At 65.5% G+C, this 461373-nt stretch carries 390 protein-coding genes and 1 riboswitch (1 of these 391 running past the window's edge); of the genes, 162 read left to right on the plus strand and 228 right to left on the minus strand.

Annotated features, from left to right (window positions below; translation table 11 throughout):
• The 6 genes from CLU86_RS15895 to CLU86_RS15920 all read right to left on the minus strand — a co-directional run.
• Positions 1–497, minus strand: the start of a protein-coding gene (locus CLU86_RS15895; protein ID WP_099743617.1) for a benzoate/H(+) symporter BenE family transporter. 697 nt of this gene lie to the left of the window's left edge; only the first 497 of its 1194 coding nucleotides appear in the window; it begins with the start codon at positions 495–497; the stop codon falls past the left edge of the window.
• Between the two features lie 68 nt (positions 498–565).
• On the minus strand, positions 566–2479 hold the full coding sequence (locus tag CLU86_RS15900) for a potassium transporter Kup (protein ID WP_099743618.1): 1914 nt from the start codon (positions 2477–2479) through the stop codon (positions 566–568).
• A gap of 155 nt (positions 2480–2634) precedes the next feature.
• Positions 2635–3930, minus strand: a complete 1296-nt coding sequence (gshA, locus tag CLU86_RS15905) for a glutamate--cysteine ligase (RefSeq protein ID WP_099656960.1) — start codon at positions 3928–3930, stop codon at positions 2635–2637.
• Between the two features lie 133 nt (positions 3931–4063).
• The gene (locus CLU86_RS15910) at positions 4064–5530 is read right to left on the minus strand and encodes a TrkH family potassium uptake protein (RefSeq protein ID WP_099742283.1); all 1467 of its coding nucleotides are present in this window, start codon (positions 5528–5530) and stop codon (positions 4064–4066) included.
• 18 nt (positions 5531–5548) lie between these two features.
• Complete coding sequence (gene trkA / locus CLU86_RS15915) at positions 5549–7012, minus strand: Trk system potassium transporter TrkA (RefSeq protein ID WP_099742284.1); 1464 nt, start codon at positions 7010–7012, stop codon at positions 5549–5551.
• A 102-nt stretch (positions 7013–7114) separates the two neighbouring features.
• A complete protein-coding gene (locus CLU86_RS15920) occupies positions 7115–8395 on the minus strand; it encodes a glutamate-5-semialdehyde dehydrogenase (RefSeq protein WP_099742285.1) in 1281 nt (426 codons plus the stop codon).
• Between the two features lie 65 nt (positions 8396–8460).
• Here CLU86_RS15920 and CLU86_RS15925 point away from each other — a divergent pair, with 65 nt between their 5' ends.
• Positions 8461–8745: a hypothetical protein gene (locus CLU86_RS15925; RefSeq protein WP_099742286.1), complete on the plus strand. Its 285-nt coding sequence runs from the start codon at positions 8461–8463 to the stop codon at positions 8743–8745.
• A gap of 491 nt (positions 8746–9236) precedes the next feature.
• On the opposite strand, the gene CLU86_RS15930 is transcribed toward CLU86_RS15925, so the two are convergent.
• The 3 genes from CLU86_RS15930 to CLU86_RS15940 all read right to left on the minus strand — a co-directional run bounded on the left by CLU86_RS15930 (position 9237) and on the right by CLU86_RS15940 (position 13701).
• Complete coding sequence (locus CLU86_RS15930; protein ID WP_233195057.1) at positions 9237–10610, minus strand: FAD-binding oxidoreductase; 1374 nt, start codon at positions 10608–10610, stop codon at positions 9237–9239.
• On the minus strand, positions 10583–11638 hold the full coding sequence (gene holA / locus CLU86_RS15935; protein WP_099742287.1) for a DNA polymerase III subunit delta: 1056 nt from the start codon (positions 11636–11638) through the stop codon (positions 10583–10585). Before holA ends, CLU86_RS15930 begins: the two co-directional genes overlap by 28 nt.
• Positions 11639–11946: 308 nt before the next feature.
• A complete protein-coding gene (locus CLU86_RS15940; protein ID WP_099743620.1) occupies positions 11947–13701 on the minus strand; it encodes a methyl-accepting chemotaxis protein in 1755 nt (584 codons plus the stop codon).
• A gap of 342 nt (positions 13702–14043) precedes the next feature.
• On the opposite strand from CLU86_RS15940, the gene rocF reads away from it, so the two are divergent.
• Positions 14044–15015: an arginase gene (rocF, locus tag CLU86_RS15945; RefSeq protein ID WP_099742288.1), complete on the plus strand. Its 972-nt coding sequence runs from the start codon at positions 14044–14046 to the stop codon at positions 15013–15015.
• Between the two features lie 125 nt (positions 15016–15140).
• Here the strand turns inward: rocF and CLU86_RS15950 are convergent, their stop codons facing one another.
• Both CLU86_RS15950 and CLU86_RS15955 read right to left on the minus strand, forming a co-directional pair.
• Positions 15141–16109 (minus strand): sugar kinase, encoded by a 969-nt coding sequence (locus CLU86_RS15950; protein WP_099742289.1) that lies wholly within the window; start codon positions 16107–16109, stop codon positions 15141–15143.
• Positions 16110–16112: 3 nt separating this feature from the next.
• A complete protein-coding gene (locus tag CLU86_RS15955; RefSeq protein WP_010466576.1) occupies positions 16113–16502 on the minus strand; it encodes a RidA family protein in 390 nt (129 codons plus the stop codon).
• Positions 16503–16619: 117 nt separating this feature from the next.
• Between CLU86_RS15955 and CLU86_RS15960 the strand changes: the two genes are divergently transcribed.
• Genes CLU86_RS15960 through CLU86_RS15995 form a run of 8 tightly spaced genes read left to right on the plus strand, consistent with a single transcriptional unit; the run spans position 16620 to position 25882 of the window.
• On the plus strand, positions 16620–18230 hold the full coding sequence (locus CLU86_RS15960) for an ABC transporter substrate-binding protein (RefSeq protein WP_099742290.1): 1611 nt from the start codon (positions 16620–16622) through the stop codon (positions 18228–18230).
• An 18-nt stretch (positions 18231–18248) separates the two neighbouring features.
• Positions 18249–19199 (plus strand): ABC transporter permease, encoded by a 951-nt coding sequence (locus tag CLU86_RS15965; protein ID WP_099656969.1) that lies wholly within the window; start codon positions 18249–18251, stop codon positions 19197–19199.
• Complete coding sequence (locus CLU86_RS15970) at positions 19196–20059, plus strand: ABC transporter permease (protein ID WP_010466583.1); 864 nt, start codon at positions 19196–19198, stop codon at positions 20057–20059. The genes CLU86_RS15965 and CLU86_RS15970 overlap by 4 nt, the downstream gene beginning before the upstream one ends.
• Positions 20056–21123, plus strand: a complete 1068-nt coding sequence (locus CLU86_RS15975) for an ABC transporter ATP-binding protein (protein WP_099742291.1) — start codon at positions 20056–20058, stop codon at positions 21121–21123. The genes CLU86_RS15970 and CLU86_RS15975 overlap by 4 nt, the downstream gene beginning before the upstream one ends.
• Positions 21120–22142 carry an ABC transporter ATP-binding protein gene (locus CLU86_RS15980; RefSeq protein ID WP_199175135.1) on the plus strand — a complete coding sequence of 341 codons (1023 nt, stop codon included), beginning with the start codon at positions 21120–21122 and terminating at the stop codon, positions 22140–22142. Before CLU86_RS15975 ends, CLU86_RS15980 begins: the two co-directional genes overlap by 4 nt.
• Positions 22139–23425 (plus strand): amino acid deaminase, encoded by a 1287-nt coding sequence (locus CLU86_RS15985; RefSeq protein ID WP_099742292.1) that lies wholly within the window; start codon positions 22139–22141, stop codon positions 23423–23425. The genes CLU86_RS15980 and CLU86_RS15985 overlap by 4 nt, the downstream gene beginning before the upstream one ends.
• A 2-nt stretch (positions 23426–23427) precedes the next feature.
• Entirely contained in the window at positions 23428–24399 is a 972-nt protein-coding gene (locus CLU86_RS15990) for a MurR/RpiR family transcriptional regulator (RefSeq protein ID WP_099742293.1), read from the plus strand.
• A gap of 1 nt (position 24400) precedes the next feature.
• Positions 24401–25882: an amidohydrolase family protein gene (locus tag CLU86_RS15995; RefSeq protein WP_099742294.1), complete on the plus strand. Its 1482-nt coding sequence runs from the start codon at positions 24401–24403 to the stop codon at positions 25880–25882.
• A gap of 104 nt (positions 25883–25986) precedes the next feature.
• On the opposite strand, the gene lptE is transcribed toward CLU86_RS15995, so the two are convergent.
• From lptE to CLU86_RS16025, 6 genes are all read right to left on the minus strand, one after another.
• The gene (gene lptE, locus CLU86_RS16000) at positions 25987–26490 is read right to left on the minus strand and encodes an LPS assembly lipoprotein LptE (protein ID WP_099742295.1); all 504 of its coding nucleotides are present in this window, start codon (positions 26488–26490) and stop codon (positions 25987–25989) included.
• A gap of 92 nt (positions 26491–26582) precedes the next feature.
• A complete protein-coding gene (leuS, locus tag CLU86_RS16005) occupies positions 26583–29276 on the minus strand; it encodes a leucine--tRNA ligase (protein ID WP_099742296.1) in 2694 nt (897 codons plus the stop codon).
• 250 nt (positions 29277–29526) lie between these two features.
• Positions 29527–29955: a biopolymer transporter ExbD gene (locus CLU86_RS16010; protein WP_099656977.1), complete on the minus strand. Its 429-nt coding sequence runs from the start codon at positions 29953–29955 to the stop codon at positions 29527–29529.
• Entirely contained in the window at positions 29952–30665 is a 714-nt protein-coding gene (locus CLU86_RS16015; protein ID WP_099742297.1) for a MotA/TolQ/ExbB proton channel family protein, read from the minus strand. Before CLU86_RS16015 ends, CLU86_RS16010 begins: the two co-directional genes overlap by 4 nt.
• A 13-nt stretch (positions 30666–30678) precedes the next feature.
• A complete protein-coding gene (gene dapB / locus CLU86_RS16020; RefSeq protein ID WP_099742298.1) occupies positions 30679–31524 on the minus strand; it encodes a 4-hydroxy-tetrahydrodipicolinate reductase in 846 nt (281 codons plus the stop codon).
• 159 nt (positions 31525–31683) lie between these two features.
• On the minus strand, positions 31684–32256 hold the full coding sequence (locus CLU86_RS16025) for an outer membrane protein assembly factor BamE (RefSeq protein ID WP_099742299.1): 573 nt from the start codon (positions 32254–32256) through the stop codon (positions 31684–31686).
• Between the two features lie 104 nt (positions 32257–32360).
• Between CLU86_RS16025 and fur the strand changes: the two genes are divergently transcribed.
• On the plus strand, positions 32361–32777 hold the full coding sequence (gene fur, locus CLU86_RS16030) for a ferric iron uptake transcriptional regulator (protein ID WP_099742300.1): 417 nt from the start codon (positions 32361–32363) through the stop codon (positions 32775–32777).
• A 121-nt stretch (positions 32778–32898) separates the two neighbouring features.
• Here the strand turns inward: fur and hprK are convergent, their stop codons facing one another.
• From hprK to CLU86_RS16050, 4 genes are all read right to left on the minus strand, one after another.
• Positions 32899–33858 (minus strand): HPr(Ser) kinase/phosphatase, encoded by a 960-nt coding sequence (gene hprK / locus CLU86_RS16035; protein ID WP_099656982.1) that lies wholly within the window; start codon positions 33856–33858, stop codon positions 32899–32901.
• A 71-nt stretch (positions 33859–33929) separates the two neighbouring features.
• Positions 33930–34397 carry a PTS sugar transporter subunit IIA gene (locus tag CLU86_RS16040; RefSeq protein WP_099656983.1) on the minus strand — a complete coding sequence of 156 codons (468 nt, stop codon included), beginning with the start codon at positions 34395–34397 and terminating at the stop codon, positions 33930–33932.
• A gap of 112 nt (positions 34398–34509) precedes the next feature.
• The gene (hpf, locus tag CLU86_RS16045) at positions 34510–34845 is read right to left on the minus strand and encodes a ribosome hibernation-promoting factor, HPF/YfiA family (protein ID WP_099656984.1); all 336 of its coding nucleotides are present in this window, start codon (positions 34843–34845) and stop codon (positions 34510–34512) included.
• A gap of 247 nt (positions 34846–35092) precedes the next feature.
• Positions 35093–36331, minus strand: coding sequence for an MFS transporter (locus CLU86_RS16050; RefSeq protein ID WP_099743622.1), 1239 nt, complete (start codon positions 36329–36331; stop codon positions 35093–35095).
• Positions 36332–36560: 229 nt separating this feature from the next.
• Between CLU86_RS16050 and CLU86_RS16055 the strand changes: the two genes are divergently transcribed.
• Positions 36561–37481 carry a phosphoribosylaminoimidazolesuccinocarboxamide synthase gene (locus CLU86_RS16055; RefSeq protein WP_099742301.1) on the plus strand — a complete coding sequence of 307 codons (921 nt, stop codon included), beginning with the start codon at positions 36561–36563 and terminating at the stop codon, positions 37479–37481.
• Between the two features lie 231 nt (positions 37482–37712).
• Here CLU86_RS16055 and trxA read toward each other — a convergent pair whose 3' ends face one another.
• Positions 37713–38669: a thioredoxin gene (gene trxA / locus CLU86_RS16060; RefSeq protein WP_099742302.1), complete on the minus strand. Its 957-nt coding sequence runs from the start codon at positions 38667–38669 to the stop codon at positions 37713–37715.
• Between the two features lie 195 nt (positions 38670–38864).
• Here trxA and purE point away from each other — a divergent pair, with 195 nt between their 5' ends.
• The 4 genes from purE to CLU86_RS16080 all read left to right on the plus strand — a co-directional run bounded on the left by purE (position 38865) and on the right by CLU86_RS16080 (position 42713).
• A complete protein-coding gene (purE, locus tag CLU86_RS16065) occupies positions 38865–39359 on the plus strand; it encodes a 5-(carboxyamino)imidazole ribonucleotide mutase (protein WP_099743623.1) in 495 nt (164 codons plus the stop codon).
• Complete coding sequence (locus CLU86_RS16070; RefSeq protein ID WP_099742303.1) at positions 39356–40525, plus strand: 5-(carboxyamino)imidazole ribonucleotide synthase; 1170 nt, start codon at positions 39356–39358, stop codon at positions 40523–40525. The genes purE and CLU86_RS16070 overlap by 4 nt, the downstream gene beginning before the upstream one ends.
• Positions 40526–40527: 2 nt before the next feature.
• Complete coding sequence (locus tag CLU86_RS16075) at positions 40528–41544, plus strand: L-threonylcarbamoyladenylate synthase (RefSeq protein ID WP_099742304.1); 1017 nt, start codon at positions 40528–40530, stop codon at positions 41542–41544.
• A 215-nt stretch (positions 41545–41759) separates the two neighbouring features.
• Entirely contained in the window at positions 41760–42713 is a 954-nt protein-coding gene (locus tag CLU86_RS16080) for an SGNH/GDSL hydrolase family protein (RefSeq protein WP_099742305.1), read from the plus strand.
• A gap of 90 nt (positions 42714–42803) precedes the next feature.
• On the opposite strand, the gene CLU86_RS16085 is transcribed toward CLU86_RS16080, so the two are convergent.
• The 5 genes from CLU86_RS16085 to dacB all read right to left on the minus strand — a co-directional run bounded on the left by CLU86_RS16085 (position 42804) and on the right by dacB (position 48098).
• Positions 42804–43487: an OmpW family protein gene (locus tag CLU86_RS16085; protein WP_099743624.1), complete on the minus strand. Its 684-nt coding sequence runs from the start codon at positions 43485–43487 to the stop codon at positions 42804–42806.
• A 31-nt stretch (positions 43488–43518) separates the two neighbouring features.
• Positions 43519–44661 carry an SGNH/GDSL hydrolase family protein gene (locus tag CLU86_RS16090; protein WP_099742306.1) on the minus strand — a complete coding sequence of 381 codons (1143 nt, stop codon included), beginning with the start codon at positions 44659–44661 and terminating at the stop codon, positions 43519–43521.
• Between the two features lie 148 nt (positions 44662–44809).
• Entirely contained in the window at positions 44810–46108 is a 1299-nt protein-coding gene (locus CLU86_RS16095; protein WP_099742307.1) for a lipase family protein, read from the minus strand.
• Positions 46109–46260: 152 nt separating this feature from the next.
• Positions 46261–46530, minus strand: a complete 270-nt coding sequence (locus tag CLU86_RS16100; protein ID WP_099656993.1) for a SemiSWEET transporter — start codon at positions 46528–46530, stop codon at positions 46261–46263.
• Between the two features lie 107 nt (positions 46531–46637).
• The gene (dacB, locus tag CLU86_RS16105) at positions 46638–48098 is read right to left on the minus strand and encodes a D-alanyl-D-alanine carboxypeptidase/D-alanyl-D-alanine-endopeptidase (protein ID WP_099742308.1); all 1461 of its coding nucleotides are present in this window, start codon (positions 48096–48098) and stop codon (positions 46638–46640) included.
• 205 nt (positions 48099–48303) lie between these two features.
• Here dacB and CLU86_RS16110 point away from each other — a divergent pair, with 205 nt between their 5' ends.
• From CLU86_RS16110 to corA, 5 genes are all read left to right on the plus strand, one after another.
• A complete protein-coding gene (locus CLU86_RS16110; protein ID WP_099742309.1) occupies positions 48304–50082 on the plus strand; it encodes a methyl-accepting chemotaxis protein in 1779 nt (592 codons plus the stop codon).
• Between the two features lie 161 nt (positions 50083–50243).
• Positions 50244–50993, plus strand: a complete 750-nt coding sequence (gene tsaB / locus CLU86_RS16115) for a tRNA (adenosine(37)-N6)-threonylcarbamoyltransferase complex dimerization subunit type 1 TsaB (protein WP_099742310.1) — start codon at positions 50244–50246, stop codon at positions 50991–50993.
• Positions 50990–51493: a ribosomal protein S18-alanine N-acetyltransferase gene (gene rimI / locus CLU86_RS16120; protein WP_099742311.1), complete on the plus strand. Its 504-nt coding sequence runs from the start codon at positions 50990–50992 to the stop codon at positions 51491–51493. The genes tsaB and rimI overlap by 4 nt, the downstream gene beginning before the upstream one ends.
• A 199-nt stretch (positions 51494–51692) precedes the next feature.
• Positions 51693–52523, plus strand: a complete 831-nt coding sequence (locus tag CLU86_RS16125; protein WP_199175136.1) for a uracil-DNA glycosylase family protein — start codon at positions 51693–51695, stop codon at positions 52521–52523.
• Between the two features lie 265 nt (positions 52524–52788).
• Positions 52789–53778: a magnesium/cobalt transporter CorA gene (gene corA, locus CLU86_RS16130; RefSeq protein WP_099656999.1), complete on the plus strand. Its 990-nt coding sequence runs from the start codon at positions 52789–52791 to the stop codon at positions 53776–53778.
• Between the two features lie 188 nt (positions 53779–53966).
• Here the strand turns inward: corA and CLU86_RS16135 are convergent, their stop codons facing one another.
• The 10 genes from CLU86_RS16135 to CLU86_RS16180 all read right to left on the minus strand — a co-directional run bounded on the left by CLU86_RS16135 (position 53967) and on the right by CLU86_RS16180 (position 64735).
• Positions 53967–54716 carry a 5'-methylthioadenosine/adenosylhomocysteine nucleosidase gene (locus CLU86_RS16135; protein ID WP_099742312.1) on the minus strand — a complete coding sequence of 250 codons (750 nt, stop codon included), beginning with the start codon at positions 54714–54716 and terminating at the stop codon, positions 53967–53969.
• Between the two features lie 174 nt (positions 54717–54890).
• On the minus strand, positions 54891–56570 hold the full coding sequence (locus tag CLU86_RS16140; RefSeq protein WP_099742313.1) for a long-chain-fatty-acid--CoA ligase: 1680 nt from the start codon (positions 56568–56570) through the stop codon (positions 54891–54893).
• A gap of 130 nt (positions 56571–56700) precedes the next feature.
• Positions 56701–58125: an NAD(P)(+) transhydrogenase (Re/Si-specific) subunit beta gene (locus CLU86_RS16145; RefSeq protein ID WP_099742314.1), complete on the minus strand. Its 1425-nt coding sequence runs from the start codon at positions 58123–58125 to the stop codon at positions 56701–56703.
• A gap of 12 nt (positions 58126–58137) precedes the next feature.
• On the minus strand, positions 58138–58467 hold the full coding sequence (locus CLU86_RS16150; protein WP_099657003.1) for an NAD(P) transhydrogenase subunit alpha: 330 nt from the start codon (positions 58465–58467) through the stop codon (positions 58138–58140).
• A 23-nt stretch (positions 58468–58490) separates the two neighbouring features.
• Positions 58491–59042 carry a phenylacetic acid degradation protein gene (locus tag CLU86_RS16155; RefSeq protein WP_099743626.1) on the minus strand — a complete coding sequence of 184 codons (552 nt, stop codon included), beginning with the start codon at positions 59040–59042 and terminating at the stop codon, positions 58491–58493.
• Between the two features lie 78 nt (positions 59043–59120).
• The gene (locus CLU86_RS16160; protein ID WP_233195058.1) at positions 59121–59909 is read right to left on the minus strand and encodes a hypothetical protein; all 789 of its coding nucleotides are present in this window, start codon (positions 59907–59909) and stop codon (positions 59121–59123) included.
• 14 nt (positions 59910–59923) lie between these two features.
• Positions 59924–61039, minus strand: a complete 1116-nt coding sequence (locus CLU86_RS16165; RefSeq protein WP_099742315.1) for a Re/Si-specific NAD(P)(+) transhydrogenase subunit alpha — start codon at positions 61037–61039, stop codon at positions 59924–59926.
• A gap of 419 nt (positions 61040–61458) precedes the next feature.
• Complete coding sequence (fba, locus tag CLU86_RS16170) at positions 61459–62523, minus strand: class II fructose-bisphosphate aldolase (protein ID WP_099657005.1); 1065 nt, start codon at positions 62521–62523, stop codon at positions 61459–61461.
• A 113-nt stretch (positions 62524–62636) separates the two neighbouring features.
• Positions 62637–64046 carry a histidine kinase dimerization/phospho-acceptor domain-containing protein gene (locus CLU86_RS16175; RefSeq protein ID WP_099742316.1) on the minus strand — a complete coding sequence of 470 codons (1410 nt, stop codon included), beginning with the start codon at positions 64044–64046 and terminating at the stop codon, positions 62637–62639.
• The gene (locus CLU86_RS16180) at positions 64043–64735 is read right to left on the minus strand and encodes a response regulator transcription factor (protein ID WP_099743628.1); all 693 of its coding nucleotides are present in this window, start codon (positions 64733–64735) and stop codon (positions 64043–64045) included. The genes CLU86_RS16175 and CLU86_RS16180 overlap by 4 nt, the downstream gene beginning before the upstream one ends.
• 139 nt (positions 64736–64874) lie before the next feature.
• On the opposite strand from CLU86_RS16180, the gene CLU86_RS16185 reads away from it, so the two are divergent.
• The gene (locus tag CLU86_RS16185; RefSeq protein WP_143226724.1) at positions 64875–65630 is read left to right on the plus strand and encodes a phosphatase PAP2 family protein; all 756 of its coding nucleotides are present in this window, start codon (positions 64875–64877) and stop codon (positions 65628–65630) included.
• Positions 65617–66198, plus strand: coding sequence for a phosphatase PAP2 family protein (locus CLU86_RS16190; protein ID WP_099742317.1), 582 nt, complete (start codon positions 65617–65619; stop codon positions 66196–66198). Before CLU86_RS16185 ends, CLU86_RS16190 begins: the two co-directional genes overlap by 14 nt.
• On the opposite strand, the gene pyk is transcribed toward CLU86_RS16190, so the two are convergent.
• Together pyk and CLU86_RS16200 are read right to left on the minus strand one after the other, a co-directional pair.
• Complete coding sequence (gene pyk, locus CLU86_RS16195) at positions 66131–67567, minus strand: pyruvate kinase (protein ID WP_099742318.1); 1437 nt, start codon at positions 67565–67567, stop codon at positions 66131–66133. The genes CLU86_RS16190 and pyk overlap by 68 nt on opposite strands.
• 114 nt (positions 67568–67681) lie before the next feature.
• A complete protein-coding gene (locus tag CLU86_RS16200; protein WP_099742319.1) occupies positions 67682–69073 on the minus strand; it encodes an aminopeptidase P N-terminal domain-containing protein in 1392 nt (463 codons plus the stop codon).
• A 162-nt stretch (positions 69074–69235) separates the two neighbouring features.
• On the opposite strand from CLU86_RS16200, the gene CLU86_RS16205 reads away from it, so the two are divergent.
• On the plus strand, positions 69236–70111 hold the full coding sequence (locus tag CLU86_RS16205; RefSeq protein ID WP_199175137.1) for a hypothetical protein: 876 nt from the start codon (positions 69236–69238) through the stop codon (positions 70109–70111).
• A 30-nt stretch (positions 70112–70141) separates the two neighbouring features.
• Here the strand turns inward: CLU86_RS16205 and CLU86_RS16210 are convergent, their stop codons facing one another.
• Both CLU86_RS16210 and CLU86_RS16215 read right to left on the minus strand, forming a co-directional pair.
• Entirely contained in the window at positions 70142–70870 is a 729-nt protein-coding gene (locus CLU86_RS16210; protein ID WP_099742320.1) for a nucleotidyltransferase family protein, read from the minus strand.
• Between the two features lie 71 nt (positions 70871–70941).
• Positions 70942–71370 carry an S-adenosylmethionine decarboxylase family protein gene (locus CLU86_RS16215; RefSeq protein ID WP_099742321.1) on the minus strand — a complete coding sequence of 143 codons (429 nt, stop codon included), beginning with the start codon at positions 71368–71370 and terminating at the stop codon, positions 70942–70944.
• A gap of 139 nt (positions 71371–71509) precedes the next feature.
• Between CLU86_RS16215 and tkt the strand changes: the two genes are divergently transcribed.
• Together tkt and gap are read left to right on the plus strand one after the other, a co-directional pair.
• Entirely contained in the window at positions 71510–73603 is a 2094-nt protein-coding gene (gene tkt, locus CLU86_RS16220; RefSeq protein ID WP_099742322.1) for a transketolase, read from the plus strand.
• 91 nt (positions 73604–73694) lie between these two features.
• Positions 73695–74693 (plus strand): type I glyceraldehyde-3-phosphate dehydrogenase, encoded by a 999-nt coding sequence (gene gap / locus CLU86_RS16225; protein ID WP_099657013.1) that lies wholly within the window; start codon positions 73695–73697, stop codon positions 74691–74693.
• Positions 74694–75027: 334 nt separating this feature from the next.
• On the opposite strand, the gene CLU86_RS16230 is transcribed toward gap, so the two are convergent.
• Positions 75028–76038, minus strand: coding sequence for an aldo/keto reductase (locus tag CLU86_RS16230; protein WP_099742323.1), 1011 nt, complete (start codon positions 76036–76038; stop codon positions 75028–75030).
• A 176-nt stretch (positions 76039–76214) separates the two neighbouring features.
• Here CLU86_RS16230 and CLU86_RS16235 point away from each other — a divergent pair, with 176 nt between their 5' ends.
• On the plus strand, positions 76215–77669 hold the full coding sequence (locus CLU86_RS16235; protein ID WP_099742324.1) for an ATP-binding protein: 1455 nt from the start codon (positions 76215–76217) through the stop codon (positions 77667–77669).
• 231 nt (positions 77670–77900) lie between these two features.
• On the opposite strand, the gene CLU86_RS16240 is transcribed toward CLU86_RS16235, so the two are convergent.
• Positions 77901–79022, minus strand: coding sequence for an HPP family protein (locus tag CLU86_RS16240; protein ID WP_099742325.1), 1122 nt, complete (start codon positions 79020–79022; stop codon positions 77901–77903).
• A 218-nt stretch (positions 79023–79240) separates the two neighbouring features.
• Here CLU86_RS16240 and CLU86_RS16245 point away from each other — a divergent pair, with 218 nt between their 5' ends.
• On the plus strand, positions 79241–80554 hold the full coding sequence (locus CLU86_RS16245) for a flavin-dependent oxidoreductase (RefSeq protein WP_099742326.1): 1314 nt from the start codon (positions 79241–79243) through the stop codon (positions 80552–80554).
• Between the two features lie 109 nt (positions 80555–80663).
• Here CLU86_RS16245 and CLU86_RS16250 read toward each other — a convergent pair whose 3' ends face one another.
• The 10 genes from CLU86_RS16250 to CLU86_RS16295 all read right to left on the minus strand — a co-directional run bounded on the left by CLU86_RS16250 (position 80664) and on the right by CLU86_RS16295 (position 89996).
• Entirely contained in the window at positions 80664–81626 is a 963-nt protein-coding gene (locus CLU86_RS16250; RefSeq protein WP_099657017.1) for a Gfo/Idh/MocA family oxidoreductase, read from the minus strand.
• 1 nt (position 81627) lies between these two features.
• Positions 81628–82494 (minus strand): class III extradiol dioxygenase subunit beta, encoded by an 867-nt coding sequence (locus CLU86_RS16255; protein ID WP_099742327.1) that lies wholly within the window; start codon positions 82492–82494, stop codon positions 81628–81630.
• Between the two features lie 2 nt (positions 82495–82496).
• On the minus strand, positions 82497–82937 hold the full coding sequence (gene ligA, locus CLU86_RS16260; protein WP_099742328.1) for a protocatechuate 4,5-dioxygenase subunit alpha: 441 nt from the start codon (positions 82935–82937) through the stop codon (positions 82497–82499).
• A 4-nt stretch (positions 82938–82941) separates the two neighbouring features.
• The gene (locus tag CLU86_RS16265) at positions 82942–83868 is read right to left on the minus strand and encodes an amidohydrolase family protein (protein ID WP_099742329.1); all 927 of its coding nucleotides are present in this window, start codon (positions 83866–83868) and stop codon (positions 82942–82944) included.
• Between the two features lie 120 nt (positions 83869–83988).
• Positions 83989–85023, minus strand: coding sequence for a tripartite tricarboxylate transporter substrate binding protein (locus tag CLU86_RS16270; RefSeq protein ID WP_233195059.1), 1035 nt, complete (start codon positions 85021–85023; stop codon positions 83989–83991).
• 4 nt (positions 85024–85027) lie between these two features.
• Positions 85028–86056, minus strand: a complete 1029-nt coding sequence (locus tag CLU86_RS16275) for a tripartite tricarboxylate transporter substrate binding protein (RefSeq protein ID WP_099742330.1) — start codon at positions 86054–86056, stop codon at positions 85028–85030.
• A 61-nt stretch (positions 86057–86117) separates the two neighbouring features.
• Positions 86118–86801 (minus strand): 4-carboxy-4-hydroxy-2-oxoadipate aldolase/oxaloacetate decarboxylase, encoded by a 684-nt coding sequence (gene ligK, locus CLU86_RS16280; RefSeq protein WP_099657022.1) that lies wholly within the window; start codon positions 86799–86801, stop codon positions 86118–86120.
• Between the two features lie 2 nt (positions 86802–86803).
• Positions 86804–87838 carry an amidohydrolase family protein gene (locus CLU86_RS16285; protein ID WP_099742331.1) on the minus strand — a complete coding sequence of 345 codons (1035 nt, stop codon included), beginning with the start codon at positions 87836–87838 and terminating at the stop codon, positions 86804–86806.
• A 52-nt stretch (positions 87839–87890) separates the two neighbouring features.
• Positions 87891–89252 carry an MFS transporter gene (locus CLU86_RS16290; protein WP_099742332.1) on the minus strand — a complete coding sequence of 454 codons (1362 nt, stop codon included), beginning with the start codon at positions 89250–89252 and terminating at the stop codon, positions 87891–87893.
• Between the two features lie 54 nt (positions 89253–89306).
• On the minus strand, positions 89307–89996 hold the full coding sequence (locus tag CLU86_RS16295; RefSeq protein ID WP_199175138.1) for a substrate-binding domain-containing protein: 690 nt from the start codon (positions 89994–89996) through the stop codon (positions 89307–89309).
• 229 nt (positions 89997–90225) lie between these two features.
• On the opposite strand from CLU86_RS16295, the gene CLU86_RS16300 reads away from it, so the two are divergent.
• Positions 90226–91134, plus strand: coding sequence for a LysR substrate-binding domain-containing protein (locus CLU86_RS16300; RefSeq protein ID WP_099742333.1), 909 nt, complete (start codon positions 90226–90228; stop codon positions 91132–91134).
• Here the strand turns inward: CLU86_RS16300 and CLU86_RS16305 are convergent.
• The 8 genes from CLU86_RS16305 to CLU86_RS16340 all read right to left on the minus strand — a co-directional run bounded on the left by CLU86_RS16305 (position 91131) and on the right by CLU86_RS16340 (position 99096).
• Positions 91131–92099 carry an AEC family transporter gene (locus CLU86_RS16305; protein WP_099742334.1) on the minus strand — a complete coding sequence of 323 codons (969 nt, stop codon included), beginning with the start codon at positions 92097–92099 and terminating at the stop codon, positions 91131–91133. The two genes, CLU86_RS16300 and CLU86_RS16305, sit on opposite strands and share 4 nt — an antisense overlap.
• 142 nt (positions 92100–92241) lie before the next feature.
• Positions 92242–93216, minus strand: coding sequence for a tripartite tricarboxylate transporter substrate binding protein (locus CLU86_RS16310; RefSeq protein WP_099742335.1), 975 nt, complete (start codon positions 93214–93216; stop codon positions 92242–92244).
• Positions 93217–93225: 9 nt separating this feature from the next.
• Positions 93226–93957 carry an ABC transporter ATP-binding protein gene (locus tag CLU86_RS16315; RefSeq protein ID WP_099743631.1) on the minus strand — a complete coding sequence of 244 codons (732 nt, stop codon included), beginning with the start codon at positions 93955–93957 and terminating at the stop codon, positions 93226–93228.
• Positions 93950–94723 carry an ABC transporter ATP-binding protein gene (locus CLU86_RS16320; RefSeq protein ID WP_099742336.1) on the minus strand — a complete coding sequence of 258 codons (774 nt, stop codon included), beginning with the start codon at positions 94721–94723 and terminating at the stop codon, positions 93950–93952. Before CLU86_RS16320 ends, CLU86_RS16315 begins: the two co-directional genes overlap by 8 nt.
• A 1-nt stretch (position 94724) precedes the next feature.
• The gene (locus CLU86_RS16325; RefSeq protein WP_099742337.1) at positions 94725–95735 is read right to left on the minus strand and encodes a branched-chain amino acid ABC transporter permease; all 1011 of its coding nucleotides are present in this window, start codon (positions 95733–95735) and stop codon (positions 94725–94727) included.
• A 128-nt stretch (positions 95736–95863) separates the two neighbouring features.
• Entirely contained in the window at positions 95864–96736 is an 873-nt protein-coding gene (locus CLU86_RS16330) for a branched-chain amino acid ABC transporter permease (RefSeq protein WP_010464364.1), read from the minus strand.
• A gap of 243 nt (positions 96737–96979) precedes the next feature.
• Positions 96980–98158 carry an ABC transporter substrate-binding protein gene (locus CLU86_RS16335; RefSeq protein ID WP_099742338.1) on the minus strand — a complete coding sequence of 393 codons (1179 nt, stop codon included), beginning with the start codon at positions 98156–98158 and terminating at the stop codon, positions 96980–96982.
• A 152-nt stretch (positions 98159–98310) separates the two neighbouring features.
• A complete protein-coding gene (locus CLU86_RS16340) occupies positions 98311–99096 on the minus strand; it encodes a GntR family transcriptional regulator (protein WP_099743632.1) in 786 nt (261 codons plus the stop codon).
• 261 nt (positions 99097–99357) lie between these two features.
• Here CLU86_RS16340 and CLU86_RS16345 point away from each other — a divergent pair, with 261 nt between their 5' ends.
• On the plus strand, positions 99358–100401 hold the full coding sequence (locus CLU86_RS16345; RefSeq protein WP_099742339.1) for an aromatic ring-hydroxylating dioxygenase subunit alpha: 1044 nt from the start codon (positions 99358–99360) through the stop codon (positions 100399–100401).
• The gene (locus tag CLU86_RS16350) at positions 100398–101366 is read left to right on the plus strand and encodes a PDR/VanB family oxidoreductase (protein WP_099742340.1); all 969 of its coding nucleotides are present in this window, start codon (positions 100398–100400) and stop codon (positions 101364–101366) included. The genes CLU86_RS16345 and CLU86_RS16350 overlap by 4 nt, the downstream gene beginning before the upstream one ends.
• 346 nt (positions 101367–101712) lie before the next feature.
• On the opposite strand, the gene CLU86_RS22670 is transcribed toward CLU86_RS16350, so the two are convergent.
• Positions 101713–102258 (minus strand): hypothetical protein, encoded by a 546-nt coding sequence (locus CLU86_RS22670; protein WP_143226725.1) that lies wholly within the window; start codon positions 102256–102258, stop codon positions 101713–101715.
• A gap of 426 nt (positions 102259–102684) precedes the next feature.
• Here CLU86_RS22670 and CLU86_RS16355 point away from each other — a divergent pair, with 426 nt between their 5' ends.
• On the plus strand, positions 102685–103098 hold the full coding sequence (locus tag CLU86_RS16355; protein WP_099742341.1) for a hypothetical protein: 414 nt from the start codon (positions 102685–102687) through the stop codon (positions 103096–103098).
• Positions 103099–103191: 93 nt separating this feature from the next.
• Positions 103192–103443: a hypothetical protein gene (locus tag CLU86_RS16360; protein ID WP_099742342.1), complete on the plus strand. Its 252-nt coding sequence runs from the start codon at positions 103192–103194 to the stop codon at positions 103441–103443.
• A 278-nt stretch (positions 103444–103721) separates the two neighbouring features.
• Here the strand turns inward: CLU86_RS16360 and CLU86_RS16365 are convergent, their stop codons facing one another.
• Genes CLU86_RS16365 through CLU86_RS16395 form a run of 7 tightly spaced genes read right to left on the minus strand, consistent with a single transcriptional unit; the run spans position 103722 to position 110398 of the window.
• The gene (locus CLU86_RS16365; RefSeq protein ID WP_099742343.1) at positions 103722–105422 is read right to left on the minus strand and encodes a nitrite reductase; all 1701 of its coding nucleotides are present in this window, start codon (positions 105420–105422) and stop codon (positions 103722–103724) included.
• Positions 105412–106653, minus strand: a complete 1242-nt coding sequence (gene nirJ / locus CLU86_RS16370; RefSeq protein ID WP_099742344.1) for a heme d1 biosynthesis radical SAM protein NirJ — start codon at positions 106651–106653, stop codon at positions 105412–105414. Before nirJ ends, CLU86_RS16365 begins: the two co-directional genes overlap by 11 nt.
• Positions 106654–106655: 2 nt before the next feature.
• Positions 106656–107138 carry an AsnC family transcriptional regulator gene (locus CLU86_RS16375; protein WP_099657035.1) on the minus strand — a complete coding sequence of 161 codons (483 nt, stop codon included), beginning with the start codon at positions 107136–107138 and terminating at the stop codon, positions 106656–106658.
• Entirely contained in the window at positions 107119–107625 is a 507-nt protein-coding gene (locus CLU86_RS16380; protein WP_099742345.1) for an Lrp/AsnC family transcriptional regulator, read from the minus strand. The genes CLU86_RS16375 and CLU86_RS16380 overlap by 20 nt, the downstream gene beginning before the upstream one ends.
• Positions 107612–108754, minus strand: a complete 1143-nt coding sequence (locus CLU86_RS16385; protein ID WP_158236340.1) for an Lrp/AsnC family transcriptional regulator — start codon at positions 108752–108754, stop codon at positions 107612–107614. The genes CLU86_RS16380 and CLU86_RS16385 overlap by 14 nt, the downstream gene beginning before the upstream one ends.
• A 1-nt stretch (position 108755) precedes the next feature.
• Complete coding sequence (locus CLU86_RS16390; RefSeq protein WP_099743634.1) at positions 108756–109976, minus strand: cytochrome D1 domain-containing protein; 1221 nt, start codon at positions 109974–109976, stop codon at positions 108756–108758.
• 20 nt (positions 109977–109996) lie between these two features.
• Entirely contained in the window at positions 109997–110398 is a 402-nt protein-coding gene (locus tag CLU86_RS16395; protein WP_369803826.1) for a cytochrome c, read from the minus strand.
• A gap of 186 nt (positions 110399–110584) precedes the next feature.
• Here CLU86_RS16395 and cobA point away from each other — a divergent pair, with 186 nt between their 5' ends.
• Complete coding sequence (gene cobA, locus CLU86_RS16400) at positions 110585–111460, plus strand: uroporphyrinogen-III C-methyltransferase (protein WP_099742346.1); 876 nt, start codon at positions 110585–110587, stop codon at positions 111458–111460.
• Between the two features lie 256 nt (positions 111461–111716).
• Positions 111717–112607 (plus strand): gamma-glutamyl-gamma-aminobutyrate hydrolase family protein, encoded by an 891-nt coding sequence (locus tag CLU86_RS16405; RefSeq protein WP_099742347.1) that lies wholly within the window; start codon positions 111717–111719, stop codon positions 112605–112607.
• Positions 112608–112626: 19 nt separating this feature from the next.
• Here CLU86_RS16405 and CLU86_RS16410 read toward each other — a convergent pair whose 3' ends face one another.
• Complete coding sequence (locus CLU86_RS16410) at positions 112627–113022, minus strand: hypothetical protein (RefSeq protein WP_143226003.1); 396 nt, start codon at positions 113020–113022, stop codon at positions 112627–112629.
• Positions 113023–113116: 94 nt separating this feature from the next.
• Complete coding sequence (locus CLU86_RS16415; protein WP_099743636.1) at positions 113117–114037, minus strand: LysR family transcriptional regulator; 921 nt, start codon at positions 114035–114037, stop codon at positions 113117–113119.
• A gap of 73 nt (positions 114038–114110) precedes the next feature.
• On the opposite strand from CLU86_RS16415, the gene CLU86_RS16420 reads away from it, so the two are divergent.
• The 4 genes from CLU86_RS16420 (at position 114111) to CLU86_RS16435 (ending at position 117928) form a co-directional block, all read left to right on the plus strand.
• A complete protein-coding gene (locus CLU86_RS16420) occupies positions 114111–114461 on the plus strand; it encodes a protocatechuate 4,5-dioxygenase subunit alpha (protein ID WP_099742348.1) in 351 nt (116 codons plus the stop codon).
• 212 nt (positions 114462–114673) lie between these two features.
• The gene (locus CLU86_RS16425) at positions 114674–115519 is read left to right on the plus strand and encodes a class III extradiol dioxygenase family protein (protein WP_099742349.1); all 846 of its coding nucleotides are present in this window, start codon (positions 114674–114676) and stop codon (positions 115517–115519) included.
• Positions 115520–115744: 225 nt separating this feature from the next.
• The gene (locus CLU86_RS16430; RefSeq protein ID WP_099742350.1) at positions 115745–117037 is read left to right on the plus strand and encodes a putative DNA modification/repair radical SAM protein; all 1293 of its coding nucleotides are present in this window, start codon (positions 115745–115747) and stop codon (positions 117035–117037) included.
• A 15-nt stretch (positions 117038–117052) separates the two neighbouring features.
• Positions 117053–117928, plus strand: coding sequence for a TIGR03915 family putative DNA repair protein (locus CLU86_RS16435; protein ID WP_099742351.1), 876 nt, complete (start codon positions 117053–117055; stop codon positions 117926–117928).
• An 85-nt stretch (positions 117929–118013) separates the two neighbouring features.
• Here the strand turns inward: CLU86_RS16435 and CLU86_RS16440 are convergent, their stop codons facing one another.
• Positions 118014–119051 carry a pyridoxamine 5'-phosphate oxidase family protein gene (locus tag CLU86_RS16440; RefSeq protein ID WP_099742352.1) on the minus strand — a complete coding sequence of 346 codons (1038 nt, stop codon included), beginning with the start codon at positions 119049–119051 and terminating at the stop codon, positions 118014–118016.
• Positions 119048–119713, minus strand: coding sequence for a glutathione S-transferase family protein (locus CLU86_RS16445; protein WP_099743637.1), 666 nt, complete (start codon positions 119711–119713; stop codon positions 119048–119050). The genes CLU86_RS16440 and CLU86_RS16445 overlap by 4 nt, the downstream gene beginning before the upstream one ends.
• Positions 119714–119822: 109 nt before the next feature.
• Here CLU86_RS16445 and CLU86_RS16450 point away from each other — a divergent pair, with 109 nt between their 5' ends.
• Positions 119823–120746 carry a LysR family transcriptional regulator gene (locus tag CLU86_RS16450; RefSeq protein WP_099742353.1) on the plus strand — a complete coding sequence of 308 codons (924 nt, stop codon included), beginning with the start codon at positions 119823–119825 and terminating at the stop codon, positions 120744–120746.
• A 67-nt stretch (positions 120747–120813) separates the two neighbouring features.
• Here CLU86_RS16450 and CLU86_RS16455 read toward each other — a convergent pair whose 3' ends face one another.
• The 6 genes from CLU86_RS16455 to CLU86_RS16480 all read right to left on the minus strand — a co-directional run bounded on the left by CLU86_RS16455 (position 120814) and on the right by CLU86_RS16480 (position 125620).
• On the minus strand, positions 120814–121164 hold the full coding sequence (locus CLU86_RS16455; RefSeq protein ID WP_143226726.1) for a hypothetical protein: 351 nt from the start codon (positions 121162–121164) through the stop codon (positions 120814–120816).
• Between the two features lie 15 nt (positions 121165–121179).
• Entirely contained in the window at positions 121180–121653 is a 474-nt protein-coding gene (locus CLU86_RS16460; RefSeq protein WP_099743638.1) for a peptidylprolyl isomerase, read from the minus strand.
• Positions 121654–121823: 170 nt separating this feature from the next.
• Positions 121824–122891, minus strand: a complete 1068-nt coding sequence (locus CLU86_RS16465; protein WP_099742355.1) for a pirin family protein — start codon at positions 122889–122891, stop codon at positions 121824–121826.
• 139 nt (positions 122892–123030) lie between these two features.
• Complete coding sequence (locus CLU86_RS16470) at positions 123031–124377, minus strand: hypothetical protein (RefSeq protein WP_099742356.1); 1347 nt, start codon at positions 124375–124377, stop codon at positions 123031–123033.
• Positions 124378–124671: 294 nt separating this feature from the next.
• Positions 124672–125157, minus strand: coding sequence for a DUF1579 domain-containing protein (locus CLU86_RS16475; RefSeq protein WP_099742357.1), 486 nt, complete (start codon positions 125155–125157; stop codon positions 124672–124674).
• Positions 125158–125191: 34 nt separating this feature from the next.
• On the minus strand, positions 125192–125620 hold the full coding sequence (locus tag CLU86_RS16480; protein ID WP_099742358.1) for a VOC family protein: 429 nt from the start codon (positions 125618–125620) through the stop codon (positions 125192–125194).
• Positions 125621–125732: 112 nt separating this feature from the next.
• Between CLU86_RS16480 and CLU86_RS16485 the strand changes: the two genes are divergently transcribed.
• Positions 125733–126398, plus strand: a complete 666-nt coding sequence (locus CLU86_RS16485) for a TetR/AcrR family transcriptional regulator (RefSeq protein WP_099657057.1) — start codon at positions 125733–125735, stop codon at positions 126396–126398.
• A gap of 127 nt (positions 126399–126525) precedes the next feature.
• Here CLU86_RS16485 and CLU86_RS16490 read toward each other — a convergent pair whose 3' ends face one another.
• Positions 126526–127512, minus strand: a complete 987-nt coding sequence (locus CLU86_RS16490) for a YafY family protein (RefSeq protein WP_099742359.1) — start codon at positions 127510–127512, stop codon at positions 126526–126528.
• A gap of 146 nt (positions 127513–127658) precedes the next feature.
• Between CLU86_RS16490 and CLU86_RS16495 the strand changes: the two genes are divergently transcribed.
• From CLU86_RS16495 to CLU86_RS16505, 3 genes are read left to right on the plus strand one after another with little or no spacing between them, the layout of a single operon-like run.
• Complete coding sequence (locus CLU86_RS16495) at positions 127659–128387, plus strand: NIPSNAP family protein (protein WP_099742360.1); 729 nt, start codon at positions 127659–127661, stop codon at positions 128385–128387.
• Positions 128388–128406: 19 nt separating this feature from the next.
• Positions 128407–129036, plus strand: coding sequence for a glutathione S-transferase family protein (locus CLU86_RS16500; protein ID WP_099742361.1), 630 nt, complete (start codon positions 128407–128409; stop codon positions 129034–129036).
• A gap of 25 nt (positions 129037–129061) precedes the next feature.
• Complete coding sequence (locus CLU86_RS16505; RefSeq protein ID WP_099742362.1) at positions 129062–129589, plus strand: hypothetical protein; 528 nt, start codon at positions 129062–129064, stop codon at positions 129587–129589.
• Between the two features lie 103 nt (positions 129590–129692).
• Here CLU86_RS16505 and CLU86_RS16510 read toward each other — a convergent pair whose 3' ends face one another.
• The gene (locus CLU86_RS16510) at positions 129693–130595 is read right to left on the minus strand and encodes an oxidoreductase (protein WP_099742363.1); all 903 of its coding nucleotides are present in this window, start codon (positions 130593–130595) and stop codon (positions 129693–129695) included.
• 189 nt (positions 130596–130784) lie between these two features.
• On the opposite strand from CLU86_RS16510, the gene CLU86_RS16515 reads away from it, so the two are divergent.
• Positions 130785–131765, plus strand: a complete 981-nt coding sequence (locus CLU86_RS16515; protein WP_099742364.1) for a LysR family transcriptional regulator — start codon at positions 130785–130787, stop codon at positions 131763–131765.
• 91 nt (positions 131766–131856) lie between these two features.
• On the opposite strand, the gene CLU86_RS16520 is transcribed toward CLU86_RS16515, so the two are convergent.
• Entirely contained in the window at positions 131857–132417 is a 561-nt protein-coding gene (locus CLU86_RS16520) for a DUF1439 domain-containing protein (protein WP_099742365.1), read from the minus strand.
• 352 nt (positions 132418–132769) lie between these two features.
• Here CLU86_RS16520 and CLU86_RS23245 point away from each other — a divergent pair, with 352 nt between their 5' ends.
• The gene (locus tag CLU86_RS23245) at positions 132770–134548 is read left to right on the plus strand and encodes a methyl-accepting chemotaxis protein (protein WP_099742366.1); all 1779 of its coding nucleotides are present in this window, start codon (positions 132770–132772) and stop codon (positions 134546–134548) included.
• 181 nt (positions 134549–134729) lie between these two features.
• Here the strand turns inward: CLU86_RS23245 and CLU86_RS16530 are convergent, their stop codons facing one another.
• The 5 genes from CLU86_RS16530 to CLU86_RS16550 form a co-directional block, all read right to left on the minus strand.
• Positions 134730–134981, minus strand: coding sequence for a hypothetical protein (locus CLU86_RS16530; RefSeq protein WP_099657064.1), 252 nt, complete (start codon positions 134979–134981; stop codon positions 134730–134732).
• A gap of 230 nt (positions 134982–135211) precedes the next feature.
• On the minus strand, positions 135212–136087 hold the full coding sequence (locus CLU86_RS16535; RefSeq protein ID WP_099742367.1) for a PA4780 family RIO1-like protein kinase: 876 nt from the start codon (positions 136085–136087) through the stop codon (positions 135212–135214).
• 31 nt (positions 136088–136118) lie between these two features.
• A complete protein-coding gene (locus CLU86_RS16540) occupies positions 136119–136937 on the minus strand; it encodes a tRNA-uridine aminocarboxypropyltransferase (protein ID WP_099743639.1) in 819 nt (272 codons plus the stop codon).
• The gene (locus CLU86_RS16545) at positions 136937–137554 is read right to left on the minus strand and encodes a class I SAM-dependent methyltransferase (RefSeq protein ID WP_099742368.1); all 618 of its coding nucleotides are present in this window, start codon (positions 137552–137554) and stop codon (positions 136937–136939) included. Before CLU86_RS16545 ends, CLU86_RS16540 begins: the two co-directional genes overlap by 1 nt.
• An 87-nt stretch (positions 137555–137641) precedes the next feature.
• Positions 137642–138022, minus strand: a complete 381-nt coding sequence (locus tag CLU86_RS16550; RefSeq protein WP_099657068.1) for a VOC family protein — start codon at positions 138020–138022, stop codon at positions 137642–137644.
• A 156-nt stretch (positions 138023–138178) separates the two neighbouring features.
• Between CLU86_RS16550 and CLU86_RS16555 the strand changes: the two genes are divergently transcribed.
• Complete coding sequence (locus CLU86_RS16555) at positions 138179–138811, plus strand: flavin reductase family protein (protein ID WP_099742369.1); 633 nt, start codon at positions 138179–138181, stop codon at positions 138809–138811.
• A 79-nt stretch (positions 138812–138890) separates the two neighbouring features.
• On the opposite strand, the gene CLU86_RS16560 is transcribed toward CLU86_RS16555, so the two are convergent.
• Positions 138891–141194: a hypothetical protein gene (locus CLU86_RS16560; protein ID WP_099742370.1), complete on the minus strand. Its 2304-nt coding sequence runs from the start codon at positions 141192–141194 to the stop codon at positions 138891–138893.
• 281 nt (positions 141195–141475) lie between these two features.
• On the opposite strand from CLU86_RS16560, the gene rarD reads away from it, so the two are divergent.
• The 3 genes from rarD (at position 141476) to CLU86_RS16575 (ending at position 147252) form a co-directional block, all read left to right on the plus strand.
• Positions 141476–142390: an EamA family transporter RarD gene (rarD, locus tag CLU86_RS16565; protein WP_099742371.1), complete on the plus strand. Its 915-nt coding sequence runs from the start codon at positions 141476–141478 to the stop codon at positions 142388–142390.
• A 96-nt stretch (positions 142391–142486) separates the two neighbouring features.
• On the plus strand, positions 142487–143752 hold the full coding sequence (gene sbcD / locus CLU86_RS16570; protein WP_099742372.1) for an exonuclease subunit SbcD: 1266 nt from the start codon (positions 142487–142489) through the stop codon (positions 143750–143752).
• Complete coding sequence (locus CLU86_RS16575) at positions 143749–147252, plus strand: AAA family ATPase (RefSeq protein ID WP_099742373.1); 3504 nt, start codon at positions 143749–143751, stop codon at positions 147250–147252. The genes sbcD and CLU86_RS16575 overlap by 4 nt, the downstream gene beginning before the upstream one ends.
• A 99-nt stretch (positions 147253–147351) precedes the next feature.
• Here CLU86_RS16575 and CLU86_RS16580 read toward each other — a convergent pair whose 3' ends face one another.
• On the minus strand, positions 147352–148272 hold the full coding sequence (locus CLU86_RS16580) for a LysR family transcriptional regulator (RefSeq protein WP_099742374.1): 921 nt from the start codon (positions 148270–148272) through the stop codon (positions 147352–147354).
• A 128-nt stretch (positions 148273–148400) separates the two neighbouring features.
• Between CLU86_RS16580 and CLU86_RS16585 the strand changes: the two genes are divergently transcribed.
• On the plus strand, positions 148401–149237 hold the full coding sequence (locus CLU86_RS16585) for a pirin family protein (RefSeq protein WP_099742375.1): 837 nt from the start codon (positions 148401–148403) through the stop codon (positions 149235–149237).
• An 83-nt stretch (positions 149238–149320) separates the two neighbouring features.
• A complete protein-coding gene (locus tag CLU86_RS16590) occupies positions 149321–149965 on the plus strand; it encodes an NADPH-dependent F420 reductase (protein WP_099743640.1) in 645 nt (214 codons plus the stop codon).
• Positions 149966–150194: 229 nt separating this feature from the next.
• On the opposite strand, the gene CLU86_RS23105 is transcribed toward CLU86_RS16590, so the two are convergent.
• On the minus strand, positions 150195–151223 hold the full coding sequence (locus tag CLU86_RS23105) for a hypothetical protein (RefSeq protein WP_233195060.1): 1029 nt from the start codon (positions 151221–151223) through the stop codon (positions 150195–150197).
• A 484-nt stretch (positions 151224–151707) separates the two neighbouring features.
• Here CLU86_RS23105 and CLU86_RS16600 point away from each other — a divergent pair, with 484 nt between their 5' ends.
• Positions 151708–152586: an esterase family protein gene (locus CLU86_RS16600; RefSeq protein ID WP_233195061.1), complete on the plus strand. Its 879-nt coding sequence runs from the start codon at positions 151708–151710 to the stop codon at positions 152584–152586.
• A gap of 157 nt (positions 152587–152743) precedes the next feature.
• Here CLU86_RS16600 and fosX read toward each other — a convergent pair whose 3' ends face one another.
• Positions 152744–153160 carry a FosX/FosE/FosI family fosfomycin resistance hydrolase gene (fosX, locus tag CLU86_RS16605; RefSeq protein ID WP_099742377.1) on the minus strand — a complete coding sequence of 139 codons (417 nt, stop codon included), beginning with the start codon at positions 153158–153160 and terminating at the stop codon, positions 152744–152746.
• Between the two features lie 182 nt (positions 153161–153342).
• Here fosX and CLU86_RS16610 point away from each other — a divergent pair, with 182 nt between their 5' ends.
• Positions 153343–153909 (plus strand): YdeI family protein, encoded by a 567-nt coding sequence (locus CLU86_RS16610; RefSeq protein ID WP_099742378.1) that lies wholly within the window; start codon positions 153343–153345, stop codon positions 153907–153909.
• A 76-nt stretch (positions 153910–153985) separates the two neighbouring features.
• Here CLU86_RS16610 and CLU86_RS16615 read toward each other — a convergent pair whose 3' ends face one another.
• The 10 genes from CLU86_RS16615 to CLU86_RS16660 form a co-directional block, all read right to left on the minus strand.
• Entirely contained in the window at positions 153986–155674 is a 1689-nt protein-coding gene (locus CLU86_RS16615; protein WP_099742379.1) for an AIPR family protein, read from the minus strand.
• Between the two features lie 55 nt (positions 155675–155729).
• Positions 155730–156068: a 3'-5' exonuclease gene (locus CLU86_RS16620; RefSeq protein WP_233195063.1), complete on the minus strand. Its 339-nt coding sequence runs from the start codon at positions 156066–156068 to the stop codon at positions 155730–155732.
• Positions 156069–156102: 34 nt separating this feature from the next.
• Entirely contained in the window at positions 156103–156978 is an 876-nt protein-coding gene (locus CLU86_RS16625; protein ID WP_143226727.1) for a DUF6216 family protein, read from the minus strand.
• Positions 156979–157338: 360 nt separating this feature from the next.
• Positions 157339–159459, minus strand: a complete 2121-nt coding sequence (locus CLU86_RS16630) for an alpha/beta hydrolase domain-containing protein (RefSeq protein WP_199175140.1) — start codon at positions 159457–159459, stop codon at positions 157339–157341.
• Between the two features lie 261 nt (positions 159460–159720).
• Positions 159721–161358 carry a methyl-accepting chemotaxis protein gene (locus CLU86_RS23250; RefSeq protein ID WP_099742381.1) on the minus strand — a complete coding sequence of 546 codons (1638 nt, stop codon included), beginning with the start codon at positions 161356–161358 and terminating at the stop codon, positions 159721–159723.
• A gap of 339 nt (positions 161359–161697) precedes the next feature.
• The gene (locus CLU86_RS16640) at positions 161698–162681 is read right to left on the minus strand and encodes a glycerophosphodiester phosphodiesterase family protein (protein WP_099742382.1); all 984 of its coding nucleotides are present in this window, start codon (positions 162679–162681) and stop codon (positions 161698–161700) included.
• Positions 162682–162821: 140 nt separating this feature from the next.
• Positions 162822–163178 (minus strand): DUF4124 domain-containing protein, encoded by a 357-nt coding sequence (locus CLU86_RS16645; protein WP_099742383.1) that lies wholly within the window; start codon positions 163176–163178, stop codon positions 162822–162824.
• Positions 163179–163218: 40 nt separating this feature from the next.
• On the minus strand, positions 163219–165267 hold the full coding sequence (locus CLU86_RS16650) for a UvrD-helicase domain-containing protein (protein ID WP_099742384.1): 2049 nt from the start codon (positions 165265–165267) through the stop codon (positions 163219–163221).
• Positions 165268–165503: 236 nt separating this feature from the next.
• A complete protein-coding gene (locus CLU86_RS16655; protein ID WP_099742385.1) occupies positions 165504–165734 on the minus strand; it encodes a hypothetical protein in 231 nt (76 codons plus the stop codon).
• Entirely contained in the window at positions 165731–168643 is a 2913-nt protein-coding gene (locus CLU86_RS16660; RefSeq protein WP_099743642.1) for a DNA topoisomerase III, read from the minus strand. Before CLU86_RS16660 ends, CLU86_RS16655 begins: the two co-directional genes overlap by 4 nt.
• A 133-nt stretch (positions 168644–168776) precedes the next feature.
• Between CLU86_RS16660 and CLU86_RS16665 the strand changes: the two genes are divergently transcribed.
• The 4 genes from CLU86_RS16665 to CLU86_RS16680 all read left to right on the plus strand — a co-directional run bounded on the left by CLU86_RS16665 (position 168777) and on the right by CLU86_RS16680 (position 171726).
• Positions 168777–169367 carry an SET domain-containing protein gene (locus CLU86_RS16665; RefSeq protein WP_099742386.1) on the plus strand — a complete coding sequence of 197 codons (591 nt, stop codon included), beginning with the start codon at positions 168777–168779 and terminating at the stop codon, positions 169365–169367.
• Positions 169364–170224 (plus strand): biotin--[acetyl-CoA-carboxylase] ligase, encoded by an 861-nt coding sequence (locus CLU86_RS16670; protein ID WP_099742387.1) that lies wholly within the window; start codon positions 169364–169366, stop codon positions 170222–170224. The genes CLU86_RS16665 and CLU86_RS16670 overlap by 4 nt, the downstream gene beginning before the upstream one ends.
• Positions 170225–170261: 37 nt before the next feature.
• A complete protein-coding gene (locus tag CLU86_RS16675; protein ID WP_099742388.1) occupies positions 170262–170984 on the plus strand; it encodes a sporulation protein in 723 nt (240 codons plus the stop codon).
• Positions 170985–171258: 274 nt separating this feature from the next.
• Positions 171259–171726 (plus strand): YidB family protein, encoded by a 468-nt coding sequence (locus tag CLU86_RS16680; RefSeq protein ID WP_099742389.1) that lies wholly within the window; start codon positions 171259–171261, stop codon positions 171724–171726.
• Between the two features lie 13 nt (positions 171727–171739).
• On the opposite strand, the gene CLU86_RS16685 is transcribed toward CLU86_RS16680, so the two are convergent.
• Entirely contained in the window at positions 171740–173128 is a 1389-nt protein-coding gene (locus tag CLU86_RS16685; RefSeq protein ID WP_099742390.1) for an acyl-CoA dehydrogenase family protein, read from the minus strand.
• Between the two features lie 195 nt (positions 173129–173323).
• On the opposite strand from CLU86_RS16685, the gene CLU86_RS16690 reads away from it, so the two are divergent.
• A complete protein-coding gene (locus tag CLU86_RS16690; protein ID WP_099742391.1) occupies positions 173324–174115 on the plus strand; it encodes an SOS response-associated peptidase in 792 nt (263 codons plus the stop codon).
• A 152-nt stretch (positions 174116–174267) separates the two neighbouring features.
• Here CLU86_RS16690 and CLU86_RS16695 read toward each other — a convergent pair whose 3' ends face one another.
• On the minus strand, positions 174268–175641 hold the full coding sequence (locus CLU86_RS16695; RefSeq protein ID WP_099742392.1) for an esterase-like activity of phytase family protein: 1374 nt from the start codon (positions 175639–175641) through the stop codon (positions 174268–174270).
• 104 nt (positions 175642–175745) lie between these two features.
• On the minus strand, positions 175746–176636 hold the full coding sequence (locus CLU86_RS16700) for an aldo/keto reductase family oxidoreductase (RefSeq protein ID WP_099742393.1): 891 nt from the start codon (positions 176634–176636) through the stop codon (positions 175746–175748).
• Between the two features lie 109 nt (positions 176637–176745).
• Between CLU86_RS16700 and CLU86_RS16705 the strand changes: the two genes are divergently transcribed.
• Positions 176746–177642 carry a LysR family transcriptional regulator gene (locus CLU86_RS16705; RefSeq protein WP_099742394.1) on the plus strand — a complete coding sequence of 299 codons (897 nt, stop codon included), beginning with the start codon at positions 176746–176748 and terminating at the stop codon, positions 177640–177642.
• 20 nt (positions 177643–177662) lie between these two features.
• Here CLU86_RS16705 and CLU86_RS16710 read toward each other — a convergent pair whose 3' ends face one another.
• Complete coding sequence (locus tag CLU86_RS16710; RefSeq protein WP_099657098.1) at positions 177663–178613, minus strand: DMT family transporter; 951 nt, start codon at positions 178611–178613, stop codon at positions 177663–177665.
• A gap of 66 nt (positions 178614–178679) precedes the next feature.
• On the opposite strand from CLU86_RS16710, the gene CLU86_RS16715 reads away from it, so the two are divergent.
• On the plus strand, positions 178680–179669 hold the full coding sequence (locus CLU86_RS16715) for a LysR family transcriptional regulator (protein WP_099742395.1): 990 nt from the start codon (positions 178680–178682) through the stop codon (positions 179667–179669).
• Here CLU86_RS16715 and CLU86_RS22860 read toward each other — a convergent pair.
• Complete coding sequence (locus CLU86_RS22860; protein WP_158236341.1) at positions 179639–179800, minus strand: hypothetical protein; 162 nt, start codon at positions 179798–179800, stop codon at positions 179639–179641. The genes CLU86_RS16715 and CLU86_RS22860 overlap by 31 nt on opposite strands.
• Positions 179801–180191: 391 nt before the next feature.
• On the opposite strand from CLU86_RS22860, the gene CLU86_RS16720 reads away from it, so the two are divergent.
• The 4 genes from CLU86_RS16720 (at position 180192) to CLU86_RS16735 (ending at position 191232) form a co-directional block, all read left to right on the plus strand.
• Complete coding sequence (locus tag CLU86_RS16720; RefSeq protein ID WP_099742396.1) at positions 180192–180437, plus strand: hypothetical protein; 246 nt, start codon at positions 180192–180194, stop codon at positions 180435–180437.
• Between the two features lie 59 nt (positions 180438–180496).
• Positions 180497–189457: a GH36-type glycosyl hydrolase domain-containing protein gene (locus tag CLU86_RS16725; protein WP_099743643.1), complete on the plus strand. Its 8961-nt coding sequence runs from the start codon at positions 180497–180499 to the stop codon at positions 189455–189457.
• 234 nt (positions 189458–189691) lie between these two features.
• Entirely contained in the window at positions 189692–190351 is a 660-nt protein-coding gene (locus tag CLU86_RS16730) for a Crp/Fnr family transcriptional regulator (protein WP_199173454.1), read from the plus strand.
• Positions 190352–190530: 179 nt separating this feature from the next.
• Positions 190531–191232 (plus strand): Crp/Fnr family transcriptional regulator, encoded by a 702-nt coding sequence (locus CLU86_RS16735; protein ID WP_099742397.1) that lies wholly within the window; start codon positions 190531–190533, stop codon positions 191230–191232.
• 127 nt (positions 191233–191359) lie between these two features.
• On the opposite strand, the gene CLU86_RS16740 is transcribed toward CLU86_RS16735, so the two are convergent.
• The 10 genes from CLU86_RS16740 to CLU86_RS16785 all read right to left on the minus strand — a co-directional run bounded on the left by CLU86_RS16740 (position 191360) and on the right by CLU86_RS16785 (position 205930).
• Complete coding sequence (locus tag CLU86_RS16740; protein ID WP_099742398.1) at positions 191360–191947, minus strand: BON domain-containing protein; 588 nt, start codon at positions 191945–191947, stop codon at positions 191360–191362.
• 212 nt (positions 191948–192159) lie between these two features.
• A complete protein-coding gene (locus CLU86_RS16745; RefSeq protein WP_099742399.1) occupies positions 192160–193857 on the minus strand; it encodes an NAD(P)-binding protein in 1698 nt (565 codons plus the stop codon).
• Positions 193858–193859: 2 nt separating this feature from the next.
• Entirely contained in the window at positions 193860–194852 is a 993-nt protein-coding gene (locus CLU86_RS16750) for a two-component system response regulator (RefSeq protein WP_099742400.1), read from the minus strand.
• The gene (locus CLU86_RS16755) at positions 194849–198604 is read right to left on the minus strand and encodes a PAS domain S-box protein (RefSeq protein WP_099743644.1); all 3756 of its coding nucleotides are present in this window, start codon (positions 198602–198604) and stop codon (positions 194849–194851) included. The genes CLU86_RS16750 and CLU86_RS16755 overlap by 4 nt, the downstream gene beginning before the upstream one ends.
• A 261-nt stretch (positions 198605–198865) precedes the next feature.
• Entirely contained in the window at positions 198866–200410 is a 1545-nt protein-coding gene (locus tag CLU86_RS16760; RefSeq protein ID WP_099742401.1) for a polyamine aminopropyltransferase, read from the minus strand.
• A complete protein-coding gene (locus tag CLU86_RS16765) occupies positions 200410–200616 on the minus strand; it encodes a hypothetical protein (RefSeq protein ID WP_099657106.1) in 207 nt (68 codons plus the stop codon). Before CLU86_RS16765 ends, CLU86_RS16760 begins: the two co-directional genes overlap by 1 nt.
• 86 nt (positions 200617–200702) lie before the next feature.
• Positions 200703–202736 (minus strand): RNA-binding domain-containing protein, encoded by a 2034-nt coding sequence (locus CLU86_RS16770; protein WP_099742402.1) that lies wholly within the window; start codon positions 202734–202736, stop codon positions 200703–200705.
• Positions 202737–202975: 239 nt separating this feature from the next.
• On the minus strand, positions 202976–203197 hold the full coding sequence (locus tag CLU86_RS16775; protein WP_099657108.1) for a DUF350 domain-containing protein: 222 nt from the start codon (positions 203195–203197) through the stop codon (positions 202976–202978).
• Between the two features lie 57 nt (positions 203198–203254).
• Complete coding sequence (locus tag CLU86_RS16780; RefSeq protein WP_099742403.1) at positions 203255–204766, minus strand: DUF4178 domain-containing protein; 1512 nt, start codon at positions 204764–204766, stop codon at positions 203255–203257.
• 123 nt (positions 204767–204889) lie between these two features.
• A complete protein-coding gene (locus CLU86_RS16785; RefSeq protein ID WP_099657110.1) occupies positions 204890–205930 on the minus strand; it encodes an SPFH domain-containing protein in 1041 nt (346 codons plus the stop codon).
• Between the two features lie 251 nt (positions 205931–206181).
• Between CLU86_RS16785 and CLU86_RS16790 the strand changes: the two genes are divergently transcribed.
• The gene (locus tag CLU86_RS16790; protein WP_099657111.1) at positions 206182–206436 is read left to right on the plus strand and encodes a DUF2061 domain-containing protein; all 255 of its coding nucleotides are present in this window, start codon (positions 206182–206184) and stop codon (positions 206434–206436) included.
• Between the two features lie 109 nt (positions 206437–206545).
• Here CLU86_RS16790 and proX read toward each other — a convergent pair whose 3' ends face one another.
• The 4 genes from proX to CLU86_RS16810 form a co-directional block, all read right to left on the minus strand.
• Positions 206546–207592, minus strand: a complete 1047-nt coding sequence (proX, locus tag CLU86_RS16795; protein WP_099742404.1) for a glycine betaine/L-proline ABC transporter substrate-binding protein ProX — start codon at positions 207590–207592, stop codon at positions 206546–206548.
• A 115-nt stretch (positions 207593–207707) separates the two neighbouring features.
• On the minus strand, positions 207708–209009 hold the full coding sequence (proW, locus tag CLU86_RS16800) for a glycine betaine/L-proline ABC transporter permease ProW (protein WP_099742405.1): 1302 nt from the start codon (positions 209007–209009) through the stop codon (positions 207708–207710).
• 46 nt (positions 209010–209055) lie between these two features.
• Positions 209056–210312 carry a glycine betaine/L-proline ABC transporter ATP-binding protein ProV gene (proV, locus tag CLU86_RS16805; protein WP_099742406.1) on the minus strand — a complete coding sequence of 419 codons (1257 nt, stop codon included), beginning with the start codon at positions 210310–210312 and terminating at the stop codon, positions 209056–209058.
• 482 nt (positions 210313–210794) lie between these two features.
• Positions 210795–211349 carry an adenine phosphoribosyltransferase gene (locus CLU86_RS16810; RefSeq protein WP_099657115.1) on the minus strand — a complete coding sequence of 185 codons (555 nt, stop codon included), beginning with the start codon at positions 211347–211349 and terminating at the stop codon, positions 210795–210797.
• 341 nt (positions 211350–211690) lie between these two features.
• Between CLU86_RS16810 and CLU86_RS16815 the strand changes: the two genes are divergently transcribed.
• Positions 211691–214744, plus strand: coding sequence for an EAL domain-containing protein (locus CLU86_RS16815; RefSeq protein ID WP_099742407.1), 3054 nt, complete (start codon positions 211691–211693; stop codon positions 214742–214744).
• A 270-nt stretch (positions 214745–215014) separates the two neighbouring features.
• Here the strand turns inward: CLU86_RS16815 and CLU86_RS16820 are convergent, their stop codons facing one another.
• Positions 215015–217000: a monovalent cation:proton antiporter family protein gene (locus CLU86_RS16820; protein WP_099742408.1), complete on the minus strand. Its 1986-nt coding sequence runs from the start codon at positions 216998–217000 to the stop codon at positions 215015–215017.
• A gap of 79 nt (positions 217001–217079) precedes the next feature.
• Here CLU86_RS16820 and CLU86_RS16825 point away from each other — a divergent pair, with 79 nt between their 5' ends.
• The 4 genes from CLU86_RS16825 to CLU86_RS16840 are packed head-to-tail and all read left to right on the plus strand — an operon-like array spanning position 217080 to position 220140.
• A complete protein-coding gene (locus CLU86_RS16825; RefSeq protein ID WP_099742409.1) occupies positions 217080–218081 on the plus strand; it encodes an SIS domain-containing protein in 1002 nt (333 codons plus the stop codon).
• Positions 218082–218089: 8 nt separating this feature from the next.
• Positions 218090–218689: an HAD hydrolase family protein gene (locus tag CLU86_RS16830; protein ID WP_099743645.1), complete on the plus strand. Its 600-nt coding sequence runs from the start codon at positions 218090–218092 to the stop codon at positions 218687–218689.
• Entirely contained in the window at positions 218689–219318 is a 630-nt protein-coding gene (gene lptC / locus CLU86_RS16835) for an LPS export ABC transporter periplasmic protein LptC (protein ID WP_099743646.1), read from the plus strand. The genes CLU86_RS16830 and lptC overlap by 1 nt, the downstream gene beginning before the upstream one ends.
• Before the next feature lie 36 nt (positions 219319–219354).
• Complete coding sequence (locus CLU86_RS16840) at positions 219355–220140, plus strand: SDR family oxidoreductase (RefSeq protein ID WP_099742410.1); 786 nt, start codon at positions 219355–219357, stop codon at positions 220138–220140.
• An 89-nt stretch (positions 220141–220229) separates the two neighbouring features.
• Here the strand turns inward: CLU86_RS16840 and CLU86_RS16845 are convergent, their stop codons facing one another.
• Together CLU86_RS16845 and CLU86_RS16850 are read right to left on the minus strand one after the other, a co-directional pair.
• On the minus strand, positions 220230–220790 hold the full coding sequence (locus tag CLU86_RS16845; protein WP_099657121.1) for an RNA-binding protein: 561 nt from the start codon (positions 220788–220790) through the stop codon (positions 220230–220232).
• A gap of 292 nt (positions 220791–221082) precedes the next feature.
• Positions 221083–221475 (minus strand): RNA-binding protein, encoded by a 393-nt coding sequence (locus tag CLU86_RS16850; RefSeq protein ID WP_099657122.1) that lies wholly within the window; start codon positions 221473–221475, stop codon positions 221083–221085.
• Between the two features lie 234 nt (positions 221476–221709).
• A riboswitch (yybP-ykoY riboswitch) is annotated at positions 221710–221892 on the plus strand.
• A 15-nt stretch (positions 221893–221907) separates the two neighbouring features.
• On the opposite strand from CLU86_RS16850, the gene CLU86_RS16855 reads away from it, so the two are divergent.
• The 3 genes from CLU86_RS16855 (at position 221908) to metW (ending at position 224397) form a co-directional block, all read left to right on the plus strand.
• Positions 221908–222474 (plus strand): TMEM165/GDT1 family protein, encoded by a 567-nt coding sequence (locus CLU86_RS16855; RefSeq protein ID WP_099743647.1) that lies wholly within the window; start codon positions 221908–221910, stop codon positions 222472–222474.
• A 160-nt stretch (positions 222475–222634) separates the two neighbouring features.
• Complete coding sequence (locus CLU86_RS16860; RefSeq protein ID WP_099743648.1) at positions 222635–223816, plus strand: homoserine O-acetyltransferase; 1182 nt, start codon at positions 222635–222637, stop codon at positions 223814–223816.
• Positions 223813–224397 (plus strand): methionine biosynthesis protein MetW, encoded by a 585-nt coding sequence (metW, locus tag CLU86_RS16865; protein ID WP_099742411.1) that lies wholly within the window; start codon positions 223813–223815, stop codon positions 224395–224397. Before CLU86_RS16860 ends, metW begins: the two co-directional genes overlap by 4 nt.
• Positions 224398–224423: 26 nt before the next feature.
• Here metW and CLU86_RS16870 read toward each other — a convergent pair whose 3' ends face one another.
• Positions 224424–225005 carry an NAD(P)H-dependent oxidoreductase gene (locus tag CLU86_RS16870; RefSeq protein WP_099742412.1) on the minus strand — a complete coding sequence of 194 codons (582 nt, stop codon included), beginning with the start codon at positions 225003–225005 and terminating at the stop codon, positions 224424–224426.
• A 330-nt stretch (positions 225006–225335) separates the two neighbouring features.
• On the opposite strand from CLU86_RS16870, the gene CLU86_RS16875 reads away from it, so the two are divergent.
• The 9 genes from CLU86_RS16875 (at position 225336) to ubiD (ending at position 234913) form a co-directional block, all read left to right on the plus strand.
• On the plus strand, positions 225336–226559 hold the full coding sequence (locus CLU86_RS16875; protein WP_099742413.1) for a diguanylate cyclase: 1224 nt from the start codon (positions 225336–225338) through the stop codon (positions 226557–226559).
• 153 nt (positions 226560–226712) lie between these two features.
• The gene (locus tag CLU86_RS16880; protein WP_099743649.1) at positions 226713–228209 is read left to right on the plus strand and encodes a M20 family metallopeptidase; all 1497 of its coding nucleotides are present in this window, start codon (positions 226713–226715) and stop codon (positions 228207–228209) included.
• 46 nt (positions 228210–228255) lie between these two features.
• Positions 228256–229125, plus strand: coding sequence for an alpha/beta hydrolase (locus CLU86_RS16885; protein ID WP_099742414.1), 870 nt, complete (start codon positions 228256–228258; stop codon positions 229123–229125).
• A gap of 284 nt (positions 229126–229409) precedes the next feature.
• The gene (locus tag CLU86_RS16890) at positions 229410–230474 is read left to right on the plus strand and encodes a peptidase U32 family protein (RefSeq protein WP_099743650.1); all 1065 of its coding nucleotides are present in this window, start codon (positions 229410–229412) and stop codon (positions 230472–230474) included.
• A 101-nt stretch (positions 230475–230575) separates the two neighbouring features.
• On the plus strand, positions 230576–231508 hold the full coding sequence (locus CLU86_RS16895; RefSeq protein WP_099742415.1) for a U32 family peptidase: 933 nt from the start codon (positions 230576–230578) through the stop codon (positions 231506–231508).
• Between the two features lie 32 nt (positions 231509–231540).
• Complete coding sequence (locus CLU86_RS16900) at positions 231541–232125, plus strand: SCP2 domain-containing protein (protein ID WP_099742416.1); 585 nt, start codon at positions 231541–231543, stop codon at positions 232123–232125.
• Between the two features lie 13 nt (positions 232126–232138).
• Positions 232139–232612: a putative zinc-binding protein gene (locus CLU86_RS16905; protein WP_233195064.1), complete on the plus strand. Its 474-nt coding sequence runs from the start codon at positions 232139–232141 to the stop codon at positions 232610–232612.
• Positions 232605–233246 (plus strand): UbiX family flavin prenyltransferase, encoded by a 642-nt coding sequence (locus tag CLU86_RS16910; RefSeq protein ID WP_099742417.1) that lies wholly within the window; start codon positions 232605–232607, stop codon positions 233244–233246. Before CLU86_RS16905 ends, CLU86_RS16910 begins: the two co-directional genes overlap by 8 nt.
• 179 nt (positions 233247–233425) lie before the next feature.
• On the plus strand, positions 233426–234913 hold the full coding sequence (gene ubiD / locus CLU86_RS16915) for a 4-hydroxy-3-polyprenylbenzoate decarboxylase (RefSeq protein ID WP_099742418.1): 1488 nt from the start codon (positions 233426–233428) through the stop codon (positions 234911–234913).
• Positions 234914–234967: 54 nt separating this feature from the next.
• Here the strand turns inward: ubiD and CLU86_RS16920 are convergent, their stop codons facing one another.
• Entirely contained in the window at positions 234968–235306 is a 339-nt protein-coding gene (locus CLU86_RS16920; RefSeq protein WP_143226728.1) for a hypothetical protein, read from the minus strand.
• A gap of 271 nt (positions 235307–235577) precedes the next feature.
• Between CLU86_RS16920 and CLU86_RS16925 the strand changes: the two genes are divergently transcribed.
• From CLU86_RS16925 to CLU86_RS23320, 4 genes are all read left to right on the plus strand, one after another.
• A complete protein-coding gene (locus CLU86_RS16925; RefSeq protein WP_099742420.1) occupies positions 235578–236108 on the plus strand; it encodes a GNAT family N-acetyltransferase in 531 nt (176 codons plus the stop codon).
• A 35-nt stretch (positions 236109–236143) separates the two neighbouring features.
• Positions 236144–236632 (plus strand): NUDIX hydrolase, encoded by a 489-nt coding sequence (locus CLU86_RS16930; protein ID WP_099743652.1) that lies wholly within the window; start codon positions 236144–236146, stop codon positions 236630–236632.
• A gap of 165 nt (positions 236633–236797) precedes the next feature.
• The gene (locus tag CLU86_RS16935; RefSeq protein WP_099742421.1) at positions 236798–237091 is read left to right on the plus strand and encodes a hypothetical protein; all 294 of its coding nucleotides are present in this window, start codon (positions 236798–236800) and stop codon (positions 237089–237091) included.
• A gap of 181 nt (positions 237092–237272) precedes the next feature.
• A complete protein-coding gene (locus CLU86_RS23320; protein WP_158236342.1) occupies positions 237273–238937 on the plus strand; it encodes a DUF692 family multinuclear iron-containing protein in 1665 nt (554 codons plus the stop codon).
• A gap of 27 nt (positions 238938–238964) precedes the next feature.
• On the opposite strand, the gene CLU86_RS16945 is transcribed toward CLU86_RS23320, so the two are convergent.
• The 5 genes from CLU86_RS16945 to CLU86_RS16965 all read right to left on the minus strand — a co-directional run bounded on the left by CLU86_RS16945 (position 238965) and on the right by CLU86_RS16965 (position 245666).
• Positions 238965–239939: a tripartite tricarboxylate transporter substrate binding protein gene (locus tag CLU86_RS16945; protein WP_099742422.1), complete on the minus strand. Its 975-nt coding sequence runs from the start codon at positions 239937–239939 to the stop codon at positions 238965–238967.
• 45 nt (positions 239940–239984) lie between these two features.
• Positions 239985–241166, minus strand: a complete 1182-nt coding sequence (tcuB, locus tag CLU86_RS16950; RefSeq protein ID WP_099742423.1) for a tricarballylate utilization 4Fe-4S protein TcuB — start codon at positions 241164–241166, stop codon at positions 239985–239987.
• Positions 241153–242625: an FAD-dependent tricarballylate dehydrogenase TcuA gene (gene tcuA / locus CLU86_RS16955; protein WP_099743653.1), complete on the minus strand. Its 1473-nt coding sequence runs from the start codon at positions 242623–242625 to the stop codon at positions 241153–241155. Before tcuA ends, tcuB begins: the two co-directional genes overlap by 14 nt.
• Before the next feature lie 343 nt (positions 242626–242968).
• Positions 242969–243901 (minus strand): LysR substrate-binding domain-containing protein, encoded by a 933-nt coding sequence (locus CLU86_RS16960; protein ID WP_099742424.1) that lies wholly within the window; start codon positions 243899–243901, stop codon positions 242969–242971.
• 157 nt (positions 243902–244058) lie between these two features.
• Positions 244059–245666, minus strand: coding sequence for a methyl-accepting chemotaxis protein (locus CLU86_RS16965; RefSeq protein WP_369803827.1), 1608 nt, complete (start codon positions 245664–245666; stop codon positions 244059–244061).
• A 336-nt stretch (positions 245667–246002) separates the two neighbouring features.
• Between CLU86_RS16965 and mnmA the strand changes: the two genes are divergently transcribed.
• The gene (gene mnmA, locus CLU86_RS16970) at positions 246003–247136 is read left to right on the plus strand and encodes a tRNA 2-thiouridine(34) synthase MnmA (RefSeq protein WP_099742426.1); all 1134 of its coding nucleotides are present in this window, start codon (positions 246003–246005) and stop codon (positions 247134–247136) included.
• 63 nt (positions 247137–247199) lie between these two features.
• On the opposite strand, the gene CLU86_RS16975 is transcribed toward mnmA, so the two are convergent.
• The 12 genes from CLU86_RS16975 to CLU86_RS17030 form a co-directional block, all read right to left on the minus strand.
• Positions 247200–249968, minus strand: a complete 2769-nt coding sequence (locus tag CLU86_RS16975; protein WP_233195065.1) for a DUF5682 family protein — start codon at positions 249966–249968, stop codon at positions 247200–247202.
• Positions 249965–251083 (minus strand): AAA family ATPase, encoded by a 1119-nt coding sequence (locus CLU86_RS16980; RefSeq protein ID WP_099742427.1) that lies wholly within the window; start codon positions 251081–251083, stop codon positions 249965–249967. The genes CLU86_RS16975 and CLU86_RS16980 overlap by 4 nt, the downstream gene beginning before the upstream one ends.
• Before the next feature lie 131 nt (positions 251084–251214).
• Positions 251215–251928, minus strand: a complete 714-nt coding sequence (locus CLU86_RS16985; RefSeq protein WP_099742428.1) for a Bax inhibitor-1 family protein — start codon at positions 251926–251928, stop codon at positions 251215–251217.
• 79 nt (positions 251929–252007) lie between these two features.
• Complete coding sequence (locus CLU86_RS16990; protein WP_099657144.1) at positions 252008–252577, minus strand: hypothetical protein; 570 nt, start codon at positions 252575–252577, stop codon at positions 252008–252010.
• Positions 252578–252813: 236 nt separating this feature from the next.
• Positions 252814–256623 carry a DUF4132 domain-containing protein gene (locus tag CLU86_RS16995; RefSeq protein ID WP_099743655.1) on the minus strand — a complete coding sequence of 1270 codons (3810 nt, stop codon included), beginning with the start codon at positions 256621–256623 and terminating at the stop codon, positions 252814–252816.
• Positions 256624–256823: 200 nt separating this feature from the next.
• Positions 256824–258956 (minus strand): SWIM zinc finger family protein, encoded by a 2133-nt coding sequence (locus tag CLU86_RS17000; RefSeq protein WP_099742429.1) that lies wholly within the window; start codon positions 258954–258956, stop codon positions 256824–256826.
• Between the two features lie 24 nt (positions 258957–258980).
• Positions 258981–260129: a VWA domain-containing protein gene (locus CLU86_RS17005; protein WP_099742430.1), complete on the minus strand. Its 1149-nt coding sequence runs from the start codon at positions 260127–260129 to the stop codon at positions 258981–258983.
• A 137-nt stretch (positions 260130–260266) separates the two neighbouring features.
• Positions 260267–260827, minus strand: coding sequence for a single-stranded DNA-binding protein (gene ssb / locus CLU86_RS17010; RefSeq protein WP_099742431.1), 561 nt, complete (start codon positions 260825–260827; stop codon positions 260267–260269).
• Between the two features lie 102 nt (positions 260828–260929).
• Positions 260930–262129 carry an MFS transporter gene (locus CLU86_RS17015; RefSeq protein ID WP_099742432.1) on the minus strand — a complete coding sequence of 400 codons (1200 nt, stop codon included), beginning with the start codon at positions 262127–262129 and terminating at the stop codon, positions 260930–260932.
• A gap of 172 nt (positions 262130–262301) precedes the next feature.
• On the minus strand, positions 262302–263042 hold the full coding sequence (locus tag CLU86_RS17020; protein ID WP_099742433.1) for a choice-of-anchor U domain-containing protein: 741 nt from the start codon (positions 263040–263042) through the stop codon (positions 262302–262304).
• A gap of 267 nt (positions 263043–263309) precedes the next feature.
• Positions 263310–264371, minus strand: a complete 1062-nt coding sequence (locus CLU86_RS17025; RefSeq protein WP_099743656.1) for a helix-turn-helix domain-containing protein — start codon at positions 264369–264371, stop codon at positions 263310–263312.
• 203 nt (positions 264372–264574) lie between these two features.
• On the minus strand, positions 264575–268246 hold the full coding sequence (locus CLU86_RS17030; protein WP_158236343.1) for an IPTL-CTERM sorting domain-containing protein: 3672 nt from the start codon (positions 268244–268246) through the stop codon (positions 264575–264577).
• A gap of 218 nt (positions 268247–268464) precedes the next feature.
• Here CLU86_RS17030 and uvrA point away from each other — a divergent pair, with 218 nt between their 5' ends.
• Positions 268465–271533: an excinuclease ABC subunit UvrA gene (uvrA, locus tag CLU86_RS17035; RefSeq protein WP_099742434.1), complete on the plus strand. Its 3069-nt coding sequence runs from the start codon at positions 268465–268467 to the stop codon at positions 271531–271533.
• 173 nt (positions 271534–271706) lie between these two features.
• On the opposite strand, the gene CLU86_RS17040 is transcribed toward uvrA, so the two are convergent.
• Both CLU86_RS17040 and CLU86_RS17045 read right to left on the minus strand, forming a co-directional pair.
• Positions 271707–272726, minus strand: coding sequence for an alpha/beta hydrolase (locus CLU86_RS17040; RefSeq protein WP_099742435.1), 1020 nt, complete (start codon positions 272724–272726; stop codon positions 271707–271709).
• 53 nt (positions 272727–272779) lie between these two features.
• Complete coding sequence (locus tag CLU86_RS17045; protein ID WP_099742436.1) at positions 272780–273376, minus strand: hypothetical protein; 597 nt, start codon at positions 273374–273376, stop codon at positions 272780–272782.
• A 209-nt stretch (positions 273377–273585) separates the two neighbouring features.
• Between CLU86_RS17045 and CLU86_RS17050 the strand changes: the two genes are divergently transcribed.
• The gene (locus tag CLU86_RS17050) at positions 273586–274347 is read left to right on the plus strand and encodes a response regulator (protein WP_099742437.1); all 762 of its coding nucleotides are present in this window, start codon (positions 273586–273588) and stop codon (positions 274345–274347) included.
• A gap of 26 nt (positions 274348–274373) precedes the next feature.
• A complete protein-coding gene (locus CLU86_RS17055) occupies positions 274374–275744 on the plus strand; it encodes an ATP-binding protein (protein WP_099742438.1) in 1371 nt (456 codons plus the stop codon).
• Positions 275745–275806: 62 nt separating this feature from the next.
• Here CLU86_RS17055 and CLU86_RS17060 read toward each other — a convergent pair whose 3' ends face one another.
• On the minus strand, positions 275807–277792 hold the full coding sequence (locus tag CLU86_RS17060) for a sigma-54-dependent Fis family transcriptional regulator (protein ID WP_099742439.1): 1986 nt from the start codon (positions 277790–277792) through the stop codon (positions 275807–275809).
• Between the two features lie 328 nt (positions 277793–278120).
• On the opposite strand from CLU86_RS17060, the gene CLU86_RS17065 reads away from it, so the two are divergent.
• From CLU86_RS17065 to CLU86_RS17080, 4 genes are all read left to right on the plus strand, one after another.
• The gene (locus CLU86_RS17065; protein ID WP_099742440.1) at positions 278121–279644 is read left to right on the plus strand and encodes an aldehyde dehydrogenase family protein; all 1524 of its coding nucleotides are present in this window, start codon (positions 278121–278123) and stop codon (positions 279642–279644) included.
• A 257-nt stretch (positions 279645–279901) separates the two neighbouring features.
• Positions 279902–281056 (plus strand): L-threonine dehydrogenase, encoded by a 1155-nt coding sequence (gene yiaY, locus CLU86_RS17070; protein WP_099657153.1) that lies wholly within the window; start codon positions 279902–279904, stop codon positions 281054–281056.
• A gap of 13 nt (positions 281057–281069) precedes the next feature.
• Complete coding sequence (locus CLU86_RS17075) at positions 281070–281480, plus strand: DUF779 domain-containing protein (RefSeq protein ID WP_099743658.1); 411 nt, start codon at positions 281070–281072, stop codon at positions 281478–281480.
• 221 nt (positions 281481–281701) lie between these two features.
• Entirely contained in the window at positions 281702–282148 is a 447-nt protein-coding gene (locus CLU86_RS17080) for an acyl-CoA thioesterase (protein WP_099657154.1), read from the plus strand.
• A gap of 75 nt (positions 282149–282223) precedes the next feature.
• Here the strand turns inward: CLU86_RS17080 and CLU86_RS17085 are convergent, their stop codons facing one another.
• The 10 genes from CLU86_RS17085 to def form a co-directional block, all read right to left on the minus strand.
• Positions 282224–283216 (minus strand): succinylglutamate desuccinylase/aspartoacylase family protein, encoded by a 993-nt coding sequence (locus CLU86_RS17085; protein ID WP_233195066.1) that lies wholly within the window; start codon positions 283214–283216, stop codon positions 282224–282226.
• A gap of 8 nt (positions 283217–283224) precedes the next feature.
• Positions 283225–284220: a tripartite tricarboxylate transporter substrate binding protein gene (locus tag CLU86_RS17090; protein ID WP_099743660.1), complete on the minus strand. Its 996-nt coding sequence runs from the start codon at positions 284218–284220 to the stop codon at positions 283225–283227.
• A 199-nt stretch (positions 284221–284419) separates the two neighbouring features.
• A complete protein-coding gene (locus CLU86_RS17095) occupies positions 284420–285316 on the minus strand; it encodes a LysR family transcriptional regulator (RefSeq protein ID WP_099742441.1) in 897 nt (298 codons plus the stop codon).
• Positions 285317–285392: 76 nt separating this feature from the next.
• On the minus strand, positions 285393–286220 hold the full coding sequence (pyrF, locus tag CLU86_RS17100; protein ID WP_099742442.1) for an orotidine-5'-phosphate decarboxylase: 828 nt from the start codon (positions 286218–286220) through the stop codon (positions 285393–285395).
• Positions 286221–286322: 102 nt separating this feature from the next.
• Positions 286323–287519: a phosphoglycerate kinase gene (locus CLU86_RS17105; protein WP_099742443.1), complete on the minus strand. Its 1197-nt coding sequence runs from the start codon at positions 287517–287519 to the stop codon at positions 286323–286325.
• Between the two features lie 333 nt (positions 287520–287852).
• Positions 287853–288188 carry an AzlD domain-containing protein gene (locus CLU86_RS17110; RefSeq protein ID WP_099742444.1) on the minus strand — a complete coding sequence of 112 codons (336 nt, stop codon included), beginning with the start codon at positions 288186–288188 and terminating at the stop codon, positions 287853–287855.
• Positions 288185–288982, minus strand: a complete 798-nt coding sequence (locus CLU86_RS17115; protein WP_099657159.1) for an AzlC family ABC transporter permease — start codon at positions 288980–288982, stop codon at positions 288185–288187. The genes CLU86_RS17110 and CLU86_RS17115 overlap by 4 nt, the downstream gene beginning before the upstream one ends.
• A 29-nt stretch (positions 288983–289011) precedes the next feature.
• Positions 289012–289989 carry a methionyl-tRNA formyltransferase gene (gene fmt, locus CLU86_RS17120; RefSeq protein WP_099742445.1) on the minus strand — a complete coding sequence of 326 codons (978 nt, stop codon included), beginning with the start codon at positions 289987–289989 and terminating at the stop codon, positions 289012–289014.
• 93 nt (positions 289990–290082) lie between these two features.
• Positions 290083–290649: a hypothetical protein gene (locus CLU86_RS17125; RefSeq protein ID WP_099742446.1), complete on the minus strand. Its 567-nt coding sequence runs from the start codon at positions 290647–290649 to the stop codon at positions 290083–290085.
• Positions 290646–291155: a peptide deformylase gene (gene def, locus CLU86_RS17130; RefSeq protein WP_099657162.1), complete on the minus strand. Its 510-nt coding sequence runs from the start codon at positions 291153–291155 to the stop codon at positions 290646–290648. Before def ends, CLU86_RS17125 begins: the two co-directional genes overlap by 4 nt.
• Before the next feature lie 199 nt (positions 291156–291354).
• On the opposite strand from def, the gene CLU86_RS17135 reads away from it, so the two are divergent.
• Together CLU86_RS17135 and dprA are read left to right on the plus strand one after the other, a co-directional pair.
• Positions 291355–292557: a LysM peptidoglycan-binding domain-containing protein gene (locus CLU86_RS17135; protein ID WP_099742447.1), complete on the plus strand. Its 1203-nt coding sequence runs from the start codon at positions 291355–291357 to the stop codon at positions 292555–292557.
• 97 nt (positions 292558–292654) lie between these two features.
• Positions 292655–293815 carry a DNA-processing protein DprA gene (gene dprA / locus CLU86_RS17140; protein WP_099742448.1) on the plus strand — a complete coding sequence of 387 codons (1161 nt, stop codon included), beginning with the start codon at positions 292655–292657 and terminating at the stop codon, positions 293813–293815.
• A gap of 74 nt (positions 293816–293889) precedes the next feature.
• Here the strand turns inward: dprA and CLU86_RS17145 are convergent, their stop codons facing one another.
• The 5 genes from CLU86_RS17145 to CLU86_RS17165 all read right to left on the minus strand — a co-directional run bounded on the left by CLU86_RS17145 (position 293890) and on the right by CLU86_RS17165 (position 303439).
• Complete coding sequence (locus tag CLU86_RS17145) at positions 293890–296283, minus strand: DUF1631 family protein (RefSeq protein WP_099742449.1); 2394 nt, start codon at positions 296281–296283, stop codon at positions 293890–293892.
• 17 nt (positions 296284–296300) lie between these two features.
• Positions 296301–297254: a protein translocase subunit SecF gene (gene secF / locus CLU86_RS17150; RefSeq protein WP_099742450.1), complete on the minus strand. Its 954-nt coding sequence runs from the start codon at positions 297252–297254 to the stop codon at positions 296301–296303.
• Positions 297255–297265: 11 nt separating this feature from the next.
• Complete coding sequence (secD, locus tag CLU86_RS17155) at positions 297266–299152, minus strand: protein translocase subunit SecD (RefSeq protein WP_099742451.1); 1887 nt, start codon at positions 299150–299152, stop codon at positions 297266–297268.
• A gap of 109 nt (positions 299153–299261) precedes the next feature.
• Positions 299262–299597, minus strand: coding sequence for a preprotein translocase subunit YajC (yajC, locus tag CLU86_RS17160; protein ID WP_099657168.1), 336 nt, complete (start codon positions 299595–299597; stop codon positions 299262–299264).
• A 269-nt stretch (positions 299598–299866) separates the two neighbouring features.
• Positions 299867–303439 carry an indolepyruvate ferredoxin oxidoreductase family protein gene (locus tag CLU86_RS17165; RefSeq protein ID WP_099742452.1) on the minus strand — a complete coding sequence of 1191 codons (3573 nt, stop codon included), beginning with the start codon at positions 303437–303439 and terminating at the stop codon, positions 299867–299869.
• Positions 303440–303605: 166 nt separating this feature from the next.
• Here CLU86_RS17165 and CLU86_RS17170 point away from each other — a divergent pair, with 166 nt between their 5' ends.
• Together CLU86_RS17170 and CLU86_RS17175 are read left to right on the plus strand one after the other, a co-directional pair.
• The gene (locus tag CLU86_RS17170) at positions 303606–304094 is read left to right on the plus strand and encodes an Lrp/AsnC family transcriptional regulator (protein WP_099657170.1); all 489 of its coding nucleotides are present in this window, start codon (positions 303606–303608) and stop codon (positions 304092–304094) included.
• Between the two features lie 191 nt (positions 304095–304285).
• Positions 304286–306037 carry an MFS transporter gene (locus CLU86_RS17175; protein WP_099742453.1) on the plus strand — a complete coding sequence of 584 codons (1752 nt, stop codon included), beginning with the start codon at positions 304286–304288 and terminating at the stop codon, positions 306035–306037.
• Between the two features lie 99 nt (positions 306038–306136).
• Here the strand turns inward: CLU86_RS17175 and CLU86_RS17180 are convergent, their stop codons facing one another.
• The gene (locus tag CLU86_RS17180) at positions 306137–307000 is read right to left on the minus strand and encodes an SDR family oxidoreductase (RefSeq protein WP_099742454.1); all 864 of its coding nucleotides are present in this window, start codon (positions 306998–307000) and stop codon (positions 306137–306139) included.
• Between the two features lie 107 nt (positions 307001–307107).
• On the opposite strand from CLU86_RS17180, the gene CLU86_RS17185 reads away from it, so the two are divergent.
• Together CLU86_RS17185 and CLU86_RS17190 are read left to right on the plus strand one after the other, a co-directional pair.
• Positions 307108–307983 (plus strand): LysR family transcriptional regulator, encoded by an 876-nt coding sequence (locus CLU86_RS17185; protein WP_099742455.1) that lies wholly within the window; start codon positions 307108–307110, stop codon positions 307981–307983.
• Positions 307984–308203: 220 nt separating this feature from the next.
• Complete coding sequence (locus CLU86_RS17190) at positions 308204–308650, plus strand: hypothetical protein (RefSeq protein WP_099742456.1); 447 nt, start codon at positions 308204–308206, stop codon at positions 308648–308650.
• A gap of 613 nt (positions 308651–309263) precedes the next feature.
• Here CLU86_RS17190 and CLU86_RS17195 read toward each other — a convergent pair.
• Both CLU86_RS17195 and CLU86_RS17200 read right to left on the minus strand, forming a co-directional pair.
• Positions 309264–311219 (minus strand): phosphatase PAP2 family protein, encoded by a 1956-nt coding sequence (locus tag CLU86_RS17195; RefSeq protein ID WP_099742457.1) that lies wholly within the window; start codon positions 311217–311219, stop codon positions 309264–309266.
• A 175-nt stretch (positions 311220–311394) separates the two neighbouring features.
• On the minus strand, positions 311395–312618 hold the full coding sequence (locus tag CLU86_RS17200; protein ID WP_099743661.1) for a murein transglycosylase A: 1224 nt from the start codon (positions 312616–312618) through the stop codon (positions 311395–311397).
• On the opposite strand from CLU86_RS17200, the gene CLU86_RS22935 reads away from it, so the two are divergent.
• Both CLU86_RS22935 and CLU86_RS17205 read left to right on the plus strand, forming a co-directional pair.
• Positions 312551–312715 carry a hypothetical protein gene (locus CLU86_RS22935; protein WP_199175141.1) on the plus strand — a complete coding sequence of 55 codons (165 nt, stop codon included), beginning with the start codon at positions 312551–312553 and terminating at the stop codon, positions 312713–312715. The two genes, CLU86_RS17200 and CLU86_RS22935, sit on opposite strands and share 68 nt — an antisense overlap.
• A gap of 163 nt (positions 312716–312878) precedes the next feature.
• The gene (locus CLU86_RS17205; RefSeq protein WP_099742458.1) at positions 312879–313523 is read left to right on the plus strand and encodes an OmpA family protein; all 645 of its coding nucleotides are present in this window, start codon (positions 312879–312881) and stop codon (positions 313521–313523) included.
• A 13-nt stretch (positions 313524–313536) separates the two neighbouring features.
• Here the strand turns inward: CLU86_RS17205 and CLU86_RS17210 are convergent, their stop codons facing one another.
• Genes CLU86_RS17210 through CLU86_RS17225 form a run of 4 tightly spaced genes read right to left on the minus strand, consistent with a single transcriptional unit; the run spans position 313537 to position 321219 of the window.
• On the minus strand, positions 313537–314166 hold the full coding sequence (locus CLU86_RS17210) for a response regulator transcription factor (RefSeq protein ID WP_099742459.1): 630 nt from the start codon (positions 314164–314166) through the stop codon (positions 313537–313539).
• A gap of 5 nt (positions 314167–314171) precedes the next feature.
• Positions 314172–316223, minus strand: a complete 2052-nt coding sequence (locus tag CLU86_RS17215; RefSeq protein ID WP_162995863.1) for a nitrogen regulation protein NR(II) — start codon at positions 316221–316223, stop codon at positions 314172–314174.
• Positions 316220–317038: a carbon-nitrogen hydrolase family protein gene (locus CLU86_RS17220; protein WP_099742460.1), complete on the minus strand. Its 819-nt coding sequence runs from the start codon at positions 317036–317038 to the stop codon at positions 316220–316222. Before CLU86_RS17220 ends, CLU86_RS17215 begins: the two co-directional genes overlap by 4 nt.
• Complete coding sequence (locus CLU86_RS17225) at positions 317038–321219, minus strand: YhdP family protein (RefSeq protein ID WP_099742461.1); 4182 nt, start codon at positions 321217–321219, stop codon at positions 317038–317040. Before CLU86_RS17225 ends, CLU86_RS17220 begins: the two co-directional genes overlap by 1 nt.
• Before the next feature lie 282 nt (positions 321220–321501).
• Between CLU86_RS17225 and glnE the strand changes: the two genes are divergently transcribed.
• Complete coding sequence (gene glnE, locus CLU86_RS17230) at positions 321502–324261, plus strand: bifunctional [glutamate--ammonia ligase]-adenylyl-L-tyrosine phosphorylase/[glutamate--ammonia-ligase] adenylyltransferase (protein WP_099742462.1); 2760 nt, start codon at positions 321502–321504, stop codon at positions 324259–324261.
• 161 nt (positions 324262–324422) lie between these two features.
• On the opposite strand, the gene CLU86_RS23130 is transcribed toward glnE, so the two are convergent.
• Positions 324423–326213 carry a methyl-accepting chemotaxis protein gene (locus tag CLU86_RS23130; RefSeq protein ID WP_099742463.1) on the minus strand — a complete coding sequence of 597 codons (1791 nt, stop codon included), beginning with the start codon at positions 326211–326213 and terminating at the stop codon, positions 324423–324425.
• Between the two features lie 195 nt (positions 326214–326408).
• Here CLU86_RS23130 and CLU86_RS17240 point away from each other — a divergent pair, with 195 nt between their 5' ends.
• The 14 genes from CLU86_RS17240 to CLU86_RS17305 all read left to right on the plus strand — a co-directional run bounded on the left by CLU86_RS17240 (position 326409) and on the right by CLU86_RS17305 (position 342584).
• On the plus strand, positions 326409–327128 hold the full coding sequence (locus CLU86_RS17240) for a CerR family C-terminal domain-containing protein (protein WP_099742464.1): 720 nt from the start codon (positions 326409–326411) through the stop codon (positions 327126–327128).
• 50 nt (positions 327129–327178) lie between these two features.
• Positions 327179–328582 (plus strand): efflux transporter outer membrane subunit, encoded by a 1404-nt coding sequence (locus CLU86_RS17245; protein ID WP_099742465.1) that lies wholly within the window; start codon positions 327179–327181, stop codon positions 328580–328582.
• Positions 328583–328633: 51 nt separating this feature from the next.
• Positions 328634–329803 carry an efflux RND transporter periplasmic adaptor subunit gene (locus CLU86_RS17250; RefSeq protein WP_099742466.1) on the plus strand — a complete coding sequence of 390 codons (1170 nt, stop codon included), beginning with the start codon at positions 328634–328636 and terminating at the stop codon, positions 329801–329803.
• Between the two features lie 11 nt (positions 329804–329814).
• The gene (locus CLU86_RS17255; protein ID WP_099742467.1) at positions 329815–332913 is read left to right on the plus strand and encodes an efflux RND transporter permease subunit; all 3099 of its coding nucleotides are present in this window, start codon (positions 329815–329817) and stop codon (positions 332911–332913) included.
• A 77-nt stretch (positions 332914–332990) separates the two neighbouring features.
• Positions 332991–334202, plus strand: coding sequence for an HD-GYP domain-containing protein (locus tag CLU86_RS17260; RefSeq protein WP_099657183.1), 1212 nt, complete (start codon positions 332991–332993; stop codon positions 334200–334202).
• Between the two features lie 307 nt (positions 334203–334509).
• Positions 334510–335139 (plus strand): glutathione peroxidase, encoded by a 630-nt coding sequence (locus CLU86_RS17265; RefSeq protein ID WP_099742468.1) that lies wholly within the window; start codon positions 334510–334512, stop codon positions 335137–335139.
• 245 nt (positions 335140–335384) lie between these two features.
• On the plus strand, positions 335385–336704 hold the full coding sequence (locus CLU86_RS17270) for an NAD(P)/FAD-dependent oxidoreductase (protein ID WP_099742469.1): 1320 nt from the start codon (positions 335385–335387) through the stop codon (positions 336702–336704).
• Entirely contained in the window at positions 336701–337504 is an 804-nt protein-coding gene (locus CLU86_RS17275; protein ID WP_099742470.1) for a DUF1365 domain-containing protein, read from the plus strand. Before CLU86_RS17270 ends, CLU86_RS17275 begins: the two co-directional genes overlap by 4 nt.
• Before the next feature lie 42 nt (positions 337505–337546).
• Positions 337547–338779 (plus strand): cyclopropane-fatty-acyl-phospholipid synthase family protein, encoded by a 1233-nt coding sequence (locus CLU86_RS17280; RefSeq protein ID WP_099742471.1) that lies wholly within the window; start codon positions 337547–337549, stop codon positions 338777–338779.
• Between the two features lie 27 nt (positions 338780–338806).
• Positions 338807–339358, plus strand: a complete 552-nt coding sequence (locus CLU86_RS17285; protein WP_099742472.1) for a chalcone isomerase family protein — start codon at positions 338807–338809, stop codon at positions 339356–339358.
• Entirely contained in the window at positions 339355–340644 is a 1290-nt protein-coding gene (locus tag CLU86_RS17290; protein WP_099742473.1) for an MFS transporter, read from the plus strand. Before CLU86_RS17285 ends, CLU86_RS17290 begins: the two co-directional genes overlap by 4 nt.
• Before the next feature lie 94 nt (positions 340645–340738).
• Positions 340739–341284 (plus strand): DUF3833 domain-containing protein, encoded by a 546-nt coding sequence (locus CLU86_RS17295; RefSeq protein WP_099742474.1) that lies wholly within the window; start codon positions 340739–340741, stop codon positions 341282–341284.
• Positions 341281–342087, plus strand: coding sequence for an SDR family oxidoreductase (locus CLU86_RS17300; RefSeq protein ID WP_099742475.1), 807 nt, complete (start codon positions 341281–341283; stop codon positions 342085–342087). The genes CLU86_RS17295 and CLU86_RS17300 overlap by 4 nt, the downstream gene beginning before the upstream one ends.
• Positions 342088–342110: 23 nt before the next feature.
• Entirely contained in the window at positions 342111–342584 is a 474-nt protein-coding gene (locus tag CLU86_RS17305) for a nuclear transport factor 2 family protein (RefSeq protein ID WP_099743663.1), read from the plus strand.
• Positions 342585–342782: 198 nt separating this feature from the next.
• Here the strand turns inward: CLU86_RS17305 and aroQ are convergent, their stop codons facing one another.
• The 6 genes from aroQ to CLU86_RS17335 form a co-directional block, all read right to left on the minus strand.
• On the minus strand, positions 342783–343226 hold the full coding sequence (gene aroQ / locus CLU86_RS17310) for a type II 3-dehydroquinate dehydratase (protein ID WP_099742476.1): 444 nt from the start codon (positions 343224–343226) through the stop codon (positions 342783–342785).
• Positions 343227–343389: 163 nt separating this feature from the next.
• A complete protein-coding gene (locus CLU86_RS17315; protein ID WP_099742477.1) occupies positions 343390–344394 on the minus strand; it encodes a TRAP transporter substrate-binding protein in 1005 nt (334 codons plus the stop codon).
• A gap of 78 nt (positions 344395–344472) precedes the next feature.
• Positions 344473–345753: a TRAP transporter large permease gene (locus CLU86_RS17320; protein ID WP_099742478.1), complete on the minus strand. Its 1281-nt coding sequence runs from the start codon at positions 345751–345753 to the stop codon at positions 344473–344475.
• Between the two features lie 60 nt (positions 345754–345813).
• On the minus strand, positions 345814–346431 hold the full coding sequence (locus tag CLU86_RS17325; RefSeq protein WP_099742479.1) for a TRAP transporter small permease: 618 nt from the start codon (positions 346429–346431) through the stop codon (positions 345814–345816).
• A 337-nt stretch (positions 346432–346768) separates the two neighbouring features.
• Positions 346769–347491, minus strand: a complete 723-nt coding sequence (locus tag CLU86_RS17330; RefSeq protein WP_099742480.1) for a TetR/AcrR family transcriptional regulator — start codon at positions 347489–347491, stop codon at positions 346769–346771.
• 112 nt (positions 347492–347603) lie between these two features.
• Entirely contained in the window at positions 347604–348221 is a 618-nt protein-coding gene (locus CLU86_RS17335) for a glutathione S-transferase N-terminal domain-containing protein (RefSeq protein ID WP_099742481.1), read from the minus strand.
• Positions 348222–348379: 158 nt separating this feature from the next.
• On the opposite strand from CLU86_RS17335, the gene purB reads away from it, so the two are divergent.
• The 3 genes from purB to CLU86_RS17350 are packed head-to-tail and all read left to right on the plus strand — an operon-like array spanning position 348380 to position 351465.
• Positions 348380–349759, plus strand: coding sequence for an adenylosuccinate lyase (gene purB / locus CLU86_RS17340; RefSeq protein WP_099742482.1), 1380 nt, complete (start codon positions 348380–348382; stop codon positions 349757–349759).
• Between the two features lie 6 nt (positions 349760–349765).
• On the plus strand, positions 349766–350845 hold the full coding sequence (locus tag CLU86_RS17345) for an acyltransferase (RefSeq protein ID WP_099742483.1): 1080 nt from the start codon (positions 349766–349768) through the stop codon (positions 350843–350845).
• A gap of 59 nt (positions 350846–350904) precedes the next feature.
• Positions 350905–351465, plus strand: coding sequence for a YaeQ family protein (locus tag CLU86_RS17350; RefSeq protein ID WP_099742484.1), 561 nt, complete (start codon positions 350905–350907; stop codon positions 351463–351465).
• 100 nt (positions 351466–351565) lie between these two features.
• On the opposite strand, the gene CLU86_RS17355 is transcribed toward CLU86_RS17350, so the two are convergent.
• The 3 genes from CLU86_RS17355 to CLU86_RS17365 form a co-directional block, all read right to left on the minus strand.
• Positions 351566–351871: a hypothetical protein gene (locus tag CLU86_RS17355; RefSeq protein ID WP_099742485.1), complete on the minus strand. Its 306-nt coding sequence runs from the start codon at positions 351869–351871 to the stop codon at positions 351566–351568.
• A gap of 58 nt (positions 351872–351929) precedes the next feature.
• The gene (locus CLU86_RS17360) at positions 351930–352385 is read right to left on the minus strand and encodes a DUF3717 domain-containing protein (RefSeq protein ID WP_099742486.1); all 456 of its coding nucleotides are present in this window, start codon (positions 352383–352385) and stop codon (positions 351930–351932) included.
• A gap of 207 nt (positions 352386–352592) precedes the next feature.
• Entirely contained in the window at positions 352593–353285 is a 693-nt protein-coding gene (locus CLU86_RS17365) for a TerC family protein (RefSeq protein ID WP_099742487.1), read from the minus strand.
• Between the two features lie 536 nt (positions 353286–353821).
• On the opposite strand from CLU86_RS17365, the gene CLU86_RS17370 reads away from it, so the two are divergent.
• The 3 genes from CLU86_RS17370 (at position 353822) to CLU86_RS17380 (ending at position 355682) form a co-directional block, all read left to right on the plus strand.
• A complete protein-coding gene (locus CLU86_RS17370; protein ID WP_099742488.1) occupies positions 353822–354574 on the plus strand; it encodes a TerC family protein in 753 nt (250 codons plus the stop codon).
• Between the two features lie 151 nt (positions 354575–354725).
• Entirely contained in the window at positions 354726–355223 is a 498-nt protein-coding gene (locus CLU86_RS17375; RefSeq protein WP_099743664.1) for a hypothetical protein, read from the plus strand.
• Positions 355224–355328: 105 nt separating this feature from the next.
• Positions 355329–355682, plus strand: coding sequence for a phage holin family protein (locus tag CLU86_RS17380; protein ID WP_099657204.1), 354 nt, complete (start codon positions 355329–355331; stop codon positions 355680–355682).
• Here CLU86_RS17380 and CLU86_RS17385 read toward each other — a convergent pair.
• Positions 355650–357158, minus strand: coding sequence for a M48 family metalloprotease (locus CLU86_RS17385; protein WP_369803829.1), 1509 nt, complete (start codon positions 357156–357158; stop codon positions 355650–355652). The two genes, CLU86_RS17380 and CLU86_RS17385, sit on opposite strands and share 33 nt — an antisense overlap.
• 163 nt (positions 357159–357321) lie before the next feature.
• On the opposite strand from CLU86_RS17385, the gene moaC reads away from it, so the two are divergent.
• On the plus strand, positions 357322–357873 hold the full coding sequence (gene moaC / locus CLU86_RS17390) for a cyclic pyranopterin monophosphate synthase MoaC (protein WP_099742490.1): 552 nt from the start codon (positions 357322–357324) through the stop codon (positions 357871–357873).
• 12 nt (positions 357874–357885) lie between these two features.
• Here moaC and CLU86_RS17395 read toward each other — a convergent pair whose 3' ends face one another.
• The 10 genes from CLU86_RS17395 to sucC all read right to left on the minus strand — a co-directional run bounded on the left by CLU86_RS17395 (position 357886) and on the right by sucC (position 369653).
• Positions 357886–358410: a pilin gene (locus CLU86_RS17395; RefSeq protein WP_199175142.1), complete on the minus strand. Its 525-nt coding sequence runs from the start codon at positions 358408–358410 to the stop codon at positions 357886–357888.
• A gap of 26 nt (positions 358411–358436) precedes the next feature.
• A complete protein-coding gene (gene tfpZ / locus CLU86_RS17400; RefSeq protein WP_099742492.1) occupies positions 358437–359207 on the minus strand; it encodes a TfpX/TfpZ family type IV pilin accessory protein in 771 nt (256 codons plus the stop codon).
• A gap of 61 nt (positions 359208–359268) precedes the next feature.
• Positions 359269–359796 (minus strand): pilin, encoded by a 528-nt coding sequence (locus tag CLU86_RS17405; RefSeq protein ID WP_099743665.1) that lies wholly within the window; start codon positions 359794–359796, stop codon positions 359269–359271.
• Between the two features lie 220 nt (positions 359797–360016).
• Complete coding sequence (locus tag CLU86_RS17410) at positions 360017–360811, minus strand: MBL fold metallo-hydrolase (protein ID WP_099742493.1); 795 nt, start codon at positions 360809–360811, stop codon at positions 360017–360019.
• A gap of 94 nt (positions 360812–360905) precedes the next feature.
• Positions 360906–363158 (minus strand): CHASE2 domain-containing protein, encoded by a 2253-nt coding sequence (locus CLU86_RS17415; RefSeq protein WP_099742494.1) that lies wholly within the window; start codon positions 363156–363158, stop codon positions 360906–360908.
• 66 nt (positions 363159–363224) lie between these two features.
• On the minus strand, positions 363225–363878 hold the full coding sequence (locus tag CLU86_RS17420; protein ID WP_099742495.1) for an FHA domain-containing protein: 654 nt from the start codon (positions 363876–363878) through the stop codon (positions 363225–363227).
• Positions 363879–363921: 43 nt separating this feature from the next.
• A complete protein-coding gene (locus CLU86_RS17425; RefSeq protein ID WP_099657211.1) occupies positions 363922–364710 on the minus strand; it encodes a Stp1/IreP family PP2C-type Ser/Thr phosphatase in 789 nt (262 codons plus the stop codon).
• A 17-nt stretch (positions 364711–364727) separates the two neighbouring features.
• Complete coding sequence (locus CLU86_RS17430; RefSeq protein WP_233195073.1) at positions 364728–367229, minus strand: CHASE2 domain-containing serine/threonine-protein kinase; 2502 nt, start codon at positions 367227–367229, stop codon at positions 364728–364730.
• Between the two features lie 351 nt (positions 367230–367580).
• On the minus strand, positions 367581–368477 hold the full coding sequence (gene sucD, locus CLU86_RS17435; RefSeq protein WP_099657212.1) for a succinate--CoA ligase subunit alpha: 897 nt from the start codon (positions 368475–368477) through the stop codon (positions 367581–367583).
• 15 nt (positions 368478–368492) lie between these two features.
• Positions 368493–369653 (minus strand): ADP-forming succinate--CoA ligase subunit beta, encoded by a 1161-nt coding sequence (sucC, locus tag CLU86_RS17440; protein WP_099742496.1) that lies wholly within the window; start codon positions 369651–369653, stop codon positions 368493–368495.
• Between the two features lie 177 nt (positions 369654–369830).
• Between sucC and argC the strand changes: the two genes are divergently transcribed.
• Positions 369831–370763: an N-acetyl-gamma-glutamyl-phosphate reductase gene (gene argC / locus CLU86_RS17445; RefSeq protein WP_099742497.1), complete on the plus strand. Its 933-nt coding sequence runs from the start codon at positions 369831–369833 to the stop codon at positions 370761–370763.
• A 77-nt stretch (positions 370764–370840) separates the two neighbouring features.
• Here the strand turns inward: argC and recX are convergent, their stop codons facing one another.
• Both recX and recA read right to left on the minus strand, forming a co-directional pair.
• Positions 370841–371299: a recombination regulator RecX gene (recX, locus tag CLU86_RS17450; RefSeq protein ID WP_099742498.1), complete on the minus strand. Its 459-nt coding sequence runs from the start codon at positions 371297–371299 to the stop codon at positions 370841–370843.
• A gap of 99 nt (positions 371300–371398) precedes the next feature.
• On the minus strand, positions 371399–372469 hold the full coding sequence (recA, locus tag CLU86_RS17455; protein ID WP_099657216.1) for a recombinase RecA: 1071 nt from the start codon (positions 372467–372469) through the stop codon (positions 371399–371401).
• 226 nt (positions 372470–372695) lie between these two features.
• Here recA and CLU86_RS17460 point away from each other — a divergent pair, with 226 nt between their 5' ends.
• Positions 372696–373181 carry a MarR family winged helix-turn-helix transcriptional regulator gene (locus CLU86_RS17460; RefSeq protein WP_099742499.1) on the plus strand — a complete coding sequence of 162 codons (486 nt, stop codon included), beginning with the start codon at positions 372696–372698 and terminating at the stop codon, positions 373179–373181.
• Positions 373182–373240: 59 nt separating this feature from the next.
• Here the strand turns inward: CLU86_RS17460 and CLU86_RS17465 are convergent, their stop codons facing one another.
• The 3 genes from CLU86_RS17465 to CLU86_RS17475 all read right to left on the minus strand — a co-directional run bounded on the left by CLU86_RS17465 (position 373241) and on the right by CLU86_RS17475 (position 376605).
• Positions 373241–373981 (minus strand): IPTL-CTERM sorting domain-containing protein, encoded by a 741-nt coding sequence (locus CLU86_RS17465; protein ID WP_099742500.1) that lies wholly within the window; start codon positions 373979–373981, stop codon positions 373241–373243.
• A gap of 434 nt (positions 373982–374415) precedes the next feature.
• Entirely contained in the window at positions 374416–374781 is a 366-nt protein-coding gene (locus tag CLU86_RS17470) for a DUF4148 domain-containing protein (protein WP_099742501.1), read from the minus strand.
• Positions 374782–374940: 159 nt separating this feature from the next.
• Positions 374941–376605, minus strand: a complete 1665-nt coding sequence (locus CLU86_RS17475) for an adenylate/guanylate cyclase domain-containing protein (protein ID WP_099742502.1) — start codon at positions 376603–376605, stop codon at positions 374941–374943.
• Positions 376606–376842: 237 nt separating this feature from the next.
• Here CLU86_RS17475 and CLU86_RS17480 point away from each other — a divergent pair, with 237 nt between their 5' ends.
• Positions 376843–377559 carry a Crp/Fnr family transcriptional regulator gene (locus CLU86_RS17480; protein WP_099742503.1) on the plus strand — a complete coding sequence of 239 codons (717 nt, stop codon included), beginning with the start codon at positions 376843–376845 and terminating at the stop codon, positions 377557–377559.
• 124 nt (positions 377560–377683) lie between these two features.
• Here CLU86_RS17480 and CLU86_RS17485 read toward each other — a convergent pair whose 3' ends face one another.
• Positions 377684–378640, minus strand: coding sequence for a LysR substrate-binding domain-containing protein (locus CLU86_RS17485; RefSeq protein ID WP_099742504.1), 957 nt, complete (start codon positions 378638–378640; stop codon positions 377684–377686).
• A gap of 107 nt (positions 378641–378747) precedes the next feature.
• On the opposite strand from CLU86_RS17485, the gene CLU86_RS17490 reads away from it, so the two are divergent.
• A complete protein-coding gene (locus CLU86_RS17490) occupies positions 378748–379713 on the plus strand; it encodes a tripartite tricarboxylate transporter substrate binding protein BugE (RefSeq protein ID WP_099742505.1) in 966 nt (321 codons plus the stop codon).
• A gap of 144 nt (positions 379714–379857) precedes the next feature.
• Positions 379858–380811, plus strand: coding sequence for an N-formylglutamate amidohydrolase (locus CLU86_RS17495; protein ID WP_099742506.1), 954 nt, complete (start codon positions 379858–379860; stop codon positions 380809–380811).
• Between the two features lie 23 nt (positions 380812–380834).
• On the opposite strand, the gene CLU86_RS17500 is transcribed toward CLU86_RS17495, so the two are convergent.
• Positions 380835–382004: an esterase-like activity of phytase family protein gene (locus CLU86_RS17500; RefSeq protein ID WP_099742507.1), complete on the minus strand. Its 1170-nt coding sequence runs from the start codon at positions 382002–382004 to the stop codon at positions 380835–380837.
• Between the two features lie 195 nt (positions 382005–382199).
• Between CLU86_RS17500 and CLU86_RS17505 the strand changes: the two genes are divergently transcribed.
• Together CLU86_RS17505 and CLU86_RS17510 are read left to right on the plus strand one after the other, a co-directional pair.
• Positions 382200–382874: a response regulator transcription factor gene (locus tag CLU86_RS17505; RefSeq protein ID WP_099657225.1), complete on the plus strand. Its 675-nt coding sequence runs from the start codon at positions 382200–382202 to the stop codon at positions 382872–382874.
• A gap of 278 nt (positions 382875–383152) precedes the next feature.
• Positions 383153–384634, plus strand: a complete 1482-nt coding sequence (locus CLU86_RS17510) for a sensor histidine kinase (RefSeq protein ID WP_099742508.1) — start codon at positions 383153–383155, stop codon at positions 384632–384634.
• A 143-nt stretch (positions 384635–384777) separates the two neighbouring features.
• On the opposite strand, the gene CLU86_RS17515 is transcribed toward CLU86_RS17510, so the two are convergent.
• From CLU86_RS17515 to CLU86_RS17545, 7 genes are all read right to left on the minus strand, one after another.
• Positions 384778–385458, minus strand: a complete 681-nt coding sequence (locus CLU86_RS17515) for a zeta toxin family protein (RefSeq protein ID WP_233195074.1) — start codon at positions 385456–385458, stop codon at positions 384778–384780.
• A 68-nt stretch (positions 385459–385526) separates the two neighbouring features.
• On the minus strand, positions 385527–385775 hold the full coding sequence (locus CLU86_RS17520; protein ID WP_099742510.1) for a hypothetical protein: 249 nt from the start codon (positions 385773–385775) through the stop codon (positions 385527–385529).
• A gap of 59 nt (positions 385776–385834) precedes the next feature.
• On the minus strand, positions 385835–386614 hold the full coding sequence (locus tag CLU86_RS17525; RefSeq protein ID WP_099742511.1) for a DUF6882 domain-containing protein: 780 nt from the start codon (positions 386612–386614) through the stop codon (positions 385835–385837).
• 21 nt (positions 386615–386635) lie between these two features.
• On the minus strand, positions 386636–387409 hold the full coding sequence (locus CLU86_RS17530; RefSeq protein ID WP_099742512.1) for an alpha/beta hydrolase: 774 nt from the start codon (positions 387407–387409) through the stop codon (positions 386636–386638).
• 135 nt (positions 387410–387544) lie between these two features.
• Entirely contained in the window at positions 387545–388636 is a 1092-nt protein-coding gene (locus CLU86_RS17535; RefSeq protein ID WP_369803830.1) for a GGDEF domain-containing protein, read from the minus strand.
• A 254-nt stretch (positions 388637–388890) separates the two neighbouring features.
• Positions 388891–389649 carry a 16S rRNA (uracil(1498)-N(3))-methyltransferase gene (locus CLU86_RS17540; protein ID WP_099742513.1) on the minus strand — a complete coding sequence of 253 codons (759 nt, stop codon included), beginning with the start codon at positions 389647–389649 and terminating at the stop codon, positions 388891–388893.
• Between the two features lie 232 nt (positions 389650–389881).
• Positions 389882–391021 (minus strand): aminoglycoside phosphotransferase family protein, encoded by a 1140-nt coding sequence (locus tag CLU86_RS17545; protein WP_099742514.1) that lies wholly within the window; start codon positions 391019–391021, stop codon positions 389882–389884.
• Between the two features lie 115 nt (positions 391022–391136).
• On the opposite strand from CLU86_RS17545, the gene CLU86_RS17550 reads away from it, so the two are divergent.
• The 3 genes from CLU86_RS17550 (at position 391137) to rsmA (ending at position 395871) form a co-directional block, all read left to right on the plus strand.
• Positions 391137–393548, plus strand: a complete 2412-nt coding sequence (locus CLU86_RS17550; protein ID WP_369803832.1) for an LPS-assembly protein LptD — start codon at positions 391137–391139, stop codon at positions 393546–393548.
• A 12-nt stretch (positions 393549–393560) separates the two neighbouring features.
• On the plus strand, positions 393561–395003 hold the full coding sequence (locus CLU86_RS17555) for a peptidylprolyl isomerase (protein WP_099742516.1): 1443 nt from the start codon (positions 393561–393563) through the stop codon (positions 395001–395003).
• Between the two features lie 88 nt (positions 395004–395091).
• Entirely contained in the window at positions 395092–395871 is a 780-nt protein-coding gene (gene rsmA / locus CLU86_RS17560) for a 16S rRNA (adenine(1518)-N(6)/adenine(1519)-N(6))-dimethyltransferase RsmA (protein WP_099742517.1), read from the plus strand.
• 530 nt (positions 395872–396401) lie between these two features.
• Here the strand turns inward: rsmA and CLU86_RS17565 are convergent.
• From CLU86_RS17565 to CLU86_RS17575, 3 genes are all read right to left on the minus strand, one after another.
• Positions 396402–396827: a barstar family protein gene (locus CLU86_RS17565; RefSeq protein ID WP_099657231.1), complete on the minus strand. Its 426-nt coding sequence runs from the start codon at positions 396825–396827 to the stop codon at positions 396402–396404.
• A gap of 138 nt (positions 396828–396965) precedes the next feature.
• On the minus strand, positions 396966–397376 hold the full coding sequence (locus tag CLU86_RS17570) for a ribonuclease domain-containing protein (protein WP_099742518.1): 411 nt from the start codon (positions 397374–397376) through the stop codon (positions 396966–396968).
• A gap of 155 nt (positions 397377–397531) precedes the next feature.
• Positions 397532–399847: an NADP-dependent malic enzyme gene (locus CLU86_RS17575; RefSeq protein WP_099742519.1), complete on the minus strand. Its 2316-nt coding sequence runs from the start codon at positions 399845–399847 to the stop codon at positions 397532–397534.
• 256 nt (positions 399848–400103) lie between these two features.
• On the opposite strand from CLU86_RS17575, the gene CLU86_RS17580 reads away from it, so the two are divergent.
• Positions 400104–400640 carry an ureidoglycolate lyase gene (locus CLU86_RS17580; RefSeq protein WP_099742520.1) on the plus strand — a complete coding sequence of 179 codons (537 nt, stop codon included), beginning with the start codon at positions 400104–400106 and terminating at the stop codon, positions 400638–400640.
• A gap of 55 nt (positions 400641–400695) precedes the next feature.
• Here CLU86_RS17580 and CLU86_RS17585 read toward each other — a convergent pair whose 3' ends face one another.
• From CLU86_RS17585 to CLU86_RS17625, 9 genes are all read right to left on the minus strand, one after another.
• Positions 400696–401880, minus strand: coding sequence for an amidase (locus CLU86_RS17585; protein ID WP_099742521.1), 1185 nt, complete (start codon positions 401878–401880; stop codon positions 400696–400698).
• Between the two features lie 13 nt (positions 401881–401893).
• Positions 401894–402895 (minus strand): ABC transporter ATP-binding protein, encoded by a 1002-nt coding sequence (locus CLU86_RS17590; RefSeq protein ID WP_099658900.1) that lies wholly within the window; start codon positions 402893–402895, stop codon positions 401894–401896.
• A gap of 109 nt (positions 402896–403004) precedes the next feature.
• The gene (locus tag CLU86_RS17595; RefSeq protein WP_099742522.1) at positions 403005–404042 is read right to left on the minus strand and encodes an ABC transporter ATP-binding protein; all 1038 of its coding nucleotides are present in this window, start codon (positions 404040–404042) and stop codon (positions 403005–403007) included.
• A 4-nt stretch (positions 404043–404046) separates the two neighbouring features.
• The gene (locus CLU86_RS17600; protein ID WP_233195075.1) at positions 404047–404982 is read right to left on the minus strand and encodes an ABC transporter permease; all 936 of its coding nucleotides are present in this window, start codon (positions 404980–404982) and stop codon (positions 404047–404049) included.
• Between the two features lie 13 nt (positions 404983–404995).
• Positions 404996–405949, minus strand: a complete 954-nt coding sequence (locus CLU86_RS17605) for an ABC transporter permease (RefSeq protein ID WP_099657237.1) — start codon at positions 405947–405949, stop codon at positions 404996–404998.
• A 105-nt stretch (positions 405950–406054) separates the two neighbouring features.
• Entirely contained in the window at positions 406055–407647 is a 1593-nt protein-coding gene (locus tag CLU86_RS17610; RefSeq protein ID WP_233195316.1) for an ABC transporter substrate-binding protein, read from the minus strand.
• A gap of 322 nt (positions 407648–407969) precedes the next feature.
• On the minus strand, positions 407970–409487 hold the full coding sequence (locus CLU86_RS17615) for a CoA-acylating methylmalonate-semialdehyde dehydrogenase (RefSeq protein ID WP_099742523.1): 1518 nt from the start codon (positions 409485–409487) through the stop codon (positions 407970–407972).
• A 70-nt stretch (positions 409488–409557) separates the two neighbouring features.
• The gene (locus CLU86_RS17620; protein ID WP_099742524.1) at positions 409558–410187 is read right to left on the minus strand and encodes a DJ-1/PfpI family protein; all 630 of its coding nucleotides are present in this window, start codon (positions 410185–410187) and stop codon (positions 409558–409560) included.
• A 17-nt stretch (positions 410188–410204) separates the two neighbouring features.
• Positions 410205–411563, minus strand: a complete 1359-nt coding sequence (locus CLU86_RS17625; protein ID WP_099742525.1) for an aspartate aminotransferase family protein — start codon at positions 411561–411563, stop codon at positions 410205–410207.
• Positions 411564–411690: 127 nt separating this feature from the next.
• Here CLU86_RS17625 and CLU86_RS17630 point away from each other — a divergent pair, with 127 nt between their 5' ends.
• A complete protein-coding gene (locus CLU86_RS17630) occupies positions 411691–412653 on the plus strand; it encodes a LysR family transcriptional regulator (protein WP_099657241.1) in 963 nt (320 codons plus the stop codon).
• Positions 412654–412706: 53 nt separating this feature from the next.
• Positions 412707–413009 (plus strand): flagellar basal body protein, encoded by a 303-nt coding sequence (locus tag CLU86_RS17635; protein WP_099657242.1) that lies wholly within the window; start codon positions 412707–412709, stop codon positions 413007–413009.
• A gap of 117 nt (positions 413010–413126) precedes the next feature.
• On the opposite strand, the gene CLU86_RS17640 is transcribed toward CLU86_RS17635, so the two are convergent.
• The 7 genes from CLU86_RS17640 to rpmH all read right to left on the minus strand — a co-directional run bounded on the left by CLU86_RS17640 (position 413127) and on the right by rpmH (position 419012).
• A complete protein-coding gene (locus CLU86_RS17640) occupies positions 413127–414083 on the minus strand; it encodes a hypothetical protein (RefSeq protein WP_099657243.1) in 957 nt (318 codons plus the stop codon).
• Positions 414084–414194: 111 nt separating this feature from the next.
• Positions 414195–414686: a Crp/Fnr family transcriptional regulator gene (locus tag CLU86_RS17645; protein ID WP_099742526.1), complete on the minus strand. Its 492-nt coding sequence runs from the start codon at positions 414684–414686 to the stop codon at positions 414195–414197.
• An 85-nt stretch (positions 414687–414771) separates the two neighbouring features.
• Positions 414772–416211 carry a tRNA uridine-5-carboxymethylaminomethyl(34) synthesis GTPase MnmE gene (mnmE, locus tag CLU86_RS17650; protein ID WP_099742527.1) on the minus strand — a complete coding sequence of 480 codons (1440 nt, stop codon included), beginning with the start codon at positions 416209–416211 and terminating at the stop codon, positions 414772–414774.
• Positions 416212–416332: 121 nt separating this feature from the next.
• The gene (yidC, locus tag CLU86_RS17655) at positions 416333–418036 is read right to left on the minus strand and encodes a membrane protein insertase YidC (protein WP_099742528.1); all 1704 of its coding nucleotides are present in this window, start codon (positions 418034–418036) and stop codon (positions 416333–416335) included.
• Positions 418033–418326 carry a membrane protein insertion efficiency factor YidD gene (yidD, locus tag CLU86_RS17660; protein ID WP_099742529.1) on the minus strand — a complete coding sequence of 98 codons (294 nt, stop codon included), beginning with the start codon at positions 418324–418326 and terminating at the stop codon, positions 418033–418035. The genes yidC and yidD overlap by 4 nt, the downstream gene beginning before the upstream one ends.
• Positions 418323–418814: a ribonuclease P protein component gene (locus CLU86_RS17665; RefSeq protein WP_099742530.1), complete on the minus strand. Its 492-nt coding sequence runs from the start codon at positions 418812–418814 to the stop codon at positions 418323–418325. The genes yidD and CLU86_RS17665 overlap by 4 nt, the downstream gene beginning before the upstream one ends.
• A 63-nt stretch (positions 418815–418877) precedes the next feature.
• Positions 418878–419012 carry a 50S ribosomal protein L34 gene (gene rpmH, locus CLU86_RS17670; protein ID WP_005798102.1) on the minus strand — a complete coding sequence of 45 codons (135 nt, stop codon included), beginning with the start codon at positions 419010–419012 and terminating at the stop codon, positions 418878–418880.
• A gap of 410 nt (positions 419013–419422) precedes the next feature.
• Between rpmH and dnaA the strand changes: the two genes are divergently transcribed.
• The 12 genes from dnaA to CLU86_RS17725 all read left to right on the plus strand — a co-directional run bounded on the left by dnaA (position 419423) and on the right by CLU86_RS17725 (position 436773).
• The gene (gene dnaA / locus CLU86_RS17675; RefSeq protein WP_099742531.1) at positions 419423–420901 is read left to right on the plus strand and encodes a chromosomal replication initiator protein DnaA; all 1479 of its coding nucleotides are present in this window, start codon (positions 419423–419425) and stop codon (positions 420899–420901) included.
• Positions 420902–421044: 143 nt separating this feature from the next.
• Positions 421045–422163: a DNA polymerase III subunit beta gene (gene dnaN, locus CLU86_RS17680; protein WP_099742532.1), complete on the plus strand. Its 1119-nt coding sequence runs from the start codon at positions 421045–421047 to the stop codon at positions 422161–422163.
• Between the two features lie 207 nt (positions 422164–422370).
• The gene (gene gyrB / locus CLU86_RS17685) at positions 422371–424977 is read left to right on the plus strand and encodes a DNA topoisomerase (ATP-hydrolyzing) subunit B (protein ID WP_099742533.1); all 2607 of its coding nucleotides are present in this window, start codon (positions 422371–422373) and stop codon (positions 424975–424977) included.
• An 87-nt stretch (positions 424978–425064) separates the two neighbouring features.
• Positions 425065–426501 carry an AAA family ATPase gene (locus CLU86_RS17690; protein WP_143226729.1) on the plus strand — a complete coding sequence of 479 codons (1437 nt, stop codon included), beginning with the start codon at positions 425065–425067 and terminating at the stop codon, positions 426499–426501.
• A complete protein-coding gene (locus CLU86_RS22675) occupies positions 426498–427079 on the plus strand; it encodes a hypothetical protein (protein WP_143226730.1) in 582 nt (193 codons plus the stop codon). Before CLU86_RS17690 ends, CLU86_RS22675 begins: the two co-directional genes overlap by 4 nt.
• Before the next feature lie 39 nt (positions 427080–427118).
• Complete coding sequence (locus CLU86_RS17695; RefSeq protein ID WP_099742535.1) at positions 427119–428615, plus strand: DUF3375 domain-containing protein; 1497 nt, start codon at positions 427119–427121, stop codon at positions 428613–428615.
• A 164-nt stretch (positions 428616–428779) separates the two neighbouring features.
• Positions 428780–429361: a DUF4194 domain-containing protein gene (locus CLU86_RS17700; protein ID WP_199175143.1), complete on the plus strand. Its 582-nt coding sequence runs from the start codon at positions 428780–428782 to the stop codon at positions 429359–429361.
• Positions 429358–432705 carry an ATP-binding protein gene (locus CLU86_RS17705; RefSeq protein ID WP_099742537.1) on the plus strand — a complete coding sequence of 1116 codons (3348 nt, stop codon included), beginning with the start codon at positions 429358–429360 and terminating at the stop codon, positions 432703–432705. The genes CLU86_RS17700 and CLU86_RS17705 overlap by 4 nt, the downstream gene beginning before the upstream one ends.
• A complete protein-coding gene (locus CLU86_RS17710; protein WP_099742538.1) occupies positions 432702–433886 on the plus strand; it encodes a Wadjet anti-phage system protein JetD domain-containing protein in 1185 nt (394 codons plus the stop codon). The genes CLU86_RS17705 and CLU86_RS17710 overlap by 4 nt, the downstream gene beginning before the upstream one ends.
• Before the next feature lie 242 nt (positions 433887–434128).
• On the plus strand, positions 434129–434530 hold the full coding sequence (locus CLU86_RS17715) for a YkgJ family cysteine cluster protein (protein WP_099742539.1): 402 nt from the start codon (positions 434129–434131) through the stop codon (positions 434528–434530).
• A 156-nt stretch (positions 434531–434686) separates the two neighbouring features.
• Positions 434687–434947 (plus strand): ATP-binding protein, encoded by a 261-nt coding sequence (locus CLU86_RS17720; RefSeq protein ID WP_099742540.1) that lies wholly within the window; start codon positions 434687–434689, stop codon positions 434945–434947.
• Between the two features lie 422 nt (positions 434948–435369).
• Positions 435370–436773, plus strand: a complete 1404-nt coding sequence (locus CLU86_RS17725) for a homoserine dehydrogenase (protein ID WP_099742541.1) — start codon at positions 435370–435372, stop codon at positions 436771–436773.
• Positions 436774–436989: 216 nt separating this feature from the next.
• On the opposite strand, the gene CLU86_RS17730 is transcribed toward CLU86_RS17725, so the two are convergent.
• Both CLU86_RS17730 and CLU86_RS17735 read right to left on the minus strand, forming a co-directional pair.
• Positions 436990–437625: an FMN-binding negative transcriptional regulator gene (locus CLU86_RS17730; protein WP_099742542.1), complete on the minus strand. Its 636-nt coding sequence runs from the start codon at positions 437623–437625 to the stop codon at positions 436990–436992.
• A gap of 1 nt (position 437626) precedes the next feature.
• Positions 437627–438124 (minus strand): OsmC family protein, encoded by a 498-nt coding sequence (locus CLU86_RS17735; protein WP_099742543.1) that lies wholly within the window; start codon positions 438122–438124, stop codon positions 437627–437629.
• Between the two features lie 76 nt (positions 438125–438200).
• Between CLU86_RS17735 and CLU86_RS17740 the strand changes: the two genes are divergently transcribed.
• The gene (locus CLU86_RS17740; RefSeq protein WP_233195077.1) at positions 438201–439679 is read left to right on the plus strand and encodes a PLP-dependent aminotransferase family protein; all 1479 of its coding nucleotides are present in this window, start codon (positions 438201–438203) and stop codon (positions 439677–439679) included.
• A 64-nt stretch (positions 439680–439743) separates the two neighbouring features.
• Here the strand turns inward: CLU86_RS17740 and CLU86_RS17745 are convergent, their stop codons facing one another.
• The gene (locus tag CLU86_RS17745; protein ID WP_233195079.1) at positions 439744–440868 is read right to left on the minus strand and encodes an MBL fold metallo-hydrolase; all 1125 of its coding nucleotides are present in this window, start codon (positions 440866–440868) and stop codon (positions 439744–439746) included.
• A 148-nt stretch (positions 440869–441016) separates the two neighbouring features.
• Here CLU86_RS17745 and CLU86_RS17750 point away from each other — a divergent pair, with 148 nt between their 5' ends.
• Entirely contained in the window at positions 441017–441658 is a 642-nt protein-coding gene (locus CLU86_RS17750) for a TetR/AcrR family transcriptional regulator (protein ID WP_099657258.1), read from the plus strand.
• A 186-nt stretch (positions 441659–441844) separates the two neighbouring features.
• Here the strand turns inward: CLU86_RS17750 and argP are convergent, their stop codons facing one another.
• Positions 441845–442741: an HTH-type transcriptional regulator ArgP gene (gene argP, locus CLU86_RS17755; RefSeq protein ID WP_099742546.1), complete on the minus strand. Its 897-nt coding sequence runs from the start codon at positions 442739–442741 to the stop codon at positions 441845–441847.
• A gap of 124 nt (positions 442742–442865) precedes the next feature.
• On the opposite strand from argP, the gene CLU86_RS17760 reads away from it, so the two are divergent.
• Entirely contained in the window at positions 442866–443297 is a 432-nt protein-coding gene (locus CLU86_RS17760) for an ACT domain-containing protein (RefSeq protein WP_099742547.1), read from the plus strand.
• Between the two features lie 193 nt (positions 443298–443490).
• Positions 443491–444045, plus strand: coding sequence for a gamma carbonic anhydrase family protein (locus CLU86_RS17765; RefSeq protein ID WP_099742548.1), 555 nt, complete (start codon positions 443491–443493; stop codon positions 444043–444045).
• A gap of 24 nt (positions 444046–444069) precedes the next feature.
• On the opposite strand, the gene CLU86_RS17770 is transcribed toward CLU86_RS17765, so the two are convergent.
• Positions 444070–445056, minus strand: a complete 987-nt coding sequence (locus CLU86_RS17770) for a tripartite tricarboxylate transporter substrate binding protein (protein WP_099742549.1) — start codon at positions 445054–445056, stop codon at positions 444070–444072.
• Between the two features lie 188 nt (positions 445057–445244).
• Between CLU86_RS17770 and CLU86_RS17775 the strand changes: the two genes are divergently transcribed.
• Positions 445245–447122 (plus strand): radical SAM protein, encoded by a 1878-nt coding sequence (locus tag CLU86_RS17775; protein ID WP_099742550.1) that lies wholly within the window; start codon positions 445245–445247, stop codon positions 447120–447122.
• 115 nt (positions 447123–447237) lie between these two features.
• Here CLU86_RS17775 and CLU86_RS17780 read toward each other — a convergent pair whose 3' ends face one another.
• Entirely contained in the window at positions 447238–448320 is a 1083-nt protein-coding gene (locus tag CLU86_RS17780) for an ankyrin repeat domain-containing protein (RefSeq protein ID WP_158236344.1), read from the minus strand.
• 1486 nt (positions 448321–449806) lie between these two features.
• Between CLU86_RS17780 and dinG the strand changes: the two genes are divergently transcribed.
• From dinG to CLU86_RS17795, 3 genes are read left to right on the plus strand one after another with little or no spacing between them, the layout of a single operon-like run.
• On the plus strand, positions 449807–451969 hold the full coding sequence (dinG, locus tag CLU86_RS17785) for an ATP-dependent DNA helicase DinG (protein ID WP_099743669.1): 2163 nt from the start codon (positions 449807–449809) through the stop codon (positions 451967–451969).
• A gap of 50 nt (positions 451970–452019) precedes the next feature.
• Complete coding sequence (locus tag CLU86_RS17790) at positions 452020–452376, plus strand: zinc ribbon domain-containing protein YjdM (RefSeq protein ID WP_099742552.1); 357 nt, start codon at positions 452020–452022, stop codon at positions 452374–452376.
• 7 nt (positions 452377–452383) lie between these two features.
• Positions 452384–452890, plus strand: a complete 507-nt coding sequence (locus CLU86_RS17795; protein WP_199175144.1) for a macro domain-containing protein — start codon at positions 452384–452386, stop codon at positions 452888–452890.
• A gap of 35 nt (positions 452891–452925) precedes the next feature.
• Here CLU86_RS17795 and CLU86_RS17800 read toward each other — a convergent pair whose 3' ends face one another.
• Positions 452926–453915, minus strand: a complete 990-nt coding sequence (locus CLU86_RS17800) for a M28 family peptidase (protein WP_233195081.1) — start codon at positions 453913–453915, stop codon at positions 452926–452928.
• A gap of 204 nt (positions 453916–454119) precedes the next feature.
• Here CLU86_RS17800 and CLU86_RS17805 point away from each other — a divergent pair, with 204 nt between their 5' ends.
• The 4 genes from CLU86_RS17805 to leuA all read left to right on the plus strand — a co-directional run bounded on the left by CLU86_RS17805 (position 454120) and on the right by leuA (position 461299).
• A complete protein-coding gene (locus CLU86_RS17805) occupies positions 454120–454440 on the plus strand; it encodes a hypothetical protein (RefSeq protein ID WP_099742553.1) in 321 nt (106 codons plus the stop codon).
• Between the two features lie 59 nt (positions 454441–454499).
• A complete protein-coding gene (locus tag CLU86_RS17810; protein ID WP_099742554.1) occupies positions 454500–455180 on the plus strand; it encodes a PolC-type DNA polymerase III in 681 nt (226 codons plus the stop codon).
• 172 nt (positions 455181–455352) lie between these two features.
• On the plus strand, positions 455353–459288 hold the full coding sequence (locus tag CLU86_RS17815) for a WG repeat-containing protein (protein WP_099742555.1): 3936 nt from the start codon (positions 455353–455355) through the stop codon (positions 459286–459288).
• 331 nt (positions 459289–459619) lie between these two features.
• Positions 459620–461299, plus strand: a complete 1680-nt coding sequence (gene leuA, locus CLU86_RS17820) for a 2-isopropylmalate synthase (protein ID WP_099743672.1) — start codon at positions 459620–459622, stop codon at positions 461297–461299.
• The last annotated feature ends 74 nt before the right edge of the window (positions 461300–461373 follow it).

The following is a 461373-nucleotide window of genomic DNA, read 5'->3' on the forward strand; positions in this document are numbered from 1 at the left end:
CGGCGGGCCACCAGATAGGAACCCACCATGAGCAAGACAAGAGGCAGCGCGGTCTGCAGCGCGGCAAAGGTCTGGATGCCAAACCGGGTCAATACCCCGGCCAACAACGCTGAGGCAATTTCTGAAGGAATGCGATCGGCCACACGCTCCAGCAGGCCGGTGACACCCACCAAGACCACCAGCACCGAGCACACCATGAACGCACCCACCGCCTCGCCCATGGAGAAACCACCCGCCACGCCTGCCGTCGCCAGCACTGCGGCGCCAGGGGTAGACCACGCCACCATCACCGGTTTGCGCAGAACAAGCGAGGGGAGCAATGAACACAGGCCCATCCCCAGGCCGAGGGCCCAGATCCAGGAAGTGATTTGGGCAGGCGTTGCCCCAAAACCTTGGGCCGCTTGAAACACGATGGCGACCGAACTGGTGAAGCCCACCAGCACGGCCACAAAGCCTGCGACAAAGGCCGACAGGCTGATATCTTTGAAAAATTGCATGGGGGCGCATTCTGGCACCCCGCTGCGGACCACCCGGCCCAACAGCCGGAGGACCGAGGCAAACGGTGTCAGATTTCGATTTTGGAGCCCAGCTCCACCACCGAGTTGTTGGGCAGGTGCAGGAAGTCGGCGGCGCCGCTGGCGTTGTGGTGCATCTGGGCAAAGAGCTTTTCGCGCCAGTGGGCCATGCCGCTGCCAATGGTGGGGATGACGGTATCGCGCGACAGGAAATAGCTGGTGGTCATGGGCTCCACATCGCAGCCCCGCCCACGCAGCGCTTCCAGCGCCCGGGGCAGGTCGGGGTCGTTTTTAAAGCCGTAATGCACCACCACCTGCCAGCAATCGTGCCCCAGCGACTCCACCTGCAGCCGCTTGTCCAGGCCGATCCAGGGCACCTCATGGTTGCGCACCGTCACAAAAAGGTTTTGCTGGTGCAACACCTTGTTGTGCTTGAGGTTGTGCAACAGTGCATTGGGCACCGCACCAGGCTCGGCCGTCAAAAAGATGGCCGTCCCATCCACCCGGGTGGGCGGGCTGATGAAGACGGATTCCAGGAAGTCCTTGAGGTCAATCGCATCTGCGCGCAGCTTCTCATTGAGCAGGCGGCGGCCCTCTTTCCAGGTCATCATCAGCGTAAACACCGCGCCACCAATCATCAGCGGGAACCAGCCCCCCTGCAGCAGCTTGAGCAGGTTGGACGCGAAGAACGCCAGATCCACCATGAAGAAACACCCCGTGGCCGCCACGCACAGCGCCAGCGGGTAACCCCAGCCGTATCGGATCACGAAAAACGTCAGCGTGGTGGTGATCAGCATGTCCAGCGTCACCGCGATACCGTAGGCCGCTGCTAGATTGCTCGACGAGCGGAACATCACCACCGCCAGCACAATGGCCACAAACAGGCCCCAGTTCACCAGCGGCATGTAGATCTGGCCCGTGTCGCGCACGCTGGTGTGCTGGATGTTCAGGCGCGGCAAGTACCCCAGCTGAATGACCTGCTTGGTCACACTGAAGGCCCCGGTGATCAAGGCCTGCGATGCGATGACCGTGGCCAACGTAGCCAAGCCCACCAGGGGGATCAAAGCCCAATCGGGCGCCATCATGAAGAAGGGGTTTTTGACGGCCTCTGGCTCGGCCAGCAGCAGAGCACCCTGGCCAAAGTAGTTGAGCGTGAGTGAAGGCATGGCCACGCTGAACCAAGCCAGGCGGATGGGACGTTTGCCAAAATGCCCCAAGTCGGCATACAGCGCCTCGGCACCCGTAACGCACAAAACCACGGCCCCCAGAATGATGAAGCTGGTGCCAGGCTGGTGCCACATGAACAGCAGCGCGTGGTGCGGGCTCATGGCCCACAGAATTTCAGGGTGCCCCTGGATGTGGAAGACCCCCAAGACCGCCAGTGTCAAAAACCAAACCAGCGTGATAGGCCCAAAGAACTTGCCAATACCGCCCGTGCCCCGCTTTTGCACGGCAAACAGGCCAAACAACACGACCAGGGTGATGGGGATGACGTACTGCTTGAAGTGGGGAGAGACCACCTCCAGCCCCTCGACCGCAGACAGCACCGAGATGGCCGGCGTGATCACCCCATCCCCATAGAACAGCGAAGTGCCAAAAATCCCCACCGCCAGCAGCACACCGCGCAGCTTGGGCTTGTCTTTGACCGCTTGCGATGCCAGGGCCAGCATGGCGATCAGCCCGCCTTCGCCGTTGTTGTCGGCCCGCAGCACCAGCACCACGTACTTCAGCGAGACGATGACCGTGAGGGTCCAGAAGAAAATCGAGAGGATGCCGTAGATGTTCTCGTGCGTGAAGGGCACATGCCCCGAGCCGAACACCTCTTTGACTGCGTACAGCACACTGGTGCCGATATCGCCATAAACGACGCCGATCGCGCCCAGCGTCAGGGCTGCGAGCGAGGATTTGGAAGAGCTTTGCACTGAAGCGACCCCGCCGCACTCGTGCGCCGGACAGGGTTCCATAATTTGGGAGAGCGCTATTTTGCGCTGCATGGCTACGCCCCCCATCAAGGCGTATCCAGATGTTGCACCGCAGCAACTGCCCTCTGGCGCCTGCCGTCAAACAATGGCAAGCATTTGAAGCGGGCACGCCACAGCGGCCCCTTCACACCCCAGCGTCAGTCGTAGACCTCGGCATCCGGGTCGGTGGCCTCCAGCTCGTAGCTGGCCGCCAGCATGGCCAGGCGGGCCACCACCCCATACATATAGAAGCGGTTGGGTGCGCTCACCCCAGGGCGCACGCCAGGCTGGGGCATGTGCGTGCTGTGCTCAAAGGCCAGCGGCACAAAGCTGGCGCCGGGGGAGTTGAGGTTTTCGTCCACGCCGCGCTCAGCGTGCATGCGGTAGAAGCCGCCCACCACATAGCGGTCCATCATGTAGACCACGGGCTCGGCCACGGCATCGTTCACCCGCTCCTGGGTCAGCACGCCTTCCTGGATGATCACGTCCGAGACCGTCTGGCCGTCCTTGATGACGGCCATCTTGTTCTTGGTCTTGCGGTTGAGCGCATCCAGCTCCTTGGCGTCGCGCACCGTCATGATGCCCATGCCATAGGTGCCGTTGTCCGGCTTGACCACCACAAACGGCTTTTCGTTGATGCCGTATTCCTTGTACTTGCGGCGCACCTTGGTCAGCAGTGCATCCACTGACGCCTGCAGTGCGTCCATGCCCGAGTCTTCAGCAAAGTTGAGCCCACTGCACTGGCTGTACATGGGGTTCACCAGCCAAGGGTCGATGCCCAGCATCTTGCCAAAGCGCTTGGCCACCTCTTCGTAGTTCTTGAAGTGCGTGCTCTTCTTACGCACGCTCCAGCCGGCGTGCAGGGGCGGCAGCAAATACTGCTCGTGCAGGTCTTCCAGAATGCCCGGGGCACCGGCCGAGAGGTCGTTGTTGAGCAAGATGGTGCAGGGGTCAAAGTTCTTGAGCCCCAAACGCCCCTTGTTGCGCACCACGGGCTCCAGCGTCACCGAATCGCCGTTGGGCAACTCGATCAGCGTGGATTTCTTGATCTCCGGGCTGATGGAGCCCACCCGCACATTCAGGCCCGCCATGTTGAAGATGCGCTGCAGCTGCACCACATTGGCCAGGTAGAAGGTGTTGCGCGTGTGGTTTTCCGGAATGATCAGCAGGTTGCGCGCCTCGGGGCAGATCTTCTCGATGGCCGCCATGGCCGCCTGCACCGCCAGCGGCAGCATTTCCTTGGTCAGGTTGTTCCAGCCACCAGGAAAGAGGTTGGTGTCCACCGGGGCCAGCTTGAAGCCCGCGTTGCGGATGTCCACCGAGGTATAGAACGGGGGCGTGTGCTCCATCCACTCCAGGCGAAACCAGCGCTCGATGGCAGGCATGGAATCCAGAATGCGCTGTTCAAGCTCGTTGATCGGACCGGTGAGGGCCGTGATGAGATGCGGAACCATAAAAGCCCTCGGGGGACACAGTTGAAACCGATTGTAGGGAGGTGGGATTTCGGGATATGGGGACGCCCGCCACTTTCGCAATGCCAACACCTGGCATCCTGCGCAAAAAATGCCGGTGCCCTGCCGCCAGCGATCAACGCCGCCAGAACGCGGGGGTGAGCACCGCCATGAAGCTCAAAATCTCCAGCCGCCCCAGCAGCATGGCCAGCGTGCACACCCAGATCTGAAAATCCGTCAGCACCGCAAAGTTGGACGCAGGCCCCACGCTGCCCAGCCCTGGCCCCGCACAGTTCACGCTGGCCAGCACGGCAGAAAACGCGGTCAACGGGTCCAGGTCGGTCAGCAGCAGCACCATGCTCAGGCCGATCACCGTGGCGCCGTACACCAGCATGAAAGCCAGCACCGAGAAGATCACCCGGTTGTCCACCACCGCATCGCCCAGGCGCACCGGCTGCACCGCGCGCGGGTGCACCAGCCGCGTCATCTCGCGGCGGGCCTGCTTGACCAAAATGAGCATGCGCACCATCTTGATGCCGCAGCCGGTGGAGCCCGCACTGGTGGCCACGCCCGACATGAGCAGCATCAGTACCGGCGCAAACACCGGCCAGCCCAGGTAGTCCACCGTGGCGTAGCCCGTGGTGGTGGCCAGCGACACGGTGTTGAACATGCCGTGCCGCAGGGCAGCCAGCGGCTCGTACACCCCCTTGGCCCACAGCAGCAGCGACACCACCAGCCCGCCGCCGACCAGCGTGCCCAGCGTGGCGCGCAGCTCCGGGTCGCGCCAAAAGCCGCGCCAGTCGCCCTTGCGCAGGGCCACAAAGTACAGCGCAAAGTTGCAGCTGGCCACGAGCATGAAAACGATGGCAATGGCTTCGAGCAGCGGCGACTGAAAATGCCCAAAGCTCGCGTCGTACGGCGACAAGCCACCCAGGCTCACCGTGGTGAACATGTGCATCACCGCATCCAGCGGCGCCATGCCGCCCAGCCAGTAGGCCAGCGCGCAGGCCACCGAGAACAGCGCATACACGCCCCACAGCCCCTTGGCGGTGCCGGTCATGCGCGGCGTGAGCTTGGCGTCCTTCACCGGCCCGGCGGCCTCGGCCTTGAAGAGCTGGCTGCCGCCCACGCCCAGCAGCGGCAGCACGGCCACCGCCAAAATCAAAATGCCCATGCCGCCCAGCCACTGCAAAAAGGTGCGCCAGATGTTGACGGAGACGGGCAGCGTGTCGAGCCCGCTCATCACCGTAGAACCGGTGGTCGTGAGGCCCGACACCGCCTCAAAGTACGCATGCGTGAACGACAGTGGCCGCCCGATGAAATGCCCCGCCAGCATCAGCGGCAGCGCGGCAAACAAAGGCAGCAGCAGCCACACCAGCGAGACCAGCATCACCCCGTGGCGCGGCTGCAGCTCGCGCCGGAAGACGCGAAAGCTCCACCACAGCCAGCCCCCGGCAAACGCCGTGGCAGCCATGGACAGCGGGTACACAAACCAGATGCCGTCCTGCATCCACCACGACACGGCCGTGGGCAGGGCCAGGGACGATGCAAAGATCATCACCAAAATGCCCAGCACGCGCAGGACGGGAAACATGTCCGTCATGGTCGTCGCCCCACTGCGTCAGAAAAACGTCGCACTCACGCGAAAGAGCTTTTCCACCTCGCGCACCAGGCGCTTGTGCGGCAGGAAGAAGACCACATGGTCGTTGCTCTCCAGCACCGTGGCGCTGCGCGGGATGATCACCTGCGGCTCGGGCAGCACAGCGCCGCCCTCGCCCGCAGGCGCCGTGGCGTCCGGCAAGCCCCGCACGATGAGGCCGATGTGCACATCGCGCGGCAGGTGCAGCTCGCTCACCTTGCGGCCCACCACGCGCGAACTCTTGCGGTCGCCCCGCACCACGATCTCCAGCGCCTCGGCCACGCCCCGGCGCAGGCTGTGCACGGCCTGCACATCGCCCTGGCGCACAAAGGCCAGCAGCTCGCCCAGCATGGCCTGCGCGGGCGACAGTGCAATGTCGATCTGTGTGCCGTGCATCAAATCGGCATAGCTGCGGCGGTTGATGAGTGCCAGCACTCGCTGTGCGCCCATGCGCTTGGCCAGCAGGCAGGACATGATGTTGTCCTCATCGTCATCGGTCACGGCCAGGAACAGGTCCACCTCTTCCACGCCTTCGTCGCCCAGCAGGTCTTCATCGGTGGTGTCGCCCTGCAGCACCAGCACGTCGTGCGGCAGCACCGAGGCCAGCTCCACGCAGCGCTGCGGGTCCGACTCGATGACCTTGAGGTGAAACCGCCCCTCTTGCTGGCCCAGCTGCTGCGCCAGGCGCAGGCCCACGCGCCCGCCCCCGGCAATCATGATGCGGCGCACGGGGTGCGCATGGCGCGCATCGCGCCGGTGCAGGGCCGACAGCACATGCGCAATGTGCTCCTGCGCCGCCAGCACGAACACCTCGTCGCCAGGCTCAATGCGCGTGTCGCCCGCGCAGGCCACAAAGCGATCGGGCTCGTCAGGAAAGCGGCGGTAGATGGCCACCAGCCGCACCGCTACCTCGGGCGCACTGGCGCGCAGCGCGGCAATGGTGCCGCCCACCATCGGTGCCCCATGGCGCGCGCGCACGGACACCAGGCAAGCGCGCCCGCCCGCAAACTCACGCACCTGCATGGCCTCGGGGTAGTCAATGAGCTTGCCGATGTAGCGCGTGAGCGATTCTTCGGGGCAGATGATGCGGTCCACCGCAAAGCCCTCGGTGCCCAGCAGGCGCGCATCGCCCTCCAGCCCCGTGGAGCGCACCCGCGCAATGCGGGTGGGCACGTTGAACAGCAACTGCGCAATCTTGCAGCACACCAGGTTGGTCTCGTCCTGCGCCGCGCAGGCGATCAGCAGGTCGGTGTCGCGCGCCCCGGCCTCGGCCAGCACGGCGGGCTCGATGCCGTTGCCCACCACGCCGCGCAGGTCAAAGCGCGACTCCAGGTCGCGCAGGCGCTCGGCGTCGGTGTCGATGACGGTGATGTCGTTGCGCTCGGACACCAGGCTGTCGGCCACGCTCTCGCCCACACGGCCCGCCCCGAGGATGATGATTTTCATGGGGGGTCAGCGATTGAGACAAAAAAGGCCGCTAGCGCCTGATGGATAAGCGCGAGCAGCTACCAAAACAGGAGCAAATGCCACACAGCGGCCCAGCGCCACTCAGGCGCGCACTTCGCCTTCGCCCAGCACCACGTACTTGAGCGAAGTCAGGCCCTCAATGCCCACCGGCCCGCGCGCGTGGAACTTGTCGGTGCTGATACCGATTTCCGCCCCCAGCCCAAACTCAAAGCCATCGGCAAAGCGTGTGCTGGCATTCACCATCACGCTGGCCGAATCCACCTCGCGCAGGAACTGCTGGGCGTGCATGTGGTCGCGCGTCAGGATGGCATCGGTGTGGTGGCTGGAATAGTGGTTGATGTGCGCAATGGCTTCATCCACACCCGCCACCACCTTCACGCTGATGATGGGGGCCAGGTATTCCTCGCTCCAGTCCTGCTCCGTCGCAGGCACCAGCTTGGCACCAGCCACCGATTGCAAGATGGCCAGCGACTCGAGGCAGCCGCGCATCTCCACGCCCTTGGCGGCATACACCGCGCCGATCTTGGGCAGAAACTCTGCCGCCACGCCACGCGCCACCAGCAGGCCTTCGCTTGCGTTGCAGGGGCTGTACTTGTTCGTCTTGGCGTTGTCGGCCACCTTCACCGCCATAGCGATGTCGCAGGGGTCGTCCACATAGGTGTGGCAGTTGCCGTCCAGGTGCTTGATGACGGGCACCTTGGCATCGCGGCTGATGCGCTCGATCAGCCCCTTGCCGCCACGGGGGATGATCACATCCACAAACTGGGGCATGGCAATGAGCTGGCCCACGGCCTCGCGGTCGGTGGTCTGCACCAGCTGCACCGCATCTTGCGGCAGGCCCGCCTCGGCCAGCGCCTGCTGCACCAGCTTGGCGAGGGCCCGGTTGGAATCAATGGCTTCGGAGCCACCGCGCAAGATGCAAGCGTTGCCGCTCTTGATGCTCAAGGACGCGGCCTCGATGGTCACGTTGGGGCGGCTCTCGTAAATCATGCCGAACACGCCAATCGGCACGCGCATCTGCCCCACGCGGATGCCGCTGGGCTGCTGCTTCATACCAATGATCTCGCCAATCACATCGGCCATGGCGGCAAGCTGCTCACAGCCCTGGGCGCAGGTCTCCAGCACCTTGGGGCTGAGCTTCAAACGGTCCACCATCGGCTCGGCCAGCCCGGCAGCGCGCGCGCGCTCCAGATCGCGGGCGTTGTCTACCTGCAGCGCTTCGGTCTGCTCACGCAGCAGACGGGCCAGGGCCAGCAATGCTTTGTTTTTGATAGCTGCCGGCGCTTTCGCCATCAGCGCAGAGGCCGTTTTTGCCTGGAGACCGAGGGTGTGCGTGTATTCAGCGACGTTGAGGGCATTCATCCTGCGATTTTGCCGCAGTTGGCTTTACCCTTGCGCCCTGCCCCGTTGCACACCACCGCACCACCATGACCGACACCGCATCAGCCCAGCTCACCACCCTGGCCCAAGCCCTGCAAGCCTTTGAACGCGGCGACCACACCGCCGCCGCCCTGAGCACCCTGGCCCGCCAGCAAACCACCTTGCTCACCGCCCTGCCCCCGCGCTACAGCGAGGTGCTGCTGAACCTGCTGGACAGGCTTGAATCGAGCGCATTGTTCTCAGAAGAAAGCTGCTCATTCAGCCAAAAAGACCTGGTGGCGAACTTAACGGTGTGGGTAGAAAAAGCCCAAACCACACTGAGCGCCAACTGACCCGCCAGGGCCGAGCGCAGCAATGGCCCGAGCGGCTGCTGGGATGTTCTCGGCTGCCCACCCCCTGTGGCTGCGCCTGCGGCGGGGCGGTTGCGGGGTGGCACGCGCGTCGAAGCGCGCGTGCTTCGTTGACTGACTCGCCGCGGCTGTTTGAACGGAGCGCTTCAGCGCGCAGTGAGTTTCGCGGCGCACCCCGCAACCGCTCCGACGCAGGTTTGCCCCTTCGCTCCGCGAAGGGGTCGCAGACTTGGGGTCGCCCTTTCTTTGGTGACTTTCTTTCGGCGACGCGAAAGAAAGTTACTGCGCCGCCGGGCGCACTCCCCGGCTCCCGCCCTCGGCACAAGCAAGCCACAAGATCAGCGAGCAAGCCCAGGCTTCGACAAGCTCAGCCCGAACGGGCGGGGTACGAATGGTGACAGAAACCCCAGACAATCACTCTCAATTTCATAGCTGCCAGCGCTTATTCCAAAAGCGCTAGCGGCCAAAACCCCTCAAACCTCCGCCCGCCCCAACCACTTCTCCCGTGCAATATAAGCCCGCACCCCCAGCCCCATGAACGGCTGCGGCGGCATGCGCGTCGGCCCACCCAACGCCAAAGCATGCGCCAGCAACGGGTTGTCCTGCCCCAGCGCCAAATCTGCCGCCAACGCCCCCAGCGCAGTGAACTTCACCACCCCCGCCCCATTGCATCCGGCGACGCCATGCACCTGCGGCGCCAGCCGCCCCCAACGTGGCGCGCCATTGCGGGTGATGGCAATCGAGCCTTCCCAAAAATGCTCCAACGCCACATCGGCCAGTTGCGGAAAACGCGCCGCAAACACAGCCGCATGCTCGCGCCGCACCCGCTCGCGCACCGCAGGGCTGACGCGGAACTGCGGCGCATATTCAAAGCCCTGGCGCACCAGAATACGGTGGTCGTCCGTGTAGCGCAGCGTGGCACCCGTCACGGCGCTGGCGGGCGTCACGCCCCAACCCTCGGGCGCGCCCAGGCGGCTGCGCTGCTCAGGCGTGAGCGGCGCGGTGAGCGAGCCAAAGGTGACCAGCGGAAACGTCTCTGCCCCCCAGGCGCTGCCAAACAGCCCCAGCTGCTGCGCAAACCCATTGGCCGCCAGCAACAGTTGCGGCGCACGCACACGGCCCTGCGGCGTGTGCGCCACCACCTGGCCGCCCGACAGATCCAGCCGCTGCACGGGTGTGTGCTCGTGCAGGGTGACGTTGGCGGGCAGCGCATCGGCCAGGCCCCGGCACAGCGCGGCGGGGTTGAGCAGCACGGTGCCCGGCGTGTAGAGCCCGGCAGCAAAGTAGCGGGTGCCCAGGCGCGCGGCCAGGGCGTTGCGGTCCAGCAATTCGTGCGTTGCACCCAGGGCGCGCAGCTCCTGCACATGGTGCTGCAGCGTGCGCTCGGCGGCGGGCGACACGGCGCAGTGGTACTTGCCTGCGCGGCGCCATTGGCAGTCGATGCGGTGCTGCGCCACCAGCAGCTCCAAGTCGTTCATGCCCGCCGTGAGCAACGCTTGGTAGTGCGCGGCCTGGCGCAGATCTTCGAGCGAACTGCCGATGTTGTGCGGCACATCGATGGCGAAGCCCGAGTTGCGGCCCGAGGCGTTATCGCCCACGGTGCCTGCATCTACCACCACGATGTGGGCGTGCGGGCGCAGCTCGGCCAGGCGGCGCGCGGCGGCCAGGCCCGCAAAGCCCGCGCCCAGCACCAGCCAGTCGGCCAGCACATCGCCCTGCAGCGCAGGGCGCGGCGTGCGCGGGGGCAGGATGGCGGACCAGCCGTTGGTGGCGTCGTCGTTGGGCAGGCGCAAAGGCGGGGAGGCAGCAGCGGCCGCCATCACCGTGCCGCGCTGGTCAGGCGGCACAGCTGAAAGGCCAGGCGCTGCAGGGCCTGCCAGCCGTCTTGCGGCCAGTCGGGCTGCTTGAGGCCTTTGACGATGCCGTCCACCGTGTGGGCCGAGTGCAGCAGGCGCGCCAAAGCGGCGTCGCTGGCCTTGGGCAGGATACGTTCAAACAGCCGCTCCTTGGGGCCCCAGATGCGGTTCTCGCGCAGCGCCATGGGCAGGGGGCGGCCAGCGTTCATGGCGTCTTTCACGCGCTTGAGGGCCCGGATGTCTTCGGCCAGCGCCCAGTGCACCAGCACCTCGGCCTCACCCTCGGCCTGCAGGCCGTCGAGCATGCGCTGCACGCGGGCCGTCTGCCCGGCCAGCACCGATTCAGACAGCTTGAACACGTCATAGCGCGCCACGTTGAGCACGGCGGCTTCGACCTGGGCTTGCGTCAGTTCACCCGCCGGGTGCAACAAAGCCAGTTTCTGGATTTCCTGGTGCGCGGCCAGCAGATTGCCTTCCACGCGGTCGGCAAAGAACTGCAGCGTGCGCTGGCCTTCCTCGCCCGCCACCACGCGCTGGCCTTGCTGGGCCAGGCGCTGGGCAATCCATTGCGGCAGCATGCCGCGCTCGATGGGGTCGATCTGGATCGACGTGCCATTGCCCTCCAGCGCGGCAAACCAGGCACCGGTTTTGGTGGCTTTATCAAGGCGCGGCAGCATGACGATGGTGAGCGTGCTGTCGTTGCCCCGGGCCGATTCGGCCACATGCTGCAGGGCCACGCTACCGTCCTTGCCGGGCTTGCCCGAGGGGATGCGGATTTCAACAATCTGCTTGTCGGCAAACAGGCTGAGTGAGCCGCCTGCGGCCAGCACGGCGCTCCAGTCAAAGTGGGCACCGGCCACGGTGTAGCTGCTGCGCTCGGTGTAGCCCTGGGCACGGGCGGTGGCGCGGATGGCGTCTGCGGCTTCCTGCTGCAACAAGGGCTCATCGCCGTGCAGCACGTAAAGCGGCGACAGGGCCCGTTGGAGGTGGGTGGAGAGTTGGGCCAGGGCGACTTGCATGGGCAAAGTTTATCGCCCTGGCTGGCCGGGCAAAGCGGGCGCCGGGCCCGTGCGACCATTTCATAGCAAAAACAGGCTCTAGGGATCCTCTGCACAAATCACCGCGCCGTGTGCATCTGCGGCCTCGGGCGGTCTGCCGCGTTGCAAATGCTCGCAATAGCTACAGCTATTGCTGCGCTTTGCGCCTTGCAGCCCATCCCGATCCGCAGCGCACACTTTCCGCTCGATTCGTGCAGAGGATCCCTAGCGCTTTATCTATAAGCGCTAGCAGCTATTACTTCAATAGCAAACCCTTGCCCCGCACTGCCTCAGAAGCTCTCCCACTCATCGTCATTGCCCTTGGCTGCCGCTGCAGCAGGCGCTGGGGCCTTGGCCGGGGCGGGCGCCTTGGCACTGCTGGTGAGCTTGGCCGCTGGCGCCGCCTTGCTGCCCGCCACTGTAGCCCGGGCTGGGGCCGGGGCAAAGCGCTGGGCAGGTGCAGGCCGGGGGGCCGGGGCGCTCGCGCTCGCGCGGGTGCTGGCGCCCACGTTGAAGACGCTCACCACTTCGGCCAGCCGCTGCGCCTGGTCGCGCATGGAGGCAGCGGCTGCGGTGGATTCTTCCACCAGCGCGGCGTTTTGCTGGGTCATCTGGTCCAGGTTGGCCACGGCTTGGTTGACTTGGCCGATGCCGTCGCGTTGTTCGGTGGACGATGCGGTGATTTCTCCAATGAGGTCGCTCACGCGGCGCACGCTGGCGACGATTTCGTCCATGCTTTTGCCTGCCTGGGTGACTTGTTCGGAGCCGCTTTCAACGTTTTCGACCGATTTGCCGATGAGGGTTTTGATTTCCTTGGCGGCTTCGGCGCTGCGCCCGGCCAGGCTGCGTACTTCGCTGGCCACCACGGCAAAGCCTCGGCCTTGCTCGCCTGCGCGGGCAGCTTCCACGGCCGCGTTCAGCGCCAGGATGTTGGTCTGGAAGGCGATGCCGTCGATCACGCCGATGATGTCGCTGATCTTGCGGCTGCTTTCGGTGATCTGCTGCATGCTGGTGACCACCTGGCCCACCACTTCTCCGCCGCGGGCTGCGGCCTGGGCGGCGGTGCCTGCGAGCTGGTTGGCCTGGCGGGCGGTGTCGGCCGATTGGGTGACGGTGGCTGTGAGCTCTTCCATGCTCGATGCGGTTTCTTCGAGGTTGGCGGCGGTTTGTTCGGTGCGGGCCGAGAGGTCGTGGTTGCCGTTGGCGATCTGTACCGAGGCGCTGGAGACGGAGTCCACGCCCTGGCGCACTTCGCTCACCACGCCGCGCAGGCGGGTGGACATCTCAGAGAGGGCGCGCAGCATTTGGCCGAGTTCGTCTTTGCGGCCCGATTGCAGTTCGCGCGTGAGGTCGCCTGCGGCGATGGCGTTGGCGGTGTCTACCGCTTGCTGCAGCGGCGCGGTGATGGAGCGCACCAGCCACCAGGCCAGCAGCGTGCCCACGCCAAACACCAGCAACGCCGTGATAGCACCGATGACCCCGGCGCGGATGCGCTGGGTGGTGGCGTCTGCGCGCACCGCGTCGCGGCGGCGTTCCAGCAGGGCGATGAACTCGTCTTGCGCACCTTCGTACTGGTTGATCAGCGCGGTGAACTCCTCCTTGGCAAAGCGCTGCGAAGCGGCGATATCACCCGCCCCGCGCAGCTCGCGGATCTTGCCAACACCGGCCAGCACGCGTTTGCGGATTTCCTGGATCTTGTCCATGGCGGCTTTGTCCGCCGGATCGGAGATACCGGCACTGATGCCCTCCTGGATCTTCCCGATCCCGGCGATGGCTTCTTTGAGTTGCGCGCCGTATTGCTTCTCCAGCGCCTCGTCGGTGGTGATGGCGATGCCATGCACCATCAAATTGGCCGTCCCGGTGGCACCACGCCAGCGGATGACCGAGGCCAGGCGCCCATCGATGTCGGCCACGGCGTCAATGGCGCGCGACATGGCAGTGTTGCTGCGGTTTTGCGCCAAGCCCGACACCACGGCCATGGCCACCATCAACCCCAAAAACGCAAACCAGAGCTTGCGGGAAACGCGGATATTGTCGAGCTGCATGTTGTCTCCTGCGGTGTGCTGCGCTTCGCGGAATGCTTGCCGGGCCATGCGCCCTTGCCGAAACATTCCATTACAAACAGGTGACAAGCCTAAGCGAGACGGCGGCCCAATGGCACCTGCCAGGCACGGGGACAAACCCTCAGCCCCGGCAGGCATTCGTGCAGCCCCCCGCAGTCAACAGAGCCCCATGGCGGCATGTGGCGTCAACTGCGCAATCTGCCGCACTGGGCTACGCAAATTGCGCGCCAGAGCATGCAAAGTGCGCAGCCTGGGCGCTGTTCTTTGGCGGGGCAGTGCAGGACAATTCCACGACTCCTCCCCCAACACATCCCAGAGCCCGCAATGACCCAACAGCCCCCGCCCTCCCACCCGGCCCTGCGCCCCGCCCACCCCACCAGCCTGATTGGCGCGCCCACCGACATTGGCGCGGGCGCACGCGGCGCATCCATGGGCCCTGAGGCCCTGCGCGTGGCGGGGCTGCAGGCGGCGCTGGAGTCGCACGGGCTGCAGGTGTTTGACCGGGGCAACCTGAGCGGCCCCTCCAACCCCTGGCAGCCCCCGGTGGACGGCTACCGCCACCTGCCCGAAGTGGCGCAGTGGAACCGGCTGGTGTACGACGCCGTGTATGCCGAGCTGCAACTGGGCCACCTGCCCATCCTGCTGGGCGGCGACCACAGCCTGGGCCTGGGCAGCATCAGCGCCGTGGCCCGCCACTGCGCAGAAAACGGCAAAAAGCTGCGCGTGCTGTGGCTTGACGCGCATGCCGACTTCAACACCAGCGAGTTGACCCCCAGCGGCAATGTGCACGGCATGCCCGTGGCCTGCCTGTGCGGCTTTGGCCCGGCCGAGCTGACCCAGCTGGCGGCCATGCCCGGCGGCGGCCCGGCGCTGCACCCTTCGCAAATCCGGCAGATCGGCATCCGCAGCGTGGACGAGGGCGAAAAGCGCTTTGTGCACGAGCAGGGCCTGGAGGTGTTTGACATGCGCGCCATCGACGAGGTGGGCATGCGCCAGGTGATGGAGCGCGCGCTGGCGGGCATGGACGCCCACACCCACCTGCATGTGAGCTTTGACGTGGATTTTCTGGACCCCGACATTGCGCCCGGCGTGGGCACCACCGTGCCCGGCGGCCCCACTTACCGCGAGGCGCAACTGTGCATGGAGATGATTGCCGACAGCGGCCGCCTGGCCTCGCTCGACATCGTGGAGCTGAACCCAGCCCTGGACGTGCGTAACAAAACCGCTGTGCTGGCGGTGGACCTGGTGGAGTCGCTGTTTGGCAAGAGCACGCTGATGCGCACGCGGCCTGTGTGATGGCCAGCGTGCGTGCTTAGACAGCACAAATTACTATCAAAACAATAGCTGCCAGCGCTTACTCCATAAGCGATGGCAGCTATTTTTACTTCAATCCCCGCCTACACAGGGCAAAGCAAGGCTTGTCAGAGCCCCGGCATCACCGCCCGCACCTGCTCGGCCGTGGGCAGCGGCGCCACGGCGCCAAAGCCCTGCACAGTCAGCGATGCCGCCGTGTTGGCATAGGCCACCGCAGCGGCCAGGTCGTCGCCCAGCGCCAGGCGCGCGAGCAGGTTGCCGTCAAAGCAGTCGCCCGCCCCCGTGGCATCCACCAGCGCCACGCTGCGGCCCGGCACCCGCTGGCGCGGCACGGCGGGGTCGGCGCTGCTCAGCAGCACCCCATCGGCCCCCAGCTTGACGACCACCGTGGCCGCGCCCTGCGCGTGGCCCCAGTCGGCAATCGCATCGGCATCGTGCAGGCCCAGCAGCGCAGCCATGTCATCGAGCCCCGGCAGGAAGATGTCGCACAGCGACACCGCATGCGCAATGCAGGCCCGCGCACGCGCCAGCGGCCAGAGCTTGAGGCGCAGGTTGGGGTCAAACGCCACGCGTGCACCGGCGGCCCGGGCCACGCGCATGGCCTCATAGGCCGTGTCGCACGCCGAGGCCGACACCGCCAGTGAAATGCCCGACACATGCAGGATGCGGCACTGCTGCAGCACGGTGGCGGGCCCATTCGTCGATGCATCCTGCAACCACGCAGGTGCCATGCGGCTGGCAGCCGAGCCCGCGCGCAGGTAGCTGAACTCGTGCCCGGCCGCACCATGCGTCACAAAGTAGATGCCCGTGGGGTGCTGCGCATCGCGCTCCACCGCCGTGGTGTCCACGCCCTCGCGCGCCCAAAGGTCCAGCAGGGCCTGGCCAAAGGCATCGCTGCCCAGGCGTGTCAGGTAAGCGGTGCGTGCGCCTGCGCGGGCGGCGGCAATCACCGCATTGCTGGTGTCGCCCCCAAAGCCCTGCAGGTACTGCGGCTCGCCAGGGCGGGTCTGGTTGAACTCCACCAGCGCCTCGCCCAGCGCCACCACGTCCCACACGGGTTGCTTGGCTGCGGTCATGGCTCAGCCGCGCGGCTTGTAGGCCGTCACGTCGATCTCGACCTTGGCGTCGATCATCAGGCGCGATTCGACCGTGGAGCGTGCGGGGCGGTGGTCGCCAAAACACTCCATGTACACGCGGTTGAAGCTGCCGAAGTCCCGCGCATCGGCCAGCCAGACGCTGACCTTGGCCACATCGGCCAGCGTGCAGTCGGCCAGGGCCAGGGCGTCCTTGACGCGCTGGAACACCTGGCGCGTCTGCGCCTCGATACCGCCGACAACGACCTGGCCCTGGTCATCGGTGGGCACCTGGCCCGAGACAAAAACGAAGTCGCCTGCGCGGGTGGCGGGCGAGAGGGGGCGTGCGAGGCGATCGGACGCGAGCGGCGCTTGGCCGAGGGTTTCTACTGGCATGGAAAACGCTCCTTTGAGTAAAGATATTACACACTTCCTTCCAGAAATGCCCATCTCGTTCGCAATTCTGGCATCGAATGTGCTTATTCGTGTAATCCTATTACTTCGAGGTGTGCAATGCAAACGTCTGGAACCAACCTGGTGCAGCATCCGCTGCCAACGCTTGAACTGCGGGGCCGCCGCAACCTGCTGGGTGCAGCGGCGCTGACCGCCGCCCTCACCCTGGCCTGCAGCGCCAGCTGGGCCCAAACGGCCACCGCCACCCCGTCCAAGGGCGGCGCCGCCAACCTCGCCATGGTGGGCGAGCCCCAGGGCCTGGACCCCATGGTGAGCACCGCCGACCTGGTGGGCACCATCATGCAGCACGTGTACGAGCCGCTGTACACCTTCGACGCCAACTGGGCCATCGCCCCCATGCTGGCGGAGGGCCTGCCCACCGTCTCCAAAGATGGACTGACCTACACCATTGCCCTGCGCAAGGGCGTGAAGTTCCACAACGGGCGCGAGATGACGGCCGATGATGTGGTGGCCTCGCTGCAGCGTTGGATGGAGCTCAACCCCCGCGGCAAGGCCGTCGGCAAAGAAGTGGCCTCACTCACCGCCAAAGGCCCCCTGGCAGTAGAACTGAAGCTGAAAAATCCTTACGCACCACTGCTGGCCCAGCTGGCCTTGCCCAGCGGCATGGCCGCCATCATGGCCAAGGAAAGCATTGCGCCCCAGCTCAAAGACTTCGTCGGCACCGGCCCCTACCAGTTCAAGGAACGCCGCCCCGACCAGTTCACCGTGCTGGTGCGTTTTGACGGCTACGCCAGCCGCAAGGAAGCCGCCAGCGGCTACGCCGGCAAGCGCGAGGCGCTGCTTGATGAGCTGCGCTTTGTGCCCGTACCCAGCGCCAACACGCGCGTTGAAGGCGCGCTCTCGGGCCAGTTCCAATACGCCGACCTGCTGCCAGTGGAGGCCATTGGCCGCATCGAAAAAGGCGCCCCGGCGGTGGTGCCCATCGTGACCAAGAACTTTGGCTTTCCGTACATCGTGTTCAACACCAAGGAAGGCGTGCTGGCCTCGCAGCCCATGCGCCGCGCGGTGCAAACCGCCGTGGGCACGGGCGAGCTGCTGGCCGCAGGCTTTGGCGACAACCGCTTCTTTGTGGTGGAACCCAACTTCTTCCCCAAGGGCACGCCCTACTACTCGGACGCGGGCAGCAAGCTCTACAACGAGCGCAACCCGCAAGCCGCCAAAGAGCAGGCGGCCAAGGCCAGCTACGGCGGCCAGCCCGTGCGCATCATGGCCAGCCGCCAGTACGAGTTCCACTACAACATGGCGCTGGTGATGTCCGAGCAGCTCAAGAAGGCGGGCTTCAAGACCGAGCTGCAGGTGGTGGACTGGGCCACACTGGTGCAGCGCCGCAACGACCCCAAGCTGTGGGACGTGTACTTCACGCACTCGGGCCTGTTCCCCGAGCCCATGCTCTCGCCCCCGCAGCTGGGTGACGGTGCGCCCGGCTGGTGGGAGTCTGACGCCAAGAAGTCCAGTCTGGCCGCCTTCAACCAGGAGACCGACCCGGCCAAGCGCGGCCCGCTGTGGGGCAAGGTGCAGCAGGTGGTGTACGACGAAGTGCCGTTCATCGAGGTGGGCAAGTTCAACGGCTTGTCGGCCCGCTCGGCCAAGCTGCAAGGCTACACGCCGGCCATCTGGCCGTTCTTCTGGAACACAGGACTGGCCAAGTAAGCAGGGGCAGACAGCACCATGATGCGATTTCTGTTGAAGCGCCTGGGCGGCGCCGTGGTGGTGCTGGCCCTGGTGGCAGTGCTGGTGTTCTGCCTCACGCGGCTGGCCTCGGGCGACCCCGTGGCGCTGCTGCTGGGTGACCAGGCCACCGCCGCCGACATTGCCCAGGCCCGCGCGCAGTATGGGCTGGACAAACCCCTGCCCGTGCAGTTTGGGCTGTGGGTGGGCGAGCTGCTGCAGGGCAATCTGGGGCAGTCGCTGTTCCTGCAGCGCCCCGTGGCCCAGGCCCTGCTGGAGCGGGCCGAGCCCACGCTGTTCCTCGCGCTGTTTGCCGTGGGCATTGCGGCGCTGGTGGGCGTGCCCTGCGGCATGGCCGCCGCTGTCTGGCGCGGCAGCGCCACCGACCAGGCTGTGAGCGGCGTGGCCATGCTGGGCGCGAGTGTGCCCAGCTTCTGGCTGGGCCTCATCCTCATCCAGCTGTTTGCGGTCAAGCTAGGGTGGTTTCCCGCCTCGGGCTACGGCGACCCCACAGCCACGCTGGGCGAGCGATTGCAGCACCTGATGCTGCCCGCGTTGGTGCTGGGGCTGCTCAATTCGGCGCTCATCATCCGCTTCACCCGTGCCTCCATGCTCGACATCCTGGGCGAGGACTACGTGCGCACCGCCCGCGCCAAGGGTCTTCCCGAGGGCACCATCATGGTCAAGCATGTGCTGCGCAATGCGCTGGTGCCCATCGTCACTGTGCTGGGGCTGACCATGGCGCTGATGATTGGCGGCACCGTGGTGACCGAGACCGTCTTCAACCTCCCCGGTGTAGGCAACCTGGTGGTGCGGGCCGTGCTGCGGCGCGACTACCCCGTGATCCAGGGCACGCTGCTGGTGATTGCTGCCATCTACGTCTTCATCAACCTGGCCATCGACTTTCTGTACACGCTGGTGGACCCCCGTATCCGCCTGGAAGCCCCATGAACCCGAGCCCTTCCTTCTGGCACCGCCTGCGGGCCGTGCTGCGCCGACTGTTCGCCCGCAAGGTGGTGCTGGCCTCAGCCATCGTGATTGCGCTGGTGGCCAGCATCGCTGTCGTCTTCCCCTGGGTGTCCGATGCGGACCCCAACGCCCTGTCCATCAGCGAGCGGCTGCACGCGCCTTCAGGCACGCACTGGGCGGGCACCGACGAGCTGGGCCGCGATGTGCTGCTGCGCATCGTGCACGGCGCGCGCTACTCGCTGCTGATTGGCCTGGTCACCGCCGCAGGCGCCGTGCTGCTGGGCACGCTGCTGGGCATGTTTGCGGGGTTCTTTCGCAAGCTCGACGCCCCGCTGATGCGCGTGGTGGACGCGATGATGTCCTTCCCCGACATCCTGCTGGGCATCGCCCTCGTGTCCATCCTCGGCGTGTCGCTGTGGAACGTGATGCTGGCGCTGGTCATCGTCTACACCCCGCGCGTGGCGCGTGTGGTGCGCGCCACCACGCTGGTGCTGCGCGAGCTGCTGTTTGTGGACGCGGCCCGCGCCCTGGGCGTGCGCACGCACCTCATCCTGTGGCGCCATATCCTGCCCAACCTGATGTCGCCCATCCTGGTGCAGGTGACCTTCATCTTTGCCTACGCCATCCTGGCCGAGGCGGGCCTGTCCTTCCTGGGCGTGGGCGTGCCGCCTGATATCCCCACCTGGGGCACCATGATCGCTGGCAGCCTGGACTATGCCGACAAGGCGTTCTGGACCATTTTTGCCCCCGGCGTTGCCATCGTGCTCACGGCCCTGTCGCTGCAGATGCTGGGCGACGGCGTGCGCGACCTGCTCGACCCCAAACTGAAAAAGACCGTATGACCTCCCCCACGATGAGCGCAGCGCCCCGGCTCGAAGTCAGCGGCCTGTCCACCTCGTTTGCCACCGATGCGGGCCGCATCCAGAGCGTGGCCGATGTGTCCTTTTCCATCCACCCCGGCGAGACGCTGGCGCTGGTGGGCGAGTCGGGCTCGGGCAAGTCCGTCACCAGCCTCACCCTCATGGGCCTGCACGCACGCACCTCGCAAGCGCAGGTCACGGGCCAGGCCTGGTTTGTGCAGCGCGACGGCCGCAAGGTCGATGTGCTGGCCCTGCCCGAGGCCGACAAGCGCACGCTGCGCGGCAACGAGCTGGCGATGATCTTCCAGGAGCCCATGACCAGCCTGAACCCGGTGCTGACAGTGGGCGAGCAGATTGCAGAGTCGGCCCGCCTGCACCTGAAGATGGACCGCAGCACCGCGCTGGCCCACGCCCGCCGCATGCTGGAGCTGGTCGAGATCCCCGCCGCTGCGCAGCGCGTGCACGAGTACCCGCACCAGCTCTCGGGCGGCATGCGCCAGCGCGTGATGATTGCGCTGGCCATGGCCTGCAACCCCACGCTGCTGATCGCCGACGAGCCCACCACGGCGCTGGACGTGACCATCCAGGCGCAGATATTGGCGCTGATGGGGCGGCTGCAGAAAGAGACCGGCATGAGCATGCTGTTCGTCACGCACAACCTGGGTGTGGTGGCGCAATACGCCGACGCCGTGGCCGTGATGTACGCCGGGCGCATTGTCGAATCGGCCCGCGTGCACGACCTGTTTGCACGGCCCGAGCACCCTTACACACGCGGCCTGCTGGCCTGCCTGCCCGGTGTGGCGCGGCGGCAAGCGCAAGCAAATGACCATGCAATAGCCGCCGGGCGGCGCAAGCTGGTGGCCATTCCGGGCCAGGTATCGAGCCCCCTCGCGCCCCCACCCGGCTGTGCCTTTGCGCCGCGCTGCACCCGCCAGCAGGCCGACTGCACCCACGCTATGCCTGCGCTGGAAGCCACCGGCCCGCGCCGCATGGTGCGCTGCCTGCACCGCGAGGAACACGCCGAACCCACCGAGGTGAGCGCATGAACGCCGTCCTGAACACCCCACAGCCCATGGCACCGACCGACACCGCCGCACCGCTGCTGGAGATTGCCCACCTGCGCAAACACTTCGGCAGCGGCCCGCACCCCGTGCGCGCGGTGGACGATGTGAGCTTCACCATCCGCCGGGGCGAGACCCTGGGCCTGGTGGGCGAATCGGGCTCGGGCAAGAGCACCATTGGCCGCCTGCTCACGCGCCTGGTGGACCCGACCAGCGGGCAGATGCGCTACCACGGCGGCCCCGCACCGCAAGACCTGGCCCAGCTCTCGCAGTCGCAATACCGGCCGCTGCGCTCGCAGATCCAGATCATTTTTCAGGACCCCTACGCCAGCCTGAACCCGCGCATGCGCATCCGCGATGTGCTGGCCGAGGCGCTGGATACGCACGGCCTGGCCAAGGGCGCCGCACGCCTGCCGCGCGTCCACCAGCTGCTGGAGCAGGTGGGCCTCAGGCCCGAGCATGCCGAGCGTTTTCCGCACGAGTTCTCAGGCGGGCAGCGCCAACGCATCGGCATTGCCCGCGCGCTGGCGGTGGAGCCCCAGTTCATCGTGGCCGACGAGCCGCTGTCGGCGCTGGACGTGTCCATCCAGGCGCAGGTGGTGAACCTGCTGGGCGAACTGAAGGAGCAGCTGGGCCTCACGCTGCTGTTCATCTCGCACGACCTGGACGTGGTGGAGTACCTGTGCGACCGCGTGGTGGTGCTGTACCTGGGCCGGGTGATGGAGATCGCCCCCACCGAGGCCCTGTACGCCCAGCCCCAGCACCCCTACACCCAGGCCCTGCTGGCCGCAGCGCCCATCCCCGACCCCGCCCAGCGCCGCAGCATTGCGCTGCTGCAAGGCGACCTGCCCAGCCCGGCCAACCCGCCCTCGGGCTGCGTGTTCCGCACCCGCTGCCCCCAGGCCGAGGCGCGCTGCGCCAGCGCCGACATGCAGCTGCGCGAGGTGGCCCCCGGCCATCTGCACGCCTGCTGGAAAACCGCACCCTCTCACCCCGCACCATGACCGAAGAATTCCTACTCGACCACCGCTGCAAGGGCTACCCGCTGCACGCAACGCCCTGCCGCCCCGCCGACCTGGGCCAGCGCGGCTGGAACGTGCTGGCGGGCGACCTGCCCTTGCCCATCGCCGTCATCCGCGAAAGCGCGCTCAGCCACAACCTGGCCTGGATGCAAGCCTATGCCGAGCGCAAGGGCGTGGCCCTGGCCCCGCACGGCAAGACCACGCTGTCGCCCGAGCTGTTTGCCGAGCAGCTGCAGGCAGGCGCCTGGGGCCTGACCTTTGCCACCGTGTACCAGCTCAGCGTGGGGGTGGACGCCGGGGCGCGCCGCGCCATCATTGCCAACCAGGTGCTGTGCGATGCCGACCTGGACGGCCTGCACGCGCTGCTGCAGCGCCACGCCAACCTGCGCGTGTGGTTCCTCATCGACAGCCTGGCGCAGCTGCGCTGCATTGAAGCCTGGGCCGAGCGGCGTGGCCACACCGCGCGCGGTGAACGGCGCCTGGACACCCTGCTGGAGATGGGCGTGCCCGGCCAACGCACCGGCTGCCGCACGCTGGAAGAAGCCCTGGCGCTGGCCCAGGCCATGGCGCAATCGCCCGCCGTGCAGCTGGGCGGTGTGGAATGCTACGAAGGCGGCGTGGCCCGCTGCGACAGCGAGCACGATGCACGCGAAGTCACGGCCCTGGTGCGCCGCGTGACCGAAGTGGCCCGCGCGTGCGATGCGCAGGACCTGTTTGCCGATGCGGAGATCCTGCTCACCGCAGGCGGCTCGGCCGTGTTCGACCTGGTCATCCCGCTGCTGCGCACCCAAGGGCTGTCCAAGCCCGTGCTGGGCGTGCTGCGCTCGGGCTGCTACATCACGCACGATCATGGCAACTACCAGCGCTTTCTGAAGCATGTGGAGCAGCGCGAGGGGCTGGACGCCTCGCTGCGCCCTGCGCTCGAAGTGTGGACCATGGTGCAATCGGTGCCCGAGCCTGGGCTGGCCCTGCTCACCGGCGGGCGGCGCGATGTCTCGTACGATCTGGAGATGCCCGTGCCCGTGCGCTGGGCGCCGCGCCACGAGCGCCGCGCTGCCAGCACCCCCACCGGGTGGACGGTGAGCGCGCTCAACGACCACCACGCCTACCTGCGCTACGACCCCGCGGCAGGCCCCGCCCCCGCCGTGGGCGACCGGGTGGCCCTGGGCATCTCGCACCCCTGCACCACTTTTGACAAATGGCGCTGGCTGCCGCTCGTGGACGACGAAGGCACCATCACCCGCGCCATCAGCACCCGTTTTTGACCATGTCCAAACCAACCCCTACCAGCCTGCTGCAGCAACTGCGTGAGCGCCAGCCCGACCTGCCCGAGGCGCAGCGCAGCGTGGTGCGCGTGGTGCTGGACGACCCACGCGCCGCCGTGGTCGCCACCGTGGAACAACTGGCCCAGCAGGCGGGCGTGTCCATGCCTACCATCGTGCGCACCTGCCGCAGCTTTGGCCACGACTCGGTGCGCGAATTCATGGTCGCCCTGGCGCAGGACTTGGCCGTGTCGGGATCGCACCTGCACCGCAGCGTGCTGGCCGATGACAGCGCCCAGGACGTGACCAGCAAGATCGTGCACGCGGCAGTGTCGTCGCTGACCGAGCTGGGCCGCAGCATCGACGCCGAAGTGCTCGACCGCGTGGCCGAGCGGCTGGCGCAGGCGCGGCGCATCGACTGTTACTCGGTCGGTGCCGCCTCCACCTTCATGGCCAGCGAGCTGCAAAGCCGCCTGTTCCGCCTGGGCTGCACGGCCAACGCGATTTTTGATGCGCACCAGCAGCTCGTCTCGGCCAGCACGCTGGGGCCCGATGGCGTGGCCTTCGTCATCTCGCACGTGGGCCGCATGCCCTATGCGCTGGAGGCCGCGCGGTTTGCCCGCTCGCAAGGCGCCACCGTGGTGGCGCTGACGCAGCCCGGCACGCCGCTGGCGGAGGTGGCCGACCTGGTGCTGGCCGTGTCGGTGCCGCAGGACGCGGTGATGCGCGTAGGCACCGAGGCCTATCTGGCCCACCTGGTGGTGATTGAAATCCTGACCGTGCGCCTGGCGCAAAAGCTGGGCCCCGTGGCCACCCGCGGGCTGCAGCAGTTCAAGCAGCTGCTGCACAAACACGGTTTTGACAGCGCCGAATACGTCGGCGCGTTTGACAGCCACGCGGGCAGGAGCACCTCTAGCGTCCCTGGCATCGCCAGCCACCCCAACGACCCATCGCGCGGCCTGGCCGCAGAGGAATGACATGGCGCACGCAACGCTGCTGAGCAATGGCCGCATCGTGGATGGCACCACCCGCCCCGGCTGGGTGGGCGACCTGCTGATTGAAGGCGAGCGCATCACCGCACTGGCCGAGCCAGGCCAGATCGACCCCGCCGCCCTGGCCCGTGCCCGGGCCTGCGAACACTTCACCGAGGTGGACTGCACCGGCCGCGTGATCGCCCCCGGCTTCATCGACGTGCACACGCACGACGACGCCGCCGTGCTGGACGCGCCCACCATGCTGCCCAAGCTCTCGCAGGGCATCACCACTGTCATCGTGGGCAACTGCGGGATCTCGCTGGCGCCGGTGGTGACCGACAGCCCGCTCGCCCCGCTCTCGCTGCTGGGGCGCCTGCAGTTTCGCCACGCCAGCATGGCCGACTACGCCCGTGCCGTGGACGCCGCCCAGCCCGCCGTGAACGTGGCCGCACTGATGGGCCACACAGCCCTGCGCATGCGCCACCTGGCCGACCTGCGGCAAACCGCCACCGCCGACGAGCGCGCCGCCATGGCCGCCGACATGGAAGAAGCCATGGCCGCCGGGGCCCTGGGCCTCTCGTCGGGCATCTTCTACAGCGAGGCCTATGCGGCCGATGTGGAGGAGTTGGTGGCCGTGGCCTCGGTGGCGGCGCGCCACGGCGGCGTGTATGCCACGCACATCCGCGACGAGCTGGCGGGTATCCTGCCTGCGCTGCAAGAGGCCGCACTCACGGCCCGCCAGTCGGGCCTGCCGCTGGTCATCTCGCACCACAAATGCGCCGGGCCCGCCAACTGGGGCCGCACGCGCGAGACGCTGCCGCTGATCGACCAACTGGCGCAGGGCCAGGAGATTGCGATGGACGTGTACCCCTACACCGCAGGCTCCACCGTGCTGCGCGAAGACCTGGTGGACGGCATCATCGACATCCTCATCACCGGCAGCCAGCCCCACCCCGAGATGGCCGGGCGCTACCTGGCCGACATTGCGCGCGAGTGGGGCGTTCCCCAGCAAGAGGCCGCCGTGCGCCTCAAACCCGGCGGGGCCTGCTACTTTCAGATGCGCGAGGACGATGTGGAGCGCGTGATAACGCACCCGTTGTCCATGATCGGATCGGACGGTCTGCCGCACGACGAGCGCCCGCACCCGCGCCTGTGGGGCGCCTTCCCGCGCGTGCTGGCCTGCTACTGGCGTGACAAGGGCCTGCTGCAGCTCGAAGAAGCCGTGCACAAGATGACGGGCCTGTCGGCCCAGCGCTTTCGCCTTGGCGGGCGCGGCCTGCTGCAGGCAGGGCACATGGCCGATGTGGTGGTGTTTGACCCAGAGCGCGTGCGCGACCTGGCCACGTTCGAGCAGCCCCAGCAGTTCAGCGAGGGCATTGAGCAGGTGTGGGTGAACGGCGTGCTGAGCTACACCGCTGCGCAGCGCGCCACCGGGGCAAGGGCAGGCCGCTTTGTGCGGCGGGCCCACAGCACAACAGCCCCCTGATCTGCGCCCAAGAAAGAACAGCCAGCTATCAAAACAATAGCTGACTGCGCTTTATGAATGCGCCCTAGAGGCGTTTTTCTATAGAAAACCGAGATACCGCACCGTCACTGCGGCAGCTTGGCCACCGACAGGCGCCGCAGCAGTTGCTGCACGATGTCGGTCTGCATGTTGCGGTAAAGCAAGGCTTCTTCGGCCTCTTTCGACAGCGCCTGGGTTTCGCTGTACGTCATGTCGCGCTGCTGCTGGATCTCCGTCTCGGGGATCAACTCCACGCTGCCCTGCGTACGCAGGCGAAACTTCACCCTCAATCGCAGCTGCACTTCGCGCACCTGGCCCGAGGCGTTCTGCCCCACCACCACGCGATCGCGCTGCTCCGAGAGGAGGTCGATCACCACCTGCGCGGTGGGCAGGTCGGCCGCATTGCGCAGCACCTTGAGCTGGCTGCCCGAGCCATCGAGCGTGCGCTGCAACTCGCGCGCCAGCGATGAGCCCGTGGGCGCCGCAATGTAAAGCGACGAGAAAGCGAACTCCGGCACGCCACGCAGGCGAAAGCCGCAGCCCGCCAGCACGGCAGCAGGAACCAGGGTCAGCAGAGTGCGTCTTTGCATATCAGTTGTTTGTTGCGTTGGCTGGGCCCGCAGGCCCCTCATGGAATGCAGCCCGCAGCGCCTTTCTTTTAAGAGGCGCGGGCTGCTTCACCTCACACGACCACGTTCACCAGGCGGCCTGGCACCACGATGACGCGCTTGGGCGCGGCACCGGCGGCCTGGGCGATAAAAGCCTCGCTGGCCAGGGCCACACGCTCGATCTCGGCCTTGTCAGCTTGCGCGGGCACCAGGATCGAGCCACGCAGCTTGCCATTGACCTGCAGCATGAGTTCGATCTCGTCCTGCACCAGCGCATTGGCATCCACCTGGGGCCAGGCGGCGTCCAGCAGGTCACCCAGGGCACCCGCGTAGCCCAGGCTTTCCCACAGGCTGTGGGCGATGTGCGGGGTGGCGGGGTACAGGCTGCGCAGCAGGATGCCAAAGCCTTCGATCAGCGCCACCTGGGCGCCGGCCGAATCGGTGGCCTTGAAGTCTTCGAGCGCGTTGATCATCTTCATCGCGCCGGAGACCACGGTGTTGTACTGCATGCGCTGGTAGTCGTAGTCCACCTGCTTGAGCACGTTGTGGATCTCCAGGCGCAGGGCCTTGGCTTCCTTGCCAAACTGCACGTCTTGCAAGCTGCTGGCACCGGCCACGCTGGCGATGGCGGCATCGCGGTCAATGGCGGCGAGCTTGACGCCGAAATTCCACACCCGGCGCAGGAAGCGATAGCTGCCTTCCACCGCCGCGTCGTTCCACTCCAGGGTGGCCTCGGGCGGGGCTGTGAACATGGTGTACAGGCGGGCCGTGTCGGCGCCGTACTTCTCGATCAGGTCCTGCGGGTCCACGCCGTTGTTCTTGGACTTGGACATGGTTCCCACGCCCTCGTAGTCGATGGGCGTGCCCACGGGCAACATGCCGTCGCCGCTGGTGGCTTCGTTCTTGAGCTTGGCACCGATGATCTTGCCGCCTTCATCGAGCACATGCTCCACGTCGTGCGGCCAGAAGTAGTCCTTGCCGCCCTTGGCGGTGCGGCGGCTGTAGATGTGGTTGAGCACCATGCCTTGTGTGAGCAGCTTGGTGAAGGGCTCATCGACCTTGACCAGGCCCAGGTCGCGCATGACCTTGGTCCAGAAGCGGGCGTACAGCAGGTGCAGGATGGCGTGTTCGATGCCGCCGATGTACTGGTCCATCGGCATCCAGTAGTCGGCACCACCGGCCACCATGGCGTCCGCATTCTTGGGGTCGCAGTACCGCATGAAGTACCACGAGCTGTCCACGAACGTGTCCATGGTGTCCGTCTCGCGGCGGGCAGCCTTGCCACACACGGGGCAGGTCACGCCCGCGTGGAAGCCTTCGTGCTTGTGCAGCGGGTTGCCCGAGCCGTCGGGGATGCAGTCTTGCGGCAGCACCACGGGCAGGTCTTTTTCGGGCACGGGCACGGCACCGTGCTCGTCGCAGTGGATGATCGGGATCGGCGTGCCCCAGTAGCGCTGGCGGCTCACGCCCCAGTCGCGCAGGCGCCAGGTGGTCTTCTTCTCGCCCAGGCCCTTTTGCTCCAGTGCATGGGCCACGGCGTTCACGGCTTCCTTGTACGACAGGCCGCTGAAGCTGTCGGAGTTGATGGTGACGCCGCGCTGCTTGTCGCCGTACCAGTCGTTCCACTGGTGGTAGTCAAAGTGCTCGCCATCGACCAGCACAACCTGCTTGATCTCGATGCCGTACTTGAGGGCGAACGCGAAGTCGCGCTCGTCGTGGGCGGGCACGCCCATCACGGCGCCGTCGCCATAGCCCATCAGCACGTAGTTGCCGACCCAGACCTCGACCTTTTCGTCGGTCAGCGGGTGCGTGACGAACAGGCCCGTGGGCACGCCCTTTTTCTCTTGCGTGGCCAGCTCGGCTTCGGTGGTGCCGCCGCTCTTGCATTCTTCGATGAAGGCCTTGAGCGCGGGGTTGGTCTTGGCGGCATGGGCGGCCAGCGGATGCTCAGGCGCCACGGCGCAGAAGGTCACGCCCATGATGGTGTCGGCGCGCGTGGTGAACACGTACATCTTGCCTTCGCCGATCAGCGCGCCGTCATCACCCCGGATGTCGTGCGGGAAGGCGAAGCGCACGCCTTCGCTCTTGCCGATCCAGTTCTCCTGCATCAGCTTCACACGCTCGGGCCAGCCAGGCAGCTTGTCGCCGGTCACAAAGCCCAGCAGCTCTTCAGCGTAGTCGGTGATCTTGAGGTAGTAGCCAGGGATTTCGCGCTTTTCCACGGTGGCGCCGGTGCGCCAGCCCTTGCCGTCAATCACCTGCTCGTTGGCCAGCACGGTCTGGTCCACCGGGTCCCAGTTCACGACCTGGGTCTTGCGGTAGGCAATGCCCTTTTCGAGCATTTTCAGGAACAGCCACTGGTTCCACTTGTAGTACTCGGGGTCGCAGGTGGCGACTTCGCGGCTCCAGTCGATGGCCAGGCCCATGGCCTGCATCTGCTTTTTCATGTACGCGATGTTTTCGTACGTCCACTTGGCCGGTGGCACGCCGTTCTTCAGCGCCGCGTTTTCGGCGGGCAGGCCGAAGGCGTCCCAGCCCATGGGCATCAAGACGTTGTGGCCGTTCATGCGCAGGTAGCGCGTGAGCATGTCGTTGATGGTGTAGTTGCGCACGTGGCCCATGTGCAGCTTGCCGCTGGGGTAGGGCAGCATGGAGCAGGCGTAGAACTTCTTCTTGCTGGTGTCTTCCGTCACGCGGTAGGCGTCGCGGGCAGTCCAGTGGCTGTGCGCGGCGCGTTCAACCTCTTGGTGGGAGTATTTGTCTTGCATGGGAGCTTGAAGGTGAGAGGACGGTGCAAGCCCACTCTGGGCTGCAATCGGTGGATTTTAGGCGGTGAAGCGGACCGACACGGGGCAAACGGCACGGCGAGCGAGCAGTGTCAGGGCCAAGCCGCTCCTGCACCTGGATGCCCAAGCGGTCTCGCTGCTGGCAGATCAAAGCCCTACCCGAAGCCTTATTGGCCTGCAGCGCTTGATTGATAAGCGCAAGCAGCTACAAATTAGATAGCAATCAAGGACACTAAGGCGCACCGGCCTTGGCAGGATCGGCCACAAAGCCAATGCGCTGCAGCCCGGCCTGGTGGGCTGCGCCCATGACTTCCACCACGCGGCCATAAGGCACGGTGGCATCGGCACGCAACTGCACTTCGGTGTCAGGCTGGGCCGCGCCAATGCGTTGCAGGCGCACGGCCAGGGCCGCTTGCGACACGGGTTGGTCGTCCAGATACGCCTGGCCTGCGGCGTCCACCACCACGGTCACAAACTCGGGGGCCACGGCAGGGCCGGTGCCCTCGGCCTTGGGCAAATCGAGCCGGATCGAGCTGGCCAGCAAAGGGGCGGTCAGGATGAAGATCACCACCAGCACCAGCATCACATCCACCAGCGGGGTCATGTTGATGTCGCTCATGGGCTGCGCGCCCGTGGTGCGTTCGAGTCGGCCGAAGCTCATGGCTGTATGCCGTCTGAGGACGAAGGCCCGGCCTGGGGAGAGGGCATGCCCGGGCTTGCCAACAGCTCACGCAAATCCAGCGCAAAGCCTTCCAGATCGGCCTCGATGCGGCCAATCAAACGGCCAAACACGTTGTAAGCCAGCACGGCCGGAATGGCCACGGCCAGCCCGGCGGCGGTCATGACCAGGGCCTCGCCCACAGGGCCGGAGATGCGGTCGATGGTGACGGGGCCGCCCCCACCCAGCGCCGTGAGCGCATGGTAGATGCCCCACACCGTGCCCAGCAGGCCCACGAACGGGGCCGTGGCGCCCACGGTGGCCAGCAGCACCTGCCCGTATTGCAGACGGCCCAGCACGCCGTGCAGGGCATCGCGCAGCACGCGCGTGAGTTGTTGCGACAGGGGGCCGGCCGAAGCCAGGGTGGCTGCAGGGCTTGGAACCACAGGAGACTGGGCCACGCCCTGTGCGGCCACCACCAGGGGGAGCACCAGCGCCTGCGGGTCCAGCGCAGCCAGCCGTTGTGCGGCCACGTCGAGTGAGGGCGACTGCCACACGGCCGCGGTGCAGCGGGCCACATCGCTACCTGCGCGCAGCACCAGGCGCGCCTTCCAGAGCATGACCACCCAGCTGGCCACCGACATGGCCAGCAGCAGCACGGCGGCGCCCTGGGTCACTGCATCACCCTGGCGCCACCAGTGAAGGGCGTCCATCGCGGGGCCTGCGTCAGTTCTTGAGGTTCAGCACGTCGAACATGTCGAACATGCCGGTCTTGTGGGCCGCCAGGAAACGCACGGCGCGCAAGGCGCCCTGCGCATACGTGGCGCGGCTGGAGGACTTGTGCGTGACCTCAATGCGCTCGCCAATGCCGGCAAACAGCACGGTGTGATCGCCCACGATGTCGCCGCCACGGATGGCAGCAAAGCCGATGCTGGAGGGGTCGCGCTCGCCCGTCACGCCTTCGCGGGCGTATACGGCGCAGTCCTTGAGATCACGGCCCAGGGCGTCGGCAATCACCTCCCCCATCTTGAGCGCGGTGCCCGAGGGCGCATCGACCTTGTGGCGGTGGTGGGCTTCGATGATCTCGATGTCGTAGCCCGTGGCCATGGCCTTGGCGGCCATTTGCAGCAGCTTGAGCGTGACGTTCACGCCCACGCTCATGTTGGGCGAGAACATGATGGCCGTGCGCTGTGCGTAGGTGTCGAGTTCGGCCTTTTGCGCATCGGTGAAGCCGGTGGTGCCGATGACGGCCTTCACGCCCAGTTCTGCGCACACCGCCAGGTGGGCCAGGGTGCCTTCGGGGCGGGTGAAGTCGATGAGCACGTCGGCGTTTTGCAGGCCGGCCTTCAGGTCGGCCGTGATGGCCACGCCGCTGGCATAGCCCAAAAAGGCGCAGGCATCCGAGCCCACGGCGGGGCTGGAGGCCTGGTCGAGCGCTCCGGCCAGCACGCAGTCGTCGCTGGCACGGATGGCTTCGATCAGCATGCGGCCCATGCGGCCCGAGGCGCCGGCCACCGCAATGCGGCAAGGGGTGGAGGGGGTGGCCGCAGTGGCAGAGGGGTTCACGGACATGTCAATCCTGCAATAAAGGCTGCCATCAAAACGGCAACAAGTCTGGCCAACGCAGGGGCTGCAAGCGGCAGCGCGGCGCGCGGGCACTGGGCAAAAAGCGGGGCCCGTTCAGACCGGGCCCGCGCGGGCAATCAAGTCAGCGCCGGGGTCTGCGCCCCATCAACGAGCAGTCGATTCCAGCGGTGGGTAGCGTGCGGGCTGTGGCTCGGATGGCGTGGCCGCAGCCGGTGCCTGGGGTGCCGCGGCCTCAGCCTTGCGGGCGGGGTAGCGGGCCAGTTGGGCTTCGGTGGCCTCCAGCGTAGGCACCTTGGGCTTGCCTTTGTGCGAGCCCAGCGTGGCCACGAACTCCGTCTCCGACGGCATCTCGTCGCCCTCATGGCGCGCCAGGGCATCGCCTTGGAAGAACACGGTGAGCTTGCGCGATTCCATCTCGGCCGAGGGGCGTTTGATGGTAAAGACGTATTCCCAACGGTCCGCGTGGAACAGGCTGGTCATCAGGGGCGTGCCCAGCAGCTCGCGCACTTGCTGGCGGCTCATGCCCGGCTGCAAGGCCTGCACCTGTTCGCGCGACACGAAGTTGCCCTGCACGATGTCGATCTTGTAGGGGGTGACGACGCTGGCCACACGGCGGCTGGCGCCGTCCAGGCTGCCGCATGCCGCCAAGGCAGCGAGCGCAGCGCTGGCCAAAAGAATGCGACCCAGGCGGGCGTTGCAACAAGCTTTGTCTGGCATGGGGAAAAGGGCAAAGGATATGATCAAACCATTGTAGCGGTAGCCTTCCCTTGCATGGGCGGGCCCCTCTCCCGCAACCGCACAGCCGCAAGGAGCCAGCAGCCATGACCAACATCGACGAACTCAAGAGCACGGGCCTCAAAGCCACCCTGCCCCGCCTGAAGATCATGGAGATCTTCCAGAAAGGCGCGCAGCGCCACATGACGGCGGAAGATGTGTTCCGGGTGCTGCTGGAAGAGCGCTCGGACATCGGGCTGGCCACGGTGTACCGCGTGCTCACGCAGTTTGAGCAGGCGGGCATCCTGATCCGCAGCAACTTTGAAAGCGGCAAGGCCGTCTACGAGTTGAACGAAGGCCAGCACCACGACCACTTTGTGTGCACTGCCTGCGGCAAGGTGGAAGAGTTTTACGACGCTGAAATCGAAAAGCGCCAGCAGGCCGTGGCCAAGGCCAAGGGCTGGGTGGTGCAAGACCACACCATGGCCTTGTACGGCCAGTGCGCTGCCTGCGCGCAGAAATGACTCCCCCCTGAGTCGCCTTCGGCGCCTTCCCCCTTAAGGGGGACGCTCCCAGCGCGGCGGGGCGGCCCTTGCGCGGGAGCACTGGCATGGGCCGCGCCAGTTTCGGCGGCCTGAGCGCAGCTCAGCCTCCAGTGTCGCGTTCCATGGCTCGGCGGTGGCGATCCACAAACTCCTGGTAGGTGTCGATGCCGCGCAGCTGCAGGATGGTGTTGCGCACCGCGGCTTCGACCAGCACGGCGATATTGCGACCGGCCACCACCTGGATGACGACCTTGAGCACGGGCACACCCAGCACATCCTGCGTGAGCGGCTCATAGGGCAGGCGTTCGTAGTCGCGCTCCAGCGTCTCTTTGCGCACCAGGTGCACGATGAGCTTGAGGCGCATCTTGCGGCGCACCGCCGTCTCGCCAAAGATGGCACGGATGTCGAGCAGGCCAATGCCGCGCACTTCCAGCAGGTTTTGCAGCAGCTCGGGGCACTTGCCCTCGATGGTGGTCTGGTTGATGCGGAACAGGTCCACGGCATCGTCGGCCACCAGGCCATTGCCGCGCGAGATCAGCTCCAGGCCCAGCTCGCTCTTGCCCAGGCCTGACTCGCCCGTGATCATCACGCCCAGGCCCAGAATGTCCATGAACACGCCGTGCATGGTGATGCGGTCGGCAAAATGCTTGGACAGGTAGGCACGCAGCACATCGATGACGAAGGCCGAGGACTCGTGCGTGGAGAACATCGGAATCTGCGCGCGCTCGCACATGGACACCAGCGCATCGGGGGCCACCTGGTTGTCGGCCAGCACCAGCACAGGCGGCTCCAGCGTCACGATGCGGGCAATGCGGCGCTTGCAATCGTCGGGCGATTCGCTGCTACTGAGGTAGGCGACCTCTCGCTCACCCAGAATTTGAACCCGGTAGGGGTGGATGTAATTGAGATAGCCCACCAAATCGGCGCCCGAGCGCGCGGAGCGCACAGCCACCTCATCGAACCGGCGCTCAGAGGCGCCCAGGCCTGCGACCCACTCCCATTTGAGGGAGCCACGAAATTCTTCAAACAGGACGTCGGCGCTGACTACGTTAGGTTTCACGGCAACTCACAGCAGTTCACAGCGACAGGGCGCTGGGTGGAACGGGAAACGCGCCGGACAGATCGGAAGGATCAGGCGGTCTGGGTGGATTGCCATCCGGCAATCATGCCGTGCAGCTCGGCCGCATCGGTCGATGCCTTGAGCCGCTCGCGCAGGGCAGAGTCGCTCAGCAGTTCGGCAATTTCAGAGAGGATTTCCAGGTGCTTCTGGGTGGCCGCTTCGGGCACCAGCAGAAAAATCAGCAGATTGACCGGCATTTCGTCCGGGGCATCAAAGCCGATGGGCTGCAGCAACTGGAACACCGCCGCCATGGGGGCCTTGAGCCCCTTGATGCGACCGTGGGGGATGGCCACGCCATGACCGAGGCCGGTAGACCCCAGGCGCTCACGGGCAAACAGGCTGTCCGTGATGAGCGCCCGCGAGAGGCCGTGCTGGCTCTCGAAAAGCAGCCCCGCTTCTTCAAAAGCACGTTTTTTGCTAGTAGCGTCCACGCTCACAAGGACTTGAGCGGCGGGGAGGATGGAGGCGAGTCGGTTCATGGAGGTAACAATTATGCACACACTGGCGAAAACCCTGAGTAAAGCCGCGTGGCCCAGAAAAAAACCGCCCCCATGGGGCGGTTGCTGTGTGGGCACCTGACGGGCAGGTGCATCAAGCGTGCAGTTCGCGCTTGGCCGCTTCGTGGTGGTGGTCTTGCAGGCGATCCTTGTGACGCACTACCTGGCGGTCCATCTTGTCGACCAGTTCATCCACAGCGGCATAGAGGTCAGAGTGCGAGCTTTCGGCAAACAGGTCGCTGCCCTTGACGTGGATGTTGCATTCCGCTCGTTGGCGCTTTTCCTTTTCCTTTTGCTTCTCAACTGTCAGCAGTACCTTGACATCAACCACTTGGTCAAAATGGCGCGTGATCCGATCGAGCTTGGTGGTGACGTAGTTGCGCAAGGCAGGGGTAACTTCGAGGTGGTGACCGCTGATCGTCAAATTCATAGGTAAGTCTCCTGTGGCTCTCGGTGAAAAACATTTGCCGCACTGGATCAGAGTGGCGGCCCGGCGAACTAGATGCATCCGTTGACGTGACTTCACTATGCCCCTGGACTGTGCTAATTGCAATCCCATTCCGATGTGCATCGGCGGGTTATCGGGCCGAAGGTGCCAAACGGCCAAAAACCCCTCACAATGCGTGAGTCAGCACAGTTCTGAAGGGGCGTGAGCCGCTGCAGCACCCCCTTTGTGCTCAAGGGCGCAGAGCCCCCGGCGCCCCATGCAAATGCAGGCGCCCCGCCACCCACACGGCCCCCAGGCTGGCGGCCATGCCCACCACGGCGGCCATCCAGTAGTTCTGCACCAGGCCCTGTGCGTCGCGGCCAATCAGCACCCCACCCACCAGAGACGCCACGCCCATGGCAGCCGACTGCACCGAGGCATTGAGCGTCATGAACGTGCCGCGCAGCGCAGGTTGGGCGGCCGAGGTGACCAGGGCCATACCGGGGATCATGCGGCCGCTCATGAAGGTGAACATCAGCGTGGACACCAGCAGCACCGCCCACAGCGGTACGCCCCGCACCAGGGTGATGCCCAGCAAGGTGGGCATGACGGCGAAGGCCAGCCAGCGGAAGGTGATCACCTTGCCCCGGCGGTCGGTCAGGTGGCCAAAGAAACGGGCAGTAAAAAGCGTGACAACCCCGCCGCACAGGTACACCAGCGGCATCTGGTCGGCCCGCACGCCCGCATTGGCCTGCAGATAAATGGTGATGTACGGAATGACCGTGAACCCGGTGAACATGAGCAGCGCCGAGAACAGAAACGCCCAGCGGTGGTTCACATCGCGCAGCACCTGCCCGATGCCTCCGAAGGCGGTGCGGGCCTGCCCTGCCGCCAGGTGGTGGTCCATGGTGGGCAAAGAGCGGGCCGCACACACCAGCAAGACACCGCACAGCACGGCAATCGACACAAACGGCATGTGCCAGCCCCAGTGCTCGGCCAGGATGAGCCCCAGCGGCACGCCCGCCACGGTGGAGACAGAAAACGAGGTCATCACAATGCCCATGGCCCGGCCGCGCCGCTCAAACGGCACCACGTCGGCCACGATGGTCTGGCACAGCGCAGACAGCACCCCGCCAAACGTGCCCGCCAGCACCCGCGCCACCATGAGCGTGGCATACGTGGGCGCCACACCGCAGGCCAGCGTGGCCAGCCCGAACAGCGCATACAGCACCAACAAAAGGCGCTTGCGACCAAACCGGTCGATGTAGGTCGATGCCAGCAGCCCCGACACCCCGGCCGACAGCGTGTACGCCGACACCAGCAGCCCGAACTGCGCATCGCTGATGCCAAACAACTGGGTGAACTGCGGCCCCAGCGGCATCATGATCATGAAGTCCAGGATGTGGGTGAACTGGATGCCGGCCAGGGTCAGCAGCAGCCAAAGCTCGCGCCGCGCAGTGAGGGGGGTGGGTGCAGAAGGTGGGTTCACAAACAGTGCCTGAGCCAAAGCAGAGAGGGGCGCCAAATGTGCCACAACGGTGCCACAGCGGCTGGCGGTTCGCTGGTCGGGGCGCGGGCGAGCAAGCCAAGTAAAATCCTGCTGCTGCGGCACATGCCACGAACACCCCGGCCCGCCCGCCGTGCTCCGCTGCAGCGACCGACCCTCCGTTGCCTTCGTATGCTGCGCGCCCACCGGCGCAGATTGCCCAACCGACACCATGACACAGCCCAGCAACCCCGCCCTGCACACCTCTGCCCTGACATCGCTGCCCCTGCTGGCACGCGGCAAGGTGCGCGACAACTACGCCGTGGGCGACGACCGCATCCTGATGGTCGCCAGCGACCGCCTCTCGGCCTTTGACGTGATCATGGGCGAGCCCATTCCGGGCAAAGGTGCGCTGCTCACGCAGATGGCGCTGTTCTGGTTCGACAAGCTCGGCCACATTTGCCCCAACCACCTCACAGGCGACGCCCCCGAGAGCGTGGTGAGCCCCGCCGAAGTCGAGCAGGTGCGTGGCCGCTCGATGCTGGTGCAGCGCCTCAAGCCCATCCCGGTCGAAGCCGTGGTGCGCGGCTACCTGGCCGGCAGTGGCTGGAAGGAATACCAAGAATCGCAAGCCGTGTGCGGCGTGCCCCTGCCCACAGGGCTGACCAACGCGGCCAAGCTGCCCGAGCCCATCTACACCCCCGCCGCCAAGGCCGCGATGGGCGAGCACGACGAGAACATCACCTTTGAGCGCACCGTGGAGATGATTGGCCTGGACTTGGCCACCCGCATCCGCGACCTGAGCATCGCCATCTACAAGGCCGCCGCCGAGATTGCGCTGACCAAAGGCATGATCATTGCCGACACCAAGTTCGAATTTGGCCTGGCGCCCGACGGCACGCTGGTGCTGATGGACGAAGTGCTGACCCCTGACAGCTCGCGCTACTGGCCCGTGGAAGGCTACGAAACCGCCCTGGCCGCTGGCGCCAACCCACCCAGCTACGACAAGCAGTTTGTGCGCGACTGGCTGGAGCAAGCCCAGGTGAACGGCAAGCCCTGGGACAAGACCGCCCCCTCGCCCCGCCTGCCCCAGGCCGTGATCGAAAAAACCGCCGCCAAGTACCGCGAAGCGCTGGAGCGGCTGACGGCCTGATCAAGCCCCGCCGGGCGCTATGCAAAAGATAGCTGCCTGCGCTGATTGCACGATGCATTCAGCCTAAAAAGGCTTGAAACTGCCGCCAAACAAGCGCAAACAGCTATAAATACAATAGCGCCACAGAGCGATGCAACCGCACAAAAAAAGGAGGCCCAGCCTCCTTTTTTTGTGCCCGCACCTAGCGCATGCCTGGGTGGTCAGGGGTCAGTACAACGGCCCTACTGCGGCTCAGTTCAGCGCCATGCTCAGCTTGCGGCGGTAGCCGTTGAGCATCACGGTGACCTCGTCCTGCTCCAGAGCAGCCTTGCCCATCACTTCGATGCCACCCGCCGTTTTGCCCGCCGCGGCTGGGTCGGCCTTCGGCTGGGGTGGGGTGAGCAGCTCCAGGATGGCCACATAGGTCTTGCGCGGTGCCTCGGCATTCCAGGCCTTGTCGCGCATGATGATCTCCAGCAACTCCTCCATGGCCGGGGCCCATTCGCCCTCGGCCATGAGCACGCGGGCCTTGGCAAAGCGGGTGTCAAAGTCGCGCTTGTTCTGGGCGATCAGCGCATCGAACTGTTCCAGAGGCCAGTTGCCCCGGTCGTCGTTCTGCACAAACTGCAGGGCATCCAGCCAGCGCCACAGCGCATCAAAACGCAGCGGCTGCGGAATGCGCTTGAGGGGCTCTTGCAGCAGGGCCTCGGCCTCTTCGTAGCCGCCGGTGGCGATCAGCAGGCGCAGGTAATCTGCGCGGGCATCGTCGTTGGCCGGGTCGGCGGCCAGGGCGTCGGCCATCTTGGCCAGTGCAGCCTGGGTGTCACCCGCCTCCAGCAGCTCATGCGCCTCGTCCACCTCGGCCTCGGCCGCCAGTGCGCCTTCGCTGGGCACATGCTTGTCCAAAAAGGCCCGCACCTGGCCCTCGGGCAGCGCGCCCATGAAGCCGTCCACCGGTTGGCCGTTCTTGAGCAGCACGCAGGTGGGAATGCTGCGGATGCCGAACATGCCCGCCAGTTGTTGCTCCTGGTCTGAGTCGATCTTGGCCAGCTTGAAGCGGCCGGCGTACTCCACTTCGAGCTTTTCCAGCACCGGCCCGAGGGACTTGCAGGGGCCACACCAGGGCGCCCAAAAATCCACCAGCACGGGCACGGTCATCGAGGCGGCAACCACCTCGGCTTCAAAATTTTCTACGGTGATGTCGATCATGGGAAAGCGGGCCGGGTAGGCCTGTGAAAGGCTCGTCAAGAGCGCCGTTGAAGGGCAAGTTCGCGCTATTTTGGCGCATCCCCATGACCCAACGCCCCGCGCGGCAAAGCAAAAAGTAAAATCGCGGGTTCCACCCATTGCGGGCGGATGCCCGGGGCCGGTCCCCAGGGCAGCCGCTTCGCCACCCCACACACCATGAAACCCATTCAGATCGGCGTCGTCATGGGTTCCAGCAGCGACTGGGACACCATGCAGCACGCAGTGCAAATTCTTGAGCAGTTCGGCATCTCGCACGAGGCCCGCGTGGTCTCGGCCCACCGCATGCCCGACGACATGTTTGCCTACGCCGAAGCCGCTGCAGGCCGGGGCCTCAAAGCCATCATCGCGGGCGCCGGTGGCGCCGCCCACCTGCCCGGCATGATTGCAGCCAAAACCACCGTGCCCGTGCTGGGCGTGCCCGTGGCCAGCCGCCACCTGCAAGGCGTGGATTCGCTGCACAGCATTGTGCAAATGCCCAAGGGCATTCCCGTGGCCACCTTTGCCATCGGCACCGCAGGCGCTGCCAATGCCGCCCTGTTTGCCGTGGCCCTGCTGGCCAGCGAGAGCCCCGAGCTGCGCCAGCGCCTGGAAACCTTCCGCGCCGAGCAGACCGAGGTGGCCCGCAACATGACCCTACCGCCCGCCGCATGACCGACGCTGCACAGCCCCTCTTGCCTGGCTGCACGCTGGGCGTGCTCGGCGGCGGCCAGCTAGGCCGCATGTTTGTGCACCAGGCGCAGGCCATGGGCTACTTCACCGCCGTGCTTGATGCCGACCCGACCAGCCCCGCCGGGCTGGTGAGCCACCACCACATCCAGACCGGCTATAAAGACCCGCAGGGCCTGGAAGAGCTGGCCCGTGTGGCCGATGCGGTGACCACCGAATTCGAGAACGTGCCCGCTGCCGCCCTGGCCACCCTGGCCGCGCAGCGCCCTGTGTCGCCCGCAGCCAGCGCAGTCTCTGTGGCGCAAGACCGCGCGCGGGAGAAGGCGCACTTTGTGGCCTGCGGCGTGCCTTGCGCGCCGTATGCAGTGATCGAAACGGCCGGCCAACTCGAAGCGGTTTCCGCTGATTTGCTGCCGGGTATCCTGAAAACCGCCCGCATGGGTTACGACGGCAAGGGCCAAGTGCGCGTAAAGACGGCCGCCGAGCTGGCCGCCGCCTGGGATTCCGTCGGCCAAGTGCCTTGCGTGCTGGAAAAGATGCTGCCGCTGCAGCTCGAATGCTCCGTGCTGGTCGCCCGTGGCCACGACGGTGCCATGGTGCACCTGCCCGTGCAGCGCAACCTGCACCGCGATGGCATCCTGGCGGTGACCGAAGTTCATGAAGGAAATCTGCCCCCAGCGCTTGCTACACAAGCAGTAGCAGCTGCAAAATCTGTAGCAAATGGCCTGCAGTACGTGGGCGTGCTGTGCGTGGAATTCTTCGTGCTGCAGGACGGCAGCCTGGTGGTCAACGAGATTGCCCCCCGCCCGCACAACAGCGGCCACTACAGCCAGAACGCCTGCGACGTGTCGCAGTTTGAGCTGCAGGTGCGCACCATGGCCCGCCTGCCGCTGACGCAGCCGCGCCAGCACAGCCCCGCCGTCATGCTCAACCTGCTGGGCGATTTGTGGTTTGCCCACGGCAACGCCGCGCAGACCCCGCCCTGGGCCGAAGTGCTGGCCTTGCCCGGCACCCACCTGCACCTGTACGGCAAGCACGACGCCAAGCGCGGCCGCAAGATGGGGCATCTGAACATCACCGCCGCCACGCCCGAGGCCGCCCGCGCTACAGCGCTGCAAGCAGCGGCGCTGCTGGGCATTGATCCGTTCTGACCATGATTCTTGACGGCACCCAGCCTGCTTCCATCGCCGCCGCCGCGCGGGCGGTGCGCAGCGGCGCCCTGCTCGGCCTGCCCACCGAAACCGTGTACGGCCTGGCCGCCGATGCCAGCAGCGACACGGCCGTGGCACAGATTTTTGCGGCCAAGGGCCGCCCCAGCGACCACCCGCTGATCGTGCACGTGGCCGACGCCGCAGGCATTGCCCACTTTGCCAGCGACGTGCCTGCATTTGCGCAAAAGCTGGTCGATGCGTTCTGGCCCGGCCCGCTCACCCTCATCCTGCCGCGCCTGCCCGGCGTGGCTACGGCCGCCACCGGCGGGCAGGACAGCGTGGGCCTGCGCTGCCCGGCCCACCCTGTAGCGCATGCGCTGCTGGTGGCCTGCGCCGCGCCAAGCGATGCCGCCGTGCCCGGTGATGCCCCCGTGTGGGGTGTGGCCGCGCCCAGTGCCAACCGCTTTGGCCGCGTGAGCCCCACCACGGCCCAGCATGTGCAGGACGAGCTGGGCGAGGCGCTGCTGGTGCTCGACGGCGGCCCTTGCCAGGTGGGGATTGAAAGCACCATCGTCGATTGCACCCGGGGCGTGCCCGTGCTGCTGCGCCCCGGCGCCATCACACGCGAGCAGATCCAGCAGGCCTGCGGTGTGGCGCCGCTGTCCAAAGAAGACCTGCCCAGCCACACCCCGCGCGCCTCAGGCACGCTGGAGGCGCATTACGCCCCAGCTGCCAAGGTGCGGCTGATGGACGCCAAGGCGCTGCAAACCGGGCTGGACCTGCTGGGCGCTGATGCGGCCCACATTGCGGTGTACGCGCGCGCTGCGCTGCGCACCCAGTCCTCCAAGCTGGTCATGCGCCGTATGCCCGACGACGCCAGCGCCACGGCCCAGCAGCTGTTTGCGGCGCTGCGCGCCTTTGACGACCAGGGTGTCAAGCTGATCTGGATTGAAACCCCGCCCGCCACCCCCGACTGGGAAGGCGTGCGCGACCGGCTGCAGCGTGCCGCGGCAGCATAGGCTTGAAGCCCCCCTGAGCCGCTTCGCGACTTCCCCCAAGGGGGACGCCGCCAGCGCGGCGGGGCGGCCCTTGCGCGGCGGCCACTGGCCTCGACAGTGCCAGTGGCAGAGCTCACGGATCCGAAACATGCATATTGCAAGTATGGTTCCCAAAGTCGCTTTACATGCGTTGACTCGGCATCGTTAAACTACCCCCCACTTTTCTGGAGAAATACATGGCAGCAAATTGGATGCGCCGCACCTTCATGGTCGCCGCATGTGCGTCGGCCGCGTTGCTCGCGGCTTGCGGTTCCAGCACCACCGAATCGGCCATCTCGCCCCAGCGGATGGTTGCCTTCGGCGACGGCATGAGCGATGTGGGCCAAAAAGGCACACGCTACACCGTCAATGACGGCACCGTGAACAACTGGACGCTGCAAGTGGCCGCTGGCTACAGCAAGGGCCTCACCGCTTCGTCGGCTGGTGGCAAGAGCTACGCCGCGGGCAACGCCCGCGTTACAGCCAAGCCCGACGCCGCAGGCAACAGCAGCACGCTGACGGTGAAAGAGCAGATCGACAGCTTTTTGGCCAGCAACACCTTCACCAATGACGACCTGGTGATGGTCAACGGCGGCATCAGCGACGTGATCGCCAACATGGCCGCTGTGAACGCAGGCACCATGACTACCGAGCAGATGGTCACCGCCTCGCGCCAGGCAGGCACAGACCTCGCCGCACAAGTGCGTCGCTTGGTCAATGCCGGAGGCAAGTACGTGATGGTGGCGGGCACTTACGACCTGAGCAAGACCCCCTGGGCGACCGAAATTGGCCGCACCACGGTGCTGAACCAGGCCAGCAGCGCCTTCAACGAGGGCCTGCTCGTCGGCATTGTGGACCTGGGCTCTAACGTGCTGTACGTGGACCTGGCCTACTACGTGAACCTGTACACCAGCAGCCCGTCGAGCTACGGTTTCAGCAACGCTACGGCAGCGGTGTGCAACTCGGTGGACTCCACGAACGGCATCGGCATTGGCACCGGCAAGGTGAACTCGTCGCTGTGCACCACCTCGACCCTGCTGTCGGGCGTCGGCCAGGACACCTACGCGTTCGCTGACACGGTGTACCTCACCCCCTCGGCGCACCGCCAATTCGGCACCTACGCCTACGACCGCCTGCGCGCTCGCTGGTAATCAGCCCTCTGGGCACCACAAAAAAACCGACCCAAGGGTCGGTTTTTTTATGCCTGCTCGGCGCAGTATTTAGCGCAGCGTGCTGCGGCCTCAGAACCGGTAACCAATGCCCACCGCCAACACGTTGGGGTTGAGCTTGATATGGATCGACTGGCCCGAGGACAGGTGCGTGGTGGTCTTCAGGAAGCTCTTGTAGTACGCCGCGTCCACAAACCAGCGCTCATTGAAGTTCCAGACAAAGCCCACCTGGGGTGTCAGGCCCCATTTGTTGTCGATGGAGGCGGTGGTGGGATTGGCGGGGTTGCCGCCGGTCACGGCCGTCAGCGCGGCGGTAGAGCGGTTCTTGAAGAACCGGCTGTAGGTCACCCCCAGGCCCAGGTAGGGGCGGAACTGCGCATTGGCCTCGCCAAAGCGGTACTGGGCAAACAGCGTGGCAGGCACGACCTTGGTCTCGCCCAGCTTGCCCGTGCCTGCAATGGCGCCATCGCCGTAGAAGTTGTGCTTGAACGGCAGGCCCACGGGCAGGTCCACCGCCCAGTGGTCGGTGACCATGTAGTTCAGCCCGCCGGTCAGGGCGCTGGCCGAGCCCACGTCCACCGTGGTGCCTGGAAAGCTGGGGGTCGACAGGTTGCCACTGGTGACCTGGGGCGCAATGTGGGTGACCCCAGCGCGGGCGCTGAAAGTGCCCGCCACCTGGGCGCTGGCACTGGTGCCTGCCAGCAGGGCGGCAAGGGTCAGAGAGGCCGTCAGGACGGTCTTGGAGAAATGCTGCATGAAGCTTCCTTGGTATGGTGCTGCGGCCATCTCAGAGCCAGCCTGCCTGGGACAACGAGCGCGAGACCAATTGCCCCATCAGCTGGTGCACGTAGGGCGAGGGGTGAAAGCTGTCCGAGAAGCCGTAGAACTTCCACCAGTCAGCCCCACCCGTCACACCCACCGGCGGCGCAGCCGACAGTGCGGCGGCCGTGCAGGTGGGGAAGCTGTAGGTGGGCAAACCGTCGCTGCCACGGCCAGTCGCTGGGCAGGCAGGCGTGGTGGTGTTGCTCAGCTGGTACTGGGCTGGGTGGTCTGCCTGGTCTTTGGAAGATTCGTTGAAGTTGACAATGGCCACACGGCTGTCGCCCGCAAAGCTGGCGCTCAGCTGGGTGTTGAAGGCCTGGATCCAGGCGTCAAACACCGCCGTGGCCTGCACGCTGGCCGCTGTGCCCTGGGCGGCGGCAATCGAAGCCACCACGAGCTTAAAGCGCGGGGTCTTGAGGATGTCAGGCACGTTCAGCACGGCGATGCGCGCGGCGCCCTTGTCCAGGGCGTTGGCCTTGAGCGTGGCGGCAAACTGCGCGGCCAAGGCCTTCATGTACGCACCACCGGCCTGCGCCAGGCCAGACGAGCCCCCTGCCAGCGCGGCATTGACGGTAGCGGCGTCCAGCACCGTGCCCAGCAGCGCCTTGTAGCTGGCCCCGCCGTCGGTGCCGGCACGCAGGTAGGCACCAATCAAATCAGCCGCATCGTTGGAGCCGCCATCCACCAGCAGCAGGTCGGAAGCGACGTAGCCCGCAGCGCCCGCGTCCTTGATCTGCTGGGTGATCGACACCGGCGATGTGGGTGCGTTGACGTTGTTGATGCGCCCGCCGCCCACTGCGTAGTTGGTGCAGCCCGCCTTGGTGGCAAAGCTGACGCCGTCGGTCGATGCGTAGCGTGCGCACAGCGTCTGGCTGTAGCTGGCGGCCACACGGTCCACCCACAGGGCCGTGGCGCCGGTGCCGGTGGGCGCAGTGCCCTGCACGGTGAACTTGTAGCCAAACGTGCCGCTGTCGGCCAGGCTGTCACCCACCACTTTGATGCCCCGGATGGGGGCCACAGGGGTCGTGTCTGCCCCGCCCCCGCCACACCCTGCCAGCAGCGCTGCCGCCGCCAGTGAAACCCACAATGCCTTGCGCTGGAAATTCATTGGTATCTGTCCTGCTATAAACAAAAAAATAGAACGACCGTTCTATTTTCAGACGATTCTACGCAGGAATAAAAAAAGGCCTCACCGGGAAAACACCGGTAAGGCCAGGGTCGCAACGTGGGGGCCTGCTAACGCAGGCCTGAGCGGGCTACTTCACAGCATCAAACACGCCGCGCGCCTGCGCATGGCACAGCGGGGGCTCGTATTTGCCGTGGTAATTGCCGTAGTACGTGGCAAAAGCCGCCGAGGTGGCATCGGTAGGCGCCTTGCCGCCGGGGCCGTAAGTGGTCTGGATGGCCGCATCCACATCCACCGAGGTCACATTGGTCACACCGCGTTTGTCAAAGTCGGCCTTCATCACCGCCTGGTGCACGGCAGGCGGCACGGTGGGGTCGCCCGCACCGCCGCACAACAGCACACGGGCTTTGGGCGTCCAGCCGAGCAGGTCGTTCTTTTTGCCCGCTTGGTACAACGGGTTGTTGCCGCCTTGCTGTGCCCCGGTCAAGAACGCGGGCTGGAAGAGCGCGTCACGGGCCTGATTCGGTGTGCCGCCGGGCAGGTTGCCCGACGTGACCAGGGTGGTGGTGGTCAACGTGGGGTTGGGCAGCAGGTTTTCGATGTAGCTGGCGTAGGGGGCCTTGAAGGCTTCGGACGGGCTGCCATAAATATTGCCGTAGATCTTTTGCCAGGAGGTCACGATCATGGGCACAAAGAACTGATACCCGGCGATCGCCTCGGTGAGCTGCAAAGAACCCGACAGGTTGTACGGCCCGGCCAGGTGGGCGCCCGCCACCACGTTGAACTCGCCCGCGTGGTCGCGCTCGGCCGCCCGGTGGGCGGCCATGGAGGCATGCCCCCCCTGCGAGTACCCGGTGAACATGACCTTGCCCGAGAGCTTGGCGCCCACGGTGTCGGCTGCGTTGCGGGCAGCGCGTGCCGAGTCGATGATGGTGGTGGCCTGCGAGTCTGCGTGCAGATAGGGGTGAAAGCCGTAGGTGGACTTGGCATAGCCCAGGTAGTCGGTGGCCACCACGGCATAGCCTTGGGCGGCATACATGGCGACCAGCAAAAAGGTTTCGGGGTCTTGCGGGTTGGCCAGGGTGCGGGTTTTCAGCACCTCGGTGCCCCGCGCGTTGACCACCAGTGGCGCAGCGGCAGCGCAAGCCCCCGCAGGCACCAGCATGGCCCCCGAGGCGTTGCTCATCTCGCCATCCTTCACGCCCGGGGTGCGGTAGTTCAGTGCCACCACCTTCACATCGCACTTGGCCTTGCCGCTCAGGGCCTGCAGGCCACTGGCGGCCGTGGCAGCATCGATCTGCGCCACCGTGAGCGTGGTGAGCACCGTGGGCGGGTCGATGAGCTCGCCCCGCACAGAATCGTCAGAGCCGCCGCAAGCAGCAAGCAAGGCCGCCGCAGCGGCCACACAGGTAAGGCGCAATGGAGTCATGGACATTCCCTCTCATGGATGGTGGATGGGTCACGCAGACCGCGCATGGTGCGCGCACCTGCGCTGCAGCATCCATAGGGGATAACGAGGCACCCGGGCCCCAGGTGACACCTAGGCGACAAGGCCACGCACGGCCTGCCTGTGCCGCGGGCTCAGCCCGCCGGGCGATCGCCAAAGCGCAGCTTCATCCCCAGGATGGCACTGGCCAGCACCAGGGTGATGGCATTGGCGATGACGATGGGCCAGGCCTGCAGCACCACGCCGTAGGCCAGCCACAGCGCCACGCCCGAGGTGAACACGCTGTACATGCCCAGCGAGATGCCGCTCACATCGCGTGTGCGAAACGTGTGCAGGGCCTGGGGCAGAAAGCTGCAGGTGGTCAGCGTGGCGGCAAGGTAGCCAATCAGGTCAGACAAAGGCATGGGAGGAAGTGGCGTAGAGCAACAAGGGGCAGCGCCAACCACTTTGAACCAAATTGGCCTCTAGCGCAATCAGATAAAGCGCTAATAGCTATTAATTTAATAGCACATCAATCCCGAGCCGCCCAGTCTGTGATGGCGTCCAGCACAGGCCGGGCGGCATTGGCGTTGGGGTGGTTGACGATGGCCACCAGCACATAGCGTTTGCCGCTTTGGGCGTGCACGTAGCCCGCCACAGCCATCACGTCGCGCAGGCTGCCGGTCTTGAGGTGGGCGGCGCCCCGGCTTTGGCTGCGGCGCAGGGTGCCATCGACCCCGGCAATGGGCAGCGACGCCACCAGCTCGGGCATGACGGGCGATGCCCAGGCGGACTGCAGCATGCGCCCCAACCCCAGGGCCGTCACGCGGGCCTCGCGGCTCAGGCCCGCGCCGTTGTCGGGCACGGGGGCGTCCACATCGGCAAAGCGGGCTTGCCACCACTGGCGCAGGGCCTCGCGGGCGCCGTCCATGGTGGCCACGCCGCCCTTCTGGCGGGCCAGGGCCAGAAAGACATGCTGCGCCATCACGTTGTTGCTGTACTTGTTCACGTCACGCACCACCTCGGCCAGCGCGGGCGAGGTGCTGACAAACGCGGGCTTGAGCCCGGCGGGCACCTTGCCGTCGCGCACGGTGCCGGTGAGCTTGCCGCCCAGCTCGCGCCACATGCCCTCCACCGCACGGGCGGCAAAGTCACGCGGCGCCGGGTAGGCCACGGGCCACACACGCTCGCCGCACGACGCGGGGTAGGCGCCCTGAAAGCTCACCTTGAGCGGGTCGCCCAGCTCGGCCCGCAGCGCGCCGCGCCAGTCGCCGCACTCGGCCCCGGCTGCGGCCAATGCCACCGTGGCGGGCCGCTGCACCCCGGCCAGCGGCGGGTCGTACTGGATGCGGGCCACCCCGGCGGGCCCATCGGGCACAAAGGTCATGACGCTGGACTTGTAGTTCAGCAGCAGTGCATCGGGCGACGCGTTGTAGGGCCGCAAGGGCTCGCCATCGAAGCGGCCGGGGTCTTGCTCGGGCACGTCAAAGGCCGAGCGGTCCAGCACGATGTCGCCCACGATGACCTGGATGCCCTGCGTCTGCAGGCGCCGCATCAGCAGCCACAGGCGCTCCACCACCAGCTTGGGGTCGCCCTGGCCCTGGATGTAGACGTTGCCCTTGAGGCTGCCGCCCTGCACCGGGCCCTCCACAAACACCGGCGTGCTCCAGGTGTAGGCGGGGCCCAGCTGGTCCAGCGCCGCGTAAGTGGTGACCAGCTTCATCACCGACGCCGGGTTGACCGGCACCTGCGCCCGGTAAGACAGACGCGGTGCGGTGCGCGCACCGCCTTGAGCATCGGCCACCAGCACGCTGATGGCGTCGCGCGGCAGCTTGCTGCGGGCCAGCGCCGCCTCGATCTCAGGCGGCAGCCCCCCAAGCGCTGCCCCCACCGCCTGGGCCTGTGCCCCCACGCCCCAAGCAGCCCCGCAGGCCAGGGCACCGCACACCAACCCCTGCCGCACGGTGCGGCGCCAGGGGGCTTTGTCTGTCATTCGTTGGCTCATGCTCCGAGTCTAGAAGTTCACATTGAGCCCCCACGCGGGCCGCCAAATATTTACACTAAGCAACACATGGCCCCGCGCCCTGAGACAGCGCAGGCACCGCAGCGCACCGGTGGGACGGCCCCTCAGCCACTCGCCAGGCACTGCAAATGCCAGCCATTCCCCGCAAAACCAACCAATACCACAGGGTGCTTCGATGAAACAGCTCTCCAACCTTTCTGTTGCCAAGCGCCTGGCGCTGGGCTTTGCCCTGGTCCTTCTGCTGTCCATGGGCGTGATCACGCTGAGCATCTCGCGCCTTAACGCCCTGGCCGACGCGACCGAAGAAATGGTGCAAAACCCGGTGAAGACCGAGCGTCTGGTCAGTGACTGGTCGCGCAACCTTCGCACCGGCATCACGCGCACCGCCGCCGTCGCGCGCAGCAGTGACCCGGCGTTGGCCGACTTTTTTGCCGAGGACAGCAAGGCATCGTCCAAAAGCTCGGGCGAGCTGCAAAAGGCCGTCGAGGCGCTGATGTTTCTGGACTCTGAAAAGAAGCTGTTCCAGGAAATTGGCGAGCTGCGCACGATTTACCTGAAGAACCGGGACACCATCTTTGCCCTCAAAAAAGAAGGCAAGGTGGACGAAGCCAATGCGCTGCTGGAAAAGCAGTTCATGCCCGACGCCAACAAATACGCCGCCAAGATGGACGAGCTGCTGCGCAACCAGCGCGAGCAGGTGGACAAGCTGGGCCAGGCCATTCAAGACAACCGCACCACCAGCCGCCGCCTGCTGGTGGCCCTGGGGGTGTTGAGCGTGGCGCTGGGCGCGCTGTTTTCGTGGCTGCTGGCCCGCTCGGTCACCGTGCCGCTGGCCCAGGCGTCTGACCTGGCCAAGCGCGTGGCCGAAGGCGACCTCACGGCCAAGGTGCCAGAGCATGGCAAGGACGAAGTGGGCGAGCTGATGTCGTCCCTGGCGCTCATGCAGAACAACCTGGCCAACGTGGTCAACAACGTGCGCCGGGGCTCGGAGTCGGTCTCCAACGCCAGCGCCGAAATCGCCCAAGGCAACAACGACCTGAGCGCCCGCACCGAGCACCAGGCCAGCGCGCTGGAAGAAACCGCCGCCAGCATGGAAGAGCTGAACTCTGCCGTGCGCAACAACGCCGACAACGCCCGCCAGGCCAACCAGCTGGCGCTCACAGCCTCGAACGTGGCCGTTCAAGGCGGCGCGGTGGTGGGTGAGGTGGTCGAGACCATGAAGGGCATCAACGACGCCAGCCGCAAGATCAGCGACATCATCAGCGTGATCGACTCCATCGCCTTCCAGACCAACATCCTGGCGCTGAACGCGGCCGTGGAAGCCGCCCGCGCCGGTGAGCAGGGCCGCGGGTTTGCCGTGGTGGCCTCTGAAGTGCGCAGCCTGGCCAGTCGCAGCGCCGAGGCCGCCAAGGAGATCAAGAGCCTCATCAACGCCAGCGTGGAGCGCGTGGAGCAAGGCACCTCGCTGGTCGACAAGGCGGGCGCCACCATGAACGAAGTGGTCAGCAGCATCCGCCGCGTGACCGACATCATGGGCGAGATCAGCGCGGCCAGCAACGAGCAAAGCGCAGGCGTGGCACAGGTGGGCGAGGCCGTCACGTCGATGGACCAGGCCACCCAGCAAAACGCCGCCCTGGTCGAAGAAATGGCCGCCGCCGCCAGCAGCCTGCGCAACCAAGCCCACGACCTGGTGCAGGTGGTGGCCGTGTTCAAGCTCACGGCAGACCAGAGCCACACCCCCATGGCGCACAGCAGCGCCCCTGCAGCGCGCAGCCTGCCCACCCCGGCACGCCCCGCTACCAGCACCAAAGCCCCCAGCAAGGCACCCGCCCCCAAAGTGACGCAACCCCAGGCAGCCAAAGCGCCCGCCCTGGCCGCAGCACCCAAACCCGCCGCCAAGCCCGCCAGCCGCGCGCCGCAGCCTGGCAACGACGACGAGTGGGAATCCTTCTGATCCCAGGCTGAGTTAGAGGGCGGGCGGCGGCCCTCTGCCGCCGCAGGTATCCTGTCGGGTGTTTTGCAGGCACACCAGGGGGCTGAGGGCAATGGGGGACAATCCACCGCCTTCTGCCCTTTTTGCGGTGCGCCACGCACCCGCCCTGACCGCCCCGGCCCATGAACCTGCTCGCCTTTGACTCCAGCACCGACACCCTCTCCATCGCCGTCCAGCGCGGCGATGCGGTGTGGCAGCACACCGCGCCCGGGGGGCCGCAAGCCTCTGCCGCGCTGATTCCGGCCATTCAGCGGCTGCTGGCCGAGGCCGGGCTCAGCTTTGACACCCTGGAGCTGATCGTGTTTGGCCGGGGGCCGGGCTCATTCACCGGGCTGCGCACCGCCTGCGCCGTGGCCCAGGGCCTGGCCTTTGGGGCACGCCACGGCCAGGGCGTGCCGGTGCTGCCGGTCGACACTCTGCTAGCCGTGGCCGAGGAAGCCCGCCACCAGCATAGCTGCACCCAGGTGCTGGCGGTGCTGGATGCGCGCATGAACGAGGTCTACAGCGCCCGCTGCACCTGGAGCGACGCCACCCAGCGCTGGCAGGCCGACGCCGACTTTGGCCTCTGCGCCCCTGAGGCCTTGGCCCTGCCCGATGCCGATCTGGCCACCTGGGCCGTAGCGGGCAACGCCCACACCCCGTACGGCGAGCGCCTGCTGCCCCAGGCCCGCCATGTGCTGGCCCTGCCCACGGCCACCGCCTTGCTGCGCCTGGCCCCCGCCCTGTTGGCCGCTGGCGGCGCCGTGCCTGCCAGCGAAGCCCTGCCGCGCTACATCCGCGACAAGGTGGCCAACACCACGGCCGAGCGCGAGGCGATGCGCGCCCAGGCCAGCCTGGCCGCCAGCACCCAACCCAGCCTGCCTGCCCCATGAGCGCCGTGCCCGCCTCCCTGGCCCACCCTGCCGCCGAGCCCCCCCCGGCGCCTGTGGAAGTGCGCTTTGAAAAGCTCACGCTGGCGCACCTGGACACCCTGCTGGACGTGGAGTTCAGCGCCTACTCGCACCCCTGGTCGCGTGGCAACTTCACCGACGCCATGGCCTCGGGCTACGAATGCCAGTTGCTGATGGCGGGCGAACACCTGCTGGGCTACTTTGTGGCCATGCTGGGGGTGGAAGAGGTGCACCTGCTCAATATCACCGTGGCCCCCACCTACCAGCGCCAGGGCTGGGCCCGGGTGCTGCTGGACGCCCTGGCCCTGTGGGCGCGCGGGCGCCAGGCCCAATGGCTGTGGCTGGAGGTGCGCGCCAGCAACCTGCGCGCCCAGCATGTCTATGAAACCCACGGCTTTCGGCGCGTGGGCGAACGCAAGCGCTACTACCCCGCCGCCCAAGGGCAGCGTGAAGATGCCGTCGTGATGAGTCTGCCGCTGTGAATGATCGCACTGAGAGGCTGAGAGTCTTATGCCTATGCCCGCCTTGCACGCCAAAACACCGCTGCTCGTCGTTGCAAATGCGCGCCATAGCCCGCGCTATGGCTGTGCTTTGCGCCTCGATCAGCGGTGTTTTGTCGCACCTTTCGGACACTGGCAAAAAACTCTCAGCCTCTGAGCCCCTTGTTGTGAGCCTACCTGTATGAGCCTGAACCTCGATGCGCGCCAGCGCGCCATGCTGCAAGAGATGGGGGTGACCGTGTGGGCCCGCGCAGAGGCAGCCACGCCTGTGCCGGTGGCCACCCTGCCCCCCACCGCTGCGGCCAGCACGGCCCAGCCGCCCGCACAACCCCCATCGGCCACCGCACTCCCGCCTGCGCAGCACCCTCCGGCCCAGCGGCCGGAGGCCACAGCCACCCCAGCGGCCCGCGCTCCCATGGCCCCCAGTGCCGCGCCCGCAAGGTCCGCCCCTGCCGCTGCACCCGCCGCAGCCGCGGGCCTGGGCGCACCCGCCACCGCAGCCCCGGCCCTGCGCCTGCATGCCCCGCAGCCGCTGTACCCCACGGCCGACCCAGCGCAGACCCCCAGCACCCTGGGCGCCAGCTGGCTGATCGTGACCGAAGGCGTATCGGCCACCGAGCCCCTGGGCGGTGACACCGGCAAGCTGCTGGACAACATGCTGCGCGCCATGCAGTTGCACCGCCACCCCCGGGTGTTTCTGGCCGCCCTGGCCCGCCCCACCCCGGGCGCACGGGCGGCCGAAGACGATGCCCCCACCGATGTGGCGCAAGCGCTGGAGCAAGCAGTGCACACGCTGCAACCCGCCATGGTGCTGGTGCTGGGCCACGTGGCCGCACGTGCGGCCCTGGGCCGCACCGAGCCCCTGGGGCGTCTGCGTGCCGTGCCCCACACCGTGGGCGGGCGCCCGGCCGTGGTCACCTACGACCCGGCCTTCTTGCTGCGCTCGCAAGACGCCAAGGCCGCCACCTGGGCTGACCTGTGCCGCGCGCTGGCGCTGGTGCGCAAGGGTTAAGCACCGGTAAACGGTCTCGCGAGGGGGCGCCCACAGGCACGTGGAGCCCCGTCCACCCCTCGCTTTTTTTTGCGGCCAGGCCGCCGCATGCCATGGGCGCGCGCGGCCGTCGGGTGCCATAATCGCGGGCTCAATCAACAAACGGAGACAGCTCCTTGGAAACCTACCCGAGTTGGTAGCTTTCAGCTCCCTGGCACGCCACGTGGGGTTGAAAGCAACCCTATCCCCCCACACCGCAGATGCCATATGACAAGGGAGTGAGCCTATGCTCAACATCTTCACGCTCGCCAACGGCCGGCTGTTTCAGGAAGAAATTGAATCGCTGGAAGAGCTGACCAAGTTCCAGCCGATCTGGGTGGATCTGGAAGCCCCCACGCTCGAAGAAAAACGCTGGATCAAACAGCACTACGGTCTGTCCATCCCCGAGGATGCGATGGACGAAGACATCGAAGAATCCGCCCGCTTCTACGAAGAAGACAACGGCGAGCTGCACATCCGCAGCGACTTCTTGATCGACGACGACGAGGACCCCCGCTCGGTGCGCGTGGCCTTCATCCTGAACCAGCACAACGCCAACCTCAAGAGCCGAGGCGTGCTGTTCTCCATCCACGACGAAGACGTGCCCGTGTTCCGCCTGCTGCGCATGCGCGCACGCCGCGCGCCCGGCCTCATCGAAGACGCCAAGGAAGTGCTGCTCAAGCTGTTCGACGCCGACGCCGAATACTCGGCCGACACGCTCGAGAACATCTACGACGAGCTGGAAACCGTCAGCAAGCAGGTGCTGGCCGGCGATGTGACCGATGCCCTGGCCGGTGAGGTGCTGGGCGCCATCGCCCGCCAGGAAGACTTGAACGGCCGCATCCGCCGCAATGTGATGGACACGCGCCGCGCCGTGAGCTTCATGATGCGCTCCAAGATGCTCAACGCCGAGCAGTTCGAGGAAGCGCGCCAGATCCTGCGCGACATCGAGTCGCTGGACAACCACACCGCGTTCCTGTTCGACAAGATCAACTTCTTGATGGACGCCACGGTCGGTTTCATCAACATCAACCAGAACAAGATCATCAAGATCTTCTCGGTGGCCAGCGTGGCGCTACTGCCGCCCACGCTGATCGCCAGCGTGTATGGCATGAACCTCAAGTTCCCTGAACTGGAACTGCTGGGCGCGGCAGCCTACCCCTACGTGCTGGCACTGATGGTGACCAGCGCGCTCGGCCCGATGTGGTACTTCCGCAAGCGCGGCTGGTTGAAGTAGCCCCCCTGTGGCGCTGCGCGCCTCCCCCCCCGAGGGGGGACGCCTCCGGTGGACTGGCGAAGCCAGATCCACGGTGGCGCTGGTATGGGTGCGCGCCAGTTTCTACGCCTGGCTTTCTTTGGCAGTGCCAAAATATCCATCAAACTGACCGCTAGCGCTTACTGAACAAGCGCTAGCAGCTATGAATTTCATAGCTTTTGCAGAAAACCCAGCATGATGTGTTCGGCGTAGCGTGTTGCCACGGTGTTCACAAACGCCGGGAAGTCCACGTGCGCGGTGTCGTCGGCGCGGTCGGAGATGGTGCGCATGGCGGCAAAGGGCAGGCCGTAGTCGTGGCAGACCTGGGCGACGGCGGCGCCTTCCATTTCCACGGCCAGCACATCGTGGCCAGCGTCGCGCAGCGCAGTGCGCAGGCCCTGGGCCTCGGCGGCGGCGCTCACAAAGCGGTCGCCGCTGGCCACCAGCCCGTGGTGCACCCTTGGCTGGCCCGTGATCAATTTGGAATCAAATCGACCTCCAGCGCTTTCTACATAAGCGCTAACAGCTTCCAAAAGCATAGCAGTCAGTGCTGCATCACAACCCAGGCGGGTGCGGGCGTAGCCGGGCAGCTCCCAGCGCGGAAAGATGGGCGAGGCGTCCATGTCGTGCTGCACATAGTCTTGCGCCACCACCACGTCGCCCACTTGCACGCCGTCGCCCACGCCCCCGGCCACGCCGGTGAACACGATGCGCGCCACGCCAAACCGCTCGGCCAGTGCGGTGGCCGTGGTGGCCGCGGCCACCTTGCCAATGCCCGACAGCGCCAGCACCACGGAGCGCCCCTGCCAGTCGCCCCGCCAAAAGGCCCGCCCGGCATGCACGATGCGCTGGGGCTGCGCCAGGTGCTGCAGCAGGGAGCTTTGTTCTTCGGGCAGGGCGCTGAGGATGGCGGTGGTCATAAAGGAAATGTTCCGGGATAGGTAACGGCGCAAGCCACTGCGCCATGACAAACGGCCCCAGCGGGGCCGTTCCTTTTTCAAACGATGTGCATGTGCAACCGCTTGTGGCTGCGGCCGCTACGCTTCACGTTGCTACGCAACATGAGCCTTCGCCGCAAGAAGTGCCCCTTCGGGTCACTTCTTGTCGCGCAGCTCTCTGCGCAGGATCTTGCCCACGGGCGTCTTGGGCAGCTCGGTGCGGAACTCGATCACGCGGGGCTGCTTGTAGCCAGTCAGGTTGGCCTTGCAGAATTCCTTGACCTGGGCTTCGGTCAGGGCCTGGTCTTTCTTGACGATGACCAGCTTCACGGCCTCGCCGGTCTTCTCGTCGGGCACGCCCACCACGGCGCATTCGAGCACACCGGGCAGGGCTGCCACCACTTCTTCAACCTCATTGGGGTACACGTTGAAGCCGCTGACCAGCACCATGTCCTTCTTGCGGTCCACGATCTTGAAGTAGCCGCGCTCGTCCATCACGCCCACGTCGCCCGATTTGAAATAGCCGTCTTCGGTCATGACCTTGGCGGTTTCGTCAGGGCGCTGCCAGTAGCCCGCCATCACCTGCGGGCCCTTGATGGCGATCTCGCCCGACTGGCCCAGGGTGGTGACTTCGCGGCCCTCGTCGTCCAGCAGCTTGATGAGCGTGCTGGGCAGGGGGGCGCCGATGGTGCCGGTGAATTCCTTGGCGGTGACGGGGTTGCAGCTGACGATGGGCGAGGTCTCCGACAGGCCATAGCCTTCGCAGATAGGGCAGCCCGTCTTGTCCAGCCACAGCTTGGCCACCGCGCCTTGCACCGCCATGCCGCCGCCCACCGACACCTTCAGGTTCTTCCAGTTGACGGTGTTGAAGTCGGGGTGGTTGGCCAGGCCGTTGAACAGCGTGTTCACCGCAGGCAGGCTGTGGAAGGTGTGCTTGGACAGCTCTTTGAGCACCGCAGGCAAGTCGCGTGGGTTGGGGATGAGGATGACTTTGCCGCCCGTGCGCATGCCCAGCATCATGTTCACCGTGAAGGCGAAGATGTGGTACAGCGGCAGCGCGCACACGCTGGTGGGCTGCTCGCCTGCGGTCAGCGACTTCATCACCGGCTCGTTCCAGGCCTCGGCCTGCAGCACGTTGGCGATGACGTTGCGGTGCAGCAGCACCGCCCCCTTGCTCACGCCGGTGGTGCCGCCGGTGTACTGCAGCAGGGCAATGTCGTCAGGCTTGATGTCGGCAGGCTTGAAGCTGCCGCGCTCACCCTGGACGATGGCGTCGTTGAAGCGCACCGCGCCGGGCAGGCTGTACTCGGGCACCAGCTTCTTGACGTTGCGCACCACGTAGTTGACCAGCATGCCCTTGAGGAAGCCCAGCTGGTCGCCCATGGCGCACAGCACCACGTGCTTGACGGGGGTGTTGGCAATGCACTGCTGCAGCGTGGAGGCAAAGTTCTCGATGATGACGATGGCCTTGGCGCCCGAGTCCTTGAGCTGGTGCTCCAGCTCGCGCGGGGTGTACAGCGGGTTCACGTTGACCACCACAAAGCCTGCACGCAGCACGGCGGCCACCACCACAGGGTACTGGGGCACGTTGGGCATCATGATGGCCACGCGGTCGCCCTTGACCAGGCCCTGGCCCTGCAGGTAGGCGGCAAACGCACGGCTCAGCGCGTCGGTCTGCGCAAAGCTGATGTCCTTGCCCATGAAGCTGTAGGCCACACGGTCTGCGTAGCGGCCAAAGGCCTCGTCCATCAGCGCCACCAGGGAGGCGTATTGGGTGGGGTCAATGTCAGCGGGTACGCCTTGCGGATAGGCGGCCAGCCAGGGGCGGTCGGTCATGCGTGTCTCTCCAAACTTCTCTGTCGGTGGAGCCCGGTCTTGTGGTGGCCGGTGGTGCTCCGTGGTTGCTAAAAAACTCTGTGATGTCGCCCGAAGGCCATCCCTGCGGGCGGCGTTCTCGGGGAGGGCCTTACTCCAAGGCCTTTCCAATGTCTTCGACCACCTTCTTGGCGTCACCGAAGACCATCATGGTCTTGTCCATGTAGAACAGCTCGTTGTCCAGGCCCGCATAGCCTGCGGCCATGGAGCGCTTGTTCACGATCACCGTTTTGGCCTTGTAGGCTTCGAGGATGGGCATGCCGTAAATCGGGCTGCCCTTGGTGTGGGCTGCGGGGTTCACCACATCGTTGGCGCCCAGAATGATAGCCACGTCGGCCTGCCCGAATTCGCCATTGATGTCCTCCATTTCGAACACCTGGTCGTAGGGCACTTCGGCCTCGGCCAGCAGCACATTCATGTGGCCCGGCATGCGCCCTGCCACGGGGTGGATGGCGTATTTCACGGTGATGCCTTTTTCAGTGAGTTTGGCCGCCAGCTCTTTGACGGCATGCTGCGCGCGCGCCACCGCCAGGCCGTAGCCGGGCACGATGACCACGGTTTCGGCATTGCCCAGCACAAAGGCCACGTCGTCGGCGCTACCGGTCTTGACGCTGCGCTGCACCTGCGCGCCCGCCGCCGCGGTGGCCGTGTCGCCGCCAAAGCCGCCCAAAATCACATTGAAGAACGAGCGGTTCATGGCCTTGCACATGATGTAGCTCAGGATCGCGCCCGAGCTGCCCACCAGCGAGCCCGCAATGATCAGCATGGAGTTGTTGAGCGAGAAGCCGATGCCCGCTGCCGCCCAGCCCGAGTAGCTGTTGAGCATGGACACCACCACCGGCATGTCCGCCCCACCAATCGGGATGATGATGAGCACGCCCAGCACGAACGACAGCGCCAGCATGGCGAAGAAGGCGCTCCAGCTTTCGGTGGCCACAAACAGCAGCCCCAGCCCCACGGTGGCCAGCCCCAACACCAGGTTCAGCAGGTGCTGCCCGGCAAACTGCACCGGTGCGCCTTGGAAGAAGCGGAACTTGTACTTGCCCGAGAGTTTGCCAAACGCGATGACCGAACCACTGAAAGTGATGGCCCCGATGGCCGCACCCAGGAACAGCTCCAGCCGGTTGCCCACCGGGATGGGCTGGCCCTTGGCCACGATCTGGAACGCCCAGGGCTCGGCCACGGCGGCCACGGCAATGAACACCGCCGCCAGGCCGATCATGCTGTGCATGAAGGCCACCAGCTCGGGCATCTTGGTCATCTCGACGCGGTTGGCCATCACCGAGCCCGCTGCGCCGCCCACCAGCAGCGCACCCAGCACATACACCATGCCCTCGGCCTTGCCGCCCGACAGCTCCACGATCAGCGCCGCTGTGGTGAGGATGGCAATGGCCATGCCCACCATGCCAAAGAGGTTGCCCCGGATGGAGGTGGTAGGGTGCGAGAGCCCTTTAAGGGCCTGGATAAAGCAGACGCTGGCGACCAGGTACAGCAGCGTGACAAGGTTCATGCTCATGCCATCTGCTCCTTATTTGATAGCCTCTTGCGCTTTATCCACGGGCGCTTTACGCTCTTTTTTCTTGAACATCTCCAGCATGCGCCGGGTGACCAGGAAGCCGCCAAACACATTCACCGCCGCCAGTGCCACGGCCAGCACCCCCATGGTTTTGCCCAGCGGCGTCTCGGTGAGCGCCGCCGCCAGCATGGCCCCGACGATGACGATGGCCGAGATGGCATTGGTCACCGCCATGAGCGGGGTGTGCAGGGCGGGCGTCACCGTCCACACCACGTGGTAGCCCACATAGATGGCCAGCACAAAGATGATGAGGTTGATCAACGTGGGCGAGACAGCATCCATGGGGTTCTCCTGTGGGGACGGGGTTAACCGGGATTGGCCGAAGACCAGGGGCCTGAGGCCGCTTTCCTCTTGGCAAAGTAGGCATCCACGGCGTCCAGCAGCTTTCGCTGGGCGTCGTTGATGGGGGGCTCAATGTCGGCGGCGGCGCGCATCACAGCCTGCAGCGTTTGCACGTGGTAGTCGGTGAACTTGTCCGCACTGCGGGCCAGCACATCCGGCAATTCGCTCAGCGCCAGCGCCCGGCTGCGCAGCAGGTGGGCGCTGGCCACCCACAAATTGGCGGCATCGGACTCGTTCATTTGCAGATGCTGCTGCAGCAAGGACTGCACACCCGCCTTCTGGGCCGTGGTGATGGCACCCGTGGTCTGCACCGTGGCCAAGGCCAACACGGCCACCACGTCCACGGGGTGGTCCAAGGCATACAGGGGCGGCGTGCTCACCTTTTTGCGCCATGCCCGGCGGTGGAAAAAAGTCAGTGGGTTGAGCCACCCCACATCAATGCCAAAGCGGCGCAAGGCCTCCATGGCCATGGTGAAGGTGATGACCAACCCCAGGATCTGCAAAATAACTCCCACGTTCCAACCCTCCGCTTTTTGATTGTTTGTTTTCTTGTGGTCCACACCGCCGCCCACCAGGGCAGCACCCCAGCACGCTTACAACTTCGATTCGGGAATCGGGAACGCTGGCAGGGCCAGGTAGCCGTCCATCATGCTGACGCTCTGGCGTGCGGCCTGCGCCACCTTCTGGGCCCAGTCCTGCGCGGGGTAGCCTGCGCGCAAAAACTCTTCGTTGTTGATGGTCTTGGGGCGCACCAGGCGCTGGTCGGCCACGATGTTCACCTCCACATACGCGCCGCCTTGGGTGGCGTAGCGGTAGTTGAGGTGCGACACCGGGCGCGTGAAGGCCACCTTGTGGTCGGCCATCCAGCGCACCAGCTCGGGCTGGTTCTTGTCCAGCCAGTCGCGGTTGTTGGCCCAGCGCTTGAAGCGCAGGCAGTCCACACGCACCGGGCTGGCCTGGGCGGCGTCTTCCACCCACACGCCGTCCTGGCGCGGGCAGGTGCCAGTCCACAGCGTTTGCTCACGCGGGTAGTTGGTGCTGTTGGTCTGCACCAGCGCCACCGCCAGCAGTTCCTTGTCGGCACCGCGCAGCCCCACGGCACGGGTCTGCAAGGGGATGGTGCCCGGGGCGGGGCGCACGGGCAGGGCCACGGTGCTTTGGCCCAGGTCTTCCCAGGTGCCTTCCGGCAGGGCCAGCCGCGCACGGCCTACGGGGTATTCAGGGGTGGCTGCAGGCTTGACGGGGGCACAGGCCACCGTGGCCAGCACGCCTGCCGCCACCACGGCACGCAGGCCCCACTGGCGCAGGGCGCCCACCGCACGGGCGGGCTCAGAAAAAAGGGAGGCAGTGTTCAAACGGGTCAGCCGGGTAAATAAGGTCATGCGTGTCGAAAGGGTCATGCGCGTTTCAGGGTGCCTTCGTGGGCCATCAGGCAGGCGGCCACGATGTCGTCCTGCATGTCCACATACAGGGCACCTTCCTTGTTGATGATGAGTTTCAAAAAATCCAGAACGTTGCGAGCGTACAGCGACGACGCATCGGCCGCGACCAAGGCGGGCAGGTTGGTCTCGCCCACCAGCGTCACGCCGTGCTTGACCACGGTGCTGCCGGGCTCGGTCAGCGGGCAGTTGCCGCCCTGCGGAGCGGCCAGGTCTACGATCACTGAGCCGGCCTTCATGGCCTGCACCATCTCGGGCGTGACCAGCACGGGCGCCGGGCGGCCTGGAATGAGCGCCGTGGTGATGACCACATCGGCCTGCGCCACGCGCTTGGCGACTTCCATCTTTTGCCGCTCCAGCCAGCTGGGGGGCATGGGCCGGGCATAGCCGCCCACGCCTTCGGCGGCCTCTTTTTCTTCGGCCGTTTCGTAGGGCACGTCAATGAACTTGGCGCCCAGAGATTCCACCTGTTCCTTGACGCTGGGGCGTACGTCCGACGCCTCGATCACCGCGCCCAGCCGCTTGGCCGTGGCAATGGCCTGCAGGCCCGCCACGCCCACACCCAGCACCACCACGCGCGCGGCTTTCACCGTGCCTGCGGCCGTCATGAGCATGGGGAAAAAGCGCTGGTAGCGGTCGGCCGCGATCATCACGGCCTTGTAGCCCGCAATGTTGGCCTGGGAAGAGAGCACGTCCATGCTCTGGGCACGGGTGGTGCGTGGCGCGGCCTCCAGGGCGTAGGCCGTGACACCCGCCGCCGCTAAGCGCTGCAGACCGGCGGCATCAAAGGGGTTGAGCATGCCCACCAGGGTGGTGCCACTGCGCAGCCAGGGGGCTTCGGCCTCCGACGGGCAGCGCACCTTGAGCACCAAAGGAGCACCCCAGGCGCCTGCGGCGTCGGTGATCTCGGCCCCAGCGGCCTCATAGGCCGCATCGGTCACGCTGGCGGCCAGGCCCGCCCCCGACTGCACACGCAGGCCGTGCCCCAGGGCGGTGAGCTTTTTGACGGTCTCGGGCGTTGCCGCGACCCGGGTTTCCCCGGCCACCGTCTCTGCTGGCACTCCTATGAACATGTCATCTCCTCACGTTGGGGAACCCGGTGGTCGTTCAGATTTCTGAACGGCAGCTTACATGAAGTTGTTTTGGCGGCATGGGGGGTTTACCGCACTTGGCGACGACTTTGCTGCGTTGTGTCAGCCAATGAACGCAAGGAGCCTGTCGGGCTTGGAGCGTCGACAGCGAAAACCAACGGTTTCGACAAAATCGGCCCCAGCGAGGACAGTTTTTGCCGAATTTGCAGCCCCATAGCCGAGCTATGGGGCAAAAAGGCGGTAAAAAATGGACCGCTGCGGTCGGTTTGCAGCCGACGATTTCCAAGTCCGACAGGCTCCTGGCCCCAAAGAAAAAGCCCGAAAGCACCAGGTGCTTGCGGGCTGTGCGGGCGGGCAGACCACTGCGGGTAGCGCCCCGGCGCCTCACCCGCGTGTCCCCATCAGTTCACCACCTGGGCCAGAGCGCCCGAAGCGTATTGCGCGGCAATGGTCTGCAGGCTCAGGCCCTTGATCTTGGAGCCCTGGCCTTCGCAGCCGAACTCCAGGTAGCGCTGCTTGCACACCAGCTTGGCGGCTTCGCGGGCGGGCTTGAGCCATTCGCGGGCATCGAACTTTTCAGGGTTCTCGGCCAGGAACTTACGCACTGCGCCGGTCATGGCCAGGCGGATGTCGGTGTCGATGTTGATCTTGCGCACGCCGTGCTTGATGGCTTCCTGGATCTCGGCCACGGGCACGCCGTAGGTTTCCTTCATCTTGCCACCGTACTGGTTGATGATGGCCAGCAGCTCTTGCGGCACGGAGGACGAGCCGTGCATCACCAAGTGGGTGTTGGGGATGCGGGCGTGGATTTCCTTGACGCGGCTGATGGCCAGGATGTCGCCTGTGGGCGGACGGCTGAACTTGTACGCGCCGTGGCTGGTGCCGATGGCAATCGCCAGTGCGTCCAGTTGCGTGGCCTTGACGAACTGGGCGGCTTCCTCGGGGTCGGTCAGCATCTGGCTGTGGTCGAGCTTGCCTTCGGCGCCAATGCCGTCTTCTTCACCCGCATCGCCGGTTTCCAGGTTGCCCAGACAACCCAGCTCGCCCTCGACGGTAACGCCATACTTGTGTGCCAGCTCCACCACCTTGCGGGTCACATCCACGTTGTAGTCAAAGGACGAAGGCGTCTTGCCGTCTTCCATCAACGAGCCGTCCATCATCACGGAGCCAAAGCCCAGGTCAATAGCGCCCTGGCAGATCTTGGGCGAAGTGCCATGGTCCTGGTGCATCACCAGCGGGATGTGCGGAAAAGCCTCGACCGCCGCCTGGATCAGGTGCTTGATGAAGGGCTCGCCTGCGTACTTGCGGGCGCCTGCGCTGGCTTGCAGGATGACCGGGGCCCCCACCTCGTCTGCGGCCGCCATCACGGCCTGGACTTGCTCCAGGTTGTTCACATTGAATGCAGGGATGCCATAGCCGTTGATAGCGGCATGGTCGAGCAGTTCGCGCATGGAGACGAGAGGCATGGTCGTTGGGTCCGTTGTGGGTGGGTGAGGGGGCGCCAGGGCCCTTCACGGGCTGGCAATTTTTCAGGCGGCCGTTGGCAAATGCTTGGTAACCGCTTGGTAACTCTGTGATTTTACCTGGGCGCGGGGAAAGGCTCTTTCAGGAAATCCAGACGGTAGCAGGTGGTGAATGGCACTGGCGCAGGGGCTTGGCCAAACCGGGCGCGGTGCACTTGGGCCACGCGGGTCACGATTTCATGGCCCAGGTGCAGGCTGTCCACCGCCACCACGGGGGCGGGCGCGCCGCCTTGGGCAGGGTGGGGCCGCGCACCGTCGTCGCACACCTGCAGCCAAGCCGCCTGAGCCCCACTGTCCTCGGCCCTGTCTTCTGCCATTTGCACCGCAATGTGGGTGCCTGGGGGCGTGTGCTTGAGGGCGTTTTCGATGAGGTTACGCAAAACCAGGTCCAGCAGCACGGCATGCCCTTGCACACACAGGCTGGCCGGGGCGCTGACTTCCAGCTCATCGCCCCGCTGCCAGGCCGCCTGGGCATAGTCCGCGCACACACCACGCGCCATGGCGGCCAGGTCCACCTGGGCCGTGGCGCTGTCCAGCTCGGCACGGCTGGCGCGGGCCAGGGCCAGCAACTGGTTGAGCACATGCCCGGCCCGCAGGGCGTCTTGCCGAATGCGCGCCAGAGCCTGCGCCTGGGCGTCCGGCGCCAGGCCGCCGTCCAGCGCACTGGCTTGCAGCGCAATCGACGACAGGGGGGTGCGCAGCTCATGGGCCACTTCATTGGCCAGCCGGCGCTCGCGGGCCATGGCGGCCTGCTGGCGGTCCAGCAGGGTGTTGATGGAGGCTTCGACAGACTCGAACTCTTTCCAGGCGTTTTGGGATGCCAGGCGGTGGTCCGTGGCCGGGTCCAGCGCGGCCACGTCGTCCGACAGGGCATACAGCGGCTTGAGCCCCCGGCGCAAGGCCAGCCCCAAAGCCAGCGCAATGACAGGCAGCAGCCACAGACCCGGCTCGATCATTTGCTCGGCAATGTCTTCTGCCAGCTCATCGCGCTCGTGCACCGCCACCAGCACCATGATCTTGCGGGTGCGCTCCACGTTCCATTGCGAAAAACCGCGCCAGGCCACGGGCGGTGTGCCCAGTTGCAGGTCAATAAACCCCTCGCGTGCATCGAACGGGGGCAATTGCGCCGAGCCGCTCACCGCCACCAGGCGCCCCTGCGCATCCCACTGCGCCACACTCAAGGACTGCTGGTAGTCGTGCGCCTTCAGGCCTGGTAGCGGGGTACGTTCGGTGGCATGCACGCCGTCCACGGCTTCAAAAGCGCGCAGGTTCAGCAGCAAGGCAGCCACGCTGGCCAGGTGCCCGTCGGTCAGCTCATCGGCCTCGTGAACGCCGGTTTTGTAACCCAGAAAGACAAAACTGCCCCACACCACCACCAGCGCGCCCAGGGACCACAGCAACAGGTGGCGCGTGAGGGAGGCGCGCCCGCCGGATGTGGGTGCACGGGGGGCGGCAGGGGCGGTCATGCGGGCTCCTGGGGCATGAAGTAGCCCACACCGCGCATGGTCATGATGCTGGCGCTGCCCAGCTTGCGGCGCAGGTGGTGGATGTGCACTTCCACCGCATTGCTTTCAATGGCGGCGTCCCAGCTGTAGAGATGCTCTTCGATCTGCTGGCGCGAGAGCACCCGGCCACGCGCCTCCAGCAGCACGCGCAGCACCGAAAACTCGCGCGGTGACATGTCCACCGGCTGCCCCTGGAACCGTACCGTGCGGGCAGCCGGGTCCATCTCGATGCCTGCGTGGCGAATGGTCGGCGCCGCACGGCCGGCGGCACGGCGCAGCAGCGCCCTCAGCCGCGCATCCAGCTCGTCAATATCAAACGGCTTGGCCAGGTAATCGTCGGCCCCCATGTCCAGCCCCGCAATGCGCTGCTGCACCTGGTCCCGCGCGGTCACGATCAGCACCGGCGTGGCGGGGTCCGGCAGCGCAGAGCCTGCACTGCCCGGCGCCGAGCGCAGCCGCTGCAGCAGCACCCCGCCATCGGCATCGGGCAAGCCCAGGTCCAGCAAGATGGCGTCAAAGCGCTCGGTGCGCAGGGCATTCCAGGCACTGGCGACATCGCCGCACACATCCACGGCATAACCGCGTTGCTGCAGCGTGGTGCGCAGGCCGTCGGCAATGCCTGCATCGTCTTCAATCACGAGGATTCGCATAGGGACATTGTCGCTGCACACCACGTCGGCCCCAACGCGCCCCACGCCAAACTTTGGCAGCGGGAGCCCAACCACCGCTGCCGTTTGCATTTTCTTGCACTTTAAGAAGCTGTTAAGGCCCCATTCCTACAGTGCGCGCATGCCTCACGCCTCCCCTCACTCCAGTCCGGACTACCCCAGCAACCGCACCCTGCTGGCATGGACCCTGGCCTGCTTTGCCTGCCTGATTGCCTGGGATGCCTCAGGAAAAGACCTGGCCATGGCCCAGCTTTTTGGGTCAGAAGCCGGTTTTCCGCTGCGAGAGCAGTGGTTTGTCGTGCATGTCATGCACGAAGGCGCCCGCCGGTTGGGCTGGGTGGTCGTTTTGCTGCTGGCGCTGGGCGTGTGGTGGCCCAAAGGCATCCTGCGGCAGCTCCAGCTGAGCGAGCGGCTGCAACTGGCCAGCAGCGCCTTGGTGGCCTTGGCCGTGATCAGCATTTTCAAAAACATCAGCAATACCAGCTGCCCCTGGGACCTGGCGGAGTTTGGCGGGGTGGCCCGGCACGTGTCGCACTGGGCGCTGGGCATTCTGGACGGCGGCGGCGGGCGCTGCTTTCCGGCGGGCCACGCCTCGGCAGGCTTCGCGTTTGTAGGAGGCTACTTTGCGCTGCGGCGCAAGCACCCACGGGCCGCATGGGTGTGGTTGGGCGCATCGCTGCTGGCGGGCTTCATTCTGGGCGGCGCGCAGCAGGTGCGCGGCGCCCATTTCATGAGCCACACTCTCTGGACCGCCTGGCTGTGCTGGACGGCTGGCTGGCTGTGGGACATGGCATTCCAGGCCTGGAGGCAGCACGCAGTCTTTCTCGACAGCACCCCTGCAACCCTGGGGGCTTCGCAGCACCGTGCTCACTCTTGATCAAAGCCTCTTTGAGGCCATCAACGCGGGGCCTGCAACCCCCTTGTTTCTCATTGCCTTGGCCCGCTGGGTCTCCGTCACCCTGCCTTTGCTGGTGGGTGCGGCCCTGGCGCTGTGGTGCGCGCTGGGGACACACGAACACCGGTGGGTGATCGCCAAGGCGTTGGTGGCCATGGCCGTCACCTGGGTCGGCGTTCACCTGCTGCGCTGGGGGGTTCCGGCGCCTCGCCCGGCCCAGTTGGGTTTGGGCATCCAGTGGCTGGAGCATGGCGCCAGGGCGGGCTTCCCGAGCATGCATGCAGCGCAGGCCTTTGCCCTGGCCACCAGCCTCGCCTTGTGCCGCATGCCCCGGTGGGCGGGGGTGGCATTTTTAGGGGCTACCGCCATCGCCTGGAGCCGCGTCTTCCTGGGCGTGCACTTTCCGCTGGATGTGCTGGCAGGCGCCACCACCGGCATCCTGGCCGCAGGCGCCACGGGCTGGCTGGTGACGCAAGCGCCGCTCAGCTGGCAACGCAGATTTTCAGCATATTCGTCCCACCCGGCGCGCCCATGGGCTCGCCGCAGGTGATGGCGTAGACATCGCCCTTTTGCACGATGTTGCGGCTCTTGAGGTGGCGTTCTGCCTGCTCCAGGGCCGTGTCGCGGTCAGCGCTGGTGTCCATCAGCAAGGGGCGCACATTGCGGTACATGGCCATCTTGCGCTGCGTGGCGATCTTGGGGGTCAGCGCATAGATCGGAATGTGGATGCGGTGGCGGCTCATCCACAGGGCCGTGGCGCCGCTGTCGGTCATGGCGACGATGGCTTTGGCCCCCAGATGGTGGGCTGTGAACAATGCGCCCATGGCGATGGACTGGTCGATGCGGCCAAAGGTCTGGCCGGTGAAGTCGGCGTCTTGCGGGTGGTCTTCTGCGGCTTCGGCAGCAGCGCAGATGGTGGCCATCTCGATCACCGTCTCCAACGGGAACTTGCCTGCAGCGGTTTCCGCACTCAGCATCACGGCGTCGGTGCCATCCAGCACGGCGTTGGCCACGTCACTCACCTCGGCACGGGTGGGCACGGGGTTGGTGATCATGCTCTCCATCATCTGCGTGGCGGTGATCACGACCTTGTCGAGCTGGCGCGCCATGCGGATCATTTTCTTTTGCAGTGCGGGCACAGCGGCATTGCCCACCTCCACCGCCAAGTCGCCACGCGCCACCATGATGCCGTCGCTCACGCGCAGGATGGCTTCGAGGTGCGGGATGGCTTCGGCACGCTCGATCTTGGCGATCAGGCCGGGCTTGTGGCGGTACTCGGCCGCAGCCACGTTGCACAGCTGGCGGGCCATTTCCATGTCGGTCGCGTTTTTCGGAAAGCTCACCGCCACGTAGTCGGCCTGAAAGCTCATGGCCGTGCGGATGTCTTCCATGTCCTTGGCCGTGAGGGCCGGTGCCGTGAGGCCGCCGCCTTGCTTGTTGATGCCCTTGTTGTTGGACAACTCACCACCGAGCTTGACGGTGGTGTGCACCTCTTCGCCACGCACAGCGTCCACCGTGAGCACGATCAGGCCGTCGTTGAGCAGCAGCAGGTCACCCGCCTTCACGTCACGGGGCAGCTCCTTGTAGTCCAGGCCCACACCGTTGATGTCGCCCGGCTCGGTGCGCGAAGCGTCCAGCACAAACTTGGCGCCCGGCTCCAAAAACACCTTGCCGTCAGCAAACTTGCCCACGCGGATCTTGGGGCCCTGCAGGTCGGCCATGATGGCCACTTCGCGCCCTGCGCGCTGGGCCGCAGCGCGCACGGTGGCGGCGCGGTCGATGTGGTCTTGCGCCTTGCCGTGGCTGAAGTTCAGCCGCACCACGTTGACGCCCGCTCGGATCATCGCCTCCAGCAATTGCGGGTCGCTCGAAGCGGGGCCCAGGGTGGCAACGATCTTGGTGGCGCGGCGAATGGCCATGGTGTGTCTCTTTCGCGTGGATGTAATCGGGTTTCAATTTTCACACGAAACCAGTTACATCCCCGTTACCAGAAAACCCTGACACGCCGCCTGGAAACTCGCCCCGGTGACGGGTCAATCGCGCATCAGCGCTTCGATCTCATCGCCATCCACCGGCACATCGCGGGTGATCAACTCGCAACCGCTGTCGGTGACCACAGCGTCGTCCTCGATGCGGATGCCGATGTTCCAGAACGACTCTGGCACCCCTTCGGCCGGGCGCACGTACAGCCCTGGCTCGATGGTCAGTACCATGCCGGGCTGCAGCACGCGGCTGGGGCGGTTGGTGATGGTCTCGCCCGAAAGCGGGTCTTTGCGCTCGCTGGTTTGCCCCACCTCGCCGGGCTCCACGTAGCTGCCGCAGTCGTGCACGTCCATGCCCAGCCAGTGGCTGGTGCGGTGCATGTAGAACTGGAAGTAGGCACGCTTTTCGATCACGTCCTGCGCGGTGCCGAACTTGTTCTTGTCGAGCAAGCCCACGTCGAGCAAGCCCTGCGCCAACACGGCCACCGTGGCGTCGTGCGGGTCGTTGAAGCGGGCTCCGGCCTTGGTGGCGGCAATGGCGGCCACCTGGCTTTGCAGCACCAGGTCGTACAGCGCGCGCTGCGGGCCGGTGAACTTGCCGTTGGCCGGAAAGGTGCGGGTGATGTCGCTGGCGTAGCCGTCGAGCTCGCACCCCGCGTCGATCAGCACCAGCTCGCCGTCCCGCACCGGAGCCGCGTCGGCACGGTAGTGCAGCACACAGGCATTGGCACCGGCCGCCACGATGGAGCCATACGCGGGGTACTGTGAGCCACCTTCGCGGAAGGCGTGCAGCAGTTCGGCATCGAGGTGGTATTCGCGCACATCCTGCCCCGCGCGCAGCATGCGGGCCGAGCGCTGCATGGCACGGATGTGGGCCTGGGCGCTGATCTGGCTGGCGCGGCGCATGGTGTCCAGCTCGTGCGCGTCTTTGATGAGGCGCATTTCATCGAGCAAGGTGCAGGCATCGCTTTGCTCGGTGGGGCACAGGGCCCCGTAGCGCACACGGGCCCGCACGGCGTTGAGCCAGCCCTCCACGCGCGCGGCAAGGCCTGCATGCGTGGCAAACGGGTACCAGACGCAGCTGCGGTTTTCCAGCAGGCGGGGCAGCTGGGCGTCCAGCACGGCGGCCGACTGTGCAGCGTCCACTCCCAAGGCCTCGGGCGCGGCGGCGGGGCCCAGGCGGTAGCCGTCCCAGATCTCGCGCTCCAGGTCTTTGGGCTGGCAAAACAGCGTGCTGTGCCCCTCGGCCGTGAGCACCAGCACCGCGCCGGGCTCGGTAAAGCCGGTCAGGTAATAAAAGTAGCTGTCGTGGCGGTAGATGAAGTCGGTGTCCCGGTTGCGCGGGCGTTCGGGCGCGGTGGGAACGATGGCGATGCCGCCAGCACCCAGCATCGAGGCGAGGCGGGCACGGCGCTGGGCGTAGATGGATTGCGTTGCATTCATGCGCACATTTTGAGCCCAACCGACACCGCTCCCGGGTTGTCGCAGAGAATCCACTCCCGTTGGTCCAGATACTCACGGCCCAAAACCTGCCGACCCCTGCTGGCAAAGTCCCTGATGCGGACGCCCGGGGCACCACGGCCTTCTTCCCATTTGCACCTATCCATGTCGAACTTTTTTCTGACGACTTTCGTGCCCGCCCTGGGGGTGGTGATCACAGCCCTCTTGCTGATCTACGGCGTTTACTACCGCTGGGTTGATGTGCCGCAGAAGTGGCTGCTCACCCCAGCTGCTGTGGCGGGGTTGGTGGTAGTGGCGGTGCTGTGCAATGGCTGGCTGGGCGTGAAGATGTACCTGTCACAAAGCGCCCAGCAAGCCTGGCACGACAGCGCCGCCGTGCGCGCCAGCCGCGAGCGCTTTGTGCTGCCGCAAGACTTCCAGTACGGCGAGTTGCTGATCCCGGCGGGCAGCCTCGTCAACCGCACCGACCCGTTTGACCGGGGCGAGCCCACCCGCCCGCTGGCCCTGCATGGCCTGGATGCGGTGCGATTCCCGCAGCCGGTGGAGGTGGCGGGCGTGCAGGTCAACGCGCTGCAAGCCCTGCCCATGCGCATGGAGTTGGCAGAGAACCAGCGCCTCGGCCCGGTGTACCGCTATGACACCGCCAGCCAAAGCTGGGTGCCCAACAAGGTCGTCCCCTACATCAACTGCAAACAAGGGCAGATCGCCACCTTCCAGGTGCCGCACATCGACTACGACGTGCGCGCCGAAGTGGGCAAGGCGCCACCGGACGGCCCCAATGCTCGCTTTGCGCCCAGCCAGTGGCTGTTCAAAACCTGCGAAGCCGCGCCGCCCGTCACCGTGCAGCCCGCTGCGCCAGTTGAAGGCGACACGGTGTGGGTGCTGCCCGCCCCCGTAGCACCTGCTGCCCCCGAAACCGCAGAGGGCGCCAGCGCAGCCGCCAGTGCCCCGGCGTTGCCGACCCAACCAGCCGCATCGGCAGCGACCGCCGTGCCACCATCCCCCGCCGCATCCAAATGACGGTCTGGGCCACCGATGGCCCAGGCGATGTCAACGCTGAAGCTGGGCCAAGCGCTCGGGCGTGCCCACATCGGTCCACCGGCCGGTGTAGAGCGATGCGCTGACGCGGCCGAGGTCCATGGCGCGGCGCAACAAGGGCGCCAAGGGCTGGGCCACGCCGCCAGGGTTGCCCGGCGGGATGTCACACCACGGCAGCCCAAACAACTCGGCGCGCAGCAAGGCGATGGTGCTGTAGGTCAACCGGGGCGTGGGGTCGTCTGCAGGCAGGTTCAACGCCAGGCCTTCAGGCGAGAGGCCAAAGTCACCGCGCAGGTGGTGCCCAGGGTTGGGCACCAGCCACAGGTGGGCCAGGTGGTTGCTGGCCTCAAAGGCCTGCACGGCAGCGGCGTCAAACGTGAAGTCGGGCGCAAACACATCGCCCGCCGCCAGCCAGAACACCGACCCCAATTGCGGCAGCGCACGGGCAATGCCACCCGCCGTCTCCAGCGCCCCGCCAAAGTCCACGCCCTCGTGCGAGTATGAAATTGATAGCTGCTCGCGCTTATCCAGTGCGCCCTGGAGGCCAAAATGACTTAAAAATCGATCGCTGATCTGCTCGCCCAGCCACGCCGTGTTGATCACCGCTTGGCGCACCCCGGCCTGCGCCAGAGCCTGCAAGTGCCACTGCAACAGCGGCTGGCCCTGCACCACCAGCAAGGGCTTGGGGCAGATATCGGTCAGCGGGCGCATGCGCTCGCCACGGCCTGCGGCCAGCAGCATGGCGGGCACCTGGTGAGCGCCGGAGGGAGAGGAAAACTGGGGCGACAAAAGGGGCTCCAAAGCGATGGGGATCAGACCACGGCAGCGCCGGGCGCAGTTGGCGATTGAGGGGCACTGGGCTCAGGGGCCAACTCGCCCCGCTGCAAGGCATGGCGCAGCACGGTGGTTGCGTCCAGCAAAGCCAGCAGCGCGTTCATCAACGCATGGGCCTTGGCGCTGTGGTCGGCGCCAAAGTTGCACACGTACACGTCCAGCGTCACGGCGGCCTGCTCGGGCCAAGTGTGCACGCACAGGTGCGACTCGGCCAACAGCACGGTGGCCGTGACGCCGCCGGGGCCATGCACCGTGGCCGGAAAGGCATGAAACACCTGCCCCACCGCCTGCAACCCCGATGCCTGCACCGCCTCCAGACAGGCGCGCCCCAGGGCGGCGGCATCGGTCAGCCACAGCGGCGCGCAGCGGCATCCGTGAAGGTCGGCGGTGAGGTGCAATCCGTGCATGGGGCTGCACTGTAGTGCATCGACTGCCCCCAACGCGGGGTACCGACACGGTGCGCAGGGCAAGCCGAGCGAAGTGAGCGCTGCGGCCCCGGTAAAATAGGCGGTTTCCCTGATTCCACCCACCTGAACCCCAGACCCCATGGCCAACACCCAGCAATCTCAACAGATGGCAAATGCGATCCGCGCATTGGCCATGGACGCCGTTCAACAAGCCAATTCCGGCCACCCCGGCGCCCCCATGGGCATGGCCGACATGGCCGTGGGCCTGTGGGCTCGCCACCTGCAGCACAACCCCACCAACCCCCACTGGTTTGACCGCGACCGTTTCGTGCTGAGTAACGGCCACGGCTCGATGCTGATTTATTCGCTGCTGCACCTCACGGGCTACGACCTGCCCATGAGCGAGCTCAAGAACTTCCGCCAGCTGCACAGCAAGACCGCAGGCCACCCCGAAGTGGGCGTGACCCCCGGTGTGGAAACCACCACCGGCCCGCTGGGCCAGGGCATCACCAACGCCGTAGGCTTCGCGCTGGCCGAAAAGCTGCTGGCCGCTGAGTTCAACCGTGACGGCCACGCCATCGTCAACCACAACACCTACACCTTCCTGGGCGACGGCTGCCTGATGGAAGGCATCAGCCAGGAAGCGATTTCTCTGGCAGGCGCCTGGAAGCTGAACAAGCTGATCGCTCTGTACGACGACAACGGCATCTCCATCGACGGCCAAGTGGCCCCCTGGTTTGCCGACAACACCGCCCTGCGCTTTGTCTCGGCCGGCTGGAACGTGATTGGCCCCATCGACGGCCACGACGCCGACAAGGTGGCCGACGCCGTTGCCGAAGCCAAGAAGCAAACCGAGCGTCCTTCGCTCATCATCTGCAAGACCCACATCGGCAAGGGCAGCCCCAACCGGGCCAACACCTCCAAGGCCCACGGCGAGCCCCTGGGCGCCGAAGAAATCAAGCTGACCCGCGAAACCCTGGGCTGGACGGCGGAACCCTTCGCCATCCCCGAAGATGTGTACGCAGGCTGGGACGCCAAGGCCAGCGGCCAAAAGGCCGAAGCCGCCTGGAACGACCGCTTTGCCGCCTACAGCAAGGCCTTCCCCGAGCTGGCCGCTGAGTTCACCCGCCGCATGAAGGGCGACCTGCCCGCCCACTTTGCCCAAGTGGCCGTGGACACCGTGGTGGCCGCCCACACCAAGGGCGAAACCGTGGCCAGCCGCAAGGCCAGCCAGATCGCACTGGAAGCCTTCACCGCCGCCCTGCCCGAGCTGCTGGGCGGCTCGGCCGACCTGACCGGCTCCAACCTCACCAACACCAAGAGCACGCCCAACCTGCGCTTTGACCAGCAAGGCGCTGTGGTGCAGACCGAAGTGGCCGAAGGCAAGAAGATCGGTGGCCGCCACATCAACTACGGCGTGCGCGAATTCGGCATGGCCGCCATCATGAACGGCGTGGCACTGCACGGCGGCTTCATCCCCTACGGCGGCACCTTCCTGACCTTCAGCGACTACAGCCGCAACGCCATCCGCATGGCCGCGCTGATGAAGCAGCGCGTGATCCACGTGTTCACCCACGACTCCATCGGCTTGGGTGAAGACGGCCCCACGCACCAGTCCATCGAGCACGTGGCCAGCCTGCGCCTGATCCCCAACCTGGACGTCTGGCGCCCTGCCGACACGGCCGAAACCGCCGTGGCCTGGAGCGTGGCTCTGAGCAACCGCACCAAGCCCACCGTGCTGGCCCTGTCGCGCCAAAACCTGCAACACCTCTCGGCCGTGGCCCCCAAGCGCGTGCTGGGCGACATCAGCCGTGGCGCCTACGTGTTGTCCGAGCCTGCCGACGTGGGCCTTAAGAAGAAGGCCCAGGCCGTCATCATCGCCACCGGCTCTGAAGTGCAGCTGGCCATCAAGGCCCAGCGCCTGCTGGCCGACAAGAAGATCGCCGTGCGCGTGGTCTCCATGCCCAGCACCACGACGTTTGACCGCGAAGACGCCAAGTACAAGAGCAGCGTGCTGCCTGCTGGCGTGCCCCGCGTGGCCGTGGAAATGGGCGTGAGCGACGGCTGGTGGAAATACGGCTGCGCCGCCGTGGTCGGCATCGACACCTACGGCGAATCGGCCCCTGCGCCCGTGCTGTTCAAGCACTTCGGCTTCACCGAAGAAAACGTGGCCGACACGGTGCTGGTCGCCATCGGCGCTGCACGCCTGAAGCCCGCCAAAAAGGCCCGCTGACACTCTTCCTGCCCGCTGCGCCCCGCTGCCAGCGGGCGCGGGGCGGCAGGTTTCTGATTTCGACTTTGCAACCTTGGAGAGACTACTAGCTATGACGATCAAGATTGGTATCAACGGTTTCGGCCGTATCGGCCGCAACGTGCTGCGCTCGGCCATCCAGAACTTCAGCGACATTGAAGTGGTGGGCATCAACGACCTGCTGGAGCCCGACTACCTGGCTTACATGCTGCAGTACGACTCGGTACACGGCCGCTTTGACGGCACCGTGGCTGTCGAGGGCAACACCCTGATCGTCAACGGCAAGAAGATCCGCCTGACGCAAGAGCGCGACCCCGCCAACCTGAAGTGGAACGAAGTCGGCGCCGACATCGTGATCGAATCCACAGGCCTGTTCCTGGACAAGGCCTCGGCCCAGAAGCACATCGATGCGGGCGCCAAGAAGGTGCTGCTGTCGGCCCCCTCCAAGGACGACACCCCCATGTTCGTGTTTGGCGTGAACCACACCAGCTACGCTGGCCAGGCCATCGTGTCCAACGCCTCGTGCACCACCAACTGCCTGGCCCCCGTGGCCATGGTGCTGAACAACAAGTGGGGCATCAAGCGCGGCCTGATGACCACCGTGCACGCAGCCACTGCCACGCAAAAGACCGTGGACGGCCCATCGAACAAAGACTGGCGCGGCGGCCGCGGCATTCTGGAAAACATCATTCCTTCGAGCACTGGCGCTGCCAAGGCCGTGGGCGTGGTGATCCCAGCGCTGAACAAGAAGCTGACCGGCATGTCCTTCCGCGTGCCCACCTCCGACGTGTCGGTGGTGGACTTGACGGTGGAGCTGGACAAGGCCGCCACCTACGAAGAAATCAAGGCCGAAATGAAGGCGCAGTCCGAAGGCGCGCTCAAGGGCGTCTTGGGCTACACTGAAGACAAGGTAGTGGCTACTGACTTCCGTGGCGACACCCGCACCTCCATTTTCGACGCCGACGCAGGCATTGCCCTCGACGGCACGTTCGTGAAGATCGTGAGCTGGTACGACAACGAATGGGGCTATTCGAACAAGTGCCTGGAAATGGTGCGCGTGATTTCCAAGTAATTCATGCCCTGCCGAAGATTTGAGTTGAAGAAGCGATAGAGAAAACTACCACCTTTAAAGCCGGGGCTCCGTCAGGGGCTCCGGCTTTTTTTTGCCTGCGCGGCGAGGGATGCGGAAGGCCCCTCCTGGACATTGCGCCTTAGCCAGCACCTAGGGGCGCGCGGCAAGGCAGGCTGCCAACGCCAGGGGGGTGGTGTACCGCCCATCGCATACGAACGCTCGTTCAACTCAACGGATCAAACCCCAGACCGTTCGGGCTGAGCCTGTCGAAGCCTTGCGCAGCACTTCGACTGCGCTCAGTGAACGGTTTTATCTTTTTGAATGCCTACGGCCCTCAGGCGGCGAAGTTCTCTGTGTCCACTTCACTGGCACTTTGGGCGTTGTAGCGCCCGCCCACCACGGCCTGCGGTGTGTACAGCGCCTGCAGCCGCTCGATCAAGCTGGGCGACAGTTGCACCTGCGCAGCACCCAAATCGTCGTGCAGGTGTTCCACACTGGTCGTGCCCGGGATGGGGATGATGTGCTCGCCCTTGTGCAGCAGCCACGCAATGGCCAGTTGCGCCAACGAGCAGCCCACCTCCTGGGCGATGGCCCGGTAGCCGTCCAGCAGCTTCAGGTTGGCCGCGTAGTTGTCAGGCGCAAAGCGCGGCATGCTGCGGCGAATGTCCTTGGCGTCCAGGGTCGATACGTCCGTCAAATCGCCACACAGGTAGCCACGCGCCACGGGGCTGAAGGCCACAAAGGCCACGCCCAGCTCGCGGCACGCATCGAGCACCGCAATCTCAGGGTTGCGCGTCCACAGCGAGTATTCGGTCTGCAGGGCCGCAATCGGGTGCACGGCATGGGCCCGGCGCAGCGTGGCGGCAGACACCTCTGACAAGCCAATGCTGCGAATCTTGCCCGCACGCACCAAATCGGCCAGCGCGCCCACGCTGTCTTCAATGGGCACGCTCTTGTCCCAGCGGTGCAGGTAGTACAGGTCGATCACATCCGTCTGAAGGCGGCGCAGGCTGTCTTCACAGGTCTGGCGCAACGTGGCGGGGCGGCCATCGATCACACGCACCAGCTTGCCATCACCATTCACATCCACGCCCTGCATGCCGCACTTGCTGGCCAGCGTGAAGCGGTGGCGGTGCGACTTCATCACCCGGCCCACCAGGGTCTCGTTGGCCCCAAAGCCATACAGCGTGGCGGTATCGAACAGCGTCACGCCTGCGTCGAGCGCGGTCAGCAGCACGCGCTCGCCCTGCTCGGCACTCACAGGTGCACCGTAGGCGTGCGAAAGGTTCATGCAGCCCAGGCCGATGGCCGAGACGGAGAAGGGTCCAAGGTTTCTTTGTTGCATGGTGTGAGCTTACGGCAAGTGGGGCAACCCAGCGGGTGGCTCGGGCTTGGGGATAGGTGTGGCGATCACTACTACGGCAATGCGCAAGCCCCGACAAACGACAGCTATTTCCATCCGCACGCATCCGGTGAAAATGAAGGCTGTTTTACCCACAAAGCCGTCTTCGACTCCTCACTATGAACCCAGCCCGCGACAGTGCCCTCATCGACCAACTACGTGCCGAAGCGGCCGAGACGCCTTGGCTGGAGTTCAAGAGCAACAACACCGATCCTGAGATGATCGGCAAGCGCTGCTCGGCCCTCGCAAATTCGGCGCGCATCGAAGGACGAGATATGGCCTACATGGTGTGGGGTATAGAGGACGAGAGCCACGCCATCATCGGCACCGACTTCAACCCCGAAGCCAAAAAGGTGGGCAACCAAGCTCTATCTTTGTGGCTAGCCAACAGCTTGCAACCCAGCATTGCCTTCAACTTTCGGACTGTCGTGCATCCGCAAGGCCGCGTCGTGCTATTAGAAATTCCGGCAGCTACAGGCGCACCGGTGGCATTCAACGCCGTGCCTTACATTCGCATCAGCAGTGCAACGCCTCGGCTTACAGACTACCCAGAACGCTACCAACAACTGATCGAGCGACTGCGACCCTACCGATGGGAGCAGGGCATTGCCCGCCAGTACGCCAGCGGCGACGAGGTGCTTAGCCTGCTCGACTACAGCCAGTATTTCCGACTGACAGGCCAGCCGTTGCCAGACAACCGAGCGGGCATCTTCGACAAGTTGGAGGCAGACCGCCTGATCGTGCGAGACGTGGGCGAGCGCTGGAACATTACCCATCTTGGCGCTATCCTGTTCGCAATGCGTTTGAACGACTTCGAGGCCAGCTTGGCGCGCAAGGCCGTGCGCTTTGTGGCGTACAGCGGCAAGAATCGAGCGAGCCCCGTGGCGCACCGGCTTGACGGGCAGCGGGGCTATGCAGTGGGGTTCGAGGGGTTGATCGACTACGTGAACAACCTGCTCCCCAAAAACGAGCACATTGGTGCCGCCCTGCGGGCAGACCGCCCCTTGTTTCCCAGTATCGCGGTGCGCGAATTAGTGGCCAACGCGCTGATCCATCAGGACATGACCATTACCGGCGCTGGCCCGCAGATCGAGCTGTTCGAAGATCGATTGGAAATTAGCAACCCAGGCGCCACACTGGTGCTACCTGATCGCATGATTGACCTACCTCCACGTTCGCGCAACGAGGCACTTGCCTCGCTGATGCGCCGCATGCGCATGTGCGAAGAACAAGGCAGCGGGCTGGACAAGGTGGTACAGGCCTGCGAGGTATTCCAGTTGCCGGCCCCACTGTTCCGGACGGAGGGCGACGCAACGCAGGCGGTGCTGTACGGGCCACGCAGTTTTGCCGAGATGACCCAGGACGAGCGGATGCGCGCTTGCTATTTCCATGCGGTACTGAAGTTCCTTAGTGGGGACAAGATGAAGAACGCCAGCCTGTGCGTCCGATTGGGCATTGCCACAAAAAACGCAGCCCAAGCGACTGCCGTGATCAATCGAACGCTGGATGCAGGCCTGATCCGGGTGGCAGATCCGGACCACCCAAGAGCAGGCTATGTTCCACATTGGGCGTGAGACTTCTTGATCGGGTTTTGATTTATCAGGGCAGATGAACCACGAAAGAGCAAACAACTTCTTATAAATCAATAACTTACGAAATTTTTGCGGATTATTTTTCTTGATCGAATTTTGATAACTGAACCGCTGCACCCATCGCACAAGCAAGGTTGCACCTGGCAAAAAAGCGTATGGCACCACGCCCCGGCCAGGCAAAAACCGTTGAACGTGCTGCCCATTTCAGAAATCTCAGAGGGCAAGTCGTCGAATGTCGTGGAGGAACTGCACAAAGTTCAACAGGGACGTGTGGTCATCCCCACTAATGCCGTCCGGATCGAAGTGCATCACGTCGTTACGAATCAATCGAACCTTGTCCAGCTCTTTCACAAACACCTTTCGATCAACTCGCAGTCCCGTCTTTTCCCAGTGAGCAGGTGTCTCAAGTAGCTTTATGTACTCACCAAATGTCAGATCCGCTACCGACTCAATTTCGCGCTCCGGATCTGCAGGGTCTTTCACCGTACTAAGCTCCAACGCTGTGAACTTCCCATCGATTAACGTGCGGATATGGTTCTCAATCTCGCCAAGTAGAAGGAACGGCTCGGAGAGCTGTTGAAACTGAAGGCTCAAGTCTGTAGTGGTAACAATGCCGCTGATAGTTCGGTCTGATGCCCGCACAAGAACATAGGAGTGCTCAACAATTGCCGCGATAACCCGGAACAGCGAGTCTGATTCTTGGACCTCTTGGTGTCCAACCATACAGTCACGGACAAACTCACACTTACTGTCTGACAGCGCTAACTTTGGGGCGATGCTTTCCCAACTCACTACCCCCTTGACGTCACGGTCAGTAGTCATCACGGGGAGTTGCGAGAAGTCGTGGCGGAGCATCAACGTTACAGCTTCACGCAGCGTGCAATCGGGAGGCACTGATGTGGGCTTCGTGCTAGCCGCGAGCAATCGGCTAACTCGAAACGCTGGTTCCGCAGCAGCGCCAGCGACAAGAGCGGTGATATCAACGAGCGGCTCCGGTTGTTCTGCCATGACTTCGTCATCTCGCCCCGCAGCGGCAACAGCCTGCCCGTCTCCGGCAAACTCATCCACCGACTTTACGATCGGCTGCGTTACTCCATCTTGCACCGCTACTAGAAACCTAATGCGGGAGTCAATATGGACTCCCTCGAAATCCGGCATGGTCACTAGGTGACATTCTTTGAGGGTTCGCCGAATGCGGTACGTGACCTTATAGCCTCTGCGCTCAGCATTGAACCAACCGATGAACTCTCGTACGGTCAGCGACTCAACGTCCTTCCCTGCGGCTAAGTCTTGGCTAATTGTTTCAAGGCGGCGTTTTCGTTCGACGGTATGCATGGCTCAATTGTGAGCCCTGGGCACTTAGCGCCACTAGCTGAATTACTTAAAGGCGTTTTGATTTTGAAGTTTTACCAAGCTTGTGTCAGATCCGTACCCCGACATGACGAGTCGGACCGAGCAAGCGATACCAACCGTGGGAATCCACTCACTCGCAGCAGCGATCCCCCGCGCCACCCACACCAAGCCCCACCCGCCATTGCATGGACAATCCCCCCATGTCTGGCAACACTCCTTCCCACACTTCTTCCCCCCGCCCCGTGCTGATTGCCGGTGGCGGTATCGGTGGCATGGCCACTGCGCTCACCTTGCACCAGATCGGCGTGCCCTGCATTGTTTTTGAAACGGTGCCAGAGCTGCAGCCGCTGGGCGTGGGCATCAATCTGCAGCCCAACGCCGTTCGCGAGCTGCACGACCTGGGCTTCGGCAACGACGTGCTGGACACCATTGGCCTGCAGGCGCGTGAATGGGCGCTGGTGGGGCGCAATGGGAACGAGGTGTATGCCGAGCCACGCGGGCTGGATGCGGGCTACCACTGGCCACAGTATTCGGTGCACCGGGGGCAGCTGCAGATGATGCTGTTCAACGCCGTGAAAGAGCGCCTGGGAAACGATGCTGTGCAACTGGGGCAACGTGTGGTGGGCTACCGGCAGGATGCGGAGGGCGTGACGGCCATCATCGAGACGCGCGATGGCGAGCGGCGCGAGGTGGCGGGCTCGCTGCTGATTGCGGCCGATGGCCTGCACTCGGCCGTGCGGGCGCAAATGCATCCCACGCAGCCGCCCATCCAGTGGGGTGGCGCCATCATGTGGCGGGGCACCACGCCGGGGGTGCCGGTGCGCACGGGGGCTTCGTTTGTGGGCGTGGGCTCGCTGCGGCACCGCGTGGTGTGCTACCCCATCACGCCACCCGACCCGGCCACGGGCCTGGCCACCATCAACTGGATTGCCGAGATCACGGTGGACAACCAGGGCGGCTGGCAGCAAGGCGACTGGAACCGGCGCGTGGCGCTGGAAGATTTCATTCACCACTTTGACGGCTGGAACTACAGCTGGCTCGACGTGCCCGCCATGCTGCGGGGCGCCAAGGACGTGTTTGAGTACCCCATGATCGACCGCGACCCGGTGCCCACCTGGGTGGACGGCCGCGTGGCGCTGCTGGGCGATGCGGCGCATGTGATGTACCCCGTGGGCTCCAACGGCGCCAGCCAGGCCATTGTGGATGCGCGCGTGCTGGGCGCTCAATTGGTCGCGCATGGCGTGGGCCCGCAGGCGCTGTGCGCCTACGACGACAAGCTGTGCAAGGACATCTCGGCCCTGGTGCTGCGCAACCGGGGTTCTGGCCCGTTTGGGCTGCTGGGGCTGGTGGACGAGCGCTGCGGCGGGGTGTTCGACCACATCGACGACGTGCTGCCACGCGAGGAGCGCGAGGGCTTCATGGCCCGCTACAAGGCGGCGGCGGGCTTTGCAATCGAGACGCTGAATGCGGCACCGCCCACCATTGCGCCGGGGCAACGTGTGGCCGGGGGCTGAAAGAAACCCTGGCAGCGGGGCTGGCGGCATGCAGCCCACCAGCAATTGCTATTAAATTTATAGCTGCTAGCGCTTATTAGATAAGTGCTAGCAGCCTATTTTCTTGAAATCAAGCTGCGTTGAGCTGCTGCTCCAGCTGGTGCAAGACTTGGTAGCAGGCAAACACCCGGCCCACGCTGGCGTTGGGCTCGCGGCCTTCCTTGATGGCGGCGAAGAACTCGCGGTCTTGCAGCTCGATACCGTTCATCGACACATCCACCTGGCTCACGTCGATCTTCTCGTCCTTGCCGTTGTACAGGTCGTCGTAGCGCGCCAGGTACGTGGCTGTGTCGCCGATGTAGCGGAAGTACGTGCCCAGCGGGCCATCGTTGTTGAAGCTCAGGGAGAGCGTGCAGATGGCGCCATTGGCGGCCTTGAGCTGGATGCTCATGTCCATGGCAATGCCCAGCGTGGGGTGGATGGGGCCCTGCATGGCGTTGGCCTGCACGATGGGGCTGTTGGCCTGGTAGGCGAACAGGTCCACGGTGTGGGCAGCGTGGTGCCACAGCAGGTGGTCCGTCCAGCTGCGGGCCTGGCCCAGCGCGTTGGTGTTGGTACGGCGGAAGAAGTAGGTCTGCACATCCATTTGCTGGATGTTGAACTCGCCCTTCTGAATCTTGTGGTGCACAAACTGGTGGCTGGGGTTGAAGCGGCGGGTGTGACCACACATCGCCACCAGGCCCGTCTGCTTTTGCAGGGCCACGACTTCTTCGGCACCCTTCAAGCTATCGGCCAGCGGAATCTCGACCTGCACATGCTTGCCCGCCTTCAGGCAGGCGATGGTCTGCTCGGCGTGCATCTGCGTGGGGGTGCACAGGATGACGGCGTCCACCTCGGGCAGCGCCAGGCTGTCAGCCAGGTCGGTGGTGACGTGGCCAATGCCGTACTTGGCGGCCACCTCACGGGTCTTTTCCAGATCGCGGCTGATCAGCGAGACGACTTCCACGCCGTCGATGTTTTGGATGCCGTCCAGGTGCTTGATACCGAAGGCGCCAGCGCCCGCCAGGGCGACTTTGATGGTTTTGGTGGTCATGTCAGTTGTTCTCCAGAATCAGGTGGCCGACGGCCGTGTTGGATGCGGGCACATGGTAGAAGCGGTGCGCCAGCTTCGGGGGCTTGCCACCGGCTACATCGGCCATGGCGCCGCGGGCGATGAGCCACATCACGAGTTCGATGCCTTCGCTGCCCGCTTCGCGTACATAGTCGATGTGCGGGATGCTGGCGGCGGCCTCAGGGTCGTTGATGAGCTTGTCGAGGAAGTCGTTGTCGAAATCCTTGTTGATGAGCCCCGCACGCGGGCCCTGCAGTTGGTGGCTCATGCCACCCGTGCCCCAGATGTGCACATTGAGGTCTTCGTCGTAGCTCTCCACGGCCTTGCGAATCGCCTGCCCCAGGTTGTAGCAGCGGCGGCCGCTGGGCACGGGGTACTGCACCACGTTGACGGCAAACGGAATCACCGGGCAGGGCCAGGCCCCCGTCTTGGGGTCTTGCTGGCCGCACATCAGCGACAACGGCACGGTGAGGCCATGGTCCACGTCCATCTTGTTGACGATGGTGAGGTCAAAGTCCTGCTGGATGACCGACTGCGCAATGTGCGCGGCCAGGTCCGGGTGGCCCTGCACCACGGGCACGGGGCGTGGGCCCCAGCCTTCGTCGGCGGGCTGAAACTGCGCGGCCGTGCCGATGGCGAACGTGGGAATCATCTCCAGGCTGAAGGCCGTAGCGTGGTCGTTGTAGACCAGAAAAATCACGTCGGGCTTGTTGTCCTTCATCCACTGTTTGGAGAAGTCGTAGCCCGCGAACACGGGCTTCCAGTAGTCTTCTTGTGTCTTGCCCAAGTCGAGTGCGGCGCCAATGGCGGGCACGTGCGATGTGAACACGGAGGCGGTAATTTTGGCCATGGTCAAGTTCCTTTTTTGCCCGCAGCGCCCTGTGGCTGGCGGTGGGCCTGCGCGTCGCCGTCTTCACCGATCACGCGGTTGCCCTCGGCCGAGCGGCCTCCGCCGATCATCATGGCGCGGTATTCGTCTTCGGTCATGCCGGTCATGCTGCCCGCCATTTGCTGAAAGCTCTTGCCATCGGTCGCGCCGATCTTGGCCAGAAAGTAGATGTTGCCGCCCAGGCGGATGCACCAGTTGAGGTCGCGCGCCAGCACGGCCTGCTTTTGCTCTTCGGTCATCGCCCATTCATCGAGGTAGGCGCGTTCGTTGGCCTTGAAGCGCTCGCGGTTCTCGGCCTTCATCAGGCTCATGCAGAACTGGTTGAGCCAGTAGCCTTTGCGGCTTTGCTCGGCATCAAAAATGGTCGTGCCGGGCACGTCCAAATAGGGTTTATCAAGGGACATGGTGTCAGTCTTTCACAGTGACTTCTTCGGGCCAGTACAGGCGCATGGGGTTGTCCACCAGCAGCTTTTGCTGCTGCTCGGTCGTGGGCGCGATGTGCGGGATGAAGTCCACCAGCAGGCCATCGTCGGGCATGTGGTCCTTGAGGTTGGGGTGCGGCCAGTCGGTGCCCCACAGCACGCGATCGGGAAACTCCTCCACCACGCGGCGGGCGAACGGAATCACGTCGGTGTAGGCGTTCTGCTCGCCGTTCAGGGCCTTGGGGCCGGTCACGGAGAGGCGCTCGGGGCAGCTCACCTTGCTCCACACATTGGGGTGCTGGCGCATGAACTTGAGGAACAGCTCAAACTCCGGTCCGTCCACCGGCTTGTTCACATCGGGGCGGCCCATGTGGTCCACCACCACGGTGGTGGGCAGTGCGGTGAAGAAGTCCCACAGCTCGGGCAGGTCGACCGCCTCAAAGTAGATCACCACGTGCCAGCCGAGCTTGTGGATGCGTGCGGCAATTTCCATCAGCTCGTCCTTGGGCGTGAAGTCCACCAGGCGCTTGACGAAGTTAAAGCGCACACCGCGCACACCGGCGTCGTGCATGGCTTGCAATTCATCGTCGGTGACCGAGCGCTTGACGGTGGCCACGCCCCGTGCCTTGCCGCCCGAGTGCACCAGCGCATCGACCATGGCGCGGTTGTCCGCGCCGTGGCAGGTGGCCTGCACCACCACGTTGCGCGCAAAGCCCAGGTGGTCGCGCAGGGCGTACAGCTGGTGCTTGCTCGCATCGCAGGGGGTGTACTTGCGCTCGGGGGCGTAGGGAAACTCCGCGCCGGGGCCGAACACATGGCAGTGGGCGTCCACCGCACCGGCAGGCACCTTGAACTGCGGCTTGGCCGGACCGGCGTACCAGTCGAGCCAGCCTGGGGTTTTTTCAAATTGCATGGATTTGCTCACTTGCTAGGTTTGTTAAAAATCGGGCCGGGCACCACGGCTGCGCACCGTGCGGACGTGCTGCCGCGGGGCTCTGCCATTCCATTCAGGTTCAGGTGGCACGGGCCTTGGTCAATCGGGTTGGATGTTGGCTTCTCGCACCAGCTTTTCATAGCGCTGGCGCTCCGCCTTGATCAGCGCCGCAAACATCTCGCTGCTGCCTGGGATCACTTCGCCCCCCACCTGGGTCATGCGCTCACGCACTTCCTTGGTCTGCAGGGCTTTTTGCACCTCGGCGTGCAGCTTGGTCACCACGGCCTTGGGCGTGGCGGCCGGGGCCACCAGGCCGTACCACACCGAGGCCTCAAAGCCGGGGAAGCCCGACTCCGCCATCGTGGGCGCGTCCGGGAAGATCGCAGACCGGTTGGGGCTGAGCACGGCCAGCACCCGCAGCTTGCCGCTTTTGACATGCGGCTGCACCTCCAGGGCGTTCACCGCAATCAGCGGGACCTGCCCGCCAATCACATCGGTGATGGCAGGCGAGCCGCCACGGTAAGGCACGTGCTGCAACTGGATGCCTGCGGTGCGCTCAAACAGCTCCAGCGCCATGTGGGGCGTGGAGCCATTGCCCGGGGAGGCGAAGGAGATGCTGCCGGGCTTGTCTTTTGCGGCCCGGAGCAAGGCCGCCACGTTGGCATAGGGCGCCTGGGCATTGGCGGCCAGAACCACCGGCACACGCCCGACCAGGGACACGGGGACCAGGTCGCGCTCGGCATCAAACGGTGCAGGCTGGTACAGGGCCATGTTCGCAGCCAACGCATTGGCGGCCATCAGCAAGGTGTGCCCATCGGCCTCTGCCGCAATCACGGATTTGACGGCGATGTTTGTGCCCGCACCGGGCTTGTTTTCCACAATGAAGGGCTGGCCCAGGCTGGCAGAAAGCGCCTGCCCGATGGTGCGGGCCACCGCATCCACCGCGCCCCCGGCGGCATAGCCCACGACCACTTTCACGGGCTTGGCGGGGTAAGCAGCCTGCGCAAAGCCCCAGGTGGGCAGCAGCAGCGCAGCACACAGGGCTGCAGCCTGCACCACGCCACGGCGGGTGCCTTCGGTGTTCCACATGGTCATCGGGTTGTCTCCCATGGCTTCAACGTTGTGTTCAGACACCACATCAGTCCATCTCGATCTTGGCGCGCTGGATGATGGCCTCATGGCGTGCGGATTCGCTCTGGATGTAGGCCTGCAGCTTGGCCCGGTCCAGGGTCAAGGGTTCGTAGCCAAACGAGTCGAACTTCTCTTTGACATCGGGGGTGGAAAGCGCCTCGGCAATGTCTGCACGCACCTTCTCGGCCACGGCCGGTGGCAACCCCTTGGGGCCGGCAATGGCATTCCAGCCACTGACCTCATAGGGTGCTGCGGGGCCACCGGCCTCGGCCACGGTGGGCACATTGGGGTAGGCCGACAAACGGTAGGGCGCTGCCACCGCCACAAAGCGCACCTTGCCCGCGCGGTACAGGGGCCCAGCTGTTCCCGCCGTGCCCAGGGTGAAAGGCAGCTCGCCATTGGCCACCGCCACATACAGCTGGGTGGTTTCCTTGAAGAGCACATGCTCCATCTTGGTTCCGGTGCGCTGCTGTAGCTCCTCAATGCCCAGGTGCACGGGGTTGCCAATGGACCACGAGCCATAGTCGAGCTTGCCGGGGTTGGCCTTGGCATCGGCCACGATGTCAGCCACGGTCTTGTACTTGCTGTTGGTGGGCACCACAAAGAACATATAGCTCTTGAACATGGTGGCCAACACGTCAAAGTCTTTGCCCGCGTCGTAGGGCAGCTTCTTGAACATGTACGGGTAGGCGGCCAGGTGCACGCTGTCGAGCTGGATCAGGTCATGCCCGTCCTTGGCCCCGCGCTTGAAGGCATCGATGGCAATGAAGCCATTGCCGCCCGGCCGGTTTTCCACCACCACCGGCTTGCCCCACTTGCGCGAGAGCTTGTCGGCCAGCAGGCGCGCCACACCGTCGGGCCCACCCCCGACTGGGTAAGGCGAAATGAGCCGCACGGGCTTGGTGGGCCAGGCAGCATCTGCTGCAGCGCCTTGGGCATGCGCCGTGCTGGCGCAGGCCAGGGCCGCGGCCAGCGCCAAGCCGCCCACAAGGGCGCTGCGGCGGGTGGCTAAGGAGTGGTCGGGTTGGGGGTACATGTTCACAGCTTGTCTCCTGGTCTTGGAATCGTCGGTATTGTTTTTGCTGTCTTGAACCGGGTCAGTCGATGTAGCGCAGACCCTTCTTTTCGAGCGGCTCGCGCATCTTGTACATGTCCAGGCCCAGCACGCCGCTGGCCAGTTTGGCGCGCTTTTCGCCTTCAAAGCTTTCGCGCTTTTGCGCGGCTTCCAGTGTTTGCACCGCGCGGGCTGCGGGCACGCAGACCACGCCGTCGTCATCGGCCACGATCACATCGCCGGGCGTGACGAGCATGCCAGCGCACACCACAGGAATGTTCACGGAGCCGATGGTTTCCTTGATGCAGCCTTTGGAAGAGATGCACTTGCTCCACACCGGGAAGTTCATCTCGTTGAGCGTGCGCACATCGCGCACCCCCGCGTCGATGATGAGTGCGCGTGCGCCACGGGCCTGGAACGATGTGGCCAGCAGGTCGCCAAAGTAGCCATCGGTGCATTCAGCGGTGATGGCAGCCACCACGATGTCGCCGGGCTGGATCTGCTCTGCGGCCACATGCATCATCCAATTGTCACCAGGGTGCAGCAGCACCGTGACGGCCGTGCCGCTGACCTGCACACCCGTCTGGATGGGGCGCATGTAGGGCTTGAGCAGGCCCACGCGGCCCATGGCTTCGTGCACGGTGGCTGAGCCCAGGGCGGCCAGGCCATCGGCCGCTGTGCGGTCTGCGCGGGTGATGTTGCGGTAAACAACGCCGAGTTCGTACATGGTCACAGTCCTTTGGCTTGCAGGCGGGAGTTGAGGCGGGAGAACACGCGGCGCACATTGCCTTCGTAGATCTGGTGCTTGTCAGCAGCGCTCAGGATCTTGGAGGCTTCGATGTAGCGCTTGGTGTCGTCGTAGTAGTGGCCGGTGGTGGGGTCGATGCCGCGCACCGCGCCGATCATTTCGCTGGCAAACAGCACGTTCTTCACCGGGATCACGGTGTTGAGCAGGTCGATGCCGGGCTGGTGGTACACGCAGGTGTCAAAGAACACGTTGTTCATCAGGTGCTCATCCAGCAGCGGCTTCTTCATCTCCTGCGCCAGGCCACGGAAACGGCCCCAGTGGTAGGGCACCGCGCCGCCGCCGTGCGGGATCAGGAACTTGAGCGTGGGGAAGTCCTTGAACAGATCGCCCTGGATGAGCTGCATGAAGGCCGTGGTGTCGGCGTTCAGGTAATGCGCGCCGGTGGTGTGGAAGCACGCATTGCAGCTGGTGCTCACGTGGATCATGGCGGGCAAGTCGTACTCCACCATCTTTTCGTAGATGGGGTACCAGTGCTTGTCGGTCAGCGGCGGGCTGGTCCAGTGGCCGCCAGAAGGGTCTGGGTTCAGGTTGATGCCGACGGCACCGTATTCCTTCACGCACTTTTCCAGCTCGGGGATGCAGGTGGCCGGGTCCACCCCGGGCGACTGCGGCAGCATGGCCACAGGCACGAAGTGGTCGGGGAACAGGGTGGAGACGCGATGGCACAGCTCGTTGCAAATGGCAGCCCAGGTGCTGGAGACGTTGAAGTCGCCAATGTGGTGGGCCATGAAACTGGCGCGCGGGCTGAACAGCGTGATGTCGCTGCCGCGTTCTTTCATCAGCTTGAGCTGGTTGGTCTCGATGGACTCGCGCAGCTCATCGTCGCTGATCTTCAGGTCTGCCACTTTGGGCATGGCGGCGGGGTCCTTGATACCGGCGATCTGTGCATTGCGCCAGTTCTCCAGCGCCTTGGGGGCCGTGGTGTAGTGGCCGTGGCAGTCGATGATGAGGCTCATGGGTTTGCTCCTAGGAAATCGAAAATCAGTGACAACAGGGATCGCAGTGCCGTCAGTGGGCTGCCGAGCCCGCCACGGCAGACAAGGGGGCCGCTTGCGTGGGGTAGATCATTTGCTTGGCCCATACCGCAGCAGCCGCGATCAGGCCGGGGATGGCCACCACCGCAAAAATCTGCCCAAAGCCCATGTGGGCCGCCGACAGCTGGGCCACGAGGAACGAGCCCGCAATGCCACCAAAGCGGCCAATGCCCAACATCCAGGCGACGCCGGTAGCGCGGCCACTGGTGGGGTAGAAGGCCGCAGCCAGTGCAGGCATGGAAGACTGGGCCGTGTTCATCAACGTGCCCGCCACAAACACCACCACCACCAGCAGCCCCACATTGCCCAGGGCATGGCCAATGGCATAGATGACCAGTGCGGTGAGCAGGTAACCCAGGGCAATGATGCGGTCGGCGTTGAAGCGGTCCATCAGCCAGCCAAAGAACACCGCGCCCACGCCCCCCAGGGGGAACAGCGCAGACACCAGGGTGGCGGTGTGCGGCTCAATGCCGCCTTCCTTGAACAAGATGGGCATCCAGTTGATGAGCGCATAGAAGATCACCAAACCCATGAAGTAGGTCACCCACAGCAGCAGCGAGCCCCAGCGGTAGCGGGCGGACAGCACCACGCCCAGGCCGCTGGCGCCTTGGGTGGCCTGCGCCTCACCGGCCACAAAGCGCCCCACCTGCGCGGCAGAGGCAGAAATGCGCACCAGAATGGCCCGCACGCGCTCGGTGGCTGCGCCGCGCGCCACCAGGTAGCGGGCCGATTCAGGCAGCAACAGCAACATCAGCACGCCCAGCACCAGGGGTGCCACCCCGCCCAGCTCCAGCACGCTGCGCCAGCCCCACAGGGGAATCATCCACGCTGCCAAGAAGCCACCAAAGGCCGCACCGAGCGGAAAGCCGCAAAACATGGCGTTGGTCAGCAATGCACGGCGGGGCGATGGGCAGTATTCGCTCATCAGCGTCACGGCGTTGGGCATGGCCGCGCCCAGGCCAATGCCGGTGACAAAGCGCAGCACGGTCAACTCGGTCAGCCCCAGTGCAAACGCCGAAGCCAGGCAGGCTGCGCCAAACAGGAAGACGGAACCGGTCAGCAGCCGCTTGCGGCCCAGCTTGTCGGCCAAAGGGCCAGCCACCAAAGCGCCAGCGGCTAGGCCAAACAGTGCAGCGCTCAGCACGGGCGCCAGGGCGGGTTTGCTCACCCCCCACTCGGCCACCAGAGAGGGCGCGATGTAGCCGATGGCGGCGGTGTCAAAGCCGTCCAGCAGCACGACCACAAAACACAGCGCAAAAATCAGCCATTGGTAGGCTGAAAACGGGTGCGCATCAAGAAAAGTCTGGACGTCGGTGTCCTTGCCGTGTGCCTGCATTGCAAATGTCTCTGAGTTGGTTGTGATTTTTTTGAAATGGTGCGGGCCGCTTGCTCAGGCTGGGTCCATGCCCTGGCGGCGCTTGGCATCGGCGGCCTGGGGGGACGCCATGAAGGCCAGCAGGGCCTGCGCTGCCGCAGGTTGGGCAGATGCGGCGCCCACGCCTGCGCAGAAGGTGGTGGTGATCTGGATGGCGGCGGGCAGCGGGCCCACCAGGGTGATGCCGGGCACATGCAGCAGCTCGCTCAGTTGCTGAAAGCCCAGTGCCACCTCGCCGCGCGCCACCAGGGTGCCCACAGGCACGCCCGGCGGGGCCTGCACGATGCGCGGCGCAATCTCTTGGGCAATGCCCCAGCGCTCAAACAGCTGGGCCAGAGCCACCCCGCTGGGGCCGGTGGAATAGCTGATGCTGGGGGCGGCCAGCACCGCTGCGCGCAAGGCGTCTTCAGAGCTAATGTCTGGCACCGGCGCACCGGCCTGCACGGCAACGGCCACACCGGAATGCACCAGATCGACCTTGCTGGGCGCGCTTACATGGCCTGCCGCCACGAGCTTGTCGATGGCATCCGACGCCAGGATCACCACGTCAAAGGGCTCCCCCGCCTGCACGCGCTTGGCAGCGTCCACGCCACCCACGGATTCGATGCCCACGCGGTCGGATGACTGCTGCGCGTACAAGGCCACCAACTCTGCCAGCACCTGGCGGGTGGCCATGGACGAAATGCCTTTGATGTCGATAGTCATGTTGTCTCCTTGAAGGCCCGGGAAAGGCATCCCGTGGCCACCGTGGCGCACACCCAGCGGTGCGCCACATCACCCCTCTACCGGAGGTGAAAACACCCGCATTGTGAACAGGGCTGCCCCGCTGCGACAGCCGCCTGCGGCACTACCAGATATATCATTCTGCAATTGGTGATGCAGAGATATGCAAAATTCTGCTAGTTTGCAGACCCCTTTTGACAAGGCAAAGGCGATGGACCTCAAGCAAATCGAGTACTTCGTGCGGGTGGCCGAGCTGGGCAGCTTCACCCGGGCATCGGTGGTGCTCAACATCGCCCAGCCTGCGCTGAGCCGGCAGGTGCGCCTGCTGGAAGTGGAGCTGCGCCAAAACCTGCTGGTGCGCAATGGCCGGGGCGCCACGCCCACCGAGGCGGGCAAGGTGCTGCTGGAGCACGGGCGGGGCATCCTGCACCAGGTCGAGCGGGCCCGCGAAGAGCTGGGCCGGGTGCGCGGCGCGCTGGCCGGGCGCGTAGCCATTGGTCTGCCCAACAGCGTGGCCCGGGTGATGACGGTGCCCCTGACCCGTGCGTTTCGCCAAGTGCTACCCGAGGCGCGGCTGTCCATAAGCGAAGGCTTGTCGGGAGCCATCCTTGAAGGACTCAACAGCGGGCATCTGGACATCGTGGTGCTCTACAACGGGCAGCCCGCGCGCGACATCGACGTGGAGCACCTGCTGGACGAGGACCTGGTGCTGGTGCGCGCCCGCCCTCCGGGTTTGTCGGAAGACCCGCCTCCCGGCCCCGTGGCCTTGAGCGAGGTGGCCGCGCTGCCGCTGGTCATCCCGTCGCGCCCCAACGCCATCCGCATGCATGTCGAATCCGAAATGGCGCAGATCGGCTGCCGCCCTGAGATCGCGCTGGAGATCGATGGGGTGTCGGCCATCCTGGACCTGGTGGCCGACGGCGCGGGCAGTGCCGTGCTTTCGCGCAATGCATTGCTCAACTCGCCGCGCCCGTCCGCCTACACCGCGCAGGCCATTGGCACACCACCGCTGCGCATTGCGCTGTCGCTGGCCACGAGCTTGCAAAGGCCGTCCACACAGGTGCAAAAGGCGGCGCTGGACCTGGTACGCCAAACTGTGGCGACCGTGTTCAAGGGCTAAGCGCCTGCTGGTGGGCCCTCACACCGGCGCCAGCCCCAGCCACCACAAAACGCACTCAGGGTAAAAAACGAGGCCACAGTGGTCACCAGCAGGGCCGCCGAGCTGATGCCTTCGTGCCCATGGCGCTGCGAAAGAATGGCGTAAATGCCCAGCATGGGCATGGCGCAGCTGAGCAAGGCTGCTGTGCGCAGCTGCGGGTCGTCCACCGGCACCAGCCAGCCCAGCACCAGCAGCATGGCCAGTGGGTGCAACACCAGCTTGCCCACGCTGATTTGCGCCACCGTGCCCAGCGTGCCCTTGATGTGCAGCCCCACGAGGCTGCCACCAATCACAAACAACGACAGCGCCCCGCTGGCCTGCGCAAACAGCTGCACCGTGCGCGACAACGCTGCAGGCAGCGCCACACCGGCCCATGACGCCAGAATGCCCGCCGCAATGCTCAGCACCATCGGGTTGCGCGCCAGCCCTTTGAGGCTTTGCCACAGCACCGCATGCCAGGCACCCTTGCGGCGGTCGCCCAGGTCAGACAAGACCAGCAGCACCGGGATCAACAGCAGGTTCTCCACCACCATGTTCAGCGCCAGGCTGACACTGGCCACCGAGCCCCCCAGTACCAGCAGGGCCACCGGGTACCCCACAAAACCACTGTTGGGGCACCCCATGCCCATGGCCACCATGCTGCTGAAGCTCATGGTCTGGCGCCGCCCCCAGCGCATCCACGCAAAGCCCAACAGCAGCACCAGGCCACACGCCAGCGCGTAGGCCCCCAGGTACTGCAGGTTGAGCACTTCTCTGACAGGGCGCTGCGACAGCGAACTGAACAGCATGGCAGGCAAGGCCAGGTGCATGACAAATTTGCCAAAGACACGCATGTCGGCCTTGGCAAACAAGCCCCAGCGCGTCACGCCATAGCCCAGGGCAATGATCAGGTAGATGGGGCCCGTGATGGACAAAATATCAAGCACGCCAAAGATCCTCCGTTGGCCTGAAGGCACCTGCGGTATGCGGCGCGCGAAAAACGAACCAGGCCATCACGGCCTGGGCCCCACGACATGCATTGACCATGGCAAAGGTTCGATTTGGTGGCTTTTCAAGCGCTCAACCCGCTCATTGGCGGGCAATGCGCGCACGGGCGATGACGTCGCTCCAGCGGCGAATATCGGCAGCCAAGTGCTCCCCCGCCTGGGCGGGTGTGCTGCCCTGCGCATTCAGGTTCAGCTCCAGCAGGCGCTTCTTCACGTCAGGTTGCGCCAGCGCGGCGTTGACTTCGCGCGACAGCCGCTCCACCACGGCAGCAGGGGTTCTGGAGGGCACGGCCAGCCCATTCCAGGAGGTCACATTGAAGGAGGCAAAAGCACCACCGCTTTCACGCACCGTGGGCACCTCGGGCAGTTGCGCCGCACGCTGCGCCCCCAGCACAGCCAAAGGCCGCAGTGCCTTGGCACCAATTTGCGGCATCAAGCCCCCCAGAATGTCCACCATCACGTCCACCTCGCCACCCCGCACAGCGGTGATGACGCCAGGGGTTCCGTTGAACGGCACGATCTGCGCATCCAGCCCGGCGGTGGCTTTGAACAGCTCCGCCGCCAGGTGCTGCGTGGTGCCAATCTGCGGGGTGCCCAGGTTGAGCTTGCCCGGGTGGGCACGGCCATAGGCCAGCAGATCGGCCAGGGTCTTGAAGGCGCTGCCTTCACGCACCACCAGCGCCAGATCAAAAGTGGCCAGCAACGACACTGGCGCAAAGTCCTTGAGGGTATCGAAGGGCAGGGTATGGAACAGCGCCGCACTCACGGCCGTGCCGCTGCTCACCAACAGCAGGGTGTACCCGTCGGGCTCGGCACGGGCCACCAGGTCTCCGGCCACCACGCCGCCCGCGCTGGGCTTGTTCTCGATCACGATGCTTTGCCCCAGCGGGCCCGCCATCTTTTGCGCCACGGTGCGCGCCGTGATGTCTGCCGCACCGCCTGCGGCATTGGGCACCACGATGCGGATCGGACGTGAGGGAAACGGAGCCTGGGCGCGCGCATCCGAAGCCAGCGAAACAGCCAGTGCGGCCAGGCAGGTTCTGCGTGGGATCGTCATGGCGTGCCGTTACCTTGCCACACCCAGCAAGCGCGCCAGCAACTCGGGCTGCGCACTCAAGTCGTCGGCCGCCCCGGTGTGCACTACCGTGCCCCGGTCCAGCACCGCAGCGCGGTCGGAGATGGCCAGGATGGCCTGCGGATGCTGCTCCACGATGATGGCCGACAGGCCCTCTTCGCGCGTGATGCGGCGGATGGCGCGCAGCAGCTCTTCCACGATGATGGGCGCGAGGCCCTCGAGCGGCTCGTCGAGCAACAGCAGGCGTGGGTTGAGCACCAGCGCGCGGCCCACGGCCAGCATCTGCTGCTCGCCGCCCGACAGCTGCGTGCCCAGGTTGGTCTTGCGCTCGGCCAGGCGCGGGAACATTTCGTACACGCGCTCGGGCGTCCACTGCCGTGCAGTCGAGCCTTTGCGGCCCGGGCGTGCCACGGCTGTGAGGTTCTCGTGCACGGTGAGCGACTTGAAGATGTTGCGCTCTTGCGGCACCCAGCCGATGCCGGCGGCCGCACGTTCGTGGGACGCCAACTTGTGCAGCGCAATGCCGCCCAGGGTCACGCTGCCCGCGTGCTGGCGCGTGGCACCGGCCAGCGTGTTGATGAGCGTGGTCTTTCCCGTGCCGTTGCGCCCCAGCAGGGCCAACGTGTCGCCTTCGTGCAGGGCCAGTGACACGCCTTGCAGCACCACGGCTTCGCCGTAGCCTGCGCTCAGGCCCTCGATGCGCAGGAGTTCTGTCTTAGACATGCGCATCCTCCCCATGGCCAAGGTACACGGCCTTCACCTGCGCGTCGTTGGCAATAGTGTCCGGGTCGCCCTCGGTGAGCACCGTGCCGTTGACCAGCACCGTCATGCGGTTGGCGAAGCTGAAAACCAGGTCCATATCGTGTTCGATCAACAGCACTGACACATCGGCGGGCAGGGCCGCCACGGTCTGCAGCAGTTCTTCACGCTCGCCGGCGGGCACACCGGCCACGGGTTCGTCGAGCAGCAGCACGCGTGGCTCGCAGGCCAGCGCAATCGCTATTTCCAGCAGGCGGCGCTTGCCGTAGGCCAGCACGCGCGTTTCCTCGGCCATCACCGAGGTGAGGTGGAACTGCTCCAGCAGCTGCTCGCAGCGCTCGGTGACGGCCTTGCGCGCACCCAGCGGCTGCCACCACTTGCCGCCCAGGCCTTGCTGTTGCGACACAGTCAGCGCCAGTGTCTCCAGTGGCGTGAGGGTGTCGAACAGTTGGTTGATCTGGAAGGTGCGCACCATGCCGCGCTGCACACGCTGGTGCGGCGCCAGGCGGGTGATGTCCTGGCCTTCGAGGGTGATAGAGCCTTCGGTGGGCTCCAGCACGCCGGTCAGCAGGTTGATGAGCGTGGTCTTGCCCGCGCCGTTGGGGCCAATGAGCGCATGGCGCGCTCCCTTTTGCAGGTTCAGCGTGACGTTGTTGGTGGCCGTGATGCCGCCAAAACGCTTGACCAGGCCCTGGGCCGCGAGCACGGTGTTGGAGGTGGTGGTGTTCATGTCAGTGGCCTCCCGCTTTGGAGGCAGCCCCGGCCTTGCGGCCGGCGCCAAACCAGGTCCAGGGACGGAACAGGCGGTCACGCCCCACCAGCACCAGCACCACCAGGAACAGGCCGATCCAGAAGGTCCAGTACTGCGGCGTGATGGACGAGATCACGTCCTGCAGCAGCTTGAAGCCGATGGCACCCAGGATGCCGCCATAGAGCCAGCCCACGCCGCCGATCACCAGGATCAGCATGACGTCGGCCGAGCGGTGGAACTCGAACAGGTCAAGTGAGGCAAAGCCCGTGGTCTGCGTGAGCAGCGCGCCCGCAGCCCCAGCCAGCGCAGCGGCCAGCGTGTACACCTGCGCGAGCTTTGCAGTCACCGGGATACCGATGGCCATGGCGCGCAGCCGGTTGTCGCGGATGGCCTTGAGCGTGGCCCCGAACGGCGATTGCACGATGCGCCGCGCGATGAGGAAGAACACCAGCAGCACGGTGAGCGAATACCACGCGGCCGTGCGGCCGTACAGGTCGAACTCGAACTGGCCCAGCACAGGCCCCAGCACCACACCCTGCAGGCCGTCGGCACCACCAGTCAGCCAGTCGAGCTTGTTGGCCAGCTCCAGCATCACCAAACCCACGCCCAGCGTGACCATGAGGCGCGTGAGATCGGTGCCGCGCAGGATAGTGAGCGACGCCACGGCGCCCAGCACCGTAGCCGCAGCAATGCCCACGGCCAGGCCCACCAACGGGTCAGGCATCACATGCTTGGCAAACAGCGCCGCCGCGTAGCCACCCAAACCAAAGAAGGCGGCGTGGCCCAACGAGACGATGCCGGTGTAGCCCAGGATCAGGTCCAGCGACAGGGCAAACAGCGCGACGATGGCGATCTCGTTGATGATGAGCGCGTGGCTGGGCAGGGCCAGCGGCGCCACAAAGGCCAGCAGCCACAGCACAGGCTCCCACCAACGAAAGCGGCGGGCGCGCAGCAACGACTCTGCGGTGGAGGGGGATGTTGCGGGATTCATTGCTCGGAGTCCGACGAAGAGGGCGAATACGCCAGTGCACCCGTGGAACTGGCTTTGCCAGGCCACCGGGTGCGTCCTCCTCCCACAGGAGAGGGGGAAGACGCGAAGCGGCTCAGGGGGTGCTTCATCTATTTGCCCCCCTTGCGCACAAAGAGGCCTTGGGGGCGCCAGATGAGGATCAGGATCATGAGGCTGTACACAATGAAAGCGCCCAGCTTGGGGATGTAGTACTTGCCCGCCACGTCGGCAATGCCCAGCAGCAGCGCAGCCAGCAGCGGGCCGGTGATGGACGAGGTGCCGCCCACCGCCACCACGATCAGAAAATAGATCATGAACTTGAGCGGAAAGCTCGGGTCGAGCCCCAGCACTTCAGCGCCCAGCGCACCGCCCAGGCCAGCGAGGCCGGACCCGAAAGCGAAGGTGGACAAAAACACGATGTTCACGTTGATGCCCATGCCAGCGGCCACGCGCTGGTCGTCCACGCTGGCACGCAGGCGGCTGCCGAAGCGGGTCTTGGTCAACACGTACTGCAGTGCGATGGTGAGCGCCGCACACACCGCGATGATGAACAGCCGGTAGTGGCCCATGCCCAGCATCAGCGCACCCTCGCCAATCTCGGTGCGGCCCTTGAGCCATTCGGGCAGCTGCATGATCTGCTGCGTGGAGCCCACAAAGTAGTCCACGCTGGCCACCGCCATGAACACCAGGCCGATGGAAAACAGCACCTGGTCCAGGTGGGCCTTGTGGTAGAGCGGCCGGTACAACGTACGCTCCAGCACGCCGCCCAGCAACGCCGAGCCCAAAAAGGCCAGCGGCAGGCAGACCAGGAAGGGCACGTCCAGGCGCTGCATGAGCAACACGGTGATGTAGCCCCCCGCCATGGCAAAGGCGCCGTGCGCAAGGTTGATGAAATTCATCAGCCCCATGGTCACGGCCAACCCCACCGCCAGGATGAACAGCAGCATGCCGTAGGCAACGCCGTCAAAAAGAATGGTCAGCATGAAATCACTTCACTGAAGACAAAAAAGGCCCACAGTGCCCAGGGCTGTGGAATTGGGGCGAATCACCAAGGCTGAGCGCTCAACCTGCACGCCCCGGCTTCGACAGGCTCAGCCCGAACGGATGGAGGAAGGCCACCGCCCCTCGCAACCGGCGCGCCCCAGGCGAGAGCCGCCGTGCAAGGGCCGCCCCGCCGCACTGGCGGCGTCCCCCTGTAGGGGGAAGGCGCGCAGCGCCTCAGGGGGTTACTTCGTTTTTCCGGGGTCCTTCACGTCCTTGATGACGTCGAATTCCACATTGAAAAGCTGACCGTTCACCCTCTCCACCTTGCGCAGGTACACGTTCTGCACGATGTCGCGGGTCTGCGCGTCGATGAACACAGGGCCGCGTGGGCTCTCGAAGATCTGGCCCTTCATGGCGGCCAGCAGCGCATCGCCGCCGCCCGCGCCCTTGGTGGTCTTGAGCGCTTCATAGATCACGCGCATGCCGTCATAACCGCCCACGGCCATGAAGTTGGGACGCAGGCCCTTGTTGGCTTTCTCGAAGGCCTCGACAAACTTCTTGTTCAGCGGCGAAGGGTGCGCAGCCGAGTAGTGGTGCGAGGTGACAACGCCCAGCGCGCCGTCGCCCATGTCGTTGAGCTGGTCGTCATCGGTCACGTCGCCAGTGGCAATCAGCTTGATGCCAGCCTTGTCCATGCCGCGCTCCAGGAACTGCTTCATCACGGCTGCACCCGCGCCCGAGGGCACGAAGACGAACAGCGCATCGGGCTTGGCGTCGCGCACCTTCTGCAGGAAGGGAGCGAAGTCAGGGTTGCGCAGTGGCACACGCAGGGCTTCGGTCACCTGGCCACCGTTGAAGGTCAGGCGCTGGTTGAAATACTTTTCTGCATCGATGCCCGGGCCGTAATCGCTGACCAGGGTCACAACCTTCTTGATGCCGTTCTTGGGTGCCCAGTCGGCCAGGGCCACGGACACCTGGGGCAGCGTGAAGCTGGTGCGCACCACATACGGTGATGCCTCGGTGATGCTGGACGTGGCGGCAGCCATCACCACCAGGGGGGTCTTGGACTGCGTGGCCAGCGGGGCGGTGGCCATGGCCGAGGGCGTGATGCCCATGCCGGCGAGCACGTTGACCTTTTCGTTGACGACCAGCTCCTGGGCCAGGCGGCGGGTTACATCAGGAAGACTGGTGTCGTCCTTGATGATGAGCTGCACCTTCTTGCCACCCACCATGTCGCCGTTCTGGGCCATGTACAGGCGCGCCGCGGCTTCGATCTGCCGGCCGGTGGTGGCTTGTTGGCCGGTCATGGGCAGGATCAGGCCGATCTTGAACGTGCCATCTTGGGCCCAGGCGCCCGGCATGCCAGCGCCCATGATCAGGGCGCCCGCAGCCGAGGCACGCAAAAGAGTGCGTTTTTGCATCGTTGTCTCCTGTGGAAATAATCGTTGTATACAGAAAAATGCAGGCCGCAGTGTGAAACCAGTCCAGCTATTGCACAAGCGAGGTTTCCAACTTTTAGTTATCGCCAAATGCAATAGCTGCCATCTCGGCGATAGCTTGCCACGCTACATGGTCAAGGCATCGCCACGGCTGCGGCGCGCTCGCGGATCAGGTTCACACCGGGCAGGCCATTGAGGTGGGGGCTTTGCACGGCCGCCAGCAGGTTGCGCCGGGTGATGCGCGAGTGCTCTCGCATGATGGCCTCTGCGCGTGCGCCTTCGCGCCGCTCAATGGCGTCCAGCACCTGGCGGTGGTGGTCTTGGGCAATCACCAGCATGTCGCGGGAAGCGTTGGAATGGGTCTGCACCACCACAAAGGCCGAGGGCGAGGCAAACGGCAGGCTTTTGATGCGCTCTAGCTCGCGCACCACCAGGTCACTGCCCACCATGCGGGCCAGCAGGTGGTGAAACTGCGCGTTCAGCGTCACATAGCGGGCAAACCCATCGTCGTCCAATGCCTGCGGTTGCAGCACTTGGTCAATGGCGTCCAGGCACTGTGTGGCCTGGACCAGCAGCAACGCATCGGCCCCGCGCTCGGCCGCCAAGCGCGCAGCCAAACCCTCCATGGTGCCGCGCAGCTCAATGGCATCGGCCACATCGGCCTCTGAAAACGTGCGCACCGCATAGCCCCCGCTGGGCAGGCCATGCAGCAGGCCTTCTTGCTCCAGGCGCAGCAGGGCCTCACGGATGGGGGTGCGCGACACCCCCAGCCTCTCCACCAGCGCCAGCTCTGCAATGCGGGCGCCTCCGGGCAGGTCCCCCGCCAAGATCATTTTGCGCAACCGCAGTTGCGCACGCACCGCCTGCGAGGCCCCAGCGTCTGTCGAAGGGTGTGCAGAGGAAAGGTCTGATGGATTCATGGGGGTTTGCATACAAAGTCGCACTGAACGCCATCAATGTATACACAAACCCATCCAAAAACATCTCGCCGCACTTTGAAATACATGCAAAACAACAACTTACGATGTATGCCAAATTGCAATAACAGCCAGATCGTATTTTTCTGTATACATAAAATCCAACGCTTTGCACAATGCCATCGCTGACACAGGGCCTTTCGCCTTGGGCGAAAGCGGCATTCAGACCGCAGGCCCCGCCCCCCGAACAAGGAGACAAACACGATGTTCCCCAAAAACGCCTGGTACGTGGCCTGCACGCCCGACGAGATCGCCGACAAACCCCTGGGCCGCACCATTTGCGGCGAAAAGATGGTGCTCTACCGCCCTGCCCCCGACCAGGTCGCGGCGCTGGACGATTTTTGCCCCCACCGGGGTGCCCCCCTATCGCTGGGCAAGGTGTGCGATGGCCACCTGCAGTGCGGCTACCACGGCCTCAGGGTGGACTGCACGGGCAAGTCGGTCTCCATGCCCGGCCAGCGGGTGCAGGCCTTTCCCAAGGCGCGCAGCTTTGCGGTGGTCGAGCGCTATGGCTTCATCTGGGTGTGGCCGGGCGATGCCGCACTGGCCGACCCGGCCACCATCCACCACCTGCCCTGGGCCAACAACCCCGCATGGGCCTACGGCGGCGGGCTGTACCACATTGCCTGCGACTACCGCCTGATGATCGACAACCTGATGGACCTGACGCACGAGACCTATGTGCACTCCACCAGCATCGGCCAAAAGGAAATTGACGAGGTGCCCTGCAAGACCCGCGTGGAGGGCGACGAGGTGATCACCAGCCGCTTCATGGAAGGCATTGAAGCCCCACCATTCTGGAAGATGGCCTTGCGCATGAATGGCCTGCCCGACGACCAACCCGTGGACCGCTGGCAGATCTGCCACTTCACGCCGCCCAGCCACGTGCTGATCGAGGTGGGCGTGGCACTGGCAGGCCATGGCGGCTACGAGGCGCCCGCTGACAAAAAGGCGTCCAGCATCGTGGTGGACTTCATCACGCCCGAGACCGAAACCTCGATCCACTACTTCTGGGGCATGGCGCGCAACTTCAAGCCGCAAGACCCGTCGCTGACGACCCAGATTCGCGACGGCCAAGGCAAAATCTTTGCCGAGGACCAGGAGATGCTGGAGCTGCAGCAAGAGAACCTGTTGCGCTACCCTGACCGCAAGCTGCTCATGCTCAACATCGACTCGGGCGGTGTGCAGTCGCGCCGCATTCTGGACCGCTTGCTCGCCGCCGAGCAGACCTTCAAGGAAACCGCATGACCGCCCAGGAAACCTTGCTCGTTCGCGTCACCCAAAAGCAGGCCGAGGCCGAAGGCATCACCAGCTTTGAGCTGGCCCGCGCCGACGGCGCACCGCTGCCGCCGTTCAGCGCAGGCTCGCACATCGATGTGCACCTGCCCGCCAACGCGGGCGGCCTGGTGCGGCAGTATTCGCTGTGCAACGCATCGCACGAGCAGCACCGCTACCGCATTGCCGTGCTGCGCGACGCCGCCTCGCGCGGCGGCTCGGTGGGCATGCACGATGCCGTGCACGAGGGCGACCTCATCACCATCAGCACACCCCGCAACCTGTTTGCGCTGCACCCCGCGCCGCACACGCTGCTGGTGGCGGGCGGCATTGGCGTCACCCCCCTGATGTGCATGGCAGACCGGCTGCAGCGCACCGGGGCCAGCTATGCGCTGCACTACTGCACCCGTTCGCCCAAGCGCACGGCTTTTGCCAACGAACTGGCGGCATCGCCCATGGCGCCGCACGTGCACTTTTACGCCGACAGTGGCGGGCACAGGCTGGACGCCCTGGCCCTGCTGGCCGATGCACCGGCGGGCACGCGCCTGTATGTGTGCGGCCCACCAGGATTCATCGAACATGTGGTCAACACCGCCAAGAACCTGGCATGGCCGCAAGACCACATCCACCTCGAATACTTTGCCGCCCCCGAGCAAGACACGTCGGCAGACCAAACCTTTGAAGTGCGCCTGGCCAGCACCGGGAAGACCTACACCGTGGCAAAAGACACCTCGGTGGTGCACGCCCTGCGCGTGCACGGCGTGGACATCATGACCGCGTGCGAACAAGGGGTGTGCGGCACCTGCATCACCCGCGTGCTGGAGGGCGAGGTGGAGCACCGCGACATGTACCTGACCGAAGAAGAGCGCGCCAGCCACGAGCAATTCCTGCCCTGCTGCTCCCGCGCGCGCAGCAAGCTGCTGGTGCTGGATTTGTAAGCCGATGCGGGCCGTATCAGCAAGTGCGACAAGAGGGAGCAACGGCGCCAGAGAGGCGGTGTAGGCCGCTTTAAAGCGGCTGACAAAACTCTTCAGGCGTCGTTGCTGCGTCTGGTCGTACGGCGCGTACTGCCTGCGACGCAGCACCCAGCCATCACCGCTTCGTGTTCGCGGGCAATAGCGTCTGAGACACATGGCTCGGTGGTAAAAACACTATGCAGCGGTTGCAGTCATCCACGCATCTACGACGAACGCGCACTATCGCCCAGGAGCGGTCTGTCGCGAGAGACGAAAGCGGATGCTCAACGTTGAATCTCAGCCAACTGGTTGGCCGTGGCGTGCGTGACTAGGCCCACTTGACTGCTGAATGCCACGGAAATCCACGGAGTCCGTAGCGCTTCACCTCAGGGTCGTCCAACTTGGCTTGAGAACATAGATTCGCCCAGCCGACTCCTGATTGATTGACAACACCAGTTAACCAATCCCGAAGATCCAACTCGCAGTCAGTCGGGTTTTCATACATCATCCAAAGCTCTCCGACATCCACTTGTAGCGATGCAGCAGGGATGTGCGTGGACAGAAATTCTTCCCATTCGGCAATGGGGTCAGCGCTTTCGGGGCCTAATGCCCTTGCTAGAGAGGTTCTCCGGGCCGCGTAAGTGCTCTTTGCCTTGCTCGCTGGAGCGAATAGTGTGGGGATCAGTTCGATTCGCTCATCACCGTTGTCGTTGGTGCATGGAACTGGCATAAACATCAGGTCGGTTGGCTCAAAAAGTGCAATCCAAAGGACGGGGACTTGGTAGTTGGCACCTAGAAGACAACTCTCTTCCGCATCCGAGGAGGTTGTTGCTACAACATACGTGTGGTTCATTAGGTAGGCGCGATTGGCCATACGTTCTCCTTGGAAAGCCAACGTAATATAGATCGCACTGAGCCACAGGAATTGGTTAGAAACACCAAAGCGTGCATGCGGAGCTGGGCAGCAATATGGACTGTTGGTCAGCAAAGGATCGTTTTGAATGTCTGTACTGAAGGGCAGCTCAGGGCCCTGAGCCGACTTTCAGAAGCGTTACCCAGAAGCTGCCTTTGACTTGCTGCACGCTACTGTTGGAAATCTCGGTGCTTGCCGACTCGCGAGCTATAGTTTGCTGAGTTGACGTCTGCCGGGTTTCATGGAATTTTTATACCTGGACGTTTAAACAGGTCGTCCCTTGCCAACCTAAGCTGCAAGCCACCTCCAGGAGAAATCAGTGTCCAGAATATCCCGCACGGTCCAGTTTATCCCGCAGGTTTTGCGGGATACGTCACGTTGAACGTCATGAGCAACGTCAGTGCGGCTGCGCTACGAGCCTGCCTTAAAGCATTTCTGGGAGAGCAGGACTACCGCAAGTTCCTGGAAGCCGGTGCGGCTGATCCAATGAAGTTCTGGCAGGAAAAGTCATGGGAAAAGTTCGTAACAGAGCATCCCGAGATGGCCATGCGTTCGGATGAACGAGCGTCTGCGCTAGATGTGTGCCCGGCGCATGAAGCCCCCTTGATGGCTGGCTTCTCGGATTCACCAGAAGGACATAGCTTCATGAATACATCCGAGATGCGGCGCGTTTTTCCGCGCGCGCCCTTGATGCCTCTGCTCCCGGCTGGGGTTTATCGCGTCAAGTATTGCCAACAGTGCATTTCAACGAAGGCTGAGTACTTCGCAAGTCGTAATCAGCAGAAGGGCGCGCGTGCATGACGTTCAACCTTTCATTGCAGCCGACCTGCGCCAGCTGCGCTGGCTGGTCGGCTGAATTCCAGCGTTAGGCGGCGAAACCAACGCTCACTGCCCATGAAGATCACCATCAAGGCATTCAACCGAGAGAAGCACTTTGACATCGCCATTGATGAAGACACTGGCGCCTACTTGGTCGGCATTCCTTTCAATATGGGCCCGGCCGAGCACGCAAACTACTACGGCATATCCAAAGAGCAGTTTGAACTCGGCGTTAGCGATCCTGGAGCGCTTGGCTACCTAGTTGATGGCCAGCGGTTTCATGGGTCCGGCGGTCTCTACTTCTCTACGGCTTCAAAGGCCGGGTGATTGCCTTGCACGAGGCCCAACGTTCTCTTCTGCCTAGACATGTCGGCTCACTCAGACTTCGCGCCGTCTAACCCTTCCTTGAACGTCCGCTTCCATTTGCAGTGAACGGCTGCTCCTGGCCGATAGTACTAATTCGCGAATGCGTTGCGCATGAGCCTGAAGCGGACCTTCGCGCTGCCTCAGACTCTCTCAGCGACAGATCGCCCGCTCTACCCCACCCGCTTGGCGGTCTCAGACTTTTTTGGCAAGGAACACTTCGCTGAGTTTTTTTCGCCGCTTCAGTGCGACGTCCCTTCACTGCGCGAAATCTTGTTCCACACGTTGTATTTGCCCACGGGCTTGCTCATGGGCAGGCGCTTGATTTCCTTGAAGGTCTGCGCGTCGTACACCACCACGGCGCCGTCCATCTCCCACACGCTGGCCAGGGCGTAGCGACCGTCCTTGGTGAACTCGATGTGCGCCAGCGTCTTGCCCGGCTCCCGCACCTGGGCCACCACTGCCAGCGTGCGCTTGTCGATGATGGTGAGCGTGTCTTTTGCGCTGGGGCTCATCATGGAATCGGTCCAGGCATAGGGCGTCTTCTCATGGCTGCGCATGAAGAAGCCGGGGCCGGGCGTGGCAATGGTGCGCACAGGCTTCCAGGTCTTCATGTCCACCACGTCGATGGCGCCCCCTTGCAGGTTGGGGCTGGCCAGCACGGTGGTGCCGTTCCAGGCAAAGGTGATGCCCGAGCCCAGGTGCGGCATGCCGGCAATGGGCAGGTCGGCCACCTTGCGACGGATGTCCAGGTTCACCACCTGGGCGGTGGCACCAGGGGCCGCCGCCGCTGGGGCTGCTGCATCAGGCTTGCTTGAAGCGCCAGCGCCTTCCGCCTGCCGTGGGCGCGTGGCGCCCAGCACGTAGGTGTAGGTCTGGTCAAAGAAGAAGTCGTCCAGCGGCTCCTCCAGCGCCGTGCGCCGCACGCCTTGGAAGCCCGGCTTGGCAATCGACTCGCCCATGCGGTAGTCATGCACATAGCCGTCGTGGATGGGTGCGGCCGCCGGGTCGTACGAAATCTCCCACAGCTCGGGCACGTCCTTGAGGGCCACCACAAAGCTGCGGCGCGGCGTGGCGTCGTACACCGCCGACACGCGCGATGCCTGCTTGCCGTCCAGCGTGGTGGCGGGGTAGTTACGCACCAGGTTCAGGTCGGCATCGAACAGCACCACATTGCGCGGCAGGTAGTTGGCGGCCATCACCCAGCGCCCGTCGCCGCTCACGGCCACGTTGCGCATGTTCAGGCCCGCACGCACCTCGGCCACCACGCGCAAGCGCCACAGGTCGTACTTGGTGATCCAGCCATCGCGCGAGCCAAAGAACACATAGCGCCCATCGGGCGTGAACTTGGGGCCGCCGTGCAGGGCGTAGCGGCTGGCAAAGCGGGTGATGACTTCGAGCTTGTCGCCATCAAGCACCGACACATGGTGGTCGCCCCCTTCCACCACCACAAACAGGTTCATGGGGTCGGCAGACCACACCGGCTTGGCGGGCTCATCGGCTGGCGCGGGGGTGACCACGCGGGACGCACGGATGTCCTCGTCGCCCCAGGTGGGCGCAACGGGCGCTGGGCTGCGCACCCACTGCGCCAGTGCCTGGATTTCGGCGGCGCTCAGCGTGGCGGCAAACGCGGGCATCTGCGTGGCGGGGCGGCCCTGGCCGATGACGCGCAGCACCTCGGCCGGGCGCACGCGCTCCAGGCTCTCGGGCAGCAGGGCTGGGCCCATGGCACCCGTGCGTTGCGGGGCGTGGCACACAGCGCAGTGCTGCTGGTACAGGGCCGGTGCATTGGGCAGATTGGCCGTAGCGGCCGTAGCAACCGCGTTAGCGCTGGGCGCGGGGGCTTGCGCCCATGCAGCACCAGCGGCTGCCCACACGCCCGTGGCGGCGGCAAGGCACAGCGCGATCCAGCGCGCGGTGCGGGCCAAGTGGTCACTGCGCATGGCTCACCTCCATGAAATGCACGGGGTGCTGGGCCACTGGCACAGCCACGGCCAGGTGCTCGGTGCCGGTCTCTTCATCGCTCAGGTAGCAGCCGGGGTCAGGCGCCCAGGCATTGCCGGTGAGCTGCTGCGCACGCACCCGGGTGTTGCCGCCACACAGGCTGAAGTATTGGCACGCCGCGCAACGCCCTTCCACCGGCCGTGGGTGGGCCTTGAGGCCCGCCATCAGCGGATCGCTGGTGTCCGCCCATATGGCAGAAAACGGCCGCTCGCGCACGCTGCCCAGGTCGTGGTGCCACCACATGGTGTCGGGGTGCACATGGCCCAGGTTGTCGATGTTGGCCACGTTGACCCCGCTGGCATTACCGCCCCAGGCCTGCAGGCGCTCGCGCAAGGGGGCCTGCCAGCGCGGCATGCGCCGCTGCACCCACTGCAGCAGATAGGCACCGTCGGCGTCGTTGTTGCCGGTCACGTAGTCTTCGTCGCGCCCGTCCAGCGCGGCTTGCCAGGCGCGCTCAAACAGCAGGTCCAGCGCCTCGCGCGTGGCGGTGAAGTGCGCGTCCTTGCTCCGGTGGATGTTGCCGCGCCCCGCGTAGTTGAGGTGCGAGAAGTAGAACTTCTGCGCGCCCTCCTCGCGCATCAGCGCCAGCAAGGCAGGCAGGTCGTGCGCATTCATCGACGTCATCGTGAAGCGCAGGCCCACCTTCACGCCGCGTGCGTCCAGGTGGCGCACGGCGGCCAGGCTGCGGTCAAACGCACCGTCGAGGCGGCGGAACTTGTCGTGCGTGGGCTTGAGGCCATCGAGGCTGATGCCCACATAGTCAAAGCCTGCGGCGGCCACGCGGTCGGCCATGGGCTCGTCGATGAGCGTGCCATTGGTCGACAGGCCCACATAAAAACCCATGGCGCGCGCACGCGCCGCAATGTCGAACAGGTCTGGGCGCATCAGTGGCTCGCCGCCCGAGAGGATCAGCACCGGCACGCTGTAGGCGCGCAAATCGTCCATCACGGTGAACACCTCCTCGGTGCTCAGCTCGCCCGCGTAGTCGTGGTCGGCCGACAGGGCGTAGCAGTGCTTGCAGGTGAGGTTGCAGCGGCGGATCAGGTTCCAGATGACCACCGGGCCGGGGGCCTTGCGGCCTTGCGTACCCCGGCGCAAAGAGGGCACAGGGTATTGGCCCGTGGCTTCGGCCTGGGCCAGCTCGCGCATGTATTGGCTGATGCGAAACATGGTTAGTCTTCCTTCAGGCGCAGGCCTGTCTTCTTGAGCACTGCACTGGAATACAGAATGTCGTGCTGGCGGCAGTGCGGCCCCAGCAGCTGGGCAAGGTGGGCGGCCTGCTCGGCCACTTCATCGCGGCTGCGCCCATGCAGCATGGCGAACAGGTTGTAGGGCCACACGGGCAGGCTGCGAGGGCGCAAGTAGCAGTGGCTCACACCCGGCAGCAGCGCCACCTGCTGGGCCAGCGCGTCCACCTGCTCATCGGCCACGTCCCACACACTCATGCCGTTGGCGGTAAAGCCCAGCTTGTAGTGGTGGGGCACAGCACCGATGCGGCGCACCAGACCGGTGTGCAATAGCTCACCCAGCCGCTGGCGCACGCGCTCACCGCTCACGCCCAGGGCAGCGCCCACAGCGTCGTAGGGGCGAGGCACCAGGGGCAGGCCAGCCTGGGTGGCGGCAATCAGCGCCCGGTCAAACGCATCCAGCGCCATGGGGCACCTCCAGCGGTGTTGGCAGCGCTTCACCGGGCGGCAGCAGCGGCAGGCGCAGCTCCACACGGTATTCACGCTCTTTGGGAAAGGCGTGGACCTTCAAGCCCGTGGTGTCTTCAATGCGCTGCAGCACCTCGCGGGCCAGCGCGGGCGACTCGGCTGCCACCACAAACCACATGTTCAGGGCATGCTCGCGCCGGTAGTTGTGGGCCACCTCGGGCAGAGCGTTGACCTGTGCGGCCACGGCGTCAAACTGCGCCTCGGGGGCCGACAAAGCGGCCAGCACAAACTGCCCGCCTGCGCGTTCGATCTGGAACAGCGGGCCAAAGCGGCTGAGGTAACCATCACCCAGCAAACGCTGCAGACGCTGCAGCACATCCTGCTCGGTGGTGCCCAGGGCCTGCGCCACGGCGGCATAGGGCTCGTCCACCAGCGGAAAGCCGCCGTGCAAGTAGGCCATCAAACGCAGGTCGTCAATGGACGGCATCGGCCACCTCCTGCACAACCCCCTGCGGCGCCACCGGGGTGGCAGACCCAAAGCGGCGCCCCCCCGTTTGCTTGAAGCGGCGGCGCGAGAACAGCACCGCGCGCGGCACAGCGGCCAGCCCACTGCGCTCCAGCGCGCTGGCCAGCACCTGCTCCACCGCCTGGCGGTGGGCGCCATGCACCATGAAATACAGGTTGTACGGCCAGCCCGTGGCACGGGCACGGCGGTAGGCAAGGGTCACCCCCGGCTGGGCGGCCAGGGCGCGGCCTGCGGCATCGACCTGGGCATCGGGCACGTCCAGCACCGTCATGGCGTTGGCGGCAAAGCCCAGTTCGTGGTGCCGCACCACCACGCCGAAGCGGCTGAGCACGCCGGTGTGCACCCACTGCTGCAGGCGCGCCTGCACCTGTGCGGCGGTGGTGCCCAGGGCCTGTGCCCATGCGGCGTATGGCTGCTCCACCAGGGGCAAACCCGCCTCGGCCAGCGCGGCCAGGGGCCAATCGGCATCGGCCAACACCGCCGTGGCCGCAGCGCGCGGGCCATGGGGGGCTTGTGAGGCGGGCAGCGCAGCGGAGCCCACAGCGACGGAGCCAATGCACGTCCCCGCTGTCAAGCCAGCCGCCAAGTCAAAGGCCAGGTCAATGCGGTAGGGCTGCAGCATGGGCAGGCGCAGTGCGCTCAGGCCCGTGGCAGCTTCCAGCGCCACCATCGCCTGCTCTACCTGAACCTCACTGGCGCCGGTCAGCACAAACCACAGGTTGTAGGTGTTTTCGCGCTCGTAGTTGTGGTTGACGCCAGGGTGCGCCGAGACCACGGCGGCCACGGTCTCCAGCCGGTCGGGCGGCACGGCCATGGCGGCCAGCACCGAGGCACCGCCGCTGCCCGGCGCAAACACGGCGCCAATGCGGCTGAGGGCGCCCTCTTGCGCGAGTTGGCGGTAGGCCTGCAGCACCTGGGCGCTGGGCATGCCGAGGGCCGCGCCCACCACGGCAAACGGTTCATCGCACAGCGGAAAGCCACGCTGCCAGGCGTTGAGCAGCGACAGCCGCTGTGCGGGGCTGGGATGGGAGCTGGAACTGGGGCTGGGGCTGCCCTGGGACGGCACAGCAGGGTCGGGCACGGCTTGCATGTCAGAACCCCATGCGCTGCGCGCGCGCCGTGAAGAAGATGCCACTGGGCGCATCCACCGCCAGCGTGGCCAGGGTCTGGCGCGTAGCGGTGTCGATGACGCGCACCAGGTGGTCGTCGCGGCAGCTGATCCACACCGCGTCGCCGCGCGGCGTGAACTCCATGTGCAGCACCGCCTTGCCGGGGCGCAGCGTGTCCACCACGCGCTGGCTGGGGGTGTCGATGACCTGCACTTGGTCGTAATCGGGCACGGCAAAGTTCACCCACACCTGGCGGCCATCGGGCCGGGCCATCACGAACACCGGTTGCCCGGCCACCGGGATGCGGCCCACCTCTTGCCAGGTGGTGGTGTCCACCACCAGCACCTCGTGGCGGCCAATGGCGGGCAGGTAGGCATGGCGCCCGGCCACGGCCCAGCCGCGCAGGTGCGGCATTTTGTACACCGGCAAAGGCTGCTGGCCCCGGCCATAGCCCGCCAGAATGCGCCGCACCACGGGTTTGGGCTCCCACAGGTCCACCATGGCCAGGCCGTCTTCGCCAAACAGGCCTGCGATGTAGTAGCGCCCGTCGGGGGTGACCAGCGCGTCGTACGGCTGGCGGCCAATACCTTCGAGCGTGTGCACGCGCGGGTGGGCCGGGTCGGCGCAGTCGGCAATGCAAATGGCGTCGGCATCGAACAGGCTGTAGGCAAAGCGGCGCTGAGGCAAGTCCACCAGGCCCACCACGCGCGAGCGTTGCCCGTTGCCGTAGGTGGCGGGCAGGTCGGCCAGCAGGGCCAGCGTTTTCGCGTCAAACACCTTCACGCCGCCGGGCACGTAGTTTTGTGCCGCCACCAGCGTGCCATCGGCGCTGATGGCGCCGCCAATCGAGTTGCCAGCCTGCATCACCCGGTGCACCGTGCGCTCGCGCAGCAGGTCCACCTGCGTGAGGCCGCCATCGCGCCCGAACACATAGGCATAGCGCCCATCGCGCGAGAACACCACCGAGGCGTGCGACAGATCGCCCAGCCCGGTCACCTCGCCCAGCAAGGTGCGCTGGCTGGTGTTGACCACCGTGATGGCGCCCCGTGCGCGCTGGATGACCACACCCAGATCGCCCGTGCCGCGCAGGGTGTCGGCGGCAGGTGCTGCGCCATCGGCCAGGGCCGCGCAGCCACTGGCCCACAGGGGAGAGGCCGCCACCGCAGCGCTGGCCGCCAAGGACAGCCAGCCGCGCCGGTGCATGGCAGGAAGGGGAATCGGGTTCATCGCGCGGGTCTCCGGGGTTCTTCAGGAAAGCCATCGGCCAGTTGCTGGGCCACCCACTGGGCTTCGTCCTGGGTGAGCATGGCGCTCCAGCCCGGCATGGGAGTGCCAGGGCGGCCGCCGTAGATGGTGGAAGCCATGGACAGCAGGGGCTTGCCCTCCAGCGCCTGGGGCGTGAGGGCCGGGCCCAGCCCGCCCGTCAGGCGCATGCCGTGGCACGAGCCGCAGTCTTGCCGCACCATGCGCACCAGCGCGCCCTGGCGCTCGGGGCTGGGGGCAGCGGGGGCGGGTTGCGCGACAGCCATGCCCGCCAGCCCCAGGCTGGCACACCAAGCCAGGCAGGCGGCGCCCAGGCGCGCACGCACCGGGCTGGCCTGCGGGGAGAGGGGGTTGTGTGTCATGTCTTCACCGTGGGGAGCGTGGGCGGCGTGGCATGCGCAAGACAAGTGCTTGCCCTGCGCCGGTCGTCACCGCCAATGAACGCATCGTCTCGCGGCTTGCAAGCGCCGACCTTGAACTAAGTCAAGGTCGGGCGGTGCATTGCGTTTAAACATCGGGCCTGTTCCCATCACACAACGAGATCCACGATGAGCCCGATGAACGACGCGACCGGCACCGCCGCAGACAGGGCCTGCGCGGCCCAAAGCCCATGCCCGCAGGCGGGTCATGTCACGCTGGTAGGCGCGGGCCCCGGCGACCCGGATCTGCTCACCCGCAAGGCCTACCGCGCGCTGCAAAGCGCCACCCTGGTGCTGTACGACCACCTGGTCGGCCCCGCCGTGCTGGACTGCATCGCCCCCGGAGCCGAGCGCATCTATGTGGGCAAGGAGTCCTCGCGCCACACCCTGCCGCAAGAGCAGATCATTGAACTGATGGTGCGCCTGGCCCAAAGCGGCCGCAGCCTGGTGCGCCTGAAGGGCGGCGACGGCTACATCTTCGGGCGCGGCGGCGAAGAGGTGCAGGCCCTGGCGCAAGCGGGCATTGGCTTTGACGTGGTGCCGGGCATCACGGCGGCGCAGGGCGCGGGCGCCTCGGTGGGCATCCCACTGACGCACCGCGACCACGCCTGCACCCTGGTGTTTGCCACCGGCCACCTGCGCGAAGACCGCACCGTGGGGCTGGACTGGGAACTGCTGGCCCGCCCCCGCCAAACCGTGGTGATCTACATGGGTGTGGGCGCCCTGCCCGCCATCTGCAGCCAGCTCATCGCCCACGGCCTGCCCGCCGACACACCCGCTGCCGTGGTGGAAAACGCCACGCTGCCCAGCGAGCGCTGCCTGGCCGCCACCCTGGCCACCCTGCCCGCCCTGGCCGTGGCCGAGAAGGTGCAGCCCCCCGCCCTCATCATGGTGGGCCAGGTGGTGCAGCTGCACGCGCTGCTGACGCGCCCCGACATCGCCTTGCAAGCCCAGCCTGCCGCACCAGAGGCCGCCCGCCGGGCGCCGGAGCTGGTCACTGCCTGAGCGGGCTAAACGCTATTGTTTGTATAGCTGCTAGCGCTTATTCAAAAAGCGCTAGAGGCCATTTTCATGCTTAACCAGGCCCTGCTGGGCCTGCGGGTGCTGCGCCACGTCCATCGCCCCGCGGGCCGGTAGGCCGGGCCGCACGGCAACGGAAGCCGACGCTCTCCTACACCGCCGCTGGCAGCGCGGTGCTACAACCGTGGCTGGCCTGTGCGCCCCCCTCGCCAGCGCACCTTCAGCACCGCACCACCCCGCCATGCCCGACGCCCCCCGCCTCAAAATCGGCCTGTCCGCCTGCTTCCAGCACGCCGACCCCACCCGCCCCCTGTTCACCAACAAAACGCTGCAGTACGTCGAGCAATCCATCGCGCACTGGATCATGTCGTCCGGCGCCATCGTCGTGATGGTGCCCTGCCCCACGGGCGAGACCGCACGCGGCGACGTGACCCTGCAGCACTATGCGGAGTGGCTGGATGGCGTGGTGATGCACGGCGGCGCCGACGTGTGGCCCGGCAACTATGGCGAAGAACCTCTGCGTGAAGAATGGGTAGGCGACCGCGTGCGCGACATCTACGACCTGGCCCTGGTCAAAGCGTTTGCCGAAGTAGGCAAGCCCATCTTTGGCGTGTGCCGGGGCCTGCAGCTCATCAACGTGGCCTTTGGCGGCGCGCTGTACCAGGACATCGAAACCCAGCACCCCGGCGCACGGCAGCACCGCAACGCCACCACCTACGACCAGCACTTCCACGACATCCAGATCGTTCCCGGCTCGCGCCTGGCCCAGCTTTACCCCGAGGCGCCCCGAGCGCGCGTGAACAGCATCCACCACCAGGGCATCAAGCGCGTGGCACCCGAATTTGAGGTCGAAGCCCTGAGCGAACCCGACGGCGTACCCGAGGCCATCCGCCTCAAGCCCGCCCCCGGGCGCGGCTACATCGCGGCCACACAGTGGCACCCGGAGTTCCACAAGCAGGGCTCAGACACGCTGGACGACACGGCCATCCTGCAGGACTTTTTGGCGGCCTGTGTGGAGGCACGCAAGCACCCGGTGCGGCCGGGCAAGCCGGTGGGACTCAAGGACCGGGCGACGCGGTTGCTGAAAACGGCACTGCGCAAGGACCGCCAGCGCGTCGAAGAAGGTCACTGAAGCGGCGCTCAGCGGCCTATCAGCGGCACTGCTCAAGCACCTCTTTTTCGGTTTTGACCTCGACGCCTTTGCAGAAATAGAACGGCACTGCGCAATGCAGGTATTTGCGTCCCACATCTTTGGATACGGCCATGCTGGACACGATGGCCGGTGTCGAAGACATCTGGGCCGCAGTACAAGCATCGGCCCGCTTGCCCACCTCACGCAAGCAGTCGTCGTGCGACAGGTTGAAACGTTTTCGCGCATCGGCACATTGCTGCAACGCGACCTCCCGCCAGAGGTTGAGCATCTCGGTGCGCGGAACCGGGTTCGATTCCACTGTTTTCAGACTGTAAGGTGCTTGCGCATGCGCAACTGGTAGCGCGCCCCACAGCGCGATGGCCAACATTGCGGCCATTCGGTTTTTGACGTTCATCATTCCCTCCCTACTCCCCTGCCTAAAGGTCACTAATTCGTTGGCCAACGATTGTGAAGGCCCGCGCCCACAGCCGCCGCAACACCCCCATGCGTCAACTGGATACCTGCAACACCGGCCCCACCACCCCCTCCACCTCGGCCCTCAGCCACCGGTGCGCCGCATCCTGCTGATACCGCGCATGCCAGATCAAATACATCGGCATGGCCGGGCACACCACCGGCACGGGCGCGCTGGCCAGGCCTGCCAGGGCTGTACGGGCCAGCAGCGACGGGGCCGTGGTGAGCAGCGCGGTGCCGCGCACAAACGCGGGTAGCGCCGCAAAGCCCGGCACGCGCACGGCGAAGCGGCGGCGCACGCCACGGGCCTGCAGTTGGCGGTCCAGGTCCAGTCCCCGGTGCGCTTCATACGCCACGGTGGCGTGGTCGGCGGCCAGGTAGTCGGCCTCGGTGGCGGGGGCGCTGCGCACGCTGGCGTCGTAGAACACGCGGTACTGGTCTTCAAACAAACGCTTTTGCACGATGTCGGTGCCATCCGGCGGGCGGGGGCTGATGACGAGCTGGCACGCGTCCGAGCGTAGCAACTCGGCGCTGGGCGCGCCGCTGGGCACGATGCGCAGGGTGACGCCCGGTGCGGCAGTGCGCAGGCGCGCGGCCAGGGCGGGCAGCAGCAGATCACGCTGAAAGTCGTTGGCGGCAATCGTCAGGTCGGTCTGCCACGCTGTTGAATCAAACTCAGCCCCGTGGGCAAACAGTTGCATCTGGTGCAGCATGTCGCGCGCAGGCTGGGCCAGCGCCTCGGCCCGGGCGGTGGGCACGATGCCGCGCCCGCGCTTCACAAACAACGGGTCGCCGGTGATGGCACGCAACTTGTCCAGCAGGTGGCTTACCGCCGACTGGGTGACGCCCAGGCGCTCGGCCGCCGCCGTGATGCTGCCCGTCTCCAGCACCGCCAGCAGCAGCTTCAGCAGGTGCCCGTCCAGCTGTGATCCATCGAATTTGCTCATGCATTCGATGATCTTTTCCCCCTTCATCTTTGGCAATGGCGCCTTGACACTGCGCTGACTTACATCAAGACCTGGAGACACCATGCCTTCCAAACAGCCCCCGATTCCCGGCACCACGCCGTTCGACGGCGACCAGGCCCGCAAGGGCTATGCGCTGAACAAGATGTGCTTTTCGTTCAACGACGAGGCCAATCGCAAGGCCTTTGTGGCCGATGAAGAGGCGTACATGCGCAAGTACGGCCTGAACGAGCAGCAAGCAGCCGCCATCCGCGCCAAGAACGTGCTGCAGCTGATTGCCGCAGGCGGCAACGCCTACTACCTGGCCAAGTTCGCGGGCATCTTCAAGCTGGACATGCAGGACATCGGCGCGCAGCAGACGGGCATGACCAAAGACGAATTCAAGGCGATGCTGGTGGCGGCAGGACGGGACTGACCTGCGCTGAGCCCACCTCTTTCCAGCACCACCCCACCCGTTCACGCTGAGCCTGTCGAAGCGCCGCACCACCAACGCGCCCCGGCTTCGACAGGCTCAGCCCGAACGGATGGGGGCAGCAGCAGCCCCAACAACCCCAGCAGCCACAACGCTGCGCAACGCGCGCGGCGGGTTAGCCCACCACGCCCTCAAACACTGAACTGGAGACTCACATGGCACAACTCATCGGCGGCCTCGGCACCTCGCACATCCCGGCCATTGGCAACGCCATCCACAAGGGCCTGCAAAACGAGCCTTACTGGAAGCCATTTTTCGACGGTTTCCCCCCCATCCGCCAATGGCTGGGCGAGAAGAAGCCGGACGTGGTGGTGATGTTCTACAACGACCACGGCCTGAACTTCTTTCTCGACAAGATGCCAACCTTTGCCGTGGGCGCAGCGGCGCAATACAACAACGCCGACGAAGGCTGGGGCATCCCCACGTTGCCGCCCTTCCCGGGCGAGGTGGACCTGTCGTGGCACCTCATCAACACGCTGATCGAGCAGGAGTTTGACGTGACCACCTGCCAGGAGATGCTGGTGGACCACGCCTGCACGCTGCCGCTCAAACTCTTCTGGCCCGAGGGCGATTGCCCCGTGACGGTGGTGCCGGTGTGCATCAACACCGTGCAGTTCCCGCTGCCATCGGCCAAGCGCTGCTACGCCCTGGGCAAGGCCGTGGGCCAGGCGATCCAGAGCTGGGGCAGCGACAAGAAGGTGGCGGTGATCGCCTCGGGCGGGCTGAGTCACCAGCTCGACGGCGAGCGCGCGGGCTTCATCAACAAGGCGTTTGACCTGCAGTTCATCGAGAGCCTGACCACCAACCCCGAATGGGCCACGCAGTTCAGCGTGCACGAGCTGGTGGAAAAGACCGGCACGCAGGGCGTGGAATTGCTGATGTGGGTGGCCATGCGGGGCGCCCTGGCCACTGCGAGTGCGGGCGTGCGCCGGGTGCACAGCAACTACCACATCCCTATCTCGAATACCGCCACGGCGGTGATGGCGCTGGAGGCGGTGTAACGCAGCGGTGTAGGTCGGGTTAGCCCAATGGGCGTAACCCGACAGGGAACGGCTGGAGCGATGGTGTCGGGTTACGCTGCGCTAACCCGACCTACGATTTAGCACTTTTTTGGCCTCTAGCGCCTGTCCATAAAGCGCTGGCAGCTATCAATTTTGAACCATCACGCCCCCGGGACTTTTACCCCAGGGCTGGTGCCGAGCCTCTAATTACTGTAAATTCATACAGTGAATTTACAGTCCAAACTCGCCATCCTGGCCGACGCCGCCAAGTACGACGCCTCTTGTGCATCCAGCGGTGCTGCGCCGCGCAACTCCGTGGGCGGGCGCGGCATGGGCTCGACCGAGGGCATGGGCATCTGCCACAGCTACGCGCCAGACGGGCGCTGCATCTCGCTGCTCAAGATTCTGCTCACCAACTTCTGCCAGTACGACTGCCTGTACTGCGTGAACCGGGTGACCAGCAACGTGCCCCGCGCGCGCTTCACGGTCGATGAGGTGGTGCGGCTCACGCTGGATTTTTACCGCCGCAATTGCATCGAGGGCTTGTTCCTGTCCAGCGGCATCATCCAGAGCCCCGACTACACGATGGAGCAGGTGGTGGAGGTGGCCCGCGTGCTGCGCGAAGAGCACGACTTTCGCGGCTACATCCATCTGAAGACCATCCCCGATGCAGCGCCGGAGCTGATGGAGCGCGCAGGCCGCTATGCGGACCGCCTGTCCATCAACATCGAGCTGCCCACGGCCGAGGGCCTGAAGGCGCTGGCCCCTGAGAAAAACAGCGCCGCCATCGACCGGTCCATGGCCCGCATGGCGGTGCACATTGGCGAATCGCGTGCGGCGCGCAAGGAGCAAGCCGCGCAGGCCATCGTGTCCATGCCGCAGTCGCGCACCACGCGCCGGGCCAGCGCGCCGCTGTTTGCGCCCGGCGGGCAGAGCACGCAGATGATCGTGGGGGCGGATACGACCAACGACCGCACCATCCTCGCCACCAGCGCGCGGCTGTACGGCGTGCACCGGCTGCGGCGCGTGTACTACTCGGCCTTCAGCCCCATTCCCGACGCAGCCCGCGCCCTACCGCTGGCCGCACCGCCCACGGTGCGCGAGCACCGGCTGTACCAGGCCGACTGGCTGATGCGCTTTTACGGCTTCACCCACGACGAGATCGTGCCGCCTAGCCAAGGCGCCCCAGGCTGTCAGGTGGGCATGCTGGCGCTGGACATGGACCCCAAGCTGGCCTGGGCACTGGCGCACCGCGAGCGCTTTCCGGTCAACCTGAACACCGCCCCGCGCGAACTGCTGCTGCGCGTGCCGGGTTTTGGTGTACAGACGGTGGACCGCCTGCTGGCCGCCCGCCGCGTGCGCCGCCTGCGGCATGCGGACCTGGCGCGGCTGCATGTGCCATTGAAAAAAGTGCTGCCCTTTGTGGAGGCGGCCGACTACCGCCCTGGGCGTTCGCTAGACGCAGCGGACCTGGCTGCGCAACTGGCGCCGCCGCCGGTGCAGCGCAGCCTGTTTTGAGCGCGAGAGGCCCGCATGCAGCGCAACACCATTACGCTGGACCATCCCACTGACTGGCAAGGCTTTCGCACTGCCGCGCGCGCCCTGGTGCAAGCCAACGTACCCCCACAGGCCGTGGACTGGCGCTGCCAAGCCGATGCGGCCAGCGACCTGTTTACGCACGAGCCTCACAGCCACAACGTCCTGCCACCACCAAGCCCCGATGCGCCCGCGCTGCGCGTACCGCCCGACTTTGTGCACCTGTGCGAGCAACTCATCCTGCACCGCGACCCCGCCCGCGTTGCGCTGATGTACCGCCTGCTGTGGCGCATGGCGCAGGGCGGCCATGACGCCGACGCCGCGCGGCACGACCCACTCGACGCCGACCGCATGCTGGCCCACCACATGGCCCGTGCCGTGGCGCGCGACAAACACAAGATGCACGCCTTTGTGCGCTTTCGGCCTGTGGTGGAGCCCGATGGCCAGACCCTGCACATGGCCTGGTTCGAGCCCGACCACTACATCACCGTGGCCAACGCGGGCTTCTTCATCCGCCGCTTCACGCAGATGCGCTGGACCATCCTCACCCCCGATGCCAGCGTGCGCTGGGACGGCCAACAGCTGCACACCGGCCCCGGCGCGCAGCGCAGCGACGCGCCACCGCCCGACGCAGGCGAGGCGCTGTGGCTCACCTACTACCGCCACATCTTCAACCCCGCGCGGCTCAAGCTGACCATGATGAAAAAAGAGATGCCCACGCGCTACTGGCACAACCTGCCCGAGGCCGCGCTCATCACCGAACTGGCACAGACGGCGCACGAGCGCAGCGCGAAGATGGTGGAGGCCGAGGCCACCACACCGCGCAAGATGATTGCGCCGCTCAAGCGCCCAAGACCCATGGAGCTGGAATGAGTCGGCCTCTCCGCACATGAAACCCCATTCGGGCTGAACCTGTCGAAGCCTTGCGCGGCGCTTCGACAGGCTCAGCGTGAACGGTTCAAGTGGGTTGGCGCCGCCCCTGAACGCCCGAGGCCTGACGCATCGCACTGAACTGCGGCGCGGGCTGCGCCACCGTCCACCGCCAGGGCAGTGCCTGCGCGCGCCACACGCCACCCAGCACCAACAACCGCAGCACACGCTGCGCGCCGGGCCATGGGGCGCGCTCGGCCTCGCCCCACAGCAGCTCGGCGCGGGCGGCCACGTGCAACAGGCCGCCGTCTTCGTAGTCCACCCACAGCAGCCCGGCCAGCGGGTGCTGGGCGAGGTTGCCCAGGGTGTTGAAAAACAGGTTGCCGGGGTAGTCGGGCAGCCACAGTTCCAGGCCTTCTGCGGTGTGCTTGGCCTGCACAAAGCCGGGCTCGCCACCCCGGTGGGACATGTCCACGCCCTCGCCCCGCTGCTGCCCGGGCCGGGGGGCCGAGGCGCTGGCAATGAACAGCGTGTCGCTGCGCGCAATGAGGGCCAGCGCGGCGGCATCCAGCGACGGGCCCAGCGGCTGGGCAGGTTGCGGTGGCGTGACGGCGGCGCGCAGGCCCGGTGCGCGGGCCTGGATGTACTTGGGGCAGTTGCCAAAGCTCTGCGCCACCGTGATCGACAGGCCCTGCTGCGCGCCCCAGCGCACCACATGGCCGTTCATACGGTTGCGGCGGCGCGTGTGCGGCTCCAGCCCCAGCACGCCCACGGGTGCGCCGGTGCCGTGCGCGGCCAACGCCGCGAGGGCAGGGTCAGCGGGGTCGGCCGGGTCGATGGCCGCTGCAATGTCCATGCGCTGCGCGTGGGGCGTGTGCACAAAGCCCGGTGGGCCCGCCAGCATGGTGGCCCAGGGCTGGCCCTGTGCGTCGAGTGCGCCCAGCAGCAGCGTGGGCAGTTTTTCGAACAGCTCGCGGTGCTGGTCAGGCATGTGGTCGCGCACCACCACTTCGCCCACGGCGGCCATGCGCTCGCGCACGCCTGCGCGGGCCTGCAGCGCCTGCTCGCCGGCGTGCCAGGCGCTGGAGGCGGGGCCTTCGCTGCCGCCTGTGGGCAGGGCGGTCATGCGGCCTCCGCAGGCTGAGGAGTCACACCGCTGAGGTGGTCCAGCAACGGCACATAGCCGGGCAGCGCCTGCAGGCGTGCCACCCAGGCGGCGACGCGCGGGTAAGCAGCAGGCAGCGGCAGACCGGCCAGATGGGCCTGCGAGGTGTAGCTGACCATGGCCACATCGGCCAGGCTGGGCGTGGCGCCGCCCAGCAGCCAGTCGCGCCCCTGCAGCGCGGCTTCCATGAAGTCCAGCAACCGTCGGCCTTGGGCCTGGGCGACCTCGTTGATGGGCTTGCCCGTCAACGTCGCAAAGCGCGGCCCACCAACGCCCGCCGCCAAAAAGCCCGCAGCCAGGCTGAGCCAGCGCTGCAGCTGCGCCTGGCTTACGGGGTCTTGCGGCATCCATGCACTGCCGGGCGCGTAGCGCTGCACCAGGTAGACCAGGATGGCGTTGCTGTCGCTCAGCACCACGTCGCCATCCACCAGCACGGGCACCTGGCCCAGCGGGTTGAGTGCACGGTGCGCGGGCAACTGGTGCTCGCCTTGCAGCAGGTTCACCTCCACCAGCCGATGGGGCAGGCCTAGCAGGGACAGCAGCAGCTCCACACGGTGGCAGTGGCCGGAAATGGCGGTGCGGTGCAGCGTGAGCGGGGCGGCGGGAAGGTGGGTGGCGGCCATGGGGTGCATCCTTGTCAAAACAGGTTCTGTGAAGGGCTCAACCTTATCTATTGCACTTGGCGGCGGGAATAGCGATAGTGCGTCTTTCAGAATTTCGAGAGACGCAACAATGGACCACCTCGACACCCTGCGCTGCTTTGTGACCGTGGCCGATGCGGGCGGCTTTGCCGTGGCGGGGCGGCGGCTGGGCTGCTCGGCAGCGGCCGTCACGCGCGCCATTGCGGCGCTGGAAGCGCGGCTCGGTGTGCTGCTGTTTCAGCGCAGCACGCGTTGGGTGCGGCTGACGGAGGCCGGCGAGCGCTTTCTGGCCGACTGCCGCCCCATCCTGAGCGACCTGGCCGAGGCCGAGCAGACCGCCAGCGGCGCGCAGGTGCAGCCGCAGGGGCTGCTGTCCATCACCGCGCCGCAGATGTTCGGCATCCAGCATGTGGCGCCCATCGTGTTGGGTTTTCTGCAGGCCCAGCCGCGCGTGCAGGCGCGCACGCTGTTTGTGAACCGCCTGGTGCACCTGCTGGAAGAAGACATGGATGTGGCCGTGCGCATTGCCCACCTGCCGGATTCGGGCCTCACCGCACTGCCCGTGGGCGCACTGCGGCGGCTGGTGGTGGCATCGCCCGAGTACCTGGCACGCCACGGCGAGCCACAGCACCCGCAGGACTTGGCGCAGCACCAGGCGATTGCGTTCTCGTTCGATGCCCGCGCCGCTGCGCCCTGGAAGTTTGGCGACGGGCTGGTGGGCCAGCCGCAGATCGCGTGGATCAGCAATGCGAACGAGGTGGACATTGCCGCCGCAGAGGCGGGCCTGGGCCTGACGCGCTGCCTCGCCTACCAGGCGGCGGCCAGCCTGCGCGCGGGGCGGCTGCGCATTGTGCTGGCCGGGTTTGAGCCCCCGCCGGTGCCCGTGCACATCGTCTACCCCGCCGGGCGGCGGGCACCCGCCAAGGTGCGGGCGTTTGTGGAGTTTGCGCGCGAGCGGCTGGCGGCCGAGCCGGTGCTGCAGGGCCGGGGGCTGGTGCGGGGCGGAAGGCGCTGATTCTTGATATTTTTTGGCCGTTACCGCGCGTCCATCATGCCCAAACAGCTATCAAATAGAGAGCAACCTAGCGAAGAGAAGGGCTGGTGAACCAGATCGCGGCGATGACCAACCCCAGCGCCACACACAGCACCAGTGCAGACGCCGTCTGGCCCGGTGTTTCGTTGAACTCGAAGTGAAGGATGCCGGACACCGTGTCGGCCACCGCATCGGCAGCGCGGGCGCGAAAGATGAAGCCCAGCACCGCAAACGCCGCCCCGCTGTACTGCACCCAGTGGCGCATCACCGGGTCCATGCCCGGGCCGTCGTAGTTCAGTGAATGCGCCACGCCATACAGCCACCAGCCCGCCACGCCGATGAGGGCGCCAAAGAACAGGCCGATCAGCGCATAGCCCAGGCGGTCCAATAACCCTTGCACGGCGGGGTGGCCCGATCAGTGCTGGTGCCCGTGGGCGCCGTGCACGTGGCGGTGGGCGATTTCTTCGGCGCTGGCAGCGCGCACGGCCGTGACCTTGCAGCTGAACTTGAGCGCTTCGCCCGCCAAGGGGTGGTTGCCGTCCAGGTGCACTTCAGGGCCTTTGATCTTGACCACGTTGAACACGGCGGGCTGGCCATCAGCGCCCACGCCCTGCAGTTGGCCGCCCACCTTCACGCCGGGCGGGAACTCGCTCTTGGGGATGGTGCGCACCAGGCTTTCATCGCGGGCGCCAAAGGCGTCTTCCACGGCCAGGTCGATGTTGGCAGTGAAACCCACGGCCTGGCCTTCCAGCGCGGCTTCGACCTTGGGGAAGATGTTTTCATAGCCACCGTGCAGGTAGGCCAGGCTGCCGGAGTCCAGCGGCTTGCCTTGGGGCGTGGTCACCTTGTAGGTGATGGTGACTGCGGAGTCTTTGGTGATGGTCGTCATGCGGTGTGCGCCTTGGGCTCGGTTGCGGGGGTGTGCAGCCGGGGCCACACACCAGTGAAATCAAAGCCCGCATTGTCCACGACGCAGCGCCCCCACCAGCGCCCCGCCCCACCCACCAGGGCTGGCGGTGGGGTTACCCACCAGAGCGAGGCTCAGCGGGTAAGCGTGGCTTAGCCTGCGGCGGCGCCGGGCACCTCGTCCTCAGACTGACCCGGGTAGCGCGCAAACCGGCGCGCCTCAGGCCCGTGCACGGGGTCGCTCTCAGGCCAGGGCCAGCCGCCGAACTGGGTGCGGCGGTAGTCTTGCATGGCCTGCATGATTTCCTGCTGCGTGTTCATCACAAACGGGCCGTACTGCGCCACGGGCTCACCAATGGGGCGGCCTTGGAGCAGCAGGCATTCCACCGCCGTGGTGCCGGTGTTGACCAGCTCCCAGCTCTGCCCCGCCACGATCTCCAGTGCGGCGTGGCCCGCCAGGGCCTGCGGGCCCACGGTGAGGCCGTTGCCCACAAAGTAGTACAGCATCCGGCGCGTGCCCTGGCCGGTGGCGGCGGGCAGCGTCCAGCGGGCTCCGGGCTCCAGGTGCAGCGTCCAGATGGCCACGTCCGCATCCGGCTGCGAGGCCCAGGATTCGGGGGGCGGGCTCAGCGGAGCATCAGCGCCGGGCAGCGCGCCCGCCACCACGGTGACGGTGGTCAGGCGCCCGTCGGCATCATGGTGTTGCAGGCGCGGGATGCGCTCGTTCCAGAGCATGGTGAAGTGCGGCTCCACCATCTTGTTCTTCGCGGGCAGGTTCAGCCAGATCTGAAAGAGTTCGAGCGGATTGGGCTCGGTGGCTTTGAGCAGCGGGAACATCTCAGAGTGCTGGATGCCCTTGCCCGCCGTGACCCACTGCACATCGCCCCCGCCAAAGCGCGCAACAGCGCCCAGCGAGTCGGCGTGGTCAATGAGCCCCTTGCGCACCAGCGTCACCGTCTCAAAGCCCCGGTGCGGGTGGCCCGGGAAGCCGGGCACGGTGTCGCCGTGGTACATGCTCCAGCCGTCCTTGCGGCTGAAGTCGCGGCCCATCTGGCGGCCCTCCAGCGACACGGCGGGCGCAAAGGCGCCGTCGCCTGCGGGGTAGGCATCGTCGTGGTGGGCGCAAAACAGAAACGGGTCCATCGTGGGCCACAGCGGGCCCAGGGGCTGGGTTTGCAGCACGGGCATCAGGGCGGTGGCAGCGGTGGTGGGCAACGACATACGGGGCTCCTTGTGAAATGCGCCGCCCCTGTCGGGCGGCACGCAGGGTGAATATGGGGCCCGCAGGCCAAAACATAAGTGCGACGGCTGGAACAGTGCAGTGCGCCAGACAAGACAGTGGGCACCGCCGAGGCTGCGCTCAGCGCACGCCCTGCTGCGTGGCCAAGGCGCGCAGCGGCGCGTCGTTAAAAATCCACAGCCCCCAGTGGCCCTGCACCGTGGCCAGATCGGCCTCGCTGCCGGGCTTGATCCAGGCCAGCCGACTCTGCGCGCCGGGCAACTCGATGGGCGGGATGTGGGCGGCGTCGGGGCTGATGGGTTTTGCCCAGCCACCGGCCAGAGCAAAGCGGTGGGTGTGCCACGCATCGGCGCGGCCCAGCAAGGCGGAGTGGACCAGCAAGGGCTCGATCACAAAGGCCACCGCGGCCATCCACAGCACCGCAGCAAAGGCCAGGGCGGGCTTGGACAAAGGCACGGAGGGCTGCTTCGTGGGCACCGGAACCGGTTGCGAGGCCAGATAGCGACGCCACGCCTGCCACGCCGCGGCCCACACGGCCAACGTGCCCACGGCCCAGGCGGCGCGAGCGGCCCACCCCGGCGAGGCGTGCAGGTGCACATTGGGGGCGGCCACCATCAAAAACAGGCCCACCACAAACACCAGGACTGCACCGCCGAGCAGGGTCAGAACCTCGGGCTGGCGGTTCAGGTCGGTGCTGAAGGAGTTTGGAATGCCCGGCCACGGCAAGGCCACATCCGGCAGGGGGGCGTAATGCTGCAGTGCGCGAACCAAACGCAGATTTTCGAACGCCCCTGACAACATGACATCGTTGCCGGGCCCCGACCAGGGTTGCGACAAGTCCCATCGTGTAAGCGCCGATTTCAGACGCGGGCGTGGCGGATCGCCAGGCCGAAACCAGAAGGCCGGCCGCAGCACGCGTTGCCGGCCTTTGCCGAGTTGCAGCACGATCTCTGCCCACGCCATCGGGCTGATGTTCCCGTTCAAGACATCTGTACGGCGCGTGGTGATACCGCGCACCTCGCTCCAATCAACCTGCCAGTTCTGCCCAAACAGGTGGTGCAAGCCCAGCGGCATCCGGTGCTCTTGGCGCAAGCCTTGCGGAGTGATGTAGAGCTTGAGGTGGCGATTCCACAGCCAGCGCATTCCCCAGAAGGACGCCCAAACGAACAGGTACAGACAAGGCAGCCACGCAGCGTCTTTTGCCCGCATTTTTTGCACAACGTCTGCGCCCATGGCCCGCCAGCCTTCCCAGCCCACGTTGGGATACGTGCGCAGCAGCGTCCATGCCACAAAGGCCAACGCTACCCCGATCAATCCACCCAACAGCAGCCATTGCACGCGCAAGCTGACGACGGGCACTTCATGCGATGTAGCGTGGCGATACACCAGCATCTCTTCGCTCTGGCAGTTTCGCTCTTCAAGGAGATCGGTGGGCGGCACAGGCGCAAGGGCGTTTTCAGTCGGCATGGAGTCGGGTAGAAGAGGACAAGGCCGGTGGATTATCTGGCGCGGCCTCCGGCCAAACCCCAAGGGTTGCGTTACAAGGTATTTCAGCCGCCCCGGCCTGAATCCGCCCCTCCAGCCGCCGTGTGCCCTAAGGCGCTGTGGGTGCCAACTTGCCTGAGGTTTGCGCAGGTGCGGCCCTAACCCACGGTAGCCAGCCCCCACCCAACATGCTAGCCATTTCAGCCTCTAGCGCAGTATCTACAAGCGCTAGCAGCTACACATTCAATAGCAAATTACCACTTGCCAGCGCAGCGCTCACCCCACGCGCCGGTAGCCAGCGCGCATGAAGGTGTTCCAGTGGCCGTCGGGCTGCAGGCCTGCAGAAGTGAGGGTGCGCTCTTGCGGGCTCAGCAGGGTGATGGTGTCGCGGTAGCGTGTGGTGCTGCCGTCGCCCGTGAAGCTGGGGCCTTCGGTCTCCAGCGTCAGCACGCGCTGGTCGGCGTCGAGCGTGCCGCGGTACACAAACATGTGCGCCATCATCGAGCCCACCCAGCTGCCGCGAAACACCTGCTGCGCAGGGTCGTAGCCCAAGGTCATCAGCATGCGGGCCTCAACGCCGCCGGGCATGGTGCCGGTGCCTTCGCACAGCACCCAATAGTCGCCCAGCGCCCGCACCTGCTCGGCGCCGGTGCCGCGCTCAGGGGGTTGGCCGGGGCCCATGTCGGCCTCGGAGGTACAGGTCCAATCGCCCACCAACTGGTGCAGCCAGCGGTGCAGGGCATGGGGTTCGGTGGTCATCATGGCGATCTCCGGGAGGGTGGTTTCAGCGAAGTCGTCACTGCGGCACCACCACCATCCAGCCGACGCCGAACTTGTCGGCCACCATGCCAAAGGCGGGCGAGAAGAACGTCTTGGACAGCGGCATCTGCACCTGCCCACCCTCGGCCAGTGCGTTGAACAGGCGCTGCGCCTCGGCCTCGCTGGCCGGGCTCAGCGCCAGCGAGATGCCCTGGAACGTGGGCTTGCCCGAGCCCATGCCGTCGGACGCCATCAGCACCGTCTCGCCCACCGTGAAGGCGGCGTGCATCACCATCTCGGGCGTGGGGCCGGGGCCAGGGCCTTCGCTGCAGCCCTGCCCGGCGGCGGGCTCGGGGTTGTCCTTGTAGCGCATCAGCATGGTCACCTGCGCGCCCAGCGCGCTGCGGTAGAAGTCCAGGGCCTCTTCACAGCGGCCTTCAAACATCAGATAGGGCTCAACTCTCATGGGATCTCCTGCGGGATGGAACGGACGGAGTGGCAACGGTGCAAACGTCATTGTGAACACCGTCCACAAACAATAGCAAAGATAATGGACAGTGTCCACATCCAAGCTGTCCATGACCGTAACCCCCCGCAACAAAGCCGCCACATCCAGTGAGCCCACCGCACGCACCACCTACCGCCACGGCGACCTGCACCGTGCGCTGCTGGACGCAGGCATCGAACTGGCGCGCCAGGGCGGCCCGGATGCGGTGGTGCTGCGCGAGGCCACACGCCGCGCGGGCGTGGCGCCCAATGCGGCGTACCGCCATTTCGCCAACCGGGACGACTTGCTGGGTGCCGTGCGCGCTGCTGCCGTGGCCGCCGCCGCGCGGTCCATGGAGACCGAGCTGACCCAGGTGCCCACCACCGGCACGCCCACAGAGCAGGCCCATGCCAAGGTGCGCGCCGTGGGCGCCGGCTACCTGCGGTTTGCGCACGCCGAGACAGGGCTCTTTCGCACCGCCTTCGGTGGCCGCTTCACGGTGCAGCAAAACCCAGACCCCGCCATGGGTGGCGCCACAGGACTCAACCCCTTCCAGCACCTGAGCGCTGCGCTGGACGACCTGGTGGCCGCTGGCGCCCTACCGCCCGCACGCCGCCCCGGGGCCGAATACCTGGCCTGGTCCACGGTGCATGGCATGGCGCTGCTGGCCATCGACGGGCCGCTGCGTAGCACGCCCCAGCAGATGCTGGACCAGCTGAGCCAGCGGTTGCTGGACATGGTGGAACGGGGGCTGTGAGCACACCGCGCACGCCGGGTCCACTCAAGAACTGCCTTGGAACAGGCTTCGATGATCTTAGGGGCTGGTAGCGCCCACAAACAATGCCCTTGCTGCTATTTAATTTGCAGCAGATATTGCCCGTTCCTCATCCGGCCGCCAGCCCATACAGCCGCGCCGTGGCCTGCACCCGCACCACCAGCGCGCGGCGCAATGCCGCGGGCCGCAGCACCTCCACCTGGGGTGACAGTCGCATCAGCTGCCCGCAGGCATGCTCCACCGACTCGATGGGGATCGTCACGGCCGTGCGGCCATCCTTGCGGCGGGACGGTGGCGCGGCGGCCACTGCGCGCGCCACGGCGCTGCTGAGGACGCGCAGGCCCCGCAGGCCAGCGGGCGTGGCCAGCAGCACAGCCTCACCCGTGTACAGGCCCGACTCAAAACGCTGGATCGACGCGGCCCAATAGGCGGGCAGATCAAAGCGCGCGGGGCGTCTGGCCGACTTGCCCTGCACGGTGGCCGCCAGGATGTTCGAGACCCGGTACGTGCGAGGCGCGCGCTCGTCCGCGCCCGTGGGCATGGCCACCAAGTACCACACGCCCGCCTTCAGCACCAAGCCCAACGGGCTCACAGTGAGCTCCACGGTGTCCGTCCAACTGGTGTAACGCATCGCGATCTGGTGGCCGCTCCACACCGCTGCGGCCACCGTGGGCAGGTGTGGCGTGGGGTCGCTCTCGCGGTACCAGTCCACCGGGTCCAGGTGCAGGCGGGCACTCACGCGCTGGGCGTCCTCGCGCCAGGCGGCGGGTAGCGCGGCCAGCAACTTCAGGCGCGCACCCGCCACATCGCCGCCCAGGCCCAGGTCCTGCGCGGGGCCGGGCAGGCCGCTCAAGAACACGGCCTGCGCCTCGGACGGCGTGAGCCCAGTGAGCGTGGTCTTCCAGCCCGGCAACAGCGCAAACCCGCCATGGCGCCCGCGTTCGGCATAGATGGGCACGCCGGCCGCGCTGAGCTGGTCCACGTCGCGGTAGAGCGTACGCACCGACACCTCCAGCGCATCGGCCAGCGCTGGCGCACTCATGCGGCCGCGCGTTTCCAGCAGCATCTGGAGGGACAACAAACGGCTGGCGCGCATGGGGTCTGGCAACGGTGGGGGAAAGATGGGCCAAGAGGCAGAAAGCGAAAGATAGCGCAAATACATGCCATGAGTTGGCAGGTATAGCTGCACACACTGCAGGCTTGTCTTTGCCTTGTTGCCACCACACCTTTTCAGGAGCCCGCATGCCCGCCACCGACCTCAGCCCCATCGTCGAACTGCGCCAGTACACCCTGCACCCGCAGCAGCGCGACGTGCTCATCGACCTGTTCGACCGCGAGTTCATCGAGACCCAGGAAGCGCACGGCATGCGCGTGCTGGGCCAGTTCCGAGACCTAGACCAACCCGACCTGTTCGTCTGGCTGCGCGGCTTTGCCGACATGGACACGCGCCGCCGTGCGCTGGCAGCCTTCTACAGCGGGCCCGTGTGGGCCGCGCACCGCCATGCGGCCAACGCCACGATGATCGATTCTGACAACGTGCTGCTGCTTCGCCCTGCGTGGCCCGGTGCGGCGTCCGCACTGCCGCATCACGCTCGGCCAGAACCGGGCGCTACAGACACCGCTGCAGGTGTGCTGGATGCCACGGTCTTCTATCTGCATGAGCCAGCCACCCCGGTGCTGCTGGACTTTTGCCGCCATCGCATGGCGCCCACGCTGCAGCGCGGCGGCGCACGCGCCATGGCGTGGTACTGCACCGAAGCCAGCGCCAACACCTTTCCCCGCCTGCCCGTGCGCACAGGCGAGCATGTGCTGCTGGGGCTGGCGCTGTTTCGCGATGCGGCAGCGCCGCAGGCTTTTGCCGACAGTGGCGCCTGGGCGCGGGAGGTAGCCCCGGCGCTCGCGCACTGGCTGGCCCGCGCGCCCGAAACCCACCGGTTACAGCCCACGGCGCGCTCGGCGCTGCATGCCTGACCGGAGCACAAGACACTCCATGCGGACAACCCCACCTTCCTCCCTTCTGCTGTATGGCAGTGCAGGTTCCGGCCATTCGTACAAGGTTCGGTCGCTGCTTTTGCTGACTGAAACCCCGCACCGCTACCAACCCATCGCGCTGGATACGCCCCGGGCCCAACGCCCGGCAGACTTCGTGGCCGCCAGTCAATTTGGCGAAGTGCCAGTGCTTATCGATGACGGCGCCGCCTATTGCCAATCCAACGCCATCCTGGTGCATCTGGCTCAACGCACCAGCGCCTTCTGCGGCGCACCCTCGGAGCGGAGTGCCATCTTGGAATGGCTTTTCTGGGAGACCAATCGCATCGGCTTCAGCGTGCCCAACCTGCGCTTTGCGCTGCGGTGGGTGCCACAGACCGCCGAGGTTCTGGCCTACCTGCGCGAACGTGCCATGGCAGACCTGGCCACGTTGAACGAAACACTCGCAAGCTCGGAGTTCCTGGTTCCCTCCGGCCCCACCATCGCAGACCTCGCCAGCTCGGCATATCTCTTCTGGCTGCCCGAGGCGGGCCTCGCCGCCGAAGACTTCCCCCACGTGGCGCGCTGGCTGAACTCGCTGCGCGCACTGCCCGGCTGGGTTCATCCCAACGATGCCATGGCATCGGCCTGAGAACCGCTCACCACCACCGAACACCATGCAAGACACCGTCACCGATACGACGCCCACCATCGGGTCCCACGCCGCACACGATTTCGACTTCCTCATGGGCCCCTGGCGCATCCGCAACACGCGCTTGGTGCGTCGCCTGGCGGGCTGCCACGACTGGGAGGTGTTCGACGCCACGGGCACCGCGCGCCCGCTGCCCGCGGGCATCGGCAACTGCGACGACTTCACGCCACTCGTGTGGAAGCCGGGCTATGTGGGTATGTCGCTGCGGGTGTACTGCCCGGCATCGCAGCGCTGGAGCATCTACTGGCTCGACAACCTCACGGGCGGCCTGGACCCTGCCACCGGCCAGCTGCTGCCGCCCGTGGTGGGTGGTTTTCAGAACGGCGTGGGCCTGTTTGAAGGCGAGGAGCTGTTCGAGGGTCGCCCGGTGCGCGTGCGCTTTCAGTGGTCGCAGATGCACACCGGCGCGCCGCGCTGGCAGCAGGCGTTTTCGGACGACGGCGGCGCGACCTGGGAGGTGAACTGGGTGATGGAGTTTGCACGGCCGGTGTGAGCGTCGGCAGCCCCCGCAGCACCCAGGCCCAAAAATAGGGGCCAAAACAGCCCATGCCGCGCGGTGGCTGGTCGTTACCAGCTACTAAAACAGGAGCATTGACTCACATCGTCTGAAGCGCCGGCTCCTGCACCGGGAAGTCTGTGGACGCCGCCACCGCGCGCCACTGCGCCGTCTCTTCCGCCACAAAGGCATGTTTGTCGGCAATGGTTTGCAGCGTGTCCGTGCCCAGCGGCAGGCGCAGCGGCGGGTGGGGGCTGGCCACCAGCTGCATCACGGCCTGGGCCAGGCGCACGGGGTCGCCGGGCTGGTTCAGGTTGATGCGACGCGCGGCCTCGCGCACGGCACCGGCACTCGGGGCGTAGTCGTCCAGCACCTGGGGCGACACGGCCAGCGAGGCGCTGTCCAGGAACTCGGTGCGGAAGTACCCGGGCTCCACCACGGTGGCGTGAATGCCCAGCGGCGCCAGCTCGGCATGCAGCGCCTCGGTGATGCCCTCGACCGCGAACTTGGTGGAGCAGTACAGGCCAAACCCGGCGGCCGACTGCACGCCGCCCAGCGACGAGATGTTGACCACATGCCCGGCGCGGCGCGCGCGCATGGCGGGCAGCACGGCGCGGGTCACATGCAGCAGACCAAACACATTGGTGTCGTACAGGCGCAGCACCTCGTCGGCGGTGGCCTCTTCCACCGCGCCCAGCAGGCCGTAGCCCGCGTTGTTGACCAGCACGTCGATGCGGCCGAAACGGTCGAGCGCCGCGCCTGCGACATGGCGAGCCTGGGCCTCGTCGGTCACGTCCAGCGCCAGGGGCAACAGGGCATCGTGCCCGCCAAAGTGCTTTTCGATCGACGCGGCGTCGCGCGACGTGGCGATAACGGCGTCGCCCTGGGCCAGCGCGGCCTCGGCGATGCGCGCACCGATACCGCGCGAGGCGCCGGTGATCATCCAGACGCGGGGGTAGGAAGAGGTGTTATGGGGTGTGGAGGAAGGAGTAGCAACGGCCATGGCGAATGAAGGAGTGAGTGGTGGTGTGGAAAAGGCCCCATCAGGGGTGGACGGGCGTCTTAACGCGCCCGCAGCGATGAACTTTAGGGACGGCATTGCCATTTGAATAGCCCATAATTCAAGGATTCATTGGCAACTCATGGTTGCTAATCCACATCGACTGCGCTCCCTCTTGGGCAATCACACCCCATGGCCATCAACGAACTGCGTGCCATCTTCAACTTTGCCAAGGCCGCCGAAATGGGCAGCCTGCGTCAGGCAGCCGCCGCACAAGGCATCACGCCCCAGGCATCCAGCCAATTGCTGGGGCAACTGGAGTCCCATTTGGGGGTGCGGCTGTTTCACCGCACCACGCGCAGCCTGAGCCTGACCGAGGAGGGCCGGCAGTTCCTGGCGTCTGCACAACCGGGACTGGCAACGCTGCAACAGGCCATACAGGGCGCGCGCAGAGGGGGCGAAGCGATGGCCGGGCCACTGCGCATCGTGGCGCCGCGCTCCATCTTGCTGGAAGTGGTCTGGCCAGTCATCACCGAATTCTGTCGCCGTCACCCGCAAGTGGAGCCCGATGTGCAGTTGGACGACCGCATTGGCAACTGGGTGGAAGACCGCGTGGACGTGGGCTTTCGCTCGGGGTACCCGCCCGAAGGGGGCGTTGTGGCGCGGCGACTGCTAAGCCTGCAACTCATCGTTTGCGCCTCGCCCGCGTACATCGCTCGCCACGGAGCGCCCACATGCATCGCTGATCTGGCCCTGCACCGTTGCAGTGGCTTTCGCCACGCTGCCACCGGCAAGCCCATGCCCTGGGAATTCCAGGTAGGCGATGACATCGTCGCTCGTGACATCCTGCCCGCGTTCTGCACCAACGACATCGAAGTCGAGGCCCGGGCGGTACTGGGCGGCCACGCAGTGGGCCAACTGGTGGGAACCACGGCCGCCCCACTGGTGCGCAGCGGACATTTGGTGCCACTGTTGCCCCAGCATGTAGCGCAGCACCTGGGTTTGTACGTGTACTACGGCAACCGCAAAGCACTGCCCGAAAGGGTTCGTGCCTTCATCGACTTGGCCGTGGAGATGCTGGCCAACAATCCCGCGTATGCCCTCACGCCCCAGGAACTGGGTCTCGCTCAGGCAGAACCGGTGAGGACGCCCCGCGCACGCCAGACAAAGTAATCCCCGCGCAGGGCCCCCCTGGGGGCCCTCCAGGTGAAACAACAGCATGGGCTGGATAGTCCAAACACGCCCCCCCTGCACGGCACCTCGGTCACCCTGGGGGCCTGCGAACAAATGCCACTTCCAGCCCGCTGTCCGTCACGGTGATTGCGCCCGGCTGCAGGCCCAGGCCGTCCAGCAGCGCCAGCTCTTGCGGTTTGACCTGGTGCAGCACCACTTCCATCAAAGACTGCTGGGCCAGCGCGGGGCCGTAGACATTGAGAAGATCGACCACCGCAGGCTGCAGGGTGGGGAACTGCAGCCGCGCCAGCCGCAGCTGGTGGGCGCGCACGGTGCGGTCGCTGGGCTCGTAGCGCAGCGCAAACTCCACCACCAGCTGCCCGCTGTGGGCGCGGCGCAGGGCTTGGCCTGCGGCGTCCACGGCCATGGCGGCGCTCAGGCGGTTGGCAGCAGGCAGCGGGGCCAGTTGGGGCGTGTGCACGGTCAAATCGAGCATGCCCTGCACCGGGTAGCGCAGGGGAAAGCGCTGGGCCACGCGCTCTTGCAGTTGGTCCAGCGACACCGTCCAGCGCGGCAGGGCCTGGGCCAGGCCTGGCAGGCTGGCCAGTGCGCAGGCGGCGGTCAAGTGGTTCAAAAGGGATCGGCGATGCATGGGCTGGGCCACCTGTTCAGAAAAAAGAGAGGGCGCGGGCCCCGGGGCAGGCCAACGCACCCAGGGTCTGAGCACCCTCTGGCCGCAAGGTTGCATGGGCGCCACCGCCCGCAACGCCCAAAAATTCGGGCCCTCAAAACGGTCTGCGCAGACGGCGCCGCCCGATACCCCTGCGTGGCGCTCTGATGTCTGCGGCGTCCTACACCCTATGGGCGATGACCACCGCATACTGCGCACGCCGGTAAAAACAACCACAAATTGCATCATTTGCATGCAAAACAGGCAAACGTCAATTAATTGTCAAAAGCAATGACACCCCTTCCCACCGCTACACGCGGGTGACCCGCAGGCCATGAACTTCCACAACCAAACCATTACCCAAAAACTGACGATCGCATTTTCGGTGCTCATCGCCATCTTGATCGGGGTGTCCATCCTGTCAGTGCACAGCCTCAGCGAATCCCAGCGCGAATTCCAGGACTTTGTCAGCGACGAATTCAGCCGTGGCGGGCTGGCCCGCGACGTGCGGGCGGCCGCCAGCGCCCGCGCCATTGCGGCACGCAACCTGATCTTGCTGAACAGCCCCGAAGACATCAGCGCAGAAACCGTGGCCGTGAAGGCCGCCCACGAGCGCGTGCAAGAGCGCCTGGCCTTACTGAAGAAGGCCCTGGCCGATTCCAAGGAAGCCCAGGCGCAAGAGCGCGAACTGTTCCAGAAGCTCGAAACCATCGAAGCCAAATACGGCCCCGTGGCGCTGGACATTGTGGGCATGGCCCTGGCAGGCAAGAAGGACGAGGCCACGGCCAAGATGAACGCCGAGTGCCAGCCGCTGCTCAAGCAGCTCATCGGCACCACGTCGGAATACACCAAGTTCATCGCCACATCGGGCGACAAGGAAATCCAGAAGGCGGCAGACAAGTTCAGCACCAAGCGCCTCACGCTCATCCTGGCCGCCATCGCCGCCGTGCTGGCCGCCCTGGCGCTGGCCACGCTGATCAACCGCAGCCTGATGCGATCGCTGGGGGCTGACCCGCTGGAGCTAAGCGCCGCAGCCAAGCGCGTGGCATCGGGCAATCTGGGCCCCGTGCCGGGCAGCGCCACCGCGCCCGCCAGCAGTGTGCTGGCTTCGCTGGGCGAGATGCAGGCGGCCCTGGCCAGCATCGTGAGCAGCGTGCGCGTATCGGCCACTTCCATCGAAGCGGGCTCGCAAGAGATTGCCACGGGCAACACCGACCTGTCGCACCGCACCGAACAACAGGCCAGCAACCTGCAGCAAAGCGCCTCGTCGATGGAAGAGATGACGGCCACCGTCAAACAGAACTCTGACACCGCGCACCAGGCCAGCCAGCTGGCATCAGCCGCCCGCTCGGCCGCAGAGCACGGCGGCACCGTGGTGGGCCAGGTCGTCACCACCATGGACGACATCACCACCAGCTCGCGCAAGATCGCCGACATCATCAGCGTGATCGATGGCATTGCCTTCCAGACCAACATCCTGGCGCTGAACGCTGCCGTGGAAGCCGCCCGCGCCGGTGAGCAAGGCCGGGGTTTTGCCGTGGTGGCAGGCGAGGTGCGCACGCTGGCCCAGCGCAGCGCGCAGGCCGCCAAAGAGATCAAAACCCTCATCGAGGCCAGCGTGCAGAAGGTGGAAGCGGGCTCCACCCTGGTCAACACCGCAGGCTCGGCCATGACCGAGATCGTGGGCGAGGTCAGCCGCGTGGCCGACCTGATCGGCGAGATCAGCGCCGCCACGCGCGAGCAGACCACCGGCATCAGCCACATCGGCGGGGCCGTGGCCCAGCTGGACCAGGCCACCCAGCAAAACGCCGCACTGGTCGAACAAATGGCCGCAGCCGCCAGCAGCCTGAACCAGCAAGCCCACGCGCTGGTGACATCGGTGGCGGTCTTCAGCCTGGCAGGTGACGGCATGCATGACGGCACCCCAGCGCTGCACGTACCGCTGCGCCCACAAGTGCTGCAGTCCCAGCCACTCGCACCAGCCTTGCACACACCTCGCAAGCCAGCCGCTACGCACAAGGCCACAGCCAAGCACCCAGCCCCCGCCGCCGTACGCCCACGCCCAGCCGCGACGCCTCAAACGATGGCGATTGGGAGTCGCGCTGAACCGTGAGGAATAGCGCAGTGATGGCCCTGCCATCAAGCGCCCTCAAACACAACGCCCCGGCGCCGCGCAAGACGGTCCGGGGCATTAATTTTTTGCCGAGCCAGAGCATAGGACCGCGCGAGGCCTGCGCAGCGTGAATCAGTTCACTTTTGCAGCAGCACGGCCTGCTGCGGCGGCAGGGCAGCGCTCAGCGCCCCACCACCGACCAGCCAGCCTTCTGGTTGGACTTGTCGTTTTCATATTCCCAGGCGGTGCCGCAGCGGTCGCACACATAGCGGGTGATGGTGACCGAGCCTTGCTCGCGGTCTTCCTTGCGGTTGCCGCGCTGCACCAGCTCGGCGTGGCCCGGGGCCTTGCGCCAGTTGCGCTGGATGCCCTGGCAGGGCTCGCACAGGGTCATGGGGTTGAGTTCGCGTTGGCGGGCTAGTTCTTTGGTCATGTGGGGGCAGCCCTCGGGGGCCGGGGTGTGGGGTGGGATTGCGTGCTGCAGGGCGGCTACTGTAAGGCACCCGTGCGCACATGAACACAGCGGGGCGCACCGTTGACAAGCCAAATTGGACTCTAGCGCTTAATACAAAAGCGCAAGCAGCTATCAAATCAGGAGCAATCTCGCGGCCCCAGCACCTTCGCCATGCGCGCGTTGCGCAGCACCACGCGGTCGGGAAACCGTCAGCCCGCCGCCATGCGCAGCCTGCGCGCCGCGTCTTCGTCGCGTGCGTCGTCGATCTCGCGCAGCACAGCTTGCATGTCCACATCCACGTGGTCGGGGGCATACACGCCGCTCAGCGGGGTCTCGTTGGTCAGCAGGCCGCTTTGGTACAGGCTCCAGATTTCAGGGCCGTATTGGGTGGTGCGCAGCTCGGGGGCGAACTGGCCAAAGAAATCGCGCAGGTTGGCCACGTCGCGCAGCAGCATGCGCTGGGCGTGGTTGTTGCCCGCAGCGTCCACGGCCTGGGGCAGGTCGATGATGACGGGGCCGTCCGCCGCGGGCTGGCCGTCGTCGCCGGGCAGGTGCGCCAGCAGGATGTTGAACTCCGACAAATCGCCGTGCACCACACCCGCACACAGCATGCGCACCACCTCGGCCACCAGCGTGGCGTGGTGGGTGCGCGCGTCTTCGGGCGTAAAGCGCACATCGTTCAGGCGCGGGGCCGCGTCGCCGTGAGCGTCGGTCACCAGCTCCATCAGCAGCACGCCGTCGTGAAAGTTGTAGGGCTGCGGCACGCGCACGCCCGCAGCGGCCAGGCGGTACAGCGCATCGACCTCGGCGCTCTGCCAGGCGGCCTCTTGCTCTTGCCGGCCAAACTTGCTGCCCTTGGCCATGGCGCGGGCCGAGCGCGAGTTCTTGACCTTGCGGTTCTCGGTGTAATCGACGGCTTGGCGAAAGCTGCGGTGGGTGGCTTCTTTGTAGATCTTGGCGCAGCGCGTTTCATCACCGCAGCGCACCACAAAGACCATGGCCTCCTTGCCGCTCATGAGTTGCCGAACCACGGTGTCGATCAGGCCTTCCTCGATGAGGGACTGCAGGCGGGGGGGTGCTTTCATCGGTGCATTTTGCGCCCGGCGCGCAAGCCCCTCAGCCGCCAGCGGTCACATCGCGCAACCGCTGGTGCTCAGGCCCCTGCCAGTCGGGCGGCAGCTGGTGCTTGGCCTGCAGGTAGTGGTGGGTGAACACGTCCAGGTAGGCCTGCAGCGCCTGCGCGGCCAGCGGCTCGCCCGCCAGGTCCAGGCACAGGCCTGCCACTTCCGAGGTGCAGAAGTGGTCCTCCCGGCGCGAGCGGCGCAGCTGGTAGCGCGAGATCTGCTCGGGCTGCAGGCTCAGCACCGGAAAGCGGTCAATGTACGGGCTTTTGCGGAACATCTTGCGCGCCTCGGGCCAGGTGGCATCGAGCAGGATGAACAGCGGGCGTTTGCTGTCGGTGGCGCCTTCAGGGGGCAAGGCCACCTCGGTCACCACCCGCTCAGGCGCCACGAACTCGCCAGGGAAGACCACGTAAGGCTGCCACTGCGGGTCGGCCAGCAAGGCCAGCAGGGCAGGGTCCACCTCGGTGCGCGCCCAGCCAAAGGCAAAGGTGTCGGGCACCACATCGGCAATCAGCCAGCCGGTGTTGCTGGGCTTGAGGGGCTCGATGTCTGCCATGAGCAGGCACACCCCGGCGCGCGTGGGCACCACAGGGCACACGCCGCACAGGCAGTGGCTGGGCACCAGGCGGCAGCCAGGGCAGCGCTCGCCACGCGGGCCGCCGCGCGCCAAAAAGGGCTTGGCGCTGCGCGCCAGCCGCGCCGTGCGCAGGCGGGCCACGGCATGGGGCGACGGGGATTCAGGGCGCGCAGGGGAAGCCGTGGGCGCTTGGGGGCCGCCAGGCGCCTGCGGGGCGAGGGGTGGCAACGGCATCAGCGCCGCCCCGCCTTCTCCAAAGCAAACAGGGGCACCTCGGCGTGCTCGCTCAGCCACACCCCGCCGCCCAGTTCGGTGAAGCCTTCGGCCAGCGTGCGGCGGTACAGGCTGGCGGGGTGCTTGTGCATGCGCGGGTCGGTCACCTGCTCGTCCACCACGTCGTCTTCCCAGTCCTCGCGGGCCACGGCTTCGATGTAGAGCGCGCCTCGGCTCAGGCGGGCCAGGTTGCGCAGGGCTTTTTTCGCATCGGCCTCGTTCAGGTAGGGCAGCACACCCTGGCAAATCACCAAGTCAAACGGCTCGGCCGGGTCGTGGGCGCGGTAGTCCACCACCGATCCACGCTCCCACCCAAAACGCTCGCACAGGTAGCTGCTGAACTCCACGCCATGGAACTGCGCGGTGGGGAAATGCCGCGCCACCACGTCACGCCACAGGCCAATGCCGCAGCCCACATCCAGCACGCGCAGCACCGGCACGCGCAGGTACTGCAGATAGCTGCACACAAACGCACCCAGCCGCTCGGTGTGGGCCGGGTCTACCACGCTGGTTTTCTTGTCAAAGTAAAAGCGCTGGTAGTACGCCTCGTCAAACCTCGTTGCACTGGCAGATTGCATCCGCAGCCGTCCCATCATTCAAAACAAAAAGAGCCTCTAGCGCTTACCAATCAAGCGCCAGAAGCTCTTAAAAATAGAGCAAACCAATCAAGCAGCGGGCCGGTGCAGCACGCACAGCTTGTTGCCGGTGGGGTCACGCAGGTAGGCCAGATACAGCTTGCCGCTGGGGCCTTCGCGATAGCCGGGTGGGTCTTCGCAAGTCACACCACCGCTGGCCACGCCTGCGGCATGCCAGGCATCGGCCTGCTCGGGCGATGTGGCCAAAAAGCCGGTGGTGCCGCCATTGCCATGCGTGGCGGTCTCGCCATTGATGGGGGTAGAGATGCAGAACGTGCCCGTGGGGCTGCGGTAAAAGTAGCGATTCTTGTTGGCCACACCGGGTGGCACGCCCAGGGTGCCGAGGACGGCGTCGTAAAACTTCTTGGACACTTCCAGGTCATTCACACCCAGCATCACGTGACTGAACATTGTTTTGATCTCCAAAGGGGGCGCCCAATAGCGGGCAAAGGTTGCGCGGATCGTACCCGCAGCCGCCATCCTGGCCCAAGCGCCTGTTTACGATCTCGCAGGGGATCGTAAACAGGCTCTCAGCCCCGCCCTGAAACCACCGCGACAGCGCACACCATGACGACACCTTCCTCCGCAGCCTCCACAGCCCCCACCCACTTCACCCCCGTGCCGCTCGACAAAGCCTACCGGCTGCTCAACCACGGGCCCACCGTGCTGGTGTCGGCTGCGCACGCGGGCCAGCGCAACGTGATGGCCGCCGCCTGGGCCTGCGCGCTGGACTTTGCCCCGCCCAAGGTCACCGTGGTGCTCGACAAAGCCACCCGCACCCGCGAACTGGTCGAGGCCAGCGGCCACTTTGCCCTGCAACTGCCCACCGTACCCATGGCCGCGCTGACCGAAGCCGTGGGCACCGACAGCGCCCACACCCACCCCGACAAGCTTGAGCGCCACGCCGTGCCGCTGTTTGACGCACCTGCGCTGCCGAACATCGCCGCCCAGATCGCCGCAGACAACGCCCCACCCCTGGTGCAAGGCTGCGCCGCCTGGCTGGTGTGCCGCGTGATCCCTGAGCCGCACAACCAGCAGGCCTATGACCTGTTCATTGGCGAAGTGGTGGGCGCTTGGGCGGACGAGCGCGTGTTCCGCAACGGGCACTGGGAGTTTGACTCCGCCCCCGACAGCCTGCGCACGCTGCACTACGTGGCGGGCGGGCAGTTCTATGCCACGGGGGCCTCGGTGAAGGTGTGAAGGATGTCCTAAAACCCATACAAAAGCAGGCCGCAGCGCTTATTTATCAAGCGCAAAAAGCTATTTATTTCATAGCAAATTACTGCAGAGCCTTGAGAAACTCCGCATCCTGCCAATACCGCTCAAAGTCCTTGTCGGCCATGAATTGCGCCTGCAGCTTGCCCAGGCGGCGCGCCGCGCTGGCCGCCTGCAGCAGGCGGGGCTTGTTGCCCTGCACTGCGTGGTAGCAGGCCAGGTTGTAGGCCAGCGTGCCATTGGTCTGCTGCAGCACATCAAACGGCGGGGCCAGCAGCTGGGCCATCACGGCGTTGAGCAGGTCGCGGTGCTCGGACATGTGGATGGCAAAGGCCAGAGTCTGGCTGGCGATCACGCCCTGGTTGTAGGCCAGGCTGCTGTCGGCCTGCACGGGGCTGGTGTGCGGGTGCACCTGCGCTAGGTAGTGGCGCACCAGCGTGGCCGATGAACCGAGCTGGCGCAGGTTGTTGAAGCGGTTGAGCACGTCGGCATAAGCAGCGGTGATGCGCGGTGCCAGCGATGGCGCGTTCTCGGCATATTGCGGGTGCTGCACCAGGGCCTGGGCCTGCTGCAAGAAGGCAGACAAGCCTGCCGCGCCCTTGGGCACGGCGGCCTCTTTGGCGGCTTCCAGCGGTGCCATCAAGGCCAGATAGGCGGGCGGCGGCGAGGGTGCCTCACCTGCGGGGCGCGACACGCGCACGGGCGGCGCAGCGGGGCGCACCACCCATTCCCACTGCACCTGCGCCAGCGGCACCTCCAGGGGCGGGGGCGTGTTGCGCGTGCCAGGGTGGGCGCTGGCGGGGCGGCGCACCAGCACCTGCAGTTGCTCCACCAAGGCCGGGTCGATGCGGGTGGCCCCTGCAGCGCCGGGGGGCAGGCGCAGCAGCAGCTCCAGCGGGGCGGGATCAGGCAAGACGATGTCTGGCGGGGTGGTGCGCCGGGCGCGTGCGCCCTGGCTGGCCTGGCTCTGCGCGTGCGCTTGCACGCGGGCCATGGCGGCCTGCACCTGCGCGGGCTGCAGGGTGATGCGCAGCACCGCATCGCCATCGTCGTCACCGGGCACATGCCAGCGCACGGTGATGACCGAGGGCAGCTGGTGCAGGGCGGGCCACAGCGCATTCACGGGCACCGGGGGCAACATGTCGGGCATGGGCCGCTGCAGCGGCGGGCGCAGCCACTGGTGTGCGGGCGGCAAGGCGGCCACGCTCTGGCCCGCAGCGTGGGTGGCGGCGGGCTCAAACTCCACCGAGCCCTGCACCGCCACGTAGCGGGTGGAAGGCCCCTCAAACACTGGCCGCCAGGCGGGTGCGGTGCGCTGGGCCAGCGGCACGTCGGCCACGCCGCGCGGGCGCACCACATACAGGCCCACGTCTTTTTCGTAGTACTTGCGCAGCTCGGCCTCGCCCGCACGCTCGCCATAGGCGCGCAGGTGCACGCTGAACAGGGGGCTGGCCAAAGAGCTAGCACCGGGCAGCACGGCGGCGGGCTCCCACCACCGCATGTTGTGCAGAAAGCGGTACTCGCCACGTTCAAAGGGCACAAACGCCTTGAGCTGCACCACATCGCTGCTGCCCGGGCCCACGCGCAGGCGGGTGTGCGCGTCGCCAAACCAGTAGCGCCCCGGCAGCGAGCCCGGGTAGCCCATGATCTTCAGGGCCACGCCCAACGTTGCGCCAGTGAGTTGCCCGCTCACCCCCTCTTCCAGGTGGTACTTGCGCCGGTCAAAGCCCACCACCTCCACACGCGGCTGCGGCTGGCCGTAGCCTGCAAAGCTGTCCGCATCGACCTTGGCCCACAGCGCGGGGGCGGGCTTCAGTCCCTCAAAGCAGGTGGCCGACCAATGCAGCGCATCAGACGAATGGCTGCGGCGGCCGCACGACGTGTCTACCAGTTCACGGTGGCGGCTGATATCCATCTTCCAGCCCTTGCCGCCCTGCCACACATAGGCCCAGGCACCCTGGTCAGTCTTGGCAAACTCCACCACCTCGGCCTGCTGCAGCGCGGCCACCACCTGCGCGGGGGTCAGGCCGTTGCCATCGACCTGCGGGCCATAGGGTTTGCGCTGCGCACTGCCGGTAAACACCCAGTCCACATAGCCATCGTCAGAAAACATCAGCCCCGAGGCATACATGCCACCGCGCGCGTACAGGGTGTCCAGCAGCACGCCCTGGTCGGTGAACTTCCACAAATACCCGCCCGCAGCGGCCACCACCTGGCGCGTGCGCGGCACCACCCACAGGCCATCGACCTCGCCATGCAGCACCTTGCGCACCTCCAGCGTGGCCGAGCCCGCCGTATTGTCGGACAGGCGCGGAAACGCATCCGGAGCGGTCTTGGCGCCCAGCAAAGAAGACAGCAAAGCCAGCATAGAGAACACACCTGCAATACGAAGGGACGGAACACGCATGGTGAAGCGCCGGGGACCACCCGGCAAAAAGCCCCCCACTGGCAGTGGGGCGGCAAACAAGGCGCGCCCACTGCAGGCGCGCCGCTGGGCATTGTGACGGCACAGGGCCCCCTGGGGCAGGCCCCATTCGTGATACCGTGCAGCGCCCTGCCCTGCTGGGGCCGCTGACACCTTGCAGCGGCCCTGCACCGCCGGGCACCCGCTCGCCCTCCACCCCTCGTCTCTGTCACCCGACCACACCCATGTCCAGCGGCATCCTGTACGGCCTGTCGGCCTATGTCCTGTGGGGCCTGTTCCCCCTGTTCTTCAAGCAACTGCAAGCCGCCACGGCGCTGGAGGTGGTGCTGCACCGCATGGTGTGGTCGCTGGTGTTTGTGCTCATCGTGCTGGCGGTGCTGCGCCGGTTTGCCTGGCTGGGCGATGTGCGCCGCAGCCCCGCGCTGCTGGGCAAGTTCGCGGTGTCGGCGCTGCTGCTGTCTGCCAACTGGCTCAGCTACATCTGGGCCGTGAACAACGGCCATGTGCTCGATGCAAGCCTGGGCTACTTCATCCTGCCGCTGGTCAACGTGGCGCTGGGCTTTGTCTTTTTGCACGAACGCCCCCGCCGGGCCCAGTGGCTGGCATTTGCCGTGGCCGCCAGCGGCGTGCTGTGGATGGCGGTGCAGTCGGGCCATGTGCCCTGGCTGGCGCTGCTGATTGCGCTGACCTTTGGCTTCTACGGCCTGATGCGCAAGGTGGCCGTGCTGGGCCCGCTGGAAGGCATGTCGCTGGAGACCATGCTGCTCGCGCCCCTGGCCCTGGTGGCATTGCTGTGCCTGGGCCCCACCGGCCCCGACAGCACCGCCCAGCATTGGCCCGCGCACGACGCGCACACCTGGCTTTTCTTTGTGTTGAGCGGGCCCGTCACCGCCATCCCGCTGCTGCTGTTTGCGGCCGGGGCGCGGCGCGTGCCGCTGTCCACCATGGGGTTCCTGCAATACATCACCCCCTCCATCCTGGCGCTGATGGGCGTGTTTCTGTACGACGAACCCTTCGCCGGCCCGCGCGCCGTGGGCTTTGTGCTGATCTGGGCGGCGCTGGCGCTGTACACGGCCGAGGGGCTGTGGGCGGGGCGACGGGCAGCTGCGCACAAAAAATTGGCGGGCGAAGCTGAGTAGGCGACTGGGCGGGGTCAAAACCCAAGCAAAATCTATCTTCAGCGCTTGAAATACAAGCGCAAGCAGCTATCAAAATAGTAGCAATACGACCTCCCCATGCGCATCCTCCACACCTCCGACTGGCACCTGGGCCAGCACTTCATGGGCAAGAGCCGCCAGGCCGAACACCAGGCGCTGATCGACTGGCTGCTGGTGCAGGTCGATGCGCATGCGGTGGATGCGGTGCTGATTGCGGGCGACATTTTCGACACCGGCGCGCCCCCCAGCTATGCCCGCGAGCTGTACAGCCACCTGGTGGTGCGCCTGCACCGCGCAGGCGTGGCGCTGCTGCTGCTGGGCGGCAACCACGACTCGGTCGCCACGCTGGGCGAGAGCCGTGCGCTGCTGGCGGTGCTGAACACCACTGTGGTGGGGGCCGTGGGCGATGCGGCCGACCATGTGGTGGTGCTGCCCCAGCGCGGCGGTGCTAGCGGCAGCCATGAGCCCGGTTGCATCGTCTGCGCCGTGCCCTTCATCCGCCCGCGCGATGTGTGGCAAAGCCAGGCGGGGCAAAGCGCGCAGGACAAGCAACAGTCCCTGCAAGCCGCCCTCCAGGCCTATTACCAGGCGGTGGTGGATGCGGGCCGCGCGCGGCAAGCGCAGCTGCAGCAGGCACTGGGCCGCGTGGTGCCGCTGATTGCCACCGGCCACCTCACCACCATGGGCGCCAGCAGCAACGACTCGGTGCGCGAGATTTATGTGGGCTCGCTCGACGCCTTCCCCACGGCCGCGTTTCCGCCGGTGGACTACATCGCCCTGGGCCACATCCACCAGCCGCAAAAGGTGGGCGGGCTGCACCACATCCGCTACTGCGGCTCGCCCATTGCGCTGGGGTTTGACGAGGCCAAGCAGCAAAAAGAGGTGCTGCTGGTGGACCTGGACGCCACCGGGCTCGCAGCCGTCACCCCGCTGCCCGTGCCCCGGTTTCAGGCGCTCATCGCCGTTAGCGGCAACCTGGCCGCGCTGCCACAAGCCATTGCCACCGCCGCCACACAAGGCACGGCCGAGCAGCCCGCGTGGCTGGAAGTGACCGTGGCCGAAGACGACTACCTGCAAGACCTGCCCGAGCGCATCAACGCCATGGTGCAGGGCCTGCCCGTGGAGGTGCTGCGCGTGCGCCGCCAGCGCACCAGCGCCGCCGCCGCGCTGCAGTCGGCCGCCCAGGAGACGCTGGACGAGCTGAGCCCCCACGACGTGTTTGCCCGCCGCCTGGCCGCCGAGACCCTGGCGCCCGAGCTGCAGCAGGCGCTGCAGGAGCGCTACCGCGCCGTGGTGCAAAGCATCACCAGCCCCACCGACCCCACCGAGGAAGGCGCCGCATGAAGATCCTCAAGCTGCGCCTCAAAAACCTCAACTCGCTCAAGGGCGAGTGGGCCATCGACTTCACCCAGCCGCCGTTCACCGAGAACAGCCTGTTCGCCATCACCGGCCCCATGGGCGCGGGCAAGTCCACGCTGCTCGACGCGATCTGCCTGGCGCTGTACCACCAGACGCCGCGCCTGAGTAGCGTCTCCAAATCCGCCAACGACCTCATGACGCGCCACACCGCCGACTGCCTGGCCGAGGTGGAGTTTGAGGTGAAGGGCACCGTGTACCGCGCCTTCTGGAGCCAGCGCCGCGCCCGCGACAAGGTGGACGGCGCGCTGCAAGACCCCAAGGTCGAGCTGGCCCAGGTGGACCCGGCCACGGGCCTGGGCACCATCCTGAGCAGCCAAAGCAACGACAAGCTGCGGCGCGTGGCCGATGTGACCGGGCTGGACTTTGGGCGCTTCACCCGGTCCATGCTGCTGGCGCAGGGCCAGTTCGCGGCCTTCCTCAACGCCAGCGCCAACGACCGCGCCGAGCTGCTGGAGGAACTGACCGGCACCGACATTTATGGCGAAATCTCCCGCCGCGTGTTCGAGCAGGCGCGTGACGCGCGCGAGCAGTTGAACCAGCTCAAGGCCCGCGCCGACGGCGTGGAGCTGCTGCCCGCCGAGCGCATCGCCGCGATGCAGGCGGAACAGGAGGCATGGACACACACGCTGGCCGAGGTGCAGCAAGCCCACGCCACCACCAGCGCGCAGCGCCAGTGGCACATCGACGTGGACCACAGCGCGCAGGCCGTGTTGGCAGCCACCACCGGCCAGCAGCAAGCCACCGCCGTCCTACAAGCCGCCGCCCCCAGCCTGCAACGCCTGGCCGACAGCGAACCCGCCCAGGCCCTGCGCGCACCGCACGCCGCGTGGCAGCAGGCCCAGGCCGCCTGCCACAGCAGCGATGCCCTGCTGGCCAGCCTGCAAGCGCAGCACCGGGCCGAAGCGCGCCTGCACGCCCAACACCAACGCACCGCCGCCATACAGGCACAGCGCGTGGCCCACGCTGCGCAGGCCGAGCTGGCACAGGCCGAGGCCGCCCAGCAGCGCCACACCGACTACTGCAGCGCCCACGCCCAGCACGCCCACCTGGGCGAGCGCCTGGGCGAATGGCGCCAGCTACTGCAACAGCAACAGCAACGGCACACCCGCCTGGCCGAGCAGCAACAGGCCCTGCAAGCGCTGCAGACGGACATTGCCCAGCGCAGCGCACAAGCCACAGCACAGCAAGACCACGTAGAAGCCGCAACACAGGCCCAGGCCACTGCTGCCGCCGCACTGCACGCCGCCCAGGCAGACCACGCCGACGCGCTGGGCGGCCACAGCATTGCCACGCTGCGCGAGCGCTGGCAACACGCCCAAAGCCACGTAGCCGCGTGGCAGCAGGCCATGCAACAGGCCCAGCAGCGCCGCGAGCTGGCAGACCAGCACACCGCGCTGGGCACCGAAGTACTGCACCTGCAAGCCGCCGCCACAGAGCAAGAAGCCACACGCCAAGCCCTGCGCGCGCAGTACAACGCCCTCAAGGAACAGGTGGCCGACAAGCGCCAGCTGCTGGAACAAGAGCGCCGCATCCAAAGCCTGGACCAGCACCGCCACGCCCTGCAGCCCGGCCAGCCCTGCCCGCTGTGCGGCGCCACGGCGCACCCCGCCATCGATGCGTACCAAGCGCTGGACGTATCGGCCACCGAAGCTGCACTGCAGCACAAGCAGGCCGAGCTGGAGGCCATCACCACCCAAGGCCAGGCCGTGGCCGAAGCCCTGACCACCAGCCAGACCCGGCTGGCCGAGCGCCAAGCGCAGCAGCACGCCACCGCCCAGCGCATCGCGCAGTGGGAGGCCGACTGGGCCACCTTGGCCGCCCGCCTCGGGCCGCTGGGTGCCGAGCACACCCTGCACCCCGAAGACTGGCAGCACGCCGACCGCATCGCCGCAGGCCACACCGCCGCCCAGGCCACCCAGGCCCAACTGGAGGGCGCCCTGCACCGTGCAGAGGCCGCCGCCCAGCGCGTGCAGCAGGCCCAGGCCGCCGCCAGCCAGTGCGACCAAACCCTGCAAACCGCCACGCACCAACTAGCGCTGCAGCAGCAAGCCGTGCACGAAGCACAAGCACGCCAAGCCGCCCTGGCAGACGCCATTGCGGCGGCCCAGGCCGAAGGCACCGCGCTGCAGGCCCACCTGCGCGCCGCCCTGCAAGCCGCAGGCTACGACCTGCCCGCAGACCCCGCCCCCTGGCTGCAAGCGCGGGACGCCGAATGGCAGCGCTGGCGCGACACCCAGGCCGAGCTGCACACACTGGCCCAGCGCATCACGCGCCTGCAAGCGCAGTGCGATGCAGCCCAGGCGCAAGCCCAGCAATGGTCGCAACGCTGGGCCGCGTTGCAAGCCACGGCCCACGCGGCCACCGAGGCGGCATGGGCGGGCGAGCCCCACGACACAGCGCACGACATAGACCAAGACAGCGCCATCAATGCCGCCGCAGCCCTGCAAGCCAGCGTGGAAGCCATCGAACGCCTGCAACGCACCCTGGCCGCCCTGGAAGGCCGCCAAGCCCAGGCACAGGCCACGCGCACCCAGCAAGCCACCACCCTGGAGGCCGCCACCCACGCATGGCACGCCGCGCTGCAAGCCAGCCCCTTTGCCGACCTGGCCGCCTTTGAAGCCGCCCTGCTGCCCGAGCCCGAACGCCAAAGCCTGGCCGCCCAAAAGGAAGCCTTGCTGGCCGCCCAGCAGCGCGCCGACGCCCTGCTGCAGGCCGCACAGGCCCGCCACGCCCAGCTGCAGGCCCAGGCGCTCACCCCGCAAACACTGGATGCGCTGAACGCCCACCTGGCCGCGCTGGAAACCCAGCGCAGCGCCCTCAGCGAACAGATCGGCGCCCACCGTGCGCTGCTGGCCAAAGACGCCCAGCAGCGCACCAACCAGCAGGCCCTGTTCGCGCAGATCGGCCAGCAGACAGCCAACAGCGATGTGTGGCAGCGGCTGGACGCGCTGATCGGCTCTGCCAAAGGCGACAAGTACCGCAAGTTTGCCCAGGGCCTCACGCTCGACCACCTGCTGCAACTGGCCAACCAGCACCTGGCGCGCCTGCACGGCCGCTACCTGCTGCGCCGCAAAACCACGGGCGAGCTGGAGCTGGAGATCGTCGACGCCTGGCAAGGCGACGCAGCGCGCGACACCCGCACCCTGTCGGGCGGCGAAGGCTTCCTCGTCAGCCTGGCCCTGGCCCTGGCGCTGTCCGATCTGGTGAGCCACAAAACGTCCATCGACTCGCTGTTCCTGGACGAAGGCTTTGGCACGCTGGACGGCGACACGCTGGAGGTGGCGCTGACCGCGCTGGACTCGCTCAACGCCAGCGGCAAGATGATCGGCATCATCAGCCACGTCGAAGCGCTGAAGGAGCGCATCCCGGCGCAGATCCGGGTCGTCAAAGGCGGGGGCGTGGGGCATTCGCGGCTGGTGGTGTAGGGCCGCTGCCGGACACATCCGTTCGGGCTGAGCCTGCCCGAGCCTTGCGCGGCGCTTCGACAAGCTCAGCGTGAACGGCTCCAGTGACCTCCTGCCTTGTCATCCATCACCCTGCGGCGGCAGTTCCTGCATCGCGCCCATCTTGCTGATGACCAGCTCAATGAAAGCCGACACCGCCAGGGGCAGATAGCGCCTGCTGGGGTAGACCATGTGCACGCCGTGCCCCTGCCGGTGGTACTGCGGGAGCACGGGCACGAGCAGGCCCGCGCGCAAATCGCGCTGCGTCAGCGTGGAGGGCAGCAGCGCAATGCCCAAGCCCGCCAGCGCGGCTTTGCGCAAGGCCTGCGCCGCGTTGCCGCTGAAGCGGCCAGTCACCTGCACCTCGGCCGGTGCGCCCTCCGGCCCTGTCACGCGCCAGGTGGCCTTGCCGCTGGGGTGGCTGAACACCAGGCAGTCGTGGTCTGCCAGGTCTTGCAGCGTGGCCGGAACACCCCGGCGGGCGATGTAGGCCGGGCTGGCCATCAGGCCGTCGCTGCCCGCGCCCAGCACCTTGCGGGCAAACAGGCCCGAGTCCTCCAGAATGCCGCCGCGAAACGCCACATCAATCCGGTCTGCAATCAGGTCCGCGCGGCCGTCGCTCAGCACAAAATCCACCCGCACCTTGGGGTGAGCGACCAGGAACTCGGTCAGCCACTCCATGGCAAAGAAATCAAAAAAATCAGCCGGGGCCGCCACCCGCACCAGGCCGCTGGGCTCCTGGTTCACCGCCAGCAGCTCCTCGCCCGCATCCATCAGCCCCTCCACCGCGCCGCTGCAACGCTCCAGAAACACCTGGCCCGCGCTGGTGAGTGTGAGGTGGCGGGTCGAGCGCTGCATCAACCGGGTGCCCAGCTGCGCTTCCAGCTGCTGCACCCGGCGGCTCAGGGTGTTGGGCGGCACGCCCAGGCGGCGCGATGCCTCGGCAAAGCTGCCGCAGCGCACCACCTGCACAAAGATGGCCACGTCGTTCAGATCCAGCATGGTTGCGCGCCCTCACTCACTGATTCATTCGATTAATGGACGAGTGCAATCATATTGCGCTATCTAGTCAATCAATCGATGAATTTTTAAGCTACAGGCATCAGTTCAACATCTCCAAGGTTCTCTGTATGTCTGCACCCGCCACCGCCCCACGCGCCATCACACACCGCACCCGCGGCACCACGCACGGCCCCATCACCCGCCTCATGAGCCCCGGGGACCTGGGCCAGGTGCTCAAGCCCTTCATCTTTTTGGATCGGGTGCACTTTCAGCCCGGCGCAGCGCAGCAGGGCTTTGGCATGCACCCCCACTCGGGCATCGCCACGGTCACGTTCTTGTCGGAGGGCGATGTGCGCTACGAAGACAGCACCGGCCAAGCGGGCCTGCTGCCTGCGGGCGGCGTCGAATGGATGCGTGCTGGCAACGGCGTGTGGCACACCGGCGCCCCCGTGGGCGACACGCCGGGCCGGGGCTTTCAGCTGTGGGTGGCGCTGCCCGCCGCGCTGGAGAACGCCCCCGCCCACAGCCAGTACCTCGCCCCCGAACTGGTGCCCCAGGTCGGCCCGGTGCGGGTGCTGCTGGGCGAGTACGGCGCAGCACAAAGCCCCGTGGCGGCGCCCGAGGGGATGACCTATCTGGCCGTGCAGTTGGCCCAGGGCGAACGCTGGACCTACACGCCGCCCCCCGGCCACACCGTGGCATGGGCGGCAGTGGCCACCGGCGCGCTGGCGGCGGGCGAACCCATTGCGGCAGGCGAACTGGTGGCGTTTGAGCCCACCCACCAAAGCATCGACTTTGTGGCCACCGAAGCCACCCGCTTTGTGCTGGGCTCTGCCGTGCCGCACCCGCATGACCTGGTCATGGGGACTTACTCCGTGCACACCAGCCAGGCAGCACTGCGGCAGGGCACCACAGAAATCCGGCGCATTGCAGGGCAACTGCGCCAGGCCGGGCGGCTGGGTTAATCCCTTACACACCCCCTCCACATTCGACTTTTCACCGTTCCCTTTCCCTCCACCCACTTCACTCATTGACCAAGGAAATCACCATGAACATCGGCATCATCGGCTCTGGCGCACTCGGCTCTAACGTGGCACGCGCATTGGCCAGCAAAGGCCTGTCGGCCACCCTCTCCACCCGGCGCGGTCCGGAATCACTGGCCGCGCTGGTGGCCGAACTGGGCCCCACCATCAAGGCGGGCACCGTGGCAGAAGCTGCCGCCGCAGACATCGTGCTCATCGCCGTGCGCTGGGAAGACCTGGGCCAGGCCCTGGGCGGCCTGCCTGCGTGGAACGGCCGCATCGTCATCGACGGCACCAACCCCGTGGAATTTCTCGACCCCAACTCGCCCGCCGCCAAAGACCCCAGCAACCCGCTCGCGGCCTACGGCATCAAGGCCATCGACCTGGGCGGGCGCTCGTCCAGCGAAGTGTTCAGCGAATTCGTGCCCGGCGCCCGCGTGGTCAAGGCGTTCAACCACCTGGACGTGAACGTGCTGGCCCAGCCCCAAGTCTCTGGCGGCCAGCGCGCCATGTTCTACGCGGGCGACGACGCCGCCGCCAAAGCCGAAGTGCGCAAGGTGCTGGACGCCATTGGCTACTTCCCGGTGGACCTGGGCACCCTGGCCGTGGGTGGTCGCCTGTCAGAGCTGCCGTTTGGCGCGTTGTCGGCCAGCCAGTTCATCAAGATCTGAGGGGGAGTGCCCAGCCGGGCACCTGCTTGCTCCGGGAGCAGGTTGTGCCATGCAAATTCGGCGAATGTTTGCGGCCACATTGCCTGATGGGCTACACGCCTGCAGTTTGCCCAAGCCGTTTGGGCTGAGCGGGTTGAGCACGCCGAAGCCCCGCGCCGCGCTTCGACACACTCGGCCTGAACGGTTTTTGAAGCTTCAAAGGGCCGGGTCTATAGCCCATGGCGGCAAGCTATTTGTAGACCACGTTGTCGTCCACGCTGTACAGCACGCAAGCCTGCTGGGCCCGCTCTTCACAGCGCTTGAGGGCTTGCGCATTCACATCGTCCGCGCCGCCCGCCACCCAGGCCCAGTGCTTGCGGGTAGGCGCTACCGCAAACGCGCGGGGTAGCGACGCCAGCAGGTAGCGCTGGTATTGCTCCAGACCCGCCGGCGCATCCAGAGGCAGCTTGAGCGGGTCGGCCAGCGCCGCATAGCCACTGGCGGGGAACTGGCGCGCGCGCTGCTTCTCGGACAGCGCGTCCTGGTCGGGGCTGGCGACGCGGCGCTCGTCGGTGATCACGCCGCGCTCCAGCGCATTGGTGCCCAGCGCCTCGCAGCTGGTGACCTTTTGCGCCTGCAGCCCATCGCAGAAAAACACGCTGTGCCCCAGCGCGGGCGCCACATCGGGGTGGAAGAAGTTGGCCGCGCCCCTGTTCCTCTCGATCGCAATCCAGCGCTTCACCAGCGCTGGGTCGGCCTTGCCGTCCGAGTACTTCAGTGTCCAGGCGTACAGCCCGCCGCGGCTCACAGTTTGGGGGTCTAGATTACCTTGCGCGTTGTAGTGCCCGTGGAAACCCACATAGGTGCGGTCGGCCGGGTAGTCGTTGGTAAACACGCGCTGCTTGCCGCCCAAAAACATGCGCGAACACGAGGAAATGCAGTAACCCGACACCGCCGTCGTCACCCCCGCCTCGCGCAGCAGCTCGCCCACCCGGTAGCCCGTCCAGGCATCGCCCCCATGCGAGTTGCGCAGCACCACCAGGTCGATCTTGGGGTTGGCGGCAAAAGCGTCCTTCACCATCGCCAGATCCCCGCCCGTGACCGGACCCGACAAGATGAGGGTGTTGCCATGGCTCGCCAGCGCCATCGCACCGGCACTGCCGCCCGATAGCGCCGCAGCACCCACCGCCAGCGCTGGCAGCAGCCTCGCAGCCAGCCGCCGCAGCGTGGTTCTTGTCTTGGCAAACACCATGGTGGAATCCTTTTTGTCATGCAGCAATGCAGAGCGATGATGGTAGCGGGAGGCGTGTGCCTGCCGACCTGCATGCCTGCAGGCGGAATGCCGACAGTCGCCGCCACTGCCGCGCAACGCAACGCAACGCAATGCAATATTGCATGCCAAACAGGCTGCTAGCGCTTATACGCTTTGCGCTAGCAGCTACCAAAAGAGAAGCAATTGACTGCAAGGCAGATCCAGCGCAGGCATCGGCCCCGTGATCATGGTTGCTCCATTCATTCGTTCACTCCTATCGGTGAACGGCATTTTGGAAAATAACGATGGGCTCGGAACGGTGACGTGTGGACCGCACGCCCTGAACTTGTCGAAAGGCTTCGACAAAAGCTCAGCTTGAACGGCTTTTTGAAGCTTCAAAGGGCCCAATCCATAGCGAATAACGACCCACCTTGGGCGGGCGCACAAGGGACAGCCCTTTGCCATGGCGCCCCACATAATCCGCACGCCATCCAACGAAGGAGAAAAAATCTTGCGCATTACAAAACTCATCCCCGCAGCGGCCTTGGCCTGCGGCGCCATTGCGTTCAACACCCACGCCAGTGAAGTGCTGTCCGCCGAAGTTCAAAGCCCTGCCCTCGGCCGTGCGCTGACTTACAACGTCTACCTGCCCACCGGGTACGCACAAAACACCAACGTGCGCTACCCCGTCATGTACCTGCTGCACGGCAACGGCGGTGTGCGCAACGACTGGGTTGTGAAGGGCAAGATGCAAAAGACCGTGGACACCTTGGTGGCCGACGGTGAGATTCCACCCGCCATCTACGTGATGCCGGATGCCAACACCAACTGGTATGTGGACCTGAAGGAGAAGATGGAGACCGCCTTCATCAACGACCTGATGCCCCACATTGAAAAGACCTACCGCACCCTCAACACCCGCGATGGCCGCGTGATTGGTGGCCTGTCGATGGGCGGCTATGGCGCGCTGCGGTTTGTGCTGAAGTACCCCGAGAAATTCCAGGCGGCGGCCCTGTTGTCGCCCGCCATCTACAGCACCGAGCCACCGGCAGATTCTTCGGCACGCAGCGTCAAGGTCTTTGCAGAGCCCAACACGAATGGGGCGTACAGCAAGACCGTATGGCAGCAGTACAACTACCCGCCGTTGATGGACGCCTTCCTGGCCAAAGGCATCAAGGTGCCGATGTACATCAACTCGGGGGACGACGATGAGTTCGCCATCGAATCCGATGCTGCATTGCTCTACGCGCAACTGCGCAAGGCCAAGCAACCTGCCGAGCTGCGCATCGTCAACGGCAAGCATGAATGGATGGTGTGGGAAAGCACGCTGGGCGACAGCCTGAAATACGTGTTCAGCACCGTCAGCCGCCCGCAAGTCACGGCCAAGTAAGCGCTGGTTTCGACGGGGGTGATGCCCGGCTTGTCTGTAAGCGGAGGATGGGCCGGACTGCGGCGCTATTCACCGCACAAAATGCGGCGAATAGCGCCGCACACCTGACAGCCAAGCCAGCAACAGCCCCCCCACCCGCGGCCTGAGCTTCCGCCCCCTACCCCTGCGCATACCGCGCCAGCCGCTGCGCCAGCGTGCCGGTGTGCAGCTCAAACAGGTGGTTGTCAAAGTCGTAAAAGTACAGCGACTGCCCCTCGCCCTCCACCCGTGGGCGGGGCGGCCTCACCTCCGCCCCCAGCGCCCGCAGCCGCGCCTCGCAGACGGGCAGGTCTTCGTCAGCTACTGCAAAGGCGACATGGCGGTAGGTGCGCTCTGCCGGTGGCTCACCCTCCATGAACGCCAGCCACAGCCCGCCCAGCAGCACAAACTTTTCGCGTGAGAGGGAGAAGTTGCGGCCCTGGCTGTCGTACACCTCTTGCGCGCCCAGGCCTTCGCAGAAAAGGTGGGCGGTGCGGTCTACGTCGCGCACGATGAAGGTGAGGTGGCTAAGGCCGAGGATGGGAGCGGTTGCCATGGGTGGGAGCCGATGCTCATCAAAGTAGAAGGGTTCGTTTGTAGCGCACTGCCATTCAATGAGGCAGCAAACAAAGTCCTCGCCCCACAAAATAGGCAGATGCAATGCAGGTGCTGCGAGGGCAATATTTGCCACCGGGTTCAGCAAGCGTTGGTGGAGTATGCGAAAGCAGCCGTAAAGCAATGAGCACCAAGACACACCACACCTTTGAAACGCCAGAACAGCTCCACACATGGCTGCAGGCCTACCACGCCAGCGAGACGGAGCTGTGGGTGCGCATCTTCAAAAAGGCCACCGGCCAGCCCAGCGTGACGTGGGACGACTGCGTGGTGGCCGCCATCGCCTGGGGCTGGATCGACGGGATACGCAAGAGCTTGGACGACACCTCGTTTTTGCAGCGCCTGACGCCGCGCCGCGCGCGATCCAACTGGTCACAGAAAAACGTGCAGCACGCCGAGCGGCTGATAGCGCAAGGGCGCATGCAACCCGCTGGCCTAGTGCATGTAGAGGCCGCACGCAGCGACGGACGCTGGGCCACCGCCTACGCCGGCAGCGCCACCATGGTGATGCCCGAAGACTTTTTGGCGGCGCTGCAAAAGGACCCGGTTGCCCAGGCTTTTTACGCCACGCTCAAACGCCAGAGCCTGTTCACCATCTACCACCGGCTGCAGAGTGCCAAGCGGCCAGAGACTCGGGAGAAGCGGATGGCGGAGTTGTTGGCGAAGTTGGGGCGAGGGGATGGTCCTTGAGTTCGCCCCAGGTTACGTGGCAACTGCGCCTAAAGCCAGGAAATACGTAGCTTTTCAAAGATTAGGGGCAATAAACCTAACTCTTAATATTTTTTGCAACATTTTCCAACGCACTCGGCTTATTCGTTTTTTGTTTGGATAGTTGAGCCACTTTGAAATCAATTTTTGGTTCGATGAGTTGCAAAAATTTTGTGGAACGCAATGTGGATTTAAATGTTCCAAATTCTTTGCCATTTCCATAAGTATCGAGAGCTTGCAAATAATAAATTTCAACAGCAGCATCTACTATTTTTATCAAAGCGCTTTGAAATTGTTTTGTATTAATTCTCTCAACAGTAATATGCAACGATGTGGTATCAGAATATTTTTCAATGATTTTATTAGCAACGAAAATTATCCAAAATGTAGAGGTCACAGCTAGCAGACCCGCAGATGACGTGTCTGCCCCAAGTTCTTGTAGCTGTTCTATTCTTTTCTCTTCGCAAATATTCCCAAGCTGCCACGCTAGGAGGACGTCCTTAGTCTTTATTTGAGGGAAAAAGAGTTGAGAGTAAGGTTCGTCGAACAGTTCGGCTTTGTTATTAATAGCTTGAATCAGAAATTTATTGTGCCTTGCTGCAAGATATTGCGTAAGGCGATCTAGCTCTATTATTTTTGACGTATCTCTTTTTCTCCTGCTGCCGGATTGTTTCGGCGCATAGCTAATATTTAGCGCAGCAAACTCACGTCTCAGCCGTTCTTGCGTACTATCCACTGCTCGGACAGTCCATATTTTTATTGCATTCTGGGAGTTGTTGAATCTGACAATGTCATTTTTTACCGCATCTTTTGCAGCGACTACCCGAAGTAGGACTTTGCACTTATCTGTTGCCGCAGCTTCAGTCAACGCACTGGTCGTTTGACACCCATTAACTATGCTAAATCGTTTGAGTTTAAGTGCATCGCCTTTCTTTCCAAGAGGCTCTGCCGTATCGGCGATGATAGATACGCCATTGTTGAGTGCCCAAAAAAGCCCAGGCGTGTCAGTTGCAGTTTTTATGATTTGTTCATTTATGCCACCCTTTCTATTACCGAGAAAGAGTCGGACATTTCCCGCAAATAACTGATTAGTATATTTTTTGTTTAACCTTATTAGTTCTGATGCCGAAACATTCCCAATCCAAGCACGGCCATAATCACCTTGATCTTCGATATATTTTCCAGTAAACGTCAGAGTATCCTCACTAATTCCTTGCTCCGATTCAATTAAACCTTTGTATTGATCAAGAATATCCTCTTGCCCTAGGTAAAAAAACTGGAATTGGGAAAGGGCCGCTGATGTTTTTGTGTGCTCAACAGCTTTTTTAATGGATGCATTGGATTTCCCAAGACTAATAAGGCCAAAAGCTACCGTGTATTCTGGGTATTTGTCTTTTAACACATCAATTTGATCAGCGAGTTCGTGCTTTCCAAGATCTTTTAACCCTTTTGTTTTCTCGAAGAAAGGTATCGCTGCGACTACGTCACTCCACTTAGATTTTGGAGTTTGCTTGTCATGGTTGTCTCCGCAATGTCCTTGAACAATGTAGATTGTCTTGTTTGAATCATCGGCATAAGCCAAATCTATCCCATTGTCATTTCCTCCATCCATCGCCGCTGAGCTCAATGCATCATCCTCATCTAGATCGTGGAAATTAATGGCATACCAAGCCGTGAATGCTTTATGTGGCGAGATCCTTGCGCGCTTTGCCAACTCAGAGATTGATGCCAATATATCTTTAATCATTTGAATGCTCTTTCTATTTTTGAAAATTATTTATCTAAATTAGTATTAAAAATGTCTAAAGCTCTTGGCTGAGCCTTTCATTACTTGCCGCGCCAATTACTAAGCTGTGCGTCGCCCTAGTCGCCGCCACATAGAACACCCGCGCCGCTTCCTTCTTGTCCTGAACATCCGCAGGCATACCCCCCACGCCGGGCAACGCCACAAAGGGAAATTCCAAGCCTTTGCTGACCTTCATGGTCATCACCTGAATCGGATCTGCGCCGGGTCGATATTCACCACTCTTTTTGCGCACGCGGTACGGCAGCTTGCGTTGGGCCAGGGCGTTGGCGCACAGGTCCATGGTTTTCCTGTCCGCGCACAGCATCGCCATGTCCCCAAGCAAAGTCATATCCATGCACCTTCGTTTTGTGCAGTCAAAGTGCGTCACTTCAGTCTTTCGCACCACAGAAATCCAGCTCGGCCTGCGCCCCCGGCAAGGCTGATGTCAAGCCACGGGCCAAAAGGTCTTTGGCCGCAATGACTTTGTTCACCACTACGGCCACGTAGCCGAGCAGCGCCAGAAAGAACAGCAGGCAGGTAAACAAAGCCCAGCGCTGCTCTTTCAGCTTGCTCGCCAGATGCTCTGGCCACTCGTCGGCTGGCAAAAGCTCGCACAACGTTTTCACTTCCGCCTCGGTGAAGGAGGTACGCGCCGCGTTCGTTGCCAGCGGCTGATCGCAGTCGCTCTTTTTCAATGGGTTTCTGTTGAAGAAGAAGGGGGGCCACAAGGTCTGCGCGCTGGACTCGGTGGCGAGGAAGGTCCGCTCGCTCGCATTGAAGGTGAACGGCACTTGCGGGATCAACAGCAGCCAGGCGCAGACTATCGATCCGACAAGGGAAACGGTAAACACTGCAATCTGGGCAAAAAGGTAGGGGCGCGAGGGAAAGTCTTGCTTGCGCACCTGCCGCAGCCCAGTGTCGAAGTAGCGTCCACAAGCAGCGATTTGGCGCAAATCAACGCCGTGGAGTTGCGCCCACGCAATCAACTGGTGCGCTTCTTCCAGGCTGGCCGCCTGCACGCCAGAGAACATGCGAAAGGACATGAGGTTGGTCTGCTCGTCCACATACGCACGGATCTTGGGGTCTGAGATTTCTTCGCTGCCGTGCACCAGCAGCCACAGGCGCCGCAGCAGGGTGTGCAGCGACACCGTGCGCCAGATGACAACGGCAAAGCCAACGAGCAGTACGAGCGGAATCAAGGCGGCCAAGGCGCCGCCGAACTGCGTGATGGTGGCGAAGTCCATCACGCAGCAGAGGGCGCGCATCGCCCAAAGTGGTGCGGCCTCGATGCAAGCGAGTCGTTGGCTTTCTCTTGCGGCCTGTCAGCCAGGCGTTTTTCTCCACGGGTCATGCGCGGCAAGCACGCACCCAGTGCCGGTATCAATGTCGCCATGCTGCTGGCAGTTTCCCTGAGCTGGATATGTGTGTAATTGTTAAAACACTGTAGGGTCAGGGATCGGTTTGCGCAACTGCCAAAGTTGGTAGGTACGTCAATTTATGCAAAAACAGGCTCTAGCGCTTATTGAATAAGCGCTAGCAGCTATGCTTTCAATAGCAAATTGGCACGCCGACACGCTGCCGCCCCGCTGTGCACGCCGTGTGCAGCGGGGTGGCCGTGCGGGTGCTCAGGGCAGGCGGGCCAGGGTGCCTGCCTCTGCCGCGCGCACGGCGGCCTGGGCGTCGGCGGGGAGCAGCAGGCGTTGTTGCTCCAGGCGCCAGGCGGCGGCGCGCACGGCGGCGGTGTAGGCGTCTGGCGTGGGGTAGCGCTCTGCGATGGAGGGGCGGGGGTCTTTGCGGGCCAGGCGTTCTGCGCGGGTGGCGGCCAGGGGCAAGGTGCCGCCTTGCTGGGTGCAGATGCCGGAGGGGTTCAGGGGGTCGATGGGGGCGGTGGTCTTGGCGTTCCAGCCCACGTAGGTGGCGCGGGGCACGGCCACGGCGGGCAGGCGCACGGTGCCCAGGGCCAGGCCATCGGCGTCGGTGCGGGGCACCAGCACGGGGTAGTGGCCCAGCACGGTGGGCAGGCCGCTGGCGCTGTCGGTGCGCCACGATGGGGTGGCGTAGCCCTGGTAGCCCAGCAGGGTGCGCAGGCCTTGGTATTGGCCGGGGTAGCTGGTGTGGTCGGCGGGCACCAGGGTGCCGTCGGCCACGTTGGGGTAGTGGCTGGCCGGTGGCTCGGTGCCGTGGCGCACCCAGTCGTTCATGCTGGTGAGCAGGGCGCGCATGAGCGGGCCGACGTAGATGGGCGATGTGGGCAGCAGGCAGCCTGCCTCGGGCTTGGCCAGGGCGTCAAACGCGGCGAAGTGCGGGGTGCCTGCCACCAGGTAGGCGCGCACGTTGGCGGGCAGGGGCAGGTGCTGGGCCTGGGGGTCGGTCACGCTTTGGCTGCCGTGCGATGCCCACATTTCGTATTCCGAGTCGACCTGCATGATGCGCGGGCAGGTGCTGGTGGCGGTGCAGCGTTGCAGCAGGCCGTCGGTGCGGCCGGTTTGCGCATCGGTGCTGGTGGCGTAGGCCATGGGGAACTGGTCTACGGGGTACAGGTCGTCGCTGTTGGGGCCGGGGTTGCGGGCAGGCTGGGCAAAGCGGGCGTTGGTGTAGCTGCGGCGCCCACCGGGGATTTGCAGCAGCAGGCCGTCGTACACGGGGCGGTGGTCGGCGCTTTCGTTAAAGCCCAGGTACACAAAGTCGCGCAGCACGCGGCCTGACTGTGAGATGCCGGTGCCCAGCAGGGTTTGCATGGTGGGCTGGCCGCCTGCGGCCAGGGGGTTGGCGGCGCTGGTGTCGTGACGCAAGAAGTGGGCGATGTCGCGCAGCGCGGCCAAGCCCAGGCCCATGACCTTGGCGCCCCGGGCGGTGTAGGTGAATTCGTAGACGGCGTCTGCCGGTTGATTGGCTGGGCGGGTGATGGCGATGGTCTGGTCGTCCACAAACCGCCAGGCCAGGCCTGCGGGCTGGGTGCGGGGGTCTTGCACGCGGGCGCGCACGGTGAGCTGGGCGCCTTCGCGCGTGGCGGCGGGGTAGGCGAGCTTGACGGTCTGCTCAGCCTCGGTCTGCTTGGGGGTGAAGACCCATTCGTCGCGCGAGGGGCCGGTGACGCCTGGCAGCGTGGGCACGTTCAGGCCCAGCGCTGCGGCGCCTTGGCCGCCGCTCACGGGCAGGTCGCCCTGCCAGCCGATCCACGCCAGGGTGTAGCCCTGGGCCAGCAAGAAGCCTGCGCCTGCGTCGGCGGGCTCGCTCAGGCGGCCGTAGCTGGTGGGGGCGTCGTCAAACCCGGGGCCGATGAGCTTGCGGCCCCGGTTGGGGGTTTCGATGAGCAGGGTGCCGTTGGGGCGCTGGGGCTGCAGGATGACGACGTCGGCCACGCCGATGACGCGGCCTGCGGCGTTGCGCGGGGCCAGGGCGATGTCGGCAATGGCAGCGTTGCGGGGGTCTGCGGGGTCTACCGCAAAGGTGGCGCGGGCGGTGATTTTGCGGGCGGTGCCGCGCTCGCCAAAGCTGCGGGCCTGCAGGGCCGGGGCTTGGGTGCTGAGCACTTCAAACTGCGTGACCTGAGCCTGCACGGGGGCTGCGGCGCACAGGGCCAGCGCGCCAGCCACCCAGCCGCCCTGCCACAGGCTGGCAAGTGCGGTGCGGGGTGCCAGCCACCGGGCCAGCAGGGTGGCCTGGGGGCGGTGGGCCGTGGGGGCAATGGCCGCAGGGGCGGCCATGCGGACCGGTGCGGGCGAAGGAGTCAGGTGGAGGTGCATCGTGAAACCCTTGGGCTGGAACGGGTGGACAGATGGAATGCCAACGGTGTGGTGGGGCATGGGTGAGGCCATGGTGAGCAAGCTGGGGGGCGCACGCAATAGGTGCCGACACCGATCCACCAGATGCGCAACGCACGCCCGCCGCATGATGTGGTTTGGTGTGCGGGGCGCTGTGCGCGCAGGGCTACAAAAGAGAGACAGGCGGGCGCCATGGCACGCACGGTGCGCTGCGCCCCAACCTCAGGCAGCCTCAGGCCACACTCATGCCAGGCGCAGGGTAGGCTCTTGGCCCCGGCCAGGCTGACGCAGGGCACCGGTGCCCTGGCTTGCGCCCGCTTGTGCGCTGGCGCCGGGCACCCGGAAGACGGCCACCAGCTCGGCCAGTTGGCGGGCCTGGTCGTTGAGGGCGTTGGCCACGGCGGCAGATTCTTCGACCAGGGCGGCGTTCTCTTGGGTGACCTGGTCGATCTGGGCCACGGCCTGGTTGACCTGGTGGATGCCTGCGCGCTGCTCTTGCGATGCGGCGGTGATCTCGTCAATGATGACGCGCACTTGCTGCACGGCGCCCACGATTTCTGTCATGGTGGTGCCCGCGCGGTCGACCAGGCCCGAGCCTTCGCGCACTTTGCCTGCTGAGGCGTCGATCAGGCCCTTGATCTCTTTGGCGGCCTGGGCGCTGCGCCCGGCCAGGCTGCGCACTTCGCTGGCCACCACGGCAAAGCCACGGCCTTGCTCGCCTGCGCGGGCGGCTTCCACCGCTGCGTTCAGCGCCAGGATGTTGGTCTGGAAGGCGATGGAGTCAATGACGCCGATGATTTCTGAGATGCGGTTGGAGCTGTCGGTGATGCCACGCATGGTGTCCACCACGTTGCCCATCACGGCGCCGCCGCGCTCGGCAATGGCAGCGGCGTTGTGCACCAGCTCGCCTGCGCGCTGGGCGTTGTCGGCGTTTTGGGTGACGGTGCTGGTGAGCTGCTCCATGCTGGCAGCGGTTTGCTGCAGCGATGACGCTTGCGATTCGGTGCGCGAAGACAGGTCGAGGTTGCCCGAGGCGATTTCGCTGGCGGCGTGGCGGATTTCTTCGGTGCCGTTGCGGATGTTGCCAATGAGCCCCGCCAGGCGGGTTTGCATGGTGTGCATGGCAGCCATCAGGCTGTGCGGGTTTTTGCCCGAGACGGGCACCACCACCGTGAGGTCGCCATCGGCAATGCGGCCGGCCACGTCACCGGCCTGCGCAGGCTCGCCACCCAGGCTGCCCGTGACGCTGCGGATGATGAGCAGCATGGAGACATGGATGATGGTGCCCAGCACCAACACGATGGCCAGCAGCTTGGTGATGGTTTTGTAGAAGGAGGCCTGGATGTCGCCCACCAGCACGCCCGCCATGATGTGCCAGTCCCACGCTTTGTTGTAGCGCACGTAGGTGACTTTGGGCATCCGCTCGACCTTGCCATCGGGCTGTGTCACGCCCGCCTGGTAGGAGACAAAACCCTGGCCGTTCTTCTGGCCCATGGCGGCCAGCTCTCGGTAGTAGGCAACGCCGTCGGGGTCTTTGCGGTCGCCCACGTTGGTGCCAATGAGGCTGCCGCCCGTGGGGTGCATGAGCATCAGCGGGGCCGAATCGATGACGAAGAGGAAGTTCTTGCCGTTGTCAAACCGCAGCTTGGACAGCCGGGCCAGCGCCTGCTCTTTGGCGGCGGGCAGCTCCAGGCGCCCGGCGGCCACCTCTGCGGCATACGACTCCACCAGGCTGTAGCCCAGGTCCACCACATGGTTGACGGCGGCCTGCCGCTCGTCGGTGACCACAGAGCGGGCATGGAACGCGGCCCACGCACCGAGCAAGAAAAGCCCGAGCCACATCAGGATCAAGGCCAATGTCAGTTTGGTTTTCAGTCGCATAGAGAGATGGGGCCCCAGGGGGACTAGACGGGTTGGAAACAAATCAGGACAACGCGACCCGCCGGAGCAGACACCCAAGACCTAGGGTTAACACCAATGACGGAATGCGAGAGGCTGGATTGTTAACCAAATCTCGTAACCAAATATTTCTATTTGACATTCAAGCAACATTTTTTGTTGCGTTCTCAACCCCTTTTGCTGCGCTTCATTGCGCGCGATGGATTGGGCATGAAAAAAGCGGCCAGCGCTTGATACAGAAGCGCTGGCCGCTATAAAAAATGAAGCAAATGGTGCACCAACAGCCTCAGGGGTGCCAACCCCTGGGGCGCTCAGGTGGCCTTACTTGCCTTGCACGTAGGTGTTGCGGGCGGTGACAGCCAGGTCAGGGTAGTTGGCAAACATGCCGTCCATGCCCATGTCCAGAAACTGGCGGAACTCGGCCGCCGCCAGGGTGGCGTCTGCCTGGGCAAAGGTCCAGCCGTGCACCTTCAGGCCAGCGGCGTGGGCCTGGTCGATGAAGGCTTTGGTGAGGGGGTAGGTGGTGTTGTTGATGAGCACGCCCACGCCTTCGGTGAAGCCCGCCACCTCTTGCAGCGTGAGGGTGGTCACGCTGGTGCTGCCCACCACGCCCATGCGCAGCGAGCCATCGGCCGCCTTGGTGGCCACGCCCAGCAAGATGAGCGGCATCTTGTTGTTCTGCGCGATCTGCTTGGTGCGCAGGCTGCGCAAGGTGGCGTCGCTGAAGGATTGGATAAAGAGCTTGCTGCCAGCGTTGTAGCCGTTGGCGTTCAGCGTTTTCAGGATGCCGTCTTCCATCACCGGGTCGGCCTGCTTGGCTTCGGGGTAGATGCCCACTTCGCGGCCCACGGCGTTGCTTTGCTTCTTGGCAAAGTCCACCACCTCTTGGAAGGTGGGCACCGTGAAGGGGCTGGCGGCGCTGGGGGTGAAGCCGGGGTAGCTGGTCTTGCCCGTGCCGGTGGGGATCACCGTCAGGGTCTTGATCTCGGCCAGGGTGAAGTCGGCCACCTTGTAGCCGCCGTTGCGCTGCGCAAACAGCGTGGCTACGTTGGTGGTGCGGTTCAGGGTGTCGTCGTGGATGGCGACCAGTGCGCCGTCTTTGGTGATTTGCAGATCGGGCTCAATGAAGTCGGTGCCCATGCGGATGGCCAGCTCGTAGCCGCCCAGGGTGTGCTCGGGCAGGTAGCCGCTGGCGCCCCGGTGGGCAATGACCTGGGGCTGTGCGGGCGAGTCATCGCTGCCACCGCAACCGACAAGGACCAGGGCAGACAAGCAAACGGCGGCGAGGGATGTGAGGGCTTTCATGGCGTGATTCCGTGGTGGGAAAAACGCGCGACTCTAGGGGCGCGCAATGACATTGTGGTGACATTGCGCGATGGGGCTGACGCCGACCGGACAGGGCGGCGCGGGGCGTGCGCGGCCTTACCCGCAGTAGACCAGCCGCCTTACCGAGGCAGCGTGGTCACGGCGCCGCCGTCCAGCAGTTGCTCTTGGCTGCCGGGTGGGCAGGGCTGGTCGGTGTAGATGGTGCGCCCTTGCTGCACGCATTTGCGGGGGGTGGGTGCCACGGGGGCCGATGCGCCACTGCGCGCACTACCGACACCGCCTGCGCTAGCGGATGCCGCCTTGCGGTCCTGCGGCAAGGTGTCTGCGCCGGGGCGGGTGGCTTTGCGCCAGGCCTGCTCGGCCCAGGGCTGCACCTGCCCGGCCCATTGGTCGCGCGTCCACCACGCGGCGACGGCGGCGGCCAGCAGCAGCACGGCCAGCAAGGTCCAGAAGGCGCGTTGGCGGGGGCTGCGCATGGTGTGGGCTCCGGTGTGTGGTGTATGCGGTGGATGCGGCTTAGGTCGCTGCCGTGCGGGCGCCGGGCATAGCCGTGCCGCCTGCGTCCGCACCCTTTGCAGCGGCAGCAGCTGTGGCCTTGGGACTGGCGGCGTAGCCCAGTTGCTCCACAAACACGCTGGGGTGCTGGCGGTGCGACAGCAGGGTGAGCTGCTGGCGGGCGCGGGTCATGCCCACATACAAGGTGTTCTTCTCTTGCGCAAAGGGTGCTTGCGGGTCGGGGAAGGCGCCTTGCTCCAGATAGGGGATGAGCACATGCTCAAACTCCAGCCCCTTCACATGGCCGATGTGGGCCAGCACCAGGCTGGCGGTGCTGCGCAGCTCGCGCTGGCGCTGCTCGGCGGCGTTGAGGTGCAAAAAGTAGTCGCGCGCGCTGCCAAAGGCCTGGGCGGCGTGGCTCAGGCCCGCCAGGTTGGCCAGGGCGTCGGCACGGCGCTGGCGCGAGACGAACACCTCGCGCACCACGGCCTCGATCTGCAGGGCCTCCAGCAGGCGCGCCAGGGTGTCGGGGCCATGGGCTTCCTTGGCCACCTTCAGCGCGTTGCGCAGGCGCCGCTGCATGGCGGGCTCGACGTTGGGCACGATCTGGTTGGTGAAGAAGCTCTCGAGAAACAGCGGGTTGTCTGTGACGCTGCGGATGGCATCGGCCAGCAGGTCGTGCTGCGATTCGTGCTCGCGCCCCTTCACCACAATGCGCGCACCGCAGAAGAAGACCAGGGCGCGCATGAGCTTTTCTCGGGTGCGGGGCTCGGTCACGCTGTCGAAGTTGTCGGTGGCCACGGCCAGCAGGCCGCGCACCAGCAGCACCTCGGGGCGCAGCAGGTAGCTTTCAAAACCGCTCACGGTGTAGGGCACGCCGTCGGCCAGCAGGCGGTTTTCGATGGCGATGGACTGGCCCGGGTGGCGCAGCAGCACGGCCAGCCCGGCCATCTTGCCGCGCGTGGCGGTGCGCCACTGCTGCACCTGGTGGGCGATCAGGTCCACGCATTCGGCCTCGTCGTCGTAACCCAGCAGTTGTACGGCGGTGTCGTGCGCAGCCAAAGAGCCGTAGGGCTTGTCTGCCAAACGCCCGGCCTTGATGGCCAGCTTGCGACCAAAGCGGTGGCTGGGCGTGAGGGGCAGGCGCGCCACCGGGCGGCCGGTGTGCGCGGTGATGGCGTCGCCCATGAACACGGCATCGGCCCCGTGCGCACCGTAGATGACCTGGTCGCGGTCGCCCACGCCGCAGAACTGGCACGGGGCCGAGTCGAGCAGCTCGCGCAGCACGCGGAACGAGGCTGCGTTCATGTCGTGCATCTCGTCCACCAGCACCATTTGCAGGTTGCGCGGCCAGTGCGGCAGGCTGGCGGCGGTGTCGCCTTCCAGCAGACGGCGGGCCAGGTCGTAGGTGGCGTCGTAGGGGCCGCGAAACAGCGGCTGCTCGGCCAGTTCACGGCGGCGGATGCGTTCGTACGCGCGAAACACCTTGAGCTGCGTGTAGCCCAGCCCCAGATCGCCCGCATAGTCGGGCGTGGCGGGGCCGTCGTCACGCTCTAGGTCGTCTTTCATCGTGCCCTTGAGCCAGAGAGCCATGGCCAGAAAGTCTTCGATAAAGCCTGCATCGCCCGCGCTGGGCAGCTGCAGTTCTTCGGGCCAGCGCTCGTATTCGTTGGCCTCCACGCGCTGCACGGCCTCCCACACGTAGGGGCGCAAGGCCTCCATGGTGTCGATCTGCTCTACCGGCGGGGCATAGGGCTCTTGCAGCATGGCGGCGCAAAAGGCGTCAAAGCTGGCAATGCGAAAACGCTGAACCACGGGCGCGGGCAGGCCGATTTTGCGCAGCGCGGCCTGCAGGGCCTGGCAGGCGGTGTCGGTGTAGGTGAGGGCCAGGCAGCGCTCGGGCGGCATGCCGGTGGTCCACGCCTGGGCCATGCGCAGCGCCAGCGTGGTGGTTTTGGCGGCGCCTGCGTTGGCCTCGATGATGAGCGTGCGCTCGGCAGACATCTGCACGGCGACTTGCTCGTCGGTGGGGGTGATGTGCTTGGGTTGGTAGGGGTGAACGGTGGCCAACGGGGGTCCTCTTACTGGGTATGCCGGGCATGCCGGTGGGCATTCAAAAAATCGACACAACCTTTCATGCGGGGCCTGTTGCAGCGCCGCACACAGCCCGTGCCCTGGCTTCGACAGGCTCAGCCCGAACGGCTCGGGCTTGGGCCGCGGCTCAGTCCCTGACGGATCGAACGTGCACCGGCGCCCCCGGTACAGGGCGCGGGTTGCATGCAAACACTGTGGGCACCGCGCGAAGGTCAGCGCCGCCGGCCCACGCCCACGTCAATCTCGCCATACACGGTAACGCCGCTGCTGCCGCCGCCCATGTCCGTCACAGCGTTGCCCTGGGGGCCACTGCTGCTACCTGCGCTGCGTTTGTACAAGGGGCCAGGGGCATCGCCCCCGGCGGCTGGCGTGCCAGCGCAGCCTGCAAGCAGGCCCAGGGCTGCGCACAGCGCCCAGGCCCGTGCGCAGGCCTGCGCGGTCATGCGTCGCCGCCCAGGTGGTTGCCCAGGATGCCCGCCAGCTCGAACATGCCCGCGCTGTCTTTACCAAACACAGCACGCAGCTTGTCGTCGGCGACGATGGTGCGCTTGTCCTTGGGGTCTTGCAGGTTGTGGGTCTTGATGTATTCCCACATCTTCTTGACGGCCTCGGGGCGTGCCACGGGTTCGCTGCCAATCACAGCGGCCAGGGCGGCGCTGGGGGCCTTGCCTGCGGCGGCCTTGCGCGGGGCTTTGGCGGCGGTGGACTTGGCTGCGGCCTTTTTGGCAGGGGCTTTTTTGGCGGCTGCGGTGGTCTTGCCTGCCTTGGCGGCGGCGGTTTTGGCCGCAGCGCCCGGGCGAGGCGGGAACTTGCTGGGCGCGAATTCAAAGTTGACCTTGCCCGCTTCCTTGTCCCACGCCAGGTGGGCCTTGAAGTTGCGGCGCGTGCGCATGCTCACGAACTTGTCGAGCAGGTCGGTCTTGCCGGTCTCCAGCAGCTTGTGCATCTGCTCGCGCTCCACGGGCTGCTGCAGGATGATCTTGCCGCTCTTGAAGGTGCAGCTCGGTGTGGGCTGCGCGGCGGTGGGCACGGCTTTGCTGCACACGTAGTTGCTGCCATGCTCGTGCACTTCCGATCCGCAGATAGGGCAAGGGCCGAGCGCGGCGTCTTCAAACTCCACGATCTCGCCGGACTCTTCGCCCTTCTTGTCGTCGCCAAAGTCGAATTCGAGCTTGTAGTTGTGCGCTTCGTCGTCGTACTTGATGACGATCTCGGACGTGAAGGGCCAGCCCGCCTTGGAGCGGAAGCCTTCCAGCGGGCCGATCTTCTTGTCGCGCAGCAGAGCGTTGGCCTCGGCGGTTTCAAAGGTGCGGCCTGCGGGCGATTTGCCAAAGCTGAAACCGCAGCCTTCGGCGCCCGCCTTGCCCACGCAGGCAAAGCGGCGGTAGTTTTCCTTCACCACGCCACCGCAGTTGGGGCACGGCGATTCCAGCGTGGCGTAGTCGCCCGGAATGGTGTCGCGGTCGTATTCCTTGGCCTTCTTGACCATGCGCTCGGTCATGGCGGCGATCTCGGCCATGAAGGCTTCGCGGCTCAGTTGGCCCTTTTCCATTTGCGAGAGCTTGTACTCCCACTCGCCGGTCAGGTCGGCACGGCAGAGCTCCTCCACCTCCAGCCCGCGCAGCAGCGTCATGAGCTGGAAGGCCTTGGCCGTGGGGATGATTTCGCGGCCTTCGCGCAGCATGTACTTTTCGGTCAGCAGGCCTTCGATGATGGCCGCGCGGGTCGCAGGTGTGCCCAGGCCCTTTTCCTGCATGGCAGAGCGCAGTTCCTCATCGTCGATCTGCTTGCCCGCGCTTTCCATGGCGCCCAGCAGCGTGGCTTCGGAGTAGCGGGCGGGGGGCTTGGTCTTGAGGCCCTTGGGGTCCACGGCCAGGGTGTTGACGCTTTCGCCGGGTTTGACCGGCACCAGGTTCTGGCCCTTGTCGCCGTCCTTGCCGCCTTCGACTTCTTCGGCGGCTTCCTTGCCGTAGATGGCCAGCCAGCCCGGCTTGACCAGCACCTTGCCTTCGGTCTTGAAGCTGTGCGGGGCCACGGTGCTGATGCGGGTGGTGACGGTGTATTCAGCGCTGGGGAAGAACACCGCCATGAAGCGGCGCACGACCAGGTCGTACAGCTTTTGCTCGGCCTCGCTCAGGCCGCTCGGTGCCTGCAGCGTGGGGATGATGGCAAAGTGATCGCTGACCTTGCTGTTGTCGAAGATACGCTTGGACGGGCGAACGTAGTTGTTGTTCAGCGCGGTGAGCGCGTGCGGCGCCAGGTGGCGCATGCCGCTGTCGGCCAGCATTTCAAAGGTCTGCTTGGCCACCGGCAAATAGTCTTCAGGCAGCGCGCGCGAATCGGTCCGCGGGTAGGTCAGGGCCTTGTGGCGCTCGTACAGGCTTTGTGCCAGGGCCAGCGTGGTCTTGGCGCTGAAGCCGAACTTGCCGTTGGCCTCGCGCTGCAGGCTGGTCAAATCGAACAGCAGGGGCGATGCCTGGGTGGTGGGCTTGCTCTCTTCGGTGACGGTGGCCTGCTTGCCGCGCACGGCGTTGGCTATTGACTGTGCCTCGGCGGCAGACCACACGCGGTCCGCTCGCATCTCTGCATCCTCGCCCTTTTTCCACTTGGGGTCGAACCACTTGGCGGGGTATTCACCGGCCTGGGCGCCAAAGGTGGCGTGGATTTCCCAGTAGTCGCGGCTGATGAACTTGCGGATCTTTTCTTCGCGCTCCACCACCAGCGACAGGGTGGGCGTCTGCACCCGGCCCACGGTGGTCAGGAAGAACCCGCCGTCGCGCGAGTTGAAGGCCGTCATGGCGCGGGTGCCGTTGATGCCCACCAGCCAGTCGGCCTCAGAGCGGCTGCGCGCCGCGCTGGCCAGGCCCGCCATCTGCTGCTCAGAGCGCAGGGCGTTGAAGCCATCGCGGATGGCCTGGGGCGTCATCGATTGCAGCCACAGGCGGCGCACGGGCTTGCCCAGGGGTTTGGAACCACCGGCGTACTGCTCGATCAGGCGGAAGATGAGCTCGCCCTCGCGGCCCGCGTCACAGGCGTTGATGAGTTCAGACACGTCCTTGCGCTTGGCCTGCTTGACCACCGCGTTCAGGCGGCTCTTGGTCTTGTCCACGGGCTTGAGGTCAAAAAACGGCGGGATCACGGGCAGGTGCGCAAAGCTCCACTTGCCGCGCTTCACATCAAACTGCTCGGGGGCCTGGATCTCCACCAGGTGGCCCACGGCGCTGGTGACTACATAGCGGTCGTTCTCGAAGTGGTCTTCGTGCTTGTCAAACTTGCCAGCCACGGGGGTCAGGGCGCGCACGATGTCCTGCGCCACTGAGGGTTTTTCTGCAATTACCAGGGTCTTGGTCATTTTGGGGCTCTCGCCAGTCATTCTGGTTGCCCGGGTTGCGGGCGCTTCTACAATTCGGCTCTCACGCGCATGCACACGCATACACGCGCACGCACACACATGTGTGCACCATCAAGTTAACAGAGTTTTTGCCATGGCCCGCAATGCAACGCCCGCCGACCCCAACGCCCACTCCGGCCGCCGCATCCAGACCCGGCGCTCGGGCGTGCACGGCAGAGGGGTTTTTGCCCTGCAGGACATCGCCGCTGGCGAGGTGCTGGTGGAATACACCGGCGAAATCATCAGCTGGCAAGAAGCGCAAGACCGCCACCCCCACGACCCCAGCCAGCCCAACCACACGTTTTACTTCCATGTGGACGAGGACCGGGTGATCGACGCCAACTACGGTGGCAACTCGGCCCGCTGGATCAACCACAGCTGCGATCCCAATTGCTTTGCCGACGAGCAGGACGGCCGCATTTTCATCACCGCGCTGCGCAACATCAAGGCGGGCGACGAGTTGAACTACGACTACGGCCTGATCATTGAAGAGCGCTACACCCCCAAACTGAAGGCCGAATACCCCTGCTGGTGCGGCGCTGCCACCTGCCGAGGCACGCTGCTGGCCCCCAAGCGCGGCTGGCGCCCGCCCATGCCCGACCTGCCCCCGCCAGAGCCCCGCGCTGCACGGGGCAAAGCCAAGGCCACCAAAGCCACGAAGGGCGACAAGGGCGGCAAGGCATGACCGCCCCCATCCGCTGGCCCGCCGAGGCCGTCTGGGAGGCCGTGGCCCCACTGTTGCCGGGCTTCACGGTCGAGGTGCTGCCCAGCATCGATTCGACCAACACCGAGCTGATGCGCCGCGCCCGGGCCGGGCAGACCGAACCCACCCTGCTGGTGGCCGAGCAGCAAACCGCCGGACGCGGCCGCCTGGGCCGGGTGTGGCAGAGCGATGTAGGGGCTTCCCTCATGCTGTCCTTGGGCCTGCCGCTGGCGCCCAAGGATTGGTCCGGCCTGTCGCTGGCCGTGGGCGTGAGCGTGGCCGAGAGCCTGCAGCCCGCCCTGCCCCCGCTGCAGCCCGGCCACAGCCCCCGCATTGGCCTGAAGTGGCCCAACGACCTGTGGCTGAGCGGCGACCGCAAGCTGGGCGGCATTTTGGTGGAGACCGCCAGCTTCGTATCGCCCCAGGCCGCACAAGCCGCCCCCGGCGCCAGCCAGCATGGCACCGCCGCCCGCTACGTGGTAGTGGGCATTGGCATCAATGTGCTGCCCCGCAGCGCCGAGGGCATGAGCATGCCCCCCGGCAGCCTGCAGGATGTGGAGCCGGGCCTGGATGCGCCCGCCGCCCTGCTGCGCATCGTGCCCCCGCTGGTGGGCATGCTGCAGGGCTTTGAGGCCTGCGGCTTTGCGCCCGTGCAGCCCCGCTTTGCTGCGCGCGATGTGCTGCAGGGTCGCCCTGTGACGCTGAGCGACGGCCAGACCGGCACCGCCCATGGCGTGGGCGAAGACGGCGCGCTGCTGGTGCACACCGCCCAGGGCATGCAGGCCGTGACCAGTGCCGAGATCAGCGTGCGCCCTGCCGTGGTGGCCGCCCCGCTGTGACCCCCACCTTGAACTGAACCGAGAGAAGCCCCCACCCATGCTGCGCCTTGCCGTCATCGCCCTGCTGCTGGCCAATGCCGGTTATTACGCCTACACCCAGGGCTGGCTGCGCAGCGCAGGCCTGGCCCAACCCGAGCAGGCCGAGCCCCTGCGCATGCAGCAGCAGATCCGCCCCGAGACCCTGAAAGTGCTGCGCACGCAAGGCACCACCGCCGCCCCCACGCCGCCCGCCCCACCGGCGGCTGCGGCCGATGCCGGGGCCTCTGCCACGGCCGCAGCTGCCACGGCCGCAGCTGCCCCGGCCGCCGATGCGGGCGAATGCCTGCAGGCCGGCGTGTTTGACGACAAGCAGGCGGCGGCACTGCGCACCGCTGCCGCCAGCTTGCCCCAGGGCAGCTGGACGCTGGAGCCCACGCCCATCACCGGGCGCTGGATGATCTACATGGGCCGCTTTGACGACCAGGACACGCTGGACAAAAAGCGCGCCGAGCTGCGCGCCCGCAAGGTGGACTTTGACCGCGCGGGCGGCACGCTGGAGCTGGGCCTGTCGCTGGGCCGCTTCTCCACCGAAGAGGCCGCGCAGCGGGGCCTGACCACCCTGAACGCCCAGGGCGTGCGCACCGCCCGCGTGGTGCTGGAGCGCCAGGCCGCCCCGGGCTTCACCCTCAAGCTGCCCGCTGTGACCGATGCACAGCGCCAGCAGTGGCTGGCCACCCTGCGCCCCGCCATGGCGGGCAAGACGCTGGGCAGCTGCGGCTAGGAGAACAATTCAAAGAACCCAGGCAGCGGCCCGCTGCCTGTTCTGCCCGCTATGGATTCGGCACAGGCCCGAGCGGAGATTTCAAGTTCAAAGCGGCTGAATCAACCGGCCCCGCCAGTTTGCACAAGTTGACCATTGGCCCAGCAAGCCCATGGTGGCTTGCGGCACACTGCCCAACGCACACGGCTGAGAGCCCGAACCGGCCCTCAACCCATGCCGCGCAACGGTGGGCCACCCCGCCCGCCTTTTCAACGGTTTCACAGGGAGCAGCACCATGGGTTTATTCGATTCAGTCGTCGGCGCAGTTTTGAACAACGCAGGCCAGGCCGGGGGCACTGCCGCAGGCGGCGGCCTGGGCGGGCTGCTGGGCATGGCCGCCCAAAACCCGCAGCTGGTGCAAGCCGTGCTGTCCCTGCTGGGCAACGATGGCGCGCACGGCGGGCTGGCGGGGCTGGTAGAGCGCTTTCAGCAAGCAGGGCTGGGCAATGTGCTGCAGTCGTGGATTGGCACGGGCACCAACCTGCCGATCTCGGGCGAGCAACTGGCCAGCGTGCTGGGCCAGGGCACCCTGTCGCAGCTGGGCAGCCAGGTGGGCGCAGCCCCGGCCGACGTGGCCCAACAGCTCAGCCACCTGCTGCCCGGCCTGGTGGACCAGCTCACGCCCCAGGGCCAGGTGCCCCAGGGCGGCCTGGGCAACAGCAGTGACCTGATGGGCGTGCTGGGGCAGTTTTTGCGCGGCTGAAGCCCCAAGCCGCTCAAGCCTGCAGGCGCGGCGGGGCCGCCAGCTGCTCGGGCGTGGTGAAGTAAGCCGTGTGGCTGCCCAGGCCCGCGCGCGCCTGGGCCAGCACCTGCCGGGCCACGGTGCGCAGGTGCACCTCGTCAGGCCCGTCCATCAGGCGCAGGGAACGGCCCCAGGTCCAGAAGGCGGCCAGGGGCGTATCGGGCGACAGGCCCATGGCGCCAAAAATCTGCATGGCCCGGTCCACCACGCGCTGCTGCAGCCGGGCTGCCACCACCTTGATGGCCGCCACCTGCGCGCGCACCTGCCGGGCGTTGGCCGCTTCGGGCCCAGCGCCTTGTCCAGTGCCCTGCCCCGTTTTCACCCCGCGTTCTTCCCCGTGCGGGCCTTGGTCCAGCAGCCAGGCCGTGTGCAGCACCAGCCAGCGCGCCTGATCGATCTCGATGCGTGAGTCGGCCAGCCACTCTTGCACATTGGCTTGTTCAGACAGCGGCTTGCCAAAGGCGTGGCGCTCCAGCGCGCGCTCAGCGGCCAGTTGCAGGGCCAGCTCGCACTGGCCGATGGTGCGCATGCAGTGGTGCACCCGCCCCGGCCCCAGGCGCGCCTGCGCCATGGCAAAGCCTTGCCCCCAGGCGCCCAGCAAGGCGGTGGCGGGCACACGCACGTTGTGCAGGCGAATCTCGCAATGCCCCTCGGGCGCGTGGTGGTGCAGCACGCGGATGTTGCGCACCACCTCCACGCCCGGCGTGTCCAGGGGCACCAGCACCATGCTGTGGCAGTGGTGGGGGTCATGGTGGCGGGGGCCACCCAGGCTGTCGATGCTGGCGGCGTCTTCGTCCCCATCGGCATTGCGGCACAGCACGATGAGCAATTGGCACTGCGGGTGGGCCGCGCCAGTGATGAACCACTTGCGGCCGTTGAGCACCAAGACTTCGCCCTCGCGCCGCACCGTGGTCTGCAAGTTGGTGGGGTCGGACGATGCCACGTCCGGCTCGCTCATCGCAAAGGCCGACCGGCACTTGCCGTGCAGCAGCGGCTGCAGCCACTGCGCGCGCTGCGCAGGGCTGGCAAAGCGGTGCAGCAGCTCGATGTTGCCGGTGTCGGGTGCGCTGCAGTTGAACACCTCGGCCGCCCAGGGCAATCGGCCCATGGCTTCGGCCAGCGGTGCGTAGTCCAGGTTGGACAGGCGCGTGCCGGGCTCGTCATCGCGCAGCGTGGGCAAGAACAGGTTCCACAGCCCCTCTTCGCGGGCCAGGGCCTTGAGGTCTTCGAGGAACGGCGGCGGGTAGTCGCCCGCCTGCACGGCGGCATGCCAGGCGGCGTTGTAGGGCAGCACGTAGCGGTCGATGAAGGCGTTGAGCCGATCGCACAACTGCCGCGCCAGGGGGGAGGGGTTGAAGTCCATGCGGGCATTGTGAAAACCGCGCAGGCCCCTGTCAGAACGCAGGCGACACCCGGCTTGACGCAGGTCATCGCAAGGGCGCGGCACGCCCTTGCACGCACCTAAACGCTATTATTTTCATAGCTTCTAGCGCTTATTAGATAAGCGCCAGAAGGCATTTTTAACCAAAATCCAGGCTTTCCACGGTACGATCCGTGCATGACCACCCAGTACGAAACCCTGCACCCCGAAGACACCTACCGCGAGGCCTTTGGCGTGGAGCCCCCTGAGGTGCCCGCCGAGCGAATGCTGTGGCCGCGCAAGCCGGGGTTCTTCATCGTGCACCGGCCCGTGGCCACCACCCTGCGGGCGCCCGCAGCTGCAGGGCCTGAGGTGACGGCGGCTGCGCCCCAGGCCGTAGCGGCCGATGCGCCCTCCGCAGAGGCCCCGGCCCCCACCCCACCCGCCGACCGCACCCGCGTGCTGGTGCCCGCGCAATGGGGGTTGGTGCCGCACTGGGTCAAGTCGGCGTCAGACGCCAAGCTGCGCGCCCCCAAGCTGACCACGGCCAAGTCCGACCTGCTGGGCACCGGCACCGCCTTTCGCGAAGCCTGGCTGGCGGGGCAGCGCTGCATCGTGCCCATGCAGGCCTTTTATGCAGACGATCACCGCAAGGGCAAGCCCGTGCCCACCCGCATCGCCCGGGTCGACGGCAAACCCATGGGCCTGGCAGGCCTGTGGGCCCGCTGGCAGGGGGCCGATGGCGAAGAAATCATCAGCTACGCGCTCATCACCGTGAACGCCAACAACCATGCGCTGCTCAACCGCTACCAGCCCCCGGGCAGCGAAAAGAGCATGCCCGTCATCCTGAACGAGGGCGCCTACGACGCCTGGCTGACCGCCCGCACCGACAAGGCCAAAGAGTTTTTGCGCCAGTACCCCGCGCAGTCGCTGCTGGCCAACCCGGTCGAGAAGAAGGCCGACAAGGCGCCCAAGGGCTGGCTGGACTGAGCCCCGCACCCCATACACCCCAAGGCCTGCACGCCCCTCACAAGCGCAGGGCACAGACACAAACGCCCAGGGCCCGCAATGCAGGCCCTGGGCGTTTCACTTTTTGACGGAGTCGAGCGGCGCAGCAACCCAGCCGCGCCGCCTGCGCAGGGTCAGCGCGCCTTGAGCAGCGCCTCCACCTGCAACAGCACCAGCTCATTGTCGTCCGCCTTGTTCGGGTCACGGCTGCTGCTGAAAGGCAGGTTGTTGTCGTTGCCCACCACGATGTGCTGGTCGTCCACCACGTCCACGTTTTCAATGGTGAAGAACGGGAAGGTAAGCACGCCGTTGTTCAGCGGCTTCTTGGCCAGGCGCTGCGGGTCCTGGATGCTCATCAGGTCGATGTAGCCCACCTTGCGGATCTCGCCGCCCACGTTGGCATCGTTCAACTCCACCTTGTAGACGCGCTTGAACTGCGCCAGGTCGTGGAAGCAATCGGTGCGCTGCTGGCCCGTGGGGCAGGCCTTGTCGGCCGTGCCTTCGCCGTTGTCGCGCTCGATGATGAGGCCCATGCTGGCGTCGATCATGTTGAAGTCGCCAATCGCGTGGTGGTTGGCCTCCAGCACGTACTTCCAGTGGCGGCCCGTCCATTGCTCGGTCTTCACATCGAATTCGAGCACGCGCAGGTACTGCTTGCCGCCCACGTTCTCGTAGGCCTTGGCGGCGTCGTTCCACAGCGCGCCTTCGAGCAGGGCGTAGAGCTTGCTGCCGTCCTTGCTGGCGGCCATGCCTTCAAAGCCCTTGGAGCGCTTCACATCGAACGCGGTGGGCTTGGCATCGGGCGCGCCGGGCATCAGCACGCCGGGCGCATCGGGCGAGCGCACCACCTTGCCGTCCACCTTGGTCTCGAACACCGCCAGCACCTTGCCGTTCAAGTCTGCCTTGATGAGGAAGGGCCCAAACTCGTCGCCAATCCACAGCGCACCGCCCGCAAACTGGAAGCTCTCGGGGTCAAAGTCCGCGCCCGTCAGGTAGCGCTTGTCCGTGCCCTCTTGTGTGATGCGGAAAGGCACCTTCTTGTCGGGGTCGTGCAGGAAGATGGTCTTTTGGCGGCTGAACTGGCCGCTTTGGAAATCCACTTGGTAGTGGCTCAGGTGCAGCATGAAGTCCGGCGAATTCGCCTTGGAGCCCGCGCCGTTGTCCGTCAGCAGCCAAAAGCTGCCGTCCGGCATGCGTTTGATGCCCGAGTGCCCTTGCAGCGGCTGACCGTCAAACGGCAAACCAATGCCCGTGGGGCGCCCAGCCGACAGGCCCGCCACCGAGCCGAGCTTTTCCACACGCTGCGCGGTGGTGAACTTGCCCGCATGGCGCAGATCGGCCGGGGCATCGGCGGGGGCGGCAATCACCGTCATGGCAGGCATCACGGCGTGACCGGCCAGCGTGGCGGGAAAGGCTTGTTGGGCGTGGGCGGTGAAAGCTGGCGACAGGGCAACGCAAGCCAGCGCAACGCTGGCGGCCAGACGATTCAAAGAGAAGAAAGCAGACATAGTGGCAAGGGTGCACAAAAGGAAAGGCGCAACCTTGCCGGGGGGATGTGACGTGGGTGTGACGCCGCAACACCCGGCCGGGCAATGCGTCCAATGCTGTACGTTTACGCCGGGTGGTTGCCCGCGCGGTCCTGCACCACGCCATCGAGTTCTGCGAGCACTTCGGGTGCAAGCGCGAGTTGCGCACTGGCCAGGTTTTGCCGCAGGTGATCGACGGACGAGGTGCCCGGAATCAACAGCACATTGGGTGACCGCTTCAGCAACCATGCCAGCGCCACTTGCAGCGGCGTGGCCCCCAGCCGCAGTGCGATGCTCGACAACTGGGTCGACTGCAGCGGGCTGAATCCTCCCAGCGGGAAAAACGGGACATACGCAATGCCTTGGCGTGCCAGTTCGTCCACCAAAGCATCGTCCTGACGATGTGCCAGGTTGTATTGGTTTTGCACGCAAACCACAGTGCACAGGCGCTGGGCCTCAGCGACCTGGGTCGGGGTGACATTGCTCAGGCCAATGTGGCGAACCAGCCCCTGCTGCTGCAGCTCGGCCAGCACGCTGACCTGCTCCTCAATAGCGCCTTCGCTCGGGCCAAACGCATTGAACATCACGCGCAGGTTCACGACATCGAGCACGTCCACACCCAGATTGCGAAGGTTATCGTGCACAGCCTGAGTCAGCTCCTGCGCCGATGCTGCCGGCAGCCAAGCGCCTTGATCGTCTCGGCGCGCACCGATTTTGGTCACGATGGTCAGGTCACCTCGGTAGGGGCTGAGCGCCTCACGAATGAGTTGGTTGGTGATGTGGGGGCCATAGAAGTCGCTGGTGTCGATGTGATTGACGCCGCTTTCCACAGCAGTGCGCAGCACCGCCAGGGCGGCTGCTTTGTCCTTGGGTGGCCCAAAGACCCCTGGCCCCGCCAACTGCATGGCACCGTAGCCCAGACGGAAGACAGGGCGGCTACCGAGCAAAAACGTGCCAGCTTGTTCAAGAGAGTGCATGAAGTGGTCCTTGGTTACGAGGGTGAATGGGGATGGGTCGCAGTGTAGAAACGCACCAAAGAATTGATAAGCCCGCACAGTGCGCACAGCTTGTGCAGAATGGCGCACAATGAATGTGGACCTGAACGACCTCAAAGCACTGCTTGCCGTAGCGAAAGCCCAAGGTTTTCGCGGAGCGGCCAAGCAGCAGGGTGTCAGTGCATCGGCCATCAGCGAGGCCGTGCGGAGACTGGAAGGACAACTGGGCGTGCGCCTGCTGAACCGCACCACCCGCAGCGTGGCACCGACCGAAGCCGGGCAGCGACTGCTGGAGCGACTCGCCCCCGCGCTGCAGGAGGTAGGGGACGCACTCGATGCGGTCAACTCCTTGCGTGACCGCCCTGCGGGCACGCTGCGCCTGAACGTGCCAGTTGCCGCCTGCAAACTGGTGCTTCCGGCGCTACTGCCGGGGTTCAAAACGGCCTACCCCGACATCACGGTGGAGGTGGTTGCGGAAGACAGTTTTGTCGATGTTCTGGCCGCCGGTTGTGATGCGGGCATCCGCTACAGCGAAAGCCTGGAGCAAGACATGATCGCGGTCCCCATTGGGCCCAAGGTGCAACAGTTCGCCTGCGCTGCAGCACCGGGCTACATCTCCCGCCGAGGGATGCCCGCCCATCCGCACGCGCTACTGGAGCATGACTGCCTGCGTCTGCGTTTTCCAAGCGGCAACCTTCCGCCGTGGGAGTTTCATCAAGGCAGTGAAACACTGACCGTGAACCCCGTGCCTGCCCTTCTGGTGCAAGGGGGCGCTGCCGCAGACCTGGCCGTAGATGCGGCCATCAGAGGCATGGGCATCGTCTATCTTTTCCGCGACTGGTTGCAACCCCATCTGGACCAGGGCGCGCTCGTGCCCGTGCTACAGACGTGGTGGCCACAGTTCTCTGGCCCGTTTTTGTACTACCCCGGCCGCCGCCTGGTACCGGCACCGCTGAGAGCCTTTGTTGACTACGTGAAGGCGGCTTGACGTACCAGCGCGTCATCCCCTCACCGCCGCGACATCCACAGCGCAGCCCCCACCACCAGCGCCCCGCCCAGCCAGCCTTGCGGCCCCAGGCTCTCGCCCAGCCAGGCCACGGCAAACAGCGCGCCCCAGGCGGGCTCGGTGCCGGTGAGCAGGCCCACGCGGCTGGGGCTGGTGTGTTTGAGGGCCCAGTTTTGCGCCACCAGGGCGAACACGGTGCAGCCCAGCACCAGGTAGGCGGTGGCCCACCAGAAGGCGCTGGCGGCGGCCCAAGTGGGCAGCGGCGGCAGGCCTTGCGGCAGCAGCGCCCAGCCCATGGCCAGGGTGCCCAGGCCCACCACGGCCGACTGCACGGTGGTGAGCAGCAACACGGGCACGGGTGCCGCGCCCGGGGCTGCGCTGGGCGAAATATGGCGGGCCGCCCGCGCGGTGGCGCAGGCCATGAGGGCGCGCAGCACGGCGGCGGCCAGCATGAGGGCATCGCCCCCGCTCCAGGCGCCCTGCCAGCCCCCGGCCAGCAGCAGTGCGCCGCACAGCGACACGGCCACGCACATCCACACGGCGCGGCTGGGGCGCTGGCCCATCAGCGCCCATTCGGCCACGGGGGTGAAGACCACGCACAGGCTGATGAGGAAGGCGGCGCGGCTGGCGGGCGTGTGGGCCACGCCATAGGTTTCGCACACAAAGATGGACAGCAACAAGGCCCCGAGCGGCAGCCCCTTGCGCAGCGCGCCCCACCGCTGCGCGGCCGTGGTGCCGCGCAGCGCCACCGGTGCCAGCAAGGCCGTTGTGAGCAAGAAGCGCACGGCCAAAAAACCGAGCACCGGGTAAAACGCCAGCGCCCCCTTGGCCACGCCGTAGCTGGTGCCCCACACGATGGCCACCAACAGCAGGGCCAGGTCGGCACCGCGCAGCAGAGGAGATGGGGCGGTTGCCAGGGAGGGGGCGCTGTGCACGGCGGCGGGAGAGTTCATGCCTGCGATCGTAAATTTGCGCAGCCATGCTGATAATCCAGCCTTTCAGAACAACATTTGTTCCCTATGCGCACAAATGAAGCCTTGGCACCCATCGCGCACCTGGCGCACCTGACCGACATGGCCGTGTTTGCACGGGTGGTGGAGGCGGGCAGTTTTTCTGGCGCGGCGCGGGCGCTGGGCACCACACCGTCGGCCGTGAGCCGGCAGGTGGCGCGGCTGGAAGGCTTGCTGCAGGTGCGCCTGCTCGAGCGCACCACCCGCAAGCTGCGGCTGACCGAAGCAGGCCACGCCGCCTACACCCGCTGCCAGGCGCTGGACAGCGCCGCCCGCGAGGTGCTGCAACTGGCCGAGCAGCACACCCACACCCCGCAGGGGCTGGTGCGCATGAGCGTGCCCAAGGCCTATGGGCGCCAGCGCATCCACCCACTGGTGCCCCCGTTTTTGGCGGCGCGCCCGCAGGTCGATGTGCAGCTGGTGGTGACCGACCGGGTGGTGGACCTGTTTGCCGAAGATGTGGACCTGGCCATTCGCATCACCGACACACCCCCGCCCGGGCTGGCGGGCCGCCCGCTGGAGGCGGTGGAGCACATCGTGTGCGCCAGCCCCGCCTATCTGGCGCGCCGTGGTACGCCGCAGCACCCGGGCGAGCTGGCCGCGCACGACTGCATTTACCTGGGCGAAGACCCGAGCGACCGGCGCTGGCGGTTCACGCAGCGCGTGGTGCCAACCAAGGGAAAGAGAAACGACCCAGCAGGCCCAAAGCCGCTGCAGGATGGGGAACAAGCCACCGTGTCAGTGCACGGACGCTACGTGGTCAACCACAGCGAGATGCGGCGCGAGGCCGCCATTGCGGGCCTGGGCATTGCCAGCCTGCCGGGCTTTGCGGCGCAAGCGGCCCTGGCCAGCGGCGCGCTGGTGCGGGTGCTGACCGCATGGCGGCACGACACGGCCTATTCAGGCACGGCGTGGCTGCTGTACCCGCCCAACCGGTTTTTGCCCAGCCGGGTGCGGGCGTGGGTGGATTACTTGGCCAGCGCGCTGGCGGCAGGCTGAGCCAAGGGCAGCGCCCAGGCGCGTGCAGTGACGGCCAACAGGGCCATGGCGGTGGCATTGCTGGCGTGGGCCACGTGGGCCATGTTGGCGGCGATGCGGGAGACGATGGAGGATGCAGACAGAACGGGCATGACAGTCCAAAAACACAACAAGATGAAGACAAGCGAGAGCTTGCCCACGCGCTGTGACGGCGGTATGACAGACCGAGTGCCATGGCGTGACAGCGCGGCGCAGGCAGGCCAGGCGGCGAAGTGGGCACCCTCCTTCACTGCACTGTCTCTTCAGCACCCTAACGCACTACATTTTTGATAGCTGCTAGCGCTTATATATATAAGCCGCTAGAGCCTATTTTTCCCTCTACCCACACAGCCCTGTTCTCCATGGCGCCCCAGCACAGTTGCCAGTGCCAAGGGCCCAGGTTGTGTTCGTCAACGCACAGACGCCCCGGCATCCGGTCGGTACAAGTGAACCAGAGCAGGGCGGCACCGCCGCCGTGCCGTTCACCCGCCACAGGAGGCCGCCATGACCCACCCCATCCACCCCCCAACCTGCGCCTGGGACACTGCCTGCGCGGGGCAGCCCGCCGATGTGTCGCTGCTGGAGTTGTCCAGCCTGGGCGAGCACCTGCAGCACTGCGGCGCCTTGCGTGGGCCCATGGACAGCCTGCTCACGGGCGCCCTGTGGCTGCAGGCCGTGGTGGCTGAGCATGTGGTCACCGTGGTGCTGGTCATCACACTGCTGGTGGGTGCGGTATCGCTGGCGCTGTGAGCGCGGCGCGCAGGGCGCTGCGCGCGCAGTGGCCCTGGGTGCCAGCCGCGATGGAACGCATGCTGGACGCACGCGCTGGCGCGGTGCTGGAGCCGGTGCGCGCCGAGGTGTTTGGCCTGGCGCGCTTTGAGGAGCACGGCAGGCACCTGGGCAACACGCACCGCGCCCGCAAGGCCCCGTTTGGGCGGGCCACGTTCTACCCCCGGCTGCAAAGCAACATCCGCGCGTTGCGCTCGGCCCACCGCTACCTCTTTGACGCGCCCCATGAAGAGCACACCATCAGCCCCGCCGCCGAATGGCTGTTTGACAACTTCCACCTGATCGAGAGCCAGCTCAAAGAGATCCACGCCGGGCTGCCGCCGCGCTACTACCGCTCGCTGCCCGTGCTGCAAAACGCCCCGCTGGTGGGGCTGCCACGCGTGTATGGCGTGGCCTGGTCGTTTGTGGCGCACACCGACAGCGCGTTCGATGAAACCCTGCTGGTGCATTTTCTGAACGCCTACCAAGAGACCTGCGAGCTGAGCCAGGGCGAGCTGTGGGCGCTGCCCACCACGCTGCGCGTGGTGCTGATTGAAAACCTGCGCCGCCTGGCGGAGCGGCTGGCCAGCCACAAGGCAGCGCAAGAGCTTGCCAGCCTGTGCGCAGCCCGTTGCGATGACCTCACGGTGCCCACCCTTGAGGCCGCCTGGGCTGCCATGGAGCGGCGCGGCGTGGGGTCCGTGTTTTTGGTGCACCTGGCGCAAGCCATGGCGGGGCGCAGGGCAGGCCCGGCAAGTGGAGCACAGGCCACGGCCGCGCCCCAATGGCCCGTGCAGCAGTGGCTGGCAGGCGCGGTGCCCGACCTGGCTGCGCTGCAAACGCAGCAGCAGATCAACCAGGCCGCAGACCAGCTCAGCATGGGCAATGCCGTCACGGCGCTGCGGCTCATCGGCGCGGCCGACTGGAGCGACATCGTGGGACAGACGAGCCTGGTGCTGCGCGCCATGCTGCAGTCGCCCGTGTTTGCGGCAGAAGACGAGGCCACACGCAACACCACGCTGCACGGCATTGAGCGCCTGTCGGCCCGCAGCCACTGCGGCGAAGCGGCCGTGGCGCAAACGCTGATAGCGCACATGGGCAGCGGGGTGGGCACGGGCAGTGAAGCCGCAGCGCCCAGCCACACCCTGCACGGCGCCCAGCACAGCGCCCTGGCGGGCTACTGGCTGCAAGGGCCGGGCCGGGCCGCGCTGGAGCAAGCCCTGGGCGTGCGCCACCACGCCATCACCGCTGCTGCGCTGTGGCACGCCGCCGTGCGCGCCCTGCGCGTGCCCTGGTACCTGGGCGCGCTGCTGGTGGGCACACTGGCCCTGCTGGCCTGGTGGCTGGCACCGCTGTGGCATGCCTTGCCAACCTGGCCTCCTGGCCCGTGGCCGTCACCAGCGGCATTCATGGCTGCAGATGTGGAAGACGGTGGCGCAGACCTGGCCTGGCTGGCCGGCCTGGGCAGCTTCGCAGGCGTGGCGTTGCTGCTGCTTTTGCCAGCATCAGAGATCGTGGTGGCGGTGGTCAACCGCCTGGTGGGTGAGTCCATTCGCCCCAGCTACATGCCGCGCTACCTGCTGCCCGGCGGCATACCGCCCACCGCGCGCGTCCTGGTGGCCGTGCCCGCCCTGCTCAGCAGCCCCGGCGCCATTGCGCGACTGGCCCACCGCCTGCACTTGCACTACCTTGCCAACCCCGAGCCCTGCGCCCAGTTTGCCCTGCTGAGCGACGACGTGGACGCCCCAAGCCCCACCCTGCCCGCAGACGCCGAACTGCTGGCACAGGCCAGTGCACAGCTGCAGGCCCTGAACGCCCAACACCCGGTGGCCGCTGGCCAGCCCCCCCACTTTGTGCTGCTGCACCGCGCCCGCACCTACAGCGCCACGCAGCAGCAATGGATGGGCTGGGAGCGCAAGCGCGGCAAGCTCGAACAACTGGTGGCCGAGCTGGCCACCGAAATGCCCGGCGCCTTCATGCCGCTGGGCACACTGTCGCAACTGGCCGCAGACACGCGCTACGTGCTCACGCTCGACAGCGACACGCTGCTGCCCCCAGGGCGCCTGCGCAGCCTGGTGGGCGTGGCCGAACACCCGCAGAACCAGCCCCGCCTCGACGCCAGCGGCCTGCGCGTGGTGCAGGGCTACGGCATCTTGCAGCCGCGCGTGCTGGCGCCGCTGCCCGCGCAGCGCCACGCCACCCTGTGGCAGTGGCTGTTTGCGGGGCAACAGGGGCTGGACCCCTACAGCGCCATGACCTCGGACGTGTACCAGGACGTGTTTGCCGAAGGCAGCTTCACCGGCAAGGGCTTGCTGCACGTGGCCACCGTGCACGCCGTGCTGGGCGGGCGCTTGCCCGCCGACCAGGTGCTCAGCCACGACCTGCTCGAAGGCGCGCTGGCGCGCTGCGCCGTGGTGAGCGATGTCACGCTGGTAGAGGCTGAGCCCGAACACAGCGACAGCGCCGCTGCCCGCCTGCACCGCTGGACGCGGGGCGACTGGCAGCTGTGGCCCTTTTTGCGGCACGCCCGGCGCTGGGGGCTGTCGCCCATCCACCGCTGGAAGATGGCCGACAACCTGCGCCGCTCGCTGCTGGCCCCGGCCTCGCTGCTGCTGCTGTGGCTGTCCTTTGCAGGCGTGGGCCTGCCCCTGGCCGCCACCTTGGCCGTGGTGCTGGCGGCCCACATGGCCGCACCGCTGATGGGCGCGCTGGCGGGTGGCGTGCCCGCCCGCTTTGGGCTGGTGGGCCTGCGCTTTGCCCATGCCGCAGGGGCTGACTTGCTGCGCGCACTGGCCAGCGGCGTGTGGCACCTGGCGCTGCTGCCCCAGCAAGCCTGGCTGATGGCCGACGCCGTGGTGCGCACCGTGCACCGCCAGGCCGCCAGCCGCCTGAACCTGCTGCAGTGGACCACCGCCGAAACCGCCCAAAACAACCTGGTCACCCGCCTGGGCCCCACCCTGCGCCGCCACACCCTGGCACCCTGGCTGGCCTTGGCCACTGCGGCTGTGCTGTGGGCCTGGGGTGGGGACAGCGTGCCACCCGCACTGGCGTGGCCTGTGCTGGCGCTGTGGGCCCTGGCGCCGCTGCTGGTGTGGGGTGCCAACGCCACCCGCCAAAGCAGCAACGCACAGACGCTGACAGCACCCGACCGCCTGCTGCTCGAAGGCGTGGCGCGCGACACCTGGCGGCTGTTTGAGCGCTGCGTGGACGCTGCCAACCACCACCTGCCGCCCGACAACCTGCAGACCGCCCCCTACGAAATGCTGGCGCACCGCACCTCGCCCACCAACATCGGGCTGTACCTGCTCAGCGCCACCTGCGCACGTGAGTTTGGATGGATTGGCACGCAAGACCTGCTGCTGCGCCTGGAGGCCACCCTGGCCACGCTGCAAGGCATGGAACGCCACCGGGGGCACTTTTTGAACTGGTACGACACCGAAACGCTGCAGCCCTTGCTGCCGCGCTATGTCTCCACCGTGGACAGCGGCAACCTCAGCGCCCACCTGGTCGCCGTGGCCCAAGCCTGCAGCGCCTTGGCGCACGACACCTTGAGCCCATCAGGCCCACTGAATCCCGCCGCCAGCGTGCTGGCCGTGCGCGCCTCTCGGGCGCGGCTGCAGCCCTGGCTGGATTCGCTGCAGCACGGCACCCGCAGCCTGTTGCACCAAAGCGCGCTGTGCCAGTTGCTGGGCATGCCCAATGCAGAGCCCGTGCAACCAGCGTCCGACCCGACACCCGACCCCGCATCAAGCGACGCCTACAACGCCCTGCTGGCGCGCGCCCAGCAAGAGCTGCGCAGCATGGCGCTGCCGCACAACCCGGCCATCGTGCAGACCCCGCCCACCGCGCACGACGAGCTGCTGTGGCTGCTGGCCGACCACCTGGCCACGCTGCAATCGGCCGAACGCGACCGCGCCGCCGCCCTGCAGCCCGGCGGCGCGCAGGTGGCCGCCCAGCGCCTGATGGCGGTGGCCGAGGCGCTGGATGCGCTGGCGTGGGAGGCCGACTTCCGGTTTCTGTACCACCCACGGCGGCATCTGCTGCACATTGGCTACCGGGTGGAAGAGCAGCAACTGGACGCATCGTTTTATGACCTGCTGGCGTCTGAGTCGCGCACCACGAGCTTGCTGGCCGTGGCCAAGGGCGACGTGCCCGTGCGCCACTGGGCCGCGCTGGGCCGCCCGTTCTTTGCCAGCGGGCACCGCGCCGTGCTGCGGTCCTGGTCGGGCTCGATGTTCGAGTACCTCATGCCCACGCTGGTGATGGCCGAGCCCCACCTGAGCGCACTGGGCGAGGCGGGCCGATCGGCCCTGCGCGAACACCGCGACTACGTGCAGGCGCAAGCCCAGGCCCACAGCGCCGAAGCCCTGCGCCACCCCGCCACGGGCAGCGCCCTGCCCATGCCCTGGGGCATTTCAGAGTGCGCTTACGCCGGGCGCGACCACACGCTGGCCTACCAGTACGCCCCGCAGGGCGTGCCGCGCCTGGCGCTGCGGCGCGCACCCGTGGGCGAGCTGGTGATGGCCCCCTACGCCACGGCCCTGGCCACGCAGGTGGATGCGGGCATGGCTTGCAGCAACCTGCGCACCCTGGCCGCCCTGTCGGCACGCGGGCGCTATGGCTTTTACGAAGCGCTGGACTTCACCCCCGAGCGCCAGACGCACGGCGCACCCTACACGCTGGTGCACACCTACATGGCCCACCACCAGGGCATGACCATCGTGGCGCTGGCCAATGTGCTGCTGGATGGGGTGGCCCAGCGCTGGGGCATGGCGCATGCCCGCATCGAAGCCGTGCTGCCGCTGCTGCAAGAGCGTGCACCGCGCGAGCTGCCCTCACTGCGCCTGGCGCCGCCCCGCCTGCCGCTTCACACCCGCCAGCAAAAAACGCCCGACCATGTGCGCGCCGTAGTGCCCGGTGCACAGGCGCTGGAGCCCACCCACCTGCTAGGCAACGGCCGCTACAGCGTGACGCTGCGCCCCAACGGCGCGGGCTGGAGCCGCTGGCACCAGACCGGCATCACCCGCTGGCGCGACGACGCCCTGCGCGACGCGCATGGCAGCTTCATCTACGTGCGCGCCGCCGGGGGCGTGCCGGTGTCCACCACCAGCCACCCCGCACCCGATGCGCAAGCGGTGTACCGCAGCGTGTTCCACACCGACCGCGTGTGCTTTGACGCCCTGTGGCCCGGCCTGAAGGTGCACACCACCGTGTGGGTGAGCCCGGAGGACGACATTGAGCTGCGCCGTGTGGAGGTGAGCAACCTGGGCACCGAGACGCTGGAGCTGGAGCTGATCTCGGCGCTGGACATCACGCTGACCAGCCACGCCGCCGACGAGGCCCACCCGGCCTTCTCCAACCTCTTCATCACCGCGCACTGGCTGCCTACCGAGCGGGCTCTGCACTTTGTACGCACCCCGCGCCTGCAAACCGAAGCCACGCTGCATGCCGCCCACTTTGTGGCCCATGCCGAGGGCCAAGTGCAAGGCCTGCTCTACCAGACCGACCGCCAGCACTGGCTGGGCCGCAACCACACCCCCGACCGCCCCCTGGCGCACCTGCACCCCGTGCCCACAGATCCGAGTGAACCGAACCAGCCCACCGTGCTGGACACGGGCCTGGACCCTGTGGCGGCCCTGGGAGTGCGCCTGCGCCTGGAGCCCGGCGGGCAGGCGTGCATCACGTTTGGCACGGCGGCCTCGCCCAACGCCGTGACGCTGCGCGCCATCGTGGACAAGTACCGCCAGCCCAGCTATGTGGAGCGTGCCTCGGCCATGTCGGCCACGCTGGCCAGCATCCAGTGGGCATCGCACCGCCCGCACCGCGACTACCTGCCCGCCCTGCAAGTGCTGACCACCGCCTTGGTGCTGACGCTGCCCAAGGTCGATGCGCCCGGCACCCATGTGCTGGGCGTGCCGCAAGCCCCCTCGCGCGTGTGCGACCGCCGCGTGCTGTGGCAGCTGGGCCTGTCGGGAGAGCGGCCGCTGGTGCTGGTCACCGCCGGGCCGCCCCAGGGCATGGGCCTGCTGCGCACCCTGGCCCAGGCCCTGCGCGAATGGGCGCACGGCGGTGTGGCCTGCGACCTGGTGGTGCTCAGCAGCGAGCCCCATTCTTACCTGATGCCGCTGCAGCGCGAGCTGACGCTGCTGCGCGAGCACCATGACACCGACCTGCTCGCCCACAGCGGCCCGGCGGTGACCAGCTTGCGGGTGCTGCGGCTGGAGGAGCTATCGGCCCAGCAACTGGGCACCCTGGCCAGCCTGGCACGCATCACACTGCAGGCCGATGGCCATGCCCTCATGCACCAGGTCAAGGCCTGGGTGGCCGCGCACGGCGCCGCGCGGGGGGGCGCGGGTGCCAGCCCTTGGCGCGGCGGCGCTACCGACGACGTGCCCACCCACGCAGCGCACACCACCGTGCCCGCGCCAGTGGGGCAGTTTGCGCCTGGCACCGGCACGTTCGGGTTTGAGGTGTCGCCGCAGCTGCGGCCCACCCGGCCCTGGGTGAATGTGCTGGCCAACCCGCACCTGGGCACCCTGGTGTCGGAAACGGGCGGGGGCAACACCTGGGCGGGCAACAGCCGCCTGAACCAGCTCACAGCCTGGTCTAACGACCCCGTGGCAGACCCCACCGCCGAGTGGCTGCTGCTGCAAGACCGCCGCACCCGCGAGGTGTGGAGCCTGACGCCTTCGGCCTGGGGCGCGGGCGTGCCCTACCGCGTGGAACATGCGCAGGGCACCACCACCATCACCCACCGCCGTGGGCCACTGCAGGTGGTGGTGCGCTGGTGTGTGGACGCTGCCACCGCCGTCAAGCAGGTGCATGTGCAGGTGACCAACCTGGGCACGCAGCGCGCGCATTTGCGCACCGTGGCCATGGTGGAGTGGATGCTGGGCGAAAAGCGCAGCGACCGCGCCACGCTGGCCACCCGGCCCTGCTTTGAACCGGCCGATGACACTGAACCGAGCCCAGAGCGGCTGCTGGGCCTGCTGTGCACCCAGACCGAAGCGGGCGCAGGGCTGGGCGGGGGGACGGCGTTTTTCTGCGAAGCATCGGTTGGGGCGGGAGAGGAGGAGCGGTCCAACGACAGCACCGACTGGACCTGTGACCGCAGCGAGTTCTGGGATGCGCAGGGCCGCCTGGTGCTGCCGCTGCAACTGGGCCAGCGCAGCGGCTTTGGGCTGGACCCGTGCGCCGCGCTGTCCCGCCTGGTCACGCTGCGCCCGGGGGCCTCGTTTGCGCGGGTGTATCTGCTGGGCTATGCCGCCACCGAGGCCGCTGCCCGCACGCTCGCCCAGCAGGCCGCAGGTGTGGCCGCAGCCGAGCGCGAGCACGCCACGCTGGCGCACTGGAACGCCCTGCTGGGTGCCACCCAGGTACGCACCCCGGACCCATTGCTCGATGTGCTGGTCAACCGCTGGCTGCTGTACCAGACCGTGTCATCGCGCCTGTACGCCAAGGCGGGCTTTTACCAGGCGGGCGGCGCCACGGGCTACCGCGATCAATTGCAAGATGCCATGGCCCTGGTGTGGGCGCAGCCCGGCCTGCTGCGCTCGCAGATCGTGCTGTGCGCATCGCGCCAGTTTGAGGCGGGCGATGTGCAGCACTGGTGGCACGCACCGGGCGGCGCGGGCGTGCGCACGCACTTTTCAGACGACCTGCTGTGGCTGCCCTTTGCCTGCGCGCACTACCTCCAGCACACCGCAGACAGTGCCCTGCTCAATGAGCAGGTGCCTTTTTTGCAAGGCGCCGAGATCCCCGAAGGGGCAGAAGATGTGTACGAAACCCCGCACACCAGCGCCACCACCGCCACCACCGCCAGCATCTACGAGCATGCTGCCCGCGCCATCGATCACAGCCTGAACGTGGGCGCCCATGGCCTGCCGCTGATGGGGGGCGGCGACTGGAACGACGGCATGAACCGCGTGGGCGATGGCGGGCAGGGTGAATCGGTGTGGCTGGGCTGGTTCTTGTGCACCATCACCCGCGCCTGGATTGCGCTGGCCCGCCAGCAGGGCGACCTGGCCCGCGTGCAGCGTTGGGGCGATGCCCTGGCCGGCTGGCGTGCAGCGCTGGCCACCACCGCGTGGGACGGCGACTGGTACCTGCGCGCCTTTTTTGACGACGGCACCCCCCTGGGCACGCACACCCGGTCCGAGGGGCGCATTGACCTCATTGCACAGGCCTGGGCAGTGCTCTCTGGCGAGGCCAGCCAAGTGCGCCAGCATGGCGCCATGCTGGCCGTGCAGACGCACTTGGTTAACCCTGGTGCCGGGCTGATCCAGCTGCTGGCGCCGCCGCTGGTGCATGCACAACCCAGCGCAGGCTACATCCAGGCCTACCCACCGGGCGTGCGCGAAAACGGGGGCCAGTACGCCCACGCAGGCGTGTGGGCGCTGATGGCCGCTGCCACACTGGGCGTGCAAGACCCCCGCAATGCCGAAGCAGCCCGGGTACCCTACCGGTACTTCACCTACCTGAGCCCCGCCCACCGTGCACAGCACCCCGTGTGGGGCGCGCAGTACGGGGTGGAGCCCTATGTGATGGCGGCAGATGTTTACAGCCAGCCACCGTATGTGGGGCGCGGCGGCTGGAGCTGGTACACCGGCGCCGCGGGCTGGCTGCACCGGGCGGCGGTGGAATCCATCCTGGGCCTGCAGATGAGCGCCCACGAGCTGTTTTTGGCGCCCTGCATGCCGCACGACTGGCCGAGCGCCGAAATCACCCTGGTGCGCGGCCAGCGCACCCTGCGGCTGCTGCTGGTGCGGGTGACGTCGGCCATGGCGCTGTACCTGCTGCCGCCCAACGCACCCGCTGGCGCGCGCCTGCTGCAGGCCGGCGAGCCCCTGCGCTGGGCCGACCTGCCCGGCAGCGCGTGCTTTGTAGTCCCCCTGTATGCCCCAGCCATGGCGCCCCTTGCCTCCCTGGATCCCCGCGCACCTGGCGCAGCCCCCCAGCCCACGCCCCCTCGGGTGGACGAAGCGGGGTCGTTTTCGGCCTAGCAAAGCCTCTGCACCGTCTTTTTTGCGGGGGGCGTACCCTATGTGCGGTACCGTACAGACTGCGCGCGGCCCGGCATCGCACACTGGGCTTCGCGCAGCGTGGCGGCACCCGGGGAGGCGTGCCGTCCCCCCGGGGTGCTGCCACGCCTCCTCACGACGACGAAGGGGCCCGCCATTCACGCCACCGATAACCCCCTGAACAACCGGCTGTTGGCCGCCCTGCCCCCAGCCGATATGCAACGCTGGCTGCCACTGCTGGAGCCTGTGGATTTGTCGCTCGGGCTGGTGCTGTACGAGTCCGGCGCGCACATGCCGTATGTGTACTTTCCCACCAGTGCCATCGTGTCGCTGCTGTATGTGCTGGAGAGCGGCGCATCGGCAGAGATTGCTGTGGTGGGCTTTGAAGGCGTGGTGGGCGTGTCGATTTTCATGGGCGGCGGCTCGACCCCTAGCCGGGCCGTGGTGCAAAGCGCCGGACGGGGCTACCGGCTCAGCGCCCAGGCCATCAAGGCGGAATTTGAGCGCTCGGGGCCCGTCATGCACCTGATGCTGCGTTACACCCAGGCCCTCATCACCCAGATGGCGCAAACCGCCGTGTGCAACCGCCACCACTCACTTGACCAGCAACTTTGTCGCTGGCTGCTGCTGAGCCTGGACCGGCTGCCAAGCAGCCAGCTGGTGATGACGCAAGAGCTGATCGCCAACATGCTGGGCGTGCGCCGAGAAGGGGTGACCGAAGCTGCCATGAAGCTGCAAAAGGCAGGCCTCATCAGCTACGCCCGGGGGCACATCAACGTGCGCAACCGCCCTGGCCTGGAGGCACGCACTTGCGAGTGCTACGAGGTGGTGAAAAAAGAGTACGACCGGCTGCTGCCCAAGGGAGTCGCCAGCTAGACCGCTGTGCGCACTGCGCTGTGTGCGGTATCAGACAGTCACACCCAACACAAGCGCCCACACTGAACGCAGACTGGCACGGCGTGCTGCCACCCCATCATGGAAGGGGCAGGCCACCGTGCCAGTCCTCAGGCTGCGGCCCCTTCGGACTGCGCTGATTCCTTTGTGAAGCGCACTGCATGCACCGCCCTGAAAACAAACTCCTTCGCCAACTGCCGCAGGCAGCACGCCAACAACTGCTGGGCCACTGCGAGATGTGCGAGCTGCCGCTGTCCACCGAGCTGAGTGTGCGCGGGCAGCCGCTGCGCCATGCTTACTTTCCCACCGAGGGCTTTTTGTCGCTGGTGATCGATGTAGAAAGCTACCCCGCGCTGGAAGTGGGCATGCTGGGGGCGGAAAGCATGCTGGGCTCTGAACTGGTGCTGGGGTTGGCCGCCACACCCTGGCGGGCGCTGGTGCAAGGCGCGGGCGCCGGCTGGCGCATTGAGGCCACTGACCTGCGCGCGCAATGCGATGCCCTGCCCGCCCTGCAAAAGCTGCTGCAGGCCTGCCTGCTGGTGCGGCTGCACCAGCAAACGCTGGCCGCTGCGTGCCAGCGCTACCACCTGATCGCACCGCGCCTGGCCCGCTGGCTGCTGATGAGCCAGGACCGCTCGCGCACCGAGACTTTTCACCTCACGCAAGAATTCATGGCCCTGATGCTGGGTGTGCGCCGCGTGGGGGTGACGGAGGCCGCCAGCCTGTTCCAGGACAGCGGACTGATCTCGTACCACCGGGGTGAACTGACCGTGCTCAACCGCAAGGCGCTGGAGGCCGAGGCTTGCAGTTGCTATGCGGCAGACAAGGGCATCTATCAGCGCCTGATGCACATGGGTGCGTAGGCGCTGGAGGGGATGGCGAGCAGAACACGTTGAATGGGAAGGGACGCGATGAGGAAGGGCTTGCAGGAGACACAGGATGGAAAGGGCCAATGCCTCCCCCTTGCCCCTTGCAGCCTCTTCTTCACACTCAAGGCTTGATGAGCAACTCGTCCTGGATGCTGCCGATGCCCAAAACGCGGTAGGCCAAGGCCCTCATGGGCGAAACCGTGGGGGTGTACGGCCGACCGCCAGCGTCGTCTGCAGCCAACGGGCTGCTGAGTGCGGGGAGGTCGTCGGGGGTGGCCTGCGCGGCTTCCACCCCTTCATCGTACCTGCCATAGTCCATCGCGGCGTAGGCGACGCCCGGAACGAAGATGAAACTACTCACCTTGTGCACGCCGCGCACGCTTTGGGCCACAAACACGGCCAAGTCGCGCTCGGTGGCATCGTCCACCCGCCCGCTGAGCAAGACCACGCCCTGGCGCACATCCACGCCAATGTAGGCACTGTTTTGCACGGGCGAGAGCAGCAGCGCCGCTTTCACACGCGAGGTAAGCACGCCGTCTTCCAGGTAGGCACCCGCCTGCGGGCTGACGGGCGCCCAGGCCGTGGCGGTGTCCACACGCTGGCAGCCCTGCAGGGCCAGCAAGGCCAGCACGCCACCGCAAAGTGCGGCTGAACCTACCTGCCCGCGCGAGCGGCGAAGGCGTTGGATATGGGGTATTTGGCGGCGCATGGAAATGACCCTCAGAAGGTGAAAGCCACCGAGCAGCAGCCTCTGCAGCCACTGTCTCACGCGGGGGCACCGCCGTCTGTTCGCAGGCGCACCATGGGTGCGTGCTACGCCACTGGAGCGCCGGCATCGCCACAGGGAAGTTGCAAACAAATTGCTATATTTTTAATAGCGTTTAGCGCTTTATTAGCAAGCGCCAGAGGGCTATTTCATCCCTAACCCCACAGCCCCGCCGCGTGCCCCCGCGTAAAGGCCTCTTCAAACACCGAGTAGCCCGACCAGTCGCTGTGCGCAAACGCCAGCCGCGCGGTGGCCGGGGTGGGGATGGGGCGCTGGCGCTCTCCATTCAATAGCAGCTTGCGCTTACTCTGCGCGCCCTGCAGCCCGATTTGGCTCAAAAACTGCTGTACCCCCGGCACGGGGATGGACATGGCGTGCCCGTAGCGGGTGACCTGCACGCGGGTGGCGCGCTGCAGCACGTCGGGGTGCGGGCCCGCCAGCGATGCCAGGGCCGCCCTGCCCCAATGTTCGGCGTTGTGAGTGGCCAGTTGCTGGCGCGCATCGGCCACATCGCCCAGGGCTTGGTAGCAGGTGAGCACGGTGGGGCCGGGGCGGGGGTCGAGCTTTTGGTGGGAGGCATCGACGTAGCCCAGGCCACCGGGGTTGGTGTCGCCGTAGATGACGTTGTCCCACGCCGGGGCGGCGCCGGGGCGGTCGGTCAGCGGCGCATTCAGGTGGATGTTGGTCACGGCCCAAGGCGCCCACTGCAGGCGCTGGGCGGCTTGCGCCAAAAACGCGGGGGGGCTTTGCACCACGCGGGCGGCCACGAACACGGGCAGCGCCACCACACAGCGCGGGGCCTGCCAGCGCTCTACGTTGCCCGTCTGGTGGTTGTAGGCGTCCACCTCCACGCCACGCCGGGTTTCGGCAATGCGCAGCACGCTGGTGGCGGTGCGCAGCTGGCCTGCGGCCTTCAGCGGTGCGACGAGCTGCTGCGTGAGCCAGCCATTGCCCTCGGGCCAGGTGAGCACGCCTTCGCGGTCTTCGGCCACGGCCTCGCCGGGTGCGTGAAAGCCGTGGCGGCTGGCAAAGTAGTGCAGCCCGGCCCAGGCCGACACGCGGGCGATGCCTGCGCCGTAGTCGTCGCGGCAGCAGTAGTCCAGGTACCAGCGCAGGTGTGCATCGTCCAGGCCTTGCTGCTGCAGCCATGCTTCCAAAGTCATAGCATCTAGCGCTTGATGGGCGGGCGCCATGCCGGTTTTTGCATTCAAAGCGGCAAACTGCGGCATGGTGAAGCGGGCGGCGCGGCTGGCGGCGTCTACCGCCTGGGCAAAGCGGCGGTATTGGGCGAGGGTGGATTCGCCCACGCCTTGCACGGGCAGCAGGCCTTCTTGCCACTCGTGCTCGAAGTACAGGCGCTCTTGCGGGCTGTGGCACAGGTGGCGGCCGCCCTCGCCGCCGTATTCCCAGCGCCCGGCCACGCGCTGGCGCAGGCCCAGTTCTTCGAGCAAGTCTTGCACCTCGGGCGCATCGTCGCCGGGCACGGGCAGGTAGTGCGCGCCCAGGGGGCAGGCCACGCCGTTGACGGCGCCGCCCCGGCTGTTGCCGCCTGCGGTGTCTTCCAGCTCCAGCAGGGCAAAGTCGTGCACCCCGGCCAGGCGCAGGCTGCGCGCGGCGGCCAGCCCCGCCACACCGCCCCCGGCGATGATGACCTGGGCACGGCGCACCACGGCGGGCTCAGGCAAGGTGCCCCGGGCCAGCAGGTCGCGCAGCGCGTGGCCACGCTCCATGTCGATGCCTGCAAAGGCGTATTCCAGCGCGGGCGGCGGGCTCTGGCAGCCGCTGAGCAGCGAGGCTGCAGACAGGCTGGCCACCGAGGCCGCAGCCCCGGTCACAAAGTGGCGTCGTTGCATGGTCAGTCGGCCCACTGGGCGCGGATCTCCAGCAGCTGGGGCAGCAGCGGGATGAACAGCGCCACCAGGGCCGGGTCAAAGTGCTTGCCCGCCTGGGCGGTGATGTGGTCCATGGCCTCTTGCACGGGCCAGGGCTCTTTGTAGGGGCGGCGGGTGGTGAGGGCGTCAAACACATCGGCCACGGCCACGATGCGGGCCGACAGCGGAATCGCCTCGCCCGCCAGGCCGTTGGGGTAGCCACTGCCGTCCCATTTTTCGTGGTGGGCCAGGGCAATTTCGCGGGCCAGTTGCAGCACGCCAGAGGGGTGCTGGCCAATGATCTCGGCCCCGATCTCGGGGTGGCGGCGCATGGTGTCCCACTCGCCTGCATCGAGCGGGCCGGGCTTGCGCAGCACGGCGTCGGGGATGCCGATCTTGCCTACGTCGTGCATGGGTGCGGCGTTGAGCAGGTCTTCGGCCCAGGCGGGGCTGCAGCCCGCCGCCAGCGCCAGCCGCTGGGCAAAGTGGCTCATGCGGATGACGTGCAGGCCGGTCTCGTTGTCCTTGTATTCGGCCGCGCGGCCCAGGCGCTGCACGATCTGCAGGCGGGTCTGGCGCAGCTCGTCCATGCGCACCAGCGACAAATGCGTGCGCACCCGTGCGCGCACCACGGGCGGGCTGACGGGCTTGGTGATGTAGTCCACCGCCCCCGCGTCAAAGCCCGCCGTCTCGTCCTGGCTGTCGCTCAGCGCGGTGATGAAGATCACGGGAATGTGGGCGGTGGCGGCGTCGGCCTTGAGGGCGTGGCACACGGCGTAGCCGTCCATGTGGGGCATCATGATGTCCAGCAGCACCAGGTCGGGCTGCTGCTCGCGCGCCACCTGCAGTGCGCGCTCGCCGTCGGTGGCAAACAGCAGGCGGTAGTCGGCCTGCAACACATGGCGCAGCACCTGCAGGTTGGTGGGCTCGTCGTCCACCAGCAGCAGACGGGGGCGCTGGTCAGGGGCCTGGTTCATGCGGGGGTCTCCGTGGGCTCGTCGATCCAGTGGGTGCGCAGCTGCTGCAGTTGCACCAGCGCCTGGTCAAAGTCAAAAGTATCGATCGCTTCCTGCAGCCGCTCCATGGCATCGCCGGGCAGCAGCTGCGCCAGCACGTCCAAAGGCGGCTGAGCCAATTCCGATCGTGCCAGAGCCTGGGCCAAGGCCTGCGCCGCCGCCAGGGCCTGCGCACGCTGCGCAGGCGCCAGCGGCGCGTGCTGGCCCACGCCGGGGGCGGGTGCGGCGGCGGCATCGGCCTCGCTGGCCAGGGCCTGCTGCACGGCCTGCATGGCGGCGGGCAGGGCGGCCACCAGCGGGACCAGGGCGGTGCGGTCCAGCGCGCGGGCGGCTTCCTCAATGCGCTGGGCCAGGGTTTGCAGCGGCACCAGCGCCAGGTTGGCCGCGGCCCCGCGCAGGCGGTGGGCCAGGGCCCGGGCGCTGTCCAGGTCGCGTTGGGCCACCAGGGCCTGCAGTGTTGCGGGGGTGGCCTCGTGCTCGCCCACCAGGCGCGCAATGGCGTCGCGCAGCAGCGCGCGCTGGCCCCACAGGCGGGTGCCGCGCTCCCAGTCGATGACGCCCTGCGCCTGGGGGGCAGGCGCCACTGCGGGGCTGCTGAGCGCCGCCGCTGCGGTCAGTGCGCCCCAGTCCGAGGCCGCATCGGGCTGCAGGTTGAGCACCCGTGCGATCTCGCGGAACAGCCGCGCGGGCTCCAGGGGCTTGCTGGCAAAGCCGTCCATGCCCGCCGCGCGGGCGTTGCGGCGGTCTTGCTCCAGCACGCTGGCCGACAAAGCGATCACCGGCACGGGCTTGCGGCGCTGCGCCTGCTCAAACGTGCGGATGCGGCGCGTGGCCTCCAGGCCGTCCATGCCGGGCATTTGCAGGTCCATCAGCACCACATCAAAGCGCCCCTGTGCATACGCCTGCACAGCCTCTTCGCCGTCACGCGCCACGGTGACCTGGTGGCGGCCACGGTGGAGTTGGATTTGCAGCAGTTCGATGTTGGCGGGCACGTCGTCCACGGCCAGCACGCGCAGTGGTGGCAATTGCGCCGCATGGCTGGGGGTGGCCACGGCCTCGGTGGCCTGGCCGGTGGGCAAGGGCAGGCGCACGGTGAACGTGGTGCCCACGCCCAGGGTGCTGCGCACGCCGATGGTGCCGCCCATCAGTTCGACCAGTTGGCGGGAGATGGTGGTGCCCAGCCCGGTGCCACCAAACTGGCGGGTGGTGGACGCATCGGCCTGCGCAAAGGGGTCGAAGATGCGGTCCAGGTGCTGGGCTGCGATGCCAATGCCGGTGTCCTCGACCTCCATCACCAGCGAGCCGTCCTGGTAGTCCAGCCGCAGCAGCACATGGCCTTGCTGGGTGAACTTGAGCGCGTTGCCCAGCAGGTTCAGCAGCACCTGCTGCAACCGCAGCGCGTCACCACGCAGGTAGGCGGGCACCTGCTCGGTGGCCAGGCACTGCAGCTCCAGCTGCTTCTTGGCGGCATGGATGCGCAGCGAAGCCAAAATCTGCTCGCACACTTCCTGCAGCGAGAAGTCGGCAATCTCCAGCTCGACCGCACCTTTTTCGAGCTTGGCGGTGTCCAGAATGTCGTTGAGCAGGCGCAGCATGGAGCGCGCCGCATGCTGCACCGTGCCCAGGTGGCGGCGCTGCTGGGGTTCCATGGGGGTGTCGAGCAGCGCTTCGGTGAAGCCAATGATGGCGTTCATGGGCGTGCGGATTTCATGGCTCATGTTGGCCAGAAAGGTGCTGCGCGCGGCAGCGGCCTGTTCGGCACGCTCCTTGGCGGCGCGCAGCTCTTGCTCCATGGCGCGGCGCTCGCTCAGGTCGGTGGCAAATTTCACCACCTTGAAGGGCTGGCCCTGCGCATCGAAGATGGGGTTGTAGGTGGCCTGGATCCAGATGCGCCGCCCGCCTTTGCCCAGGCGCTGGTACTCGCCACCGTCCAGCTTGCCATCGCGCAGTTGCTGCCAGAACTCGGTGTAGGCGGCGCTTTGCGCATAGGCCGGCTCGCAGAACATGCGGTGGTGCTGGCCCACGATTTCGTCCAGCCGGTAGCCCATGAGTTCACGAAAATTGGCATTGGCCGTGAGCACGTTGCCTTGCAGGTCGAACTCCACCACCGCCAGGGCGCGGTCAATGGCGCGCACGGTGCTTTCAAACTCGGCGTTGCGCTCTTTGAAGACCGTCATGTCCATGATCACGCCGTCGATCCACTGCACCTCGCCATCGTCGCCCACCACGGGGCGGCCGCTTTCAGACACCGAGCGCACACGGCCCTGGCGGTCCAGCAGGCGAAATTCGACGTGGTAGGGCCGACGCTGCGCGATGGCGGCCGACACTTCTTCCCACAGGCGGGGCACTTCTTCGGGCAAGGTGAGCTGCGTGAAGTTGACGCGCCCCTCCAGAAAGTCCTGCGGCTGCCAGCCGGTCAGGGCCGTCACGGCATCGCTGATGAACAGCATGGTCCAGTCCGCGTCGTAGCTGCAGCGAAACGTCACCCCGGGGATATTGCCCATCAAGGAGCGCAGGCGCTGTTCGCTGCGTTGCAGCTCTTGCTCCATGGCACGGCGCTGGCTCAGATCGCCAATGAAGCCCACAAACACCGGGTCACCATCGAGCCGCACGCGCCCCACCGACAGGCGGATGGGCACGGTGCTGCCATCGCGCCGCAGGGCCTGCACCTCGCGGCTGCTGGAGCCCACAATGCTGCCGCCCTGGCCGCGGAGGTAGCGCTGCAGGTACCCATCGTGGCGCGAGCGGTCGGGCTCGGGCATGAGCATGGACACGTTCTGCCCCACCACTTCGCTGGGGTGCCAGCCCAGGATGCGCTCGGCCGCCGCATTGAACGACTGCACCAGCCCCCGCGCGTCGATCATCACGATGCCGTCTGCTGCGGTGTCGGCAATGGCCCGCAGGCGCGATTCGCTCTGGCGCACCTTCATGAACATCTGGCGGTAGCGCAGGCCAGCGTTGATGGCGACCACCAGCAGCCCGATGACCACCGCCACGCCCGCAATGGCCAGCGCCAGCGGCGTGCTTCCGGCGGAGGCTGCCAGCAGTTCCGGTTCGTCCGGGGCGTCGATGAAGCGCAGGGCGGCCATGCCGGTGTAGTGCATGCCCGCAATCGCCAGGCCCATCACCGCGCCCGCCGCCCAGTTCAGGCGCTGCCTGCGCCAGCGCACCGCGCGCTCCAGCCCAAAGCGCACCCACAGCGCCACAATGGCCAGCAGCACCGCCACCAGCACCGATGCGGCAAAGCCCCAAGGGTCATAGCGCATGACGGGGGCCCACTCCGATGCCGCCATGCCGATGTAGTGCATGGCCCCAATGCCCGCACCCACAAACACCCCACCCGCCACCAGCGCCATGCGGCCCACCTCACGGCGCATCAACAGCCCCAGCGCCACCCACGAAGCCAGCACGCTGGGCAGCATGGACAGCACGGTGGTCACCGCATCGAACCGCCCCCGGGCGCACACCGCAAAGGCCAGCATGCCAATGAAGTGCATGGACCAAATGCCTCCGCCCAGCGCCAGGGCCCCCGAGCCCCGGGCCAGTTGCCGGGTGAACCCCACATCGGCCCGGCGCGCCAGGGCGGCCATTTGCAGCGCCAGCACCGAGGCCAGCATCGCCATCGCCACCGACAGCGCCACCAGCCAGGGGTTGTGCTGCGCCCATAGCAAGGGATAGGCCTGCGCTTTGCTGATGAAAAATTGGTCCAGCATGGAATCCACCTGTGTGATCGGAGCCTGGTGCGGCGAACAAAACCCAGCAAGGCAGCCTGGGCCAAGCGCCGTTGCTGGCCAGTCCTGCGCAGCAGAGCGGCGCCATGGCGCCAGGGGCGTTTTGTGAACCGCGCCCAAGGCGCTTGTTTCCAGCGGTTACCGCCTGTTTTTTGGCATGGTAGCGGGAATAACTGCACCGCATCGACAAAGCCTGAGCGCCCCACGTGAACACGGCGCGGTGTACACGCCGGGCAGCCAGGCTCAGTGCGCCACCACCTTGCCCCACTCGCGCTCGTAGGTGTGCACCAGCACCTGGTTGGACAGGCGGTTGACCTCGGCAGGCACACGCGCCATGTCCAGCGGAAAGTCAAAGAGCAGCGGCAACGTTTGCGGGCTCAGGAACTGCAAGCCACCGGGCAGCGCATCGGGCATGCGCCAGGGGCGGCGGCTGGCCAGCACGTAGCCCCACTCGCCAAAGCTGGGCACATGGGCGTGGTAAGGCGCCGTGCGCAGGCCCACCGATTCGATGGTGCTCACCACCGTCCAAAAACTCTGGCGCGCCACCAGGGGCGAGGTGGTTTGCACCACGGCGTAGCCGCTGGCCGACAGGCGCTTGTCCAGCAGCGAATAGAAACTGTTGGTGTAGAGCTTGCCGATGGAGAAGTTAGTGGGGTCAGGAAAGTCCACCACGATCACGTCAAAAGTGTCTTCGCCTTGCTGCAGCCACTGAAAGGCGTCGGTGTTGACGATGTGCACCTTGGGGTTCTTCAACGCGCCGCCGTTCAGCCGCGCCAGTGTGGGGTGCTCGGTGAAGGTGCGGGTCATGGCCGGGTCCAGCTCCACCAGCGTGACGGATTCGACCGAGGGGTATTTGAGAATCTCGCGCACCGCCATGCCGTCCCCGCCGCCCAGCACGGCCACGCGCTTCGGACGGCCGTGCGCCGCCATCGCCGGGTGCACCAGGGCCTCGTGGTAGCGGTACTCATCACGCTCGGCAAACTGCAGGTTGCCATTGAGGAACAGCCGGTGCCCCGCCTTGCCTTGGGTGACCACAATGCGCTGGTAGGGCGATGCGGTGCTGTAGACCACGCGGTCCTGGTAGAACTTGTCTTCGGCCAGGGTGGTGATGTGGTCCGCCCCGGCAAAGCCCGCCAGCAGCGCCAGCAGCACCATCACGCAGGCCACCGCATGCGCGCGCAGGCGCCGCAGCTCGGCACGGAACAACCACACCGCCCACAGCGCCACGGCTGCGTTCATCAGCCCAAACAGCAGCCCTGTGCGGATGAGCCCCAGGTGCGGCACCAGCAGCAGCGGAAAGGCCATGGACACGGCCAGTGCGCCCAGGTAGTCGAACGTGAGCACCTGCGACACCAGGTCCTTGAGGGCGGTGTTGCGCTTCAAGATGCGCATGACCAGCGGAATCTCCAACCCCACCAGCGTGCCCACCATGAGCACCATGCCGTACAGCAAAAACCGAAAGGCCCCCGGCGCATACGCATTGGCCAGGAACAGCGTGGCGGGCAGTGCCCCGCCGATCAGCGCCACCAGCAGCTCAATGCGCAAAAAATGCGCGGGCAGCTGCCGCTCAAAGTACCGCGACAACCACGACCCCACGCCCATGGCAAACAGGTAGGTGCCGATGATGGTGGAGAACTGCAACACCGAATCGCCCAGCACATACGACGCCAGCGCCCCCGCCGCCAGCTCGTACAGCAGGCCACAGGCCGCCACCACGAAGACGCTGATGAGCAGGGCAATGTCGATGGGGCGGGGAGCCTGCTGGGGAGTGGAGGTCGCAATTGCCATCACGCCAACCACGCTTCATCCAATATCTGGGCTTGCTGCACCTCCAGCCGCCCTCCCCGGTCCGGGGCCTCGCAGATCTTCCTGGCCATATGCTTCTGTTCTGCCGTCACCTGTGCGGTCTCAACGGACGGGTTCAGGCTCAGGTGGATGTTCACCAAGTCTTGCCACCAGACCAGGGGCTTTCGTTCATGCAGGTCTTCTGTCATTGACGTCCTTCTGGCCGATATGTGTACCAAAACAAGGCTGTTTATGCACTCGAACCCTCACAGGGAGAGAAAGTGCCATTGCTTGGTCATGAGCGGTGCGAGCCCTTGCTACCGACCTCTGCGGTGCGATAAGACTGCATTTCGTGGGTGGGCGTACCCGGGAAGGCACGCAGGATGCGGTTGTCTTTGACCAGCGCGTCCAGGTAGCCTTTGCGCAGGCCGTCCACATTCCTGCTGAGCAACTCAGCAAGAACACTCAGACGGACATAGCGTCCATCACATACCGCCAGGATGACGGAAATCATGCTATCTCTATCCAATCGCGCCTTTTTCCTCGGTAAAGTCGCGCGCTGCAACAATTCGCTGCGCAGTAGAGGGGTCAGTTCGGACAGCGCGTCCACCACGGGTGCGTCCAGCAGCGGAGAGATCAAGCACCCATTTTCGTCGCGGCTCGCTGGTCCGAAGCCCGCATCAGTCGAATCATTTCCCCCATCGGCCGGGTTTACCCCGTTACTCCCAAAGCTGTCCTCGCTACTCCCAGAGCTACCCGCGTTACTACCGAAGCTCGGCTCGCTACTACCAGAGCTCTCCAAGAACGCGAACACCTGCTCCGGGGAAACCGGCGCTGCACCCGGCAGGTGGTAGACCTTGCCCTTGGATTGCCCCTGAGACAGCAACATTCCATCGCGCTCCAGCCGAGCGAGCGCCCGGCTCAGATCATGTGGGTGGTCCGTGCAAATCTCGGCCATGCGGGCGTGGTTCACCACGCGTTCAATCATGGCTGTGGCCAAAATGACCCTGCCCAATGCATCCACTTGGTCAAATGCCGCTCCGAACCGGGCGCGCAATGCCTCCAGCACAGGCTCAGGCAGCAAATCGAGCATGTGCAACTCCAGCAGAGTTTGTTCTGGGACATCCTTTTCACGCAACAAGGGCTGGCGCCAATGCCGACTTTGCCAGCCGCTAAAAATCTTGGGCATGCCCGAGCCACCACGCTCTCCCAGGCCAATCAACAAAAACATCTGATGCAGGATGCGATTGCGGCAATCGCTCTCGCCACCCCGGATCACCTGCTCCAGCGGCAATCTCAAACCACCGGGGTTTCGAAAGCCAAACATATCCGGCCGCTTGACCACCAGCACGGACACCCGCCCCGTATAGTCTGCATGCACCAGCGTGTTGACCAGCGCCTCGCGCAGGGCCACATGCACCGGCGTATCGTCTTGACGCTGCCCATCCTTCAAGCCAAAAGGCACCTTCAGGTCTGCTACCAGCTTGCGGTACACCCGGCGGTAAAAATCAAACAGATTGCCTGACCAGGTGCCATCTGGCACCAATCGGTCCACCCAGCGCAGCTCTGTCTTGGCCTCTGGCCGCTCCTGGTAGTCCACAAAATAGTGCGGCACCGCCTCCTGAATGGCCGACCAGCGGCCAAACATCAGCAAACCAGCCAGTGTCAATCCTTCCACACCGGTGGCCCGGTCAAGGCGCCAACCGCGCAGGCTCTGCATCAAGGCAAAGTCGTCCTGTTCCAGGTACGGATGGCCGGGCTTTTCGTCCTTGAGCATCTGGCGGTAGATGCGCAGGCTCTCCATGTCGACATCATCCATGCCAAAGTGCGGCAGGATGCGGGCATCCCGTTCATCTTCTACCTGCTCTGCCAGCATGCGCTTGACGGTTTCCTCATCGCAAAGCCGGTCGCCATCGTTGAGCCGCTTGTAGGTGTGCTCCAAAGGTTGGTTGTGGAGGAAAACAGGCCGCTGCTTGCGCGTGGCCTGGGGGATGCGAACCAGCACCACCGTTTTTCCCTGCAACACCAGTTCCTGCACATCGGCATCGGCCAACAAATTGACGCTGACCTTACCCGGATTGTTGAGATTGTTGAACAGGTCAGCCCGCACCTTCGCCGGGTTGGGGATACCCGCGATAGAAAATACCCCATCCTTCTCGCGAACTCCCAACAGCACCGCGCCCCCATGGGCGTTGGCCATGGCCGAGTAGGTGGGCCAGAAATCCTTGGGCACCTCGCCCTGGCCATTTTGACCTTGGGCCAGCTTGCATTCCAGCTCCACCGTTTCGCGCAGCAGGGCCAGATCTTCAAACGAGGTGGGCGAGAACATCAAACGGGTTCCTGGTTCAGGTTATCTGATTCAAATGGAATGCTATCGCTTGCTGGACAAACACAAATCGTCGGCAAATACGGGCATTCATGCGTACATCGCGCTTCGCCCAGCGCGGCTTCAATGTCGGCGCTCAAGAAAATAAAAGAAGCGGGCTGCCCGCATACGAGGACAGCCCGTTGGGGTCGGCCAGGGCATTCACCACACCGTTGGCGGCACAAGGCAGCCGACGGGAGGCGTCAATGGATCGCTGCCGCCACGATGATGCTGATGCCCAGGCACATGGCGGCCACCACCAAGCCCAGGGCCTGGTTCTGCTTTTCCACGATTTCGCGCCACAGGTCGTAGGGGGTGATCTTGTCCACCACGATGAAGCAGACCCAGAAGATGACGACGCCGATGAGTGCGTAGAGGATGGACCCGAGGAACGCTGCGGGCTTGAGCCATTCGATTCCGACCATGGTGGTTGCTCCTTGAAAAGAGGGAAAGACTGAGAGTTTGGGAATGACTGCCGCAGGCTACTTGTGCCCGCCGCCGGAGGAATACCCGCCGTACGAGCCGCCCGAGCTGCGGTAGCCCGATGAGGAGCAGTTCTCGACCCGTGGGTCGCAGCTGGAGCAGCGGCTCATGAGGATGAGCACGATGATGATGACCACCGCGATGAGGATGATGGTGCCGCAGCCCATGCCCGACTTGGCCACGAAGGGGCCGGTGTCGTCACGCTGGAGCACGTCCTTCTTGTCGTCGAGCTTGAAGGCCTTGGCCACCGTGTCGCTGCTGAGCTTGTCGCCCGACGACCAGGTGATTTCGTTGGCGCTTTGCTCCAGCGACAGCAGGCCCTTGCTGCTGGCGAAGTCGCGGTTGGAGGTTTTCTGGCCCCGGCTCACTTGCCAGTAGAACTCGCCCAGCACGTAGGTGGTTTCAGCCTCGTAGGTGTATTTGAGGTCGTACTTGGTGCCCATGTACGTGGCCGTGCGGCCACTGGAGGCCAGCTGCGGCGCGCCGGTGGTGGGGCGCACCATGCTCCAGCCCTCTTCGGAGTCGACCAGGAACGCGAAGCCGCGCTTTTGGTTGTAGAGCAGGTACTCGCTCCAGCCAAAGTGCTCGTCGTCGCCAGGCTCCACGCCCATGCGGTGCTGAAAGCCCACCACCTGCCAGTGCACGCCCTGCAGCTGCCCTTTGGTGCCCAGCGGGATGATGGGCTGCACGGGCTCGTCCTGCACCGCAGCGCGCAGCTCGCCGCCCACGCCACTGTCCAGGTTGATGAGGCTGGCGCACGAGCCGCAGGTGAGGCTTTTGGTGGTGGACAGCTGCACCTGCACCGGCGCGCCGCAGTGCGGGCAGTTGAACTGGCGGCCTTTTTCTTCTTTGGCCGATTCGTCCTTGAGGCCTTGCAGTTGCAGGTCTTCGAGCAGCACCGAGGTGCCGCGTTCCACATTGGGCGGCGTGTGGCCGTAGTCGATGCTGAGCACTTCGCCATCGGCGCTGCGCAGCTCCACCATGTCAAACGGCTGGCCCAGGGGCGGCAGTTTGGGCAGCTCGCCCTGGGCCGACAACAGCTGCGCGCTGCCACTGAAGGCCACGCTGTAGCTTTTGCCGTTGATGGCCGTGGTGGCCCCCAGGCGAAAGCGGCTGGCCTCGGGCAGCTCACGGCCCGGGTTGATCTTGCGGGTGAAGACGTAGGCGCCGTTGTCTTCGCCCAGGCTGGCCATGGTGCCGTCTTGCAAAAACGCCACCCACTCGGTCCAGACCCCGGCCTCGGTTTTGTACTGCAGCCGCCCGATCAGGGTGAAGGGCTGCTCTTTGCCATCGAGCTTGGCGCGCCCGCTGGCCATGAGCTGCAGCGGGCTGTGATCGTCGAACAGCTCGGCCATCTTGCCCAGGCGCGTGAGCACGTCGCCGCTGCGCACCACGGTGCTTTGGCAGTAGCCGCACACGGCGTGCGTGGATTGCGCGCTCTTGAATTCCACCGGCGCGCCGCAGCCGGGGCAAGGGGCGCGGTAGGCGCGCTGGGTTGGGTCTGTGGCCATGGGCAGGCGATGGGAAGGCGGTGAGCGAGTAGGCGTCACCTGCGAACAAGGGCTGAAGGCAAAAAATGCCTCCAGCCCTCATTCAACAAGCGCGAGCAGCTATTGATTCAATAGCAAATCCGGTCAGACCAGCTTTTTCAGCAGCTCTGCCTTCTTGGCGTCGAACTCTTCCTGCGTGAGGATGCCCTTGGCCTTGAGGTCGCCCAGCTTTTCCAGCGTGGCCATCACCTCGTCGGGGCGCACGCCTGCGGGTGCTGCGGGCACTGGCGCGGCCTGGGCGCCGCCGCCTTGCAGGCCCTGCTGCAGGTTTTGCGCCAGCACCTGGCCCAGCGCCACGCCCGCGCCCAGGCCCATGGCGTCGCCCGCAATGCCACCGCCATTGCCCGCACCTTCGGCAAATTTGGGGATGGCTTGCGCCGTCTGGTACTGCATGAACTTGGCCATGTCGTTGCCGACCATGCCCATGCCGATCTTCTGGTCGAGGATCTTTTGCAGCTCTTCGGGCAGCGACACGTTCTGCACGGTCATGGCTTCGAGCAACAGACCGATCTTGGCAAAGGCGGGTTGCAGCTCTTTGGCCAGCGCGTCGGCAAACGCAATCTGGTTGGCCGCCAAATCCAGGAACGGCAGGCCGCTGCTGGCGATGGCGTTGCTGATGTTTTGCAGCACCAGGCCACGCAGTTGGCCGTCCACTTCGGCCACGGTGTATGCCTCGCGGGTGCCAGAGATTTCGGTGTGGAACAGCTTGGGGTCGGCCACGCGGAAGGCGTAGTTACCGAAGGCGCGCAGGCGCACGGCACCGAAGTCCTTGTCGCGAATGGTGATCGGCTGGGGCGTGCCCCACTTCTGGTCGATCTGCTGGCGGGTGCTGAAGAAGTAGACATCGCTCTTGAAGGGCGACTCAAAGAGCTTGTCCCAGTTCTTCAGGTAGGTCAGGACGGGCAGCGTCTGCGTGGTGAGCTTGTGCGTGCCGGGGCCAAACACGTCGGCCACTTTGCCTTCGTTGACGAAGAGCGCCATCTGCGACTCGCGAACGATGAGCGTGCCCCCGTTCTGGATTTCCATGTCGCGCATCGGGAAGCGCCACGCCAGGGTGCCGTCGCTGTCTTCAGTCCACTGGATGATGTCAATGAACTGTTTCTTGATGAAGTCCATCAGGGCCATGTGTGCTCCCAGTAGCGCTTGCGCGCCTGCGCTGTTGAAAAGACAACCATCATAGCAACGGGGGTGTTGCGAAGAAAGAGCACGCGGCGTGTGGATTTAGGGCATGCGGCAACACGGCATTGCAGGGCCATTACGCCCGCTTATTCATAGTGACTATCTTTTGTTTAGCCAATGCCAATTGGTGTTTGCTATTGAGAATGCCTACCATTTGAACCAGTCCCCACAGCACACCGTCCCTCAAGGAGCCCGCCATGTCCCACATCCGCCGCATCGCCCGCCAGAACAAGACCATGCTCATGAAGACGGGCAGCTACTACCTCATCCACATTGGTGTCGCAGCCATGGTCGCCTATGTCGTCACGGGCAATTTGCTCGCGTCGCTCACGCTGAGTTTGCTGGAGCCTACGGTGCAGGCGGTGGCCTTCTTCTTTCACGAAAAGGCCTGGGCACGCAGGCAGAACGCGCCAATGACGCAAGCCGCCCCAACCGCCCCAGCAGCAGCCTGACCCGTGCGGAGCACCACCATGGCACGCACCCACTGGAATGACTTTGCAGGCTGGCTCATGCAGCACCTGGCCGATCAGGCGCGCTGCAGCGCCTGAGTCCTCCTAACGCCTAACGCGCCGCCGCCAGCGCCTGCGCCACCCACGCATCAAAGGTTTTTTGGTGGGCCTGGATCCACCCCTTCACATGGCGCTCAATGTCTTGGGGTTTGTTCTCGCCATCGCGCATGCGCAGGTTCTGTGCGTTGACATCCGACACCGGCAATTGCATGACTTCAAAGAGCTTGGCCGCAGCGGGGTTCTTTTGGGCAAAGGCCTTGTTGGCCACGATGCGCTGGGTGTTGACCGTGAAGCCAAAGTCCTTCCCATCCGGCAGCTTGGTGCTGAGCTTGGCTTGATCGCCCGGCAAGGAGGAGTGCGGCACCTGCAGCCAGACCACATCTTTGCCAGGCTGCAGCACACCGCTGACCCAGTAGGGCGTCCAGGTGTAGTACAGGATGGGCTGGCCTTGCTTGTAGCGCGCGATGGTGTCCGCAATCAGCGCGGCGTAGCTGCCCTGATTGTGTGTGACGGTGTCGCGCAGCTTGTAGGCGGTGAGTTGGTGCTCAATGACCAGCTCGCAACCCCAGCCAGGGTTGCACCCGGTCAAATCGGCTTTGCCGTCGCCATTGGTGTCGAACAGCTTGGCCAGCGCCGGATCGGACAGCTGTGAGATGTGGGTGATTTTGTATTGGTCCGCCGTCTTCTTGTCGATGAGGTAGCCCTGCAAAGAGTGGCGCACATAAGCCCCCTGCCGCCACAGTTTGTCATCGCCCCCCGCGTTGCGATAGAAGTCGGCATGCAGCGGGTCCCAATGGGTGGCCATGAAGGTCGCATCGCCGTTGGCCAGGGCCAGATGCCCGGTTGCGTATTCGGTCTCTTGGGGGGCTTTCACGGTGTAGCCCAGCGTCTCCAGCGCTTTGGCAACCAGCACGGTCTGAAACGCCTCCTCTGCGATAGAACTCTGAATGGGTTGGACCGTGGTGCCCTTACCAGGCAGCAGCCCCTGGGCCTGCGCCGCACCCGCCAAGCCCAGCGAGAGGACACCCACAGACAGCGCCGCCGCCAAGCGGTTACGGGTTAGGCGGTACACACCTGCCATCAAATTTTGGGGGTGCATGAAATAGCTCCTTCACGGTGAATGAATGCAAAAGGCCTGCGTGCCCGTTGTGGCAACGAGCACGCACGGCGGGGAAGAGGAAAAAGAGGGAGGCGCGCAGGCTGGCGCGCTCCATTCACGCCACAGCCTGGGCGGCAGGCAGCGGGTGCGCGCCAGCGGTGTCTGTGTCTGCAGGTGCGGTGGTGGCTCGGTGCGCTGGAGCCCTGCGCAAACGCGCCCACAGCCGGACCACCCAACCCACCGGGCCCACCTGCCACCAGTGGCGCGCACCACGGCGTGCTTGGCCCATGGCCTGGGTGATCCGGTCCAGGGTGATGGCCAGCAGCACGATGCCCAGGCCACCCACGGTGGCCAGCCCCATGTCCAGCCGCCCGATGCCGCGCAGCACCATTTGGCCCAGACCGCCCACGGCAATCATGGAAGCGATCACCACCATGGACAACGACAGCATCAGCGACTGGTTGATGCCCGCCATGATGGAGGGCATGGCCAGCGGCAGTTGCACTTTCACCAGCATCTGCCAGGGCGATGCCCCATAGGCCCGCGCCGCTTCGATCAGATCCGGGCGAACCTGGCGGATGCCCAGATTGGTCAGCCGCACCAGGGGCGGAAGCGCAAAGACGATGGTGACCACCACGCCGGGCACGTTGCCGATGCCAAAGAGCATCACGACGGGAACCAGGTACACAAACGCCGGAGTGGTTTGCATCGCATCCAAAAAGGGCCGCATCCAGCGCTGGGCCCGGTCACTGCGGGCCAGCACAATCCCCAGCGGCAGCCCGATGGCCAGACAAAACGCGAGCGAGGTCAGCACCAGAGAAAGGGTGACCATGGCTTCGGACCAGATGCCCAGCAGGGCCACCAGCAGCAATGACACCATCGCGCCGATGGCTACGCCACGGCCTGCGCATTGCCAGGCCAACAGGCTCAGCAGCGCCACCATCCACAGGGTGGGCACGCTTTGCAGCAGCCCTTCCATTGCGGTCAGCGTGCTGTCGATCGGACCGCGCACTGTCTGGAAAAATGGCCGAAAGTGCTGAACCACCCAGCCCAGACCCTGGTTGATCCAGGACTCCACCGGCAGGCTGCCATCCCACAGCGCGTGCAGCGCAAACCCTGGGTCGGCACTGTCAATACCCGCCGGTGCGTCCAGGGCGCCCGTGGGGGTTGCGGGGACCGCCCCCAGCCAATCTCCCCCGGCATCGGGCACGGCCACAGTCTCGCCCCAGGGGTTGACAGATGCCGCATCGACAGCGACATCGGGCGATGCCAGGGACGGCGCCTGCACAGACACCGCGTCGGCATTGGCCCAGGGGTTGTCGGCCACCGGTGCGTCATTGGAGGGTGGTGGTGTGGACGGCGCGGCGCTCAGTGGGGTGTTGTCGTAGGGGTTCTTTTCAAGCGTCAGGTCAGACATGGGTCAGGTTCTTTCAAGTTCTGGAATCGGAGCGTTTCGTCGGCCGTCAATGCACTGAGGCAGACGCCACATCGGCCCCAGAGAGAGGCCCCGAAGGAGGCACCGGCGGGGTGTCCCGGTCCAAAAACTTGAGCAAGGTGGTCTTGCTGATGGCGCCCCCAAAGCGGCCATCGGCCTGCACCACGGGCATGGCAAACGGCGCATGGGCGACACGACCAAACAACTCACTGACAGGCTCGTCGGCCACAACGGGCTGCACCCCTGGCAGGTAGGCGTGCGCCAACCCCAGTGGCCCTTGGTGCCCCGCCAAAGCCGAGCGAAGCGACTCCACCGACACCACGCCCAGGAACTGCTGCGCGGGGCTGACCACATACGCGTACTCACGGTCTTGGTCCTGCAGCATCTTCAACGCCGCGCGCGAGCCCCGATCGGCATGCTCAGCCACCACGGTGAGGGGCTTTCGCGCGATGTCCGCGGCCTTGAACACGGCAGCCGAGTCCACACCCCGAACGAAACTGCGCACGTAGTCGTTGGCGGGGTTGCGCAGGATGTCGTCGGGCGTGCCCACCTGCACCACCTGCCCGTCTTTCATGATGGCAATCCGGTCGCCAATGCGCATGGCCTCGTCCAGGTCGTGCGAGATGAAGACGATGGTGCGCCGGCGCACCTTTTGCAGGCGCAGCAGCTCCGACTGCATCTCGGTGCGGATGATCGGGTCCAGCGCCGAAAACGCCTCGTCCATCAACAGGATCGAGGGGTCCGATGCCAGCGCCCTGGCCAGCCCCACGCGCTGCTGCATCCCGCCGGAGAGTTCGTCCGGGTAGCTATCGCCCCACCCGGCCAGGCCCACCTGCTCCAGCGCCTGGGCTGCCTGTGTCTGGCGCTGAGCCCGATCGACACCGGCCAACTCCAGGCCCAAGGCCGTGTTGTCCAACACCGTCATATGGGGCATCAAGGCAAACGACTGGAACACCATGCTGATGTCTTTGCGGCGCAGCGCCCGCAGTTGCGCATCGGGCAGCTGCGCGATGTCCACCCCATCCACCAGGATGCGCCCGGCGCTGGGTTCAATCAGCAAATTCAGCAGCCGCACCAGGGTGGATTTGCCAGAGCCCGACAAGCCCATGACCACGAAAATCTCGCCCGCCTCAATCGACAAGTGGGCATCAAACACCCCGATGGACTGCCCGGTACGGGCCAGGACCTCCTGCTTGCTCAGGCCTTGGCGGACCAGCGCCAGGGCCTCTTGTGGATCGTCTCCAAAGACCTTGAACACGTGATCAATAACGATTTGTTTTGCCATGGACTTTCTCCTCCCGGTTGAACGACACAAGCCGCCCCACACGAGCGCAGGGTCCGAGGAGGGCGACAAGCCCACGCCTTGGCGATGCAGCAGCCAGGCAGCGCCTTGCGGCGTGCACAGCAGCACGAAAAAACGTGGGATTTACAAAGACCGACCCGGATGGCACGCGGCAGACGTGCGCAAGGGTCGAGAAGCGGACGGGCCGCTGCGCGAGACCAGCTCGCTCGACATGGTTGGAGCGGACGAAGGCCCGCTCCGGGTGCTGCCATTGCCAATGCGTTGGCAATACAGAGTCGCATGCACGACTCCCGGCGGCACTTCACTCAAGGGTTGAACACCTGCGTGGCAGGTAGTGAAACACGAGGAAAGTCTACGGATTCACACCCTCAAAGTCAAAACACGGGGTTTTACAAAAATGGTATTCGCGCGCAATAAAACGAAAAAGCCGCCCGAAGGCGGCCAGATGCAGGCGGTAACGAACATCAATGGCCCGCGAAATCCACCAAGGTAAACAGCGGCAATCCCGATGCTTTGAGTCGGTCCGAGCCACCCAACTCGGGCAAGTCGACAATGGCGGCCCCCTCGGTGACCGTGGCGCCCAGCTTCTCCAGCAGGCGGCGCCCGGCCATCATGGTGCCGCCGGTGGCGATCAGGTCGTCGATCAACAGCACGCGGTCACCAGGCTTCACGGCATCGGTGTGCAACTCCACGGTGGCGCTGCCGTACTCCAGTTCATAGGTTTCCTCCACCGTGGTGAAGGGCAGCTTGCCCTTTTTGCGGATGGGCACAAACCCCACGTTCAGCTCGTAGGCCACCACGGCGCCCAGGATGAAGCCCCGCGCGTCCAGCCCCGCCACCACATCGGGGCGCAGCGCCTTGTCCATGTAGCGGTGCACAAAGGCGTCGATCAACACGCGAAACACCTTGGGGTCTTGCAGCAACGGCGTGATGTCGCGGAACTGCACACCCGGCGCGGGCCAATCGGGCACCGTGCGGATGTGTTGACGAAGGTACTGGTTGACGCTGAATGACTGCATGGCAAAAACGGCCTGGGGCCGCAAGGTGAATCCTGAAACACGGGAAAAAGCGCCCCGGCCGGGCGGACCCGGCGCCAGGGCGCTAGCGAAAAGCCGCTGTGCGGCGCTGCGCCACAACGAAGGGGGCGTATTGTTCCAAATTGTGTGCGATGTCGGCCAGTTCTCTGCACAATGGCAGGCACGATGCGCGGATACCGGACATGACTGACGCAAAACAGGGCACAAGCAAGCCGTTCAGCCCAAAGCAAAGGCGGCTGTTGCCTCCTGATTTGCGTAAGAACCTGTTCTAAGTCCTAACGGACGTTCTCGCGCCCCTGGCTGCCTGCCCTCCACCACAGTCCATGCCCATCACCGTCCTTTTGATTGACAACGATAGGGAGCACGCCCAAGCGCTGGTCTCTGCGCTGGCAGACCCCTGGCTGGGCTGGCGGGTGGACGTGACCAGCAGTGTGCAGGCCGCCCGCGAACGGCTGCGCCAGCAGGCGGTGGACATTGTCGTGTGCACCCAGCAGGTGGACGACGGCGGTGCGTTTGACGTACTGGAAACGCTGCACGGCGTGCCGGCCCTGATCTTGGTGCGGCCTGGCCAGGAGGGCCATGCCGCCCACGCCATGCGCCACGGCTTTGCCGACTTTGCGGTGCAGGACCCCGGGATGAACTACCTGCTGGCCTTGCCCGCGCAGATTGAAGCCGTGCTGGAGCGCAGCACCAGCGCCCGCGCGCGTCGCTCTGCCGAGGCCATGCTGAACCGCCAGCACCGTTTGCTGCAGGCCATTTCGCGGGCACAGGCGGTGTTCATTGCCAGCGCCCGTCCCCAGGCGGCGTTTGACGCCCTACTGGAAGAGCTGATGGAGCTGACCCGCAGCAGCTTTGGCATGGTGGGCCATGTGCAGCACCACCCCGACCGCGCCCCGGCCCTGCATGTGCACGCGATGACGGACATCCGCTGGGATGAGGCCGCGCGCATGCAAACCGTGCGGCGCTCGCAAGACGCCCTGGTCTTTGACGAGCCAAACTCCTTGATTGGCGCGGTGCTGGCCAGCGAGCAGCCCCTGATCGCAGACAACGCAGCCACCGACCCACGCTGCCAAAACGCCCCCCCCGGCCTGCCCGCATTGCGCACCTGCCTGTGCCTGCCCATCCACGCCGCCCAGGACATGGTGGCCATGGTGCTGCTGGCCAACAGCCACCACGGCTATGCCGCCGAGGATGTGCCGTTCATGCAGCCGCTGCTCAACACCGTGGGGCAGCTGGAGATGGCGCGCCGTGCCCAGGAAGACCGGCGCCAGCTGGACGCTGAGCTGCTGCGCACCAGCGCCTTGTTGCGCGAAAAATCCAACGCCCTGCACGCCACGCTGGCCAGCGTGTCGCAGGGCATCGTCAAGGTCGATGCCGACGGCAAGATCCGCGTCTACAACCAGCGCTACCTGGAGCTGCTGGAGCTGCCCGAGGCCTTTTTGGCCAACCAGCCCAGCCACGAAGACATCGTGCGGTTTCAGACCGAGCGCGGGGACTTTGGCATGGGGTTTGAGCTGATCGAGGCCACGGCACGCGCCTATGTGCAGGCCGAATACGCTGCCCAGGGGCGCGGCCACAGCGTGCCCGACAGCTATGTGAGGCGCACACGGGGCGGCCGCTACCTGGAGGTGCGCACCTGCACCATGCCCGACGGCGGCCGGGTGCGCACCTTCACCGATGTGACCGACTACCTGGGCACGGTGGAGGCCCTGCGCCAAAGCGAAGCCCGCTGGCGCAGCCTCACGCACCTGTCGTCGGACTGGTATTGGGAGCAGGACGCGCAGCTGCGCTTTGTGCGACTGGACGGGCGATCGAGCGACGCCGTCGGCATCCAGGACAACTCCTTTTATGGCCGCACCCGCTGGGAGCTGGACAACACGTTTGTGAACGACACGCTGTGGGTGGAACACCGGGCCCAGTTGCAGGCCCGCGAGGTGTTCCACGACTTTGAAATCCAGCGCCAGACTCCTTCGGGCGAGATGATGTGCGTGTCGGTCAGCGGCGAGCCTTTTTATGACGAACAGGGCCAGTTCGCTGGCTACCGGGGCATTGCCCGCGACATCACCGAGCGCAAGCGGGCCGAGGCTGAAATCCAGCGCCTGGCGTTTTACGACGAACTCACCGGCCTGCCCAACCGGCGCCTGCTGACGGACCGGCTCGAGCGCGCCGTGGCCACCAGCGCGCGCGACGGCAAGCACGGCGCCCTGCTGTTTCTGGACCTGGACAACTTCAAGGGCATCAACGACACCCTGGGCCATGAATGGGGCGACCAGCTGCTGGTGCAAGTGGCCCAGCGCATCACCGCCAGCGTGCGGGCCAGCGACACCGTGGCCCGCCTGGGGGGCGACGAATTTGTGCTGGTGCTGCAGGACCTGCACGAAGACCCCACGCAGGCGGCGGTGGAGGCTGAGCTGGTGGCGCAAAAGGTGCGGCTGGAGCTGAACAAGCCCTACGCGCTGGAGGGCTCGGTGCTGCACAGCACACCCAGCATTGGCATCACCTTGTTTCGCGACCAGGCGCAGCCGGTGCAAGAGCTGCTCAAGCGCGCCGACCTGGCCATGTACCAGGCCAAGGCCCAGGGCCGCAACACCCTGTGCTTTTTTGACCCGGCCATGCAGGCAGCGGCCTCGGCACGCTCGGCCCTGGAGGGCGATATCCGCAGGGGCATTGAGCGCAACGAGTTTTTGCTGCACTACCAGCCAGTGGTCAATGAAAGCGGGCAGGTGCTGGGCGCCGAGGCGCTGGTGCGCTGGCGCCATCCGCAGCGCGGCATGGTGTCGCCGGGCGAATTCATCCCCCTGGCCGAGCAAACCGGGCTGATCCTGCCACTGGGCCAGCAGGTGCTGCGCATGGCCTGCACCCAACTGGCGCACTGGCACCAGCAGCCCGCCACCCGCTTTTGGACGGTGGCCGTGAACGTGAGTGCACAGGAGTTCCGCGACCCGGACTTTGTCGCCCAGGTGTGGCAGGCCTTGAAGGAAACCGGCGCGCCCCCCCAGCAGCTCAAGATCGAACTGACCGAGAGCCTGCTGCTGCACGATGTGGAAGACAGCATTGCCAAGATGCAGTCCCTGCGCCAGCGGGGCGTGGGATTTTCGCTGGACGACTTTGGCACCGGCTACTCGTCGCTGAGCTACCTCAAGCGCCTGCCACTGGACCAGCTCAAGATCGACCAGAGCTTTGTGCGCGACGTGCTCACCGACCCCAACGACGCCGCCATTGCCTGCACCATCGTCACCCTGGCCCAGAGCCTGGGGCTGGACGTGGTGGCCGAGGGCGTGGAGACGCAAGGCCAGCGCGAGTTCTTGCTGCGCAACGGCTGCCAGCAGTTCCAGGGCTACCTGTTCGGGCGGCCTGGGCCTGCCGACTTGCTCTAGTTTGCTATTGAAAATATAGCTGCTAGCGCTTTATCAATAAGCGCTAGGGCCTGATTTCATTCAATATTTTGCTACTAATCCGGCACGAACCTACTTGAACCGTTCACTGAGCGCAGTCGAAGCGCCGCGCAAGGTTTCGACAAGCTCAACCCGAACGGATCTTTCAAGTTCAAAGAGGCCAACCCAACATCCCACGGGCCATCGCCCGACCCCAAAGCCGAAGATCCGGGCCACAGGAGACGGCGCACTGCGTCCCAGGGCAGACCACCATCAACCGCGCAGCAGCTTGTCCTCGGCCAACGCCAGGGCGGCGGGGTGGCCCGACAGCACCAGGGTGTCGCCCTCTTGCAGCACGGCGCTGTCCACCACGCTGGACTGGTGCCCGTTGGCGCGACGCAGGTTGACCACGCGCACGCCCACGGCGGGCAGGGCCAGGTCACCCAGCGGGCTGCCCAGGGCTTTGGCGCCCAGCGGCAGGCTCACGGTGCTCATGCGCTCCTGGTCGCGTTCGTTCACGGTGTCGTCGTCGGCGCCATGGAAGTAGCCGCGCAGCAGGTTGTAGCGCGCGTCGCGCTGGTCCTGCACCACGCGCAGCACCCGGCGCATGGGCACGCCCACCAGCGCCAGGGCGTGGCTGGCCAGCATGAGCGAGCCTTCGATGGCCTCGGGTACCACTTCGGTGGCCCCGGCGTCCTGCAGCTTGTCGAGGTGCGCGTCGTCCTGCGTGCGCACCACCACGGGCACCTGCGGTGCGTGCGAGCGGGTGTTGGCCAGCACCTTGAGGGCTGCAGGCACGTCGATGTAGGTCACCACCACGGCACTGGCGCGCACCAGGCCCGCGGCCATCAGCGCCTGCAGCCGGGTGGCGTCGCCATACACCACCGAATCGCCCGCCGCTGCAGCCTGGCGCACACGGTCGGGGTCCAGGTCCAGCGCCATGTAGGGGATGTTCTCGCGCTCGAGCATGCGCGCCAGGTTCTGGCCGCACCGGCCGTAGCCGCAAATGATGACGTGCTTGCTGGTGTTGATGGATTTGCGGGCGATCGTGGTCATCTGCAGCGACTGCTGCAACCAGTCGCTGGCCACCAGCTTCATCACGATGCGGTTGCTGTGCATGATGAGGAAGGGCGTGGCCAGCATCGACAGCACCATGGCCGCCAGGATCGGGTTCATCAGCGCAGGCTGCACCAGGCCATGGTCTTGCGTGAGCGACAGCAGCACAAACCCGAACTCCCCCGCCTGCGCCAAAAACAGGCCCGAGCGCAGCGCCACGCCCGTGGTGGCGCCCATCAGCCGGGCCAGCACCATGATGATGACCAGCTTGACCAGCAGCGGCACGGCCAGCAGCGCCAGCACCAAACTCCAGCGGTCTACCAGGATGTGCCAGTCCAGCATCATGCCGATGGTGATGAAAAACAGGCCCAGCAGCACATCGTGAAAGGGCCGGATGTCCGTGCCCACCTGGTGGCGGTATTCGGTCTCGGACACCAGCACCCCGGCGATGAAGGCGCCCAGCGCCAGACTCAGCCCGGCCAGCTCGGTCAGCCAGGCCAACCCCAGGGTGATGAGCAGCAGGTTCAGCATGAACAGCTCTTCGCTCTTGCGGCGCGCCACCAGGGTCAGCCACCAGCGCATCACCCGCTGCCCGCCGGTGAGCAGCACCCCCACCAGCACCATCGCTTTGAGCAGCGCCCAGCCCAGCGCCACCAGCAATTGGTCAGACGACGAGCCCAGCGCTGGGATCAGCACCAGCAGCGGCACCACGGCCAGGTCCTGGAACAGCAAGATCCCCATCACGCGGCGCCCATGCTCGCTCTCCAGCTCGGCGCGCTCGGCCATCAGCTTGACCACGATGGCCGTGCTGCTCATGGCCAGCACGCCCGACAATGCCAGCGCCGTCTGCCAGCCCATGTCCCAGATACCGCCCACCGCGTAAGACAGCAAAATCCCGCCGCCCGCCACCACCGCCATGGTCAGCAGCACCTGCATCAGCCCCAGGCCAAACACCTGGCGGCGCATGGCCCGCAGCTTGGGCAGGCTGAACTCCAGCCCAATGGCAAACATCAGGAACACCACCCCAAACTCGCCCAGGTGCCGCACGCCCTCTGAGTTCTGGGCCAACGCCATGGCATGGGGCCCGATCAACACCCCGGCTGCCAGATACCCCAACATGGGCGGCAGCTTCAGGCTGCGGCAGACGACCACCCCCAGCACGGCGGCCAGCAGGTACAGCAAAGTCAGGGCGAGTGAAGACATAGGGTGATGCTATACGAGGCACAGGGGCGTTGAGACGCCTATCGCCCAGCAATGGCGCCCCGGTCGATAGAATCCCGGCATGACCGTCAGCCCCTCCACGCTCCCCCATTTCGACGCAGAGCAAGCCCTGCGACTGGCCCGCGAGACCTTTGACATCGAGGCCGCCGCGCTGACCGGGCTGGCCGCGCGCGTGGACGAGCGCTTTGCCCAGGCCGTGCAGATGGTGCTGCGCACCACCGGCCGCCTGGTGGTGATGGGCATGGGCAAAAGCGGCCATGTGGGCCGCAAGATTGCCGCCACACTGGCCTCCACCGGCACCCCGGCGTTTTTTGTGCACCCCGCCGAGGCCAGCCACGGCGACCTGGGCATGGTGACTGGCGCAGACCTGGTGCTGGCCATCTCCAACAGCGGCGAAAGCGGCGAGCTCACCGCCATCCTGCCCGTGCTCAAGCGCCTGGGAGCCCCCCTGATCGCACTGACCGGCGGGCTGCAATCCACCCTGGCTCGCCATGCCGATCTGGTGCTGGACTGCAGCGTGGAGCGCGAAGCCTGCCCCCTGAACCTGGCCCCCACGGCCAGCACCACCGCCCAGTTGGCCATGGGCGACGCCCTGGCCGTGGCCTTGCTGGACGCCCGCGGCTTTCGCCCGGAAGACTTTGCGCGCTCGCACCCGGGCGGCTCGCTGGGCCGCAAACTGCTCACACACGTGAGCGACGTCATGCGCAGCGGCAGCCAGGTGCCCCGCGTCGCGCCAGACGCGTCGTTCAGCGACCTGATGCGCGAGATGAGTGCCAAAGGCCTGGGCGCCTCGGCCATCGTGGATGCTGCGGGCCAGGTGCTGGGCATCTTTACCGATGGCGATCTGCGCCGCCGCATCGAGGCGGGAGCCGATTTGCGCACCGCCACGGCGGCCCAGGTTATGCACCCCTCGCCACGCCGCATTGCGGCCGATGCACTGGCAGTGGACGCTGCCGAGATGATGGAAGCCCATGGCATCACCAGCGTGCTGGTGGTGGACGCGGGCGGCGCACTGACCGGCGTGGTGCACATTGGCGATCTGATGCGGGCCAAGGTAATTTGATGCCCAACATGACCGATCACCACCCCAACCAGCCCACCCCAGGCACCCTCGCCATGCCCCCCTTGCCGCCCGCCATGCAATTTGCGCCCGAGCTGCTGCTGCGCGCCCAGCCCGTGCGGGTCGCCTTTTTTGACGTGGACGGGGTGCTGACCGATGGCGGCCTGCTGTTCAGCGAAGCGGGCGAAACCCTCAAGCGCTTCAACACCCTGGACGGCCACGGCATCAAGCTGCTGCAAAAGGCAGGCATCACCCCCGCCATCATCACCGGGCGAGACTCCGCCCCGCTGCGCCTGCGCCTGAAGGCCCTGGGGGTGGAGCACGCCATTTATGGCACCGAAGACAAGCGCCCAGCGGCTGAGCAAGTGCTCGCCAGCCTGGGGCTGGACTGGTCGCAAGCAGCGGCCATGGGCGACGACTGGCCCGACCTGCCCGTGATGCGGCGCAGCGCACTGGCCTGCGCTCCCCACAACGCCCATCTGGAGGTGCGCCAATGCGCGCACCACACCACCCAGGCACGCGGTGGCGAGGGGGCAGCGCGGGAATTTTGCGACCTGCTGCTGGTGGCCACAGGCGCCTACGCCCGCCTGCTCTCGGACTACGCCGCATGATGCGCCGCCACATGCTGCAAGCCGTAGACCGGCTCTCGCTGTACCTGCCGGTGCTCCTCATGGGCCTGCTGGCCCTGGGCACCTGGTGGCTGGTGCGCAATGCCCCCACCCCATTGGCTGCCACCGCACCCAAGGTGGCGCCAGACCAGCCGGACTATTCGATGAAGGTCTTTGCCGTCAAAAGTTTTGATGCCAAGGGGCGGCTCCAAAGCGAGGTGCAGGGCGATACGGCGCGCCACTTCCCCGCCACCGATACCCTGGAAATCGACAAAGCCCGCATGCGCTCCATTGCCCTCGACGGGCGTCTGACTTTCGCCACATCGGACCGGGCCCTGAGCAACGCCGACGGCTCCGAGGTGCAGCTGTTTGGCAACGCCATCGTGACGCGCGAGGCCATACCCGCGCGCCAGGGCGCATCCGCGCAGCCCCGGCTGGAGTTCCGTGGGGAATTTCTGCACGCATTTACCCAGGAGGAGAAGGTGCGCTCCAATCAGCCCGTTCAACTCACCCGGGGCAGCGACCGCTTCACGGCAGACGCCATGGAGTACAACAACCTCGACCAGGTACTGCAACTGAGCGGCAGGGTGCGCGGCATGCTCATGCCCGGCGGCACGGCGGCGCCCAAGTAACCCCAGCGCCATTGCGCCACCGCACAAGCAAACGCCATGACCCAGCCCCTCGCATTCATCACCGGCGCCTCCAGCGGCATCGGACAAGCCCTGGCACTGCGCTTTCACCAGGCGGGCTACCGCCTGGCCTTGGTGGCGCGGCGCACAGCTGAAGTCAAATCATGGGCTGAGGCAAATGGAATAAGCGCTAGCAGCTATGAAATTTATAGTGCTGATGTGGCCATCACCGACAGCATCGTGGCCGCTGGCAAAGACTGCCTTGCGCGCCAGGGCCTGCCCGATGTGGTGATCGCCAACGCGGGCATCAGCGTGGGCATGGACACCGCCGACCGCGACGACCTGGACGTCATGGCCCGCACCTTTGCCACCAACAACATCGGCATGGCCGCCACCTTCCACCCCTTTGTGCAGGGCATGACAGAGCGCAAAAGCGGCACCTTGGTGGGCATTGGCAGCGTGGCCGGCATCCGGGGCCTGCCCGGCCACGGCGCGTATTGCGCCAGCAAAGCCGCGGTCATCAGCTACTGCGAAAGCCTGCGCGGCGAAATGCATCCCTTTGGCGTGCGTGTGGTCACCCTGTCGCCCGGCTATATCGACACCCCATTGACCCGCGAAAACCGGTACAGCATGCCGTTTTTGATGCAACCCCAGGATTTTGCAGACAAAGCCTTCCGGGCCATCGACAAAGCAGACAGTTACCGCGTCATCCCTTGGCAAATGGGTGTGGTGGCCAAACTGCTGCGCGCCCTGCCCAATGCCGTGTTTGACAAACTGCTGGCCGGCCGGCCGCGCAAACGCCGCCAAACCGAAACCGGACGCTGACAAGCTCCGCATTCCACCGCGCACAGGCAACAAAAAAGCCCCCGAAGGGGCTTTTTGCGCATCTTGGGGCCAGATAGCCCAGGATGGGATCAGTAACCGCTGTTGCCGCCACCGTAGCCACCGCCGCCGCCATTGCGACCGCCGCCACCGTTGCGTGGGCCCGAGCCGTAGGGGCTGCGGAAGCCGCCGTCACCACGACCACCGCCATCACCACGGCCACCGTAGCCACCGCCGCCGCCTTCACGACCGCCGCCGTAGCCGCCGCCACCGCCTTCACGGCCACCACCGTAGCCACCGCCGCCGCCTTCGCGACCACCGCCGTAGCCGCCGCCACCGCTGCGACCACCACCGCCAAAGCCGCCACCGCCGCCGCCGAAGCCACCGCTGCGTGGAGGACGCGGCTCCATGGGGCGTGCTTCATTGACCACAATGCCACGACCACCCAAAGGCTGGCCATTCATGCCCTGGATGGCGGCTTGTGCTTCGGCATCGCTGCCCATTTCGACAAAGCCGAAGCCCTTGGAGCGGCCTGTGTCGCGCTCCATCATGACCTTGGCACTGGTCACGGCACCGAATTGGCCAAAGGCCTGTTCCAGATCGCTGTCGCGCACCGAGTAAGGCAGGTTGCCGACGTACAGTTTGTTGCCCATCGAAGGACTCCTCAAAAACACATGAATAAAGCGATGGAGTCCCGAAAACGCAGCCAGCTAATCTCAATGACGCTCTCAGCGCGAAACTGACGGATCACCGCAAACCAAAAGCGAGGAAAACTCGCTTTGGCATTATGCGCCACAAAATTAAAAAAAAAGCAAGCCGATGCATGGGAGCCAGCCAGTGTGGCGGCAAAGTCTCAGGCATAAAAAAAGGAGCCCGAGGGCTCCTTGATTGTTGCGGAGCAGACTGAACGCCTGCCCGAACGGGGTGCTTTAAGCAGCGAAGTGCTTAGTAGCCGCCACGGCCACCGCCGTAACCGCCGCCACCACCTTCACGGCCACCGCCGTAGCCGCCGCCACCGCTGCGGCCACCGCCGCCGTAGCCGCCACCACCATTGCCGCCACCGAAGCCACCGCTGCGTGGAGCGCGGGGTTCCATAGGACGGGCTTCGTTGACCACGAGGTCACGGCCGCCAAAGTTTTGGCCATGCACGCCTTGGATGGCGGCTTGTGCTTCGGCATCGCTGCCCATTTCGACAAAGCCGAAACCCTTGGAGCGGCCGGTGTCACGTTCCATCATGACCTTGGCGCTGCCCACGGAGCCGAACTGGCTGAAGGTTTGTTCCAGATCTTGGTCGCGGAAAGAATAGGGCAGGTTGCCCACGTAAAGTTTGTTGCCCATGGAGGGACTCCTCAAAAAACATGAAAACGCGATGGAGCCCGACGCAATCAACAAACCTGTGACGACTTCAAAGACGCGAAACTGACCAATCACCGCTTACTTCGGCGCCCTCGTGCCGCGCAAAGCTCGACATAAGGACCGATCCATTATTAATCACTTTATGGGTGTTGTGGCTTTTTATTTGTACCCGCGTTTTTCTTGTTCGGGAAAATAGGCATTGCATTGCGCTAAAATTCGCTGGTCTTTGGGGAGTAGCCCGCCGGTTGCGCAATGCGCCGGGGCATGCGTCAACACACTTGGGTTTCTTGAAAACCTATGGCGTATGCGGCTTGAATGCTGGGCGAGACCATTGACTGCATGCCGATCCAATGGCCGGAGTCGGGGTGCAGTCAATGTGCGTCTCAACACAATCCGGCCGGATTGAACCCCACCATGGAAGCTTTTTTTGTTTCAACCGCCATCGTCGCCTTGGCCGAGATGGGCGATAAGACCCAGCTGCTCGCATTGGTATTGGCAGCCCGTTTCCGCAAACCCTGGCCCATTGTTCTGGGCATTCTGGTCGCCACCTTGGTCAACCATGGCCTGGCGGGTGCCGTCGGCGCCTGGGTCACCACCTTCATCGGCCCGCAGGTGCTGCGCTGGATTTTGGGCGCTTCGTTCATCGCCATGGCGGTGTGGATGCTGATCCCGGACAAGCTCGACGAGGGCGATGCCGATGGCAAACCGCGCTGGGGAGTGTTCGGCACCACGGTGGTGGCGTTCTTCCTGGCCGAGATGGGCGACAAGACTCAGATCGCCACCGTGATGCTGGCAGCGCAGTACAACGCCTACCTGTGGGTGGTGGCCGGCACGACGCTGGGCATGATGCTGGCCAACGCCCCCGTGGTGTGGCTGGGCGACCGCATCACGCGCAAGGTGCCGATCCGCGCAGTGCACATGGTCTCTGCGGTGATCTTCCTGGTGCTGGGCTTGCTGGCCATCTTTGCTCCAGCAGGTTAAGCCAGACAGCAGGCGGAATCGGGTAGCGCAAGCGTGGGTGCTTTTGGTATATTTGCCGAACGCGCCGATTTGCCACAGCTTGCGGGCGCTTTATAAATCCTGCTAAAGACCCGTCCGACATACCCGCCCGGCCTCGTTTTTAGCGATGCCGGGTTTTTTTATGTCGTTCATTGCCACGCCCCAATCCATGCATTTTCCGGAGGCCCTGCCGTTGCAAAGCGGCGCGTCCATCCGCGACTACCACCTGGCCTTTGAGACTTACGGCACGCTCAATGCCGACAAGTCCAACGCCGTGCTGGTGTGCCATGCCCTCAATGCCTCGCACCACGTCGCGGGTGTGTACGAGGGCCAGCCCAAGAGCGAGGGCTGGTGGGACAACATGATCGGCCCCGGCAAGCCGGTGGACACCAACCGCTTTTTCGTCATTGGCGTCAACAACCTCGGCTCGTGCTTCGGCTCGACCGGTCCGATGCATGCGCACCCCGACACGGGCGAGATCTACGGCGCGGACTTTCCGGTGGTGACGGTGGAAGACTGGGTCAACGCCCAGGCCCGCCTACTCGACCGCCTGGGCATCACACAACTGGCCGCCGTACTGGGCGGCAGCCTGGGCGGCATGCAAGCCCTGAGCTGGACGCTGCAGCACCCCGAGCGCATGCGCCACGCCGTGGTGGTGGCCAGCGCCCCCAACCTGACGGCCGAGAACATTGCCTTCAACGAAGTGGCTCGCCGCGCCATCGTGACGGACCCGGACTTCCACGGCGGGCACTTTTACCGCCACGGCGTCATCCCCAAACGCGGGTTGCGCATTGCGCGGATGATTGGCCACATCACGTACCTGAGCGACGACGTGATGAACGAGAAGTTTGGCCGCCAATTGAGGCACCAGGTGCTCGAAAAAGCCCCCTTGGGGGGCAGCGATGACGCGCCAGCGCAGAGCGTGGGGGCTTATCTCTACAGCACGCAGGACATCGAGTTCCAGATCGAAAGTTACCTGCGCTATCAAGGCGACAAGTTCAGCGAGTACTTTGACGCCAACACCTACCTGCTGATCACCCGGGCGCTCGACTACTTTGACCCGGCCCGCGCGCACGCCAACAACCTCACCCTGGCGCTGGCACGCGCCCAGGCCAAGTTTCTGCTGGTGAGCTTCACCACCGACTGGCGCTTCTCGCCCCAGCGCAGCCGCGAGATCGTCAAGGCCCTGCTCGACAACCGCCGCCGCGTGAGCTACGCCGAGATCGACGCGCCCCACGGGCACGATGCATTTTTGCTCGATGACGCTCGCTACATGAGCGTGATGCGCTCTTATTTCGATAGCATTGCAAAGGAGTTTGCATGAGCGAACAATCCACCCTGGAAGCCCTGGCGCGCCTGGTGCCAGCGGGCTCGCGCGTGCTGGACCTGGGCTGCGGCAACGGGGCCATGCTGTCGTACCTGCAGCGCGAGCGCGGCTGCACCGGCTATGGCGTGGAGATTGACGACGCCAACGTGCTGGCCTGCGTGCAGCGCGGGGTCGATGTGATCCAGCTCAACCTGGACGAAGGCCTGGCGATGTTTGGCGACAACAGCTTTGACGTGGTGCTGCAGATCGACACCTTGCAACACCTGCGCAACGCCGAAGTGATGCTGCGCGAAACCGCCCGCGTGGGCCGCACCGGTGTGGTGGCCTTCCCCAACTTTGCGCACTGGCCCAACCGGCTGTCCATCCTGCAAGGGCGCATGCCCGTCACGCGCCGCCTGCCCTACCAGTGGTACGACACGCCCAACATCCGCGTGGGCACGTACAAAGACTTTGAGGTGCTGGCGCACAAGAACCGCCTGCGCATCCTCGACTCCTTTGGACTGCAGGACGGGCACGAGGTGCGCTGGCTGCCCAATGCGCTGGCGGGCACGGCGGTGTTCCGCTTCGAAAACGCCTGAGCCGCCCCACCAGCCCGTCCGCCCCCTCAAGACTGGCGCGAGCCCAGCTGCCCCGCCTTCTCCAGCCACTGGGCGATGCGCGTGGGGCTGGCGCTGCGCACCGGGCCAAAGCTGTGCACCCGCACCGGCCGGATGCCGCTGTACTCGAGGATGGCCCGCTTCATCTGATGGTGGCCCGGCATGCGCGTCACCCAGCGAAAGTACCAGGGTGGCGAATCCATGGTGACCAACAGCTCGGCGGTGCGCCCGGCCAGCAGCTTGTCCCACAGGGAAGATCCCTCGCGGTACTTGAAGGCAAAGCCGGGCAAAAACACCCGGTCGATGAAGCCCTTGAGCAGCGCAGGCATGGCGCCCCACCAGATGGGGTACACCCACACCAGGTGCTGGGCCCAGAGGATGTCCTGCTGCGCCGCCACCAGATCCGGCTCCAGAGTTTGCACCTGGCGGTAGCCCGCATGCAGCAGCGGGTCAAACGCCAGCGAGCCCAGCCGCAGCACACGCACCTGGGCCCCGGCGGCACGGGCGGCGTCGGCATAGGCCGTGGCCAAGCCCGCGCACAGGCTGTCAGAACAAGGGTGCCCAAGCACCACCAACACTTGGCGAGACATCTGATACCTCCTTGGAACCGCACAAATCCACGGCCGCATGGCGCAGACTGCTGCGCACTTGCGGCGCCGTGCGGTGGGCCATTCTGCGGGATGCGTCCCCAAGCCCCAAGGCGCCACAGGAGCAACCCCGTCGCATGCTATTAAAATAATAGCTTCTAGCGCTTTTGCCTATTGCCCTGGGTGCGGATTTCATGCCAACATGAAACACCACAGCGGCCTGACCCGGGCCGACCTTTGTCCGCCTGCCCGCCTGTCTGCACCGCCCCACTGGCCGTGGGTGCGCCATGCACAAGGCTTGCGCCATCCAACACCAGCCATCTCGCCCGCCCCATGCTCCTTGCCGCTGCCGACGTTCCCACGATGCTGGTGATGATCATCCTGTCATCCCTCGTCACCGCCGGGGGCATGGCCGTGGTGGGCTGGGGGCGCCAGGACGACGGCGTGCGGCTGTGGGCGCTGGGGCTGCTGCTCAATGCGGTCACCCACCTGCTGTTTGCTCTGCGCGGCCGCATTCCTGACCTGCTGTCGGTGGTGGTCGGCAACGCCGTGCTGGTGGGCGTGTACCTGTCCATGCTGGCTGCGGTGCTGCAGTTCCAGGGGCGTGCACTGCCGCGCCGGCTGACACTGGCCTTGCCTTTGCTGATGGCGGGCTGCATGGCCCTGTTGCTGGGCAGCTACTCGGCCCGCGTGGTGGTGGCGGGGCTGCTGCTGTGCGCGCTGAACCTGTGGCTGCTGGGCAGCCTGCTGGTGCGCTGGCGTACCGTGGGGGGGCGCGGCGCCTGGCTGGTGGTGGGGGCCCTGGGCTTTCAAACCCTGGTGTTGCTGCTGCGCGTGGCCCTGGTGGGCGTGAGCCCGCTGGCGGGCAGCGAGCTGCTGCAGTCCAGCGCGGTGCAAACCATGACATTCATGACCACCTTTGCCGTGGTGCTGGTGGCCTCGATGGGCTTTGTCTTCATGGCGCGCGACCGGGCCGACGCAGGCAACCGGCGCATGGCAGCGGTGGACTCGCTCACCGGCGTGGCCAACCGGCGTGCCGTGATTGCGGCGCTGGACCGCGACGTGGCCCGCTCCATCCGCACCCGGGAGCCCATCGCCGCGATGATGGTGGACATTGACCACTTCAAGACTGTGAACGACCGCTACGGCCACCCCGTGGGCGACCAGGTGCTGTGCAGCGTGGTCAACGTGCTGCGCGAGCGGGTGCGCTCGCAAGACCTGGTGGGCCGCTACGGCGGCGAAGAGTTCCTGGTGGTGCTGCCCGACACCACCGTCAAGGGCGCCTACCTGCTGGCCTTGCAACTGTGCGAGGCGGTCGAGGCCTCCAGCTTCATCCACGAGGGCCACGAAATCCCGATCACGGTGAGCATTGGCGTCTTTGGCGGCACGCTGCAGCCTGGCGACCATTGGGACATGCTGATCTCTGCCGCCGATCGCGCCCTGTACGAAGCCAAAAACCGTGGGCGCAACCGCGTGGAGGTGGGCGAGGTGCTGCGCCGCCCCGCATCGCAGGCGGCCGCTGCCTCAGGGCCTGAGACACAGCCCGGGCTTTTTTAAGGCCCGCAGGTCGGGGCGGCCGCCACGGCAGCGCGCCCTTTCAGCGGCCCCACCATGCACCCCGGCCCATGGTCGGAATACGCCAAATTCGATGGCAGCCCCCGCGCGCTTGTGTTGGAATGGTGCTTTTTCCACCGCCCACAGGAGCCCGCCATGAACGCCCGTGTCCCCACCCAAGCCCTTGAACCCACCTTGGCACTGGAGCGGGTGAGCCAGGCGTGGGACAGCGACATCGTGGGCCAGCTCACCGACTACATCGCCATCCCCGCCAAGTCGCCCATGTTTGCGGCCGACTGGGCCGAGCAAGGGCTGCTTGACACTGTGGTGCGCAACGCCGCCGCCTGGGTCGAAGCGCAAAAAGTGGCGGGCCTGCGCCTGGAAGTGGTGCGCCTGCCCGGCCGCACCCCGGTGCTGTTCTTTGAGATCGAAGCCACCCAGGCCCACGCCCCGCAAACGGTGCTGATGTACGGCCACCTGGACAAGCAACCCGAATTCAGCGGCTGGCGCAACGACCTGGGGCCCTGGACGCCCAAGTACGAAGACGGCAAGCTCTACGGCCGGGGCGGCGCAGACGATGGCTACGCCGTGTACGCCAGCATCGCCGCCGTGCAGGAATTGAAGCGCCAGAACGTGCCGCACCCCCGCATCGTGGGCGTGATCGAGACCTGCGAAGAAAGCGGCTCGCGCGACCTGATGCCCTACATCGACGCCCTGCGCCCCCGCCTGGGCGATGTGGGCCTGGTGATCTGCCTGGACAGCGGCGCGGGCAACTACGACCAGCTGTGGCTCACCACCAGCCTGCGCGGCATGGCCAGCGGCACGCTCAAGGTCGAAATCCTCACCGAAGGCATCCACTCGGGCGACGCCTCGGGCCTGGTGCCCTCGTCCTTTCGCATCATGCGCCAGGTGCTCGACCGCCTGGAAGACAGCGCCACCGGCCGCCTGCTGCCCCAGAGCTTTCACTGCGAAGTGCCCGCCGAGCGGCTGGCCCAGGCGCAAGCCACCGCCGCCATCCTGGGTGAAGAGGTGTACCGGCGCTTCCCGTGGGCGCACTACGACTGCGGCGGCTCCACCACCTTTGCGCTGCCCACCACCACCGACCCGCTGCAGGCACTGATCAAGCGCACCTGGGAGCCCACGCTCTCCGTGACCGGCGCCGAGGGCTTTCCGGCCCTGCAAGACGCGGGCAACGTGTTGCGCCCCTACACCGCCTTCAAGCTCAGCCTGCGCCTGCCCCCGCTGGTGGATGCGGCCCAGGCGGTGCAAGAGCTCAAAACCCTGCTCGAAGACAACGCGCCCTACCAGGCCAAGGTCACCTTCCAGAGCCTGAGCGGCGCCACGGGCTGGAACGCGCCGGCCACCACGCCCTGGTTTGAGCAAGCGCTCAACGAAGCCTCGCAAGCCCACTTTGGCGCGCCCTGCGGCTACATCGGCCAGGGCGGCACCATTCCGCTGATGAACATGCTCAGCGAAGGCTTTCCCACCGCGCAGATGATGGTGTGCGGCGTGCTCGGCCCCAAGAGCAACGCGCACGGCCCCAACGAGTTTTTGCATGTGCCCTACGCCAAGCGCCTCACAGCCTCGGTGGCGCATGTGATTGCCACGATGGCGCAGGCCCAGGTGGCCACCAGCGCAACCGCAGCCCCCTGAACCCCTTGCGCTGACCGCGCCCACCCCCGCCACCCAGCGCCCCGGTATGCCCCAGCACTGTTCACCCTCCACCCTCAGCCCCTTCACCGCTGCCGATGGGGAAAACCTCGCTCTGCACGAATGGCCCGTGGCCGCCAACACCCCCCTGCGCGGCCTGGTGGTGCTGGTGCACGGCCTGGGCGAGCACGCGGGCCGCTACGGCGCGCTGGCCGAGCAGCTCAACGCCTGGGGCTTTGCCGTGCGCGGCTACGACCACTACGGCCACGGCGCATCGGCCGGGCCGCGCGGTGGCCTGAGCAGCGACACACGCCTGCTGGACGACCTGGCCGACATGGTCGAATGCACCCGCGCCCGCCTGCCGCCCGGCCTGCCGCTGGTGCTGTTGGGCCACAGCATGGGCGGCCTGGTGGCCGCGCGGCTGGTGTCGCTCAACCTGTGCCCGGTGGATGCGCTGGTGCTGTCGTCCCCCGCGCTCGATGCAGGCCTGGGCACGGTGCAAAAGCTGCTGGTGTCCACCCTGCCCCGCATCGCCCCCAACCTGCGCGTGGGCAACGGGCTGGACGCCCACTACCTCTCGCACGACGCGCAGGTGGTGACCGACTACCGGGCCGACCCTCAGTGCCATGACCGCATCAGCGCCCGCCTGGCCCGCTTCATAGCCGACGCAGGCCCCGCCACTGTGGCCACCGCCCCCACATGGGCCGTGCCCACCCTGCTGATGTGGGCGGGGGCCGACCGGCTGGTCAACCCCGCAGGCAGCCGCGCCTTTGCGCAGGCAGCGCCGCCAGCCGTGGTGCAGTCGCACTGCTTTGAGGGCGCCTTCCACGAGCTGTTCAACGAAACCCCCGAGTACGCCACGCCCGTGCTGCAGATGCTGCAGGACTGGCTGCTGGCGCGCTTTGGCGTGAAATACTGAACCCGGTTTTGATAGAAAAATGCCTCTAGCGCTTATCCAATAAGCGCTAACAGCTATATTTTTAATAGCAACCCCAACCAGCCGATCCGGTCCGCTGGCAGCACAGCCCGTGCCCCCGGCGCCACAGCGCAGGCGCTGGACCGGCAGGCGCGTCAAATCCCGATCAAATTTGTCTGGCATTCTGCAGCCCGGTTGATGAAGATCAGCGGCTGCGCACGCAGGGCTGACTAAGGTGGCGGCCAATGCCTTGGCACCCTACCGGTGCTGGCGATGAAACGCTTGCCATGGAACCCTTGACCCCTGCTGCAGCCACCTCCGCAGCCCCTGCCCCCGAGGCTGCCCAGCTTCCCCCCGAACTCGTCTGCCCCGCAGGCAGCCTGCCCGCGCTCAAAGCCGCCGTAGACCACGGCGCCAACTGCGTCTACCTGGGCCTTCGCGACGCCACCAACGCCCGCAACTTTGCGGGGCTGAACTTCGACGAAGCAGCCATTGCCAATGGCATCGCCTACGCCCACCAGCGCGGCTGCAAGGTGTTCATGGCGCTCAACACCTACCCGCAGGCCTCCAACCCTGGCCCCTGGCGCAGCGCGGTGGACAAGGCCGTGGACATGGGGCTGGACGCCGTCATCCTGGCCGACCCCGGCCTCATGCAATACGCCGCACAGCACCACCCGCAGCTGCGGCTGCACCTGTCGGTGCAGGGCTCGGCCACCAACTTCGAGGCCATCAACTTCTACCGCGAGCAGTTTGGCGTGGTGCGCGCCGTGCTGCCCCGGGTGCTATCGATGGAGCAGGTGCGCCAGGTGATCGAGCGCACGCCGGTCGAGATCGAGGTCTTCGGCTTTGGCAGCCTGTGCGTGATGGTGGAAGGCCGCTGCGCCCTGTCGTCGTACGTGACGGGCGAATCGCCCAACACCCACGGCGTATGCTCGCCGCCCAAAGCCGTGCGCTGGCAAGAAACCCCGCAGGGCCTGGAGTCGCGCCTGAACGGCGTGCTCATCGACCGCTACGCCCCCGGCGAGAACGCGGGCTACCCCACGCTGTGCAAGGGCCGCTTTGACGTGGCCGATGAAGAAAACTACTACGCCATCGAAGAGCCCACCAGCCTGAACACGCTGGAGCTGCTGCCCCAGCTGGTCAAGATCGGCGTGCGCGCCATCAAGATCGAAGGCCGCCAGCGCAGCCCCGCTTACGTGACCGACGTAACGCGGGTGTGGCGCGAGGCCATCGACCACTGCATGGCCCAGCCCCACCGCTACGCCCCCAAAACCCACTGGATGGCCCAGCTGGACCAGGTGGCCGAGGGCCAGCAACACACGCTGGGCGCCTACCACCGCCCCTGGAAATAAGCCACCGCCCCCCCGGGGCGCCACTGATACGCAGCGCTAACGCAACACAAGAGCCAAGAGGCGCACAGCGCCCGCTCTCCCACCACACGGAGTCCCCCACCATGAAAATCACCCTGGGCCCCCTGCAGTACTACTGGCCGCGCAACACCGTCTTTGCGTTCTACGAAACCATGGCCGACACGGCCGTGGACGAGGTCTACCTGGGCGAGACCGTGTGCTCGCGCCGCCACGAGCTGCGCCTGTCCGACTGGCTCGGGCTGGCCCGCCACCTGCAGGGCAAGGGCAAGCGGGTCGTCATGTCCAGCCAGGTGCTGCTCGAATCGGGCTCGGACGTGGCCTGGCTGCACAAGCTGGCCGCTAACGGCGAATTCACCGTCGAGGCCAACGACATGGGCGCCGTGCACTGCCTGGCGGGCAAGCAGCCCTTTGTGGCCGGGCCGCACCTGAACCTCTACAACCCCCAGGCCGTGCAATGGATGGCCCAGCTCGGCGCCAGCCGCTGGGTGATGCCGCTGGAGATGCGCCACCAGGACCTGGCCGTGGTGCAGGCCGCACGCCCCGCAGGCTTGCAGACCGAGGTCTTCGCCTACGGGCGGCTGCCGCTGGCGTACTCGGCCCGCTGCTTCACGGCGCGGCACTACAACCAGCCCAAGGACGACTGCCGCTTCAGCTGCATGGAACACCCCGAAGGCCTGCCCCTGCGCACGCGCGAGAAAGAGGGCTTCCTCGTGCTCAACGGCACGCAAACACAGTCGGCCCGCGTCTACAACCTCATCGAAGAGCTGCCCCAGATGCAAGCCCTGGGCGTGGACCTGGTGCGCCTGAGCCCCCAGCCCCAGCACATGGAGCAGGTGATTGCCCTGTTTGACGAAGTGCGCCGCCAACCCGCCAACGCCGCGCACGCCCAAAACCGCATCCTGGCGCTGATGCCCGACTGGCCATGCAACGGCTTCTGGCACGGCCGCCCCGGGCTGGAGCAAGGCCGCAGCGACCTGCACCAGGCACAGCACACCGCCCAACGCTCGGCCGCCTGAACGGCCCGCCGCACACCCTTTTCTGGACCGCCATGTACCCGCCCGCACACCCCACCGCACACCCGTCCTCCGCCAAGCACCACACCGCCCGCCCCCGGCAACTGCCCGCGCCCGTGGGCGCCGTGCTCTCGCGCCTGCCGGCCTACCCCGGCTCGGTGCTGCTCGTCACCGCGCTGAACCTGGCGCTGGCCCGCCACCTGCCCGCCGACGTGCTGGCCCTGCTGCTGCACCGCAAGCTGCGCATTGAGGTGCGCGATGCCCGCGTGGCCTTTGACTTTGCCTGGAACGGCCAGCGCTTTGCCCCCTGCAGCCCAGCCCGCCCCGGCGGCGCTGCCAAAGCGGCCGGTGCCCCCAGTGCGTCCCAAGCGACCAACGCGCCCAATACCCACAACGCGCCCGACCTCACCATCAGCGCCAGTGCGCACGACTTTGTGCTGCTGGCCCAGCGCCAGCAAGACCCGGACACACTGTTCTTCAGCCGCCGCCTGTCCATGCAGGGCGACACCGAGCTGGGCCTGGTGGTGAAGAACGCGCTTGACGCCCTGGAGCTGCCCGTGCTCGACCCCGCGCAATGGGCCCCGCGCGCCGTGCTGGCGCGCCTGTTCCCCAAGCCCTGAGGAGGCCTGCCGTATGAACACCGAACCCGGCGACCTGCGCCCGCCCAATCCCCCCACCCACGCAAGCCCCCACGCCAATGCCCCCCTGCCGCTCGTGTATTCGTGCTCGGGCTGCTCCAGCGCCGCCCAGCTGGCCAACCACGTTGCCCTGCGGCTGGACCGCTGCGGTGCGGCCGAGATGTCGTGCATTGCGGGCGTGGGCGGCGATGTGCCCCACCTCATGAAAACCGTGCGCTCGGGCCGCCCCATCATTGCGCTCGATGGCTGCCCGCTGGTGTGCGTCAAAAGCACCCTGGCCCGCCACGGCATTGACCCCGCACGCCACTACCAGCTGCAGCAATACGGCGTCAAAAAGCGCACCCATGAAGACTTCGACCCCGCCCAGGCCGCCCTGGTGCTGGAGCGCGTGCTGGACGACCTGCACTACGAACCGCTGGCGGGCGCGCCCCACCACCCACAGCCCCGCCCAGAGACCGCCCATGGCTGATGCCGAAGCCGCCCCCTGCAGCACCTCGGTCCGCATCGTCGTCGGCATCTCTGGCGCCAGCGGTGCCACCTACGGCGTGCGGCTGCTGCAGGCCCTGCACGGCCAGCCGGGCATTGAAACGCATGCGGTGGTGTCTGACGCAGGCTGGCGCACGCTGCAGCACGAATGCGGTGTGGACGGCCCCGCTGCGCTGCAGGCCCTGGCCCCCGGCCACCAGCTGCACGACGTGCGCAACGTGGGCGCTACGTTGGCCAGCGGGTCCTTTCGCAGCCACGCCATGGTGGTGGCGCCCTGCTCCATGCGCACCCTGGCCGCCATTGCCCACGGCCTGAGCGACAACCTGCTCACCCGCGCGGCCGACGTGGTGCTCAAAGAGCGCCGCAAGCTGGTGCTGATGGTGCGCGAAACCCCGCTGCACCTGGTGCACCTGCGCAACATGCTCACCGTGACGGAGATGGGCGCCATCTGCTGCCCGCCCCTGCCCGCCTTCTACCAGTACCCGCGCAGCGTGCAAGACATCGTGGACGCCAGCGTGGCCCGGGTGCTCGACCTCATCGACGTGCCCCACACCCTGGCCACGCGCTGGGCCGGGCTGCCTGTTCAGCCTAACGAGACAGCCATGGCATCGCCGTGAACGCTCAACAAACCGTTCACGCTGAGCCTGTCGAAGCGCCGCAGGGACATTGCGCCCTGGCTTCGACAGGCTCAGCCCGAACGGGTGGGGAAGATTCACCACCGCGCGTCAATCACTATCAATTTCATAGCTTCCAGCGCTTATATATCCAGCGCTAGAGGCCTTTTTTACTCAAAACCATGGCCTACCAAGACCTGCGCGACTTCATGGCCCAGCTCGAAGCCACGGGCGAGCTGCGCCGCGTGGCGGAGCCCGTGTCGCCCCACCTGGAGATGACCGCGCTGAGCGACCGCGTGCTGCGCGCGGGCGGCCCGGCGCTGCTGTTCACCCAGCCCACAGGCCACCGCATGCCCGTGCTGACCAACCTGTTTGGCACACCCGCGCGCGTGGCCCGCGCCATGGGCGTGCCCGACCTGCGCGGCGTGCGCGCCCTGGGCACCTTGCTCGCCACCCTCAAAGAACCCGAGGCGCCCAAAGGCTTCAAAGACATGCTGGGCATGGGCCAGCTGCTCAAGACCCTGTGGAACATGGCACCGCACACCGTGGGCCGCAACGCCCCTTGCCAGCAAGAGGTGTGGGAAGGGCCCGATGTAGACCTGGCCCGCCTGCCCGTGCAGCACTGCTGGCCCGACGATGTGGCCCCGCTCATCACCTGGGGGCTGACCATCACGCGCGGCCCGCGCAAGGCCCGGCAAAACTTGGGCATCTACCGCCAGCAGGTGCTCTCGCGCAACCAGGTCATCGTGCGCTGGCTGGCCCACCGGGGCGGCGCGCTCGACTTTGCCGACCACTGCGCCCAGCACCCCGGCCAGCCCTACCCCGTGGCCGTAGCGCTGGGGGCCGACCCGGCCACACTGCTGGGCGCCGTGACGCCCGTGCCCGATGGGTTGAGCGAATACCAGTTCGCTGGCCTGCTGCGCGGTGCGCGCACCGAAGTGACTGCTGCTTTAGGCGTGCCGCTGCAAGTGCCCGCCACCGCCGAGATCGTGCTCGAAGGCCACATCCGGCCCGACGCCAACCATGCGAGCGGCTGGCAGCACGCGCTGGAAGGGCCGTATGGCGACCACACCGGCTACTACAACGAATGCGCCGAGTTCCCCGTGCTCACGGTGGACCGCATCACGCTGCGCCGGGACGCGATCTACCACAGCACCTACACCGGCAAGCCGCCCGACGAGCCCGCCGTGCTGGGCCTAGCGATGAACGAGCTGTTCATCCCGCTGCTGCAAAAGCAGTTCCCCGAGATCGTGGACTTCTACCTGCCTCCCGAAGGCTGCAGTTACCGCATGGCCGTGGTCAGCATCCGCAAGGCCTACGCAGGCCACGCACGGCGCGTGATGATGGGCGTGTGGAGCCACCTGCGCCAGTTCATGTACACCAAGTTCATCGTGGTGGTGGATGCGGATGTGGACGTGCGCGATTGGAAGGAAGTGATCTGGGCCATCACCACCCGCATGGACCCTGCCCGCGACACGCTGATGGTGGAGCACACGCCCATCGACTACCTGGACTTCGCCTCACCCGTGAGCGGCCTGGGCAGCAAGATGGGCATGGACGCCACCAACAAATGGCCCGGCGAGACGCAGCGCGAGTGGGGCCGGCCCATGCACATGACGCCTGAAGCCAGCGCGCGGGCTGAGGCGCTGATGCGGGGGCTGGGGTTGTAGGAGTGTTACTTGGAGGAGGGAGCGTTTTGAGCCCACGGCCGCTGCGTTTTTCCTCTATGTCGCGAGAGCCGCAATTCGCAGAATAACAACCACCAAAAATGCGATGGCAAGCCCGTAATACACAGCCTTACCTTTCCAGCCCGGATATTGCGCCTTGTATTTCTCCAATTCATCACCCAAATTTGCAGACCGGCCTTGCACTGGATGGCGCAAGAAAAACATGCCTATCAATGGGAAAGCAGCTAGCACAGCGGAAAAAGCCAGCAATCCCAATCCTGCTGAAAAATTGCCGATGCACAGGGCCAAGACACCAGCGATCGCAAAAGGGCCAATGGTCAGAGCAAGGAAAATCCTTGAAATGCGGCTGAGTGAGCGCTTGGGTATTGGCTCCATGTTTGGCATATGGGTTGGTTAGATGGTTTTAGATCTACAAAAATGCCCGCTTATGGCCGAATTCTGCCTCATGGAAAACAGTATCGAAGCACTCTAGGATGAGTCCATGTGGGCAGGTGCTGGGCGTCCAAAGCAAGATGACTCAATGCGATAGCGGCGATGGAAACGCCTTGGCAACGGGCCATTTCCTCATATCCTCTTGGACCCGCACAATCCCGGTGGATCGCGACCACTGTGGTGTTTGCCTTCTCCACTCCCTTCTCTCACCTCCATGCCTGCGCTTGAAGTCCGCCCCCTGCAAATCCACGATCTGCCCGCACTGATGGCGGTGCAACGCGCCGCCTATGGCGATGGGTTCATGGAAAGCACCGAGGTCTTTGCCCGCCGCCTGGCCAGCCCAGTGAACTGCTCGCTGGCCCTGCTGCTGGACGGCGCGCTGTGCGCCTACTTGGCCGCCTACCACTCGGTGCAGGGCAAGGTGACGCCGCTGCACGGCGACTTTGAGCCGCCCGCAGGCACCGCGCCCGACACGCTGTACCTGCACGACATGGCCGTGCTGCCCGGCATGGCAGGCCAGGGGCTGGCGCAGCGGCTGCTGCAGCCCCTGTGGGAGCAGGCCACGGCGCAAGACCTGCGTCACAGCGCGCTGGTGTCGGTGCAAGGCTCGCAAAGGTATTGGGAGCGGCATGGCTATGCGGTGCAACCGCTGGCCCAGCCGCTGCAGCAGCAAAGGCTGGCCAGCTATGGCGACGGCGCGGTGTACATGACCCGCAGCCTCGGCCCTGCCAGCTCAGCTCCGTAAGAACACCGCAACACCCTGTGGTCATAATGGGCCACATGCCAAACCGCTGGAAACCCAACGTCACCGTGGCCGCCCTCATCGAGCGTGATGGGCGCTTTTTGCTGGTGGAAGAAGAGACCACAGACGGTCTCAAACTCAACAACCCCGCAGGCCACCTGGACCCTGGCGAATCGCCCGAACAGGCCTGCGCCCGCGAGGTGCTGGAGGAAACTGCGCACGACTTTGTGCCCACCGCCCTCATTGGCGTGTACCTCAACCGCTTCACCAAAACCCGCACGGGCGACGACCTGACCTACATGCGCTTTGCCTTTGCCGGCACGCTGGGCACACACCACGGCTGGCGCTCGCTGGACGCAGGCATCGTCCGCACCCTGTGGATGACCCCCGACGAAATCCGCGCCTGCCCAGAACGCCACCGCAGCCCGCTGCTGTTGGCGTGCCTGGAAGACTACCTGGCAGGCCAGCGCCACCCGCTCACACTGGTGCACACCGACCCGTCTGTGACCGCACCTGGCGCAAAGTAAGACTGCGCACTGAGCGTGGTACATGGCCCCAATGCTCAGGCGAGAAATATTAATTGCAGCGTGTGTAACCCGCAGCACGCGGGATGCGTATTACTGACCAGACCAGCACGAACCCTTGTGGTTACAGCGGTCTGTTCATCCATCCCCACTGCTACGGAGCTTCACATGACCTCTACCCAAGCCAAAGCCACTGCCTCTTTCGCCCTCACAGCCGCTTTGCTGGCACTGGCATCCACCAGCTTTGCCGCCGATATGCCCAAGGGCTCCAAGGGTGCGGCCATTGGTGCCAACGACACAGTGCACTGCTACAACGTGCACGACTGCAAGGGCAACAGCGACTGCTCCACGGCCGAACACAGCTGCAAGGGCCAGAACGCCTGCAAAGGCCACGGGTTCAAGGCCAAGACAGCGGCCCAATGCCTGATGGAAAAAGGCACGATTGGCGATATCAAGGGTTGAGATGAAGCGCCCCCTGAGGCGCTTCGCGCCTTCCCCCTCTCTCGCTTCGCGAGAGGGGGACACCGCCAGCGCGGCGGGGTGGTGCGGCCGACTTAGACCCTTGCCCGGCGGTGCTGGCATCAGGGCACGCCAGTCTCGACGATCAGTCCCAGTGCCCGCACTTTGACACCTTGACTTCGCCATGGCACATACCCCCATCGCCACGCGCGGCACCGGCTTTGGCCTGGGGCTGCGCACGCAGCACTACGCCGATTTTCTGGCCCGCCAGCAGCCACTGGACTGGCTGGAAATCATCACCGACAACTACCTCATTGAAGGCGGCAAGCCACTGGCCGTGCTTGACGCCATCCGGCGCGACTACCCGATGGCCATGCACGGCGTGGCCATGTCCATTGGTGCCTCGCACGGCGTGGACGTGCCGTATCTACAGCGCGTCAAAGCGCTGGCCGACCGCATCGAGCCGCTGTGGGTATCTGACCACCTGTGCTGGACGGGCCCCGGCCCGGAGCAGCTGCACGACCTGTACCCGCTGCCCTACACCGACGAGTCTGCCCGGCATGTGATCGCACAGATCCGCCATGCGCAGGACGTGCTGGGCCGCAGGTTGGTGCTGGAAAACGTGTCGAGCTACGTCCGCTACCGGCACGACAGTGCGAGCGAATGGCAGTTTTTGGCCCACATTGCACAAGAGGCCGACTGCCTGCTGCTGGTGGATGTGAACAACATCTACGTGAGCAGCGTGAACCATGGCTTTGACCCGCTGACGTACCTGCACGCCCTGCCCGCGCACCGCGTGCAGCAGATTCATCTGGCCGGGCACAGCGACAACGGCGACCACATCATCGACACGCACGATCACCCGGTGGCGCAGCCGGTGTGGGACTTGTACGCCCACGCCTGCCAGCGCTTTGGCGCCGTGGCCGCGATGATCGAGCGCGACGACCACATCCCGCCGCTGGCTGACCTGCTCGATGAAATGGCCATGGCACGCCGCATTGCCGCCGAGCACGTAGCGTCTTGCGAAGCAGTCGAGCCTTGCACCCTGGGCAGCATTGCGCCCGCACCGATACCCACGCCAGAACCGTTGGCCCTGGCTGCCGTGCAGCGCCACTTTGCCGACCGGGTGCTAGCGCCCACGCTGCCCCCTGAAACACCCACCGACTCCATCACCGGGCGCCTGCACATCTACCACCACGCCTACCGCGCCCGGCTGGCCGAGGTGCTGGCCGACACGTATGCCAAGACCTGTCTCTACATGGGCTGCGATACCTTCGACGCCCATGCGCGTGACTATGCGGTGGCCCACCCGCCGCGCACGCGCAGCCTGAACCGCTACGGAGAAGGCCTCGTACAAGCGCTGCGCAGCGCCTACCCCGACAACCCCGAGCTGCACGAGCTGGCCCAACTGGACTGGGACCTGCGTACGCGGTTTGACGGTGCCGATGTGCTGGTGCTCGGGTCGGAAAGTGCGCAGGCGGCCTGCGACTGGACTACCCAGGCCGACGTGCTGCACCCCAGCGCCTTGCTGCGCAACGTAACGACCAACGTGGTGAGCCTATGGAACGCCATCCACACCAACGATGAAGTGCCCGAGTCCGCCCCCCTGCCCGCCCCCACTGCACTGCTGGTCTGGCGCAAGGGGCACCAACCGCACTTTCAGACACTAGAGGACGCACAGGCCACCTGGCTAGGCCACCTGCGCGCGGGGGCATCCGTACAAGACGCTTGCGCCGCGTTGCTCGAAGCGGGGTACTGGAGCGGGGACGCCAGTGTCCTCAGCCCATGGCTGGCGCAGTTGCTGAACGACGGCTTGGTGCGTCAGCATGGCCCCCTTGGCGGCACCTAGGCCCTGCACCGCGTCCAACGCTGCAAATCACTCTGCGGTGAGTTTGCGTTCCTTGATGGTGGCCGCCCACTGGGCCGACTCTTTCTTCATGAACGCCATCAGCTCAGCCCGCGTGGTGGGCTGGGGCGTAAGGCCGTGCTTGTTCAACGCCTCTTTCACGCCCGGGTCGTTCAGCACCTTCACGATTTCGCGGTTCCACTGCTCCAGCAGCGGCGCGGGGGTTTTGCCCGGCGCCACAAAGGCGTACCAGTTGAGTGCTTCAAAGCCGGGGTAACCGGCTTCGGCCACCGTGGGGATGTTGGGCATGTACGAAGGCCGTGTGAGCCCCGTGGTCGCCAGCGGAATCAGCTTGCCCGCCTCGATATGCGGCAGCGCCGTGGGGGGTGCGGCAAAGTACGAGGTGATGCGCTCGCCCAGCAAGTCTTGCAGCGCCGGAGCTCCACCCTTGTAGGGCACGTGGGTCATGTCGATGCCTGCGCGCTGGTTGAACAACTCGCCGGCCAGATGCGATGCAGAGCCTGCCCCGGTAGAGGCAAAGTCCACGCTGCCGGGCTTCTTTTTAGAAAGCTGCACAAACTCGGCCAGCGTCTTCACGCCCGCGCCCTTGTGCACCACCAGCACGTTGGGAAAGTTCACCCCGCCTGAGATCGGGGCCAGGTCTTTGAAGGGGTCATAGGTCAACTTCATCAGGTGCGGCGCAATGGTGAGCGGCCCCACCGAGCCGAACAACAACACGCTGCCGTCAGGCGCCGCATTGGCCACAAACTGGTGGGCGATGTTGCCGCCCGCGCCGCCCTTGTTGTCCACCACCACCGACTGGCCGATGTTCTCGCCCAGTTTCTTGGCAATCAGGCGCGCCGCCGCATCGGCCGCGCCGCCCGCCGCAAAGCCCACGACCAGCGTGACGGGCTTTTTGGGCGGAAAGTCTTGCGCCGCAGCTCCAAAGGTCAAGGGAACGGTGGCCAGCGCCAGGGCGCAGTGCAGCCGGGTGCGTTTGTTCATCGGGGTCTCCTTCATCGTGGATGGTTTTTTGATGGGGTCGAGGGCTCAGTCGGCGCCCAGGCCAATGGGGTTGGGCTGGCGCTTTTCCACCGCGTGGCGCAGCAGCGATGCGGTGCGGAAAATGCCGTGGGCAAACTTGCCGTAGGGCAGCGTGGCAAACAGCGCCATCACCGCACCCAGGTGCAGGCACAGCAGCAGGGGCAAGGCCGCGCTGCCGCGTGCCGCCCACAGGGCCAGGCCGCTGGTGGCGGTGAGGAACAGCAGCGCAATGAAGGCACGGTCCATGGGCTTTTGTGCCGCATCGCCATGCTGGGGGTGGCGGCGCAAGTTCAGCCGCCACAGTCCTGCGGTGCCAATCGCCAGGCTGATGCCGCCCACGCCGCCCAGCAGCTTCGGAAAACTGGGCAGGTCATACGGCGCAGGCACGCCCAGCAGGTAGTGGTACAGCGTGGCCACGCTGGTGGCCGCAAAGCACAGCATGAAGCCGTAGAACGTGAGGTGGTGCATGCGCCTGCGCGAGAGGGTGTAGGCATCGTCCTCGTTGTGGCAACCGTCGCCGTGGCCGCCGTCCAGGTATTTGAGGCGCAGTACCGCACCAGTGGCCTCGGCCGTGGCGGGCGTGCTCAGCGGCGCGCCGCTGGTGGCGGGCGTCACGTCGCGCCAGAAGCGGCGCACGCCCAGGCCCAAGGCCAGCACAGCGAACAGGAACACGGGCGCAAACAGGCCCACCAGCAGGTTGTGGGGGAAGATGCCGTAGAAGCCACCCGCTGGCGATTGCCACAGCGCGCTGACGCCCTGGCCATGCAGCCCCACCGCCAGCAGCAAGAACAGCGTGAGCCCCGCCACCAAGGCTAGCACCAGGGTCAAGCCATTGCGCTGGTAGAGCTGGCCCAGCGCGGGGGGCCAGGCGTAGTCGGCATAGGTCTGCCCACGCACCTGGGCCATGGCCTGGGGCACGTTCACCGCAAACTCGTGTGGCGGCGCGTACTGGCAGGCGTGCAGGCAGGCGCCGCAGTTGTGGCACAGGTTGGCGATGAAGTGGATGTCGGCCTTGCCAAACTCCAGCCGCCGCGTCATGGCGGGGAAGACGGCGCAAAAGCCTTCGCAATAGCGGCAGGCGTTGCAGATCTGGAGCTGGCGGGCCACTTCGGTTTCGGGCGCAGACAGCACGATGTCGCCATTGGCCAGCGCCTTGGCGTCGCGGGTCAGGGCTTCAAGCGTTTGCATGATTTGCTCCTGTATTTGTAGCTGCTTGCGCTTGATGGACAAGCGCTGGAGGCTGTTTTGAGTTCAAAGCTGCACGGGCCGCCTGCGTACCGGCAATGCGGCCAAACGCGGTGCCAATGCTCATGCCCACCCCGGCGGTGTAGCCCTTGCCCAGCACGTTGCCCGCCATCATTTCGCCCGCCACAAACAGGTTGGGGCTGGGCTGGTCGTTGAAGCGCACGGCGGCGGTGTCGTCGGTGTGCAGGCCGAGGTACGTGAAGGTGACGCCGGGCTTGAGCGCGTAGCCGTAGAACGGGCCGGTATCGATGGGGCGGGCCCAGTGGGTTTTGGCAGGCGCCACGCCTTCGGTGTGGCAATCGTCCAGCGCGGTGTGATCAAAGGTGCCCACGCGGCAGGCGGTGTTGTAGTCGTTCAGCGTGCGCATGAAGGTCTCCACAGGCAGGCCCAGCTTTTGCGCCAGCTCGGGCAGCGTGTCGGCTTTGACGCCCGGAAACACAGGCGGCATGAAGCGGCCGATGGCCTTGCTGTCGATGATCGAATAACCAATCTGCCCCGGCTGCTGCGCCACCAGGCGGCCCCAGATGGCGTAGCGCTTGGGCCAGAAGTCTTCGCCCTCGTCGTAAAAGCGCGCGCCCTCGCGGTTGACCACCACGCCCAGCGACACGCAGTCGATGCGCGTGCAGATACCGCCGTCGTACAGCGGGGCGCGCGCATCAATGGCCACCATGTGCGCCTGTGTGGGGTCGCCAATGCGGTCGGCGCCGTGGTCGTCGAGCAGGTGCTTGAGCAACACGCCCTTGTTGTAGGCCGTGCCGCGAATCAAGAAGTTGTCGGCAGGCCACTCGCCGCGCTCGTTCTGGCCCCAGGCTTCGCGCAGCCATTCGCGGTTGGATTCAAACCCGCCTGCGGCCAGCACGCAGGCCTTGGCCGTGATGCGCTCACGCTGGCCGTTGACGGTGCAATGCGCGGCCACAAAGCGGCCGTTGTCGATTTCGATGCGGTCCACCGGCGATCCGTAGCGAATCTGCACGCCCAGCTTTTCTGCGCTGCGGTAGTACGCATTGACCAGCGCCTTGCCCCCGCCCATGAAGAACGCATTGGTGCGCGCCACGTGCAGCGCGCCCGACAGCGGCGGCTGAAAGTGCACACCGTGGCTGCGCATCCAGTCGCGGCAGGTGCTCGATTCACGAATCACCAGGCGCGCCAGGTGTTCGTTGGTCAGCCCGCCCGTCACCTTGAGCAGGTCTTGCCAAAACTCTTCTTCGGGGTAGGCATCGACCAGCACGTCTTGCGGCGCATCGTGCATGCAGCGCAGGTTGCGCGTGTGGCCCGAGTTGCCACCGCGCCACTCGCGCGGGGCCGACTCAAGCAGCAGCACGCTGGCCCCGGCCTCGCGGGCCATCAGCGCAGCGCACAGGGCGGCGTTGCCGCCGCCAATCACCAAAACATCGGGGTGCATTTGCAGTTCTTCTTTGCATTCATGGGTGGCCTGAATGTAGGAAGAACCCCGCTGCTTGTGCAGGGGCTGCACAGGCATGGCCCCATCACGGATCGTGATGGGTTGGGTGATGGCTCCGGTGCTTCTTGCCATGCTCCCACCGTTCGGGCTGAGCCTGTCGAAGCCTTGCGCCGCGCTTCGACGGGCTCAGCGTGAACGGTGTGGAAAAGCTCGGCGGGACCGTTGTGTAGGTCAGGTTAGCGCAGCGTAACCCGACGCCAAAGCGGCGTGCCCTTTGGGCGTCGGGTTACACCCTGCGGGCTCACCCGACCTACGAGGGATGGGGGGCTTGTCAGAACTGGCGTCAGACAAGCCTTGCGCCAATCCACCGACCCGACTGCACCAGCTCACGCACGCAGTCGCCCAGCACCACGCGCGCGGCCAGCGCGGCGGGCGAGAGCTCATCGTCCGACAAGCTGCACAGCGCCGCAGGCCGAAAGGCGGGGCCATCTGCAATCTCGGCCAGTACAAAGCGCTCTGCCGTATCGGCATAACGGCCCACCGCCGCCCAGGGCTGGATGGTGCTGCCCAGGCCCATGTCCACCGCGTCCATCAACAGCGCCAGCGAGTCAATCTCCATGGCCATGCGCGGCACCACGCGCGCCTGGGCAAAGGCCGCATCCAGTCGGCTGCGCAGGCCGTGAGGTCCGGTGGGCAAGATCAAGGGTTCATCGGCCAGCTGCGCCAGCGCCACCTTGCGCCGCAGCGCTGGTTTGCGCACGCCGCGCTGGGCCGAGCGGATGAGGAACAACCGCTCCTCCAGCAGTGGCAGCACGCTCCAGCGGCGCGCGGGCTGAGTGTCGAACAGCACAGCCAAGTCCAGCTGGCGCGCATTGAGCATGTTGGAGAGGTGGCCCGACAAACTGCCCACCATGTGCAGCCGCACATCGGGGTAGCGCTCGTGCATGGCGCGCATCAGCGGCACACCCAGCACCGAGGCCGTGGTGGGCGACAGGCCCACGCTCACACTGCCCGTCAGCCGCGCCTGCGCCGCCGCCCGCGCCGCCTGGTCGGCATGGCGCAGGGCCAGTTGCGCCTCGCGAAAAAACGCCAGCCCGGCTTCGGTCGGCACGGCGCCTTTGGAGGTGCGCTGCAGCAGCCGGGTGCTCAGCTCACCCTCCAGCCGGCTGATCTGCTGGCTCAGCGCCGACTGCACCATGTCCAGATCGGCCGCCGCCCGGCCCATGGAGCCGAGTTCGACAATGCGGACAAAATAGCGGAGTTGGCGGAGTTCCATGGGGGGATGGTGGCACAGTTGTGGATCTGTCTTTCAGTCCCCGGGCAAGAACTTTTGCTCAGCGTCCCGCAGGCAATGGGCTGCTGTGCTGCTGTGCTGATAGGCCAAGTCGGCAGCAACGACACCCTGCGGCTAGAGGCTTACGCCGCTCAGTGCGTCAAGCGTGCAAGGCTTGCTGAGCAGGTTGGGTGTGGGACAGTCTGGCGGCTCCCGCATGGACTCCATCCTCGAACTGGAAGGCAGCCACCGCACGCGAGAGCCGCTGCGCCTGTTCGTTGAGACTGCCCGCCGCTGCAGCCGACTGCTCCACCAGCGCTGAGTTCTGCTGGGTCATCTGGTCCAGCTGGTTAATGGCAACGTTGATCTGGGCAATACCCTGACTCTGTTCACGGGTAGCAACGCTGATTTCGCTAACGATATCCCGCACTTTCTGGATGCTGTCGACAATTTGCCCCACAGTAGCTCCGGCTTCCTTGACTTGTGTTGAGCCTGTTCCAACCTCGCCCACGCTGTCGTCGATCAGCGTCTTGATCTCCTTGGCTGCAGCGGCAGAGCGCTGCGCCAGCGCCCGCACTTCGCTGGCCACTACCGCAAAGCCCCTGCCTTGCTCACCCGCACGGGCCGCTTCCACCGCAGCATTCAGGGCCAGGATGTTGGTCTGGAAAGCGATGCTGTCGATCACGCCAATGATGTCGGCAATGCGACCAGACGAGGTGTGGATACGGTCCATGGTCTGTACGACCGTGCCCATGAGCTGGCCTCCGCGCTGAGCCACATCCACTGCAGTCAACGCAAGCTGGCTAGCCTGTGAAGCCGCTTCAGCGCTTTGCCGAACGGTGCTGGTCAGCTCCTCCATGGCACTGGCAGTTTCTTCCAGGCTGCCGGCAGTGCTCTCGGTGCGGGCGCTCAGGTCCATGTTGCCCGCTGCAATTTCCTGGCTGGCCGTGTGTACGCCATCCACAACGCCACGGACCTCCAGCAGCGTATTGCGCAATGCGGCACGCATGCGGTCCAGCGCCTGCAAAAGAGCGCCGGTTTCGTCCCTGCTGTAGGCGGGCTGGGGCTGCCCCCGCAGGTCCATCGATCCAATTTCTACGGCGATCGCATGTGACTGGCGCACGGGACCAACGATGCTGCGTGACAGCAACCACGCAAGCACAACGCCCAGGACCAGCCCGACGCCAGAGCTGACCGACAGGAGCCACAGCGTGCGCGAGCGCAGCGCCAGCACCTGCGTGCCCCGTGCATCCAACTGTTGGCGCTGCATGCTCACCACCTTTTGCACAGCCTCTTGGTAGGCGCGCGCGGCGGGATCGAACTTCTCGTCAAAAAGCCGGCCCGCTGCTGCCTCATCGCCCACATCCTTGAGTTTGGTGACTTCGTCACGCACAGTCTGGTATGCCTTGCGGCGGGCGTTGACTTCTTCCAAGGCAGCGCGGTCACCTGACGAATTCAACTGCTCGTCGATCTGCTTTTGAAACTCTCCGGTCACGCGCACACTTTGAGCATTGGCCTCCGCAAAGTAGGCCTTGAGGGCAGGGTCCTGGCTTTTGGAGATGGCTGCGCGCCGTTGCACAGCGGCGTTCAGATTCATGCTCCAGTCAACGGCCAAGCGTTCTGTACGGGTGTTGCGCTCCAGCATCACTTCCACCTCCTGGCCGAGCTGCTGCAGCATGACCATGGCTAAGCCACTGGTAATGACTAACAAAGCCAGGATGGCACCTAAGACCAGTGCCAGCCGTTTTCCAATAGACAGGTTTTTCATCAACATCTTCTCCGGCCCTGGGCGGGTTCTGCATATCCAAAGGGGGTATACCAACGCTAAAACCATGCAATCCGCTAGCGACCGCACGGCGCGACCAATGTACAGGGTTACGTTTACAGATACCAAATTCAGAACCAACACGGCAGCCCTGCGGCGACGCCCGTGGCGGTGGCCGTGGTCGCTGCGCCCTAGAAGCGATGACGCCTTTAGAACGTGTTTGCGCTTTTGTCGGAAGGCGCGTTGGTGGGCACACAATGAGTCCGTCGTCATACATCCGCACGGTCTTTGCGGACAGGAAGGGCGACAAGGCCGCTCCAAAAATACAATCGTGACCCTATGGGTAATCAACATCAGCGCGTAGTGGTCGGTCTCAGTGGTGGCGTGGACTCCGCCGTCACGGCCTATCTGCTCAAACAACAGGGCCACGAAGTGGTCGGCATCTTCATGAAGAACTGGGAAGATGACGACGACAGTGAGTACTGCTCGTCCAACATCGACTTTGTGGACGCCGCCGCCGTGGCCGATGTGATTGGTATCGAGATCGAGCATGTGAACTTCGCGGCCGACTACAAGGACCGGGTGTTTGCCGAGTTTCTGCGCGAATACCAGGCCGGGCGCACGCCCAACCCGGATGTGCTGTGCAATGCCGAGATCAAGTTCAAGGCCTTTTTGGACCACGCCATGCGGCTGGGGGCCGAGAAGATTGCCACGGGCCACTATGCCCGCGTGCGCCACAACCCGGCCACGGGCCTGCACGAGCTGCTCAAGGGCCTAGACCCGAGCAAAGACCAGAGCTACTTTTTGCACCGCCTGAACCAGGCCCAGCTGTCCAAGACGCTGTTCCCGGTGGGCGAGCTGCACAAGACCGAGGTGCGCCGCATTGCCGAAGAGATTGGCCTGCCCAATGCCAAGAAGAAGGATTCGACCGGCATCTGCTTCATTGGCGAGCGGCCGTTTCGCGAGTTTTTGAACCGCTACATCAGCCACGCGCCCGGCCCCATCCTGGACGACCGGGGGCGCAAGCTGGGCCAGCACGTGGGCCTGTCCTTCTACACGCTGGGCCAGCGCCAGGGCCTGGGCATTGGCGGTATCAAGGAGAAGGGTGCCCAGCGTGGCGGCGGGGCGCACGAGCCCTGGTTTGTGGCCCGCAAAGACCTGGAGAAGAACACGCTGCGCGTGGTGCAGGGGCATGACCACCCCTGGCTGCTGTCGCACCGGCTGGTGGCGCAAGACGTGAGCTGGTGCGCAGGCCACGCGCCCACGCCCGGCGCCTATGCCGCCAAAACGCGCTACCGCCAGCAGGATGCGGCCTGCACGCTGACCGCCGCCCCCGAGGGCTTTGCCCTGGACTTTGCCGATGCGCAATGGGCCGTGACGCCGGGCCAGAGTGCGGTGCTGTATGACGGGGAGGTGTGTTTGGGGGGTGGGGTGATCAATGCAGTGGAGGGGCTGGGCGAGGCCGTCCGCTGAGGGGGTTGCGCACTGCGTGCCCCGGCTTCGACGGGCTCAGCCCGAACGGGTGGCGCGGTGCCCTCACGGCCCAGCCCACGCCCCTAACCCATCTCGCACCAACGCCGCCTGCAAGGCCTGCTGCAGCGCCAGCCCGGCTTGCAGGTCGGCCTCGCTGGTCTCGTAGTGCATGGCCACCAAAGCGCTGGCCGCGCCCGCGTCCCCGCCATGCAAGCCCGCCACGCGTTCGGCCAGGGTGGCGGTGTCTTGGGGGCGCAGGGCTGTGAAGGCTTGGCGCAAATCGGGCAGGTGGGCGATAAAGGCGGCTTCGTCCCAGCCGCGCACCAGGGCGTCCAGCCCCTGCAGCAGGGCGGGCAGGCGCAGCAGCAGCTCGGGGGCCGCTTGCATCACGCCGTTCAAAAACCGCACCGCATCGGCGGGCACCGCGCCGGGGCCAAAGCGTTGGCGCAGCACGGTATCAAGCTGGGCGTCGTCCCACAACCCCTCCAGGTACAGCAAGGCGGTGGCGGCGCCGCACACGCCGGGGGCGGTGTCGGGCTCGGTGGCAAAGCGCTGCAAGTGGGGGATGAGCAAGGCGGTGTCGATGGCCAGCGCGCTGGCCGGGGGCGGCGTGGGGGCAGTGTCTTGCGCATCGGCGCTGCCTGCGTCTGCGGTCCCGTCCGCCGGGGCGTCCAGCGTTTGCAGCATGCGGCCCAGCTCGCGCAGGGCGAGCAGGTGCTGCACGGCCTGGGGTTCGGCGTCGGCGGGGCTGTGCTGCAGGTTGGGCAGCAAAAACAGGGCCGCGGGCCATACGCGGGCCAGCAGGCGGCGCAGCTCGGGGTGCTGTTGCACGCCCAGCGGCTCGCGGGCGCGCCACAGGGTGACGAGGCGGTGGCCGCAGTCGATGACGGAGCCGAGCGAGGCGTCTTCGTTGAGGTGGGTGGAGAGCATGCCCAGCAACTGGGGCAGGCGGTGCTGCAGGCCCACCAGGCAAGCGCGCAGCAGCAGCATGACGGCGGCACTGGCGCTGCGGCCACGGCCATCGGCGGCCAGGGCGGCTTCTTCGCGTTGCAGCTTGGCTAGGCAGACGGCCTCTACGCTGGCGCCGTCGGCGGCAAGGGCGATCAGGCGGGCTTCGACCAGCGGGCTCCAGGCGCCGTGCCATTCTTCAAACAGCAGGTTCAGCCGCGTGCCCGCCAGAAAGTCGGGGCCGTTTACCCATTGGGCCAGGCCGGTGTCGAGGTAGGCCATGGCCTGAAAGAAGCGGCTGCGCACGCGGTGGGTGGGCTTGCGGTACAGGTCCAGCCGCGTGGTGCGCGGCGTGGTGTCGTCCAGCCGCACCCCGGCGGCGTGGGCCAGGCGGCGGGCGTCTTCGATGAGTGGGGGCGAGCCTGCGCTGGGCGGCACTTCGCCCATGCGGGTGCCGCTGAGGTAAGTGCGCAGGTCTGCGGTAAAGCCCCGCGTGCCTTCGTCGATGGCGCCTTTGACAAAGCAGGAGCGGATGGCGTCCAGCAGGTCTTGCCGCCCCGGCCCGGCGTTGCCGCGCAAGTCGGCCAGGCGCTGGGCCTGCAGGGCGGCGGCCTGCACCAGGGCGGTGGAGATGGCGTCGGCCTGGTCTTGCTGGCGGGTTTGCTGGGCGTAGCCGGTGAGCACGTCGAGTGCTACTGCGGTGAAGGGGCTGGGCTGGCCAGAGTGGTGCCGGGCTTCGACAGGCTCAGCCTGAACGGTTGGAGGAGAAATCGGGATGCGGGAGCTTTCAGGCTCGCTGCGATTCCAGGCCTCCCACAGGCGCTGGTAGTAGCCGGGCGAGGGCATGCCCGCGCTGTAGCCGTTCAGCGCGTCGAGCTGCTCAAAGCTGTAGCGGATGAGCCAGGCGTTGGGGGCAGCGGCTGCGGATGCCTTGGCCGCTTTCGCAGCAGGCGTGGCTTTGGCTTTGCGGGCCTTGCTGATGGGCTTGGCATCTGCATGAGCAGCGCACAGACGCAGCAGCTCGGGCGTGTGAAAGCCCCCAGTCACTACCACGATGGTGCCTGGCACCTGCGCGCGCCAGCGTTGGATGTGCGCAGCCATGTGGCGTTCGCGGGGGAGGCTCAGCTCGGCTTCTAGCACTTCGGGTTCGTAGTCCAGCCGGGCCATGGCGCACCAGCTGAACACGTCGGTGAACAGGCTGCGCCAGTCGTCCCGCTGGGTGGTGCTGCGCAGCTCAAACAGCCGATCCCACAGGTCGTGGTGGTCGGCACAGCCGAGCTGGCGCGCCATGGCCGTGAGGTAGCGGCTGTGGGCAAAGTGGCGCTCCTCCATCTGGCTGCGTGCGGCGGTGCCGAGGGTCTCTGCGTCGCCTTCTCCGTCCTCACGCTCCCAAGCCTTGTCTTGCCAAGGCAGATCGATCAGCGCCACCTGCGCGCCCAGCGCCGCGCCTTCGCGGATGGCGATCCACTCGGGGCTGTAGTCGCAAAAGGGGTAGAAGGAGCTGCGGGTGTCGGTGCGGGGGCTGGTGGGGTCGGCGTCTGCCCCCGCTTCGGGTGCGGTGTCATCAGGGCCATCGGAGGTGACAGCAGGCCGCTCGCGCACCGCTTGGCACAGCCAGGCCACGGGGGGGCGGGTCTGCGGGTCGCTCATCAGCGGCAGCAGGGCATGCGCGTCGTCCGGGCCTTCGATGAGGATGGCGGCGGGGCGCAGCTCGCGCAGCAGGGCGCGCAGGGCCCAGGCGCAGGTGGGGCTGTGGTGGCGCACGGGCACAAAGACCACGCGGGCCGGATCACCCTCGGTGTCCAGCAGCTGCGGCAGTTGCCGGGCCACCGCCTCCGGCAGCGCAATAGACGTTGCAACGGTGCCTGCAGGCATCGCGCTCATTGCCACAGGCTGCGGGCGGCGTCGTGAAACTGCTTCCACAGCGCGTCGCGGCGGGCGCGCTCGCGCACCACGGTGTCAAAGTAGTGGCGCACGCGCTTGGCGTCGTCCAGGCTGTCTTTAAGCACCACGCCTTGCAGCTGGCCTGCAATCTCGCGCGGGGTCAGCTCGCCGCCGTTGAAGTGCCGGGCCTGCAGCGCGGCGGCGTAGGCCACGTTCACGGCCTCGGCGGTGGACATCACCGCGTCGAGCCCCTTGATGGCCGTGCCCTCTTGCGTCTGGCCGGCGCGCAGCTCTTGGAAGGTGGTGACGAGCAAGCCCACCACGTCGCGTGGCACCTGCACGGGGGCCTCGGTGCCCGCCAGCTCGCGCTGCAACTGGGCCATCACCAGGTCCACCTCAAACTGGTGGTCGCGGATGGGGCGCACGGTTTCAAAGTTGAAGCGACGTTTGAGGGCGGACGACATCTCATGCACGCCCCGGTCGCGCAGGTTGGCGGTGGCGATGATGTTGAAGCCGCGCTGCGCAAACAGGCGCGAGCCGTCTTTTTCGTCCTTGGCCAGCTCGGGCACGATGAGTTGCTTGTCGCTCATCAGCGAGATGAGCACATCCTGGATTTCAGGCGGACAGCGGGTGATTTCTTCAAACCGCACGATCTGCCCGGCCTGCATGGCGCGGTACACAGGCGAGGGCACGAGCGCGCGCTGGCTGGGGCCTTCGGCCAGCAGCAGGGCGTAGTTCCAGCTGTATTTGATGTGGTCCTCGGTGGTGCCTGCGGTGCCCTGCACCGTGAGGCCCGAATCACCGCTGATGGCGGCCGCCAGCAGCTCGGACAGCAACGACTTGGCCGTGCCCGGCTCGCCCACCAGCATCAGCCCCTGGTGGCCCATGAGGGTGACGATGGCGCGATCGACCAGCGCATCGTCACCAAAGAACTTCTGGCTGACCTTCAGCCCCGCATCGCCCAAAATGAATTGCCGCACCGCACGCGGCGACAGGCGCCAGCCCGGTGGGCGGGCATGGGTGTCGGCAGCGGCCAGGCGGGCCAGCTCGTCGGCAAAGCGGTGTTCAGGGGCCAGGCGCACGGCCTGCGCGGGGGTGGGGGCAGAGGCGGTCATTTGCTATCAAATCAAGAGCTTCTTGCGCTTATCCATCAGGCGCTAGAGCCCATTTTTACTTCAAATCAGGTGCGCCATGAAAAAAGCCGGAGCGTGGTGGGCTCCGGCTTGGTTGGCACAGCGGGGTGCGATCAATCGTCGTTGGTGGCCAGGCTGATCAGGATGCGCAGCACATACCAGAGCATCAGCGCGATGGAGGCAAACAGGTGCAGGGCGGCACCGGCAGGACGGTCCACGGGGTAGTCGCGGATGATCTTGGAGGTGTCATACAGCACGCAAGCGCCAGCAAACGCGACCATCAGGCCCGAGAACCAGATGCCCAGCTTGAAGCCGAAGATGGCACCGGCAATGATGGTGCCCAGCGCCACCAGACCCACCACCTTGAGCGTGCCGCCCAGGAAGGAGAAGTCGGTCTTGGAGGTGAAGGCGGTCCAGGTCAGCGCGCCCACCAGCAGCAGCGTGATGAAGGCCGCGGCGCCGATGGCGCCAGGGGCCACGATCTGTGCGATGCCGAACATGGGCGCGAAGATCAGGCCTTCGGCCAGCACATACAGGCCCAGGCCCATCAGCTGGGTTTGGGGGTTTTCAGAGTTGTCGGCCAGGTGCGAGGCCAGCCAGCCCACCAGCATGAAGGCGCCCATGACACCCAACCACAGGAACTTGTTGCCGCTGCCCAGCAGCATCTTGGCGGCGGTGCCAGAGAAGCCCGTCATCATCAGCACGGCCGACAGCACCACGAACGCCAGGATGGCGGCGCCCAGGTGCTTGTAGGTCGAGACGATGAAGTCGCGCCGCTCAAACGGGGCACCTTCGGGTGCGTCGGGGGTGAGTACGTTAGGGTTCATGGTTGATTCCTCCTTGGATGGTTGGCAATGTGGGAGCCGGTGCACAGGTGTGCACCTCCTCCCCCTCTCTCTTTGAATCTCAGGCCGCTGCGGCTTGCGCTTCTTCGTCGGCAGCGCGCAGTTTACGATTGGACCACACACCTGCGGCACCAATCAGTGTGAGGAAGATGGCAAAAATCCACATTCCTGCGCCGCTCATCGACTTGGCAGAAGACGCGGCCTCGGCCACCAGGCGCTGCTTGGTGGTTTCGTAGGCGATCAGGGCCTGGCCGTTCACCGTCACTTCGTACACCACGTCGTTGTCGCTCTTGTCGACCAGCGCCGTCACCTTCTCTTCGATCATGGCGCTCACCAGCGCCTTGGGCGTAGTTTGGTCGATGCGCAGCTTTTGCACCTCACCGCCCGCATCGGGTTGCACGTTGATCTGGTAGTAGTGCTTGGTGGAGCGGCGCTTGCGCTTGACGGTCACTTCCGAGGCTTCCACCACCTTACCGGTCACGGTGGTGAGCTTTTCGCGGGCCGTGAAGGCGTGATCGCCATCAGCCTTCCAGCCGCTATACACCGACATGGCAATCAGACCAGGGCCCAGCAACAGCAGCAGCCATGCATAGCCGGTGATGAAAATCAGAATCTTGCGAATGAATCCCATGGCAATCCCTCTCTCTTCTTTCTTTGGTGGTGAATAAAAAACGTTGAAAACAGCTGCCCGGCTTTCAAAGGCAATGCACGGGCAAGGCCGTGATGATCTTCGAATTGGGCGCTGTTGTTGTCAAAAAATGCACGCAGTGTGGCCAGCGCACCGCACTGGACAAAGTGGTGGGGTAGGCCCGCCGCAGGCCGGTGTAAAAGCTACCGGGCCCGTCCTGGACGCCCCATGGCACCGCGTTACCAAGGCATCTTCTTCTCCCAATCGGCATCATAGCCAGCGCACACTTTGGCCAGCGCCAGGTAGTCGCCGTAAGCCTCGGCCAGCAGCACGGGGGGCACTTCGGCCAAGGGCAGGCTGTGGTCACCCCAGCCGCGCAGCTTGCTGTTTTCAAAGCTCAGCGTTTTGAGGGCGGCTGCGACGTTCTCTTCAGGCAGGCAGTTGCCTGAGAACTCCATCACCACCCGCACCCCTGCGCTCGCAAACTCTTTGGTGTATTGATAGAAAAAGCCGCCGTCTTCCGCCTGCGCGCGCTGGTAGCCCAGCTTGGTGAAGGTGCCGCGCAGTGTGAAGGTGTCGCTCACCCAGCCCTCACGGTCCTTGATCTCGCGCACCGCAACGCCCTTGTCGTCGGCAAACGCGATGTCCGGCGCCTTGCGGGCCATCTGCGCAAACAGGGGCGTGAGCTTGTAGTCCTTGAAGTGCGCCGTCCAGGCGCTGGCCTGCGCATCGTCCAGCAACGAGGCATGGGCCAGGCGCAGCGCGCTGCCGCCCGCCAGGGTCACTTCATCGTCGTCGGTGTTGATCAGGCTGCCGTCCTCGGTGGGGCGGAAGGTTTGCAGGCACTGCCCTTGCGCGTCCAGCTCCATCCACACCAGGCGCTGAATTAGCCGCCCGGCGATGGGGTGGGCCTGCAGGTATTCCGTCCACTCGGCCTGCGGCCAGACGCGGCCGGTGCACATGGCCTCAAACAGCCGTGCGGTCTGCAGATCAATGACCTGCTTGAGCTCTTTCTTGCTGGACGACAGCTGTGCCTTGGTGTCTTTGGTCTGCGCGGGGTCGTCGTTTTGACGCGGCTCGGGCAGGGCCTTGATCGATTTGCCCTCGGGGTTGCGCAGCTCGGGCTTCATGGCCGCGTCCAGCACCATGGTGAAGGTACGGTCACCATAAGGCAGCACCAGCGTGCCGGTGTCGTCCAGCCCGGCGGTGGGGATGGTGCGGTCGGCCAGTTGCTCTTGCGTCCAGCCGTTGCGATCGGCAATCTCTTGCACCAGCGTGCGGGCCTTGGTTTGCACCGAGGCCGTGCGGTAGCGGCGCGACAAGCCCAGCAGCAGCTGGATGACCAAGGGATCATTGCCCGGCGCAGCGCCTTCGAGCATGGCCTCGATCTGCGCACGGCGCTGGTAGTGGTCACGCATGTAGTGCTGCAGCAGCGTTACCAGCTCATGCCCCGGCGCATGGGCGGCCAGGGCCAGGATGCCCTTTTCACCGATGGCGCTGCCCAGGTACTCGCCCATCTTCTCGCGCTTGCACTCCTCAAACACCTGCTCTTGCGACTTGGCGTAGTTGGCTTCGTAGTACTGGCGGTATTCGGGCTTGGCGTTCTGGTAGCTGCGCTGGTAGCTCTGGTAACGCCCCGCCGCGTGCTGGTGGGCGTAGGCAATGCCTTCTTCCAGCGGCGGGTGGCGCGTGTCTTGCGCGATGAACTGGCGCAGCACCGTGCTGCCCAGCGCCTGGCGGCTGGCGCTGTCCAGCAGCCCCATGTAGCGGGTGAGCAAGGCATTGCCCCCGGGCTCTTTGAGTTTGCAGGCCAACACCACCCACCAGCGGGTGATCTCAGGCTCCACCGCGCTGCCATCGGCCCAGCGGGCAGCAGGCAGGGCCTCCATGGCGAACCAGGCCAGCCCGGCGGGGGGCTTGGCCTTGAGGCCTTTCTTGGCCTCGGCCAGCAGCAGTGCCGGGGCCAGGCGGGGCGCGATGTCTTCGCCCAGCGCTTCCAGCGCCGTCAGAAAGGCGGCGCGCACGGTTTCGCGGCTTTCCTTGTCCAGCGCCTGGGTCAGGGCGGGCACGGCGGCGGTGTGCTTGAGGTCGGCCAGCCAGCGGGCGGCTTCGATGCGCACTTCGCTCTTGGTGTGGGCCAATGAGTCGATCACGCTGCGGCCAATGTCGGGCACGGCAGCCAGCGCCTTTTGCGCCAAGGGGCGATGGGTCTTACCCTCGCCCAGGGCCAGTTCCATCAGGCGCGGCATCCAGCGCGCAGGGATGTACGGAAATACGGCCAGCACGCGCATCGTGGCCCCCATCTCCAGCGGCCAGTGGTTGCGTTCGCGCTTGGGCGGCGCCACCAGGCCCAGGCCTTCGTCGATGAACTCGGGGTGCTCGGCAAAGAAGGGCCAAATCTGTTCGGGCGGCAGCACATCCACGGCGTTCGGGGTGTTCCAGTAGTCGCACAGCGCAGCGCGGGCCACGTCCTCCAGCGGCAGGTCTGCACGTTGGAACACCGCTGCCAGGGCACGCAGGTCTACACTGCCTGCAGGCTGCTGGCCCAGCCATTTTTGGAATCCGTCATCGGCCCAAAAGCTGCGCCAGTGGTGCGAGGCCGTGAGCCAGCGCACCAGGTGCACCGGGCCAAAACCTGGCAAGGCGTACAGGCGGTTGCCCGCGCTCACCACGTTGGCCACTTCGCCGTTGCGCACCCGCTGCGCATCTTTTTTGTCGCCTTCGCCGTTCAGCAGTTTCAGGGCCGCTTGCAGATCCTCGGTGCTCACCTTAGCCATCTTGGCGTAGTGCTGTTGGCACCAGGTGTACTTGTGCTTGGCGTTCTTGTTGTCTTCGATTTCTTCTTCTGCCGCCTTACGGGCACGCTCCAGCACTTCCTTGCGATTGGACTCAAACAGCGCCAGGGCAGCGTCACCCAAAGGGGCGTCGGCAAAGGGCGTCCACTCGGGTGCGGGGGGCAAGGCTTGGTCTTGCGCATCGCTGGCCGCCCCCAGGCGGTTCAAGGCGGCACGAATGGCTTGCTGCACTGGCTTGCTGGTTTCGCTCTCCAGCGCTGCCTCCAGCAAGGGAGCGGTGGTGTCGGAGGGCCAGCGGGCCAGCAGCTCGGCCGCCTGCGTGCGCTGGGTGGTTTCACCTTCGCGCAACAAGGCGCCCAGCAGGCGCAGGCGGTCTTCGGTGGGAATGCCTTCGAGGTGTTTGACGGCCTCGGCGCGCGTGGTCTTGGCACCGTCCACCGCCAGAGCCACTAGCTCGGGGGCAAAGGCCGTGGTCAGGTTCTTGGCCTGCCCGATGCGCTTTGCCAGCTCCACCTTGCCGCTGGCGGACAGCTGCTGCAGCAAGGCCCGCACGGCCTCGGGGTGGTCTCGCATGTACTCGGCCACCTCGGTGGGTTCTACCAGTCCGCGAAAGCGGTCAGAGTAATAGCTGTCGAGCCCCTTGCGCTCAAACACCAGTTGCAGCACCAGGGTTTCGTCCAACCCCTCATGCGCCAACAGCTGGGCGAACAAGGGCACGCGCCAGGCGCGCCGCTGGGTCAGGTCGTGTTGGTTGCTGTGCCCACCAAAGGAGGCGTGCAGCGCGTCGTTGACGAGGTATTGCAACCAATCAGGAATGGGCGCGCCGGGGTGGTCCAGCGACTTGCCCTGGTCGCCCGCCGCCAGCACCTTGCCCAGCCGCACGATCACCTCCAGCGGCACCGGGTGCTTGGCCACGCTGTCGTAAAACGCAGCGCGGCCCGCCATGCTTTTGTCGCCCGCACTTTGTGACTTGCCGCCATGCCCGGCATGGAAGCCCCAGCGCAGGCGGCCGGGCTGGCCCAGCAGGTTGCTGCTGACCTCGGACGGGGTGACGGAAGCCAGGTCCTGCAGCACGCCTTCTTCAGTGCCCTCGGTGATGAATGCCAGTGCACGCTCTGCCACACGGGGGGCCGAGAGGGTGCCCAGCGGCTCCACGGCCTGGCGCAGCAGGTTCACCTGGCTGGCAGTCAATGCACCCGCATCGCTGGTGGTCGATCCCAGCACGGCTTTCACCATCTTGTCGAGCAATCCCATGGGCATCCCTTGTAGGTTGTGTGCACAGGGGCGCCAAGAGCCCCGTCAAAGAGGCTCCGTCAAAAAGCCTCAACGTAAAAACCGAGCATTCTGGCAGCAGACGGTGGCGATTCAAGGGGTGCGGCCCCCTCTTGGGCGGGTTGCGTGGGCCCGGTGTGGCATATGTCGCACGCTCGCCGCATTTACCGCTTGGATGTGTATCAAGGCGTATCGGATTCAGCACACAAAGGCAGGCCGTCCAGCTCCAAAGTCCACTGCGCCAGACAGGCCAGTGGCAACAGGCTGTGGCTGCTGGGGGCGAGCAGATGGGTGTGCAAGGCGGCATCCAGCGTACGCAGGCCCACCGAGGCCAGCGCAGCGCGCGCCTGCACCAGGGCATCACGCTGCGCATCGGTCAGCGCCATGCGGCCCGTGGCGGCCTGGGTCTCCAGCACGGTCATCACCGGCTGCAGCAGGCGCGGGGCCAGCGTGGGCTGCGCCAGCGCCGGGGCGGCCTGCTGCTCTTTGCGCCACTGCATCAACCGCAAGATGCGCTGCGCCAGCGGCGTGGGGCGCGCTGGCTCGGTGGCAAAGTCCAGCGACACGGCCTGCACCGCATCGCCGGAAGAACCCGCAGACACGCCGCTGCTGAGCACCGCCACGGGCACCAGCAAGGTCTCGGCCCCGGTGCGCTCCACACGCACCAGCACGGCATGGACAGGGGCCTGCCGGGCGGTGAGGCGGTCCAGGTTATCGAGGCGCAGCGCGGTCTCGTCGCTGACGGGAACGGTCAGGCGCAGCCACTGGCCCGCCTCGTCCTGCAATGCCCAGTGCAACTGCTGGCGGGTCTCGTCCAGCACCGGGGCGTGGGTGCGACTAGGGCGCAGCAGCAGCATGTCCACCGGCTCACCGCCCAGGCCGGTGGCGGCCTGCAGCGGCCCGCGCAAGTCGGCCCAGCGGCCACAACCCAGCGTGGCCAGGCGCGGGTCGTCGGCCCGCCAGGCGGGGGCGACACTGGCGCGGCTGGCGCCGCCCACGGCCAGGCGGCCATCGTCGGCCAAGCGGGGCTGCTCCAGCTGCAACGGAGCCTGGCACAGCTGGTGCGCCGCTCCGGCACCGGGCCAAACGGCCAGCGTGACCCAGGCGGCGTGGCGAGAAAACCCCGGGTCGCTGCCATCGGGGCGCGCCAGTGTGGCCTGCAGCAGGCGCTGGCCGTCCATGTCCCACAGCCCCAGGGTCAGGCCGCGCGCACCGCCCAGCGTTTGCCACCAGTAGGCCCCCAGCGGCAGCAGGGCCAGCGTGGCGGTCTCGTCAAAATCACGCCGCACACGCCCGCGCAGCAGCGCCAGGGTGTCGGGCGTCGCCTCGGGGGCGCACAGCGCCACGCACAGGGCATGCGTGCGGGCCATCAGGGCCAGTGCGTCGGCCTCCAGCGTGCGGTGGTCACGCCGCTCCAGAGCGTCGACCATGCCGGCCAGGTTGCGCAGCAGTGCCGCTAGGCGCGGCAGGCCCTCGCCCCGGGCCGACATATTCAGCGCCAGCAGCTGGGCACTCGACAGGCGGCTTACGTGCGCCAACCCACAGCGCAGCAGCTCGCCCAGCAGCGTTTGCACCTGCTGCACGAAGGCCCGCTCGCTGGTGCCCAGGGGGCGTGGCGCCTCGGTGGCGGGTGCCGCCTGGGGCGCTTGCCCATCGGGCCACACCAGAGGCTGCCCTGCAGCACTGCGCACGGCGGCCAGGGCGATCAGGTGCACAGCGCGCCGCTCCCGCGCGGGCACCTCGGACACCATGCCGTCAAACCCTGCCCCGGCCACCCAGCGGCAGCTCACGCCCAGGGCGGGCAAATCCATCACCAGCGCGCTGCCTTGCACGCGCCACTCCACCCCGCAGGGCAAAGCCTGCAAGGCCCGCCGCTGCGCGGCCACACCGGCGGCTTTGAAAAGAGCGGCAGAGTCCAGCGCTAGCACTTCTGCCAAGGGGTCGGCCTGTGCCGCAGGGGGCGGGGGCGCGGGGGCGTCAGCGTTGGCCTCCAGGGCAGCCGCGTTGGCGGGGACGGCTTCGGGTACGGCGGCTTCGGGGCCTCCTTCCGGCAGCGCACGCAGCCATAGCGCTGCCGCCAGAATATGCTTGCACAGGCCGGGCGCAGGGCAGTCGCATTGCGCCTTCTGGGGACCGCGCGCGTCCAGTTGCACCTGCTGGCCATCGGCCTGCACCACGCCATCGGTGTCGCCCTGGCGCTGCCACTGCACTTTGCCCGCCTCCACGTCTTTGGCGGCGCGGCGCAGCAGGCCCGCATTGGCCAGCGTGGCCAAGGTGTCGTCGTCGTAGGCGCGGTAGGCGTGGGTCCAGGTCATGGGGCTTCAGTCAACTCAGGCACTTCAGTTCATCACCTCGGCCAGCCACTGCGCAAAGTGGGTCGGCGTGAGGGCTGCCACGTGCATGCCCTGGCTGGCCAGGCGCTGGGCCATTTGCCGGTCGTACACAGGGTTGGCCAATTCGTCCAGCGCGGCCAGCCCCAGCAGCTTGACGCGCGCCTGCGCCATGCGCTGCACGGCGGCCAGCAAGGGGCCGGGCGAGGCACCTTCTTCAAAGTCGCTGATGAGCGTGAACACCGTGCGCTGCGGGTTGCCGATGAGCGACTCGCAGTAGCGCACGGCGCGGCCGATGTCGGTGCCGCCGCCCAGTTGCACCGTGAGCAGCACCTCCACCGGGTCGTGCGCCAGGTGGGTCAGGTCCACCACGCTGGTGTCAAACACCACCAGCTTCACGCGCACAGCGGGCAGCGAACTCATGATGCCCGCCACCACGGCGCTGTAGATCACCGAGTCCATCATCGAGCCGCTCTGGTCCACGCACAGCACCACGTCCCAGGGCAGGTTGCGCTTGACGCGGGCATTGAACAGCGGCCGCTCGATGATGAGCTGGCCACGCTCGGCGCTGTAATTTTTGAGATTGGCAGCGATGGTGGCGCGCGCATCGAAGCTCTGGGCATTGGGCACCAGCGAGCGGCGCTGCCGATTGCGACGGCCCACCAGCGCGTTCACAAAGTCGCTTTTGAGGCGGCGGGTAATCTCGTCCACCGTCTTGCGGATCACATCGCGCACGGCATCGCGCATCTGCCCCGACAGGCGCCCGCGCATGCCCAGCAGGGCCTTGGCCAGGCCGGGCGTGGCGTCCATCGAGCGCAGCACCTCGGGGTCATTGAGCAGACTGGTGAGCTGGTAGCGGTCGATCGCCTGCGTCTGCATGCGCTCGAACACCTCTTGCGGAAACAGCTTGCGCGAGCGGTTGAGCCAGTCGATGGCGCGCAACTGGGTCGGGTCCAGCGAGCCTGAGCCACCCGCAGGTTTGGCCAGGCCCCGGCCCTCGTATTCGCGCCCGTACAGGTACTCCAGCGCCTGGTCGAGCTTCCAGTCCTCGCCCTGCATGCCCACGCCCCCCATGGGCCGCGCGGCGTAGCGGCCCAGAATAAGGCGCCAACGGCGCAGTGCGTCCTCAGATGCGGGCAAATGGGGCGGAGCGGTCATGCAGGAAACGCGGTGTCTGGATCAACCATGCCAACGAGGGGCGTGAACGCGCAAGGCGCCCAGGCCCACAAAAAAGCCTGCCAGCGCGGACGCGGGCAGGCTTGCGGTGGTGTGCGGGTGTGCACGCTGGCCAGGGGTCAGAACGGAATGTCGTCGTCCATGTCATCAAAGCCCGAAGCCGCGCGGGGGGGCTGCGCCACGGGTGCTGGCGCGGGGCGCGGGGCCGGTGCGGCCATGGGGCGTGGCGCTGGCGCTGCGCGGCGGGGGGCTTGGTCGTAGCCGCCACCTTGGTCGCCGCCACCGCCGTAGCCGCCGTCGTCATAGCCACCGCCTTGCTGGCCGCCACCTTGGCCGCCCATGCCTTGGCGGCCACCCAGCATTTGCATCTGGTCGGCGCGGATTTCGGTGCTGTACTTTTCAACGCCGGCCTGGTCGGTCCACTTGCGGGTGCGCAGGCTGCCTTCCACGTACACCTGCGAGCCCTTGCGCAGATACTGGCCTACGATTTCAGCCAGACGGCCGTTAAAGACCACGCGGTGCCACTCGGTGGCCTCTTTCATTTCGCCGGTCTGCTTGTCTTTCCACTTGTCGGTGGTGGCAATGGTCACGTTGGCCACCTGATCGCCACTGGGGAAGGTGCGCATTTCAGGGTCACGGCCCAGGTTGCCGACGATGATGACTTTGTTGATGGATGCCATGGCTGTGCTTTCACTTAAAACAGCGCCGGATTTAGGGAAGTTTCCGCGCGCCAAACGCGCCATTGTGCCGCAACCGACTCCTGACCGGACACGCGCGCGACTTCAATGTCCCGCAGAGGCACCACCCGCATCATGGCGGCCGATAGGCTTCAACTTCCAGGAGACGGCCAGCCACAGCACCATCAGCAAGGTGGTCGCCGCGAATAAACCTGTGGGGCCCACCCACTTGACCAAGGCACCGCCCAGTGCCCCACCGGCAAACAGTCCCATGGACTGCAGCGTGTTGTAGCTGCCCAGCGCAGCCCCCCGCACCTGGGGCGGGGCCATGCGCGAAACCAGGCTGGGCTGGCTGGCCTCCAGCGCGTTGAACCCGCAAAAAAACACAAACATCAGTGGCCCCAGGACCCACAGCGAAGGCGCAGCGCCACTGGCCGCCAGCGCCCCCAGCCCCACCTGCACCGCCAGCACCAAGCCAATGGCGCCCAGCAAGGCAGCACGCAGGTGGCCCTTGCGCTCCAGCGCAAACAACCCGCCCATGGCCACAAACGACAGCACCACGGCTGGCAGGTACACCTGCCAATGGTGGTCTTTGCCCAGCCCAGCCTGCACCAACATGGCAGGCACCGCCACCCACATCGACAACTGCACGGTGTGCAGCACGAAAACGCCCAGGTTCAGGCGCAGCAAATCGGGGTGCGCCCACACATTGACCAGGCGGCCACGGGGGGCGTTCTTCAGGTGCGCGGGCTCGGGCGGCACCCACCACAGCACCACGGCCACGCCCGCCAGGGCCAGCAGGCAAGTCAGCCCAAACAAACCCGGCAGGCCCACGGCCGCCGTGAGCACGGGCGCGGCCACCAGGGCCACCGCAAACATCAGGCCAATGCTGCCGCCCACCAACGCCATGGCCTTGGTGCGCACTGCGTCGCGCGTCTGGTCGGCCAGCAAGGCCGTGACGGCGGCCGACACCGCCCCCGCCCCTTGCAAAGCGCGGCCCAGCAGCAGACCCGTCAACGAATCTGCCAGCGCCGCCAGCAAACTGCCTGCGGCAAACACCAGCAGGCCCAGCACAATCACGCGCTTGCGGCCAAAGCGGTCGGACGCCATGCCCAGTGGCAGCTGCAGCACCGCCTGGGTCAGGCCGTAGATGCCCATGGCCAGCCCCACCAGCGCGGGGTCATCGCCGCCGGGGTACTTGCGGGCCTCCAGCGCAAACACGGGCAGCACCAGAAACAGGCCCAGCATGCGCAAAGCAAAAATCAGCGCCAGGCTGACGCTGGAGCGGCGCTCCAGCGGGGTCATGCGCTCAGGGGAAGGGGTCGATCGGGCTGCCGTGGCATCCGACAGGGAAGGGGAAGAATCCGGCACGGTGGTGCACTCAGGCCAAATAAAGCAAAGGGGGATTCTCACCGATTGGCGGCCCTACCGCCCGAGCCTGGGCACGATGGGGACCAATGCAGCCCTCAAGAACCGGTCACCGGCCTGTGATGCGTGGCCGGCTGCGCATGTCCAGCCACACCATCAGCCCCAGAATCACCGCCGCCACCCACAGGGCCCAGGTGGTGTCGGCCAACAAGGGCACCGCCACCAAAGGCACCAGCGCCACCGTGGCGGGGTCGCGAATGCGGCCCACTGCGGGGTCTGAATCCCCCACGCCGTTGTCTTGCACGGTGTAGGTCACGGTGCGGCGGTCGGCACTGAACTGCGCACCGCTCCAGGCAAACCAGGTGGAGGTGGTGGCGCTCTGGGTGGCTGGGCCCAGCTTCCACAACTGGGCCGTGGGCGGCAAGGGCTCAGGGTAGGTGAGCTGCACCGTGATGCTGCCCGTGCAGCCCGAGGCGCTGAACGCCAGCACACCGTAGGGCATGCGCACCCCTTTGGGCTCGGGCTCCGGTGCCTGGCCAAAGCCACCCCCGGGCTCGAGCGCACAGTCCGCCCCACCGCCCAGCAAGGTCACCACGGCCTCGCCCTGCATCCCCTCCAGACCGCCCGAGAGGGTTTTGCGCGCCGGTGTGGCGGCTGCATCGGCCACCAGGGCCACTGCGGCCCCCGCCCCCAGCGCCGCTTCGGCAGAGGCTTCCTTGCCCTTGGCACAGGCCCAAGGGCACAGCCCCACCAGCAAGGCCACCAAACCCGCACGCGCAGCGCCCCCCCGCACTGCCAAAAAAGCAGCAAGTGAGGCGAAATCCGCCAGGTGCAGGTGCTTGCGGGGCATGGACGATGCAATCAACAGGGGCCCGGGCCGCCCCAAAAGGTAAAGCCCGCCAGGCGCCAGAAAGCCTGCAGCCCATTGCGCAAGCACTCCGCCAGGCGGAACCCAACCCGATGCTAGGGGCTGCCTTGTGCACGATTTGCCTGTGCGTTTGCGCTTTGTTGACTGAACGTCCCAGCCCTGATGGAAAGGGCCGTGCGCAGACAGGAGGGGACGCTGGAGCGCAAAAGGATGTGAAGGTCTGCAGGGCCAAGGGGCCGCCGCCCCTCTTTATCGCGCCTTCAGGCTGCGCAGCCAGGTGGCGTATTCCACCGAGGACAGTGGATGCGCCCCCGCATCGGCCATGGCCCCCGCTGACGCCGCCGACAGGGCCATGGCCCGGGCATCGCTGGGCGACATGCCAAACGCTGCCCGGAACGCGCGGCTGAAATGCGCGTTGCTTGCAAAACCCGTGCGGGCCGCCACCTCGGCCACCCGCAAGCGACGGCTGGCCGGGTTGACCAAGGTGTGAAACGACTGCAACAACCGGCGTTGCTGTACGTAGTGAGCGACACCCCCTAAGGGCTCAAACAGCCGGTACAGCACGCTGCGCGAAATGCCGAACTCGTTGCACAGCCCCTCCGGGCTCAACGCGGTGCCCAGGTGCCGTGCAATGTGGCGCTGGATGCGCTCCAGCGCCACGCCCTGGACAGCCTCCTGCGCATGGGCCTGCGTGTCGGCACCGGGCCGCACACAGGCCGCCAGCATCTGCACGCTGGCCCGCGCCACCTGGGGCGCATCTTCCAACGCAATGGCGGGCAAGCGCCGCTGCAAAGACAAAAGATGGTCACTGAACAAACCGCCCAGCGGCGTCTCGGTGCGCAGCACCGTTCCGTGCAGGTCCAGCGCCCTGCTGCCAAAGGCTTCATCGGCCAACGCGCGGGGCACGATGAGCGACATCACATGCGAAGGCTGGGCAAAGGTGCGCAATGTGCGCGACAAGTCCAGCACCGTGATGTCGCCCGCGCGCACCTCGATGTCCTTGCCATCGTCGTACTGCCCCACAAACCCGCCGCCGCGGTACCACTGCACCAGATAGTGGTCCAACCCATCCCGCGCCACCCGCGCCCGCTGCCGCGAAAACTGCTGCCCGCTGAAATGCAGATCGCCCAACAGCAACATCCCCAGATGCGTGGCCTGCACCGAGGCATCAAACCCATCCACCGCCTGCGGCGTGAGCGGCGCCACGTCGAACACCACGGAAATGCTTTGGCGCCAGGCTTCAAAGCGTTCTTCACCGTCCGATTGGTCGGTTTTGAAAACGGTGGAGGGCAATGGCTGGGGCGATGTCATGGCGGGGCAGATTATGTGGCCCCCCAGCCCGGCGCGCAGGGCTTGGGCCACGGGGCATGCCAAAGGGCCACAAACCAGCCTGCGCCTACCTCAACGGCTCACCCACAGCGTTTGAAGCAAAAATAGCTTCTAGCGCTTTATTTACAAGCGCAAGAAGCTATCAATTTAGGAGCAATAAAATCTGGTGAATTGCTCCACTACCCTCAAATGCAGGCCGCGTGCCGCTGCCTGCGCCAGGCAAACATACCCAACATAGTTGACAGCAACGCCAGGGCCCAGGGGTTGTCCACCGGAATACCGGCGGGGTCCACTGGCCCCAACATCGGCGCAATCGGGTCCACGATACTGCCCACAGCAGCGTCAGAGTCGCCCACACCGTTGTCGAGGATGGTGTAGGTCACCGTGCGACGGTCTGGACTGACCGATACGCCGCTGAGTTGAAACCATTCAAACGCCGTAGCACCGACCGTCGCTGGGCCGTATTTCCAAAACTGGATGCCCGTTGGCAGAGGCTCTGGGTATTCCAGGGTCATGGTCACCGAGGTAGCGCAGTCAGTGGCGCGGTAGGCGTATTCGCCATACGGCATGGTTTTGCCTGCGGGGGCTGGATGCGACAAGCCCGCAAATCCGCTGGACGGCGCCAAAGTGCAGGCGCTGCCGCCGCCGCTGAGTGTGGCCTTGGCCGTGCCCGTCATGCCGGGCGCTGGCGAAGTGACCTCCAGCAGCCTGGGCACAACAGCCGCCGAAGGAGCAGATAACACACTGTTGCCCACGCCATTGGTGGCCCGCACTCTGAAGGTGTAGCTGGTGCCGTTCGTTAGCCCGCCAATGGTGCAAGTGGTGGTGGTTCCGCTATTGACGCTGCAAGAGCCCGAAGGGCTGCCCGTCACCTCATAGGTCGAGATAGCGCTGTTGTTGGCGGCAGGCACACTCCAGACCAGTGTCACAGAACGGTCTGCAGCCGTGACCGAGGTGAAGGCGGGTGCATCCGGCAACGCAGGCGCGGTGCCGATGGCCAGTTCGTTGGACGTCACGTCCACAGCGGCATTGCCCGCCAAGTCGGTGGCTGTGGCGGTCACGCTGTAAGTGGTGCTGTAGCTCAGTGCCAGGGTTCCGCTCAAGGGGCTGGCCAAAGCCAGGTTCAGGCTCCAGTTGCCTGCAACCGGGACGACTTGGTAAGTGGCGCCACCGACACCCACCGTCAGCACCTCGCCCGCCGACAGCGTGGCAGTGCCTGTCAGCGTAGGGGTAACGCTATGCACGCTCTGCGAGTTCACCGCAGGGGTTGCGGGGGGCGTGGTGTCCAGCACATAGGCTTGAGACAAGACTGCGCCTGCGTTGTCGGCGGCATCTTGCAGACGAACCTTCAGCGTATTGCTGCCCATCAGCGTCGCGCCAGACAATGACCATGTGTTGCTCCCCACAGTCGCCGTAGCACCAACCCAAGAAGCGCCGTTGTCCAAAGACACCCACACCGACTCTCCTGCCGCAAGATTGGCCGACAAGGTGCCGCTGATCGTTTGGGCTGCCGTTTTGGTGATGAAGTCCGTGCTGCTGCTGCCCGTATCGGCCGAAAAGGATGCCGAGGCCACGCTGGTGGTAGGGGCCGTGGTATCGATCACGATGTTCTTGTTGGCCCCCAAAGAGCCTGCGGTGCCAGGGGTTGCCAGCGTGAGCGAAGCGGCTTGATGCGCACCCCCGGTTTCTGTCACTGTGGCGCCATTCAGGGCCAGTGCGCTGGTGCTGGTGTAGTCCAAATCAGCACTGTTTTGGCTGGCGCCCACGGTGTAGGTGAAGGTGAGCGTGTTGGTGCCAGAGCCGCTGGTATAGGTGGCTACGCCGCCGCTGTTGAGCGCCAGGGTGGGGGTGCCACCGGCAGTGTTGACGTTGACTGCCGTGCTGAAGGTGAGGGTGATGAGGATGGTTTGCCCCACTCCGTAGCTGCCATTGGCGGTGCTAGCGCTGACGCCGGCCACGGTGGGCACCAGGGCGTCGACCAGCACGGAGGCAGTGCTGCCCACGCTGTTGAGCGTGGTGCTGGCTGCGTTGCCTGCGGCATCGATCATGGTGCCGCCGTTGGTGCCCAAGGCGCCGACGGTGATGCCGTCACTATCACTGTCGCCAGTGACCACGGCGTGGCCAAACAGCAGGGCGCTGGTGCCCGAGCCCGACACGTAGTCGGCATAGCGGGTGGTGCTGCCCACGGTGAGGGCGATGCGAGGCGTACCACCGCTGGTACTCACATAGACAGGCTCGTCCAGCTGCACGGTGAAGTACAGCGTGTCACCCGCATGGTAGGTGCCGTTGGCAGGCACCGCCACAGCGGTCACCGCAGGGGCGGTGGTGTCGATGGTGATGGTGACATTGGCCGAGGCGGCCGAGACATTGCCCGCCACATCGCTGGCGCGGGCGTTGAGCGTGTGCGCGCCGCTGCCCAGGCCGCTGGCCGCCAGGCTCCACACCCCGCCGGTCGCCGTCACGCTGCCGCGGGAGTCTGCTCCTTCATACAGCGTGACGGTGGCGCCCGCGTCGGCCGTGCCTTGCAGAGTGGGGGCGGTCAGGTTGACGAGTTGGTCGGTGCTGGAGATGCCGGTGTCTACCGCCAGCACGGGCGTGCTGGGGGTGTTGGGGAGGGAGGTCATCAGGGTGTAGGCTTGGCTGCGCACACTGCCGTTGTTGCCGGCCCCATCGACCACCTTCAGTTGTAGGGTTTGGCTGCCAGGGGCCAGCACCACGCCGTTCCAGCTCAGGCTGGTGCCGCTGACTTTGCTGGTGATGTCGGTCCAGGTCGCGCCGCCATCGAGTGAGCCGTAAACCGTGTCGCTGCCAGCCAAGGCGCTGCTCAGGGTGGCGGTGATGGTTTGGGCGGGCGTGTTGGTAATGAAATCGCTGCTGCTGACGCCGGTGTCGGCACTGAACGCAAGGCCGCTGAACGTGACCGTCGGGGCCGTGTTGTCGAGCACATAGGCTTGAGAAAACACCGGGCCACTGGCACCGTCCGCGTCGACCACTTTGACTTGCAGGGTGTTGCTGCCGGCCAGCGTGATGCCGCTGAGCGACCAGGTGTTTTGCCCAACTGTGGCGGTGGCGGCTGTCCAGCTACCGCCGTTGTTGAGTGACACGGATACCGTCTCGCCCGCTGCCAGGTTGGCCGACAGGGCACCGCTGAGGGTTTGCGCGGCCACGTTGGTGATGAAGTCGGTGCTAGAGGTGCCGCTGTCGGCCGACAGTTGGGCGCTGGAGATGCTGGTCGTGACCGGCGAAATGCCTGCGGAGACATTGATATCGTCAATGAACAGGGAGACGCCTATGCCACCGTTCTGCAAAACAATCCGGATTTCGTCCACGTAGTTCCAGGCGGAGCCAGACACCGGGACATTGAGCCCATTGCTCGTGGCCCCATTGCTGGGCGCTGTGAAGAGTTGGACGGCACCACTTACGGGGCTACCGTTACGCAGCCCCACGATACGGTAAAGCAGGCTGCTACTGATGAAGTCTTCCACGGTTAAACCGTTGAACTTGAATTTTTCACCCGTGGCGGACTTCAGCACCAAGGCGGTTCCAGAATTGTTGGAGGCGCCGTCCATCAATAGCGCGGGGTCGCCATTATTGGCCAGCATGGTGCTCGAGTTGTTGTCGGTGACAGCCAACATGGCGTAGGGATCGAGCTGGCCATCTGGGCGGAGTACGGAGAATTCCCAGTCGTTGAAGAGGAAAGCGTTGCTGACGTACTCAGTTGAACCCGGAACGGGATAGGTGTAGGTGTCAAAGTCCTCATACGTGGGCGCTGCGGCGTGGCAGACGCCGCTTGCCAAGGCCCCAGTGAGCACCGCGGTAGAGGGGATCCAGCCCCAGGGACGAAAAGAAAAGTTCACCATCGTTCAGACGAAAAGAAGAGAGCCCCCCGCAGAGGGCATTGGCAGGTCGATCGGGAGCGACGGACCTTGTTGTTTCATAAAGTCATTACGCTAGCAAAGGCAGGGGCAAGCTGCAATTTGTTTTTTGCAATGCTCCAAGTGCGCAAATCCAGAGGCCGCGCAGCCCCCGAAGGCCATCCGGCCTATGATGCGAGGTTTCCCTTCAGAAGCCCGTTGTGACCCGCCCCGAAGACCCTTCCTCTGCCGCCGATGGCCTCTACCTCGCCCGCGCCCTGCGCGAGCAGCGCATCAGCATCCGGGGGGCGCGCACGCACAACCTCAAAAACATCGACCTGGACATTCCGCGCAACCAGCTGGTGGTCATCACGGGGTTGTCGGGCTCGGGCAAGTCGAGCCTGGCGTTTGACACGCTGTATGCCGAAGGACAGCGGCGCTATGTGGAGAGCCTGTCGGCCTATGCGCGGCAGTTCCTGGGGCGGCTGGACAAGCCGGATGTGGACCTGATCGAAGGCCTGTCGCCCGCCATCAGCATTGAGCAGAAGGCGACCAGCCACAACCCGCGCTCCACCGTGGGCACGGTGACCGAGATCCACGACTACCTGCGCCTGCTGTATGCCCGTGCAGGCACGCCGTTCTGCCCCGACCATGGCCTGCCGCTGGCGGCGCAGACGGTGAGCCAGATGGTGGACGCCGTGCTGGCCCTGCCCGAGGACACCAAACTCATGGTCATGGCCCCCGTAGCACGCGAGAAAAAGGGCGAGTTCACCGAGCTGTTTGCGCAGATGCAGGCGTTGGGCTACATCCGCTTTCGGGTCGATGGGCAGATCTATGAACACGAGAACCTGCCTGCGCTCAAGAAGACCGAGAAGCACGACATTGACGTGGTGATCGACCGGGTGAAGGTGCGCGCTGACCTGCAGCAGCGCCTGGCCGAGAGCATTGAGGCGGCCCTGCGCGTGGGTGGCAACGAGGGCAATGGCCGCGTGCTGGCGCTGGAGATGGACACGGGGCAGGAGCATCTGTTCAGCAGCAAATTCGCGTGCCCGGTGTGCAGCTATTCACTGGCCGAGCTGGAGCCGCGCCTGTTCTCGTTCAACTCGCCCATGGGCGCCTGCCCGGCGTGCGACGGCATTGGCCAGCGCGAGGTGTTCGACCCGGCGCGCGTGGTGGCCTTCCCGTCGCTCAGCCTGGCCAGCGGCGCCATCAAGGGCTGGGATCGGCGCAATGGCTACTACTTTGCGATGCTGGAGAGCCTGGCCCGGCACTACACCTTCGACATCGAGGCGCCGTTTGAGTCGCTGCCTGCGCCGGTGCAGCACGCCATCCTGCACGGCTCGGGCGATGAAGAAATCGCCTTCAGCTACATCATGGACAGTGGGGCCTCCAAGGGCAAGGTGCACACCAAGAAGCACCCGTTCGAGGGCATCCTGCCCAACATGGCGCGCCGCTACCGCGAGACGGATTCGGTGGTGGTGCGCGAAGACCTGGCACGCTTTCGCAGCACCCAGCCCTGCCCCGAATGCCACGGCGTGCGCCTGCGCCGCGAGGCCCGCCATGTGAAGGTGGGCGAAGGCACACAGGCCCGTGCCATCTACGAAGTGAGCCACGCCACGCTGAGCGATGCCCACGCGTGGTTCAGCGCCCTGCAGCTCACCGGCGCCAAGGCCGAGATCGCCGACAAGGTGGTGCGCGAGATCGCCACGCGCCTGCAGTTTTTGAACGACGTGGGTCTGAGCTATTTGAGCCTGGACCGCAGCGCCGAGACCCTCTCCGGCGGCGAGGCGCAGCGCATTCGCCTGGCCTCGCAAATCGGATCGGGCCTGACGGGCGTGATGTACGTGCTCGACGAGCCCAGCATTGGCCTGCACCAGCGCGACAACGACCGCCTGATCGCCACGCTCAAACACCTGCGCGACATTGGCAACAGCGTGATCGTGGTCGAGCACGACGAAGACATGATGCGCGCCGCCGACCATGTGATCGACATGGGCCCCGGCGCGGGTGTGCACGGCGGGCGCGTGATGGCGCAGGGCACCTATGACGAGGTGCGTGGCAACGCGCAGTCGCTCACGGGCCAGTACCTCTCAGGCACGCGCACCATCGCCGTGCCCCAGCGCCGCACGCCCTGGCTGCCGGTGCTGGACCAGCCCGCGCCCGTGGTGGAAGCCAAGACCAAGTCGCGCTTTCCGCAGACTGAGGCCAGCAAGCGCCGCGCCGAACGCATGGCCGAGCACCATGCGCGCCAGGGCGCCGTGCAGGCGCTGCGCGTGGTGGGTGCCACGGGCAACAATTTGAAGGGCGTGACGGTGGACTTCCCCGTGGGCCTGCTCACCTGCGTGACGGGCGTCTCAGGCTCGGGCAAAAGCACGCTGGTCAACGACACGCTGTATGCCGCCGTGGCGCGGCAAGTGCACCGTGCGCACGAAGAGCCGGCCGAGCACGAAGAGATCGTGGGCATCGAGTATTTCGACAAGGTCATCAACGTCGACCAAAGCCCCATTGGCCGCACGCCGCGCAGCAACCCGGCCACCTACACCGGTCTGTTCACCCCCATCCGCGAGCTGATGGCCGAGACCAACACCGCCAAGGAACGCGGCTACGGCCCGGGGCGCTTCAGCTTCAACGTGTCGCAGTCCTCCGGTGGCGGCCGCTGCGAGGCCTGCCAGGGCGACGGGGTGGTGAAGGTGGAGATGCACTTTTTGCCCGACGTGTACGTGCCCTGCGACGTGTGCCACGGCCAGCGCTACAACCGCGAGACGCTGGAAGTGCAGTGGAAGGGCAAGAACATCGCCCAGATCCTGGAGCTGACGGTGGAAGACGCTGCGGCGTACTTCAAGGACGTGCCCACCATCGCACGCAAGCTGCAGACGCTGCTGGATGTGGGCCTGTCGTACATCCGCCTGGGCCAGGCGGCGACCACGCTCTCGGGCGGCGAGGCGCAGCGCGTGAAGCTGGCGCAGGAGCTGAGCAAGCGCGACACAGGCCGCACGCTCTACATCCTGGACGAGCCCACCACCGGCCTGCACTTTGCCGACATCGACCTGCTGCTCAAGGTGCTGCACCAGCTGCGCGATGCGGGCAACACCATCGTGATCATCGAACACAACCTCGACGTGATCAAAACCGCCGACTGGCTCATCGACATGGGCCCCGAGGGTGGCGCGGGCGGCGGCACCGTGGTGGGCGTGGGCACGCCGGAGGAACTGGCAGCCAACCCGGCTAGCCATACGGGGCGGTATCTGGCGCCGTACCTGGCGCAACACCTACGGGCTAAGAGCGGCTAACACAACCCCCCTGGCGTTGTTGTTCCGTCTTGTCGTACTGCTTGTACTGCCTGCGACGGAACGCCTAGCCAGGGCCGCTACGCGGGGTTGTGTTAACCGCTCTAAATCTGCGGGCTAAATCTGAATAAAAATGGCCTCCAGCGCTTATAAATTAAGCGCTGGCAGCTATTTATTTAATAGCAAATGGCAGCACCACACCGCAACCGCCGCGCCACCTCGGCGTCCAGCGATCCCATGAAGACCTCCACCGCCTGGGTGTAGTCGCTCTCCAGGCCCAGTTGGGCGTTGATTTCGCCGTGGGTCAGGTCCTGCGGCAGCACCTCGGCACGGCCGCCCTGGTTGCGCACGTGGCGGGCCATGGCATCGGCCTGGGTGCAAGGCTGGTCGGCCCGTTCGGTGGAGCACACCATCTGCATGGGCGGTGCGCCCGCCGTCCATTGGTGAAAGGGCGACAGCGCCACCCAGTAGGCGGGTTCACTGCCAAAAGCGTCGTCGTACAGCGGCATGTGCGGCGCACGCATATAGGCGGGTACGTTCATCACGGCGCTGTCGAGCGACACCGTGCCCAGCCACGGCCAGGCGCCTTCGCGCAGGGCCTGCGGGGCGCGGGCATTGAGCAGGGACACGAGGTGAGCCCCTGCGGAGTGGCCCATGAGGATGAAGCGATTCGGGTCACCCCCCCAGGTACCTGCGCGCTGCTGCGCGGCCATGAGGGCGGCCTGCACATCGCGCTCTTGCACGGCCACAGGGGCGTCGGGCAGCATGCGGTAATTGATGGAGATGAGGATGAAGCCCTTGGGCACCCAGCGGTTCACCTTCTCTTGCACCACGCGGCCCATGGCCTTGTCGCCATGCCGCCAGCCGCCGCCATGCACCATGAAGATGACGGGTGCGCGCACCGCACTGGCCACCAGGCTGTTGGTGCCCGTGCCAGCGCCAGCGCCTGTGGAGCTGGTGGGCACATACACGTCCATGCGCTGTGCAGGGTCTGTACCGTAGGGCACATCGGCAATGCGCTGCACACCGGTGGGCAGGGCGGCCTCGGTAGCCGCCGCTTGCTTTTGTGCGATCAGGGCACGCAGGCGGCCACCGTTCTGTGGAGTGGTTTGTGCAGTGGTCTGGGCCTGCACACTGGCGGTGGCCAGCGTGAGCGCGGCGAGGGCAGTCACTGTCAAAAGGTGGCGCAGGGACATGGCAAAGCTCCTGGGGTGGGGACGGTGTGGATCGGCGGGGAAAAGCGGTGACGTCAAGGCCGGGCGGGGCAAGCCATGGCGGTGCCGCTGGCGTCGTAGCAGGTGGCGCTGCGGCTCAGGCCGCTGCCTTGGCTGTAGCTGCCTTGCGTCTGCACGCTGTTGCCGGTGGCCGCGCTGGTGGCGGTCGAGGTGCGCGCTTGCGTCACGCTGCCATCGGCATTGCGGGTGGCACCGCCGCTGCTTTGCAGGCTGCCCTGGGTGTTCTGGGCCGACACAGCGCCGCTGTGGCTGGCGCTGCCGTCTGCGCTGCGGGTGGTGCTGCCCTGGCGCGTGGCGACACCGCCTTGCGCACCTGCGGCAACGCCACGGCGGGTCACGCTGGCGTTGCCCTGCCCATCGGCGGTGGCGGTGCGGCCGCGCAGCACGGCGCCATTCGGGCCACTGCGGGCCACGCCGGTGTGGGTGGCGGTGCTGCCGTCGGCGTTGTGTTCCACGCTGTGGCGGGTGCGGGCCTGGGCGTCGGCCGGGGCGGCCAGCGCCAGCACAGCGCTGAACCCCAGCGCGGTGAGGGCCGAGAACACAAACACACCGGCGGCCAGCGCGGGGCGTTGCAGCAGGTCAGGGTCAGCGGGGCGGGTCAGCAAAGGCATGGCAATGAACTCCTTGGGGTATGCCTAGTCATGCGGCATGGCTGTACTGTGCCCCCCAGGTGTGAGCCATTGATGGCAGAAAACGGCCGATGTATGACAAACCATGACAAACGCCAGCGGCCCCGTCATACCTTGTCATGGCTGCCGAGGCGAAAGACGCGCCAACGCCTACCATTGCCACCATTCCCCTTCCAACGCTGTCCCAGCCCATGACCGACACCCTGGCCAAGATCCTGGTCGCAGATGATGAGCCCGACCTGCGCGCCCTGCTGCAGCGCTACCTCAGCGACCAGGGCTACACCGTGCGCACGGTCGATGGCGGTGGACCACTCGATGCGTTGCTGCAGCGCGAGCGGTTTGACGTGCTGGTGCTGGATGTGATGATGCCGGGCGAAGACGGCCTGTCCATCTGCCGGCGACTGCGCGCGCAGGGCGAGACCATTCCCATCCTGATGCTCACTGCCCGGGGCGACCCAGTGGACCGCATCGTGGGCCTGGAGATGGGCGCCGACGACTACCTGCCCAAGCCCTTCAACCCGCGTGAACTGCTGGCCCGCATCCAGGCCCTGGTGCGCCGCCAGCGCATGCTGGGTGCGCACACCGGGCCGCAGGGTGTGTACGGGGTGCTGGGGCTGCAGGGGCGACTGGCGTTTGGCGACTTTGTGCTGCTGCCTGCCGAGCGGCGGCTGGAAAAGGCCGGTGCGGACATCCCCCTCACCACCGGCGAATTTGCGCTGCTGCTGGCCCTGGCACAAAACCCGCAGCGCCCACTGGGCCGCGACCGCCTCATGGCCCTGGCCTATGGCCCCGACCACACGGCCACCGACCGCAGCATTGACGTGCAGATCATGCGGCTGCGCAAGCTCATTGAAGCCGACCCGGCCCAGCCGCGCCACATCCGCACCGTGTGGGGCGTGGGCTATGTGTTTGTGCCCGATGGGGCTGCGCCTGCCAGCGGGGGCAAGCCATGAACGCGCCCGCGCCTGTACCCCATTCCATGCCCACGCCTGCACCCAGGGGCCTGTGGCCCCGCAGCCTGCTGGGCCGCAACCTGCTGCTGATGGCCGTGCTCATCGTGCTGGGCCAGCTGTGCGCGGCGGTGCTGGTGCGGCACATGATCCTCAAACCCCGCGTGGCGCAGGTGGCCGATGGCGTGGCGCGCAACGTAGCCGCCATCCGCGCCGGGCTGCAGGCGCTGCCGCCAGGGCAACGGCAAGATTTTGTGCAAGCCTTCAACACCCAGGCTGCACAAACGCAGGCCCACGCACGGGCGGCGGCACCGGGCAACTGGCGGGCCGTGCTATCGCCCATGGAGCGGCAGTTTGTGCGCGCTGTGACGCAGCGACTGGACGAGGCGCAAGGCACACGCCCATCGGCAGATCCCGTCTGGCGGCGCGACAGCAGCGGCGTGCTATCGCTGCGCGTGGTGCATGAGGGCGCGCAGGGGCCGGAAACCTACTGGCTCAATCTGCCCAGCGTCTTCCCCACGCGCGAGTTCACCGGGGCCTGGCTCATGGCCACACTGGCCAGCATGGTGCTGGCGCTGGTGGGCGCGTGGTGGCTGCAGCGCCACCTCAACCAGCCATTGCAGCGCGTGGTGCAGGCCGCGCAGCGCCTGGCCCGGGGCCAGCCGCCCGCGCCCCTGCCCGAGGACGGCCCCGTCGAGATCGCCACCGTGGCCCGCAGCTTCAACCACATGGCGCACAGCCTGGCCCAGGCCGACCAGGAGCGGGCGCTGATGCTGGCGGGCGTGTCGCACGACCTGCGCACCCCGCTGACCAAGCTGCGCCTGGGGGTAGAGATTGCGGGCGCGCAGATCGAGCCCGAACTGGCCACCAGCATGGTGCGCAGCATGGACGAGATGGACGCCATCCTCGGCCAGTTTTTGCACTTTGCCCGCATGCAAGAGGCCGAGCCCCCGCAGCCCGCCGCGCTGGACGACCTGGCCCAGGCCATTGCCCAGGCGCAGGCCGACCATGGCCGCAGCGTGGCGCTGGAACTGGGCGCACCGCCCCTTGCACCCGTGCAGCCCCAGGCCCTGCGCCGCGCGGTGGAGAACCTGGTAGAGAACGCCTGGCGACACGGCGCAGCGCCCGTGGTGCTGCGCACGGGCAGCGAAGGCGATGCCGTGTGGATCGAAGTGCAAGACCACGGCCCCGGCCTGCCCGCCACCGAGCTAGAGCGCATACGCCAGCCCTTTGCCCGGGGCGAGGCGGCCCGCAGCGGTCGCCCCGGCGCCGGACTGGGCCTGGCCATTGCCGACCGCGTGGCCCGCGCCCACGGCGGGCGGCTGGAGCTGTACAGCGCCCCCGTCCAAGGGCTGCGGGCGCGGCTGGTGCTGCCTGTGGGTCTGGCCCCAAAGATTTGAGTAAAAACAGGTCGCAGCGCTAGATATATCAGTGTAAGCAGCTACGCTTTTAATAGCAAAAATCAATGCACGCGAGCTGCCAGCTTGCGGTACAGCGTTTGGCGGCTGATGCCGAGCTGGCGGGCGGCCTGGGACACGTTGCCGCGTGCGCTTTGCAGGGCCTGGTCGATGGCGGCGCTGGAGAGTTGCTGCAGGCTGAGCAGCGCTGGGGCGTGCCCGTGCCCTTGCAGGGGCTGGACCGAAGCGTGGGACGCCCCGATGGGCAGGCCTGCGGACACGGGCGAGGCCACTGCTTGCAGCGCCTGCACGATGTCGTCGCCCAGGTGTTCCCAGCCCAGCTGGTCTTCACCCTCGGCCAGCATGGCGCAGGCAGTGCGCAGCACGCTGGCGTATTGGCGCAGGTTGCCGGGCCAGGGGTGGGCGGCCAGGCGCTGCAGCAGCGCGGGGGCCAAGTGCACGGGGTGGGGCAGGCCTTGCTCGGCGGCCAGGTCGGCCAGCAGCTGGTCGGTCAGGGCGGCAAAGTCGCTGCGCTCGCGCAGGGCAGGCAACTGCACCGTCAGGCCGTTCAAGCGGTAGTACAAGTCGTGCCGAAAGCGCCCCTGCTCTGCCGCCCGCAGCAGCTGGCAGTGCGTGGCGCTGATGAGGCCAAAGTCCACCGGCACGGCCTGGCCTGCGCCCACGGGCGTCACGCTGCGGTCTTGCAGCACGCGCAGAAGGCGGGTTTGCAGGGCCAGGGGCATGTCGCCGATTTCATCAAGGAACAGCGTGCCGCCGTGGGCCTGACGCAGGCGGCCCAGGCTGCCTTCTTTGCGGGCGCCGGTGAAGGCACCGGCCACGTGGCCAAACAGTTCGGATTCGATAAGGTGCTCAGGGATGGCCGCGCAGTTGATGGCCACAAAGGGGCCGCTGCTGCGCGGGCCGCTGGCGTGCAGGGCGCGGGCAAACACTTCTTTGCCCACGCCCGATTCGCCCTGGATGAGCACCGGGATGGGCTTGCCCACCACGCGGCGGGCCTTGTCGGCGGCGGCGCGCCAGCGGGCGTCGCCCGTGTCGAGCCGGGCCAGGGCGTCGTCTGGCACGGCCGCCGTGGGGGCGCTGGCGGTGGGCTTGTGCACGGCGGGCCAGGCGGCGGCGTCCAGTTGCACCTGGGCATACAGCAAGGCCCCGCCGCGCAGGCGCAGCGCCTGGGGCTGCTGGGGGCGGCGGTGGTGGTGCGAGAGCAGGTCATCGAGCCGCACGTCGGCCACCCGCTCGAGCAAGGTGGCGCCCAGGTCGCCTGTGTGCAGGCCCAGCTGGGCCAGGGCCACGCGGTTGGCGCCCACGATCCAGCCGTCGGCCGACACGGCAACGATGCCTTCGGCCACACTGCCAATGCCCTCGGGCTCGCGGTGCAGGTGCAGGCGGATGTTGCGCGTGCAGGTGGCCACCAGCAGGCGGTTTTCGATCATGCGGGCGGCGGTGCTGACCAGGCCCAGGGTGTGGGCGTGGCCGTTGCGGTGGTCGCCCGAGATGTCGAGGATGCCCAGTAGCTCGCCCGTGGCCGAGAGGATGGGCGAGGCCGCGCAGGTGAGAAAGCTGTTGCGCTCCAGAAAATGCTCGCCGCCGTGCACCTCCACCGCGTTGCCCTCGGCCAGCGCCGTGCCGATGGCGTTGGTGCCCCGGTGGGCCTCGTGCCACGAGGCACCGCAGGTCAGCGCCACGCGCTCGGCCTTGTCGATGAAGCCGGGGCTGCCCAGCGTGTGCATGAGCATGCCTGCGCGGTCGGCCAGCACCACCACGCTGTGGCTGTGGCGTACCTGGTCGAACAGGTATTCCATGATGGGGCGCGAGTGGGTGAGCAGGCTGTGGTTGCCCGCCATTGCCTGGCGCAGGTCGCCGGGGCTGGGCAGGTCGGCCATGGCGCGCCCGGTGGGGGCCAGGCCTGCGGCCACGCTGCGCCGCCAAGAGCGGGCCAGCCGCTCGTCCACCACGCCACTGGGGCAATGGCCGTGTTCCAGCAAATGTCGCCGGGCCTGTTGCAAGGCCAGCAGGGGGGATGTGGTGCGCACGCTGTCTCCTGAGCGGGCCTCATGGCGTCCCGCTTCAAGGGGCAGTATGGCCGGGCATGGGGGGCAGGGCAATAGCGTTTGCACAGGGGGTGTTCCAACTGTTCCATTTCGTGACAGGTGTTCTGTGTTGGAACGTAACGCGGTGGCCTAGAGGCACCCACACAGCGCCCCTGGAAGCCAAAAATCCAATGGAATCAAGGGTTTGCCTGCCTAGCCCGGCGCAGCCAATGGCTGGCATGGGTCTTGTATAGGACCTGACATCTGCCTGCCGCAACCGCCTGCCGAAATGCGAGCAGCAGATGCAAACAACACCTACAGGAGACACCGCATGACCGTTTACGCAGCCCCCGGCGCCGCTGGCGCCAAGATCGCCTACAAGTCCCAGTACAACAACTTCATCGGCGGCAAGTTCGTGGCCCCGGTCAAGGGCCAGTACTTTGATGTGATCTCGCCGGTCAACGGCAAGGTCTACACCCAGGCCGCCCGCTCCACCGCCGAAGACATCGAACTGGCACTGGACGCCGCCCACGCCGCCGCCGATGCCTGGGGCAAGACCGACGCCGCCACGCGCGGCAACATCCTGCTGAAAATTGCCGACCGCATCGAGCAAAACCTGGAGCTGCTGGCCTACGCCGAAACCGTGGACAACGGCAAGGCCATCCGCGAGACGCTGAACGCCGACATTCCACTCACCGTGGACCACTTCCGCTACTTTGCGGGCTGCGTGCGGGCGCAAGAAGGGGCGCTGTCCAACATCGACGAGAACACCGTGGCGTACCACATCCAGGAGCCGCTGGGTGTGGTGGGCCAGATCATTCCGTGGAACTTCCCGATCCTGATGGCCGCGTGGAAGCTGGCACCGGCCCTGGGCGCAGGCAACTGCGTGGTGCTCAAGCCCGCAGAGAGCACGCCGATTTCCATCCTCATCCTGGCCGAGCTGATTGCCGACCTGCTGCCGCCCGGTGTGCTCAACATCGTCAACGGCTTTGGGCGCGAGGCAGGCATGCCGCTGGCCACCAGCAAGCGCATTGCCAAGATCGCTTTCACCGGATCGACCAGCACCGGCCGCGTGATTGCCCAGGCTGCCGCCAACAACCTGATTCCTGCCACGCTGGAGCTGGGTGGCAAGAGCCCCAACATCTTCTTTGCCGACATCATGGACAAAGACGATGCGTTTCTGGACAAGGCCATCGAAGGCCTGGTGCTGTTTGCGTTCAACCAGGGCGAGGTCTGCACCTGCCCATCGCGCGCCATCATTCAAGAATCGATCTACGACAGGTTCATGGAGCGTGTCTTGAAGCGCGTGGCCGCCATCAAGCACCAGAACCCGCTCGATACCGACAGCATGATGGGCGCGCAGGCCAGCAAGGAGCAGCTGACCAAGATCCTGAGTTACCTGGACCTGGGCAAGCAAGAAGGCGCCGAAGTGCTGGCCGGTGGCGGCCAGGCCCACCTGGGCGGCGACCTGGAAGGCGGCTACTACGTGCAGCCCACGCTGTTCAAGGGCCACAACAAGATGCGCATCTTCCAGGAAGAAATCTTCGGCCCCGTGCTGGCCGTGACCACCTTCAAGGACGAAGCCGAAGCGCTGGCGATTGCCAACGACACGCTGTATGGCCTGGGCGCCGGTGTGTGGAGCCGCAACGGCAACGTGGCCTACCGCATGGGCCGCGCGATCAAGGCCGGGCGGGTGTGGACCAACTGCTACCACGCCTACCCGGCGCACGCAGCGTTTGGCGGCTACAAGGAATCGGGCATTGGCCGCGAGACCCACAAGATGATGCTGGACCACTACCAGCAGACCAAGAACCTCTTGGTGAGCTACAGCGAGAACAAGCTGGGCTTCTTTTGAGCCCATTTGACGGGGGTCAACGGAAGGCCTGAGCCCCCCGCTTTGCCAGACCACAGCGGGCGTACGATTTTGGCAAAGCAACCCCTGCCTTGGGCGCTGAGACCTTCTTCTCAAGCCCTGGGCCGACCGCCCCGCAACACCCACGGCGGGCGCGGGCCGACCCGCAGCGCCCCAAGGCAAGGGCATGCCCCGCCCTGCTGCGCACACACCGACCCGACCCTTTTCCCATACCTATAGCGATACCAAGGAGGTTCACGATGACCAGTACGTTCTTCATGCCCAGTGTCAACATCATGGGCGCAGGCTGCCTGCAAGAAGCCATGGCGGCCCTGAAAGGCCACGGCTTTCGCAAGGCGCTGATCGTTACCGACGCCGTGCTCAGCAAGCTCGGCGTGGCGGCGCGCATCCAGGCCCAGCTGGCCGGGCAGCAGATTGCCTCGGTGGTGTTTGACGGCACCCAGCCCAACCCCACGGTGGGCAATGTGCGCGCCGGGCTGGCGCAGCTCAAGGCCGAGCAGTGCGACTTCGTGATCTCTTTGGGCGGCGGCTCGCCCCACGACTGCGCCAAGGGCATTGCCCTGTGCGCCACCAACGGCGGCGAGATTGCCGACTACGAAGGCGTGGACCGCTCTGCCAAGCCGCAACTGCCCCTGGTGGCCATCAACACCACGGCAGGCACCGCCAGCGAGATGACACGCTTTTGCATCATCACCGACGAGACGCGCCACATCAAAATGGCCATCGTGGACCGCAACGTCACGCCCATCCTGTCCGTCAACGACCCCGAGCTGATGCTGGCCAAACCCAAGGGCCTGACAGCCGCCACCGGCATGGATGCGTTGACCCACGCGGTGGAGGCCTACGTGTCCACCGCCGCCACGCCCATCACCGATGCCTGCGCCTTGAAGGCGGTAGAGCTGATTGCCCGCAACCTGCGCACCGCTGTGGCCCAGGGTGACAACCTGCCCGCCCGCGAGCAGATGGCGTATGCGCAGTTCCTGGCGGGCATGGCGTTCAACAACGCATCGCTGGGCTATGTGCATGCCATGGCGCACCAGCTGGGCGGCTTTTATGACCTGCCCCACGGGGTGTGCAATGCGCTGCTGCTGCCGCATGTGGAGGCGTTCAACGTGCCCACATCGGCCGCACGCCTGCGCGACGTGGCGCATGCCATGGGCGTGGAGGTGCAGGGGCTGGACGCCGAAGCGGGCGCACAGGCCTGCCTGACCGCCATCCGCCAGCTGGCGCTGGACATTGGCATCCCCAAGTGCCTGAGCGACCTGGGCGTGAAGGAGGCCGACATTCCGCTGCTGGCCACCAACGCGCTCAAGGATGCGTGTGGCCTGACCAACCCGCGCACGGCCACGCAGGCCGACATCGAAGGCATCTTCCGCGGGGCCATGACGGCCTGACGCCATGAAGGCCATGGACGCCGCCACGGCAACCCAGGGCACCCCACCACCCCCACGGGTGGTGGCCACGCCTGCTGCACTGGAGCTGGTGGCCTTGCTGCAGGCCAAGCATGGCCAGGACTTGATGTTCCACCAAAGTGGCGGCTGCTGCGACAACAGCGCCGCCAACTGCTACCTGCCCGGTGAAATCACCATGGGCGCGGGCGATGTGTACCTGGGTGACATTGGGAGCTGCCGGTTCTACATCGGCAAAGCCCAGTACGAGACCTGGAAGCACACGCAGCTCATCATCGATGTGCTCGACGGGCATGGCGGCGGCACCTTCTCGCTGGAGGGGCCGGAGGGCAAGGCATTCCACACGAGGTCACGGGTGTTCACGGCGGCCGAGCTGGCAGCGCTGGGCATCAGCGCGCCAGGGCCCTGACGCCCAAAGGCATCACAGCCAAAACAGGCCCTAGCGCTTTATCAATAAGCGCTAGCAGCTATATATTTAATAGCAAATAACAGACTGTGCCCTGCGGGATGCGCGGGGTATCGCTACAAAAGGTCACTTTCAAGATCGCAACGGCGGGCACAAATCCAGGGCACTCATGAATAATGGGGCGGATTGAGAACTCTTTCGCTCCACCCGAGCCAAGCGCCCCCATGACCACCACCTCGACCATCCTGCGTTTTCTGGCGGAATCTTCCGCAGACAGCCCCGGCGGCCGCGTGTCGGCAGGCGTGGTCATGAAGTGGATTGACGAAGCCGCCAACGTGGTGGCCAACCAGTGGGCCAAGAGCCCCTGCGTGGCCGCCAGTTACGGCAGACTGCGCTTCATGCACCCGGTGGTGGGTGGCGCCATGGTCGAGGTCGAGGCCCGCCTGGCCTACACCGGCACCACCAGCATGAACATCTTCATCGAAGTGCGCAGCGGCCCACAGCCAGGCGAGGCCTACCAGGAAGTGACCCACTGCGTGGCCGTCTTCGTCTCGCCCGACGACACCGGCACCCCCCGGCCCGTAGACAAGTGGACCCCCGAAACCCCCGGTGACATGGCCTTGGCCCAACTGGTGCGGGGTCAGATAGAGGCCGGACGCCCGGGCCACTGAGACACGCCAGCGCCAACCACACCGCCCCCATAGACGCGGCAGCCGCGCTGGCCGCCCCGCAGATTCAATGCCCGGTCACAGCAACGTGCGCTGCGCGAACCGCACCACCGTCACGCCCGCGCGCGCCTGCCGGACCGAGGGCATCACCAGCACACAGTTGTCATAAGGGGTGGTGACAGGCACCCCATCGTTGTCACCGATCACGGTGCCAGCCTTTTCAAACAGCTCCAGGCCCGTGTAGGGCGCCACAAACCGGAACGCGCTGCTGGTGGCCACCACCGGGCCGGTCACCTCCAGCGCCCACTGCCGGGGCGCATCGGGCATGCGCCAGCCCGGCAGTTGCTGCGCCAGCGCCTGTGCACCGACCACGCCAGACTGCTCGATGAACCGCACGCACTGGTCCTGGGCCACCTGCAGGCTGGCCGGGTCGCCATGAAAGCCGCACTCGATCAGCAGCGAACGGGTGTCACCGGCCTCGGCATCGGGCAGGCCGAAGCGGCCGTAGTCGCGCATGCGCACACCGTCTTTGTGGCCCGCATCCACCACGATGTGCTCGGGCGAGCGCATGGCATGCGCCAGCGCCAGGTTGCGCGGCTGCACGCCGGTGAGCAGCAGCGGGGCCGAGGGCTCGTGCATGGAATGGATATCGAGCAGCCAGTCGGCCTGCTGCACAAACGGCCGCAGCGCAGCGGCGCGGCGGCGCTCACGGGTGTCGCCCGCCTCGATGCGTTCGTTGAGCCACTGGCGGTTGAGGTCTTCGTCGGTGAAGCGCGAGGCATCGTGCTGGCTGGCATCGAAGCGGTCAAACGCATCGAGGTTGCAAAACACCAGCGTGAGGCGGCCCTGCTCGGGCCGCACCCCCGCCTCCAGCAGGCCCTTGAGGGCCCAGGCACCGCACAGCTCGTTGCCGTGCACCAGCGCGCTGACCATGGTGCTGCAGCCGGGCTTGCCGCTGTCAAAGTGCCAAACCCCCTCGACCCCGGTGTTGCCAGCGCGCCAGGCGCTGATGTCGGGGACTGGCAGAGAAAAGCCGGGCGATGCGGCGGTGGTGTCCATGCGTGTGCTCATGTGGGCGGTCATTCTTCGATCTTGGCGAACTGCACGATCTTCTGGTACTTGGCGATTTCGCTGGCGATGTACTTGTCGGTATCGGTGGCGGGGGAGGCCACGACAGAGCCGGTGGCTTCCATCTTCTTGCGGAAGTCGGGCGACTGCAGCATGTCGGTCAGCGCCTTGCGCAGCTTTTCGTAGACGGGCTTGGGCAGGTTGGCCGGTGCCATCAGCGCAAACCAGACACCAATGTCCACGTTCTTGAACTGGGGCAGCTCGGCCAGGGCCGGAATGTCGGGCGTGATGGGCGAGCGCTTGGCCTCGGTGGTGCCCAGGGCAATCACCTTGCCGCTTTTGATGTGGGGCAGGCCGCTGGAGAGGACGAACACGCCAAACTCCAGGTTGTTGCCCACCAGGTCGTTGGTCAGCGGGGCCACGCCGCGGTAGGGAATGTGCGTCATGAACAGCTTGCCCTGGTCTTTGAGCATCTCACCCGCCAGGTGCAGCGAGGTGCCCACGCCCGAACTGCCGTAGCTGAATTTGCCTGGGTTCTTGGCGACCAGCTGCGTGAACTCGGCCGCATTCTTGACGCCCGAGGCGGGCGAGGCCACCAGCACCAGCGGCTGCGACGCCACCAGCCCGATGGCGGTGAAGTCCTTGATGTCGTACTTGACCTTTTTAGTGACCAGCTTGTTGATAGCCAGCTCGTTGCTGGCGCCCACCAGCAGCGTGTAGCCATCGGGCTGGGCATTGGCCACCTTTTGCGCGCCAATGGCGCCGCCCGCACCGCCGAGGTTCTCGATCACCACCGGCTGGCCCAGTCGGGTGGACAGCTCGGTGCCCACCATGCGGCCCATCAGGTCGGTGCTGCCGCCGGGCGGGTACGCCACGACGATGGTGATGGGCTTGGTGGGGTAGGCGGGGGCCTGGGCCCAGGCCGCGGATACGGCGGCGGCACACGCCAGTGCACCGGCAACACATCGGACAAGCCCCTGGCGGCGGGCAATAGAGAGAGGACGCATCGTGTTTCCTTGTGTGGGGTGGTAGTGCCCCATTGTCCGAATCGCCGCCCCTCCATGTGGTGCCTAAATGGCACGAGACGGTGCATTTTTGGCACCGGAATCTCCTGGCCGCCGGTTGCTCTGCTGCCCCGCAGCAACTGATGCACGGTCCAGCGGGACCACGCACCCTCTGCGCAGGCAACCGCGCAACTGCGCTGTATCAGCGGCGCGCAATCGTGGACCAGAGCACCTCTGCCAGCGTGCTGAGCCGGCGCTTGGGGCGATACAGCCGCACATCGAACTTCACCTCCAGGCTCTTGTCACCGGCAGGCGCCAAGAGGCCCGACTTGCAGTCGCCATGCACCATGGACCAAGGCAGCCAGGACACCCCCAAACCTTTGCGCACGTACTCGTAGTTCGCATCGGGCGAGTCACATTCCACCAACCGCTGCAGGCTGCTGGCCTGGGGGTGGTGGGCCAGCAGATCCTCCACCAAACGCCCCAGCGCGAGCGTGCGGCCAAACGCGATGTACGGCACCGCTGTGCTGCCCGCACCCAGCCGATAGCGCGGAGCGCCATGCGCATCTGCCAGGGCTATGGGCAAGAGCCGGTCAGTAGCAAGGGCGACATGCAAAAACTGTCGCCCATCCAAAGGCACCGTCAGCGAGGGGTGGTGATAGAGGATGGCGAAATCTGCCACGCCCTGCTGCAGGTCTTGCACCGCATCGGCCAGCGCGCGGGTGAGGATGCGCAGCTCCCCATCGGCCAGATGGGGCCGCAAACGCACCAACCAGTCGGCTACCACGGTGCGCGCCAAGGTGCGGCCTGTGGCCAGGGTGACGGTGCGGGCCTGGCGGCCTGCAATGGCCATCAGCTCATCGTGCGACTGGGCCAGGTTGCGCGCCATTTGCTCGGCGGTGTCCACAAAGGCCTGGCCTGCGGCGGTGAGCCGCACCGGGCCACCGCCTCGCTCGATCAGCGGCGTTCCGGCCCAGGCTTCCAGTGCGCGGATGCGGCGCCCAAAGGCCGGGTGCGTGACGTGGCGTATCTCAGCGGCGCGGGTGAAGCTGCGCTCCTGCGCCAGCACGGCAAAGTCCTCCAGCCATTTCAGTTGCATGGGCAAGGCACCTGGGTACAACGCACAAGGGCTGGCGCTGGAGGGGGTGGAAGGGGCACAGCCTGCGGCCGGGGGCTCAGGCGCTGCGCGCGGCCTCCAGCACAGCGCGGGTGCGCTGCGCTTCGGCACGGGCGGCCGCGCCAAAGTCGGCGCCCTGCGATGCATAGAGCACGGCGCGGGACGAGTTGACGATGATGGGCCCGTCGCTGCGCAGGCCTGCGCGCACAGTGGCCACCGCATCGCCGCCCTGCGCGCCCACGCCGGGGATGAGCAGGGGCAGCGTGGGCGCAATGCTGCGCACGCGTTCAATCTCTTGCGGGTAAGTGGCGCCCACTACCAGGCCGAGCTGTCCGTTCAGGTTCCAGGGGCCTTGGGCCAGCTTGGCGATGTGTTCGTACACCAGGGGCTGGCCGTCGATGCTGGCCAGGCGCTGGTTTTGCAGGTCGTCACCGCCGGGGTTGGAGGTGCGGCACAGCAAAAACGCGCCCTTGCCGTGGTAGGCCAGGTAGGGCTCAATGGAGTCAAAGCCCATGAAGGGCGAGAGCGTGACAGCGTCGGCCCCGTAGCGCTCGAACGCCTCCTTGGCGTACTGCTGCGCGGTGGAGCCGATGTCGCCGCGCTTGGCGTCCAGGATCACGGGCACCTTCGGCGCTGTGCGGCGCATGTGCTCCATCAGGCGTTCGAGCTGGTCTTCGGCACCGTAGGCGGCAAAGTAGGCAATCTGCGGCTTGAAGGAGCAGACCAGATCGGCTGTGGCATCGACGATGGCTGCGCAGAAGTCGTAAATCTTGCTGGCGTCGCCCTGCATGTGGGCGGGGAAGCGGGAGGGCTCAGGGTCCAGGCCCACGCACAGCATGGATTGGTTTTGCGTGGTGGCAGTGCGCAGTGTGTCGATGAAGGTCATGGGGGGTGATTTTAGGTGGGTGCCGCTGAAATGGGCATCGGGTGGGTCTGCCCATGAAAAAGGCCACCCCGCAGGGTGGCCTTGAGCGAAGCACCAGTCGTCTTAGTTTCCGGCTGCGCGCTTTTCCAGAATCTCGAACGCGGGCAGGGTCTTGCCTTCCAGCACCTCCAGGAACGCACCGCCGCCGGTGGAGATGTAGCCCACCTGCTTTTCGATGCCGTACTTGGCAATGGCGGCCAGCGTGTCGCCGCCGCCAGCGATGCTGAAGGCTGGCGACTCGGCAATCGCCTTGGCCAGTTGCTTGGTGCCGTTTTCAAAGGCGGCAAACTCAAACACGCCCACGGGGCCGTTCCAGACGATGGTGCCTGCGGACTTGAGCTGGGCGGCCAGGCGGGCTGCGGTGTCGGGGCCGATGTCCAGGATCATGTCGTCTGCCGCCACATCGGTGGCGGCCTTCACGGTGGCGGGGGCATCGGCCGCGAAGGTCTTGGCGACCACCACGTCGGTAGGGATCGGCACCTCGGCGCCACGGGCCTTCATCGCAGCCATCACGGCGCGGGCAGCATCCAGCAGGTCGGGCTCGGCCAGGCTCTTGCCGATGGGCAGGCCTGCAGCCAGCATGAAGGTGTTGGCAATGCCGCCGCCCACGATGAGCTGGTCCACCTTGTCGGCCAGGCTTTGCAAGATGGTGAGCTTGGTAGACACCTTGGAGCCCGCCACGATGGCGGCCAAGGGGCGCTGGGGCTGGGCCAGGGCCTTGGTCAGGGCGTCAATTTCGGCCGACAGCAGCGGGCCGGCGCAGGCTATTGGGGCGTACTGCGCGATGCCGTAGGTGGTGCCCTCGGCGCGGTGGGCGGTGCCGAACGCATCGTTCACGAAGATGTCGCAGAGCGCGGCCAGCTTGCGGGCCAGCTCTTCCTTGTTCTTCTTCTCACCCACGTTCAGGCGGCAGTTTTCCAGCAGCACGATCTGGCCGGGGGCCACTTGCACGCCGTCCACCCAGTTGGCAACCAGCGGAACCTCACGGCCCAGCAGCTCGGCCAGGCGCTGGGCCACGGGGGCCAGGGAGTCTTCGGGTTTGAACTCGCCTTCGGTCGGGCGGCCCAGGTGGCTGGTCACCATCACAGCGGCACCGGCGTCCAGTGCCATGCGGATGGCGGGGATGGAGGCACGGATGCGGGTGTCTTCGGTGATATTGCCAGCGTCGTCTTGCGGCACGTTCAGGTCGGCACGGATGAAGACGCGCTGGTTGCGGGCCTTGCCCTGGGCGCACAGATCGGAAAAGCGAAGGATGTTCATAGCAGAGGTGTAAAGGGAAAGGAGGGCTCTCGCGGCGGCCATTTTAGTAACCGCAGCAGAGGGCACCCCCTGTCTGTGCCAGTGCACCCGTGGAACTGGCTTCGCTAGGGATCCTCTGCCCGAATCGAGCGGTAAGTGTGCGCTGCGGATCGGGATGGGCTGCAAGGCGCAAAACGCAGCAATAGCCATCGCTATTGCGAGTATTTGCAACGCCGCAGACCGCCCGAGACCGCAGATGCACACGGCGCGGCGATTTGTGCAGAGGATCCCTAGGCCACCGGGTGCGCCCCCTCCGGGGGAAGGCGCCAAGGGCGCCTCAGGGGGCTTCCTCGCCTACCAGCCCAGGCCGATGTGCAGCGGCAGGTACACCGCCATACCCACCACGATGGTGCCCAAGATGCCGCGCTTCCAGAAGTAGTAGGCGCTGGCCAGGACCACGGCAGGCAGGCGGGCGTCCTGGAAGGTCTGGATGAATTCGCCGTGGGCCATGAAGATCTCGGGCGCAATCACGGCCGACAGCGCGGCCAGCGGGGCGTATTTGAGGCCGCGCTTGAGCCAGTCGGGCAGCGCCATCTCGCGCTCGGGGATCATGAAGAACGACCGCGACACCACGGTGATGACAGCCAGCCCCAGGATGGCGATGACGGGTTCAACCCAGGACCAGTTCATGGATGGCGCTCCTCGCGCACGGGCACGACGTCGCCGTCGCGCACATGCTGTTTTTCGTCCGCAGGCAGTTTTTCGTTGGCAGGCACCAGCAGCAGCTCGGGGTGGCGGCGGCGATGCTCCACCGCTTCGATCATCAGCCCCACGGCCACGGCGGCGGCAATGGCCACCAGGATGTTGAGCTTGAGCGGCAGCGCAAAGGCGGCAATGGCCGCCGTGGCCGCCACACCCGTGGCCAGCCAGGTGGCGCGGTCAAACAGCAGCGACAGCAGCACCCCCAACAACGCCAGCACGCCCGCAAACCCGAGGCCCCAGGACAGCGGCACCACATTGGCCAGCGCAATGCCCAACAACGACGGCACCTGCCATGCCAGCCAGTTGGTGCAGGCGGCCCCGGCAAAGTAGGGCACTTGGTCAGGCTCGGGGGTTTGTGCCGGAAAGCGCTTCATGAACGCCACAAAGATCACGTCGCCGCTGAAGTAGCCAATCACCAGGCGCCAGCGCCGTGGCAGGTGGGCAAAGTAGTTGCGCCACATGCTGCTGAAGATGACAAAGCGCAGGTTCACACATGCGGCCGTGAGCCACACCACCCAAAGCGGCGCGCCCACCGTGAGCAGCGGGATGACGGCCAGCTGCGCGCTGCCCGCGTACACCACCAGCGACATGAACACTGCCATGGGCAGCGACATGCCGCTCTTGATCATGGCCACCCCGGTGACCAGCCCCCAGGCGCCAATGCCCAGCGAGGTGCCCGCCATGTCTTTGGCGGCCATGCGAAAGGACGGGTGGCGCACCATGGCCCCCCAGGTGGATGGGGTTGCCGTGCTCACGCCGCCCCCGCGCCAGCGCCCAGCACCAGCCCCACCGGCAGCGGAAAGCCGCGCAAGAAATCAGCCACGGGCAGGCGCTTGCCCCCCGCACGCTGCAAGGTGGTGAGGCGCAGGGCGCCGTCGCCGCAAGCCACCGTCACGCCCTCGGGGCCTGATGCCAAAATCTGGCCGTAGCGCTCATTAGATAAGCGCGAGCAGCTATCAATTTCATAGCTCCATACCTTGATGGCCTCGCCCTGCAAATGGGTGCTGGCGCCCGGAAACGGGTCGAACGCCCGGATGCGCTGGCCAATGGCCGCAGCAGGCAAAGACCAGTCGATTTCGCTTTCGGCCTTCTCGATCTTGTGGGCGTAGGTCACGCCCTCAGCAGGCTGCGGCACGGGCTGCAGGCCACCACAGGCGGCCAGTTCCAGGGCTTCCACAATCATGCGACCGCCCAGGGTGGCCAGGCGGTCGTGCAGCACGGCGGTGGTGTCGGTGGCGGCAATGGGGGTTTTCTCCAGCAGCAGCATGTCGCCGGTGTCCAGGCCTGCGTCCATCTGCATGATGGTGACGCCGGTTTGTGCATCGCCCGCCTCGATCGCCCGGTGGATGGGCGCTGCGCCGCGCCAACGTGGCAGCACGCTGGCGTGGATGTTGAGGCAGCCTTTGGCGGGCAAATCCAGCACCCACTGCGGCAGGATCAGCCCGTAGGCGGCCACCACCATCACATTGGCCTGGGCGGTCAGCAGGGCCTCGCGCGCGGCAGCGGCGTCTTCGGGGTACTTGCCGTCCAGCCGCAGGCTGCGCGGCTGGGCCACGGCAATGCCATGCTCCAGCGCGCACTGTTTGACGGGCGATGCCTGCAGCTTCATGCCGCGCCCGGCGGGGCGGTCAGGCTGCGTCAGCACCAACGGCACGGTAAAGCCTGCCGCCAACAAACGGTCCAGGGCCACGCGGGCAAATTCGGGGGTGCCGGCAAAAATCACTCTCATGGGGTATCTCTCGCAATACGGGTCAGCGGGGCAGCAGCCCTCTGGGGTCGGTGGCGCAGCAGAAAGCAGCCCAATGGGGCCGCCGGGCCACCGTCATGGGCGGTCGTCTGGGGCGCTGGAAACATCGTCCACAAACAGCACCTGGCGCACGGTGCCCGAGGGGTCGATATGGATGTAGGCAAAGCGGGGGTCGGACAACTGGGTGAAGCGGTAGACCCAGACCTCCCCGTCAAAGCGGGCGACCCGGTCTACGCGCTGCGGGGTGCCCAGCCAGTAGCGCACATCGGCCACAGTCCATTGCCCGATGGGAATCTGCTCCAGCCACTGCTGGGTGAGCGCCGCAGCGTTGGCCACCAAGCGGCCAGCGGCATCAAAGTCCAGGTTGTAGACCTGAACGCCAGCGGGCAGCTCGGAGTACTGCCAACGCTCCCCGCCCTCGGCCCGGGGGTACACCGCCGTGGGTTGGCCCAACCGCTGGGCCACGTCTTGGCGCGAGGCACCCAGGGGTTCTTTGGCCGGGCTGGCGCAGCCCACCAGCAAGGCACAGGCAACGCCCAATCCACACAGCGCAGCCGCGGATGCCCACCGCTGCGCACGCAAAACCATGCGCGCGCGCAGTGCCCGCACCCCCACATGGATGGCGGGCACCTGGGTATTCACTCGCGATTACCTCGCTGCTGTTTGACCATTTTGGTCTTGATGCGGTTGCGTTTGAGGGGAGAGAGATATTCCACAAACACCTTACCCAGCAAATGGTCCATCTCGTGCTGAATACACACAGCGAGAAGGCCATCGGCTTGCACGGTGTGCGTCTGGCCTTTTTCATTCAAGGCTTTGACATGCACGCTGCTAGAACGCTCGACACCATCGTAAATACCCGGCACAGACAGGCAGCCTTCATCGCCCACTTGCTTTTCAGGGCTGGCCCAGGTGATTTCAGGGTTGATGAGCACCAGCGGCTGATCGCGCTCTTCAGAGACGTCGATCACCACCACGCGCTCATGCACGTCAATTTGCGTAGCGGCCAGGCCAATGCCGTGGGCGTCGTACATGGTGGCCAGCATATCGGCCACCAGGGTTTGGATGCGCTCGTCCACCGCAGCAACAGGCTTGGCCACCTTGTGCAGGCGTGGATCGGGGTAACAGAGAATAGGAAGAATTGCCATGAAACCAGGTAATAAGTGTCGCTATTTTCGCCACTTTTGAGCAAAGGCGCTGCCTAGCAGGCCAATATTCGTTGCCGAATCAAGGGCTTGAGCAGAGAATCTGAGATGATTTGTAATGGTTTTGCTTGGCCACTCGCCTGATATGGGTGGCCGGGCGTCAGTGAGGGGGCGTTTCTCAATGCATCAAAAAAGGAAAAACATGATGACTTTCTCCAGCGCGCAGCGAACAGCCTTGGGTGCGCTGACAGTCATTGCCGCAGCTTTGGCATGCACGCCCGCCTTGGCACAAAAGTACCCGATTTCCGATGCCCAGCGCAGCACCGCGCAACAGGTGTCAGAGAAGGGCATCCCGATCTCCGAGTTGGCCCCCAACGCCCCTGACACCTATGTCGTCAAGCGCGGCGATACGCTGTGGGACATCTCCAAGATGTACCTCAAGAGTCCATGGCGCTGGCCTGAGCTGTGGGGCATGAACCTCAAGGCTCTGCCCAATCCCCACCTGATCTTCCCCGGACAAACGCTGTACCTGGACAAGTCCGACGGCTATGCGCGCCTGCGCACCCAGCCCGTGGGCGGCTCCGACACCGTGCGCCTGTCGCCGCGCACACGCACCGACAGCCTGGCCAGCCTGGCCCTGCCCACCCTCCAGTCGCACCTGATTGCGCCCTTCCTGGTCGAGCCCCTGGTGGCCGATGCCGCCACCATTGAACAAGCGCCCCGCCTGGTGGCCACGACCGACCAGCGCGTGCTGATGGCCGCAGGCGATCGTGTGTACGCACGCGGCAGCGCCAATGCCCAGTTGAGCACCAAGGCGGGCAACCCCCGCAGCTTCCGCGTGTTCCGCGATGCCGTGGCACTGAAGGACCCCGTGTCGGGTGAAATCTTGGGCTACGAAGCGCGCTACCTGGGCAATGCCGAACTGGCCCGCAGCGAAACCGTGGAAGAAGTCAGCGACGGCAAGGGCAAGGTCAAGCAAGAGTTGGTGCCAGCCACCGTGGACATCACGGCCACCAAGGAAGAGATTCGCGCAGGCGACCGCATGCTTCCTGAGCCCGGCCGTAACTTCAAGAACTACATTCCCCACGAGCCACAAACCAACGTGAACGCCCGCGTGGTGTCCATTTATGGCTCTTCCAACGTAGCGGTGGCTGGCCAAAACCAGGTCGTGGCCATCAACATGGGCTCCACCCAAGGCATTGAGCCAGGGCATGTGCTGACCTTGCTGACCAAAGGCGACCTCGTCAAGGACGCGACAGCTGACGGCAAGCCAATGATCAAGCTGCCCAGCGAACACAACGGCTTGGCCATGGTGTTCTTGACCTTTGACAAGGTCTCGTACGCGCTGCTGCTGGAAGTGCGCACTGGCGTGCAGGTGGGCGACCGACTGGTCAACCCACAGTAAACGCAGTCCAACCTGCGATTGATCACGCTGCAACGGGGCCTTCGGGCCCCGTTTTGCATCGCCCCCATACAAACCTTCCAACCCTCATTGGCCAACTATGGACCGGGACGAACTGGGCGCATGGCTACGGCTTGCCACCACCAAAGGCATTGGCAACCAGGCTGCGCGCAAGCTGCTGGCGGCCTTTGGCCTGCCTGCAGGCATCTTTGCCCAGCCTGAAGCAGTCTTGGGCCAGTGGGTAACGCCGCGCCAGGCCCAAGCACTGAGCACGCAGCCCGCCGAGTGGCCAGACTTGCTGGAGAAAACCTGGCAGTGGCTGCAAGCGACCGATACCCCCGAAGGCGTGGCCCGGGACATCATCACCCTGGGGGACCGGCGCTTTCCCCAGAGAATGCTGGACACCGAGGACCCGCCCCTGATGCTGTACGTGATGGGCGCCCAAGCCCTGGTGCAGGGCACCCCCTTCAGCGAGGGGCAATGCCTGGCCGTGGTCGGCAGCCGCAACCCCACGGCACAGGGGGCAGACAACGCCTACCAATTTGCCAAAGCACTGCGCGCTGCGGGGCTGACCATCGTGTCTGGCCTGGCACTGGGCGTAGATGCCTCAGCGCATGAAGGGGCCTTGGCCGATGTAGCGCCGGGCCACGGCTCAGAACAGGCCGCCACCATCGCCATCGTGGGCACGGGACTGGACCGCGTCTACCCCAGCAAACATCTGGCACTGGCCCACCGCATTGCCCGGCACGGCCTGCTGGTCAGCGAATACCCGCTGGGCACACCGCCGTTGGCAGGCAACTTCCCCAAGCGCAATCGCATCATTTCCGGCCTATCGCAAGGCACCCTGGTGGTCGAGGCCGCATTGGCCTCGGGCTCGCTGATCACGGCCCGCATGGCATCCGAGCAAGGCCGGGAAGTGTTCGCTATTCCGGGCTCCATCCACGCCCCCCAATCGCGAGGCTGCCACGCACTGATCAAGCAAGGCGCCAAACTGGTCGAGTCGGCCCAAGATGTTCTGGAAGAGTGCCGATGGTCTGCAGCCCCGCGCACACCCGAGGCGGTGGCTAGCAATGCACCTCCAGCAGCCGCCGAAAGCCCGCTGCTGCAGGCCATGGGCTACGACCCGGTCGGGCTGGATGCGCTGGTCAGCCGCACAGGGCTGGACACGGCCAGCCTGCAAGTACAGCTCCTAGAATTGGAGTTGGACGGCGCCATCGCCCGGCTGCCCGGCGCCCTGTTTCAGCGCATGGGGCGCAGCTAGGAGCCGCTCAAAGTAGGCCGAAGCCTGTGCGGTGTGACAGGGCGCTCACCCGTGCTGCGTGCACGCAGGCAAGCTCAGTCAAGCAGGCGCTCAGGGTTAGCGTCCAGCTTGGCCAGGGCATCGCGGGTGGCACGCATGGTGAGCCCCTCTTCGTCCTGCGCCACCAGCAGGCCGGTCTGCAGATAGGCCGCCAGCCGGTGCAGCTGGATCAGGTAGCTGCTGCCATCGACGGCAGCAAACAGATGCAACTGCTTGCGCTTGCTCTGCCACGCGTACTGCACCTGGGCCGAAGACCCATTGTGGTCCAACGTATACCAAGTGCCAGGCTTGAGGTCCTGGGCCCACGCCACCATGGCGTCGTCCACCGGCGCGCCGTTGTCGGCAATCACGAAGATCGAGGATGCGTCGATGCCCAGCATCATTTCGATGCTTTCGGAATTCAGCGGCATGTCGCCCAGAGTGGCATCGTTGATGAAGTCTTCCAAATTGGCCAAGCGCTTGGACATGGCCTCGATGTGCGCTTGCGGAATGCTCGCCGTCTTGGATAAGAACGCTTCGGCCAGGGTGTCCGTCAGCACCTTGATGCCCGCATCCTGCTCAGCCCCGGTCACACCAATCAGCGTCAGCCCCTGGCGCAGGCGCTGCAGCAGACCCGGCAGTTGCTGGATTACCAGCGAGCGGTCGGTGCGGTTGGGCTTGGCGCTGGCGGCCCACACCAGATCGGCTGCGGTCTGCTTGAACATCACCGTGTCCGCATGCTGCGCACCATCGCGCACCGCAGACAAAGCCAGCACCTCAGCCCAGGTCTTGAAGAGAAACTCACGGATCTCATCGCGCACCGGCATGTCGCGCAGCATGGTCCGCAGCTCGATGGTGTATTGGATGGCCAGCGTCTCACGCTGCTCCACCTGCTGGGCCACGCTCACCAGGCGCGACGTGGCCTGCTTTTCGGTCAGGAACTTGGAGAGGAATTTCTCAAACTCTTCGTACACCAGCTGGAACACACGGCGCCCGGTCTCGGGGTACTGCTCAATCACCTGCACCACCCGGCGGATTTCTGCCTCCAACGCGCTGCCGTTGATCGCCGTGGCGTCAAAACCCATGACACAAGCGCCCATGCGGTCAATCAGTTGCCGTGCAGGGTGGTCCAGGTTGCTGAAAAACTCGGGCTCTGCCAGGGCCACCCGCAACACCGGCACCTGCAAGCGCGCAAACCACACCCGCACGGCGGGTGGAATGCGGTCTTCGGCCAGGATGCTCTGGAACATCAGCGCCACCACCTCAATGATGGCCTTTTCACCCGGGGTGACGGCTTTTTTCTTGAGCTCGACCGAGCGTTCGCGCACGGCACCAGCCACCTGCACCACGGCAGCGGGACTGTAATCTTCCATGAGAGTGGCTACGCCGCTGTAATACGTGTCTGCCTGAACCCGCTGCGCAGACAAGGCGTGTGCCAAGGCAGCGGAGGCTGGTGGAGCCTTGACCATGTCAAAACCGGTCGCGGGCTGGGTCAATAGCTTGCGCAACTGGCCCATCACCCCCTGCGCACGCTGGCGGGCACGGATCAATGGCGTCATGCCCGTGGCGGCGCCGTAGCCTCCGCCCACCATGCCCGGGTGGGGCGCCATGTACTGCCCTTGCTGGGGGGGCATCATGGGGCGCTGTTGCAAAGGCTCGCCCCGGCCAGATGCCGGGCCACCCCATCGCCCGCCCGGCGCACCTTGCATGCCCGCCATGGCATCACGCGACTGGGCCAGCGCCTGGGAGGCCAAACCACCCGCCCCGGAGGATTCAGCGCCCCCACCCACGCCACCCGAAGCGGTGCGGCGCACGCGCCCCCGCATGTCCGTGGGCATGGCCACGCCTTGCTCCACATAAAACACGTTGACGGCCTGGTAGTGCTTTTGGACCTGCTTGGCCAGCTCGCGCTGCAGCGGGTCAACCACCGTGAGCAAATCGGTGCGGGGCAAGCCCGCATCCACCCATTGCTCCACCAGCTTCAGGCACACCGTCTCGACCCGCAGGATGTCGGTGCTGTCCATGTCCTGGCCCTCCAGCACCTGGGTGCGCTGGCGCAAGGAGTCAAACTGCTGGCTCACCTGCTCAGCCACCGTGATGGCCATGCGGGCAGCGACGATCTTGTTCTCCACCACATCGTCGCTGAGCAGCTCGAACTGGCTGCCCAGTACGGCCTGCCCCTGGCTGCTGCTGGAGTGGGGGGCCAGCGCATCGCGCCAGGTCTTGGCCGTGCGCTCCAGCCAGGCCGTGTGGTGTTGCTGGTACAGCAGCCAGGCGTCGCGCCGGGTCTGCATTTCACGCTGGGTGCCTGTTTGCGCCATAAGCGCCGACAGGAACTCGGTCACTGTCTTGTCCAGGTCCGGCAGACTGGTGCACAACCCCTCAACGAAACGCTGGCGCGCCTGGCGCGCCAGGCGGCGTTGCGCTACGAGGGAGTCGTTTGTCTGCATGCGTCAATATTACCGGGTCAGACGGCGGCTCCGGCATTGGGGTCATTTGGATCATCGGCCTCTTTGCGTGGACCCGACACCAGATCTTCGCGCTTGACACCCAGCCACATGGCAATGGCAGCGGCCACAAACACCGAAGAGTAGATACCAAACAAGATACCGATGGTCAACGCCATGGCGAAGTAGTGCAGGCTCGGGCCGCCAAAGAACAGCATCGACAGCACCATTGCCTCGGTCGAAGCGTGGGTGATGATGGTCCGGCTCATGGTGCTGGTGATCGCGTGGTCAATCACCTCGTGCGTCGTCATCTTGCGGTACTTGCGGAAGGCTTCGCGGATACGGTCAAAAATCACGACCGACTCGTTGACCGAGTAACCCAGCACCGCAAGCACGGCGGCCAGCACCGACAGCGAGAACTCCCACTGGAAGAACGCGAAGAAGCCCAGGATGATCACCACGTCGTGCAAGTTGGCGATGATGGCCGCCACGCCGAACTTCCACTCAAAGCGGAACGCCAGGTAGATCACGATGCCCAGCACCACCATGCCCAGCGCCATGAGGCCACCGTGCACCAGCTCATCGCCCACCTGCGGGCCCACAAACTCGGTGCGGCGCAGCACCACATTGGCATCACCGGCCTTCAGCGCTTGCAGCACCTGCTCGCTTTGCTGTGCCGACGTCACGCCCTTTTGCACGGGCAGGCGAATCAGCACATCGCGGGGTGTGCCAAAGCTCTGGACCTGCACGTCGGTATAACCCAGGCCCGACACGGTGTCGCGCACCTTGGCTAGCTCAGCGGGTTGGCTGTAGGCCACTTCCATCACGGTGCCGCCGGTGAACTCCACCGACAGGTGCAACCCGCGAGAGAACAGGAAGAACACCGCCAGCGCAAAGGTGATGAAGGAGATCGCGTTGAAAACCAACGCGTGCTTCATGAAAGGGATGTCTTTTTTGATGCGGAAGAACTCCATGTCTTCCTCCTTTATTGCGACTTGGCCACAGCAGTGGCGTCCGACTCAGGCTTCCAGACCTGGCCGATGGAAACGCTCTTGAGCTTCTTCTGGCGGCCGTACCACAGGTTCACCAGACCGCGCGAGAAGAACACCGCCGAGAACATGCTGGTCAAAATGCCGATGCAGTGCACCACCGCAAACCCGCGCACAGGGCCCGAGCCAAAGGCCAGCAAGGCCAAGCCCGCGATCAGCGTGGTCACGTTCGAGTCCAAAATTGTGGCCCACGCACGGTCATAACCGGTGTGGATGGCCGCCTGCGGTGCCACCCCGGCGCGCAGCTCTTCGCGCACGCGCTCGTTGATCAGCACGTTCGAGTCGATGGCCACACCGATGGCCAGCGCCATGGCGGCAATGCCAGGCAACGTGAGCGTGGCCTGCAGCATGGACAAAATGGCCACCAGCAGCATCACGTTCACCGCCAGCGCAATGCTGGAGATCACGCCGAACAGCAGGTAGTACACGCACATGAACGCGGCAATGGCAGCCAAGCCCCACACCACGCTGTGGATACCACGCTCGATGTTGTCGGCGCCCAGGCTGGGGCCGATGGTGTATTCCTCGATGATTTCCATGGGCGCGGCCAGCGAGCCAGCGCGCAGCAGCAGCGCGGTGTTGTTGGCCTCGGCCGTGGTCATGCGGCCCGAAATCTGCACGCGGCCGCCACCGATTTCAGAGCGGATCACAGGCGCAGTCACCACTTCGCCCTTGCCCTTTTCAAACAGCACGATGGCCATGCGCTTGCCGATGTTCTCGCGCGTGATGTCGCGGAAGATGCGCGAGCCCTTGGCGTCCAGCGTCAGGTTCACGGTGGGCTCTTGCGTCTGGCCGTCAAAGCCAGGCTGGGCATCGGTCAGGTTTTCGCCGGTCAGGATGACCTGCTTTTTCACGATCACGGACTGGCCGCTGCGCTCAGGGTAGCGCTCGGTGCCAAAGGGCACGGGGCCACGGCCTTGCTCGGCAGCGCGGGCTTCGGTGCTCTCTTCCACCATGCGCACTTCCAGCGTGGCGGTGCGGCCCAGAATGTCCTTGGCCTGTGCGGTGTCCTGCACGCCAGCCAGTTGCACCACGATGCGGTCCTGGCCTTGCTGCTGGATCACGGGCTCGGTCACGCCCAGTTCGTTGATCCGGTTGTGCAGCGTAACGATGTTCTGCTTGACGGCTTGCTCTTGCACCTTGCGGGCCGCCTCGGGCTTGATGCTGGCGCGCAGGCGCAAGCCATCGCCATCGGGCTGGCTCACCACCTGCAGGTCGGCAAACTGGTCGCTGATGAGGTTGCGCACTGTGGTCTGCGTGGCCTCGTCGGCCACCTTGATGTCGACGTTCTGGCCATCGCGCGAAATACCGTTGTGGCGCACGTTCTTTTCGCGCAGCGCGGTGCGGATGTCACCGGCGTAGGCTTCGGCCTTCTTGGTGAGGGCCGCTTGCATGTCCACCTGCAGCATGAAGTGCACACCGCCCCGCAAGTCCAGCCCCAGGAACATGGGGCGGGCGCGGATGGCGCTGAGCCAGGCAGGGGTGCGCGAGATCTGGTTGAGCGCCACCACAAAGCTCGGGTCGTTCGCATCGGGCACCAGGGCCTTCTGGATAGCGTCCTTGGCCTTGAGTTGGGTTTCCAGGGAGTCAAAGCGGGCACGCACCGAAGTGCCTTCCACCGCCACGCGCTCGGCCGTCAGGCTGGCAGCCGCCAGGGCCTGCTCCACCCGCTGCGCCACGTCGGCGTCAATTTTGACGCCGCTCTTGACCGCAGAGACCTGCACCGCAGGCGTTTCACCAAAGAAATTGGGCAGGCTGTACAAGGCACCCACCAGCAGCACGATCACCAGGATCGCCCACTTCCAGACCGGATATCGGTTCATGATCGCGCTCTTACCTCACGGAAAGCTATCGGGGCGGGCGGCGCCGTGGCCGCTGCCCCTGACGAAGGCTGGCAGCGACAACCGCTGCCACGCCCTGACTTCAGGTTCTTTACTTCACCGTGCCCTTGGGCAGCACTTGCACCACGGCGCTGCGCTGGATCTGCACTTCCACGTTGTTGGCGATTTCGATGTGCAGGAAGCCTTCGGACAGGCGTGTGACCTTGCCGATGATGCCGCCCGATGTGGCCACTTCGTCGCCCTTGGCGATGGCATCAATCATGGCGCGGTGCTCTTTTTGGCGCTTCATCTGGGGACGGATCATGACGAAGTACAACACCACGAACATCAGCACCAAAGGCAGCATGCCGGTCAGCGAAGACATCAGGTCGCCACCACCTGCAGCGGCGGCAGGAGCGGTCTGGGCAAAAGCAGAAGAAATAAACACGGCAGGGACTCCACAGCGGATGGTCAAAACGGTAGAAATTCCACACGGCCAGCGCCAGGGCGCCCGCCATGGGGTAACCGGGCATTGTATGCGGCACCCCGCCCAAGCCCAAGACCAGATGCGCCTGGGGGAGTTGGCGGGTGCCAGCGTTGCGCGCAATTCCAACAAAAATAGCTTCTAGCGCTTGATAAATAAGCGCCAGAAGCTATTAATTTAATAGCACCCAAACCTGCCACCCCACCGACCCGACGGCACGGTGGCCGCCCGCCTCAGGCGGCTTGGCGTTGGGCCGGGGCCCCAGGGGTGCGCCACTGGGCCATCAGGCCGCTCCACTTGGGGCGCGCGGCCTGCAGGTGGCGCTCCTTCACATGGCCGTAGCCACGGATCTCTTCAGGGATGCGGGCAATCTCCACGGCCAGGGCCAGGTTGTCGCTGCTCAGGCGCTCCAGCAGCTCGTCGATGCAGGCACGGTATTCCACGATGAGGGCGCGCTCGGTGCGGCGCTCTTCGGTGTTGCCGAAAATGTCGAGCGCCGTGCCACGCAGGCCTTTCATGCGGGCCAGCAGGCCAAAGGCTTTGCGCATCCAGGGGCCGTAGCTTTGCTTGAGCAACTCGCCCTTGGCGTTCTTCTTCGCCAGCATCGGCGGGGCCAGGTGGTGCACCAGCTTGTAGTCGCCTTCAAACTGGGCCGCAATCTTGTCCGTGAACGCCTTGTCGGTGTGCAGGCGGGCCACTTCGTACTCGTCCTTGTAGGCCATGAGCTTGAAGAGGTAACGGGCCACCGCCTCGGTCAGTCGGGTGGTGCTGCCCAGCTTCGATTCCGCTGCCTGCACCTTTTGCACAAAGACTTGGTAGTCAGCGGCGTAGGCGGCATTCTGGTAGCCGGTGAGGAACTCAATGCGCTTGGCCACCATCTCGGCCAGTGCGGGCTTCTTGACGAACTGGATCACCTGCGCCGCCTGAAACAAAGCCTGCACCGCCGCCAGATCGTGCGCGCAGCGGCGGCCCCATTCAAAGGCGGCCTTGTTGTTCTCGACCTGCACGCCGTTCAATTCCATGGCGCGCATCAGCGATGCGAACGTCAGCGGCACCCGGCCCTTTTGCCAGGCGTAGCCCAGCATGAGCGGGTTGGTGTAGATGCTGTCGCCCAGCAATTGGGTGGCCACCTGCTCGGCGTCAAAGCTGCCCACACCGCCCGCACCCACGGCAGCGGCAATGGCGGCATCGCAGTTGCCGCCGGGGAACTGCCAGTCCGGGTTGTTCACAAACGCCGCCGTGGGCGTGCCGTGCGTGTTGAGCGCCACAAAGGTGCGGCCCGGCTGCATCACAGCCAACGTGTACTTGTGCGCGGCCACGATGGAGTCGCAGCCAATCACCAGGTCGGCCTTGGCCGTATCGACCTTGGTGGTGTAGATGGCGTCGGGGCGATTGGCGATCTGGATATGGCTCCAGGTAGCGCCACCCTTTTGGGCCAGGCCACCGGCGTCCTGGGTGATCACGCCCTTGCCATCGAGGTGCGCGGCCATGCCCAGCAGCGAGCCGATGGTGATGACCCCTGTGCCCCCCACGCCGCCCACCACAATGCCCCAGGCGGTTTCGGCCACGGGCAGCACGGGTTCTGGGATGTTGGGCAGTGCCGACAGGTCGCCCTTCTTTTCCTTCTTGGGCTTCTTGAGCTGGCCGCCTTCCACCGTCACAAAGCTCGGGCAAAAGCCGTTGACGCAGGAGTAATCCTTGTTGCAAGTGCTCTGGTTGATGCGGCGCTTGCGGCCGAACTCGGTCTCCACGGGCTCCACCGAGAGGCAGTTCGACTTCGTCGAGCAGTCACCGCAGCCCTCGCACACCAGGTCGTTGATGACCACGGTCTTGTCGGGCGTGGCCAGCTTGCCGCGCTTGCGGCGGCGGCGCTTTTCCGTGGCACAGGTCTGGTCGTAAATGATGGTGGTGCAGCCCTTGATCTCGCGGAACTGGCGCTGGATGGTGTCCAGCTCGTCGCGGTGGTGCACCGTCACGCCGTCAGCGAGGGCCACGCCGTCGTATTTGTGCGGCTCGTCCGTCACGATCACGAGCTTGGCCACGCCTTCGGCCTTCAGGCTGTTCATGATCTGCAGCACGCTGTGCCCCTCGGGCCGCTCACCCACCGTCTGCCCCCCGGTCATGGCCACGGCGTCGTTGTAGAGCACCTTGTAGGTGATGTTCACCCCCGCCGCAATGCTCTGGCGAATGGCCAGCAGGCCGCTGTGGAAGTAGGTGCCGTCGCCCAGGTTGGCAAAGATGTGGGCGTCGGTAGAGAAGGGCTGCTGGCCCACCCAGGTCACGCCCTCGCCACCCATTTGCGTGAAGGTGCTGGTGCGGCGGTCGGGCATCCAGTTGACCATGTAGTGGCAGCCAATGCCGGCGACGGCGCGCGAGCCTTCGGGCACGCGGGTGCTGGTGTTGTGCGGGCAGCCGCTGCAGAACCACGGGGCGCGTTCGCCGGTGTCCACCTTCAACTCCGTCATGGCGCGTTCGCTGGCCTCGATGATGGCCAGGCGCGCCTCCATGCGGGCCACGATGTCTGAAGGCACGCCCAGCTTCTTCAAGCGCTTGGCAATCGCCTTGGCGATGATGGCGGGCGTGAGGTCCGCCTTGGGGCGCAGCAGCCAGTTCTGGCTGGGGTTGGGCATGCTCCACTCGCCGCCCGAGTTGTCCCCTTCCACCTCGTCAAACTTGCCCAGTACATTGGGCCGCACATCGGCGCGCCAGTTGTACAGCTCTTCCTTGATCTGGTACTCGATGACCTGGCGCTTTTCCTCCACCACCAAAATCTCTTGCAGGCCCTGCGCAAAGTCGCGGGTGATGGTGGCTTCGAGCGGCCACACCACATTGACCTTGTGCACGCGAATGCCGAGGCTGCGGCAGGTGTCGTCATCCAGGCCCAGGTCCACCAGCGCCTGGCGCGTGTCGTTGTAGGCCTTGCCACTGGCGATGATGCCGAAGCGGTCTTGCTTGCCTTCGATCACGTTGTAGTTGAGCTTGTTGGCGCGGATGTACGCCAGGGCCGCGTACCACTTGTAGTCCATCAGGCGCGCTTCCTGCTCCAGCGGCGCATCAGGCCAGCGGATGTGCAGGCCGCCCGGCGGCATCGCAAAGTCCTCGGGCAGGATGATCTTCACGCGGTCGGGGTCGATGTGGATGCTGCTGGACGACTCGACCACCTCCTGGATGGTCTTCATGCCCGACCACACCCCCGAGAAGCGGCTCATGGCAAACGCATGCAGGCCCATGTCCAAAATCTCTTGCACGCTGCTCGGGAAAAACACCGGCGTGCCGCAGGCCTTGAAGATGTGGTCGCTCTGGTGCGCGGCGGTGCTGCTCTTGCTGATGTGGTCGTCGCCAGCAATGGCGATCACGCCGCCGTGCTGGGCGGTGCCCGCCATGTTGGCGTGCTTGAACACGTCCGAGCAGCGGTCCACGCCCGGGCCCTTGCCGTACCAGATGCCGAACACGCCGTCGTACTTTTTGCTCTGCGGGTACAGGTCGAGCTGCTGCGTGCCCCACACCGCCGTGGCGCCCAGTTCTTCGTTCACACCGGGTTGGAAGACGATGTGGTTCTCGGCCAGGTGCTTCTTGGCGGCCCACAGGGCCTGGTCGTACGTGCCCAGCGGGCTACCCCGGTAGCCGCTGATGAAACCGGCGGTGTTGAGCCCCGCCGCCGCATCGCGCTGGCGCTGCAACATGGGCAGGCGCACCAGGGCTTGCACGCCGCTCATGAAGGCACGCCCCTCACCTAAGGTGTATTTGTCTTCTAGAGTGACCGTCTCTAGGGCTTTGCGGATCGATTCGGGCAAGGGGGCGTTCATGGCTGTCTCCGTGGGGGATGGCGGCCCTGCCACACCTTGTGGGCAGCAGCGGGCGTCGAAATAGATGGCTCCGGGCAGTTTAGGCAGAGGCGCTGGATATGTGCTTTCGTTTTTATGCCGTGTTTACCCTTGATTCAGAAAGGATCTTTCTTAAAATTACAGAAACATGAACAATTTAGACAAATACGACCTCGCCATCTTGCAAGAATTGCAGGCCGACGCCCGCTTGACCAATGCCGAACTCGCCCAGCGCGTGGGCCTTTCTGCCGCGCCGTGCTGGCGGCGGGTGCGAGCACTGGAAGAGGCCGGTTTCATCAAGGGCTACCGCGCCGAGATCGACCGCCACAAGATCGGCCTGGGCGTTTTGGCCTTTGTGCGGCTTGACGCCGACCGCAGCACCGGCAACCTCACCCGCGCCATGGAAGAAGCCATCCGCCAGATCCCCGAAGTGGTGGCCTGCCACTACATCAGCGGCACCGGCACCTTTGAGCTGCAGGTGGTGGCGCGCGACCTGGACAGCTTTTCGCAGTTTGCGCGCGATGTGCTGCTGAACCTGCCCAACGTGAAAGACATGCACACCAGCTTCTCGCTGGGCGAGGTCAAGGCCAGCGGCGCGCTGCCGCTGGCGCACCTGACGCAGCCCAAGCCCCGCTGAGCCAGCCCAGGCTTGCCCCTGGCTGGGTTAAGCCCGATATTGCTCCTATTTTGATAGCTTTCAGCGCTTGATAGATAAGCGCCAGAGCCCTTTTTTCTTTGAATTCACCGATCCCCCAAGCCCATGGCACAAGCCGGGTCGCCACGCCTGCGCTGGGCACAATGAGGTCAGACATCGCACAATCAGCGCACATGCCACCCCAGCCCCACCACGACAGCCCCAGCGGCCCCACGCCCACCGCCGCAGGCGATGCCCCCACCCCGGCCCACACCCCCACGCTGAGCGCCGCCGAGCGTGCCGCCCTCGCCCAGGGCACCGAAGAATCGGCCCAGCACAGCCTGGACCAAAGCGCTGCCGCCGGGGCCGTCCACTCCGACGCCTCGCTCTCGCCCTTCGCCCCGCTGTCGGTGCCCGTGTTCCGCATGCTGTGGCTGACCTGGGTGGCGGCCAACACCTGCATGTGGATGAACAACGTGGCGGCCGCCTGGCTGATGACCACGCTGACCACCTCGCCCGTGCTGGTGGCGCTGGTGCAGTCCGCCTCCACCCTGCCCGTGTTCTTGCTGGGCCTGCCCAGCGGCGCACTGGCCGACATCCTGGACCGGCGCCGCTACTTCATGGCCACGCAGTTCTGGGTGGCCGCCGTGGCCGTGGTGCTGGCCTTTGCCATCGTCTCGGGCGGCATGTCGGCCCCGCTGCTGCTGGCCCTCACCTTTGCCAACGGCATTGGGCTGGCCATGCGCTGGCCGGTGTTTGCCGCCATCGTGCCCGAGCTGGTCAGCCGCCCGCAGCTGCCTGCAGCCCTGGCTCTGAACGGCGTGGCCATGAACGCCTCGCGCATCATGGGCCCACTGCTGGCGGGCGCCATCATTGCCAGCGCGGGCAGCGCCTGGGTGTTTGTGCTCAACGCCGTGCTGTCGGTGCTCTCGGGCCTCGTCATCATGCGCTGGAAGCGCGAGCACGTGCCCAGCCCGCTGGGGCGTGAGCGCCTGCCCAGCGCCATGCGCGTGGGCGTGCAGTTTGTGCGCCAGTCGCCCCGCATGCGCGCCGTGCTGTGGCGCATCTCCGTCTTCTTCTTGCACGCCACGGCCCTCATGGCCCTGCTGCCGCTGGTGGCCAAGGGGCTGGAGGGCGGCGGCGCAGGCACCTTCACGCTGCTGCTGGCCAGCATGGGCGCGGGCGCCATCGTGGCCGCCATGTTCCTGCCCCGCCTGCGCCAGGCCATGCCGCGCGATGTGCTGGTGCTGCGTGGCACGCTGCTGCAAGCCGCCGCCACCGGCGCCATGGCCTGGGCCCCCAATGTCTACGTGGCCGTGCCCGCCATGGTGCTGGGCGGCATGGCCTGGATCACCACCGCCAACACCCTGAGCGTATCGGCCCAGCTGGCCCTGCCCAACTGGGTGCGGGCGCGCGGCATGTCCATCTACCAAATGAGCATCATGGGTGCCACCGCCGCAGGCGCCGCCCTGTGGGGCCAGGTGGCCTCGCTCACCGATGTGCACACCAGCTTAGGGATTGCCGCCGTGAGCGGTGGCATCGTGATGGCCGTGGTGCAGCACCTGGCGGCCGACCGCTCCATCGAGGAAGACCTGAGCCCCTCACGCGCCTTCAAGGCCCCCACCGCCCCCACGCCGCCCGAGGCAGGGCATGTGGTCGTCACCATCGAATACTTCATCCACCCGCCGCGCGCCCCCGAGTTCCGCGCCGTGATGCAGGAAAGCCGCCGCAGCCGCCTGCGCCAGGGCGCGCTGGACTGGCAACTGCTGCACGACATCAGCAACCCGACGCGGTATGTGGAGCGCATCGAAGACGAATCGTGGACCGAGCACCTGCGCCGCTTCGACCGCGTGACCGCCTCCGACGTGGCCCTGCGCGAGCGCAAGCTGGCCTTCCACACCGGCGATGCGCCGCCCAAGGTGACGCGGTGGACGGTAGAGCGGTGAGCCTTCGCTGCATGCACAGGGGCCCAAGCCGCATTGGACACGCCTCACAGCATGGGGAGGCATACGAAGAGGCTCCCGGCCCCACCGTAGCGAGGTCGTTTAACCAGCCACTTTGGCTACAAAGTCGCGGTAAGAGTGCAAAGGCCGTCCGAGGATCTTTACCAGACGCTCGCGGTCGCCCTCTCGCGGGACCATGCCGTCACTGACGTAGCGCTCGGCCATGACCCGCATTTCATACGCCATCCATTTCGGCATCAAACGGCCCATGTTGGCTTCAAAGCCGCTCGGATCATCGCCGCCGTAGGCAATCGGGCGACCCAGCACTTCGCTCCAGATGGCGGCCGCATCCGCGCCGGTCAGCGTGTCAGGCCCCACGATGTTGATCGTCTCCAGCGGCAACTTGCCAGGCGCCTGGTCACGGCGAATCAATTCCATCGCAGCCACTTCAGCGATGTCACGCGCATCGGCCATGGCAACGCCCTTCGATCCAATCGGCATCGGATAGACGCCGTAATCCTTGACCACGCCCTGGATCATCACTTCGTTGTCAATGAAGTAGGTGGGTCGCAAGATCGTGGCGCTGAAACCCAGGGCTTCCAGCATCCGCTCAGCGCCGTGCTTCACCGCAAAATGCGGCACGTTCACCGCACGGTCTGCATCGAACACCGACAGGTAGACAACCCGGTCGATGCCTGCCTCGCGGGCGAGGTTCAGCGCAATGATCGCTTGCGTGAACTCATCGCCCGTCACAGCGTTCAACAAAAAGAGCGTCTTGACTCCGGCCAGGGCACTGCGCATTGCATCGATGTCCAGCAGGTCGCCTACGACGACTTCCACGCCCGCCGCAAAGTGGGCCTTGGCGGGGTCACGGGTCAAGGCGCGAACAGCGGCGCCACGCACAGAGAGTTGTTCGACAACATGGCGGCCGACGCGGCCTGTAGCGCCTGTAACGAGGATGGTCATTTCAATTTCTCCAGAAGGTTGGGTTGGGGTGAATGGACTGTATTTCGTCTCAATTTCCTCGCATAGACTCCAAAATTTATACTGGTCGTTTCAAAAATGAGACTCCCATGGACCTCGATGCCCTTCAGGACTTCCAGCTCGTGGCCGCTCACGGTGGGTTTGGCAAAGCCAGCCGTGCCAGCGGACGCTCCAAGGCCACCCTTTCGCGCAGGCTTGCAGACTTTGAGGACGCGCTGGGGATGCGCCTCATCGAACGAGGCGGCCGAAGTCTTGAGCTCACGGAGACGGGCAAGCTGTTGTTCGCCCAGACCTCCGGCCCCATGCGAGACATTGAAGAGGCCGTGAGGGCCGCACGGGAAGGCCTCACCGCGCCCCGAGGACACCTTCGCGTTGCGGCGCCATTGCTGTTTTCACAAGTCGCGCTGGGGCTGCTGGCTGCGCGGTTCAGAGTCTTGCACCCAGAGGTGCAGATCGAAGTCGTCTCGGAGGACCGTTTGACCGACCTGGTGGAAGAGCACTTTGACGTTGCGATCCGCGTCAATCCGAAAGAGGATGGCTCTCTCGTCGGCAGGTGTTTCGCCAAAGACAGGCTGGTCCTTGCTGCGGCCCCATCGGTGCGAATTCCGCAGGCAAGTGCGGGCCAGCCAACCCCCATTCCTGCCGTGGTGATGCCCACTTATCGGGAAGGGGAAGTCTGGTCGGTGCGCGAGGGACAGATCGCCTATGAACCCCAACCCGTGCTCAAGCTGTCTTCGCTGTTATCGATCCGCGACGCGGTGGTGGCGGGGGCAGGAGTCGCGTTGTTGCCGCAGTCCATCATCGCAGGCCACCTGGAAAAACGAGAGTTGGTGTCTTGGGGCATTGCGGGCAAGGAAACCCAGCTCTGGGTAATGCACACGTCTCGCCGCTTACAAAGCCCGAAGGTGAAGGCATTTGTGGAGTTCATGGTCAACCAATACCCCACAGGATGGTTCGCCGTTTAAGAACCCGTTCAAAGCAATTGCGCAAACGCAAGCCGGTCTTCCACACCGGCGATGCACCACCGACGGTGACGCGGTGGACAGTGGAACGGTGAGGATCTTTAGCGTTTTCAGGCTCTAGCGCTTATCCATAAAGCGCCAAAAGCTATCAATAACATAGCAATCCGCCTGCTTTGTCAGACGCCATAGCGCCAATGCCCAACCCCGTTGAAAATCACGGCCCATGAACCGCATCGCTCACTCTCACTGGCTGCTCTGCCTGCTCTGCACCGCCTCCTGGGCCCACGCCATTGCCCCAGACCCCGCCTTGCTCGGCTGCTGGCGCGCCGCCACCATCGTGCTGCACACGGCAGACGGTCAAAAGCTCGAAGACCGCTCTGGCCGCTGCACCCTGCAGTTCAAGGAGGAGCAGTTCGAATCGACCTGCAGAACCACCCGGGGCCTGGCCACCACCACATACCAGTACCAGATCGTGCGCCCCCAGGTGTACGCCACCACCTTGGCGGGCAGCACGGTGAGGACAGAGATGGCCAGCGCGACGCGCGAATACGCCTATCGCATCGAAGGCGAGCGGCTGCACACCGAGACCGTGCCCCCTGCGGCGGTGGCGGGTGCCTCTGCAACGCCCCCGCGCACAGAAACCGACGCCACCAAGGTGCCCTGCCCCTGAGCACCGCTGTAGCCTGGGCCCCAGGCCGAGCGCAGCGATGGCCCGAGTGGATGTTTGGCTGTTCGGCATCCATCCCCTCTGTATGCGCCGAGGAGCGCAGCGGCCAGCGGATCAGGGCTCGCGACTGTTTGAGCGCAGTGAAACGAAGCGAGTTTGAGCGAGATCCCGCTGGACGCGAGCACCGCAGGTTGCCCCAGTGCGCAGCGCTGGGGACGCAGACAGTGGGGTCGCCCTTTCTTTGGTGACTTTCTTTCGGCGACGCGAAAGAAAGTTACTGCGCCGCCGGGCGCACTCCCCGGCTCCCGCCCTCAGCACAGGCATGTGGCTCGCTTAGCGCACAAGCCGCAGCTTCGACAAGCTCAGCCCGAACGGGCGTAGGGCTGCACCGGCTTGCGCAAACTCGTCCTTAGCCAGTCCATGGCTGCCCGCAAACCGCTCTCAATTTCATAGCTTCCCGCGCCCATTTCATAAGCTCCACAGCCACAAATCACTTAAAAAACACCTTATCACCGCCTGCACAGGGCTGCGCCCATCACAGCACCAACAGCGCAAGGGCCTGCCCCTCCAAACCGCAGGCCCGGAGGGCCCCAACCCCCCGGGCGCGTTGCCTCCTTCAGTTGCTCAGCACCAACTGCACGCTGTCTCCGTTGTACACCGCCGTCGCCTTGAAGCCCGCCACGGTGATGGCACTGAACGTGCCCTGCACACGCTTGGCGCGCAGCAGCGTCAGCGTGTCGCCCGCCTTGGGCGTGAAACCGGGGCGGAAGGTGACCGCCAGCGGGCCAGCCAGGGTGGCCACGCCTGCGGTGCTGAGGGTGCCTGCATCGGCCGCGCCCAGTTGCAGGGCCAGGGTGCCGGTGGCGGTTTGGGTCAGGCCGCCGGGCAACTCCACAGCGCCCGTGGTGTTGGTGAGCAGCGTGCCGCCTGCCACATACACAGCGCCTTGGCCCAGGGCCTTGGCAGTGTCGGCGCGCACGGTGCCTGCAGCGATTTCGGTGCCACCGGTGTAGGTGCTGGCACCCGCCAGGGCCAGGGTGCCGCTGCCGCGCTTGGTCAGCTTGCCTGCACCGCTGATGTCGTTGCGCCACACGTCCAGGGCGTGAAAGCCGCCCAAGGCGGCGTCCATGGTCACCTCCACGTCGCCCGCGAACGCACCGTAGCCACTGCCTGCGGCAAACAGGTTGAGGCGGCCAAAGCCTTCGGCGTCGTCCATCACGGGGTAGCCCGAGGGCAATGCGGTGGTTTTGAGCACCACACGGCGCTGCGCGTCGCTCAGGTAGGGCAGGCGCGTTTCCAGCAGCACTTCCGCCCCCTTGGGCACCACTGCGGGCAGCGTGGTGCTGCCGATGGGCGTGAAGCCGAACACCAGACGGCGCTGGTAATGGAGCTGGTTGGCCGCGTAATCGGCAAAGCGGTCCTTGTCCGTGCCCTGGCTGCGGGCAAAGGCCGCGAACTGCGCGGGCGTGGTGGCCCCCACAGCGGCCATCAAGGTCTGGTGGGCCTGGTTGTAGGCGGCGGTGCGCGTGTCTTTGGAGGCCGCTGCAATATTGCCCAAGGCCGAGGCCTGGCCCAGAAGGCGCCCGCTGATCACATCCAGCGGCGAGTGCATGCCGGCGAGGATGCGGTTTTCGCCCAGCTCCAGCCCGCGTGCGAGCATTTCATGAAAGCGCTCGGGCACCAGATAGGCCATGGCCACGGCGTTGCGCACCGCCTCGGCGCTGTGGCCGCTGGTGTAGCCGCCATCGGTGGCCGCAGTGCTGCTGCGCGCGGGCAGCAGCGTGGGCTCCACTTTCACGTCCGCGCTCCAGCGCCAGGGGCGGGCGTACTTGTAAAAGCGTTTGGCCGGTTCGGTGGAGGCGTTGGCCCCCATGCTTTCCACAAAGGCAATCACGCGGCCAAATTCGGGGTTGGTGTCGCCCGAGATGCCAGTGTTGTTGCCGCCGTCCTCGTACTTCACGGTGGTCGCATCGGCAGGCACGCCCGTGATGGTGGTGGTCTGGCGAGCGGCCTTGCGCCACGCGTCGGTGAGCGGGCCCATGCCGTCGGTCACGCTGTAGTTCTTGCCACGGCGGTCGTCCATGTAGGCGGCCAATGACTGGGCGGCCGTGCGCGCCACGGTTGTGCGCACCACAAAGTCGATGTTCTCTTTGTGCACCGCTGCGTTCTTGACCTTGCCATCCGTGGCATCGCCAGGGATACCGCTCCAAGTGGAGGCCACGACCGCCGGGAACCCCTCCACAGCCGGTGCGGTCTGCCCCGCATCGACCAGCCGGGTGCTGGGCTCCCACACCTCCAAAAAGCCGGAGAGCAAACGCACGCCCGCGTTGGTTTGCAGCGTCGCATAGCGCGCATCGCCGCGCTGGTTGGTGGCGGCAGCGTCCACAAAAGCCGTCACGGTGGGCACGGGCGCCGTGTCGGTCACGCCCAACGCCTGCGGCATGGCCGGGGCCACAGACTCATCGCCCCCGCCACCCCCACAGGCAGACAAGGCCAGCAACGCGGCGATGGAGGTCAGGCGCAAGCGCGCACCGGGCAGGGAGGGCGCGGGGAGAAAACGGGCGAAGGGCATGGGCGATCCGAGCGGCAAAACGTAAAGCGCTGGATGCTAGGCACGGCCGGTGAAAGCGGCGTGACACCGCGCCCACCCCTGCACATGTTCCTGCGCGTAGGCCGCCAATGCACTATGCATTTAATAGCTGCCAGCGCTTAATTGACGGGCGCTAGCAGCCAAAAAGATTCAACATTTACTTAGGCCACAGCACCCACAGCCGCAGGTTCTGCTTGAGCCGCCCGGCGATGTCGCCGGCCTCCGGGCCCCAGCCCGTAAAGTAATCCGCCCGCACCGCGCCCAGGATGGCGCTGCCGGTGTCTTGCGCCAGCACCAGGCGGCTCAATTGCACCTGCGGGCCACTGGAGGCCAGCCACACGGGCGTGCCGTAGGGGATGCTCTGGCGGTCCACCGCGATGGAACGGCCGGGCGTGAGGGGCACGCCCTGCGCGCCCTTGGGGCCAAAGCCTGCGTCCATGCCCACCAGGGGTTCTTCCTTGAAGAAGACGTAGCGCGGGTTGGTCCACATCAGCTCGTTGGTGCGCTGCGGGTTGGCGGCCAGCCAGGCGCGGATGCCGGGCCAGGTGGCATCGCGGGTGTAGCCCTGGTCCAGCAGCCAGCGGCCAATGCTGCCGTAGGGCTGGTCGTTGGTGCCCGCGTAGGCCACCCGCAGCATCGTGGTCGAGCCATCGGCCTCGGTGATACGCAGGCGGCCCGAGCCCTGGATGTGCAGCACCATCGATTCAACCGGGTCGCGCAGCCAGGCGATGGCGCGGCCTTGCAGGGCGGCCTGGGCTTCGGGCAGGGTTTCGATCTGCTGGCGGGTGTACCAGGGCTTGCGAGCGCCAAAGCCTGCGGGCGTGCGGTAGATGGGCACGTTGAAGCCGTTGCCGCTTTGGCGGGCGGCATCCATCAGGGGTTCGTAGTACGCGGTGAGCAAGCCGTCGGGGTTGCCGTCGGTGGCTTCCACGCGGTAGGGCTGCAGGCGGGCCACCATCCAGGCGCGCTGCTCTTCGCCGGTGGCAATGCTGAGTTGGCGCACCTCGCTGCACAGGGCGGTGAAGGGGGCCACGGGGCGCTCACAGCTCTTGATCCAGGCGTTCCAGGCTTCGTGCAGGGCGTCGTCGGCAAAGCCAGGCAATTCGCCCCAGCGCACGGGTGTCCAGCGGCTTTTGGGCTGGGCCAGGGGCGGGGGCAGCGGGCCGGTGTCGCCGGGCACGGCATAAGGCCCGGTCGGCCGGGGCGCAGGCATGCCCCCAGGGTACGAAGGGGATGGGGCGGGCGGGGTGGAGCAGGCGACGAGCGTTCCTACAATCAGCGCCGTTGCAACCAGGCGCAGGAGTGTCAATTTCATGGGGCTGATTTTGCTTGAAGCGCTGCTGGCGCTGGTGGTGTTGGTTGCGATTGTGTGGTGGACGATGTTTTCCGGCCGCAAGGGCGGCGAGCTCAAGCCGCCGCCCCCTCCAGACGACCAGGGCGGGCCACCGCCACCCTCCTCGCCCTCCTCACCCCACTGACGGGCTGCGCGGGGGCAAGGCACCGTCCTACATCCCCTTGGCCAGCAGGCTGATGGCGCAGGCCCTGGGCTGGCCTGACCATCGCAGCATCCGGCATGCGTACTCAAACCTGAACGCGTACAGTTTTCGTGGGGCGCTGGCTCGGTTTTCAAGGAGTACACACATGCGCAAACACATTCTTCTGGGCGTCAGTGCCGTCGTCATCTTGGCCACAGGTTGCGCCAGCATGGACGACACCCAGCGCCGCACCGCCACGGGCGCGGGCATTGGTGCACTGGCCGGGGCGGTGATTGGATCGGCCACCGGCGGCAACGCAGGCACGGGCGCCGTGGTGGGTGCGGGGGTCGGGGCCCTGGGCACGTACATCTGGTCGCAGAACATGGAGCGCCAAAAGCGCGAGATGGAGCAGGCCACCCAAGGCACGGGCATTGCCGTGACGCAGACGGCCGACAACCAGCTGATGCTGAACGTTCCGAGCGACATTTCGTTTGCGGTGGGCCGCTCTGACATCCAGCCTAACTTTGCGCCGGTGCTGGACCAGTTTGCCGCCGGGCTGCGCAACAACCCCTACTCGGACGTGCGCATCGTAGGCCACACCGACAGCACGGGCAGCGATGCGGTGAACAACCCCTTGTCGGTGGACCGCGCGGCCAGCACCCGCAGCTACCTGGTGGCGCGCGGCGTGGACGGGCGCCGCATTGCCATCGATGGTGTGGGCGAGCGCCACCCCATTGCCAGCAACGACACGGCCGACGGGCGCGCCCGCAACCGGCGGGTGGAAATCTTTGTGGGTGAGCGCCCCCGCTGAAGCGGCGCTGCGCTCAGTGGCTGGAGCGCAGCAGGTTGGCCAGCTCCACGGCCGACTTGACCTGCATCTTGTCGAACACGCGTGAGCGGTGCACTTCCACCGTGCGCACGCTGATGTCGAGCTGGTCGGCGATCAGCTTGTTGGGCAGCCCTGCCACCACCAGGTCCATCACGTCACGCTCGCGCTCGGTCAGGTCCTTCAGGCGCACCTGCAGGTCGCTGCGCTCGCGCAGCTGGGCCAGCTGCTCACCCGACTGGGCCAGGGCCTGTTCGATGCGGTCCACCAGCGCGTTGTCAGAAAACGGCTTTTCGCAAAAGTCAAAGGCGCCGCGCTTGACGGCGTCCACCGCCGTGGGCACATCGGCATGGCCGGTCAGGAAGATGACGGGCATGGTCTGCAGGTCGCCGCGCGCTGCCAGCAGGTCAAACAGCGCCAGGCCACTCAGGCCAGGCATGCGCACATCCAGCAGCAGGCAGCAGGGCTGGCGCTGGGGCGAGCGGGTCTGCAGCATGGCGTCGAACGCTTCGGCGCTTTCAAACGATTCACTGGGCAGGCGGCGCGAGCGCAGCAGCCAGGCCAGCGCTTCGCGCACGCCAGCGTCGTCGTCCACGATGTACACAGTCGCGTTGGATACGGGTTCCATCAGGATCAGCTCTTGGAAGGTTGGTGGGCGGGCAGGGTGAAGGTGAATACCGTACCACGGGGCTCGTGGGGCGCAAACCCCAGATAGCCGCCATGCTGCTCCACCACCGTGCGGCACAGGCTCAGGCCCAGGCCCATGCCTTCGGTGCGGGTGGTGAAGAAGGGGGTGAACAGCTTTTGCGCCACCTCGTCTGGGATGCCGCTGCCACAGTCGGTGACCGAAAACTCCAGCCAGACGTTGTGCCTGTTCGACGCTGCGCGCTTGACGCGGATGTCCAGCACACGCGTGTGGATGGTCGGGTCGTCCATGGCCTGCATGGCGTTGCGGGCCAGGTTGAGCAGCACCTGTTCGACCATGGTGCGGTCACACAGCGCGGGGGGCAGACCAGGCTCGACCATGGTGTGCACGCGCACGCCCAGCTTGCGCGCCTGCAAGATGGCCAGCGGCAAGATGGCGTCCACCAACTGCTGCGCAGGCACGGCCTCGCGGGCCTGGTCACGGCGGCGCACAAAGTCATGCACGCTTTTGATGACGCGGCCCGCGCGCTCGGCTTGGCGGGCAATCTGACGCATGGCCATGCGCACGTCCTGCAGGCTTTCAGCGCTGGGCTGGGGGTCGGTGGCTGACGGTGGCTCCAGCAGGTTCAACGAGCCCGTGGCATAGCTGGAGATGGCGGCCAGGGGCTGGTTCAGCTCGTGGCTAAGCAGCGATGCCATCTCGCCCACCGTGGCCAGGCGGGCGGTGGCCTGCAGGCGCTCTTGCGAGGCGCGCGAGAGCTCTTCCACGCGCCGCTGCTCGCTGATGTCCAAAAACGCGCTCATCCAGCCGGTGTGCAGGCCTTGCGCGTTGATGAGTGGGGCCTCGATGATGAGCACCGGAAACCGGGTGCCGTCCTTGCGCATGAACTCGGACTCAAACCCTTCACGCGGTGGCGTGTTGCCCGCAAAGCGGATGGCCTGGCGCTGGCGGTACTCCTCCACCCGCTCGGGCGGCCAATACAAGGCGGAGGCGGGGGCCGAAGTGCTGTGGCCCATCAACTCTTGCGCCGTGAAGCCCACCATCTCGCAAAACGCGGGGTTCACGTAGGTGATGCGCCCCTGCAGGTCGCGCGCGCGCAGCCCTGTGACCAGCGAGTCTTCCATGGCCTTGCGAAACGCCAGCGCGTCGCCCAGGTCGCGCTCGGCACGCAGGCGGCGGCGGTTGTCGCGCACCAGCACCCACATCACCGTGACCAGCGCAATCGACATGGCCGTGACCAGCGCCGTGAGCACGTTGGGGAACACGCTGGGCGCGGTGTGCCAGGTGTCCATGCGCAACACCAGCGTGGTGCCGGGCAAGTCCAGCAGCTGCTGCGCGGTGAACATGCGCGAGCCCCGGCGCGAGGCGCCCAGCACGGCCAGGCGGGTGCCGTCGGGTTCGGTGAACGAGGCCTCCTGGCTGCGCGTGAGGCTGGCGCCCACCATGTCGGCCAGCACCGACTGCAGCGCATAGGTGGCGATCAAGTAGCCCGAGGCACGCCCGCCCGTGCTCAGCGGCAGGCACAGCTCCATCAGCTCTGAGCCCAGCCCATCGACATGGGGCTGGTAGTAACTGCCCGAGTAGGCGGGGCTGCTCAGGCGGCGCGCCGTGCTGCAGGCCTGGTTGGCTTCGGAGTTGTTGTGGTCGCGCAGCCCCCGGTCCCACAGCACGGCACGGTAAGGGCTTTGCACATGGGTGCGCAGGCGCATGGCACTGTCGCGCCACTCCAGGCGCACCAGTTCGCGCTGGTTGCGCAGCAGGTCAGAGGCCTCCACCTCCCAGGCCAGCAGGCCCGGGTCGCCAGAGTTCAGGGCTTGCAGGCTTTGCAGGTTGCGGGTGAGCGCGGCGCGGATGTCCGACACCGCGTCGGCGGCATCGCGCTCCAGGTGCGACTGCACCTGGCTGGCCTCGTAGCGCCCCGCCAGCCACACCATGGTGACCAGCATCGACACCACCAGGGCGATGAGTGCTGTCCACAGCGACCAGCGGCGCCAGGCGCTGCGCCAGCGCCGCCAAATGGCGCGGGGGATGGTGCTCACAGGATGCGGTGCGCAAGGGCGGGCAACTGCTGGCGCACGCTACGCAGCCGGGCAGGGTCCAACTCGGCCAACACCACGCCGGGGCCCTGGGCCTGCTGCGCCAGCACCTGACCCCAGGGGTCAGCCACCAGGCTTTGGCCCCAGGTGTGGCGGCCGTTCTCGTGCACGCCGCCCTGGGCGGGCGCCACCACGTAGGCCAGGTTTTCGATGGCGCGGGCACGCAGCAGCACCTCCCAGTGGGCCTGGCCCGTGACGTGGGTGAAGGCGCTGGGCACCAGCAGCAGATCGGCCCCGGCGCTGGCATGGGCGCGGAACAGCTCCGGAAAGCGCAGGTCGTAGCACACCGACAGGCCCACGCGCCAGCGGTGGCCGTCGCGGGCGAGCAAGTCAAACTGCACCGGGGCGTTGTCTCCGGGCTCGATCACCCGGCCCTCATGGAACTGCTCACGCCCGTTGTCAAACCAGAAGAGGTGGATCTTGTCGTAGCGCGCCACGCACGCACCGTCGGGTGCAAACACCAGCGTGGTGTTGCGCACGCGCTCAGGGTCGGTGGTGCGCAGGGGCAGGGTGCCACCCACAATCCACAGCCCCAGCTCGCGCGCGGTGCGCGCCAGAAAGTCCTGGATCGGGCCCTGGCCCGGCACCTCCTGGTGGGCCAGCTTGTCGGTGTCGCGCAGGCCCATGATGCAAAAGTACTCGGGCAGCACCGCCAATTCGGCACCCGCCTGCGCGGCCTGCTCCAGCAAGCTGCGGGCGGTGGCCAGGTTGTCCTGCGGGCGGGGGCAAGACACCATCTGGATGGCTGCGACTTTCATCATGAGGGGTCTCCGGTGTGGGTCGGTTCAGGCGATGCCACTTGCGGGGCGGGCGTGCTGTGACCGGTGCCGCCCACCCCTTCGCGGCCACGGCGGGGCACGCGCACCACGCGCGGATCGCTCCAGGCGCCGTCCACGCGAAACTCCTGCGTGGCCGCCTCGATCAACGGGCCGCGCAAAAACACCTGCGCCAGGAAGCTGCCCAGCCCAATCACGGGGTTGATGGCCGTGGCCACCAGCGATGCCGTCATGGCGTTGATCTCGGGCACCACCACCACGCGCAGGTCCTGCGTTTCCTTGTCGATGTCGGCACTGCCTTCCATCAGCACGGCGGCGTTCACGCCCTTCATCTGCAGGTTGTTGGTCGAGGCCACGCCTTGCTCAATGTGCATGTCGCCGCGCACAAAATCAAAGGCAAAGCCTTCGCTGAACACATCGCGGAAGTCGAGCGTGAGGCGACGCGGCAGCGACTGCAGGCTGAGCACACTGAGCAGCTTGGCCAGGCCCGGGTCGGCCTTCAGAAACTGCCCCGCCTCGATGTTGAGGTTGACCTGCCCGGCCATGGTCCGGTAGTCGGGGCTGAAAGGCGCGCCAATCCAGCCCACCTGGCCCTCCATGCGGCCCTTGCCGCGCTTGATCACGTTGACCATGCCGAAGCGGCCTAGCAGGTCGCCTGAGTCGCGGATGTCCAGCTTGAAGTTGAGCACCGTGCGGCGGTCTGGCGCGCGAGGGGCCGCACCCGCTGCAGCGGCCCTGGCGTGGTTGAGCACCGCCCAGTTGCCGCTGGCCGTCAGGCTGGCCTCGGGGGTGCTGATGTTGAACTTGTTCAGGCGCCACTCGCGCTGGGCTGCGTCGCCAGTGCGGTTTTGCGCCTCGATCTCGATGCGCCCCAGCTTGCGCCCACGCAGTTCAAAGTCGTCCACCACCACGTCCACAGCGGGCAAGGCGCCGGGCTGCTCGTCCAGCAGCGCTTCCACCTGGGTGGCCTCGCTTTGCGGCATGCTCAGGCGCGACAGGCGGGCAAACAGGCGGCCGCTGCCCATGTCGCCCGAGGTGGGCTGGCGAAACTCCAGGTAGCCATTGAGCTCGGCCGCGTCCAGGTTGGCGCGCCACAGGTTGCCTTCGCGCAGGCCACCAGCCACCAGGTTGTGCAGGGTGCGCCCCTCGGCCGTCAGCTCGCTGGCGCGCAGGGCCAGCACATTGGGCAGATAGTCCATGGCCGGATTGGCCGCAGGCCCTGGGCCCATGACGGGCACAGGCCCAGGCCGGGCGGCCCCGGCCACGCCAGTGGACTGGGTGAACAAGCGCTCCCACGCGTCCACGTCCACCTTGCCCAGGCGGATGTTGGCGCCCACCCCTTCGGTCGGTTGCGGCGCCGATTCGCCGGCGAGCAGGCCTACGCCAATCGCGCCGCGCAGCACCCGGGGCTGGGCGCCGCTCACATCACGCAGGTAGGTGGCGGTGCCCACCGCACCCAGGTCCAGCGTGATCTGGTCGCGCAGCGGCGGCTGGGGGGCGGCCGCCGGGGTGCTGACCAACGACTCCCGCGCCACCATTTGCTCGTAGCGCAGCGGCTGCTGGGCCTCGGCCGTTTTGCCCAGGGGCGCAGGCAAGTCCAGGGCCATGCCTTGCAAGGTGGTGTTGACCTGCAGCTCTGGCACCCCCCGGCGAAACGACAGGGCCAGGCTGTAGGGTGCGCTGCCAGTGGCGTTGCGCGCCAGTTGCGCCACAAAGCCCAGCGATGGCGTTTGCTGCAGCCCCTGGGCCGTGGCCACACCCTGCGCGCGCAGCTGGATGGCCGCCTCGGTCGGGGGTGCACCAGGGGGCAGAGCGCGCATGCCGCCTTCCAGCCGCACATCGCCACCCAGGGCGCGTGCCTGCATGCCGCTCAAGGCAAAGCCGGTTTCAGAGAACTGCACCACGCCACGGGCACGGCTCATGGCGGGGGTGTCGGGGGTGATGCGCACCTCGTTGCCCAACAAGGTCACGCTGCCCTGTACTTTGGACTGCGCGATGTCGCTGATAGGCAGGCTCAGGCGCAGTTGCAGGTCGGCATTGCCGGTGCCGCTGGCCTGCGCCAGGGCGTTGCCCGTCATGCGCGCCAGGGGCGATGTCACCATCAGCCCCAGCATTTCTGGCAAGGGCCCACGCGCCTCGGCATTGACGCCCACCACCGTGTGGGCCAGGTTGGGAATCTGCGCTTCCACCTTGATCAGGCGTGTCTGCGGCAAGCCCATGAAGGTGCCCGATGCGCCCCGCACCTGCATGGACGAGCGCTCAAAAATCAGCTCACCCGCCAATTGGGTGAGGGGGGGCCAGCGCAGGGTGTCGTTCGGCAACAGGCTGGGCGGCACGTAGGCATAGGTCACGTCCTTGACCTTGGCAGCGATGCGGAAGTCGCCCAGCTTGGGGTCGTTGAAGGGCATGTCGTGCAAATCGCCCTTGACCTTGAAGTCCACATGGCTGGCCACACCGGCCACCACGGCCTGCTGCACATAGTGGCGGGAATCTGGCGGGATGCTCAGCGGCAGATAGCGGTGCACGCGGGTGCCGTCGGCGCGCGTCAGCGCACCCGACAAATCCAGCACCCCAGGGAAGCGCGAGGCATGCGCCACGCGGGCCGGGTCGCTGGTGTGCCAGGACATGCGGGCCTGGCCCTGGGCATCGGCGTTGGCAAAGCGGATGTCGTTGGCCTGCACGGCAATGCGCTCACCCTCCAGCTGCCAGCGCACATTGGCGGTGAATTCATCCAAAGGCACCACCGGGTCTTCAAACACGCGGGGCAGCACCAAGGCCCCCGAGGCGATGGACAGCGTCGCCTTGCCCCCCGTCTGGGTCAGGTCAAAGTCCACATCGGCGCCGCGCAGGCCGGGCGTGCGGGTGGCCTCGGTGGGGGTGCCGCCCGCCAGCGTCAGCCCCTGCACCCGGCCGCGCACCTGGTACTGCTGCAGCGCATCGAGCGGGCCCTTCCAGTTGGCCTGCACTTCTTGCACCATGCCCTTGGGCGCGTAGGTGGCGATGGCCTCATGGGCCGTGGCGCCCAGTGGCAGGCGGCTGGCAATCTGGGCCAGCGCGGCCAGGTCCAGCTTGTCCGCGCGAAACTCGCCTTGCGCTGGGGCTTTGCCCGTGGCCTCGGTGTACTGCAGCTTGAGGTTGCCACCGGGCCAGTGCAGCCCGTCGTCGGCCACAAACTGCAGCGCCTGGGTCGAAAATTCAAAACCGCCCTGCAGGCGGCGCCCACCCAGACGCCCCTCGATGGAAGGCAACTCCAGCGCCTGCAAATCGGAGCCCAGGGTGGCATGCACGTCGGCCAGCGCCAGGTCGGCCGTGCCGCCCACAATCTGGCCGCGCTGGATGTCGGCCCAGGCCCGCAGCGCCCCATGGCCCCGCGCTACCTCTACGCCCACATCGGCATGGTGGCGCAGACGCGAGACATCGACCCGCGAGAAGTTGGCAAACAGCTGCCCGTTCCAGTGCTGCCAGTTGCTGTCGCGCACCCGCAAGAGCGGCGCACGGAACAGGCCCACCAGCGTAAACCGGTCACCCCAGGCCTCGGGGGGCGTGGCGTCTATGCGCAGGCTGTGGCGCCAGTTGCCGTTGCGCAGCACCAGGTCCACCTTGCTCAAGGCCAGCTCAGGGGCGCCGCGCAGCTCGTCGTTCCAGCGCAGGGTGCCTTCGCGGATCACCACCTCGCCCTGCGAGAACAGCCAGTCGGTGGCCGCGTTGCTGTCGCCCGTGCCTTGCGCCACGGGCAGCCCGGCCACAAAGATGCGGCCATCGGGGGCGCGGCGAATGTCCAGATCGGGCGAGGCGATGTACAGCTGCTCAAACCCCCAGTGCAGCAACGACCGGGGCGACAGCGACACCACCACCCGGGGCAAACGCAAGGCGGCGCGGCCTTCGCCGTCGAGCAGGGCAACGTCCATCAGTTCAATCGAAGGGATCAGGCCTTCCGAGCGGGCCGATATGTCGCCAATGCGAACCGCCACACCCAATGCCTGCGAGGCGCGCGCCTCGATCTGGGGGCGAAACTCACCGATTCGCGGCACAATCCAGCCATGAAGGGCACCCCAGGCCACCGCCAGCAACAGCCAGAAGGCCACCAGCAACCCCAACGACCACCGCGCAAACCCGGCCACGATCTTGAGCAAACGGGAAGGGCGAGGGGTCGGTTCGGTCATGTTTCGGGTGAAAGTGGGCGGAATTATGACCCGCCCCCAGGGCCCCGGTTCCTGGCGCCAGCGGCTTTTATCGGGGTGTTGTGGACTGTTACGCCCAGCCCTGCCGCGAACAGGCCACCACAGCGCCCCACAAGGCAGGGCATTGCGGCCAGCGCGCGGTGCAACAAGCCCCAACCCCCTTGGCCGCAAAGGGGTAAATGCCCCGGCGCCCCGGATGGCCCGGCGCTTTGTATCCAATAGAAATAGATTCCATCGCCATCCCTCTCGATTGCTGTGCCCGCCATGCAGAACCTTCCCTCCGAATCCTCCCCCTGCAACACCATCGCACCCAGCGAAGGGCTGGCCGAGCATTCGCGCTTCTTCCAGAGGCTGCACCGCCGCTACGAGCAAGACCTGCCCCTGCTGCCCTCCGGCGCGCCCACCCGGGCGCTGATGGAGCAAACCCTGGCCGCCCTGCGCGCACGCGGCACCGACATGGCCAGCGCCCTGCGCATGGTGCGCCAGCTGGTGATGGAGCGGCTGATTCGCCTGGACTGCGAGCAGCGCGCCACACTGGCCGAAGTGACCCGCGCCGTGACCGAGCTGGCCGAGCTGGCCCTGGACCACGCCTGCCGCCACGCCCGCGAAGAGCTGGACAGCCGCCACGGCGCCCCGCAGGGGCCGCAAGGTCAAGCCGTGCAGCTGTGGATCATTGGCATGGGCAAGCTGGGCGCGCGCGAGCTGAACGTGTCGAGCGACATTGACCTGATCTACGTGTACGAGCACGACGGCGACACCGCCGGCATGCCTGACGGCCGTGGCCGCATCTCCAACCACGAGTACTTTGCCCGCGCCGTCAAGGCCATCTACAGCCTGGTGGGCGACACCACCGAGCACGGCTTTGTCTTCCGCGTGGACCTGGCCTTGCGGCCCAACGGCAACTCGGGCCCGGCCGCCATCTCGCTGGCCGCACTGGAAGAGTATTTGCAGGTGCAGGGCCGCGAGTGGGAACGCTTTGCCTGGCTCAAGAGCCGGGTGGTCGCCCCCACCGGCTGCATTGGCAGCACCGAAGTGCAGGCGCTGCGCAATGTGGTGCTGCCCTTTGTGTTCCGCCGTTATCTGGACTACAGCGTGTTCGACGCACTGCGCTCGCTGCACCGCCAGATCCGCGACCACGCAGCCAAGCGCAGCGCGGGCCACCCCGAGCGGGCCAACGACGTCAAGCTCTCGCGCGGCGGCATCCGCGAGATCGAGTTCACCGTGCAGCTGCTGCAGGTGGTGCGCGGCGGGCAGTTCCCCGAGCTGCGCCGCCGCCCCACGCTGGACGCGCTGCAGCGCCTGGCCCAGTCCGGGCTGATGCCTCAGGAAACGGCCGACGCCATGGCCCGCGCCTATGTGTTCCTGCGCAAGGTGGAGCACCGCATCCAGTACCTGGACGACCAGCAAACCCACGTGCTGCCCACGCGCGACGACGACCTGGCCTGGATTGCCAGCACCATGGGCTACCGCGACTGCTGCGCCTTCCTGCACGAGCTGGACGCCCACCGCGAGCTGGTGGCGCAAGAGTTCGACACCCTGCTGGGTGGCAATGAAAAGAAGCAATGCAGCGGCGGCAGCTGCGGCGGCCCCAAGGCATCTGCCCCCCCGCCCCCCGAGCTGGAAAGCCTGCTGGAGCAACTGCCCGAGGGCTTTCGCGAGCGCGTGGCCGAATGGCGCAACAACGCCCGCGTGGCCAACCTGCGCGACGAGGCGCGTGCCCGGCTGTTCCGCATCGTGCAGCGCACGGCCCAGTGGCTGAACGAGGGCCGCTGCACCCTGGAAGCCGCCTCGCGCCTGACCAACTGGCTCGAACCCCTGATGCGCCGCGAAAGCTACCTGGCGCTGCTACTGGAACGCCCGCCCGTGCACGAGCAACTGCTGGCCCTGCTGGGCGCCGCCAAGTGGCCTGCCCGCTACCTGCTGCAGCACCCCGGCGTGATCGACGAGCTGGTGGGCGATGTGCTGATGGCCGAGCGCTTTGTGGTGGCCGACTTTGAACGCGAGCTGGCGCAGCGGCTCAAGTCGCTGCAATCCACCGGCGAAGACGACGACGAAACCCTGCTGAACCTGCTGCGCCGTGCCCAGCACGCCGAGACCTTCCGCACCCTGGCGCGCGATGTGGGCGGGCGCATCACCGTCGAGCAAGTGGCCGACGACCTGAGCGCCCTGGCCGACAGCATGCTGCGCATCACCACCCAGTGGTGCTGGAGCCGCCTGAAAAACCGCCACCGCGACGAGCCCCAGTTCGGCATCATCGGCTACGGCAAACTGGGCGGCAAAGAGCTGGGCTACGGCAGCGACCTGGACATCGTCTTCGTGTTCGACGACGACGACGAACGCGCCCCCGAGGTGTACGCCGCGTTCGTGCGCAAGCTCATCAACTGGCTCACCGTGAAGACGGGCGAGGGCGACCTGTACGAGATCGACACCGCGCTGCGGCCCAACGGCAACTCGGGCCTGCTGGTGACCAGCTTTGAAGCCTATGCCAAGTACCAGCAGCAGCGCGGCAGCAACACCGCCTGGACCTGGGAACACCAGGCCATGACGCGCGCCCGCTTTGTGCTGGGCAGCGCCGCACTGCAAGCGCGTTTTGACGCCGTGCGCGAGGCCGTCATCACCTCGGAGCGCGACGCCAGCGCACTCCAAGGCGAGATCGTCACCATGCGCGAACGCGTGCGCTCAGCCCACCCGGTGCCGAATGGCATGTTCGAGGTCAAACACAGCCCCGGCGGCATGGTCGATGCCGAGTTTGCCGTGCAGTACCTGGTGCTGTCGCAGTCCTGCGCGCACCCTGAGCTGCGCGCCAACCTGGGCAACATCGCCCTGCTCGAGCGCGCCGAGCAAGTGGGCCTGCTGCCCGCAGGGGTAGGCCACGCCGCCGCCAACGCCTACCGCGAACTGCGCCGCGTGCAACACCGGGCACGGCTGGACGAAGCCCCTACGCAGGTGGCCCCCCCCGCGCTGCAGGCCGAGCGTGACGCGGTGCTGGCGCTGTGGCAGGCGGTGTTTGGGGCTGCGCACTGAAGCACCGCGCTGGGTGGAGAGGGCCGTGCGAGCCCCACTCTGCCAGCGGCGCAGGGATTGCAATAAAATCGATGCCTAGCGCTTGATAGATAAGCGCTAGCAGCTATCAAATCAGGAGTAATTCACCACACTCCATCCCCCATCGCGCTCCTTCACAGCGGTCAGAAGGATTCCCAATCCCCATCGTCGCCCCCCGCCTTGGCGGCGGAGGTGGGGGCGGCAGGCTTGCCGGGCGTGCGGCCCAGCGCAGGTGCTGCAGGCTTCGGGGGGGCGGGCACAGCGGCTTTGGCAGCAGCCTTGGGGCTGGCGGCAGGCCGGGGGCTGAGGGCGGGCCGGGGTGCGGCCGCCACGCTGGGGCGGTGCACCGGCCGGGGGGCCGCTGCGGGCTGGCCTGCCATATCCACCTTGAACTGCGCCACAGCGGCATTCAGGCGCTGGGCCTGGTCTTCCAGCGAGGTGGCGGCGGCCGAGGCCTGCTCAACCAGCGCGGCGTTTTGCTGCGTGGCCTGGTCCATTTGCGACACGGCCAGATTGACCTGGTCGATGCCCGAGGACTGCTCGATCGACGCCGCCGAGATTTCGCCCATGATGTCCGTCACGCGGCGCACAGAGGCCACGATGTCTTGCATGGTGGCCCCAGCACGCTCGACCTGGGCCGAGCCCGCGCCCACCTTGCCGACCGAGTCGGAGATCAATTCCTTGATCTCTTTGGCCGCAGCCGCAGAGCGCTGCGCCAGTGCACGCACCTCGCTGGCCACCACGGCAAAGCCCCGGCCTTGCTCGCCTGCGCGGGCCGCTTCCACCGCCGCGTTCAACGCCAGGATGTTGGTCTGGAAGGCGATGGAGTCGATCACATTCACGATGTCCGACATCTTGGTGGAGCTGTCCGCGATGGCCTTCATGGTGGCCACCACTTCGTCCACCACCGCACCGCCGCGCTGGGCCACGTCCATGCTGCCGCTGGCCAGCTGGTTGGCCTGGCGGGCGTTGTCGGCGTTTTGCTTCACGGTGGACGACAGCTCTTCCATGCTGGCAGCCGTTTCTTCCAGCGAGGCGGCCTGCTGCTCGGTGCGGCCGCTCAGGTCCGAGTTGCCCAGGGCGATTTCGCGCGCGCCGGTGTTGATTTCTTCCACGCCCTGGCGCACCTGGGTGACCATGCTGGCCAGCCCCGCCTGCATGGTGCTGACCGAGCGCAGCAGCCGACCAATTTCGTTGGTGGACTGGGTGTCGATGCGCGTTGTCAAATCGCCCTGGGCCACGCGGTCCATCAACTCGCCCACTTGCTGCAGCGGCGCCACCACGCGGCGGTTGATGAACAGCCAGCAACCCACCACCAAGGCGGCGGACAGCACCAGCAGGGCCACCGCCAATGCGCGCGACCACGCCAGCAGGCGCTCGGATTCGTCATGCTGCTCGGCGCTGCGGTCCTTGGCGGCTTTGAAGAGCTGCTGCATCAGCTCTTCCATCTCGGCCAGCAGCTTGTTGCGCTCGGTCACGATGTCTTTGCCGCTGTACTCTGCCTCATTGCCGCCCACCAGCCCAGCCCCGCCCCGGTTGACGAGCACGGTGTAAGCGCGGAACTTGGTGAGCATGGAATCGGCCAGCGCGCGCTGCTCTTGCAGGCCTGGGGGCAGCGTTTGCACCACCGAGGCCAGGATTTTGTCGGCATCGGCCATGGCTTTTTCGGCGCGATCGGTCTGGCCTTTGACGCTGGCGGGGGCATCGCCACGCAGCAGGTTGCGGTGCGCCACGGCCAGCGCCACCCGGTTGTCCCACATGCGGATTTCAGCCTGCTTGAGGGTGAGCATGGCATCCGAGAAGCGCTCTTGGTTGTCTGCCGCCTGGGCACCCGCCTGGGTGCCGCGCCAGCCCACCGCAACGGCCAGCAGCAGGGCCAGGGTGAAAACGCCCATCACGGCCAGCAGGCCGGTCTTGACCCCGAGATTGCGCATGTTGTCTCCTCATGGCCCCTGGCCGCTATGTAACTCATTGGAATCAAAGCAGTCTGCCAGAAAGAACCCTGTTGCGTGGCAGGTTGTCCGACATCTGCAACACCACGCCGCACCACAGGGCTGAAACACCAGCGCAACGTTCCGCAACAAAAAGTTAATTAATCGATTGATTAAAACATGGTGTAATCCCGCACCATGGTTGCCACCCCTCCCTCGACCCCTGACGCAGCAGATTCCCGCGCACGCCTGCTGGATGCCGCACTGCGCCTGTTTGCAGAGCAAGGCTTTGCCAAGACCTCCATCCGCCAGATTGCCGAAGCGGCGTCGGTCAACACGGCACTGATCAGCTACTACTTTGGCGACAAGAAGGGGCTGTACACCGCGGCCTACAACGAATCCTTTGGCGGGCCGCTGCAGGCCAGCGCCGGGCCCGATGGCCAATCGCTGGACTTGTTTCTGGAGCAGTTCATCACCGGCTTCATGCAGCCCCTGCACCAGGGCAGCCGCATTGAGCTGAGCATGCGGCTGCACTTTCGCGAAATGCTCGACCCCACCGGGCTGTGGCAGCAAGAGCTGGAGTGCGAGATCAAGCCCATGCACGCCGCGATGGTGCAGGTGCTGTGCACCGCCGTGGGCGCGGCCGAGCCCGACGAGGACGTGCACCGGCTGGCGCTGTCCATTGGGGCGCTGCCCATGCAGTACTACGCCCACCGTGACCTGATCCAGCAGGTTTGCCCCAGCCTGGCCGACAGCCCCGAAGGCCTGACCGCCACCACCCACCGACTCATCGACATGGCCCACCACCTGGTGGCCGGCGAGGCCCAGCGGCGGCGCAACGCCGCGATGGCTGCGACTTCCTCCAACCGCCGTGCTTCCACCCGCCGTGCCCCTACCCCTGAAGGAGACTCCCTGTGACGCATTCCGCAACCCGCCACCCAGCCCATAGGCTGTGGCTGGCGCTGCCCATGGTCGTGACACTGGCCGCGCCCCTGACAGCCTGCACCACCACGCGCCCGCCACAGGCCGTGGCACCCGCTACGCCCACCACCTGGCAGGCCCCGCTGCCGCACGACGGGCAGTTGCAGCACCTCACTGACTGGTGGGCCCGCACCCACGACCCGGTGCTGGTGGCGCTGATCACATCGGCCCAGCGCATCAGCCCCAGCCTGGCGCAGGCGCGCAGCCGGGTCGAGCAAGCCCGCGCCACACAGACTACCGCCCGCGCCGCCCTGCTGCCCACGCTGGATGCGCAGGCCAGCGCCAGCCGAGGCGTGACAGCCCCGGTGACCACGCCCGCCACCAGCGCCCAGGCCGGGTTGCAAGCGGGGTGGGAGATCGACCTGTTCGGCGCCAACCAGGCCACGCGCGATGCCGCCACCGAACGCCTGGCCGGTGCCCAGGCCCTGTGGCACGAGGCCCGCGTGAGTGTGGCCGCCGAGGTGGCGCTGCAAGTGAGCAGCCTGCGCACCTGCCTGCAGCAGCTGGATGTGGCCGAGCGCGACGCCCAGTCGCGCGCCGCCACCGCGCGCCTGACCCAAGACAGCCAGCGCGCAGGCTTTACCGCGCCCGCCACCGCCGCCCTGGCCAGCGCCAGCGCGGCCGAGGCCAAGGCCCGCGCCGCCCAGCAGCGCATGCAGTGCGATGTGGACTTCAAAGCCCTGGTGGCGCTGACCGGCGAGCCCGAGCCCGCGCTGCGCAACCAGATCACCACCGCCCCCGTGCCGGGCTTTGACGAAGCCCGCTTCACCATCGCCGCACTGCCTGTGCAGGTGCTGTCGCAGCGGCCCGATGTGTACAACGCCGAGCGCGAAGTGGCCGCAGCCAGTGCCGAGGTGGGCAGCGCCCAGGCCCAGCGCTGGCCGCGCCTGTCGCTCACCGGCACCGTGGGCACCGCCTGGAGCCGGGCGGGGGGCACCACCACCGATCTCAGCACCTGGTCCTTCGGCCCGCTGGCGCTGAGCCTGCCGCTGCTCGACGGTGGCCGCCGTGCAGCCCAGGTGGACGCCGCCCGCGCCCGCTACGACGAAGCCGTGGCGGTGTACCAGGGCCGCGTGCGCCAGGCCGTGAGCGAGGTGGAGCAAGCCCTGGTGCGCCTGCAAAGCACGGACGAGCGTGCCGACAGCGCCCGCGCCGCCGTGCAGGGCTACCGCACCTCGTTCGACGCCACCGAGGCCCGCTGGCGTGGTGGCCTGGCCAGCCTGGTGGAGCTGGAAGACGCCCGCCGCACGCTGCTCGCCGCCCAGACCACGCTGGTGGCCCTGCAGCACGAGCGCCAATCTGCCTGGGTGGCGCTGTACCGCGCGGCCGGAGGTGGCTTTGACGCCGCCCACCCCACAGCCCAGGCAACCCCCACCGCTACGGCGCTCTGAGCACCAAAGCCCCAGCGCTTCACCCCTTTTTTGAAGAAACGGACGATCTCCATGCCCGCATTCAAACTCTCTCCCGTCGCCCTGGCCCTGACGGCCCTGTGCGTGCTGACCGGCGGCGCGGCCCTGCTGCACACCGGCGCCTCGCGCGCGGCCGACAAGCCTGCTGCGGCACAGCCCCGCCCCGCCCTCACGGTGACCACCGCCCAGCCCCAGCGCACCAGCGTGACCCAGCGCCTGTCGGCCAACGGCAACGTGGCTGCCTGGCAAGAAGCCAGCGTGGGCGCTGAAAGCAACGGCCTGCGCCTGACGGCCGTGAACGTGAACGTGGGCGACGTGGTCAAGGCCGGCCAGGTGCTGGCCACCTTTGCGGCCGACACGGTGCAGGCCGATGTGGCCCAGGCCCGCGCCAGCGTGCTCGAAGCCGAGGCCAACGCCGCCGAAGCCGCCGCCAACGCCGAGCGCGCGCGGGGCCTGCAAGCCTCGGGCGCCTTGAGCCAGCAACAGATCCAGCAATACACCACCGCCGAGCAGACCGGCAAGGCCCGCATGGAGGCGGCCCGCGCACAGCTCAACGCGCAGCAGCTGCGGCTGAAATTCACCCAGGTGCTGGCGCCCGACAGCGGTGTCATCTCGGCCCGCACCGCCACCGTGGGTGCGGTGCTGGCGTCAGGCACCGAGCTGTTCCGCATGGTGCGCAAGGGCCGGCTGGAGTGGCGCGCCGAGGTCACGCAGGCCGAGCTGGCACGCATCCGCACGGGCGCCAAGGTGCAGGTCACGGCGGCCAGCGGCGCGGCGGTGGAGGGCACGGTGCGCGTGGTGGCCCCCACCGTGGACACGCAAACACGCAACGCCCTGGTCTACGTGGACTTGCCCGCCAACCCCGACATCCGCGCCGGGATGTTTGCGCGCGGCGACTTTGCGCTGGGCGAGGGCAGCGCCCTCACCGTGCCGCAAGAGGCCGTGGTGGTGCGCGATGGCTTCTTCTACGTGTTTGTGGTGGACGGCCAGCAGCGTGCGCAGCAGCGCAAGGTGCAGCCCGGCCGCCGTGTGGCCGACCGGGTGGAAATCACCACCGGGCTGGACGCGGGCGCCGCCGTGGCTGTGCGGGGCGCAGGCTTTTTGAACGATGGCGATGTGGTGCGCGTGGCCAACGACACCGCAGATTCCAAGCAAAAACAGGCTCTAGCGCCCAATACACAGGCGCAAGCAGCTACTAAATAAGGAGCATTTGCATGAATGTCTCTACCTGGTCGATCAAGAACCCGATACCGGCGCTGATGCTGTTTGTGCTGCTGACCTTCGGCGGCCTGATCGCATTCAACGCCATGAAGGTGCAGAACTTTCCGGACATGGACCTGCCCACCATCTCGGTGACGGTGAGCCTGCCCGGCGCCTCGCCCACGCAACTGGAAAACGATGTAGCCCGCAAGGTCGAAAACAGCATCGCCACGCTGCAGGGCCTCAAGCACATCTACACCAAGGTGCAGGACGGCGGCGCCACCATCACCGCCGAGTTCCGCCTGGAAAAGCCCACGCAAGAGGCGCTGGACGACGTGCGCTCGGCCGTGGCCCGCGTGCGGGCCGACCTGCCCGGCGATGTGCGCGACCCCATCGTCACCAAGATGGACCTGGCCGCACAGGCGGTGCTGGCGTTCACGGTGGCCTCGCCGCGCATGGACGACGAGGCGCTGTCGTGGTTTGTGGACAACGACATTGCCAAGAAGCTGCTCACGGTGCGCGGCGTGGGCGCCGTCAGCCGCGTGGGCGGGGTGGACCGCCAAGTGCATGTGGCGCTGGACCCGCTCAAGCTGCAGGCGCTGGGCGCCACGGCGGCCGATGTGTCGCGCCAGCTGCGCCTGGTGCAAACCGAAAGCGCCGGTGGCCGCACCGACCTGGGCGGCAGCGAGCAACCCGTGCGCACGCTGGCCACAGTGCAGACGGCGCAAGAACTGGCGGGCCTGACCCTGGCTTTGTCTGACGGCCGCCATGTGCGGCTGGACCAGGTGGCCAGCGTGACCGACACCATTGCCGAGCCCCGCGCCATGGCGCTGCTCAACGGCAAGCCGGTGGTGGGGTTTGAAGTCTCGCGCAGCAAGGGCGCCAGCGAAGTGGAAGTGGGCGCGGCCGTGCAGGTGGCACTGGCCGAGCTGCGGGCCGCGCACCCCGATCTGGAGATCACCGAGGCCTTCAACTTTGTGGACCCGGTGCAGGAGGAATACGACGGATCGATGCACCTGCTGTACGAAGGCGCGCTGCTGGCCGTGGTGGTGGTGTGGCTGTTCCTGCGCGACTGGCGCGCCACCTTTGTCTCGGCCGTGGCGCTGCCGCTGTCGGTCATCCCGGCGTTCATCGGCATGCAGTGGCTGGGCTTTTCGATCAACGTGATCTCGCTGCTGGCGCTGTCGCTGGTGGTGGGCATTCTGGTGGACGACGCCATCGTGGAGGTCGAGAACATCGTGCGCCACCTGCGCATGGGCAAGACGCCCTACCAGGCGGCCATGGAGGCGGCCGACGAGATCGGCCTGGCCGTGGTGGCCACCACCTTCACGCTGATTGCGGTGTTTTTGCCCACCGCGTTCATGAGCGGCATTGCGGGCAAGTTCTTCAAGCAGTTTGGCTGGACGGCATCGCTCGCCGTGTTTGCCAGCCTGGTGGTGGCGCGGGTGCTCACGCCCATGATGGCGGCGTACATCCTCAAGCCCATCGTGGGCGAGCACCGCGACCCGCGCTGGATGGGCGTGTACCTGCGCTGGGCGGCTTGGTGCATCAAGCACCGCTGGATCACCTTTGTCGCCACGATTGCCTTCTTTGCCGGGTCGCTCGCGCTCATCCCGCTGCTGCCCACGGGCTTCATCCCACCCGACGACAACTCGCAAACCCAGGTGTACCTGGAACTGCCCCCTGGCGCCACGCTGGCCCAGACCCGCGCTGTGGCCGAAGACGCCCGAGAGCGCGTGGCCGGGGTAGCGCATGTGAAGAGCGTCTACACCACCATCGGCGGCGGCACGGCGGGCTCGGACCCATTTGCGGGCGGCGGCAACGCCGAAACCCGCAAGGCCACGCTGACCATCACACTCGATGCGCGCGGCGATCGCCCGCGCAAGCAGGGCATTGAGGCGGACATCCGCACGGCGCTGGAGAGCCTGCCCGGGGTGCGCACCAAGGTGGGCCTGGGCGGCTCGGGCGAGAAGTACGTGCTGGTGCTCACGGGCGACGACCCGCAGGCGCTGCAAACCGCCGCGCTGGCGGTGGAGAAAGACCTGCGCACCATTCCTGGCCTGGGCAGCATCTCGTCCACGGCCAGCCTGGTGCGCTCGGAAATCGCCGTGCGCCCCGACTTTGCCCGCGCCGCCGACCTGGGCGTGACCAGCAGCGCCATTGCCGAGACCCTGCGCATCGCCACCGTGGGCGACTACGACACGGCCCTGCCCAAGCTCAACCTGGCCTCGCGCCAGGTGCCCATCGTCGTCAAGCTGCAAGACGATGCGCGCAAGGACCTGTCGGTGCTGGAGCGCCTGCCCGTGCCCGGCGCCAAGGGCCCGGTGCTGCTAGGGCAGGTGGCCACGCTGGAGTTCAGCGGCGGCCCCGCCGTGGTGGACCGTTACGACCGCGCCCGCAACGTCAACTTCGAGATCGAGCTCTCGGGCCTGCCGCTGGGCGATGTGACGCAGGCCGTGGCCGCGCTGCCGTCCGTCACCAACCTGCCACCCGGTGTGCGCCAGATCACCATTGGCGACGCCGAGATGATGGGCGAGCTGTTTGCCAGCTTTGGCCTGGCCATGCTCACGGGCGTGCTGTGCATCTACATCGTGCTGGTGCTGCTGTTCAAGGACTTCCTGCACCCGGCCACCATCCTGGTGGCGCTGCCGCTGTCGCTGGGCGGGGCGTTTGTGGGCCTGCTGATTGCGCAAAAGAGCTTCTCGATGCCCTCGCTCATCGGGCTGATCATGCTCATGGGCATTGCCACCAAGAACTCCATCTTGCTGGTGGAGTACGCCATCCTGGCGCGGCGCGAGCACGGCATGACGCGCTTTGAAGCGCTGATCGACGCCTGCCACAAGCGCGCGCGCCCCATCATCATGACCACGCTGGCCATGGGCGCGGGCATGATGCCCATTGCCCTGGGGCTGGGCGCGGCTGACGGAAGCTTCCGCTCGCCCATGGCGGTGGCGGTGATTGGCGGGCTCATCACCTCGACCTTCCTGAGCCTGCTGGTCATTCCGGCGGTGTTCACGGGGGTGGATGACCTGGGGCTGAAGATCGGGCGGCTGTGGCGGCGGCTGAGCACAGGGGGGCGCAGCGACGCTCCCACAGCCCAGTCCACGCAGTGAAACCGCGAACTACCGGGCAAGCCCGGGGGTTTGCCAGCTTTTGGCGGGGTCCGTTGTCTGGATAATGGCCCCAGCCTATGAACCTCGTCGCCATCAATTTCGAATCGGTCCCGCTCGGTGAACCGCTGCCGTTCGCACTGCGTGCGGCCAATGGCGCGCTGCTGGCCCAAAAGGGCTTTGTGGTGCGCAACGCCAGCGAGTTGTCTGAAATCACGGGGCGGGGCATCCAGCTGTGCGTGGACGTGGACGAATCGGGCGAGAGCTACCGCGCCTACGTAGGCCGGCTGCAGCAGATGCTGATGTCGGAGACCTCCCTGGGCGAGTTGGCCGCCGTGAAGATGAGCGGCCCCGCCGCCGCACCGCCCCCCGCCCGCAACCGCGAAGAGCGCGGCCCGCTGGACTGGTCGGAGCTGCAGCTGCGCATGACGCAGGTGCTGCGTGCCCCCAAGGCGTTTGATTTCCGCGAGCGGTTTTTGCAGCTGCACGAGGACCTGTCGCGCCGCTGCGAGCAGGCCCCTGACGCCACGCTGCTGGCGCTGATCTTCTTGTCGGCCCAGGAAACCCGCATGTACAGCAGCACCCATGCCATGCTGGTCAGCTGCATCTGCATGGTGGTGGGCCGCGAAATGCTGCGCTGGCCCCCGGCCAAGGTGCGCCAGCTGGGCGCTGCGGGCCTGAGCATGAACATCGCCATGACCGAGCTGCAAGACCAGCTGGCCCAGCAAACCCAGCCGCTCACCGCACGCCAGATTGCCGCCGTGGAAGACCACGCCAACCGATCGGCCGACCTGCTGGCCGAGCTGGGTGTGCGCGATGCCGTGTGGCTGGAGGCCGTGCGCCACCACCACCACCGCAAGCCCGGCCCGTTCAACGAAAAGACCGAAGGCCAGCAAATGGCCCGCCTCATCCAGCGCGCCGACGTGTTTGGTGCCCGCATCTCCCCCCGCGCAGCCCGCTCGCCCATGCCCGTCACGGCCGCCATGCAGGCCAGCTACTACGACGAGGAAAACAAGGTGGACGAAGCCGGGGGCGCCCTGGTCAAAGGCCTGGGCGTGTACCCGCCCGGCGCCTTTGTGCGCCTGGCCAGCCAGGAGGTGGGCGTGGTGCTGCGCCGCGGCGTGAGCGCCACCACCCCCCGCGTGGCCGTGGTCACCAACCGCCTGGGCATGCCCACGGGCGAACTCATCCCGCGCGACACCTCGCTGGCCCAGTGGAAGATCACCGGCGCCGTGGCCCACAAGGATGTGCGGGTGAAGCTCTCGCTGGAGCGGCTGCTGCCGCTGGTGTAAACCCCCACACCGCAGCGCCCCACGGCGCTCACTGCGCGCCACCGCAGGCGCCAGCGGATCGCCCCACGGGCGATCCCGCACAGGGCATTTTGCTCTTTTTTTCATAGCTGCTAGCGCTTATTCCTATTGCGCTAGAGCGTCTTTTTGTGCCCACCGCACAGCGCCGGGGGCTCGTTCACACCGTCTTACAGATTTCCTGAATCCAATGGCGTGCGCGCCACGTATACCAATCAGTTCAAATTAAAACTGATGTGGACAAAATATGATTAAGTGGTTAAATTGCCAGCAAACCACCTGGGAGCGCCCGATGCCTGCAGCCTTTGCCCGCCGTTTCATCCTGGCCCCGCTGGCCATCGCCTGCGCCACAGGCTGGACCCTTGCCATCCCCCGGCCCGCGCATGCGGCCGATGCACCTGCCAGCGCCACTGCCAGCTCGGTCAACAGCGCATGCCCCGCCACGCTGCAACACACCTATTTGCGCCTGCAAGACGAGAAGCCCCAGTCCCTGTGCCAGTACGCGGGCAAGGTGGTGCTGGTGGTGAACACGGCCAGCTACTGCGGATTTACGGGGCAATACAAGGGTCTGGAGGCGCTGTACAGCCGCTACAAGGACCAGGGGCTGGTGGTGCTGGGCTTTCCGTCCAACGACTTCGCGCAGGAAAAGGCCAGCAACAAAGAGATCGCCGACTTTTGCGAAAACACCTTCGGCGTGAAGTTTCCGATGTTCGCCAAGAGCAGCGTGAAGGGGGCGGACGCATCGCCGCTTTATCGCCAGCTGGCGCAACTGTCGGGCACGGCACCGAAGTGGAACTTCCACAAATACCTGCTCGGGCGCGACGGCAAGCTGGTGGACAACTACTCCAGCATGACCGCACCCGACAGCAAAAGCCTGATCAGTGCCATTGAGCAACAGTTGGCGACCCCAGCCCCCCGCTGAATGGCAATTTTTCTTTACTTTTCTTTAAAAAAAATGCGCGATATGCTCTGGAACTTCTGGAACGAGTCCCCACTCTATCCATGGCAAGAGCGCGGTGAGCGCTCGAACGGTTTAACGTTGCGAAGCCTTTCGGGTCCCTTGGTTCCGACTGACCTCCTGGAGCGCTTCTCCTCCCTCCCTCTCTTATTCGTTTCGGGACGCTTCGCAACTTTTTTATTCGCTGAGTCGACCAGAGGGGGTCGACCATGAAAGTCGCCATCATCGGCTCCGGCATTGCCGGCCTTTCGGTGGCGCACCAGTTGCGCCACCAAGCGCAAGTCACCCTGTTTGAAGCCGGCAGCTACTTTGGCGGCCACACCCACACCGTGGACGTGACCCTGCCCAATGCGGCGGGCCAGCCCGTCACGCACGGCGTGGACACGGGCTTTCTGGTCTTCAACGAACGCACCTATCCGAATCTGATCGCGCTGCTGGCCGAGTTGGGTGTGGCCACGGCCAAGTCAGACATGTCGTTCTCGGTGCAGGTGCCCGGTGCGCGTGGGGGCCAGGTGCTGGAGTGGAGCGGCACCAACCTCTCCACCGTATTTGCCCAGCGCGGCAACCTGCTCAACCCGCGCTTTTGGGGCATGCTGGCCGACCTGCTGCGCTTTAACAAGCTGTGCACCCGCATCGCAGAGGCCAACGCAGAGCAGGCACTCATGCAGCCGCTGGGCGACTTCCTCAAAGAACACCGCTTTGGCGATGCCTTCCGCGACTGGTACTTTTTGCCCATGCTGGGCTGCATCTGGAGCTGCCCGACGGACCAGATGCTGCAGTTCCCGGTGGCGACGATGATCCGCTTTTGCCACAACCACGGCCTCATCCAGGTGGCCAACCGCCCGCAGTGGTGGACGGTGAGCGGCGGTGCACGCAACTATGTGGACAAGATTCTGGCCGGTGTGCCCGACCAGCGCCTGAACACCCCCGTGCGCCGCATCGAGCGCGACACTGCGGGCGTGCGCGTGGTCACCGACCAGGGCACCGAGCACTTCGACCATGTGGTGCTGGCCACGCACTCCGACCAATCCCTGGCCCTGCTGGCCGCGCCCACGCCGCAAGAGCGCGCCGTGCTCGGCGCCATCCGCTACCAGCCCAACCGCGCCGTGCTGCACACCGACACCACGGTGCTGCCGCAGCGCCGCGCCGCCTGGGCCGCCTGGAACTACGAGCGTGCGCAGCAGACGGGCCGTGATAGCAACCGTGAAAGCACCAGCGTGTGCCTGCACTACCTCATCAACCAGCTGCAGCCCGTGCCCTTTGCGCAGCCAGTGGTGGTGTCGCTCAACCCGGTGCGCAGCATCAACCCGCGCCAGATCGTGGGCGAGTACGAATACGCCCACCCTGTGTTTGACCTGGGCGCCATTGCCGCGCAGCAGCAGGTGCCCGCGCTGCAAGGCCAGCACAACACCTGGTTCTGCGGCGCTTGGACGGGCTACGGCTTCCACGAAGACGGCCTCAAGTCTGGCCTGGCCGTGGCGCGCCAACTGGCGCCGCTGCTGCAAGCACCCCAAAGGCTGGCCGCATGACCACCGAGCCCCGCGCCACCACCAAGGCCGAGCCCCTGCTGGGCTTTGGCCAGGTGCGCCACACCCGGCTGCGCCCGCGCAGGCATGCGTTTGCCTACGGCACGTTCTTCCTGATGCTGCCCATGCGCACACTGGCGCAAGGTGAGCGGGATAGCGCGCTGGCCGTGAACCGGCGCGGTGCCATCAGCTTCCACGACGTGGACCATGGCGATGGCCGCAGCGCCGAGCAAGGCGGCGCCCTGGCGTGGCTGGACGGCCTGCTGCAGGCCGAAGGCATCGCCGACGCCACGGGCGAGGTGTGGCTGCACACCTACCCGCGCGTGCTGGGCTACACCTTCAAGCCGGTGAGCTTTTGGTACTGCCACCGCAGCGACGGTAGCCTGCGCGCCATTCTGGTGGAGGTGAACAACACCTTTGGCGAGCGCCATTGCTATTTGCTCGATGCCCCGCAGTACGGCGTGGAGCAGCAGGCGCGCAAGGTGTTCCATGTGTCGCCATTTTGCGAGGTGGCGGGCGGCTACCGCTTTCGCTTCATGCGCACCGCACCCGGCGCGCAGGACGCAGGCCGCACCGTGGTGCGCATTGACTACGACGACGCCAGCGGCCCCCTCATCCAGACCAGCGTGAGCGGCACCCTGCAACCCGCCACGGCCCACACCCTGCGCCAGGCGCTGTGGGGCTACCCGGCCATGACGCTGGCCATCATCGCCCGCATCCACTGGCATGCGCTGCAGCTGTGGCTCAAGCGCGTGCGCTTTCACCGCAAGCCTGAGGCACCTGCCTCGATCGTGACCCGTTGACCTGCTGACCGGCCCACTGCACCGACCTGCGAGACCACCACCATGAACTCCACCACCGCACCCCGTTCTGCCCTGGCCTTGCCCGCTGGCACGCCCGCTGCCGCGCGCACCGCTTTGCAATTGCTGCAGCGCCTGCAGCATGGTCACCTCACGGTGCAGCTGCCCGACGGCACGCAGCGGCACTTTGGCCAAGGCGGCGGCCCCTCGGCGGCCATTGCCTTCAAGAACTGGAACGTGTGCAGCGCGGCTCTGAAGTCCGGCGACATCGGCTTTGCCGAAAGCTACATCGCTGGCGACTGGACCACACCGCACCTCACCGACCTGCTCAAGCTCTTCATCGCCAACCGGCAGCAGGTCGAAGGTGTGATCTACGGCACCTGGGCCGGGCGGCTGCTGTACCGCATCAAGCACCTGCTCAACCGCAACACCAAGGTCAACAGCCAGAAGAACATCCACGCGCATTACGACCTGGGCAATGCGTTTTATGAGCTGTGGCTGGACGACACGATGAACTACTCGTCCGCCTGGTTTGAAGGCGATGCAGGCGGCGACATGCGCACCGCACAGCACGCCAAGGTGCGCCGCGCGCTGCGCATGGCAGGCGTGCAGCCAGGCGACCGGGTGCTGGAGATTGGCTGCGGCTGGGGCGCGCTGGCCGAGATGGCCACCACCGAATTTGGCGCCACGCTGGCGGGCGTGACGCTGTCCACCGAGCAACTCGCCTTCGCCCAAAAGCGCATGGCGCAGCACGGCGTAGCGGGCCAGGCCGACCTGCGGCTGCAGGACTACCGCGACATCCACGACGGCCCGTACGACGCCATCTGCTCCATCGAAATGGTGGAAGCCGTGGGGCGCGAATACTGGCCCACCTACTTCGCCTCCATCAAGCGCCTGCTCAAGCCCGGCGGCAAGGCCTGCATCCAGAGCATCGTGATCGACGACGGGCTGTTCAAGCGCTACATCAGCTCCACCGATTTCATCCAGCAGTACATCTTCCCCGGCGGCTGCCTGCCGTGCCCGCGCGAGTTCCGCCGCGAGGCCGAGGCCGCAGGCCTGCGCGTGGTGGACGAATTTGCCTTTGGCCAGGACTACGCCGAAACCCTCAAGCGCTGGCGCGAGCGCTTTATGGCGCAGCGCACCGACATCCTGAAGCTGGGCTTTGACGAGCGCTTCATGCACATCTGGGAGTTCTATCTGGCCTACTGCGAAGCCGCGTTCGCCATGCAGAACATCGACCTCGTGCAATACACGCTGGTGAACGACAGCGTGGCCTGAAAGCACTTTGCCGCAAGGTCAATCACTATGAAAAAGATAGCTGCTTGCGCTTTATTGGCGTGCACTACAGCCATTTTTTACACCAACCCTGCTAGCGCGCAGGGCAGTGACGCCACGCCCCTCCCCGGCACCGTGCTGGCAGGCCAGGGCACCATGCGTTTTTTTGGCCTGGAGGTGTACCAAGCCCGGCTGTGGGTGAGCCCCGGCTTTGCACCCGAGCGCTATGCCGACCAGCCGCTGGCGCTGGCACTGACCTACCAGCGCAACTTCACCGCGCAGGCGATTGCCAAGCGCTCCATCGAAGAGATGCGGCGCGTGGCCCCGTTCGGCCCCGAGCAGGCCGATCGCTGGCAAACCGCGCTGCAGGCCGCCCTGCCCGATGTGAAGCCGGGTGACACCCTCACCGGCATCTACCAGCCTGGCAACGGCGCCACCTTCCGCCTGGGGCCGCGTGTGGTGGGCGAGGTGGCCGACCCTGAATTTGCCCGCCTGTTCTTCGGCATCTGGCTCTCGCCCAACACGTCTGAGCCCGCACTGCGCCAGGCGCTGCTGGCCGCACGCACGCAGGCCCGCCCATGACCGCCTCCTTGAACCCAGCCCTGCGCCCCACCCAGGGCCTGGCCTATGGCCTGCTCGGCTTGCCCCTGGCCTTTGTCGCGCTGCCGCTGTACGTGCTGCTGCCCAACCACTACGCCCGCAGCTTTGGCATGCCGCTGGCCACGCTGGGCGCCCTGCTGCTGGCCGCGCGCTTGTTGGACGCCGCCACCGACCCGCTACTGGGCCGCTGGAGCGACCGGCTGTTCGGCCGCTCGGCCCGTGCCGTGCTGGCGGTGGGTGCGGGCTCTGCCGTGCTGCTGGCGCTGGGGCTGGCGGCGCTGTTCTTTCCGCAGGTCAAGGGCGCACACGCACTGCAGGGCTGGGCGCTGGTGTGCCTGCTCATCACCTACCTGGCCTACAGCCAACTCAGCATTGCCCACCAGTCGTGGGGGGCGCGGCTGGGGGGCGATGAGCTGCAACGCGGCCGCATCGTGGCCTGGCGCGAAGGCGCAGCCCTGGTGGGCGTGGTGCTGGCATCGCTGCTGCCCGCGCTGGCAGGCCTGCCCGCCATGCTGGGCGTGTTTGCCGCAGCCTTGGCCCTGGGCTGGTGGGCCTGGGCGCTGGCCCCGCGCCCGGCCAGCGTGCAGGCGGTGCCCGGTGTGTACCACCCACCCCCATCCACCAGCCTGTGGCGCCCCTGGGGGCGGCCCGCCTTCAGGCGGCTGCTGGCGGTGTTCATGCTCAACGGCATTGCCAGCGCCATACCGGCCACGCTGGTGCTGTTCTTCGTACAAGACCGGCTGCAAGCCCCGGCGGCGCAAGAGCCGCTGTTTTTGGGCGCGTACTTTGTGTGTGCGGCGCTGTCGATACCGCTGTGGCTGCGGGCCGTGGGGCGCTTTGGCCTGGCGCGCACCTGGCTGGCGGGCATGCTGCTGGCCGTGGCGGTGTTTGCCTGGACGGCCGCCCTGGGCGCCGGTGATGCGCTGGCGTTTGTGGCGGTGTGCGCCCTCTCGGGCGTGGCGCTGGGCACCGACCTGGCCCTGCCCAGCGCACTGCTGGCGGGCGTGATTGCCCAGGAGGGCGACAGCGGCCAGCACGAGGGCGCCTACTTTGGCTGGTGGAACTTTGCCACCAAGCTCAACCTGGCCCTGGCCCCTGGGCTGGCCCTGCCCCTGCTGGGCGCGCTGGGCTACACCCCCGGCACCCGCAGCGAATCAGGCCTGCAGATGCTGGGCCTGGCGTATGCCGTGCTGCCCTGCGTGCTGAAGCTGGCCGCAGCGGCTGCGCTGTACCAGCTGGTGGTGCGCCGCACCGCGCCTGCCCATTGATCCGCGCCTGCCCATTGATCCGCGCCTGCCCCTTGATTCCACTGGCCGCTGTCTGAACCCGAGCCCCCACACCGCAACCCGAGGCACCCTCACCATGATTCCACGCCGCACCCTTTTGGCCGCTGCCGCCGCCACGCCGCTGGCCGCCCTCACAGGCTGTGCCAGCCAGAACCTGGCGGGGTATGCCAGCGAAAAGCCTGTGCTCGACCTGGCGCAGTATTTCAACGGCACCATCGACGCCTACGGCATCTTCCAGGGCCGCAGCGGGCAAATCGCCAAGCGCTTCACCGTGGTGATGGAGTGCCGCTGGACGGGCAACGAAGGCGTGCTGGACGAGGCCTTCACCTATTCAGACGGCACCACGCAGCGGCGCATCTGGCGGCTGACCAAGCATGCCGACGGCCGCTACACCGGCACCGCCGACGATGTGGTGGGCACGGCCAACGGGCAGACGCAGGGCAACGCCTTTCGCTGGAACTACACGCTGGCCCTGCCGGTGGATGGCACCGTCTACCACGTGGGCCTGGACGACTGGATGTACCTGATCGACGACCGCGTGATGCTCAACCGCGCCACCATGAGCAAACTGGGCGTGCGGCTGGGCGAGATCACGCTGTCGTTCACCAAGCGCACGCCATGAGCGCCCTGTTGCACTGGCCCGCGAGCCTGAATCCTCCCATCCCCCACTGGCAGGGGCGGCGTGTGTGGCTGGTGGGCGCCTCCAGCGGCATTGGGCGCGCTACGGCGGCGCTGCTGCATGCGCGCGGGGCGCAAGTCATCGTGTCGGCCCGCAACGCGCAGGCCCTGCAGGACTTTGTGGCCGCACACCCCGGCAGCCAAGCCGTGCCGCTGGACACGGCCGATGCAGCGCAGGTGCAAGCGGTGGCCCGGCAGGTGCTGGCCACCGGGGCGCTGGACCTGGTGTGCTACTGCGCGGGCCACTACCGCGACATGCGCGCCACCGAGTTCGACCTGACCGAGGCCCTGCGCCATGAGGAAGTGAACTACACCGGCGCCCTGCGCGTGCTGGCCGGGGTGCTGCCTGCCATGCTGGCATCGGCCCAGGCCGGGCGGCCGGGGCACTTGAGCGTGATCAGCAGCGTGGCGGGCTTTCGCGGCCTGCCCAAGAGCCTGGCCTATGGGCCCACCAAGGCCGCGCTCATCAACCTGGCCGAGGCGCTGTACCTGGACCTGCACGCCCTGGGCATGGGCGTGAGCGTTATCAACCCCGGCTTTGTGGCCACGCCGCTCACGGCGGGCAACGACTTCACCATGCCCGCCCTCATCACGCCCGAGGCGGCGGCGGCGGCCATCGTGCGTGGCTGGGAGCGGGGCGAGTTCGACATCCACTTCCCCAAGCGCTTCACCCGCGTGATGAAGCTGCTGCGCCTGCTGCCGTACCGGTGGTACTTTCCAGCGGTGCGCCGTTTTACCGGTTTGTGATTGACTGGTTTGTGAAAGACACCATGCCCACCCCTACATCGACAAACCCTGCCGCAGCCCCCTCCACCGAGGAGGCGGTCACCCGCGTGATCGCCTTCTTTGAGGCGCTGTCCCCCGCCGACATCGCGCGCATGGACAGCTTCTATGCGGTCGACGCGCGGTTCAAAGACCCGTTTAACAACGTGCAAGGGGTGCCGGCCATTCAGCACATCTTTGGGCACATGTTCGTGGCACTGCAGCAGCCGCGCTTTGTCGTCACCGGCCGCGTGGTGCAGGGCCAGCAGTGCTTTTTGACCTGGGATTTCCTGTTCGCCTTCAAGAGCTTTGACAAGGGCGTGACACAGACCGTGCACGGCGCATCCCATCTGGTGCTGGACGATGCCGGGCGCATCTCCCTGCACCGCGACTATTGGGATGCCGCCGAGGAGCTGTACGAAAAGCTGCCCGTGGTGGGCGGTTTGATGCGCTGGCTCAAGCGGCGGGCAAACAGCCAATGATGGGGCCGGTACGAGCCTGAACGGACTTTTCAAGTTCAAGGATGCCGACTCCCTCCATTGACTGGGGGAGGGACTCAACGCGATTAAGAGCGGATAACAAAACCCAGCGCAGCGGTTCTGGCTAGGCGCCGCGTCGCAGGCAGTACGCGTAGTACGACAAGACGCGGCAACGACGCCAGAAGGGTTTTGTTAGCCGCTCTAAGTGGCTTTGGCGAGCTTGCGCACCAGGTAGTGCAGCGCCATCTCATAGCCCTGGATGCCCAGGCCCGCGATCACGCCGTCGGCAATGCCCGAGATGTAGGAGTGGTGGCGGAACTCCTCGCGCTTGTGCACGTTGCTGATGTGCACCTCCACCACCGGCAGGGCGACACCGGCCAGCGCATCGCGCAGGGCCACGCTGGTGTGGGTGAGGCCCCCGGGGTTGATGACGATGCCGCGTGTGCCGTCCAGGCGCGCAGCGTGGATGCGGTCGATGAGGTGGCCCTCGTGGTTGCTTTGGAAGCAAGTGGCCGTGGTGCCCAGCTTGGCGGCTTCGGCCACAAAGTGGCGCTCGACATCGGCCAGGGTGTCTGCGCCGTAGATCTGCGGTTCGCGCGTGCCCAGCAGGTTCAGGTTGGGGCCGTTCAAAAGAAGAATGCTCATGGCGGTGTGAATCAGGGTGTGGGGGAATGGGTGAGAAGCGGCATTGTCGGCGCAACCACAGAAGAAACGACAACACCAGAGACCGCTGTGCACGCTGTCTCTGGTGTCGGTGACGGACCCAGGCCTGCCGCAGGGAGGCTGCGGCAGGCCCGTGTGCGCAGGCTTATTTGGCGGCGCGCAGTTTGGCCAGGGTGTCGTACACCTCTTTCACCGTCTCGGCACCCACTTTTTCGCTGTGCTTTTCCACCACAGGTTTGACCTTGGCGCGCAGCTTGTCCAGCTCGGCGGCAGAGAATTCGGTGACCTGCATGCCCGACTTCTTGAGCTGGTCCAGCGCCACGTCTGACTGCACGCGCGAGACACCGCGCTGGAAGGTGGTGGCCTCGGCCATGGCGTCGTTGATCAGCTTTTGCTCTGCGGGCGAGAGGCCATCCCAGAACTTCTTGCTGACGATGACGGCCTGCGGGTTGTACATGTGGCGGGTGATGGCCAGGTGCTTTTGCACCTCGTTGAATTTGGACGACAGGATGGTGGTAACGGGGTTCTCCTGCCCGTCCACGGCCTTTTGCTCCAGCGCGGTGTACAGCTCTGGGAAGGGCATGGGCACGGCGTTCGCGCCCAGGGCGTTGAACATGTCGATGTAGATAGGCGACTGGATCACGCGGACCTTCAGGCCCACCAGGTCTTCAGCCTTGGTGATGGGCTTTTTGCTGTTGGTGACGTTGCGAAAGCCCAGTTCCCAGTAGCCCAGGCCCACCAGATTCTTGGCCTTGAGTTTTTCGAGCAGCTTCTTGCCGAAGGGGCCATCGGTCACGGCATCGGCTTCTTGCGGCGAGGCGAACAAGAAGGGGAAGTCGTAAATGCCGAATTCCTTGGTCTGCGCCGACAGGATGCCCGCGTTGAGCACCGTCATCTCCACCGTGCCCCCTTGCAGCGCCGACACGGTCTGCAAGTCACCGCCCAGCGTACCGCCTGGGAACAGCTTGACCTGGATCTTGCCGCCGCTCTTGGCGGCCACCAGGTCGGCAAACTTTTGCGCGCCCTGGGCTTGGGGGTGGTCCTTCTGGTTCTGGAAGGCGAACTTGATGGTGCGGTCTTGGGCGTGCGCGCCGGAGATCAGCGAGGCGGCCACCAGCGCCGTGGCCAGCAGGGTTTTCAAGAGGGTCATGGGAGGCTCCTTGGTAGTAATGGATGAAGCGAGGCCGAAAACGAAAAGCAGGGCGCTGTGCGAGCGAGCCCGAGGGACTCAGCCCCCCAGCAGGCGCAGCGGCACCATCACGATGGATGGGAAAGCCACCAGCAGGAACATGACAATGAATTGCGCCAGCATGAAGGGCATGACGCCGCGCGTGACGTCCGTCATGGAGATGCGCCCCACGCCCGCCACCACGTTGAGCACCGTGCCCACGGGTGGCGTGATGAGCCCGATGGCGTTGTTGATGATGAACAGCACGCCGAAGTACACCGGGTCGATGCCAGCCGCTTTGACCACGGGCATGAGCACGGGGGTCATGATGAGGATGGTGGGCGTCATGTCCATCGCGGTGCCCACAATCATCACCAGCACCATGATGGCCACCAGCAACAGGGTCTGGTTGCCCATGAAGGGCTCGAGCATGCCAATGATCTTGCTGGGCAAGTCGGCCACCGTGATGAGCCAGGCCGACACCATGGCCGCAGCCACCAGGAACATCACCACAGCGCTGGTGCGTGCGGCGGCTTGAAAGATTTCTGCCAGTTGCCCAAAGCTCAGTTCGCGGTACACCACCATGGCCACGAAGAGGGCGTACACGGCGGCGACCACAGCGGCCTCGGTGGGCGTGAACACGCCCATGCGCAGGCCCACCAGGATGATGATGGGCAGGCCCAGGGCCCACACGGCTTCGCGCAAGGCCTTGAGCAGCTCTGCCCGGCTGGCGCGGGGGGGCGGGGCCACTTTTTCGCGGCGCACCAACCACCACCAGGTGATGGCCAACGCCACGCCCAGCAAAATGCCGGGCACGATGCCTGCCAGGAACAGCTTGCTGATGGACACATTGGCGGCCACACCAAAAATGACGAAGCCGATGGACGGTGGAATGACGGGGGCAATGATGCCTGCCGATGCGATCAGCCCCGCAGAGCGCGCCTTGTCGTGCCCAGCTGCCACCATCATGGGCAACAGCAGCGAAGCCAGCGCAGCAGCGTCGGCCACGGCAGAGCCTGACACCGCCGCCAGAATCACCGCCGCCATGATGGCCACGTAGCCCAGGCCACCGGGCACATGGCCCACCACGGCCAGCGCCAGCTTGACGATGCGCTTGGACAGGCCGCCCACGTTCATGATCTCGCCCGCCAACATGAAGAAGGGCACCGCCAGCAGCGGGAACGAGTCCGCACCGTTGATGACGTTTTGCGCCAGGATCTGGGCGTCAAACAAATCCAGGTGCCACATCAGCGCGATGCCGCTGATGAGGAGTGAGTAGGCGATGGGAATGCCGATCGCCATGGCGATGAGCAAGGAGCCGAGGAAGATAGCAACGGTCATGGCGCGGCGGTGGGTGAGAGTGGGATAGGGATCAACGGGCGAGCCAGCAGGCAGGGGCCGTCAGGGCTTGTTCGCTGGGGTCGAATCGTCTTTGGCCACGACGGGGCCGTGCGAGAAATGCGGGGCCACATCGCCCAAGTTGCGCTGTTCCAGCGCCGCCACTTCCTCGCTCTCTTGCACCATGACCAACTCTTGGTCTGAGGTGCTGGCAAACAGGGTGCGCAGCAAGTCGCGCAGCAGGATGGCCATGGAGGACACGCCCAGCATCACGCCGCTGGCGTAGAAGATGCCCACCGACGCGCCCGTGACGGGGGCCTCGGTGTCCCAATTGATTTCGGCCTGCACCCAGCTGCCTTTGAGCAGCAACCAAGACACATACAGCATGGACACTTGGGCCAGCACCAGGCAGATCTTCTTGCCCGTGCGGGGCAGGCGCGACACCAGGGCATCGGTGCCCAGGTGCCCGTGTTCGCGCAGGGCCACCACAGCGCCCATGAAGGTCAGCCACACGAAGAGCCAGCGCGAGACTTCTTCGGACATGGTGAGCCCCGAGTTGAAGGCGTAACGCAACACCACGTTGCCGAAGACGAGCACCACCATGACGGCGAGGAACAAGCCCCCGAGCATGTCCAGCGCCCGGGTGTAGCCGCGCAACACGCGGTCAGCAAATTCGAACATCCTTGTCTCCAGTCAAAACGTTATCGCTTGTCTGGATAATTTTGTACGAACTGGTTAGTTTTAATCATCGGTGCAAACCCTTGGGGCCTAGGAGGCTGTCGGGCTTGGAGAGTCGAAAGCGAAAATCGGCCCCAGCGAGGACAGTTTTTGCCGGATTTGCAGCCCCATAGCCCGGCTATGGGGCAAAAAGACGGTAAAAAATGGACCGCTGCGGCCGATTTGCAGCCGACGATTTCCAAGTCCGACAGCCTCCTCGTGGCGTGCGCAGGGCCAGGGTGTAGCGGAACCGAAGGAGCAGAGAAGGGACGGGCCGTGAACGCAACGGCCCCCGCAAGGGTCAGCAGCGCACGAAGCGCACGACCATGTCGATGATGGAGTCGCGTCGCTGGGCCAGGGCGCTGGGCTCGTCCAGCGAGCGCTTGAAGATGGCGCTGAAGGTGTGGCGGTTGGCCACGTTGAAGAAGCACAAGGCCGAGATGGACATGTGCAGATCAATCGGGTCCATGTGGGGACGAAACACCCCGGCGGCCACACCGCGCTCGTACACCGCCTGCACGGCATTGATGGCGGGCACGTTCAGCTCCTGGATGGTGGCGGAGCGGCGAATGAATTCGCCCCGGTGCATGTTCTCGTTCATCACCAGACGGATGAACTCGGGGTTGCCCAATTGGTAGTCGAATGTGAAGCCCACCAGGGCCCGCAGCGCGGCTTCGGGCTCCATGTCTTCCAGGCGCAGGCTGGTCTCAATCTGGCGGATGCGGCGATAGGCCTCTTCCAGCACCGCAAGGTACAAGCCTTCTTTGCTACCAAAATAGTAGTAAATCATGCGCTTGCTGGTATGGGTCAGCTCAGCGATCTCGTCGATGCGCGCTCCGGCCAGCCCCTTGTCGGCAAACTCGGAGGTGGCCACCTCCAGGATGTTGGCCATCGTGCGGTCTGGGTCGTTGACACGTCCGCGCTCTGCGGCCGAGGCGGCCGTGGCTCCGCGCGCAGCCCTGCGTCGGGGGGCCGGCGCAGACGTGGGCTCGTCGGCAGGGGAGGTTCTAACCAGTTCGTTCATAGCAGATATAGCATACGGCAATATCTGCCAGCCGCCCCTCCTTGGATACCCGGGGGATCAGCCCCTGCACAGCGGCGGGTGCGCCGTGCTGCGGGCCTTTGCCCCAGCCGTCTCAGACGGCAGGCTTGGTGTCCGCAAAACTGGGGCGCTGCATCAGCTTGTCCAGCAGCTTGCCCAGGTTGGGGTACTCGCCGCGCCAAGCCAGCTCTGGGTAGCGGAACTCCAGCCAGCCCAGGGCGCAGCCCACAGCGATGTCAGACAGGCTCAAGTGGATACCGCTGCAATACGGCTTGTCGCCCAGGCCCTGGCTCATGGCCTTGAGCGCGGCATTCACCTTGCCCATTTGCCGATCGATCCAGGCCTGGCAGCGTTGGTCATCCGGGCGGTGCACCCAGGTGGATTCCATGCGGGCCAGGATGGCGGCGTCCATGGCGCCGTCGGCCAGGGCTTCCCAGGTCTTGACCTCGGCCCGCTCACGGCCTTGGGCCGGAATGAGCTTGCCCACGGGCGAGAGGGTGTCCAGGTATTCCACGATCACCCGCGAATCAAACACGGCCTCGCCACCTTCCATCACCAGGCACGGCACCTTGCCCAGTGGGTTGGAGGCCGACACCGTGGTGTCGTCCCCCCAGACGTTGTCCTGCAGGAACTGGTAGTCGAGCTTTTTCTCGGCCAACACAATGCGCACTTTGCGCACGTAGGGGCTGGTGGTGGATCCGATCAGTTTCATGGGTAGGCAGGAAGTGAATGCCCGCACGCAAACGGCGCGCACTGGCTGGGGACGCGATTCTATCGGCCCCCGCCCACCCCCACCTGACGGGCATGGCGCAGCTACAACAGTGGGTGTCCTCCCACTGTCCACCGACTGCCCGCCTACAATTGCGCGCCATGAGCCTGTCCACCATCACCGCCCTCTCGCCGCTTGACGGCCGTTACGCCCCCAAACTCGCCGCGCTGCGCCCCATCATGAGCGAGCACGGCTACATGCACCGCCGGGTGCAGGTCGAGGTGGCGTGGTTCATCGCCCTGTCTGATGCAGGTTTTGCAGAATTCAAGCCGCTGACCACCGGAGCGCGCGCTTACTTGCTGGGTCTGATCAAGAACTTCTCCGAGGCTGATTCGGCCGCTATCAAAGAGATCGAAAAGACCACCAACCACGACGTGAAGGCCGTGGAATACTGGATCAAGAGCAAGTTCGAAGCCCGCCCCGAGCTGGAAAAGGCCGCCGAATTCGTGCACTTTGCCTGCACCAGCGAAGACATCAACAACACCAGCCATGCGCTGCAACTGCGCTCGGGCCGCGACCAGGTCGTGCTGCCGGGCCTGGACCGCATCGTGCTCAAGCTGCGCGAAATGGCCCACGCCTTTGCCGACGTGCCCATGCTCAGCCGCACCCACGGCCAAACCGCCAGCCCCACCACCGTGGGCAAGGAAATGGCCAACGTGGTGATGCGCCTGCAAACGGCCTGCGAGAAGATCGCCGCCGTCAAGATCATGGGCAAGATGAACGGCGCCGTGGGCAACTACAACGCCCACCTGTCCGCCTGGCCTGAATTTGACTGGGAAGCCTTCAGCAAGAAGGTCATCGAAACGCCCGAACCCCTGGGCCTGGGCCTGACCTTCCAGCCCTACTCGATCCAGATCGAGCCGCACGACTACATGGCCGAGCTGTTCGACGCCGTAGCCCGCGCCAACACCATCCTGATCGACCTCTCGCGCGACATCTGGGGCTATGTGAGCCTGGGCTACTTCAAGCAGCGCCTCAAAGCCGGCGAGATCGGCTCGTCCACCATGCCGCACAAGGTCAACCCGATTGACTTTGAAAACGCCGAAGGCAACCTGGGCCTGGCCAACGCGCTGCTCAAGCATTTGGCCGAGAAGCTGCCCGTCAGCCGCTGGCAGCGTGACCTGACCGACAGCACCGTGCTGCGCAACATGGGCGTGGCCCTGGGCTACGCCGCGCTGGCCTACACCTCGCTGCTCACCGGCCTGAACAAGCTGGAAATCAACGAAGAAGCCCTGGCTTCCGATCTGGACGCCTCGTGGGAAGTGCTGGCCGAGCCCATCCAGACGGTGATGCGCCGTTTTGGCGTGCAAGGCGCCTACGAAAAGCTCAAGGAAGTGACGCGCGGCAAGACCGTGACGGCCGAGGCCCTGCACGGCCTGATCCAGTCGCTGGAAATCCCCCAGGCCGAAAAAGACCGCCTGCTGGCCATGACACCCGGCAGCTACGTGGGCAAGGCCGCCGAACTGGCCCGCCGCGTTTGACGGCGCATGGCGAGGCTGAGACACGCTGTCGAGACGACTCGCAGTAACAATTTCGACGCACTGCGTCTCATCGCAGCGCTGCTTGTGATATGGGGGCACCAGTTCCCCATTTTGGGTTTGCCCACGCCACTGATCGCACACAACGAACCCGGAGCCTTGGGCGTGGTGATGTTCTTTGCGATCAGCGGGTATCTGGTAACCCATTCATGGCGGGCGGACCCCCATCTGGGCCGTTTTGCGCTTCGACGTGTGCTACGGATCTGGCCTGGCCTCACAGTGGCCGTGCTCCTGTGCGTTTTAGTGCTCGGCCCCCTTGTGACCAAGCTACCGTTGCACGACTACTTCAACAGCTCTGGCACGCTGCTCTACCTTCGCAATCTTTGGCTGAACACACGCTTCGCGCTGCCAGGCGTCTTCGAAGCGCACCCTATCGCCCAATCAGTGAATGGCCCACTGTGGACGATCCCACTGGAAGTGGGGTGTTACGTCGCCCTTGCGCTAGCGGGAACATTGGGTGCAGTGCGCACCCGGTGGGCCGCTACGATGGTTCTCGTGGCGATGATGTCTGCACTGCAGTGGCGCTACAGCATCCCTGCAGGGGCTCCCGTGCCGGAATGGTCTTTTGGACTGCAGTACGGTATGGTGTTCGCGTTGGGCAGCACCTTGGCTGTATGGGCAGATTTTTGGCGTGCACGCACCTTGGCAGCGGCCGTCCTGTGGACGGGTAGTTGTTATGCCATGCACCTCTGGGGCCCTCAACCCTTGGCAGGACAATCTATCATTTTGGGTCTCGGTGGGCTGGCTGTGCTGTTGGGTCAAGCTTCATGGCCCCTGCTGCGCGGTGCAGGCCGGTGGGGCGACGTGTCCTACGGACTCTATATCTATGCATTTCCCATCCAGCAGTTGCTGGTGGCCCTGGGCTCACAGCACTGGGGCTTCAGCCCGGCGCTGGCTGCAACACTTGCAGCCTCGTTCACGCTGGCCGCGCTGTCTTGGCATTACGTAGAAAAGCCTGCGTTGAGCTTCAAACCTCAGAGGCCTATCGCCAACGGTAAATCGAACACAACCCAAGCATCTGTCAGCTAATCTAGCTTGGCGTTTTGTATTTTTGAACTGATCCGAGCGCGTCGCAACGCGTGCACCCCATGGCCATCAAATCCACCATCTTCAAGGCGAACCTGCAAATCGCCGACATCGACCATGGCTACTACGCCGACCATGCCCTCACCCTGGCCCGCCACCCCAGCGAGACCGACGAGCGCATGATGGTGCGGCTGGCGGCCCTGGCCATCCAGGCGCACCAGCTCAACGACCTGTGCAATGGCGACGCCACGCTGGCCTTTGGCGCGGGGTTGTCAGACCCCGATGACCCAGACGCCTCGCTCACCGACTTCACGGGCCGCAAGCGCGTGTGGATCGAGGTGGGCCAGCCCGAGGACAAGCCGCTGACCAAAGCCTGCAGCAAGGCCGACTCGGTGCTTGTTTACTGCTTCAACCATGCGTCAGAAGTGTGGTGGAAGGGCATGGAGTCCAAGCTGTCGCGCCTGAACAAGCTGCAGGTCTGGCGCATCCCCACCGAGGCATCACAAGCCATGGCGGCCATGGCCGAGCGCAGCATGCAACTGCAAGCCACCGTGCAAGAGAGCGCGCTGACCCTGAGCAGCAACCTGGGCAGCGTGCACGTGGAGCCGGTGCGCTGGAAGTGACGCCCATAGGCGACGCAACCCAGCGGCGCATATTCTTGATAAAAACAGGCGCTAGCGCCTGAACATCGAGCGCTAGCAGCTATTTATTTGATAGCAAAAATCAGTCACGCGGCATGAGAGCACCGCATTGCCAGCACTGCTCAAAGCCGCCCTCGACCGTCTCCCCGCAACGGCAGACCCACAGGCGCTGGGGCAGGTTCTGCAGGTCTTGCAGCAACGCCCGGGCGCGGTCAGCGTGTTCGTCGTAGTCCAGCCAAATCTCGGGCAGACACTGGTCGGGCGGCAGGTGCCCGGCGGCAGCCCCCAGGTATTGGCGCTGAACCGAAGCGGTCATGCCTGCTTCACACAGCAAATCTGCCCACACAGTGGCAATCGCGATGTTGGGGGCTTGGGTCAGGCGCAGCATAGACCCACCTTAACCGTTGGAGCATCGCGCGTACAGGCCTGCGGACCCGGACGCCCTCTCAGGCCGAGGGTGTGCGCACAGGTGCATGCGATGTTGGCCCGGTAGAGCGGCCTTCCGCCGCTCGCTCGGCATAGCGGTTGAAGCGCCAAGCCGAGTGCTCCAGCGTGATCCGGCGCCACACCTGGCGCTTGGCACCAGGCGTCATGGCGGGCCAATGCTGCACCTCGTCAAAGGTGCGGCCACAGCCTTTGCACAGATCGTCGCCCTGGCTGGTGGAGCAAATGGCGATGCAGGGCGTGTCGGGGGTGGTGTCGTACCAGCCCATCCAGGCCTGTAGCGCTTCGGGCGGCAAGCGGTCCTCGTCCACCGCATCTTCGTGCCGGTACACCATCAACGCATACACCTCGGCCAGCGCCTGCACCTGCGGCGCCAGCGCCATGCCCGTGCAGGCAGGCGCGCGCTCGCGCCAGTGGTTGATGGCGGCTTCGATGTCGGTGATGTGAATGGCGGTCATGGGCGCAAAAGGCAGCGGAGCGGCTGGGCGGCCGGGCCGCTGCGCGCAGCAGGGGCATGGCAAAACCGGGGCGGGAGGAAAGGGGGCTGGATCATAGCCGCCGCAGGGCACCGCCACCGCTGCAGGGTCTCCCCATGAAAAATCCCCGCCACAGCGCAGGCCGTGGCGGGGATGGCCAGGCCAAAGCCTGGAGGTGCGTCAGTGGTGTCAGGCGGCAGCGACCTGGGAGGTCTTGCGGCTTTGCAGGTATTTGCCTGTGGCCACCACCAGCACGGCACCCAGCGCGGCGGCGGCGTAAAAGCCCACCGAGTGGTGGGGCACGATGGGCTCCAGCATCTTGTCGGAAACGATGGTTTCGCCGCCCACCCAGCCAATCAGGGCCGCGCCCAGGGTCACGATGACGGGGTAACGCGTCATCACCTTGATCATCAGCGTGCTGCCAAAAATCACAATCGGAATGGCGATGGCCAAGCCCAGCACCAGCAAAACCATGTCGCCGTTGGCCGCTGCGGCCACGCCAATCACGTTGTCCAGGCTCATCACCAGGTCAGCCACCAGGATCGTGCGAATGGCAGCCATCAAACCGCTTTGCTTGTTCTCGCCTTCGTCTTCTTCGTCATCGCCGTCATTGAGCAATTGCACGCCAATCCACAGCAGCAAGATGCCCCCCACCAGTTGCAGCCAAGGCAGTGCCATGAGCTTGACGGCCACAATGGTCAACACCACCCGCAGCAGCACCGCCGCCGCAGTGCCCCAGAAGATGGCCAGTTTTTGCTGGCGCGGCTCCAGGCTGCGGGCCGCCAGGGCGATCACCACGGCGTTGTCGCCAGAGAGGATGATGTTGATCCAGATGATCTGGGCCAGCCCGATCCAGAATGCTTGGCTCGAAAGTAATTCCATTGATGTCTCCGTCCTGGGGTAGAGGGCTGCTTGCGCTGGGGAAGCCGCCCACGTTGGGGGGATGCGCAAGTCGCAGCCGTGGGCGAAGAGTTTAGTCAAGCAAACCCCTTCACCCTATGCGTAATTGTTCGTACAGCACACCCCCCGTTTTTCTGGCCATTCCCGCTCGCTGCGAATGGTTTTTTAGAAAAAACCTACGGCGTGATGGAAATTCTTACAATGCCCCACACTCCAAAGGGGAGTAGCTCCCATCGCTTGCAAGGCCTGTGTCGATCAGGTCTTGCAGCAAAGTCAACGGGTCGTCAGTACGGTGGCGCCCACAAGCCACCCGGCCCGTTGTGCACACCCATCCAGTGTGCCGAGCAAGACCTTTGATGGCCCCGTCGCGGGGTGATCAAGGTCGTCCTTCGCCCAAGCGGTTCGTTTGCTGGCAGGCTCCCTGATTTCCTCGAAGCTGGCCAGAGCACTCTGACGGATAGATCCGGCGCCGCAATGGCAACGGAAAACTCCTTTTGACCTAGAACACCGAGGACTTTATGGACTTTTTGGCTTCGCCCGAATTTTGGCTTGCACTGGGCCAGATCATCATCATCGACATCTTGCTCGGCGGCGACAACGCCGTCGTGATCGCCCTGGCCTGCCGCAAGCTGCCACCCGCGCAGCGCACCAAGGGCATCATCTGGGGCACTGCGGGCGCCATCATCTTGCGCGTCATCCTGATCGCCTTTGCTATGACGCTGCTGGCACTGCCTTTCCTCAAGTTCGTCGGCGCACTGCTGCTGGTATGGATTGGCGTGAAGCTGCTGGCCCCGGATGAAGACGGCCATGGCGACGTGCAAGGCAGCGACAAGCTGCTGGCCGCCATCAAGACCATCATCGTGGCCGACTTGGTGATGAGCGTGGACAACGTGATTGCCATCGCTGGCGCCGCACAGAATGCGGGCGAGCACTCCTTCCTGCTGGTGGTGCTGGGCCTGCTGATTTCCATCCCGATCATCGTCTGGGGCAGCCAGTTGGTCATCAAGCTGATGGAGCGCTTCCCCCTCATCATCACGCTGGGCGGCATGCTGCTGGGCTGGATTGCGGGCGGCATGCTGGTCACCGACCCTGTCTTCGCCAACCCTGACAAGTGGCAGTGGATGCTCAAGATGCCCCTGGACACCACGTCCAAAGAGGTCATCGACACCGTGAAGTACGGCGCAAGTGTGGCCGGTGCCCTGATCGTCCTGGCAGTAGGCAAGTTCATCGTGTCTCGCCGCACCACCGGCGGCGACGCAGCCCACGGCTGATCCTCCAAGACACCAGGCGCCGCCATTGCGCCTGGTGGCCACAACAAGCCAGGTCGGGCCACTCCATGCCCCACCTGGCTCGCTTCCAGGGCAGAGCGGCCCAGCACGCTCAGCCACATCCTTGAAACCATCCACCCAGGCGGTCAACGACATGGACAAAATCATTGTGTACGTGGACGACGCTGACCATGCGCAGCAACTGTTGGCCCCGCTGATCGCCCGCACCCCGGTGGCCCAGCAGCACTGGGTACTGGTGGCCTGCGCGCCCCGCATGACACACCGCGTGAGCAAGTGGGTCAGCCACAGCGCCCGCGAGAGTTGGCGCACTAAATGGGCCGACAAGCTGTTTGCGCAGATCATCGCCACCGTGGGCCTGTCTTCCGCACAGGTCACCACGGTGTTGGCCAAAGGCCCTTTGGCCGAACTGACCGAACAACTCCAAGCCGATTTGCAAGCCAACGGAAGCCGCACAGCACCGGTGATGGATGCGCGCAAGCCCAGAAGCACCGAGGCTGCGCCGCAGCCCCTGACGCCCCAGGCCGCCAGCGAGCTGACACCCAGGCCAGTTCCAAGGCCCAGCCACTGGCCCCGCGTGCTGGGCAGCGTGCTCACCGGCTGCGGCACCTTGTGGGCTCTGGCACTGGACTGAGCGCGACCTCGCCCCAAAAATTGCCCCCCAAGCAGGCGCCCATCGCCTTCGCTGCAGGGCCATCTGCCAGCCCCCACAAGCCCCCTGCGGTGCTATTCTGGCGCCATGAAAATCCTTCTGAAATGGCTGCTCAGCGCCGCAGCGCTGCTGTGTGTGGCCTACATCTACAGCGGCGTGCAAGTGCAGAGCTTTGGCTCGGCGCTGATTGCGGCCTTTGTCATTGGCCTGTTCAACGCTGTGCTGCGACCGGTGCTGGTCATCCTGACGCTGCCGGTCACCGTGGTCACCGTCGGCTTGTTCCTGTTTGTCATCAACGCGCTGATGTTCTGGGCCGCCGCCGGGGTGCTCGACGGTTTCCACGTCAACGGCTTCGGCGCAGCGCTGCTCGGGTCGTTGATTTACTCAGCGCTCGGCCTAGTGATCGAATCAGCGCTCGGCGGCCTGTTCACGAAGCAGTAGCTGCATCGCCCGCAGGCGGGTGTCGATGATCGACGCTTCGAAGTGGTCGTCGGCCAAGGTGCTGCGCCGCGCCAGATCCTGGCCCGCCTTGAAACGGTCTACCGCCGCCGCGTAGTCGTAGCGCGACACTTGCGCCTCGGCCTCGGCCCGCACGGCGCGTAAAGGCTGGTTTTGTGCATTCCACACCCCCGCCAAGGCCTGCCAGGCCCCAGCGTCGCGGGGGTGGGTGGCCAGCCAGGTTTGCAGCGGGCTGGTGACCTCCTGCAAACCTGGCTGGCCCGTACGCAAGACGATCTGTGTGCGCAGCAAGATTTCGGGGCGGCGGGTGTCCCCCGCAGGCATGGCGGCCAGGGCGGCAGGGGCATTGCCCGCAGCCAGCTCCAGCTCGGCCACCAACAACTGCGCCACGCGGGCCGCCGCCACATCCCCCTTCACCAGTTGCTGCAATTGCCCTGCCCAACGGCGGGCTGCAGCCCCATCGCGCAACTGGCTGCTGCCCAGGGCAGCGGCATACAAGACACCCGCTTTGCGCGCCAGGGGCAGGGCCGCAAAGCCCGTGCCCTGCGGCTCGGCAATCCACTGGCGCAACACATCCACCCCAGGGTTGGACAGCACCCGCGCCCGCGCAGACACCATGGCGTGCTCCGCCACCAACACCGATGCACGGCCTGCCGTCAGCCCACCCGAGGGCAGACGCGACTGCATGTCGGCCATGCGCTGCGTGGTGAGCGGGTGGCTGCGCAAATAGGGCCAGCTGCCGTTGTCGTTGATGCGGTTGGCCTGCTGCAGTTTTTCAAACATGCCCACAAAACCCTCGGGCGCAAAACCGGCAGGCTCCATCAGGCCCATGCCCACCCGGTCCGCCTCGCGCTCCATATCGCGCGAAAAATTCAACTGGTTCTGCATCGCCACGGCCTGCCCGCCCACCACCAGCGCCTGTGTAGCGCCAGGGTTCTTGCTGGCCGCCAGCGCGCCCAACACCATCGCCCCCAGCAGAAGCGGCGTCTGACGGCTTTGCTGCGTGAGCAGCCGCGAGATGTGCCGCTGCGTGACATGGCTCAGCTCGTGCGCGAGCACCGAGGCCAACTCATCGCGCGTACCCACCACGCCGATCAACCCCAGGTGCAACCCCAGGTAGCCCCCAGGCAACGCAAAGGCATTCACCGTGCGGTCTCGGCCCAGCAGCACCTCCCAGGCAAAACGCTCGTCCAACTCGGCTGACAACTCCCCCCGCGAACGCGCCGCTGCAATCAACGGCTGCCAAATGCCCTGCACATACTCGGCAATCACCGGGTCATCGATGTAATCCGGGTCACGGTACAGCTCGCGGATGATGCGGTCGCCCAGGCGCCGCTCCTCGCTGCTGGTCAAGTCGCTGCCATCCCCCAGCGTGGGCAGCCCGGCCTGGGCCTGCGCCACCGCCGGAGCAAATGCGCTTGTCACTATCAAAAGAGAAGCTGCCAGCGCTTGACACACCTGCGCTAGCGGCCTTTTTTTACCCAAAATCAACACTTGTGGTCTCCCTGGCGCCGTCCATCGGCCACAACGCTCACTTGGCGATGCATGACCGTATGATGCCCCGACATCCCAATTGTTTCGCACACGTTTGCAACCCAACGTGCTTGCCCAGGCCAAGACCATGACCTCCAAAACACCAAACACCCCCGAAACCGCTAACGCCCCCCACCCCACATCCCCCCTCACCCACTTCGACGCCCAAGGCCAGGCCCACATGGTCGACGTAGGCGCCAAAGCCGCCACCCACCGCATCGCAGTAGCCACCGGCCGCATCGAAATGCAGCCAGAGACCCTGGCACTGATTGAATCGGGCACCGCCAAAAAAGGGGATGTTCTGGGCATCGCCCGCATCGCCGGCATCATGGCCGCCAAGAAAACGAGCGACTTGATCCCGCTGTGCCATCCCCTGGCACTAACGCGGGTTGCTATTGAATTTGAAGCTGCTAGCGCTCGCGTGCCGGGCGCTACGGGCATATTTTGCTCAGCTACGGTGGAGACGGTGGGGCAAACCGGCGTGGAGATGGAAGCGCTGACAGCAGTGCAGATTGCCTTGCTGACGATTTATGACATGTGCAAGGCGGTGGATCGGGGGATGGTGATTACGGAGGTGGGGGTGAGGGAGAAGCGGGGGGGGAAGTCGGGCGAATGGCAGTGGTCGAAAAGCGAAATCTGAAATAATCAAACTTCAGCGGCATTCAGAAGGTGCATATCTTGCAGGCAACGTCCCCAGAGTGCGATTGGCCAACCCGCGACCAGTGGCTTGATTTGCGCTGGTACTCGCACATGCCCAATCGATTGCCCCTTGCGCATTGCTTACCGGCACCCCACCAGCAATGTTTGGGGAAAACACCAAGGTTAGGCCATCAAGCCCGTTGGGGATACCGTTGCTCGACGTTGCCGCCACCTCCACAGCAATAGGCCAGGGAGTCTTTGCGCCTGCAACCGATACGTTTTTCACATATTTGGTCGCTTTTTCGTTTAAAGGGAGCGCATTCAACGCAGCAGCGACACTATCCAAGCCATGCGCCCCACTCGACGCAAATCCTTCACTCATTGCGATTTTCACAGGGCCGACAGCAATCAATGCCTCGGCTAGTTTGGCACGCGTTGTGTACTCTTGATAAGCTGGCAACGCCACAGCAGCCAAAATACCAACAATGGCAACAACAATCATTAACTCTATCAACGTAAAACCCGAATGTCTATTCATCATAATTCCCCCAAACTTTAGGAAATTCAGAATCCATCACCTTTTAAAAATCCAATTATTTCTCCGGCTCCGTCAATCACAGCAACCCAGTCCTGCCGCCCTCCGGTAACAGGCACATACCGCAGATTTGCAACATCGTGATTTGATTGAAGCGCTAGTTTTTGCGCAGCAGGCACCTGATCTGAGTATTTACTCAGAAACACATTCAAAGCAGCTGATCTGCCAATCACCTTCTTTGCCGAATCCTTTGAATAAGAAACATAAAACTCAGGCAATTGGGCATAATCTTTTCCACCGGCGGCAGCAGCGAACATCACCTGATTTTTTTCCTCGACACTCTTAGGTGATCGAATAGAAACAAGAATAGGACTGCCGAAAAATCGGGTTCTAAGATCTTGAGGCAGTGCATCCAATGCCTTCGGATCCAAATCTGGAGCAGCAACTACTTTGAAACGGTCTACTTCATGCACTAGGTACAATGGTCTTGCCTCCCACACATTGACAAGCCCATATATCAATGCGCCTGTTTGCAAGCAAAATACAATCGCCAAATCCCGCATCAACTCAGCGCGTGGTTTTTGAGGATTAAACAAAACAAAAGTTAAAACAGGCCCGCATACAACATCAACACTTACTACCAGTAGAAAAAGCTCCCTACCACCTGAAATTTCGCTGTACGGAAATGGATACCAAACATTGAATACCAGCCCCGCAGCGAGCAGCGCCACAACAACGCACCCAAGAAAATGAAGAGCAGCAGCGCGGATCGCAGGGGTCAAACGGCTCAAAAATTTCATATGCTCAATAAATCACGGGCAAAAAAAAAGGCGCCGCAGCGCCCTTTCTTTTCTTGATTACTCAACGGCACTCAGCAGGTGCATATTTTGCCGAGAGCGTACCAGCGACAACACCTGTCAAGCCACGGCTGGTAGCAGTGGCATTAGTGGCTGTAGCACATGCCCAATCGATCGCTCCACTGACCGTAGCAGTTGGAGGAGCTTTTTGGACATTAGGAGTGAAAACGATTGTCTTACCGTCTTCACCAGTTGGAATACCGTTACCAGTAGTAGCCAAGACTTGTACGGTCACATTCCATGGAGTAGCATTATTAACAATGATATCCTTCACAAATTTCGAAGATTTTTCAGCCTGCAGCTTAGTATTGAAAGAATCTGCAGCTGCGGTCAAACCAGCAGTGCTGTCTACCTGGAAAGCCTCGCTCATCAGTCCTTTGACGCTAGACCCAGCGATTACAGCTTCAGACACTTTGCTTCGCACGGTGTAATCTTGATAAGCAGGCAAAGCCACAGCAGCCAGAATACCGATAATGGCCACCACGATCATCAGTTCGATCAGGGTAAAACCTTTTTGCAGGGAACGCTTCATAAATTTCTCCTCGGGGTAAATTGCAAGTGAAACCTGTCGAATGTTCTTCAGGCTGATTCTACAAAAGCAGATAGCGTGCCAGCTTGCATGACTCCCTGCTCCCCAACGATCCTGCATCGAAATCAGCCTCATCTCCCCCTCAAACACTCACTTTTCCCGCATTAGATGCGTCACATTGACATTTTTGTTCTGCCATGAATGTCACGGAACACATACCTCGTTACACATCAAACACCTGCCCGGCCTGCAGCCAATGGATGTCTGCTTTTGCGGTGAGTCCCATCTGGTTGATCTCCTGAAGAATCAAGTCGGTTTCCGAGGGTTTGGTATGGGTGATGTAGATGGGGTAGCTGGCCCCTGCGGCCCCCTGCGCCAGTTCGGCCGCCAATGAGGTGGGCGACAAATGCAGGCTGCGGCGAGCCAGTTCGCTCTCCCGGTTGCTGAAAGCGGTTTCAATGACCAGCATGCCCACGGACAACGATGGCTTTAGCTGGGGAAGTTGCTCAAGCTGACGCCAAAGGCCAGGGTTGCGCTCGGTGTCGCCGCTGAAAGCCCACCAGCCTTTTGAGCCTTGCACGGCGTAGCCCACGGCAGGCACGGTGTGCACGGCGGGCAGCACACTTACCAACGCTCCTTCCACTTGGATCACATCGCCTTCCGCAACAGGGCGATACTGCAAGAACGGAACCTGGGCTGACGGAATGCGGCTGAAGTCTGGCCAGATAACGTTGTTAAAGATATGGGCCTGCAGCGCAGCAATGGTGGCCGCCAAGGCATGCACTTGAACGGGCTGACCGCGCAGAGAAGACACCGCATCTAGCATAAGAGGCAGGGCCGCCACATGGTCAAGATGGGAGTGCGTCAGGAAGACATGGTCGATCTGGCACATTTCGTCCAGGGTCAAATCACCTACCCCAGTGCCTGCATCGATCAGGATGTTGTGATTAACCAGAAAAGAGGTGGTTCGGCAATCGCGGGCAATGGCGCCTGAGCAGCCGAGGACGCGAACTCTCACTGGAACACGCCTGTGACAAAACGGCAAACTGGGCCATCATCACAGCCGGTAAGTACGTGGTCTTGTCGCAAAAAAAGGGGGAGAGAACGGCGAATCATTTGGTATCAAAGTTGGTGGCGTCATCCCAATTAGGCAGGTGAGGCTGCGTTGCCAGCATTTGTAAGCGCTCTGCGTACAACGCATACAGCGTAGATTGAGGATCACCCTGCAGTAGCAAATGCAGCGCAGCAATGCATTTTGCCCAGTCTTGGGCACGATAGTCTGTGAGAAATTGCCGCCAAATCTCTACCAGTCTGATTTGCTCAGGGGCGGCCAGAGCATGCACGGCCACTGGCGTGTAGATCGCGACGGCCTGGGCTTTGCCTTTGACCCGTACCCGGTCAAGTTCTTGCCAAAGAAATTCCGGGGCTTGGGTCTGGGTAAATTCGCTGGCGATAACCGCTACTCCGTAGGTTTTGGAGAGCCCCTCCAGGCGAGAGCCCAGGTTCACTGCATCGCCAATGACGGTGTAGCTGAGCCGAATGTCGGACCCCATATCGCCCACACACATGGTGCCGGTGTTCAAACCAATGCCGACCCCGACCTCGGGCAAGCCTTGGGCGCGGTGCTCTTGGTTGAGCTGCTGCACGGCCTGCGCCATGCCCATTGCTGCCTGCACTGCGCAGGTAGCATGGTCTTGCGAGGGCACGGGGGCTCCCCAAAAGGCCATGACGCAATCGCCCATGTACTTATCGATAGTGCCGCGCTGGCTTTGGATGACCTGGGTGAGGCGCGTGAACACGCCATTGAGCAGCGCCTGCAGTTGCAAGGGCGGCATGCATTCCGACAGGGCCGTGAAGCCGCGCATGTCACAGAACATGACCGTGAGTTCGCGGTTATCCGCCTGCATGCTGTAGTGCTCAGGGTGTTTGAGCATCTCATCGACCAGCTCGGGTGGCACATAGGAGCGAAACCTGGACGCCAGGGCTCGCTTGGAACGGCTTTCAAAAAAGTAACCGTGGGCCATATTCAGCACCGATGCACAGAGGGCCATGGCAACTACGGCCGCCAACGGCATGACCAAGCCATGGACTCGGTACAGCCACAGGTTCAGCCCCAGCAATGCAGCGATCACAGCCAGGCTGAGCACCAAGCCCGCGCCCGCAGGCAGCAGCGACAGCCCCAAGGCCAGCACCAGCCCAGCGCACACCAGCTGCAGCACATCAAAGCCACGGGCGTAGTCTGGTATCGCTATGGCATTGCCATCCATCAATGCGGACAACATGTTGGCATGGGCCTCTACGCCAGGGTAAACCAGACCGACTGGCGTGACGCGAACATCCTGTAACCCTGGGGCAGAGGTTCCGACCAGCACCATTTTGTCGGCCAGAGCGCCTTCTGCAAGACGGCCTTCGATCACATCGCTGGCCGCAATGTATTGGTATGAACCACCATCTGGCCCACCGGGGCCGCGAAAGGGGATCAACATCGAGAGGCGGTCGTCGACTGGCAGGGGCATGCGGCGTGTGCCCTCCACTAGCACCACGCTTTCCAGTGTCTCATGGGTGCCCAGCGATGGCGTGGCTGGAAAGCCGGGCTCTACGCTTGGCATGCCCATCATGGAGCGGAACATCCCCAGGGCCAGAGATTCGTAATACTGCCCCTGGTACTCGGCCAGCAGTGGCAAGCTGCGGATGACGCCATCCGAGTCACTGATGGTATTGAAGAACCCCGCCACTGGGGCTGCCTGACCCAACGCATCCAGGTTGGCACCAAATCCATTCCAAGTCGTGGCGGCCAAAGGCCGTCCGTGCAATTGGGCAGGAGTAACGACCGGGGAAGGCAGCGCACCCTGCGTGTGCCCTTTTCGATCGCTGGTGAAGTAGTAACCCAGGACCGCCGCCTGCCCCTGCAGGCTGCGCGCGAACAAGGCATCGTGATCAAGCGAAGGCGTTAACCTGGCCACCTGCTCGGCAAAGCCCGGGGCTTTTGCCAGCGCGCCACGCTCCAGGGCTTGCAGCGCGGCAAGTCCCGAGCTGTTGTCGCGCTCAGCAAAAATGACATCAAAACCGAGCACGGCCACACGCTGGCGCGCAAACAACTCTTGCGTCAGGATGGTGAGCTTGTCCCGTCCCCAGGGCCAGCGGCCAATGCGCTCGATGCTTTTCTCGTCAATATCCACAATGACGATGCGCTCGTCCAACGTCCTGGGCATGCTCAGGCGCAGGCGGGCATCGTAAAAAATCTGGTCAAGCCGGTCGAGCAACGGCAGGGACAACTTGCCGGACACGTGCAAAAGTGCAAACACCAGCGGAACCAGCGTGAGCAAGATACGGCGCCAGCGACGAAACAGCAGAAGGCTCCGCATGGACCTAGACCTGTTCAGTGGATGAGCGGGGCCATTGCAATTCCAGCAAGGCCCCCAGAACAACCATCAGGATTGTTCGAACTGCATCTCTGTGCCGGCCAATTCCAACTTGTCGCCGCTCTTGAGAGGAACAGGGCTTGCACCGATCGCTACGCCGTTGAGCGTGGGCATGTCAGGGCCTTCCACATGGGCCAGCACAAAACCCTGGATGCGCTTGGTGATGGATGCCACGGCGACCCCTGGCTTACCAATGGTGGTCACCACCTTTTGCAAGGACACCTCGCGTCCAGCAGCCGCTCCGGACAATACCCGGATGACCGCATGCAAAGGCACGGGTTGCGGAGCGGCCACCCCTCCAGGTCGCGCTGCCGCGTTCAGGGCAGGCAGCATCCCAGGCTTGAAAACCATGGTCTTTTCGAAGTTCTCTGCCTCGGCATCCTGGAGGAATCGGATTTTGTACTTGCCCACTTCCACGGTGTCGCCATTGCGCAACTCCTGGCGCTTCACAGCCTTGGCGTTCACGTACGTGCCGTTGGTGCTTCCCAGGTCTTCGATCTCGACCCCATTGGGTGCCATGTGGATGGCTGCATGCTCTCCGCTCACCGCCAGATTGTCGATAACGATGTCGTTATAGGGACGGCGGCCAAGCGTAGTGCGCTCTTTGGTGAGCTGCACTTCTTTGATAACAACGCCGTCGATTGAAACGATCATTCTGGGCATGATGATCTACTCCTGATTTGATGATTTGTTTTGTTGCAACCCGTCATGCGGCACCCAAGAGACGGGACATGAGGCTGCGTTTTTTCCCTCCCGCCGCAGCCTGCACAAGCAATACGCTAACGTTATCACGCCCACCGTGTGCATTGGCTGTATCAATTAGCAACGCCGCTTTTTCTTCCAGAGGTGCGGGGGTGCGCATCAGCTGCGCAAGATCGTCATCGTTGACCATGTCCGTCAAGCCATCTGAACACATCACGAATAGATCGCTGGGTGCCACCTGAAACTCGTTCACTTCCATCTGCACATTGGGCTCAACCCCCAGCGCACGGGTGACCAGATTGCGGCTGGAAGAGGCGGCTGCTTGTTCCCGCGTCAATATGCCTGCATCCACCTGTTCCTGCAACCACGAATGGTCACGCGTGATTTGCTGCAACACTCCGGCGCGCAGGCGGTAGCAACGGGAGTCCCCGATGTGACCCAAAATCAAGCGATCGCCCTGGAACACACCCACGACCAGCGTGGTGCCCATGCCTGCATACTGAGGGTTGGACAGCGACGCGCCCAAAATGGCGTGGTTGGCGTTTTCCACACACAACTCCAACGCCCGGCGCAAATCCGTGGAAGACGGCTCTGGCCCTGCCTGCGCCAGCCAGCGGTTCATTTCTGTGCGGATGAAAGTGATGGCCATACCGCTGGCCACTTCGCCAGCGTTGTATCCGCCCATGCCGTCCGCAAGGATGGCCACCTGGGTATCCCGGTCAACGGTCACTGCGTCTTCATTGTTGGCGCGCACGCGCCCACGGTCGGTTTGGGCGAAAAATTCGTAGGTCATGGATTTTGGGCTGCACGTCATCCCACAGAGGCCACCACAGACCTTTGTTCCGGCGCCCGCTCTGTCGGGTACTCCAGCACTGTTTTCTCCAGATCCACCATGTGTTGCCCTGTCGGGGTGCGGCCCGAATCATAGACCACTGCTGACGCCGGAGATCCGGGAACCTCTGACGCAACAATGCCCATCACATAAGCCAAGTCTTGCGCCAGCTGCTGCCCCGTCTGATACCGCTCAGCGGGCAGCTTGCGCAGGGCCTTGGCTACCAGCCGCGCCACGGCCTCTGGCAAATCGGTACGAAGGGTGCGGATATCTGGCGGGTCCACATGGACGATCTTGCGCATCAGCTCCGGCATGGAGTCGGCACGCAGGGGCAAAGAGCCCGTCAGCAGCTGGAACAACGTGACACCCAGGGCATACAGGTCTGCACGCCCATCGACCTTGGCACCGGACAATTGCTCAGGCGACATGAAACTGGGCGTGCCGAGCACAATGCCCGTGCGGGTCTTGCTTGCATCGGTGATGCGTGCCACCCCAAAGTCCATGACCTTGACCGTATCCGTCGCGGCATCCCACATGATGTTGGCAGGTTTGACATCGCGGTGCACCACGTTGTGCGCATGCGCGTAGTCCAGCGACTGCGCCACGCGGTGTGCAATAGACAAAACCTGGGCCACGGGCAACAGGTAGGCCGGTTGCGTGAATGCACTCAGATCGGTCCCCGCAACAAACTCCATGGCGATGTAGGCCAAACTTTGCTCTTCGCCGCTGCCATAGATGGCGACGATATGGGGATGCTGCAGCCGACTGGCGGCCTCAGCCTCTTTGAAAAAACGCTCACGCGCGTCCACCAGTGCCGCCCCATCAAACTCTTGCTGCAATGCCAGCGTCTTGATGGCCACAATCTGCCCGGAACGCAGATCACGGCCTTGGTAGACCACCCCCATGGCACCCTTGCCCAGCTCATGTTTGAGATCGTAGTGCGCGAGCGGCCCCGGCACTTTACGGCGCGGAAAGGTCTCTTGCACTGACGCTGGCAATGACGAAGCGCCCGTCACCGAAATGCCACTGGCCACCGAGTCCGCAGCCATGCCCGCCTGCGCCAGCAAGTGCGCTTTGGCCCGGCGGTAGCATGCACGGGCGTCCTTGTATTCCATGTCCCGGCGCAGCAGGTGCTTGAAGACTTTTTTGGCATGCGCATAGTCCTTCTTGCGCTCAAAGTCCTTGCCCAGGTGGTACAGGTTGTCTTTCAAAGCATCGCTGGTGGGCAGCGGACGAAACCGCGCAAACGCTTCCAACAAATCCCCACGCCCATGCAGCGCCAGCCCCATCATGCGCTCGGCATCCGCAGACTCTTGCGGAGAAGCGGCAGAAGCACGCTGAGGCACCCTTGCCAACATCGCGCACAGAAGCCCTCCCAACAGCGCCACCCCAGCGGCAGGGAGCAGCGGCACCACGTGCAAAGTCTGCTGTAGCAGCAGCCACTGCGCCGCCAAGAGCAGCACGGCTGCACCAGCCCCCCAAGCCGCAGCCTTGCCTACCCGAGGCATGACCACTACCAGCAAAGCCATGGCCAGCGCTGCAGCCCAGCCCACTGGGTGTCCCCAACCCGGCTTGGTCACTGCGCGCGCCAAGCGCAGCCCCACAAAAGATTGCGCAACCACATCCGACACATGCAGCGTGGCCCCTCCAGGCACAGGCCAGGAAGCAGCCTGCGGCCCAGCCGTCACGCCCACCACCACCGTCTTGTCACGCAGTGCTGAAACGGGCACCTTCTGGGACAACACATCTGCAGCCACCCAACGCGGCACCGAAGCACCAAACACCGGGCGCAAGGCTGCCGAAGCATCCACCCCCACCGACAAGCCCCCCCACAGCAAACTATGGGCCTGGGCATTCCAACGCACATCGGCAGAGCTCAGATACAGCGCACGCAGCACCGCCAGCATGGCCAGTGAAGGAACCCCAGCCTTGTCATGGCTGAGCAGCAGCGGAACACGGCGAAGCACCCCGTCGCTGTCAGCAGCCCATTGCAGATGACCTACCCCTGCCGCACCTGCTGCCAAGCCCGCCAGTTGCACGGGCACAGCGTCTGGGCCCAGACCGGCAAGCTCAGGCACGACACTGCGGTAAAAGGACGGTGGCAATGGCGCGGGCGCGCCGGTGTAAGCAAAGCCAGCGGGCCACAGCACATTGCCAGCCAGCGCCACACTGCGTGCCAAGGCTTCTTGGGCACCCGGCGCAGCAGTTTGAGCCAACGGGGCGGTGTAGACGATGGTTTTAGCGCCGCCCAGGGCCAATCGGTCAATCAAGGCCGCATGCGTCTCATCAGACCAGCCGCCTCGCACAGCGGCCAGGCTGCGCGCATCAATATCAACCAGAAGCACATCGGCAGGAGCCACTACCGTGGTCTGGGCCAAGGCAGAGTCGTACACCATCCGCTGCAACGCCGACAGTGCGCCCACCAGCCACAAAGCGCCCACCAGTACGAGAGCGATCGCCGCACAGATCCACCCGTCCAATCGCCCTGTTTTTGGCTTGCGCTCCGATGTGTGTCTGGCCACTTGCAATCAATGTGTAAATCTGTGAATGTTTGTAAAAAAGCAAATTTCACGCCCGCCCAAACCGGACTTCCAAACCCTGCCGAAACGGGCTTATCGCACGTATTCGGCGGCCGAATAAGGCGGCGTTGCCGCTCTTTGTCGGACACACCACGGTCAGCGACAAAATTGTCAACACCACCCCATCTCTGCGTTCCACAGACAAACCGCGCAGAAATCACCAAAACAAAAAAAACACCCGCCACCAAATCGGTAGCGGGTGCTTTCAGCACCTGCGCAAGGCCGCCAGAGGCAGACCTCGCTGGGCTCTGATTACTTCAGTTGGGCCTTGAGCAGCTTGCCCAGTTCCGAAGGATTGCGGGTGATGATGAAGCCCGACTCTTCCATGATGGCCAGCTTGGCATCGGCCGTATCGGCGCCGCCAGAGATCAGCGCGCCGGCGTGGCCCATGCGCTTGCCGGGAGGGGCTGTGACGCCAGCGATGAAGCCGACGATCGGCTTCTTCATGTTGGCCTTGCACCATTGGGCGGCTTCGGCTTCGTCCGGACCACCGATTTCACCAATCATGATGACGGCGTCGGTGTCTGGATCGTCGTTGAAAGCCTTCATCACGTCGATGTGCTTGAGGCCGTTGATAGGGTCGCCACCAATGCCAACAGCGCTGGACTGGCCCAGGCCGACTTCCGTCAGCATGGCCACGGCTTCGTACGTCAGCGTGCCCGAACGGGACACCACGCCGATACGGCCCTTGCGGTGGATGTGACCGGGCATGATGCCGATCTTGATTTCGTCAGGCGTGATCAGGCCGGGGCAGTTGGGGCCCAGCAGCAGGGTCTTCTTGCCGCCAGCAGCTTCCTTGGCCTTCATCTTGTTGCGCACTTCCAGCATGTCGCGCACTGGGATGCCTTCGGTGATGCAGATGGCCAAGTCCAGGTCGGCTTCCACAGCTTCCCAGATCGCGGCGGCAGCGCCTGCTGGAGGCACGTAGATCACCGACACGGTGGCGCCGGTCTGGTGAGCAGCTTCCTTGACGGATGCGTAAATTGGGATATTGAAGATGGACTCGCCAGCCTTCTTGGGGTTCACGCCGGCGACGAAGGCGTTCTTGCCGTTCGCGTATTCCTGGCACTTTTCAGTGTGGAACTGGCCCGTCTTGCCCGTGATGCCCTGGGTGATGACCTTGGTGTCTTTGTTGATGTAGATCGACATGTGTGTTCTCCGGGCTTACTTGACGGCAGCAACGATCTTGGTCGCAGCTTCGGCCATGGTGTCTGCAGCGATGATGGGCAGGCCGGACTCGGCCAGCATCTTCTTGCCCAGCTCTTCGTTCGTGCCCTTCATGCGCACGACCAGCGGCACGTTCAGGTTCACGGCCTTGCAGGCAGTGATCACGCCGGTGGCGATGGTGTCGCACTTCATGATGCCACCGAAGATGTTGACCAGAATGCCTTCGACCTTGGGGTTCTTCAGCATGATCTTGAAGGCTTCGGTGACCTTCTCGGGGGTGGCACCGCCGCCCACATCCAAGAAGTTGGCTGGCTCGCCGCCGAACAGCTTGATGGTGTCCATGGTGGCCATGGCGAGACCTGCGCCGTTCACCAGGCAACCGATGTTGCCATCGAGGCTGATGTAGGCCAGGTCGAACTTGGAGGCTTCCACTTCGGCTGGATCTTCTTCGTCCAGATCGCGGAAGGCCACGATTTCGGGGTGACGGAACAGGGCATTGGCGTCAAAGTTGAACTTCGCGTCCAGGGCCATCAGGTTGCCCTTGGAGTCGCAGTTCAGGGGGTTGATTTCCACCAGCGACGCGTCGGTTTCCATGTAGCACTTGTAGATCTTGGCGAAGATGTCTACGGCTTGGTCGATGGAAGCGCCGGTCAGGCCGATGGCAGCTGCCACTTTCTTGCTTTGCTCGGTGGTGATGCCAGCGATGGGGTCGATCATCTCGGTGATGATCTTCTCGGGGGTGGAGTGGGCCACTTCCTCGATGTCCATGCCGCCTTCGCTCGAAGCGATCAGGGCCACCTTCTGCGTGGCGCGGTCGGTGACCAGCGACACATACAGTTCGTTCTTGATGTCGGCGCCATCTTCGATGTACAGGCGGCGGACCTTCTGGCCTTCGGGGCCGGTCTGGTGGGTCTTGAGCTGCATGCCCAGGATCTCGCCAGAGATGCGCTTGACGTCGTCAATGGTCTTGGCAACCTTCACGCCGCCACCCTTGCCACGGCCACCAGCGTGGATCTGGGCCTTGACCACCCACACGGGGCCGCCGAGTTTTTGAGCAGCTTCCACGGCTTCTTGCACCGTGAATGCAGGGATGCCGCGCGGAACGGGCACACCAAAATTGCGCAAGATTTCCTTGCCTTGGTATTCGTGAATCTTCATGAGGTCTCTCTCAGGGAAGGGTGGTAATTACCCGTTTGCCATGAACAGATTGTCTGGCCGCGGGCTTGGGACATGGCAACCCGCGACTGTATCATGCTGCAACGCACCATCCTTGTAGCAAACTTACGTACGCCGCAGGCCTTCCAGGTGCCCCTTTACCCTCCCCGGAGCTGTTCCATGTCCAAAGTCTTTATTGATGGCGAAGCTGGCACCACAGGCCTGCAGATCCGCGAACGCCTGCAAGCCATGCCGCACATCGAGCTGGTGAGCATTGCCCCCGAACTGCGCAAAGACCCAGGCGCCAAGCGCGCTTTGATCGAGACCGTGGACCTGGTGGTGCTCTGCCTGCACGACGACGCCGCCCGCGAAACCGCTGCCATGGTGGACGCTATCGAGGCTGCAGGTGGCCGCAAGATCAAGATCATTGACGCCAGCACCGCCCACCGCACGGCCGCAGGCTGGGTGTATGGCTTTCCGGAGCTGGACGCCTCGCAAACCCAGGCCGTGCGCCAAGCCACCCGCGTCTCCAACCCCGGCTGCTACGCCACCGGTGCCATTGCGTTGCTGCGCCCGCTGGTGGACGCAGGCTTGGTCCCCAAAGACGCTGCCTTGAGCCTGCCCTCGGTGTCGGGTTACTCGGGCGGTGGCCGCACCATGATCGAGGCCTACGAAGCAGGCACGGCAGCACCCTATGAGGCCTACGCGCTGGGCCTCACGCACAAGCACATCCCTGAGATCCTGCGCTACACCGGGCTCACACGCCGCCCGGTCTTCATTCCGGCCGTGGGCAACTTCCGCCAAGGCATGCTGGTGCAACTGCCTTTGCACCTGGACTTGCTGCCCGGCGCCCCCAAAGCCAGCGACTTGCACGATGCGCTGGCCAGCCACTACGCCCGCACCAACACCCCTGAGCAATGGGTCAGCGTGCTGCCGCCCACCGACGACTTGAAGCTGGCGGCCGACACCCTGGCCGACACCAACAAACTGGAGCTGCGCGTGTTTGCCAACGAGGAACACCGCCAAGCCATCGTCATTGCGCGCCTGGACAACCTGGGCAAGGGCGCCAGCGGCGCTGCGGTGCAAAACATGAAGCTGATGCTGGGTATGTAACGGGGCAGGTAAGCCCCGCGATCAGCCCCGCTCAAGGCCCGAGAGTGGGGATGTCCAACGGCCCTTCGACGGCGCGGTCACTCCTCGTCCGACGCCTCGGCGCCCTGCACTGCGCGCCGCACCACATCGCCTGAAAACCCCCGCGCCAGCAAAAAGCGCATGTGCTTGGCACGGGTTTGTGGGTCTGTCGCGGGCTCGCCAAACTTGCGGCGCCACACCTCGCGGGCGCGCTCCAGCTCACTGCCCTGCAACTGGGCCACAGCGTCCTGCACGGCCTCTGCGCCCAGCCCTTTGGATTGCAGCTCTTGCCGGATGCGCGCCGCGCCCAGACGGCCAGCACGCCGATGCAGCACCGACTCCACCACCCGCGCCTCGTTGATGAAGTCTTTGGACTGCAGGTCATCGAGCACCGCGTTCAGGTCTTCGCCCTCTTGCACATGGGGACTGAGCTTGCGCAACAGCTCGGCCCGCGAGTGCTCGCGCTGGCCCAGCAACCGCAAGGCGCGGCCTTTGAGCGATAGCGTGGTGAATCCCATACAGGCCTCGAATGCTTCTGTTTTGATAGCTGCTAGCGCTTATTGGATAAGCGCTAGCAGCCAATTTCTCTCAAAATCAGAGACACCCCGTACGAAAGATCACTCGTCTGCAGTAGCCGCTGGAGCTTGCAATGCGCCAGGCAGCAGGGCAATGCCCAAACCTTCGCGCACCTTGTTCTCAATTTCGCGGGCCAGATCGGGGTTCTCGCGCAAAAACTCACGCGCGTTGTCACGGCCCTGGCCGATCTTTTCGCCGTTGTAGGCGTACCAGGCACCGCTCTTTTCCACGATCTTGGCCGTCACGCCCATGTCGATGATTTCGCCTTCGCGGCTGATGCCTTCACCGAACAGGATGTCGAACTCCGCCGTCTTGAACGGTGGCGACACCTTGTTCTTGACCACCTTGACCTTGGTCTCGTTGCCGATGGCTTCGTCACCCTTCTTGATGGTGCCGGTGCGGCGGATGTCCAGGCGCACCGAAGCGTAGAACTTGAGCGCATTGCCGCCGGTGGTGGTTTCGGGCGAGCCGAACATCACGCCGATCTTCATGCGGATCTGGTTGATGAAGATGACCATGCAGTTGGTCTTCTTGATGGTGGCGGTGAGCTTGCGCAGGGCTTGGCTCATCAGGCGGGCCTGCAGGCCGGGCAGCGCGTCGCCCATTTCGCCTTCGATTTCGGCCTTGGGCGTGAGGGCTGCCACCGAGTCCACCACGATCAGGTCCACAGCGCCCGAGCGCACCAGGCTGTCCACAATCTCCAGCGCCTGCTCACCGGTGTCGGGCTGGCTGATCAGCAAATCAGACAGTTGCACACCGAGCTTTTGGGCGTACTGCACATCCAGGGCATGTTCCGCATCCACGAAGGCACAAGTGCCGCCCTGTTTTTGCATCTCGGCAATCACTTGCAGCGTGAGCGTGGTCTTGCCCGAGGATTCAGGACCGTAGATTTCGACCACGCGGCCACGGGGCAGGCCGCCTACGCCCAGGGCAATGTCCAGGCCCAGCGAACCGGTGGAAACCACCTGGATGTCCTCGATCGCTTCGCCTTCACCCAGGCGCATGATCGTGCCCTTGCCAAACTGCTTTTCGATCTGCGCCAGCGCTGCCGCCAGGGCCTTGGCCTTTTCGGCGTTCACGGGAAGGGCGGGGTTGGTACCTTTGACGTCCATGGAATGGCTCCTGAATAAAACGAAGTGTCTGAAGTGATCTGCGGGGGGCCAGCGGGTCAAAACATACTGTTTTTAACAACAGCACTGGCTGCTTGACCAGTAATGTAGAGGCCCCATAGAACCAAGTAAACAGTTTTTTAGTCAGTTTGCCTTACCATTTAAGGCAACGCCTCCGCGCAGTTTGCCGAGCCTGCGGAATGAACTCACCCGGGCATCTGGAGCCCCCATGCACCCCAACCCCACCGCGATCCCACCCGACGATGCCTGGCGCCAGACCCACCTGGGGCGCCTGCTGGGCCATGCCATGCGCCGCTTTGATGCCCGCGTGCTGCAGCTCATGGCGCGCAACGTGGAAGTGCCCTTGGCCCTGTCGAATCTGGCCGCCCGCGACCAAGTGGGGGCCGCGCACATCCACCTGACGCGGCACCTGGCGCTGGGGGGCGACCGGCTGACCGACCTGGCGCAACGCGCAGGCATGACCAAACAGTCGATGGCGCAACTGGTAGACCAGTGCGAAGCGTGGGGATTGGTGACCCGCGAGAGCGACCCGCACGACGCCCGGGCACGCCGGGTGTGCTTTACCCCCACCGGGCTGGCCTGGCTACAGGGATTTCGTGATGCAGTGACGCAGGCCGAAGCGGAGTTTCGCGCCGAGGTGGGCGATGACGTGGCCACGGTGGTGTGCCTGGGTTTGGAGGCTTACGCGCAATAGCCGCCTGGGCATTGCGCTAAGAACCGGTTCAAAGGCAGCCAGACCCAGCGCCCTGAGCGTTACACCTTAGGCGCAGCAGGCTGCCAGGACTTGCGCCGCTGAAGCAGCCCTAGGCCGCCCAGTAAAACCGACAACCCGACCAGTGCGCCGGGCCCGAGCACAGGGACACTGGCGGGGGTCTGTGCAACCACCTGCACGTTGTCCACCATCGGGCCCGTGCCACCTGTTGCGCTGTTAGACGCAAACCGCAATGTCGAGGCTGGACCTGTCGCCGTGAACGCCAGGCTGTGGGTGGTCCACAAGGTGGTCGAACCCGGGGCGGTGCTGACGGAGACAGGGACATTCACGCTCAGCGCAGCCAATGCAGCCCCGCCCCCTGAGGGCAGCGCGGACACCGTCAGGTCCGCGGCCGGGCCCATCAGAAAGTGTCTGGACGCCGAAAAACTGACGACGTAAGTACGGCCCGCCACCGTGTCAAACGTCTGCTCAATGCCCCCGGGGTTATTGCCATTGAGGTCAATCACACGGGTGCCGTCCACCGCCAATGCACCGGGAAACTGGTGCCAGCTGAAATCGCCCCCGCTCACAGGCACCCAGCCTGTTACCAAGTTCACGCTGGCGGGCTTGCTGCTGCTCACGTTCAGCCAAGGCCCAAAGCCAATGTCGGTACCCGATGCCGAGGCCGCAACGGTGTCCCATGTCCCCGCTTCAAAACCACCGTTGGTGAAAGGTGCCGCTGCAGCAGACAGGTGCAGCAAGGCCGTGCAAGTGCCAACGGCAAGCCAATTGCTTTTTTTCATCGTTTTCAAGGGGTTGTCAGGAGCCGCAATGGGCCACGGCCCTCGCCTCGTCGAGCAGACAAGGTGGTCTATGGCGATGGGTCGGGGCGGCACCTGGGGGGGGGTCAGACCACACAGAGTCTGCACATTCCTACGACACACGATGTATGGCACAAGTCACATTGCGCAGAAGTGAGGACAGGCTCTGAAAGAGCTGCATTCTAGGAGCTAGGCCGCAAATTACCCCCTCCAACGCCGTTGCGCGTGGGATTCTTGCGACACCCAGGCCCAACACTGGCCTACTACTACAGCCAAGGGGAGAGGAAGCCAGCGCTCCAAAAGCCGGCTCATAGAAAACAAAAATGCGCCTTGCAGCAGCTGTGCAAGGCGCATGGACTGAACGGACACAGCGGGCGCCCTTCAGCGGGCCACCCGGTCAAGCCACTCCGTCGTGCTCAGTGGGCGTTGCGCTCACCTTGTTGGCCGGCAATGCGGCTCACATCGCCACCCAGGCGGCGCACTTCGGCCACAAACTCGGGGCCGCTGCGCAGGCGGCGGTATTCGGCCAGGCTGGCTTGGTAGGCGGGATCGGCGTCGGGGGTGCGGTCGCCTGCGTTGGCTTGGCCCAGGCCAGCGCGGTTCCACAGGTTCAGGTCGGCTTGCACTTCAGCGCGGCTCAGTGCAGGGCCTTGGGCGACGGACTCGTCGCCGCCCCATTGCTCGTTGATCGGTGTGGCGGCAGAAGCGGCACCGGCAAAGGTGGCAGCAGCCACAGTGGCGATGGCGATCAGGGTCTTGGCGGCAGTCTTGGCGTTGGTCATGGCAGTTCTTCCTTTGGAGTGATTCCTGCAGTGCGTGATTGCGTTCTGCATGGGAAGAAGTTTCCGTTTTTGGCGCGTTGGCGTATGTGCGTAAACGCACAGGTTTTGCGAGGTCGCCAGCACCAAGCCCCCACGCACACCACGGCCGCGCCGCCATGCTCACACCCCCAAAGGCGGCCCCCACAGCTGCGAAGGCCGCTTCACATGCAGCACCTGCAGCGGCTGCGAGCGCCCGCGCACCTGCACCTCTTCGGGCGTGCCGAGGGCGTCGGCCACGCCGGCCAGGCGGGCGGCCTCCAGCGACAGCACCAGCCGTGCGCCCACCACTTTGGAGTGGTCTTGCAGGCGGCTGGCCGTGTTCACCACCTCGCCCACGGCACTGAAGGTGGTGGTGTCTTCGTAGCCCACCTGCCCCAACGCCACGCGGCCTGCGTGCAGGCCCATGCCAAAGTCCAGCGACTGGCCAAACTGGGTGCGAAAGGTTTCGCTCCAGGCGTCCATGCGCTGCTCGATCAACGCAGCGGCTTGCACGGCCTGGCGGCAGGCGGTGGGCAAATCGGTCTCCAGCCCAAAAATGGCCATCACGCTGTCGCCAATGAACTGGTTGGCCAGGCCGCCGCTGTCTTGCACGGCCGCGCCCACGCGGGCGAAGTACTGGTCCAGCATCCAGGCCAGGTCAAACGGCCACTGCCGCTCGGCCATGCCCGACCAGCGGCGCAGGTCCACAAACAAGATGGCCACCTGCCGCTCTTGCCCCAGGCGCCCAGGCAGCGGGGCCTGGCCGGGCTGGAACAGGGGCGTGATCTGCACATCGCCGGTGGGCCGCAGCTGGCAGGCCAGGCGCACGCCCGGCGGGGCCTGCACGCGGGCCAGCGTGGTGCGCTCGTCGCGACCGGGCTCGGGCACATGGGCACTGGGCCCATCCACCCGCACGCGGCAGGTGGAGCAGCGCGCCCGCCCACCGCACAGCGCCAGGTGGGCAATGCCGTGGCTGCGGCTGGCCTCCAATACCGTATAGCCGCGCGGCACTTGCACAGCGCGGTCGGGGTAGCGCAGGGTGATGGGGCCGCCCCCACGGCAGCGCCGCAAGGTGCGCCATGCCCAGCGCAGCGCCAACAAGGCGGCCACAGCGGCCATCCAGCCCCAGCGCAAGGCATCCTCCAGCCAGGCCGACGCCGCCACGGCCTGCGCGGTGCGGCCCGAGGGCGGTGGGGGCAGCGCGCTCACCTCCCAGGCAATCTCGCGCGCCATCGACAACAGGCCCAGCGCCGCCAGCACCGGCAGCAGCACGGCCCCTGTGAGCAAGGCGGGCTGCCAGCGCCGCCACCCCGGCCGCCCGCGCATCGCCATATGCAGGCCCAGGCAGCCATGCCACCACGCCGTGATGAGCAGCAGCGACTGCAGCACCAGGTTCTCGGGCCGGGCCAGGCCATTCACCATGCGGCCGTAGGGGGGCGATGCGCCCATGGATTCAAACGCCCAGCGCGTGGCCACAAAGTGCCCGGCCAGCAGCAGCGGCAGGCACAGGCCCAGTGCCAGCCGCACGCCCTCCACCCACGGCATGCGCAGGCTGCGCCGCTGCCACAGGGCCACGCCTGCCAGCGCCAGGTGCGTGAGCAGCGCGCCATACAGCAGCACCGTGCCCGGTACCGAATGCCACCCACTGCTGATCACCTCCAGCAGCGCATCGGCCACCTGCAGCGACACCAGCCCCGTGGCATGGTTGCCCAGGTGCAGGGCCACGTAGCACCACAGCACCAGGCCACTGGCCCAGCGCACCTGGCGAAGGGAAGGCAGGCGCGAGCGGATCAAGGCAAGGGACATGGAAGGGAGGTGATGGAAAAAGTCAAAACACAGGGCACAAAGATGCAATGCGAGGGCGAGCCCCCTCACAAAGAGAGGCCCCGCAGGCGGCGATGCCAACAACGCGGCCCACCCGCCAAGAAGCCCACCACAGAAGCCTAGCGCAGCACTGAATTCTGAAGCTTGTGAGCATAATCCGCCCACTTCGCACACCTCTGCGGCGCCAGCCTTGGGGGCTGCGCCCACCCCTTTGGTTCCATGAACGCACCGCAATCCCCCCGCTCCACCCTGGCCCTGCGCCGCATCGCCCTGTTTGAAGGCCTGGGCGAGGCCTGCCTGGACCGCATTGCCGCCGAGTGCGACTGGCGCACGGTAGAGGCCCGCACGCCCCTGTTCACCCGCGCATCGCCGGGTGGCGAGGTGTACTTTTTGTGCGCGGGGCGCGCGCGCATCACCACCTATGCGGCCAGCGGGCGCGAGGTCACGTTTCGGGACTGCGAGGCGGGCGAGCACTTTGGCGACCTGTCGGCGATTGACGGGCAACCCCGCTCGGCCGATGTGGTGGCGCTGGAGGCCAGCGTGCTGGCCAGCCTGTCGGCCCCCGCCTTCATCGCGATGCTGGAGCGCGAACCCATCGTCGCCATGCGCATGATGAGGAACCTCACGGCCCTGGTGCGGCGCCTGACCGAGCGAGTAATTGACCTGAGCACCCTGGGCGTGCAAACCCGCCTGCACGCCGAGCTGCTGCGGCTGGCCCACGCCAGCGGGCTGCAAAGCGACAACACCGCCCGCATCGACCCCGCCCCCGCCCACGCCGTGCTGGCCAGCAAAATCAGCACCAACCGCGAGCAGGTCACCCGCGAGATCAGCGCCCTGACCAAACGCGGCCTGCTGCGCAAGGAAGGGCTGCACGCCCTGGTGGTGACCGATGTGCAAGCCCTGGCCGACCTGGTGGCCGAGGTGCGCGGGGACTGAGCCCGCAGCCAGCGGGGCATTGCGCCGCTTGCAGACACCCACGCGTGCACAGGCGCACGCTGCGAATGCACTGAATGCTCACATATTCATAGCTGCTAGCGCTTACCAGATAAGCGCTGCAGGCCTATTTATCTTTTAATCCCGCTGCCTGCACCGCAGCGGGGGCGCCCGCCTCTGCGCTTTGCAGCAGCCACTGCCGAAAGCACTGCAGCGCATGCAACTGGGTGCGCCCCTCCGGGTAGCAAAACCAGTAGCCCACATCGCCCTGGTAGCCGCCCGCCTGCGCCAGCGGGGCCAGCGGCTCGCGCACCAGGCCCGAGGTGATCTCGTCCTGCACCAGGCAGCGCGGCACCAACGCCAGGCCCATGCCCGCCATCACCGCGCGAATCATGGTCTGGAACTGGTCAAACTGCGGCCCGGCCAGCGGGTCGATGGCACCCTCCACCCCGTGCGTCTGGCTCCAGCGCAGCCAGGCCTCGGGCACCGTCACGTGGCGCAGCAGGGTGTAGCGCGCCACATCGCGCGGGGTGTGAAGGGGCCAGTCCGCCACCTTGGTGCGCGGCGCGATCAGGGCCACATCCTGGCCCGTGAGGTAGTGGGCATGCGCCCCAGGCCAATGGCCATCGCCAAACAAAATGGCGCAGTCCAGCTCGGGCCGGGTGAAGTCGTAGCTGTGCACGTACGGCACAAAGTGCAGCGTGATTTGTGGATGCAACTGCTGGAACTGCGGCAGCCGCGGAATGAGCCACTTGGCCGCAAACGTGGGCAGGCTGGACAAGTGCAGCGCACCGCCGCCGTCATCGCTGGTGATCAGCTCCAGCGTGGCGGCCTCCAGCTGGGCCATCAGGCCGCGCACGGCTTTTTCATACCGCTCGCCCGCCGGGGTCAAGGCTAGGCGCTTGCGGCTGCGCTCAAACAGGGGTACGCCCACCCAGGTTTCCAACTCTTTGACCTGCTTGCTCACCGCGCTTTGCGTGAGGTGCAAGGCCTCGGCTGCGCGCGAGACACCGCCAAACCGGGTGACGGTAGAAAACGCCCGCAGCAGGTGCAGCGGGGGCGAAAGGCGGCGCAGGGAAGACATCGGCAGGTTCTTAAATCATTCCATATTGGAATGTTATCAGGCACATCCGTTGCTTGGTAACTGGCACTCCATCCTTTAACCTCCTCTCACGCAAAAGGAAAACCGCTATGCAACGCCGTCAACTGCTTGCCGCGCTGGCCGCTACATCTGTCGCTCCTGGAATATCCTGGGGCCAAGAAGCCAAACCGCTGCGCGTCATCATTCCCTTCCCGCCAGGGGGCGCCACCGACATCACCGCCCGCAGCCTGCAAGAGCCGCTGGCGCGCATCCTCAAGCAACCCGTGGTGCTGGAAAACCGGGGCGGCGCGGGTGGCTCCATCGGCATGGCCGAAGTGGCCCGCGCCCCGGCAGACGGCCTCACCATCGGCGTGGCCACCCTGTCCACCCACGGCGTGAACCCTGCCGTGTACAGCAAGCTGCCCTATCACCCCACCAAAGACTTTGTGGGCGTGACCGAGATCGTGAAAGCCCCCGGCGTCATCGTCATCAACCCCGCTGTGCTGCCCGTCAAAGACTTTGCCGATCTGGTCAAGTACCTCAAGGCCAACCCCGGCAAAGTGTCGTACGCCACGCCGGGCAACGGCACCATCGGCCACATGTGGGGCGAGCTGTTCAAGAGCAGCACGGGCACCTCCATGGTGCACATCCCCTACCGTGGTGCAGGTCCGGCCATCAACGATGTGCTGGCAGGCCAGGTGGCGGTGTACTTTGACCAGGTGGCCTCGTCGCTGCCGCACATCAAATCGGGCAAGCTCAAAGCGCTGGCAGTGTCATGGCCTGGCCGACTGGACGTATTGCCCGAGGTGCCCACCTACGCCGAGCTGGGCTACAAGCAGGCCAACGAGCCTTCGTGGTTTGGCCTGGTGGCGCCCGCAGGCACGCCTGCCGCCGCCGTCGACCGCATCCAGCACGCCGTGGCCCAGGCCCTGAAAGAGCAGGCCGTGGCCGAGAGGCTGGCGGGGCAGGGCCTGTATCCTTCAGGCACCCCATCCAAAGACTTCACGGCCCAGATCGGCCGCGAAATTGAAAAAATGAAGCACGTGGCCGAGTTTGCCAAGGTGAAGCTGGACTGACACCGCCCCCCCGCACGCCACCACCAGGCACACCCCACGCACCTCACCCACACAGGCCATAAGTCGGCATACTGCGCATGCGTTCATGCCCAGATGCCGGTCCGGGCGGCCAGGCCAGCCGCCCCCATTCACAGAGCCTTGCCTATGCATGCAGCCTTGAAACTGATCCACCACCGATTCCAACAAGCCCAGCCCGGCGCCACCGGCTCGCCCGGACGCCCCGCAGCGGTAGCGACCCCATCGGCCACGCCCGCCATGGTCAGCACCGTGCCCGGCACCAGCGCCCTGGTGTTTGACTCGCCCCACAGCGGCACCCATTACCCAGCAGACTTCCGCTCCGCCTGCAGCCTGTCCACGCTGCGCCGCGCCGAAGACACGCACGTCGAAAAAATCTACGCCTTCGCCCCCGCCCTGGGCGTGGCATGGGTCGAAGCCCACTTTCCCCGCATCTACCTGGACGCCAACCGCGACACGCTGGAGCTGGACACCACCCTGCTAGACGCCCCCTGGCCCGACGCCGTGGCCACCGACCCCACCGTGCTGAACAAGGTGCGCCTGGGCAAGGGGTTGATCTGGAAGTTCACCGACGAAGGCGAGGCCATCTACAAACGCCTGCTCACCGTGGACGAGGTGCGCGCCCGCATTGACCGCTGCTGGCGCCCCTACCACGCCGCCGTGGCCCAGGCCATTGACGCAGCCCACGCCCGCCACGGCTACAGCATCCACATCAACTGCCACTCCATGCCCGCCATATCGGCCAGCCACGCCACCGACTTTCCGGGCCTGGTGCACGCCGACTTTGTGGTGGGCGACCGCGACGGCACCACCGCCAGCCCTGACCTGTCGGCCCTGGTGTGCGAGCACCTGCGCGCCTGTGGCTACAGCGTGGAATACAACCACCCCTACAAAGGCGTGGAACTGGTGCGCCGCTACAGCGCCCCGGCCCAGCACCGCCACAGCATCCAGCTGGAGATCAACCGCAAGCTGTACATGGATGAAGACACGCTGGCTGAGCACCCAGAGGGCATGGCACGGCTGCAGGGGGATTTGAAGGCGTTGACGGAAAAGTTGCTGGGGACGGATCCGCGCGGCGGATGACTTGAAAATGCCTGCGCAACAACTCAGTCCGGAATGACCTCAAAGACGATGAACTGATTCGCCTGGGTATTGGCCGTAAAGTTGTTGTCTGCCGCCAGCACGATGGTCCGGTGCCCGTTCGGCAAGGTTTTCCCCCAGGTGATGGCTTCAATGTTGTCGAGCTTCACACCCTGGTCGTTGATGGGCATCTCCAGCAGCAGCTTCCGGCTCATGGGTGTGTAAGTTGCTGCGCCCGTGAGGCTCGCCATGCTGGTCACGTTGGTCGTGCCATCGGTGATTTCGGTGAGCACCAGACGGATGGTGTTGCCAATACCTGAGGCAAAGGCGCGCTCCACCGCGATGAACTTCTTGTTGCCAATGGCGAGGAAGTCCGAGAGGCCATTGTCCGGGCCGAAAGGCGCGCCCGCCGGAGCATCCACCGGAATCTTCGGCAACTGGTACGCATACTGGGCCTTGGCTGAGCCCGTGGCCGGGTCAAGGGCCGTCACGCGCACCGCGCTGCCCGCCTGCAGGGTGGTGATGGGGCCGTCCTGAATCAGCGCGTCCTCATTGGCCACGAACACGGTGCCATCGGGCGCCACGGTTAACGCTTCAAACAGCTTATTGCTGCGCCCGCCCGTGGTGGTGTTGTCCACGTAGTTGTAGATCGCCGGTGTCTTGAACTCGCGCACAAACTTGCCCGCAGTGGTCATCTCTCGCACAAAAGGCTGGAACAAAGTAGCAGCCGTCGTGCCCCAATTGCCCTCAGACGACCAGTACAGGTTGCCATTGGGTGCCAGGCGAATCGCCTCTGGGTCCACCGTGCGTGCAGTGGCGGGGAAAGAAGATCCATCCTCGCGCTGCATGTACGTCTGGCGGTTGATCTTGACGGTGACAGAGCCGGTGTCGGCATAGTCAATGCTCAGGTTGTAAAAGCGCGGCGTGCCCCGCTCGCCGCCCCGGTCGTCCGAAATGGCCCAGAAACTGCCATCCGTGGCCTGGTCCAGCCCCGAGATACCACCAAATTCCACCCCCTCAAACAGCGTGCCCGTAGGAATGGAGGCTGTGCCGATCAATTTGAGCGAGGCGACGCGGGATTCGCCCGCGTGATTGCCATCGTCGCTACCGCCGCACGCGACCAAGGCGACCGACAGGGCGGTGAAGGCAGAAGCCGCAGCCAAGCGACCCCAGAAGGAGTGGAGTACGGAGCCCATATCAAGTCTTTACACGGTGATGGAGGAAGCCCGGAAGTTTGGGTGGGGAGTGCGTCAAAGGTATGACACCCCAGCCAGCCAAGCAGACACCAGGCGGGTGTTGCTGTGGGGGCCTCTGGGCGGCCAGCCACGGCTTGCCTCCATGCAGCGCCCTAGAATCAGCAAGAAACCACGCCGCACCAGGAGACCTTTTTCATGCGCATCCTTATCGCCGAAGACGACCAAGTGCTGGCCGATGGCCTGCTGCGCACGCTGCGGGCCTCGGGGGCGGTGGTGGACCATGTGGCCAGTGGCAGCGAGGCGGATGCGGCGCTGATGACCAACAACGAGTTTGACCTGCTGATCCTGGACCTGGGCCTGCCCAAGTTGCATGGGCTGGAGGTGCTCAAGAAGCTGCGCGGCCGGGGCTCGGCGCTGCCGGTGCTGATCCTCACGGCGGCCGACAGTGTGGAAGAGCGGGTGAAGGGGCTGGACTACGGCGCGGACGACTACATGGCCAAGCCCTTCAGCCTGCAAGAGCTGGAGGCGCGGGTGCGCGCCCTCACACGCCGGGGCATGGGCGGGGCCAGCAGCGCCATCAAGCACGGGCCGCTGGTGTACGACCAGGCCGGGCGGGTGGCGACGATTGACGGCAAGATGGTGGAGCTGTCGGCCCGCGAGCTGGGCCTGCTGGAGGTGCTGCTGCAGCGCGCCGGCCGCCTGGTGAGCAAGGAGCAGCTGGTGGAGCGCCTGTGCGAGTGGGGCGAAGAGGTGAGCAACAACGCCATCGAGGTCTACATCCACCGCCTGCGCAAGAAGATTGAGAAGGGGCCGATTCGCATTGCTACCGTGCGCGGCCTGGGCTATTGCCTGGAAAAGATTCCGGGATAGGAGGCCCCCCTGAGTCGCGACCCGCTCGGTGCCACCGCCACAGGCGGTGTCTCTTCGATGCCGCCCAAGCCTGCACCGGCAGGCTTGGAGCCCCGGCATCTCAGCCCCCAGGGGGACGCACCCGGTGGCCTGGCAAAGCCAGCTCCACGGGTGCACTGGCATGAACCGCGCCCGCCTCAACGGCAACGGCGATGCGTGGCCTATCAACCAATCGCATCAAAAATGATAGCTGCCAGCGCTTTATGGACGGTCGCTAGAGGCTAAAAAGGCTTTAAATCTTGAAAATCTTCCAGCGCGAGCAGCGCTCCCTCTTCGGCGAAATCCTCGACTGGATGCTGACGCCGCTGCTGCTGCTGTGGCCGGTGAGCCTCGCACTGACCTGGCTGGTGGCGCAGGGCCTGGCCAACAAGCCGTTTGACCGTGCGCTGGAGTACAACGCCCACGCCTTGGCGCAGCTGGTGAGCGTGCAAAAAGACGGCGAAAAGGGGGAAAAGGGAGAGAAGGGCGGCGAGGTGCAGTTCAACCTGCCGCAGCCCGCCAGCGAGATTCTGCGGGCCGATGATTCGGACATCGTCTACTACCAGGTGATGGGGCCGGGGGGCGAATTCCTCTCGGGCGAGCGCGAGTTGCCCGAGCCCCCCGCCGATGAAACCCCCATGTCTGGCGAGGTGCGCCTGCGCGATGCGGAGCTGCGCGGGGTGGAAATCCGCGTGGCCTACATCTGGGTGCGGCTGCCGCTGCAGGGCGGCCCGCTGGCGCTGGTGCAGGTGGCCGAGACGCGCGAGAAACGCAGCGTGCTGGCCACCGAAATCATCAAGGGCGTGATGCTGCCGCAGTTCGTCATCTTGCCGCTGGCAGTGCTGCTGGTGTGGCTGGCGCTGGCGCGGGGCATTCAGCCGCTGAACCAGCTGGAGCAGCGCATCCGCGCGCGCAGCCCGGACGACCTCTCCCCGCTGGACGACCACGCCGTGCCGCTGGAGGTGGCGCCGCTGGTGTCGTCCGTCAACGACTTGCTCACGCGGCTGAACGAGTCGCTGGCCACGCAAAAGCGCTTCCTGGCCGACGCGGCCCACCAGCTCAAGACGCCGCTGGCGGGCCTGCGCATGCAGGCCGACTTGGCGCAGCGCGAAGGCACGAGCACCGAGGAACTCAAACGCTCGCTGCAGCAGATTGGGCGCTCCAGCATCCGCGCCACACACACCGTGAACCAGCTGCTGGCCCTGGCGCGGGCCGAGGGCAGCGGCGTGGGCATTGCGCGCCAGCCGTGTGACTTGGCCGAGCTGGCCATTGAGGTGGTGCGCGACTCGGTGCCCCGTGCGCTGGACAAGCACATCGATCTGGGCTACGACGGGGCCGACCCCGGATCGCCCGGCGTGTGGCTGGACGGCAACCCCACACTGCTCAAGGAGCTGGTGCGCAACCTGGTGGACAACGCGATCAACTACACGCCCTCCACGCCCGAAAAACCCGGCGTGGTCACGGCCCGCGTGCTGGCCGACACCTTTGGTCATGTGCTGATGCTGCAGGTGGAAGACTCGGGCCCCGGCGTGCCCGAGGCCGAGCGCGAACTGGTCTTCCAGCCCTTTTACCGGGCGCTGGGCAGCGAGGCCGATGGCTCGGGCCTGGGCCTGCCCATCGTGATGGAGATTGCGGCCAAACACGGCGCCGAGGTGCTGCTGGAAGACGCCCACCCCGGCCAGCAACCACCGGGGGCGCGGTTCAGCGTGCGGTTTCCGGCGCGCACGGAAGACACGGGCTGAGAAACCTTGGGACCGGGCCACCCATCGGGCCGTGAAGCAAGCCGTGGCAAGCGAGCACTTCGCACGTCGGTGCAGCAACCCACGTGCACAGCCACGTGCAGGCAGAGCCTTGGCAACGCAGCCACACCGCTCACGGCAGTGGGTTATGGCGCCGATTCTTCCGGTTCAAACTTGTCCCACAGCGCAGTCTTGAACCATGCAGGCATCTCGTCTGTTTTCATTTCGATTTCAACGCCGTCCGTCACCTCTGCGATCCACACGCGCTCTGATCCCGAGTTGTCGAAGATGTAGGCCCGGTCGGCATAAGCCACGGCCTGCGCCAACAACTCAAGCGAACGCACGTAGCGGCTGCGAATTTTGTCTTCCGCTACCGGGTGCCCGCCCGTCTCTACCCGGTATTGCACGCGGGCCACATTGATCTCAGCGTCTTCCGTGGCCACAAAGTACAGGTAGGTCCGATAGCCCGCCTGCTGGGCTTTTCGCAAAAATTCAACCTTGTCGGGCGACGACATGACGGTTTCAAAAGTAAATGAGACTTGGGCCACCAGCAGCTTGTGGCGGATGAAGTCAGCCAGAACCGAGGCCCAGTACGAATTGACGGCCACTGCGCCAAAACCCACCTTGCCATCCACCACCGTCAACTGCTGCGCCTGTGGCAAAAGCCCCGCCTTTGCCAACAAGGTAGACGCCTGGAAGAACGTTTGGAGCTCAGCCGCATCGGCCATGACCTCAAAGCTGGACAGGTCCAAGTAGCCATCAGAGCGGATGGCTTTTTCCATCTCGTCCGCGTTGACATACACACCCAGCCACTGCGGCGGGAGCATGTCTTTGATGGTGCTTTTCCCTGAGCCATTGGGTCCCGCGAACATACGCAGGCGTGGAACGGGTGCTGTCATGCCCGGCGCGCCCGCACCCGTTTGGCCCCCACCATCACCGCCATAGGCTTGGCAATGGAGCGAATCACACGCACCTTGCCTTCTGCAGTGGTTTCAATCAACTGCCCATCACGGGCCTCGATCACTTTCCCACTGGTGGTCAACGCCTGCAAATAGGCCCGCTTGACGGCACTGCCCGCCAACTCTGGGATGCGGGCTTCCATACGTTGCATGGATTCTTCGCTCATCTGAGAAGGGGTCTTCATGGGGTACTCCTTGGTTGACAAGGTTTATACCAGCCGCAAATAGCCTATGGCTTTGGGCGTCATGCGGTGACATCACCAGGATGGATAACGCTTGCCCTGCGAATGCCCATGAGGGCCATGAACAGGTAGCCGTTGTCGGTGGGTGCGCGGTACACGCCCTGGGCTTCGAGCACGTAGGCTGCCACACCGGCCAGTTCCCAGGCATCGACCACGTCGGCCTTCCACTGCGGCACCACCAGCGGGGCAAAGCCGTTGTCCAGCCCGTACTGGCGCACAGCGCTGATGCGGCCCACCACCTGGGGGTGCAGGCTGAAGTTGGCCCACGACCAGCGCCAGGTGCCGCTGGTGTTGGAGATAGAGCCGATGAACTCCACATCGGCCACCACGGCGGGCACGCCGCCGCTTGAGAAGGTGAGCGTGGCGCTGGCCTGGTCGTAGTCAAAGCGTTCGTGGGTGGACAGGCCGTACGCCTCGGTCAACCGCCCCTGGCGCGTTGCCAGCGCCTGGTGGCACACGGTGACGGTGTCCACCCACAGGGCTTTGACCTCGTCGTCCATGGCCTGCACGCTGGCGGCGCGGGCATCCTGGTAGCAGTGCTGGCACACCAGGCGGATGTTGACCTGCCCCTCGTTCTTCTCGTTCCACTCGCCCTCTTGCTGAAACAGCCGCTCGCACGCGTCGCACCAGGCATCGGGGCAGGGCTCTTCGGCCGTGGGCGGGTTGCAGTGCCAGGTCTGCACGGGCTGCTGCAGCAGGTGGGCGCACAGGTAGGCGCCAGCCGAGGGGCCGTGGGTGGCGCAATCGAGTTCGGTGGAGGAGGCTGGGGTTGAATCGGTCATCGGAACGGGTTTTCAAGGCGGTCAGCGCAGGCCTGCCAGCCACTGCGCGTAGGCGGGGTGCTGCGATATGGAATTGTGGCCCACGCCATTGGCCACCTGCAGCGTGGCCACGCCGGGCGCAAAGCGCGTGTGCAGCAGCCGGGTGCTGGCTTCAGGGATGACTTCGTCGTGCTGCGCCATCAGCACCAGGGTGGGCGCCGTCACGGCCGGGGCGTAGCGGCCCGAATCAAACGGATCGCGCAGCAGCCAGCGCACAGGAAAAAACGGGAATTGCGCGCTGGCAATGCCAAGAATGCTGTCGTAAGGGGTGACCAGCACCAGGCGCTGCACCGGGCGCTGGCTGGCCAAGTGCACGGCCACGCCCGTGCCCAGGCTGCGGCCCACCACGGTGACGTTAGGGTGCTGGACGTGTACGTGGTCGAACAGCGCAGCCGCGTCAGCGAACAGGGCATCTTGTGTGGGCTGGCCGGTGCTGCCGCCATAGCCCCGGTAGTGCAGCAGATACAGCGCATGCCCCGCAAAGGCGGTCTCCAGCTCTGGCAGGCTGGCGGACACATCTTCGGCATTGCCGCCAAAGTACACCAGCGCGGGTGCGCCAGGGCGTGGGCGGTGGGTCACCACCAGTTGAGCCCCCGGCACGGCCAGGCCAAAGCTGGGCACCTGTGGACCCGCGCTGCGCGGCTGAGGGAAGTAGATGAGCGAGCGCTGAAAGCCCCACAGGGCCGCGCACAGGGCCACATACACCAGCGCCCCCACACCCAGGGCCACAGCAAGAGAACGGGGGAAAGAAGGCATGGAGATCGGCTCAAGGGGACGTGAAGAAGACGGAGAGGATCGCACCAGCACCAGCACCAGCACCAGCACCAACGCCGGACCCGGCGGCGTGGACCACGCCCTGCGCGGTGGTGGCACCGGCGTCGGCAGGCCGCATCACGCCAGCCCGGGCTCCAGCACCACCCGGTTGCGGCCCTGGGCTTTGGCGGCGTACAGGGCCTGGTCGGCGCGCTCCAGCGTGTGCGCCAAGGTATCGGCCGGGGGGTGGCGGGCCAGCCCGATGGAGACGGTGATGGCGATGGGATCGCCCCCCTGGGGCAGTGGCACCCGCATGGCCTGCACGGCCAGGCGCACGCGCTCCAGCAGGGCAAGCGCCTCCTCGGCTGGGGTGTCGCACAGCATCAGCACAAATTCTTCGCCGCCCCAGCGGGCCAGCACGTCGGTGTCGCGCACGCTGTGGCGCACGGTGTCAGCAAAGGCCCGCAGCACCAGGTCGCCTTTGCCGTGCCCGTGGGTGTCGTTGACCACCTTGAAGTGGTCGATGTCCAGCTGCGCCACCAGCAGGGGGTAGCCGGTGCGCAGGCTGCGCCGCTGCTCGAGCTGCATGCGCTCGAACATGGCTCGGCGGTTGAGCAGGCCCGTCAGGTCGTCGTGGGTGGCCAGCTCGCGGATTTGCTCCAGCGCACGGGCGAGTTCGGACTTTTGGCGGCGCAGGTGCTCGCGGGTGCTTTGCACGCGGGTGGTGAGAAAGGTGCTGCTGAGCAACACCACCACCACCATGCCCACGTAGGCCCCGGCCACCACGGGCGGGTAGCCGGGCTCGTCGCGCAACGCGACCACGCCCGAGGCCACGCCAAAGACCACCAGGCCGTACAGCAAGATGCCCAGCATCTGCCGCGTGGTGAGCCCGAAGATGCCGAACATGAGAATGATGGCCAGGATGGGCAAGGTGACGCCCCGCGCAGGCCCGGCGATGACAAAGGCCACCGCGCAGCAGGCGATGGAGTACAGGATTTGCGCCAGCGTGAGGGAGGGGTCTTTGAAGCGGCGCGACCAGCCGCTGCGGATGGCCGCATACACCACGATGAGGCCGATCACCGAGCACACCGTCCACACCCGCACATGCGCGGCGTTGGCTAGGCCCGCTGCGGCCACGGCGTTCATCACCAACAGGCAGCACACCATGAGCAGCGCCGCCAGCCCCGCCATGGCCAGGCGAATGCGCTGGCGCTTGTCGGTGGTCAGCACCCAGTCGGTCCAACGCCGGCAGTACGTGCTCAGATGCAAGTGGTCCCCCCCGCTGTGGTGGTGCACGGCCGCACACAGTGGCACAGGGGCCCGGTCATGTGAGGATGCGCTCGCTATCGCTGTTCCGAACAAATTCTACGGCGCACAGGCATAACAGCAAGCACTGAATGCGCTGCCGGGCCAGGCGAGCGCCTCCACGCAAGCTCGATACCTGCGCACCAGCGGGCAGGGGGGCGCCCGCCGGGTCCCCGCGTTCAGACCAGTGTGAGCGCGGCCAGGGCCGCCAGGGGGGCAGTTTCGGCCCGCAACACGCGCGGGCCCAGGGTGGTGGGGGCAAAGCCGTGTTGCACGGCCAGGGCTTCTTCGGCCGCGCTCAGGCCACCTTCGGGGCCCGAGAGGAACCACACCGGCCCCGCCCCTGCCGCAGCCTGCAGCAGGGGGCGTGTGCCTTCGCGCAGCGACAGCAGCAGGCGCTGGGCGCTGGGCTGGCCACCGGCGGGCGCAGCCGCAGCAGGGTCAGGATGGGCGCGCACCCAGGCGGCCAGGTCCAGCGCGTCGTGCACCACGGGCACGCGGTTGCGGCCGCATTGCTCGCACGCGGCCACAGCCACGGCCTGCCAGTGGGCGATTTTTTTGTCGGCGCGCTCGCCCTTGAGCTTGAGCACGCTGCGCTCGGCCACCAGCGGGGTGATGCTGGCCACGCCCAGCTCGGTGGCTTTTTCGACCAGCCAGTCCATGCGCTCGTTGGCGGTGATGCCCGCCAGCAGGTGGATGGCGCGGGGCGCCTCGCGCTCCACCGCATGGTGGGCACCCACCTGCACGCGCACGTCGCTGCGGCCCATGCGCAGCACGGTGGCCTCAAATTCGCCACCAGGGCCATCGGCGCCGCCGTGGAACAGGGTGATGCCATCACCCGGCTGCAGGCGCAGCACCTGCACATGGCGCGCAGCGCCGGGGGGCAGGTCGATTTCGGCACCAGGGGCCAGGTCAGCGGGGCAGTGGAAGCGGGGCATTTGCTACTCAATTGATAGCTGCTTGCGCTTATAAATAAAGCGCTAGAGCCTATTTTTACATCTACTGCGTACGCGCTTGGCGCGGGGCACAGCCTCGAAACTCTCACAGCCCTCCACCAGCAAACGCCGCGCAAGGGCCTATGTCGGCCGCACCGCCCTGCCGCGCTGGCGTTGCCCCCCCCGCAGCGGGAGAGGGGGAAGGCGCGCAGCGACTCAGGGGGTGTTTACTGCTTCACATGCGCCCGTAAGCGAAGCCGGTGACGGGTGTGGTGCCCTCGATCTCATCCACCAGCTGCAGCAGCGGGCCGAGCTGCCGGTAGCGGTTGGCGGTAGAGCGGATGTAGTGGAGGAAGCGCGGGGCGTCGGCCAGGTACTTGGGCTTGTCGTCGCGCAAGGTGAGGCGGGCAAAGATGCCAGCCACCTTGAGGTGGCGCTGCAGGCCCATCCACTCCACCGCACGGTAGAACTCGCCAAAGTCCGCACCCCAGCCGCTGGCGCTGTTGGCCCCCAGCAGCCCTGCCTTGCGGGCTTTCTCCCAGTAACGCACGGTAACGTCGATGACGAATTCCTCTTCCCAGCTGATGAACGCGTCGCGCAGCAGGCTGGCGATGTCATAGGTGATGGGGCCGTAAAGGGCGTCCTGGAAATCCAGCACTGCCAGCGGGCCGCCCTCTTGCAGCGGCACCATCAGATTGCGGGTCATGAAATCGCGGTGCACAAACACGCTGGGCACGGCCAGGTTGTGCGCCACGATGAGGTTGAAGGCATTGTCCAGCGTGGCCTGCTGCTTGTCGGTCAGAGCCACGCCCCGGTGGCGGGCCAGGTACCAGTCCGGGAACAGCGACAGCTCGCGGCGCAGCAGGGGTTCGTCGTACACGGGCAGCACGCCGGGGCGCGAGGCTTTTTGCCAGTCCAGCAGCACATCGGCGGCCTGCTGGTACCAAGGCAGCGCCGCCTGGGGGTTTTCGGGCTGCAGCAGCTCGATCAGGGTCTGCTTGCCCAGGTCAGTCAGCAGCATGAAGCCACCTACCTCGTCCCACGCCAGAATTTGCGGCACGTTCAGGCCCGCGCCAGCCATCAGGGCCTGCACCTGCACGAAGGGGCGGCAGTTTTCCTTGTCGGGCGGGGCGTCCATGATGATGCAGCTGGCGCCTTGAGCGGTGTCGATGCGCAGGTAGCGGCGAAAGCTCGCGTCGGCCGAGGCCGGGCGCAGGCTGGCGGGCACCAGCTGGTGGCGGGCCACCAGCGGGGCGAGCCATATTTCAAAGGCTTTTTGGCGGGTCGCATCGGGCCAAACCACCGCGCCGGGGGCCGCGGCCCCCGTGGTGTGGGTGGAAGAAACAGGGGATGAGGGGGAAGAGGGGTGGCTCATGGATAATCGGATTTTACAAACCCGCCCCCTCCGCCTACCCATGGGCCATCGGCGCGGGTGATTCCATCCGCCCTCGCCCCCTACGCCCCACGTGCCACGCCGCAAGCCCACCACCGTGCAGACCCCCTCCCTCCGGACCCGGCCCGCTACGGCAGCTGCATTGCGGCTGCGCCCCCCCGCGCCCACCGCACTGGCCTACTGCGTGGCGCTGGCCTGGTGCGGCCTGCCCCTGACCGCCCAGGCCCAGGACGCCGCGCCCAGCGCCTGGGATGCCCCCATCACGCTGCGCAAATCCCCCGCGCTGCAAGAGACGATTCCCGAAGCCGTGCGCTCGCAGTTGCCGGTGTTCGTCACGGGCGACCGCATCAGCGGCCAGACCGACTTGAACGCCACCATTGAGGGCAACGCCGAGCTGCGCCGGGGTGACACGGTGATCCGTGCCGACCGGCTCGACTACACGGTGCCCGAGGACCTGGCCAAGGCGCGCGGCAATGTGCGCATCAACCGCGCAGGCAACACCTACGAGGGCTCGGCGCTGGACCTGAAGGTGGACGCGTTTGAGGGGTTCTTCACCGAAGCGCGCTACCGCTTCCTGGCCACCCAGGCACACGGCGAGGCCACGCGCGTGGATTTCCTGGACCGCGATCGCGCCCTGGTGCACAGCGCGACCTACACCACCTGCCAGCGCGATGACGAGGCCAGCTGGCGCCCGGCCTGGGTGCTGCGGGCCGACACGATCCGCATCGACAACGAGGAAGAAGTGGGCACAGCCGAAGGCGCGGTGCTCGAATTCCAGGGCGTGCCCATCCTGCCCATCCCGTACATCACCTTCCCGCTGTCGGACAAGCGTAAATCCGGCCTGCTGCCCCCCACCATCGGGCTGGACAGCCGCGACGGCCTGGAATACGCCCAGCCGTACTACTGGAACATTGCCCCCAACCGCGACGCCACCTTGCGCGCAGCGCTGATGAGCAAGCGCGGCGCCAACCTGGGGGGCGAGTTCCGCTACCTGGAGCCCACCTACCAGGGCGCCATCAGCGGCGATGTGATGCCATCGGACAGCCTGCGTGATCGCTCCCGCTGGGGCATCACGGCCAAGCACCAAGGCTCCATTGAATCGAGCATTGGCGGCCTGGGCCTGAACCTGAACCTCAACCGCGTGAGCGACGACAACTACTGGCGCGACTTTGGCCGGGCCTCAGAGCCGCTGCGCCAGCGCCTGCTGCCCAACGACGCCTCGCTGTCCTGGGGCTCGGGCGATATCTCGGCGCAGGTGCGCACGCTCAAGTGGCAAACGCTGCAAGACGCCACCTCGCCCATCGTGCCGCCGTACGACCGCATGCCGCAGCTGAACTGGCGCTACACGCCATCGACCCTGCCTGCGGGGCTGGACGCCAGCGTGGAGCTGGACACTACGCGCTTTGAGGCCGCACGCGCGCTCACGGGCCAGCCCAATGCCGACCGCTCGTACGCCATCGCGCAGATCAGCCGCCCCTTCCTGGCACCGGGTGGCTTCATCACGCCCAAGCTGCAGTTGCACGCCACGCAGTACCAGTTTGACGGTGCGCTATCCAACGGCTCACGCTCGGCCAGCCGCACGCTGCCCACCTTCAGCCTGGACAGCGGGCTGGTGTTTGAGCGCGATACCAGCTTCTTTGGCCGCTCGTTCCTGCAAACGCTGGAGCCCCGCGCGTTCTACACCTACACGCCGTTCAGCGACCAAAGCCGCCTGCCCGTGTACGACACGGCCGCCAACGACTTCAACTTCGCCACCGTCTACACCGAAAACGCCTACGGCGGCAACGACCGCATTGCCGACAACAACCTGCTGACGCTGGGCATGACCACCCGTCTGCTGGACCCGGACACCGGCGCCGAGAACGTGCGCTTTGGCGTCGCCCAGCGCCTGCGCTTTACCGACCAGAACGTGACGTTGCCCGGCGTGGCCCCGGTGAGCGAGCGGCTGTCGGACGTGCTGGTGGGCGCGGGCATCAACTGGACGCAGCAGTGGGCGTTTGACTCCACCACCCAGTACAACCCCAAGACGCAGCGCTCCATCCGCTCCACCATCAGCGCCCGCTACAGCCCCGGCAACTACCGCACCGTGAGCGCGGCCTACCGCTTCCAGCGCGGCACCAGCGAACAGATCGACATTGGCTGGCAATGGCCACTGAACGACCTGTGGGGCGACAAAGGCCAAGACCTGGGCGCCGGGCGTGGGCAAGGTGGTGGCCGCTGGTACAGCGTGGCGCGCCTGAACTACAGCATGCAAGACCGCAAGCTGGTGGACACCGTGGTGGGCCTGGAATACGACAGCTGCTGCTGGATTGGCCGCGTGGTGCTGGAGCGCCTGCAAAACAGCACCTCCACCTCCAACACCCGGCTGCTCTTTCAAATCGAATTCGTGGGCTTCTCCCGCCTGAGCCTGGGCTCCAGCCCCCTCGAAACCTTCAAGCAACACGTGCCGCGCTACCAGTACCTGCGAGACCAGGTCGGTACGCCCAGCCGTTTCAGCAACTACGACTAAATCGACACAGCCATGAACCACCGCGTGATGACATTGGCCCTGGCGGCCAGCCTGGCCTGCCTCGCATCCCAAGGCGCTGCGGCGCAAGGGCTGCGCCCCTCCAGCGGCACCAGCAAGGGGCTGGCGCAGCAACCCGCGGCGGCTGCGGCAACGCCTGCCGCCAAACCCGCAGCCAAGCCCACACTGGCGCTGCCCACCCCCTCGGCGGCCGACACCGGCCCGCGCTCGGCCGACTACATCGTGGCCATCGTCAACTCCGAGCCCGTCACCAACTACGAAGTGCGCTCGCGCATCGCCCGGGTGGAGCAGCAACTGGCCCAGCAAGGCGGCAACGCCCCCACGCCCCCGCGCGAGCTGATCGCCCGCGAGGTGCTGGAACGCATCATTCTGGAAAAAGCCCAGCTGCAGCTGGCGCGCGAAACCGGCATCCGCGCTGACGACTACGCCGTGAACCAGGCCGAGGCCGCCGTGGCCCAGCAAAACGGACTCACCGTGAGCGAGTTGCAACGCCGGCTGGTGAGCGAGGGCCTGAACCGCGACCGCTTTCGCGAAGAGCTGCGCAACCAGCTCTTGATGCAGCGCGTGCGCGAGCGCGAAGTGGACGCCAAGGTCAAGGTGAGCGATCTGGACATTGACCAGTTCATCCGCGAACAACAAGGCACCGAAGTGAGTGCCGCCGAGATCAACCTGGCCCACGTGCTGGTGCGCGTGCCCGAAGACGCCAGCCCCGCCGTGGTGGCCGAGCGCCAGGCCCGCGCGCAGCAAGCGGCCGACAAGGCCCGCGCAGGTGAAGACTTTGCCAAGGTGGCCCAGGAATACTCCGACGCGCCCGAAGGCCGCCGCGACGGGGGCCTGCTGGGCCTGCGCCCCACCGACCGATACCCCGAGCTGTTCGTCACCTCGACCCAAGCGCTGGCAGTGGGTGGCATTGCCGGGCCTGTGCGCTCGCCCGCCGGGTTTCACGTCCTGAAGGTGGTGGAGCGCTCTGCGGCAGGCTCTGGCCCCACCGTCGTGCAAACCAACGCGCGCCACATCCTGCTGCGCACCGGCCCCCAGTTGACCGAGGCCGCGGCCGCTGCGCGCCTGAGCGACTACCGCCGCCGCATTCAGGCAGGCCAGGCCGACTTTGCCACGCTGGCGCGCGAACATTCACAAGACGGCAGCGCCAAGCAAGGCGGCGACCTGGGCTGGGCCAACCCCGGCCGCTACGTGCCCGAGTTTGAACAGGCCCTGAGCGCCCTGCGCCCCGGCGAAATCAGCGAGCCTCTGGTGTCGCGCTTTGGCGTGCACCTGATCCAGCTGGTGGACCGCCGCGAAGCCAAGCTGAACCAGCGCGAGCAACGCGACATGATGCGCGACGCCGTGCGTGAAAAGAAGCTGGACGAAGCCTACGCCACCTGGGCCCAGGAGCTGCGTGGCCGCGCCTATGTGGAATACCGCGAGCCCCCCCAATGAACATGACCCCCACAGTCGCCCACTGCGTGTGGCTCCTTGCCCCCCGAGGGGGCCGCGTTTTGCCTTGGGGCGGCCCGGCGACAAAACCATGAAGCACATCCCGCGCAAGCGCTTCGGGCAGCACTTCCTGTCTGACCAGGGCATCATCGAAGGCATCGTCCAGGAAATCGCCCCGCAGCCGGGCGACCCGATGGTGGAAATCGGCCCCGGGCTGGCCGCCCTCACACAGCCCCTGGTCGAGCGCCTGGGCCGCCTCACCGTCATTGAACTGGACCGCGATCTGGCAGCGCGACTGCGCCTGCATGGACAGCTTGATGTGATCGAGTCGGATGTGCTCAGAGTCGACTTCACGGCCCTGGCCCAGGCCTTTCGTGAACGCCTGAACCAACCCGCCCTGCGCCTGCGCGTGGTGGGCAACCTGCCGTACAACATCTCCACCCCCATCCTGTTCCACCTGCTGGAGCACGTGGACGCAATCCGGGACCAGCACTTCATGCTGCAAAAGGAAGTGATCGACCGGATGGTGGCGGGGCCCTCCACCAGCGACTACGGGCGCTTGTCGGTGATGCTGCAGTGGCGCTACGCCATGGAGAACGTGCTGTTCGTGCCCCCCGAGAGCTTTGACCCGCCCCCACGCGTGGACAGCGCCGTGGTGCGCATGGTGCCGCGCGAGACCCCCGCCCAGGTCAACGTGAAGCTGCTCGAAGAACTGGTGCAAGTCGCCTTCAGCCAGCGCCGCAAGCTGCTGCGCCACACCCTGGGCCGCTGGCTCGAAGCCCGCCAGTTCACCGGCACCTTCGACACCCAACGCCGCGCCGAAGAAGTGCCCGTAGACGAATACGTGGCACTGGCGCAAATTTGCTCTTGAATTGATAGCTTCTGGCGCTTGCTAGATAAGCGCCAGATGGCTTTTTGGCTTCTATTCAGCGCATCACTGCATTGAACCAGCCGGATGCTGGAGGCCGAACGGTTACATCTCTGCGATGCGACTCAAGGAGGTGAAATCCGCTTGCAAATCAATAACCGCTATCGGTTCAACTGCAAGCGCTAGCGATGGATTGCGGCCCAAACGTGGCAACTGGCGAGGCCTAAGCCAGAGACACCGCGCAAGGGCCGCCCCGCCGCGCTGGTGTCGTCCCCCTTCCCGAATCGCGCCAGCGATTCGAGAGAAGGGGGAAGGCGCAAAGCGCCTCAGGGGGAAGTACCGAATTCAGGCCGCGCTCAGCCAATAACCAGCATTGAACGGGCTGCTCATGCGCAGCGCCAAGGGGGACACATCGACCAGTTTGTCGGTGGGCATTTTTTCTGCGGGCTCTGCTGCAATCTCGATCCGTTGGACTTTGGGTGCTTCACTGGCCTCGTTCGCCCGTTCTGCTTGGCTGTTGGATGCAGAACGGGCTACAGAAAAGAATAGAAACAGCGGAAGGGTATTTTCCGGTCGCTCCAGTAGTCCGCTGCATCCCGGAAGATATCGAGCAATTGCTCCCGGGCTTCCTTGTCAAACTTCACGGTGGCCGGAATCTGCTCCAGCACCACGATGAAACCAGGCTGTGGGCCCGATTTGTGCAAGGGGTCTGTCATGCAGTCGTACAGCGCATCGAAGTTCTTGCCAAAGTGCGCCGGGAAGGTGAATTGCCCGGCGATGAGGTCAAGCACGTCCTGCTTGGTCTGTGCGTGGGCCAGGTTGGCATACAGAAAATGGTGGCCCATGGAAGTGGCCGCATCCTGCAGGTCCTGCACGCGGAAGGCGCGAATGGATTGCACGATGTTGGCACGCACGCCACGCAGGGGCGTTTCCAGGTCTTTACGAAGTGGCGTCTGCATCTCCGCTACTCTTTCTAAATAAAGTCCACAAACTTCTGGCATTCCGCAGGGCCGGTGCATGCACCTTGCGGGTGGGAGGATTCAAAGGGCATACCGTGCACAGCCAAGATAGGACTGGCACACACGGCATGGAAGGGGTCACTCGACGATTTCGCGGAAACTGGCGTAGTGGTCGCCGGTGTAGTAGCAAGCGTCCGGCGTCCGGGGCTTCTGGCCTCCACACACAATGCGGCGCGCCCCCCGGTTGCGTGCGCCAGGCGTTCTGACGGTGTATTCGCGGTAGTAGCCGCGTTGCTGTGCTGGCAGGATGCGTTCACGGTTGCCAAAGACCGATCCATCTTTGTCGTACGGGAACGGCCCACCCTCCCGGATCAGCGCATAAGTGACCCGCCCCTGGGCAGGCAACTCGGCCAATGCAATGGAGGAAAGAGAACCAGCGGCAGACGGAGTTTGGCGGGCATGACCCACCATCGGGGCCAACACAAACGCGGCACCCAAAACCCACAAAACCCCTGCTTTGCGAACCTGGGTGGCAAAAGCCTTCAGCATCAACGACACCTTTCAGAAACCACGGGTTAACCCGAAATTTCGAGCCCGTAGTGTGACGCAATACCCCCCAAAAAGCAAGCGCCTGCCCAATTATTGGGCAGGCGCTTGGTGTGGGTGGTTGCCAAAAAAGTTGGCAATTACTATCTTTTGAGGGCTTATCGCGACGCGTTAGCGTCGGCTACCGTCAAAGCCGTCATATTCACAATACGGCGCACCGTGGTGCTGGCGGTGAGGATGTGCACCGGCTGCGCCGCGCCCAGCAGCACAGGGCCAATGGCGATGTTGCCGCCCGCTGCCGTTTTGAGCAGGTTGTAGGAAATATTGGCCGCATCGATGTTGGGCAGCACCAGCAAGTTAGCGTCACCGATCAGGTCGCTGTGCGGCATGATGGCCGCACGGGCCTTGCTGTCCAGGGCCACGTCGCCGTGCATCTCGCCGTCCACTTCCAGCCAGGGCGCCTGCACGCGCAGCAGCTCCAGCGTCTGGCGCATCTTGACGGCGCTGGGCTGGTTGCTGGAGCCAAAGTTGGAGTGCGACAGCAGTGCAGCGCGGGGCTTGATGCCAAAGCGCATCATTTCCTCGGCCGCCATCACGGTAATCTCGGCCAATTGCTCGGCCGTAGGGTCGTAGTTGACGTGGGTATCGACCAGGAACACCTGGCGATCGGGCAGCAGCAGGCCGTTCATGCACGCAAACGTGGTCACGCCAGCGCGCTTGCCAATCACCTGGTCGATGTAATTCAGGTGCAGGTTGGTGTGGCCCCAGGTGCCTGCAATCAGGCCATCGACCTCGCCCTTGTGCAGCAGCATGGCGCCGATCAGCGACAGGCGGCGGCGCATTTCGATCTTGGCAATCGGCACCGTCACGCCCTTGCGCTCGGTCATGCGGTGGTAGGTTTGCCAGAAGTCGCGGTAGCGGTGGTCTTGCTCCACGTTCACCACGTCGTAGTCTCGCCCTTCCTGCAGGCGCAGGCCGAACTTCTCGATGCGCTCGGCGATCACCGTGGGGCGGCCAATCAGCGTGGGGCGGGCCACGCGCTCATCCACCACGATTTGCGCGGCGCGCAGCACGCGCTCTTCTTCCCCTTCGGCATAGGCCACGCGCTTCTTCGAGGCGCTCTTGGCGGCCGTGAAGATGGGCTTCATCATGGTGCCCGAGGCGTACACAAAGCTTTGCAGCTGGTCGCGGTAGGCATCCATGTCAGCGATGGGGCGCAGGGCCACGCCACTGTCGGCAGCCGCCTGGGCCACGGCGGGCGCAATCATCATCATCAAGCGGGGGTCGAACGGCTTGGGGATGAGGTACTCGGGGCCAAAAGCCAGCTGCTCGCCCACATAGGCCGCAGCCACCACTTCGCTTTGCTCGGCCTGGGCCAACTCGGCAATGGCGTGCACGGCGGCAATTTCCATCTCCAGGGTGATGGTGGTGGCGCCGCTATCAAGCGCCCCACGGAAGATGTACGGGAAGCACAGGACGTTGTTGACTTGGTTGGGGTAGTCCGTGCGGCCCGTGGCGATGATGGCATCGTCGCGTACCGCCTTCACGTCTTCGGGCTGGATTTCAGGGTTGGGGTTGGCCAGCGCGAAGATCAAGGGGCGTGCCGCCATCTTCTTGACCATGTCCTGTTTCAGCACGCCGCCTGCCGACAGGCCCAGGAACACGTCCGCGCCCTCAATCACTTCGCTCAGGGTGCGCTGATCGGTCTTCTGAGCGAACTGGATCTTGTCCTCGTCCATCAGCTCGGTGCGGCCTTCGTACACCACACCGGCCAGGTCGGTCACCCAAATGTTTTCGCGGGGGATGCCCAGCTTGACCAGCAGGCCCAGGCAGGCCAGGGCCGCAGCGCCAGCGCCCGAGGTCACCAGCTTCACGCTCTTGGGGTCTTTGCCAGCCACCTTCAGGCCGTTCAAGATGGCTGCGCCCACCACGATGGCCGTGCCGTGCTGGTCGTCATGGAAGACCGGAATCTTCATGCGTTCGCGCAGTTTGCGCTCGATGTAGAAGCAGTCGGGGGCCTTGATGTCTTCGAGGTTGATACCGCCGAAAGTGGGCTCCAGGCTGGCAATGATTTCGACCAGCTTCTCGGGGTCTTTCTCGTTGATTTCGATGTCAAACACATCGATGCCAGAGAACTTCTTGAAGAGGACGCCCTTGCCTTCCATCACCGGCTTGCCCGCCAGCGGGCCGATATCGCCCAGGCCCAGCACGGCGGTGCCGTTGGTCACCACGCCCACCAGGTTGCCACGGCTGGTGTACTTGAAGGCCGCGTTCGGGTCTTTGACGATTTCTTCACAAGGAGCGGCCACACCCGGCGAATAAGCTAACGCCAGATCGTGCTGGTTGACCATCTGCTTGGTGGCAGCGATGGCGATCTTGCCGGGCTTGGGAAACTCGTGGTATTCGAGTGCCGCGCGGCGCAGCTGGGCACGCTTGTCTGGGTTGTTGTTCTGGGCCGTGGTGTTCTCGGGCATGCAGTGTCTCCAGCTTGGGGTAAGGCGAAAGGAACACCGGGCACACGCCCGGCGAAGGCTGTCAGCTTTGTAAGGGTCTGAGATTGTAGGCGCCGTTACGTAAAAACCCTAGTAAGCGGATCTGCTTACTTCTCGGGAACGCATTGTGGCCTGGGTCCGGAGCGATTTTGTCCAATGGCCAATGCGTAAATGCCATAGGGAATTGCGCTGAGCGCGACTACACCCAACAGGCGCGCTTCTTGCACTAACAGAGCCTATGCCCACCTTAAACACCTCCACTTTGGCAACACCTGCACAGCAGCTGGCACCCGCAGCCCTCACACCTGCAGCTTTCGCAGCCTTTGGCACCGTGCTGCAAGCACCACCTGGCCCAGGCCACCTGATCAATGCAGGCACCAGCGAGCGGTTTGACCTGGTGGACGACCTGTGCCTGGGCCAACAAGGCGGGCGGGCACAAATGGCGCTGTTCCGGGCCCAGGCGCGACAATTTCCCGTCGCGCTGGAAGAGATGGAGCGCCACCAACTGGGCAGCCAGTCGTTCATCCCCTTGGGACGCCGCCGCTTCGTGATCGTGGTGGCCGCCGCAGGCCTGCCCCCACAAGCATCCGATCTGCGCGCTTTTGTAAGCAATGGACTGCAAGGGGTCACCCTGGCGCCAGGTACATGGCACCACGCCTTAATGGCGGTGGATGCGGGCGATTTCCTGGTGGTGGAACGGGCCAGTTCCGCAGCCGACTGCGATACCTGGCTTTTGACCACCCCGCCCTGTTTGCAATGGAGCCCAGAGGATTGAGCCGCTGCGATGCGGGCCGTGACAGGTGGCTGGACAAACTCCCCGTTCACCGAGCTCAGGCCGCTGCAGCGATCCGCTCCGCCAACCCCACCAGTGATCTATCGCTGCCAGCGGGACCCAGCAAGGACAGCCCCAACGGCGCTCCATCGCGCTGCGCCATCGGCATGGACAACTGCGGAAAGCCTGCCAGCCCTGCAATGCAGAGCATCTGGATGGCACGGTTGCGGTAGTCCTCCAGGCTGCTCTCGGGTGCAACCCGCAAGGGCGCCACATCGGGCATGGTTGGCATCAGCAACACCCCGTCGGCTCCCAACAAGTCGGCCAGATGCTGCTTGAATCGACCGCGAAAGGTACCTGCAGCGGCCACCTGCGCATCGGTCACGGCGCGCGACCACGTAAACCGCTCTGCCACACCAGGCCCCAAGGGTGGGGCAAAGCGCTCGATCAGTGGACCATCCGTCATCCAGGCTTCACGGCCTTGCAGGTAGCGAAAGTTCCAGAACATCGCATCGAACGAATCCAGCGCCACCTCCACGCGGCTGGGCGCCCCCAGCACAGCGGTCACACGCTGGGTGGCGGCCTGGAGCGCATCCACCACACCAGGCGCCAAGAGGCCCCAGACATCGGCAGGCCACAGCACGCGTACCTGGGGCGGCAGGGGCGGCACATCTGCCGCCAACAGCACATCGGCAACGCGGGCAAAGGTGTGCGCATCACGGGCGAACCAGCCGCAAGTGTCCAGGCTGGGGGCCAAGTCCAGAGCGCCTTGCAGGCTGATACGCCCGTGCGTAGGACGCAAGCCATACAGACCGCAGTGGTTGGCCGGGGCACGCACCGACCCCCCGGTGTCTGTACCCAAGGCAAAGTCACACAGTCCGGAGGACACCGCCGAAGCCGAGCCCGATGAAGATCCGCCTGTGATGCGTGTGGGCGCAGCACCGTTGATGGGCGCGCCAAAGTGGGCGTTGTTGCCATTCATGGAAAACGCCAGTTCGTCGGTCACCGTTTTGCCGACCACGCGAGCACCTGCGTCCAGCAGCTTTTGCACCGTGGGCGCCGTCTGCGCCTTGACACCCGACTGGGCCAGCACGAGCGGATTGCCGCCCCCCGTGGGGTAGCCAGCCACATCGAACAAATCCTTGACCCCAAAAGTCAGGCCCGATAGTGGGCCGGAGCCAGCATGGGCCACAGGCACGTCGGGATAAGGTACAAAGGCATGGGCAGGGTCGTGCAAGGGCATGGCGGCAGTGGCGTTAATGGGTGAACAAAGCGGGAGCGGGGGCTGCGGCATCGAGAGCATCGGTGCGCAGGCAGCGGGCCTGGTGGCCGGGGACGATAGCCACCAGCGGGGGCTGCTGCAATCGACATGCCTCGGCGACCAGTGCGCAGCGCTCAGCAAATGCACACCCTGGCGGCAATGCAGACAGGTCCGGCGGAGCCCCGCCAATGGTCTGCAGCGGCAGGCCGCGCGCCATGGCACCGTGGGCGCGGCTTTGCAACAGGGCCCGCGTGTAGGGGTGGCGTGGGTTGCGGATCAGGTCGTGGGCCGTGCCCTCTTCCACAATGCGCCCGGCATACATCACGGCAATGCGGTCGGCCACCTCCACCGCGGCACCAATGTCATGGGTGACAAAGATGACCGAAAGCCCCAAATCACGCTGCAGCTCACGCAACAGCAGCAGGATCTGGATCTGCACCGTGGCATCCAGCGCCGTGGTGGGCTCATCCGCCAACAGCAGCTGGGGGTGGCAGGCCAGGGCCAGGGCGATCATGGCGCGCTGGCGCATGCCGCCCGACATTTCATGGGGGTAAGCCTGCAGACGGCGCTCTGGACTGGGGATGCGCACACGCTCGAACAACGCCAGCGCGCGCTGTTGGGCCTGGGTTGCGGTGGCGGCGGGCTCATGGCGCCGGATGGCTTCCACGATCTGCGCACCCACGGTGTACACCGGGTCCAGCGCCAGCAAAGGCTCCTGGAAGATCATGGAAGTGACCTTGCCCCGGTAGTCCGCCAAAGCCTTGCCCGACAAGGCCAGTACATCCATGCCCGCCACCCGCACTTCACCACCCAGGCGCGTGCGCCGCTCAGGGTGCAAACGCAGCAGCGTGCGCAAGGTGACGCTTTTGCCCGAGCCGGACTCACCAATCAGTGCCACCACTTCGCCCCGGCCCACCTGCAAGCTCACTCCGCTGACGGCCTGCACGGGCTTGCGACCTCCGGTGAAGGTGACACTCAGGTCGCGTAGCACCACCATAGGCTCTTCGTTGGATGTGGACATCATGGTCGGATTTTTCTCTGGATGAGTTCAGCGACGGGACGGCATTGAGGAAGGACCCCAAAGGCGTGCCATGGTTGCTGGGCTTTCATGCCACCTGGCGCAAAGGCAAGGCGTTGGGATGGCCGCTGCCGGATTCGTGTTGCAGGCAGGCCACCATGCGCACGGGCGTGGCCCACGTGCGCTGCGGCACCTGTTGCGCACACACGGGCGCCGCCAGGCCGCAGCGCGGGTGAAACCGGCACCCCGTAGGCGGCTGGATAGGGTTGGGCGGGTCTCCCGCCAGCGGGGCTTCTTCAGTGCGGTGGTCCGGGTCCATCGACGGCATGGACGACAAAAGGGCTGCGGTGTAGGGGTGCGCAGGCTGCTCAAAGAGCGCATCCGAAGGCCCGATCTCTGCCACCTGGCCCAGGTACATCACCATCACCCGGTCGCTCATGTAATGCACCACATTCAGGTCGTGGCTGATGAAGACATAGGTCAGGCCAAACTCCGCCTTCAGGTCGGTCAGCAGGTTCAGCACCTGGGCTTCCACCGATTTGTCGAGGGCGGAAACGGCCTCGTCCAGGATCACCATGCGCGGCTGCAAAGCCAGCGCCCGTGCAATATTCACCCGCTGCCGCTGACCGCCTGAAAGCTCGTGCGGGTAGCGCTCTGCAAAGCGCGCAGGCGCCAGACCCACGCGGTCCAGCAGGTTGCGAGCGCGGGCGACGGCATCGCGCCTTGGCAGCCCGTGCACCTGCGGTCCAAAGGCCACCGAGTCTTCAATGGTCAGGCGCGGGTTCAGCGATGCATAGCTGTCCTGAAACACCATTTGTACCTGCCGCCGAAACTCCTTGAGCGGTAGGTCACGGCTGCCCACCGTGCGGCCGTCAAAAATGACCTCGCCCGCCGTGGGCTCCATCAACTGCATCAATAGCCGCGCCGTGGTGGACTTGCCGCAGCCCGACTCCCCCACCACCCCGAGTGTCTCGCCTTTGAGCACCTCAAAGTCCACGCCGTCCACCGCGTGCACCACGCCACCGCCGCGCCCGAACGCGTCCTTCTTGAGCGGGAAGTGCTTGACCAAGCCCCGCACGGTGAGCAACGGCTGCGCAGGTCCGCCGACATCCAGGTTCACATGCATGGCATCAGCCCTTGTTGTCCATGGCCGACCGCAGGCCGTCCGAGAGGATGTTGAAAGAGATGGAGGTGATGAAAATCATCAACCCGGGCAGTGCAGCCACCCAGGGCTGCACGTAGATGGCCGTGCGCAAGGTGTTGAGCATGAGGCCCCACTCGGGCTCGGGCGGCTTCACACCCAAGCCCAGAAACGACAGGCCTGAGGCCAGGATCATCGACACCGCGATCAGGCTGGTGGCATACACGAAGATGGGGCCCAGCACATTGCCCAGCACGTGCACCCGCACGATGGTGAAGGCATTGGCCCCCGAAGCGCGCGCGGCCTCCACATAGTCGCGGTTGCGCACCTGGGTGGTCACGCTCTCGGCCACGCGCACGATCTGCGGGATGAACACGATGGTCAGCGAGATGAGCGAGTTGACCATGCCCGCGCCCAGCACACCCGACAGCGCAATGGCCAACAGCACTGAGGGGAAGGCATAGAACACATCCACCGTACGCATGATGGCGGTGTTGACCAGGCCACCGGCATACCCTGCCACGATGCCGACGACCGAGCCGATCACAAACGCGCCCACCACCGGTGTGATGCCAATGAACAGGGACAGCCGGGCACCCACAATCAAGCGCGAGAGCATGTCGCGCCCCAGCTCGTCGCTGCCCAGCGGAAGGCCCTCGGTGCCGATGGGTTTGAGGCGTTTGAGCATGGACGATGCATACGGGTCAGCGGGCGCAATCCACGGCCCGAACACGGCCAGGGCGATGAGCACCACCACCACCAGGGCCGCCCCCATGGCGACGGGGTCGTGCGTGAAGCGGATGAAGGCCGCCGTCCAGTACCCACGCGATCGCTGCGCTGGCAACGCGCCTGCAGCCAGGGCATCCGGTGACGATGGGGCAGGCGACAAAGAATGGGGTGAAGACGCGGCAGTCAAGATGGTCATGGAGGTCCCTCCTTCAAGCGCGGGCAATGCGCGGATCCAGCAGCGTTTGCAGCATGTCCACCAGCAAGTTGAGCAACACAAAGAACAAGGCCAATACCAGGATGGTTCCCTGCAGCAAAGGCAGGTCGCGCTGGAAGATGGCGGAGTTGAGCAAGAAGCCCGTGCCCGGCCAGGAAAACACGGTCTCGATCAGGATAGATCCCCCCAACAGGTAGCCCAGTTGCAGCCCCATCACCGCCAGCGCCGTAGGCGCTGCGTTCTTGACCATGTGGCGAAACACACCAAAGTGCGTGAGCCCCTTGGCCCGCAGGCCCACAATGAACTCCTGGTCCAGAATTTCGGCCACCAGGGCACGCACGGTGCGCGCGATGATGCCCATCGGGATCACCGACATCGTGATGGCAGGAAGCACCAGGAACTGCAGGTGCTCCCAGTCCCAGGCCCAGTCGGACGAGCCCCCCGGGCCCGCCCCCGTGGCGGGTAGCCAGGCCAGCTGCGAGCTGAAAACGATCACCATCACCATGCCCAGCCAGTAGTGCGGCACGCTCACCCCCAGCACCGACAGCAGGGATGCCAGCCGGTCTACCCACGAGTGGCGAAAGTACCCTGCCACAAAGCCAAACAGGCTGCCCAGCACAAAGCCAATGGCTGTGGCTACCACGGCCAGGCGCAGGGTGTTGGCCACGGCCGTCATCACTTCGCCCGCCACGGCGCGGTTGCTGGCAATCGATACACCCAGGTCACCGTGCAGTGCGCGCCACACCCACATCGCAAACTGCTCAGGCAGCGATCGGTTAAACCCATACAACTCGCGCAACTGGGCCTGCAGCTCGGCCGAGGCGTCGGGCGGCAAGATAGACACCAGCGGATCGCCAGGGGCCAGGTGCACCAGTAAAAAGCACACCAGCGCCACGCCCAGCATGATGGGCAGGGCATAGACGATGCGGCGCAGCAGATAAGCAACCATGGGACAGTCCTGCAACGGGGTGAAGGGTCAAGCTGCGCGCCCGCAGGGGCTGGGCGCGGGGTGCAGGGTTCACGCCGGGCTGGCCGGTGTGACCCTGCCCGGGCATCAATCCATCGTCATCGTGGCGATGTCAATGAACCAGCTCTTGGGCTGCACCACGTTCTTGACCTTGGCCGACAGGGCACGCGGCCCCACGTCGTGGGCGATCCAGACAAACGGTGCGTCTTCCACGATGTGGGCATGCAACTTGGCCAGGGCAGCGTCACGGGCCTTGTCGTCAAAACTGGTGCGGGCATCGGCCACCAGCTTGTCCACCTCGGCATTGCCGTAGTAGCCCCAGTTGTTGGACACCGGCGGGAAGGCCTTGGTGCTCACAAATCGCACCATGGCAAAGAACGGATCCATGGCGGCAAAGCTGATGTTCACGGCGTTCGCGCCATTGGCTGACGGGTCCTTTGCGCCCTTGCGCCAGTTGGTGAACAAGGTGTTCCACTCGATCACGTCGAACTGCACATCGAAGTAGCACTGCTTGAGGGACTGCTGCGCAAACTCATTCATCGGCAGTGGCTGCATCTGCCCCGAGCCCGAGGCCGAGATCTGCACCTTCACCTTGATGGGCTTGGCAGCCGAGTAGCCCGCCTGCGCCATCAAGGCCTGTGCCGCCTTCACGTCGTACTTGATGTCGAACTTGGGGTTGCCCCACCAGGGGTGGCCGGGCGGCACCGTGCCCTTGGGCTCGGCCATCATGCCGCCCAGCAGCTGCTTCATGCCGCCACGGTCAAGGCACAGGTTGGCCGCCTGGCGCACACGCTTGTCCAGCCAGGGCGAGCCCTCAGCAAACGACAGCTGCCACGGCCATACGTGGGGCTGGGCGTTGGAGTAAATCTTGAAACCACGCTGCGTGATCTGCGGCATGGCATCGGGCGCAGGCGCCTCGATCCAGTCCACCTGGCCGCCCAGCAACGCGGCCGTGCGGGCATTGGCCTCAGGCATGGGCAGCATCACCACCTTGTCGATCTTGGGCGTGCGCTTGGCATCCCAATACGCCTTGTTGGCGGCCAGCTCCAGGCGCTCACGCGCCACAAACCGCGTCACCTTGAAGGGGCCCGAACCCGCGGGATCGGCCGCAAAGGCGGTCCACGCAGCCTTGGACTTGTCGGCCGGTGTGGCGCCAGAGGCTGCATCAAACTTCTTCTGCCAATGTGCAGGCGAGGCCATGAACAGATTGGTGAGGTTGATGGGCAGAAAGGCATCGGGCTCGCTGGTGGTCAGCTCTACCGTGAGGTCGTCGATCTTGCGGGCCGAGCGCAGCGTGGGCATGCGCGACGCCGTCACGCCCACCTGGCTGGCGTCAAAGTGCATGGCGTCCTTGTCCAGCACCTTGGCCACATTCCACACCACCGCATCGGCATTGAAGGCCGAGCCATCATGGAATTTGACACCAGGGCGCAGCTTGAAGACCCACTTGGTCTTGTCCTTGGCATCTACCGCCCACGCGGTGGCCAGCCCCTCGATCAGCACGCTCGGTGCATCGGCCTTTGACAAATCCCATTGCGTGAGCGAGTCGTAGATGGGAATGCCGGTGAAGCGGTTGCCCTCAAAGCCCTGGTCAGGCTGCCCCAGCGTGCGCGGAATGTCGGCAGCCGTCATGGCGATGCGCAGCACTTTGTCCTGCGCCACCGCAGCGCTGCCACCCATGAGCGTGAGGGCCGAGAACAGGGCCAATACCAACGCGTTGCGACGCTGGGGGAGAGATTGCGACGTCAGGACATTGCGCATGGATTCACCTTCAAAAGGGGTTGCGGGTTGATGGATGCAACACCCTTCAAGCAATTGATATGCCACGCGAAATACGCCAGCACAGCCCCCGTTGCACCACGCTGCAGCCCTCGCACCCAGGTCCCACCACACTGGTGCGTAAACCGCTGCCTCAGACACCATCCCCAACGTCCGCGCACCAAAGAAAACGGCCCACAAGGGGCCGTCTCTGCGGGAGCGCGCTGCGCTTCTTAGCGCCTGCTCATCGGCTGCTCGGGAAGCTGAACACCGCGCCTTCACGCACACCGGCACTCGGCCAGCGCTGCGTGATGGTCTTGCGCTTGGTATAGAAGCGCACAGCATCAGGCCCGTAAGCGTGCAGGTCGCCGAACAGGCTGCGCTTCCAGCCACCAAACGAGTGGTAGGCCACGGGCACGGGCAGGGGCACGTTCACGCCCACCATGCCGACCTGGATGTGGTCGGTGAAGTAGCGCGCAGCCTCGCCGTCGCGGGTGAAGATGCAGGTGCCGTTGCCGTATTCGTGGTCGTTGATGAGCTGCATGGCTTCCTGCAGCGTCTTCACACGCACCACGCCCAGCACGGGGCCGAAGATTTCTTCCTGGTAGATCTTCATGCCGGGCTTGACGTTGTCGAACAAGCAGGCGCCCAGGAAGTAGCCTTCCTCATGGCCCGCCACCTTCACGCCACGGCCATCCACCACCAGCGTGGCGCCTTCGGCCACGCCGCTGTCCACATAGGACTTGACCTTCTCGAAGTGGGGCTTGGTCACCAGCGGGCCCATGTCGTTGCTGTTGTCGGTGCCGGGGCCGACCTTCATCTTGGCGATCTCGGTCTTGAGGCCCGCAATCACGGCATCGCCCACTTCGTCGCCCACGGCCACCAGCAGCGGGATGGCCATGCAGCGTTCGCCGCACGATCCATACGCCGCGCCCATCAGGGCGCTCACGGCGTTGCCCACATCAGCGTCGGGCATCAGCACGGCGTGGTTCTTGGCACCGCCCAAGGCCTGCACGCGCTTACCGTGCTTGCAGCCTTCGGCGTAGATGTATTCGGCAATGGGGGTGGAGCCCACAAAGCTCACGGCCTTCACGCGGGGGTCGCGCAGCAGCGTGTCCACGGCCAGCTTGTCACCGTTGACCACGTTGAGCACGCCCGGTGGCAGGCCCGCCTCCAGCGCGAGCTGGGCGATGAACAGGGTGCTGCTGGGGTCGCGCTCGGAGGGCTTGAGCACAAAGGTGTTGCCGCAGGCCACGGCCATGGGCCACATCCACAGCGGCACCATGGCCGGAAAGTTGAAGGGTGTGATGCCGGCAGTGACGCCCAGCGCCTGGAACTCGCTCCAGCTGTCGATATTGGGGCCCACGTTGCGGCTGTGTTCGCCCTTGAGCAGTTCGGGCGCGTAGCTCGCGTATTCCACGTTCTCGATGCCGCGCTGCAGCTCGCCGTGCGCGTCGGCCAGTACCTTGCCGTGTTCGGCAGTGATCAGGGCGGCGATCTTGTCGGCGTTGTCTTCGAGCAGCACTTTCAGCTTGCTCATCACCCGTGCGCGCTTGAGTGGCGGTGTGTTGCGCCAGGCGGGGAAGGCGGCCTCGGCGGAGGCGATGGCGGCTTCCACCGTGGCTTTACTCGCCAGCGCCACGCTGGTGGTGGACTGCCCGGTGGCAGGGTTGAACACCGGCTGCGTGCGTTCGGTGTCGGCAACGGTCTTGCCGTCGATCAGGTGGCCGACGGTGGTGGTGACGTTCTTGTCGTGGTTCATGGTGATTTCAAGTAAAAATTGCCTCCAGCGCTTGCTGAATAAGCGCTAGCAGCTATCAAATTAATAGTACTCAAGCCGCAACAGCCTGGGTCTCCAGCGTGGGCAGCACGTGCCCCAAGGCCCGGTCGATGAACTCCTGCTTTTCGCCCACCGGGGCAAAGTAGTGCAACACCTCGCGCGCGGCGTCCAGCCCCTTGAGGCGCGCGATCAGCCAGGCCACCAGGTACTGCGACGCCATGCACCCGCCCGCCGTGGCCACGTTGCCGCGGGCGGCAAAGGCACGGGGCACCACGTCCACGCCCGACTCCACCACCCAGGGTTTGCTGGTCAGATCGGTGCAGGCGGGCACACCACCCAGCAGGCCCAGGCGGCCCAGCAGGTAGGTGCCAGAGCACTGCGCCGCCAGCAGCTGGCGTGCGGGGTTGAGCAAGCGCAACGGTTCCATCAGCGCTGGGGTGTTGGCCACTTCGCGCGTCTTCATGCCACTGCCAATCAGCACAGCGTCGGCTTGGGCCAGCTGGCCCAGGTCTTCATGGGCGTCGATGGTCAGCCCGTTCATGGACGTGACGCGCGGAGTGGGGCTTGCGATGCTCACCTGCCAGTCCTTGTCGCCCAGCAGGGCGATACGGTTCAGCATGCCAAACGCCACCAGCGAATCCAGGTCGTTGAAGGCATCGAAAGTGAGGATGGAAATGCGCATGGGCAGGGCCTGGCGGCTTATGCCGTTTCTTGCAGGGAATCGCCCAGCGCGCTGACCATGCGGTCAATCTCAGCCTCGGTGCTGATGAAGGGGGGCGCGAGCTGGATGGTGTCGCCACCGTAGCGCACGTAAAAGCCCTTGTCCCAGCACTTCATGGCGATCTCGTACGGGCGCTTGGCGGGCTCACCGGGCAGCGCGCTGATGGTGATGCCAGCGGCCAGGCCATAGTTGCGAATGTCGGCCACATGCTTGGCGCCCTTGAGTCCGTGCACGGCGTTCTCAAAGTAGGGTGCCAGCGCCTTCACGCGGCCGGGCATGTCTTCCTTTTGCAGGATGTCGAGCACCGCGTTGCCCGCCGCGCAGGCCACAGGGTGGGCCGAATAGGTGTAGCCGTGGGTGAACTCCAGCATGTACTCGGGGCCGCCCTGCGCCATGAAGGTGTCGTAGATCTCCTTGGTGGCAATCACGCCGCCCAGCGGCTGAGCGCCATTGGTGACCTGCTTGGCAAAGTTCAGGATGTCCGGCGTCACGCCAAAAGCCTCGGAGCCCGTCCAGGCGCCGCAGCGGCCAAAGCCGGTGATGACTTCGTCAAAAATCAGCAGGATGTTGTTCTGCGTGCAGATCTCGCGGATGCGTTCCAGGTAGCCCTTGGGCGGGATCACCACACCGGCCGAGCCGGAGAAAGGCTCCACGATCACCGCGGCGATGTTGGAGGCGTCGTGCAGGGCGATCACGTCCAGCAGCTTGTCGGCCAGCGCGCGGCCGTCGGTGTCGGGCATGCCACGAAAGAACGAGCCCGCGGGCGGCTGGGTGTGGGGAATGTGGTCGGCCTCGATACCCTGGCCAAAGGTCTTGCGGTTGCCCACGATGCCGCCCACGGAGATGCCGCCGTAGTTCACGCCGTGGTAACCCTTTTCGCGGCCAATCAGGCGCGTCTTGCTCGCCTGGCCCTTGGCGCGCCAGTAGGCGCGGGCCATCTTGAGCGAGGTGTCGGCCGACTCGGAGCCCGAGCCGGTGAAGAACACGTAGTCCAGGCCCGCAGGCGTCAGCTCTTTGAGCTTGTTGGCCAGTGCAAACGAGGCGGGGTGGCCGAACTGGAACGCGGGCGAATAGTCAAGCGTGGCGGCGGCGCGGCCAATGGCTTCGGCCACTTCCTTGCGGCCATGGCCCAGGCCCGAGCACCACAGGCCCGAGAGGCCGTCAAAAATCTTGCGCCCTTCGGCGTCGGTGTAATAGGCGCCCTGGCCGCTCACGATCATGCGCGGCTTGGCCTTGAAGTTGCGGTTGCCCGTAAAGGGCATCCAGTGGGCGTCGAGCCAGGCGGCGTCGGTGCGCACAGCGGCTTCGGGATGGGGGTCGATAACGGCGAAGCTCATGGCGTTCTCCTGGCAAGTGCAAGTGGTGGGCAATCGATCGGGCCCAGACGGGCGGGTCGAAGCTGCCATTGTTGGGGTGGGTGTTAATCTCTCAAATAATGCAATATCAATGTTTACTTGAGGTTTTATGCAAGTAAAAGCCCCAACCGCGCTGCCCCCCGCCACCCCAGCCAAACACCGCGCGGTGCTGGGCCAGCTCAGCGACATGGACTTGCGCCTCTTGCAAGTGTTCAAGGCGGTGGTGGAGTGTGGCGGCATGTCTGCCGCCGAGCTGGAGCTGAACATCGGTACCAGCACCGTGAGCCGCCACATGAAGGACCTGGAAACGCGACTGGGCCTGACGCTGTGCCGCCGGGGCCGTGCGGGCTTTGCGCTGACGGGGGAAGGGCAGCGCGTTTACGACGAAACCCTGCGCTTGCTCAGCGCGGTGGACGCGTTTCGCAGCAGCATTGACGACATCCACTCGCGCATGGGAGGGCAACTGGCCATTGCGGTGTTTGACAAAACGGCCAGCAACCCCGCGGCACGCATCAGCGAAGCCATCGCGGCGTTCTCCGCCCAGGCGCCGGGCGTGAACCTGCAATTGCATGTGGGCTCGATCAACGCCATTGAGCGCGGCGTGATGGACGGCAGCTACCACGTGGGCATCATCCCCGCCCACCGCAGCTCGCAAAGCCTCATCTACACCGATCTGTTCACCGAAACCATGCTGCTGTATTGCGGCCCCGGGCATCCCTTGTTTGGGACGCCGCACACCAGCCTGGACTGGGAGAGCGTGCGCCACCACCCGTTTGCCGGGCTGGGCTACCACTCGCCCAACATGGAGCTGAGCCACCGTGCTGAACTCACCCGGGCTGCCACGGGGTTTGACCAGGAATCGATTGCCACGCTGATCCTGTCGGGGCGGTTTCTGGGTTTTTTGCCTGACCACTACGCAGAAGCCTTTGAGCGCGCGGGCCGCATGCAGGCGGTGCAACCCGACCAGTTTCACTACGAATGCAAGTTCGTGAGCCTGGTGCGCCGCTCACCCGCCCCATCGCGGGCCACCCAGGCATTTCAGGATTGCCTGGCGCGGGCCCACTTGCCTTGACGCGGCAAGCGTCCGACAATCCTCCCAATTGCAACATTTTGTGAGGCCTTTTTATGGCAAGCCTTTCTTCCATTGGCAACTCTGGCCTGCAAGCAGCCCAGTTGAGGCTGGATGCATCGGCCCACAACGTGGCCAACCTCAACACCCCTGGCTTTCGCCGCCAAGTGGTCGAGCAAACAGAAGCCCCCGGCAGCAACGGGGTGCAAGCCAGCGTGCAACGCGATGGGCAAGTGGGCTCGGCGCTCGAAAAAGACGTGGTGGAGCAAATGTCCGCCACCTACGCCTTCAAAGCCAATGTGCAGGTGATCAAGACCAATGACCAGATGATGGGCGCCTTGCTCAACACCAAGGCATAGGCGCACACACGCATACGGGCCCGCGCCAAAAACCTACTGGCGCCCAAAAGCCCAAAACAAAGGGGCTCCATCTTTGCGGATGGAGCCCCTTTTGCATGGCGCGTAGTGCTGGCCAGCCTAATTCAACTCGCCGTACTGGGTGCTGCTCAGATCCGGGCTGGGCGCGTCGGAGCCGGGCATTTCGGTGTCGGCAAACCCTGTGGAACTGGACGGTGGCAGCAAAGGCCCCGAGCGCACGGGAACCCCAGGGCGGGCCGCTGCCGCCGGAGCGGCGGTGGGGCTGCTGGCAGCATCGGCCAGTGCACGTTTGAAAGCGGCTACTTCGTCGGCCTCGATGGGCTCGTAGCGCGACGGCGTGGCGCGGGCCAATGGGGCAGGGCCGGTGTTGGACGCGGGGAGCAGCGGCGCAGGCGCTGTGGCACCTGTGGAGGGACGTGCCGCAGCGGTGGGCGTGGCCGGGAAGCGTGCAGCAGGCTCGGCGGGGAACAGCAGCGAAGAAGACGATGCGGGGACTGGCGCGGGCGCAGCGACTGGCACGGGGGCCGGAGCAGGCTTGCGCGCCAGATTGGGGGCAGACAAGGAGCCCTGCGGCTGGGTGGGCGTGATGCCTTTTTGGGGCAGCCCCACCGCCACGTGGTCATTGATGCGCCAGTACACCGCGGTCACCACGATGTCGTAGCGGGTTTTGGCCGTCTGGGCGATCAAGGCTTCGATTTCGCTCAGGCGGGTGGTCTCGCCACCGTACTCACGGGCCAAATCCATCATCACCAGGAACTGGCGGCCTCGCTGGTCCAGCGACAACACCTTGAACTTGTAGCTGGCCGACAAAACACCTGCGCGCACCATGGCATCGCGCACCACGGTGTAGAGCAGCTCGCGCCGCTCCATGCGTTCATTTTTGCGGTTGGCTGCGTGCTCTGGGGGGTTGGGTTCCAAAAGCGGCTGTCCTGGTCGCCCAGGCGCCAGAGGCACAGTGGCATCGGCATTCATCAGCCCGGAGGGCTCTGCCCCGCCGCTGCGGGGCTTGGCCTTGGGCGGTGCAGGTTTGCGACTGAACCAACTGAACAGAGACATGGCTTGCTTTCTTCGGAAGGGCGCCCGTAATAAATCCGAATTGAGTGTAACGTGGTGTTTGGGTGCCCAAGGTGCGTAGTGCCCGCAGGCGCACCCAAACAGTGCGCAGTGTCAGGTGGCCGCAACGCGGCGTTTGCGGTTGCCCAGCCGCTTGGCCAGCACCGAGCCCACCGCCATGGTCAGCGCCAAAGCCACGGCTGGCTGGCGGTTGGCCAACTCTGTAAAGCGCATGGCGTGCAAAGCCCAGAGCTTGCAAGGAACACTGGTCTGCACCGTGGCAGAGCGCGGGCGATGCGAGAAGAAAGCGCCTTCACCCACCACGGAGCCTGGGCCCACAACGGCCAGGCGCAAACGCTCTTTTTCGTCTTGGTAGTGCACGCTCAGGTTGCCGCTCTCGACCAGATACAGGGTACGGTCTGTGGTGCCCTGGGTGAACACGGTGTGGCCCGCCGGAAACACCGTGGGCTGCAAATAAGGTGCGATGGCTTCCCACTGCGTTGGCGACAAAGGGTTGGTCATGGCGTCGTCTGCATTGGCCTGGGCAATGGCGTCAATGAGACCACGAAGGTCAACTCGGGGGGCTGTGGGCGTTATGGCATTCATGGTGATGCGGAAAGTACCTGCGTTACAGCATGGACACAAGCGCTGCTTACGTCCGTTTACAACAAAGAGCGCCCCGCACGCAGCGTCACTTGCCGATGCAGAAGCTCGAAAAAATTACGCCCAACAGATCGTCGGACGAAAACTCGCCAGTGATGGCGCCCAAGGCGTTTTGCGCCAATCTCAACTCCTCGGCCAGCAGATCCAGTGCCGGCGAGGCAATGAGCAATTGGGCCGATGCCTGCTCCAGGTGGCCTTGCACTTGCGCCAACGCCTGCACATGGCGTGCGCGCGCAATGTAAATGCCTTCAGGAGCCGACTGCCAACCAGCCACTTCCAGCAGTATCCGACGCAACGCGTCCAAGCCATCACCCGTACGCGCAGAAATCCTTACCGAGCGTCGGCTCGCTTCGTTCGGTTCATTCGATTTGGCAACGGCTTCGATGCCCAGGCTGGCGCAATCGGTTTTGTTCCAAACATCGATCACCGGAACAGAAGCCGGGATTTTCTGCTGCATGGAGTCCGCCACCGCAGCATCGGCAGCGCAGTACTCCGGCAGGTCAGCGCGCGACAGGTCGTGCAAAAACAGCACGGCGTCTGCACCCTCGATCTCGCTCCAGGCACGCGCAATGCCGATGCGCTCGACTTCATCGTCGCTGTCGCGCAGGCCTGCGGTGTCAATGACGTGCAACGGCACCCCTTCGATCTGGATGGTTTGCTGCACCTTGTCGCGGGTAGTGCCCGCAATCGGCGTGACGATGGCCAGCTCAGCCCCAGCCAGGGCATTGAGCAGCGAACTCTTGCCCGCATTGGGCTGGCCAGCAATGACCACCTTGATGCCCTCGCGCAGTAGGGCCCCCTGCTGCGCACGCTGCCGCACCTGGGCCAGCGTGGCCTGCAGGCGCTCCAGTTGGCCGCGTGCATCGGCTTTCTCCAGAAAATCGATGTCCTCTTCCGGAAAATCCAGCGTAGCTTCCACCAGCATGCGGAGGTGGATCAGCGCATCGCGCAGCGCATGGATTTCTTGCGAGAACGCCCCCGTCAACGACCGACTGGCACTGCGCGCTGCCGCTTCGGTGCTGGCATCGATCAGATCGGCAATCGCCTCGGCCTGGGCCAGGTCGATCTTGTCATTCAAAAAAGCGCGCTCAGTGAACTCGCCTGGCTGGGCAACACGCAAGCCTGGGAGCACGGCACCAGCGTGCGCTGCGGGTGCTTGGGCCGCCTGCAAGCAACGCGCCAGCAGCAATTGCAGCACCACGGGACCACCATGGGCCTGCAGCTCCAGCACATCTTCACCGGTGTAGGAGTGGGGCGCAGGAAAGTACAGCGCCAGCCCTTGGTCAATAGCCTGGCCTTGCACATCCCGAAAAGGCAGGTAGGTGGCCTCCCGTGGGCGCAGCTCCCGCCCGCACAGCGCCTGCACCAATGGCACCAGTCCTTTACCAGAGACTCGGACGATCCCCACAGCCCCTCGGCCGGGAGCGGTGGCAATGGCAACGATGGGATCAACGTGACGGGCAAGCATGGGGAGGCACTTTACACAAGGCAAGGCCATGCCAGCGAGGGGCGGCATGCCTTGCAAGAATGAAAAAGGCCGCTTGCGCGGCCTTGGAGGGGTTGAGAATGGCTTCTCAGGATCGCAAAGATCACTTGAACTTCGGCAGATTGAACTGTGGTGGAACGCCCATGCGGGTGTTGATGATCCACTGCTGCGCAATCGACAGGATGTTGTTCGTCAGCCAGTACAGCACCAGACCGGCAGGGAAGAAGAAGAACATCACACTGAAGATCAGCGGCATGAACCACATCATCTTGGCTTGCATCGGGTCTGGGGGTGCGGGGTTCAGTGCGGTTTGCAGCAAGGAACTGGCCGTCATCAGCAAAGGCAGGATGAAGAACGGGTCTGGCGCCGACAGGTCGTGGATCCAGCCGATCCAGGGCGCGTTGCGCATTTCCACGCTGGACAGCAGCACCCAATACAAGGCGATGAACACCGGGATCTGGATCATGATCGGGAAGCAGCCCCCCATGGGGTTGACCTTCTCTTCGCGGTAGATGCGCATCATCTCCTGCTGCATCTGCTGCGGCTTGTCCTTCAGGCGCTCACGCAACTCCATGATCTTGGGGTTGATGGCCTTCATCTTGGCCATGCTGGCATAGGCCTTGGCATTGAGCCAGTAGAACGCGATTTTGAGCAGCAGCACCAGCGCCACGATGGACCAGCCCCAGTTGTTCAACAGCGCATGCAGTTGGTCCAGCAGCCAGTACAGGGGCTTGGACAGGATGGCCAACATGCCGTAGTCCTTGACCAGCTCCAAGCCAGGCGACAGCTCTTTGAGCATGGTTTCGACCTGAGGGCCGGCAAACAGGCGCGCATCCACCGACTTGCTGCTGCCTGGCTCCAGGCTGCCCAGCGAGGCAATCATGCCCACCGAGTACAGGTTGTCGCTCACCTTGCGGGTGAACAGATCACGCTGAACGCCGTCGGCCACCAACCAGGCGCTGGCAAAGTAGTGCTGCACCATGGCGACATAACCATTGGTCGACTCCTTGGGGATGTCAGCCTTGCCGTTCTCAATTTCCTTGAACTCGATCTTCTGGTACTTCTTGGCCTCGGTGTACACCGCAGGGCCTGTGAAAGTCGAGTAGAACGAGGACTCTCCTGGCGGCTTGTTACCGTCACGCACCAACTGCAGGTACAGCTGAGGCGAGACGGCGGTGCTGCCTGCGTTCACGACTTCGTGCTTGACAGCGATGTCGTAGGCGCCGCGCTTGAGCGTCCAGGTCTTGATCAGCTTAACGCCGCCTTGCTCTGGCGACTCGAAACGGATGCTCAGCTCGTTCTCGCCATCCTTGAGCGCACGCGGGCCGGGCACAGCCGTCATCACGGTCTTGTGCGTGGGGTAGCTGCCGCCAATCAGGCCGGTTTGTGCGGCATAGACCCGTTGCGTGCTCTCATCGAACAGCACAAAGTTCTTGGTCTTGTCGGTCATGTCCGCGTGCTTGAGCAACTCGGCATGCACGAGCGAACCGCCTTCGCCGTCAAAAGTCAGTCGATAGACGTCGGTGGTGACTTCGATTTTTTCGCGCGCCACGGAGGCTGCCGGAGCAGGCGTTCCAGGCACAGCAGCAGCCCCGATGGAGGCCACGGCTGGCGCGGTGGAGCCAGGCACGCTGGCAACCCCGGCTTTGGGTGCCGATGCGCCAACCGCTGGGGCCGCAGCACCCACGGCCGCTGGCGATGGGAAAAACGTGGCCTTGTTGCCGTTGTGCACTTGCCACTTGTCCCACAGCAAAACCATGGAAAAGCCAAAAATCACCCACAGGATGGTGCGGCGAATGTCGTTCATGAAGACTTCTTTGGTGAGGATGGTTGGGTGTTGGAAGGGTTCAGTCGCGAGAACAACCGCAAGCTGCGCGGCAATTCCTGCGGCACCGGATCATGCCCCCCGTCACACCAGGGGTGGCAGCGTACCAGCCTGCGCAGCGTGAGGTAACTCCCCACGGCAGCGCCATGCTGTTCCAGGGCCTGAAGAGAATACGCTGAGCAGGTGGGCTCAAACCGGCAGGCCGATCCCAGCCAGGGGCTGAGTATCAACCGATAGCCTTTGACCACACCGATCAGCAGGGCTCGCATCATGGCGCAGCCTCTGGGGCCACAACCGCAGGCTCGGCCTTGGCAGCTGCGCTGGGTGGGCGCTTGGTGGCCTGCCCAAACAATTGCAGCAGTTCGGCGCGCACAGCCTGTTTGAGCTGGTCCGAGGTAGCGCTTACAAACTGCTTGCGATCAAACGCCGTGCGCAAGCGCACCACATGGGCAGCCTGCGGCAATTGGGCCTCAAACGCAGCGCCCACGGTGTAAATCTGGCGCTTGATGGTGTTGCGCGTAACGGCACGGCGCGCCCAACGCTTGGGCACCATGGCCCCTAGCCACACATCGGGCACGACAAACAGGGCCTGCGGCCCTTGCCCAGAAAGCAAGGGACCGGGCCCTGAAGGTGACGTGGACGCTGCTGGCGAACTGCCTGCCGTGAGTACCAAGCGGTGCAACGCAAAATGCGCTGTGCGAGAGACAGTGCCTCCCGCCATGGCGGCCTGGAACTGCGGACGGGTTTTTAGCCGTTGCATGCGCGCACCCCGTTGAGGACCTGACGGTACAAACCGGGGAGCAGGCCGGTGGGTGGTTTGGCCTTAGACGGCCAGGCGCTTGCGGCCCTTGGCGCGGCGTGCGTTGATCACAGCGCGGCCACCGCGGGTCTTCATGCGAACGAGGAAGCCGTGGGTGCGGGCGCGGCGGGTCTTGGAAGGTTGGTAAGTACGTTTCATGGTGCTATTCCTTGAGGTTCAGTTCCGGACTGCTGCTCTTGAACCCCCTGAATCCCGCGCCGCCGCACTGCAATTGCAGTGCCATGAGCACAGACCTCTGGGGCAGAAATAACGGCGCGCCGGGTCAAATCGCCCTGAACACATTCAGGGAAACCCAAAATTATCGCAGGCTATTGCGGTTCTGGCAATGCCCCGACTGCGTAACACTTGGGTGGACGACCCGGAAGGCGCCTGCACAGCCCCGCGCCGCGAGCGCTCAAATGCCTGCGGAATGCCTAGCGCGGCAGGCTGCAGCAGCCCATTAAGGGCCCCATTCTTACCCAGGCTGCAAATTGTGGATAACTCCTTGACAAGCTACAATCCCACCCCTTGCTACGTTCCTCCTATCCACAATAAAAACACCCCTTGAAATGACCGAGGAACCCCAACGCAACCCCAATGCACCCACCGGCTCGGACGCCGGACAAGGCCTGTGGCAGGCCTGTGTGGAACAACTGGCCCAGGACCTTCCAGAACAGCAGTTCAACACCTGGATCAAACCCCTGGTGGCCCAGGTGGCAGAGGACTTCACCAAGGTCACCTTGCTGGTGGCCAACCGCTTCAAACTGGACTGGATTCGCGCCCAATACGCAGGCCGCATTGCGGCGTTGCTCGAAGGGCTGTACGGCCAGCCGGTCACGCTGGAGTTGGCCATTGCCCAACGCGAATCGGTCATCCGTACCTACGTGCGCCCAGCGTCGCAGCAGCAGGAACCGCAGCACTCGCAGTCTTCCGGCCAGACGCAAAACCACGGGTCTGCCCAAGGCAGCCCCTCTGGGCAAGGGCAGGGCAGCAGCACCGGCAGCGACGAATCCTCGGCAGGCGTGTTTCGCAACCGCCTGAACGCCGCCCTCACGTTTGAAACCCTGGTGGAAGGCACGGCCAACCGCATGGCACGCTCTGCGGCCATGCACGTGGCGGGCATGCCGGGGCACTTGTACAACCCGCTGTTCATCTACGGCGGCGTGGGCTTGGGCAAAACCCACTTGGTGCACGCCGTGGGCAACCGCCTGCTGCAAGACAAGCCCGACGCCAAGATCCTCTACATCCACGCCGAACAGTTCGTGTCGGACGTGGTCAAGGCATACCAGCGCCGCACCTTTGACGAGTTCAAAGAACGCTACCACTCGCTCGATCTGCTGCTGATCGACGATGTGCAGTTCTTCGCCAACAAAGACCGCACCCAGGAAGAGTTCTTCAACGCCTTCGAAGCCCTGCTGGCCAAGAAGAGCCACATCGTGATGACTTCGGACACGTACCCGAAGGGCCTGGCCAACATCCATGAGCGGCTGGTATCGCGCTTTGACTCAGGCCTCACGGTTGCGATTGAGCCGCCCGAGCTGGAAATGCGCGTGGCCATTTTGATCAACAAAGCCCGCGCTGAAGCCACCGAAATGCCCGAGGAAGTCGCCTTCTTCGTGGCCAAGAATGTGCGCTCCAACGTGCGCGAACTCGAAGGCGCGCTGCGCAAAATCCTGGCGTATTCGCGCTTCAACCAGAAAGAAATCTCGATCCAGCTGGCGCGCGAAGCTCTCAGAGATCTGCTGTCGATTCAGAACCGGCAAATTTCTGTGGAAAACATCCAGAAAACGGTGGCCGACTACTACAAGATCAAGGTCGCCGACATGTACAGCAAGAAGCGCCCGGCCAGCATTGCCCGCCCGCGCCAGATTGCGATGTACCTGGCCAAAGAGCTGACGCAAAAAAGCCTTCCAGAAATCGGAGAATTGTTTGGCGGGCGCGACCACACCACGGTTTTGCACGCAGTGCGCAAGATTTCTGGCGAGCGCCAGCAGCTGACCGAGCTGAACCAGCAGCTGCATGTGCTGGAGCAGACCCTGAAAGGCTGATCCCCCGTGCAAACCACGCCCACCACAAACATCTTCAAAGCCCCCGTTCAAGGGCAAAATGGCGTGCTGTGCAGCACGGGGAAGGCGCGAGGAGCGCCGCTGCTGCCCATGCACCGTCCTAAAAACCACAAGAGGTTGATGACATGATCGTCCTGAAGGCAACACAAGACAAGGTTCTCGCGGTACTCCAGTCCGTGGCTGGCATCGTTGAGCGCCGCCACACGCTGCCCATTCTGGCCAACGTGCTGATCCGCAAGACGGGCAATGCGCTGCAACTGACCACCAGCGACCTCGAAATCCAGATCCGCACCACCGCCGAACTGGGCGGTGACACTGGTGACTTCACCACCACCGTGGGCGCGCGCAAGCTCATCGACATCTTGAAGACCATGCCCGGCGACCAGACGGTGAGCCTGGAGTCGAGCCAGTCCAAGCTGATCTTGAAGGGCGGCAAGAGCCGCTTCACGCTGCAAAGCCTGCCCGCCGAAGACTTCCCGCTGGTGCAAGAATCCGCCGCCTTCGGCCCCGTGTTCGCTGTTCCGCAAAAGACGCTGAAGGACCTGCTGGGCCAGGTGTCGTTTGCCATGGCGGTGCAAGACATTCGCTACTACCTCAACGGCATCTTGTTCGTGGCCGAGGGCAAAACCCTGAGCTTGGTGGCCACCGACGGCCACCGCCTGGCCTTTGCCAGCGCCACGCTGGATGTGGAAGTGCCCAAGCAGGAAGTCATCCTGCCGCGCAAGACCGTGATCGAGTTGCAACGCCTGCTCAGCGATGCCGGTGGCGAGAACCAGCCCCACATCGAGATGCAGTTCGCCAACAACCAGGCCAAGTTCACCTTTGGCGGTATGGAGTTCGTGACCAAGCTGGTGGAAGGCAAATTCCCTGACTACAACCGCGTCATCCCCAAGAACCACCACAACAGCGTAACGCTGGGGCGCGCCCCGCTGCTGGCCAGCCTGCAGCGCACGGCCATCATGACCAGCGACAAGTTCAAGGGCGTGCGCCTGAACATCGAACCCGGCACCCTGCGCGTGGCATCGAACAACGCCGAGCAGGAAGAGGCGGTGGACGAGCTGGACATCGACTACGGCGGCGACACCATCGAGATCGGCTTCAACGTCACCTACCTGATCGATGCCCTGGCCAACATGGGCCAGGACATGGTCAAGATCGACCTAGCCGACGGCAACAGCTCTGCGCTGATGACCATTCCGGACAACGAGTCCTTCAAATACGTCGTCATGCCCATGCGCATATGACGCACACGTGATGGGCATTGCGGCACCTGCGGGTGCCGCAAGCCTTTTACCAACGCACTTTTGCAACAGACTGCAACCCGTTGCAATTACTATCAATTTGATAGCTTCTAGCGCTTATCTTACGTGCCCTAGAAGGTTATTTGACCTGTATTGAACCCTTTTACCAAGTGCGAGACCCCGAGGTCTGCACGGATCCCAAGGCCCACCATGACCGCTGACAACAACCTGCCCGAGCAAGAACCTACCGGCACGGGTGAGCCTGTTCCGCACAAGATCGACACCAACCAGGCTGGCGCCAGCGAAAGCTACGGCGAAGGCTCCATCACCATCCTCGAAGGCCTGGAGGCCGTGCGCAAGCGCCCCGGGATGTACATCGGCGACACGTCCGACGGCACTGGCCTGCACCACTTGGTGTTCGAGGTGGTCGACAACTCCATCGACGAAGCCCTGGCGGGCCACTGCGACGACATCGTCGTCACCATCCACTCCGACAACTCCATCAGCGTCACCGACAACGGCCGCGGCATCCCCACCGGCGTGAAGATGGACGACAAGCACGAGCCCAAGCGCAGTGCGGCCGAAATTGCACTGACTGAACTGCACGCAGGCGGCAAGTTCAACCAGAACAGCTACAAGGTCTCCGGTGGGCTGCACGGCGTGGGCGTGAGCTGCGTGAACGCATTGAGCAAATGGCTGCGCCTGACCGTGCGCCGCGAAGGCAAGGTGCACCAGATCGAATTTGCACGCGGCTTTGTGCAAGACCGCCTGCTCGACACCGTGGACGGCTTTGAAGTCAGTCCCATGAAGGTGAGCGGCGAGACCGAAAAGCGCGGCACCGAAGTGCACTTCTTGCCCGACACCGAGATCTTCAAAGAGAACTACGACTTCCACTACGAGATCCTGGCCAAGCGCCTGCGCGAACTCTCGTTCCTGAACAACGGCGTGCGCATTCGTTTGAAGGACGAGCGCAGCGGCAAGGAAGACGACTTCTCGGGCGCTGGCGGCGTGCGCGGCTTCGTCGAGTTCATCAACAAGGGCAAGACGGTGTTGCACCCCACGTCGTTCTACGCCGCAGGCGAGCGCCCTGCTGAGACGTATGGCGGCATCCCCGGCACCCACATCGGCGTCGAAGTCGCCATGCAGTGGAACAGCGCCTACACCGAGCAAGTCCTCTGCTTTACCAACAACATCCCCCAGCGTGACGGCGGCACCCACTTGACCGGCCTGCGCGCCGCGATGACCCGCGTCATCAACAAGTACATCGAAGAAAACGAGCTGGCCAAGAAGGCCAAGGTCGAAGTCACTGGCGACGACATGCGCGAAGGCCTGTGCTGCGTGCTGAGCGTGAAGGTGCCCGAGCCCAAGTTCAGCAGCCAGACCAAGGACAAGCTGGTGTCGAGCGAAGTGCGCGCCCCCGTGGAAGACATCGTGGGCAAGCTGCTCACCGACTACCTGCAAGAGCGCCCGGCCGACGCCAAGATCATCTGCGGCAAGATCGTGGAAGCCGCCCGCGCCCGCGAAGCCGCCCGCAAAGCCCGCGAAATGACCCGCCGCAAGGGCGTGCTCGACGGCATGGGCCTGCCCGGCAAGCTGGCCGACTGCCAGGAAAAAGACCCGGCGATGTGCGAGATCTACATCGTCGAGGGTGACTCCGCCGGTGGCTCCGCCAAGCAGGGCCGCGACCGCAAGTTCCAGGCCATCCTGCCCCTGCGCGGCAAGATCCTGAACGTGGAAAAAGCCCGCTACGAAAAGCTGCTCACCAGCAACGAAATCCTCACGCTGATCACCGCCCTGGGTACCGGCATCGGCAAGGCGGGCGGCACCACCGGGGGCGACGACTTTGATGTGGCCAAGCTGCGCTACCACCGCATCATCATCATGACCGACGCCGACGTGGACGGCGCCCACATCCGCACCCTGCTGCTCACCTTCTTCTACCGCCAGATGCCCGAGCTGGTCGAGCGCGGCCACATCTACATCGCACAGCCGCCGCTGTACAAGGTCAAGGCAGGCAAGGAAGAGCTGTACCTGAAGGACGCCCCCGCACTCGACGGCTTCTTGCTGCGCATTGCGCTGAACCACGCCAGCGTGACCACCGGCGGCGCCAACCCGCAAACCCTGACGGGCGAGACCCTGGCCGAACTGGCGCGCAAGCACCAGATCGCTGAAAGCGTCATCGCCCGCCTGGGCAACTTCATGGACGCCGAAGCCCTGCGCGCCATTGCCGACGGCGTGAGCCTCAAGCTCGACACCGTGGCCGACGCCGAAGCCAGCGCCGTGGCCCTGCAAGCCAAGCTGCGCGAGCTGAACACCACCGGCGCCCCCGCCGAAGTGGCTGGCGAATTCGACGCCCGCACCGACAAGCCCCTGCTGCGCATCAGCCGCCGCCACCACGGCAACATCAAGAGCAGCGTTATCACGCAAGACTTTGTGCACGGCGCCGACTACGCCGCCCTGGCCGAAGCGGCTGAAACCTTCCGTGGCCTGCTGGGCGAGGGCGCCAAGGCCCTGCGAGGCGAAGGCGACAAGCAGAAGGAAGAAAAGGTGGGCGACTTCCGCCAGGCCATGAAGTGGCTGATCAGCGAAGCCGAACGCACCACCGCCCGCCAACGCTACAAGGGCCTGGGCGAAATGAACCCCGAGCAGCTGTGGGAAACCACCATGGACCCCAACGTGCGCCGCCTGCTGCGCGTGCAGATCGACGATGCGATCGAAGCGGATCGGGTGTTCACGATGCTGATGGGCGACGAGGTGGAGCCGCGACGGGATTTCATTGAGACGAATGCGCTGCGGGCGGGGAATATTGACGTTTGATACCGTCAAGCAGTGACCAGTACAAACTTTGCTAAGTCAGTGCTGGTTTAGGCATTGGGGTCTGAGCTTGATTTTGAAGGCCACAGCATGACAACGAACGAGTCCATGACAACGCAGCGCCTGGAATTGGTCAGCTGGCGCTTTAAGCCATCCAAATTAGGATGCCTCCAAGAAGAGGCAGGAGTCATTGAGTTCAAGCCGCTGACTTTGGTTTGCGGCCAGAACAATACTGGCAAAACATGGGTGATGTACGCTCTGTATGCATTCCTCACGGGACTGCGCTTGCGCAACTTGCCAGGCATGGACGTTCTTGCCAAAGAGTTGGAACGCGAGGGTCAGGCCAAGTGGGACTTGTCTGCATGGGCCCGTGAGCATGGCAAAAAGCTCTCGAAGGCCATCGACCAGGCGATTGAGCGCAGCCTCCCCAGGGTCTTTAACAGTGCGCCGGATTTCTTCAAGGGCAGTCGCTTTGATTGGGAAGTGGATATAGCAGAGCTGACGGCTCAGGCCATTGCGCGGCCTCTGGATGTCAATTTGGTGTTAGGCCGCGAAAAGAACCAAGTCTTGCGGATGACCAAAGGGGCGGGAGAAAGCGAAGTCCAGTTGGTTCAGCTATCCCCTTTTCCCGGGGTTGAAGACTTCCTCTCCGAGGCGATTGCAAGGCATTTGATTGGCAATCCGCCTCGGCGCAATGTGTTCTTGATGCCTGCTGAGCGCAACGGCCTGCACCTTTTTTCGCGCGAGCTAGCAAGCCGCCGTTCCGCATTGCTGCATCACGCATCCAAGAAAGACAAGGACATCAACATTGGTGAACTGATCCAGGATGTCATGGCGTCTCGGTACGCCCAGCCCATCGCTGACTACATTGATTGGCTCAACGACCTGCCGGAGATCCGCAAAAAGAAGAAAGGGCCATTTCACGACTTGGCCGAGGAGATCAAAAAGATCATCGGCGGGCGCTATGAGGTGGACGCTGAAGGTGACATCAGCTTCACGCCGTACAAAGCCAAGAGGGGCGATGCCAACACCCCACCGAAACTCGATCTGCATTTGACCTCGTCAACGGTCAAGAGTTTGTTTGGGCTCTGGGCGTACCTTGAGTACGACGCACAGCCTGGCGATGTGCTGATGATCGATGAACCCGAATTGAACTTGCATCCCGCCAACCAGCGGCTCATGGCACGCTTGATTGCACGGTTGGTGAATTCAGATTTACGTGTGGTCGCAAGCACCCACAGCGACTATCTGGTGCGAGAAATCAATTCGCTCATCATGCTGTCGCGCCCAAGTACCGTGCAGACCGAACTCATGCAGCGGTATGGCTACAAAACCGAAGAGTTGCTCAAGCCAGACCAAGTCTCTGCTTGGTTGTTCCACGACCGTGCGATCCAGTCTATGGACCTTGATGACATCGAAGGCATCGCTGCAGAAACCTTTGACGAGCAAATCCACAGCCTGAATGACACCAGTGATGGCATTTACTACGCCTACCAACAAGCACAAGACACTGGGGTAAACGAATGAGCGCGTTGGTGGCTGCATTTGAGCAGTTGATCCCCCCGAGATTTGCGCTCAATAGGGCTGGCAGCTACTGGATTGTTGAGGAAGCTAGGGCAGGCAACAGTAGGTTCGAGATTTCAGGAGGTAAATCGCACGCTTTCACACTGGATCAAGGCGGAGAAGATGTTTTTCCATTCTTCTCCACCGCACTGAAGGGCGTGAAATCCGTCAACGATGCGATCATTGTGGCCATAGTGGGGAAGGACGCCTACGTCGTAGCGGTTGAAATGAAAACCTCGCGAGGTCAAACGGGTGATGCACTACGACAAATCGAGTCTGGTAGATTGTTTTCAGCCTGGGTACGCCAACTACTGAGCTTTCACGGACATTCGGCAGGCGGCCCGTGCAAGTTCTTCGGAGTAGTGAGCCTCAAGCCTCGTAAGCAGGTTCGCAAAGGCAGCACAACGCGATCTGCAGAGCTTCCTGCCCCCATTCCATCAACACACGGCGGTGGTTACCCCTGTTTTGTTCTGGAAAATCATCCCAGGGTGTCGATTGCTGATTTGGTTCAAAAGATACCGGGTGCACCAGGCTCCTGCTGAACTGCTGCGCCTGTTCGCAAGGTAACGCCAACGCACGGTATGCCCACCCTCAACCAGCAGCGCACCCACAAATACATCGCCGCCCGCCAGCAGCACCCGGCGTGGCTGCTGCTGGCATCGCGGCGGGCACCGCTGGTATTGAGCTGCCTGGATGCGCTGTTCGAGCACCAGCGCGATGGCGTGCCGTTCGATGCCGCAGTGCAGGCACTGGCGGACATGTTGGCGGTGCATGCCAATGAGGTGGACTTTGAAATCGACAGCACCGACACGCTGAGCCAAGCCCGGCGCGAGGTACGTGAGTGGATACGGCGCGGGCTGGTGGTGGAGCGCGAGGGGCGGGTGTTTGAGACCGATGCGCTCAAGACCGCGCTGCGCTTCATTGCGCAGCTCGACGGGCGCATGATGACCTCCACCGCGTCGCGCTTGGCGGTGGTGCAGCGCGAGATTGACAACCTGGCCGCCGCGCTCAACCCCGACCCGCAAAGCCGCGCCGAGCATTTGCAGCGCCGCATCGCTGACCTGCAGCAGCAGCTCGATGATGTGCAGGCAGGGCGCATCGCTGAGTTGACACCCGAGCAGGCCGTGGAAGGCATTCGGGAAGTGTATGCGCTGTCAGTCAGTCTGAGGGCCGACTTTCGACGGGTGGAAGATTCGTGGCGCGAGGCCGACCGTGCGCTGCGCGAGGCGATCATCAGCGCCCGCCACCACCGGGGCGCAGTGATGGACCAGCTGCTGGACGGCCACGCCAACTTGCTCAACACGCAAGAGGGCCGTGTGTTCGACAGCTTTCACCAGCAGCTATCGCACCAGACCGAGTTGACCGAGATGCGCCAGCGCATCCGCCAGATCCTGGAGCATCCTGCTGCGGACAAGGCGCTGGATGGCCTGCAGCACAGCACGCTGCGTCTGCTGGTGCAGCAACTCATCAAAGAAGCCAAGGTCGTGCAGGCCGTGCGCGCGCGCAGCGAGCGCGAGGTCAGCCAGTTCATGAAGACCGGGCAGGCGGCCGAGAACCAGCGCGTGGGCCAGTTGCTCAACGACGTGCTGGAGCAGGCCCTGCGCATTGACTGGCAACGCCAGGCCGTGCGCCGCCAAAGCGCGCCGCTGCCGCCACTGGGCGTGGCCCTGGGCAGCGTGCCGCTGGTGGAGCGCCTGCGCACCAAATCGCTGGACGGCGGCGAGCAGGCCGCACTGCTGCTGACCACCGAATACGCCAACCTGGGCCAGATGGACAGCGAGTTCTGGCAGGCGTTTGAAGGGCTGGACCGCGACGCACTGGTGCAGCGCACCTTGCAAACGCTGGCGGACCAGGGCCAGCCCATGACCTTGGCCGAGTTGGCCGCCGCACTGCCACCGGGCGAGCATGACCTGGAGACCTTTGCGCTGTGGCTGGCCATGGCGCGAGAGGCAGGGATAGAGCTGCAGCCTGGCGAGGAGCACATCGACACGCACGATGGCGACGAGCACTGGCGCTTTACGGTGCCGAAGGTGGCGCTGGATAGTGCGCAACTGGCGCACAGAGAGTGGGAGCTGTGATGGAGCAAGGGCCGGATATTTTTGACCGCATGGCTGCCCAGGCAGTGGACCAGCAGGCACCGCAATCACTATCAAAAGAGGAGCTGCCAGCGCTTGCTGATAGACCACTTTCGGCACAAAACCCTTCAAAAACCCCGCCCAAAGTGCGCCAGGCGCTACAGTTTTTGTTGGCCCATGGCTGGCTCGAATCTGCGACCAAACCCAAGCTGTTCAGCCTGATTGCAGCGCAAACGACACTGCTTGATGCGCTGCTGGAGCCGCTGGACTTGCGCGTGGTGGTGGACGACGTGCGCGGCCTGGCCTTTTTGGCCGTGGTGCCCGACTATGCGGGCGACGACACCGATGAGAGCGAGCAGGACGACTGGACGCACCCGCTGATGAAGCGCCAGCGGCTGACGCTGGAGCAGTCGTTGCTGCTGGCCTTGTTGCGGCGCGAGTTCTTGCAGCGCGAACAGGAAAGCGGCGTTGGCGCGGTGGTGCGCGTGACCGTGGACAGCTTGCTGCCGCAGCTAGAAACCTACCTCGGGGCCACGGGCAGCGACATGCAAGAGCGCAAGCGCCTGGGCCAGTTGCTGGAGAACCTGCGCACGCACGGCATGGTGACGGAGGTAGATGCGCAAGACTGCATCACCATCCGCCCCATGATCGTACACCTGCTCAACCCCGAGAACCTGCAAACGCTGCTGCTGCGCCTGCGTGAGGTGGCGGAACAAGGCGGTGCAGCCAAGCCAGAGGACACGCCATGAGCGCCGATGCCTCCTTCATCCTGCAAGAGCTGCACCTGTACAACTGGGGCGCGTTTGCGGGCCGCCACCAAGTCGCCATCGACCCCGGCAACAGCGCGATCATCGGCCCCACGGGCAGCGGCAAGACCACGCTGGTCGATGCGCTGATGACGCTGCTGTGCGCCAGCCCACGCTACAACCTGGCATCGACTGGCGGGCACGAGAGCGACCGCGATTTGGTGAGCTATGTGCGCGGTGCCAGCGGCCAGGGCAACGACAGCGGCGACCACATTGCACGCGCCGGGCGCTGCACCACGGGCGTGGCTGCGCGGCTGGTGCGCGGGGGCACAGCGGGACCGGAAACCGTCTGGCTGGGGGCGCTGCTGTGGTTTGACGGTAGCAGCCAGTCGGCCGCCGATATGCAAAAGCGCTGGTTCTTTGCGCAGGGGCCGGAGCACAGCCTGGACCTGTGGCTGGAAGAGCAGCACAGCGGCGGTGCCAAGGCACTGACGCGCCTGACCAAGGACAGCGACGGCCTGCAGATGTTCGTCAACAACAAAACGGCGTACCTGGCCAAGCTGCACAGCTTTTTTGAGGTGGGGCCCAACGCCTTCACGCTGCTCAACCGTGCGGCGGGCCTCAAGCAGCTCAACAGCATTGACGAGATTTTTCGGGAGCTGGTGCTGGACGATCACTCGGCCTTTGACGATGCGCAGAAGGTGGTCGATGGGTTTGCCGAGCTGGCCTCCATCCACGCCGATCTGGAGCTGGCGAACGCGCAGTATGTGTCGCTGCTGCCCCTGCGCGACTTGGCCGCACGCGAGCAGCAGCAGGCCCAGCATCTAGCGAACCTGCAGGCGCTGCAGCAGCAACTTCCCCACTGGTTTGCAGAGCAAGGCGCGCAATGGTGGGGTCAGCGCGTGGCGCAGTTGCAAGCGCAGATTGCGGCGCGGGGTGCGGCATTGCAGTCAGCCCAAGAGCAGGTCGACACCGCACGCAAGCACGAGCAGGACTTGCACGGCTTGTACCTGCAAGCGGGTGGTGCCAGCATCGAATCGCTGCAAGAGAACATCCAGCATGCACGCAAGGAGCTGGCGCGCATAGAGGCCCAACTGGCGCAATACCAAACGCTGGTGCGCAACCTGGGGCTGGGAGAGCATGCGGGTGCCGAAGAGTTGGGCCACCACCAGGCCCAAGCCAAGGCGGCGATGGAGCAGATGGACGCACGCCAGGCCGAGCTGCAGGCCAGCGCTGAAGACGCCATTGCCCAAGCCCACAACGCCCACAAGCACCTGACCGAGACCCAGACCGAATACGACGCCGTGCGCCAGCGCCCCGGCTCGAACCTGCCGATGGAGTTTCAGCGCTTTCGCACGGAGCTGACTGACCACCTGGGCTTGCCAGAAAGCGACTTGCCCTTTGCTGCCGAGCTGGTCGAAGTGCGCAAAGCCGAGCAGGCGTGGCGCGGTGCCATTGAGCGTGCGCTGGGCAGCCACCGCCTGCGCATCTTGGTGCCCCAGGCGGCCATGCACACCGCGCTGCAATGGGTGAACCAGCGGCACAACCGGCTGCATGTGCGCCTGCTGGAAGTACGTGATACCACGCCCGCAACGTTCCTTGCCGATGGCTTTGCGCGCAAGCTCAACCTGAAGCCCGCCGCCCCCGCCGCGCACCTGAACACGCTGCGCCAATTGCTGCACGGCCTGGACCGCCACTGCGTGCCCGATGTACAAACCCTGGAGCGCACGCCCCACGCCATGACGGTGCAGGGGCTGATGTCCAGCCAGTCCGGCCACTTCGACAAGCAGGACCAAAAGCGGCTGGACCAAGACTGGATGACGGGGTTTGACAACCGCGACCGGCTGGCGCATTTGCTACAACAAAAGGAGCAGCTAGCGCTTGAATATCAAGCGCTGGAGGCCGAAAAGACCAAAATACTGGCCGCCCAACGCCAGGCGCAAGAGCAGCGCCAGCTGTGGATGGCACTGCAAGCGCTGCGCCGTGAAGAACTGGACACCACGGCCGCCGATGCACAGTTGCAGCACAAAACGCAGCAACTGCAGGCGCTGCTGCACCCCGAATCAGACACCGCACTGGCCCGCAAGCGCTGGGACGAAGCGCAAGAGCAAACCAGCGCTGTCGAGGGCCAACTGCGCGATATGCAAACGGCGCAGACGCAGGACGACACCTTGCGGGCCGCTGCGCAAAAGAAGCACAGCGCTTACCTGGCACGCAGCGCAGGCGCGGCAGTGATCGACGCGGACTTTGCGGCAAGGCTGGCCAGCGCCGGGCACCGCCTGCCCCCGCTCGATGGCGACAACCTCGAAGCCCAAGAGCGCGACGCAGGCACTGCCGTGCAAGCCAAAGCCGCTGAGGCCAGCAAAAAGCTGAACACCCTGCACACCGACATCGTGCGCCAGATGGGCAAGGCCAAGGCCGAAGACCGGGGAGCGCTGGCCGACCATGCGCAAGAGGTGGACGCGCTGCCCCACTACCTGCAGCGCCTGCAGGTGCTGGAGGAAGAGGCCCTGCCGCACAAGCGCCAGCGGTTTCAGGAATACCTCAACAACACCTCGCAGCAGGGCGTGGACACCTTGCTCAACGGCATCGCCGCACAGGTGGCCGACATTGAAGAGCGCATGGCCCAGCTCAACGACACACTCAAGCGCGTGGACTTTCAGCCCGGCCGCTACCTGCAGCTGGAGCCCCGCGCCGTCGTGCACCAAAGCCTGCAAGAACTGAACCGCGCGCAGGCCCAGTTGCGCACCGAGAGCCTGCGCGACGATGGCGGCCAAAGCCACTACCGTGCGCTGCGCGCCATCGTGGAAATGCTGCAAACCCATGCCAGCAACCGCCGCAACAAGGCCGCGCAAGCACTGCTGGACGCCCGCTACCGCCTGCAATTTGCCGTGCTGGTGCTCGACCGCAGCAGCGGCCAGATGCTGGAGCGGCGCACCGGCTCGCAAGGCGGCAGCGGGGGCGAAAAAGAGATCATCGCCAGCTACGTGCTCACCGCATCGCTGAGCTACGCGCTGTGCCCCGATGGCGCCAGCCGCCCGGTGTTTGGCACCATCGTGCTGGACGAAGCCTTCTCCAAAAGCTCGCAGGCCGTGGCCGCGCGCATCATCCAGGCGCTGCGCGAGTTTGGCCTGCACGCGCTGTTCGTCACCCCCAACAAGGAAGTGCGCCTGCTGCGCAACCACACGCGCAGCGCCGTGGTGGTGCACCGGCGCGGCGCACAGGCCACGCTGGCATCGCTGCGCTGGGAGGAGATTGATGCATTCAGAAAAGCACCCCTTGAGTCGCCTGCGGCGCCCGTTTCAACGGGGGCGGGCGATGCGCAGGACGATGCACCACCCGCATGAAGTCTCCCCAAGCCCTGGCGGCCAAACTGGCCCAGCAATGGAACAGCGCCGACTGGCGTGAGCGGCAGCTTTTAGGCGGTGGCGCGGCATGGCCCCTGACGCTTTCCATCGGCCAGCCCGACGCCGCCGTTTTCATGGGTGACGCCGCCGCGCTGCGCAGCCATTTGCAACAGTGGCGTGCAGTGGAGCAGCACGGCCTGGGCAGCGTGCAATGGCAAGAGCGTCGCTACCGCGGCAGCAGCGACGCCATCGCCGTGCCCACACACTGGCAGCTGGCCAAGCCCTCGCAATGTGTAGCGGCCCTCAGCCACTTCAAGGTGCCGGGACATGCACAAGTCAAAAGCGACTACGCCCGGCTCGGCACCCTCATCGCGGGGGTAGAGCGCCCCAGCTTTCAGCGCCTGTTGGTGCGCCGCCTGGTGCAGTGGCGCGACACGCCCACAGAGGCCGTCATCGCCGCCGCAGGCATGGCGCTGCAACTGGAGCCCGGCTGCGCCCAAGGCAAACCCCTGCGCGCACTGGCCGTTCAGGGCAACGACAGCAAATTCTTCGAGCGCCACGCCAGCTTACTCACCGCCCTGCTGGACGAGCGCTTTGACGGCGAGGCCAGCCGCCAGGGGCTGGTGGGCTTTTTGGGCGCGCTGCCGGAGGACGACCACTGGCTGCTCATCGCCCCGCTGGCCCCGGGCCTGCTGCCCTTTGCCCGACAGCGCGTGCGCGCCAGCGAGCTGCTGACCACGCCGCTGCCCGCTGGCCGCATCCTGCTGGTGGAAAACGAGCGCAGCCTGCACCAATTGCCGCAGCCCGTGGCAGACACCATTGCCGTGCTGGGCGCGGGGCTGAACCTGGGCTGGCTGGCCGCGCCATGGTTGCAAGAGCGCACCGTGGCCTATTGGGGCGACCTGGACACCTGGGGTTTGCACATGCTGGCCATGGCCTGCAGCCATGTGCCGCACCTGCGGCCACTGCTGATGGACGCAGCCACCTTCAGCGCCCACCAGAATCTGGCCGTGACTGAGCCCGTGCACGCACCCGAGCCCATCCCCGGCGCCCTCCCTCCCCCACAGGCCACGCTGACCGCGCACCTGCGCACGCAGGACAAAGGGCGGCTGGAGCAGGAATTTTTGCCCACAGACGCGGTGCACCACGCAGTGCAGGCCTGGGTGGATGGAGGTGATTGAGAGCGGCTCACAAAACTCCACTGGCGTTAGTGTCCCGCCTTGTCGTACTCCTTGTGCTGCCTGCGGCGGAACGCCTAGCCAGGGTCGCTTCGCTGAGTTTTGTGAGCCAACTCTGAGTCGCCCTCTTTGAACTGGAAATATCCGTTCGGGCTGAGCTTGTCGAAGCCCTGCGCCGCGCTTCGACAAGCTCAGCGTGAACGGTTCAATGGGTTCATGCCCGTCCCAGGCACAATCTCACCCCCATGCGCTCCCCCATCTCCATCGTCGACGTTGACCGCCTAGACACCTGGTCCCGCTACCGCGCGGGCCTGTGCGAGACCTGTGCGGCCAACTGCTGCACCATGCCGCTGGAGGTGCAACTATCGGACCTTGTTCGGCTGGGGCTGGTGGATGCATTTGAGGCCGAGCATGAGGAGCCCCGGCACATTGCCAAGCGGCTGCAGAAGGCGCGGCTGATTGACCACTTCAACCACAAGAACGTGGTGTTCACCATGGCGCGGCGGGGCAGTGGGGACTGCAACTTTCTCGACCCCAAAACCCGCCTGTGCACGGTGTACGACCAGCGGCCCGAGACCTGCCGCCTGCACCCGCAAAAGAAGAGCCCCAAGCCGGGGTATTGCGCCTACGGGCGCCAGGGCGGTTGACGGCGCTGCGCCGGGGCGGGAACATGGCTGCTGGCGGTGCTGCCCCCATCGCCGCTGGCGCCGATGAAGGGGGCCTTGGCCCCCCGGTGGCAGATGCCCCAATGCCGCCCCACCCGCACGGCGGCGCCACGCCGTTGATAAGGTTCTTTGCACCCCATGCCTGCCAAAGCCCTGCCCGCCATTGACCCCGCCCGCTGCACGGGCTGCGGCTGGTGCGTGGCGGTGTGCGCGCCACATGTGCTGTCGCTGCAAGTGCAGGCGCAGGGCACGGGGGCTGAGCCCAAAGCCTGGGGCCCCAAGCGCTCTCACCTCGACGATGCGGCGGGCTGCACGGGCTGTGCACTGTGCGCCGTGCGCTGCCCGTTTGATGCGATTGCAATGGTGCGCACCGGGCGGCCTGCGGTGCCTTATCTTTGAATAGAAATGGCCAAATGGTCGCTCGCGCTTATCTAACAAGCGCTGGCAGCTACAGATAACGTAGCAACGCTTTCTGCAATGGGAAGAGAAAGCGATGCATGGCCAGACAGCCCGCGCAGTGCGCGTTGGCCACGCGCCGGGCTGTGCGCTACACTGCACCGGTCATGTCATTCACTCCATCCTCCGTCATCGCACCTGCCGCAGCCTTTGCGTGCATGGGCATGATGCTGCCTGCGTTTACGCGGGCGATGGGTGCACGAATGATGATCACCATTACCACCGCGGCCACCTGAGCGCAGCGCAGGTGGCCGTTTCGGCAGCCACCTGGTGATCGCTCTCTCTTCTCTTCCAAGACGAATGCACGAAACCCAGCTCTGGCAGCTGGGTTTTTTTGTTTGTTCGTTTGATGTTTGGAGAAGCCGATGTACCGCGATCCTGTCCAGAGTCTTGAGCCCCAGTCCAGCCCCGCCGTTGCGGTGGCCACACGCCCACTGCGCGTGGGCATGATCGGGATTGGCACCGTGGGGGCTGGCACCTTCAGGGTGCTGGCGCGCAACCAGGCCGAGATTGCGGGCCGCGCCGGGCGGGGCATCAAGCTGGTGATGGTGTGCGCGCGCAGCCTGGCGCGGGCGATGAGCGTGGTGGGCACCGATGTGGCGCTGACCAACGACCCGATGCAGGTCGCCACCCACCCCGATGTGGATGTGCTGGTGGAGGCCGCAGGCGGCACCGGCCCGGCGCGGGAATGGGTGCTGGCCGCCATCCGTGCGGGCAAGCATGTGGTCACGGCCAACAAAGCGCTGCTGGCCGTGCATGGCAACGAGATCTTTGCCGCCGCGCGCCAGCACGGTGTGGCCGTGGCGTACGAGGGTGCGGTGGCTGTGAGCATCCCCATCGTCAAAGCGCTGCGCGAGGGGCTGACGGCCAACCGCATCGAGTGGGTGGCGGGCATCATCAACGGCACCACGAATTTCATCCTGAGCAAGATGCGCGATGAGGGGCTGGGCTTTGCCGAGGCGCTATCGCAAGCGCAGGCGCTGGGCTATGCCGAGGCGGACCCGACGTTTGACATCGAGGGCATCGATGCGGCCCACAAGATCACGCTGCTGGCGGCCAATGCGTTTGGCATGCCCGTGCGCTTTGCCGATGCGCAGGTGGAGGGCATCACCCGCCTGCAGGGGCTGGACGTGGCCTGTGCTGAGCAGCTGGGCTATCGCATCAAGCTGCTGGGCGTAGCCCGGCGGCGCAAAGACGCGGCAGCGGGTGCGGAGGTGGATGGTGTGGAGCTGCGCGTGCAGCCTGCCCTGGTGCCCGCCACGCATTTGCTGGCGCATGTGAACGGCTCGATGAACGCGGTGATGGTCAAGGGCGATGCGGCGGGGGTGACGATGTTCTACGGCGCGGGGGCCGGGTCTGAACAAACCGCATCGGCAGTGATTGCCGACCTGGTGGACGTGGCGCGCCTGGAGGGCACCCGGGCACCGCAGCGTGTGCCGCACCTGGGCTTTCATCCCCAGGCGATGAACGAGCAACTGGCCGTGCTGCCCCGCGCTGCCGTGCACACCCGCCACTACCTGCGCGTGCCGGTGCACACCGCCCAGCAGGTGGAGGCCGTGGGCGCCTGGCTGGCGGCGCAGCAGGTGCCCGTGCAGCGTGTGGAGCTGGCCTGCGAGAAGGCACTGCCCGCAGGCAGCGGGCCCCAGGTGCTGGTGCTGACCGACGCCGCAACCCAAGCCACGGTGGACCTGGCCGTGCACGCGCTGGCGGACCACCCGGCCGTGGCCGGGCCGGTGGTGACGCTGCGGGTGGAAGTACTGGAAGGGTGATGGCCCTGGGGGTTGCGGGGCGCTGCTTGGCGCCCCATCCCTCGTCGCCCCAAGCCTGTTGAAGCGCAGCCCACACGGCGCATCCAGGCATGGGCAAGCCCCGCCTGGGTGAAGAGGCGCGGCTGAAACTTTGAATCAAATATGACCCTAGCGCTTGATTGACAAGCGCTAGCAGCTATATATTTAATAGCAATTTGCGGCGATGGGCTCTGCGCCTCACCCCATCAGCCGCCCCAGCACCAGCGCCGCCATGTCCTCGGCCGCTGGGGTGCCTTCGGCCAGCAGGCCTTGCACCACGCCCGCGCGGTCTTCGTCGGTGCGGTTCTGGCTCACCTTCCACAGGCCTTCCCAGCGTTGCACCTCCAGCTCGATGCCGACGATGGCGCGCAGCAGCTTGTCGATATAGTCGGGCGGGGCATCGTCGATGCGCCATGGGTGGGGACGGTGGGCTTCGTGCTGCTCGCTCAGGGTGTGCAGCAGGGCGCGCAGGCGGGCGGGGTCGTCCACCGCCGTGAGCGCGCCATGGGCGTGCACGGCGGCGTAGTTCCAGGTGGGCACCTGCTTGCCATCCACCGCTTTGGACGGGTACCACGACGGCGAGATGTACGCCTGCGGCCCGTGGAAGATGGCCACGGCCTGCTGCGGCAGCAGCGGCCACAAGCCATTGGCCCGCGCCACATGGCCCACCAGCGTGCCATGCGGGCCACGGGTGGGGTCCAGAAACAAAGGCACGTGGTTGGCGTGCAGGGCCCCGGCATGCGCCATCACCAACGTGGCCAAGGGTTGCGCGCGCACCAGCGCGTGCAGGGTGGGGGCATCGGTCACGTGAAACTGGCGGTTCGCGTTCGCCATGTCAGGCTCCTTGCCTTGCAGTGGCTTCCACTTCCAGCACCGGCGCACAGTCGATCTGCGTCTTGACCGAGTTGGCCAAAAAGCAGGCCGCATGCGCCTGGTGGTGCAAGTCGGCCAGCACGGCGGCGGTGGGCGCATGGGCAGCGTCAAACACCGTGACAGGGTGCAATTGCACGTGGCTCACCACCAGGCGGCCTTCGGCATCTTTGGCCATGGTGCCTGCGGCGGCGTCGGTGTAGCGGTTCACGCGCCAGCCCGCGCGGCTGGCAATGTCCAAGAACCACAGCATGTGGCAGCTGGCCAGGGCTGCGATGTAGGCCTCTTCGGGGTCCACCGCTGCAGCATCCGAGTAGGGCAGGGGCACCACATGCGGCGACGACGACGCCGCTACGGTGGCACCGCCATCAAACTGCCACTGGTGGCTGCGGTGGTAGCGCTTGTCCAGAAAGTCATCGGTGCCACGGGTCCAGACGACGGTGGCGGTGTGCGGTGCGGCCATGGGTGAAGTTCCAGCGAGGGTTTTTACAATGGTTCTTCAGTTTAGGCGCCATAGCGCATTCACAAGGAGCCAATTCGTGTCCATTGCCAGAGCCAATCCACCCAGCGCAACGCCTTCGTCGGCCACCTTGCGCCAGCAGGTGTATGCGCAGTTGCGCAGCGCCATTGAGCAGGGCCGCTGGCCTGCGGGCATGCGGCTGCCTCCTTCGCGTGCGCATGCGGGGCTGCTGGGGGTGTCGCGCAACACGGTGCTGTGGGCCGTGCAGCGCCTGCTGGCCGAGGGCTATGTCGAAGCCCGCGTGGGCGATGGCACCTATGTGGCGCAGGCCCTGGCCAAGCACGGTGCCGGTGCGCCTTCCAGTGCACCACTGCATGCACCGGCGTTGGTGGCGCCCCCCCGGGGCCTGTCGCGGCGCGGGCAGCTGGTGGCCGACACGGCGGCACGCTGGCGCCCGCCGCTGGTGGCAGCCAGGGCGTTTCGCATTGGTGCGCCCGAGGTAGCGAGCTTTCCGTTTGCCGTGTGGGACCGCCTGGCGCGCCAGGCCAGCCAGGCCCAGCGCGCCGCCCGCGCCCACTACCTGGACCCGGCAGGCGACCCCGACCTGCGCCAGGCCGTGGCGCAGTGGCTGTGGGCGTCGCGCGGCATCCGCTGCGATGCGGCGCAGGTGGTGGTGTGCTCGGGCTCACAGCAGGGCATTGATTTGATTGCGCGCCTGCTGCTGGACGTGGGCGACGAGGTGCTGGTGGAAGACCCTGGCTACCCCGGCATCCGCGCCAGCCTGCTGGGCCACGGCGCCCTGGCACGGCCCGTGCCGCTGGATACCAGCGGCCTGTGCATTGCCCAGGGCGCTGCGCAGTGGCCCGCTGCGCGCATGGCGGTGGTGACGCCCACGCACCAGTTCCCGACTGGTGTGCGCATGGATTTGCCGCGCCGCCAGGCCCTGTTGCAATGGGCGCGCGAGCACGATGCCTGGGTGGTGGAAGACGACTACGACGGCGAGTTCCAGTACGGCAACGCCGCCCAGCGCGTGCCTGCGCTGTGCAGCCTGCCGGGGTCGGCGCGGGTGCTGTACGTGGGCACGTTTTCTAAAACCCTGCACCCGGGCCTGCGCCTGGGCTTTGTGGTGGTGCCGCCCGCGCTGGTCGAGGCGTTTGCCATGGCCCGCGCCATCACCGACCGGCACGCGCCGGGCGACACGCAGGCCGTGCTGGCCCGCTTCATTGCCGAAGGGCACCTGCTGCGCCACCTGCGCCGCATGCGCGAGCTGTACCTGCACCGCCAGCAGCTGCTGATTGACACCCTGGCCGAAGCCAGCGGCGGCCACTGGCAACTGCCCCCATGCGACCGGGGCATGCACCTGCTGCACGAAGCGCCCACAGGCAGCGATGACGAGCCCCTGGCCCGCAGCGCCCAGGCTGCGGGCGTGATGCTGGCCCCGCTCTCGCGCTACGCCCTCAACTCGCCCCGGCGCGGCTGGCTGCTGGGCTACGCGGGCTATGGGGACGAAGAAATCCGCACGGCGGCGCGTGTGGTGGGCGCGCTGGCAGGGCGGTAGTCTCAGCGCCTGTTCAAAAGACGCCTGCAAAACCACCCAGCCGGATACGCGCTTTGATGAGCCCCTAGACTCCAGACGCCGGGGCCACCAGCGCTGGGGCCTGCGCTGCGCTGGGCTGCGTGGCCTGCACGCTGCGCCACCAGTGGCGCGACAAGGCCGGTTGGCGCAGGTCAATGCGCTCGCCCATCACCGGCGCCACCAGGGGCACTTGGGCGGTTTCGGCCAGGGCGGTGATGCGCTCGAAGGGCTCGGTCCAGGGGTGCAGCGACAGGTCGAACGTGCCGTTGTGGATGGGCATGAGGTAGCGGCCCTTCAGGTCCAGGTGGGCCTGCAGGCTTTCTTCGGGCTGCATGTGCACGTCGGGCCAGTCCTTGTTGTAGGCCCCGGTTTCCACCATCGTCAAATCAAACGGGCCAAAGCGCTCGCCAATGGCTTTGAAGCCGTCGAAGTAACCGGAGTCGCCGCTGAAAAACACGCGCAAGCCGTTGGAAGCGGATTCGCCCCCATCGCCCGACCCCACCACGCGCAGCACCCACGATGCCCACAGCGTGCGGTCGCTGTCCGTCAGGCCACGGCCTGAGAAGTGCTGGGCGGGTGTGGCCGTCAGCTCCAGCGCGCCCACGGTGGTGCTCTGCCACCAATCGAGCTGCTGCACCTTGGCCGCAGGCACGCCCCAGTCGATGAGCCGGTCGCCCACGCCCAGTGGGGTGATGAAGTTCGCGACCTTGGGTGCCAGCTTCTGGATGGCGCTGTAGTCCAGGTGGTCGTAATGGTCGTGCGACAGCACCACGCCTTCGATGGGGGGCAGCTCGTCAATGCTGATGGGCGGGGCGTGAAAGCGCTTGGGGCCCATGAACTGGAAAGGCGAGGCGCGCTCGGAAAACACCGGGTCCGTCAGCCAGAACTGCCCGCCCACCTTCAGCAGCATGGTGGAGTGCCCCAGGCGCCACAGGCTGCCATCGGGCGCAGCCAGCAGGTCGGTGCGCAGCACCGGGTGCACGGGGATGGGGGCCCGGGGCACGGTGTCGGCGTCTTTGCCCGTCGCAAAGTTCCACAGCACCTTGGCTGTCTTGGCGGCCCCCAGCGACTGGCGCGGCTTGGCATTGCGGTACTTGCCGCCCTCTTGCAGCGCGTTTTCGGTGTGCGTGGTGGCAGGGAAGGTGGTGCAGGACGACGTGACAACGGCCATGGCAAGGGCTCCGATCAAGACTGTGGCAATGGTCCAGACCCGGGAAAGACGGCGGGGCATGGGCAAATTCCGGTGGTTTTACAAATGTGCACTGCACAGTGTAGTTTAGTTTTAAGAAAAGTAAACTGCACGGTGTAAAATTTCCCCCATGAGTGCCCAGCCTTCCCCCACCCGCCTGACGGACCGCAAGCGCGATGCCATCGTGCAAGCCGCCATTGAGGAGTTTCGCCAGCACGGCTTCAACGGCACCAGCATGGACCGCGTGGCCGCAGCGGCCGAGGTCTCCAAACGCACGGTGTACAACCACTTCCCCAGCAAGGAAGACCTGTTCGAGGCCATCCTGATGCTGATGTGGGAGCGCAGCCGCTCGCCCGAGGAGCTGGTCTACAACCCCCACCAGCCGCTGCGGGGCCAGCTGCTGGAGCTGCTGGGCCACAAGATGCGCCTGCTGGACGACGCCAGCTTCATTGACCTCAGCCGCGTGGCCATGGCCGACATGATGCACACGCCCGAGCGCGCACGCGCCATCGCCACCAAGCTCTCGGCCAAAGAGGAAGGCCTGCCGCGCTGGCTGCGCGCCGCCCAGCAAGACGGGCGCCTGCGCCCCGGTATGGATGTGGCCTACGCCGCCAACTTGCTGCAGGGCATGATCAAGGCCTTTGCCTTCTGGCCCCAGCTGGCCATGGGCCAGCCGCCCCTCACACCCGCACAGCAGGCGCAGGTGATGGGCGACGCGGTGGACATGTTTTTGGGGCTGTATGCCCCACCGGCACCGAACGCCAGGGCCTGAACCACCGCCTGCGGGCCAGCTAGGGATCCTCTGCACGAATCGAGCTGGCCAAGTGTGCGCTGCGGATCGGGATGGGCTGCAAGGCGCAAAGCGCAGCAATAGCAGTAGCTATTGCGAGCATTTGCAACGCGGCAGACCGCCCGAGGCCGCAGATGCACACGGCGCGGTGATTTGTGCAGAGGATCCCTAGAGCAGCTGCCGGGCGGCCTGCATCACCCGCTGAGCAAGGCGCTCCAGTCGCGGCGGCTGCTGCGCCCAGCCATGCCAGTACAGGGCAACCTCTGTCGCGGCTTCGGGCATGACATCCGCCAGCTCACCGCGCTCAATGGCATCTCCGATCTGCAGCTCAGGCACCATCCCGTAGCCCAGCCCTAACCGGATCGCCGCAATAAAAGCCTCGGATGCAGGCACGTAGTGGCTCACATAGGCGTTACCCTGCAGACCAAACGCATTGAGCAACGCATTGGCGTGCAGCGAGTCCTTGCGATTGAACACCACAGCGGGTGCCCGGCGCGCCGAGGTCCGCGTGATCCCACGTGGGCCGAACCACTGCGCGGCAAACGCGGGTGTGGCCACCAGCCGGTAGCGCATGCGCCCCAATGGCTCGGCCATGCACCCACGCATGGCATGCGGCTGGGCCGATACGCAGGCATGGGCCACCCCCGTCTCCAGCAGCGCATGCGTGTGCTCTTGGTCATCCACCAAAAGCTCGATGGCAATGCGCTCACGCTGCACCACAGCCGACAGCGTCGGCAGCAACCAGGTAGCGAGCGAGTCAGCGTTGACCGCAAGTGTGATGGGGAAAAACGCATCTCCGCCCCCCTCACTGCCCATGATCCCCGCCAGCAGGTCATGTTCCATCACACGGGCGCGTTGCAGGTGCTGCAAAAGCTGCCGCCCCACATGGGTGGCACGGCTGGGCCGACCGCGCACGATCAGTGGCTGGCCAAGCCGCTCCTCCAGACCCCGCACGCGCAAAGACACGGCCGAAGGCGTGATGTGCAGCGCCACCGCAGCCTGCTCAAAACTGCCCGACTCCACCACGGCCAGGAATGCCTCACATTGTTTGGAATCGAGTGCCATAGACCTTTAGCGTCCAAAGTTAAGAAATTCTCAGCCAAGCCGAGATTTTCCAAACTTTGGTGAACATTGGCGGCGCGGCCTCCACAATTTGAGGATCTTCTTGGATCTTCTGGTTCACCCACTTATGACCGCCACACCCGCCAACGCTTCTCCTTCGGCCAGCGCCCGCAACATCACGCTCCAAGCCCTGCCTTCGCTCTATGCCATTGCCCGCCTCGCGCCCCAAGAGGCCATACCGCCATGGGCCGATGGTGAAGGGTTCGTTTCCATCTCCCGCAGCAGCGAGGAGCTGTCCATCACCTGCCTTCAGGCGCGTGTCCCCGACAGCGTGCAGGCTGACCGGGACTGGGTGGCATTCCGCTTTGTAGGCCCTTTCGCCTTTGGCGAAACAGGCATCGTTCTGTCGGTGATCCGCCCACTGTCGGAGAACGGCATCGGCATCTTCATCGTCTCCACTTTCGACGGGGACCACCTGCTGGTGTCCAGGACGGACAGCGAGCGCGCCTGCGCGCTGCTGGCCGCCGCAGGCCACACAGTGCTGCCAGCGGTTGGCTGAACGTCCGCGCACTGGGGCGGTCCGCCGTGCACCCTATTTGGCGGTTGGGCCACGATGGCTTGTGGCGCAGCAGCCCAGCATGGCACCCCGCCCATCACCACAGTCTTGCGGTCATGGGATGATGGTCGCCCCCCAAGCCCCTGCGGCAGACGCAGGAACACTTCGACCCATTCCACCTTCGCCACGCCCAGTCATGCCCACGTCCCCTTACCTCGATAGCGCCCCCGTTCTCGGCACGGGTGTTTTCATCCACGCCAGTGCGCAAGTGATTGGCGATGTGCAACTGGGCGACGACAGCTCGGTGTGGTGCAACGCCGTGCTGCGCGGCGATGTGAACCGCATCACCGTGGGCCGCTGCAGCAACGTGCAAGACCTGACCATGGGCCATGTCTCGCACCGCAATGCCAGCAAACCCGAAGGATCGCCACTGGTGATTGGCGACTACGTCACCGTGGGCCACTCGGTCATCCTGCACGGCTGCCGCATTGGCAACGAATGCCTCATCGGCATGGGCTCCATCGTGATGGACGACGCCGTGATCGAAAACCGCGTGATGCTGGGCGCTGGCAGCCTGGTCTCGCCCGGCAAGGTGCTGGAAAGCGGCTACCTCTACATCGGCCGCCCGGCGGTGCGCCAGCGGGCGCTGACCGACGCCGAGATCGCGTACCTCAAGTATTCGGCCGAGCACTATGTGCGGGTGAAGAACAACTACCTGGCCCCACCCAAACCAGCGCCTGTGCACGCCTAGCCTGCAGCAAGGCACCGCCAGCAGTCAGTCGGCGGTCATGCGGGCGCGCGCCGCCACGGCGCGCATCAATGGCAGCTCTTTTTCCAGCAGTGCATCGGCCTGCGCGCTGGTGCCCACCACTGCTTCCACACCTTGCTCAGCCAGTGCCTTGCGCACCCCGGCATCGGCCATGGTCTCCATGAGCGCCTTCTCCAGCTTGGCGTGCACAGGCCGGGGCAGGCCACGCGGCGCCATGATGGTGCCCCAGGACTCCAGCACCACGTCGGCAAAACCGGCTTCGGCAAACGTAGGCACATTGGGCAGGCTGCTCAAGCGCTTGGGCGACGCCACGGCAATGGCTTTGACCTTGCCCGCGCGAATCTGCGGCACTGCCGTCACCACGGTGTCCATGGCCAGCGGCAGTTGCCCGCCAATCAGGTCGGTCAACATAGGGGCACTGCCTTTGTAGGGAACATGCAGGGCTTGCACGCCCATGGCGTACCACGCCATTTCTGCCGCGAAATGGGAACTGGTGCCTGCACCGAACGAGGCATAGGCCAAACCCCCTGGGGTCTTCTTGGCCGCCGCCTGCAGTTGGGCCAAGGTGGAAAACGGGGCCGCTTGCGACGCCAGCAACACCATGCCAGCGCGGCTCAGCAGCCCGATTTGCTCAAAGCTCTTGACCGAATCGAATGGCAAATCCTTGCGCACTGCGGGATTGAGCGTGAGCATGGAGCCCGAGCCAATCAGCAGCGTGTAGCCATCGGGCGCAGAGCGGGCCACATACCCTGCCGCCACCGAAGTACCGCCACCGGGGCGGTTGTCGATCACCACGGGCTGCCCCAGCTTCTCGGCCAGCTTGGGGGCCACAGCGCGCCCGATGGTGTCACTGCTTCCTCCAGGAGGGTAGGGCACCACCAGCGTGATCGGTCGGGTGGGATAGGCCTGCGCCCACGCCACAGCGGGGCCCATCACCGCGCCAGAGCCCAAGACGCCCGCACCCAACATCCACAAGAAAAACCGCACACGCATCACACACCGCCCTATGGCCTGATTGAAGAGCGGCCGATGATAGGCATTGCCTTAGGCACGATGGGCATATCGATAGATGCAAAAGCCCGGCGAAGCCAGCGGAAAGCACCAGCCTCGATAATCCACGGGTGTCTCAGCCCCCCGCCACTCCCCCATCCAGCCAGCGCGTCCTCTCCGTCATCCCCCCGATGACGCAGCTGAACACGCCTTATCCCTCCACCGCTTACCTCACCGGCTTTCTGCGCTCGCGGGGGGTCACGGCCTTCCAGGAAGACCTGGCGCTGGCGCTGGTGCTGCGCCTGCTCTCGCCCCAAGGGCTGCGCGCCGTGGCCGCCAAGGTGGACGCCCTGCCCGCCAAGCAGCGCAGCCCCGCCGTGCAGTCCTTTGCCGCACAGCAAGACCGCTACCTCGCCACCATCGGCCCGGCGATTGCCTTCTTGCAGGGGCGCGACAGCACGCTGGCGCACCGCATCGTGGGTCGGCATTTTTTGCCCGAGGGCCCGCGCTTTGCCACGCTGGACGTGTATGTGGACGATGACGGCGGCGACCCGCTGGGCTGGGCGTTTGGCGCGTTGGGCCTGACGGACAAGGCCAAGCACCTGGCCACGCTGTATTTGAACGACCTGGCCGATGTGCTGCGCGATGCGGTGGACGAGCGCTTTGAGTTTGTGCGTTACGCCGAATCGCTGGCGGGCAGCCAGCCCACGTTTGACCCGCTGGCCCAGGCACTGGCCAAAGCCCAGGTCGCGCCCACGCTGGTGGACGAGTTGCTGGAACAGCTCACGCACGAGGCCATCGCGCGCCACCAGCCCACCGTGGTGCTGCTGTCGGTGCCCTTCCCCGGCTCGGTGTACGCGGCGTTTCGCATTGCGCAGGCCATCAAGGCGCGGCACCCGCACATTGCCACCGTGCTGGGCGGCGGCTTTGTGAACACCGAACTGCGCGAGCTGGCCGACCCGCGCGTGTTTGACCACTTTGACTACGTGACGCTGGACGCGGGCGAGCGCCCGCTGCTGGCGCTGCTGGAACACCTGCGCGGCGAGCGCGGCCGCCAGCGGCTGGTGCGCACCTTTGTGCGCAGCGACGAAGGGCAGGTGCAGTACATCAACATGATGGAAGCCGACATCGCCTTTGCCGAGGTGGGCACACCCACCTGGGACGGCCTGCCGCTGGACCGCTATCTGTCGCTCCTGGACATGCTCAACCCCATGCACCGCCTGTGGAGCGACGGGCGCTGGAACAAGCTGACGGTGGCGCACGGCTGCTACTGGAAGAAGTGCAGCTTTTGCGATGTGAGCCTGGACTACATCAGCCGCTACGAGGGCGCGAGTGCTGGGGTGCTGGCCGACCGCATCGAGCAGATCGTGCGCGAGACGGGGCAGACGGGCTTTCACTTTGTGGACGAGGCTGCGCCCCCCAAGGCGCTCAAGGCGCTGGCCACCGAGCTGATTGAGCGCAACGCGGGCATCAGCTGGTGGGGCAATGTGCGGTTTGAAAAAACCTTCTCTCCCGAGCTGGCCGAGCTGCTGGCCGACAGCGGCTGCATCGCGATCTCGGGCGGGCTCGAAGTGGCTTCGGACCGGCTGCTGCAACTCATGAAAAAAGGCGTGTCGGTGGACCAGGTGGCGCGGGTGACCAAGGCGTTCAGCGATGCAGGCATCCTGGTGCATGCGTACCTGATGTACGGCTTTCCGACGCAGACGGTGCAGGACACCGTGGACGCGCTCGAGTACGTGCGGCAGTTGTTTGCCAATGGCTGCATCCAAAGCGGCTTCTTTCACCGCTTTGCCTGCACCGTGCACTCACCCGTGGGCAAGAACCCCGAGGAATACGGCGTGACCCTGGCACCGCTGCCACCCGGCGACTTTGCCAAGAACGATGTGGCCTTTATCGACCCCACGGGCGTAGACCACGACGCGCTGGGCAGCGCGCTCAAAAAGGCCATCTACAACTACATGCACGGCATCGGGCTGGAAGAAGACGTGCGCAGCTGGTTCCCCTTCAAGGTGCCCAAGACAACGGTGCGGCGGGACCGCATCGAGCGGGCACTGCGCGAGCGGGGGTAGAGCGCAGAGGCTCAGCACCTTGTCGGTCGGCAAACGAAATCCGTTCAGGCTGAGCCCGTCGAAGCCAGGGTGCTCCCCGGTAAACGCCCCTGGGCAGGCCTCGCGCTCATTCCAGTCATCGCACCGTGGCCATGTAGGACAGCAGGGCGTCAAAGTCCGCGCGGTCCTTGGGCGTCTTGTCCATGGGTTCAAAGCCTTTGTGCAGCAGCCCCACCAGGTGCTCGCGCCGCTGCACCAAGTCGGCCTGGTGCACGGGGTCTTGCACCAGCAGTTCAAAGATCGCCTGCTTTTCCAGCAGGTGGCCACTGTGGTTGTCGTGGAAATACCCGGCGTTCAAGTCCAGCAGGTTGCCCATCTTGGGCATGCCCGTGGTCTTGGCCCCCTTGGCCAACAGCGACCGCACGGCCTTGGACTGGTGGTAGTAAATGGCGATCTCGATGGGGTAGCTGTGCTCTGAAAAGTCTTTGTTGCGCACATTCGGGTCCGCCCCGTACTGCAGCAGCAGATCCACGATCTTGGGCGCCGAAAAGCGGCAGGCTTCATACAGGTTGGGATAGCCCCGGTGCAGCAGGTTGGGGTCGGCACCATGCTGCAACAGCAGCTGGACGATCTTGGCGTTCTTCTTGGTCACCGCCCGGTTCAGGCACGAGGTGCCAGAGGGCAGCTTGCTGTTGGGATCGGCCCCTTTTTCCAGCAGGGCCTGCACGGTGGCGGCGTTCTTGGCAAGGCCGATGGCCACGGTCAGCGCATCGCTGGGGTCGTTTTCTGCGCAGTCCGTTGCGGCAATGGTGCGACCCACGCGCCCCAGTTGCGCCACAGGGGCCAAGGTCTTCATCAGGGCCATCACATCGGCAGGCGGCTTCTTCTTGCCATGCACAAAGCCGTATTCCATGGTGCGCGCAATTTCGTCGTCCCGCAGGTCGGCATGCAGCGCGTGGCACACCCTCGACAACGGCCCAATGAACTCGTCGGCATGCGTGGAGCCCGAGGTGAAGGCCGCATCGATCACCAGGCCTGCGCGCTCGCAATGGTCGAACCCCATGCCATCCGGCGGATAGATAGCCACCTTGCGGGCGGCAAAGAAGGCCTTGATGGAGTCCTCCAACGCCTCGCCAGGCGGGGCGCTGAACGCTGCATGCAGCGCATCGGCATCGTCGATGTGATGGCAAACCAAGGTGAATCGCGTCGTGTATTCCATGTTCCCTCGTCGATGGGCAGGCGCTTGCACGGGCTGGACTGTCAGGAAGCCTGCAGTGGCCATGATAGGAGCTCAGCGCCACGCAAACCCACGCGGGCAGCCCAGCCCATGCCCGGCACGCGGCAGCGCAGGGAGAATCTACCGATTTTTGTGATGGGCGGTGTATTCATCGCACGCGGGATACCGCCGCTCCGATTTACGAGTTGATCCGCAAATCGGCTTTAGGGATTTTCAAAGAATTTTTTTAAGTTGAGACCGCCATTTGCAAATTCCATAAAATAGATTATGCAAAACAACTGAATACATGAAACAACCTCTCGTAAATTCAGATTGCCTAAAAATGTCCAATGCAAAATTCAAATGAGCGGATTGATTTTGGATTAGAAACAGTGACCCACAGGCAGATGGAACATCTGAGCCTGTACCGTCTCAACAGGGTCAATCCACAGCAGCCGCACATTCAACCCATTGCAAAGCGGATGCAACGCACAGCAGGTCATCTTGGCCCACTAGTGGGAAAGCAAAACGCCAGTGCTCACTCTCTCAAAAATCCTTACCAAACCATAGATTATCTTTTGCGAGTGATCGAATTGCATGCCCAAGGTGAGGGGGTACACATGCGGGCCACGGCAGCCCACCGTACATCCCCCGACCATGGGCCTACCTCAAACGGCGACCACGCACCCGGCCGCAGAGGCCCAACCCTATCGCTTCACCCTCAAATCATTTCAAACTGAGGTACGGCGTTTTTGAAAGCGTTTCGGCACTTCATCGATTTTTATTTTTATTTTTGATTTATCCAAATTTCATGAAATTTGGATATTTTTATGCGTTGCACATTAACCATGAGACGGTTAATCCAATGTCATCAAAAAATACAAAACATCCACCTGAAAATTAAATGGTAGAACATGGATTTTTATTAGAAAAAAATCAATGATTTCGCCAACAATACGAAACTCAAAAATTAACAACATGAGTTCAGAAAAATCAAAATTCATCTAAAAAATGAAATAAGAAATTGAATTTTTCGACCCTGTAGATTTTTTAAAAACAGGTTTTTATATTTTTTCAAGGTAGTTTTTAATAATTTTCACTAATCAAAACAGGGGTTCAAAAGTAGCCAGAAGGGCCGTTTTTTGGCGATTGACGGCAGCATGGCCTCGGATGGGCCTGCGGACTGACCCGAACAGGCCGGTGGCCGGGCGCAGAAAACCCAACGGAGGAAAGCGCTGTTCCGTGAGCTACTGCTTTTTCGGGGTTTTGCGCTTTTTGGGGGGTAGGGCGCCTCGGCAAGTGCTTGGAAAAAGGGCGGCCGTCGCCAATGAAGCAAAAAAGGCCTCTAGCGCTTACCTTGAAAGCGCTCGCAGCTATAAAAAACATAGCAAAAACCAAACCACCTCCCATCCATCCAATGGCCTCGGCAACCGCCAAACAAGGCGGCCAGAGCGGCCATGCCACACTCTCGCCCTTACAGCAGGTGGTTATGTCTTCTACAGAATGGGTCCAGGCGGCCCTGCAGTCGTTTGATGCGGTGGTGCAGGCCACCGAAGGGTTTCGCAGCCGCACCGGGCAGCGGCTGATGGCCGAGCAGGTGGCGCGCACCTTCAGCAGCGCCACGCTGGGCAAGGTGGATGAAGAAAGTGGCGAGGCGGCGCCCACGCGCTCCATCGCCGTCATCCAGGCGGGCACGGGCGTGGGCAAGTCGCTGGCTTACTGCGCACCCGCCATTGCGCTGGCGCTATCGCGCGGCACGCGGGTGCTGATCTCCACCGCCACCGTGGCGCTGCAAGAGCAACTGGTCAACAAGGACCTGCCCGCATTGGCCGCGCTAATGCCGCAGCCCTTCAAGTTTGCGCTGGCCAAGGGGCGTGGGCGCTATGTGTGCAAGCTCAAGCTCGACCGCTTGGCGGGCACCGGCGAGGCAGAGGAAGAGGGCGAAGACGACCTGTTTGCCGAAGAGGAAGCCGCCGCCCGCGCCAAGCGCCCCAGGCACGAAACCGAGGCGCGCATCCAGTTTTATTCGACGATGGCGCAAACCTTGTCGAAAGGCGCCTGGGACGGCGACCGCGACAGCTTGGACACCCCGCCCGAGCCCGAGGTGTGGAGCCCCGTGGCGGCCGAGGGTGCATCGTGCACCGGCAAGCATTGCCCTGCTTTCAGCCAGTGCACCTACTACGACAAGCGCAAGGAGCTGGTGGGCGCGCAGGTGATTGTGGCCAACCATGATTTGCTGCTGTCATCGCTGGGCGCGCGCGTGCTGCCCGAGCTGGACAACTGCCTGCTGGTGCTGGACGAAGCGCATCACCTGCCCGCCACCGCGCTGGACCAATTTGCGTGCAGCATGGATTTGTCGCGCATCACCTGGATCGAGCGGTTGTCGAGCCGGGGCCTGCGCATTGGTGCGCTGCTGGAAGTGGAGGAGATTGCCGACATCCCCAAACACTCGGCCCAGCTGCGGCAGACGCTGCAGGACCTGGCGCGCATCGTGATGGATGTGTACGGCGCCCAGCTCAAGAGCCAGCCCAGCGCCTGGGGCCCGGCGCGCGTGCGCGTGCCACGCGGCGAATTGCCAGAGCAATTGATTGCCCCGCTGGGCCTGCTGGCCGCCAGCGCCGAGGGCTTCCTCGACGCCCTGCGCGCCATCAGCAAAGCCCTGCGCGCCGAGATGCGCGACAAGCCCGACGAGGCCAAGCGGCTGTCCACGCTGTATGCGCAGATTGGCATGCTGGCCCCGCGCCTGGAAGCGCTGCACGCCACCGCGCAACTGCTGCTGCAGGATGCGCCCGAAGGCGCGGTGCCGGCGGCCAAATGGTTCACGCTGGAGGTGGATGGCGACTTCATCGTGGTCAAAGCGCATGCCAGCCCCATCCTGCCCGGCACCACGCTGCGCAACCACCTGTGGAGCGCGGTGCGCGGTGCGGTGCTGACCTCAGCCACGCTCACCAGCTGCGGGCACTTTGACTTCTTTTTGCGCGAGGCGGGCCTGCATGGCGATGAAGCCACCACCACGCTGGAGGTGCCCAGCCCCTTCAACTACGCCGCACAAGGCACGCTGATTGCCGCCGAGACGCGTGCCGACCCGAAGAACGCTGCGCAATTCACCGCCGAGATGGTGGACGCGCTGCTGCACGACATTGCCCGCGTGGAATACGGCGCGCTGGTGCTGTTCACCTCGCGCGAGCAAATGCGCCAGGCCGTGGACGCATTGCCCACCGCCATGCGCAGCGTGGTGCTGGTGCAGAACGCGCTGCCGCGCACGCAGCTGCTGCGGCGCCACCGCGAGCGCGTGGAGAGTGGCGAGCCCTCGGTCATCTTCGGCATGCAGTCGTTTGGCGAGGGGCTGGATTTGCCCGGGCGGCTGTGCGAGTCTGTCTTCATCACCAAGCTGCCGTTTGCCCCGCCCGATGACCCGGTGGGCGAAGCCCGCGCCGAGTGGCTGCGCGCCGTGGGGCGCGACCCGTTCAGCGAGCTGGTGGTGCCTGCCACCGCCATCCGCCTGGCGCAATGGGTGGGCCGCGCCATCCGCACCGAAGACGACCAGGCCCATGTGTACTGCTACGACAAGCGCCTCACGCGCACCAGCTACGGCCAGCGGCTGCTCAAAGGGCTGCCGCCGTTTGCGCTGGAACAACGCGCGCCACTCTGAGCGCTGTAAAGTCGCCAGCCCTTTTCACCACTACAACCAGAAAGAAGCCCATGCCCCACACCGTGCCAGCCTGCCCCCAATGCGGCCAGGAAAACACCTACCCCGATGGCACCAACTACGTGTGCCCCGACTGCAGTTTTGAATGGCCGCAAGTGGCCGACACGGCAGACACCGACGCCGATGCAGGCGACGGCATCGTGCGCGATGCCAACGGCAACCCGCTGGCCGATGGCGACGCCGTGATCCTGGTGAAAGACCTCAAGGTCAAGGGCTCGTCGTCCACCCTCAAGAAAGGCACCAAGATCAAAAGCATCCGCCTGGTCGATGGTGCGGATGGCCACAACGTGGACTGCAAGACCGACCTGGGCAGCATGTTGCTGAAGTCGGAGTTTTTGAAGAAGGCCTGAGCCGCAGATGGCACACCCACCACTTCAAGATGCTGCACCCCAGGTGCCCGTGGTACGGGTGGTGCAGGGCGACTTGCTGAACCAGGACGTGGACGTCATCGTCAACGCCTGGAACCGCAACATCATCCCGTGGTGGTTGCTGGTGCCGCAAGGCGTTTCCGGAGCCATCAAACGCCGGGCGGGGTATCAGCCTTTTCGTGAGCTGGCACGCCATGGCCCCATGCCGCTGGGCAGCGCCGTGCTCACCGGTGCAGGGCGGCTCCCGTACCAAGGCATCATCCACGTGGCGGGTATCAGCATGTGGTGGGTGGCCTCGCAGCAGTCGATCCAGAAATCGGTGCAATCTGCCATGGCCGTGGTCAATCAACACCGGTTCGCCTCTGTGGCATTTCCGGTGATTGGTGGCGGCACAGGCGGGGCACAAGCCGACCAGGCCTTGCAATGGATGCAAGAGGTCTTCAACACCACACCCACCCAGGCAGAGGTCAGGGTGGTGAGGTATTCACCGCAGTAAACAGCGCCGGGACCAAGATCGGCACGGGCACCTGGCTATGGCGCTTGCCTGGCCAGTTCAGTCACCACGCGCTCCACGCCCGACACCACGCGCGCTAGGCGCTCGAAATCGACCTTGTCGAGAGTGTCTTGGCTGCTGTGGTAGTGCGGGTAGCGGTAGGGCGCCGTGTCAGTCACCATGAGTGCGGGGTAGCCCGCGTCGATGTAGGCCGCGTGGTCGGAATAGTCCACCCCGGGGATGAACCGGGGCGCCGCAATGCCTTCCGACGGAAAAGAGGTGTGCGAGCGAAACGAGCGCACCACTGTGCGCACCAGACCCAGGTCGCCCGTGGCCCCCACAAAGGCGATGAAATTGCCCTCTGAGGGGTAGAGCAGGCTCAGAGGCCATGGGTACTTTTGCGAACCCGCTACGTCTGAGTAATAGCCCATGGTCTCCAACGACAACATGGCGATCACGCGGGTTTTTTGTGCCGCCAGGGCTTTGGCATGGACCTGGCTCCCCATCAAAGGGGTTTTGAAATAGGGTGGCTCTTCGTTGGTGTAGAGCACAAACATGATGTCGGCAGAGGCGTCCCCCATGTCGCGCAGGCTGCGGGCCAGTTCCAACACGGCGGCAGTGCCCGTGGCGTTGTCATTGGCACCAGGGGTGTGGTGGGCAGAGTCGTAATGCGCGCCCACCACCACGGTGCGCTGGCCTGGGGCCGTGCGGCTGGGCAATATCGCCTGCAGGTTGCGCACCGGCTTGCCTGCCACGGTGTATTCCTGCCGTTCAACCGCATAGCCCATCAAAGCCAGTTGCCGTTCCAGATAGGTGGCCACGGCCTCCAACGCTGCGGGGTTGCGCAGGTTGTGCTCTTGTTGGGCAACGGTGGATACATGGGCACGCAAGCGGTCGGCCAGCGCAGATTCCTGCGGCGTCAGGGCGGGCAATGCGCCCCGGTAGGAGTGCAGTGGCATGGTGGTCATCACCAGCACCCCGCACGCCAGCACGGCCAAAACGCCCACCAATGCGGCAGAAATGCGCAACACACTTTGCAGGAGGCGGACCACGAACGGGTGAACTCGCATGGAAAATCGGAGGTTCTTTGGAATGAAGGACGGGGGAGCGCTTTGGCGCTTCCCTGTGATTCTCCGCGACAGACCGCCCCTTCCATGCCGACCCCAACCAAACCGCGACACACCAGATACGCCCGCCACGCAGCATGCACAGCATGGGCCTGGGGTGCCATCGTGCTCTCATGCCATGCCGCAGGCGGCACTGGCGAGTACCCGCTGCCCTGGCCTACTGCAGGCGAGGTACTGGTCTACCGCTCTTGTGGCTGCGGCGATGCGTGCTGGGTGGCCGAGGTGCGCGATGCACGCAAGCGCACCGTGAAGGCCCGGTTGCGCTGCGACTGTGAGCAACTGCACGCCAGCGTGGCACCCGGCCTGAAAGAGGCCTTGCATGCTGAGCGCTGCGAGGCCATCTATCCCGAAGGCGGCGACGCCGACAAGGCCGACAAGCCCACCGCGATTGCCCGTGCGCTTCGGCAGCTGCTGGGCCGCAGCTGAGCGGCGATACTGCCAAAGCACCGCAACGCCTGCGGCCCTCTCCGCGCCACACAGATCCCATGCCTCCCATCGCCGTCATCGACTTTGAAACCACCGGTATGTCGCCCAGCCAGGGCGCGCGTGCCACCGAGGTGGCCATCGTGTTGCTGGAAGGCGGAAAAGTGGTGGACCGGTTTCAGAGCCTGATGAAGACGGGGGTGTGGATACCGCCCTTCATCACCGAGCTGACGGGCATCACCAACGCCATGGTGCAAGAGGCGCCCGAGGCTGCCAGCGTGATGCGCGATGCGGCGCGGTTTGTGGGCGACGCGCCCATGGTGGCGCACAACGCGTCGTTCGACAGCAAGTTCTGGCAGGCCGAGCTGGCCCTGGCCGACACACCCGCGCCGCAGCCCTTTGCCTGCACGGTGCTGCTGTCGCGACGGCTGTACCCCCAGGCGCCCACCCACAAGCTGGGGCCGCTGGTGCAGCACCTGGGCCTGCCGCGCGCGCAGCGGGCCCACCGGGCGCTGGCCGATGCCGAGATGGCCGCCGCGCTGCTGGCGCGCATGCAGCACGACCTGACCACCCAATGGCAGCTGCCGGCGGCCGACTTTGTGCTGCTGCAAGGCATGCAGCGCTGCGCCCTCAAGGCCCTGCCGCAATGGCTGCAGCGGCAGGCCAAGGCAAGGCCCCGGTCCACGGCAGCGACCGTAGCGGCACAGGCCACCCAGCAGCAGATGTGTTTGCTATTTGATTGATAGCTGCTAGCGCTTGATTAGCAAGCGCTAGAGGCACTTTTTTATCTAATTCACCAAGCCACTGAGGGCAGGGCAAAAGTCTGGGCTTGTCGGGTTCATGCCTACGGGTGCAAATGGTTACCACGGGGGCCGGGGGGCGTGGCTACGATGCCGCCCGGAGGAACACAACCCAATGACACTCACTGCACCGGCAACGCCATGGCTGGCCAAGGTACCGCTGGGGGCGGACGGGCAGGCACACGCGCTGCTTATCGTGCACGCCGACCAGGCCATCGCGCCCACCCCGGCGCTGCGCCAGGTGGTGGAGTTTGAGGACAACGGGCAGGGCGGTTTCATCAGCGCGGCGCAGGCCCTGGATGGCCGCTGGGGCTACATCGATGCGCAGGGCCAATGGCTGATTGCGCCCACACTCGACAACGCGCGCGGCTTTTCTGACGATGGACTGGCCCGCTTTTGCCGCGACGGGCACTGGGGCTACATCGACCTGCTGGCGCAGGAGGTGATTGCGCCGCAGTTTGAAGACGCCCGCCCCCTGCGCAACGGCCTGGCCGCTGTGAAGGTGGGGCCGCAGGGCTGGCGCATCATCGACCGCCAAGGCCGCTTCACGTGCGAAGCCCGCTTTCACCAACTGGACAACTTTGGAGCCGTGGGCCTGGCACTGGCCGAGCAGTGGGACCCGCGCAGCCACCAGCGCCTGCGCGGCTATGTGGACCACCAGGGGCAGTGGGTGATTGCGGCCCGCTTTGCGCAGGCCCGTGCCTTTGACGACCATGCGGTGACCGCGGCCTCTGTGGACGGAGAGACCTGGGGATTGATCGATGCGGAAGGAGAGTGGGTGCTCAAGCCCTGCTACCCATGCATCGAGGCCTTCAACAGCGAAGGGCTGGCCTACTACGACGAGCCGGACAGCTGGAACAACGGCCACGGCTACCTGAACACCCGGGGCAAGGTGGTGGTCAAAGGCGGGCGCCACCTCAGCCGCCATATGGCCTGTGGGCTGGTGGCAGACAGCGATGACGGCACCCGCTTTGTGGATGCCCACGGCAAGCTGCTGCAGGGCCCCGCGCTGAGCTACGCCAGCGACTTCCGCGCCGAAACCGAATGCGCCGTGGCACGGCTGGCCAGCCCCGCCCAGCGGCCAGAGCCCGCCACCAGCGCCTGGGGGCTGCTGCACACCAGCGGCCGCTGGGTGCCCGCAGCGCTGGGCCTGCTCGAGCCCCTGACCGACGGTGACGGCTGGATACCCAACACCCTGCCTGACACACCGCTGGTGCCGTTCTTGACCACCGACGGCCACTTGGCCTGGATGGACAAAGAGGGCCAGGTGGTGTGGCGCGCAAAGTACGAAGCGGGACAGGTGTCGCTGCGCGACACGCAGGGCCACACGCTGTGGTGCAGTGGCCCCTTGCCGAACTTGCCGCACTGCAGCGCACCCCGCCCGTTTTTCCATCGGTCTGCCAACGACCACCTGGAGCAGATCGACTGCGTTGACGACGTGGCCCGCTACGCCCAGGCCCTGGCCACCGACGCCGAAGAGCGGCTGCACCAGCTGGCCCAGGGCCTGCCGAAGCGCAGCGCCACCGGCACGCCCGACGCCGATGGGGAAGAGGATGACGGCGAAGACAACGACCCCCACGCGGCCGACCTGCGCCACACGGTGGTCGTGCGGCGTGTAGCCCGTGCGTACCTGAGCGAAGAGCACAACGGCCCCTACGCCTTCATGGGCGAAGGGTTGGCCCACGCCGTGGCGCAACTACGCCAAGCGCTGCACGAGCGCTTGCAAGCCCATTGGGGCCCGGCCGACCCCGACCCAGAGCACGCAGCCCCCTGGCAGCACAGTGGCCCCCCCATGGCCGCCTGGAGCCTGCCGCTGCGCCAACCCCTGGTGGCAGACACGCCGGACAAGCTGGTGTGCGTGCCAGAGGCCAACACCCTGTGGCTCAGCCTTTACCCCCAGGCCGACACGGGCGATGGCGATGCCTGGTGGGAGCTGTGGCTGATGGCGGCCCCGAGCGTGGACGCACTGCAAGCTGCGCAACACGCACGCGATGCACGGCGGCCCATGGCTGCACCCAGCCTCCCTGTACCCAGCGCTGAAGGGGCACCGCCAGCCAACAGCCCACCCACCACACGCGAGGCTTGGCAGCGCGCCGTGCAGCAGGACCCCAGCGCCATCGGCCACGTGCCTGCCGCCTGGCTGGACGATGCCCTGGTCGACGAGGCATTGGCCGCAGCCCCCAAGGTGCTGGGCGATATCCCGCCCGCATGGCACACGGCCGAGCGGCTGCACGCCCTGGTAAACCAGGGCCTGGCCCAGGCCCGCGAGATTCCACCGCACTGCATGACGCGGGACGCGCTGCTGCTGGCACGCGAGCGGTATGCCGGAGACCCCGACTGGGACTGGCACGACGAGCGCTGCAGCCAGGTCCCCTCCCTCACCCCCAACCGGTGGGACCACAACAGCCTGTACGACCTGTGGGGTTGCCTGCTGACCCCGGCCCTGGCCCTGCATGCCGTGCAATGCGGCGCCCCGCTGCGCGATGTGCCGCACTGGCTGCGCACCGATGCACTGGAGCACGCCGCGCTGCAGGCCGATATCTACAACATCAGCTACATCGCTGCTGACAAAGTCACCCCCGCACTGGCGCAGCGCGCCGTGCAACACGACTACGGCCGCCTGATCACCCATGTGCCCCTGGCACTGCTCACCCCCGCGCTGTGCCTTGCATCGGCCCGGGCCAATGGCCTCACGCTGCAAGACATCCCCGAGCCTCTGCGCAGCACCGAGGTGTGCGTGGCCGCGCTGGAGGACCGGCACGATGTGTTCCACCATGTCCCCCAGCGCCTGGCCGTGGACATAACCACCCGGCTGATCGACAACGACCTGGCCCGTGCCCGCCGGCAGGGCGAGCCCCGCCATGGCTGCCACTGGCACGTGCAGCGGGCCTGGGCCCACCTGTGGAGCGAGCAACCTGCGCAGGCGCAGGAAGACGCCCTGCGCGGCCTGCCACACGCACGCTACCCACAGCACGCGCACTACGTTCTGGCCAGCGCCTACCGGGCACTGGGACACACCCGGCAGGCGGCGCTGGAGGCATCGACCGTGCTCTCGCTGCAATCGCCCTACACCGCCGAGTGGGACGCCCACGAAGACACCACCTGGCTGGCCCCCTTGGCGCGCGAGCACATGCAGGCAGCGGACGAGGCCACGCTGGTGCAGCAGTTGCAAAGCCACCCCCGCACATTGGCCGACGTGCCCCGTGCGCGCATCACCCACGCCATGGTGGATGCCGCCCTGCAGGCCGACGAGAGCGCCGTGTGCTTTGTGCCCAAGCGGCTGATGACCCCCGCGCGCTACGCCGCTGCGCTGCGCCAGGGCGTGAAGACCCTGGAACAGATCCCGGCCCCCATGCTGAGCGAAGAGGCCTGCGCCGACCATGTGCGCGAGGCGGGGTGGCGGCTGGCCGATGTGCCCACGCCATGGCGCACCGTGGCGGTGTGTGCCGTGGCCATGCACGCCAGTGCCAGCGCGCTGCAGCATGTGCCCGCACGCTTGCAGCCCCAGGTGCTGCAAGCCGCCCAGGCCCTGGCCGTTCAGACCGTTAGCGACAGCCAGGAGCAAGGCGCCGTCGCCCAAAGGCTGGCAGAGCAACTGGCCGGGCAATGGCAGGCCTTGCAGCGCACGCCCGGCATGCCGTGGATGCAGCGCGCACGCAGGCAAGGGGGCTGGGTGGCGCTGCTGGCAGGCAGCCTGGTCCTGACCCCATCGTCCCAAACGGCCACGCGGGGCGGCCTGGTCGGCTTTGCGCAGCAGCGCCCCGTGCTGGCGTTGCTGCTGCACCTGTTGGGCGGCGCGTGTGCGCTGGTGGGGCATGCCTTTGTGTCGGTGGGCGCGTGGCGGGCCGAAGGGGCCTGGGCAGGGCTGGCCAGCTTCACGCTGCTGGGGCTTTCTGAGCTGTATTGGGCCTGGCGCTTTGTGTGGGCCGAGCCCGCGCGCCCCCTGCTGGGCACCACCGCAACCTTCGTCGCCGCTTACGTGCTGTGCTGGTGGCCGCTGTACCGCAAGGCAGGGCAAGCGCTGACCCCGCCACGCCCAGACCGCACCTGACCCCCAGGCACATGGGGGGCAGGCTGAACAGGTGGTTTGGGGCCTGTGCTAACATTTTGGCTCTTATGCAACGCAGCCTGTCCCTGTCCACCCTATCGCTAAGCCTACTAGTGCTCGGCCGGGGTCTGCCTGCGTTCGCCTCTTTTGTTGCCACTTCGCGCAACACCTGACTTCCCCCTGACCCCGGCCCACAAACCAGCCTTTGCACACGCAAAGGGCTGTAGGGGATGTCGTCCGTTCGTTGAACTTTGATGACCCCGTGCCGGGGTACTGCGCAGCCAATGCACCCATGCGCGGCCCCCGGCACCCACCGTTTGTGGAGCCTTTCATGATGATCGCCAAACCCGCCACCAAGTACCAAGGCATCGCCCCCATCAATTTGCCCGACCGCCAATGGCCCAGCCGCACCATTGCCCGCGCGCCCATCTGGCTCTCGACCGATCTGCGCGACGGCAACCAGGCACTGTTCGAGCCGATGAACGGCGAGCGCAAGATGAAGCTCTTTCACGAGCTGGTGCGCATCGGCTTCAAGGAGATCGAGGTCGGCTTTCCGGCCGCGTCGCAGACCGACTTTGACTTTGTGCGCCGCCTCATCGACGAAAACCTGATCCCCGACGATGTGACCATCATGGTCATGACCCAATCGCGCGAAGACCTGATCGCGCGCACCGTAGAGGCGGTGAAGGGTGCGCCCCGCGCCATCGTGCACCTGTACAACGCCACCGCGCCTGCGTGGCGGCGCATTGTGTTTGGCATGAACGTGACGCAGGTGATGCAGCTCATCGCACACCATGTGGGCTACCTCAAGCAGCTCACCGACGCGCAGCCGGGCACACAGTGGACCTTGCAGTACTCGCCCGAAACCTTCAGCGCCACCGAGCTGAATGTCTCGCTCAAGGCCTGCCAAACCGCTATTGCCGCATGGAACGCAGGCCCCGGCCGCCCCATCATCATCAACCTGCCCACCACGGTGGAAAACGCCACGCCCAACGTGTTTGCCGACCAGATCGAGTGGATGCACCGCCACCTGGTGCCGCGTGAGCACATCGTGCTGTCGGTGCACCCGCACAACGACCGGGGCACCGGCGTGGCTGCGGCAGAACTTGCCATGATGGCCGGGGCCGACCGTGTGGAAGGCTGCCTGTTTGGCAACGGCGAGCGCTGCGGCAATGTGGACATCGTGACGCTGGCGCTCAACCTGTACACCCAGGGCGTGCACCCGCACCTCGATTTCTCGGACATCACCGCCGTGGCGCGCGTGGCCGAGGAATGCACCTCGCTGCCCGTGCACCCGCGCCACCCGTATGCGGGCGACCTCGTGTTCACCGCGTTCTCGGGATCGCACCAGGATGCAATCAAGAAGGGCTTTGCGGCGCAAGACCCGAATGCTTTGTGGGAAGTGCCTTACTTGCCCATCGACCCGGCGGACCTGGGCCGCACCTACGACAGCGTGATCCGCGTGAACAGCCAGTCGGGCAAGGGCGGCATTGCCTTCTTGCTCGAACGCGAACACGGCGTGGTGATGCCCCGGCGCATGCAGGTGGAGTTCAGCGCCGTGGTGCAACGCCACACCGACACCAGCGAAACCGAAATGGGCGCCGCCCAGTTGTGGGAGCTGTTCCAGGCCACCTACCTGCGCGCACCGGCCGAGCCGGCCGTGGTGTGCCACAGCCACCGGCTGGACGAAGATGGGCAGGGCATTGAGCTGGATGTCTCCATCGAAGGCGTACGCCAGACGCTGCGCGGCCAGGGCAATGGCCCCATTGCCGCCACAGTGGACGCACTGGGCCTGCCCCTGCGCGTAGACCACTACGAAGAACGCGCCACCGGCACCGGCGCCAACGCCCAGGCGCTGGCCATTGTGGAAGCCGCGATGGACGGCGTGACGGGCTCCACCTTCGGTGCGGGCACCAGCCACAACATCGTCACCGCCTCGGTGCAGGCCATTGTGAGCGTGGCCAACCGGCTGGCCCAGCGGCGCCCCCAGGCCCAGGTGGCGCAAAGCGCCTGAGGCGCGGGGACGGTCCAAAGCCCGTTCTGGGCACTGGGCAACGCATGCAAGACACCGGTCACAAGCCGGTGTTT

This window comes from Acidovorax sp. 62 (genome assembly GCF_002754495.1).
In the GTDB taxonomy this organism is placed as follows: Bacteria; Pseudomonadota; Gammaproteobacteria; order Burkholderiales; family Burkholderiaceae_C; genus Acidovorax.

What these genes read in the sequence shown, in the direction of transcription:
- CLU86_RS15900 (WP_099743618.1), bottom strand. Translation starts at nt 2,479, where the DNA reads ATGGAACCCTGTCCGGCGCACGAGTGCGGCGGGGTCGCTTCAGTGCAA.
- gshA (WP_099656960.1), bottom strand. Translation starts at nt 3,930, where the DNA reads ATGGTTCCGCATCTCATCACGGCCCTCACCGGTCCGATCAACGAGCTT.
- CLU86_RS15910 (WP_099742283.1), bottom strand. Translation starts at nt 5,530, where the DNA reads ATGACGGACATGTTTCCCGTCCTGCGCGTGCTGGGCATTTTGGTGATG.
- trkA (WP_099742284.1), bottom strand. Translation starts at nt 7,012, where the DNA reads ATGAAAATCATCATCCTCGGGGCGGGCCGTGTGGGCGAGAGCGTGGCC.
- CLU86_RS15920 (WP_099742285.1), bottom strand. Translation starts at nt 8,395, where the DNA reads ATGAATGCCCTCAACGTCGCTGAATACACGCACACCCTCGGTCTCCAG.
- CLU86_RS15925 (WP_099742286.1), top strand. Translation starts at nt 8,461, where the DNA reads ATGACCGACACCGCATCAGCCCAGCTCACCACCCTGGCCCAAGCCCTG.
- holA (WP_099742287.1), bottom strand. Translation starts at nt 11,638, where the DNA reads ATGCAAGTCGCCCTGGCCCAACTCTCCACCCACCTCCAACGGGCCCTG.
- CLU86_RS15940 (WP_099743620.1), bottom strand. Translation starts at nt 13,701, where the DNA reads ATGCAGCTCGACAATATCCGCGTTTCCCGCAAGCTCTGGTTTGCGTTT.
- rocF (WP_099742288.1), top strand. Translation starts at nt 14,044, where the DNA reads ATGACCCAACAGCCCCCGCCCTCCCACCCGGCCCTGCGCCCCGCCCAC.
- CLU86_RS15950 (WP_099742289.1), bottom strand. Translation starts at nt 16,109, where the DNA reads ATGACCGCAGCCAAGCAACCCGTGTGGGACGTGGTGGCGCTGGGCGAG.
- CLU86_RS15955 (WP_010466576.1), bottom strand. Translation starts at nt 16,502, where the DNA reads ATGCCAGTAGAAACCCTCGGCCAAGCGCCGCTCGCGTCCGATCGCCTC.
- CLU86_RS15960 (WP_099742290.1), top strand. Translation starts at nt 16,620, where the DNA reads ATGCAAACGTCTGGAACCAACCTGGTGCAGCATCCGCTGCCAACGCTT.
- CLU86_RS15965 (WP_099656969.1), top strand. Translation starts at nt 18,249, where the DNA reads ATGATGCGATTTCTGTTGAAGCGCCTGGGCGGCGCCGTGGTGGTGCTG.
- CLU86_RS15970 (WP_010466583.1), top strand. Translation starts at nt 19,196, where the DNA reads ATGAACCCGAGCCCTTCCTTCTGGCACCGCCTGCGGGCCGTGCTGCGC.
- CLU86_RS15975 (WP_099742291.1), top strand. Translation starts at nt 20,056, where the DNA reads ATGACCTCCCCCACGATGAGCGCAGCGCCCCGGCTCGAAGTCAGCGGC.
- CLU86_RS15980 (WP_199175135.1), top strand. Translation starts at nt 21,120, where the DNA reads ATGAACGCCGTCCTGAACACCCCACAGCCCATGGCACCGACCGACACC.
- CLU86_RS15985 (WP_099742292.1), top strand. Translation starts at nt 22,139, where the DNA reads ATGACCGAAGAATTCCTACTCGACCACCGCTGCAAGGGCTACCCGCTG.
- CLU86_RS15990 (WP_099742293.1), top strand. Translation starts at nt 23,428, where the DNA reads ATGTCCAAACCAACCCCTACCAGCCTGCTGCAGCAACTGCGTGAGCGC.
- CLU86_RS15995 (WP_099742294.1), top strand. Translation starts at nt 24,401, where the DNA reads ATGGCGCACGCAACGCTGCTGAGCAATGGCCGCATCGTGGATGGCACC.
- lptE (WP_099742295.1), bottom strand. Translation starts at nt 26,490, where the DNA reads ATGCAAAGACGCACTCTGCTGACCCTGGTTCCTGCTGCCGTGCTGGCG.
- leuS (WP_099742296.1), bottom strand. Translation starts at nt 29,276, where the DNA reads ATGCAAGACAAATACTCCCACCAAGAGGTTGAACGCGCCGCGCACAGC.
- CLU86_RS16010 (WP_099656977.1), bottom strand. Translation starts at nt 29,955, where the DNA reads ATGAGCTTCGGCCGACTCGAACGCACCACGGGCGCGCAGCCCATGAGC.
- CLU86_RS16015 (WP_099742297.1), bottom strand. Translation starts at nt 30,665, where the DNA reads ATGGACGCCCTTCACTGGTGGCGCCAGGGTGATGCAGTGACCCAGGGC.
- dapB (WP_099742298.1), bottom strand. Translation starts at nt 31,524, where the DNA reads ATGTCCGTGAACCCCTCTGCCACTGCGGCCACCCCCTCCACCCCTTGC.
- CLU86_RS16025 (WP_099742299.1), bottom strand. Translation starts at nt 32,256, where the DNA reads ATGCCAGACAAAGCTTGTTGCAACGCCCGCCTGGGTCGCATTCTTTTG.
- fur (WP_099742300.1), top strand. Translation starts at nt 32,361, where the DNA reads ATGACCAACATCGACGAACTCAAGAGCACGGGCCTCAAAGCCACCCTG.
- CLU86_RS16040 (WP_099656983.1), bottom strand. Translation starts at nt 34,397, where the DNA reads ATGAACCGACTCGCCTCCATCCTCCCCGCCGCTCAAGTCCTTGTGAGC.
- hpf (WP_099656984.1), bottom strand. Translation starts at nt 34,845, where the DNA reads ATGAATTTGACGATCAGCGGTCACCACCTCGAAGTTACCCCTGCCTTG.
- CLU86_RS16055 (WP_099742301.1), top strand. Translation starts at nt 36,561, where the DNA reads ATGACACAGCCCAGCAACCCCGCCCTGCACACCTCTGCCCTGACATCG.
- trxA (WP_099742302.1), bottom strand. Translation starts at nt 38,669, where the DNA reads ATGATCGACATCACCGTAGAAAATTTTGAAGCCGAGGTGGTTGCCGCC.
- purE (WP_099743623.1), top strand. Translation starts at nt 38,865, where the DNA reads ATGAAACCCATTCAGATCGGCGTCGTCATGGGTTCCAGCAGCGACTGG.
- CLU86_RS16070 (WP_099742303.1), top strand. Translation starts at nt 39,356, where the DNA reads ATGACCGACGCTGCACAGCCCCTCTTGCCTGGCTGCACGCTGGGCGTG.
- CLU86_RS16075 (WP_099742304.1), top strand. Translation starts at nt 40,528, where the DNA reads ATGATTCTTGACGGCACCCAGCCTGCTTCCATCGCCGCCGCCGCGCGG.
- CLU86_RS16080 (WP_099742305.1), top strand. Translation starts at nt 41,760, where the DNA reads ATGGCAGCAAATTGGATGCGCCGCACCTTCATGGTCGCCGCATGTGCG.
- CLU86_RS16085 (WP_099743624.1), bottom strand. Translation starts at nt 43,487, where the DNA reads ATGCAGCATTTCTCCAAGACCGTCCTGACGGCCTCTCTGACCCTTGCC.
- CLU86_RS16090 (WP_099742306.1), bottom strand. Translation starts at nt 44,661, where the DNA reads ATGAATTTCCAGCGCAAGGCATTGTGGGTTTCACTGGCGGCGGCAGCG.
- CLU86_RS16095 (WP_099742307.1), bottom strand. Translation starts at nt 46,108, where the DNA reads ATGACTCCATTGCGCCTTACCTGTGTGGCCGCTGCGGCGGCCTTGCTT.
- CLU86_RS16100 (WP_099656993.1), bottom strand. Translation starts at nt 46,530, where the DNA reads ATGCCTTTGTCTGACCTGATTGGCTACCTTGCCGCCACGCTGACCACC.
- dacB (WP_099742308.1), bottom strand. Translation starts at nt 48,098, where the DNA reads ATGACAGACAAAGCCCCCTGGCGCCGCACCGTGCGGCAGGGGTTGGTG.
- CLU86_RS16110 (WP_099742309.1), top strand. Translation starts at nt 48,304, where the DNA reads ATGAAACAGCTCTCCAACCTTTCTGTTGCCAAGCGCCTGGCGCTGGGC.
- tsaB (WP_099742310.1), top strand. Translation starts at nt 50,244, where the DNA reads ATGAACCTGCTCGCCTTTGACTCCAGCACCGACACCCTCTCCATCGCC.
- rimI (WP_099742311.1), top strand. Translation starts at nt 50,990, where the DNA reads ATGAGCGCCGTGCCCGCCTCCCTGGCCCACCCTGCCGCCGAGCCCCCC.
- CLU86_RS16125 (WP_199175136.1), top strand. Translation starts at nt 51,693, where the DNA reads ATGAGCCTGAACCTCGATGCGCGCCAGCGCGCCATGCTGCAAGAGATG.
- corA (WP_099656999.1), top strand. Translation starts at nt 52,789, where the DNA reads ATGCTCAACATCTTCACGCTCGCCAACGGCCGGCTGTTTCAGGAAGAA.
- CLU86_RS16135 (WP_099742312.1), bottom strand. Translation starts at nt 54,716, where the DNA reads ATGACCACCGCCATCCTCAGCGCCCTGCCCGAAGAACAAAGCTCCCTG.
- CLU86_RS16140 (WP_099742313.1), bottom strand. Translation starts at nt 56,570, where the DNA reads ATGACCGACCGCCCCTGGCTGGCCGCCTATCCGCAAGGCGTACCCGCT.
- CLU86_RS16145 (WP_099742314.1), bottom strand. Translation starts at nt 58,125, where the DNA reads ATGAGCATGAACCTTGTCACGCTGCTGTACCTGGTCGCCAGCGTCTGC.
- CLU86_RS16150 (WP_099657003.1), bottom strand. Translation starts at nt 58,467, where the DNA reads ATGGATGCTGTCTCGCCCACGTTGATCAACCTCATCATCTTTGTGCTG.
- CLU86_RS16160 (WP_233195058.1), bottom strand. Translation starts at nt 59,909, where the DNA reads ATGACCTTATTTACCCGGCTGACCCGTTTGAACACTGCCTCCCTTTTT.
- CLU86_RS16165 (WP_099742315.1), bottom strand. Translation starts at nt 61,039, where the DNA reads ATGTTCATAGGAGTGCCAGCAGAGACGGTGGCCGGGGAAACCCGGGTC.
- fba (WP_099657005.1), bottom strand. Translation starts at nt 62,523, where the DNA reads ATGCCTCTCGTCTCCATGCGCGAACTGCTCGACCATGCCGCTATCAAC.
- CLU86_RS16175 (WP_099742316.1), bottom strand. Translation starts at nt 64,046, where the DNA reads ATGACCGCCCCTGCCGCCCCCCGTGCACCCACATCCGGCGGGCGCGCC.
- CLU86_RS16180 (WP_099743628.1), bottom strand. Translation starts at nt 64,735, where the DNA reads ATGCGAATCCTCGTGATTGAAGACGATGCAGGCATTGCCGACGGCCTG.
- CLU86_RS16185 (WP_143226724.1), top strand. Translation starts at nt 64,875, where the DNA reads ATGCCTCACGCCTCCCCTCACTCCAGTCCGGACTACCCCAGCAACCGC.
- pyk (WP_099742318.1), bottom strand. Translation starts at nt 67,567, where the DNA reads ATGGCCATTCGCCGCGCCACCAAGATCGTTGCCACCCTGGGCCCCGCT.
- CLU86_RS16200 (WP_099742319.1), bottom strand. Translation starts at nt 69,073, where the DNA reads ATGAATGCAACGCAATCCATCTACGCCCAGCGCCGTGCCCGCCTCGCC.
- CLU86_RS16205 (WP_199175137.1), top strand. Translation starts at nt 69,236, where the DNA reads ATGTCGAACTTTTTTCTGACGACTTTCGTGCCCGCCCTGGGGGTGGTG.
- CLU86_RS16210 (WP_099742320.1), bottom strand. Translation starts at nt 70,870, where the DNA reads ATGCTGCTGGCCGCAGGCCGTGGCGAGCGCATGCGCCCGCTGACCGAT.
- CLU86_RS16215 (WP_099742321.1), bottom strand. Translation starts at nt 71,370, where the DNA reads ATGCACGGATTGCACCTCACCGCCGACCTTCACGGATGCCGCTGCGCG.
- tkt (WP_099742322.1), top strand. Translation starts at nt 71,510, where the DNA reads ATGGCCAACACCCAGCAATCTCAACAGATGGCAAATGCGATCCGCGCA.
- gap (WP_099657013.1), top strand. Translation starts at nt 73,695, where the DNA reads ATGACGATCAAGATTGGTATCAACGGTTTCGGCCGTATCGGCCGCAAC.
- CLU86_RS16230 (WP_099742323.1), bottom strand. Translation starts at nt 76,038, where the DNA reads ATGCAACAAAGAAACCTTGGACCCTTCTCCGTCTCGGCCATCGGCCTG.
- CLU86_RS16235 (WP_099742324.1), top strand. Translation starts at nt 76,215, where the DNA reads ATGAACCCAGCCCGCGACAGTGCCCTCATCGACCAACTACGTGCCGAA.
- CLU86_RS16240 (WP_099742325.1), bottom strand. Translation starts at nt 79,022, where the DNA reads ATGCATACCGTCGAACGAAAACGCCGCCTTGAAACAATTAGCCAAGAC.
- CLU86_RS16245 (WP_099742326.1), top strand. Translation starts at nt 79,241, where the DNA reads ATGTCTGGCAACACTCCTTCCCACACTTCTTCCCCCCGCCCCGTGCTG.
- CLU86_RS16250 (WP_099657017.1), bottom strand. Translation starts at nt 81,626, where the DNA reads ATGACCACCAAAACCATCAAAGTCGCCCTGGCGGGCGCTGGCGCCTTC.
- CLU86_RS16255 (WP_099742327.1), bottom strand. Translation starts at nt 82,494, where the DNA reads ATGGCCAAAATTACCGCCTCCGTGTTCACATCGCACGTGCCCGCCATT.
- ligA (WP_099742328.1), bottom strand. Translation starts at nt 82,937, where the DNA reads ATGTCCCTTGATAAACCCTATTTGGACGTGCCCGGCACGACCATTTTT.
- CLU86_RS16265 (WP_099742329.1), bottom strand. Translation starts at nt 83,868, where the DNA reads ATGCAATTTGAAAAAACCCCAGGCTGGCTCGACTGGTACGCCGGTCCG.
- CLU86_RS16275 (WP_099742330.1), bottom strand. Translation starts at nt 86,056, where the DNA reads ATGTACCCCCAACCCGACCACTCCTTAGCCACCCGCCGCAGCGCCCTT.
- ligK (WP_099657022.1), bottom strand. Translation starts at nt 86,801, where the DNA reads ATGTACGAACTCGGCGTTGTTTACCGCAACATCACCCGCGCAGACCGC.
- CLU86_RS16285 (WP_099742331.1), bottom strand. Translation starts at nt 87,838, where the DNA reads ATGAGCCTCATCATCGACTGCCACGGCCACTACACCACGGCCCCCAAG.
- CLU86_RS16290 (WP_099742332.1), bottom strand. Translation starts at nt 89,252, where the DNA reads ATGCAGGCACACGGCAAGGACACCGACGTCCAGACTTTTCTTGATGCG.
- CLU86_RS16295 (WP_199175138.1), bottom strand. Translation starts at nt 89,996, where the DNA reads ATGACTATCGACATCAAAGGCATTTCGTCCATGGCCACCCGCCAGGTG.
- CLU86_RS16300 (WP_099742333.1), top strand. Translation starts at nt 90,226, where the DNA reads ATGGACCTCAAGCAAATCGAGTACTTCGTGCGGGTGGCCGAGCTGGGC.
- CLU86_RS16310 (WP_099742335.1), bottom strand. Translation starts at nt 93,216, where the DNA reads ATGACGATCCCACGCAGAACCTGCCTGGCCGCACTGGCTGTTTCGCTG.
- CLU86_RS16315 (WP_099743631.1), bottom strand. Translation starts at nt 93,957, where the DNA reads ATGTCTAAGACAGAACTCCTGCGCATCGAGGGCCTGAGCGCAGGCTAC.
- CLU86_RS16320 (WP_099742336.1), bottom strand. Translation starts at nt 94,723, where the DNA reads ATGAACACCACCACCTCCAACACCGTGCTCGCGGCCCAGGGCCTGGTC.
- CLU86_RS16325 (WP_099742337.1), bottom strand. Translation starts at nt 95,735, where the DNA reads ATGAATCCCGCAACATCCCCCTCCACCGCAGAGTCGTTGCTGCGCGCC.
- CLU86_RS16330 (WP_010464364.1), bottom strand. Translation starts at nt 96,736, where the DNA reads ATGCTGACCATTCTTTTTGACGGCGTTGCCTACGGCATGCTGCTGTTC.
- CLU86_RS16335 (WP_099742338.1), bottom strand. Translation starts at nt 98,158, where the DNA reads ATGCAAAAACGCACTCTTTTGCGTGCCTCGGCTGCGGGCGCCCTGATC.
- CLU86_RS16340 (WP_099743632.1), bottom strand. Translation starts at nt 99,096, where the DNA reads ATGAATCCATCAGACCTTTCCTCTGCACACCCTTCGACAGACGCTGGG.
- CLU86_RS16345 (WP_099742339.1), top strand. Translation starts at nt 99,358, where the DNA reads ATGTTCCCCAAAAACGCCTGGTACGTGGCCTGCACGCCCGACGAGATC.
- CLU86_RS16350 (WP_099742340.1), top strand. Translation starts at nt 100,398, where the DNA reads ATGACCGCCCAGGAAACCTTGCTCGTTCGCGTCACCCAAAAGCAGGCC.
- CLU86_RS22670 (WP_143226725.1), bottom strand. Translation starts at nt 102,258, where the DNA reads ATGGCCAATCGCGCCTACCTAATGAACCACACGTATGTTGTAGCAACA.
- CLU86_RS16355 (WP_099742341.1), top strand. Translation starts at nt 102,685, where the DNA reads ATGAGCAACGTCAGTGCGGCTGCGCTACGAGCCTGCCTTAAAGCATTT.
- CLU86_RS16360 (WP_099742342.1), top strand. Translation starts at nt 103,192, where the DNA reads ATGAAGATCACCATCAAGGCATTCAACCGAGAGAAGCACTTTGACATC.
- CLU86_RS16365 (WP_099742343.1), bottom strand. Translation starts at nt 105,422, where the DNA reads ATGCGCAGTGACCACTTGGCCCGCACCGCGCGCTGGATCGCGCTGTGC.
- nirJ (WP_099742344.1), bottom strand. Translation starts at nt 106,653, where the DNA reads ATGTTTCGCATCAGCCAATACATGCGCGAGCTGGCCCAGGCCGAAGCC.
- CLU86_RS16375 (WP_099657035.1), bottom strand. Translation starts at nt 107,138, where the DNA reads ATGGCGCTGGATGCGTTTGACCGGGCGCTGATTGCCGCCACCCAGGCT.
- CLU86_RS16380 (WP_099742345.1), bottom strand. Translation starts at nt 107,625, where the DNA reads ATGCCGTCCATTGACGACCTGCGTTTGATGGCCTACTTGCACGGCGGC.
- CLU86_RS16385 (WP_158236340.1), bottom strand. Translation starts at nt 108,754, where the DNA reads ATGCAAGCCGTGCCCGACCCTGCTGTGCCGTCCCAGGGCAGCCCCAGC.
- CLU86_RS16390 (WP_099743634.1), bottom strand. Translation starts at nt 109,976, where the DNA reads ATGCACCGGCGCGGCTGGCTGTCCTTGGCGGCCAGCGCTGCGGTGGCG.
- CLU86_RS16395 (WP_369803826.1), bottom strand. Translation starts at nt 110,398, where the DNA reads ATGACACACAACCCCCTCTCCCCGCAGGCCAGCCCGGTGCGTGCGCGC.
- cobA (WP_099742346.1), top strand. Translation starts at nt 110,585, where the DNA reads ATGAGCCCGATGAACGACGCGACCGGCACCGCCGCAGACAGGGCCTGC.
- CLU86_RS16405 (WP_099742347.1), top strand. Translation starts at nt 111,717, where the DNA reads ATGCCCGACGCCCCCCGCCTCAAAATCGGCCTGTCCGCCTGCTTCCAG.
- CLU86_RS16410 (WP_143226003.1), bottom strand. Translation starts at nt 113,022, where the DNA reads ATGAACGTCAAAAACCGAATGGCCGCAATGTTGGCCATCGCGCTGTGG.
- CLU86_RS16420 (WP_099742348.1), top strand. Translation starts at nt 114,111, where the DNA reads ATGCCTTCCAAACAGCCCCCGATTCCCGGCACCACGCCGTTCGACGGC.
- CLU86_RS16425 (WP_099742349.1), top strand. Translation starts at nt 114,674, where the DNA reads ATGGCACAACTCATCGGCGGCCTCGGCACCTCGCACATCCCGGCCATT.
- CLU86_RS16435 (WP_099742351.1), top strand. Translation starts at nt 117,053, where the DNA reads ATGCAGCGCAACACCATTACGCTGGACCATCCCACTGACTGGCAAGGC.
- CLU86_RS16440 (WP_099742352.1), bottom strand. Translation starts at nt 119,051, where the DNA reads ATGACCGCCCTGCCCACAGGCGGCAGCGAAGGCCCCGCCTCCAGCGCC.
- CLU86_RS16445 (WP_099743637.1), bottom strand. Translation starts at nt 119,713, where the DNA reads ATGGCCGCCACCCACCTTCCCGCCGCCCCGCTCACGCTGCACCGCACC.
- CLU86_RS16450 (WP_099742353.1), top strand. Translation starts at nt 119,823, where the DNA reads ATGGACCACCTCGACACCCTGCGCTGCTTTGTGACCGTGGCCGATGCG.
- CLU86_RS16460 (WP_099743638.1), bottom strand. Translation starts at nt 121,653, where the DNA reads ATGACGACCATCACCAAAGACTCCGCAGTCACCATCACCTACAAGGTG.
- CLU86_RS16465 (WP_099742355.1), bottom strand. Translation starts at nt 122,891, where the DNA reads ATGTCGTTGCCCACCACCGCTGCCACCGCCCTGATGCCCGTGCTGCAA.
- CLU86_RS16470 (WP_099742356.1), bottom strand. Translation starts at nt 124,377, where the DNA reads ATGCCGACTGAAAACGCCCTTGCGCCTGTGCCGCCCACCGATCTCCTT.
- CLU86_RS16475 (WP_099742357.1), bottom strand. Translation starts at nt 125,157, where the DNA reads ATGATGACCACCGAACCCCATGCCCTGCACCGCTGGCTGCACCAGTTG.
- CLU86_RS16480 (WP_099742358.1), bottom strand. Translation starts at nt 125,620, where the DNA reads ATGAGAGTTGAGCCCTATCTGATGTTTGAAGGCCGCTGTGAAGAGGCC.
- CLU86_RS16485 (WP_099657057.1), top strand. Translation starts at nt 125,733, where the DNA reads ATGACCGTAACCCCCCGCAACAAAGCCGCCACATCCAGTGAGCCCACC.
- CLU86_RS16490 (WP_099742359.1), bottom strand. Translation starts at nt 127,512, where the DNA reads ATGCGCGCCAGCCGTTTGTTGTCCCTCCAGATGCTGCTGGAAACGCGC.
- CLU86_RS16495 (WP_099742360.1), top strand. Translation starts at nt 127,659, where the DNA reads ATGCCCGCCACCGACCTCAGCCCCATCGTCGAACTGCGCCAGTACACC.
- CLU86_RS16500 (WP_099742361.1), top strand. Translation starts at nt 128,407, where the DNA reads ATGCGGACAACCCCACCTTCCTCCCTTCTGCTGTATGGCAGTGCAGGT.
- CLU86_RS16505 (WP_099742362.1), top strand. Translation starts at nt 129,062, where the DNA reads ATGCAAGACACCGTCACCGATACGACGCCCACCATCGGGTCCCACGCC.
- CLU86_RS16510 (WP_099742363.1), bottom strand. Translation starts at nt 130,595, where the DNA reads ATGGCCGTTGCTACTCCTTCCTCCACACCCCATAACACCTCTTCCTAC.
- CLU86_RS16515 (WP_099742364.1), top strand. Translation starts at nt 130,785, where the DNA reads ATGGCCATCAACGAACTGCGTGCCATCTTCAACTTTGCCAAGGCCGCC.
- CLU86_RS16520 (WP_099742365.1), bottom strand. Translation starts at nt 132,417, where the DNA reads ATGCATCGCCGATCCCTTTTGAACCACTTGACCGCCGCCTGCGCACTG.
- CLU86_RS23245 (WP_099742366.1), top strand. Translation starts at nt 132,770, where the DNA reads ATGAACTTCCACAACCAAACCATTACCCAAAAACTGACGATCGCATTT.
- CLU86_RS16530 (WP_099657064.1), bottom strand. Translation starts at nt 134,981, where the DNA reads ATGACCAAAGAACTAGCCCGCCAACGCGAACTCAACCCCATGACCCTG.
- CLU86_RS16535 (WP_099742367.1), bottom strand. Translation starts at nt 136,087, where the DNA reads ATGAAAGCACCCCCCCGCCTGCAGTCCCTCATCGAGGAAGGCCTGATC.
- CLU86_RS16540 (WP_099743639.1), bottom strand. Translation starts at nt 136,937, where the DNA reads ATGCCGTTGCCACCCCTCGCCCCGCAGGCGCCTGGCGGCCCCCAAGCG.
- CLU86_RS16545 (WP_099742368.1), bottom strand. Translation starts at nt 137,554, where the DNA reads ATGCAATCTGCCAGTGCAACGAGGTTTGACGAGGCGTACTACCAGCGC.
- CLU86_RS16550 (WP_099657068.1), bottom strand. Translation starts at nt 138,022, where the DNA reads ATGTTCAGTCACGTGATGCTGGGTGTGAATGACCTGGAAGTGTCCAAG.
- CLU86_RS16555 (WP_099742369.1), top strand. Translation starts at nt 138,179, where the DNA reads ATGACGACACCTTCCTCCGCAGCCTCCACAGCCCCCACCCACTTCACC.
- CLU86_RS16560 (WP_099742370.1), bottom strand. Translation starts at nt 141,194, where the DNA reads ATGCTGGCTTTGCTGTCTTCTTTGCTGGGCGCCAAGACCGCTCCGGAT.
- rarD (WP_099742371.1), top strand. Translation starts at nt 141,476, where the DNA reads ATGTCCAGCGGCATCCTGTACGGCCTGTCGGCCTATGTCCTGTGGGGC.
- sbcD (WP_099742372.1), top strand. Translation starts at nt 142,487, where the DNA reads ATGCGCATCCTCCACACCTCCGACTGGCACCTGGGCCAGCACTTCATG.
- CLU86_RS16575 (WP_099742373.1), top strand. Translation starts at nt 143,749, where the DNA reads ATGAAGATCCTCAAGCTGCGCCTCAAAAACCTCAACTCGCTCAAGGGC.
- CLU86_RS16580 (WP_099742374.1), bottom strand. Translation starts at nt 148,272, where the DNA reads ATGCTGGATCTGAACGACGTGGCCATCTTTGTGCAGGTGGTGCGCTGC.
- CLU86_RS16585 (WP_099742375.1), top strand. Translation starts at nt 148,401, where the DNA reads ATGTCTGCACCCGCCACCGCCCCACGCGCCATCACACACCGCACCCGC.
- CLU86_RS16590 (WP_099743640.1), top strand. Translation starts at nt 149,321, where the DNA reads ATGAACATCGGCATCATCGGCTCTGGCGCACTCGGCTCTAACGTGGCA.
- fosX (WP_099742377.1), bottom strand. Translation starts at nt 153,160, where the DNA reads ATGGCAACCGCTCCCATCCTCGGCCTTAGCCACCTCACCTTCATCGTG.
- CLU86_RS16610 (WP_099742378.1), top strand. Translation starts at nt 153,343, where the DNA reads ATGAGCACCAAGACACACCACACCTTTGAAACGCCAGAACAGCTCCAC.
- CLU86_RS16615 (WP_099742379.1), bottom strand. Translation starts at nt 155,674, where the DNA reads ATGATTAAAGATATATTGGCATCAATCTCTGAGTTGGCAAAGCGCGCA.
- CLU86_RS16620 (WP_233195063.1), bottom strand. Translation starts at nt 156,068, where the DNA reads ATGGATATGACTTTGCTTGGGGACATGGCGATGCTGTGCGCGGACAGG.
- CLU86_RS16625 (WP_143226727.1), bottom strand. Translation starts at nt 156,978, where the DNA reads ATGCGCGCCCTCTGCTGCGTGATGGACTTCGCCACCATCACGCAGTTC.
- CLU86_RS16630 (WP_199175140.1), bottom strand. Translation starts at nt 159,459, where the DNA reads ATGCACCTCCACCTGACTCCTTCGCCCGCACCGGTCCGCATGGCCGCC.
- CLU86_RS23250 (WP_099742381.1), bottom strand. Translation starts at nt 161,358, where the DNA reads ATGCGACTGAAAACCAAACTGACATTGGCCTTGATCCTGATGTGGCTC.
- CLU86_RS16640 (WP_099742382.1), bottom strand. Translation starts at nt 162,681, where the DNA reads ATGAAAGCCCTCACATCCCTCGCCGCCGTTTGCTTGTCTGCCCTGGTC.
- CLU86_RS16645 (WP_099742383.1), bottom strand. Translation starts at nt 163,178, where the DNA reads ATGCGCAGCCCCCGCCAACGCGCCTTCTGGACCTTGCTGGCCGTGCTG.
- CLU86_RS16655 (WP_099742385.1), bottom strand. Translation starts at nt 165,734, where the DNA reads ATGACCGCGCAGGCCTGCGCACGGGCCTGGGCGCTGTGCGCAGCCCTG.
- CLU86_RS16660 (WP_099743642.1), bottom strand. Translation starts at nt 168,643, where the DNA reads ATGACCAAGACCCTGGTAATTGCAGAAAAACCCTCAGTGGCGCAGGAC.
- CLU86_RS16665 (WP_099742386.1), top strand. Translation starts at nt 168,777, where the DNA reads ATGGCCCGCAATGCAACGCCCGCCGACCCCAACGCCCACTCCGGCCGC.
- CLU86_RS16670 (WP_099742387.1), top strand. Translation starts at nt 169,364, where the DNA reads ATGACCGCCCCCATCCGCTGGCCCGCCGAGGCCGTCTGGGAGGCCGTG.
- CLU86_RS16675 (WP_099742388.1), top strand. Translation starts at nt 170,262, where the DNA reads ATGCTGCGCCTTGCCGTCATCGCCCTGCTGCTGGCCAATGCCGGTTAT.
- CLU86_RS16680 (WP_099742389.1), top strand. Translation starts at nt 171,259, where the DNA reads ATGGGTTTATTCGATTCAGTCGTCGGCGCAGTTTTGAACAACGCAGGC.
- CLU86_RS16685 (WP_099742390.1), bottom strand. Translation starts at nt 173,128, where the DNA reads ATGGACTTCAACCCCTCCCCCCTGGCGCGGCAGTTGTGCGATCGGCTC.
- CLU86_RS16690 (WP_099742391.1), top strand. Translation starts at nt 173,324, where the DNA reads ATGACCACCCAGTACGAAACCCTGCACCCCGAAGACACCTACCGCGAG.
- CLU86_RS16695 (WP_099742392.1), bottom strand. Translation starts at nt 175,641, where the DNA reads ATGTCTGCTTTCTTCTCTTTGAATCGTCTGGCCGCCAGCGTTGCGCTG.
- CLU86_RS16700 (WP_099742393.1), bottom strand. Translation starts at nt 176,636, where the DNA reads ATGCACTCTCTTGAACAAGCTGGCACGTTTTTGCTCGGTAGCCGCCCT.
- CLU86_RS16705 (WP_099742394.1), top strand. Translation starts at nt 176,746, where the DNA reads ATGAATGTGGACCTGAACGACCTCAAAGCACTGCTTGCCGTAGCGAAA.
- CLU86_RS16710 (WP_099657098.1), bottom strand. Translation starts at nt 178,613, where the DNA reads ATGAACTCTCCCGCCGCCGTGCACAGCGCCCCCTCCCTGGCAACCGCC.
- CLU86_RS16715 (WP_099742395.1), top strand. Translation starts at nt 178,680, where the DNA reads ATGCGCACAAATGAAGCCTTGGCACCCATCGCGCACCTGGCGCACCTG.
- CLU86_RS22860 (WP_158236341.1), bottom strand. Translation starts at nt 179,800, where the DNA reads ATGCCCGTTCTGTCTGCATCCTCCATCGTCTCCCGCATCGCCGCCAAC.
- CLU86_RS16720 (WP_099742396.1), top strand. Translation starts at nt 180,192, where the DNA reads ATGACCCACCCCATCCACCCCCCAACCTGCGCCTGGGACACTGCCTGC.
- CLU86_RS16725 (WP_099743643.1), top strand. Translation starts at nt 180,497, where the DNA reads ATGCTGGACGCACGCGCTGGCGCGGTGCTGGAGCCGGTGCGCGCCGAG.
- CLU86_RS16730 (WP_199173454.1), top strand. Translation starts at nt 189,692, where the DNA reads ATGCAACGCTGGCTGCCACTGCTGGAGCCTGTGGATTTGTCGCTCGGG.
- CLU86_RS16735 (WP_099742397.1), top strand. Translation starts at nt 190,531, where the DNA reads ATGCACCGCCCTGAAAACAAACTCCTTCGCCAACTGCCGCAGGCAGCA.
- CLU86_RS16740 (WP_099742398.1), bottom strand. Translation starts at nt 191,947, where the DNA reads ATGCGCCGCCAAATACCCCATATCCAACGCCTTCGCCGCTCGCGCGGG.
- CLU86_RS16745 (WP_099742399.1), bottom strand. Translation starts at nt 193,857, where the DNA reads ATGCAACGACGCCACTTTGTGACCGGGGCTGCGGCCTCGGTGGCCAGC.
- CLU86_RS16750 (WP_099742400.1), bottom strand. Translation starts at nt 194,852, where the DNA reads ATGAACCAGGCCCCTGACCAGCGCCCCCGTCTGCTGCTGGTGGACGAC.
- CLU86_RS16755 (WP_099743644.1), bottom strand. Translation starts at nt 198,604, where the DNA reads ATGCTGGACCAATTTTTCATCAGCAAAGCGCAGGCCTATCCCTTGCTA.
- CLU86_RS16760 (WP_099742401.1), bottom strand. Translation starts at nt 200,410, where the DNA reads ATGGCAATTGCGACCTCCACTCCCCAGCAGGCTCCCCGCCCCATCGAC.
- CLU86_RS16765 (WP_099657106.1), bottom strand. Translation starts at nt 200,616, where the DNA reads ATGACAGAAGACCTGCATGAACGAAAGCCCCTGGTCTGGTGGCAAGAC.
- CLU86_RS16770 (WP_099742402.1), bottom strand. Translation starts at nt 202,736, where the DNA reads ATGTTCTCGCCCACCTCGTTTGAAGATCTGGCCCTGCTGCGCGAAACG.
- CLU86_RS16775 (WP_099657108.1), bottom strand. Translation starts at nt 203,197, where the DNA reads ATGGTCGGAATCGAATGGCTCAAGCCCGCAGCGTTCCTCGGGTCCATC.
- CLU86_RS16780 (WP_099742403.1), bottom strand. Translation starts at nt 204,766, where the DNA reads ATGGCCACAGACCCAACCCAGCGCGCCTACCGCGCCCCTTGCCCCGGC.
- CLU86_RS16785 (WP_099657110.1), bottom strand. Translation starts at nt 205,930, where the DNA reads ATGGCCCTGATGGACTTCATCAAGAAACAGTTCATTGACATCATCCAG.
- CLU86_RS16790 (WP_099657111.1), top strand. Translation starts at nt 206,182, where the DNA reads ATGTCCCACATCCGCCGCATCGCCCGCCAGAACAAGACCATGCTCATG.
- proX (WP_099742404.1), bottom strand. Translation starts at nt 207,592, where the DNA reads ATGCACCCCCAAAATTTGATGGCAGGTGTGTACCGCCTAACCCGTAAC.
- proW (WP_099742405.1), bottom strand. Translation starts at nt 209,009, where the DNA reads ATGTCTGACCTGACGCTTGAAAAGAACCCCTACGACAACACCCCACTG.
- proV (WP_099742406.1), bottom strand. Translation starts at nt 210,312, where the DNA reads ATGGCAAAACAAATCGTTATTGATCACGTGTTCAAGGTCTTTGGAGAC.
- CLU86_RS16810 (WP_099657115.1), bottom strand. Translation starts at nt 211,349, where the DNA reads ATGCAGTCATTCAGCGTCAACCAGTACCTTCGTCAACACATCCGCACG.
- CLU86_RS16815 (WP_099742407.1), top strand. Translation starts at nt 211,691, where the DNA reads ATGCCCATCACCGTCCTTTTGATTGACAACGATAGGGAGCACGCCCAA.
- CLU86_RS16820 (WP_099742408.1), bottom strand. Translation starts at nt 217,000, where the DNA reads ATGTCTTCACTCGCCCTGACTTTGCTGTACCTGCTGGCCGCCGTGCTG.
- CLU86_RS16825 (WP_099742409.1), top strand. Translation starts at nt 217,080, where the DNA reads ATGACCGTCAGCCCCTCCACGCTCCCCCATTTCGACGCAGAGCAAGCC.
- CLU86_RS16830 (WP_099743645.1), top strand. Translation starts at nt 218,090, where the DNA reads ATGACCGATCACCACCCCAACCAGCCCACCCCAGGCACCCTCGCCATG.
- lptC (WP_099743646.1), top strand. Translation starts at nt 218,689, where the DNA reads ATGCGCCGCCACATGCTGCAAGCCGTAGACCGGCTCTCGCTGTACCTG.
- CLU86_RS16840 (WP_099742410.1), top strand. Translation starts at nt 219,355, where the DNA reads ATGACCCAGCCCCTCGCATTCATCACCGGCGCCTCCAGCGGCATCGGA.
- CLU86_RS16845 (WP_099657121.1), bottom strand. Translation starts at nt 220,790, where the DNA reads ATGGGCAACAAACTGTACGTCGGCAACCTGCCTTACTCGGTGCGCGAC.
- CLU86_RS16850 (WP_099657122.1), bottom strand. Translation starts at nt 221,475, where the DNA reads ATGGGCAACAAACTTTACGTGGGCAACCTGCCCTATTCTTTCCGCGAC.
- CLU86_RS16855 (WP_099743647.1), top strand. Translation starts at nt 221,908, where the DNA reads ATGGAAGCTTTTTTTGTTTCAACCGCCATCGTCGCCTTGGCCGAGATG.
- CLU86_RS16860 (WP_099743648.1), top strand. Translation starts at nt 222,635, where the DNA reads ATGTCGTTCATTGCCACGCCCCAATCCATGCATTTTCCGGAGGCCCTG.
- metW (WP_099742411.1), top strand. Translation starts at nt 223,813, where the DNA reads ATGAGCGAACAATCCACCCTGGAAGCCCTGGCGCGCCTGGTGCCAGCG.
- CLU86_RS16870 (WP_099742412.1), bottom strand. Translation starts at nt 225,005, where the DNA reads ATGTCTCGCCAAGTGTTGGTGGTGCTTGGGCACCCTTGTTCTGACAGC.
- CLU86_RS16875 (WP_099742413.1), top strand. Translation starts at nt 225,336, where the DNA reads ATGCTCCTTGCCGCTGCCGACGTTCCCACGATGCTGGTGATGATCATC.
- CLU86_RS16880 (WP_099743649.1), top strand. Translation starts at nt 226,713, where the DNA reads ATGAACGCCCGTGTCCCCACCCAAGCCCTTGAACCCACCTTGGCACTG.
- CLU86_RS16885 (WP_099742414.1), top strand. Translation starts at nt 228,256, where the DNA reads ATGCCCCAGCACTGTTCACCCTCCACCCTCAGCCCCTTCACCGCTGCC.
- CLU86_RS16890 (WP_099743650.1), top strand. Translation starts at nt 229,410, where the DNA reads ATGGAACCCTTGACCCCTGCTGCAGCCACCTCCGCAGCCCCTGCCCCC.
- CLU86_RS16895 (WP_099742415.1), top strand. Translation starts at nt 230,576, where the DNA reads ATGAAAATCACCCTGGGCCCCCTGCAGTACTACTGGCCGCGCAACACC.
- CLU86_RS16900 (WP_099742416.1), top strand. Translation starts at nt 231,541, where the DNA reads ATGTACCCGCCCGCACACCCCACCGCACACCCGTCCTCCGCCAAGCAC.
- CLU86_RS16905 (WP_233195064.1), top strand. Translation starts at nt 232,139, where the DNA reads ATGAACACCGAACCCGGCGACCTGCGCCCGCCCAATCCCCCCACCCAC.
- CLU86_RS16910 (WP_099742417.1), top strand. Translation starts at nt 232,605, where the DNA reads ATGGCTGATGCCGAAGCCGCCCCCTGCAGCACCTCGGTCCGCATCGTC.
- ubiD (WP_099742418.1), top strand. Translation starts at nt 233,426, where the DNA reads ATGGCCTACCAAGACCTGCGCGACTTCATGGCCCAGCTCGAAGCCACG.
- CLU86_RS16920 (WP_143226728.1), bottom strand. Translation starts at nt 235,306, where the DNA reads ATGGAGCCAATACCCAAGCGCTCACTCAGCCGCATTTCAAGGATTTTC.
- CLU86_RS16925 (WP_099742420.1), top strand. Translation starts at nt 235,578, where the DNA reads ATGCCTGCGCTTGAAGTCCGCCCCCTGCAAATCCACGATCTGCCCGCA.
- CLU86_RS16930 (WP_099743652.1), top strand. Translation starts at nt 236,144, where the DNA reads ATGCCAAACCGCTGGAAACCCAACGTCACCGTGGCCGCCCTCATCGAG.
- CLU86_RS16935 (WP_099742421.1), top strand. Translation starts at nt 236,798, where the DNA reads ATGACCTCTACCCAAGCCAAAGCCACTGCCTCTTTCGCCCTCACAGCC.
- CLU86_RS23320 (WP_158236342.1), top strand. Translation starts at nt 237,273, where the DNA reads ATGGCACATACCCCCATCGCCACGCGCGGCACCGGCTTTGGCCTGGGG.
- CLU86_RS16945 (WP_099742422.1), bottom strand. Translation starts at nt 239,939, where the DNA reads ATGAACAAACGCACCCGGCTGCACTGCGCCCTGGCGCTGGCCACCGTT.
- tcuB (WP_099742423.1), bottom strand. Translation starts at nt 241,166, where the DNA reads ATGCAAACGCTTGAAGCCCTGACCCGCGACGCCAAGGCGCTGGCCAAT.
- tcuA (WP_099743653.1), bottom strand. Translation starts at nt 242,625, where the DNA reads ATGCACCCCGATGTTTTGGTGATTGGCGGCGGCAACGCCGCCCTGTGC.
- CLU86_RS16960 (WP_099742424.1), bottom strand. Translation starts at nt 243,901, where the DNA reads ATGGAACTCCGCCAACTCCGCTATTTTGTCCGCATTGTCGAACTCGGC.
- CLU86_RS16965 (WP_369803827.1), bottom strand. Translation starts at nt 245,666, where the DNA reads ATGAAAAACCTGTCTATTGGAAAACGGCTGGCACTGGTCTTAGGTGCC.
- mnmA (WP_099742426.1), top strand. Translation starts at nt 246,003, where the DNA reads ATGGGTAATCAACATCAGCGCGTAGTGGTCGGTCTCAGTGGTGGCGTG.
- CLU86_RS16975 (WP_233195065.1), bottom strand. Translation starts at nt 249,968, where the DNA reads ATGAGCGCGATGCCTGCAGGCACCGTTGCAACGTCTATTGCGCTGCCG.
- CLU86_RS16980 (WP_099742427.1), bottom strand. Translation starts at nt 251,083, where the DNA reads ATGACCGCCTCTGCCCCCACCCCCGCGCAGGCCGTGCGCCTGGCCCCT.
- CLU86_RS16985 (WP_099742428.1), bottom strand. Translation starts at nt 251,928, where the DNA reads ATGAACCCTAACGTACTCACCCCCGACGCACCCGAAGGTGCCCCGTTT.
- CLU86_RS16990 (WP_099657144.1), bottom strand. Translation starts at nt 252,577, where the DNA reads ATGGGATTCATTCGCAAGATTCTGATTTTCATCACCGGCTATGCATGG.
- CLU86_RS16995 (WP_099743655.1), bottom strand. Translation starts at nt 256,623, where the DNA reads ATGGGATTGCTCGACAAGATGGTGAAAGCCGTGCTGGGATCGACCACC.
- CLU86_RS17000 (WP_099742429.1), bottom strand. Translation starts at nt 258,956, where the DNA reads ATGACCTGGACCCACGCCTACCGCGCCTACGACGACGACACCTTGGCC.
- CLU86_RS17005 (WP_099742430.1), bottom strand. Translation starts at nt 260,129, where the DNA reads ATGACCGCTCCGCCCCATTTGCCCGCATCTGAGGACGCACTGCGCCGT.
- ssb (WP_099742431.1), bottom strand. Translation starts at nt 260,827, where the DNA reads ATGGCATCCATCAACAAAGTCATCATCGTCGGCAACCTGGGCCGTGAC.
- CLU86_RS17015 (WP_099742432.1), bottom strand. Translation starts at nt 262,129, where the DNA reads ATGACCCCGCTGGAGCGCCGCTCCAGCGTCAGCCTGGCGCTGATTTTT.
- CLU86_RS17020 (WP_099742433.1), bottom strand. Translation starts at nt 263,042, where the DNA reads ATGCCCCGCAAGCACCTGCACCTGGCGGATTTCGCCTCACTTGCTGCT.
- CLU86_RS17025 (WP_099743656.1), bottom strand. Translation starts at nt 264,371, where the DNA reads ATGACATCGCCCCAGCCATTGCCCTCCACCGTTTTCAAAACCGACCAA.
- CLU86_RS17040 (WP_099742435.1), bottom strand. Translation starts at nt 272,726, where the DNA reads ATGTCCCTGCGCCACCTTTTGACAGTGACTGCCCTCGCCGCGCTCACG.
- CLU86_RS17045 (WP_099742436.1), bottom strand. Translation starts at nt 273,376, where the DNA reads ATGCCTTTGCTGACCCGCCCCGCTGACCCTGACCTGCTGCAACGCCCC.
- CLU86_RS17050 (WP_099742437.1), top strand. Translation starts at nt 273,586, where the DNA reads ATGACCGACACCCTGGCCAAGATCCTGGTCGCAGATGATGAGCCCGAC.
- CLU86_RS17055 (WP_099742438.1), top strand. Translation starts at nt 274,374, where the DNA reads ATGCCCACGCCTGCACCCAGGGGCCTGTGGCCCCGCAGCCTGCTGGGC.
- CLU86_RS17065 (WP_099742440.1), top strand. Translation starts at nt 278,121, where the DNA reads ATGACCGTTTACGCAGCCCCCGGCGCCGCTGGCGCCAAGATCGCCTAC.
- yiaY (WP_099657153.1), top strand. Translation starts at nt 279,902, where the DNA reads ATGACCAGTACGTTCTTCATGCCCAGTGTCAACATCATGGGCGCAGGC.
- CLU86_RS17075 (WP_099743658.1), top strand. Translation starts at nt 281,070, where the DNA reads ATGGACGCCGCCACGGCAACCCAGGGCACCCCACCACCCCCACGGGTG.
- CLU86_RS17080 (WP_099657154.1), top strand. Translation starts at nt 281,702, where the DNA reads ATGACCACCACCTCGACCATCCTGCGTTTTCTGGCGGAATCTTCCGCA.
- CLU86_RS17085 (WP_233195066.1), bottom strand. Translation starts at nt 283,216, where the DNA reads ATGAGCACACGCATGGACACCACCGCCGCATCGCCCGGCTTTTCTCTG.
- CLU86_RS17090 (WP_099743660.1), bottom strand. Translation starts at nt 284,220, where the DNA reads ATGCGTCCTCTCTCTATTGCCCGCCGCCAGGGGCTTGTCCGATGTGTT.
- CLU86_RS17095 (WP_099742441.1), bottom strand. Translation starts at nt 285,316, where the DNA reads ATGCAACTGAAATGGCTGGAGGACTTTGCCGTGCTGGCGCAGGAGCGC.
- pyrF (WP_099742442.1), bottom strand. Translation starts at nt 286,220, where the DNA reads ATGACCTTCATCGACACACTGCGCACTGCCACCACGCAAAACCAATCC.
- CLU86_RS17105 (WP_099742443.1), bottom strand. Translation starts at nt 287,519, where the DNA reads ATGAACATCCTTCGCTTTTCCGATCTGTGCGCCCAGGGCAAGGCCCGC.
- CLU86_RS17110 (WP_099742444.1), bottom strand. Translation starts at nt 288,188, where the DNA reads ATGAACTGGTCCTGGGTTGAACCCGTCATCGCCATCCTGGGGCTGGCT.
- CLU86_RS17115 (WP_099657159.1), bottom strand. Translation starts at nt 288,982, where the DNA reads ATGGTGCGCCACCCGTCCTTTCGCATGGCCGCCAAAGACATGGCGGGC.
- fmt (WP_099742445.1), bottom strand. Translation starts at nt 289,989, where the DNA reads ATGAGAGTGATTTTTGCCGGCACCCCCGAATTTGCCCGCGTGGCCCTG.
- def (WP_099657162.1), bottom strand. Translation starts at nt 291,155, where the DNA reads ATGGCAATTCTTCCTATTCTCTGTTACCCCGATCCACGCCTGCACAAG.
- CLU86_RS17135 (WP_099742447.1), top strand. Translation starts at nt 291,355, where the DNA reads ATGATGACTTTCTCCAGCGCGCAGCGAACAGCCTTGGGTGCGCTGACA.
- dprA (WP_099742448.1), top strand. Translation starts at nt 292,655, where the DNA reads ATGGACCGGGACGAACTGGGCGCATGGCTACGGCTTGCCACCACCAAA.
- CLU86_RS17145 (WP_099742449.1), bottom strand. Translation starts at nt 296,283, where the DNA reads ATGCAGACAAACGACTCCCTCGTAGCGCAACGCCGCCTGGCGCGCCAG.
- secF (WP_099742450.1), bottom strand. Translation starts at nt 297,254, where the DNA reads ATGGAGTTCTTCCGCATCAAAAAAGACATCCCTTTCATGAAGCACGCG.
- secD (WP_099742451.1), bottom strand. Translation starts at nt 299,152, where the DNA reads ATGAACCGATATCCGGTCTGGAAGTGGGCGATCCTGGTGATCGTGCTG.
- CLU86_RS17165 (WP_099742452.1), bottom strand. Translation starts at nt 303,439, where the DNA reads ATGAACGCCCCCTTGCCCGAATCGATCCGCAAAGCCCTAGAGACGGTC.
- CLU86_RS17170 (WP_099657170.1), top strand. Translation starts at nt 303,606, where the DNA reads ATGAACAATTTAGACAAATACGACCTCGCCATCTTGCAAGAATTGCAG.
- CLU86_RS17175 (WP_099742453.1), top strand. Translation starts at nt 304,286, where the DNA reads ATGCCACCCCAGCCCCACCACGACAGCCCCAGCGGCCCCACGCCCACC.
- CLU86_RS17180 (WP_099742454.1), bottom strand. Translation starts at nt 307,000, where the DNA reads ATGACCATCCTCGTTACAGGCGCTACAGGCCGCGTCGGCCGCCATGTT.
- CLU86_RS17185 (WP_099742455.1), top strand. Translation starts at nt 307,108, where the DNA reads ATGGACCTCGATGCCCTTCAGGACTTCCAGCTCGTGGCCGCTCACGGT.
- CLU86_RS17190 (WP_099742456.1), top strand. Translation starts at nt 308,204, where the DNA reads ATGAACCGCATCGCTCACTCTCACTGGCTGCTCTGCCTGCTCTGCACC.
- CLU86_RS17195 (WP_099742457.1), bottom strand. Translation starts at nt 311,219, where the DNA reads ATGCCCTTCGCCCGTTTTCTCCCCGCGCCCTCCCTGCCCGGTGCGCGC.
- CLU86_RS22935 (WP_199175141.1), top strand. Translation starts at nt 312,551, where the DNA reads ATGGGGCTGATTTTGCTTGAAGCGCTGCTGGCGCTGGTGGTGTTGGTT.
- CLU86_RS17205 (WP_099742458.1), top strand. Translation starts at nt 312,879, where the DNA reads ATGCGCAAACACATTCTTCTGGGCGTCAGTGCCGTCGTCATCTTGGCC.
- CLU86_RS17210 (WP_099742459.1), bottom strand. Translation starts at nt 314,166, where the DNA reads ATGGAACCCGTATCCAACGCGACTGTGTACATCGTGGACGACGACGCT.
- CLU86_RS17220 (WP_099742460.1), bottom strand. Translation starts at nt 317,038, where the DNA reads ATGAAAGTCGCAGCCATCCAGATGGTGTCTTGCCCCCGCCCGCAGGAC.
- CLU86_RS17225 (WP_099742461.1), bottom strand. Translation starts at nt 321,219, where the DNA reads ATGACCGAACCGACCCCTCGCCCTTCCCGTTTGCTCAAGATCGTGGCC.
- glnE (WP_099742462.1), top strand. Translation starts at nt 321,502, where the DNA reads ATGCAGAACCTTCCCTCCGAATCCTCCCCCTGCAACACCATCGCACCC.
- CLU86_RS23130 (WP_099742463.1), bottom strand. Translation starts at nt 326,213, where the DNA reads ATGCGCAATCTCGGGGTCAAGACCGGCCTGCTGGCCGTGATGGGCGTT.
- CLU86_RS17240 (WP_099742464.1), top strand. Translation starts at nt 326,409, where the DNA reads ATGGTTGCCACCCCTCCCTCGACCCCTGACGCAGCAGATTCCCGCGCA.
- CLU86_RS17245 (WP_099742465.1), top strand. Translation starts at nt 327,179, where the DNA reads ATGGTCGTGACACTGGCCGCGCCCCTGACAGCCTGCACCACCACGCGC.
- CLU86_RS17250 (WP_099742466.1), top strand. Translation starts at nt 328,634, where the DNA reads ATGCCCGCATTCAAACTCTCTCCCGTCGCCCTGGCCCTGACGGCCCTG.
- CLU86_RS17255 (WP_099742467.1), top strand. Translation starts at nt 329,815, where the DNA reads ATGAATGTCTCTACCTGGTCGATCAAGAACCCGATACCGGCGCTGATG.
- CLU86_RS17260 (WP_099657183.1), top strand. Translation starts at nt 332,991, where the DNA reads ATGAACCTCGTCGCCATCAATTTCGAATCGGTCCCGCTCGGTGAACCG.
- CLU86_RS17265 (WP_099742468.1), top strand. Translation starts at nt 334,510, where the DNA reads ATGCCTGCAGCCTTTGCCCGCCGTTTCATCCTGGCCCCGCTGGCCATC.
- CLU86_RS17270 (WP_099742469.1), top strand. Translation starts at nt 335,385, where the DNA reads ATGAAAGTCGCCATCATCGGCTCCGGCATTGCCGGCCTTTCGGTGGCG.
- CLU86_RS17275 (WP_099742470.1), top strand. Translation starts at nt 336,701, where the DNA reads ATGACCACCGAGCCCCGCGCCACCACCAAGGCCGAGCCCCTGCTGGGC.
- CLU86_RS17280 (WP_099742471.1), top strand. Translation starts at nt 337,547, where the DNA reads ATGAACTCCACCACCGCACCCCGTTCTGCCCTGGCCTTGCCCGCTGGC.
- CLU86_RS17285 (WP_099742472.1), top strand. Translation starts at nt 338,807, where the DNA reads ATGAAAAAGATAGCTGCTTGCGCTTTATTGGCGTGCACTACAGCCATT.
- CLU86_RS17290 (WP_099742473.1), top strand. Translation starts at nt 339,355, where the DNA reads ATGACCGCCTCCTTGAACCCAGCCCTGCGCCCCACCCAGGGCCTGGCC.
- CLU86_RS17295 (WP_099742474.1), top strand. Translation starts at nt 340,739, where the DNA reads ATGATTCCACGCCGCACCCTTTTGGCCGCTGCCGCCGCCACGCCGCTG.
- CLU86_RS17300 (WP_099742475.1), top strand. Translation starts at nt 341,281, where the DNA reads ATGAGCGCCCTGTTGCACTGGCCCGCGAGCCTGAATCCTCCCATCCCC.
- CLU86_RS17305 (WP_099743663.1), top strand. Translation starts at nt 342,111, where the DNA reads ATGCCCACCCCTACATCGACAAACCCTGCCGCAGCCCCCTCCACCGAG.
- aroQ (WP_099742476.1), bottom strand. Translation starts at nt 343,226, where the DNA reads ATGAGCATTCTTCTTTTGAACGGCCCCAACCTGAACCTGCTGGGCACG.
- CLU86_RS17315 (WP_099742477.1), bottom strand. Translation starts at nt 344,394, where the DNA reads ATGACCCTCTTGAAAACCCTGCTGGCCACGGCGCTGGTGGCCGCCTCG.
- CLU86_RS17320 (WP_099742478.1), bottom strand. Translation starts at nt 345,753, where the DNA reads ATGACCGTTGCTATCTTCCTCGGCTCCTTGCTCATCGCCATGGCGATC.
- CLU86_RS17325 (WP_099742479.1), bottom strand. Translation starts at nt 346,431, where the DNA reads ATGTTCGAATTTGCTGACCGCGTGTTGCGCGGCTACACCCGGGCGCTG.
- CLU86_RS17330 (WP_099742480.1), bottom strand. Translation starts at nt 347,491, where the DNA reads ATGAACGAACTGGTTAGAACCTCCCCTGCCGACGAGCCCACGTCTGCG.
- CLU86_RS17335 (WP_099742481.1), bottom strand. Translation starts at nt 348,221, where the DNA reads ATGAAACTGATCGGATCCACCACCAGCCCCTACGTGCGCAAAGTGCGC.
- purB (WP_099742482.1), top strand. Translation starts at nt 348,380, where the DNA reads ATGAGCCTGTCCACCATCACCGCCCTCTCGCCGCTTGACGGCCGTTAC.
- CLU86_RS17345 (WP_099742483.1), top strand. Translation starts at nt 349,766, where the DNA reads ATGGCGAGGCTGAGACACGCTGTCGAGACGACTCGCAGTAACAATTTC.
- CLU86_RS17350 (WP_099742484.1), top strand. Translation starts at nt 350,905, where the DNA reads ATGGCCATCAAATCCACCATCTTCAAGGCGAACCTGCAAATCGCCGAC.
- CLU86_RS17355 (WP_099742485.1), bottom strand. Translation starts at nt 351,871, where the DNA reads ATGCTGCGCCTGACCCAAGCCCCCAACATCGCGATTGCCACTGTGTGG.
- CLU86_RS17360 (WP_099742486.1), bottom strand. Translation starts at nt 352,385, where the DNA reads ATGACCGCCATTCACATCACCGACATCGAAGCCGCCATCAACCACTGG.
- CLU86_RS17365 (WP_099742487.1), bottom strand. Translation starts at nt 353,285, where the DNA reads ATGGAATTACTTTCGAGCCAAGCATTCTGGATCGGGCTGGCCCAGATC.
- CLU86_RS17370 (WP_099742488.1), top strand. Translation starts at nt 353,822, where the DNA reads ATGGACTTTTTGGCTTCGCCCGAATTTTGGCTTGCACTGGGCCAGATC.
- CLU86_RS17375 (WP_099743664.1), top strand. Translation starts at nt 354,726, where the DNA reads ATGGACAAAATCATTGTGTACGTGGACGACGCTGACCATGCGCAGCAA.
- CLU86_RS17380 (WP_099657204.1), top strand. Translation starts at nt 355,329, where the DNA reads ATGAAAATCCTTCTGAAATGGCTGCTCAGCGCCGCAGCGCTGCTGTGT.
- moaC (WP_099742490.1), top strand. Translation starts at nt 357,322, where the DNA reads ATGACCTCCAAAACACCAAACACCCCCGAAACCGCTAACGCCCCCCAC.
- CLU86_RS17395 (WP_199175142.1), bottom strand. Translation starts at nt 358,410, where the DNA reads ATGAATAGACATTCGGGTTTTACGTTGATAGAGTTAATGATTGTTGTT.
- tfpZ (WP_099742492.1), bottom strand. Translation starts at nt 359,207, where the DNA reads ATGAAATTTTTGAGCCGTTTGACCCCTGCGATCCGCGCTGCTGCTCTT.
- CLU86_RS17405 (WP_099743665.1), bottom strand. Translation starts at nt 359,796, where the DNA reads ATGAAGCGTTCCCTGCAAAAAGGTTTTACCCTGATCGAACTGATGATC.
- CLU86_RS17415 (WP_099742494.1), bottom strand. Translation starts at nt 363,158, where the DNA reads ATGCGGAGCCTTCTGCTGTTTCGTCGCTGGCGCCGTATCTTGCTCACG.
- CLU86_RS17420 (WP_099742495.1), bottom strand. Translation starts at nt 363,878, where the DNA reads ATGCCCAGAATGATCGTTTCAATCGACGGCGTTGTTATCAAAGAAGTG.
- CLU86_RS17425 (WP_099657211.1), bottom strand. Translation starts at nt 364,710, where the DNA reads ATGACCTACGAATTTTTCGCCCAAACCGACCGTGGGCGCGTGCGCGCC.
- sucD (WP_099657212.1), bottom strand. Translation starts at nt 368,477, where the DNA reads ATGTCGATCTACATCAACAAAGACACCAAGGTCATCACCCAGGGCATC.
- sucC (WP_099742496.1), bottom strand. Translation starts at nt 369,653, where the DNA reads ATGAAGATTCACGAATACCAAGGCAAGGAAATCTTGCGCAATTTTGGT.
- argC (WP_099742497.1), top strand. Translation starts at nt 369,831, where the DNA reads ATGTCCAAAGTCTTTATTGATGGCGAAGCTGGCACCACAGGCCTGCAG.
- recX (WP_099742498.1), bottom strand. Translation starts at nt 371,299, where the DNA reads ATGGGATTCACCACGCTATCGCTCAAAGGCCGCGCCTTGCGGTTGCTG.
- recA (WP_099657216.1), bottom strand. Translation starts at nt 372,469, where the DNA reads ATGGACGTCAAAGGTACCAACCCCGCCCTTCCCGTGAACGCCGAAAAG.
- CLU86_RS17460 (WP_099742499.1), top strand. Translation starts at nt 372,696, where the DNA reads ATGCACCCCAACCCCACCGCGATCCCACCCGACGATGCCTGGCGCCAG.
- CLU86_RS17465 (WP_099742500.1), bottom strand. Translation starts at nt 373,981, where the DNA reads ATGAAAAAAAGCAATTGGCTTGCCGTTGGCACTTGCACGGCCTTGCTG.
- CLU86_RS17470 (WP_099742501.1), bottom strand. Translation starts at nt 374,781, where the DNA reads ATGACCAACGCCAAGACTGCCGCCAAGACCCTGATCGCCATCGCCACT.
- CLU86_RS17475 (WP_099742502.1), bottom strand. Translation starts at nt 376,605, where the DNA reads ATGTCCCTTGCCTTGATCCGCTCGCGCCTGCCTTCCCTTCGCCAGGTG.
- CLU86_RS17480 (WP_099742503.1), top strand. Translation starts at nt 376,843, where the DNA reads ATGAACGCACCGCAATCCCCCCGCTCCACCCTGGCCCTGCGCCGCATC.
- CLU86_RS17485 (WP_099742504.1), bottom strand. Translation starts at nt 378,640, where the DNA reads ATGTCTTCCCTGCGCCGCCTTTCGCCCCCGCTGCACCTGCTGCGGGCG.
- CLU86_RS17490 (WP_099742505.1), top strand. Translation starts at nt 378,748, where the DNA reads ATGCAACGCCGTCAACTGCTTGCCGCGCTGGCCGCTACATCTGTCGCT.
- CLU86_RS17495 (WP_099742506.1), top strand. Translation starts at nt 379,858, where the DNA reads ATGCATGCAGCCTTGAAACTGATCCACCACCGATTCCAACAAGCCCAG.
- CLU86_RS17500 (WP_099742507.1), bottom strand. Translation starts at nt 382,004, where the DNA reads ATGGGCTCCGTACTCCACTCCTTCTGGGGTCGCTTGGCTGCGGCTTCT.
- CLU86_RS17505 (WP_099657225.1), top strand. Translation starts at nt 382,200, where the DNA reads ATGCGCATCCTTATCGCCGAAGACGACCAAGTGCTGGCCGATGGCCTG.
- CLU86_RS17515 (WP_233195074.1), bottom strand. Translation starts at nt 385,458, where the DNA reads ATGCTCCCGCCGCAGTGGCTGGGTGTGTATGTCAACGCGGACGAGATG.
- CLU86_RS17520 (WP_099742510.1), bottom strand. Translation starts at nt 385,775, where the DNA reads ATGAAGACCCCTTCTCAGATGAGCGAAGAATCCATGCAACGTATGGAA.
- CLU86_RS17525 (WP_099742511.1), bottom strand. Translation starts at nt 386,614, where the DNA reads ATGACCGATTCAACCCCAGCCTCCTCCACCGAACTCGATTGCGCCACC.
- CLU86_RS17530 (WP_099742512.1), bottom strand. Translation starts at nt 387,409, where the DNA reads ATGCCTTCTTTCCCCCGTTCTCTTGCTGTGGCCCTGGGTGTGGGGGCG.
- CLU86_RS17540 (WP_099742513.1), bottom strand. Translation starts at nt 389,649, where the DNA reads ATGCCCCGCTTCCACTGCCCCGCTGACCTGGCCCCTGGTGCCGAAATC.
- CLU86_RS17545 (WP_099742514.1), bottom strand. Translation starts at nt 391,021, where the DNA reads ATGAGCCACCCCTCTTCCCCCTCATCCCCTGTTTCTTCCACCCACACC.
- CLU86_RS17555 (WP_099742516.1), top strand. Translation starts at nt 393,561, where the DNA reads ATGAACCACCGCGTGATGACATTGGCCCTGGCGGCCAGCCTGGCCTGC.
- rsmA (WP_099742517.1), top strand. Translation starts at nt 395,092, where the DNA reads ATGAAGCACATCCCGCGCAAGCGCTTCGGGCAGCACTTCCTGTCTGAC.
- CLU86_RS17565 (WP_099657231.1), bottom strand. Translation starts at nt 396,827, where the DNA reads ATGCAGACGCCACTTCGTAAAGACCTGGAAACGCCCCTGCGTGGCGTG.
- CLU86_RS17570 (WP_099742518.1), bottom strand. Translation starts at nt 397,376, where the DNA reads ATGCTGAAGGCTTTTGCCACCCAGGTTCGCAAAGCAGGGGTTTTGTGG.
- CLU86_RS17575 (WP_099742519.1), bottom strand. Translation starts at nt 399,847, where the DNA reads ATGCCCGAGAACACCACGGCCCAGAACAACAACCCAGACAAGCGTGCC.
- CLU86_RS17580 (WP_099742520.1), top strand. Translation starts at nt 400,104, where the DNA reads ATGCCCACCTTAAACACCTCCACTTTGGCAACACCTGCACAGCAGCTG.
- CLU86_RS17585 (WP_099742521.1), bottom strand. Translation starts at nt 401,880, where the DNA reads ATGCCCTTGCACGACCCTGCCCATGCCTTTGTACCTTATCCCGACGTG.
- CLU86_RS17590 (WP_099658900.1), bottom strand. Translation starts at nt 402,895, where the DNA reads ATGGTGGTGCTACGCGACCTGAGTGTCACCTTCACCGGAGGTCGCAAG.
- CLU86_RS17595 (WP_099742522.1), bottom strand. Translation starts at nt 404,042, where the DNA reads ATGCATGTGAACCTGGATGTCGGCGGACCTGCGCAGCCGTTGCTCACC.
- CLU86_RS17600 (WP_233195075.1), bottom strand. Translation starts at nt 404,982, where the DNA reads ATGACCATCTTGACTGCCGCGTCTTCACCCCATTCTTTGTCGCCTGCC.
- CLU86_RS17605 (WP_099657237.1), bottom strand. Translation starts at nt 405,949, where the DNA reads ATGGTTGCTTATCTGCTGCGCCGCATCGTCTATGCCCTGCCCATCATG.
- CLU86_RS17610 (WP_233195316.1), bottom strand. Translation starts at nt 407,647, where the DNA reads ATGGGTGGCAGCGCTGCGGTGGCGCAGGACAAAGTGCTGCGCATCGCC.
- CLU86_RS17615 (WP_099742523.1), bottom strand. Translation starts at nt 409,487, where the DNA reads ATGAACCACGACAAGAACGTCACCACCACCGTCGGCCACCTGATCGAC.
- CLU86_RS17620 (WP_099742524.1), bottom strand. Translation starts at nt 410,187, where the DNA reads ATGCGCATTTCCATCCTCACTTTCGATGCCTTCAACGACCTGGATTCG.
- CLU86_RS17625 (WP_099742525.1), bottom strand. Translation starts at nt 411,563, where the DNA reads ATGAGCTTCGCCGTTATCGACCCCCATCCCGAAGCCGCTGTGCGCACC.
- CLU86_RS17630 (WP_099657241.1), top strand. Translation starts at nt 411,691, where the DNA reads ATGCAAGTAAAAGCCCCAACCGCGCTGCCCCCCGCCACCCCAGCCAAA.
- CLU86_RS17635 (WP_099657242.1), top strand. Translation starts at nt 412,707, where the DNA reads ATGGCAAGCCTTTCTTCCATTGGCAACTCTGGCCTGCAAGCAGCCCAG.
- CLU86_RS17640 (WP_099657243.1), bottom strand. Translation starts at nt 414,083, where the DNA reads ATGTCTCTGTTCAGTTGGTTCAGTCGCAAACCTGCACCGCCCAAGGCC.
- CLU86_RS17645 (WP_099742526.1), bottom strand. Translation starts at nt 414,686, where the DNA reads ATGAATGCCATAACGCCCACAGCCCCCCGAGTTGACCTTCGTGGTCTC.
- mnmE (WP_099742527.1), bottom strand. Translation starts at nt 416,211, where the DNA reads ATGCTTGCCCGTCACGTTGATCCCATCGTTGCCATTGCCACCGCTCCC.
- yidC (WP_099742528.1), bottom strand. Translation starts at nt 418,036, where the DNA reads ATGAACGACATTCGCCGCACCATCCTGTGGGTGATTTTTGGCTTTTCC.
- yidD (WP_099742529.1), bottom strand. Translation starts at nt 418,326, where the DNA reads ATGATGCGAGCCCTGCTGATCGGTGTGGTCAAAGGCTATCGGTTGATA.
- CLU86_RS17665 (WP_099742530.1), bottom strand. Translation starts at nt 418,814, where the DNA reads ATGCAACGGCTAAAAACCCGTCCGCAGTTCCAGGCCGCCATGGCGGGA.
- rpmH (WP_005798102.1), bottom strand. Translation starts at nt 419,012, where the DNA reads ATGAAACGTACTTACCAACCTTCCAAGACCCGCCGCGCCCGCACCCAC.
- dnaA (WP_099742531.1), top strand. Translation starts at nt 419,423, where the DNA reads ATGACCGAGGAACCCCAACGCAACCCCAATGCACCCACCGGCTCGGAC.
- dnaN (WP_099742532.1), top strand. Translation starts at nt 421,045, where the DNA reads ATGATCGTCCTGAAGGCAACACAAGACAAGGTTCTCGCGGTACTCCAG.
- gyrB (WP_099742533.1), top strand. Translation starts at nt 422,371, where the DNA reads ATGACCGCTGACAACAACCTGCCCGAGCAAGAACCTACCGGCACGGGT.
- CLU86_RS17690 (WP_143226729.1), top strand. Translation starts at nt 425,065, where the DNA reads ATGACAACGAACGAGTCCATGACAACGCAGCGCCTGGAATTGGTCAGC.
- CLU86_RS22675 (WP_143226730.1), top strand. Translation starts at nt 426,498, where the DNA reads ATGAGCGCGTTGGTGGCTGCATTTGAGCAGTTGATCCCCCCGAGATTT.
- CLU86_RS17695 (WP_099742535.1), top strand. Translation starts at nt 427,119, where the DNA reads ATGCCCACCCTCAACCAGCAGCGCACCCACAAATACATCGCCGCCCGC.
- CLU86_RS17705 (WP_099742537.1), top strand. Translation starts at nt 429,358, where the DNA reads ATGAGCGCCGATGCCTCCTTCATCCTGCAAGAGCTGCACCTGTACAAC.
- CLU86_RS17710 (WP_099742538.1), top strand. Translation starts at nt 432,702, where the DNA reads ATGAAGTCTCCCCAAGCCCTGGCGGCCAAACTGGCCCAGCAATGGAAC.
- CLU86_RS17715 (WP_099742539.1), top strand. Translation starts at nt 434,129, where the DNA reads ATGCGCTCCCCCATCTCCATCGTCGACGTTGACCGCCTAGACACCTGG.
- CLU86_RS17720 (WP_099742540.1), top strand. Translation starts at nt 434,687, where the DNA reads ATGCCTGCCAAAGCCCTGCCCGCCATTGACCCCGCCCGCTGCACGGGC.
- CLU86_RS17725 (WP_099742541.1), top strand. Translation starts at nt 435,370, where the DNA reads ATGTACCGCGATCCTGTCCAGAGTCTTGAGCCCCAGTCCAGCCCCGCC.
- CLU86_RS17730 (WP_099742542.1), bottom strand. Translation starts at nt 437,625, where the DNA reads ATGGCGAACGCGAACCGCCAGTTTCACGTGACCGATGCCCCCACCCTG.
- CLU86_RS17735 (WP_099742543.1), bottom strand. Translation starts at nt 438,124, where the DNA reads ATGGCCGCACCGCACACCGCCACCGTCGTCTGGACCCGTGGCACCGAT.
- CLU86_RS17745 (WP_233195079.1), bottom strand. Translation starts at nt 440,868, where the DNA reads ATGGCCGTTGTCACGTCGTCCTGCACCACCTTCCCTGCCACCACGCAC.
- CLU86_RS17750 (WP_099657258.1), top strand. Translation starts at nt 441,017, where the DNA reads ATGAGTGCCCAGCCTTCCCCCACCCGCCTGACGGACCGCAAGCGCGAT.
- argP (WP_099742546.1), bottom strand. Translation starts at nt 442,741, where the DNA reads ATGGCACTCGATTCCAAACAATGTGAGGCATTCCTGGCCGTGGTGGAG.
- CLU86_RS17760 (WP_099742547.1), top strand. Translation starts at nt 442,866, where the DNA reads ATGACCGCCACACCCGCCAACGCTTCTCCTTCGGCCAGCGCCCGCAAC.
- CLU86_RS17765 (WP_099742548.1), top strand. Translation starts at nt 443,491, where the DNA reads ATGCCCACGTCCCCTTACCTCGATAGCGCCCCCGTTCTCGGCACGGGT.
- CLU86_RS17770 (WP_099742549.1), bottom strand. Translation starts at nt 445,056, where the DNA reads ATGCGTGTGCGGTTTTTCTTGTGGATGTTGGGTGCGGGCGTCTTGGGC.
- CLU86_RS17775 (WP_099742550.1), top strand. Translation starts at nt 445,245, where the DNA reads ATGACGCAGCTGAACACGCCTTATCCCTCCACCGCTTACCTCACCGGC.
- CLU86_RS17780 (WP_158236344.1), bottom strand. Translation starts at nt 448,320, where the DNA reads ATGGAATACACGACGCGATTCACCTTGGTTTGCCATCACATCGACGAT.
- dinG (WP_099743669.1), top strand. Translation starts at nt 449,807, where the DNA reads ATGTCTTCTACAGAATGGGTCCAGGCGGCCCTGCAGTCGTTTGATGCG.
- CLU86_RS17790 (WP_099742552.1), top strand. Translation starts at nt 452,020, where the DNA reads ATGCCCCACACCGTGCCAGCCTGCCCCCAATGCGGCCAGGAAAACACC.
- CLU86_RS17795 (WP_199175144.1), top strand. Translation starts at nt 452,384, where the DNA reads ATGGCACACCCACCACTTCAAGATGCTGCACCCCAGGTGCCCGTGGTA.
- CLU86_RS17810 (WP_099742554.1), top strand. Translation starts at nt 454,500, where the DNA reads ATGCCTCCCATCGCCGTCATCGACTTTGAAACCACCGGTATGTCGCCC.
- CLU86_RS17815 (WP_099742555.1), top strand. Translation starts at nt 455,353, where the DNA reads ATGACACTCACTGCACCGGCAACGCCATGGCTGGCCAAGGTACCGCTG.
- leuA (WP_099743672.1), top strand. Translation starts at nt 459,620, where the DNA reads ATGATCGCCAAACCCGCCACCAAGTACCAAGGCATCGCCCCCATCAAT.